The organism is Micromonospora sp. WMMD987, from assembly GCF_029581435.1.
Lineage (GTDB): Bacteria > Actinomycetota > Actinomycetes > Mycobacteriales > Micromonosporaceae > Micromonospora > Micromonospora rifamycinica.
The window spans coordinates 5,059,814-5,521,186 of record NZ_CP120861.1; the positions used below are offsets into that span (position 1 = coordinate 5,059,814).

The 461,373-nt window shown below is 73.5% G+C and carries 383 protein-coding genes, 4 tRNA genes, 1 other RNA gene, 13 pseudogenes and 1 riboswitch (2 of these 402 only partly in view); of the genes and pseudogenes, 156 read left to right on the forward strand and 245 right to left on the reverse strand.

From position 1 onward, the window contains the following. From O7612_RS21225 to O7612_RS21240, 4 genes are all read right to left on the reverse strand, one after another. Window positions 1-65, reverse strand: the 5' end (the start) of a protein-coding gene (locus O7612_RS21225) for a branched-chain amino acid ABC transporter permease (RefSeq protein ID WP_282266844.1). Its footprint begins 886 nt before the window's first position; the window shows 65 of its 951 coding nt (coding positions 1-65); its start codon is at window positions 63-65; its stop codon lies off the left edge, out of view. Window positions 66-156: 91 nt separating this feature from the next. Further along, window positions 157-1,326 carry a branched-chain amino acid ABC transporter substrate-binding protein gene (locus O7612_RS21230; RefSeq protein WP_282266846.1) on the reverse strand — a complete coding sequence of 390 codons (1,170 nt, stop codon included), beginning with the start codon at window positions 1,324-1,326 and terminating at the stop codon, window positions 157-159. Between the two features lie 262 nt (window positions 1,327-1,588). Next, on the reverse strand, window positions 1,589-2,770 hold the full coding sequence (locus O7612_RS21235) for a hypothetical protein (RefSeq protein WP_282266848.1): 1,182 nt from the start codon (window positions 2,768-2,770) through the stop codon (window positions 1,589-1,591). 64 nt (window positions 2,771-2,834) lie between these two features. Further along, window positions 2,835-3,458, reverse strand: a complete 624-nt coding sequence (locus O7612_RS21240; RefSeq protein WP_067303992.1) for a response regulator — start codon at window positions 3,456-3,458, stop codon at window positions 2,835-2,837. A 95-nt stretch (window positions 3,459-3,553) separates the two neighbouring features. Here O7612_RS21240 and O7612_RS21245 point away from each other — a divergent pair. Continuing rightward, a tRNA-Leu gene (locus O7612_RS21245) sits at window positions 3,554-3,636 on the forward strand. 238 nt (window positions 3,637-3,874) lie between these two features. On the opposite strand, the gene O7612_RS21250 is transcribed toward O7612_RS21245, so the two are convergent. Then, window positions 3,875-4,336, reverse strand: a complete 462-nt coding sequence (locus O7612_RS21250) for a hypothetical protein (RefSeq protein ID WP_282266853.1) — start codon at window positions 4,334-4,336, stop codon at window positions 3,875-3,877. 466 nt (window positions 4,337-4,802) lie between these two features. Here O7612_RS21250 and O7612_RS21255 point away from each other — a divergent pair, with 466 nt between their 5' ends. Beyond that, entirely contained in the window at window positions 4,803-5,813 is a 1,011-nt protein-coding gene (locus O7612_RS21255; RefSeq protein ID WP_282266855.1) for an LLM class flavin-dependent oxidoreductase, read from the forward strand. A gap of 198 nt (window positions 5,814-6,011) precedes the next feature. Here O7612_RS21255 and O7612_RS21260 read toward each other — a convergent pair whose 3' ends face one another. Next, window positions 6,012-8,294, reverse strand: a complete 2,283-nt coding sequence (locus tag O7612_RS21260; RefSeq protein ID WP_282266857.1) for a cellulose binding domain-containing protein — start codon at window positions 8,292-8,294, stop codon at window positions 6,012-6,014. 212 nt (window positions 8,295-8,506) lie between these two features. Here O7612_RS21260 and O7612_RS21265 point away from each other — a divergent pair, with 212 nt between their 5' ends. Beyond that, window positions 8,507-9,943 carry a pyridoxal-dependent decarboxylase gene (locus O7612_RS21265; protein WP_282266859.1) on the forward strand — a complete coding sequence of 479 codons (1,437 nt, stop codon included), beginning with the start codon at window positions 8,507-8,509 and terminating at the stop codon, window positions 9,941-9,943. A 395-nt stretch (window positions 9,944-10,338) separates the two neighbouring features. Here the strand turns inward: O7612_RS21265 and O7612_RS21270 are convergent. Continuing rightward, window positions 10,339-11,217 (reverse strand): annotated as a pseudogene (locus O7612_RS21270) (sulfite exporter TauE/SafE family protein); the annotation flags it as partial. A gap of 314 nt (window positions 11,218-11,531) precedes the next feature. Beyond that, a complete protein-coding gene (locus O7612_RS21275; protein ID WP_282266861.1) occupies window positions 11,532-12,002 on the reverse strand; it encodes an Rrf2 family transcriptional regulator in 471 nt (156 codons plus the stop codon). Window positions 12,003-12,218: 216 nt separating this feature from the next. On the opposite strand from O7612_RS21275, the gene O7612_RS21280 reads away from it, so the two are divergent. Beyond that, window positions 12,219-13,763 (forward strand): serine/threonine-protein kinase, encoded by a 1,545-nt coding sequence (locus tag O7612_RS21280; protein WP_282266863.1) that lies wholly within the window; start codon window positions 12,219-12,221, stop codon window positions 13,761-13,763. Window positions 13,764-13,793: 30 nt separating this feature from the next. Continuing rightward, the gene (locus tag O7612_RS21285; RefSeq protein WP_282266865.1) at window positions 13,794-15,560 is read left to right on the forward strand and encodes an extracellular solute-binding protein; all 1,767 of its coding nucleotides are present in this window, start codon (window positions 13,794-13,796) and stop codon (window positions 15,558-15,560) included. A 126-nt stretch (window positions 15,561-15,686) separates the two neighbouring features. Here the strand turns inward: O7612_RS21285 and O7612_RS21290 are convergent, their stop codons facing one another. The 3 genes from O7612_RS21290 to O7612_RS21300 form a co-directional block, all read right to left on the reverse strand. Further along, the gene (locus O7612_RS21290) at window positions 15,687-16,571 is read right to left on the reverse strand and encodes an acyl-CoA thioesterase II (protein ID WP_282266867.1); all 885 of its coding nucleotides are present in this window, start codon (window positions 16,569-16,571) and stop codon (window positions 15,687-15,689) included. 66 nt (window positions 16,572-16,637) lie between these two features. Beyond that, entirely contained in the window at window positions 16,638-18,086 is a 1,449-nt protein-coding gene (gene pyk, locus O7612_RS21295) for a pyruvate kinase (RefSeq protein WP_282266868.1), read from the reverse strand. A 259-nt stretch (window positions 18,087-18,345) separates the two neighbouring features. Next, complete coding sequence (locus O7612_RS21300; protein WP_282266870.1) at window positions 18,346-18,711, reverse strand: YciI family protein; 366 nt, start codon at window positions 18,709-18,711, stop codon at window positions 18,346-18,348. 252 nt (window positions 18,712-18,963) lie between these two features. On the opposite strand from O7612_RS21300, the gene O7612_RS21305 reads away from it, so the two are divergent. After that, a complete protein-coding gene (locus O7612_RS21305; protein WP_282266872.1) occupies window positions 18,964-21,090 on the forward strand; it encodes a SpoIIE family protein phosphatase in 2,127 nt (708 codons plus the stop codon). Between the two features lie 115 nt (window positions 21,091-21,205). Continuing rightward, a complete protein-coding gene (locus O7612_RS21310) occupies window positions 21,206-22,072 on the forward strand; it encodes an aldo/keto reductase (protein ID WP_282266875.1) in 867 nt (288 codons plus the stop codon). Between the two features lie 554 nt (window positions 22,073-22,626). Here the strand turns inward: O7612_RS21310 and O7612_RS21315 are convergent. The 3 genes from O7612_RS21315 to O7612_RS21325 form a co-directional block, all read right to left on the reverse strand. Beyond that, entirely contained in the window at window positions 22,627-23,121 is a 495-nt protein-coding gene (locus tag O7612_RS21315) for a hypothetical protein (RefSeq protein WP_282266876.1), read from the reverse strand. Window positions 23,122-23,171: 50 nt separating this feature from the next. Next, on the reverse strand, window positions 23,172-25,421 hold the full coding sequence (locus tag O7612_RS21320; protein WP_282273987.1) for a M48 family metalloprotease: 2,250 nt from the start codon (window positions 25,419-25,421) through the stop codon (window positions 23,172-23,174). Between the two features lie 401 nt (window positions 25,422-25,822). Next, a complete protein-coding gene (locus O7612_RS21325) occupies window positions 25,823-26,881 on the reverse strand; it encodes a LysR substrate-binding domain-containing protein (protein WP_282266878.1) in 1,059 nt (352 codons plus the stop codon). Between the two features lie 124 nt (window positions 26,882-27,005). On the opposite strand from O7612_RS21325, the gene O7612_RS21330 reads away from it, so the two are divergent. Next, window positions 27,006-27,956, forward strand: a complete 951-nt coding sequence (locus tag O7612_RS21330) for an FAD-dependent oxidoreductase (RefSeq protein ID WP_282266880.1) — start codon at window positions 27,006-27,008, stop codon at window positions 27,954-27,956. 100 nt (window positions 27,957-28,056) lie between these two features. Here O7612_RS21330 and O7612_RS21335 read toward each other — a convergent pair whose 3' ends face one another. Continuing rightward, entirely contained in the window at window positions 28,057-29,547 is a 1,491-nt protein-coding gene (locus O7612_RS21335; protein ID WP_282266882.1) for a DUF3237 family protein, read from the reverse strand. Window positions 29,548-30,004: 457 nt separating this feature from the next. Here O7612_RS21335 and O7612_RS21340 point away from each other — a divergent pair, with 457 nt between their 5' ends. After that, a complete protein-coding gene (locus O7612_RS21340) occupies window positions 30,005-30,220 on the forward strand; it encodes a hypothetical protein (protein WP_282266884.1) in 216 nt (71 codons plus the stop codon). Window positions 30,221-30,985: 765 nt separating this feature from the next. Here the strand turns inward: O7612_RS21340 and O7612_RS21345 are convergent. The 8 genes from O7612_RS21345 to O7612_RS21380 form a co-directional block, all read right to left on the reverse strand. Further along, window positions 30,986-31,321 carry a DUF6204 family protein gene (locus tag O7612_RS21345; RefSeq protein WP_282266886.1) on the reverse strand — a complete coding sequence of 112 codons (336 nt, stop codon included), beginning with the start codon at window positions 31,319-31,321 and terminating at the stop codon, window positions 30,986-30,988. A gap of 315 nt (window positions 31,322-31,636) precedes the next feature. Further along, complete coding sequence (locus O7612_RS21350) at window positions 31,637-32,071, reverse strand: hypothetical protein (protein ID WP_282266887.1); 435 nt, start codon at window positions 32,069-32,071, stop codon at window positions 31,637-31,639. Window positions 32,072-32,230: 159 nt separating this feature from the next. Beyond that, window positions 32,231-33,583 carry a hypothetical protein gene (locus O7612_RS21355; RefSeq protein ID WP_282266889.1) on the reverse strand — a complete coding sequence of 451 codons (1,353 nt, stop codon included), beginning with the start codon at window positions 33,581-33,583 and terminating at the stop codon, window positions 32,231-32,233. 210 nt (window positions 33,584-33,793) lie between these two features. After that, on the reverse strand, window positions 33,794-34,162 hold the full coding sequence (locus O7612_RS21360) for a peptidase inhibitor family I36 protein (RefSeq protein WP_282266890.1): 369 nt from the start codon (window positions 34,160-34,162) through the stop codon (window positions 33,794-33,796). A gap of 200 nt (window positions 34,163-34,362) precedes the next feature. Continuing rightward, on the reverse strand, window positions 34,363-35,133 hold the full coding sequence (locus O7612_RS21365) for a hypothetical protein (RefSeq protein ID WP_282266891.1): 771 nt from the start codon (window positions 35,131-35,133) through the stop codon (window positions 34,363-34,365). After that, a complete protein-coding gene (locus tag O7612_RS21370) occupies window positions 35,134-36,219 on the reverse strand; it encodes a hypothetical protein (RefSeq protein ID WP_282266892.1) in 1,086 nt (361 codons plus the stop codon). A gap of 81 nt (window positions 36,220-36,300) precedes the next feature. Then, on the reverse strand, window positions 36,301-38,982 hold the full coding sequence (locus O7612_RS21375; protein ID WP_282266893.1) for a hypothetical protein: 2,682 nt from the start codon (window positions 38,980-38,982) through the stop codon (window positions 36,301-36,303). Window positions 38,983-39,089: 107 nt separating this feature from the next. Beyond that, window positions 39,090-39,902, reverse strand: coding sequence for an SGNH/GDSL hydrolase family protein (locus O7612_RS21380; RefSeq protein WP_282266894.1), 813 nt, complete (start codon window positions 39,900-39,902; stop codon window positions 39,090-39,092). Window positions 39,903-40,102: 200 nt separating this feature from the next. Between O7612_RS21380 and O7612_RS21385 the strand changes: the two genes are divergently transcribed. Then, window positions 40,103-41,641 carry a M1 family metallopeptidase gene (locus tag O7612_RS21385; protein ID WP_282266895.1) on the forward strand — a complete coding sequence of 513 codons (1,539 nt, stop codon included), beginning with the start codon at window positions 40,103-40,105 and terminating at the stop codon, window positions 41,639-41,641. Window positions 41,642-42,297: 656 nt separating this feature from the next. On the opposite strand, the gene O7612_RS21390 is transcribed toward O7612_RS21385, so the two are convergent. Continuing rightward, window positions 42,298-43,806, reverse strand: coding sequence for a glutamate synthase subunit beta (locus tag O7612_RS21390; RefSeq protein ID WP_282266896.1), 1,509 nt, complete (start codon window positions 43,804-43,806; stop codon window positions 42,298-42,300). Further along, complete coding sequence (gene gltB, locus O7612_RS21395) at window positions 43,799-48,454, reverse strand: glutamate synthase large subunit (protein ID WP_282266897.1); 4,656 nt, start codon at window positions 48,452-48,454, stop codon at window positions 43,799-43,801. The genes O7612_RS21390 and gltB overlap by 8 nt, the downstream gene beginning before the upstream one ends. Window positions 48,455-48,600: 146 nt before the next feature. Between gltB and O7612_RS21400 the strand changes: the two genes are divergently transcribed. Next, window positions 48,601-49,443, forward strand: a complete 843-nt coding sequence (locus tag O7612_RS21400) for a GNAT family N-acetyltransferase (RefSeq protein ID WP_282266898.1) — start codon at window positions 48,601-48,603, stop codon at window positions 49,441-49,443. 48 nt (window positions 49,444-49,491) lie between these two features. Here the strand turns inward: O7612_RS21400 and O7612_RS21405 are convergent, their stop codons facing one another. The 5 genes from O7612_RS21405 to trpC form a co-directional block, all read right to left on the reverse strand. Further along, on the reverse strand, window positions 49,492-50,682 hold the full coding sequence (locus O7612_RS21405) for an NAD(P)/FAD-dependent oxidoreductase (protein WP_282266899.1): 1,191 nt from the start codon (window positions 50,680-50,682) through the stop codon (window positions 49,492-49,494). An 11-nt stretch (window positions 50,683-50,693) separates the two neighbouring features. Then, entirely contained in the window at window positions 50,694-51,989 is a 1,296-nt protein-coding gene (lgt, locus tag O7612_RS21410) for a prolipoprotein diacylglyceryl transferase (protein ID WP_282266900.1), read from the reverse strand. A 49-nt stretch (window positions 51,990-52,038) separates the two neighbouring features. After that, window positions 52,039-52,848: a tryptophan synthase subunit alpha gene (trpA, locus tag O7612_RS21415; RefSeq protein ID WP_282266901.1), complete on the reverse strand. Its 810-nt coding sequence runs from the start codon at window positions 52,846-52,848 to the stop codon at window positions 52,039-52,041. A gap of 4 nt (window positions 52,849-52,852) precedes the next feature. Next, on the reverse strand, window positions 52,853-54,088 hold the full coding sequence (gene trpB, locus O7612_RS21420) for a tryptophan synthase subunit beta (protein ID WP_282266902.1): 1,236 nt from the start codon (window positions 54,086-54,088) through the stop codon (window positions 52,853-52,855). A 111-nt stretch (window positions 54,089-54,199) separates the two neighbouring features. Then, a complete protein-coding gene (gene trpC / locus O7612_RS21425; protein WP_282273988.1) occupies window positions 54,200-55,003 on the reverse strand; it encodes an indole-3-glycerol phosphate synthase TrpC in 804 nt (267 codons plus the stop codon). Window positions 55,004-55,480: 477 nt separating this feature from the next. On the opposite strand from trpC, the pseudogene O7612_RS21430 reads away from it, so the two are divergent. Next, window positions 55,481-55,693 (forward strand): annotated as a pseudogene (locus O7612_RS21430) (hypothetical protein); the annotation flags it as partial. A 205-nt stretch (window positions 55,694-55,898) separates the two neighbouring features. Here the strand turns inward: O7612_RS21430 and O7612_RS21435 are convergent. From O7612_RS21435 to O7612_RS29485, 4 genes and pseudogenes are all read right to left on the reverse strand, one after another. Further along, complete coding sequence (locus O7612_RS21435) at window positions 55,899-56,489, reverse strand: Trp biosynthesis-associated membrane protein (RefSeq protein ID WP_282266903.1); 591 nt, start codon at window positions 56,487-56,489, stop codon at window positions 55,899-55,901. Further along, window positions 56,486-58,039: an anthranilate synthase component I gene (locus O7612_RS21440; RefSeq protein WP_282266904.1), complete on the reverse strand. Its 1,554-nt coding sequence runs from the start codon at window positions 58,037-58,039 to the stop codon at window positions 56,486-56,488. The genes O7612_RS21435 and O7612_RS21440 overlap by 4 nt, the downstream gene beginning before the upstream one ends. Next, window positions 58,036-58,398, reverse strand: a pseudogene (gene hisI, locus O7612_RS21445) (phosphoribosyl-AMP cyclohydrolase); the annotation flags it as partial. The gene O7612_RS21440 and the pseudogene hisI, both read right to left, overlap by 4 nt. 210 nt (window positions 58,399-58,608) lie before the next feature. Continuing rightward, window positions 58,609-59,328, reverse strand: a pseudogene (locus tag O7612_RS29485) (phosphoribosyl-AMP cyclohydrolase); the annotation flags it as partial. Between the two features lie 266 nt (window positions 59,329-59,594). Between O7612_RS29485 and O7612_RS21455 the strand changes: the two are divergent. From O7612_RS21455 to O7612_RS21465, 3 genes are read left to right on the forward strand one after another with little or no spacing between them, the layout of a single operon-like run. Continuing rightward, complete coding sequence (locus O7612_RS21455) at window positions 59,595-60,335, forward strand: ABC transporter ATP-binding protein (RefSeq protein WP_282266905.1); 741 nt, start codon at window positions 59,595-59,597, stop codon at window positions 60,333-60,335. Beyond that, window positions 60,332-61,087 carry an ABC transporter permease gene (locus O7612_RS21460; RefSeq protein WP_282266906.1) on the forward strand — a complete coding sequence of 252 codons (756 nt, stop codon included), beginning with the start codon at window positions 60,332-60,334 and terminating at the stop codon, window positions 61,085-61,087. Before O7612_RS21455 ends, O7612_RS21460 begins: the two co-directional genes overlap by 4 nt. Window positions 61,088-61,092: 5 nt before the next feature. Next, a complete protein-coding gene (locus tag O7612_RS21465; protein ID WP_282266907.1) occupies window positions 61,093-61,698 on the forward strand; it encodes a TetR family transcriptional regulator in 606 nt (201 codons plus the stop codon). 74 nt (window positions 61,699-61,772) lie between these two features. Here the strand turns inward: O7612_RS21465 and O7612_RS21470 are convergent, their stop codons facing one another. From O7612_RS21470 to O7612_RS21480, 3 genes are all read right to left on the reverse strand, one after another. Beyond that, window positions 61,773-62,510, reverse strand: a complete 738-nt coding sequence (locus tag O7612_RS21470; protein ID WP_282266908.1) for a DUF2470 domain-containing protein — start codon at window positions 62,508-62,510, stop codon at window positions 61,773-61,775. A 99-nt stretch (window positions 62,511-62,609) separates the two neighbouring features. Further along, on the reverse strand, window positions 62,610-64,391 hold the full coding sequence (locus tag O7612_RS21475) for an ABC transporter ATP-binding protein (protein ID WP_282273989.1): 1,782 nt from the start codon (window positions 64,389-64,391) through the stop codon (window positions 62,610-62,612). A gap of 127 nt (window positions 64,392-64,518) precedes the next feature. Beyond that, window positions 64,519-66,393: an ABC transporter ATP-binding protein gene (locus O7612_RS21480; RefSeq protein WP_282266909.1), complete on the reverse strand. Its 1,875-nt coding sequence runs from the start codon at window positions 66,391-66,393 to the stop codon at window positions 64,519-64,521. Window positions 66,394-66,560: 167 nt separating this feature from the next. On the opposite strand from O7612_RS21480, the gene O7612_RS21485 reads away from it, so the two are divergent. Next, entirely contained in the window at window positions 66,561-67,190 is a 630-nt protein-coding gene (locus tag O7612_RS21485; RefSeq protein ID WP_282266910.1) for a TIGR03085 family metal-binding protein, read from the forward strand. A gap of 210 nt (window positions 67,191-67,400) precedes the next feature. After that, complete coding sequence (locus O7612_RS21490; RefSeq protein ID WP_282266911.1) at window positions 67,401-69,227, forward strand: long-chain fatty acid--CoA ligase; 1,827 nt, start codon at window positions 67,401-67,403, stop codon at window positions 69,225-69,227. A gap of 58 nt (window positions 69,228-69,285) precedes the next feature. Here O7612_RS21490 and O7612_RS21495 read toward each other — a convergent pair whose 3' ends face one another. Together O7612_RS21495 and O7612_RS21500 are read right to left on the reverse strand one after the other, a co-directional pair. Continuing rightward, the gene (locus O7612_RS21495; RefSeq protein WP_282266912.1) at window positions 69,286-70,590 is read right to left on the reverse strand and encodes a low temperature requirement protein A; all 1,305 of its coding nucleotides are present in this window, start codon (window positions 70,588-70,590) and stop codon (window positions 69,286-69,288) included. Window positions 70,591-70,690: 100 nt separating this feature from the next. Beyond that, window positions 70,691-72,148: a PLP-dependent aminotransferase family protein gene (locus O7612_RS21500; protein WP_067314298.1), complete on the reverse strand. Its 1,458-nt coding sequence runs from the start codon at window positions 72,146-72,148 to the stop codon at window positions 70,691-70,693. A 58-nt stretch (window positions 72,149-72,206) separates the two neighbouring features. Between O7612_RS21500 and O7612_RS21505 the strand changes: the two are divergent. Next, window positions 72,207-72,809: pseudogene (locus O7612_RS21505) on the forward strand (hypothetical protein); the annotation flags it as partial. Window positions 72,810-73,082: 273 nt separating this feature from the next. Further along, on the forward strand, window positions 73,083-73,541 hold the full coding sequence (locus O7612_RS21510) for a hypothetical protein (RefSeq protein ID WP_282266913.1): 459 nt from the start codon (window positions 73,083-73,085) through the stop codon (window positions 73,539-73,541). A 127-nt stretch (window positions 73,542-73,668) separates the two neighbouring features. Here the strand turns inward: O7612_RS21510 and hisF are convergent, their stop codons facing one another. The 12 genes from hisF to hisD all read right to left on the reverse strand — a co-directional run bounded on the left by hisF (window position 73,669) and on the right by hisD (window position 82,127). Then, on the reverse strand, window positions 73,669-74,436 hold the full coding sequence (gene hisF / locus O7612_RS21515; protein WP_282266914.1) for an imidazole glycerol phosphate synthase subunit HisF: 768 nt from the start codon (window positions 74,434-74,436) through the stop codon (window positions 73,669-73,671). A gap of 183 nt (window positions 74,437-74,619) precedes the next feature. Further along, window positions 74,620-75,618, reverse strand: a complete 999-nt coding sequence (locus O7612_RS21520; protein WP_282266915.1) for an NADP-dependent oxidoreductase — start codon at window positions 75,616-75,618, stop codon at window positions 74,620-74,622. A 45-nt stretch (window positions 75,619-75,663) separates the two neighbouring features. Beyond that, window positions 75,664-76,095, reverse strand: coding sequence for an organic hydroperoxide resistance protein (locus tag O7612_RS21525; protein WP_282266916.1), 432 nt, complete (start codon window positions 76,093-76,095; stop codon window positions 75,664-75,666). A 5-nt stretch (window positions 76,096-76,100) separates the two neighbouring features. Continuing rightward, entirely contained in the window at window positions 76,101-76,547 is a 447-nt protein-coding gene (locus tag O7612_RS21530; protein WP_282266917.1) for a MarR family transcriptional regulator, read from the reverse strand. Between the two features lie 160 nt (window positions 76,548-76,707). Next, on the reverse strand, window positions 76,708-77,130 hold the full coding sequence (locus O7612_RS21535; RefSeq protein ID WP_282266919.1) for a RidA family protein: 423 nt from the start codon (window positions 77,128-77,130) through the stop codon (window positions 76,708-76,710). Beyond that, window positions 77,127-77,855: a bifunctional 1-(5-phosphoribosyl)-5-((5-phosphoribosylamino)methylideneamino)imidazole-4-carboxamide isomerase/phosphoribosylanthranilate isomerase PriA gene (gene priA, locus O7612_RS21540; RefSeq protein WP_282266920.1), complete on the reverse strand. Its 729-nt coding sequence runs from the start codon at window positions 77,853-77,855 to the stop codon at window positions 77,127-77,129. The genes O7612_RS21535 and priA overlap by 4 nt, the downstream gene beginning before the upstream one ends. A gap of 14 nt (window positions 77,856-77,869) precedes the next feature. Next, complete coding sequence (locus O7612_RS21545; RefSeq protein ID WP_067301738.1) at window positions 77,870-78,193, reverse strand: hypothetical protein; 324 nt, start codon at window positions 78,191-78,193, stop codon at window positions 77,870-77,872. Between the two features lie 30 nt (window positions 78,194-78,223). Further along, the gene (gene hisH / locus O7612_RS21550; protein WP_282266921.1) at window positions 78,224-78,898 is read right to left on the reverse strand and encodes an imidazole glycerol phosphate synthase subunit HisH; all 675 of its coding nucleotides are present in this window, start codon (window positions 78,896-78,898) and stop codon (window positions 78,224-78,226) included. Then, window positions 78,898-79,068 (reverse strand): hypothetical protein, encoded by a 171-nt coding sequence (locus O7612_RS21555; protein ID WP_282266922.1) that lies wholly within the window; start codon window positions 79,066-79,068, stop codon window positions 78,898-78,900. Before O7612_RS21555 ends, hisH begins: the two co-directional genes overlap by 1 nt. A gap of 58 nt (window positions 79,069-79,126) precedes the next feature. Continuing rightward, the gene (gene hisB, locus O7612_RS21560; protein ID WP_067301745.1) at window positions 79,127-79,738 is read right to left on the reverse strand and encodes an imidazoleglycerol-phosphate dehydratase HisB; all 612 of its coding nucleotides are present in this window, start codon (window positions 79,736-79,738) and stop codon (window positions 79,127-79,129) included. Then, window positions 79,735-80,808 carry a histidinol-phosphate transaminase gene (locus O7612_RS21565; RefSeq protein WP_282266923.1) on the reverse strand — a complete coding sequence of 358 codons (1,074 nt, stop codon included), beginning with the start codon at window positions 80,806-80,808 and terminating at the stop codon, window positions 79,735-79,737. Before O7612_RS21565 ends, hisB begins: the two co-directional genes overlap by 4 nt. After that, the gene (gene hisD, locus O7612_RS21570; protein ID WP_282266924.1) at window positions 80,805-82,127 is read right to left on the reverse strand and encodes a histidinol dehydrogenase; all 1,323 of its coding nucleotides are present in this window, start codon (window positions 82,125-82,127) and stop codon (window positions 80,805-80,807) included. Before hisD ends, O7612_RS21565 begins: the two co-directional genes overlap by 4 nt. 106 nt (window positions 82,128-82,233) lie before the next feature. Here hisD and O7612_RS21575 point away from each other — a divergent pair, with 106 nt between their 5' ends. Beyond that, on the forward strand, window positions 82,234-82,932 hold the full coding sequence (locus O7612_RS21575) for an LON peptidase substrate-binding domain-containing protein (protein ID WP_282266925.1): 699 nt from the start codon (window positions 82,234-82,236) through the stop codon (window positions 82,930-82,932). Here O7612_RS21575 and O7612_RS21580 read toward each other — a convergent pair. The 24 genes and pseudogenes from O7612_RS21580 to mraZ all read right to left on the reverse strand — a co-directional run bounded on the left by O7612_RS21580 (window position 82,847) and on the right by mraZ (window position 108,984). Further along, window positions 82,847-83,701, reverse strand: coding sequence for a DUF2567 domain-containing protein (locus O7612_RS21580; RefSeq protein WP_348774246.1), 855 nt, complete (start codon window positions 83,699-83,701; stop codon window positions 82,847-82,849). The two genes, O7612_RS21575 and O7612_RS21580, sit on opposite strands and share 86 nt — an antisense overlap. 47 nt (window positions 83,702-83,748) lie before the next feature. Further along, entirely contained in the window at window positions 83,749-85,407 is a 1,659-nt protein-coding gene (locus O7612_RS21585) for an AAA family ATPase (RefSeq protein ID WP_282266926.1), read from the reverse strand. A gap of 313 nt (window positions 85,408-85,720) precedes the next feature. After that, window positions 85,721-86,665, reverse strand: coding sequence for an RluA family pseudouridine synthase (locus O7612_RS21590; RefSeq protein ID WP_282266927.1), 945 nt, complete (start codon window positions 86,663-86,665; stop codon window positions 85,721-85,723). Next, complete coding sequence (gene lspA, locus O7612_RS21595) at window positions 86,662-87,294, reverse strand: signal peptidase II (protein ID WP_282266928.1); 633 nt, start codon at window positions 87,292-87,294, stop codon at window positions 86,662-86,664. The genes O7612_RS21590 and lspA overlap by 4 nt, the downstream gene beginning before the upstream one ends. Window positions 87,295-87,360: 66 nt before the next feature. Then, a complete protein-coding gene (locus O7612_RS21600; RefSeq protein WP_067301769.1) occupies window positions 87,361-87,780 on the reverse strand; it encodes a TraR/DksA family transcriptional regulator in 420 nt (139 codons plus the stop codon). A 222-nt stretch (window positions 87,781-88,002) separates the two neighbouring features. Further along, a complete protein-coding gene (locus O7612_RS21605) occupies window positions 88,003-89,505 on the reverse strand; it encodes a potassium/proton antiporter (RefSeq protein ID WP_282266929.1) in 1,503 nt (500 codons plus the stop codon). A gap of 22 nt (window positions 89,506-89,527) precedes the next feature. Continuing rightward, on the reverse strand, window positions 89,528-89,830 hold the full coding sequence (locus O7612_RS21610; protein WP_282266930.1) for a DUF167 domain-containing protein: 303 nt from the start codon (window positions 89,828-89,830) through the stop codon (window positions 89,528-89,530). 11 nt (window positions 89,831-89,841) lie between these two features. Beyond that, a pseudogene (locus O7612_RS29490) lies at window positions 89,842-90,060 on the reverse strand (hypothetical protein); the annotation flags it as partial. Window positions 90,061-90,728: 668 nt separating this feature from the next. Further along, window positions 90,729-91,529 carry a DivIVA domain-containing protein gene (locus O7612_RS21620; RefSeq protein ID WP_282266932.1) on the reverse strand — a complete coding sequence of 267 codons (801 nt, stop codon included), beginning with the start codon at window positions 91,527-91,529 and terminating at the stop codon, window positions 90,729-90,731. Window positions 91,530-91,572: 43 nt separating this feature from the next. Next, window positions 91,573-91,878: a YggT family protein gene (locus tag O7612_RS21625; protein WP_067301785.1), complete on the reverse strand. Its 306-nt coding sequence runs from the start codon at window positions 91,876-91,878 to the stop codon at window positions 91,573-91,575. Between the two features lie 29 nt (window positions 91,879-91,907). Beyond that, window positions 91,908-92,615: a cell division protein SepF gene (sepF, locus tag O7612_RS21630; RefSeq protein ID WP_282266933.1), complete on the reverse strand. Its 708-nt coding sequence runs from the start codon at window positions 92,613-92,615 to the stop codon at window positions 91,908-91,910. 184 nt (window positions 92,616-92,799) lie between these two features. After that, the gene (locus tag O7612_RS21635) at window positions 92,800-93,537 is read right to left on the reverse strand and encodes a YggS family pyridoxal phosphate-dependent enzyme (RefSeq protein ID WP_282266934.1); all 738 of its coding nucleotides are present in this window, start codon (window positions 93,535-93,537) and stop codon (window positions 92,800-92,802) included. A gap of 107 nt (window positions 93,538-93,644) precedes the next feature. Further along, window positions 93,645-94,760, reverse strand: a complete 1,116-nt coding sequence (gene ftsZ / locus O7612_RS21640) for a cell division protein FtsZ (protein WP_282266935.1) — start codon at window positions 94,758-94,760, stop codon at window positions 93,645-93,647. A gap of 240 nt (window positions 94,761-95,000) precedes the next feature. Next, on the reverse strand, window positions 95,001-95,816 hold the full coding sequence (locus O7612_RS21645) for an FtsQ-type POTRA domain-containing protein (RefSeq protein WP_282266936.1): 816 nt from the start codon (window positions 95,814-95,816) through the stop codon (window positions 95,001-95,003). 112 nt (window positions 95,817-95,928) lie between these two features. Next, window positions 95,929-97,347: a UDP-N-acetylmuramate--L-alanine ligase gene (murC, locus tag O7612_RS21650; RefSeq protein ID WP_282266937.1), complete on the reverse strand. Its 1,419-nt coding sequence runs from the start codon at window positions 97,345-97,347 to the stop codon at window positions 95,929-95,931. 31 nt (window positions 97,348-97,378) lie between these two features. Continuing rightward, window positions 97,379-98,485, reverse strand: coding sequence for an undecaprenyldiphospho-muramoylpentapeptide beta-N-acetylglucosaminyltransferase (gene murG, locus O7612_RS21655; RefSeq protein WP_282266938.1), 1,107 nt, complete (start codon window positions 98,483-98,485; stop codon window positions 97,379-97,381). Further along, window positions 98,485-99,891: a putative peptidoglycan glycosyltransferase FtsW gene (locus tag O7612_RS21660; protein WP_282273991.1), complete on the reverse strand. Its 1,407-nt coding sequence runs from the start codon at window positions 99,889-99,891 to the stop codon at window positions 98,485-98,487. The genes murG and O7612_RS21660 overlap by 1 nt, the downstream gene beginning before the upstream one ends. 276 nt (window positions 99,892-100,167) lie before the next feature. Continuing rightward, complete coding sequence (gene mraY, locus O7612_RS21665) at window positions 100,168-101,304, reverse strand: phospho-N-acetylmuramoyl-pentapeptide-transferase (RefSeq protein WP_282266939.1); 1,137 nt, start codon at window positions 101,302-101,304, stop codon at window positions 100,168-100,170. Then, window positions 101,301-102,713, reverse strand: coding sequence for a UDP-N-acetylmuramoyl-tripeptide--D-alanyl-D-alanine ligase (gene murF / locus O7612_RS21670; protein ID WP_282266940.1), 1,413 nt, complete (start codon window positions 102,711-102,713; stop codon window positions 101,301-101,303). Before murF ends, mraY begins: the two co-directional genes overlap by 4 nt. After that, window positions 102,710-104,272: a UDP-N-acetylmuramoyl-L-alanyl-D-glutamate--2,6-diaminopimelate ligase gene (locus O7612_RS21675; protein ID WP_282266941.1), complete on the reverse strand. Its 1,563-nt coding sequence runs from the start codon at window positions 104,270-104,272 to the stop codon at window positions 102,710-102,712. Before O7612_RS21675 ends, murF begins: the two co-directional genes overlap by 4 nt. Window positions 104,273-104,324: 52 nt before the next feature. After that, window positions 104,325-106,628 (reverse strand): penicillin-binding protein 2, encoded by a 2,304-nt coding sequence (locus O7612_RS21680; RefSeq protein WP_282266942.1) that lies wholly within the window; start codon window positions 106,626-106,628, stop codon window positions 104,325-104,327. A 5-nt stretch (window positions 106,629-106,633) separates the two neighbouring features. Beyond that, on the reverse strand, window positions 106,634-107,236 hold the full coding sequence (locus O7612_RS21685) for a hypothetical protein (protein ID WP_282266943.1): 603 nt from the start codon (window positions 107,234-107,236) through the stop codon (window positions 106,634-106,636). Continuing rightward, window positions 107,233-108,342 (reverse strand): 16S rRNA (cytosine(1402)-N(4))-methyltransferase RsmH, encoded by a 1,110-nt coding sequence (gene rsmH, locus O7612_RS21690; protein WP_282266944.1) that lies wholly within the window; start codon window positions 108,340-108,342, stop codon window positions 107,233-107,235. Before rsmH ends, O7612_RS21685 begins: the two co-directional genes overlap by 4 nt. A gap of 210 nt (window positions 108,343-108,552) precedes the next feature. Continuing rightward, window positions 108,553-108,984: a division/cell wall cluster transcriptional repressor MraZ gene (gene mraZ / locus O7612_RS21695; RefSeq protein WP_282266945.1), complete on the reverse strand. Its 432-nt coding sequence runs from the start codon at window positions 108,982-108,984 to the stop codon at window positions 108,553-108,555. 354 nt (window positions 108,985-109,338) lie between these two features. On the opposite strand from mraZ, the gene O7612_RS21700 reads away from it, so the two are divergent. Genes O7612_RS21700 through O7612_RS21710 form a run of 3 tightly spaced genes read left to right on the forward strand, consistent with a single transcriptional unit; the run spans window position 109,339 to window position 112,018 of the window. Continuing rightward, window positions 109,339-110,586, forward strand: a complete 1,248-nt coding sequence (locus O7612_RS21700) for a MurT ligase domain-containing protein (protein ID WP_282273992.1) — start codon at window positions 109,339-109,341, stop codon at window positions 110,584-110,586. Continuing rightward, on the forward strand, window positions 110,576-111,298 hold the full coding sequence (locus O7612_RS21705) for a glutamine amidotransferase (RefSeq protein WP_282266946.1): 723 nt from the start codon (window positions 110,576-110,578) through the stop codon (window positions 111,296-111,298). The genes O7612_RS21700 and O7612_RS21705 overlap by 11 nt, the downstream gene beginning before the upstream one ends. A 36-nt stretch (window positions 111,299-111,334) precedes the next feature. Next, window positions 111,335-112,018: a VTT domain-containing protein gene (locus O7612_RS21710; protein ID WP_282266947.1), complete on the forward strand. Its 684-nt coding sequence runs from the start codon at window positions 111,335-111,337 to the stop codon at window positions 112,016-112,018. Window positions 112,019-112,089: 71 nt separating this feature from the next. On the opposite strand, the gene O7612_RS21715 is transcribed toward O7612_RS21710, so the two are convergent. Both O7612_RS21715 and O7612_RS21720 read right to left on the reverse strand, forming a co-directional pair. Further along, on the reverse strand, window positions 112,090-112,776 hold the full coding sequence (locus O7612_RS21715) for a response regulator transcription factor (protein ID WP_282266948.1): 687 nt from the start codon (window positions 112,774-112,776) through the stop codon (window positions 112,090-112,092). Further along, window positions 112,773-114,014 (reverse strand): histidine kinase, encoded by a 1,242-nt coding sequence (locus O7612_RS21720; protein WP_067301921.1) that lies wholly within the window; start codon window positions 114,012-114,014, stop codon window positions 112,773-112,775. Before O7612_RS21720 ends, O7612_RS21715 begins: the two co-directional genes overlap by 4 nt. A gap of 132 nt (window positions 114,015-114,146) precedes the next feature. On the opposite strand from O7612_RS21720, the gene O7612_RS21725 reads away from it, so the two are divergent. After that, window positions 114,147-115,058 carry an ATP-binding cassette domain-containing protein gene (locus O7612_RS21725; protein WP_067301924.1) on the forward strand — a complete coding sequence of 304 codons (912 nt, stop codon included), beginning with the start codon at window positions 114,147-114,149 and terminating at the stop codon, window positions 115,056-115,058. Further along, window positions 115,055-115,897, forward strand: a complete 843-nt coding sequence (locus tag O7612_RS21730) for a hypothetical protein (RefSeq protein WP_067301833.1) — start codon at window positions 115,055-115,057, stop codon at window positions 115,895-115,897. The genes O7612_RS21725 and O7612_RS21730 overlap by 4 nt, the downstream gene beginning before the upstream one ends. Before the next feature lie 92 nt (window positions 115,898-115,989). Here O7612_RS21730 and leuS read toward each other — a convergent pair whose 3' ends face one another. Beyond that, the gene (leuS, locus tag O7612_RS21735) at window positions 115,990-118,854 is read right to left on the reverse strand and encodes a leucine--tRNA ligase (RefSeq protein ID WP_282266949.1); all 2,865 of its coding nucleotides are present in this window, start codon (window positions 118,852-118,854) and stop codon (window positions 115,990-115,992) included. Between the two features lie 417 nt (window positions 118,855-119,271). Here leuS and O7612_RS21740 point away from each other — a divergent pair, with 417 nt between their 5' ends. Genes O7612_RS21740 through O7612_RS21750 form a run of 3 tightly spaced genes read left to right on the forward strand, consistent with a single transcriptional unit; the run spans window position 119,272 to window position 124,127 of the window. After that, window positions 119,272-120,330 (forward strand): MoxR family ATPase, encoded by a 1,059-nt coding sequence (locus O7612_RS21740; protein WP_282266950.1) that lies wholly within the window; start codon window positions 119,272-119,274, stop codon window positions 120,328-120,330. A 1-nt stretch (window position 120,331) separates the two neighbouring features. Next, window positions 120,332-121,630 carry a DUF58 domain-containing protein gene (locus O7612_RS21745; protein ID WP_282266951.1) on the forward strand — a complete coding sequence of 433 codons (1,299 nt, stop codon included), beginning with the start codon at window positions 120,332-120,334 and terminating at the stop codon, window positions 121,628-121,630. Window positions 121,631-121,658: 28 nt separating this feature from the next. Beyond that, window positions 121,659-124,127 (forward strand): transglutaminaseTgpA domain-containing protein, encoded by a 2,469-nt coding sequence (locus tag O7612_RS21750; protein WP_282266952.1) that lies wholly within the window; start codon window positions 121,659-121,661, stop codon window positions 124,125-124,127. Between the two features lie 266 nt (window positions 124,128-124,393). On the opposite strand, the gene O7612_RS21755 is transcribed toward O7612_RS21750, so the two are convergent. The 9 genes and pseudogenes from O7612_RS21755 to O7612_RS21795 form a co-directional block, all read right to left on the reverse strand. Next, a complete protein-coding gene (locus O7612_RS21755) occupies window positions 124,394-124,789 on the reverse strand; it encodes a DUF3040 domain-containing protein (RefSeq protein ID WP_067301847.1) in 396 nt (131 codons plus the stop codon). A 115-nt stretch (window positions 124,790-124,904) separates the two neighbouring features. Continuing rightward, window positions 124,905-126,163, reverse strand: a pseudogene (locus tag O7612_RS21760) (DNA polymerase IV). Between the two features lie 92 nt (window positions 126,164-126,255). Continuing rightward, window positions 126,256-127,443: a nucleotide pyrophosphatase/phosphodiesterase family protein gene (locus O7612_RS21765; RefSeq protein WP_282266953.1), complete on the reverse strand. Its 1,188-nt coding sequence runs from the start codon at window positions 127,441-127,443 to the stop codon at window positions 126,256-126,258. Next, window positions 127,440-128,210 carry a methyltransferase domain-containing protein gene (locus tag O7612_RS21770; protein WP_282266954.1) on the reverse strand — a complete coding sequence of 257 codons (771 nt, stop codon included), beginning with the start codon at window positions 128,208-128,210 and terminating at the stop codon, window positions 127,440-127,442. The genes O7612_RS21765 and O7612_RS21770 overlap by 4 nt, the downstream gene beginning before the upstream one ends. 43 nt (window positions 128,211-128,253) lie before the next feature. Further along, window positions 128,254-128,433 (reverse strand): hypothetical protein, encoded by a 180-nt coding sequence (locus O7612_RS21775; protein ID WP_282266955.1) that lies wholly within the window; start codon window positions 128,431-128,433, stop codon window positions 128,254-128,256. Between the two features lie 91 nt (window positions 128,434-128,524). Beyond that, window positions 128,525-132,031 carry an error-prone DNA polymerase gene (locus O7612_RS21780; RefSeq protein WP_348774247.1) on the reverse strand — a complete coding sequence of 1,169 codons (3,507 nt, stop codon included), beginning with the start codon at window positions 132,029-132,031 and terminating at the stop codon, window positions 128,525-128,527. A gap of 414 nt (window positions 132,032-132,445) precedes the next feature. After that, a complete protein-coding gene (locus O7612_RS21785; protein WP_282273993.1) occupies window positions 132,446-134,110 on the reverse strand; it encodes a DNA polymerase Y family protein in 1,665 nt (554 codons plus the stop codon). Between the two features lie 20 nt (window positions 134,111-134,130). Then, a complete protein-coding gene (locus O7612_RS21790) occupies window positions 134,131-134,868 on the reverse strand; it encodes a hypothetical protein (RefSeq protein ID WP_282266957.1) in 738 nt (245 codons plus the stop codon). 202 nt (window positions 134,869-135,070) lie between these two features. Continuing rightward, a complete protein-coding gene (locus O7612_RS21795) occupies window positions 135,071-135,520 on the reverse strand; it encodes an SAV_6107 family HEPN domain-containing protein (RefSeq protein ID WP_282266958.1) in 450 nt (149 codons plus the stop codon). Between the two features lie 536 nt (window positions 135,521-136,056). On the opposite strand from O7612_RS21795, the gene O7612_RS21800 reads away from it, so the two are divergent. The 6 genes from O7612_RS21800 (at window position 136,057) to crtI (ending at window position 141,476) form a co-directional block, all read left to right on the forward strand. Beyond that, complete coding sequence (locus O7612_RS21800; protein WP_282266960.1) at window positions 136,057-136,545, forward strand: YbaK/EbsC family protein; 489 nt, start codon at window positions 136,057-136,059, stop codon at window positions 136,543-136,545. Next, a complete protein-coding gene (locus O7612_RS21805; protein WP_282266961.1) occupies window positions 136,542-137,261 on the forward strand; it encodes a monooxygenase in 720 nt (239 codons plus the stop codon). Before O7612_RS21800 ends, O7612_RS21805 begins: the two co-directional genes overlap by 4 nt. Window positions 137,262-137,271: 10 nt before the next feature. Next, the gene (locus O7612_RS21810; protein WP_282266962.1) at window positions 137,272-137,841 is read left to right on the forward strand and encodes a GNAT family N-acetyltransferase; all 570 of its coding nucleotides are present in this window, start codon (window positions 137,272-137,274) and stop codon (window positions 137,839-137,841) included. Beyond that, window positions 137,838-138,755 carry a carotenoid biosynthesis protein gene (locus tag O7612_RS21815; RefSeq protein ID WP_282266964.1) on the forward strand — a complete coding sequence of 306 codons (918 nt, stop codon included), beginning with the start codon at window positions 137,838-137,840 and terminating at the stop codon, window positions 138,753-138,755. Before O7612_RS21810 ends, O7612_RS21815 begins: the two co-directional genes overlap by 4 nt. A gap of 91 nt (window positions 138,756-138,846) precedes the next feature. After that, window positions 138,847-139,977, forward strand: coding sequence for a glycosyltransferase family 2 protein (locus O7612_RS21820; RefSeq protein ID WP_282266965.1), 1,131 nt, complete (start codon window positions 138,847-138,849; stop codon window positions 139,975-139,977). A gap of 11 nt (window positions 139,978-139,988) precedes the next feature. Then, complete coding sequence (gene crtI / locus O7612_RS21825) at window positions 139,989-141,476, forward strand: phytoene desaturase family protein (protein ID WP_282266966.1); 1,488 nt, start codon at window positions 139,989-139,991, stop codon at window positions 141,474-141,476. A gap of 43 nt (window positions 141,477-141,519) precedes the next feature. Here crtI and O7612_RS21830 read toward each other — a convergent pair whose 3' ends face one another. The 3 genes and pseudogenes from O7612_RS21830 to O7612_RS21840 form a co-directional block, all read right to left on the reverse strand. Next, window positions 141,520-142,209: a CDP-alcohol phosphatidyltransferase family protein gene (locus O7612_RS21830; protein ID WP_282266967.1), complete on the reverse strand. Its 690-nt coding sequence runs from the start codon at window positions 142,207-142,209 to the stop codon at window positions 141,520-141,522. Window positions 142,210-142,253: 44 nt separating this feature from the next. Further along, a complete protein-coding gene (gene metF / locus O7612_RS21835) occupies window positions 142,254-143,171 on the reverse strand; it encodes a methylenetetrahydrofolate reductase [NAD(P)H] (protein WP_282266968.1) in 918 nt (305 codons plus the stop codon). A 178-nt stretch (window positions 143,172-143,349) separates the two neighbouring features. Then, window positions 143,350-143,532, reverse strand: a pseudogene (locus tag O7612_RS21840) (hypothetical protein); the annotation flags it as partial. 145 nt (window positions 143,533-143,677) lie between these two features. On the opposite strand from O7612_RS21840, the gene O7612_RS21845 reads away from it, so the two are divergent. Both O7612_RS21845 and O7612_RS21850 read left to right on the forward strand, forming a co-directional pair. Then, entirely contained in the window at window positions 143,678-143,914 is a 237-nt protein-coding gene (locus O7612_RS21845; RefSeq protein ID WP_282266969.1) for a GntR family transcriptional regulator, read from the forward strand. An 83-nt stretch (window positions 143,915-143,997) separates the two neighbouring features. After that, entirely contained in the window at window positions 143,998-145,080 is a 1,083-nt protein-coding gene (locus O7612_RS21850; protein WP_282266970.1) for a polyprenyl synthetase family protein, read from the forward strand. Between the two features lie 80 nt (window positions 145,081-145,160). Here O7612_RS21850 and O7612_RS21855 read toward each other — a convergent pair whose 3' ends face one another. Next, window positions 145,161-145,550, reverse strand: coding sequence for an Rv2175c family DNA-binding protein (locus O7612_RS21855; protein ID WP_282266971.1), 390 nt, complete (start codon window positions 145,548-145,550; stop codon window positions 145,161-145,163). A 245-nt stretch (window positions 145,551-145,795) separates the two neighbouring features. Here O7612_RS21855 and pknB point away from each other — a divergent pair, with 245 nt between their 5' ends. Both pknB and O7612_RS21865 read left to right on the forward strand, forming a co-directional pair. Then, complete coding sequence (gene pknB / locus O7612_RS21860) at window positions 145,796-147,781, forward strand: Stk1 family PASTA domain-containing Ser/Thr kinase (RefSeq protein ID WP_282266972.1); 1,986 nt, start codon at window positions 145,796-145,798, stop codon at window positions 147,779-147,781. Continuing rightward, window positions 147,778-148,641 (forward strand): deoxyribonuclease IV, encoded by an 864-nt coding sequence (locus tag O7612_RS21865; protein ID WP_282266973.1) that lies wholly within the window; start codon window positions 147,778-147,780, stop codon window positions 148,639-148,641. The genes pknB and O7612_RS21865 overlap by 4 nt, the downstream gene beginning before the upstream one ends. Window positions 148,642-148,732: 91 nt before the next feature. Here the strand turns inward: O7612_RS21865 and O7612_RS21870 are convergent, their stop codons facing one another. From O7612_RS21870 to O7612_RS21885, 4 genes are all read right to left on the reverse strand, one after another. Next, window positions 148,733-149,752, reverse strand: coding sequence for a GntG family PLP-dependent aldolase (locus O7612_RS21870; RefSeq protein WP_282273994.1), 1,020 nt, complete (start codon window positions 149,750-149,752; stop codon window positions 148,733-148,735). 25 nt (window positions 149,753-149,777) lie between these two features. Beyond that, on the reverse strand, window positions 149,778-151,184 hold the full coding sequence (locus O7612_RS21875) for a 3-deoxy-7-phosphoheptulonate synthase class II (RefSeq protein WP_282266974.1): 1,407 nt from the start codon (window positions 151,182-151,184) through the stop codon (window positions 149,778-149,780). Window positions 151,185-151,252: 68 nt separating this feature from the next. Beyond that, window positions 151,253-151,720: a hypothetical protein gene (locus tag O7612_RS21880; protein WP_282266975.1), complete on the reverse strand. Its 468-nt coding sequence runs from the start codon at window positions 151,718-151,720 to the stop codon at window positions 151,253-151,255. Between the two features lie 158 nt (window positions 151,721-151,878). Continuing rightward, complete coding sequence (locus tag O7612_RS21885) at window positions 151,879-153,501, reverse strand: glycosyl hydrolase family 18 protein (protein ID WP_282266976.1); 1,623 nt, start codon at window positions 153,499-153,501, stop codon at window positions 151,879-151,881. A gap of 146 nt (window positions 153,502-153,647) precedes the next feature. On the opposite strand from O7612_RS21885, the gene O7612_RS21890 reads away from it, so the two are divergent. Continuing rightward, a complete protein-coding gene (locus O7612_RS21890) occupies window positions 153,648-154,142 on the forward strand; it encodes a glutathione peroxidase (RefSeq protein WP_282266977.1) in 495 nt (164 codons plus the stop codon). 88 nt (window positions 154,143-154,230) lie between these two features. Here O7612_RS21890 and O7612_RS21895 read toward each other — a convergent pair whose 3' ends face one another. The 3 genes from O7612_RS21895 to O7612_RS21905 all read right to left on the reverse strand — a co-directional run bounded on the left by O7612_RS21895 (window position 154,231) and on the right by O7612_RS21905 (window position 156,231). Beyond that, the gene (locus O7612_RS21895; RefSeq protein WP_282266978.1) at window positions 154,231-155,034 is read right to left on the reverse strand and encodes an SGNH/GDSL hydrolase family protein; all 804 of its coding nucleotides are present in this window, start codon (window positions 155,032-155,034) and stop codon (window positions 154,231-154,233) included. A gap of 132 nt (window positions 155,035-155,166) precedes the next feature. After that, window positions 155,167-155,733 (reverse strand): GNAT family protein, encoded by a 567-nt coding sequence (locus tag O7612_RS21900; RefSeq protein WP_282266979.1) that lies wholly within the window; start codon window positions 155,731-155,733, stop codon window positions 155,167-155,169. Window positions 155,734-155,736: 3 nt separating this feature from the next. Further along, window positions 155,737-156,231, reverse strand: a complete 495-nt coding sequence (locus tag O7612_RS21905) for a GNAT family N-acetyltransferase (protein ID WP_282266980.1) — start codon at window positions 156,229-156,231, stop codon at window positions 155,737-155,739. A 151-nt stretch (window positions 156,232-156,382) separates the two neighbouring features. Between O7612_RS21905 and O7612_RS21910 the strand changes: the two genes are divergently transcribed. The 3 genes from O7612_RS21910 to O7612_RS21920 all read left to right on the forward strand — a co-directional run bounded on the left by O7612_RS21910 (window position 156,383) and on the right by O7612_RS21920 (window position 159,110). Continuing rightward, window positions 156,383-157,246 (forward strand): DUF4397 domain-containing protein, encoded by an 864-nt coding sequence (locus O7612_RS21910; RefSeq protein WP_282266982.1) that lies wholly within the window; start codon window positions 156,383-156,385, stop codon window positions 157,244-157,246. Further along, window positions 157,243-158,058 carry a class F sortase gene (locus tag O7612_RS21915; protein WP_282266983.1) on the forward strand — a complete coding sequence of 272 codons (816 nt, stop codon included), beginning with the start codon at window positions 157,243-157,245 and terminating at the stop codon, window positions 158,056-158,058. Before O7612_RS21910 ends, O7612_RS21915 begins: the two co-directional genes overlap by 4 nt. Before the next feature lie 104 nt (window positions 158,059-158,162). Further along, on the forward strand, window positions 158,163-159,110 hold the full coding sequence (locus O7612_RS21920) for a threonine/serine dehydratase (protein ID WP_282266984.1): 948 nt from the start codon (window positions 158,163-158,165) through the stop codon (window positions 159,108-159,110). Between the two features lie 368 nt (window positions 159,111-159,478). Here the strand turns inward: O7612_RS21920 and O7612_RS21925 are convergent, their stop codons facing one another. Next, window positions 159,479-159,832 carry a DUF2203 domain-containing protein gene (locus tag O7612_RS21925; RefSeq protein ID WP_282266985.1) on the reverse strand — a complete coding sequence of 118 codons (354 nt, stop codon included), beginning with the start codon at window positions 159,830-159,832 and terminating at the stop codon, window positions 159,479-159,481. A 417-nt stretch (window positions 159,833-160,249) separates the two neighbouring features. On the opposite strand from O7612_RS21925, the gene O7612_RS21930 reads away from it, so the two are divergent. Beyond that, a complete protein-coding gene (locus tag O7612_RS21930) occupies window positions 160,250-161,083 on the forward strand; it encodes an exonuclease domain-containing protein (protein ID WP_282266987.1) in 834 nt (277 codons plus the stop codon). 33 nt (window positions 161,084-161,116) lie between these two features. Here O7612_RS21930 and O7612_RS21935 read toward each other — a convergent pair whose 3' ends face one another. Then, complete coding sequence (locus tag O7612_RS21935) at window positions 161,117-162,565, reverse strand: FAD-binding oxidoreductase (protein WP_282266988.1); 1,449 nt, start codon at window positions 162,563-162,565, stop codon at window positions 161,117-161,119. A gap of 323 nt (window positions 162,566-162,888) precedes the next feature. On the opposite strand from O7612_RS21935, the gene O7612_RS21940 reads away from it, so the two are divergent. After that, on the forward strand, window positions 162,889-164,364 hold the full coding sequence (locus O7612_RS21940; protein ID WP_282266989.1) for a helix-turn-helix transcriptional regulator: 1,476 nt from the start codon (window positions 162,889-162,891) through the stop codon (window positions 164,362-164,364). Continuing rightward, window positions 164,345-164,881, forward strand: coding sequence for an NUDIX hydrolase (locus O7612_RS21945; protein WP_282266990.1), 537 nt, complete (start codon window positions 164,345-164,347; stop codon window positions 164,879-164,881). Before O7612_RS21940 ends, O7612_RS21945 begins: the two co-directional genes overlap by 20 nt. Before the next feature lie 343 nt (window positions 164,882-165,224). Here the strand turns inward: O7612_RS21945 and proC are convergent, their stop codons facing one another. From proC to O7612_RS21965, 4 genes are all read right to left on the reverse strand, one after another. Beyond that, complete coding sequence (gene proC / locus O7612_RS21950) at window positions 165,225-166,043, reverse strand: pyrroline-5-carboxylate reductase (RefSeq protein WP_282266991.1); 819 nt, start codon at window positions 166,041-166,043, stop codon at window positions 165,225-165,227. Window positions 166,044-166,124: 81 nt separating this feature from the next. Then, window positions 166,125-167,153, reverse strand: coding sequence for a 6-phosphofructokinase (locus O7612_RS21955; RefSeq protein WP_067313555.1), 1,029 nt, complete (start codon window positions 167,151-167,153; stop codon window positions 166,125-166,127). Between the two features lie 177 nt (window positions 167,154-167,330). Then, complete coding sequence (locus tag O7612_RS21960; RefSeq protein WP_282266992.1) at window positions 167,331-167,834, reverse strand: pyridoxamine 5'-phosphate oxidase family protein; 504 nt, start codon at window positions 167,832-167,834, stop codon at window positions 167,331-167,333. A 51-nt stretch (window positions 167,835-167,885) separates the two neighbouring features. Continuing rightward, complete coding sequence (locus O7612_RS21965) at window positions 167,886-168,398, reverse strand: polyadenylate-specific 3'-exoribonuclease AS (protein WP_282266993.1); 513 nt, start codon at window positions 168,396-168,398, stop codon at window positions 167,886-167,888. 284 nt (window positions 168,399-168,682) lie between these two features. Here O7612_RS21965 and O7612_RS21970 point away from each other — a divergent pair, with 284 nt between their 5' ends. Beyond that, entirely contained in the window at window positions 168,683-169,375 is a 693-nt protein-coding gene (locus O7612_RS21970; RefSeq protein WP_282266994.1) for a Crp/Fnr family transcriptional regulator, read from the forward strand. 220 nt (window positions 169,376-169,595) lie between these two features. Here the strand turns inward: O7612_RS21970 and O7612_RS21975 are convergent, their stop codons facing one another. Continuing rightward, complete coding sequence (locus O7612_RS21975) at window positions 169,596-169,862, reverse strand: hypothetical protein (protein ID WP_282266995.1); 267 nt, start codon at window positions 169,860-169,862, stop codon at window positions 169,596-169,598. A 98-nt stretch (window positions 169,863-169,960) separates the two neighbouring features. On the opposite strand from O7612_RS21975, the gene O7612_RS21980 reads away from it, so the two are divergent. The 3 genes from O7612_RS21980 to O7612_RS21990 all read left to right on the forward strand — a co-directional run bounded on the left by O7612_RS21980 (window position 169,961) and on the right by O7612_RS21990 (window position 176,687). After that, window positions 169,961-173,611, forward strand: a complete 3,651-nt coding sequence (locus O7612_RS21980; RefSeq protein WP_282266996.1) for an adenylate/guanylate cyclase domain-containing protein — start codon at window positions 169,961-169,963, stop codon at window positions 173,609-173,611. 586 nt (window positions 173,612-174,197) lie between these two features. Beyond that, window positions 174,198-175,046, forward strand: a complete 849-nt coding sequence (locus tag O7612_RS21985; protein ID WP_282266997.1) for a DUF308 domain-containing protein — start codon at window positions 174,198-174,200, stop codon at window positions 175,044-175,046. Between the two features lie 222 nt (window positions 175,047-175,268). Further along, window positions 175,269-176,687 (forward strand): trehalose-6-phosphate synthase, encoded by a 1,419-nt coding sequence (locus O7612_RS21990; protein ID WP_067308052.1) that lies wholly within the window; start codon window positions 175,269-175,271, stop codon window positions 176,685-176,687. Window positions 176,688-176,696: 9 nt separating this feature from the next. Here O7612_RS21990 and O7612_RS21995 read toward each other — a convergent pair whose 3' ends face one another. From O7612_RS21995 to O7612_RS22020, 6 genes are all read right to left on the reverse strand, one after another. Then, on the reverse strand, window positions 176,697-177,524 hold the full coding sequence (locus tag O7612_RS21995) for an alpha/beta fold hydrolase (RefSeq protein ID WP_282267004.1): 828 nt from the start codon (window positions 177,522-177,524) through the stop codon (window positions 176,697-176,699). After that, a complete protein-coding gene (locus O7612_RS22000) occupies window positions 177,524-178,927 on the reverse strand; it encodes an NAD(P)-binding domain-containing protein (RefSeq protein ID WP_282267006.1) in 1,404 nt (467 codons plus the stop codon). Before O7612_RS22000 ends, O7612_RS21995 begins: the two co-directional genes overlap by 1 nt. Window positions 178,928-179,039: 112 nt before the next feature. Continuing rightward, a complete protein-coding gene (locus O7612_RS22005; protein WP_282267008.1) occupies window positions 179,040-179,774 on the reverse strand; it encodes an endonuclease/exonuclease/phosphatase family protein in 735 nt (244 codons plus the stop codon). Further along, a complete protein-coding gene (locus O7612_RS22010) occupies window positions 179,771-180,718 on the reverse strand; it encodes an ROK family glucokinase (RefSeq protein WP_282267010.1) in 948 nt (315 codons plus the stop codon). The genes O7612_RS22005 and O7612_RS22010 overlap by 4 nt, the downstream gene beginning before the upstream one ends. Window positions 180,719-180,791: 73 nt before the next feature. After that, entirely contained in the window at window positions 180,792-181,475 is a 684-nt protein-coding gene (locus tag O7612_RS22015; protein WP_282267012.1) for a hypothetical protein, read from the reverse strand. Window positions 181,476-181,512: 37 nt separating this feature from the next. Then, window positions 181,513-181,965 (reverse strand): SRPBCC family protein, encoded by a 453-nt coding sequence (locus O7612_RS22020; RefSeq protein ID WP_282267013.1) that lies wholly within the window; start codon window positions 181,963-181,965, stop codon window positions 181,513-181,515. A gap of 169 nt (window positions 181,966-182,134) precedes the next feature. Between O7612_RS22020 and O7612_RS22025 the strand changes: the two genes are divergently transcribed. From O7612_RS22025 to O7612_RS22045, 5 genes are all read left to right on the forward strand, one after another. Further along, a complete protein-coding gene (locus O7612_RS22025) occupies window positions 182,135-183,934 on the forward strand; it encodes a long-chain fatty acid--CoA ligase (protein ID WP_282267015.1) in 1,800 nt (599 codons plus the stop codon). Between the two features lie 14 nt (window positions 183,935-183,948). After that, window positions 183,949-185,640: a GAF domain-containing sensor histidine kinase gene (locus tag O7612_RS22030; RefSeq protein ID WP_282267017.1), complete on the forward strand. Its 1,692-nt coding sequence runs from the start codon at window positions 183,949-183,951 to the stop codon at window positions 185,638-185,640. A 7-nt stretch (window positions 185,641-185,647) separates the two neighbouring features. After that, window positions 185,648-186,316: a response regulator transcription factor gene (locus O7612_RS22035; RefSeq protein ID WP_007072219.1), complete on the forward strand. Its 669-nt coding sequence runs from the start codon at window positions 185,648-185,650 to the stop codon at window positions 186,314-186,316. Between the two features lie 204 nt (window positions 186,317-186,520). After that, complete coding sequence (locus O7612_RS22040; protein WP_282267019.1) at window positions 186,521-187,330, forward strand: SAM-dependent methyltransferase; 810 nt, start codon at window positions 186,521-186,523, stop codon at window positions 187,328-187,330. Beyond that, window positions 187,323-189,083, forward strand: a complete 1,761-nt coding sequence (locus O7612_RS22045) for a bifunctional diguanylate cyclase/phosphodiesterase (protein ID WP_282267021.1) — start codon at window positions 187,323-187,325, stop codon at window positions 189,081-189,083. Before O7612_RS22040 ends, O7612_RS22045 begins: the two co-directional genes overlap by 8 nt. Before the next feature lie 147 nt (window positions 189,084-189,230). On the opposite strand, the gene O7612_RS22050 is transcribed toward O7612_RS22045, so the two are convergent. The 6 genes from O7612_RS22050 to O7612_RS22075 all read right to left on the reverse strand — a co-directional run bounded on the left by O7612_RS22050 (window position 189,231) and on the right by O7612_RS22075 (window position 194,887). Next, a complete protein-coding gene (locus O7612_RS22050) occupies window positions 189,231-190,370 on the reverse strand; it encodes a glycosyltransferase family 4 protein (RefSeq protein ID WP_282267024.1) in 1,140 nt (379 codons plus the stop codon). Next, entirely contained in the window at window positions 190,367-191,626 is a 1,260-nt protein-coding gene (locus O7612_RS22055; protein WP_282267026.1) for a M48 family metallopeptidase, read from the reverse strand. Before O7612_RS22055 ends, O7612_RS22050 begins: the two co-directional genes overlap by 4 nt. Before the next feature lie 218 nt (window positions 191,627-191,844). After that, window positions 191,845-192,051, reverse strand: coding sequence for a hypothetical protein (locus tag O7612_RS22060; RefSeq protein WP_067308001.1), 207 nt, complete (start codon window positions 192,049-192,051; stop codon window positions 191,845-191,847). Window positions 192,052-192,203: 152 nt separating this feature from the next. After that, window positions 192,204-192,752 carry a GNAT family N-acetyltransferase gene (locus O7612_RS22065; protein WP_282267029.1) on the reverse strand — a complete coding sequence of 183 codons (549 nt, stop codon included), beginning with the start codon at window positions 192,750-192,752 and terminating at the stop codon, window positions 192,204-192,206. Next, window positions 192,752-193,993, reverse strand: coding sequence for a helix-turn-helix transcriptional regulator (locus tag O7612_RS22070; RefSeq protein WP_282267031.1), 1,242 nt, complete (start codon window positions 193,991-193,993; stop codon window positions 192,752-192,754). Before O7612_RS22070 ends, O7612_RS22065 begins: the two co-directional genes overlap by 1 nt. Before the next feature lie 363 nt (window positions 193,994-194,356). Further along, entirely contained in the window at window positions 194,357-194,887 is a 531-nt protein-coding gene (locus O7612_RS22075; protein WP_282267033.1) for a flavoprotein, read from the reverse strand. Between the two features lie 237 nt (window positions 194,888-195,124). On the opposite strand from O7612_RS22075, the gene O7612_RS22080 reads away from it, so the two are divergent. Further along, on the forward strand, window positions 195,125-195,535 hold the full coding sequence (locus tag O7612_RS22080; RefSeq protein WP_282267035.1) for an FAD-binding oxidoreductase: 411 nt from the start codon (window positions 195,125-195,127) through the stop codon (window positions 195,533-195,535). A 68-nt stretch (window positions 195,536-195,603) separates the two neighbouring features. On the opposite strand, the gene O7612_RS22085 is transcribed toward O7612_RS22080, so the two are convergent. Continuing rightward, window positions 195,604-197,160, reverse strand: coding sequence for an NYN domain-containing protein (locus O7612_RS22085; RefSeq protein ID WP_282267037.1), 1,557 nt, complete (start codon window positions 197,158-197,160; stop codon window positions 195,604-195,606). A 127-nt stretch (window positions 197,161-197,287) separates the two neighbouring features. Between O7612_RS22085 and O7612_RS22090 the strand changes: the two genes are divergently transcribed. The 6 genes from O7612_RS22090 (at window position 197,288) to O7612_RS22115 (ending at window position 204,285) form a co-directional block, all read left to right on the forward strand. Next, window positions 197,288-199,045, forward strand: coding sequence for a DEDD exonuclease domain-containing protein (locus O7612_RS22090; protein WP_282267039.1), 1,758 nt, complete (start codon window positions 197,288-197,290; stop codon window positions 199,043-199,045). A gap of 127 nt (window positions 199,046-199,172) precedes the next feature. Further along, window positions 199,173-200,960: an HD domain-containing protein gene (locus tag O7612_RS22095; protein ID WP_282273995.1), complete on the forward strand. Its 1,788-nt coding sequence runs from the start codon at window positions 199,173-199,175 to the stop codon at window positions 200,958-200,960. Between the two features lie 79 nt (window positions 200,961-201,039). Then, on the forward strand, window positions 201,040-201,561 hold the full coding sequence (locus O7612_RS22100) for an NUDIX domain-containing protein (protein WP_282267041.1): 522 nt from the start codon (window positions 201,040-201,042) through the stop codon (window positions 201,559-201,561). Then, complete coding sequence (locus tag O7612_RS22105; RefSeq protein WP_282267043.1) at window positions 201,558-202,421, forward strand: sugar phosphate nucleotidyltransferase; 864 nt, start codon at window positions 201,558-201,560, stop codon at window positions 202,419-202,421. The genes O7612_RS22100 and O7612_RS22105 overlap by 4 nt, the downstream gene beginning before the upstream one ends. A gap of 23 nt (window positions 202,422-202,444) precedes the next feature. Then, entirely contained in the window at window positions 202,445-203,059 is a 615-nt protein-coding gene (locus tag O7612_RS22110; RefSeq protein WP_282267045.1) for a hypothetical protein, read from the forward strand. A 938-nt stretch (window positions 203,060-203,997) separates the two neighbouring features. Then, window positions 203,998-204,285 carry an Lrp/AsnC ligand binding domain-containing protein gene (locus tag O7612_RS22115; RefSeq protein ID WP_067314680.1) on the forward strand — a complete coding sequence of 96 codons (288 nt, stop codon included), beginning with the start codon at window positions 203,998-204,000 and terminating at the stop codon, window positions 204,283-204,285. A gap of 87 nt (window positions 204,286-204,372) precedes the next feature. On the opposite strand, the gene O7612_RS22120 is transcribed toward O7612_RS22115, so the two are convergent. The 5 genes from O7612_RS22120 to O7612_RS22140 form a co-directional block, all read right to left on the reverse strand. After that, window positions 204,373-205,050, reverse strand: coding sequence for a DUF4142 domain-containing protein (locus O7612_RS22120; protein ID WP_282267050.1), 678 nt, complete (start codon window positions 205,048-205,050; stop codon window positions 204,373-204,375). A gap of 222 nt (window positions 205,051-205,272) precedes the next feature. Beyond that, window positions 205,273-206,898, reverse strand: a complete 1,626-nt coding sequence (locus tag O7612_RS22125; protein WP_067314685.1) for a cytochrome bc complex cytochrome b subunit — start codon at window positions 206,896-206,898, stop codon at window positions 205,273-205,275. Beyond that, window positions 206,895-207,980 carry a Rieske 2Fe-2S domain-containing protein gene (locus tag O7612_RS22130; RefSeq protein WP_282267053.1) on the reverse strand — a complete coding sequence of 362 codons (1,086 nt, stop codon included), beginning with the start codon at window positions 207,978-207,980 and terminating at the stop codon, window positions 206,895-206,897. Before O7612_RS22130 ends, O7612_RS22125 begins: the two co-directional genes overlap by 4 nt. A 67-nt stretch (window positions 207,981-208,047) precedes the next feature. After that, window positions 208,048-208,881 carry a cytochrome c gene (locus O7612_RS22135; RefSeq protein ID WP_067314690.1) on the reverse strand — a complete coding sequence of 278 codons (834 nt, stop codon included), beginning with the start codon at window positions 208,879-208,881 and terminating at the stop codon, window positions 208,048-208,050. Between the two features lie 72 nt (window positions 208,882-208,953). Beyond that, window positions 208,954-209,553: a heme-copper oxidase subunit III gene (locus O7612_RS22140; RefSeq protein ID WP_067314692.1), complete on the reverse strand. Its 600-nt coding sequence runs from the start codon at window positions 209,551-209,553 to the stop codon at window positions 208,954-208,956. A 126-nt stretch (window positions 209,554-209,679) separates the two neighbouring features. Between O7612_RS22140 and O7612_RS22145 the strand changes: the two are divergent. The 5 genes and pseudogenes from O7612_RS22145 to O7612_RS22165 form a co-directional block, all read left to right on the forward strand. Further along, a pseudogene (locus O7612_RS22145) lies at window positions 209,680-210,603 on the forward strand (cytochrome c oxidase assembly protein); the annotation flags it as partial. A gap of 290 nt (window positions 210,604-210,893) precedes the next feature. Beyond that, window positions 210,894-211,289, forward strand: coding sequence for a hypothetical protein (locus tag O7612_RS22150; protein ID WP_282267057.1), 396 nt, complete (start codon window positions 210,894-210,896; stop codon window positions 211,287-211,289). An 85-nt stretch (window positions 211,290-211,374) separates the two neighbouring features. Next, a complete protein-coding gene (gene trpD, locus O7612_RS22155) occupies window positions 211,375-212,421 on the forward strand; it encodes an anthranilate phosphoribosyltransferase (protein ID WP_282267059.1) in 1,047 nt (348 codons plus the stop codon). Window positions 212,422-212,621: 200 nt separating this feature from the next. Further along, window positions 212,622-212,831, forward strand: coding sequence for a hypothetical protein (locus O7612_RS22160; protein ID WP_282267061.1), 210 nt, complete (start codon window positions 212,622-212,624; stop codon window positions 212,829-212,831). Between the two features lie 76 nt (window positions 212,832-212,907). After that, window positions 212,908-213,318 carry a VOC family protein gene (locus O7612_RS22165; protein ID WP_282267064.1) on the forward strand — a complete coding sequence of 137 codons (411 nt, stop codon included), beginning with the start codon at window positions 212,908-212,910 and terminating at the stop codon, window positions 213,316-213,318. A gap of 187 nt (window positions 213,319-213,505) precedes the next feature. Here the strand turns inward: O7612_RS22165 and O7612_RS22170 are convergent, their stop codons facing one another. Together O7612_RS22170 and coxB are read right to left on the reverse strand one after the other, a co-directional pair. Continuing rightward, complete coding sequence (locus tag O7612_RS22170; RefSeq protein ID WP_282267065.1) at window positions 213,506-213,934, reverse strand: cytochrome c oxidase subunit 4; 429 nt, start codon at window positions 213,932-213,934, stop codon at window positions 213,506-213,508. A 10-nt stretch (window positions 213,935-213,944) separates the two neighbouring features. Then, a complete protein-coding gene (gene coxB / locus O7612_RS22175) occupies window positions 213,945-214,916 on the reverse strand; it encodes a cytochrome c oxidase subunit II (protein WP_282267067.1) in 972 nt (323 codons plus the stop codon). Between the two features lie 172 nt (window positions 214,917-215,088). On the opposite strand from coxB, the gene O7612_RS22180 reads away from it, so the two are divergent. Both O7612_RS22180 and O7612_RS22185 read left to right on the forward strand, forming a co-directional pair. Further along, window positions 215,089-216,240: an aminotransferase class V-fold PLP-dependent enzyme gene (locus tag O7612_RS22180; protein WP_282267069.1), complete on the forward strand. Its 1,152-nt coding sequence runs from the start codon at window positions 215,089-215,091 to the stop codon at window positions 216,238-216,240. 203 nt (window positions 216,241-216,443) lie between these two features. Then, the gene (locus tag O7612_RS22185; protein WP_282273996.1) at window positions 216,444-216,653 is read left to right on the forward strand and encodes a sulfurtransferase TusA family protein; all 210 of its coding nucleotides are present in this window, start codon (window positions 216,444-216,446) and stop codon (window positions 216,651-216,653) included. Window positions 216,654-217,068: 415 nt separating this feature from the next. Here O7612_RS22185 and O7612_RS22190 read toward each other — a convergent pair whose 3' ends face one another. The 4 genes from O7612_RS22190 to O7612_RS22205 all read right to left on the reverse strand — a co-directional run bounded on the left by O7612_RS22190 (window position 217,069) and on the right by O7612_RS22205 (window position 220,583). Next, a complete protein-coding gene (locus O7612_RS22190) occupies window positions 217,069-217,569 on the reverse strand; it encodes an ATP-binding protein (protein ID WP_282267070.1) in 501 nt (166 codons plus the stop codon). Then, a complete protein-coding gene (locus O7612_RS22195) occupies window positions 217,566-218,543 on the reverse strand; it encodes a carbohydrate kinase family protein (RefSeq protein ID WP_282267073.1) in 978 nt (325 codons plus the stop codon). The genes O7612_RS22190 and O7612_RS22195 overlap by 4 nt, the downstream gene beginning before the upstream one ends. A 285-nt stretch (window positions 218,544-218,828) precedes the next feature. Next, window positions 218,829-219,197, reverse strand: a complete 369-nt coding sequence (gene erpA / locus O7612_RS22200; RefSeq protein ID WP_067314213.1) for an iron-sulfur cluster insertion protein ErpA — start codon at window positions 219,195-219,197, stop codon at window positions 218,829-218,831. A gap of 249 nt (window positions 219,198-219,446) precedes the next feature. Continuing rightward, window positions 219,447-220,583: a glycerate kinase gene (locus O7612_RS22205; protein WP_282267075.1), complete on the reverse strand. Its 1,137-nt coding sequence runs from the start codon at window positions 220,581-220,583 to the stop codon at window positions 219,447-219,449. Between the two features lie 94 nt (window positions 220,584-220,677). Here O7612_RS22205 and nadA point away from each other — a divergent pair, with 94 nt between their 5' ends. From nadA to O7612_RS22220, 3 genes are all read left to right on the forward strand, one after another. Further along, entirely contained in the window at window positions 220,678-221,877 is a 1,200-nt protein-coding gene (gene nadA, locus O7612_RS22210; RefSeq protein ID WP_282267077.1) for a quinolinate synthase NadA, read from the forward strand. 237 nt (window positions 221,878-222,114) lie between these two features. After that, window positions 222,115-223,470, forward strand: coding sequence for a UDP-N-acetylglucosamine 1-carboxyvinyltransferase (gene murA, locus O7612_RS22215; RefSeq protein ID WP_348773976.1), 1,356 nt, complete (start codon window positions 222,115-222,117; stop codon window positions 223,468-223,470). A gap of 105 nt (window positions 223,471-223,575) precedes the next feature. Continuing rightward, window positions 223,576-224,220: a DUF3043 domain-containing protein gene (locus O7612_RS22220; RefSeq protein WP_282267081.1), complete on the forward strand. Its 645-nt coding sequence runs from the start codon at window positions 223,576-223,578 to the stop codon at window positions 224,218-224,220. 184 nt (window positions 224,221-224,404) lie between these two features. Here O7612_RS22220 and O7612_RS22225 read toward each other — a convergent pair whose 3' ends face one another. Genes O7612_RS22225 through O7612_RS22235 form a run of 3 tightly spaced genes read right to left on the reverse strand, consistent with a single transcriptional unit; the run spans window position 224,405 to window position 226,945 of the window. Continuing rightward, window positions 224,405-225,400: an ATP-binding cassette domain-containing protein gene (locus O7612_RS22225; RefSeq protein WP_282267083.1), complete on the reverse strand. Its 996-nt coding sequence runs from the start codon at window positions 225,398-225,400 to the stop codon at window positions 224,405-224,407. After that, on the reverse strand, window positions 225,397-226,239 hold the full coding sequence (locus O7612_RS22230) for an ABC-2 family transporter protein (RefSeq protein ID WP_282267086.1): 843 nt from the start codon (window positions 226,237-226,239) through the stop codon (window positions 225,397-225,399). Before O7612_RS22230 ends, O7612_RS22225 begins: the two co-directional genes overlap by 4 nt. Beyond that, window positions 226,232-226,945, reverse strand: coding sequence for an ABC-2 family transporter protein (locus O7612_RS22235; protein ID WP_282267088.1), 714 nt, complete (start codon window positions 226,943-226,945; stop codon window positions 226,232-226,234). The genes O7612_RS22230 and O7612_RS22235 overlap by 8 nt, the downstream gene beginning before the upstream one ends. Before the next feature lie 296 nt (window positions 226,946-227,241). Here O7612_RS22235 and O7612_RS22240 point away from each other — a divergent pair, with 296 nt between their 5' ends. Together O7612_RS22240 and O7612_RS22245 are read left to right on the forward strand one after the other, a co-directional pair. Further along, window positions 227,242-231,483, forward strand: coding sequence for a WG repeat-containing protein (locus O7612_RS22240; RefSeq protein ID WP_282267089.1), 4,242 nt, complete (start codon window positions 227,242-227,244; stop codon window positions 231,481-231,483). Window positions 231,484-231,531: 48 nt separating this feature from the next. Continuing rightward, on the forward strand, window positions 231,532-232,530 hold the full coding sequence (locus O7612_RS22245; RefSeq protein WP_282267091.1) for an aldo/keto reductase family protein: 999 nt from the start codon (window positions 231,532-231,534) through the stop codon (window positions 232,528-232,530). Window positions 232,531-232,573: 43 nt separating this feature from the next. Here the strand turns inward: O7612_RS22245 and O7612_RS22250 are convergent, their stop codons facing one another. Both O7612_RS22250 and O7612_RS22255 read right to left on the reverse strand, forming a co-directional pair. Then, a complete protein-coding gene (locus O7612_RS22250; protein ID WP_067313618.1) occupies window positions 232,574-233,371 on the reverse strand; it encodes a site-2 protease family protein in 798 nt (265 codons plus the stop codon). Beyond that, window positions 233,371-233,571 (reverse strand): hypothetical protein, encoded by a 201-nt coding sequence (locus O7612_RS22255; protein ID WP_282267094.1) that lies wholly within the window; start codon window positions 233,569-233,571, stop codon window positions 233,371-233,373. The genes O7612_RS22250 and O7612_RS22255 overlap by 1 nt, the downstream gene beginning before the upstream one ends. A 217-nt stretch (window positions 233,572-233,788) precedes the next feature. On the opposite strand from O7612_RS22255, the pseudogene O7612_RS22260 reads away from it, so the two are divergent. The 3 genes and pseudogenes from O7612_RS22260 to O7612_RS22270 all read left to right on the forward strand — a co-directional run. Continuing rightward, window positions 233,789-235,783: pseudogene (locus O7612_RS22260) on the forward strand (bifunctional adenosylcobinamide kinase/adenosylcobinamide-phosphate guanylyltransferase); the annotation flags it as partial. A gap of 160 nt (window positions 235,784-235,943) precedes the next feature. Beyond that, a complete protein-coding gene (gene cobS / locus O7612_RS22265; RefSeq protein WP_282267095.1) occupies window positions 235,944-236,717 on the forward strand; it encodes an adenosylcobinamide-GDP ribazoletransferase in 774 nt (257 codons plus the stop codon). Window positions 236,718-236,782: 65 nt separating this feature from the next. Beyond that, window positions 236,783-238,078: a DUF2314 domain-containing protein gene (locus O7612_RS22270; protein WP_282267097.1), complete on the forward strand. Its 1,296-nt coding sequence runs from the start codon at window positions 236,783-236,785 to the stop codon at window positions 238,076-238,078. A 76-nt stretch (window positions 238,079-238,154) separates the two neighbouring features. Here O7612_RS22270 and gcvT read toward each other — a convergent pair whose 3' ends face one another. Continuing rightward, entirely contained in the window at window positions 238,155-239,285 is a 1,131-nt protein-coding gene (gene gcvT, locus O7612_RS22275) for a glycine cleavage system aminomethyltransferase GcvT (protein WP_282267098.1), read from the reverse strand. A gap of 164 nt (window positions 239,286-239,449) precedes the next feature. On the opposite strand from gcvT, the gene O7612_RS22280 reads away from it, so the two are divergent. Continuing rightward, window positions 239,450-241,021 (forward strand): leucyl aminopeptidase, encoded by a 1,572-nt coding sequence (locus O7612_RS22280; RefSeq protein WP_282267100.1) that lies wholly within the window; start codon window positions 239,450-239,452, stop codon window positions 241,019-241,021. Between the two features lie 123 nt (window positions 241,022-241,144). On the opposite strand, the gene O7612_RS22285 is transcribed toward O7612_RS22280, so the two are convergent. Next, on the reverse strand, window positions 241,145-241,474 hold the full coding sequence (locus tag O7612_RS22285; RefSeq protein ID WP_282267102.1) for a hypothetical protein: 330 nt from the start codon (window positions 241,472-241,474) through the stop codon (window positions 241,145-241,147). Between the two features lie 142 nt (window positions 241,475-241,616). Between O7612_RS22285 and lpdA the strand changes: the two genes are divergently transcribed. Both lpdA and sucB read left to right on the forward strand, forming a co-directional pair. Continuing rightward, entirely contained in the window at window positions 241,617-243,044 is a 1,428-nt protein-coding gene (gene lpdA, locus O7612_RS22290) for a dihydrolipoyl dehydrogenase (protein WP_282273997.1), read from the forward strand. 71 nt (window positions 243,045-243,115) lie between these two features. Beyond that, on the forward strand, window positions 243,116-244,939 hold the full coding sequence (gene sucB, locus O7612_RS22295) for a 2-oxoglutarate dehydrogenase, E2 component, dihydrolipoamide succinyltransferase (protein ID WP_282267103.1): 1,824 nt from the start codon (window positions 243,116-243,118) through the stop codon (window positions 244,937-244,939). Window positions 244,940-245,054: 115 nt separating this feature from the next. Here sucB and O7612_RS22300 read toward each other — a convergent pair whose 3' ends face one another. Further along, window positions 245,055-245,999, reverse strand: coding sequence for an SDR family NAD(P)-dependent oxidoreductase (locus O7612_RS22300; protein ID WP_282273998.1), 945 nt, complete (start codon window positions 245,997-245,999; stop codon window positions 245,055-245,057). 181 nt (window positions 246,000-246,180) lie between these two features. Between O7612_RS22300 and O7612_RS22305 the strand changes: the two genes are divergently transcribed. Further along, on the forward strand, window positions 246,181-246,786 hold the full coding sequence (locus tag O7612_RS22305) for a TetR/AcrR family transcriptional regulator (RefSeq protein ID WP_282267105.1): 606 nt from the start codon (window positions 246,181-246,183) through the stop codon (window positions 246,784-246,786). Window positions 246,787-247,544: 758 nt separating this feature from the next. Here the strand turns inward: O7612_RS22305 and O7612_RS22315 are convergent. After that, window positions 247,545-247,925, reverse strand: coding sequence for a MerR family transcriptional regulator (locus O7612_RS22315; protein ID WP_282267107.1), 381 nt, complete (start codon window positions 247,923-247,925; stop codon window positions 247,545-247,547). A 46-nt stretch (window positions 247,926-247,971) separates the two neighbouring features. On the opposite strand from O7612_RS22315, the gene O7612_RS22320 reads away from it, so the two are divergent. From O7612_RS22320 to O7612_RS22340, 5 genes are all read left to right on the forward strand, one after another. Beyond that, window positions 247,972-248,985, forward strand: coding sequence for an aldo/keto reductase (locus tag O7612_RS22320; protein WP_282267109.1), 1,014 nt, complete (start codon window positions 247,972-247,974; stop codon window positions 248,983-248,985). A gap of 122 nt (window positions 248,986-249,107) precedes the next feature. Continuing rightward, window positions 249,108-250,007 (forward strand): TIGR01777 family oxidoreductase, encoded by a 900-nt coding sequence (locus O7612_RS22325; protein WP_282267111.1) that lies wholly within the window; start codon window positions 249,108-249,110, stop codon window positions 250,005-250,007. 97 nt (window positions 250,008-250,104) lie between these two features. After that, window positions 250,105-251,928: a DUF2079 domain-containing protein gene (locus tag O7612_RS22330; protein ID WP_282267113.1), complete on the forward strand. Its 1,824-nt coding sequence runs from the start codon at window positions 250,105-250,107 to the stop codon at window positions 251,926-251,928. A gap of 82 nt (window positions 251,929-252,010) precedes the next feature. Beyond that, window positions 252,011-252,649, forward strand: a complete 639-nt coding sequence (gene lipB, locus O7612_RS22335) for a lipoyl(octanoyl) transferase LipB (RefSeq protein ID WP_282267115.1) — start codon at window positions 252,011-252,013, stop codon at window positions 252,647-252,649. A 4-nt stretch (window positions 252,650-252,653) separates the two neighbouring features. Then, the gene (locus O7612_RS22340) at window positions 252,654-253,046 is read left to right on the forward strand and encodes a VOC family protein (RefSeq protein WP_282267117.1); all 393 of its coding nucleotides are present in this window, start codon (window positions 252,654-252,656) and stop codon (window positions 253,044-253,046) included. Between the two features lie 431 nt (window positions 253,047-253,477). Here the strand turns inward: O7612_RS22340 and aspS are convergent, their stop codons facing one another. Then, the gene (aspS, locus tag O7612_RS22345) at window positions 253,478-254,764 is read right to left on the reverse strand and encodes an aspartate--tRNA(Asn) ligase (RefSeq protein WP_282267119.1); all 1,287 of its coding nucleotides are present in this window, start codon (window positions 254,762-254,764) and stop codon (window positions 253,478-253,480) included. Window positions 254,765-255,124: 360 nt separating this feature from the next. Between aspS and lipA the strand changes: the two genes are divergently transcribed. The 3 genes from lipA (at window position 255,125) to O7612_RS22360 (ending at window position 258,862) form a co-directional block, all read left to right on the forward strand. Continuing rightward, the gene (gene lipA, locus O7612_RS22350) at window positions 255,125-256,174 is read left to right on the forward strand and encodes a lipoyl synthase (RefSeq protein WP_282267121.1); all 1,050 of its coding nucleotides are present in this window, start codon (window positions 255,125-255,127) and stop codon (window positions 256,172-256,174) included. Window positions 256,175-256,448: 274 nt separating this feature from the next. Beyond that, the gene (locus tag O7612_RS22355; protein ID WP_282267123.1) at window positions 256,449-258,005 is read left to right on the forward strand and encodes an NAD(P)/FAD-dependent oxidoreductase; all 1,557 of its coding nucleotides are present in this window, start codon (window positions 256,449-256,451) and stop codon (window positions 258,003-258,005) included. A gap of 167 nt (window positions 258,006-258,172) precedes the next feature. Beyond that, window positions 258,173-258,862: a DUF4191 domain-containing protein gene (locus O7612_RS22360; protein ID WP_282267125.1), complete on the forward strand. Its 690-nt coding sequence runs from the start codon at window positions 258,173-258,175 to the stop codon at window positions 258,860-258,862. A gap of 475 nt (window positions 258,863-259,337) precedes the next feature. Here the strand turns inward: O7612_RS22360 and O7612_RS22365 are convergent, their stop codons facing one another. Then, entirely contained in the window at window positions 259,338-259,721 is a 384-nt protein-coding gene (locus O7612_RS22365) for an RDD family protein (protein ID WP_282273999.1), read from the reverse strand. Window positions 259,722-260,127: 406 nt separating this feature from the next. Here O7612_RS22365 and glnA (O7612_RS22370) point away from each other — a divergent pair, with 406 nt between their 5' ends. Beyond that, window positions 260,128-261,552: a type I glutamate--ammonia ligase gene (glnA, locus tag O7612_RS22370; protein WP_067313152.1), complete on the forward strand. Its 1,425-nt coding sequence runs from the start codon at window positions 260,128-260,130 to the stop codon at window positions 261,550-261,552. A gap of 15 nt (window positions 261,553-261,567) precedes the next feature. Here the strand turns inward: glnA (O7612_RS22370) and mptB (O7612_RS22375) are convergent, their stop codons facing one another. Together mptB (O7612_RS22375) and mptB (O7612_RS22380) are read right to left on the reverse strand one after the other, a co-directional pair. Then, window positions 261,568-263,055: a polyprenol phosphomannose-dependent alpha 1,6 mannosyltransferase MptB gene (mptB, locus tag O7612_RS22375; RefSeq protein ID WP_282267128.1), complete on the reverse strand. Its 1,488-nt coding sequence runs from the start codon at window positions 263,053-263,055 to the stop codon at window positions 261,568-261,570. Window positions 263,056-263,066: 11 nt separating this feature from the next. Beyond that, on the reverse strand, window positions 263,067-264,500 hold the full coding sequence (mptB, locus tag O7612_RS22380; RefSeq protein WP_282274000.1) for a polyprenol phosphomannose-dependent alpha 1,6 mannosyltransferase MptB: 1,434 nt from the start codon (window positions 264,498-264,500) through the stop codon (window positions 263,067-263,069). Between the two features lie 44 nt (window positions 264,501-264,544). On the opposite strand from mptB (O7612_RS22380), the gene O7612_RS22385 reads away from it, so the two are divergent. Continuing rightward, window positions 264,545-266,260 carry a hypothetical protein gene (locus tag O7612_RS22385; RefSeq protein ID WP_282267130.1) on the forward strand — a complete coding sequence of 572 codons (1,716 nt, stop codon included), beginning with the start codon at window positions 264,545-264,547 and terminating at the stop codon, window positions 266,258-266,260. 50 nt (window positions 266,261-266,310) lie between these two features. On the opposite strand, the gene O7612_RS22390 is transcribed toward O7612_RS22385, so the two are convergent. Next, window positions 266,311-266,934 (reverse strand): XRE family transcriptional regulator, encoded by a 624-nt coding sequence (locus O7612_RS22390; RefSeq protein ID WP_282274001.1) that lies wholly within the window; start codon window positions 266,932-266,934, stop codon window positions 266,311-266,313. Between the two features lie 308 nt (window positions 266,935-267,242). On the opposite strand from O7612_RS22390, the gene O7612_RS22395 reads away from it, so the two are divergent. Next, window positions 267,243-268,958, forward strand: a complete 1,716-nt coding sequence (locus tag O7612_RS22395; protein ID WP_282267132.1) for an FAD-dependent oxidoreductase — start codon at window positions 267,243-267,245, stop codon at window positions 268,956-268,958. A 22-nt stretch (window positions 268,959-268,980) separates the two neighbouring features. Here O7612_RS22395 and O7612_RS22400 read toward each other — a convergent pair whose 3' ends face one another. Both O7612_RS22400 and O7612_RS22405 read right to left on the reverse strand, forming a co-directional pair. After that, window positions 268,981-271,992, reverse strand: coding sequence for a bifunctional [glutamine synthetase] adenylyltransferase/[glutamine synthetase]-adenylyl-L-tyrosine phosphorylase (locus O7612_RS22400; protein ID WP_282267134.1), 3,012 nt, complete (start codon window positions 271,990-271,992; stop codon window positions 268,981-268,983). A gap of 1 nt (window position 271,993) precedes the next feature. Further along, on the reverse strand, window positions 271,994-272,758 hold the full coding sequence (locus O7612_RS22405; RefSeq protein ID WP_282267135.1) for a type 1 glutamine amidotransferase: 765 nt from the start codon (window positions 272,756-272,758) through the stop codon (window positions 271,994-271,996). A gap of 182 nt (window positions 272,759-272,940) precedes the next feature. On the opposite strand from O7612_RS22405, the gene O7612_RS22410 reads away from it, so the two are divergent. Continuing rightward, window positions 272,941-273,876 (forward strand): LD-carboxypeptidase, encoded by a 936-nt coding sequence (locus tag O7612_RS22410; protein WP_282267137.1) that lies wholly within the window; start codon window positions 272,941-272,943, stop codon window positions 273,874-273,876. A gap of 204 nt (window positions 273,877-274,080) precedes the next feature. After that, window positions 274,081-274,557, forward strand: a complete 477-nt coding sequence (locus O7612_RS22415; RefSeq protein ID WP_282267138.1) for a hypothetical protein — start codon at window positions 274,081-274,083, stop codon at window positions 274,555-274,557. 115 nt (window positions 274,558-274,672) lie between these two features. Here O7612_RS22415 and O7612_RS22420 read toward each other — a convergent pair whose 3' ends face one another. The 4 genes from O7612_RS22420 to glnA (O7612_RS22435) form a co-directional block, all read right to left on the reverse strand. Then, the gene (locus O7612_RS22420; protein ID WP_282267140.1) at window positions 274,673-275,047 is read right to left on the reverse strand and encodes a VOC family protein; all 375 of its coding nucleotides are present in this window, start codon (window positions 275,045-275,047) and stop codon (window positions 274,673-274,675) included. Between the two features lie 146 nt (window positions 275,048-275,193). Then, the gene (locus tag O7612_RS22425; protein ID WP_282267142.1) at window positions 275,194-275,886 is read right to left on the reverse strand and encodes a WYL domain-containing protein; all 693 of its coding nucleotides are present in this window, start codon (window positions 275,884-275,886) and stop codon (window positions 275,194-275,196) included. Window positions 275,887-275,972: 86 nt separating this feature from the next. Further along, a complete protein-coding gene (locus O7612_RS22430) occupies window positions 275,973-276,398 on the reverse strand; it encodes a DUF350 domain-containing protein (protein ID WP_282267144.1) in 426 nt (141 codons plus the stop codon). Between the two features lie 171 nt (window positions 276,399-276,569). Continuing rightward, window positions 276,570-277,919: a type I glutamate--ammonia ligase gene (gene glnA, locus O7612_RS22435; RefSeq protein WP_067306034.1), complete on the reverse strand. Its 1,350-nt coding sequence runs from the start codon at window positions 277,917-277,919 to the stop codon at window positions 276,570-276,572. Window positions 277,920-278,164: 245 nt separating this feature from the next. On the opposite strand from glnA (O7612_RS22435), the gene O7612_RS22440 reads away from it, so the two are divergent. From O7612_RS22440 to O7612_RS22450, 3 genes are all read left to right on the forward strand, one after another. After that, window positions 278,165-279,925: an NAD+ synthase gene (locus tag O7612_RS22440; RefSeq protein ID WP_282267148.1), complete on the forward strand. Its 1,761-nt coding sequence runs from the start codon at window positions 278,165-278,167 to the stop codon at window positions 279,923-279,925. Between the two features lie 193 nt (window positions 279,926-280,118). Next, a complete protein-coding gene (gene panB, locus O7612_RS22445; protein WP_282267149.1) occupies window positions 280,119-280,964 on the forward strand; it encodes a 3-methyl-2-oxobutanoate hydroxymethyltransferase in 846 nt (281 codons plus the stop codon). 169 nt (window positions 280,965-281,133) lie between these two features. Beyond that, the gene (locus O7612_RS22450; RefSeq protein ID WP_282267151.1) at window positions 281,134-281,652 is read left to right on the forward strand and encodes a hypothetical protein; all 519 of its coding nucleotides are present in this window, start codon (window positions 281,134-281,136) and stop codon (window positions 281,650-281,652) included. A 165-nt stretch (window positions 281,653-281,817) separates the two neighbouring features. Here O7612_RS22450 and npdG read toward each other — a convergent pair whose 3' ends face one another. Continuing rightward, on the reverse strand, window positions 281,818-282,516 hold the full coding sequence (gene npdG / locus O7612_RS22455; protein ID WP_282267153.1) for an NADPH-dependent F420 reductase: 699 nt from the start codon (window positions 282,514-282,516) through the stop codon (window positions 281,818-281,820). Between the two features lie 43 nt (window positions 282,517-282,559). Further along, window positions 282,560-283,993: an RNB domain-containing ribonuclease gene (locus O7612_RS22460; protein WP_282267155.1), complete on the reverse strand. Its 1,434-nt coding sequence runs from the start codon at window positions 283,991-283,993 to the stop codon at window positions 282,560-282,562. A 72-nt stretch (window positions 283,994-284,065) separates the two neighbouring features. Between O7612_RS22460 and O7612_RS22465 the strand changes: the two genes are divergently transcribed. Then, entirely contained in the window at window positions 284,066-285,103 is a 1,038-nt protein-coding gene (locus tag O7612_RS22465) for a hypothetical protein (RefSeq protein ID WP_282267157.1), read from the forward strand. Between the two features lie 96 nt (window positions 285,104-285,199). Here the strand turns inward: O7612_RS22465 and O7612_RS22470 are convergent, their stop codons facing one another. Next, window positions 285,200-285,466, reverse strand: coding sequence for a hypothetical protein (locus O7612_RS22470; RefSeq protein WP_282267158.1), 267 nt, complete (start codon window positions 285,464-285,466; stop codon window positions 285,200-285,202). A gap of 351 nt (window positions 285,467-285,817) precedes the next feature. On the opposite strand from O7612_RS22470, the gene O7612_RS22475 reads away from it, so the two are divergent. From O7612_RS22475 to O7612_RS22485, 3 genes are all read left to right on the forward strand, one after another. Further along, a complete protein-coding gene (locus O7612_RS22475; RefSeq protein WP_067306011.1) occupies window positions 285,818-286,189 on the forward strand; it encodes a hypothetical protein in 372 nt (123 codons plus the stop codon). Continuing rightward, a complete protein-coding gene (locus tag O7612_RS22480; protein ID WP_282267160.1) occupies window positions 286,186-286,674 on the forward strand; it encodes a roadblock/LC7 domain-containing protein in 489 nt (162 codons plus the stop codon). Before O7612_RS22475 ends, O7612_RS22480 begins: the two co-directional genes overlap by 4 nt. A 1,307-nt stretch (window positions 286,675-287,981) precedes the next feature. Further along, window positions 287,982-288,587 carry a hypothetical protein gene (locus tag O7612_RS22485; RefSeq protein WP_282267162.1) on the forward strand — a complete coding sequence of 202 codons (606 nt, stop codon included), beginning with the start codon at window positions 287,982-287,984 and terminating at the stop codon, window positions 288,585-288,587. Between the two features lie 317 nt (window positions 288,588-288,904). Here the strand turns inward: O7612_RS22485 and O7612_RS22490 are convergent, their stop codons facing one another. The 6 genes from O7612_RS22490 to O7612_RS22515 form a co-directional block, all read right to left on the reverse strand. Continuing rightward, a complete protein-coding gene (locus O7612_RS22490; protein WP_282267164.1) occupies window positions 288,905-289,948 on the reverse strand; it encodes a hypothetical protein in 1,044 nt (347 codons plus the stop codon). Continuing rightward, a complete protein-coding gene (locus O7612_RS22495) occupies window positions 289,941-292,070 on the reverse strand; it encodes a hypothetical protein (protein WP_282267166.1) in 2,130 nt (709 codons plus the stop codon). Before O7612_RS22495 ends, O7612_RS22490 begins: the two co-directional genes overlap by 8 nt. A 397-nt stretch (window positions 292,071-292,467) precedes the next feature. After that, the gene (locus O7612_RS22500) at window positions 292,468-293,022 is read right to left on the reverse strand and encodes a DUF6036 family nucleotidyltransferase (protein ID WP_282267168.1); all 555 of its coding nucleotides are present in this window, start codon (window positions 293,020-293,022) and stop codon (window positions 292,468-292,470) included. Further along, window positions 293,019-293,588 (reverse strand): helix-turn-helix domain-containing protein, encoded by a 570-nt coding sequence (locus tag O7612_RS22505; RefSeq protein WP_282267170.1) that lies wholly within the window; start codon window positions 293,586-293,588, stop codon window positions 293,019-293,021. Before O7612_RS22505 ends, O7612_RS22500 begins: the two co-directional genes overlap by 4 nt. Continuing rightward, the gene (locus O7612_RS22510; RefSeq protein WP_282274002.1) at window positions 293,585-295,165 is read right to left on the reverse strand and encodes an FtsK/SpoIIIE domain-containing protein; all 1,581 of its coding nucleotides are present in this window, start codon (window positions 295,163-295,165) and stop codon (window positions 293,585-293,587) included. Before O7612_RS22510 ends, O7612_RS22505 begins: the two co-directional genes overlap by 4 nt. Before the next feature lie 306 nt (window positions 295,166-295,471). After that, a complete protein-coding gene (locus tag O7612_RS22515; RefSeq protein ID WP_104113758.1) occupies window positions 295,472-295,867 on the reverse strand; it encodes a transcriptional regulator in 396 nt (131 codons plus the stop codon). Between the two features lie 136 nt (window positions 295,868-296,003). On the opposite strand from O7612_RS22515, the gene O7612_RS22520 reads away from it, so the two are divergent. Both O7612_RS22520 and O7612_RS22525 read left to right on the forward strand, forming a co-directional pair. Further along, window positions 296,004-296,846: a GntR family transcriptional regulator gene (locus tag O7612_RS22520; RefSeq protein ID WP_282267172.1), complete on the forward strand. Its 843-nt coding sequence runs from the start codon at window positions 296,004-296,006 to the stop codon at window positions 296,844-296,846. Continuing rightward, window positions 296,843-297,532, forward strand: a complete 690-nt coding sequence (locus tag O7612_RS22525) for an HAD-IA family hydrolase (protein ID WP_282267174.1) — start codon at window positions 296,843-296,845, stop codon at window positions 297,530-297,532. The genes O7612_RS22520 and O7612_RS22525 overlap by 4 nt, the downstream gene beginning before the upstream one ends. Before the next feature lie 59 nt (window positions 297,533-297,591). On the opposite strand, the gene O7612_RS22530 is transcribed toward O7612_RS22525, so the two are convergent. The 3 genes from O7612_RS22530 to O7612_RS22540 all read right to left on the reverse strand — a co-directional run bounded on the left by O7612_RS22530 (window position 297,592) and on the right by O7612_RS22540 (window position 301,068). Next, complete coding sequence (locus O7612_RS22530) at window positions 297,592-298,050, reverse strand: NUDIX domain-containing protein (protein ID WP_282267176.1); 459 nt, start codon at window positions 298,048-298,050, stop codon at window positions 297,592-297,594. A gap of 11 nt (window positions 298,051-298,061) precedes the next feature. Further along, window positions 298,062-298,817, reverse strand: a complete 756-nt coding sequence (locus tag O7612_RS22535) for an XRE family transcriptional regulator (protein ID WP_282267178.1) — start codon at window positions 298,815-298,817, stop codon at window positions 298,062-298,064. 601 nt (window positions 298,818-299,418) lie between these two features. Next, entirely contained in the window at window positions 299,419-301,068 is a 1,650-nt protein-coding gene (locus O7612_RS22540) for an ATP-binding protein (RefSeq protein ID WP_282267179.1), read from the reverse strand. Window positions 301,069-301,403: 335 nt separating this feature from the next. Between O7612_RS22540 and istA the strand changes: the two genes are divergently transcribed. Both istA and istB read left to right on the forward strand, forming a co-directional pair. Next, on the forward strand, window positions 301,404-302,684 hold the full coding sequence (gene istA, locus O7612_RS22545) for an IS21 family transposase (RefSeq protein ID WP_282266195.1): 1,281 nt from the start codon (window positions 301,404-301,406) through the stop codon (window positions 302,682-302,684). Continuing rightward, a complete protein-coding gene (gene istB / locus O7612_RS22550; RefSeq protein ID WP_208567359.1) occupies window positions 302,685-303,479 on the forward strand; it encodes an IS21-like element helper ATPase IstB in 795 nt (264 codons plus the stop codon). It begins immediately after the preceding gene. Window positions 303,480-303,952: 473 nt separating this feature from the next. Here the strand turns inward: istB and rnpB are convergent. Further along, window positions 303,953-304,371: RNase P RNA component class A (gene rnpB, locus O7612_RS22555), an RNA gene on the reverse strand. A gap of 140 nt (window positions 304,372-304,511) precedes the next feature. Between rnpB and O7612_RS22560 the strand changes: the two genes are divergently transcribed. Further along, window positions 304,512-305,273 carry a sulfite exporter TauE/SafE family protein gene (locus tag O7612_RS22560; protein ID WP_282267180.1) on the forward strand — a complete coding sequence of 254 codons (762 nt, stop codon included), beginning with the start codon at window positions 304,512-304,514 and terminating at the stop codon, window positions 305,271-305,273. A 253-nt stretch (window positions 305,274-305,526) separates the two neighbouring features. On the opposite strand, the gene O7612_RS22565 is transcribed toward O7612_RS22560, so the two are convergent. The 7 genes from O7612_RS22565 to O7612_RS22595 form a co-directional block, all read right to left on the reverse strand. Then, window positions 305,527-307,182 carry a sodium:solute symporter gene (locus tag O7612_RS22565; RefSeq protein WP_282267181.1) on the reverse strand — a complete coding sequence of 552 codons (1,656 nt, stop codon included), beginning with the start codon at window positions 307,180-307,182 and terminating at the stop codon, window positions 305,527-305,529. 58 nt (window positions 307,183-307,240) lie between these two features. Continuing rightward, on the reverse strand, window positions 307,241-307,486 hold the full coding sequence (locus O7612_RS22570; protein WP_282267183.1) for a DUF3311 domain-containing protein: 246 nt from the start codon (window positions 307,484-307,486) through the stop codon (window positions 307,241-307,243). Between the two features lie 237 nt (window positions 307,487-307,723). Beyond that, on the reverse strand, window positions 307,724-308,971 hold the full coding sequence (locus O7612_RS22575) for a bifunctional RNase H/acid phosphatase (protein ID WP_282267185.1): 1,248 nt from the start codon (window positions 308,969-308,971) through the stop codon (window positions 307,724-307,726). Between the two features lie 3 nt (window positions 308,972-308,974). Continuing rightward, window positions 308,975-309,712 (reverse strand): C4-type zinc ribbon domain-containing protein, encoded by a 738-nt coding sequence (locus tag O7612_RS22580; RefSeq protein WP_282267187.1) that lies wholly within the window; start codon window positions 309,710-309,712, stop codon window positions 308,975-308,977. Further along, window positions 309,709-310,575, reverse strand: coding sequence for a Nif3-like dinuclear metal center hexameric protein (locus tag O7612_RS22585; RefSeq protein ID WP_282267189.1), 867 nt, complete (start codon window positions 310,573-310,575; stop codon window positions 309,709-309,711). The genes O7612_RS22580 and O7612_RS22585 overlap by 4 nt, the downstream gene beginning before the upstream one ends. A gap of 55 nt (window positions 310,576-310,630) precedes the next feature. Next, window positions 310,631-311,212 carry a flavoprotein gene (locus tag O7612_RS22590; protein ID WP_282267191.1) on the reverse strand — a complete coding sequence of 194 codons (582 nt, stop codon included), beginning with the start codon at window positions 311,210-311,212 and terminating at the stop codon, window positions 310,631-310,633. 16 nt (window positions 311,213-311,228) lie between these two features. Next, a complete protein-coding gene (locus O7612_RS22595; protein WP_282267193.1) occupies window positions 311,229-312,455 on the reverse strand; it encodes a helix-turn-helix domain-containing protein in 1,227 nt (408 codons plus the stop codon). Between the two features lie 248 nt (window positions 312,456-312,703). Here O7612_RS22595 and O7612_RS22600 point away from each other — a divergent pair, with 248 nt between their 5' ends. Continuing rightward, window positions 312,704-313,375, forward strand: coding sequence for a bifunctional DNA primase/polymerase (locus O7612_RS22600; RefSeq protein ID WP_282267195.1), 672 nt, complete (start codon window positions 312,704-312,706; stop codon window positions 313,373-313,375). 126 nt (window positions 313,376-313,501) lie between these two features. Then, the gene (locus O7612_RS22605; RefSeq protein WP_157517623.1) at window positions 313,502-313,660 is read left to right on the forward strand and encodes a hypothetical protein; all 159 of its coding nucleotides are present in this window, start codon (window positions 313,502-313,504) and stop codon (window positions 313,658-313,660) included. A 90-nt stretch (window positions 313,661-313,750) separates the two neighbouring features. On the opposite strand, the gene O7612_RS22610 is transcribed toward O7612_RS22605, so the two are convergent. Genes O7612_RS22610 through O7612_RS22630 form a run of 5 tightly spaced genes read right to left on the reverse strand, consistent with a single transcriptional unit; the run spans window position 313,751 to window position 319,904 of the window. Beyond that, a complete protein-coding gene (locus O7612_RS22610; protein WP_282274003.1) occupies window positions 313,751-314,473 on the reverse strand; it encodes an FAD:protein FMN transferase in 723 nt (240 codons plus the stop codon). 44 nt (window positions 314,474-314,517) lie between these two features. After that, window positions 314,518-315,114 carry an FMN-binding protein gene (locus O7612_RS22615; protein WP_282267198.1) on the reverse strand — a complete coding sequence of 199 codons (597 nt, stop codon included), beginning with the start codon at window positions 315,112-315,114 and terminating at the stop codon, window positions 314,518-314,520. A gap of 13 nt (window positions 315,115-315,127) precedes the next feature. Continuing rightward, complete coding sequence (locus tag O7612_RS22620) at window positions 315,128-316,549, reverse strand: ferric reductase-like transmembrane domain-containing protein (protein WP_282267200.1); 1,422 nt, start codon at window positions 316,547-316,549, stop codon at window positions 315,128-315,130. Next, on the reverse strand, window positions 316,546-317,937 hold the full coding sequence (locus O7612_RS22625) for a DUF1501 domain-containing protein (protein ID WP_282267203.1): 1,392 nt from the start codon (window positions 317,935-317,937) through the stop codon (window positions 316,546-316,548). The genes O7612_RS22620 and O7612_RS22625 overlap by 4 nt, the downstream gene beginning before the upstream one ends. Before the next feature lie 20 nt (window positions 317,938-317,957). Continuing rightward, complete coding sequence (locus tag O7612_RS22630) at window positions 317,958-319,904, reverse strand: DUF1800 domain-containing protein (RefSeq protein ID WP_282267205.1); 1,947 nt, start codon at window positions 319,902-319,904, stop codon at window positions 317,958-317,960. A gap of 522 nt (window positions 319,905-320,426) precedes the next feature. On the opposite strand from O7612_RS22630, the gene O7612_RS22635 reads away from it, so the two are divergent. Beyond that, window positions 320,427-320,690, forward strand: coding sequence for a DUF3040 domain-containing protein (locus tag O7612_RS22635; RefSeq protein ID WP_282267206.1), 264 nt, complete (start codon window positions 320,427-320,429; stop codon window positions 320,688-320,690). A gap of 147 nt (window positions 320,691-320,837) precedes the next feature. Here O7612_RS22635 and O7612_RS22640 read toward each other — a convergent pair whose 3' ends face one another. From O7612_RS22640 to O7612_RS22650, 3 genes are all read right to left on the reverse strand, one after another. Beyond that, a complete protein-coding gene (locus tag O7612_RS22640) occupies window positions 320,838-321,923 on the reverse strand; it encodes an SWIM zinc finger family protein (protein ID WP_282267208.1) in 1,086 nt (361 codons plus the stop codon). Further along, window positions 321,920-325,192, reverse strand: a complete 3,273-nt coding sequence (locus O7612_RS22645) for a DEAD/DEAH box helicase (RefSeq protein WP_282274004.1) — start codon at window positions 325,190-325,192, stop codon at window positions 321,920-321,922. Before O7612_RS22645 ends, O7612_RS22640 begins: the two co-directional genes overlap by 4 nt. 310 nt (window positions 325,193-325,502) lie before the next feature. Next, a complete protein-coding gene (locus O7612_RS22650; RefSeq protein WP_282267210.1) occupies window positions 325,503-326,024 on the reverse strand; it encodes a DinB family protein in 522 nt (173 codons plus the stop codon). Between the two features lie 82 nt (window positions 326,025-326,106). Between O7612_RS22650 and O7612_RS22655 the strand changes: the two genes are divergently transcribed. Further along, on the forward strand, window positions 326,107-326,304 hold the full coding sequence (locus tag O7612_RS22655) for a hypothetical protein (protein ID WP_282267212.1): 198 nt from the start codon (window positions 326,107-326,109) through the stop codon (window positions 326,302-326,304). Between the two features lie 163 nt (window positions 326,305-326,467). Here the strand turns inward: O7612_RS22655 and O7612_RS22660 are convergent, their stop codons facing one another. Continuing rightward, complete coding sequence (locus O7612_RS22660) at window positions 326,468-327,616, reverse strand: polysaccharide pyruvyl transferase family protein (protein WP_282267214.1); 1,149 nt, start codon at window positions 327,614-327,616, stop codon at window positions 326,468-326,470. A 229-nt stretch (window positions 327,617-327,845) separates the two neighbouring features. On the opposite strand from O7612_RS22660, the gene O7612_RS22665 reads away from it, so the two are divergent. Next, window positions 327,846-328,799: an aminoglycoside phosphotransferase family protein gene (locus tag O7612_RS22665; RefSeq protein ID WP_282267215.1), complete on the forward strand. Its 954-nt coding sequence runs from the start codon at window positions 327,846-327,848 to the stop codon at window positions 328,797-328,799. 176 nt (window positions 328,800-328,975) lie between these two features. Here the strand turns inward: O7612_RS22665 and O7612_RS22670 are convergent, their stop codons facing one another. The 5 genes from O7612_RS22670 to O7612_RS22690 all read right to left on the reverse strand — a co-directional run bounded on the left by O7612_RS22670 (window position 328,976) and on the right by O7612_RS22690 (window position 334,182). Continuing rightward, window positions 328,976-329,764 (reverse strand): alpha/beta fold hydrolase, encoded by a 789-nt coding sequence (locus O7612_RS22670; protein ID WP_282267217.1) that lies wholly within the window; start codon window positions 329,762-329,764, stop codon window positions 328,976-328,978. 133 nt (window positions 329,765-329,897) lie between these two features. Further along, a tRNA-Val gene (locus O7612_RS22675) sits at window positions 329,898-329,972 on the reverse strand. A gap of 83 nt (window positions 329,973-330,055) precedes the next feature. Further along, on the reverse strand, window positions 330,056-330,523 hold the full coding sequence (locus O7612_RS22680; protein ID WP_282267219.1) for a peroxiredoxin: 468 nt from the start codon (window positions 330,521-330,523) through the stop codon (window positions 330,056-330,058). A gap of 105 nt (window positions 330,524-330,628) precedes the next feature. After that, on the reverse strand, window positions 330,629-331,066 hold the full coding sequence (locus O7612_RS22685) for a DUF3052 domain-containing protein (RefSeq protein WP_067315614.1): 438 nt from the start codon (window positions 331,064-331,066) through the stop codon (window positions 330,629-330,631). Window positions 331,067-331,179: 113 nt separating this feature from the next. Continuing rightward, the gene (locus O7612_RS22690; RefSeq protein ID WP_282267220.1) at window positions 331,180-334,182 is read right to left on the reverse strand and encodes a thiamine pyrophosphate-dependent enzyme; all 3,003 of its coding nucleotides are present in this window, start codon (window positions 334,180-334,182) and stop codon (window positions 331,180-331,182) included. A gap of 195 nt (window positions 334,183-334,377) precedes the next feature. Here O7612_RS22690 and O7612_RS22695 point away from each other — a divergent pair, with 195 nt between their 5' ends. Further along, a complete protein-coding gene (locus O7612_RS22695) occupies window positions 334,378-336,042 on the forward strand; it encodes an alkaline phosphatase D family protein (protein ID WP_282267221.1) in 1,665 nt (554 codons plus the stop codon). 147 nt (window positions 336,043-336,189) lie between these two features. On the opposite strand, the gene O7612_RS22700 is transcribed toward O7612_RS22695, so the two are convergent. Next, window positions 336,190-336,594 carry a YjbQ family protein gene (locus O7612_RS22700; protein ID WP_282267222.1) on the reverse strand — a complete coding sequence of 135 codons (405 nt, stop codon included), beginning with the start codon at window positions 336,592-336,594 and terminating at the stop codon, window positions 336,190-336,192. Between the two features lie 143 nt (window positions 336,595-336,737). Between O7612_RS22700 and aceE the strand changes: the two genes are divergently transcribed. After that, window positions 336,738-339,482 carry a pyruvate dehydrogenase (acetyl-transferring), homodimeric type gene (gene aceE, locus O7612_RS22705; RefSeq protein WP_348774248.1) on the forward strand — a complete coding sequence of 915 codons (2,745 nt, stop codon included), beginning with the start codon at window positions 336,738-336,740 and terminating at the stop codon, window positions 339,480-339,482. A 177-nt stretch (window positions 339,483-339,659) separates the two neighbouring features. Here aceE and O7612_RS22710 read toward each other — a convergent pair whose 3' ends face one another. After that, a complete protein-coding gene (locus O7612_RS22710; RefSeq protein ID WP_091238177.1) occupies window positions 339,660-340,106 on the reverse strand; it encodes an SRPBCC family protein in 447 nt (148 codons plus the stop codon). A gap of 182 nt (window positions 340,107-340,288) precedes the next feature. On the opposite strand from O7612_RS22710, the gene O7612_RS22715 reads away from it, so the two are divergent. The 3 genes from O7612_RS22715 (at window position 340,289) to gltX (ending at window position 344,443) form a co-directional block, all read left to right on the forward strand. After that, a complete protein-coding gene (locus O7612_RS22715) occupies window positions 340,289-341,614 on the forward strand; it encodes a GH1 family beta-glucosidase (protein WP_282267228.1) in 1,326 nt (441 codons plus the stop codon). After that, on the forward strand, window positions 341,611-342,888 hold the full coding sequence (locus tag O7612_RS22720; protein ID WP_282267230.1) for an MFS transporter: 1,278 nt from the start codon (window positions 341,611-341,613) through the stop codon (window positions 342,886-342,888). The genes O7612_RS22715 and O7612_RS22720 overlap by 4 nt, the downstream gene beginning before the upstream one ends. Window positions 342,889-343,033: 145 nt before the next feature. Beyond that, window positions 343,034-344,443 (forward strand): glutamate--tRNA ligase, encoded by a 1,410-nt coding sequence (gene gltX / locus O7612_RS22725; RefSeq protein ID WP_282267232.1) that lies wholly within the window; start codon window positions 343,034-343,036, stop codon window positions 344,441-344,443. A 205-nt stretch (window positions 344,444-344,648) separates the two neighbouring features. Here the strand turns inward: gltX and O7612_RS22730 are convergent, their stop codons facing one another. After that, entirely contained in the window at window positions 344,649-345,224 is a 576-nt protein-coding gene (locus O7612_RS22730) for a copper resistance CopC family protein (protein WP_282267234.1), read from the reverse strand. A 256-nt stretch (window positions 345,225-345,480) separates the two neighbouring features. Here O7612_RS22730 and O7612_RS22735 point away from each other — a divergent pair, with 256 nt between their 5' ends. Beyond that, window positions 345,481-346,140, forward strand: a complete 660-nt coding sequence (locus O7612_RS22735) for a hypothetical protein (protein WP_282267236.1) — start codon at window positions 345,481-345,483, stop codon at window positions 346,138-346,140. 240 nt (window positions 346,141-346,380) lie between these two features. On the opposite strand, the gene O7612_RS22740 is transcribed toward O7612_RS22735, so the two are convergent. Further along, window positions 346,381-346,737 carry a hypothetical protein gene (locus tag O7612_RS22740; protein WP_282267238.1) on the reverse strand — a complete coding sequence of 119 codons (357 nt, stop codon included), beginning with the start codon at window positions 346,735-346,737 and terminating at the stop codon, window positions 346,381-346,383. Between the two features lie 103 nt (window positions 346,738-346,840). After that, complete coding sequence (locus O7612_RS22745) at window positions 346,841-347,380, reverse strand: hypothetical protein (RefSeq protein WP_282267240.1); 540 nt, start codon at window positions 347,378-347,380, stop codon at window positions 346,841-346,843. Window positions 347,381-347,568: 188 nt separating this feature from the next. On the opposite strand from O7612_RS22745, the gene O7612_RS22750 reads away from it, so the two are divergent. From O7612_RS22750 to fabF, 8 genes are all read left to right on the forward strand, one after another. Further along, window positions 347,569-348,759, forward strand: a complete 1,191-nt coding sequence (locus O7612_RS22750; protein ID WP_282267242.1) for a histidine kinase — start codon at window positions 347,569-347,571, stop codon at window positions 348,757-348,759. Continuing rightward, a complete protein-coding gene (locus tag O7612_RS22755; protein ID WP_282267244.1) occupies window positions 348,756-349,442 on the forward strand; it encodes a response regulator transcription factor in 687 nt (228 codons plus the stop codon). The genes O7612_RS22750 and O7612_RS22755 overlap by 4 nt, the downstream gene beginning before the upstream one ends. Window positions 349,443-349,557: 115 nt before the next feature. Next, window positions 349,558-350,637, forward strand: a complete 1,080-nt coding sequence (locus O7612_RS22760; RefSeq protein WP_282267246.1) for a cellulose binding domain-containing protein — start codon at window positions 349,558-349,560, stop codon at window positions 350,635-350,637. A gap of 207 nt (window positions 350,638-350,844) precedes the next feature. Beyond that, a complete protein-coding gene (locus O7612_RS22765) occupies window positions 350,845-352,035 on the forward strand; it encodes a helix-turn-helix domain-containing protein (RefSeq protein ID WP_282274006.1) in 1,191 nt (396 codons plus the stop codon). Window positions 352,036-352,170: 135 nt separating this feature from the next. After that, a complete protein-coding gene (locus O7612_RS22770; RefSeq protein ID WP_282267248.1) occupies window positions 352,171-353,343 on the forward strand; it encodes an acyltransferase domain-containing protein in 1,173 nt (390 codons plus the stop codon). Next, window positions 353,340-354,284, forward strand: a complete 945-nt coding sequence (locus tag O7612_RS22775; protein WP_282267249.1) for a beta-ketoacyl-ACP synthase III — start codon at window positions 353,340-353,342, stop codon at window positions 354,282-354,284. The genes O7612_RS22770 and O7612_RS22775 overlap by 4 nt, the downstream gene beginning before the upstream one ends. Before the next feature lie 75 nt (window positions 354,285-354,359). Next, window positions 354,360-354,599, forward strand: coding sequence for an acyl carrier protein (locus O7612_RS22780; protein ID WP_067313076.1), 240 nt, complete (start codon window positions 354,360-354,362; stop codon window positions 354,597-354,599). Between the two features lies 1 nt (window position 354,600). Then, window positions 354,601-355,827 (forward strand): beta-ketoacyl-ACP synthase II, encoded by a 1,227-nt coding sequence (gene fabF / locus O7612_RS22785; protein ID WP_282267251.1) that lies wholly within the window; start codon window positions 354,601-354,603, stop codon window positions 355,825-355,827. 146 nt (window positions 355,828-355,973) lie between these two features. Here the strand turns inward: fabF and O7612_RS22790 are convergent, their stop codons facing one another. The 8 genes from O7612_RS22790 to O7612_RS22825 all read right to left on the reverse strand — a co-directional run bounded on the left by O7612_RS22790 (window position 355,974) and on the right by O7612_RS22825 (window position 366,014). Beyond that, window positions 355,974-356,891, reverse strand: coding sequence for an ROK family protein (locus O7612_RS22790; protein ID WP_282267253.1), 918 nt, complete (start codon window positions 356,889-356,891; stop codon window positions 355,974-355,976). A 103-nt stretch (window positions 356,892-356,994) separates the two neighbouring features. After that, window positions 356,995-358,446 (reverse strand): lyase family protein, encoded by a 1,452-nt coding sequence (locus O7612_RS22795; RefSeq protein WP_282267255.1) that lies wholly within the window; start codon window positions 358,444-358,446, stop codon window positions 356,995-356,997. A gap of 9 nt (window positions 358,447-358,455) precedes the next feature. After that, the gene (locus O7612_RS22800) at window positions 358,456-359,466 is read right to left on the reverse strand and encodes an amidohydrolase family protein (RefSeq protein WP_282267257.1); all 1,011 of its coding nucleotides are present in this window, start codon (window positions 359,464-359,466) and stop codon (window positions 358,456-358,458) included. Then, complete coding sequence (locus tag O7612_RS22805; RefSeq protein ID WP_282267259.1) at window positions 359,463-360,710, reverse strand: creatininase family protein; 1,248 nt, start codon at window positions 360,708-360,710, stop codon at window positions 359,463-359,465. Before O7612_RS22805 ends, O7612_RS22800 begins: the two co-directional genes overlap by 4 nt. After that, window positions 360,698-362,479 (reverse strand): iron ABC transporter permease, encoded by a 1,782-nt coding sequence (locus O7612_RS22810; RefSeq protein ID WP_282267261.1) that lies wholly within the window; start codon window positions 362,477-362,479, stop codon window positions 360,698-360,700. The genes O7612_RS22805 and O7612_RS22810 overlap by 13 nt, the downstream gene beginning before the upstream one ends. Before the next feature lie 55 nt (window positions 362,480-362,534). After that, on the reverse strand, window positions 362,535-363,608 hold the full coding sequence (locus O7612_RS22815) for an ABC transporter ATP-binding protein (RefSeq protein WP_282267263.1): 1,074 nt from the start codon (window positions 363,606-363,608) through the stop codon (window positions 362,535-362,537). Window positions 363,609-363,759: 151 nt separating this feature from the next. Next, window positions 363,760-364,803, reverse strand: coding sequence for an extracellular solute-binding protein (locus O7612_RS22820; protein WP_088644864.1), 1,044 nt, complete (start codon window positions 364,801-364,803; stop codon window positions 363,760-363,762). A 47-nt stretch (window positions 364,804-364,850) separates the two neighbouring features. After that, window positions 364,851-366,014, reverse strand: a complete 1,164-nt coding sequence (locus O7612_RS22825) for an ROK family protein (protein WP_282267267.1) — start codon at window positions 366,012-366,014, stop codon at window positions 364,851-364,853. Between the two features lie 417 nt (window positions 366,015-366,431). On the opposite strand from O7612_RS22825, the gene O7612_RS22830 reads away from it, so the two are divergent. Continuing rightward, window positions 366,432-369,125 (forward strand): sugar-binding protein, encoded by a 2,694-nt coding sequence (locus O7612_RS22830; protein ID WP_282267269.1) that lies wholly within the window; start codon window positions 366,432-366,434, stop codon window positions 369,123-369,125. 142 nt (window positions 369,126-369,267) lie between these two features. Here O7612_RS22830 and O7612_RS22835 read toward each other — a convergent pair whose 3' ends face one another. Together O7612_RS22835 and O7612_RS22840 are read right to left on the reverse strand one after the other, a co-directional pair. Beyond that, window positions 369,268-370,998, reverse strand: coding sequence for a glycoside hydrolase family 3 N-terminal domain-containing protein (locus O7612_RS22835; RefSeq protein WP_282274007.1), 1,731 nt, complete (start codon window positions 370,996-370,998; stop codon window positions 369,268-369,270). A 561-nt stretch (window positions 370,999-371,559) separates the two neighbouring features. Continuing rightward, complete coding sequence (locus O7612_RS22840; RefSeq protein WP_282267271.1) at window positions 371,560-372,048, reverse strand: DUF3145 domain-containing protein; 489 nt, start codon at window positions 372,046-372,048, stop codon at window positions 371,560-371,562. Between the two features lie 319 nt (window positions 372,049-372,367). Here O7612_RS22840 and O7612_RS22845 point away from each other — a divergent pair, with 319 nt between their 5' ends. Beyond that, window positions 372,368-372,697, forward strand: a complete 330-nt coding sequence (locus O7612_RS22845; protein WP_067315918.1) for a hypothetical protein — start codon at window positions 372,368-372,370, stop codon at window positions 372,695-372,697. Window positions 372,698-372,943: 246 nt separating this feature from the next. Here O7612_RS22845 and O7612_RS22850 read toward each other — a convergent pair whose 3' ends face one another. Beyond that, the gene (locus O7612_RS22850; protein WP_282267273.1) at window positions 372,944-373,558 is read right to left on the reverse strand and encodes a carbonic anhydrase; all 615 of its coding nucleotides are present in this window, start codon (window positions 373,556-373,558) and stop codon (window positions 372,944-372,946) included. 134 nt (window positions 373,559-373,692) lie between these two features. Here O7612_RS22850 and O7612_RS22855 point away from each other — a divergent pair, with 134 nt between their 5' ends. From O7612_RS22855 to O7612_RS22870, 4 genes are all read left to right on the forward strand, one after another. Then, entirely contained in the window at window positions 373,693-374,634 is a 942-nt protein-coding gene (locus tag O7612_RS22855; protein WP_282267274.1) for an alpha/beta hydrolase, read from the forward strand. A 238-nt stretch (window positions 374,635-374,872) separates the two neighbouring features. Beyond that, window positions 374,873-376,990, forward strand: coding sequence for an AAA family ATPase (locus O7612_RS22860; protein WP_282267275.1), 2,118 nt, complete (start codon window positions 374,873-374,875; stop codon window positions 376,988-376,990). Between the two features lie 109 nt (window positions 376,991-377,099). After that, window positions 377,100-378,014, forward strand: coding sequence for a cation diffusion facilitator family transporter (locus O7612_RS22865; RefSeq protein WP_282267276.1), 915 nt, complete (start codon window positions 377,100-377,102; stop codon window positions 378,012-378,014). 210 nt (window positions 378,015-378,224) lie between these two features. Beyond that, window positions 378,225-378,356: riboswitch (cyclic di-AMP (ydaO/yuaA leader) on the forward strand. A gap of 3 nt (window positions 378,357-378,359) precedes the next feature. Next, the gene (locus O7612_RS22870) at window positions 378,360-379,418 is read left to right on the forward strand and encodes a hypothetical protein (protein ID WP_282267277.1); all 1,059 of its coding nucleotides are present in this window, start codon (window positions 378,360-378,362) and stop codon (window positions 379,416-379,418) included. 217 nt (window positions 379,419-379,635) lie between these two features. On the opposite strand, the gene O7612_RS22875 is transcribed toward O7612_RS22870, so the two are convergent. Further along, window positions 379,636-380,106 (reverse strand): SRPBCC family protein, encoded by a 471-nt coding sequence (locus O7612_RS22875; RefSeq protein WP_282267278.1) that lies wholly within the window; start codon window positions 380,104-380,106, stop codon window positions 379,636-379,638. 151 nt (window positions 380,107-380,257) lie between these two features. Continuing rightward, complete coding sequence (locus tag O7612_RS22880; RefSeq protein WP_282267279.1) at window positions 380,258-380,620, reverse strand: STAS domain-containing protein; 363 nt, start codon at window positions 380,618-380,620, stop codon at window positions 380,258-380,260. Window positions 380,621-380,963: 343 nt separating this feature from the next. Between O7612_RS22880 and O7612_RS22885 the strand changes: the two genes are divergently transcribed. Both O7612_RS22885 and O7612_RS22890 read left to right on the forward strand, forming a co-directional pair. Further along, window positions 380,964-381,107 (forward strand): hypothetical protein, encoded by a 144-nt coding sequence (locus O7612_RS22885; protein ID WP_282267280.1) that lies wholly within the window; start codon window positions 380,964-380,966, stop codon window positions 381,105-381,107. Window positions 381,108-381,250: 143 nt separating this feature from the next. Further along, window positions 381,251-381,649 (forward strand): hypothetical protein, encoded by a 399-nt coding sequence (locus O7612_RS22890; protein ID WP_282267281.1) that lies wholly within the window; start codon window positions 381,251-381,253, stop codon window positions 381,647-381,649. A gap of 343 nt (window positions 381,650-381,992) precedes the next feature. Here O7612_RS22890 and O7612_RS22895 read toward each other — a convergent pair whose 3' ends face one another. Beyond that, a complete protein-coding gene (locus O7612_RS22895) occupies window positions 381,993-384,743 on the reverse strand; it encodes a cellulose binding domain-containing protein (RefSeq protein WP_282267282.1) in 2,751 nt (916 codons plus the stop codon). Between the two features lie 176 nt (window positions 384,744-384,919). Then, window positions 384,920-387,016 carry a hypothetical protein gene (locus O7612_RS22900; RefSeq protein ID WP_282274008.1) on the reverse strand — a complete coding sequence of 699 codons (2,097 nt, stop codon included), beginning with the start codon at window positions 387,014-387,016 and terminating at the stop codon, window positions 384,920-384,922. 304 nt (window positions 387,017-387,320) lie between these two features. Here O7612_RS22900 and O7612_RS22905 point away from each other — a divergent pair, with 304 nt between their 5' ends. Together O7612_RS22905 and O7612_RS22910 are read left to right on the forward strand one after the other, a co-directional pair. Beyond that, window positions 387,321-387,818, forward strand: coding sequence for a redoxin domain-containing protein (locus O7612_RS22905; protein ID WP_282267283.1), 498 nt, complete (start codon window positions 387,321-387,323; stop codon window positions 387,816-387,818). Beyond that, window positions 387,815-388,360 (forward strand): DsbA family protein, encoded by a 546-nt coding sequence (locus O7612_RS22910; protein ID WP_282267284.1) that lies wholly within the window; start codon window positions 387,815-387,817, stop codon window positions 388,358-388,360. Before O7612_RS22905 ends, O7612_RS22910 begins: the two co-directional genes overlap by 4 nt. 10 nt (window positions 388,361-388,370) lie before the next feature. On the opposite strand, the gene O7612_RS22915 is transcribed toward O7612_RS22910, so the two are convergent. Then, window positions 388,371-391,298, reverse strand: coding sequence for a LuxR C-terminal-related transcriptional regulator (locus O7612_RS22915; RefSeq protein ID WP_282267285.1), 2,928 nt, complete (start codon window positions 391,296-391,298; stop codon window positions 388,371-388,373). 269 nt (window positions 391,299-391,567) lie between these two features. Here O7612_RS22915 and O7612_RS22920 point away from each other — a divergent pair. The 5 genes and pseudogenes from O7612_RS22920 to serS form a co-directional block, all read left to right on the forward strand. Continuing rightward, window positions 391,568-391,909, forward strand: a pseudogene (locus tag O7612_RS22920) (hypothetical protein); the annotation flags it as partial. Next, entirely contained in the window at window positions 391,906-393,078 is a 1,173-nt protein-coding gene (locus tag O7612_RS22925; RefSeq protein ID WP_282267286.1) for an alcohol dehydrogenase catalytic domain-containing protein, read from the forward strand. The pseudogene O7612_RS22920 and the gene O7612_RS22925, both read left to right, overlap by 4 nt. Before the next feature lie 139 nt (window positions 393,079-393,217). Beyond that, on the forward strand, window positions 393,218-394,393 hold the full coding sequence (locus tag O7612_RS22930; protein ID WP_282267287.1) for a saccharopine dehydrogenase NADP-binding domain-containing protein: 1,176 nt from the start codon (window positions 393,218-393,220) through the stop codon (window positions 394,391-394,393). Window positions 394,394-394,537: 144 nt separating this feature from the next. Beyond that, window positions 394,538-395,752: a MerR family transcriptional regulator gene (locus O7612_RS22935; protein WP_282274009.1), complete on the forward strand. Its 1,215-nt coding sequence runs from the start codon at window positions 394,538-394,540 to the stop codon at window positions 395,750-395,752. An 854-nt stretch (window positions 395,753-396,606) separates the two neighbouring features. Next, window positions 396,607-397,893: a serine--tRNA ligase gene (gene serS, locus O7612_RS22940; protein WP_282267288.1), complete on the forward strand. Its 1,287-nt coding sequence runs from the start codon at window positions 396,607-396,609 to the stop codon at window positions 397,891-397,893. Between the two features lie 140 nt (window positions 397,894-398,033). Here serS and O7612_RS22945 read toward each other — a convergent pair whose 3' ends face one another. Genes O7612_RS22945 through O7612_RS22960 form a run of 4 tightly spaced genes read right to left on the reverse strand, consistent with a single transcriptional unit; the run spans window position 398,034 to window position 402,726 of the window. Further along, window positions 398,034-398,888, reverse strand: coding sequence for a cytochrome c biogenesis protein CcdA (locus tag O7612_RS22945; RefSeq protein WP_282267289.1), 855 nt, complete (start codon window positions 398,886-398,888; stop codon window positions 398,034-398,036). Continuing rightward, complete coding sequence (locus tag O7612_RS22950; RefSeq protein ID WP_282267290.1) at window positions 398,888-399,517, reverse strand: redoxin domain-containing protein; 630 nt, start codon at window positions 399,515-399,517, stop codon at window positions 398,888-398,890. The genes O7612_RS22945 and O7612_RS22950 overlap by 1 nt, the downstream gene beginning before the upstream one ends. A 21-nt stretch (window positions 399,518-399,538) precedes the next feature. Further along, the gene (locus O7612_RS22955) at window positions 399,539-401,005 is read right to left on the reverse strand and encodes an NADH-quinone oxidoreductase subunit NuoF family protein (RefSeq protein WP_282267291.1); all 1,467 of its coding nucleotides are present in this window, start codon (window positions 401,003-401,005) and stop codon (window positions 399,539-399,541) included. Continuing rightward, on the reverse strand, window positions 401,002-402,726 hold the full coding sequence (locus O7612_RS22960) for a hypothetical protein (protein WP_282267292.1): 1,725 nt from the start codon (window positions 402,724-402,726) through the stop codon (window positions 401,002-401,004). The genes O7612_RS22955 and O7612_RS22960 overlap by 4 nt, the downstream gene beginning before the upstream one ends. A 313-nt stretch (window positions 402,727-403,039) precedes the next feature. Between O7612_RS22960 and O7612_RS22965 the strand changes: the two genes are divergently transcribed. Together O7612_RS22965 and O7612_RS22970 are read left to right on the forward strand one after the other, a co-directional pair. Then, window positions 403,040-403,927: a L,D-transpeptidase gene (locus O7612_RS22965; RefSeq protein ID WP_282267293.1), complete on the forward strand. Its 888-nt coding sequence runs from the start codon at window positions 403,040-403,042 to the stop codon at window positions 403,925-403,927. A 226-nt stretch (window positions 403,928-404,153) separates the two neighbouring features. Next, the gene (locus O7612_RS22970) at window positions 404,154-404,999 is read left to right on the forward strand and encodes an alpha/beta fold hydrolase (RefSeq protein ID WP_282267294.1); all 846 of its coding nucleotides are present in this window, start codon (window positions 404,154-404,156) and stop codon (window positions 404,997-404,999) included. A gap of 25 nt (window positions 405,000-405,024) precedes the next feature. Here the strand turns inward: O7612_RS22970 and O7612_RS22975 are convergent, their stop codons facing one another. The 5 genes from O7612_RS22975 to O7612_RS22995 all read right to left on the reverse strand — a co-directional run bounded on the left by O7612_RS22975 (window position 405,025) and on the right by O7612_RS22995 (window position 410,639). Further along, a complete protein-coding gene (locus O7612_RS22975) occupies window positions 405,025-405,228 on the reverse strand; it encodes a hypothetical protein (protein ID WP_282267295.1) in 204 nt (67 codons plus the stop codon). A 94-nt stretch (window positions 405,229-405,322) separates the two neighbouring features. Then, window positions 405,323-407,491, reverse strand: coding sequence for a tetratricopeptide repeat protein (locus tag O7612_RS22980; RefSeq protein ID WP_282267296.1), 2,169 nt, complete (start codon window positions 407,489-407,491; stop codon window positions 405,323-405,325). Window positions 407,492-407,599: 108 nt separating this feature from the next. Then, complete coding sequence (locus tag O7612_RS22985) at window positions 407,600-408,139, reverse strand: DUF6879 family protein (RefSeq protein ID WP_282267297.1); 540 nt, start codon at window positions 408,137-408,139, stop codon at window positions 407,600-407,602. Between the two features lies 1 nt (window position 408,140). Beyond that, entirely contained in the window at window positions 408,141-408,341 is a 201-nt protein-coding gene (locus O7612_RS22990) for a hypothetical protein (protein WP_067306804.1), read from the reverse strand. A 192-nt stretch (window positions 408,342-408,533) separates the two neighbouring features. Next, entirely contained in the window at window positions 408,534-410,639 is a 2,106-nt protein-coding gene (locus tag O7612_RS22995; RefSeq protein ID WP_282267298.1) for a prolyl oligopeptidase family serine peptidase, read from the reverse strand. 109 nt (window positions 410,640-410,748) lie between these two features. Between O7612_RS22995 and O7612_RS23000 the strand changes: the two genes are divergently transcribed. After that, window positions 410,749-411,888 (forward strand): site-2 protease family protein, encoded by a 1,140-nt coding sequence (locus O7612_RS23000; RefSeq protein WP_282267299.1) that lies wholly within the window; start codon window positions 410,749-410,751, stop codon window positions 411,886-411,888. On the opposite strand, the gene O7612_RS23005 is transcribed toward O7612_RS23000, so the two are convergent. Together O7612_RS23005 and O7612_RS23010 are read right to left on the reverse strand one after the other, a co-directional pair. Then, complete coding sequence (locus O7612_RS23005; protein ID WP_282267300.1) at window positions 411,885-412,745, reverse strand: AraC family transcriptional regulator; 861 nt, start codon at window positions 412,743-412,745, stop codon at window positions 411,885-411,887. The two genes, O7612_RS23000 and O7612_RS23005, sit on opposite strands and share 4 nt — an antisense overlap. 141 nt (window positions 412,746-412,886) lie before the next feature. Continuing rightward, a complete protein-coding gene (locus O7612_RS23010; protein WP_282267301.1) occupies window positions 412,887-414,134 on the reverse strand; it encodes an FAD-binding protein in 1,248 nt (415 codons plus the stop codon). Between the two features lie 220 nt (window positions 414,135-414,354). Here O7612_RS23010 and O7612_RS23015 point away from each other — a divergent pair, with 220 nt between their 5' ends. Then, entirely contained in the window at window positions 414,355-414,723 is a 369-nt protein-coding gene (locus tag O7612_RS23015) for a hypothetical protein (protein ID WP_067306786.1), read from the forward strand. Window positions 414,724-414,738: 15 nt separating this feature from the next. On the opposite strand, the gene O7612_RS23020 is transcribed toward O7612_RS23015, so the two are convergent. After that, window positions 414,739-415,668, reverse strand: coding sequence for an LLM class F420-dependent oxidoreductase (locus O7612_RS23020; protein ID WP_067306783.1), 930 nt, complete (start codon window positions 415,666-415,668; stop codon window positions 414,739-414,741). 96 nt (window positions 415,669-415,764) lie between these two features. On the opposite strand from O7612_RS23020, the gene O7612_RS23025 reads away from it, so the two are divergent. The 9 genes from O7612_RS23025 (at window position 415,765) to O7612_RS23065 (ending at window position 425,288) form a co-directional block, all read left to right on the forward strand. Next, window positions 415,765-416,070: a metalloregulator ArsR/SmtB family transcription factor gene (locus O7612_RS23025; RefSeq protein ID WP_067306780.1), complete on the forward strand. Its 306-nt coding sequence runs from the start codon at window positions 415,765-415,767 to the stop codon at window positions 416,068-416,070. A gap of 2 nt (window positions 416,071-416,072) precedes the next feature. After that, window positions 416,073-416,603, forward strand: a complete 531-nt coding sequence (locus tag O7612_RS23030; RefSeq protein ID WP_067306777.1) for an SRPBCC family protein — start codon at window positions 416,073-416,075, stop codon at window positions 416,601-416,603. A 156-nt stretch (window positions 416,604-416,759) separates the two neighbouring features. Continuing rightward, a complete protein-coding gene (locus tag O7612_RS23035; RefSeq protein WP_282267302.1) occupies window positions 416,760-417,065 on the forward strand; it encodes a DUF6403 family protein in 306 nt (101 codons plus the stop codon). Beyond that, complete coding sequence (locus O7612_RS23040; RefSeq protein WP_282267303.1) at window positions 417,062-418,420, forward strand: hypothetical protein; 1,359 nt, start codon at window positions 417,062-417,064, stop codon at window positions 418,418-418,420. Before O7612_RS23035 ends, O7612_RS23040 begins: the two co-directional genes overlap by 4 nt. Then, window positions 418,417-419,436, forward strand: a complete 1,020-nt coding sequence (locus O7612_RS23045; RefSeq protein ID WP_282267304.1) for a hypothetical protein — start codon at window positions 418,417-418,419, stop codon at window positions 419,434-419,436. The genes O7612_RS23040 and O7612_RS23045 overlap by 4 nt, the downstream gene beginning before the upstream one ends. A 252-nt stretch (window positions 419,437-419,688) precedes the next feature. Next, window positions 419,689-420,714 (forward strand): DUF559 domain-containing protein, encoded by a 1,026-nt coding sequence (locus O7612_RS23050; protein ID WP_282267305.1) that lies wholly within the window; start codon window positions 419,689-419,691, stop codon window positions 420,712-420,714. Next, window positions 420,701-421,351 carry a hypothetical protein gene (locus tag O7612_RS23055; protein WP_282267306.1) on the forward strand — a complete coding sequence of 217 codons (651 nt, stop codon included), beginning with the start codon at window positions 420,701-420,703 and terminating at the stop codon, window positions 421,349-421,351. Before O7612_RS23050 ends, O7612_RS23055 begins: the two co-directional genes overlap by 14 nt. Next, the gene (locus O7612_RS23060; RefSeq protein ID WP_282267307.1) at window positions 421,348-424,599 is read left to right on the forward strand and encodes an ATP-binding protein; all 3,252 of its coding nucleotides are present in this window, start codon (window positions 421,348-421,350) and stop codon (window positions 424,597-424,599) included. Before O7612_RS23055 ends, O7612_RS23060 begins: the two co-directional genes overlap by 4 nt. An 80-nt stretch (window positions 424,600-424,679) precedes the next feature. After that, on the forward strand, window positions 424,680-425,288 hold the full coding sequence (locus O7612_RS23065; RefSeq protein ID WP_282267308.1) for a hypothetical protein: 609 nt from the start codon (window positions 424,680-424,682) through the stop codon (window positions 425,286-425,288). 12 nt (window positions 425,289-425,300) lie between these two features. On the opposite strand, the gene O7612_RS23070 is transcribed toward O7612_RS23065, so the two are convergent. Further along, the gene (locus O7612_RS23070) at window positions 425,301-426,317 is read right to left on the reverse strand and encodes a PaaX family transcriptional regulator C-terminal domain-containing protein (RefSeq protein ID WP_282267309.1); all 1,017 of its coding nucleotides are present in this window, start codon (window positions 426,315-426,317) and stop codon (window positions 425,301-425,303) included. A gap of 300 nt (window positions 426,318-426,617) precedes the next feature. On the opposite strand from O7612_RS23070, the gene O7612_RS23075 reads away from it, so the two are divergent. Continuing rightward, the gene (locus O7612_RS23075; RefSeq protein WP_282267310.1) at window positions 426,618-427,973 is read left to right on the forward strand and encodes a PHB depolymerase family esterase; all 1,356 of its coding nucleotides are present in this window, start codon (window positions 426,618-426,620) and stop codon (window positions 427,971-427,973) included. 169 nt (window positions 427,974-428,142) lie between these two features. Here the strand turns inward: O7612_RS23075 and O7612_RS23080 are convergent, their stop codons facing one another. The 6 genes from O7612_RS23080 to O7612_RS23105 all read right to left on the reverse strand — a co-directional run bounded on the left by O7612_RS23080 (window position 428,143) and on the right by O7612_RS23105 (window position 433,027). Beyond that, window positions 428,143-428,583 (reverse strand): type II toxin-antitoxin system HicB family antitoxin, encoded by a 441-nt coding sequence (locus tag O7612_RS23080; RefSeq protein WP_282267311.1) that lies wholly within the window; start codon window positions 428,581-428,583, stop codon window positions 428,143-428,145. A gap of 15 nt (window positions 428,584-428,598) precedes the next feature. Further along, on the reverse strand, window positions 428,599-428,790 hold the full coding sequence (locus O7612_RS23085; protein ID WP_282267312.1) for a type II toxin-antitoxin system HicA family toxin: 192 nt from the start codon (window positions 428,788-428,790) through the stop codon (window positions 428,599-428,601). 302 nt (window positions 428,791-429,092) lie between these two features. Next, a tRNA-Ile gene (locus O7612_RS23090) sits at window positions 429,093-429,169 on the reverse strand. Between the two features lie 131 nt (window positions 429,170-429,300). Continuing rightward, a complete protein-coding gene (locus tag O7612_RS23095) occupies window positions 429,301-430,542 on the reverse strand; it encodes an FAD-dependent oxidoreductase (protein WP_282267313.1) in 1,242 nt (413 codons plus the stop codon). Beyond that, window positions 430,532-432,658, reverse strand: coding sequence for an MMPL family transporter (locus tag O7612_RS23100; RefSeq protein ID WP_282267314.1), 2,127 nt, complete (start codon window positions 432,656-432,658; stop codon window positions 430,532-430,534). Before O7612_RS23100 ends, O7612_RS23095 begins: the two co-directional genes overlap by 11 nt. 296 nt (window positions 432,659-432,954) lie before the next feature. Then, window positions 432,955-433,027 (reverse strand) — tRNA-Asn (locus O7612_RS23105). Window positions 433,028-433,322: 295 nt separating this feature from the next. Between O7612_RS23105 and O7612_RS23110 the strand changes: the two genes are divergently transcribed. After that, complete coding sequence (locus O7612_RS23110) at window positions 433,323-433,706, forward strand: hypothetical protein (protein ID WP_282267315.1); 384 nt, start codon at window positions 433,323-433,325, stop codon at window positions 433,704-433,706. Window positions 433,707-433,760: 54 nt separating this feature from the next. On the opposite strand, the gene O7612_RS23115 is transcribed toward O7612_RS23110, so the two are convergent. The 18 genes from O7612_RS23115 to O7612_RS23200 all read right to left on the reverse strand — a co-directional run bounded on the left by O7612_RS23115 (window position 433,761) and on the right by O7612_RS23200 (window position 457,637). Continuing rightward, complete coding sequence (locus tag O7612_RS23115; protein WP_067306733.1) at window positions 433,761-434,771, reverse strand: sugar phosphate isomerase/epimerase family protein; 1,011 nt, start codon at window positions 434,769-434,771, stop codon at window positions 433,761-433,763. A 410-nt stretch (window positions 434,772-435,181) separates the two neighbouring features. Continuing rightward, window positions 435,182-436,894 (reverse strand): ThuA domain-containing protein, encoded by a 1,713-nt coding sequence (locus O7612_RS23120; protein WP_282267316.1) that lies wholly within the window; start codon window positions 436,892-436,894, stop codon window positions 435,182-435,184. 61 nt (window positions 436,895-436,955) lie between these two features. Next, a complete protein-coding gene (locus O7612_RS23125; RefSeq protein WP_282267317.1) occupies window positions 436,956-439,835 on the reverse strand; it encodes a carbohydrate-binding protein in 2,880 nt (959 codons plus the stop codon). A 372-nt stretch (window positions 439,836-440,207) separates the two neighbouring features. Next, entirely contained in the window at window positions 440,208-441,275 is a 1,068-nt protein-coding gene (locus tag O7612_RS23130) for a polyprenyl synthetase family protein (RefSeq protein WP_282267318.1), read from the reverse strand. Continuing rightward, window positions 441,272-442,804: a nucleotide pyrophosphatase/phosphodiesterase family protein gene (locus O7612_RS23135; protein WP_282267319.1), complete on the reverse strand. Its 1,533-nt coding sequence runs from the start codon at window positions 442,802-442,804 to the stop codon at window positions 441,272-441,274. The genes O7612_RS23130 and O7612_RS23135 overlap by 4 nt, the downstream gene beginning before the upstream one ends. A gap of 61 nt (window positions 442,805-442,865) precedes the next feature. Continuing rightward, window positions 442,866-444,104, reverse strand: coding sequence for a metabolite traffic protein EboE (gene eboE / locus O7612_RS23140; RefSeq protein WP_282267320.1), 1,239 nt, complete (start codon window positions 444,102-444,104; stop codon window positions 442,866-442,868). Then, window positions 444,104-444,958, reverse strand: a complete 855-nt coding sequence (locus O7612_RS23145) for a TatD family hydrolase (RefSeq protein WP_282267321.1) — start codon at window positions 444,956-444,958, stop codon at window positions 444,104-444,106. Before O7612_RS23145 ends, eboE begins: the two co-directional genes overlap by 1 nt. A 1-nt stretch (window position 444,959) precedes the next feature. Continuing rightward, window positions 444,960-445,562, reverse strand: coding sequence for an EboA domain-containing protein (locus O7612_RS23150; protein WP_282267322.1), 603 nt, complete (start codon window positions 445,560-445,562; stop codon window positions 444,960-444,962). A gap of 70 nt (window positions 445,563-445,632) precedes the next feature. Continuing rightward, window positions 445,633-446,550 carry a sugar phosphate isomerase/epimerase family protein gene (locus O7612_RS23155; protein WP_282267323.1) on the reverse strand — a complete coding sequence of 306 codons (918 nt, stop codon included), beginning with the start codon at window positions 446,548-446,550 and terminating at the stop codon, window positions 445,633-445,635. Beyond that, window positions 446,547-447,440, reverse strand: coding sequence for an SCO3242 family prenyltransferase (locus O7612_RS23160; protein WP_282267324.1), 894 nt, complete (start codon window positions 447,438-447,440; stop codon window positions 446,547-446,549). Before O7612_RS23160 ends, O7612_RS23155 begins: the two co-directional genes overlap by 4 nt. Beyond that, a complete protein-coding gene (locus tag O7612_RS23165) occupies window positions 447,437-448,585 on the reverse strand; it encodes an inositol-3-phosphate synthase (RefSeq protein WP_282274010.1) in 1,149 nt (382 codons plus the stop codon). Before O7612_RS23165 ends, O7612_RS23160 begins: the two co-directional genes overlap by 4 nt. 466 nt (window positions 448,586-449,051) lie before the next feature. Continuing rightward, window positions 449,052-450,260: a Gfo/Idh/MocA family oxidoreductase gene (locus O7612_RS23170; protein ID WP_282267325.1), complete on the reverse strand. Its 1,209-nt coding sequence runs from the start codon at window positions 450,258-450,260 to the stop codon at window positions 449,052-449,054. Window positions 450,261-450,280: 20 nt separating this feature from the next. Further along, window positions 450,281-451,336: a substrate-binding domain-containing protein gene (locus O7612_RS23175; protein WP_282267326.1), complete on the reverse strand. Its 1,056-nt coding sequence runs from the start codon at window positions 451,334-451,336 to the stop codon at window positions 450,281-450,283. A 125-nt stretch (window positions 451,337-451,461) separates the two neighbouring features. Further along, window positions 451,462-452,580, reverse strand: coding sequence for an ABC transporter permease (locus O7612_RS23180; RefSeq protein WP_282267327.1), 1,119 nt, complete (start codon window positions 452,578-452,580; stop codon window positions 451,462-451,464). A 31-nt stretch (window positions 452,581-452,611) separates the two neighbouring features. Then, on the reverse strand, window positions 452,612-454,201 hold the full coding sequence (locus O7612_RS23185; protein WP_282267328.1) for a sugar ABC transporter ATP-binding protein: 1,590 nt from the start codon (window positions 454,199-454,201) through the stop codon (window positions 452,612-452,614). A gap of 55 nt (window positions 454,202-454,256) precedes the next feature. Further along, the gene (locus O7612_RS23190; RefSeq protein WP_067312949.1) at window positions 454,257-455,435 is read right to left on the reverse strand and encodes an ROK family transcriptional regulator; all 1,179 of its coding nucleotides are present in this window, start codon (window positions 455,433-455,435) and stop codon (window positions 454,257-454,259) included. A 484-nt stretch (window positions 455,436-455,919) separates the two neighbouring features. Continuing rightward, window positions 455,920-457,074, reverse strand: a complete 1,155-nt coding sequence (locus tag O7612_RS23195) for a YihY/virulence factor BrkB family protein (protein ID WP_282267329.1) — start codon at window positions 457,072-457,074, stop codon at window positions 455,920-455,922. 371 nt (window positions 457,075-457,445) lie between these two features. Further along, on the reverse strand, window positions 457,446-457,637 hold the full coding sequence (locus tag O7612_RS23200; RefSeq protein WP_282267330.1) for a DUF397 domain-containing protein: 192 nt from the start codon (window positions 457,635-457,637) through the stop codon (window positions 457,446-457,448). Between the two features lie 140 nt (window positions 457,638-457,777). Between O7612_RS23200 and O7612_RS23205 the strand changes: the two genes are divergently transcribed. After that, on the forward strand, window positions 457,778-458,245 hold the full coding sequence (locus O7612_RS23205; protein ID WP_231932599.1) for a winged helix-turn-helix domain-containing protein: 468 nt from the start codon (window positions 457,778-457,780) through the stop codon (window positions 458,243-458,245). Next, entirely contained in the window at window positions 458,224-458,829 is a 606-nt protein-coding gene (locus O7612_RS23210; protein WP_282265593.1) for an IS630 family transposase, read from the forward strand. Before O7612_RS23205 ends, O7612_RS23210 begins: the two co-directional genes overlap by 22 nt. 33 nt (window positions 458,830-458,862) lie before the next feature. Here O7612_RS23210 and O7612_RS23215 read toward each other — a convergent pair. The 4 genes and pseudogenes from O7612_RS23215 to dnaG all read right to left on the reverse strand — a co-directional run. Then, window positions 458,863-459,030: pseudogene (locus O7612_RS23215) on the reverse strand (DUF397 domain-containing protein); the annotation flags it as partial. After that, window positions 459,021-459,143, reverse strand: coding sequence for a hypothetical protein (locus tag O7612_RS23220; protein ID WP_282274117.1), 123 nt, complete (start codon window positions 459,141-459,143; stop codon window positions 459,021-459,023). The gene O7612_RS23220 and the pseudogene O7612_RS23215, both read right to left, overlap by 10 nt. Window positions 459,144-459,497: 354 nt before the next feature. Then, window positions 459,498-459,926: pseudogene (locus O7612_RS23225) on the reverse strand (hypothetical protein); the annotation flags it as partial. A 488-nt stretch (window positions 459,927-460,414) separates the two neighbouring features. After that, window positions 460,415-461,373 carry the 3' portion of a DNA primase gene (gene dnaG / locus O7612_RS23230; RefSeq protein WP_282267331.1) on the reverse strand. It continues 916 nt past the right edge of the window, so only the last 959 of its 1,875 coding nucleotides appear in the window; its start codon lies beyond the right edge, outside the window; its stop codon occupies window positions 460,415-460,417.

Sequence of the window (461,373 nt, forward strand, 5' to 3'; positions counted from 1 at the left end):
GCGCCCTGTTCCAGCCCGGTGATGGTCAGAGCCGGGAAGTTCCCGAGCAACTCATCGAAGTTCAAGTAGGGCTCCAACTGTGCGGCCAAACGAGGCGGCCGGGAGGGTCACTCCCGGCCGCGTCGTCTGGTATCCCTGGCGGGACCGGCGAACCGGTCAGGCCTTCGGGATCTCGATGTCCGGAACGACCTGGCCCGCGTTGACCTTGAACGCCCAGACCAGCACCTGGGCAGGGTCCAGCTCACCGGTGGGCTCGAACTTGTAGGTGACACCGGTGGCGCCACCGGCCTTGTTGTAGGACTTCACGAAGGCCAGCAGGTCGGCGCGGGACGCCTTGCCGCTCTTGATGCCCTCCAGGAAGATCTTCGTGATGTCGTACGACACGTCGGCGTAGGTGCCCGGCTCGGCGTTCTCGAAGGCCGCCTTGTAGTCGGTCACGAAGGTGCCCTTGGCCGCGGTGGCCGGAGCGCAGGGGCAGGTCAGGACGGTGCCCTCGGCGACCTGCTGACCGGCGACCTTGATGAAGTTGGCGTCGTTGACGCCGTCACCGGCCACCATGGTGCCCTTCCAGCCGGCACCCTTGAGCTGCTTGAGCAGCAGGCCCGCCTCGGTGTAGTAGCCACCGAAGAACAGGACGTTGGCGCCGCTACCGACGATCTTGGTGACGACCGCGGAGAAGTTGGTCTGCTTGACCTGGACCTTGTCCTCGCCCGCGACCGTGCCGAGGACCTTCTTGACCTCGTCCACCAGGCCCGCGCCGTACGCCGACTGGTCGTCGACGACGTAGACCTTGTCCGACTTCAGCACGTTCTTGATGTACCGGCCGGCGGCCGGACCCTGGGAGGTGTCGTTGCCGACGCCCCGGTGGAAGATCTTCCAGCCCTTGGTGCTCAGGCTCGGACGGGTCGCCGACGGGGTGATGATCGGCAGGCCCGCCTCTTCGAAGATCGGGTCGGCCACCTCGGACTCGCCCGAGAACGCCGGGCCGATCACGCCGACGACCTTGGCGTCGCCCACGGCCTGCTGCGCCAGGGCCGGGGCCTTGGCCGGGTCGCCCTGCGAGTCGTACTCGGACAGGTTGACCTTGCAGTCCGCGTTGTCCTTGTTGTACTGGTCGATCGCCAGCTTGGTGCCGTTGCGCATGTGAATACCGAGACCCGCGGCGTCGCCGGTCAACGGGCCGAAGAAGCCGATCTTGAGGTCGCAGGCCGCCGAGTTCCCGCTGCCACCTTCGCTGCCACTGTCGGCCTTACACGCGGCCGTGCCACTGATAACGAGCGCGCCGATGGCAACGCCACCGAGCACCCGTGCGAGCTTCTGCCTCACGGCTCGTATCCTCCTCAGTCCAAAAGCCCGAACGCCCGCCGCGATGTGGAAATTGGACCTTGCGGGGGTGATCGAACTGACCGCGTACCCGGTCTGGGGCGGGACGTTATCCCACCAGCGGGGCATGCCGTAAGACCTAGGAAGCCGGGTTGACCTAACCGTTACGTTGAGTGGCCGATTTCACCGGAGTGCTGTAACAGACGGCCCGGGACGAGGGTGCAACCGGGCATTCGGCACCCGCCGGAGGCGACTGACGGACCGCTCACCCGGGCCGGCCCGGGGTCCGCGCCGACCACAGGGAGCCACCCTCCGCGTCGTCCGCCGCCAGCACCAGGCGGTCCGCCGAGCCGGCCAGGGCGACCGAGCGGTCCGCCCCGCCCGGCAACAGCCGCGGCACCTCGACGGCCGACCACCCACCGCCGTCCGGGGAGAACCACGCGGTGACGCCGGAGGGCGTCGACACCACCGCGGCCACCCCGCCGCCGGTCGACGCCAGCGCCCCGACCTGTGCCGCCGGCCCACCTGCCGCCGCCGGCAGCGATCCACCGGCACGCCAGTCCGTCCCCTCGGGGCCGGCGGTCCAGGCCCCCAGCGCGTCACCGCGCCGGCCCAGCCCGACCAGCCGGTCCCCCACCGCGACCACCCGCTGCAGATCGCCCGGCGGGGCCGCGTCCGGCAGCGCCCGCCGTTGCCAGGCCCGCCCGTCCGGCGACGTCCACACCACGGGTTCCCCACCCGGCCGCCCCGGCGACCGCAGCGAGCCGACCAGCACCCATCCCGGGCCGGCGGCCACCGCGTCCGCCGCCCAGGTGCGCCCCGCCGCGTCCGACGCCAGCGGAGGGACGCCACTGACCAGCCGGAACTCCGTCGCGTCGGCAGACGACCAGACGGCCGCACCGGTACCCCGGTTGCCGGCGATCAGCCACCCCGCCGGACCGCCCGCGATCCGCCCCACGTTCACCGCCTCCGGGCCGCCGAACACCTCGAACTCCGCCGGCACCTCCACCGCCGTGCCGTCGGCGAGCTGTCGCCAGGTGCTGATCCGCGGGTTGCCGTGCACGCCGCCGCTCTTCGCGCCCACCGCCGCCAACAGCCCGTCGCGGCAGCCCGCCGCCGTCAGCACGTTCTCCGCGCCGTACGCGCTGCGTGCCGTCAGCCGCAGCGGGGTCCACGTCACCGTGTCCGGGCTGGACCACGCCGCCGGCCGGGTCGCGCCCGCCGCGTCGGCGACCGCGCCCACCGCGAACCAGCGCCCGCCGCACTGCGCCACGTCCCGCAGCAGCAGCCGGCCGGGAGCACCCGGCGGGGCGGGCAGGGTCACCGCCTGCCAGCCGGGGCGCAGCGGCGCCGCGGGCGCGGCCTGCGGAGCCGACCAGCACCCGGCGAGGAGCACCACGGTCGCGGCGGCCACCGCGGACCCGACCCGTACGCGCTGAGCAGACATGCCCCAGAGCGTATCGACCGGCACGACTGGCGGCGGCCCGTGCGCGCCCCGACCGGCGGGGGGGTCAGGAGGCGGGTTGCTCCGCGACGTCGCCACCGGCGGTCTCGGCGAGAATCCGCTCGGCGACCTCCTTCATGGTCATCCGGTGGTCCATCGCGGTGCGCTGGATCCACTTGAACGCCTGCGGCTCGGTCATCCCGTACGTCGTCATCAGCGCGCCCTTGGCGCGCTCGACCGTCTTGCGGATCTCCAGCCGGTCGGTGAGCCCGGCCACCTCCGCCTCCAGGGCGGCCAGCTCGGAGTAGCGGGACAGGGCGATCTCGACCGCCGGCACCAGGTCGCTCTTCTGGAACGGCTTGACCAGGTAGGCCATCGCCCCGGCGGCCCGCGCCCGCTCCACCAGGTCACGTTGGCTGAACGCGGTCAGGATGATCACCGGGGCGATCCGGGCACCGGCGATCCGCTCGGCGGCGGCCAGCCCGTCCATGATCGGCATTTTGATGTCGAGGATGACCAGATCGGGCTTGAGTTCCTCGGCCAACCGGACGGCGGTCTCGCCGTCCCCGGCCTCGCCGACGACCTCGTAACCCTCTTCGACCAGCATCTCGGCCAGGTCCAGTCGGATGAGCGCCTCGTCCTCGGCGATCAACACCCGCCTGCGCTCGGCATCCGTCTGCGTCTCGGCCACCAGCCCTACCCCCACCATCGATCCCACACGGCTACCACCCATGCTCCCGCATGAGCCTAGTCGGGTACAGTGAGCCACGCGCCCCTCGGGGTGACGCCGGGATGGTGGAACGGCATACACGGAAGTCTCAAACACTTCTGCCCGAAAGGGCTTGCGGGTTCGAATCCCGCTCCCGGCACCCTGTTCATACGTACGTCCAGCGTACGCGTACTTCCACCGACCGTCGGCCGGTTCGTTGCGCCGGGTCACCGCCGCACCGGCCGGCGAGTTCCCCAGTGCGGCGGATCCTCCCGCTCGAAGGACCCTGCACCGGAGACCCCGCCGGCCGCGGCGGAACACACGCCGAATCGGACCCGGCCGTCAACCGGCCCCGCCGCCGGGGGTGCCCCGGTGACAGCGTGGCCCACCCGGTCGCGTCAGCAGCTGACGCGCGTCACGCTCACCCGTGCCCCGTCGGCGATCCGGAACCACTTACGCACACTGCCGGCCCGATCGGTTTGCAGACCCTGGGTGTTGTCCCCGAAATACCACCACATCTGACAGCCGGCCGGAATCGCGAAAGCGTCCACATCGTAATAGTAGGTGGTCCTGCTGGCCGTATTCTGGCCCGGGTTCAGGGTGGCGTCGGCATTCCACGCATACCAGTTGTCCGGCTTGCTCACACAGGACAGTTTGTTGCCGACGTAGAACGCCCCGAGAGACGAACACCAGGTGTTCGTCACCTTGAAGCCGACGCTCGCTCCCCGGCTGACCACGACGCCACCGCAGTACGGTGTGCCGCAGGTGCCGGCCTGGGCCGGAGCCGACGTGACCACCACCGTGCCGGCGACCGCCGAGAAGGCGATCGCCAGGGTGGCTAACAGTTTCCGGACTCGCATTTTCTTTCCCCCGCTTCCGGATCACCAGGATCCTATTTCTGAGATCACCCGCCGGGCCGACCGCCCGGCGGGATATCGGATGGTGCAGGTAGATGCTGGCAGCCGGGGCCGGAGGGCGTCAACCCCGCGCCGGAAAAAGTGCGCCGGGATTACGCCGCCAGCCCTCCGCGCATTCACACCAATTACCATGCCGGCCACTATCGAGAGATCCCCGAGCCGCATAAGTGTTGATCCCGGCGAAAGGCACAAAGGCGGTGGGCCGCGACGGGTGCCGGGGCCGTCGACGTGCCCGCCGAACCCGCCCGGCCGCGCCTACCCCCCGGCCCGCGCCTACCCCCGGCCCCGCCCGCCCGGGCGTCCCCGCCCGGCCGGCCGCGCCCGCGCGGAGCCCCCGACGTGCCCGTCGACCCCGGCGGGCCGTCGCCCCGGGGGAACACATCCGGGCCGCAACGGGTTGGGAAATGGCGTGATCGACGTACCGTTGTCTGTCCTTGACCTTGCTCCCGTCGCCGCCGGAGCCACCGCCACCGAGGCGCTCGGGCACACCACCGAGTTGGCCCGCCGGACCGAGGAGCTGGGCTACCGCCGGTTCTGGGTGGCCGAGCACCACAACATGCCGGCGATCGCCAGCTCCGCACCGGCGGTGCTGCTCGCCCACCTGGCGGCGCACACCACCACGATCCGGCTGGGCTCCGGCGGGGTGATGCTGCCCAACCACGCGCCGCTGGTGGTCGCCGAGCAGTTCGGCACCCTGGAGGCGCTGCACCCGGGCCGGATCGACCTGGGCATCGGCCGCGCGCCGGGCACCGACCAGCGCACCGCGCTGGCCCTGCGCCGCACCATGGAGGGCCTGTCGGCGGAGGGCTTCCCCCGGGAACTGGCCGACCTGATGAACTACTTCAGCGGCGACGACCCGGGCGCGATCACCGCCACCCCGGGGCTGGGCCAGTCCCCGGCGGTCTGGCTGCTCGGCTCCAGCGGGTTCAGCGCGCAGCTCGCCGGGCTGCTCGGCCTGCCGTTCTCCTTCGCGCACCACTTCAGCGCGCAGCACACCCTGCCCGCGCTCCAGCTCTACCGGCAGAGTTTCCGCCCGTCGCGCTGGCTGAGCGAGCCGTACGCGATGGTGGCGGTGAACGTGGTCTGCGCCGACACCGACGAACGGGCCGAATGGCTGACCGGGCCGAGCGCGCTGTCGTTCCTCAAGCTGCGCACCGGGCGGCCGGAGCCGCTGGCCAGCCCGGAGGACGCCGCCCGGTACCCGTACAGCGAGATCGAGCGCGAGTTCGTCCGGCAGCGCCGCGACGGTCAGGCGATGGGCTCACCCGAGACGGTCCGGCGGCAGCTCGCCGAACTGCTGGCCCGCACCGGCGCCAACGAGCTGATGCTCACCACCATGGTGTACGACGTCGCCGACCGGGTGCGCTCCTTCGAGCTGGTGGCCGAGAAGGTGGCCGGCGGGCTTTCCCGGAGCGCCTGAAACACGCTCTTCATAGCCACGTCACCCTACCGTCGCGCAGGACCTCTAACTTTATGACCGGTGGTGGTACGGCACTCCCGGTCGGGACGGGTCGGGGGTGCTGCGGTGTGGTGCACCGGGTCGCCAGCTGAGCGGATTCCGCGGCTGGCGACCCGGTGCCTGCGTTTGCGGCCCCGGTCAGCGTCGGAGCCCGCGCGGTCAGCGCAGGTAGATGTTGGGCGTGGGCGGGGTGGACATGCCGTCACCGATGAAGAACCCCGGGTGCGGCGGCTGGTTGTAGGCGGTGTTCTGCCAGGCGATCGCCGCCCGGTACTGCGGGTCGTGCATCAGCGTGTAGATCCGGGTACCGGTCTGGGTCGGGGTGCTGTAGATCCGCAGCGCCCGGCTGTCGCTGGTGCGCCAGATCACCTCCTCGCGCCAGTCGCCGAGGATGTCGCCGGAGAGCGCCGGGGTCGACTTGGTGCCGTTGTTGGCGGCCACGTCGCTGCCGGTGAGCAGCCGGGTCTCGCCGCCGGTGCCGTATTTGTCGATCTTGGTAGCGTCGAGGAGTTCGCGGACCGGGTCGCCGTCCCACCAGGCGAGGAAGTTCGCCGACGACGGCTTGCGGCCGACGTTCTGCCCCCGGGTGTTGGCCAGCCCGTCGACCGCCGCCGACCACGACTCGGCACCCGGGCTGCCGGCCCAGACGTCCGCCGAGACGCCCCGGCCGTTGTCGCCGCTGGCCGCGGTCCGCCAGATGATCTGACCGGTCCGCGCGTCGGCGAAGTACGAGCTGGGCTTGCTGGCGTCCTCGTCGACCTTGAAGACCTCCAGGCCGGCCCGGCCCGGGTCCAGGTCACCGACGTGCAGGGCGTCACCGTGACCGTTGCCGGTGGAGTAGAGCAGCCGGCCGTTGTCGTCGATGGTGGCCGCGCCGTAGACGATCTCCTGCCGGCCGTCGGCGTCGACGTCGGCCACCGAGAGCTGGTGGTTGCCCTGACCGGCGGCGGCGGAGTTGCCGGAGGCGTTGGAGTCGAACGTCCACCGCTTGGTCAGCGCGCCGTTACGGAAGTCCCAGGCGGCGACGACCGCCCGGGTGTAGTAGCCCCGCGCCATGATCAGCGACGGCCGCTGACCGTCCAGGTAGGCGGTGCCGGCGAGGAACCGGTCGACCCGGTTGCCGTACGAGTCGCCCCAGGAGGAGACGGTGCCGCGCGGCGGGTCGTAGTTGACGGTGGAGGCGATCGCGCCGGTCTGCCCGTTGAACATGGTCAGGTACTCCGGGCCGGACAGCACGTAGCCGCTGGAGTTGCGGTAGTCCGCCGACGACGAGCCGATCAGCTGACCGGTGCCGGACCGGGTGCCGTCGGCGGTCTTCATCGCCACCTCGGCCCGGCCGTCGCCGTCGTAGTCGTACACCTGGAACTGGGTGTAGTGGGCCCCGGCCCGGATGTTGCGACCCAGGTCGATGCGCCACAACCGGCTGCCGGTCAGGGTGTACGCGTCGACGTAGACGTTGCCGGTGTAGCCGGACTGGCTGTTGTCCTTGGCGTTGGACGGATCCCACTTGAGCACGATCTCGTAGTCGCCGTCGCCGTCGAGGTCACCGACGCTCGCGTCGTTGGCCGAGTAGCTGTACGCCTCCCCGCTCGGGGTGGTGCCACCGGCCGGCGGCTGGATCGGCACGTCCAGGTAGCCGTTGGTGAACTGGAGCGCTGGCGCGGACGCCGCCTGCTCGGCACCGTTCACCACGGCCCGCACGGTGTACGCCGAGCCGGCCGCCGCCCCACTGTCGAGGTAGTTGGTGGCACCGGTGAGCGGCGTGGCGTTGACCTTGGTGGAGCCCCGGTAGAGGTTGAACGACACCCCGGAGGTCTCGGTGCCGAGCAGTCGCCAGGAGACCAGGTTGCCGTTGCCGGAGCGGACGCTGACCAGCCCGCGATCGAGATCCTCCAGCTGCTTCGCCCCGGCCGGCGGGTCGGTCGGCGGTGGGGTCGTCGGGGGTGGCGTGGTGGGGGGCGGGGTCGTCGGCGGCGGGGTGGTCGGCGGGGTGGTCGGCGGCGCGGTGGTCGGCCCGGTGTCGCCGGTGCAGGTCGTGCCGTTGAGGGCGAAGCTCGCCGGCACCGGGTTGCTGGAGTTGTTCCACGAGGCGTTGAAGCCGAAGTTCGCCGCGCCGTTGGTGCCGAGGGCGGCGTTGTAGCCGGCGTCCCTGGCGCTGACCTGCGCGCCGGACTGGGTGACCGTGGCGTTCCACGCCTGGGTCACCTGCTGGCCGGCGGTGTAGGACCAGGTCAGCGTCCACCCGTTGAGCGGATCGCCGAGATTGGTGACGGTGACGTCGGCGCCGAAGCCGCCGCCCCACTGACTGCTGATCTTGTAGTCGACCCGGCAGCCGGCGGCGGCGGCCGAGGCCGTCACGGTGGTGAGGGTGCCGGCGGTGAGGGTGGTGGCCGCGGCGGCGGCGAGCAACGCGGCTCGCCGACGGGTGGGACTCAGGTGCACGGGAACGCCTTTCACAGAGGTCAGCGCAGGGCGGTGACGCCGGCCTGCCCAAGCCGGCGGGAGAATGCGCCCGCGTCGACGGTGGAGACGGGACGCCTCACATCGACGTCCATAGTTAGACTCCGCGCAGCTGGATCGTAGGACAACGCTTTCCGACAGCACAAGCCGGAGCCGCCCTTGCTCCCCGGCGGCCCACCTGATCGACTCGGCCCATGGCTGAGCACATGGACCCCGAGGAGTTCCGCCGCGCCGGTTACGCCGTGGTCGACTGGATCGCCGACTACTGGCGGACGCTGGACCAGCGGCCGGTGACCACCCAGGATCCGCCCGGCACGGTCACCGCCGCCCTGCCCACCGCCCCGCCCTCGCGCGGCGAGCCGGTCGCGGCGATGCTGGCCGACCTGGACGAGATCATCGTGCCCCGGGTCACCCACTGGCAGCACCCCGGCTTCTTCGGCTACTTCCCGGCCAACACCAGCGGCCCCAGCGTGCTGGCCGACCTGGTCAGCTCGGGCCTCGGCAGCCAGGGCATGCTCTGGGCCACCAACCCGGCCGGCACCGAACTGGAGACGGTGGTGCTGGACTGGCTGGTCGACCTGATGGACCTGCCGGCGTCGTTCCGCTCCACCGGCCCCGGCGGCGGGGTCATCCAGGACTCGGCCTCCTCGGCGACGCTGGTCGCCACCCTGGCCGCCCTGCACCGGGCCAGCAGGGGACGGTGGCGGGAGGTGGGCGTCGACCGCCGGTACCGGGCGTACACCTCGACGCACGGGCACTCGTCGATCGAGAAGGCGGCCCGGATCGCCGGCCTCGGCGGGCAGGGCGTGCGGACGATCGAGGTGGACCCGGAGAGCCAGGCGATGCGGCCGGCGGCGTTGCGCGCGGCGATCGCGGCGGACCTGGCCGCCGGGGAGGTGCCGGCGATCGTGGTGGCCACGATCGGCACCACCTCCACCACCGCCGTCGACCCGCTGCCGGAGATCGGCGCGATCTGCGCCGAGTACGGTGTCTGGCTGCACGTCGACGCCGCGTACGCCGGGGCGGCGGCGATCTGCCCCGAGCTGCGCTGGTCGCACGCCGGCGTCGAGTACGCCGACTCGTACTGCTTCGACCCGCACAAGTGGCTGCTCACCGGCTTCGACTGCGACGCCTTCTGGGTGGCCGACCGGAGCGAGCTGATCGAGGCGCTGACCGTCATGCCGGAGTTCCTGCGCAACGCCGCCAGCGAATCCGGCGCGGTGATCGACTACCGGGACTGGCAGGTCCCGCTGGGCCGCCGGTTCCGGGCGCTCAAGCTCTGGTTCGTGCTGCGCTGGTACGGCGTCGAGGGGCTGCGGGCGCACCTGCGTTCCGGGATCGCCCTGGCCGACGGGTTCGCCACCCGGGTACGCGCCGACGACCGGTTCGCGCTGGCCGCCCCGCACCCGTTCTCGCTGGTCACGTTCCGGTTGCGGGCCGGCGACGAGGCGAGCGCGGCGCTGCTGGCCCGGGTCAACGACAGCGGGCAGGTGCACCTGACCCACACCAGGGTCGACGGCCGGTACACCCTGCGGCTGGCCGTCGGTTCACCGCTGACCCGGCCGGAGCACGTGGACCGGGCCTGGGACCTGCTGTCGGCCGCCGCCACCGACATCCTGGCCGGGAACTGAGCCGGGACCGGGCCTGAGCGCGGCCGGGGACCGGACCGGGACTGAGCCGGGACCGGACGGGGCGGGAGTGGGGACGGGGCCGGGACCGGACAGGGCGGGAGTGGGGCCGGGACCGGGGGCGAGGGCGGCGACGTACCCGGTCGGGGTCAGCGCTCGGCCACGGCCAGCACTTCGGGGGGCGTGCCCGGCGCGGAGCCGACCGGAACCGGTGCCGCCTCGGCGGCACGGCCGTCGGCTCCCGTGCGGACCTCCGCTCCGTCGCGGACCTCCGCTCCGTCGCGGACCTCGGCTCCGTCGCGGACCTCGGCGGCACCGTGGGCCGCTGGGCCACCGCGTCCACCGGCATCGGTGGTGGGCGCGTCCGCGTCGGCCCCTACCTCGACACCGGTGGCGTGGGCGTCGACGATGGCGCGGGCGTGGCGGGTCCGGCGCAGCGCGCGGACGGCCAGCACCAGGGCGACCAGCCAGCCCACGGCCAGCAGCGCGTAGACCACCGGGCGGGTGGTCGACCCGGCGTCCCCCGCGTTGAGCAGGATCCGGGCGTTGGTCAGCACGATCACCCCGCCGATGGTGGCGCCCAGCAGCTGGGCGGGGACGATCCGGACCAGCCAGGCGGCCACCGGTGCGGCGATCAGGCCACCGATCAGCAGCGCCGCGACGGTGGGCAGCAGGAAGCCCTCACTGCCGAGGCCGATCAGGAAACCGATGCTGGCCGCGCCGGCGACCACGAACTCGGCGGTGTCCACCGAGCCGATCACCTTGCGCGGCTCCATCCGGCCGGACACCAGCAGCGCGGGGGTGGCCACCGGACCCCAGCCGCCGCCGCCGGTGGCGTCGACGAAGCCGGCGACCAGCCCGAGGGGGCCGAGGAACCGGCCGCGCAGCCGCCCGGCACCGGTTCGCTGACGCAGCGGCCGGGAGAAGCGCACCAGCAGGTACGCCCCGAGGGTGAACAGGATGCCGGCCATCCACGGGGCGGCGTTCTCGGTGGAGATGGAGCTGAGGAAGGTGGCCCCGACGAATGCGCCGATCGCGCCGGGCAGGGCGATCCGGGTGACCACCCGCCAGTCGACGTTGCCGAACCGCCAGTGTGCGACACCGGCGGCGAGGGTGGTGCCGATCTCGGCGAGGTGCACCGACGCCGAGGCGGCGGCCGGGGCGACGCCGACGAAGAGCAGCAGGGTGGACGAGGTCAGCCCGTACGCCATGCCGAGGGCACCGTCGACGAGTTGCGCGGCCAGGCCCACCAGGGCGAGCACCAGTAGCTTGCGCACGTACCCCTCCGAACTTCTCGGCATCTCCTATCAACTTGGTCGACAATGCGGCATGACGGCGCGTGGGTCAACCCCCTGATCGGTGGATGGGACGCGCCGGTGACCACGCCGGTCGGAGCCGGCGGTCGGCCCGCCGGACGGCGGCCCCGCACCAGCACCGATTCCCGGCGGGCCACCTGACCGACCCTCCCGGCGCGCGGGACGGCTCCGGGCACCCGGCTCCCAGCGCGCGGGACGGCTCCCGACGCTCAGATCCAGGCGCGCGGGACGGCTCCCGGCGCTCAGCTCCAGGCGCGCGGGTCGGCTCCCGGCGCTCAGCTCCAGGCGCGCGGGTCGGCGGCCAGCTCGTTGATCCGCCCCGGCAGCACCCCGGCCGCCACGTCGGCGACGGTGACCTGCTCCAGGATCTCCCGCTCACTGGCCCGCAGCGCGATCCAGACGTCCTGCAACGCCCGCGCCGCGCCGTGGTAGCCGAGCTGCTCGGGGCGCTGCCCCCGGACGTGCGCCAGCGGGCCGTCGATCACCCGGATCACCTCGGCGAGGGAGATCTCCGCCGCCGGCCGGGCCAGCCAGTAGCCCCCCTCCGGGCCGCGCTGCGCGTGCACGATGCCACCCCGGCGCAGCTGGAGCAGGATGCTCTCCAGGAACTTCGGCGGAATGTCCTGTGCCCGGGCGATCTGCTCGGCGGTGACGGGCCGCGACCGCCCGGCGTCCGCGCCGTCGGCGACCGAGGCCAGCTCGGCGGCCGCACGGAGGGCATAGTCGACCCGAGCGGAGAGACGCATGGCCGCAAGGTTAGTCGGCGACCCGGCCGGCCGGGTCGCCACCCTCCACCGAACGGACGAGCGGCGCAGCGGACGACCGCCGCGCCGTCCCGGCCGACGGCCGGGCGGTGCCAACGGTGGCACGGACGTGGCACCATACCCCTGTCGTCCGGCAGGGTCGCCGATCCACGACGCACCAGCGCACCGGAGCACCGGCCGATAGGGGCAGCGACAGCGATGCCGGACGTGACACCGCTGACCACGCGGGATCCGCGCCAGGCCGGCCCGTACGAGCTGGTCGGCCGGCTCGGCTCGGGCGGGCAGGGCGTGGTCTACCTGGGCCGGGACGACCAGGGCCGATGGGTCGCGGTCAAGGTCATCAACGTGGACCTGCGCCAGCACCCGAAGGCGAAGTCCCAGTTCGCCAAGGAGATCGCCGCCGCCCGCCGGGTCGCGCCGTTCTGCACCGCGCAGATCCTCTTCGCCGACGTGGACGGCGACCTGCCGTACGTGGTCAGCGAGTTCATCGAGGGCGTCACCCTGCAACGGCACGTCCGCGAGCAGGGTCCGATCAGCGGCAACGCGCTGCACCGGCTGGCCGTGGGCACCGCCACCGCGCTGGCCGCGATCCACCAGTCCGACGTGGTGCACTGCGACCTGAAGCCGGACAACGTGATCCTCGGGGCGGACGGCCCACGTGTGATCGACTTCGGCATCGCCCGCGCGCTGGACGTCACCGAGACGATGACCGACCGCATCATGGGCACCGCCCCCTACATGGCCCCGGAACGGTTCCGGGACGACGAGGTCGGACCGGCCAGCGACGTGTTCGCCTGGGCGGGGACCATCGCCTTCGCGGCCGGCGGACAGCCCCCGTTCCGCACCGGTCCGGTCGCGGCGGTGATGCACCGGGTCCTGCACGACCCGCCGGAGCTGACCGGGCTCTCCGGGCCGCTGGCCGTCCTGATCGGGCAGTGTCTGGACAAGGACCACCGGGTGCGGCCGACCGCCCAGGAGGTGCTGCTCCGCCTGCTCGGCCGGGACACCCACCCGGGCACCGCCGTGCCGCTGCAATCGGTGCTCCGGGCCGGCACCGACGCGGCCGCCACCCAGCAACTGCCCCGGACCCTGTCCACCGTCGCTCCGGTGTCCCCGCCGGTAGCCCCGGCCGCACCCGACGGCCCGGTCCCCGCGGCGGTCGACCCGTGGCCGACCATGTCGACCGTCCTGCCGGCACCGACCGACCCGGCACCACCCGACCCGGCGACGGCCCCACCGGCGACGGCCTGGCCCACTCCGACCTCACCAGCGACGGCCTGGCACGGCCCGACCGGAACGGCGACAGCCGGGCCGACCCCGACCTCACCAGCGACGGCCTGGCCCACCCCCACCGGACCGGCGACAGCCGGGCCGGACCCGGCCGGGGCGGCGACACCTCCCGGCGGGCGGACGGCCGTCCCCGCCCCGGATCACCCGGGTCGACCGGCCCCGGCCGTCACCCCGTCGACGGGCCGGGACAGCTTCGGGCGGCGGCTGCGCCGCCAGTGGGCCGACCCGTGGGGGGTGTCGACCGCCATCTTCCTCGGCGCGTTGGGCACCGCCGCCGGGTACGTCGCCACGACGGCCGTGGGCACCGCCGCCGCCGTCGGCTCCGTCACCCTCGTCGTGGTCTACGGTGTCCGTCTGCTGGTCGCCGCCGCGCTCCCCCCGTCCGCGGCCCCGGACGGTCCGCCGGCCGCGACCACCGGGCCGGGCGGGCCGGCACCCCGTACCGACGCCTGATCCACGACGAACGAACCCCTGGAGGAGCCGATGGCCACCGGTGAGCGTCCCGCCCGGTCATGGCTGCCGTACACGGCCGCCGTCGTCGCGGGGCTCGCGGTGATCGCCGCGGCGTACCTGTACGTCCGGCCCGCCCCCGGCACGGACCGGACCGACTGCGTGCCGCTGGAGGTCAGTTCCTCCACTGAGAAGAGCACGCTGGTCGCCCAGCTCGCCGACCGCTACAACGCGGCCGACCGGCGCTTCGGCGGGCGGTGCGCACAGGTGACCGTGCACGGCCTCAACTCGGGCGAGGCGATGGAGGCGTTGGCGGGTGGCTGGTCACTCACCCAGCCGCAGGTCGCCGAACCGCAGGTGTGGCTGCCCACCTCGTCACTGTGGACCGGGCAGCTACGCCTGCTGGACTCGGCGGCGGGCCGCCCCCCGCAGACCCCCGGGCAGTACCCGTCGATCGCCAACAGTCCCCTGGTCATCGCCATGCCCAGGGACAAGGGTGAGCTGGTGCAGCAGCGCGGCCCGCTCGGCTGGGCCGACGTCCTCGGCCTGTCCGGCGACACCGGTTGGGCGGCGTTCGGCAAACCCGAGTGGGGCCGGTTCACCTTCGGCAAGGACAACCCGCACCTGTCCACCTCGGGCCTGGCCGCCACCATCGCCACCTACTACGCGGCGGTCAACCGGGCCAGCGACCTGACCAGCGAGGACCTCGCCCAACCCGCGGTGACCCAGTTCGTCCGGCGGATCGAGGCGAACGTCTCGCACTACAGCGACGACTCGGTGGACCTGCTGCGCAGCCTGGCCGAGGCCGACGCCGCCGCCACCGGGGACACCCCGGCGACCGACATGAGCGCGATCGTCCTCCAGGAGGAGCTGGTCTACCTCTACAACCAGGGCCAGCTCAGCCCGAACGGCAGCAAGCCCCGGGTTCCGCTGGTGGCGGTGCATCCCCAGGAGGGCACCTTCAACCTGGACCACCCGTACGTGGTGCTGCCCTCGGCCGACCCGGCGCAACGGGAGGCCGCCGAGGACTTCCTCGCCTTCCTGCGCGACGGTCCGCAGCAGCGCAGCTTCGCCGCCCTGGGCTTCCGGGACGACGAGCGCCGGCCCGCCGAGTCGCTGCTGGCCACGGTGGCCGGGCCGGGCGGTGACCGGCTCACCTACTTCGACCCGCCCACGCCGGAGGTGGTCGGCGCGATCCTGGGCGGGTGGGACACCCTGCGCAAGAAGGCGAACATCCTGCTCGCCGTGGACACCTCCGGCTCAATGAAGGCCAGCGTCGGCGACCAGACCCGGTTCCAGGCGGCGACCGACGCGGCGAGCAAGGCGATCGGGCTGCTGAACTCCGCCGACCAGGTGGCGCTCTGGTCGTTCTCCAGCGAGACCCCGCAACGGACGAAGCGGCCCTACAGCGAGGAGGTCCGGCTGGCGCCGCTGAACCGGGACACGTTCAACCGCAAGCTCACCGGCCTGCGTATCGGCGGCAACACCGCGTTGTACGCGACGGTCCGCGCGGCGCACCGCACCATGCTCGACAGCTACGACCCGAAACGGATCAACGCGGTGGTCGTGCTCACCGACGGCAAGAACGAGTACCAGAAGGACAGTGACCTGGACCGGCTGCTCCGGGACATCGCACTGGACCCGAAGAAGCCGGTCAAGGTCTTCTGCGTGGCCTTCGACCAGGACTCGGACCTGGCCGCCCTGGACCGGATCGCCAAGGCGTCGGCCGGCAAGGCGTTCGACGCGAAGGATCCGGCCACCATCGACGACGCGCTGGTCAAGGTGGTCAGCAGCTTCTGACCGTACCCCGGCCACCGGGCGGGCCGGGGCCGACCGTCGGCCGGGAGGTCGGCGGGGTCGGGGGCGGGGGGTCGGGGGCGACCGTCAGCCGCACGGCCGGCGGGGCCGCACCGGCCGGGACTTCGGTCAGTCGCCGACGCGCCGGAGCAGGCCCTCCTGGACGGCGCTGGCGATGTGCCGGCCGTCGGCGGTGAACATCCGGCCGGTGGCCAGACCCCGCGCGCCGGAGGCCGACGGGCTCCAGCAGTCGTAGAGGAACCACTCGTCGGCCCGGAACGACCGGTGGAACCACAGCGCGTGGTCGAGGCTCGCCCCGTCCAGGCCGCCCGGCCCCCAGACCTCGCCGTGCACCGACAGGACCGAGTCGAGCAGGGTCAGGTCGGAGGCGTAGGTGAGGGCGCAGGCGTGCAGCAGTGGATCGTCGGGCAGCTTGCCGTCGATGCGCATCCAGACCCGCTGGTGCGGGTCGGCCGGCCGGTCACCGGGCCGCACCCAGCCCGGTTCGCCGACGTAACGGACGTCGATCGGGCGGGGGATCTGCCCCCAGATGCCGAGCCGTTCCGGGTAGCGGGCCAGCCGGTCGGACATGGTCGGCACGTCGTCCGGGCCGGGCACGTCCGGCGGGGTGGGGGCCTGGTGTTCCAGGGCCTGCTCCTGCCGCTGGAACGAGGCCGACATGAAGAAGATCGGCTTGTCGTGCTGCAACGCCACGGAGCGGCGCACCGAGAAGGAGCGCCCGTCCCGGATGTTCTCCACCTGGTAGTCGATCGGCTCGGCCGGGTCGCCGGGACGGACGAAGTAGCCGTGCAACGAGTGCACGAACCGCTCCGGGGCGACGGTGCGCCCGGCGGCGACCAGTGCCTGGCCGGCGACCTGCCCCCCGAACACCCGCTGCGGACCGACCCGGGGGCTCATCCCCCGGAAGGTCATCTCGCCGGTGTGGTCGAGGTCGAGGACCTCGAGGAGCTGGTCGACCGCGGCCTGGCCGGTCGCCGCCGGACGCCCGTTCACCGCGCTGTCCCGGCCCGCCGCGCCGACGTGCTCACGGGCCGGGCTCTGTCAGCCGTACCGGGGTGCTCACTGGAGTGCCCGGGCGGAGGCCGCGTCGACCAGGGAACCGAGCTGGTGCACGCGCAGCGTGTTGGTGGAGCCCGGGGTGCCGGGCGGGCTGCCGGCGACGATCACCACATAGTCGCCGGGCGTCGCCTGGTTGAGGCCGAGCAGCGCCTGGTCGACCTGGCGGAACATGTCGTCGGTGTGCTGCACGAACGGCATCAGGAAGGTCTCCACGCCCCAGCAGAGCGCGAGCTGGCTGCGCACCTCGGGGACCGGGGTGAAGGCCAGCAGCGGCAGGTCGCAGTGCAGCCGGCTGAGCCGCTTGACGGTGTCGCCGGTCTGCGAGAAGGCCACCAGCGCCTTCGCCCCGATGGCGCGGGCGATCGAGGAGGCGGCCACGGTGAGCGCGCCGCCGTGGGTACGCGGGTCGTGCTGGAGCCGGGGCACCCCGATCGAGCCGGCCTCGGTGGTCGTGATGATCTTGGCCATGGTGCTGACGGTGAGCACCGGGTACTTACCGACGCTGGTCTCGCCGGAGAGCATCACCGCGTCCGCGCCGTCGAGCACCGCGTTGGCCACGTCGGAGGCCTCGGCCCGGGTCGGCCGGGAATTCTCGATCATGGAGTCGAGCATCTGGGTGGCCACGATGACCGGCTTGGCGTTCTCCCGGCAGAGCTGCACGGCCCGCTTCTGCACCAGCGGCACCTGGTCGAGCGGCATCTCCACGCCGAGGTCGCCACGGGCCACCATGACACCGTCGAAGGCGAGCACGATCGCCTCCAGGTGGTCGACCGCCTCGGGCTTCTCGACCTTGGCCAGCACCGGACGGCGGACCCCCTCCTCGTCCATGATGCCGTGGACGAGCTTGATGTCCTCCGCGGTGCGGACGAAGGAGAGCGCGATCAGGTCGACGCCCAGGCCGAGCGCGAAGCGCAGGTCCTCGGCGTCCTTGTCCGACATCGCCGGGACGCTGACCGCCACGTTCGGCAGCGAGACGCCCTTGTTGTTGGAGACCGGGCCGCCCTCGGTGACCAGGCACCGGATGTCGTTGCCGGTGACGTCGTTGACCTCGACGGCGACCCGGCCGTCGTCGATCAGCAGCCGGTCGCCCGGCTTCACCTCCTGGGGCAGCTTGCGGTAGGTGCAGGAGACCCGGTCCCGGGTGCCGAGGATGTCGTCCCCGGTGATCACCACCGAGTCTCCGGTACGCCACTCGTGCGGCCCGTCGGCGAACCGGCCGAGCCGGATCTTCGGACCCTGGAGGTCGGCCAGGATGGCGACCGGCACGCCGACCGCCTCGGCGGCCTCGCGGACCATGCGGTACACCGACTCGTGATCGGCGTGACTGCCGTGGCTGAAGTTCAGCCTGGCCACGTTCATGCCCGCCTCGATCAGTCCCCGGAGCCGCTCCGGGGACGAGGTGGCAGGGCCAAGAGTGCAGACGATCTTCGCGCGGCGTGTCACGCCCATCAGGCTAGTCTCTCCTCCGGGTCGACCTGCGGGCCGACCCCTTGCGGACTGAGGAACAGGGTCCGACGACGCGCGGGGTGGCCGCGTGGCCGGCGGGACGCGGGCCACGCCGGAGACGTCGGAGCGGCGCGGGCATCGGCGACCGCGCGCCGGGAATCGTACCGCCCGGGGGCCATCGTCGTCCGCGCGCTCCCGGGCTCGTCCGCCCCGACACCGGCCCGGTCGGCGCCCGCCGCCCGTCACGTGTCTCCACGGGCCGCTAACTGCCGGTCTTGACCAGCGGGAACTCCAACGAGCCGGCCGGGCACAGGAAGGTCAGCACGTCGACCGTGTAGAGCCCGGCCTGCACCGCCGGGTCGGCCTCCATCACGCTGCGTACGTCGTCGACCGAACCGGTGCGGGCCAGGCCGATGCCGATCGGCGGGGCGGGCTCCCGGGCCGGACCGTCGATCGACCCGGCCACCAGCACCAGGCCCCGCCGTTGCAGCGCCCACATGTGCGCGGTGTGTTCGGCCTGGAGCCGCTGCACGGTCTCCGGCGGCAGCACCCGACCGGCCGGGCCGGGATAGAGCACGATGCACTCGTACGTGTCGAGCGCGAAGTCCAGCTGCGGCGTACCCGTCATGGCTCCCCCTGCGCGTCGGCGCCCCACCGCGCCGGTCGTCGACCCGCCCGGGGCGACCCGACGGTGCCGGACCCGCCCTGCTCCCCCGGACCCGCCGTGCTCCCCCGGACCCGGCCAGCGTCCCACGAGCCGGCCGCCCCCGGCGGCTGGTCGGGGCAACTGCCCGGGGATCGACCGGGGTGGGCATCGGCGCACGCTGGTACGGTCCGACTGATGGGAAAGGGCTCGATCCGCCGAGCGGAGGTCCCGAACATGACTCGCTCCGCCACCGTCGGCCCCCGGCCGCCGGACGACGCCCGCTGGCGGGAGCTCCTCTCCTGCGCCGGTCGCGCCGGCCGGCGGATCGTCGGGCACGACTGGACGGCCACCCCGCTCGGGCCGCTGGACTCCTGGCCGCAGAGCCTGCGCACCGCCCTCACCATCTGCCTGCACACCCCGACCCCGGCGGCGGTCTGGTGGGGGCCGGAACTCGTGCTGCTGCCCAACGACGGGTACCTGGCGCTGTTCGACCCGGCCGGGCGGGAGCCGCCGGGTCGGCCGGGCACCGCGGTCTGGCCGGACGCCGTGCCGGCGCTGACCGAGGTGCTGACCGCCGCCCGGGTCACCTGCCGGCACGAACGTGACGTCGACGCCGGTCCGGGTCGACGCCGGCTGGTCTGCTCGTCGGCTCCGGTCGTCGACGTGCTCGGCCGGCCCGGCGGGGTCTTCACCACGGTCGCCGACGCACCGGTGGCGGCGGACGTCCCCGCGCAGCGGGCCGGCGACCGGCGGCGGGCGCTGCGGCAGGCCGAGGGACTGGCCCGGCTCGCCGGGGCGCTCAGCGCCGCCGGGAACCGGTCGGCGGTGACGGAGGTCGTCACCACGGTCACCCCGGCACTGGTCGGGGCCGCCGAGGTCCGGGTCGCGGTGGCCACCGCGGGTGCGCTGGACCTGACGGTGACCGGTGGCGACGGGCCGTCCCGGCTGGCGGTCGCCGACGACGAGCCGCTGGCCCGGGTGGTACGCGAGGAGACGCCCGTGCCGCTGCCCGACGGGGTCTGCCTGCCGCTGCGGGACGGCGGCGGGGCGGTGCTCGGCGCGCTCGAGGTGCGGTGGTCCGGGCCGGTCGCCGACGAGGAGGCCCGTCGTACCCTGCTCGACGCGGTGGCGGGCCTGTGCAGTCAGGCGTTACGGCGGGCCGAGCTGACCGGGTCGGCGCGGGCGATGGCGGAGTTCGCCGCCCGGCTCAGTGTCACCCGGTCGACCGCCGAGGCGATCGAGGTGATCCTGGACGCCGCGCCGATGGCGCTCGGCGCGGCCCTGCCCGGCCTGGCGATGCGGGACGAGGGCCGGCGGCTGCGGCTGTGGCACGGGGAGCTGCCGACCGGCCTGGTCGCCACCTTCGACGACCTGACCATCGACGACCCGCGACCGATCGCCCGCGCGCTGCGCACCGGTGAGCGGATCATCCTGCGCAACCGGGCCGAGTTCGCCGCCCGCCATCCGGGCCTGCCGGACCCGGCCGGGGAGTACGGCATGGTGACCACGGTGGCGTTGCCGTTGCTGGACGCCTCCCGGCGGCCCATCGCCGCGCTGGGCTTCGGCTGGCCCCGGGAACGGCCGCTGCACGACGACGACCTGGCGCTGCTGGACACCATCGCCGACCTGTGCGAGCAGACCCTGGAACGGGTCCGGCTGGCCGCCGCCGAGCACAACCTGGTGACCCGGTTGGCGGGTCGGCTGCGGGCCTCGGACACGGTCGGCTCGCCCGGGCTGGAGCTGGCCACCCGGTACCAGCCGGCGATGAGCGGCCTGCACCTGGGCGGGGACTGGTACGACCTGGTGGACCTGGACGAGGGCCGGCTGGCCGTGGTGGTCGGGGACGTGGTGGGCCACCAGGTCGAGGCGGCGGCCGACATGGCGCAGCTCCGCACGGTGGTGAACACCCTGATCCGGTCCGGGGTGCCGCTGGCCGAGGTGTTCCCCCGGCTGACCGGGCTGCTCGGGGTCGGGTTCCTCGGCACCTGTCTGGCGATGGTCGTCGACCCGGTCGCCGGTGTCGCGCAGATCGCCCGGGTGGGGCACCCCCACCCGGTGCTGCTGCGGCCGGGGCAGCCGCCGGAGACGGTCTGGACGGGGCACTCGCTACCGCTGGGGCTGGTCCGCGACCCGGTGCCGGTGACCACCGTGGCGTTCGGTCCGGGTGACCTGCTGGTGGCGTACACCGACGGGCTGGTGGAGCGGCGGGACCAGGCGTACGAGGCCGGGGTGGCGGCGTTGCACGAGGTGATCGTGCCGGTGCGTGACCAGCCGGTGGAGGTCATCGCGGACACCATCCTGAGCAAGCTCTCCGGCTCCGACGACGACCAGGCGTTGGTGGTCATCCGGCACGCGGGGTGAGTGTCGGTGGCCACACCGGTCCCGTGGGTGTTCCCGATGGCGATCTTCGGGAAAGCCAGGGAGGCGGTGACTAGATTTGCCGCTGACGACAACGCACAGGATCGGGGTAAGACTCATGGGTTCCAGCGCACAGCCCGCGAAGGCGTCCGGCACCTACCGGATCGGGGGCGACCTCCAGGTGGACCGGCTCGGCTACGGGGCCATGCAGATCACCGGGCCGGGGGTGTGGGGTGATCCGAAGGACCCGGCCGAGGCGGTCCGGGTGTTGCGCCGGGCGTACGAGCTGGGGGTCACGTTCATCGACACCGCCGACTCGTACGGGCCGTTCGTCTCGGAGCTGCTGATCAGGGAGGCGCTGCACCCGTACGCCGACGACCTGGTCATCGCGACGAAGGCCGGCCTGACCCGCTCCGGGCCGGGCGACTGGCGGCCGGTGGGGCGGCCGGAGTACCTGCGTCAGCAGTGCGAGCTGAGCCTGCGGCACCTGGGGCTGGAGTCGATCGGCCTCTACCAGCTGCACCGGATCGACGCGAAGGTGCCGCTGGCCGACCAGCTCGGCGAGCTGGCCCTGCTCCAGCAGGAGGGCAAGATCCGGCACATCGGGCTGTCCGAGGTGACCGTCGCGCAGATCGAGGCGGCCCAGCAGGTCACCCCGATCGTGTCGGTGCAGAACCTCTACAACCTGGCCGACCGCAGCGCTGAGGACGTCCTGAACCACTGCGAGCGCAACGACCTGGCGTTCATCCCGTGGTTCCCGATCGCGACCGGCAACCTGGCCAAGCCGGGCGGCCCGCTGGACGCCATCGCCACCGACCACGAGGCGACGCCCGCGCAGCTCGCGCTCGCCTGGCTGCTGCGCCGCTCGCCGGTCATGCTCCCCATCCCGGGTACGTCCTCGGTCGGTCACCTGGAGGAGAACGTGGCCGCCGCGCAGGTCCAGCTCACCGACGCGGAGTACGAGGCGCTGGCCAGGGCCGCCTGACCCGACGCGGAGTACCAGGCGCTGGCCAGGGCCGCCTGACCCGACGCGGCGGGCGGCCGACAGCGCGGTTCGCCCCAGCGCGTCGCGCCGACGCTTCGGGCCAGGCGTTCGCGCCAGCGGTTCGTGTCGGCGGTTCGTGTCGGCGTATCGCGCCAGCAGTTCGCTCCGGCGCGTCGCACCGGCGGTTCGCACCGGCGGTTGGTGCCGGCCGTTGGTGACCCCCGTGGTGACGGCCGTTGGCGACGGCCGTTGGCGACGGACCGCCATCTGGGGTTCGTGCCGGCGTGTCGCGCCGGACCACCATCTGCCGAGCGACCCTCATGCCTGTCAGGCATAAATATGCCTGACAGGCATGAGAACTCTCTTGGTGAATCGTCCCCGGCCCAGGTGCACGGCACACGACCACCGCATCGCCGACTCCGGTCGATCGTGATACCGGTGAGCGCCTGGCGGACCACCGGTTGTGTGCCACCGTCGAACATCAGGCCGAGGTAGCCGACCACCCGCAGCGGGCACGACGGCCCTGGCCGCGCCCTGGCCGCGCCCCGGCCGCCTCACCGCTCGGCGGCGTCCCCCGCCTGCCCCTGTCGGTCCAGCGCCCGCTCGGCCCGGTCCTGCTCCAACGCCCGCTGCGTCCCACCCGAGTCCGACACCCGCTGCGCCCCGTCCGCGTCCGACACCCGCTGCGCCCGGTCGGGGTCCAACGCCCGCTGCGCCTGGTCCAGCAGCTTCGTCGGGTCGGTCCGACCGCTGACCTGTAGCTCCACCTCGGAGTCGCCGACCTGCAACCGGATGCTCACCTCGGTACGCTGCTGGTCCACCCAGCTCTGCACCAGGTTGAACAGTCCGGGCAGCAGCCCCTGGGCGACCACCGCGATGATCACCGCGTCGCTGAAGCCGGCCCGGCCGCCGGCCCGCCCCGCGTCACGCACCACGGCGCGGTACCTCGGGTCACGGTGCAGCCAGGTCAGCAGCGGCGTCCGCTGCAGGCCGGCGGCGCGCGGGGCCAGCACCAGCCGGGCCGGCGCGTCGGAGCGGGGGGCGGTCATCTCGGTCTCCGTTTCGGTGGTCGCCTGTGGGGTGGTCCGCACCGGACGGCTCAGTCGTCGCCGGGCTGGAAGGTCAGCTTGCCGTCGACCACCGACAGCACGCCGCTCACCCCGAACCTCTCGTTCTCGGTGAACGGGGTCGTCCCGAAGTAGCCGACGGTGCTGCCGGTGGCCCGCGCCGACCCCTGCGCCTCGTACACGGTGGAGACCCGGGCGGTGGTCGGGCCGGTCAGGGTCAGCTCGATCGTCGGGTACTCGGTGATCTTCCAGGCGATCTTCTTCACCGTCGCACCGCCGCTGTAGTACCGCAGCGGGCAGCCCGGCGGCGCGGCCACCGCCTGCGCCGCGCAGCCGTCCAGGTAGGACCGCACACTCTGTTCCGCGGCCGCCTGCGCCTCGGGTCGCAGCGTGGGCGTCAGCTCCGCGCCGCTCACGCTCTGCTGCCCGGGTACGACGTAGACCACCCGCGAGGCCGTCTCGCTGAGCACGTTGCTCTCCCCCGCCACCGTGTACGCCCCGGGCAGCAGCGGCACCGTCACCCACTCGTCGCCGGTGGGTGCGGGCACCCCGTTGACGGTCAGCGGGGCCGGACCACCGGGCAGGTTCAGGGTCGCCGGAGCGGCGTCGATCCGCCAGCGGTGGAACAGCCCGAGCACGGCCGAGTCGTCGCGGCGCAACGGCAGTTCGGCGGTGAGCTTCCGCCCGCCGAGGGTGTACGCGACCGTGGCGACCGCCTCGTCGCCGTCGCGTTCCACAGCGGTCACGGACACCGCGTCGGGCGGCTGGTAGCCCTTGGCCGACAGCATCCGGGCGAGTTGCCCACCGTCGCCCGCCGCCGCTCGTGCCTCGGGGGTGAGCAGGGCGAGCGCGCCCTCGCCGTCGTGGTCGTCGAGGGCCTCGAAGTAGTCGCCGACCGCCGCCTGGGGGCGGAAGAACGCCCACTGGGCCGCCGTCAAAGCACCGCCCAGGCAGCTCACCAGCACCAGCGCGCCGACCAGCAGCAGCGCCCGGCGGGAGCCGATCGCCACCGTCGTCGGAGCGCCGAACAGGCCGTCGAGGCCGCGCGCGGTGGCCGCGGGGTCGGTGGTCGGGTCCGGGGCCGGCCGGTCCAGCCGGTCCAGGCGCAGCTCGGACGGCGGGTGGGTGGCGCAGACCGCCTCGTCCCAGCCGCTGCGGCCGGTCTCGAAGGAGCGCCGCCGCTCCAGCATGGCGCGCATCCCCTCCCGGTGCCCGGCGAGCACCGCACCGGCGTCGGCCCGGTACTCGGCGGCCCGCACGTCGCGGCGGTGGCAGGGCAGCACGAGGTAGCGCATGGTGAGCAGCACCGGCCAGAAGAACAGGAACACCACGAAGTCGGTGGCCGGGTGCGGGAACCGGCGCATCAGCCAGGCCGGCAGCGCGTGCACCAGCACCAGCGGCAGGCCGACGCCCCGGATGAACGCGCTGGTCACCTCGTCGCCCGTCCGCCAGTGCACGAGTTCGTGGCTGAGCAGCGCGGCGATCTCCTCGTCGGTGCAGTCCAGCACGGCGGTGCTCACCACCACGTGCCGGGCGTACGCGCGGGCGTTGGTCAGCACCGGGTCGTCCTCGATCAGCAGCCGGGGTTCACCGGGCAGGCCGAGCCGGGCCGCGCAGTCGGTCAGCAGCGGACGCAACCGTTCCGCCTCGCGGCGGCTGAGCGGACGCGCGCCGGAGACACCCAGCAGCCACGGCTCCAACAGCACCCGCCCGACGGTGTAGAGCACCCCCACCAGACCGGCGGCCACCACCATTCCGGCCAGCCCGGTGAACAGGTTCGCCGGCTCGTCGAAGGCGTTACGCCAGGGCAGCACCAGCACGACCAGGAAACCGGCGAGCGCGCCCACCACGAATCCGGCGAATCCGCCGACCACCCCGCCGGAGCGCGTCACGAAGGCGTCCAGCAGCGGCCCGACCAGCGGCGCGTCCCGCAGCAGCTCGGGCACCGCCTCCTCGGACTGGGTGCCCCCGGCGATCAGCCCGTAGAGGCCGAGGGCGAGGCCGCACCAGAGGGCCGACACCAGCGCCAACGGCACGTACAGCCAGGTGGCCAGGAACGAGCCGAGCACCCCACGCCAGTCACGCACGATGCCAGCCCGCAGCCAGACCAGGGCGCTGGGATAGCCGGGCGGCCGATGGGCGAACCGGTCACCGGCTTCGTCGGCGGGCGACGCGGTGGGTGGCGCGGTCGGTGATGCGGCGGCCGGCGCGGCCGGGGTCTCGGTCCGGGTTTGCGCCAGGGCGGGATCGGCCCCGCTGCTGAACTGCGGGGCGCTGTCCATGTCGGACACGTCGGGGCTCCTCGACTACAGCGTCTCCTGCCGATCGGCAGGACGATTCCGGGGACACGGCGAAACGACCCATGAACAGGGTGGGACGATTCCACGAACACGGTGGTCCGTCACGGCCGTGGGAGGCAGCACATTACTCGTTGCGAATGCGGCCGGCGATTCACATTCGCCCGCTCGACCGGCGTGCCGGCCCATTGTCGGATATCCGTCCGAGCGCGCCGGTGCCCGCCGGGTCCGGCAACGGCGAGCCGGCGGATCAGACAGCGACAAGGAGCACGGCGACGCGGCGGGGCAGCGAGCGGTAAGGACCGGCGAGTCGGCGGATCAGAGGGCGGCGAGGAGCGCGGCGGGACGCCGGATCAGACCATGCCGGGGCGCAGCGGATCGCCGGATCAGCCCGTGGCGAGCAGGGCGGCGAGTCGGCGTACCGCGGGGTTGGTGGTGTCGGTCCGCCAGGCGAGGGCCACGTCGACGGTCGGCACCGGGGCGGCGAAGCGCCGCAGGCGTACCCCCGGCACCTTCAGGGCGCGGGCCCGGCCGGCGGGCACGGCCGCGACCACGTCACCGTCGGCCACCGCGCGCAGCAGCTGCTCGTCGTCGGGTTCCTGCCGGACCAGGTGGAAACCGCCGTCGGGCCAGACCTGGGCGATGGTGCGGTCGAACATGCCGGGGCCGTTCTCCCGGGGCCACATCACCGCGGGCAGGCCGGCCACCTCGGCCCGGCGCACCCGGCCACGACCGCCCGCGAGCGGATGCTCCGCCGGCACCGCGAACAACAGCTCCTCCCGGTCGACGGTACGGCAGGTCAGGCCCGCCTCCGGCAACGGCGGACGGACGAAGGCGACGTCGAGCCGGCCGGTGAGCAGCCCGGTCACGTTCGGTGCCGTCCAGCCGGTCTCGGGGACCACCTCCACCTCGGGATGGGCCGCCCGGAACCGGGCCACCAACGCGTCGACCCGACCGCCCCGGGCCGACCGGGTGTACGCCAGCCGCAGCCGGCCGCCGCGCCCACCGACCAGGTCGCGGATCCGGGCGGTCGCGGCGTCCACCTCGGCGAGCAACCGACGGGCCTCCCCGGCCACCTGCGCGCCCACCCCGGTCAGCGTGCAGCCGTGGCTGTCGCGGTGCAGCAGGGTCACCCCGAGCTGCCGTTCGAGGGCACGGATCTGCTGGCTGAGCGCCGGTTGGGCGATCCGCAGCCGGGCCGCGGCCCGGGTGAAGTGCAACTCCTCGGCGAGCACCACGAAGTACCGCCACCGGCGCAGGTCCCCGCCGTCGGGTGCCGGCTGCCGCCCGGCCGGGTCGCCCGGCAGCCGACCATGCGCCGGCATGTCCCGATCCGGCCGGTCCCGATCCGGCCGGTCCCGATCCGGCCAGGCCCGCTCCGGCCAGGCCCGCTCCGGCCAGGCCCGCTCCGGCCGGGCCGGGCCGCCGGTCGGTGAGGTCCCCATCCCGGTAACGATAAGTGCGGCTTATCGCCGGCCGTCGGTTCTGTCTTGGACCGGACCGTCGGCCCGGGGAGACGATCCAGGTCCGGCCGCTCGGTCCGGGGCGGCACCGACGGGGAGGTCGACGATGGGGATGAAGGTACTCGTGGTCGGGGGCGGGATCATCGGGTTGACGGCGGCGGTGCGGCTGCGGGAGCGGGGTGCCCGGGTGACCCTGCTGACGGCCGACCCGCCCGACGACACGGTGTCGGCGGTGGCTGCCGCCGTCTGGTATCCCAGCCACACCGAAGTCGATCCCCGCGTGCTGCGCTGGGCCACCGAGACCCACGCGGAGCTGAGCTGGCAGGCCGCCACCGGGGTGCCGGGGGTGGTGGCCCGGCCGACCCGGATGCTGCTGCGCCGGCCGGGGGGTGGTCCGCCGTGGTGGGCGGCGGCCACCGGCGACCTGGTCGCCGAACCGGGCTCCGGGCCGTACACGACGGAGTTGCGGTTCACCGCGCCGACAGTGGAGATGTCGCCGTACCTGGGCTGGCTGCGGGACCGGTTCACGGCCGCCGGCGGGGTGGTCAGGACCGGCCGGCTGGACCGGCTCGCCGACGGTTTCGCCCTCGCCCCCACCGTGGTCAACGCCACCGGGCTGGCCGCCGGCCGGCTCGCCGACGATCCGGCCGTGCACCCGGTACGCGGGCACCTGGTGCTGGTGGCGAACCCCGGCCTGACCACCTCGGTACGCGACGAGGAGAACCCGGCCGGCATCACCTACGTGCACCCGCGCCGGCACGACGTGGTGCTCGGCGGCACCTTCGAGCCTGGCGAGTGGGACACCGGCCCGGATCCGGCCACCTCGGCGGCGATCCGGGACCGGTGCGTGGCGCTGGTGCCGGAGCTGGCCGATGCTCCGGTGCTCGGGGTGCGGGTGGGGCTGCGCCCGGCCCGGCACGGTGGGCCGAGGGTGGCGGTGCAGGCCGGTTCGACGCCGGGACGGCGGCTGGTGCACGCGTACGGTCACGGGGGCGCGGGGGTGACCCTGGCCTGGGGTTGCGCGGACGAGGTGGCCCGGCTGGCGCTGGACGGCTGACCGGCCGGGCGGGGTGCGACCCGGCCCCGCCCCACCAGGTGGGGACCGTGGGGCGGGGCCGGGTGCCGGGGCGGAGGACGGTCCACCGCCCTCCCCCACGTCACCGGCGTTCGTAGAAGGTGATGCTCACGCCGCCCGGGGCGGAACCCGGGTCGGAACTCAGCCAGCTGTTGGCGTTGAGGAAGGCGTACGGGCCGGCAGCGCGGGCCTCGAAGGTCGGCACCAGCCGGCCGAACGCCCCGCAGTTGCGGACCAGGATCAGCTCCCGGTCGTTGGTGGACAGCACGTACCGGGCGTCCAGTGTGCTGGTCGCGCCGATGAGCTGGTAGTCCGCGCCGCCAGGCAGGACGGTGCCGGTCACCCGGCCGGTCACCGTACCGCCGGTGATGGGGATGATGTTGCGGGTGCCGCGCTTGCTGGCCCCGACCGAGACGCTGGCCCCGAGTGTGACGGTCTCGGTGAACACCGCCGCGCCCCGGCTGCCGCTGCCGGTCAGGCAGTCCCACGGCTGGTTGGCCGCCCCGGCCGGGTCGCGTAGCTGCACGCGCGGGTCGGCCGGGGACACCCCGGCGACGTCGTAGACGGCCAGGCTCAGGGTGTTCGTCGCGGTGTCGACCGTCCGGGTGCCGACGTAGGTGCCGGTGTTCAACCAGGCGTACGGGCTGGAGTTCGGGGCCTCGAAGTCGGGCACGATCCGGACGGTGGCGTCGCCGGCCGGCGCCACACCGCAGGTGCGCAGGTAGATCGGGGTGCCGTCGGTGGTGCGCAGGATGGCGACCTGCTCCAGCTCGGTCGCGCCGTTGCTCAGGGTGAGTTCGAGGTCGAGGGCACCGGTGAGGATGCTGCCGTTGATCCGGTCCCCGGTGACCGTGCCGCCCCGGATGTCGAGGATCCGGCGGTGGCCGTACGGCGTGACGCCGACGTCGCGGATCGCGCCGAGCTGGGCGGCGGCACGGAAGACCAGTCGGCCACGGGTCGGGGGCACGATGCCGGTGGACCGGCCGCAGTTCCAGGACGGGTCGGGCACGATGGTCGCCTCCGCGCCGCTCGGGGTGGTGCTCGGGGTGGGTGGCGGTGGCGTGGTCGGCGGTGGTGTGGTCGGTGGCGGCGTGGTGGGGGGCGGGGTGGTCGGAGGCGGGGTTCCCGGGGTGGGCGTGGTCGGCGTCGGCGTGGTGGTGCTGCCGGTGCAGGGGGTGCCGTTGAGCGCGAAGTCGGTCGGCTGCGGGTTGCTGGCGTTGTTCCACGAGCCGTTGAAGCCGAACGAGGTGCTCGCCCCGGTGCCGAGCGCGGCGTTCCAGGTGGTGTTGCCGACGGTGACCCGGCCGCCGTTCTGGCTGGCGGTGCCGTTCCAGTACTGGGTGATCTGCTGCCCGGCGGTGAACGACCAGGTGAGCTGCCAGCCGTTGAGCGGGTCGCCGAGGTTGGTGACCGCGACGTTGGCCCCGAAGCCGCCGCTCCACTGGCTGGTGACGGTGTAGGTCACCCGGCAGCCGGTGGCGGCGGAGGCCGAGCTGGCGACGCCGACGACGCCGACCAGGGTGGTGGCGGCGAGCGCTCCCACGAGCAGGGGCCGAGAGTGTACGAGCCTCATCTGTCCTCCCGGATCGACAGTGCCACGCCTGCACGCACGGTTATGTTTCAACCAGTGTCCCGATCGGACAAACTTCTGTCAATCGATGTATCTCGATTAAGCTGCGGCGATTGCCCCTCCGGACACCCGGCGGCGCGGGTCGCGGCGAAGGGACGGTTCGGGAGGCGGGAACCCGCGCGGGGTGGTTCTGAGCTGGACCCGGGGGCTCGGCCAGTGCCGCTGGTTGATCGGGAGGCGGTGCCGGTAGCGGCAGGGCAGCTCGTTGCCGCACCGGCAGACGAACCGCCACCGCCGCCACGACCACGCCGGCCGGTGCCGCCGCGCCGACGTCATCGCCGTGGCCAGCAGATGCTCGCGGTAGGTCACTCGTCGTGACATGCCGACACGGCCCCTCGTGGCGATTCAGTCAGCCGGCAATAGCCGATCGGAAAGCAAACGGCTCGCTACCGTCGGCGACATGAGTCGCGACCCGGTGCTGCTGATGGGTTCCTACGAGATCGCCCAACGGATGGGTGTCTCGCGGCAGCGGTTCCAGCAGCTCACCCGGCATCCCACCTTCCCGAGGCCCTACCAGGAGCTACGCGGCATGAAGGTGTGGCTGGCCGTGGACGTCGAAGAGTGGATCAGGAAGCACCGCCCGCCGCGCCCCACCGAGGACGATGCCCCGGAGTAACCGGCCGCACCTCGGCACACGTCCATTCGTGGCCGGTACCCCCGACGTACGCGCCACAGCCGGATCTTGGCGTGAGCGGGTCGGACGCCGACGGCAACGTCCCCGCCGTCGGAGGTCAGCAGTGATTGTGGAGAGTTCTTGTCGTCAGGGCGACAAGAACTCTCCACAAAATAGACCGAGGGTCGGCCTTCCGGCGACGAGACGAACCGCGCGCGTACGGCGGAACAGCGTGTCGCGGGGTGGCCCGTCTCGGCAGAGCGGTGTCGGAGCTGGGCGTTGCGCAGTTCCTGTTTGCCGGCTTCGACTCCCCTGTTCCCCGCCGGCCCGTTCGACGTGCTCGACGCGGATGTCCTCCCGTCGCACGGAGCAGGTGGTCACCCTTCGCTCCTCCAGGCATGTCCCGTACCGGTGTCCGCGTCGATGAGCCGGTCTCACGCCAGGCCATGGACGCGGCCCGGCGGGGCGGGATCGAATCCTGCCCGGCTGCCGTGTCGGCGGCTGCGCCGCGCCGCCAGCAACCCCCGCCAGCCGCCCGATCGAGCATTTAATTGACTGGTTCGGATCAGTCAGCAAGCGGTGTCGGCGGAAAAGGGCTACGACATCGCGATCCTGCACCTCGCCGGGCCGGTCAAGCACACGGGGTGGTCCCGGGATGCGCGGGATCGGCCCGACCGGCGTTTACGCCTCACCACCGGGAGCGCTGCGGAAGCAGCGGCCAGCCGGGCAGCTCCACGCATATGCAATGCCGATGACCGGTCCGACCGGTTACCCGCGTGCCCGGTGGCGGATCTTGATGTCGTCGAGGTCGGTCGCCACCGACCGGAGATCACGGTGGTCGGCACCGAGGTCCGCGACGGCGGCTGCGGCCAGCGCTTCCGCCCGGCCGATCACGACCGCTTCCCCGTCCTCCTCGGTGGCCGGGATCAGGCAGCGGAACGTGAACGCGAGCAGGGACCGCTCGTAGGTCACCGTGCCCTCCTCGGTGAACTTCGCTCCGAACACCTCGTGCTCGTCCGCTCTGGCGAGCAGCGCGGCACGCTGCGCGTCATCGAGCGGCGCGAACCTGCCGCGCACGATGACCTGGTAGGTCTTAGCGGCCATGGTGTGGACCTCCGGCTCCTACTGAGCGCGACGACATCGGAAGGGCGGCAGGCTGGTGCGCGGGGAATGCGGCAGGTGACGGTTACCGCTCACCGGCCGACCGCCAGGGTGCGCTGGTGACCGTACCCGGCGGGCCACCGGAACGCGCGGCTTTTCCCAGCAGCGCACCCCTCCGAAGACGACACCCCGACGCCACCGGCGCACCACACGTTCGATCGTGCCGACACGAACGGCACACGGGAGCGCCACGGGTCGAAGGTGAACGGATCCCCGTCGGGCTCAGCCTGCCGCCAGGACCACCGCCTCCCTCGACCCTCAGCCGGCGGTGACGACCGATGCGGCGACGACACGTGCGGCGTCCGCGCCGAACCGCTCCACGTCCACCAGTACGTCGACCGCCAGGCCCGGCCCCACCAGCCAGAACGCCTCACCGTCACCGACGAGTCCGGTCCCCTGACCGTGGTCGAACCCGGTCAGCGGCCCGTCGGCGGGATCGCGTTCGTGGTATTCGGCCAGGTAGTCGCGCAGCTCCGCCAGGTCGGTAAGCCGGTCCCCGCGTAGCACGTGCACCCGCAGGTCCACCTGGTAACCGTCCTCGACCGCACGTTCCCAGACCCGGGTGGCGAAGGTGACGTCCTCCCACTCGGACGCGAAATCCGACACCAGGTCGCCCGCCACGGCCGGCACCCACCCGACGTGGAACCCGTCCAGCTCGCCGCCGTCGCGCCCACCCGGCCCGGTCGTCGCCATCACACCATCTCCTCCACCCTGTCCGGTCGGTGCACCAGCACCGTTCGATGAGCCGTCCACGATAGAGGGTCGGACACGGCGGTCGGGGGACGACGAGGTGCGGCCCGGAGCGCCGGCGACCCCGGGTGGTCGGGGCCGCCGGCGCGGTGTCCGCCCGGATCAGCGGGGCAGCCGGCGCAGGAACACGTCGGTCACGCCGTTGGTGTCGCCGGGGACCAGGTTCGTGGCCGCCGAGGCGAAGGCGACCCGGCGGCCGTCCCGGGTGACCACCCCGTATTCGCTGCCGCCGTCGGCCTGCCCGCCGTCGGCCGTCAGGCTGGCCCGGACGGTCGTGCCGGCGCGCAGGTCCCGCAGGAACACGTCGGACGCGCCGTTGGTGTCGCCCGCCACCAGGTCGGTGGCATCGGAGGCGAAGACGACGTACCGGCCGTCGGCGCTCAGCACCGGGCCGTAGCTGCCGCCGCCGGCCTGGCCGCCGCCGGCCGTCGAGCTGGCCCGGACGGTGGTGCCGGCGCGCAGGTCGCGGACGTACACGTCGGTCACGCCGTTGGTGTCGTCGGGGGCCAGGGCCGCATCGGAGACGAACGCCACGAACCGGCCGTCCGCGCTCATCGTCGGCGAGACGGCGGGCGCGTCCGCCTGGACGCCGGTGGCGGACAGGTTCACCCGCCGGAGGCTGCCGGTACGCAGGTCACGGAGGAACACGTCGGCCACGCCGTTGGTGTCGCCGGGGACCAGTGCCGCCTCGGAGACGAACGCCACGAACCGGCCGTCCGCGCTGATCGCCGGTGCGTCCGACGGTGCGTCGGCGTTCGCGCCGCTGACCCGGACGGTCGTGCCCGCCAGCCGGTCACGCAGGAAGACGTCGGCGACGCCGTTGGTGTCACCCGGCACCAGGTCGGTGGCGTCGGAGACGAACGCCACGAACCGGGCGTCGGCGCTGATGACCGGTGCGTAGCTGCGGCCATCGGCCTGGGCGTCGCCGTCGGTCAGGGTCACCCGGCTGGTGACGCCGGTCCGGCGGTCGTGGACGAAACCGTCGTACGCCCCGTTGGTGTCGCCGGGCACCAGGTTGCCGGCGTCGGAGGTGAAGGAGACGTACCGGCCGTCCGGGCTCAGCGCCTGGCCGTGGCTGGAGCTGTCGCCGGGAGTCCCCGTGGTCGACCGGCTGACCCGGGCCGTGGTGCCGGTCCGGCGGTCGTGGACGAACACGTCCCAGGTGTCGTTGGTGTCGTCCGGTGCCAGGTTCGGCGCGGCGGAGGTGAAGGAGACGTACCGGCCGTCCGCGCTCATCCCGAAGGGCTCGCTGCGGTACTCGACGGCCTGGCCGCCGACGCTGTCCACGCTGATCCGGGTGGTGGCCGGCGGTGCGGCGGCGGAGGCGGCAGGGGTGATGCCGGCGGCGAGACCGCCGAGCAGGGTCAGGCCGGCGGCGGCGGTGCCGACCGGGCGGTGCAGGCGAAGCAGGACGGTCCTGCGTCGCGCGGCGGGTGTCTGGAGTCGGGTCGTCATACCTGGTTGGTTGCCGGCCGCGCCGGGACCGTTCGCCCGGGTCCGCTACCCGACACCCGACCGCCGGGCGACGGTGGCCGTGGCACCCTGCCGGGCGACGGTGGCCGCGGCACCCTGCCGGGCGCGACTGCGCCGTGTGGCCCGGGACGGACGCGGCCCGCCCGCAGCCGCGGGGATGTTTCCCCGGGCTGCGGGCGGGCGCGGTGCCGGTCAGTAGTCGTGCAGGGAGGAGACCCGGTTGTCCCAGGCGGAACCGAAGTTCTTGCCGCCGACGTACGGCTCGGAGTGCCGGAAGTCGCCGGAGTAGCCGGGCAGGTCCCAGAAGTCCCAGTGGTGACCGCTGTTGTTGTAGAAGCTCTCAATGTTGTTGTTCATACCGGTCGGGCCGTTGCTGTCGCCCAGGTCACCGTCACCGACGGCGAAGGACGCCATGGTGCCGGAGCCGTTGGGGCCGGTGAACACACACATCCTGAACTGCGGGCAACGGTTGTAACCCGTCGCCGCCTGGGCGGGCATGGCGCTGACGCCCACCAGCGCCGCCGCCATCGACGCGGCGGCGATGACTTTCCTCAATGGCATAGGGCTCTCGTCTCATCGTGAACACGGCGGGGCACGTCGGTCGAGGTGACCCCGGCCGTCCCTCCCCTGTGGTCGTCCGCTCCGGGCAGGCGTCCCCGCCGCGAGCGTCCGACCGTGGTGGGGGCCGACGCCCGTCAGCATCGCAGATCCACTCCAGTACCGCCGGGTGAGCGACCTCCGGGCCGGTCCATCCAGGACGGTCAGCCCAGGAAGCGGGCGAGCAGCAGGACGACACAGTACGTCGACGGCAGCAGCAGGGCGCAGATCACGAAACCGAGCGGGGCGAACCGGGACGTGTCGGCACCGGCCAGGGCCGGTCGTCCCCAGCGCCCGAGTACCAGCCAACCGGTGACGAAGGAGATCAACGGCAGCCCGGCGCAGGTCAACGCGCCGAGGGTCACGCCGTCGACCAGGCCGGAGCCGTTGGCGACCACCAGCGCCAGCATGGCCAGCGCGCCGACGGCGGCACAGCTCACGTAGACGGCGACCGCGCGGGCCGTCGGCGACCAGGTGGGCAGCAGCGCGGGCCGCCGGGCCAGCGCCTCGGCCTGCCCGCCCAGCCGGTCCGCCTCGTCGACCAGGCGGCGGGCCTGCGCCAGCGCGACCGCCGGATCGCCGTCCACGTCGCCGTCCGTACCGGCGGTCGCGACGCCGTCCGTACCGGCGGCGGACGCCGGACCGGAGCCGGGAGCACGGTCAGCCGCCGGGCTCGGCGGGACGATCGCCGGACCGGAGCCGGGAGCACGGCCAGCCACCGGGCTCGGCGGGACGGCGGCGACCGGGGGCAGGCCGGCCGCCGTGGCGAGCTGGTCGAGGCGCTGCTCCTGGGCGTCCAGCCGCTGGCCCACCTGGTCGACCCCGGCGCGCAGGGCACGTCGGCGTTCCGCCTCGGCGGCGGCGCCCCGCTCCCCCTCCCGGGTCCGGGCGGAGAACTGCCGGACGGTCGCCGCGTACTCGTCGTAGTCGGCCACTCAGCGCTCCTCCCCCGGCTGGTGACCGGCGTGGGCGGACCCGGTCCGACGCTGCCCGGGCAGCGGGTCGGCCGGGGGCCCGGCGGTGTCCCGGCGCACCCGCGCGCCCAGCCGGTCGGCCAGCGCGCGGACGGCCGAGGCGGGCGGATCGTCGTCGAGCAGCACCGGTACGGCCAACCCGGTGCCGTCGTCGCTGAACGGCTGCCCCGGCGGGTCGCCGATGCGGGCGTAGCGTTCGTCGAGACGTACCTCGGTGGTGCCGCCCAGCGCGGGTGCGGCCCGGCCGGGCGGGGTCACCGCGCGCCCGGCGAACAGCACGCACACCCCGGCGGTCGGCCCGGCGTGGGTGAGCGCGGCGAGCCGGGCCAGCTCCCGTGGGCCGGGCGCGGACGCGGCCACCACCAGCAGCAGCTCCGCCGCCCGCCCACCGACCCCACCGCCGTCCGGCCCCGTGCCGCCCGACCCGGCGCCGACCGGCCCAGCGCCGACCGATGCCGCACCGACCGGTCCCGTGCCCTCCGATGCCGTGCGATCCGATGCCGCGCCACCCGACCCCGTGCCCGCCTGGCGGGCGGCGCGGGCGTGTGCCTCGGCGGCGTCCAGCAGCACGCCGATCTCCGCCCCGTTGGTGGCCACAGCGCCGAGCACCCCGACGTCCCGCAACGGGCGCAGCGGGAGGAAGGTGGCCCCCCAGGCGGCCGGGTCGATGCCGACCACCCGCACGGTGCCCGGCGCGGCCGTGCTGAGCAGCCGCAGCACCAGCACCCGCAGCAGCACCGCCACCCGGGGATCGCGGGCGTCGCCGTCGACCGCCAGGTGCCGGCCGGCACCCAACGGCAGCAGCAACGGGAACCGGCCGTACGCGGTGGACGCCTCCCCGATGCGCACCGGCGCCGGCGCACCGGACGCCGACGGGGCGGCCAGGGTGTTGGCCAGCCGGGCCAGCCGGGCGACCAGGTCGGCGGTGGGTTCCGGGACGGGCTGCCGGGACAGCCGGGCCAGCGCCGCGCCGGCCGCCGCCCACCGCTGCCGGGCCTGCCGGTGCACGGCGACCGCCTGCCCGTACGCGGACGCGAGCCTGCCCACCCACTGCCCCCCCACCGACGCGCGGACGAAACCAGGGAACCCTAACGCCCCGCCGGGTCACGACGCACGGCCCGCCGCCGGTCAGACCGGCCGGCAGCCCGGATCCGGCCCGCCGTCGGCGGCACCGCAGTGGAACACCTCGACCGGTTCGGCATCGACGTCCGGCACCCGGGCCACCCGCAGCAGCGCCAGCCGCTTGGCGACCGGCTCGCCCGAGTCGGGGGCGTACCGGATCACCCCGGCCACCCCCGGGTAGCCGGCGGCGGCGTTCTGGCGCAGCACCTCGGCGTGCACGCCGACCGGGTTGACCGCGTGCGGATCCCAGCGCCGGCTGGTGTCGGCGTGCCGCAGCCGGGCGGCCAGGCTCTCCACCGCCCGCACCATCATCATCGCCGCGTCGTAGGCGAGGCTGACCCGCTCGCCGACCGGTACGCCGGCACCGTCGCGGCAGCGCGGCGGGTCGAGCAGGTCGGCCGAGCCGACCCAGTTCAGGAAGCTGCCCCGGGCGTCGTCCCCGGCGGCCTGCGCGGCCCGCAGCACGGCACAGGTGGCCAGCGCCGCCTTCGACACGTACGTCACCGGCAGGTTGCCCGGGGCGTTGACCCGCAACCCCGGGTTGGCCATGTACCGGTTGACCGAGTCGTCGCCGACCAGGTGCCGTGGCGGGTTGCCGCCGCACTCCTTCAACGCCCGCAGGAAGCCGTCGAACTCCGACCAGCGGCCGGCGAACACCAGCACACCCTGGTAGCCGCACTCGCTGGTCAACCGTCGCCCGACATCCCACTCGTCGAGCCGGGTCAGCCGGGTGCCGAACCGCTGGCGCAGCCCGTCGACCAGGGTGCCGACGTAGAGATCCTCGGTCAGGGAGCTGCGCTCGCCGGTGGTGTAGTAGACGTGCGCCTCGGTCACCCGCAGCACCTGCCGGGCGTACACCTCGATCATCCGGGCCTGATCGGCGTTCGGCGCGGACACCTGGAGGTAGAGGCTGGAGTTCTGCGACATCCGGTCGGCCGACAGGGTGGGCGCGAGCACCGGCAGCCCGACCCGGTTGAGTTCCCGTAACGCCGAGGCGGTGCTGGCCCGGCTCTCCACCAGCCCCACCACCCCGAGCACGGTCGGATCGTCGTGGGCCAACTCCTCCAGCATGGCCACCGCCGGCCCGGCGTGGCGCATCTGCCGGCCCCCGTTGGCGACCACCACGTGCAGCAGGGCCGCGCCGTCGGCCGCCGCCGACTCCTTGAGCAGCGCGTACTGGGCGGTGGCCAGGCCCTCCAGCTCCTCCCGTTCGGAGACGTACGACTCCTCGTCCGGCCGGGTCCGGTTGCCGGTGAGGGTGCCCAGGTAGACCAGGGTGAGGTAGGGGCGGCGGTGGTCGCTGCGCCGCCACACCTCCTCGGCGGCCCGGTTCTGCGCGAAGATCCGCCGCTGCACCGCCCGCAGCCGCTCCTGGCCGGGTTCGCTGTTGAACACCTGCGCCGCGTGGTCGCTGTAGCCGACGCACTCCTCGGCGATCAACCGCACCCGCACCTGACCGGCCAGCGCCGGATGGCAGTCGGTCGTCCACCGGCTGTCCGCCCACACGCCGACCCCGGCCAGCAGGACCAGCGCCACCGCCGCCGGCAGGAACCGGCGTGACCACCACGGCGGGTCGGGGGCGACCAGCGCGGGCGGGACCGCAGTGGGCGGGGGGGTGTCGTCGTCGGCGTCCGGTCGCAGCACCACCAGCCAGGCGGCGGGCCGCCGCAACCGGCGGGTCTCGGACACCGCCTCGGCCCACTCGTCGCACGCCTTGTCCGCCTCCCGCAGCGGGCGGGTGCCGGGCGTTTCCGGTGGCGGTTCGGCGGCGAGCGCCACGACCAGCAGCGGATCGTTGCGCCCGGTCTCGTTGCGGACGTCGTTGAGCAGCCGGACCAGGGTGTGTCCGACGCCGTCCACGGTCACCCCGTCGAGCAGCAGCACCGGGTACGCGGTACGCCGCCAGTCCCCGGGTCGCCAGACCCGTCGCCGGTACGCCTGCCGCAGATCCTCCAGGAAGGCGTGCAGCAGCAGCTTGTCCACCTGGGCCGGTTGCTCGCCGTCGCGCCACCCGGCGGTGAGGCGTTCGGCGAACCCGAGGAAGGTCACCGACTGGCGGGGGGCCAGGTACTGCTGGCGCATGAACCAGCGGTACCGGCCCCCGACGGCCGGCACCCGGCCGGAGACGGCGATCCGGAACACCACGCTCGGCACCGCGCGGCGCAGCAGCCAGAGCAGCACCTGGAGCGCGGTGCCGACCCCCGACTCCCCACTGACCTGCGGCTCCTCCACGGGACGCCGACCACGCCGGTCGCGCAGCCGACGGACCAGGTTGGCCCGCCCGGTGCCGGCGCCGTCCACGCCCACGTCGAGGGTCTGCTGCATCAGCCAGTCGGCCAGCGGATAGTGCCGGAACCGCAGCCGGGCCGCCCCGAACGCCTCCAGGGACAACTGCCGGTGCAGCTCCCGCAGCAGGGCCGGGACGTCGGCGAGGTCGGGGCGGGCGGCCAGGTCCAGCACGGCGTGCGGCACCTGGCGACCCGCGCCCCGCCCGACGAACCGACGCAGCAGGAGACCCGGGTCGCCGCCGGTGGCCGCCCGGACCAGCCAGAGCACCGGCAGCCGGCGGTCCTCCCGGCGCGGCCGGCGCAGCAGCCGGGTGAGCAGGGCGAGCAGCTCCGCGCCGCCGACCGGGGGGTCGTTCGTGGCGGCCGGCCGGGGCAGCGGCGGGGTCACCGGTTCGCGCATACGGGCACCTCCGCCGTCGTCGGGGAAACCAGAGGGCTCCCATTGTCGACGATGTCGGCAACAGACCGTGCCCGGTGCGGTGCCGCCGGTGACCCCGACCGCACCGGTCAGCGCAGCGCGGCGTCCAACGTGGGCAGGTAGCCGTACCGGTAGCCGTCGGCGTTCGGGTGGTACGCCTCGATGACGCCGCTGACGTCGCGGATCCACGGGGCGGCGGCGCAGACGCCGTGCCCGGTGAAGAACGGGCGGGCGTCGGCGAAGGTGGCCCCGGCCGCCCCGGCCCGCGCGGCGGTGACCGTGGCGAGCACGTCGGCGGCCTCGTTGAGGATGGTCCGCTTGTAGCTGCTCATCGCCAGCACACCGCAGGAGCCGGTCTCGAAGAGCCGGGGGTAGCCGAGCACCACCAGCCGGGCGTTCGGGGCCCGGTCACGGATCGCGGCGTAGGTGGCGTCGAGCCGGCCGGGCAGCGTCGCGGTGGCGAAGCTCTTGGCCTTGTCGACCGCCGCGGTGCAGTTCGCCGTGCTGCCGAACCGGCAACTGGTGATCACGTCGGCGAAGCCGGCGTCGTTGCCGCCGATGGTGATGGTGACCAGGGTGGTGGTGGCACTCAGCGAGCCGACCTGCTTGTCGATCACGTCGGCGGTGACCGCGCCGCCGCAGGCGGGGAAGGCGAAGCTGGTGACCGCGTTGGCGGCGGCCCACAGCGGGGCGTACGACTTCTGGCTGCGCAGGCAGGTGGACAGGTCGTACGGGCCGGCGCCGACGCCGGAGGAGTACGAGTCGCCGAGCGCCACGTAGTGGACGGTGGCGGCCTGGGCGGCGGTGGGGACGAGTACGACACCGACGGCGGTGGCGAACAGGGCGGCCAGCGCGGTGACGGCACGGGCCAGGGCGCGGCGGGGTAGGGCGCGGTGGGGCATGACGATCCTCCAGGGGCAGGAGCGGGGGAGCCTCCGGACCGCGCGCGTGGCCAAGGGGGTGAGGCGTTGTTACTAGTCGGTAATGCTAGCGAAACATCGACATAAAGAGAACAGCCGATCCCCACGCGTCCGGCGCGCATGGTTCCACCGGCGTCGATTAGGTTGTCGGTGCGAACACCCCGATGGAGGGAGTCCACCTCGTGCGACGTGTTTTCACGGCGGCCATCGCCGCCCTGACCGTCACCACCGCCGGCACCCTGGTGACCGGCACCCCCGGCCAGGCCGACGCCCGACCGGGCAAGAGCCGGTCGGTCGCGGTCTCGGCCGCGCCGAAGCCCGGCAGCCCCGGGCTCGGCGACCCCTACTTCCCCGACTACGGCAACGGCGGCTACGACGTCGATCACTACGACGTCCGGCTCCGCTACGAACCGGCCAGCGACCGGCTCAGCGGCACCACCACCATCCTGGCCACCGCCACCCAGGACCTTTCCCGCTTCAACCTCGACTTCCTGCTCGACGTCGAGTCGGTGCGGGTCAACGGATGGACCGCCCAGTTCGCCCGGGAGGGCGTCCACGAACTGGCGGTCACCGCGCCGCGCGGCATCACCACCGGCCAGGCGCTGACCATCGTGGTCACCTACTCCGGCGTACCGTCGGAGACCCTGGTCGACGGCTACTCCGGCTGGACCCGCACCGCCGACGGCGCGCTCGCCGTCAACGAGCCCGAGGCGGCCTGGTGGTGGTTCCCGTCCAACGACCACCCGCTGGACAAGGCCACCTGGGACATCTCGGTGTCGGTGCCCAACGGCGTCGAGGTGATCAGCAACGGCGTCCAGCCCCGGCCCCCGCTGGCCGAGGCCGGCAACCGGATGCGGTGGGGCTGGCGCAGCACCAGGCCCGGGGCCACCTACCAGGCGTTCCTGGCGATCGGCCAGTACGACATCGTCACCGACACCGCCCCCAGTGGACTGCCGGTGACCAACGCCTACAGCACCACGCTGGGCGACCGGGCTCCGGCCGCCCGGGCCAGCATCGAGCGGACCGCCGAGATCGTCGACTGGGCCAGCGGCATCTTCGGGCCGTACCCGTTCGAGGCGTTGGGGGGTGTGGCCGGGCCGGTCGACGGCATCAGCTTCGCGCTGGAGACGCAGACCCGCCCGGTGTACGGCCCCGGCTTCTGGCGACGCGGCAGCAACCCGTACGTGGTGGTGCACGAGAACGCCCACCAGTGGTTCGGCGACTCGGTCTCGGTGACCAACTGGAGCAACATCTGGTTGAACGAGGGCTTCGCCTCGTACGCCGAATGGCTCTGGTCGGAGGCGCAGGGTGAGGGCAGCGCGCAGGAGCTGTTCGACTTCACCTACACCAGCTACCCGGCCGACGACAGGTTCTGGCAGGTCCCGCCGGGCAACCCGGGCGCCGGCGCGGTCTTCGACGACGCGGTGTACGACCGGGGCGCGATGGCCGTACACCAGATCCGGCTGGCTGTCGGCGACGACGCGTTCTTCCGGATCCTGCCCGCCTGGACCGCCGCGCACCGGTACGGCAACGGCAGCATCGCCGACTTCCAGGCACTCGCCGAGCAGATCTCCGGCGTCGACCTGGACCCGGTCTTCACCGCCTGGCTGTTCACCCCCGGCCGCCCCACCCCGGCCAACGCCACCCGCACCGCGACCGCCCCGGCGCAGCCGAAGTCGTGGTCACAGATCCGGTCGGCGCACCAGCTGATGGCGCGCTGACCGACCCCGGCTCGGGCTGCCTGCCCCCGGCACCGGGGCGGGCAGCCCGAGCCGGCCCGGAACCGTCACCTCCGACCCACGCGACGGCTTCGGCCCGGGACGGCTTCGGCCCGGGACGGCTTCGGCCCGGGACGGCTTCGGCCCGGGACAGACTGATATCGAGGTCAGGACGGGGCCAGGTTCAGGCCGACCCTGGTCGGCGTCGAGCGGAGCGGCGTCGAGCATGGCCGGACCGATGGTTCCGGAGAGCAATATGCCTGACGGTCATGAAAATGCCTGCCGGGCATATCCTCTCCTGGAGTCACGTGCTCCCGTGGGGCTGGCCCGACACCCCGGGACACCAGGAGTCCGGACCGGTCGTGCCAGCGGAAGCGGCTGCGAGCCGACCGGGCGCACAGGCGAACGGTGGCGGAGCCGCAGGGGCGGACCGTCGGCCGACCTGGAGACCAGGTCGGCCGACGGCCACCGACGGAACTGCCCGAGACAATGCACCAGCGGGCCGGCCCGACAAACCAGCGGGTCCGACAGACCGGCGGGTCCGACAGACCGGCGGGTCCGACAGACCGGTGAGCCGATGGACCGGCGAAGCCCGACAGACCAGCGGGTCCGACGCACCAGCACGCCGGCCGGAGCAGTCAGGGGTCAGCGGGCGGTGGTCAGCGGGCGGCGAGCGGTTGCCGGGCCGGATCGACCGGGGCGGGCAGCGAGCCGACCCCGCCCAGGTAGGAGTGGATCGCGGCGGCAGCGGCCCGGCCCTCGGCGATCGCCCAGACGATCAGCGACGCACCCCGGTGCATGTCCCCGGCGACGAAGACGCCGTCGGCGTCGGTCTGCCAGTCCGGGCGGGCGTCGACCGCACCCCGCGCGTTGCGGGTCACCCCGAACTGGGCCAGCAGCGGCTGCTCCTCGGTGCCCTCGAAGCCGATGGCCAGCAGCACCAGGTCGGCCGGGAGTTCCCGCTCGGAGCCGGGCAGCGCGGTGACGATCCGCCGGCCGTCCCGCCGTTCCACCGTCACCTCGGCGATTCGGACGCCCTTGACCTGGCCGGTGCCGTCATCCACGAACTCCTGCACCGCCACCGCGAAGACCCGCTCACCGCCCTCCTCGTGCGCCGGGTAGTTGCGCAGCACCCACGGCCAGGTCGGCCACGGATCCCGCTCCGCGTCCCGGCCGTGCGGCGGCTCCGGATAGAGGTCGAGCTGGTGCACCCCGGCCGCACCCTGCCGGTGGGCCACGCCCAGGCAGTCGGCGGCGGTGTCGCCACCACCGATGATCACCACGTGCCTGCCGGCCGCGTCGATCGGCGTACCGTCCGGCAGCACCGCCTGCGCCGGCCGGCCGTCCCCGGCCGCGGCCACCACCCGGTTGGCGGCGACCAGGTGGGTCATCGCCTGGTGGACGCCGCGCAACTGCCGACCGGGCGTCTCCGGGGTGTCCCGCCCCTGGAGCGCCCCGCAGGCCAGCAGCACCGCGTCGTGCCGGGACCGGAGTTCCTCGGCGGTCACGTCGACGCCGATGTTCACCCCGGTGCGGAACTGCACACCCTCGGCGGCGAGCTGCGCCAACCGCCGGTCGATGTGCTGCTTCTCCAGCTTGAAGTCGGGAATGCCGTACCGGAGCAGGCCACCGATCGCGTCGTCGCGCTCGTAGACCGTGACGGCGTGACCGGCGCGGGCGAGCTGCTGGGCGGCGGCGAGCCCGGCGGGACCGGAGCCGACCACGGCCACGGACCGGCCGGTCGGAGCCGGCACCGGACGGGGGTTCAGCCCGCCACGGGCCACCGCCGCGTCGGCGATCTCCACCTCGACCTGCTTGATGGTGACCGGCTGCTGACCACCCAGGCCCAGCACGCAGGCCGCCTCACAGGGTGCCGGGCAGAGCCGGCCGGTGAACTCGGGGAAGTTGTTGGTGGCGTGCAGCGACTCCACCGCGGCGTCCCAGGTCCCCGTGCGGACCAGGTCGTTCCAGTCCGGGATGCGGTTGCCCAGCGGGCAGCCATCGTGGCAGAACGGGATGCCGCAGTCCATACAGCGGGTGGCCTGCTCGCGGATCAGCTCCTCGCCGGCGGGCGGGTAGACCTCACGCCAGTCGCTGATCCGCACCGCCACCGGACGACGGGCCGGCAGCCGCCGGTCATAGCGCAGGAAACCGTTCGGGTCAGGCACGAGCCACCTCCTGGGCGACCACCCGCGTGGCGGGCGGCACCGACGCGGTCAGCGCAGACATCACCGCGTCGTCGACGTCGCGGCCGGCGGCTTCGGCGGCCTTCATGATCTCCATCACCCGGCGGTAGTCCCTGGGGACCACGGCCGTGAACTCACCGACCGCCTCCGGCCAGCGCTTGAGCAGCTCCGCGCCGACCGCCGAGTCGGTCTCCGCGACGTGCCGCTGCACCAGGTCGTGCAGCAGCTCCCGCTCGGCGTCACGCAGCGGGGTCAGGTCGACCAGCTCCGCGTTGACCCGGCCGGTGTCCAACCGGTGCACGTACGCCGTACCGCCGGACATGCCGGCGGCGAAGTTGCGGCCGGTCTCGCCGAGCACCACCACCGTGCCACCGGTCATGTACTCGCAGCCGTGGTCACCGACACCCTCGACGACGGCCACCGCGCCCGAGTTGCGGACCGCGAAACGCTCCCCCACCCGGCCCCGCAGGAACAGCTCACCGCCGGTGGCCCCGTACAGGATGGTGTTGCCGGCAATGATCTGGTCCTCGGCGCGCTGCCCGGTGGCGGCCTCGGGGTCGACGAACGGCGCGGCGGCGTCCGGGCGGACCACGATCCGGCCGCCGGAGAGCCCCTTGCCGACGTAGTCGTTGGCATCGCCGTGCAGCCGCAGGGTCACCCCGCGCGGCAGGAACGCGCCGAACGACTGCCCGGCGGTGCCCCGCAGCACGAACTCCACAGTGTCGTCGGGCAGGCCGGCGCCGCCGTGCCGGCGGGTCACCTCGCCGCCGAGCATCGCGCCGACACTGCGGTGCTCGTTGCGCACCGCCACCTCCACCCGGACCGGGCTGCCGTCGCGCAGCGCCGGCTGGGCCAGCGCGATCAGCTCGTTGTCCAGCGCCTGCGCCAGGCCGTGGTCCTGGGCGCGGACCCCGCGCCGGGCCGCGCCCTCGGGCAGCTCCGGGGTGTGCAGCACCCGGGCCAGGTCGAGGCCGTGGCCCTTCCAGTGGTCGATCGCCGGTGCCACGTCGAGCACCTCGGTCTGCCCGATCGCCTCTTCGATGCTGCGGAAGCCCAGCTCGGCCAGGTAGCCCCGGACCTCCTCGGCGAGGAAGAGGAAGAAGTTCTCCACGAACTCCGGTCGCCCGGTGAAGCGTTCCCGCAGCACCGGGTTCTGGGTGGCGATGCCGACCGGGCAGGTGTCGAGGTGGCAGACCCGCATCATCACGCAGCCCTCGACGATCAGCGGGGCGGTCGCGAAGCCGAACTCCTCCGCGCCGAGCAGCATCGCCACCACCACGTCCCGGCCGGTCTTGAGCTGGCCGTCGACCTGCACGGTGACCCGGTCGCGCAGCTTGTTGAGCAGCAGCGTCTGCTGCGCCTCGGCCAGGCCCAGCTCCCACGGGGTGCCGGCGTGCTTGAGCGAGTTGAGCGGGGACGCGCCGGTGCCCCCGTCGTGCCCGGAGATCAGGATGACGTCGGCCTTGAGCTTGGCGACCCCGGCCGCGACCGTGCCCACGCCGACCTCGCTGACCAGCTTGACGTGCACCCGGGCGGCCGGGTTGACGCACTTGAGGTCGTGCACGAGCTGGGCGAGGTCCTCGATGGAGTAGATGTCGTGGTGCGGCGGCGGGGAGATCAGGCCGACGCCCGGGGTGGCGTGCCGGGTCCGGGCGATCCACGGCCAGACCTTGTTACCGGGTAGCTGCCCGCCCTCGCCGGGCTTCGCGCCCTGCGCCATCTTGATCTGGAGATCGTCGGCGTTGACCAGGTACTCGCTGGTCACCCCGAACCGCCCGCTGGCGATCTGCTTGACCGCCGAGCGGCGGGCCGGGTCGTGCAGCCGGTCGACGTCCTCGCCGCCCTCGCCGGTGTTGGACTTGCCGCCGAGCCGGTTCATCGCGACGGCCAGCGTCTCGTGCGCCTCGGCCGAGATCGACCCGTACGACATCGCCCCGGTGGCGAACCGCTTGACGATCTCGGTGGCCGGCTCGACCTCCTCGATCGGCACCGCCGGGCGCATCCCGGTCCGCAGGGTGAACAGCCCGCGCAGCGAACCGGCCCGGGCGGCCAGCTCGTCGACCTTGGCGGTGTACTGGCGGAACACGTCGTACTGGCGGCTGCGGGTGGCGTGCTGGAGCAGGAAGACCGTCTCCGGGTTGAACAGGTGCAGCTCACCCTCGCGCCGCCACTGGTACTCGCCGCCCACCTCCAGGCGGGCGGAACCGGGGGTACCGGGGGTCGGCCAGGCCTGCCCGTGCCGGGCGGCGACCTCGGCGTGGATCTCGGCCAGCCCGATCCCGCCGATGGTGCTCGGGGTACCCCGGAAGTAGCGGTCGACCAGCCGGGTGTCCAGGCCGACGGCCTCGAAGACCTGCGCCCCGCAGTACGACGACACCGTCGAGATGCCCATCTTGGACATGATCTTCAGGACGCCCTTGCCGAGCGCCTTGACGTAGTTGCGGACCGCCTTACCCGGCGCCACCCCGGTCAACCCACCGGTGGCGATCATGTCCTCCACCGACTCGAAGGCCAGGTAGGGGTTGACCGCCGCCGCGCCGTACCCGATGAGCACCGCCGCGTGGTGCACCTCGCGGCAGTCACCGGACTCCACGATCAGCGCCACCTGGGTCCGGGTCTGCTCCCGCACCAGGTGCTGGTGCACCGCCGCGGTGAGCAGCAGCGACGGGATCGGCGCCAGGTCGGCGTTGGAGTCCCGGTCGGACAGCACCAGGATGCGCACGCCGTCCTCGATCGCCTCGGACACGTGCCGGCAGATCTCGGTCAGCCGGGCCTTGATGCCGGCCCCGCCGTCACGGATCCGGTAGAGCCCGGAGACCCGGACCGCCTTGAAGCCGGGCAGGTCGCCGTCCTCGTCGACGTCGAGCAGCTTCGCCAGCTCGTCGTTGTCGATCACCGGGTAGGGCAGCACGATCTGCCGGCAGCTCGCCGCGCCCGGGTCCAGCAGGTTGCCCTCCGGGCCGATGGTCGACGCCAGGCTGGTCACCAGCTCCTCCCGGATGGCGTCCAGCGGCGGGTTGGTGACCTGGGCGAAGAGCTGGTGGAAGTAGTCGTAGAGCAGCCGGGGCCGGGTCGACAGCGGCGCGATCGGGGTGTCGGTGCCCATCGAGCCGAGCGGCTCCGCCCCGGTACGGGCCATCGGGGCGAGCAGGATCTTCAGCTCCTCCTCGGTGTAGCCGAAGGTCTGCTGCCGGCGGCGCACCGAGTCGTGGGTGTAGACCACGTGCTCGCGGGGCGGCAGGTCGTCCAGCTCGATCAGGCCGGCGTGCAGCCACTCGTCGTACGGCTGGGCGGCGGCCAGCTCGGTCTTGATCTCGTCGTCCGAGACGATCCGGCCGTTGACCGTGTCGACCAGGAACATCCGGCCCGGCTGGAGGCGGCCCTTGGCGACCACCGTGGCCGGGTCGAGGTCGAGCACGCCCGCCTCGCTGCCCAGCACCACCAGCCCGTCGGCGGTACGCCACCAGCGCCCCGGCCGCAGGCCGTTACGGTCCAGCACCGCGCCGACGATCTCGCCGTCGGTGAAGGCGACCGACGCCGGCCCGTCCCACGGCTCCATCAGGCTGGCGTGGAACCGGTAGAACGCACGCTTGTCCGGGCGCATCGCCGGGTCGTTCTCCCAGGCCTCCGGGATCATCATCAGCACCGCGTGCGGCAGGCTCCGACCGGCCAGGTGCAGCAGCTCCAGCACCTCGTCGAAGTTGGCCGAGTCGGAGGCGGCCGGGGTGCAGACCGGGAACACCCGCCGGATGTTGCCGGGCAGGTGCGGGCTGCGCAGCAGCGCCTCGCGGGCCTGCATCCAGTTCCGGTTGCCACGGATCGTGTTGATCTCGCCGTTGTGCGCGATGAACCGGTAGGGGTGGGCCAGCGGCCAGGACGGGAAGGTGTTGGTGGAGAACCGGGAGTGCACCAGCGCGATCGCGCTGTCGACCCGCTCGTCGGTCAGCTCCGGGAAGTACTCCGGCAGCTGGTCGGGGGTGAGCATGCCCTTCCAGGTCATCGTCCGCGCCGACAGCGACGGGAAGTAGGCGGTCACCCCCCGCTCGGCGGTCTCCCGCTCGGCCTGCTTGCGCACGCAGAACGCCACCCGGTCCAGGTCGATGCCGGACAGCGGGGAGCCGGCCGGGCCGGCCGGGGTGTCGGTGAGCCGGTGCGCGGCCAGGAAGAGCTGCCGGATCCGGGGCATCGCCGCCAGCGCGGTCTCGCCCAGCCCGCTCGGGTCGGTCGGCACGTCGCGCCAGCCGAGCACCTCGGCCCCCTCGACGAGGGCGTACTTCTCCACCACCTGACGGGCGCGGGCCTCGCCGCCGTCGTCGTCGGGGAGGAACACCAGGCCGGTGGCGTACTGGCCGGCGGGCGGCAGCGGGAAGTCCACCACCGCGCGCAGGAACGCGTCCGGAACCTGGATCATGATTCCTGCGCCGTCGCCGGTGTTCTGCTCGGCGCCCCGGGCGCCGCGGTGGTCGAGCCGGCAGAGCGCGCCGAGGCCGTTCGCCACCACCGCATGGGAACGCCGTCCGTACAGGTCGGCCACGAAGGCCACCCCGCACGCGTCATGCTCGTGCGCCGGGTCGTACAGACCGGTCGCGGACGGGACCGGCTGCGGGGTGTGCGGGTACGGGAGGGCCACCGGGTCTCCTGTCGTCACTCAGGTTGTTTCATGGTCGGGACGACGTCGGCCCTTGGCAGTCTGTTGAGTCTACGTTAGGGCGGCCCGGGCGGGGCCAGTGCGGATTGATCACACCGTCCAGACTCTGGGACGTGTAGTCTCGCGCGGTGGATCCTGCACACCGCGATCTGTTCGACCGGTTGGAACGCTTCTACGACGCGGTGCCCCGGGACGCCGCCCACCCCGAGGAACACGGCGGCCTGGTGCTCTTTGTCCGAGATGGCGAGGGTTGGCCGTTCTACGCCCGGCCGCGCCTCGACACCACCACGGCACCCTCGCTGGCCGACGTGCACGCCGTCCGCGAACGGCAACGGGAACTGGGCCTGCCGGAGGCGTTCGAGTGGGTGCACGACACCACCCCGGACCTGCTCGCCACCGCCCGTGCCGCCGGGCTGAGCGTCCTGGAGGCACCGCTGATGGTGCTCGATCCGGCCGCCCTGCCCGACCCGGCGACGCTCACCGACGTACCCGTGCGGGTGCTCGACCCGGACGCACCCGACTTCGCGCTCGACGTGGCGGCCCGCCGGGCGGTCGCCGCGGTCGGGTTCTCCGCCGCCGGCACCGCCCGCGGCGACGCCGGCCCCGAGCAGCGCGACGCCGCCATGACCGAACTCGACGTGGCCGCGCTGGACGAGGAGCGGCTCCGGATCGCCGACGGCCGGCGGCTGTCGGTCGTCGCCGGCACCCCCGCCGACGGCGCGCTGGCCAGCGGCATGGCCATGCGGGTCGACGACGTCGCCGAGATCGCCGGGGTGGCCACCCTGCCCGCCGCCCGCCACCGGGGGCTCGCCTCGGCGGTCACCGCCACCCTCGCCCACGCCCTCCGCGACGCCGGCACCGACCTGGTGTTCCTCTCCGCCGGCAGCGAGGAGATCGCCCGGGTCTACCTCCGCGTCGGCTTCCGCCGCATCGGCACCGCCTGCATAGCCGAACCCGCCGCCCTGCTGTGACCACTCCCCCACCGCCCGCCGGGACGGGGAAGGCGGGGAACCGGGGAGTCAGGAGGAGGGTGGGGGACGCCAGGCGGCGGCGGTGGTGGCGGCGCCGGAGAGCAGGCGGGGGCTGAGGGTGCCGAGGGCAGCGTCCCGGGCACGCAGGGCCAGCCGGCCCCGGGTCTGGAGCACCGCCGACATCCGGCGGGTCTGCCGGACCACGGTGGCCGCGCGCGGACGACGCAACCGGTCGTACGCCTGCACGGCGTCGGGAAGTCGGGACTCGCGCAACAGCGACGCCAGGGTGGCCGCGTCCTCGAAGGCCAGGCAGGCACCCTGACCCAGGTGCGGTGGCATGGCGTGGGCGGCGTCGCCGAGCAGCACCACCCCGCCCGGCCCGGCCGGAAAGCCGTACGACCGGGGCAGCGGACGCAGCTCGCGGATCTCCTGCTGGACCAGGTCGTCGGGCTCGGTCGCCGCCAACAGCTCGCCGATCGGCGCGGGCCAGCCGGCGAACCAGCGCTTGAGCAGGGCGAGCTGGGTCCGGGGCGGCTCCGGCCGGGGGGCACCGGCGGCGGTGGCGACCCAGTAGATCCCGCCCCGACGCGAGGCTCCGGAGGAACCCCGTTCGCCCAGCGACGCGGCCACGAACCGGTAGCCGGCGCCCAGCACCTCACCGCCGACCGGTCGGTCGTCCGGCAGGGTCGCCCGGTACCAGGGGATCACCGCCCGCCAGGCGGCACAGCCGGAGCTGACCACGGCGGCCTCCGGGGCCAACTGACGACGCAGCAGGCTGTCGGTGCCGTCGGCGGCGACCACCAGGTCCGCCGCGACGAACCGCCCGTTGTACCCCACCCCGGGCCGTTCCCCGGCGTCCGCCCGGACGCTGTCGACACCGACCCCGGTCCGCAGCTCGACCCGCTCACCGAGGCCGGCGATCAGGGCGTCGTGCAGGTCCTCCCGGTGTACGACCACCGGCATCCGGTCGGCCGGGGTGGGCCGGGGCTGCACCAGCCAGTGGCCGTCGGGGCGACGGATGCCCCCGTCGGGCAGCGGGGTGGCGATGGCGTCCAGACCGGCCCCGAGGCCGAGCACCTGCAACGCGCGTACCCCGTTGGGCCAGAGCACCACGGCGGTGGGCTCCGGACGCACCCGGTCGGCGCGTTCCAGCACGGTGACCTGCCAGCCCGAGCGGGCCAGCGCACCGGCCACCGCCAGACCGCCGAGCCCGGCCCCGACCACCACCGCGCTGCGCACGCCGCGCCCGCTCAGCTGTCCCGGTCGGTGGACCGGTCGCCCGTGCCGCCGGCGCTGGGACGGGCGCTGCCGCCGCCGGCGCTGGAACGGTCACCGGTCGCGGCAGGGTCGTCGCCGGCGGCGGCGGGGCCGTCCTCGGTCACGGCGGACCGGTCGGTCGTCGCGGCGGACGGGTCGGCGGTGTCGGCGGGCCGGTCGGTGGTCGCCGAGGTCCCGGCCGCGTCGTCCGGGGTCGGCTCCGCGGCTGCGTCGCCGGTCGCCGGCACGTCGTCCGCGCCGGGTTCGTCGGGCCGCATCCCGGTCTCCCGGTACGTGGTGAACTGTTCCTCGTCGACCACCTGGTACCCCACCGGGGCGACCGCCGCCGGGGATTCCTTCCCGGTGCGGGACAGGTCGACCTGGGAGACGTCGGCGCCGGTCGCCGCGACGGCCGGGGCGGGAGCCTCGATCGGGATCAGGAACTGGCGCGGCCCCCGTACCCGCAGGAAGTAGATCAACGCGCCGACGAAGACCAGCCCGGCGGTCCACACGTTGAGCCGTACGCCGAGGATGCGGTTCGCGTCGTCGGTGCGCATCAGCTCGATCCAGAACCGGCCGGCGGTGTAGCCCATCACGTAGAGCGCGAAGGCCCGACCGCGGCCCAGCCGGAACCGGCGGTCCACGGCGAACACCAGACCGGCGACGCCGAGGTTCCACAGCGCCTCGTAGGCGAACGTCGGATGGTAGAGGCCGGGTTCCAGGATGGGCTGGTTGGCGTCGTCGCGCAGCGCGTGCCCGGGATTGTCCGGGTCCATCCGGTGGATCTCCAGACCCCACGGCAGGCCGGTCCGACCGCCGTACAGCTCGTTGTTGAACCAGTTGCCGAGCCGGCCGACCGCCTGGGCCAGCGGCAGACCCGGGGCCAGCGCGTCGGCCACCACCGTGAGCGGGATGCCGAGCTGCCGGGCGGCGATCCACGCGCCGACCGCGCCCCCGGCGACCGCCCCCCAGATGCCGAGACCGCCCTCCCAGATGGCGAACGCCTTCCACGGGTCGCCACCGGTGCCGAAGTACTTCTCGGGCGAGGTGATCACGTGATAGATCCGGGCCCCGATGATGCCGGTCGGCACCGCCCACACCGCGATGTCGAGCACCGCGCCGGGGGCCACGCCGCGCCGACGCAGCCGGTACTCGGTCACCAGACAGGCGACCACGATGCCGGCGACGATGCAGAGGGCGTACGCCCGCAGCGGGACCGGCCCGAGCTGCCAGACGGCGGTCGTCGGGCTGGGCAGCGCCGCCAGGGGCGTCATCGAGACGAGGGTCACGGGTGCACAGGCTACCGCTGCGGCGCCCCGCCGTGGCACCCCGGTCCGGTCAGGCCACCGGCCCGACCGCCCGGACGCCCTCGGCGAGTTCGGCGGAGAGGGTACGCAGGGCGGTCAGCCCGGCGTCGAGATCCGGCGCGTCCAGCAGCCGGCGGATCAGCGCGCTGCCCACGATCACCCCGTCGGCGTACCCGGCGACGGTGGCCGCCTGCGCGCCGGTGCCGACGCCGAGCCCCACCCCGACGGGCAGCTCGGTGACCTCCCGCAGCCGGGAGACCAGCACCGGCGCGGCGTCCGAGGTCTGCGACCGGGCACCGGTGACCCCCATGATGGCGGTGGCGTAGACGAAGCCCCGGCAGTGCTCGACGGTCATCCGCAGCCGGGCGTCGGTCGACGACGGGGAGACCAGGAACGTCCGGTCCAGCCCGTACGCGTCCGAGGCGGCCAGCCACTCGTCGGCTTCCTCGGGGATCAGGTCCGGGGTGATCAGGCCGGTGCCCCCGGCCGCGGCCAGGTCCCGGGCGAACGCGTCCACCCCGTACTGCTCGATCGGGTTCCAGTAGGTCATGGTGACCACCGGTGCCCCGGTGGCCGCGACCGCCTCGACGATGCGCACCGTGTCGGCGGTGCGGACCCCACCGGCCAGGGCGATGTCGCTGGCCTTCTGGATCACCGGCCCGTCCATCACCGGGTCGGAGTACGGGATCTCCACCTCGATGACGTCCACCCCGGCCTCGACCATCGCGGTCATCGCGGCGATGCTGCCCTCGACGGTGGGGAACCCGGCCGGCATGCAGCCGACCAGGACGGCCCGCCCGTCGGCACGGGCCTTGTCGAAGGCCACCCCGATCCGGCTCACGGTCTCACTGCTCCTTGTCGAGGATGCCGAAGTACTCACCGGCGGTGTGCACGTCCTTGTCGCCCCGGCCGGAGAGGTTGACCACCAGGACCGGTTCCCGGCCCAGCTCGGCGGCGAGCTGCGGGGCGACCTGCACCACGCCGGCCAGCGCGTGCGCGCTCTCGATCGCCGGGATGATCCCCTCGGTGCGGCAGAGCAGCTCGAACGCGGCCATCGCCTCGGCGTCGGTGACCGGCAGGTAGCGGGCCCGGCCGCTGTCGTGCAGCCAGGCGTGCTCCGGGCCGACGCCGGGGTAGTCCAGGCCGGCGGAGATCGAGTGCGACTCGATGGTCTGGCCGTCGGCGTTCTGCAGCACGTACGTGCGGGTGCCGTGCAGCACCCCCGACCGGCCGCCGGTGATGCTCGCCGCGTGCCGGCCGGTGTCCACGCCCTCGCCGCCGGCCTCGAAGCCGTACAGCCGCACGTCGGTGTCGGGGACGAAGGCGTGGAAGATGCCCAGCGCGTTGGAGCCGCCGCCGACGCAGGCGAGGACCGCGTCCGGCAGCCCGCCGGTCAGGTCGAGGCACTGCCGACGGGCCTCGTCGCCGATGCCGCGCACGAAGTCCCGGACCAGCTCCGGGAACGGGTGCGGGCCGGCGGCGGTGCCGATCAGGTAGTGGGTGTCGTCGACGTTGGCGACCCAGTCCCGCATCGCCTCGTTCATCGCGTCCTTGAGGGTGCGCGAGCCGGTGGTCACCGGGACGACGGTGGCCCCGAGCATCCGCATCCGGGCCACGTTGAGCGCCTGCCGCTCGGTGTCCACCTCGCCCATGTAGACCACGCAGTCGAGGTCGAACAGGGCGGCGGCGGTGGCGGTGGCCACCCCGTGCTGGCCGGCACCGGTCTCGGCGATCACCCGCCGCTTGCCCATCCGTCGGGTGAGCAGCGCCTGACCCAGCACGTTGCGCACCTTGTGCGCGCCGGTGTGGTTGAGGTCCTCCCGCTTGAGCAGCACCCGGGCGCCGACCTTGGCGGAGAACCGCTCGGCGGAGTAGAGCAGCGAGGGGGTGCCGGCGTAGTCGCGCAGCAGGGCGTCGAACTCGGCGCGGAACTCCTCGTCGGTCATCGCCTTGCGGTACGCCGCGTCCAGCTCGTCGAGCGCCGCGACCAGCGCCTCGGGGACGAACCGGCCACCGAACCGGCCGAAGTGGCCGGCGGAGTCGGGGAACTGACCGGCCGGGGCCGACACGTCGGCGCTCATGCCGCCGCTCCCCGGCCCGTCGCGTGCCGACGCGCCGTCGCGTCGCCGGTGACGAATCGCTCGCGCTCGCTCATCGCGATGTCCTCTCGCTGCGCGGATCTGCCCGTCGGGTCAGCGGGTCGGGCGGGGCGTGGCCGGGTGGTTCCCGGCGTTGACCAGCTCGGCGACCGCCTCGCGGGGGCTCTTCTGGGTGACCAGCCCCTCGCCCACCAGGACGGCGTCGGCGCCGGCCGAGGCGTACCGGATCAGGTCGTGCGGACCCCGCACGCCGGACTCGGCGATCTTGACGACGCTGCTGGGCAGGCCGGGGGCGATCCGCTCGAACACGGACCGGTCGACCTCCAGGGTACGCAGGTTGCGGGCGTTGACCCCGATCACCTGCGCGCCGGCCTCCAGCGCCCGGTCGGCCTCCTCCTCGGTGTGCACCTCGACCAGCGCGCACATGCCGAGCGACTCGATCCGCTCCAGGAGCCCGACCAGGGCGTTCTGCTCCAGCGCGGCGACGATCAGCAGCACCAGGTCGGCCCCGTGCGCCCGGGCCTCGTGCACCTGGTAGCTGGAGACCACGAAGTCCTTGCGCAGGACCGGCACCGTGACGGCGGCACGGACCGCGGCCAGGTCGTCGAGCGAGCCGCCGAACCACCGCCCCTCGGTCAGCACGCTGATCACCCGGGCGCCGCCGGAGGCGTACTCCCCCGCCAGCTCGGCCGGGTCGGCGATCTCGGCCAGTCGGCCCCGGCTCGGCGAGGAACGCTTCACCTCGGCGATCACGGCCACGCCGGGCTTGCGCAGGGCCGCGTACGCGTCCAGCGGTGGCGGCGCGGCGGCGGCCAGCTCACGGATCCGCTCCAGCGGAATCTGCTCCTGCCGCCGTGCCACGTCCTCGCGCACGCCGGCCAGGATCTCGTCGAGCACGCTTCCGGACGCCGCCGAACCGGCCCCGTCCCCCTCTGCGTGCGCATGATCAGCAGTCACCAACGGACTCCCCTCTCCGGGTGTCATGGGCCGATGCTAGGGGGCGCCACCTGGCGACATGTGCCGGGGGTATGGCGCTCCTCACGAGATGGGCTGTGGCATGATGCCCGACCTCCGGTGAACGGAATGTCACGCAGCGCCACCGTGCCCGTCGGACGGTGTCATCGACATCTGTCGTCCGGGGTGCGTCGGACCATCGATCGATGCCCATACGCTATGAGATCACGATCCGCTCCACCGCGCAGCTCGGACCGGTCGCCGACCCGCTGTGACCAAGGTCAATAATGCCCGTCCGGTGCAGGTGGGGACCGTTGACCCCGCCGTCACCCGGGCGAAACGTGAACCCCGCAGCATCGGTGTCGGGCAGACTCGACGATGCGCCTGCCCACCACCGGATCTCATCGTGCGGGGTGACCTATGAGCACTGCGGGGCCGAACGCCGGCATCGGACTCACCACCATCTCCCGGACGGTCGCCTCGCTGGCCGTCGAGGTGGTGCACACCCTCGAACGCGTCGTGGCCGGTGAGGGCCAGGTTCGGACCGCCCGGGGTAACGCCTGGGAGGCCGTCTGCGCCGACCGGGCCCGCGCGGGGCAGCGCGCCGAGCTGGACCGCCTGGTCGCGGAACTGGCCGCCGGCCGGGGCACGACCCCGGCCGGGTCGACCGTCACCCGGGCCACGACCCGGGTCGAACTGGCCGCCACCCGGGCCACCACCCCGGCCGGGTCGACCGCCAGCCGGGCCACGACCCGGGTCGAACCGGCCGCTACCCGGCGCTCGACCGGGGACCGGTCCACCGCCGGACAGCGGTCGGCGACCCGCACCCCGCAGCCGGTCAGCTGACCGTCGGGTCCTCACCCCGGTCGAGCGCGTCCCACGCCTCGCGGGTGCCCCGGTCGGCGATCGGCCGCCCGTCGGGCCGCGCCGGCCCACCGGTACGCGCCGGCCGCTCGTAGCGGGCCCCCATCGCCGGCCAGTGCCCGCCGCGCCGCGCGGTGAGCAGCCCACCGCCGGCCGCCACCAACCCGCCGAGCAGGCAGAGCGCCGGCCACCGGCGGTGCACCTCGACGCCGAGATCGGCGGTCAGCCCGTAACCGGCACCGGCCGCCACCGCCAGGCCGAGCAACGCGACCAGCCCACCCAGCGACCGCCGGACCCGCCCCCGGGTGGCCAGCACCGCACCGCCGCCCGCCAGGGCGACCAGCCCCAACGCGGGGAGCCAGGGCAGCAGCTCCGCCCCGGAACGCTCCTGCCGGGCCGCCGGCAGCGCACCCCGGGCGAGCACCTCCACCGCCCAGGTCCGGGTCGCCGCCCAGCAGGCCAGGCCCGCCCCCGCCAGGCAGAGCAGCACCGCGTACGTCAGCTCGCGCCGCCCGCCCGGAGTGCTGCCGGCGGCCGTCGTCGCGGCGGTCCCGGTGCCGCTCACCGGGCGGGTCGCAGGGTTTCGGCGGCGGCGATGGCGGCCAGCACGGCGGCGGCCTTGTTCCGGGTCTCCTGGTCCTCGGCGGCCGGATCGGAATCGGCCACCACCCCCGCCCCGGCCTGCACGTACGCCCGGCCGTCACGGATCAGCGCGGTACGGATCGCGATCGCCATGTCGAGGTCGCCGCCGAACCCGAAGTAGCCCACGGTGCCGCCGTAGAGGCCCCGCCGGACCGGTTCCAGCTCCTCGATGATCTCCATGGCCCGGACCTTCGGCGCCCCGGACAGGGTGCCGGCCGGAAAGGTGGCGGCCAGCGCGTCGAAGGCGGTCCGGTCGTCGCGCAGGACGCCCACCACCGTGGAGACGATGTGCATGACGTGGCTGTACCGCTCGATGGTGGCGAACTCCGGCACCTGGACGGTGCCCGGCCGGCACACCCGGCCCAGGTCGTTGCGGCCCAGGTCGACCAGCATCACGTGCTCGGCCCGTTCCTTCGGGTCGGCCAGCAGTTCGGTGGCGAGCCGGGCGTCGGCCGCCGGGGTGGCCCCGCGCGGGCGGGTGCCGGCGATCGGGTGCAGCATCGCCCGACGCCGCCCGTCGGCGTCGGCGTTGACCTTCAGGTGCGCCTCCGGGGACGAGCCGACGATGTCGAACCCGTCGAACCGCAGCAGGTACATGTACGGGCTCGGGTTGGTGGTCCGCAGCACCCGGTAGACGTCCAGCGGGTCGGCGTCGGTGGCCCGCTCGAACCGCTGGGCCAGCACGATCTGGAAGCACTCGCCGGCCCGGATCGCCTCCTTCGCCGCCTCGACCGCCTTCGGGTAGTCGCCCTCGGCGGTCCGGCTGACCACGTCGCCGGCCGGCGGCCGGTCCACCGTCGAGATCATGGGCGGAATCGGTCGGGACAACGCGGTGGTCATCGCGTCGAGCCGGCCGACCGCGTGGTGGTACGCGGCGGTGACCCGGTCCGCCCGGTCCGGATCGTCCGGCGGCGGCAGCACCGCGTTGGCGACCAGGATCGCCGAACCGTCGTAGTGGTCCAGCACCACCAGGTCGGTGGCGAGCATCATGCCCAGCTCCGGCACCCCGAGATCGTCCTCGGTGAACTCGGGTAGCCGTTCGAACCGGCGGATCAGGTCGTACCCCAGGTAGCCCACCATGCCGCCGGTCAGCGGGGGCAGACCGGCGGCCGGGTCCGGCATCCCCCCGGCGAGCGCCGTGACGGTCTCCCGCAGCACGTGCACCGGATCCCCGGTGACCGGCACGCCGGCCGGCGGGGTGCCGGTCCAGCTCGCCACGCCGCCCCGCTCGACCAGGGTGGCGCTGCTGCGCACCCCGATGAAGGAGTACCGCGACCAGGCCATCCCGGCCGAGCCGACCCCCTGCTCGGCGGACTCCAGCAGGAAGGTGCCCGGCCCGCCGGCCAGCTTGCGGTAGACCCCGACCGGGGTCTCCGCGTCGGCCAGCAGTCGACGGGTCACCGGCACCACCCGCCACCGGGCCGCCGCCTCGACGAACGTCGGCAGGTCCGGGCTGAGCGCACCGTCGGTCATGAGATCGCCCCCTGGGTGGTGACCGGGAGTTCGGTGAAGAAGCAGGTGCGCTCGCCGGTGTGGCAGGCCGCGCCGACCTGGTCCACGCCGACCAGCACCGCGTCGCCGTCGCAGTCCAGCGCCACCGAGCGGACGTACTGGTGGTGGCCGGAGGTGGCGCCCTTGACCCAGTACTCCCGGCGGCTGCGCGACCAGTAGGTGGCCCGCCCGGTGGTGAGGGTACGGTGCAGCGCCTCGTCGTCCATCCAGGCGACCATCAGCACCTCGCCGGTGTCGTGCTGGCGCACGACCGCGGCGACCAGGCCGTCCGGGGTGCGACGCAGCCGGGCGGCGATGGCCGGGTCGAGACGGGACGGGCGGACCGCGCCGGCGGGTCCACCGGCGCTGGGAGCGGAGTCAGGTACGGGCACAGTTACCGATTGTCCCGCACGCGGCGCGGGCACCTGCGCCCCGTCCCCGACCGCCCGGGACAGCTGGGCGACGTACCGCTCCAGCCGGCCGTCGGACAGGGCCAGGGCCAGGTCCGGGCCGGTCGTCTCGGCGATCCGGTCGGCGTACGGGCGGACCAGCGGGAGCACCCCGGCCACCAGCCGGGTCGCGGCGGCGGCGACCTCGCCGACGCCGCCGGGGCGTACCCCCAGGCAGAGCAGCATGTCGTCGCGGTAGCCGGGCGGGGCGACCGGCAGGTCCAGGGCGGCGGCGAAGGCGACCCGCCGGGACGCCACCCGCACCCCCGGGTTGGCCAGCCGCAGGACGCTCGGGCAGAGCCGGGCCAGGTCGGCGGCGGCCAGCCGGACGCCGAGCGGGTCGGCGGCGGCGCAGGCCCCCGCCACCTTGCCGAGGGTGGCGACGAACTCCTCCAGGCGGGGCTGGTCGGCGGGCTGGCAGAGGACCGGCAGGTCGATCCGGGGCCGCCAGGTCGGGTCGGCCCAGAGCAGCCGGGCGGGGGTCGTCACCGGTAGCCCGAACGCCCACTCGGCCGGCTCGCCGAGCCGGTCGACCCAGGTGCGCACGTCCCAGGCGGCCACCGAGACGTGCACGATCCGCCCGTCGACCTCGGCCAGGTAGGCCCGCCGGGCGTCGTACGGCGGGGTGGGTGCGGCGGCCGCGGTAACCAGGACGTCGAGATCGACGTCGCTGTACGCGGTGGCGGCGCCCCGGGCGTGGCTGCCGCGCAGCAGGATTCCGACCACGGGACGGTCGGCGGACGCGCGCAGCCGGTCGGTCCAGTCGGCCAGGAAGGCGGCCTCCGGCAACGGAGCGTGATCCACCGCGCCATCGTGCCGCACGCCCGATCGGTGCGCAATGCCCGAAGGCGGACCACCTGTCCGGTCCGGAGGCTAGCGCCCTATCCGAAGGCTGATGCCCTGGTCCGAAGGCTAGCGCCCGATCCGGCGGTCCGACGCCGACCATGGCACCGGCGTGTCGGGTCCTGCCGGCAGCCCGCCCACCGGCACACCGGCCGCCGGGACCGGTCGGTGACAGGGCGTTGCGGAACGGCGAGTAATTCATCTACCGTTGAGTTCAACAACCGATGAATTACTGAGGAGGCGCGATGGACGACGCCATCGCCGTCCGCGACCTGGTCGTCGACCGGGGCCGGCGACGGGTGCTGGACGGCATCGACTGCACGGTGCCGCGGGGCGCGGTCACCGGACTGCTCGGCCCCAGCGGCAGCGGCAAGACCACCCTGATGCGCGCCGTGGTCGGGGTGCAGACCATCAGCTCGGGCACGGTCACCGTGCTGGGCCACCCGGCCGGCGCGGTCGACCTGCGCCACCGGGTCGGGTACCTCACCCAGGCCCCCAGCGTCTACGCCGACCTGACCGTCCGGGAGAACGCCCGGTACTTCGCCGCCCTCCAGGGACGCGCCGCCACCGACGCGGACCGGGCGGTCGCCGACGTCGGCCTGGCCGCCGCCGCCGGCCAACTGGTCGGCACCCTCTCCGGCGGGCAACGCAGCCGCGCCTCACTGGCCTGCGCGCTGGTCGGCGAACCGGAACTGATCGTCCTGGACGAACCCACGGTGGGCCAGGACCCGGTGCTGCGGGCCGACCTGTGGGCCCGGTTCCACGCCCTCGCCGCCACCGGGACCACCCTGCTGGTGTCCAGCCACGTGATGGACGAGGCGGCCCGCTGCGACCGGCTGCTGCTGATCCGCCACGGCCGGCTGATCGCCGACGACACCCCGGACGCGGTACGCGCCGCGACCGGGGTGGACGACCTGGAAGAGGCGTTCCTGCGCCTGATCCGGGCCACCGGGACCGACCCCTCGACCACCCGGGAGGCGGCGTGAACCCGACGATCCTGGCCGCCACCACCGCACGCATCCTGCGCCAGCTCCGGCACGACCGGCGCACGGTGGCACTGCTGGTGGTGGTGCCGACGGTGCTGCTCACCCTGGTCTACTACATGTACGCCGACCAGCCCGCCCCACCCGGCCGGCCGGCCCCCTTCGACCGGGTCGCCCTGGTGATGCTGGGCTTCTTCCCGTTCATCATCATGTTCCTGGTGACCAGCATCGCGATGCTCCGCGAACGCACCAGCGGGACGCTGGAGCGACTGCTCACCACCCCGCTGGGCAAACTCGACCTGCTCTTCGGCTACGGCATCGCGTTCGGGCTGGCCGGGGTGGTCCAGTCGACCGTCGCCGCCGCCGCGGCGTACCAGCTGCTCGGGCTCACCACGGCCGGATCCGCCGGGCTGGTCGTCGGGATCGCCGCGGTCAACGCGGTGCTGGCCGTCGCGCTGGGGCTGCTGTGCAGCGCGTTCGCCCGGACCGAGTTCCAGGCGGTGCAGTTCATGCCGGTGGTGGTCGCCCCGCAACTGCTGCTGTGCGGGCTGTTCGTCCCCCGGGGGCAGATGGCCGGCTGGCTCCAGGCGGTCAGCGACGCACTGCCCCTGTCGTACGCGGTGGAGGCCCTCCAGGAGGTCGGCGCGCACGCCGAACCCACCGGCCTGATGTGGCGGGACATGACGATCGTGGCCGGCGCGGCCCTGGCGGCCCTGGTGCTGGCGGCGGCCACCCTGCGCCGGCGCAGCGGGTGAGGCCGGTGACCCGACGGACCGGCCGTCGTCCCGGCAACCCGGACACCCGCGAGGCGATCCTCACCGCCGCCCGGTCGGCCTTCGCCGAACGCGGCTTCGACGCGACCTCGATCCGACAGATCGCCACCGTCGCCGGGGTCGACCCGGCCCTGGTGCACCACTACTTCGGCAGCAAGGAGGACCTGTTCCGGGCCACCGTCGACATCCCGGTGGACCCCGCCGTGCTCCTGCCCGCCGTCCTGGTCGGCGACCCGGACGGGACCGGGGAACGGCTGGTCCGCACGTTCCTCGGGGTGTGGGACTCGCCGGCCGGAGCGGCGGCGGTGGCCCTGCTGCGCTCGGCCGCCGACAACGAGTGGACCGCCCGGCTGATGCGTGAGTTCCTGGTCACCCAGGTGCTGCGCCGGGTGCTCGACCATCTCGACCTGCCCCCGGCGGAGCTGCCGATGCGCGGCGCGCTGGTGGCCACCCAGATGATCGGGCTGGCCATGATGCGCTACGTCATCCGCCTGGAACCGGTCGCCTCCGCCACCCCCGACGCCCTGGTAGCCACCCTCGGCCCCACCATCCACCGCTACCTCACCGCCCCGCTGCCACCCTCCACCCCCTGATCCGCTCCTGCACCCCGCTCGCCCCGGTTGTCCGCGGGGCGGCGGGGTGCAGCGGGCGCGGGCCGGGGGTGAGGTCAGGGGCGGCGATGGGTGGGGGTGGGGGCGTTGAGGATGGGGTGGAGGAGGTGGGGGAGGTCCGCGCGGTCGGTCACCGGGTGGGGGAAGGGCAGGCGGGCCCGACGGCGGTCGCCGGGTCGGCCGTACGCCACGATCAGGCCATAGCGGTCGAGGCGTACCACCCGGGGTTCGTCGCCGGCCAGGTCGAGCTGACGGCGCAGGTACGCGACCACCTGGGGGCCGTGGCGGTCGGCGAGGTCGGCCAGCACCCTGGCCTCGTCGGCGTGCAGCGGGTCCGGCTCGGCGGCGGCGTACTCGCCGGGGTCCACCCGGTGGACCGCGTCGGCGGTCTCCAGACGGGCCTCGGCCACCTCGAAGCGGTGCAGCCGGAAGCGACGCCCGACGTCGAGCAGATCACCGGTCGGGTCCACCGCGGCGAAGTCGTCGGCGGCGCGACGGGCAGCTTCGCCGCACAGGGGTACCGCCCAGCCGGACACCCAGGCCCGGCCGACCGACGGCGCTCCGGCGGCCGGGGGCAGGTCGAGTACGTCGAGCACCACGGCGACGTCGCGGGCCGCGCCCGGGTCCAGTTCCGCGGCGAGGTCGCTGAAGACCGGGACCAGCAGCAGCACCCGCCCCTCCGGGTCGGTGGCGTGCCGGACGTGGAACGGACCGGGGCGGTGGGCGAGGTGCACCAGGCCGGGCAGCCGACCGGCCACCAGGGTGCGGATCAGCTCAGCAGGGGTCGGGGCCACCGGGCACCTCCGATAAAGGTTAGCCTTACCTAACCCGCAGAGTAGAGCACCCGGACTGTCGCGTCCACCGACTCCCCGCCCCTCGACCGTGGTCGTCGGTCAGCGGGTCTGCTCCAGCCAGGAGGCGTAGAGCAGGCCGTAGACCGAATCCGGGTCACGCACCAACTCCTCGTGCGGTCCGCGCTGCACGATCCGGCCCCGGTCCACCACCACCACCTCGTCGGCGGCCTGGGCGGTGGAGAGCCGGTGCGCGATGGCCAACGTGGTCCGGCCCCGGGTGACCGCGTCCAGGGTGCGTTGCAGGCGTACCTCGGTCGCCGGGTCGACGGCGCTGGTCGCCTCGTCCAGGACGAGCAGGTCCGGATCCGCCACGTACGCCCGGGCCAGCGCGACCAACTGCCGCTCCCCGACGCTCAGCGCCTCCCCCCGCTCGCCCACCGCGGTGTCCAGGCCGGCCGGCAGACCGTCCAGCCAGTCGGCCAGACCCAGCTCGGTGAAGGCGGCGGTCAGCTCGGCGTCGGTCAGCTCGGGGCGGGCGAAACGGACGTTCTCCCCGACCGTGGCGTCGAACAGGAACCCGTCCTGCGGCACCATCACCACCCGGGACCGCAGCGAATCGAACCGCACCTCGTCCAGCGGCACCCCGGACAACAGCACCCGCCCCTGTGTCGGATCCATCAACCGCGTGAGCAGCTTGGCGAAGGTGGTCTTGCCGCTGCCGGTCTCGCCGACCACCGCCACCCGGCTCTTCGCCGCGATGTCCAGCGTGACGCCGTGCAGCACCGGCGGCCCACCCGGATAGGCGAACGTCACGTCGGCGAACCGGATGTCCAACGGCCCCACCGGCAGCTCCCGGCCCCGCTCCCCCGGATCGGCCACGTCCGGCGCGATGTCCAGCACGTCGAGCACCCGCCGCCAGCCGGCGATCGCGTTCTGTGCCTCGTTGAGCACCTCGGTGGCGATCTGCACCGGCTGGATGAAGAGGGTGACCAGGAACAGGAAAGCGGTGAGCTGGCCGATGGACAACGTCCGGTCCGCCCCGAGCGACACCCCGACCACCACCACCCCGGCCAGCGCCACCCCGGCCGCCAGCTCCCCCACCGAGCTGCCCATGATGCTGATCCGGATGGCCCGCTGCTGGGCCACCCGCTGCCCCTCGATCGCCGCGTCCAACCGCCGGGCCGTCCGACCGGACACCCCGTACGCCCGGATCACCGGGGCACCCACCACGCTCTCGGCGATCGTGCCGAGCAGGGTGCCCATCCGTTGCCGGACCACCCCGTAGGCACCGGCCAACCGGCGCTGCAACAGCCGGATCATCAGCACCGCCGGCGCGAAGGCGACGAGCACCACCAGCGTCAACTGCCAGGAGTACGCCACCATCACGGCCGTGGTGACGGCGAGCTGACCCAGGTTGACGATGAGGATGACCCCGCCCCACTGGAGGAACTGGGTGATCTGGTCCACGTCGCTGGTCACCCGGGACACCAGCGAACCGCGCCGCTCCGACTGCTGGTGCAGCATCGACAGGTCGTGCACGTGCCGGAACGCCCTGGTCCGCACGTTGGCCAGCGCGGTCTCGCTGACCGTGAACAGCCGCCGCATCATCAGGTAGCCACAGGCGGTGGTGGCCACCAGCACCGCCGCCGTGCCGGCGACCACGCTGACGATCACCCCCAGGTCCGGGCCGCCGGGAACGGCGATCCCCTGGTCGATGCCGCGCTGCACGGCGACCGGCACGGCCACCCGGCCGACCATGTAGACCAGCGCCAGGACGATCGTGCCGGCCAACCCGGTACGCAGCTCCGGCGAGAGCGCCAGCCCTCGCCGCAACGTCTGCCAGGTCCCCTCGTCCCGCCCGTCCCCACCGCTCGCGTCCACACCCGCGCTCACCGGCACCGTCCCCTCGTCCGCGACTGCGGGGCTCCGCTGCGCTGCACTCCTCGCGCTCACCAGGCCAACCTTCCGCTCGCGACTGCGGGGCTCCGCTGCGCTGCACTTCTCACGCTCACCGGTCCACCTCGATCTCCAGGCCCGATGGCAGCGGGGCGACCTCGTCGTACGTGCGGTTCTGCTCGCGCTCCTGCTCGGCCTGTTCGTACGCGGTGACCAGGTCGACGTAGCCGGGCACGGTGGCCAGCAGTTCGGTGTGGGTACCCCGGGCCAGCACCCGGCCCTGCTCCAGGTAGATCACCTCGTCGGCGAGCGCGATGGTGGCCCGCCGGTACGCCACCACCAGGATCGACGCGGCGGCCTGCTGCCCGGCTGCCGGGGCCCGCAGCCCGGCCAGGATCGCCGCCTCGACCCGGGGGTCGACCGCGCTGGTGGCGTCGTCGAGCACCAGCAGCCGGGGCCGACCGGCCAGCGCGCGGGCCAGGGTGAGCCGTTGCCGCTGCCCGCCGGAGAGCGAGGTCCCCCGCTCGCCGACCATGGTGTCCAGCCCGTCGGGGAGGGCGGCGACGAAACCGTCCGCCTCGGCCAGCCGTAGCGCGGCCCAGACGTCCGCGTCGTCGATGCCCGGCCGGTCCAGGCTGATGTTGGCCCGGACCGTGTCGTCGAAGATGAACGGCACCTGGGCGACCAGGGCGGCGGTCGAGGCGAGCGACCCGGCGGTGAGCCGCCGGACGTCCACCCCGTCCAGGCTCACCGTGCCGCTGTCCGGGTCGACCAGCCGGACCGCCAGCGAGGCGATGGTGGACTTGCCGGCGCCGGTCGGCCCGACCAGCGCCACCGTCCGCCCGGCGGGCACGGTGAAGGTGACCTCGCCGAGCACCTGCGTGCCGGGCAGGTGCGCCTCGGCCGGGGCGTACCCGAAGTGGACGTCGGTGAAGGACAGGGAGGCGGGCGGGCCGTCGTCGGCGAGGGCGACGTCCCCGTAGGGCATCTCACCGGTGGCGTCGAGCACCCGGCTGACCCGGTCCCAGCCGGCCACGCTGCGCGGAAGCTCGGCCAGCACCCAACCGATGGCCCGCACCGGAAAGGCCAGCACGGTGAAGAGGAAGGCGACGCTGACCAGTTCGGTGACGCTGATCGCGCCCTGCCGCAGCCGGATCGTGCCGACCACCAGCACGGCCAGGGTGCCGAGGCTGGGCAGCGTCTCCAGCAGCGGGTCGAAGACCCCCCGGAGCCGGCCGACCGAGATCAGCGCGTCCCGCAGTTGCCCGGCGCGACCGGCGAACCGGGCGGTCTCCTGGGCCTCCCGGCCCATGGTCTTGACCACCAGGGCACCGTCGAAACTCTCGTGGGCGATGCCGCTGACCTCGGCCCGCAACCGCTGCGCGCGGGCCTGCCGGGGGGCCATCCGGCGGGAGTAGACCACGTTGAGCGCGAACAGGGCGGGGAACACGGCCAGCCCGACCAGGGCGAGCGCCCAGTCGGTGGCGAAGAGCGAGCCGACCGCGCCGACCAGCATCACCAGCGTGCCGACCGCGAACGGCAGCGGTGCGATCGGATACCAGGCCGCCTCCACGTCGGAGTTGGCGTTGGACAGCAGCGTCCCGGTGGCGTTGCGGTGGTGCCAGGACAGCGGCAGGTCCAGGTAACGGCGGGTGACCCGACGGCGGTAGGCGGCCTGGAGGCGGAACTGCATGTAACCCGCGCCGAGCCGCCGGCCGAAGATGCCGACCACCCGCAGCACGCTGATCCCGAACAGCGCGACCGCCGCCAGGGCCAGGGTGCCGGTGCCCACCTCGCCGGACTCGACGGCCGGCACCACCACGTCGCCGACGACGGCGCCCACCACGTACGCGCTGGCGATCACCAGCCCACCGAAGAGCACGCTGCCGGCGACCGCCACCGCGAAGATGCGCGGTTGCTCCCGGATCGCCCGGCCGAGGATCGACAGCCCCCGCAGGATCACGTCCCGACTCGTCCCGCTCGTCACGCTCTCCCCCGCCGTAAGCCACCAGTATCTCCCTTATCCTTACCGGTCGCAGCCACCTCCGCCGCCCGGCGTGGTATGTCCACCGTCACGTCACCGACCGGTCACCGGCGCCGGCGCGGCGGACCGCTCGCCGCGCCGGCGCCGGCCGGGCGACCTACCATCGCTGCATGCCGCGGTACGCCCGAATGGAGCGCGAGGCGCTCGCCGACCTGATGCTGGACGTGGGCCCGGACGCCCCGACGATCAACGAGGGGTGGACCGCCCGGGACCTCGCCGCCCACCTGGTGGTGCGGGAGCGCCGCCCGGACGCCGCCGGTGGCATCCTGCTGCCGCCGCTACAGGGGTACGCCGAGCGGGTGCGCCTGCGGATCGCCGACCGGCCCTGGCCGGAACTGGTCGGTCAGGTGCGCCGCCCACCGGTGTGGAGCCCGGTCAGCAACCCGCTGACCGACGAGGTGGCCAACACCATGGAGTTCTTCATCCACCACGAGGACGTCCGGCGGGCCCGGTCGGGCTGGCAGCCCCGGGACCTCCCGGCGGGGCTGGCCGCCCGGCTGTGGCGGCCGGTGTCCCTGCTGGTCCGGACCCGTGCCCGGCGCTTCCCGGCGAGCCTGCTGGTGCAGGCGCCCGGTCACGGCGAGGTGACCGCCGGTCGGGGCGGCGAGCGGCTCCGGCTGGTCGGGTCGCCCGGGGAACTGGTGCTGTTCCTTTCCGGCCGGCAACGGGTGGCCCGGGTCCAGATCGACGGCCCGGCGGCGCTGGCCGAACGCCTGCGCACCGCCCGGCTGGGGCTCTGACCGACCGCTGCCCGCACCGGGACGGGCGGCGCGGACCGGCCGGGCGGGGCGGTGGGGTCGGCGGGGTCGGGTCGACGCCGGGCCGCGCGGTACTCAGCCGCCTCACAGGTTCGAGGGCTAGCCGATGCGCCGGTGCAGGCAATACCCTTCGGTAACCGCAGAGCGACGTGACCCCCGTCACGTCATCCACCCCCGAAGGCGGCTACCGCGATGGCTCTCGATGTCCCCTACCGCTCCATCCCCGACATGTTCCGCAAGCGGGTGGCCGCGACCCCCGACCAGCACGCCTTCGCCCACCCGGCGGCGGACGACTCCGGGCCGGTCTGGCTGACCTGGGCGCAGGTCGGCCGGCGGGCCGACGCGGTCGCCGCCGGCCTGCACGGGCTCGGGGTCGGGCTGGAGGACCCGGTGGCGATCCTGGCCAACACCCGGCTGGACTGGATCGTCGCCGACTTCGGCATCATGTGCGCCGGTGGCGCGACCACCACCGTCTACCCGACCACCGAGCCGCAGGACGCGACGTACATCATCGCCGACTCCGGTTCCCGGGTGCTGTTCGCGGAGAACCCGGCCCAGGCCGCGAAGATCGCCGGCGCGCAGTTGCCCGCCCTGACCCACGTGGTGCTCTTCGACGGCACCCCCGACCCGGCCGCCGCGGTGCCCCAGCTCACCCTCGCCGAGCTGGAGGAGCGGGGTGCCCAGGCTCTCGCCGCCGACCCGGGCCTGGTCGACCGGCTGATCGCCCCGGTCGGGCCGGAGCACCTGGCCACCCTGATCTACACCTCGGGCACCACCGGCCGGCCGAAGGGCGTCGAGCTGCTGCACGGCGGCTGGTGCTGGGAGGGGGTGGTCCAGGCCGAGACGGGCCTGCTGCGCGACGACGACGTGCAGTACCTGTGGCTGCCGCTGTCCCACTCGTTCGGCAAGACGCTGCTCTGCGGCTCGACGCACGTCGGCCTGCCCACCTACGTCGACGGCCGGGTGGACAAGCTGGTCGAGATGCTCGCGGTGATCCGTCCGACGCTGATGTGCGGAGCGCCCCGGGTCTACGAGAAGGTCTACAACAAGGCGGTCACCACCGCGCAGGACGCGGGCGGCGCGAAGGCGAAGATCTTCGCCTGGGGGGTCGAGGTCGGCAAGCGGAAGGTCGCCCTGGAGCAGGCCGGCCGTCCGGTCCCGGGCCTGCTGAAGGCCAGGTACGCGGTGGCCGAGAAGCTGGTGTTCAGCAAGCTCCAGGCCCGGCTCGGCGGACGGATCCGGGTGCTCGTCTCCGGCGCGGCCCCGTTGAGCGCGGAGATCTCCACCTTCTTCGCCGCGGCCAACCTGCCCATCTCCGAGGGGTACGGACTGACCGAGACCAGCGCCGGCAACTTCGTCAACCCGCCCGACGGGCTGCGGATCGGCACGGTCGGCCGGGCGATGGGCGACCTGGAGTGCCGGATCGACACCGACGGTGAGATCCTGGTCCGGGGCCGACCGGTGATGCGCGGCTACCACAACCTGCCCGAGGAGACGGCCGCCGCGTTCACCGAGGACGGCTTCTTCCGCACCGGTGACATCGGCAGCCTCGACGGCGACGGTTACCTGCGGATCACCGACCGGAAGAAGGACCTGGTCAAGACCTCCGGCGGCAAGTACATCGCGCCGTCGCACATCGAGGGCATGTTCAAGGCGATCTGCCCGTACACCTCGCAGGCGATCGTGATCGGTCAGGCCCGCAACTACTGCACCATGCTGGTCAGCCTGGACCCGGACGCCATCCGGGGCTGGGCGGCGGGTGGCCCGCTCGAGGGGCGCGACTACGCCGAGATCGTCGCCTCGCCCGAGGCACGGGCCATGGTCGAGGAGCACGTCGCCCAGTTGAACACCAAGCTCAACCGCTGGGAGACGATCAAGAAGGTCACCGTCCTGCCCCGCGACCTGACCATCGAGGACGGCGAGATGACCCCGTCCCTGAAGATCAAGCGCCGTGGGGTGGAGAGCAACTTCGCCGCCGAGATCGACAAGATGTACGCGGGCAGCCTGGCCGAGATCTGAGCGTCGGTGACCGACCGGCTTCGGTGTCCTCCCGTCCCGGGACACCGCCGCCGGTCGGTCACAGGTGTTCGTGCCGCCACCGGCTCTGCTCGACCTCGGCCGCCTCCTGCTCCTGGAGGGCCAACTGCCGCACCCGGTGCCGGCGGCGGCCCTGCCCCCGGGTCTCCACCGCGACCAGGGCGACGCAGACCAGCGCCAGCAGCGCCAACGCGGCCACCTCGGAAACCCGGGCACCCACCGGGGCGAGCGCACCCAGCGCCAGCACCGCCGCCACCGGCGGCCAGCGCAGCACCCGCACCGCCCGCAGCCCGCAGGCGACGAGACTGAGCAGGTAGAGGCCGACCCCGCCGTAGAGCACCAGGATCCAGTAGCCACCGAGCGGATCCCCCCAGCGCGGGGTACCCGGGTCGGCCACCTCGACCAGCAGGTCCTTGAGCCCGAGGGCGAAGAAGATCACCCCGGCGATGATCGGCAGGTGCAGGTAGGTGTAGGCGTCCCGGGCCAGCCGTGCCCGCGACGCCGGGTCGCGGCAGCGGTGCAGCGCCTGCTCCAGGGCGAGGGCCAGGGTGTCGAAGTAGGCCCACCACAGCACCGACGCCACGGCGATGCCGAGGACCGCGGCGATCACCACCGGCCAGGTCAGCGGCAGGCCGGTGACGAACTTCGGACCGACCCCGAGCGCGATGATCGACTCGCCGAGCGCGATCAGCACCATCAGGGCGTGCCGCTCCGCCCAGTGCCCGGCGGACAGCACCGTCCAGTAGGCCCCGCCCACCCGTACCCCGACCACGTACTCCACCAGCAGGGCTGTCGTCCAGAGGGCGAGTTGCAGGGCGGTCGCGGCGCCGTCCCCGGCGATCCTCCCCGGCAGCGACGCGGCGACGACCAGCAGCCCGGTAGCGGCCACCGGCAGCGGCGCGAGCCGGATCCACTGCCGCCACCGGGTCGGGTCGCCGCGGGCCAGCATGCCGAAGACGGCCAACTGGGAGGCCCGGACCAGGAAGTAGCAGCCGGCGAAGACCAGCGGGCCGTTCAGCCCGCCGGGCTCGTCGACGAACGCCCCCGGCATGCTCAACGCCAGCAGGAAGGTGGCGGTGCCGGTGAGGAAGCCGACCACCGGCAGCCACCCCTGGTCGGCCCGGACGGCGTTGCCGAGGCCCGCGAACCCGGTCCAGCACCACCACAGCAGCCCCAGCACCAGCAGACAGCGCAGCAGGTTGCTGCCGGTCGGCTCCTGCGAGGTCAACGCGGTGACGTTGAAGAAGGCGAAGACGAAGACCAGGTCGTAGAAGAGTTCCAGGCGGGTGGTCCGCGAGCCGGGCGCACCGGGCCGGACGCCACGCGACCACCCCGGGTTACCCACCCCGGCAGTCTCCCAGTCGGCACCGCCCGGCCAGGCCGCTTTCGGCCCGACGGGCCTCTGGACCGGGGCCGGGTCTCGGCGGCTCCGGGGCGCGGCCGGGTCAGGCGATGACGGCCGGTTCCCGCCAGCGCGGGCGGCCGGCTCCCCGGTCGAGGTCGTACCGGATGGCCGCCAGCCGCCCGACCGCCTCCACCAGGTCGTCGGCGGGCAGGGTGAAGGGCAGCCGCAGGAAGCGTTCCAGGGTGCCGTCCAGGCCGAACCGGGGGCCGGGGGCCAGCCGTACGCCCACCTCCTCGGCGGCGCGGGCCAGGGCGCTGGAGATCGGGCCGTCCAGCTCGACCCAGAGGGTGACCCCGCCGTGCGGCACCCCGACCCGCCAGTCGGGCAGCCGCTCGGCGAGCACGTCGAGCAGGGCGTCCCGCTGGGTGACGAGCTGCGCGCGGCGGGCCGCGACGATCGCCGGGGCCTGGGCGAGCAGGTGCACCGCCACCAACTGGTCGAGCACCGGGCTGGCCATGTCCACCCCGACCCGGGCCGCGGCCAGCCGCTGCACCTGCGGGGCGGAGGCCCGTACCCAGCCGATCCGCAGCCCGCCCCAGTACGGCTTGCTCATCCCGCCGATGGAGATCACCCGGGAGTGCCGGTCGAAGACGGCGACCGGCGGGGGCGGCGGCGTACCGTTCAGCGGCAGGTCCACGAAGGACTCGTCGACCACCAGGTCGGTGCCGGCGGCGTGGGCGGTGGCCACCAGCCGCTCCCGCAGCTCGGCCGGCATCAGGTGACCGGTCGGGTTCTGGAACTCGGGGATCAGGTACGCCAGTTTGGGCCGGGTCTGCCGGATGCTGCCCAGCAGCAGGTCGGCATCCCAGCCGGCGTCGACGGCGAGGCCGTGGGTGCTGATCCGGGCCCGCCGGGCGGCCAGCGCGGCGAGCGCGTTCGGATAGGTCGGCGACTCCACCAGGACGTTACCGCCGGGGGCGAGGGCCAGCCGGAGCACCAGGTCCAGGGCGTGCTGGGTGCCGCTGGTCACCATGATCTGCTCGGCGCTGGTGGGCAGCCCCCGCTCGGTGTACGTCCGGGCGACCGCCTCACGCAGCTCGATGATGCCGGTCGGGTGGTAGCCCGCGCCGGACAGGTAGCGTGGCAGATCCTCCACGGCGGCCCGGGCGGCCGGGACCAGTTCGGGCGGGGCGGCCAACGCGGCCACCCCGAGGTCGATCATGTCGCGGTCGTCCAGCGGGGTCCACAGGCCGGTGCTGGCGACCCGGTGGGTGCCGGGCAGCATGGTCCAGCTCCCCGCGCCGCGCCGGCTGGCCAGGTGGCCGGTCTCCCGCAACTGCCGGTACGCGGCGGTGACCGTGGTACGGCTGATCCGCAGCGCCTCGGCCAGCTCCCGCTCGGCGGGTAGGCGTACCCCCAGCGGGAGCCGGCCGTCGGCGAGCAGGCCCCGCACCGCGGCGGCGAGCGCGGCGTAGTCGGGGCTGCGGCGACGACCCGGCAGCGCGTGCCACTGCCCGAGCAACCGGGCCAATTGGACCCCTCGCACCTGGCTGGTCACGGCCACTCCCGTCGAATTGGCTCTTCTGTGCGGAGCATTGGACCCTAGGGTGGCATGCATGGCTCTGCTTGGCAATCTCCGGCACCGTCCCGCCCGACGGCTCACCCAGCTCTTCGCCGGGCTGGTCCTCTACGGCGTCAGCATGGCCATGATGATCCGCTCCGGGCTCGGACTGGACCCGTGGGACGTCTTCCACCAGGGGCTGGCCCGGCAGACCGGCCTGTCGTTCGGCACCGTGACCATCGCCGTCGGCGCGCTCGTGCTGCTGCTCTGGATCCCGCTGCGGCAACGCCCGGGGCTCGGCACGGTGAGCAACGTGGTGGTGATCGGTCTGGTGGTGGATGCCACGATGGCCCTGCTGCCGGCCGGCCTGCCGCTGCCCGTCCGGGCCGGCCTGCTGCTCGGCGGTATCGTCGCCAACGGCGCGGCCACCGGCCTCTACCTCGGCGCCCGGCTCGGCCCCGGCCCGCGCGACGGCCTGATGACCGGCTACGTCGCCCGCCGGCCGGGCCGCTCGGTCCGGCTGGTCCGCACCGTCATCGAGGTCACCGTGCTGGCCCTGGGCTGGCTGCTCGGCGGCACCGTCGGTGTGGGCACCGTCGGGTACGCGCTCGGCATCGGCCCGCTGACCCAGTTCTTCATTCCGCGTTTCGCCGTCCCGCCGGCACCGGTTCCCGCCGATCCGCCCCGAGCGGCACCGGGTGCCCCCGCACCGGGTGCCGGAACACCGGTCCCCACCCCGTCGACCCGCCCCGCGCCGGGCGTCGGGGCACCGGGCACCGAGCCGCCGCACGCCCCCGGATCGGGCCACCCCGAACCGGTTTCCGGCGCGACCGCGCTCCGGGGCGTCGGGGGTGACCACGCTGAGCTGCGTTGACATGACAGGGGGAAAGTAGGTGTTTCCTCAGCGGACACCTACAGGCATCATTCGTGCATGGGGGATAACGCGTGGCGCTGGACGGACGCCTGGATCTTCGTGTCACTGGTGATCGCCAGCGGGGCCGGACGGCATCGGCGTGCGGCGGACTCCCGCCGCCCGGAAGGGGTTCGACTCACCGACGTGCTGTCCACCGCCGACCACCTCAACCAGGCGATACCCGAACGGCACGACGTGGAGACAGCGGTCCAGCGGCTGGTCGGCGCGGGGCTGGTCACCGTCTCCGACGGCTGGTTCCGGATCACCCCCGACGGCGAGCAGCTCTGGCGCACCCGGCCCCGGGCCGGGGTGGGCGGCACCGTCGACAGTGTCCAGGGAGTGCTCGTCCGGCGACACGCCCCGGGCAGCGCCGCGTGGCACCTGCCCGAGGAGGACCACGCCGCAGCCGTGCAGGAGTACGTGGTCCGGTCGATCCCGGCCCCACGCCGCTCCCCCGAGGGCCAGACCGGCCGCTGACCCAGCGCGCCCCCGGACGAGGGCGGGGTGGCCGGGCGCGTCCGCGCACCGGGTGCCCGGGAGTCAGGGCGCGTCCGCGCACCGGGTGCCCGTGGGCGGGAGCGCCCGCCCACGGGGTGCGGGGGTGTCAGCGCACCGGGTGCCCGGCGGCGCGCAGGGCGTCCTTGACCTCCCCGACGGTCAGCTCGCCGAAGTGGAAGACGCTGGCGGCGAGCACCGCGTCGGCACCCGCGCCGATCGCGGGCGGGAAGTGCGTCACCCGGCCGGCACCGCCGCTGGCGATCACCGGAACGTCTACCACCGCGCGGACCGCCTGGATCAGGGTGAGGTCGAAGCCGGCCTTGGTGCCGTCGGCGTCCATCGAGTTGAGCAGGATCTCCCCCGCGCCCAGCTCGGCACCGCGCGCCGCCCACTCGACCGCGTCGAGCCCGGTGCCCCGCCGGCCACCGTGAGTGGTCACCTCGAAACCGCTGGGGGTGGTGCCGGCGGGTGCCCGCCGGACGTCCAACGAGAGCACCAGCACCTGCCGGCCGAACCGGTCGGCGATCTCGGCGATCAGCTCGGGGCGGGCGATGGCGGCGGTGTTCACCCCCACCTTGTCCGCCCCGGCGCGCAGCAGGACGTCCACGTCGGCGACCTGTCGGACGCCACCGCCGACGGTCAGCGGGATGAACACCGACTCGGCGGTACGGCGCACCACGTCGAGCATGGTGCCCCGGTCGCTGGAGGACGCGGTGACGTCCAGGAAGGTCAACTCGTCCGCACCGGCCCGGTCGTACGCCGCCGCCAGCTCCACCGGGTCACCGGCGTCGCGCAGGTCGAGGAAGTTGACCCCCTTGACCACCCGGCCGGCGTCCACATCCAGACACGGGATCACCCGTACCGCCACCGTCATACGTCGAGCCTATCCAACCCCGCCCCATCCACCCCCGCCCCGTGCCCCCTCCCTGCCCACCCCACCCCCCACCCCCGCCACCCCGAGGTTGATCAAGAGGTTTACGCCAGTTCGATCGTCACGATGGGCGCAAACCTCTTGATCAACGCTGTCGGGCGGGGGCGGGAGGCGGGGGCGGGCTGGTCAGAGGCGGACCAGCATCTTGCCGAGGTTTTCGCCGCGGAGCAGGCCGAGGAACGCGTCGGGGGCGTTCTCGATGCCGTCGACGATCGTCTCGTCGTAGGAGAGCCGACCCTCGCGCAGCCAGCCGCCGACCTCGGTGACGAACTGGTCGCGCAGGTCGCCGTGGTCGCCGACGAGGAAGCCACGCAGGGTGAGCCGCTTGCCGATGACCAGCGCCAGGTTACGCGGCGCGGCCGGCGGCTCGGCGGAGTTGTACTGTGCGATCATGCCGCAGATCGCGGCCCGGCCGTGCAGGTTCATCGCGCCGATCGCCGCTTCCAGGTGCTCGCCGCCGACGTTGTCGAAGTAGACGTCGATCCCGTCCGGCGCGGCTGCCCTCAGGGCGTCCCGCACCGGGCCGTCGTGGTAGTCGAACGCGGCGTCGAAGCCGAGCGCCGTCAACCGGGCCACCTTGGCCGGTGATCCGGCGCTGCCGACCACCCGGCCGGCGCCCCGGAGCTTGGCGATCTGGCCGACCATGCTGCCCACCGCGCCGGCCGCGCCGGAGACGAACACGGTCTCCCCCGGCTTCATCGCCGCCACGTCGAGCAGCCCGGCGTACGCGGTCAGCCCGGTCATCCCGAGCACGCTCAGGTAGGCGCTGACCGGGGCGACGTCCGGGTCGACCCGGCGGGCGGACCGGCCGTCGACCACCGCGTACTCCCGCCAGCCGAGCCCGTGCAGCACGGTGTCGCCGACCCGGATCCCGTCGGCTTCGCCGGCCACCACCTCGCCGATGGCCCCACCGTCGAGCGGCGCGTCCAGGGCGAACGGTGGCACGTAGGACTTGACGTCGTTCATCCGGCCCCGCATGTACGGGTCGACCGACATGAACTGGTTACGGACCACGATCTGCCCCGGCCCCGGGGTGGGCACCTCGGTGCTGACCAGGCGGAAGTTGTCGGCGGTCGGCCAGCCCTGCGGGCGGGAGGCCAGGTGGATCTCACGGTTGCTGCTCATCGGTGTCGTCCTCTCGTACGCGATGGTGGTGGACCGGCGCGGCGTTCAGGCCGCGGCGGCCTCGCGCACGGTGAGGGCGACCTCGATGTTGCCCCGGGTGGCGTTCGAGTAGGGGCACACCTGGTGGGCGGCCTCGACCAGCTGCTGAGCCGCGGAGCGCTCGACGGCCGGCAGGTCCACCACCAGGGTGACGGCCAGGCCGAAGCCACCGCTGCCGTTCGCGCCGATGCCGACCTCCGCCTCGACGACCGAGCCGGTCACGTCGGCCTTGTCGCGGCGGGCCACCGTGCGCAACGCGGAGTGGAAGCAGGCCGCGTAGCCGGCGGCGAAGAGCTGCTCGGGGTTGGCCGCGCCGCCGGCGCCGCCCATCTCCTTCGGCACGGTCAGGTCCAGGTCGAGGGTGGCGTCGGAGGTGCGGACATGGCCGTTGCGGCCGTCGCCGGTGGCGGTCGCGGACGCGGTGTAGAGCACCTGCATGGGAATCACTGCTCCTTCTGTCGGTGGATCGTCTCGGTCATCCGGGTGAGGGTGTCGTGCAGCGTGACCAGCTCGGCCTCGTCGAGGCCGGTGGCGCAGACCACCCGCGGCGGCACGTCGGTCATCCGCTGCCGCAGGGCCGCCCCCTCGGCGGTCAGCCCCACCTCGACCCGTCGTTCGTCGTGCGCGGAGCGGGTGCGGACCACCAGGCCCGCCGCCGCCAACCGCTTGAGCAGCGGGGAGAGCGTGCCGGAGTCGAGCCGCAGCGCGGCGCCGAGCTCGGAGACCGTGGGTGGATCGTCACCCCGCTCCCAGAGCACCAGCAGCACCAGGTACTGCGGGTAGGTGAGCCCGAACTCGTCGAGGATGGGCCGGTAGACGTCGGTGAGCGCACGGGACGCCGCGTAGAGCGCGAAGCACACCTGCCGGCGCAGCACCAGATCATCACTCACCCGGAAAACATAGCCCGCAATTTGATTGTGCACAACCTATCGGGCCGGACGTGGCCCCGATCTCCCGGCACCGGGCCGCACCGGGCCGCACCGGGCCACACCGGCCCGGAACACATCGGCCCGGAACACATCGGCCCGGACCGCACCGGCCGACGAGGGGTCAGGACGGCGGCAGGTAGGCCTCCAGCTCGACCTCCACCAGGTGGTCCGGGTCAAGCAGACCGGCGACGACGACCATGGTGGCGGCCGGCCGGATCGCGCCGAAGACGGCGTTGTGCGCCCGGCCCACCTCGTCGGCGAAGAGGCGGTCGGTCACGTACAGCCGGGTCCGCACCACGTCGGCGGCGCCCGCGCCCACCTCGGCCAGGGCGGCCAGGCCGATCCGCAACGCCTGGGCGGTCTGGGCGGCGGCGTCCCCGACGTGCGTCACCGTCCCGTCGACGGTCGACGTACAGCCGGCCGTCCAGGCCGACCGGCCGGCCCGGACCACCCGGGAGTAGCCGTACACCGCCTCCCACGGGCCGCCCGAGCCGAGCCGGGTGACCGTCGTGTCGTCACCCGGCGGCAGGTCGGCCTCGGTCACCCCGCGGCCCGGAGCGTGGCCAGCGCCTCGGCCACCGTGAACGCGCCCGCGTAGAGCGCCTTGCCGGCGATCACGCCCTCCACGCCGGCCGGCTCCAGGGTCGCCAGGGCACGCAGGTCGTCCAGGGTCGAGACGCCGCCGGAGGCGATCACCGGGGCGGCGGTGCGGGCGCACACCTCGGCCAGCAGGTCCAGGTTCGGCCCGCGCATCGTGCCGTCCTTGGTGATGTCGGTCACCACGTACCGGGACGCACCGGCGGCGTCCAGCCGGGCCAGCACCTCCCACAGGTCACCGCCGTCCCGGGTCCACCCCCGCGCCGAGAGGGTACGGCCCCGCACGTCCAGGCCGATCGCCACCCGGTCGCCGTACTCGGCGCAGATCCGGTCGCACCACTGCGGGTCCTCCAGCGCGGCGGTGCCGATGTTCACCCGGGCCGCCCCGGTCGCCAGCGCGGCCCGCAGCGACGCGTCGTCCCGGATGCCGCCGGACAGCTCCACCCGCACGTCCAGCTTCCCGACCAGCTCGGCGAGCAGGGCGGCGTTGGAACCCCGGCCGAAGGCCGCGTCCAGGTCGACCAGGTGGATCCACTCCGCGCCGTCGTTCTGCCAGGCCAGCGCCGCGTCGAGCGGGTCGCCGTACGCGGTCTCGCTGCCGGCCGCGCCCTGCACGAGTCGGACGGCCTGGCCGTCGGCGACGTCCACGGCGGGCAAGAGGGTCAGGCTCACGTTCTACTCCTCGGTCAGATCCGACGGTCCAGGGCGATCACCACGATCGCCGGCAGGACCAGCAGCAACAGCACGACCAGCACCAACCGCAGCGCGAGATCGTCGACGAAAACCCAGATCAGCGCCAGCGCCGCCGCGGTCAGCCCGACGATGGCGGCCCGCTCCCCCCGGCTGCGCCGGGCCAACCGGCCGGTCCGGCCCCGCCGCCACTGCGGGGTGACCCGACGGACCAGGGCGCGACGACGCTGCCGCCGGGCCAGTTTGCGCTGGCGGACGACGCGGTCGCGGGCCGCCTCCGCCTCCCGGACGGCCCGCCGGCGGGCCCGCTCCTTGCTCACCGCGCACCCGGCCCGGTGCGGCCCGACGGCTCAGTCAACCGTGGCCAGCCAGTTACGCAGCAGCACGGCGCCCGTCTCGGCCGACTTCTCCGGGTGGAACTGGGCGGCCGACAGCGCCCCCCGCTCCACCGCGGCGACGAAGTCCGTGCCGTGGTGCGCGGTGGTGACCCGGGCCCCCGCTCCGGTCAGGGCCGAGCGGTCCAGCACCCCGTAGGAGTGCACGAAGTAGAACCGGCTGTCGGCGGGCAGCCCGGCGAAGAGCACCGAACCGGCCGGTGGCGTCACCGTGTTCCAGCCCATGTGCGGCAGCCGGTCGGCGGGCAGCCGGGTCACCCCGCCCGGCAGCAGCCCCAGCCCCTTGGTCACCACCCCGTGCTCGTCGCCGTGCTCGAAGAGCACCTGCATGCCCACGCAGATGCCGAGCACCGGCCGACCGGCGGCGACCCGCTCCGCGATCACCGGTCCGGCACCCGACGCCTCGATCCCGGCCATGCAGGCCGCGTACGCGCCGACGCCGGGCACCACCAGCCCGTCGGCCGCGGCGGCGGCGGCCAGGTCGGCGGTGACCGTGACGTCCGCCCCGGCGTGCGCCAGCGCCCGCTCGGCCGAACGCAGGTTGCCCGAGCCGTAGTCGAGCACCACGATCCGCCGGCCGCGTCCCCGCCCGCCGGTGCCGGCGTCGTCCCCGACTTCCCGCTCGCTCATCAGCCCTCCCCGGGTAGCAGCCAGAGCACCCCGCCGACGGTGGCCAGCGCGGCGAGCAGCCCGGTGACGACGATCGCACCACGCGGCGCGTCCTGCCGGTACAACGACCAGGCCCCGCCGACGAGGAGGCCGGCGAGGATCAACAGCAGGGTCGGCAGCACCGGCCCCATCAGCGCCGCCCTCCGACCGCCCGGTCACCCCGGCGTGGGCCGGGCCGGACCGCGCCGTTCACAGCGCGCCCTTGGTGCTGGGCACCACGCCGGCGTTGCGCGGGTCGAGCGCGGTGGCCTCCCGCAGCGCCCGGGAGACCGCCTTGAACTGGGCCTCCACCACGTGGTGCGCGTCCGGGTGGCCGCCCGGCCGGGCCGAGCGCAGCACGTCCACGTGCAGGGTGACCCGGGCCGACTGGCCGAAGGACTCCCAGATGTGCCGGGTCATGCTGGTCGGGTAGACCGGCCCGATGTACGGCGACAGCGCCGGCTCGTCGTGCACCACGTACGGGCGGCCGGACAGGTCGACGGCGGCCCGGACGAGCACCTCGTCCATCGGGACGGTCGCCGAGCCGTACCGCCGGATGCCGGCCTTGTCCCCCAGCGCCTGGTCGAACGCGGCGCCCAGGGCCAGCGCGGTGTCCTCCATCGTGTGGTGGGCATCGATCTCCAGGTCGCCGACGGTGCGCACGGTCAGGTCGAAGCCGCCGTGCCGGGCGATCTGGTGGAGCATGTGGTCGTAGAAGCCGACCCCGGTGCTGATCTCGGCCTGGCCGGTGCCGTCGAGGTCGATCTCGACGAGGACCTTGGTCTCCTTGGTGATCCGCTCCACCCGGGCGGTGCGACTCATGACAGTTTCTCCATCGCGGTGAGGAAGGCGTCGGTCTCGGCGGGGGTGCCGGCGGTGACCCGCAGCCAGCCCGGGAGGCCGACGTCCCGGACCAGCACCCCGGCGTCGAGCAGGGTCCGCCAGGCGGTGGCCTGGTCGCCGCCGACGGCGAAGAGCACGAAGTTGGCGTCGCTGTCGGCCACCCGGTGTCCCCGGGACCGCAGCGTGTCGACGATCCGGTCACGCTGCACCTTGATCGCCTCGACGGTGCCGAGCAGGGCGTCGCGGTGGGCCAGCGCCGCGCGGGCGGCGGCCTGGGTGAGCGAGGAGAGGTGGTACGGCAGCCGGACCAGCTGCACCGCCGCCACCACCGCCGGGTCGGCCACCAGGTAGCCCAACCGGCCCCCGGCGAAACCGAACGCCTTGCTCATCGTCCGGGTGACCACCAGCCTCGGGTGGCCGGGCAGCAGGGTCAGGGCGTCGCCGGTGCCGGGGCGGGCGAACTCGGCGTACGCCTCGTCGACGATCACCATGCCGGGCGCGGCGTCGAGTACGGCGGTGACCACCGCCGGGTCGAGCGCGGTGCCGGTCGGGTTGTTCGGCGAGCAGAGGAAGACCACGTCGGGACGGTGCGTCCGGACCTCGGCGACCGCCTCGGCGGCGGTCAGCCCGAAGTCGACCCCCCGCTGCACCGGCACCCACCGGGTGCCGGTGCCCAGGGCCAGCAGCGGGTGCATCGAGTACGCCGGCACGAAGCCCAGCGCGGTCCGCCCCGGCCCGCCGAACGCCTGGAGCAGCTGCTGCTGGATCTCGTTGGAGCCGTTGGCCGCCCAGACCTCCTCCGCGGTGAGCCCGTGGCCCAGGTAGCCGGCCAGGTCGGCACGGAGCGCCGACGCCTCCCGGTCCGGGTAGCGGTTGAGGTCGCGCAGCTCGGCGGCGAGCGCCTTGGCGATCGCCTCCACCACCGGCTCCGGCACCGGGTAGGAGTTCTCGTTGGTGTTCAGCCGGACCGCCACGTCGAGCTGCGGCGCACCGTACGGCGACCGACCCCGCAGGTCGTCGCGGATCGGCAGGTCGTCGAGGGTGGTCACGACGGCTCCCCGGCGAAGCGCACGGCGACCGCCTGGCCGTGCGCCGGCAGGTCCTCCACGGTGGCCAGGGTCAGCACGTGCGGCGCCACGTCACGCAGCGCCTCGCGGGTGTACTCCACCAGGTGCACCCCGCGCAGGAAGGACTGCACGGACAACCCGGACGAGTGCCGGGCGCACCCCCCGGTGGGCAGCACGTGGTTGGAGCCGGCGCAGTAGTCGCCGAGCGACACCGGCGCCCACGCCCCCACGAAGACCGCCCCGGCGTTACGCACCCGCAGCGCCCAGTCGCGGGCGTCCCGGGTCTGGATCTCCAGGTGCTCGGCGGCGTACGCGTCGACCACCCGCAGCCCGGCGTCGAGATCGTCGACCAGCACGACGCCGCTCTGCTCCCCGCCCAGCGCGGTGCCGACCCGCTCGGCGTGCTTGGTGGCCGGCACCTGCCGGGCCAGCTCCCGGTCCACCGCGTCGGCCAGCTCGACCGACGGGGTGACCAGCACGCTGGCCGCCAGCGGGTCGTGTTCGGCCTGGCTGATCAGGTCGGCCGCCACGTGCGCCGGGTCGGCGGTGTCGTCGGCCAGCACCGCGATCTCGGTGGGGCCGGCCTCGGCGTCGATGCCGACCACGCCGCGCAGCAGCCGCTTGGCCGCGGTGACCCAGATGTTGCCCGGTCCGGTGATCATGTCGACCGGTTCGCAGCGCAGGGTGCCCTCGGCGTCGACCGCGGCGCCGTACGCCAGCATCGCCACCGCCTGGGCGCCGCCGACGGCGTACACCTCCTCGACGCCGAGCAGCGCGCAGGCGGCGAGCACCCGGGCGTCCGGCAGGCCCCCGTTGTCCTGCTGCGGCGGGCTGGTCACCACCAGCGAGCGGACCCCGGCCGCCTGGGCCGGGACCACGTTCATCACCACCGTCGACGGGTACATCGCCAGTCCGCCGGGGACGTAGAGACCGACCCGGTCGACCGGCAGCCAGCGCTCGGTGACGGTGCCCCCGGGCACGACCTGGGTGGTGTGGTCGGTGCGGCGCTGGTCGGCGTGCACCCGGCGGGTCCGCTCGATCGACTCCAGCAGGGCGGCCCGGACGTCGGGGTCGAGCGTCCCCTCCGCCTCGGCGATCGCCTCGGCCGGAACCCGCAGCACCGGCGGGCAGACGCCGTCGAACCGTTCGCTGGCCTCCCGGATCGCCGGGTACCCATGGTCCCGGACCGCCTCGACGAGGGGGCGGATCCGCTCGACGGCCACGGAGACGTCGAGCTGGGCACGGGGCAGCAGGCGGCGCGGGTCACGGAACCCGCCGCGCAGGTCGATCCGATTCAACACGCCCCCGAGTCTAGGCGGCGGCCCGGAGGGCGACCCGCGCCGCCCGTACCGCGGGACGGTGAGCCGGGACACGCCGACCTCGCCGGATCGGGCTACGCTCGGACGTGTGACCGCACGGCTGCCGGTGTTTCCCCTCGCAACGGTGCTCTTCCCAGGTCTGGTGCTGCCGTTGCACATCTTCGAGGAGCGTTACCGCCACCTGGTGCGGGACCTGGTCGGACGGCCCGAGGGGGTGCCCCGGGAGTTCGGTGTGGTGGCGATCCGGTCCGGCTGGGAGGTCGCCCCGGCCGCGGGCCGGGCCACCCCCGGCGGTGGCGAGGTGACCCTGCACGAGGTGGGCTGCACGGCCGAGCTGCGGCAGGTCACCGAGCTGGACGACGGCGGCTTCGACATCGTCACGGTGGGCCGGCGGCGGTTCCGGGTCGCCGGGGTCGACCGGGAGGCCGCCGGCTACCTGACCGCCGAGGTCGAGTGGCTGCCCGAGCCGACCGGCCCGGACGAGGCCGCGGAGCTGCTGGCGGCCCGGGTGATCGCGGTGTTCCGGCAGTACCTGGGGCTGATCCGGGACGACCCGGAGGAGCTGTCCGAGCAGCTGCCGGAGGACCCGACAGTGCTGTCCCACCTGGTCGCGGCCACCGCCGTGCTGACCGTGGCCGACCGGCAGCGGCTGCTCGCCATCGACGACACGGCGGCCCGGCTCCGCGCCGAGCTGCGGCTGCTCAACCGCGAGTCGGCCCTGCTGCGCCAGGTGCGGGCGGTTCCGGTGCCGTTGTCGGAGCTGGCGTCCCCGCCGGCCCCCAACTGACCCCGCCGGCCGCCCCGGGGCCGGGCCACCCCGCCCCGTCGGGCTCCGGCTCCGGGCGCAACGACGGCCAGCGCGACCAGCCGGCCAGCAGGGTGTACGTCACGGCGGCGGCGAACGCCGGCAGCAGCAGGTTGCCGTACGGCACGGGCAGCACGCCGAGGACCCGTTCGATGCCCCCGGCCCGCAGGTCGGCCGGTTTGTCGAACGGCGTGCCGGCGGGCGCGGTGGCGAGCAGCCGCTCGTAGCCGTCCAGCCCGATCCGCCGGCCGAGCTGCCAGGCGACCAGGGCGGCGCCGAGCGCGCCGACGGTCAGCGCGGCCAGGTCCACCGGCCCGCGTCGACGGCGCAGCAGCGTCCACACCGCGATCGCGGTGAGCACCCCGAAACCGATCCCGAGCAGGCTGAACCAGCCGTCGGCGGCGATCGGCTGCTCCGGCTGGGGCTGGGCGTAGACGGCCCCCTCGGCGGTCTTGCGCACCGGGGTGTCCGGGGCCAGCGCCGCCCAGAGCAGCCCCAGCGGCCCGCCGAGCGCGGCCAGACCCAACACGAGGGCACCCGCCACCGCCAGGGTGCGCCCCGGCCGCCGGTCGACCGGCGGTGGCGGCCCGGCGGACGGCGGCGGCCACGGCAGGTACGACCCGGCCGGGTCGTACCCGGGCGCGGTCGGCGGCCGGCCGGCCGGTGGCCCGGTGGTGGCGGCGTCCGGGGTGGGCGCGGCACCCGCCGGGGTGTCGGCGGGGCGGTGTGGATCGGGGGTGTCCGGGCTCACCCGATGATCCTCTCAGGCGCGGCGGTACGGCGGAGCGGGAGTGCCCCTCAGCGGGCGAACGGCTCCAGCATCATCGAGGCGGCCCGCAGCCAGGCGGCCCGGGTCTCCGCCTGGAGGTGGTGGTACTCGATCGACGAGCCGGTCTCCAGCACCGGGTCGTACGGCACCACGGCGACGGCCCGGGTCCGGGTGGCGAAGTGCCGTTCCAGGTCGTCCTGGAGGGGCGACCGGCCCGGGGTCGGGCAGGAGATCAGGGTGACCGCGTTGTCGGCCAGCTCGCCCATCCCCTCCTCGTGCAGCAGGTCGAGCATCCAGTCGGCGCTGAACGCGGCGTCCTCCCGGGGCACGGTGGTCACCACGAGCTGGTCGGCGGCGTGCATGACGGTGCGCCAGTTGGGGCTCTCCACGTTGTTGCCGGTGTCCACGCAGACCACGTCGTGGGTCCGGCGCAGCAGTTCCAGCACCCGTTTGACGGTGAACTGGTCGAGCCGCTGGGCGAACCGGGGGCTCTCCTCCCCGGCCAGCACGTCGTACGAGCCGTCGGAGGCGTGCCGCAGGTAGTCGTCGAGGGACTCCAGCAGCTCGGCACCGTCGCGGATCTCGATGTGCGCCAGGTCGCTGATCAGGTGCCGGATCGTCCGGGCGTGCCGGGCGCTGCCGGCGCGCAGACCGAGGGTGCCGCGCAGCTCGTTGTCGTCCCAGGCGAGCACGCCCCGGCCCCGGACGCTGCCGACGGTCGCGGCGGCGAGCACCGTGGCGGTGGTCTTGTGCACGCCGCCCTTGGGGTTGGCGAACGCGAGCACCCGGGGGGTGCCCAGGTCACGCCGGAGGATGCCGGCGGCCCGCTCCTGTTCGTCCTGCGGACCCTGCTGACGCCACTCGATCCGGGCCGGCTCGATCCGGGCCGGATAGCCGCGGTCGGCGGTCACCGCGGGCGGGTAGGCCTGCTGCTCCGGCTGGTAGACCGGCGGCTCGACCGGATAGCCGGGCTCGGGGTACGCCGGCTCGGGATACGCCGGCTGGGGCGGCGGCTGGTACGCCGGCTCGGGCGGCGCGTAACCGGGCGAGCGGTAACCGTTGTCGAGCAGGGCGTACCGGGACTCGGTCGGTGGCGGCTCGGACCGGTAACCGCTGTCCAGCAGGGCGTAGCGGGACGGCACGACCGGCGGTTCCGGCGGGCGGGCCGGCTCCGGCAGGTAGCCGGGGTCGGCCGGATAGCCGCCGGTGGCCCGGTAGCCGGGCTCGGCGGGATAGCCGGGCTCGGCCGGATAACCGGGCTCGGCGGGGTAGCCCGGATCGGCACGGTAACCGGGCTCGGCAGGATAACCGGAACCGGCCGGGTAGCCGGGATCGGCACGGTAACCGGGCTCGGCGGGGTAACCGGAGCCGGCGTGGTGGGCCGGGTCGACCCGGTAGCCCGCCCCGGCCCGGTAGCCCGGGTCGGCGGCGAAACCCGGGTTCGCGGGGTAGCCCGGACCGGCGGGGTGACCCGGGTCGGCGGGTGGTGGCACGGCGGCGGACCCTCGCCCGGTCCAGCCGCCGCCGGGCGTACGACCGGGCAACGGCTCCCGGGTCGGTTCCTCGGCACGGCGGTCCGGCTCCGGCTGTTCGGCGGCCCGCCCGCCGAGGCGGGCGCGCTCGAAGAGCGTCCGCCATCGCGGTGCCGGTTCGGCCGACCGGCTCCAGCCGGTCTCGGTGCCGTCCAAGGCTCGCCCTCCCGCGCCGTCGATGTCCGCCTGACAGGCTACGAACGAAACCCTATTCGGACCACGGCGGTCTGCACACATCCCCCGGCAAGAATACTCAGGGCGACCGGGCGGACGACCCGCTGCCACCGGTAGTCCGGGGAGGTCGGAGCGGGGATCGACGGCGAGCGGTCCGTACCTCCTCCGGTCGACGTCGGTGTCGGGGCGATCACACCGGGTGCCCCTTCCGACGAATCGCCCACCACCGCACCCGTCGGGCCACCGGGGTCGCGCCCGGCCCCGGTGGTGTCGCCCGGCCGATCGGGCCGCACTGTCAGTCGCGCAGGATCGTCAGCGCGCGGGCCAGGTCGTCCGGGTACTCGCTGACGAAGGTGACGTCGTCGCCGGTCCGTGGATGGGCGAAGGTCAACGACCGGGCGTGCAGCCACTGCCGGCGCAGTTCGAGCCGGGCCGACAGGGTCGGGTCGGCGCCGTAGGTGAGGTCGCCGACGCACGGGTGCCGCAGGGTCGAGAAGTGCACCCGGATCTGGTGGGTGCGGCCCGTCTCCAACCGGACGTCGAGCAGGCTGGCCGACGGGAACGCCTCGATGGTGTCGTAGTGGGTGATGCTCGGCTTGCCGTCGGAGACCACCGCCCAGCGGTAGTCGTGGTGCGGGTGCCGGTCGATCGGGGCGTCGATGGTGCCCCGCGACGGGTCGGGATGCCCCTGGACCACCGCGTGGTAGCGCTTCTCCACCTCGCGGTACTTGAACGCCCGCTTGAGCGCGGTGTACGCCTGCTCGCTCTTGGCCACCGCCATGATCCCGGTGGTACCCACGTCGAGGCGGTGCACCACGCCCTGCCGCTCGGCGGCACCGCTGGTGGAGATCCGGTGACCGATCGCGGCGAGGCCGCCGATCACCGTCGGGCCGGTCCAGCCGGGGCTGGGGTGGGCGGCCACCCCGACCGGCTTGTCCACCACCACGATGTCGTCGTCGGCGTAGACCACGGTCAGCCCGGGGACCGCCTGCGGCACCACGGTCGGCGGGGCGACCGGGGCGGGCAGCGTCACCTCCAGCCAGGAGCCGGCCCTGACCTTGTGCGAGTTCTGCCGGGCCACGCCGTCAACCAGTGCGTCACCGGCGTCGACCAGCGCGGCGGCGGCGGTCCGGGAGAGCCCGAAGAGGCGGGACACCGCCTGGTCCAGCCGCATGCCGTCGAGGCCGTCCGGGACGGGCAGCGAACGGTGGTCGCCACCGGCGACGAAGGTGTCGGTCATGCCCGCTCCCTCGGCTCGGCGTCGGCAGGGGTCGACCCGTCGGCCGGCGACCCGGCGGGCACCGTGTCGCCCCGGCCGCCGACCCGCCGCCCGTCGCGCTGGCGGCCGGTCAGTTCCAGCAGCACGGCCAGCAGCACCCCGGAGACCAGGCAGCTGTCGGCCAGGTTGAACACCGGCCACACCTGGCCGTACGGGTCGAAGAGGCTGACCATGTCCACCACGTGGCCGACGAAGTGGCCCGGGGCCCGGAAGATCCGGTCGGTGAGGTTGCCCAGCGCACCCCCCAGCACCAGACCGAGGGAGACCGCCCAGGGCAGCGAGCGCAGCCGCAACGCCATCCAGGCGATCCAGCCGACCACCCCGATGGTGATCAGCGGGAACACCCAGGTGTGGTCCGCGCCGATGCTCCACGCCGCGCCGCTGTTGCGGGTCAGGGTGAGGTAGACCGCCCCGCCCAGCAGCCGGACCGGGGCCCGGTCGTCGAGCAGTTGCAGGGCCAGGTGCTTGGTGAGCAGATCCGTCAGCAGCGCGAGTGACGCGATGCCGACGAGGACCACGACCGCCCTACGGCGGGGTGTGCCGCCGCCCGGCTCGGTGGTGCCGGATCCGGCGGTCGGTGCTGTGGTCATCGACTCCCCATCGACTGTCCTGACGGCGTGGTTCCGCCGTCTCGCGAGGTCACCGGGGAGTGGACGTCAGCGCCGCTCCGCCAGCTGCTTGCAGGTCACGCAGAGGGTCGCCGAGGGGAAGGCGGCGAGCCGCTCCACCGGGATCGGGTTCCCGCACCGCTCGCACCATCCGTAGCCACCCTCGTCGAGCCGCTCCAGGGCGCGCTCGACCTGCGTGATCCGTTCCCGGATGCTGTTGGCGAGGGAGATCTCCTGCTCGCGCTCGAACGTCTTGGTGCCGGTGTCGGCCTGGTCGTCCCCGGCCGAGTCGGTCAACCGGTCGCGCTGCAGCTCGGTGATCTCGCTCAGCGTCTGATCGTACTCGGCGCGCAGCTCGTCCCGTCGGGCCGCCAGGGCCGCCCGGATCTTCTCGGTCTCGGCCGCGCTGCGGGTGGCCTTCGCCGTCGGCTTGCTACCGGCGGTCCTGGTGTCGGCTGGCTTCGCCATCGTCAGCTCCCTCAGCCGCGGGACGCGGCGCTCGGCGGTGCCCGGACAGGGTCCGCCGACGTGGCGTCCCCGCGTAACAAAACGGGCGCACGGCAACGGTGGCCGCGCACTCCGGAGGTTGGCAAGAATACGGAACGTGCAGGCGTCCGACAACGTGCCGCACTGTCGCACCGCTATTCAGCCCCTAAAACCGCTAAATGGGGCAAAAGCGAGAGTAGCAGGTCAACCGTCTCGATCCTCACCGTACTCGCCGAACCACCTCGCCAGCCGACCCCGCCGGCTGACCGCCCGCAGCCGGCGCTCCGCCTCGTCGCGCACCCCGGCGGTCGCCACGATCAAGAGGCTGTCGCCGTTCTTGAGCCGGGTGTCCGCACCCGGCACGAAGCCCACCCCGTCGCGCAGCACCAGGGTCACCGACGCGCCCACCGGCAGCCGCAGCTCGTCGACGTGCACCCCGGCCAGCCGGGAGCCCGCCGGCACCTCCAACTGGAGCAGGTCCGCCCGCATCCGTTCCAACGGGGCGGTCTCCACCCGGATCTCCGCCAGCTCGGCCGGCGCGGTCACCCGCAGCCGGCGGGCGGCCGGCGCGAGCGTGCCCGCCTGGAGCACCGTGAAGATCACCACCAGCACGAAGACCGCGTCGAACAGCCGGTCCGCCCCGGGCACCCGGGCCGACAGCGGGATGGTGGCCAGCACGATCGGCACCGCCCCGCGCAGCCCGGCCCAGGACAGGAACGCCTGCTCACGCAGGCCCACCCGGAACGGCAACGCGGACACCAGCACCGACACCGGCCGGGCCAGCAGCAGCAGGGCCAGCCCGGTCACCACCGCCGGGAGCAGCGCGGTGTGCAGCCGCTCCGGCGTGGCCAGGAGGCCGAGCAGGACGAACAGCCCGATCTGGGCCAGCCAGGCCAACCCGTCGGCGAACCCCAGGATGGCCTGCCGGTGCGGCAGCCGGGCGTTGCCCAGCAGCACCCCGGCCACGTAGACGGCGAGGAACCCGGAGGCGTGCACCACCGCCCCGGCGGCGTACGCCAGCACGGTGAAGCCGACCGCGGCGATCGGGTACAACCCGGACGAGGGCAGCGCCGCCCGCCGCAACGCGAACCGACCGGCCAGCCCGACGGCCGACCCGACCGCCGCGCCCACCCCCAGCTCGTAGCCGACCAGGAAGACCTCGAACCACCACGGGTGCTCCACCGGGCCGCTGCGGGACAGCAGCACCACCAGGATCACCACCGGGGCGTCGTTCATGCCCGACTCGGCCTCCAGGGTGGCCACCAGCCGCGGCGGCAGCCGCAACCGGCGCAGGGTGGCGAAGACCGCCGCCGCGTCGGTGGAGGAGAGCACCGCGCCGTAGAGCAGCGCCAACCGCCAGTCCAGCCCGAGCAGCAGGTGCACCACCAGGCCGACCACCACGATGCTGACCAGCACCCCGACCGTGGACAACGCGCCGGCCAGGCCGAGCACCGGGCGCAGGGTGCTCCACCGGGCGGTCAGACCGCCCTCCGCGATGATCACGATCAGCGCGCAGAAGCCGAGCACCCGGGTCAGCTCGGCGTCGTCGAACCGGATGCCCAGCCCCGCCTCGCCGATCGCCACCCCGAGCGCCAGATAGACCAGGAGACTCGGCACGCCCAGCCGGGTGGAGAACCGCACCGCACCGATCGCCACCAGCAACACGGCCGCTCCGAGGAGCAGGGCCAGGTCCAACCCCGGCGTCACGGGCGCCCCACCCGGGGCGGCGTCACCCGGCCGATCCGTCGCGTAGCCGCCGCAGCAGCTCGGTCAGGTCGGGCGTCGGACCGTCGACCAGGAAGAGCTTGTCCCGGCTGGCCGCTCCGGTCCGCAGCGCCACCGCCGCCGGCCGGACGCCCAGCGCACCGGCCAGCGCCCGGCGGGCCGCCTCGGTGGCCCGCCCGTCCACCGCCGGGGCGGTCACCGCGATCACCAGGGCGGGGCCGTGCGGACCGGCGAAGCAGCCGCCGACCCGGGCACGGGACGCGCCGGGCTTGACCCGCACCGCCACGGTCATCGTGTCCATCGGCATCGACGCGGGCCTCAGCGGGGGTAGGTGTCGGCGAGCAGGGCGGTGTCCGGGTTGCACAGACCGCACGGGGTGAACCCGAGCGAGATCGCTTCGAACACCGGCAGCGGCTCGTGCTCCCGCTCGATCAGGTGGGCGCAGGAGAGCAGGTGGTAGCGGGGATGCCCGTCGACGACCCGGACCTCGTCGTCGAGCTGGGCCACCAGGGCCGCGTCGGCGGGCGGGACGCGCTGCAACGGTGGATCCCACGGTGCCGTGGCGTCGGTCGGGTGCTCCCAGGGCGGCCCGAGGTCGTCCGGGCCGTCGGCGCGGTGGCCGGCATGGGGGTCGTCGGCGGGGTCGACATCGACGTCGGCGTCGGCGTACCGGTCGGGGTGGGTCGCCGGAGGTCCACCGGCCGACCCGGCCGGATCGGGCGGGTCGGACACCACGACCGGATCCCACGGGGCTTCCGCCTCGGGTTCCCAGGCCCCGGCGTCGGGACGGGGGGAGAGGGCGACGGGATCGTCGGCCACCGGTGGGCCGGGTGGTTGCCGCCACCCGACGCCACCGGCACCGATCGTCGTCGGAACGTACGTCGTCGGGGCCTGCGACGGCGCGGACGCGGCCGGCGGGGCGGTGGCGCGGGGGGCACCCGCGTGCTCACCCTGCTCGGCCCGCTCCGCCGCCCTCGCCCTGGTGGCGGCTGCCTGGCGAGCACCGGCCACCAGTGCGACGGCGGCCAGCAGACTGGCCGCGATGGAACTGGTCAACAGTGTGCTGGAGCCGTCGACGAGACCGAACACCAGCAGGACGACCGCGACAAGGATGAGCAACAGACTGGCGACCAGCACAGCTCACCCCCGCCGCGTCGTGGGTCGTGGCTAGGTCGGCGGCCGTCGGGGGACGGCCGCCGACGTGATCAGCGGCCGGCTTCGAGGGCGCCGGAGCGGCTGCCGCCGTACGAGCCGGCGAGGCTCGCCGCGGCGAGCCCGTTGCCACCGACGGCACGGGTGCCCTCGGTGCGGGTCATCTCGGCCTCCAGGCCCTGACCCCGACCGTCGAGGTCGCGCAGCTGGCTCTCCAGGTAGGCCTTGAGCCGGGTGCGGTACTCGCGCTCGAACTGCTTGAGTTCCTCGATGTGCTTCTGCAACGCGGTCCGCTTGGCGTCCAGGCCGCCCATGGCCTCCTGGTGCCGCTGACGGGCGTCGCGTTCCAGCGCGTCGGCCTTGGCCCGCGCCTCCCGGGTGACCTCCTCGGCCTTCGAACGGGCCTCGGAGAGCAGCTGGTCGGCCTCGCGACGGGCGTCGGAGACGTGGTCGTCGGCGGTGCGCTGGGCCATCATGAGCACCCGCAACGCCTGCTGCTCGCCGTCGCCGCCGACGGCCGGGCCGCCGGAGGTGCGGACCTGCTCCAGCTCCGCCTGCATCGCCCGGGCGGCCTGCTCGGCGGCGGCCTTGTCGCGCTGCACCCGGTCGAGCTGGGCCTTGACGTCGTTGAGCTCGGCGGCGAGCCGGGCGTCGCCACCGGGGCCGGCAGGGGCCCCGCCACGACCGCCGCGCTCCACCTGGGCGCGCAGCTCGTTGTTCTCCTCGATCAGACGGGCAAGCTCACGCTCGACCTCGTCCAGGAAGGCGTCGACCTCCTCCTCGTCGTACCCCCGCTTGCCGATCGGCGGCTTTTTGAAGGCGACGTTGTGCACGTCGGCCGGTGTCAGCGGCATCGAAACTCCTCGGGTCAGTTGCGGCCGCGAAAGCGCGCGCTGGTCAGGAGAAGTTCCTGATCAGCGGATCTAACACAAACCTCATCAGCACGAACAGGATAACCAGGAGCACAAGGGAGGCCAGGTCGATGCTCACGGTACCAATTCGCAGTGGGGGGATCACCCGCCTCAACGCCTTGAGAGGCGGATCCGTGACGCTCCACACGGACTCGAGTCCGGCGGACGCGCCACGCCCCGGTTGCCACCGACGACCGTACTGGAGGACCGCACTGAGAACGAATCGGGCCAACAGCACAATAAGGAAGAGGTACAAAATCAGGTACAAAAGTTGGAACATGATCGACAACACGGTAGGCGACGTCCCTCGTTCGGGTGGACTTAGCTCAGGGAGAAGAAGCCGCCCTCAGCGATCTTGGCCTTGTCCTCGGCGGTGACCTGGACGTTGGCCGGCGAGAGCAGGAACACCCGGTTGGTCACGCGCTCGATCGTACCGCGCAGCCCGAACGCCAGCCCGGCGGCGAAGTCCACCAGTCGGCGGGCGTCCGCCTCGTCCATCTCGGTAAGATTGATGATCACCGGAACCCCGTCGCGGAAGTGCTCGCCGATGGTCCGCGCCTCCCGGTAGGTGGTCGGGTGCAGGGTGGTGATCTGGTAGCGCTGCTCCTCCTCGGCCACCACCGGACGCTCGCGGGGCGACGCCTGCGGCGCCAGGGCGAGATTGTCCCGGGTGTGGTAGCTCAACGCGCCCGAGGTCTCCGCACCGGTCGACCGGGTGATCGACCGGACGCTCGCCCGCTCCGAACGCTCGGCCCGCTCGGCCCGTTCCGACCGCTCGTCGTCGGCGCGGTCGGTCTCCACCGCCCGGCTGGACCGGTCGGCCAGCCGACCCCGGTCACCCAGCCGCGGACGCGGTGCCGGCGGCTCCTCGTCGTCGTCGGCGTCGTCGTCGGCGAACTCCTCGGAGTACCGGCTCGACCGGTACCGCGACTCGCGGTAGCCGGGCTTGTCGTAGCCCTCGTCGTAGCCGCGCTCGTCGTCTTCCTCGACGAGCCCGAGCCAGACCCCCGCCTTGCGCAGTGCACCCATCCCGCGCCCTTCCGTCCGCCGTGCGGCACGCACCCCCGTGCCGTGTCGCCAGTGGACGTCCCTGCCCACCGGATCGGAGCGACGATCCCCCGACGCGCGATTCGCGGCTCGCCCGTCGTGGCCCCCGACCTCGGGACGCCGCTCCTGAACAACACTGATGTAATTTGCTCCTACCGGGGTCAGGCTACCGCAGCGTGGAACGCATTCCGAGCAACGCGCTGCCGACGCGGACATGTGTCGCCCCGTACCCGATCGCCACCTCCAGGTCACCGCTCATCCCGGCGGAGAGCGCGGTGGCCGCCGGATGCCGCGCCCGGAACGCCGCCGCCACCTCGGCCAGCCGGGCGAACGCCCGCTCGGGTTCCCAGCCCAACGGCGCCACCGCCATCAGCCCGGCCAACCGCAGCGCTCCCGCCCCGGCCAGCGCCTCGGCCACCGGGTCGAGCCCCCGGTCCGGATCGGCGGAGCCCGGCAGGGCACCCCCGCGGGCCGGGTCACCGTCGATACTGACCTGCACCAGCGTCTCCAGCGGACGGTCCCGACCGGACTCGGCGGCGGTGGCCAGCGCCCGGGCCAAGCGGGCACTGTCGACGGAGTGCACCACGTCGGCGTACCGGACCACCGAGCGGGCCTTGTTGCGTTGCAGCTGGCCGATGAAGTGCCAGCGGGCGGTCACCCCCGCCGCCGCCACCTCGGCCGCCTTCGGCGCGGCCTCCTGGTCCCGGTTCTCCCCCAGGTCGACGACCCCGAGCCCGGCCAGCGCGACCGCGTCGCCGGCCGGGTAGGTCTTGGTCACCGCGATCATGGTCACCCCGGCCGGATCCCGGCCGGCGGCGGCGCAGGCCCCGGCGATCCGGGTCCGCACCGCGGCCAGCCCGGCCGCCAGCTCGGCCCGGCGGTCCGGCGCGGGTGGAGCGGTCATCGGCCGGGCCGCCCGGTCGGCGACGCGACAGCGCGGCCCGCACGGGGACCGCCGGTCACCGGCGGGGCCGCGGGACCGGACACGGAGCTGTTCGTCATCGTCGGGGCTCAGGAGCCGTTCTTGAGGAAGTCGGGCACGTCGACGTCATCGAAGAGCACCCGGCGCGGCGTCTGCTGCGGCGGCGGCATGGCGGCCGGCGCGGTGACCGTCGGGGTCTGCGTCGTCGGCTGGTTCTGGTTGCTCTTGCGCGGTGAATCGACCGCCTTGTACGCGGGCGTGCCGCCGTCGAAGCCGGCGGCGATCACGGTGACCCGCACCTCGTCGCCGAGCGCGTCGTCGATGACCGCGCCGAAGATGATGTTGGCGTCCGGGTGGGCCGCGTCGGTGACCAGCTGCGCCGCGTCGTTGATCTCGAACAGGCCCAGGTCGGAACCGCCGGCGATGGAGAGCAGCACGCCCCGCGCGCCGTCCATGCTCTGCTCCAGCAGCGGGCTGGAGATGGCCGCCTCGGCCGCCTCGACCGCCCGGTTCTCGCCCCGGGCGCTGCCGATGCCCATCAGCGCGCTGCCCGCCCCGCTCATCACGCTCTTGACGTCGGCGAAGTCCAGGTTGATCAGGCCCGGCGTGGTGATCAGGTCGGTGATGCCCTGGACACCGGAGAGCAGCACCTGGTCGGCGGTACGGAAGGCGTCCATCATGCTGATGCCGCGGTCACCCAGCGCCAGCAGCCGGTCGTTCGGGATCACGATCAGCGTGTCGCACTGGTTGCGCAGCTCGTCTATCCCCGACTCGGCCTGCACCTGGCGGCGCTTGCCCTCGAAGGAGAACGGACGGGTGACCACGCCGATGGTCAGCGCGCCGAGCTTGCGGGCGATGTTGGCCACCACCGGCGCCCCGCCGGTGCCGGTGCCACCCCCCTCGCCGCAGGTGACGAAGACCATGTCGGCGCCCTTGAGCACCTCCTCGATCTCGTCGCGGTGGTCCTCGGCGGCGTTCTTGCCGACGTCCGGGTTGGCGCCCGCGCCGAGCCCCCGGGTCAGCTCCCGGCCGACGTCGAGCTTGACGTCGGCGTCACTCATCAGCAACGCCTGCGCGTCGGTGTTGATCGCGATGAACTCGACGCCCTTGAGCCCAACCTCGATCATCCGGTTGACGGCGTTGACGCCGCCGCCGCCGATGCCGACGACCTTGATGACCGCCAGGTAGTTGTGCGGAGGTGTCATCTCCGGTCCTTTCCCTTCGAGATTGGCTCGCACTGCCCCGGTACGGCGTGGCCCGGACCGGTGGTCGAGGAGCTTTCACCAGCGAGGATCAGAGCTGAACCCTAACCCTCTACTAGAGGCTTAGAGTTATGTCAACCACTGATCCTCTTCGGGGCAACGTAAGCGCCCCCACGCCGAGAGCCAAGGACCCCACCGGCGTGTCGCCGCGGGGTGCGGGGCGACTCACGTCCGCCACGGACCTCACCTGAGGGTCACCACGTCCGGCGCGCTGACATCGATCGTGTCGGCCTTCCGACCCAGCAACGCCGTCGCCACCCGCGCCTTGTCCGCGCCCCGGGTCGCGTCGCCCCACACCACCGCGCGCCCGTCGCGCAGGGTCAGCCCGATCCGGGCCAGTCCCTCGACGGTCACCTCGACCAGGGCGGCCCGCAACTGCGGGGTGAGCACGGCCAGCACCTGCAACGCCGCCCGGGTGCCCGGATCGTCCGGCCCCGGGGCCGCCAGCCGCACCACCGGCAGCCCGTCCGGCGGTCGGGCCAGCGTCCGGAACACCACCCCGGACCGGTCGACCACCACGAACCGGTCGTCCCGGGGCACCACCGCCACCCCGGTCCGCTCCACCACCGTCACCACCAGGGCACCCGGCCAGTCCCGACGGACCGTGGCGCGTTCCACCGGGGCCAGGCCACCGATCCGCCGGGCCGCCGCGGCCAGGTCCACCCGGGCCAGCGGCACCCCGTCCGGCACGCCCGCCGCGTCGCGCACCTCGACCGCGGTGACCAGCCGCGCCCCCTCCACCCGGACCTCACGCACCCCGAACAGGCCGGACCCGAGCACCGTCCACGCCACCAGGCCGACGAGCACCAGCACGCCGGCCACCACCGCCCAGGGCAGCGCCGCCCGCATCCGTCGCTGCCGGGCCCGCGCCATGAACCGCCGGGTCGACGGCGGCACCGCGTCGCTGCCCGCCCGGACGAGCTGCCAGCGCCGGACCGGCCCCCGCCGGGAGCCGCCGTCCGTGCCGGTGCCCCGACCCCGCGCCGGACCCGGACTCATCCGCTACCGGCGGTCGCGCCGTCCGGACCGGCCACCGGACCCCCGACAGGCCGACCGGCGGCGCTCCCGACCCGGACACCGTTCTGGTGCCCGCAGCGGGGGAACCACCGGATCATCGTGCCGTCAACGCGTCGAGCAGCTGATCGCCCAGCAGCGAGATCGGCGGAGCGCCCATCGTCACCACCACGTCGCCGGGGCGGGCCCGGCGGGCCACCTCCACCGGCGCGTCGTCGAGCGAGTCCACGAAGACCTTGTGCGCGTCGTCGAGCGGCACCGCCGCCAGCAACGCCGCCGATCCCTCACCCGGCTGGCGCACCTCACCCGGGCCGAAGACCTCCAGCAGCACCAGCTCGTCGGCGATCGCCAGGGCGGCGGCGATCTCCGCCTGGAGGTCCCGGGTGCGGTAGAGCCGGTAGGGCTGGAAGACCACGATCAGCCGGCCGTCACCGGCCACCTCGCGCAGCGTCCGCAGGGCCAGCGTCATCGAGGTCGGGTGGTAGGCGTACTCGTCGTAGACCAGCACGCCGTCGGCGACGCCCTTGCGTTCGAAGCGCCGGCGCACCCCCGGGAAGGCGGCCAGCGCCGCCTCCGCCGCCGCCACCGGCAGGCCGAGCAGGTGGGCGGCGAGCACCGCCGAGGCGCTGTTGAGCCCCATGTGCCGGCCGGGCACCGGCAACCGGATCTCGCCCAGCGAACGGCCGTCGAGCGCCGCCAGGTACCGGACCCCCTGGGCGGACGAGGCCATCTCGGACAGCCGCAGGTCGGCGTCGGCCGCCTCGCCGTACGTCCAGACCCGCCGGCCCTCGGCGCGCAGCGTCTCGGCCAGCCGCCGGCCGCCCGGATCGTCGGCGCAGGTGATCACGAACCCGGCCGGGTCGGTGAGCCGGGCGAACTCGGCGAACGCCGCCTCCAGGCTCGCCAGGTCGCCGTAGGTGTTCAGGTGGTCGGCCTCGACGTTGGTGATGATCGAGACGAACGGGCGGTAGATCAGGAACGACCGGTCGCTCTCGTCCGCCTCGACCACGAAGTGCTCGCCGGTGCCGTGGTGCGCCCCGGAGCCGACCTCGGAGATCTCCCCGCCGATCACGAAGGACGGGTCGACCCCGGCCTGCTGGAGCACCATGGTCACCATCGAGGTGGTGGTGGTCTTGCCGTGCGTACCGGCCACCGCCACCGTCCGTCGGCCGGTCATCGCCGCCGCCAGCGCCTCGGAGCGGTGCAGCACCCGCAGCCCGCGCCGCCGTGCCTCCACCATCTCCAGGTGGTCCTGCGGGATCGCCGAGGAGTAGACCACGGTGTCCACCCCGTCGAGGTTGGCCGCCTCGTGGCTCATGTGGATGGTGCCGCCCAGCGCCCGCATCCCGGCCAGCGACGGCCACTCGCGCAGTTCGCTGCCGGAGACCGGCAGGCCCCGGGTGAGGAAGAGCCGGGCCAGGCCGCTCATCCCGACCCCGCCCACCCCGATCAGGTGGATCCGGCCCAGGTCCTCCGCGGTGAGCGTGCCGGCCGGGGTGAACTGCGCGGTGTTCATGCCAGGTACCTTCCCGTCGCGGTGGGCCGGCTCACCGGGCCACCGCCTCGTAGACGAAGTTGAGCAGGGCCACGTCGCCGTCACGGCGGCCGTACGCGGCGGCGGCGGCACCCATCGCGTAGAGCCGCTGCGGGTCGCGCAGCAGGGGCAGCACGGTGCGCTCCAGCCAGGCCGGGGTCAGCTCGGCGTCGTCGACGAGCAGCCCGCCGCCGGCCTCCACCACGGGCAGCGCGTTGCGCTTCTGCTCCTGGTTGGAGTGCGGATACGGCACGTAGATGGTGGGCAGCCCGATGGCGGCCACCTCGGCGCAGGTCATCGCCCCGCCCCGGGCCAGCATCAGGTCGGCGGCGGCGTAGCCCAGCTCCATCTCGGACAGGTAGGGCAGCGCCACGTACGGCACCGGCAGGTCGGTGGGGATCGGCACCGGCTCGTTGCGGGCACCCATCACGTGCAGCACCTGCACCCCGTTGCGGGCCAGTTCCTTGGCCGCGCCGGAGACCGCCAGGTTGATCGACCGGGCCCCCTGCGAACCGCCGGCGACGAAGAGCACCGGCAGGTCGGGGCGGAGCCCGAAGTGGGCGCGGGCGGCGGCGCGCATCGCGTTGCGGTCCAGCCCGGCGATGCCCCGGCGCAGCGGCACCCCGACCACCCGGGCGTCGCGCAGCGCCTCGGCCTGGGCCGGCTGGTGCGGGAAACCGACGGCGATGTTCCTGGTGAACTTCATGCCCAGCCGGTTGGCCACCCCCGGCGGGACGTTGACCTCGTGGATGACGATCGGCATCTCCCGCCGCCAGGCGGCCAGGTAGCCGGGCACCGAGACGTACCCGCCGAAGCCGACGACCACGTCGGCGGCGACCTCGTCGATCACCTTGCCGGCGGCGCGGGCCGCCTTCCACATCCGGTCCGGGGTGCGGACCAGGCCCATGTTGACCGAGCGGGGCAACTGGTAGGCCGGGATCTGCCGCAGGTCGTAGCCGGCCGGCGGGATCAGCTCGTTCTCCAGGCCCTTCGGCGTGCCGAGGCAGGTGATCCGGACGCCCGGGTCGTGTCGGCGCAGGCAGTCGGCGAAGGCGAGCAGCGGGTAGATGTGCCCACCGGTGCCCCCTCCACAGAGCACCACCGAACGCAGCGGACCCATCAGCGTCTCCTCTCGCTCGCCGTCCCGCCCCGGGTCCGGTCCTGCCGGACGCCGCGCGGTACGGCCTGATCGTCGGGTCGCCGCCCGCGCGCCCGGGGTACGGACCCCGGGGCAGCCGACGGCGGCGCCGGTCGGCTCCGCGCGCCGGGAAGCGGCGGCAACGGGGCCCAGAGTAGTCGGACCCATCGGGCGGGCGGACGGGCGTGCAGGGCCCGGGCCGCGTCGGGTTCGGCGCGGGCGAAGGAGGCGAGCATGCCGACCGCCGCCAGGGTCACGACCAGCGCGCTGCCGCCGTCGGAGATGAACGGCAGCGGCACCCCGGTCAGCGGCAGCAGCTTGGTCACCCCGCCGATGTTGATCACCGCCTGGCCGACCAGCCAGGCGGTGACGGCGGTGGCGGCGAGCCGGCGGAACGGGTCGGCGACCCGGCGGGCGATCCGCAGGCCGGTGTAGGCGAGCACGGCGAAGAGCACCAGGATGACGGTGCAGCCGACCACGCCCAGTTCCTCGGCGATGACGGCGAAGATGAAGTCGTTGTGGGCGGCCGGCAGCCAGCCGAACTTGACGCTGCTCTTGCCCAGCCCGACGCCGAACCAGCCGCCGTGCTCGATGGCGTTGCGCGCCTGCACCATCTGCCAGCAGGAGTCCTCGACGCACTTGGCCGGGTCGGGCGTGTCGAGGAACGAGGTGAGCCGGGCCAGCCGGTAGTTCTCCTGGCCGCGCGCCCCGGATCCGGCGCCGAGCGAGGCCACCGCGACCAGCAGGCCGATGCCGGCCAGGCCGACCGCGGAGAGCGCGGCGAAGACCCGCAACCGCACCCCGGCGGCCCAGAGCAGCCCGACCACGATGGCCAGCAGACAGAGCATGCTGCCCAGGTCGTTGTAGCCGACCAGGACGAAGAGCAGGCCGACCACCGGGAACAGCGGGGTGGCCAGTTCCTTCCACCAGCCCAGCGCGGCCCCCTTGCGGGCGATCACGTGCGCCCCCCACAGCACCAGCGCGAGCTTGGCCAGCTCGGCGGGCTGCACCTGGATCGGCCCGAGATAGAGCCAGAGCAGGTTGGCCCGCAGCGGCCCGAGGGACGTCAGCCCGAACAGGGCGTTCAGGGCGACCAGCAGGTTGAGCACCAGCAGCAGCACCACCGCGGCCCCGAGCAGGGGTCGGCCCAGCGAACGGAAGGTGCTGGCCGGCAGGCGCTGGCAGGCCCAGAAGGCGACGATGCCGATCACCGCGAAGATCGCCTGCTTGGTCACCGAGGCGGCGGCGTCGCCGGCCTCGGCGTAGTCGCGCACGCTGGTGGCCGAGAAGACCATCGTCAGGCCGATCAGCAGCAGCAGGCCGGCGCTGGACAGCAGCAGGTAGTAGGAGGCCAGCGGGCGGGCCAACAGGCCGCGCAGCGCCGCCAGGCCGCCGGCCGGTCCCAGCCCGGCCAGCGCGCCGGGCGGGTCGGTGGTACGCCCCGAGCCCGCTACCCGCCGTGGCTGGGTCTGGGTCGTCGTGCCGGTGCTGGTGCTGGTGCCTCGGTCCTCCCCCACCCGCCCATCATCGCCGCTGCGGGCGGCTGGTTCCGGCCGTTCGTGCCGGTCGGCGTGTCGAAATGCGGAGCGGGTGTCCCTCGGGTAGGCGAAACCCGTCCGGGGCCGGGGCGGTGACCCGTCGCCGGGACCGCCCCGGTGGCCGGGTCAGCCCATGCTGGCCAGGAAGTCGCTGTAGAACAGGCCCAGCGCGATGGCCACCCCGATCCCCGCGATGATCCAGAACCGGACCACGATGTTGACCTCGCTCCAGCCGGCCAACTCGAAGTGGTGCTGCAACGGCGACATCCGGAACACCCGCTTGCCGGTGGTGCGGAACGAGATGATCTGGATCACCACGGACATCGTGATGATCACGAAGAGCCCGCCGAGGATGGGCAGCAGCAGCACCGTCCGGGTGGACATCGCCATCCCGGCGATCAGCCCACCGAGGCCCAGCGCGCCGGTGTCGCCCATGAAGATCCGGGCCGGCGAGGTGTTCCACCACAGGAAGCCCACGCAGGCCCCGGCCGCCGCCCCGGCGATCAGCGCGATCTCCAGCGGATCCCGGACGGCGTAGCAGTAGTTGTCCGGGTTGGCGGTGTACGTCGGGTCGGCGCACCAGTGCCGGTACTGCCAGAACGCGATCAGCGCGTACGCGGCCAGCACCATCACCGAGGCACCGGTGGCCAGCCCGTCCAGCCCGTCGGTGAGGTTGACCCCGTTGGTCGCCGCCATCACCACCATGATGATCACGATCACCGAGGCGACCTTGCCGATCTCCAGGGCCGGGATGTCCCGGATGAAGCTCAGCGTGGTGCTGCCCACCGTCTCGGTGTTGGTCGTCGCGCCGCTGGCGTCGGTCATGCTGCTCGGGAAGTACAGCGCGACCACCCCGAAGACCGCGCCCACCAGGATCTGCCCGAACAGCTTGCCGCGCTTGTTGAGCCCGCCGCTGTGCCGCTTGCGCACCTTGAGGAAGTCGTCGATGAAGCCGACCGCGCCGGAGAAGACCATCAGCCCCAGCAGCACCAGGGCGGTGATGGTCGGCTCGACCTGGGCGATCTGCGCGTCCGGCAGGGTGGTCAGGGCGAGGTGACCGGCCACGTAGGCGATCACCGTGGCCAGGATGAAGACCACGCCGCCCATCGTCGGCGTGCCCTTCTTGCCCTCGTTGCTGGCCAGCCCGAGGTTCGACCGGATCGGCTGGCCGGCCTTGAGCCGGGCGAACACCCTGATCGCCAGCGGGGTGGCCAGCAGCGACACCAGGAACGCCACCCCGATGGCGACGATGACCGCCCTCACGCGGCACCCCCCGCGCCGGCCCCGTCACCCTCGCCGTCGGCCCGCAGCGCGTCGGCCACCTCCCAGGTGCGGTACCGGGAGCCCTTCACCAGGACGACGTCGCCCGGTCGTAGCTCGCTGCGCAGCACCTCGACGGCCGCCGCCTGATCGGTGAGCAGCACCGACCCTCCTCCCCAGTCACTTACCGCTGTCGCGCCCTCGTGGATCGGCGCGGCCGGCTCACCCACCACGAGCAGCCGGTCGACACCGAGTTCGGCCGCGAGCCGGCCGACCTCCCGGTGCCCCTCGTCCTCGTACTCGCCCAACTCGGCCATGTAGCCCAGCGCGGCGAACGTCCGCCCGCCCCGGTGCATCCCGGCCAGCGCCCGCAGCGCCACCGCCGTCGAGGCCGGGTTGGCGTTGTACGAGTCGTCGATCACGGTCACCCCGTCCGGACGGGTGAAGACGTCCATCCGGCGGGTGGAGACCAGCCCCAGGTCACCCAGGGCCGCCGCCAGCTCGGTCAGCGGCATGCCCAGCTCCCGGGCGACCGCCGCCGCGGCCAGTGAGTTGGAGACCTGGTGCCGGCCGGTCAGGCCGAGCCGTACCGGGGCGGTCCCCTCCGGGGTCACCAGGGTGTACGCCGGCCGTCCCCGCCCGTCCAGGGTCACGTCCACCGCGCGCACGTCGGCCTCGGCCGACTCGCCGTAGCGGACCACCCGGGCGGCGGTGCGCGACGCCATCGCCGCGACCAGCGGGTCGTCGGCGTTGAGCACCGCCAGCCCGTCGGCCGGCAGCGCCTCCACCAGCTCCCCCTTGGCCAGGGCGATGTTCTCCACCGAGCCGAACTCGCCCAGGTGCGCCACCCCGACGTTGAGCACCACCGAGATCCGCGGCGGCACCACGTCGCAGAGGTAGCGGACGTGCCCGACGCCGCGCGCCCCCTTCTCCATCACCAGGTACCGGGTCTGCGCGGTGGCCTGCAGGGCGGTGTACGGGTGCCCCAGCTCGTTGTTGAACGACCCGGGCGGGGCCACCGTCGGGCCGAGCCGCACGGCGAGCTGGGCGATCAGGTCCTTGGTGGTGGTCTTGCCCGAGGATCCGGTCAGCCCGATCACGGTGAGCCCCGGCAGCCGGTCCACCACGGCCCGGGCCAGCCGGCCCAGCGCGGCCAGCGCGTCGTCCACCAGCACCATCGGCACCCCGGGCAGCTCCCGGGTGCCGAGCACCGCCACCGCACCGGCAGCGACCGCACCGGCGGCGTAGTCGTGCCCGTCGACCCGCTCGCCGGGGAACGCGACGAAGACCGCACCCGCGACGACCTTGCGGGAGTCGAACTCGACCGGGCCGGTGACCCGGGTGTCCGGGTCGGCGGCGTGCAGCCGGCCACCCACCGCCGAGGCCACCTCGGCCAGGCTCAGCGGGATCACCGTCGACCCGCCAGGTCGCCGAAGCGGACGCGCAGCGCCTCCGCCAGCTCGGTGCGGTCGTCGAACGGGTGCACCTCGCCGGCGATCTCCTGGCCGCGTTCGTGCCCCTTGCCGAGCAGCGCCACCACGTCCCCCGGCCCGGCCAGCCGGACCGCCTCGGCGATCGCCTCCCGCCGGCCCGGCACCTCGACGATCCGGGCGGCGGCCTCGGCGGCGTACGCCCCGGCCAGCACCTCGGCCCGGATCGCCGCCGGGTCCTCGGTACGCGGGTTGTCGTCGGTCACCAGCACCACGTCGGCACCCCGGGCGGCGGCGGCGCCCATCACCGGCCGCTTGCCCCGGTCCCGGTCGCCACCGGCGCCGATGACGCAGATCAGCCGGCCGGTGCCGGTGCCGCGCAGCGCGGCCAGGGCGGCCACCACGGCGTCGGTCTTGTGCGCGTAGTCGACCACCCCGCGCACCGGGGCGTCCCCGCTGACCAGCTCCAGCCGGCCGGGCACCCCGCCGCAGGCGGCCACCCCGGCGACGGCGGTCGCCGGGTCCACCCCGGTGGCGACCAGGCTGGCCACGGCGAGCAGCGCGTTGGCCACGTTGTGCCGGCCGGGCAGCGCCACCCCGGCGGACAGCTCCAGGCCGTCCGGGCCGTGCGCGGTGAACCGCTGGGCGTAGCCCTCGCCACCGACCCGGTCGGCCCACCAGGTGGCGGTCGGGTCGCCGGCCGCCGAGTAGCTGACCGTGGCCGGGCGGAACAGCGGGCGCAGCGCCGGGTCGTCGTGGTTGAGCACCTCGACCCGGCACCGCCCGTCGAACAGCTTCGCCTTCGCCGCGAAGTAGTCGGCCGAGTCGGCGTGGAAGTCGAGGTGGTCGGAGCCGAAGTTGGTGTAGCCGCCGACGGCGAACCGGACCCCGCCGACCCGCCCCATCGCCAGGGCGTGGCTGGACACCTCCATGACCACCGCGGTCACCCCGCGTTCCCGCGCGGCGGCGAGCAGGGCGTGCAGGTCGGTGGCCTCCGGGGTGGTCCGCACGCTGTCGATCACCAGGTCGCCGAGGCGGGTCTCCACGGTGCCGATCAGGCCGGTGACGTGACCGGCGGCGCGCAGCCCGGACTCGATCAGGTAGGCCGTCGAGGTCTTACCGGCGGTGCCGGTCACCCCGATCACGGTGAGTCCGTCGGTCGGGTCGCCGTAGACCGCGGCGGCCAGCTCGCCCAGCACGGCCCGGGGATCGGGCGTCACCAGGACGGGCAGCCCGGTCGCGCCGGCCGCCGTCGCGCCGGTCGGGTCGGTCAGCACGGCCACCGCGCCGGCCGTGGCGGCACCGGCGGCGAACTCCGCGCCGTGCCGGCGGGCGCCGGGCAGGGCGGCGTACAGGTCGCCGGGGCGGACCTCCTGGCTGGCGTGGGTCACCCCGGTCACGACCAGCTCGGCGGCGTCGGCCGGCGGCGCTACGGCGAGCCGGGCGGCGAGGTCGCCGAGCCGGACTCCGGGCACGGTACGGGGGCGTGGATTGCCGGGCACGGCGTCAGACCCTACCCGGTCGTCCGGTTCCGGCCGCACAGCCGCCCCGGTGGTTCGTCGGCACTCACCGATGATGTCCCGCCGTTCCCGGTCAGCGCGGAAAGACCTCGAAGTTGGGGGATTTCCCGCGCGACGGCGGAACCCGGTAGTGGCGCAGGGTGAAGCCCATCATCTCGCGGAACGCCGGGGCGACGACCGCGCCGCCACCGCCCTCGGGGTTCCACACGAAGACCGCCACCACGTACCGGGGCGCCTCGGCGGGCGCCATCCCGATGAACGAGCCGACCTCGCCGGGCTGCTCCTTGCCGTCGAGGTAGCGCAGCCCGGTGCCGGTCTTGCCGGCGACCCGGTAGCCGGGCACCGCGGCGGCCAGGCCGGTCGCGCCGTCGACCGTGGTCACCGCCTCCAGCAGGGTACGCAGGGCGGCCGCGTTCTGCGGACTGAGCACCGAGCGGGTGACCGGGGCGGCGGACGGGGTGCGCCTGCCGTCCGCCCCGACCACCTCCTTGATCAGATGGGGCTGGACGTAGGTGCCGTCGTTGGCGATGGCGGCGTACGCGGCGGCCATCTGCAACGGGGTGGTGTCCACGCTGTGCCCGATCGGCACCGACCCGTACGACGAGCCGCTCCACTGCGTGGCCGGGAGCAGCCGCCCGGACGCCTCGCCGGGCATCCCCTCGCCGGTGGGCTGCCCCAACCCGAAGCGCTTCTGGTAGTCGATCAGCCGGTCCGGGCCGAGCCGGTCGCCGATCTCGATGGTGCCGACGTTGGACGAGTACGCCAGCATGCCGGCCACGCTGAGCTTCTTGCCGTCGGCCGGATGGGTGTCGCGGAAGGTCACGCCGCCCCGGGTGATGCTGTTCGCCACCGGCCAGGCGCTGTCCGGGGTGATGACGCCCTCCTGCAACGCCGCGCCGTAGGTGATCGCCTTGTGCACCGAGCCCGGATCGACCACGAAGCTGGTGGCCGCGTCCTCCCGGTCGGTGGGTCGGCTCTGCTCCGGCGAGGCCGCGTTGTAGGTCGGGTTGCTGGCCTGGGCCAGCACGTCACCGGTCTTGACGTCGAGCACCACCGCCGCGCCGATCGCGCCCCGGGTCTGGGCCATCTGCCGGCTGAGGATCTGCTGCACCTGGAACTGGAGGTCCCGGTCGATGGTGAGCACCAGTGAGCTGCCCGGCTTCGGGGCGGTGGTCTGGCTGTAGCCGCCGGGGATGGGGGCGTTGAGGTCGCCCAGCCCCGCCTCGTACACCCGCCGGCCGTCCTGGCCGCGCAGCAGGTCGTCGTAGCGGGCCTCCAGGCCCTCCAGGCCGTCCATGTCCTGGCTGGTGAAGCCGACCAGGTTGGCGGCCAGGTCACCGCCGGGCACCTCGCGGCGTTCGTCGCGGTGGGTGCCGATGCCGGCCAGGTCGAGCGCCTCGATCTGCTTGGCCTGCGCGATGTCAACGCCCCGGGCCAGGTAGCGGAACTGGAGCTTGCCCTTGCGCTTCATCTTGTCGGCCAGTTCGGAGACCGGGATGCCGAGTAGCGGGGAGAGCAGCTTCGCGGTCTCGGTACGGTCCTTGACCATGGTCGGGTCGGCGAAGACGTACCGCGCCTCGACGCTGCGGGCCAGCGGGGCGCCGGTGCGGTCCTGGATCGAGCCGCGTGGGGCGGGCAGGTCGATCCGGGTGAGCCGGTTGTCGACGCCGCCCCCGGCGTACGCCGGGGTGTCCACGGCCTGCAGGACGACCAGCCGGATGCCGATGACCGCGAAGACCGCCAACACCAGCACGGTGCCCAGCCGCAACCGGCGACGCGGCTCGGCGAGCTTCGGCGGGCGGCGCGGCTTGCGCACCGGCCGCCGACCGGCCGGCCGGTCGGTACGGCGGGGTGTCTCGGTGCGGCGCGGGGCGCCGCGACCGGGCGCGTCCCCCCGGCGCGGGGCGCCGCGACCGGGCCGCCGGCGCGGGGTGGGCGGCTCGGCGAACTCGTCGTCGTCGGGCGCGACGCGCGGTGGCACGGTGCGGATGACGCCGGTACGACCGGTCGGCGCGGCCTGCCGGCGGCTGGCCCGGTTGGCGGCGGCCCGACCGCCGTCGAGCACCTGGAGGGCGGGGCGGAACGGGTCGCCGGAGCGGCCGGCGCGCGGGGTACGCCGCTGTCCACCCCGGTCCTCGCTGCTCTCCCGGATGGTGCGGCCCCGTGGGGTGTACGCCCGCGCGTCGGAGATCCCGCCGGCGTCGCCGTCCCGGGGCTCGCCCGGTCGTGGCTCGCCGCTGCGCGGCTGTCCGGCACGCGGCTCGCCGCTGCGGGACTGCCCAGCACGCGGCTCGCCGCTGCGGCCGGTCCCGCCACGAACCGCACCGCGCCGGGAGCCCGTGGCGTCCCGGCGCGGTTCGTCCGATCGCGGTGGCACGGGTGCTACCCCCCGTCGCCCTGCTGGCTGGTGATCGCCGGCTGCCCGTCGGCCGGCTGCGGCACACCGATCAGCCGACCGTCCGGCAGCCGGATGTACGCCGGCTCACCGGCCTCCACCAGACCCAGCTTGCGGGCCCGGGCGGTCAGGTTGCCCGGCTCCTTGGCCTCCTCGATCTGCTTCTCCAACTGCTGCTGGTCGACGTCGAGCCGGGCCTGCTGCTGCTGGAGCTGCTGGAGCTTGAAGGCGTTCTCGTTGATCTTCGTGTTGACCGCGAGGATGCCCAGCACCCCGCCGACCACGAGCACCACGATCAGCGCCGCGAACGGCGCCCGGGGCACCCGGACCGGCGGCGGCGGCGCCACCCGCAGCCGGGGCGACCCGGTGCCGGTGGTGCTGGTCCGGGTGGCCGGCTGCTCGGCCGGTCGCAGCGCGGCGCTGCCCTGGGTGGGGAACTCGCGCGCCCCCCGGCGAGCCTCCCCCTGTCGACCAGCGAGGTCCGCCGGCGTCGTGGTACGGGCCGTGCGCTGCGCCGTGGTCCGGCCCCCCGACCGCGGTGCGCGCTGCCCGACGACCGCGTCGCGGCCGTCACGCTTGTTGACGTTCATGTCCCCTCCCCCTGTTCGTCCGTCCTGCCGTCCCCTGACGTCGCCACCTGGTCCACTGTGGAACCCGGTGTCGACCCCGTTCCCGGTTGGTGCATCGCCCTGACCCGTCGGCGGGACCGTTCGCGGTCGGTCCGCCCCGACGCCCCGGTGGCCGGGTCGAGTCGCTCCGCGGCCCGCAACCGCACCGAAGCGGCCCGCGGGTTCGCGGTGACCTCCTCCTCCCCGGCGAGTTCGGCACCCCGACTGAGCAGCCGGAACGTCGGACCCGACCCGGGTAGTTCCACCGGGAGGTCGACCGGGCCCTTGCTGCGGACCCGGTCAGCGAGCGCCTGCTTGGTGAGCCGGTCCTCCAACGAGTGGTAGGACAGGACCACCATGCGGCCACCCACGACGAGCGTGTCGAGGGCAGCCGGCAGCGCCGCCTCCAGCACTGCCAGCTCCCTGTTTACCTCGATCCTTAAAGCCTGAAACGTTCTCTTGGCCGGGTGTCCCCCGGTTCGTCGTGCTGGTGCCGGAATGCTCTCTCTGACCAGCTCGGCGAGCCGGGCCGAGGAGGTGATCCGCCCCTGCTCCCGCTCCCGCAGGATCGCCGAGGCGATCCGGCCGGCGAACTTCTCCTCGCCGTAGACCCGCAGCACCCGGGCCAGGTCCGGGTGGGAGTAGGTGTTGACCACCTCCTCGGCGGTCACCCCCCGGGTCTGGTCCATCCGCATGTCCAGCGGCGCGTCCTGGGCATAGGCGAACCCGCGGTCGGGCGCGTCGAGCTGCAACGAGGAGACGCCCAGGTCGAACAGCACCCCGTCGATGCCCGGATAGCCCAGCCGGGCCACCACCTCGGGCAACTCGTCGTAGACGGCGTGCTCGAGGTGGATCCGGTCGGCGAACCGGGCCAGCCGGACCCGGGCGTGCGCCAGGGCCTCGGTGTCCCGGTCCAGGCCGATCAGCACCGTGTGCGGGTGTCGCTCCAGCACCGCCTCGGCGTGCCCGGCCAGGCCCAGCGTGGCATCGACGTGCACCGTCCGGCCGCCCCGGTCCAGCGCGGGGGCCAGCAGCTCGAGACACCGCTCGAGCAGCACCGGCACGTGCGTGCCGCGTAGCTCCCCCATGTCGACCCCCACTGTGGAATACCTGTTCGTCGTGTCGCGCTCTGCCGTCGGACGACGCCGTGCCGTCGTACCGCCAGATCCCCATCCGCTCCCGCTCCGGCTCCGGGTCGGTCGACCCGGGGTGGAGATCGTGCCCCTGGCACCGGGGAAGGGGCGCCAGGAACTCGAAAGCGGCTGGAGATCTCGCAGTACGTCGGGCGTCGCCACGCCCTACAGACCGCCGGGCAGCACCCCCTCCTCGATGTCGGCGAAGTCGTCTTCGCTCTCGGCGAGGTAGCTCTCCCAGGCCGTCCGGTCCCAGATCTCCACCCGGGTGGACGCCCCGATCACCACCAGGTCCCGGTCAAGTGCGGCGTAGGACCGCAGGTGGGACGGGATGGTGACCCGGCCCTGCTTGTCGGGGACCTCGTCGTGCGCACTGGCGAAGAAGACCCGGCTGTAGGCCCGGGCCGCCTTGTTCGTCATCGGCTGCGCACGCAACTGGTCGGCGATCCGCTGGAACTCGGGCGTGGGGAAGACGTAGAGACAGCGATCCTGTCCCTTGGTGATCACGACACCCCCCGCCAACTCGTCCCGGAACTTGGCCGGAAGGATCAACCGGCCCTTTTCGTCCAGGCGTGGGGTGTGTGTGCCGAGGAACATCGGCCCAACCCCCTCGCCCTGAGCGGCGTTCGCGGCGCCGCTGACCCCCCGGGCCGGTGGGCCCTCCCGGCCTCACCAATGCGCCCCACTCTACTCCACTTCCCTCCACCTGCAACCAGAATCGCCCGGCCGGCGCGTCGCTGTCGCCGGCAAAACCGCACGTCAGAGCCGGTGGAGGGAAGTGGAGGGGTGGACCGTCGGCGGACCGGGTCCGCTACCCGACATCGATCGACCCCGTCCGGTGGAGCCCACGCCGACCGGACGCCCGGCCGACCCCGACCGAACGGTTCGCCGTCGGCGGCGATCTGGCGGGCGCGGGGGTCCGGTAACCTCGCTCGGGTGACGGACGCGAAGATGCCCCTGCGGGCGAAGGTGGCCAGCTCCGTGTCGCGGACCGCCGCGGCGCTGTCGCGCGCCGCCGGCCGGGGCGACGGCTCGGTGATCGGTGGATGGATCGGGTTGAAGATCGACCCTGACCTGCTGGCCCACCTCTCGGCCGGACGCGCCATCGCGCTGGTCTCCGGCACCAACGGCAAGACCACCACCACCCGGCTCAGCGCCGCCGCCGTCGGCGTGCTCGGCCGGGTCGCCACCAACTCCTTCGGCGCCAACATGCCCACCGGGCACACCTCGGCGCTGGCCAAGGCCGGCAGCACCCCGTACGCGGTGCTGGAGGTCGACGAGCACTACCTCGCGCAGGTGCTGGAGGCCACCGAGCCGCACGTGGTGGCCCTGCTCAACCTCTCCCGCGACCAGCTCGACCGGGCCAAGGAGGTCGCCATGATGGCGCAGCTCTGGCGTTCCGCGCTGGTCCGGCACACCGACGTGCGGGTGGTCGCCAACGCCGACGACCCGATGGTGGTCTGGGCGGCCACCCCGCCGGCCGACCCCGCGCGGGGCGTCCGGCCGCCGCACGTCACCTGGTTCAGCGCCGGCCAGCGCTGGCACGACGACTCCTGGGTCTGCCCGGAGTGCGGCTCCACCATCCAGCGCTCCGGCGAGCAGTGGTGGTGCAGCGGCTGCCCGCTGCGCCGCCCGGAGGCGCAGTGGACGGTGGAGGACGACGGCGTGCTCGACCCCACCGGGGCCTGGCACAAGGTGACCCTCCAGCTCCCCGGCAAGGTCAACCTCGGCAACGCGGCCACCGCGCTGGCCGTCGCCGCCGAGTTCGGGGTACGCCCCGTCGACGCGGTGTCCCGGCTGCACACGGTGACCTCGGTCGCCGGCCGGTACGCCCAGGTCGACCGGGACGGCCGCAACATCCGGCTGCTGCTGGCCAAGAACCCGGCCAGCTGGCTGGAGGCGTTCGACATGGCCGACGAGGCGCCCACCCTGCTGTCCATCAACGCCCGCGACCCCGACGGGCTGGACACCTCCTGGCTGTTCGACGTCGACTTCGCCCCGCTGCGCGGCCGGCAGGTGCTGATCACCGGCGACCGGGCGTACGACCTGGCGGTCCGGCTCGACGTCAACGGGGTGCCGTTCCAGCACGTCCGGGCGTTCGGCGAGGCGGTCCGGGCGGTCCCGCCGGGCCGGCTGGAGGTCATCGCGAACTACACCGCCTTCCAGGACATCCGAGCGGAGTTGGACCGTGTCAACTGAGAGCCTGCGTATCGTCTGGATCTACCCCGACCTGCTCTCCACCTACGGCGACCGGGGCAACCTGCTGATCCTGGCCCGCCGGGCGCAGCAGCGCGGGATGCCGGTCGAGGTGCTGGAGGTCCGCTCCGACCAGCGGCTGCCCGCCACCGCCGACATCTACCTGCTCGGCGGCGGCGAGGACGGCCCGCAGGCGCTCGGCGCGCAGCGGCTGCTCGCCGACGGCGGCCTGCACCGGGCCGTCGCCCAGGGCTCGGTGGTCTTCGGCGTCTGCGCCGGCTACCAGCTCCTCGGCACCTCCTTCTTCGCCAAGGGCACCCGGTGCGCCGGGCTGGAGCTGCTCGACCTCTCCTCCGACCGGGGTCCGACCCGGGCCGTCGGCGAGCTGGCCGGCGAGATCGACCCGAGGCTGGGGGTGCCGGCGCTGTCCGGCTTCGAGAACCACGGCGGCCGGACCCACCTCGGCCCCGGCGTGTCGCCGCTGGCCCGGGTCAGTGCCGGGGTCGGCAACGACGGCGTCACCGAGGGCGCGTGGCGGGGCAAGCTGCTGGGCACCTATTCGCACGGGCCGGCGCTGGCCCGCAACCCGGCCCTGGCCGACCTGCTGCTGCGCTGGGCCACCGGCGCGCACCAGCTCCCCCCGCTGGACGACACCTGGCCCGAGCGGCTGCGCACCGAGCGCCGCGCCGCGGTGGCCGCCGCCGCCCGCCCGTGACACCCGCCGCCCGCCCGTGACGCCCGCCGCCCGCCCGTGATCCCCGCCGTCCGGCGGCTGCTCGGTCAGCCGTCGGCACGTCGGTTCGCCCTGCTGCTGGTCATGCTGGCCGGGTTCGTGGTGCTGCTGCTGGTGGCGCCCCGGCCGGACGTCGGCGAGCTGCCCCGGCTGGCCGACGCCCTCGGCGGGTACGCCCCGGTCGCCGGGATCGTCGTCGGGGCGCTGCTGCTGGTGGCGCTGGTCCCCCGGACCTTCGTCACGCTGGCGGCGGGGGCCGTGTTCGGCCCGCTGGAGGGGGCGGCGTACGCGCTCGGCGCGGCGCTGCTGGCCGCCGCGCTCGGCTTCGCCGTCGGCCGGGTGCTGGGGCGGGAGTTCGTCGCCGAGCGGGTACGCGGCCGGCTGGCCCGGCTCGACGGCTGGTTCGCCCGGCAGAGCGTGCTGGGCGTGATCACCGTACGGATGCTGCCGGTCGCCGGGTTCGGCCTGGTCAGCTACGGCTACGGCACCACCGGGGCGCGGGTGCTGCCGTTCCTGGTCGGCAGCGTGCTGGCCTCCGCCCCGACCGCCTTCGGCTACGCCGCCATCGGCGCGGCGGCCAGTTCCCCCGGCAGCATCAACTGGTACGCCGCCGCCCCGGCCAGCCTCGGACTGATCGCCAGCGCGGTGCTGGCGTACCAGTGGTGGCGGGCCGAACGCCGCCGTCGGCGCGACCCGAGCTGAGCCCGACCGGCGTCGGGGATCGACGCTGACGCCGACCGGACCGGCCGGTGGCGGGCCGTCGCCGCGGTGGGTCAGCGGCCCCGGTCCGCGTCACGGTCGTCACGGCGCGCGGGGTGGACCAGTCCGGCCTCGTAGGCGGCGATGACCAGGTGCACCCGGTCCCGTGCGCCGAGCTTGGTGAACAGCCGGGCCACATGGGCCTTGGCGGTGGCCGCGCTGATGAACAGGTGCGCGGCGATCTCCGCGTTGGACAGTCCCCGGCCGACCAGGGTCAGCACCTCGCGTTCCCGCTCGGTCACCCCGGGCAGGGGGCGCGGGTGGGCCGTCCGGTCAGGGCGGCGGGCGAATTCGGCGATCAGCCGGCGGGTCACCGCCGGCGCGATGAGGGCGTCACCGGCGGCGACCACCCGGACCGCACCGAGGATGTCCTCCAGGGCCATGTCCTTGACCAGGAATCCGCTCGCCCCGGCACGCAGTGCGCCGTGCACGTGCGCGTCGTCGTCGAACGTGGTCAGCACCAGCACCCGGGGCGGGCCGCCGGCCGCGGTGATCGCCCGGGTGGCGGTGATGCCGTCGGTCCCGGGCATCCGCAGGTCCATCAGCACCACGTCGGGCAGCACGTCCCGGGCCAGCCGGACCGCCTCCGCGCCGGTGCCGGCCTCACCGACCACCTCGATGTCGGGCGCGTCGGCGATCAGCACCCGCAGACCGGCGCGGACCAGCGGCTGGTCATCGACGAGCAGGACCCGGATGCTCACCCGTCGACCCCGGCGGGCATCTCGACGCTGGCCCGTCCGCCGTCGGCCGGCAGGCGGGCGGCGACCCGGAAGCCGCCCTCCGGGCGCGACCCGGCGGCGAACCGGCCCCCGAGCAGCGTCACCCGTTCCCGCATGCCGACGATCCCGTGTCCCGCACCCGCACCCGCACCGCCGGGCGGAGCGCCCCGGCCCGCGTCGACCACCTCGACGCGCAGCCCGTCCGGCAGGTAGCCGAGGGTGACCTGACACCGGTCGACGCCCGCGTGCCGGACGACGTTCGTCAGCGCCTCCTGCACGATCCGGTAGGCGGCGAGGTCGACCTCCCCGGGCAGCTGTCGGGGCGGGCCCTCCCGGCGTACCGCCACCCGGACCCCCGCGTCGGCGGCGACGTCGACCAGCCGGTCCAGGTCCACCAGACCGGGCGGCGGGTCCAGCGACGCCGCCGCCTGCTGCGGGTGACGCAGCGCGCCGACGGTCCGCCGCAGCCCGGCCAGCGTGTCCCGGCTGGTCTGCTCGATGGCGGCGAGTGCGGCCCGGGCCTCCCCCGGCTGGGTGTCGATGACCCGGGCTCCGACACCCGCCTGGATGGCGATGACGCCGATGCTGTGCGCCACCATGTCGTGCACTTCCCGGGCGATCCGCAGCCGCTCCGCGGTGACCGCCTCGACGGCGGCGTGCGCGCGTGACTCCTCGGCGTGCCGTCGGCGGGCCCGCGCCGCGCCGCCGGCCACCACGGCGGCGACCACCAGCAGCACCGAACTGGCGGCCCGGTCGACCGGGCCGGTGGCCGAGTTGACGAAACCCGCCGTGACCTGCAGCACGAGCACCACGGCGGCGGCGGGGACCGCGATCCGGCCCGGGAAGCGTGCCGCGACCAGCCCCACCATCGCATCGACGACGAGGAACTGCAGGTACCAGACGGCGGACAGGTAGCCGTTCTCCCATCCGTTCGTCGCCACGGTCACCGTGCAGGCCCCGACGAGGGCCAGCCCCAGCGCGAGCAGCGGACGACGTCCCAGCAGCGCGGCGGGCAGCAACACCACCAGCGCCGGCGCGAGATAGCGCAGCGGGATCCCCGGCACGCTTCCGTCGGGGGTGACGACCGGCAGGAGCGGGCCACCCGTGCCGACGGTCGACGCGAGCAGCACCACGGCCGGGAGCAGGCTCACCCCGGCCCAGATCAGGACCGTCCGCACCCGGCGGGCGACGGGGTCCGGACGGGTGGCGACGGGACGCATGGACACACCGTAGCCAGCGGGTGGCCGGGTGGTCATCAGCCGGCGGGCGTACGCCCCGGGGCCTACCCCGCGGGGCCGGAAGTGGCCGGCGGTACGACGTCCGGTCGGCCGCCGTCCGGCAGCGTCGAACCCGTGATCGAGATACGTGACCTCACCAAGCGGTACGGCCGGACCACTGCCGTGGACCGGCTGACCCTCACCGTCCGGCCCGGACACGTGACCGGATTCCTCGGGCCCAACGGCGCCGGCAAGTCCACCACCCTGCGGCTGCTGCTCGGCCTGCACCGCCCGACCAGCGGCAGCACCCTGATCGACGGGCAGCCGTTCGCCGCACGCCGGCGCGGGTTGCGGCACGTCGGCGCGCTGCTCGACGCGGGCGACGTGCACGGCGGGCGGAGCGCCCGGTCGCACCTGCGGGCGCTGGCCGCCAGCAACGCCATCGGCCGGTCGCGGGTCGACGAGGTGCTGGGCGAGGTGGGCCTGACCGGGGTCGCCGGACGCCGGATCGGTGGTTTCTCGCTCGGCATGAAGCAGCGGCTCGGCATCGCCGCCGCGCTGCTGGGCGATCCGCCGACGCTGCTGTTCGACGAGCCGTTCAACGGGCTCGACCCGGCGGGGGTGCGGTGGGTGCGCGAACTGTTCCGGCGGCTCGCCGCCGAGGGCCGGACCGTCCTCGTCTCCAGCCATCTGATGAGCGAGATGGAACAGACCGCCCAGCACCTGGTGGTGATCGGCCGGGGCGAGTTGATCGCCGACGAGAGCCTGGCCGAGTTCGCCACCCGCAGCGTCCGGACGCAGGTCGTGGTCCGTACGCCCGACCCGACGGCGCTGACCGTCGCGGTGCGTGAGGTGGGCGCGGACGTGGGGACGGCCCCCGACGGCTCGCTCACGGTGACCGGCCTGAGCCCGACGGCGCTCGGCGACCTGGCATTCACCCGGGGCATCCCGGTGCACGAGTTGATCACCCGGTCCACCTCGCTGGAGGAAGCGTTCATGAACCTCACCGCCGACCGCGTCGACTACCGGGCAGGAGAAGACCGGTGACCGCACCGACCGAGGCCACCCGGAGCGCCGGCCGCCGGGCCGTCGAGCCCACCGCCCGCTTCCGTGACCTGCTCGCCGCCGAGTGGATCAAGCTGTGGTCGCTGCGTTCCACCTACGGGTCGCTGGCGCTGATCGCGGTCTCGGCCGTGCTGTTCAGCGTGCGGGCGGCCCTGGCCGACCACCACAACTGGCCTGGCTACTCGGCGGAGCGGCAGGCCGCGTTCGACCCGATCCACGACGCCTTCCCCGAGGAGGGTTGGTTGTTCGTCATCCTCGCCGCCGGGGCGGTCGGCGCGGTGGCGATCGCCGGTGAGTACGCCAGCGGCCAGATCCGTACGACGTTCGCCGCCGTACCGGCCCGAGCCGCCGTGGCCGCCGCCAAGGTGCTGGTGCTGGCGACGGTCATGCTGGTCGTCGGGGTGCTGACCGCAGGTGTGTCGTTCGGGCTGTCGCAGGCCATCCTCGCCGACCGGGGGGCCGGCGCGTCGCCCGGCGACCCCGGGGCGTTGCGGGCGGTCGTCGCCTCGGCGCTGCTGCTGCCGGTCTGCGCGCTCATCGGCCTGGGCTTCGGCGCGCTGCTGCGGCACACCGCCCCGGCGATCGTCGCGACCACGGGGCTGCTGCTCCTGCTGCCGCTCGCGTTCGACCTGGAGAACCGGTGGACGGCCGCGCTCCACAACGCCCTGCCGGTGCCGGCCTGGGAGAGGCTCGTCGCGAACCCGTACCTCCAGTTCAACGAGCATCTCGCCACGATCCCGGGTTCCTGGCTGGCCCTCGCCGTCTGGCCGGCCGTCGCCACCCTGGTGGCCGCGCTGGTCGTGCACCGCCGCGAACCCTGACCCGCCCCGGTCCGGCAGCAGCACGGGGGCGGGCCGGTGGGACGGGCCCCTCGCGGCGCATGAAGCGTCGACGAGGGGCCCTTCCCGACAGCTCAGGCGACGACCGAGACCAGCCGGCCCGGCACCACGATGACCTTGCGGGGTTCCTTGCCGGCCAGCGCGGACGCGACCGCCTCCAGGGCCGCCGCCCGGACGGCCTCCTGCGCCGCGTCGGCGGGCACCTCGACCCGGCCGCGCACCTTGCCGTTGACCTGCACCGGGTAGGTGACCGTGTCGGCGACCAGCAGCGCCGGGTCGGCGGTCGGGAAGTCGGCGTACGCCAGCGAGGTGTCGTGTCCCAGGGTGCGCCACAGCTCCTCGGCGACGTGCGGGGCGAACGGGGCGAGCATCAGCACCAGCGGTTCGGCCACCTCGCGCGGGGTCTGCTCCAGCCGGGTGAGCGCGTTGGTCAGCTCGATCAGCTTGGCGATCGCGGTGTTGAACCGGATGCCCTCCATGTCGGTCCGCACCCCGTCGACGATCCGGTGCAGCAGCCGGCGGGTCGTGGCGTCGGCGGGCTCGTCGGTGACCCGCGGCGTGCCGGTCTGCTCGTCGACCACGGCCCGCCAGACCCGTTGCAGGAACCGGTACGACCCGACCACCGCCCGGGTCTCCCAGGGGCGGGACACCTCCAGCGGGCCCATCGACATCTCGTACACCCGGAAGGTGTCCGCGCCGTACGCCGCGCACATGTCGTCCGGGGTGACCACGTTGCGCAGCGACTTGCCCATCTTGCCGTACTCGCGGGTCACCTCCTGCTCACCGTGCCACCAGCGGCCGTCGACCTCGACGACCTCCTCGGCGGGCACGTAGACGCCCCGCGGGTCGGTGAACGCGAACGCCTGGATCATGCCCTGGTTGAACAGCCTGCGGAACGGCTCGAACGACGACACGTGCCCCAGGTCGTACAGCACCTTGTGCCAGAACCGGGCGTACAGCAGGTGCAGTACGGCGTGCTCGGCCCCGCCGACGTACAGATCGGTGCCCCCGCAGTCGCCCTCGGCGCGCGGCCCCATCCAGTACCGCTCGTTCTCGGCGTCGACGAACCGGTCGGGGTTGGTGGGGTCCAGGTAGCGCAGCTCGTACCAGCAGGAGCCCGCCCACTGCGGCATCACGTTGGTCTCCCGGGTGTACCGCTGCGGCCCGTCGCCCAGGTCCAGCTCCACCTCGACCCAGTCACGCCGCCGCGACAGCGGGGTCTCCGGATTACTGTCGGCGTCGTCGGCGTCGAACGTCTTCGGCGAGAAGTCGTCGACCTCGGGCAGCTCGACCGGCAGCATCGACTCGGGCAGCGGGATCGCCGCGCCGGTGGAGTCGTACACGATCGGGAACGGCTCGCCCCAGTAGCGCTGCCGGGAGAACAACCAGTCCCGCAGCCGCCAGGTGACCGCGCCGACACCGTGGCCGTTGGCCTCCAGCCAGGCGATGATCGCCGACTTGGCGTCGGCCACCCCCATCCCGTTGAGGTCCAGGCCGCGCTCGGGCGCGGCGCTGTTGATCGCCGGCCCGTCCCCGGTGTACGCCTTCCCGTCGAACCCGTCGGCGGGCTGCACGGTCCGCACGATCGGCAGCTCGAAGACCTCGGCGAAGTCCCAGTCCCGTTCGTCCTGGGCGGGCACCGCCATGATCGCGCCGGTGCCGTAGCCGGCCAGCACGTAGTCGGCGATGAAGATCGGGAGCTGCCCGCCGGTGACCGGGTGGGTGGCGTACGCGCCGACGAAGACGCCGGTCTTCTCCCGGGTGTCGGCCTGCCGCTCCACGTCGGTCTTGGCCGCCGCCGCCTTCCGGTACGCCTCGACGGCCTCCCGGGGGCCGGCGTGCCCCCCGGTCCAGGCGTCCCGCGTCCCGGCCGGCCAGGTGGTCGGGGTCAGCGCGTCGACCAGCTCGTGCTCGGGGGCCAGCACCAGGTAGGTGGCCCCGAAGAGGGTGTCCGGCCGGGTGGTGAAGACCCTGATGCGGGCTCCGCCCGCGACACCGGAGTCGGTGGTCCCGGTCGCGAAGTCGATGTGCGCACCGGTCGAGCGGCCGATCCAGTTGCGCTGTTGCAGCTTGATCGACTCGGGCCAGTCCAGCGTGTCCAGGTCGTCCAGCAGCCGGTCGCCGTAGGCGGTGATCCGCATCATCCACTGCTTCAGGTTGCGCTTGAAGACCGGGAAGTTGCCCCGGTCGGAGCGGCCGTCGGCGGTGACCTCCTCGTTGGCCAGCACGGTGCCCAGCCCCGGGCACCAGTTCACCGGCGCCTCCGAGACGTACGCCAGCCGGTGGTCGTCGACGATCCGCCGCCGCTCGGCGTCGGTCAGCTCGGCCCAGGCCCGGCCGTCCGGGGTGGGCCGGTCTCCGGCGGAGAACTCGGCGACCAGCTCGGCGACCGGGCGGGCCTTGCCGGCGTCGGTGTCGTACCAGGAGTTGAAGATCTGCAGGAAGATCCACTGGGTCCACCGGTAGAAGTCGGTGTCGATGGTGGCCACCGAGCGCCGCTCGTCGTGGGCCAGCCCCAGCCGGCGCAGCTGCGCCTTGTACCGCTCGATGTTGGCCACCGTGGTCGTCCGGGGGTGGGTGCCGGTCTGCACCGCGTACTGCTCGGCGGGCAGCCCGAACGCGTCGAAACCCATCGCGTGCAGCACGTTGCGGCCGGACATCCGTTGGTAGCGGGCGTAGCAGTCGGTGCCGATGTAGCCCAACGGATGGCCGACGTGCAGCCCGGCGCCGGACGGGTAGGGGAACATGTCCAGCACGTAGAGCTTCTCCGCGCCGGCCCGTGTGTGGTCCGGGTCGGCCAGCGGGCCGGTGGGGTTCGGGGCGTGGAAGGTACCCTCCCGCGCCCAGGTGTCCTGCCACCGACGTTCGATCTCGTCGGCCAGGGCGGCGGTGTACCGGAACGGGGGGATGTCGCCCGCCGGTGCGGCTGCCTCAGTCATGGCTTCTCCTTGGCGCGGTCAGGTCGGATCCGGGACATCTGCTCAGGGCACGAAAAAGCCCCTCGCACAGGAGGGGCCGCCGTGCCGTCGCGCGTCAGCGCGTCAGCACGGCTCGGTAAGAAGCAGGATGGCTCCGGCCATGTTCCGCAGTGTACCCCCTGGCGTCCGCCGGGCGCGTGCCACGTCCGGTCCGACGGTCACCGTCCGTCACCAACCGGCCGCGTCAGGTCCCCCGACCTGACGAATATCCGCCGGGTGACCGGCCGACTTCCGGCAGGGTTCGGCGATCACCGCAAACATGGTTAGCCTGAGAGACCAGTGCGATTCCTGCGGCAGACGAGACTTCCCGTTGCGAACCGAACGACGGGTCCAGGTGCTCCTTACAGAGCTGCCGTCGTGGCGACGAGGGGAAGGCCCGTGACACAACAGACCTGGGACGAGGTGGGCGGCGTGCTGCCGCACGACGAGTTCCATGCCGCCAGCGAGGCCATCGTGGCCAACATCGAGCAGGTCATCGAGGGCAAGACAGCCACGGTGCGGCTCGCCCTGGCGGTCCTGCTGGCCGAGGGCCACCTGCTGATCGAGGACGTTCCGGGCGTCGGCAAGACCAAACTGGCCAAGGCGCTGGCCCGGTCCATCGACTGCTCGGTCCGCCGCATCCAGTTCACCCCGGACCTGCTGCCCAGCGACGTCACCGGGGTGAGCGTCTACAACCAGGAGACCCACGACTTCGAGTTCCGGCCCGGCGCGGTCTTCGCCAACCTGGTCGTCGGCGACGAGATCAACCGGGCCTCGCCGAAGACCCAGTCGGCCCTGCTGGAGTGCATGGAGGAACGGCAGGTCACCGTCGACGGGGTCACCTACCAGCTCCAGACGCCGTTCATGGTGATCGCCACCCAGAACCCGATCGAGATGGAGGGGACGTACCCCCTGCCGGAGGCGCAGCGGGACCGGTTCACCGCCCGGATCGCGATGGGCTACCCCGGCCCGGAGGCCGAGCTGGCCATGCTCGACGGGCACGGTGCCGCCGACCCGCTCCAAGAGCTGCGGCCGGTCTCCGACGCCGACACGGTCCGCCGGCTGATCGCCACCGTGCGCAACGTGCACGTCGCCGACGCCGTCAAGCAGTACGCCGTCGACCTGGTCACCGCCACCCGGGAGGCCCCCGACCTGCGGCTGGGCGCGTCCCCCCGGGCCACCCTCCAGCTGCTGCGCACCGCCCGCGCGGTGGCCGCCCTGGAGGGGCGTGACTACGTGCTGCCCGACGACCTCCAGGCGCTCGCGGTACCGGTGCTGGCCCACCGGGTCATCCCCACCGCGGACGCCCAGCTCGCCCGGCGCACCACCGACGCGATCGTCGCCGACCTGGTGCACCGGCTGGCCCTGCCGTCGGACCGCAAGCGCGCCACCGGGTACGACACACCCCGGCCCGCCGCCGGCAACGGCCGCCCGCCGTTCGAGCCGCGGAGGCCGTGAGGTGCGGGCCGGGCTGCGGGGCCTGACCACCCGGGGCCGTTCGTTCCTGGCGGCGGCGATCGCGGCGGCGATCTCCGCCGGCATCCTCGGCGAGCGGGACCTGCTCCGGGTGGCGGTGCTGCTCGCCGTCCTGCCGCTGCTCGCCGCGCTGTACGTCGGGCGGACCAGGTACAAGCTGGCCTGCAACCGCTCCCTCGACCCGCACCGGGTGCCGGTAGGGGCCAGCGCCCGGGTGGTGCTGCGGTTGCAGAACATGTCCCGGCTGCCCACCGGCACCCTGCTGCTGGAGGACCGGCTGCCGTACGCGCTGGGCAGCCGGCCCCGGGTGGTGCTGGAGCGGCTCGGCGCGCACCAGGCCAGCTCGGTGGCGTACACCGTCCGGGCCGACGTGCGCGGCCGGTACGAGGTGGGCCCCCTGGTGGTCCGGATGACCGACCCGTTCGGACTGTGCGAGCTGGCCCGGGCCTTCCCCAGCACCGAGCAGCTGACGGTGATCCCCCAGGTCACCCCGCTGCCCTCGGTACGCCTGCCCGGCGAGTACGCCGGTAGCGGCGACAGCCGGGCCCGGTCGGTCGCCGTGCACGGCGAGGACGACACCGCCACCCGCGAGTACCGGATGGGCGACGACCTGCGCCGGGTGCACTGGAAGTCGACCGCCCGCACCGGTGAGCTGATGGTGCGCCGTGAGGAACAGCCCTGGGAGAGCCGGGCCACGGTGCTGCTGGACACCCGGGCGCACGGCCACCGGGGCGATGGCCCGACGGCCAGCTTCGAGTGGTCGGTCTCCGCCGCCGCCAGCATCGCCACCCACCTCCGGCAGGCCGGCTACAAACTGCGCCTGGTCACCGGGGACGGGGTGGACGTCGACGCCACCGAGGCCACCGGGGACGGCCTGCTCCTCGACCACCTCGCCGACGTCCGGCTCGACCAGCGCGGCGACGTCGCGGCCCTGGTGCAGCGGGTCCGGCAACGCGCCGACGGTGGCCTGATCATCGCCCTGTTCGGCTCGCTGACCACCGCCGAGGCGGAGCTGCTCAGCGGCTTGCGCGGCAGTGGCGCGACCTGCGTCGGTTTCCTGCTCAACAGCTCCACCTGGCTCAGCCTGCCGGAACGCGCCCGGTTCGAGGCCGAGCAGGTCCACGCCGCCGCCGCGCTCACCCTGTTGCAGGGCGGCTGGCGGATCATCGGGGTCGACCACGACGGTCAGCTGCCGGTGCTCTGGCCGCAGGCCGGGCGCGGCTCGCAGGGTTTCGCGCTGCGCGCGGCGCTCGCCGAGACCGTCGCCGGGGCGGTGCGGTGACCCGTCCGACCACAGAGAGGGTGACGCCGTGATCGCGTCCCGGAACATCGGCTTCGTGGCCGCCGCGGCGACCCTGCTCGCCGCGGCCCCGCTGTCGTCGATCTTCCAGCAGTGGACCTGGCTGATCCAGTCGACCATCGCGGTCGCCGTGGTGGCCGGCGCGGCGGCGCTCACCCGGCTGGTCCGGGCCCCGCTCTGGGGTCAGGTGCTGGGCATGCTCGCCGGTCTGCTGCTCGCGCTGACCTGGCTCTTCCCGGGCGGCAGCGAGCTGATCGCGTTCCTGCCCACGCCGGGCACGCTGGCCCACTTCGGTGAGCTGGCGCAGGGCTCGTTGCAGGACATGCGCACCTACGGGGTGAAGGTGCCGGACACCACCCCACTGCTGTTCATCAGCGTGCTCGGGGTGGGTTCGGTGGCGGTCGTGGTCGACGTGCTCGCCGTCGGACTGCGCCGACCGGCCCTGGCCGGGCTGCCCATGCTGGCCATCTACTCGGTGCCGGTGGCGGTCTACGTGGACAGCGTGCCGGCGCTGCCGTTCGTGATCGGCGCCGCCGGCTACCTCTGGCTGCTGGTCACCGACAACGTCGACCGGGTGCGCCGGTTCGGCCGCCGGTTCACCGGCGAGGGTCGCGACGTGGACGTCTGGGAGTCCTCTCCGCTGGCCGCCGCCGGCCGCCGGCTGGCGGTGGTCGGGGTGGCCCTGGCCGTGGTGCTGCCGCTGGCCGTGCCGGGGATGAGCGGTGGGCTGCTGGACCAGTTCATCGGCGCCGGCAACGGCACCGGCACCGGACGTCCCGGGCAGGGCGGCGGCCCCGAACGGATCGACCTCTTCGCGGCGCTCAGCGGGCAGCTCAACCAGTCCGAGGTGGCCACCATGGTGAAGGTCACCACCACCGAGAAGAACCCCTTCTACCTGCGCTTCGGCGTCGCGGACGAGCTGCGCCCGGACGGCTTCCGGGTGCGCGCGCCCAACGGCCGACCGGTCAACCGGGAACTGCCCGACCCTGCGGACCGGGCCGGACCGGGGGTGGAGCAGCAGACGTACCGGGCGACCGTGGAGGTCAACCGGACGCTGAATATGCCCTTCGTGCCGCTCTACACCGATCCGGTCAGCTTCGACGGGCTCAACGGCAACTGGTCGTACGACCAGAACCTCGGGGTGGTCTTCTCCAACCGGGACAACTCCCGGGGCAAGCGCTACTCGTTCGAGTACGTGCGCTCGACGTACGACCCGGCGGCGCTGCGCCGGGCCCGGCCGCTGCCCGCCGACCACCCGATCCGGCGGCAACAGACCCGGACCCCGGAGGCACGGGAGGTCACCCTGCTGGTCAACCGGCTGGTGGAGGGGAAGTCCACCGACTACGACCGGGTCCGGGCGATCTACGACTACTTCTCCCAGGACAACGGCTTCCGGTACTCGCTGAGCACCAAGGGCGGCACCAGCGGCCAGGAGATCGTCGACTTCCTCACCAACAAGGTCGGCTACTGCCAGCAGTACGCGGCGGCGCTGGCCTGGCTGGTGCGGGAGGCCGGTATCCCGGCCCGGGTGGCGTTCGGCTTCACCAACGGCAGCAACGCCGACGGGGACACCTACACGTTGACCAACCGGAACCTGCACTCCTGGACGGAGGTCTACTTCGACCGGCTGGGGTGGGTGCCGTTCGACGCCACCCCGGCGTACGGCGTGCAGGGCTCCACCCGGTCGGCGTGGGCGCCGGACTCCGACGCGCCGGATCCGGAGCCGTCGGACACCACCGCGCCGGCCGCCCCGGGTGACCCCGGCGCCACCGCCGAGCCGCAGCCCGCCGACGAGACCGACCGGGAGGTCGACCAGGGCTTCGACACGACCGCCAACGCTCCCGTCGAACGTGCCCCGACCTGGCCGTGGTGGACGGCCGCCGGGTTGCTGACCCTCCTGGTGCTCCTGGCCGTGCCGGCGCTGCGTCGCCGGGCGCTGCGCCAGCGGCGGCACCGCCCGCCCGTCCCGGTGGCGGCCGGCGTGGCCCCGGACGACGCGGCGGGTGGGAGCGCGGCGATGACGGTGCTGGGTGCGGAGGCCGACCGGGCCCGGTCGGACGCGCACGCGGCCTGGGACGAGTTGCTCGACACCCTGGTCGACTACCGGGTACCGATCGACCGGACGGAGACGCCCCGGGCGACCGCCGAACGGCTGGCCCGGGAGGCGGTCGGCACGGACGCCGACTCGGCCACGGCGGTGCGGCTGCTCGGCCGGGCGGAGGAACGCGCCCGCTACGCCCGGAATCCGTTGACCGGCGAACCGCTGTACCCGGCGCTGCGGACGGTACGCGGCACCCTCGCCGCCAGGGCGGACCGGCGTACCCGGTTCCTCGCCGCCGTGCTGCCCCCGTCGGTGCTGCTGCGCTGGCGCACCTCGCTCGGCGACGGCTCGGCACGGATGGTGGCGGCCTCCGGCCGGCTCCGCCGGCTGCTGCTGCGCTGGAATCCCCGCCGGCTGCTGGCCACCCGCCGCGCCTGACCGTCGCCCGCCCCCCGTGCCGCTACCGGGCCGGCGGGCGGACGTGCTACCGGGCGGCCGGCGGGCGATCCGCTACCGGGCGGCCGGCGCGCGTGCTCCCGGGCCGGCGGGCCACGCGTGCCATCGGGTGACCGGCCCGTCGGGCGGGCGGCGCGGGTCACCGGGCCGGCGGGCGGTGTGGACATGGCGATACGACGGAGGTTGCCGGACGTCGTCCGGCACCCACCGTCGGCGGTGACGCCCGCCCGTCCCGGGGGACGGACAGGTCAGCGGTGTCCCTCCGGACGCTGCCGCCACCGATCTTCCATCCGGTCCAGCAGCGACGGCCGACGACCACCCCGGCCACGCGGACGGCGGCGACTCGTCGTGCCACCCACCACGTGCAGATCCGGTGACTGCGCCCGCCGGTGCGACTGCACCGCGTAGCCCAGCGCGGCCAGCATGACGACGAACCCCGCCACTGCCAGCGGCGGCGTCTTGATCACCGCGCCGTAGACCAACAGGGCCAGGCCGACGACCACCACGCCGGCAGCGACGAGCAGGCGACGTCGCGTGTGGAAACGCGGGTCGCTGGCGCGCACGGCCGAGGCGAATTTGGGGTCCTCGGCAAGCGACCGCTCGATCTGCTCGAACAGCCGCTGCTCGTGCTCCGAGAGCGGCACGGCACTCCTCCCCGGTCACGTTGGTCGGCCCGGTCGGGCCGACAGACCGTGGCAGCCATCCGGCTGCTTGCCGCCAAGTCTACGAGGGGGCTCGCGCGTCGGAAAGCGGGACGACCTACGGCCGACTGCTATTTTCCCCGGGCCGGCGATCACGTTTACCGAGCAGACTGGCCGGACCTATGACGGACCGCCCGAAACGGGCAGCCGCCGCGTCCGCGGCGGTCTCCGCCTCCCGCCATCCCCGCTCGGGTGCGCCGAGAGTGAGCTGTCGCGGTGTGTCGGCCACCCCGGCCAGGCCCTCCACCCGGACGCCGACCAGCCGGACCGGCTCACCAGGGTCGAGAACCGTCCAGAGGCCCCAGGACGTGTCGAATATCTCCCGGGCCACGTCGGTCGCCACGCCGAGTGTCCGGGACCGGTGGACGGTGCGGAAATCGGACAGTCGCACCTTGAGCGAGATCGTCCGGCCGACCTGACCGGCCCCGCGCAGCCGGCTGCCCACCTTCTCACTGAGGGCGAGCAACGCCCGGCGGATCCGCTGCGGGTCGACGACGTCGACGTCGAAGGTCACCTCGGCCCCGATCGACTTCTCCACCTGCTCCGGGCTGACCGGACGGGGATCGCGCCCACGGGCCAGCTCGTGCAGGTGGGTGGCGGACGCCGCACCGAGCGACTTGCGGAGCATCCCGACGGGTGCCTCGGCCAGGTCGCCGATGGTCCGCAGGCCGAGCCGGCGCAGCGTCTCGGCGGACCGCTCCCCCACCCCCACAACGCGTCGACCGGCAGCGGGTGCAGGAACTCCAGCACCCGACCGGCCGGCACCACGAGCAGGCCGTCCGGCTTGGCCCGGGTGGAACCGAGCTTCGCCACGAACTTGGTCGGTGCCACCCCGACCGAGCAGGTCAGCCCCTGCTCGGCCGTCACCCGGGCGCGGATCCGCCGGGCGATGGCGGCCGGCGGGCCGAACAACCGACGGGCACCGGTCACGTCGAGGAACGCCTCGTCGAGGGAGAGCGGCTCGACCAGCGGGGTGACGTCCCGGAAGATCCGCATCACCGCGTCGGAGGCCGCCCGGTAGCGGGTGAAGTCAGGGGGCAGGTAGACCGCACCCGGGCAGAGCGCCCGCGCCCGCGCGGTGGGCATCGCGCTGCGCACGCCGTACCGGCGGGCCTCGTAGCTGGCGGAACTGACCACGCCGCGGGGGCCGGTCCCGCCGACCACCACCGGACGGCCGCGCAGCTCGGGCCGGTGGCGTACCTCCACGGCGGCGAAGAAGGCGTCCATGTCGACGTGCAGGATCGGGCTGGCCGAGTCGTCGGCGTCGGGGCCGAAGCGCGGATCACCGCCCCGCGGCAACGACTGGCTCCGACCCATCCCCGCAGGCTAGCCGCCCGGTACGACACCCGGCCCGGCAGCCGGGTCACGCGACGCCGCGCCACGCAGCCGGCGGCCGGGCAGTCCGGCCGTCAGCCCCGCACCACCAGCAGCGGCACGGTCATCTCCACCGCCGTGTCCGCCCCGTGGTACGCCACCAGCCGGGACGCCGCCGGCGGCTCGGACCGGGTGGCCAGCACCGCGTACGTGTCCCGGCAGGTCACCACCACGTCGCCGACCCGGTGCAGGTGGTCCTCGCCGACCGGGCCGAACCAGCCCTCGGCCACCATCTCCTCCCGGGTGGCCACCCGGGCCGCCGGGCCGAGCACCGCCGACCAGGTGGCCAGCACGTCGTCCACCGCACCCGGCTCGACGTGCAGGTAGCGCACCCGGGGTTCACCGGCGACCACCCGCACGCCGGCCCGTAGCCGCGGCTCGGTGTCCAGGTCGAAGCGGTGCTCCGCGGGCACGTCGAGCTGACCGTGGTCGGCGGTGACCAGCAGCGCGGCATCCGACGGCAGCCCGTCGACGAGCCGGGCCAGCAGGTCGTCCACCCCGGCGGCGGCGATCCGCCACGGTGCCGAGTCGACCCCGCTCAGGTGCCCGTGCCGGTCCAGGTCGGGGTGGTAGCCGGAGACCAGGGCGGGGGCGGTGCCGGCGGCCAGCGCCGCCAGCATCGTCCGGGCCAGGGCGTCCACCCCGGCGGCCCCCCGGTAGTCGCCGCCCCGGTTGGCGGCCAGGGTGAGCCCGCTGCCGGCGTACTCGGGGCGGCTCACCACGGTCACCGCGACCCCGGCGGCCCGGGCGCGCTGCCACTGGGTTCGTACCGGCTGCCAGTGCAACGGGTCCGGGTCGCCGGCCCAGTCGATGTGGTTGAGCACCCGGTCGGTGCCGGGCACCCGGACGGTGAAGCCGAGCACCCCGTGCGCCCCGGGGACCACCCCCGCGCCCAGGGTGACCAGGCTGGTCGGGGTGGTGGAGGGGAACCCCGAGGTCAGCGGGCGGCCCACCGTCGCGGCCAGCCCGGTCAGGGTCGGGGCGTGCGGGGCGGCGGTGGGGAGCTGGTACCACCCGAGGCCGTCGACCAGCAGCACCGCGATCCGACGCACCCCGGCCAGGCCCGGGGCGATCCCGAGCAGGTCGACCGCGCCCGGCACACCGAGCACGGCCAACGCGCTGGGCAGCACGTCGGCCAGGCTGCCCCCGCCGTAGCGCGGCGACACCACCGCCAGCGGATCGGCGGGAGGCGCGGGCAGGCCGCCCCGGGGCACGCCGGTCATGCCGGCCGGCGGGCAAACAGGTGCAGCTGGGCGGCGAGGTCCCGGTACGGCGGGCGGCCGGCCAGCGCCCGCTCCAGCTCCACCAGGGCACCCGGCTGGCCGTCGGTGACGCTGGCGGGCAGCAGGTCGGCCAGGACGCGTACTCCGTGGATCTCCTCCACGGTGAGGCCGGCGGCGCGCAGCAGCGCGGCGGCCTCGCCGGCGTCGAACCGGCGGCGCAGGGTGTCCCGGGGGCCGGCGGCCCCGTCGGCGGCGGCGACCAGCGCGGCGGCGACCTCCATCTGGCCGTTCATGGCCCGCCCCAGCACGGCGGCGGCCCGCCCGGGGACCAGCACACTCGCCGCACCGCCGGGACGCAGCGCACCGGCCAACGCGGTCGCCACCGGAGCCGGGTCGTCGACCACCTCCAGCACCGAATGGCACAGCACCAGGTCCACGGAGGCCGGTTCGACCAGGCCGGTCAGCGCGTCACCGTCGCCCTGCACGGCGCGTACCCGGTCGGCGACCCCGGCCTCGGCGGCCCGGCGGGTGAGCGCGGCGAGCGCGTCGGGGCTGGCGTCGACCACGGTCACCCGGTGGCCCGCCTGGGCGAGCGGCACGGCGAACCCGCCCGTGCCGCCACCCACGTCGAGCACGGACAGCTCGACGTCGGCCCGCCGGTCCAGTTCGGCGGCGAGCACCGACCAGACGACGGCGGTACGGGGGGTCAGCGGCGGCCCGGCGAACCGGCCTCGGGTGCTCTGTTCCACCCGGTCGAGCCTAGTCACCCGTGCCACCCGACCCCCCGCTGGCAGTGCCGACGCCGCCGGCTCAGATCTCCCCGCCGCCGGCCGGGTCCTCCTCGGCGCGGGACCGGCGGTCGTTCGCCACCGGCCCCTCGGTCACCTGGTACTCCCGCGGTTCGGCGTCCTGGGCGGGCGTCCAACCGGCCCCCAGCCGGGTGCGCCGGACGTTCGCCAGTCCACCGGTGTACGTACTGTCCATCGTCACTGGTCATCCCCCTTGCCACACGCGGGCCGCTCTGCCGGCGCGTGCCGGAAGTCTCCCGTTTTCCGGCCCGGAAAACCGTAATGTGGATCACTCATCGGAAGTCGCGGGAGGGCGGCGCGACCGGCGGTGTGATCGGGTCCAGCCGGTCGGCGGTGAGGTTGGTGACCCCCTCGTGCCGCTGCAACCGGCCACGGACCACCAGGGCGACGCTGGCGCGGGCGACCCGCCGGTAGCGCTGCCACAGCCCCGGCGAACACGTGACGTTGAGCATCCCGGTCTCGTCCTCCAGGTTGAGGAAGGTGACCCCACCGGCGGTCGCCGGCCGCTGCCGGTGGGTGACGATCCCGCCGACCCGGACCCGCCGACCCGGTTCCACCCCACCGAGCCGGGCGATCGGCACCGCACCCAGCGCGTCGAGCCGGTCCCGGACGAACCGGGCCGGGTGGCTCTCCGGGGACAACCCGGTCGCCCACACGTCGGCGACCAGCCGGTCCACCGCCTCCATCCCCGGCAGGGTCGGCGCCGCCGCGCCGGTCACCGTGCCCGGCAGCCGGCCCGGCCGGTCCTGGGCCGCCGCCCCGGCCGCCCAGAGCGCCTCCCGCCGGGTCAGCCCGAAACAGGCGAAGGCGTCCGCGGTGGCCAGCGCCTCCAACTGGCCGGCGGTGAGACCGACCCGCCGGGCCAGATCCGGCATGTCCCGGTACGCCCCGTGCGCCGTCCGCTCCGCCTCGATCCGCTCGGCCACCCCGTCGCCGAGGGTACGGACACCGCCCAGCCCGAGCCGGACCGCCGGACCGCCCAGCCCCCAGGCGTGCGGCGGCTCCCCCGGCACGCTCCCCCAGCGGGTTTCCGGGGTGGACTCCAGCACCGCCCGCGCCCCGCTGGCGTTGACGTCCGGCCGGCGGACCTCGACGCCGTGCCGCCGGGCGTCGTCGACCAGGGTCTGCGGCGCGTAGAACCCCATCGGCTGGGCGTTGAGCAGGGCGGCCAGGAACGCCGCCGGATGGTGGCGCTTGAGCCACGAGCTGGCGTACACCAGGTAGGCGAAACTCATCGCGTGGCTCTCCGGGAAGCCGTAGCTGGCGAACGCGGTGAGCTTGCGGTACACGTCGTCGGCCAGCTCGCCGGTGATCCCCCGCTCGGCCATCCCGGCGTAGAGCCGGTCGGCGAGCTGCGCCATCCGTCGCACCGACCGTTTCGCCCCCATCGCCCGGCGCAACTGGTCCGCCCCGGCGGCGTCGAAGCCGGCCAGGTCGATGGCGAGCTGCATGAGCTGCTCCTGGAACAGCGGCACGCCGAGGGTCTTCTCCAGCGCGTTGCGCATCAACGGATGCGGGTACGTCACCGGTTCCTGGCCGTTCTTGCGCCGGATGTACGGGTGCACCGAACCGCCCTGGATCGGGCCGGGCCGGATCAGCGCCACCTCCACCACCAGGTCGTAGAACTCGCGCGGTTTCAACCGGGGCAGGGTGGCCATCTGGGCGCGGCTCTCCACCTGGAACACCCCCACCGAGTCGGCCCGGCAGAGCATCTCGTAGACCTCGGGGTCGTCCAGCGTCATGTCACCCAGGTCGAGGCTCTGGCCGATCAGGTCGTATCCGTAGTGCAGGGCCGACAGCATGCCCAGGCCGAGCAGGTCGAACTTGACCAGCCCGACGGCCGCGCAGTCGTCCTTGTCCCACTGGAGCACGCTGCGGCCGGGCATCCGTCCCCACTCCACCGGGCACACCTCGATCACCGGCCGGTCGCAGATCACCATGCCTCCGGAGTGGATGCCCAGGTGCCGGGGGAACGTCTGCAACTCGTCGGCGTACGCCACCACCTGCTCGGGGATGCCCTCGACGTCCACCGCCGCGACCGAGCCCCAGCGGTCGATCTGCTTGCTCCAGGCGTCCTGCTGGCCGGGCGAGTAGCCGAACGCCTTCGCCACGTCCCGCACCGCCGACCGGGGCCGGTACGAGATGACGTTGGCGACCTGGGCGGTGTGCTCCCGGCCGTACCGGGCGTAGACGTGCTGGATGACCTCCTCCCGCCGGTCGGACTCGATGTCCACGTCGATGTCGGGTGGCCCGTCGCGTTCCGGGGCGAGGAACCGTTCGAACAGCAGCCGGTGCCGCACCGCGTCCACGTTGGTGATCCGCAGCGCGTAGCAGACCGCCGAGTTGGCCGCCGAACCCCGGCCCTGGCAGTAGATGTCCTGCGTGCGGCAGAACGCCACGATGTCGTAGACCACCAGGAAGTAGCCGGGGAAGCCCAGCTCGTCGATCATCCGCAGCTCGTGTTCCAGCTGTGCGTACGCCTCCGGGTGCGCCCCGGGTGGACCGTACCGCTCGTGCGCCCCGGCCAGCGTGAGGTGGCGCAGCCAGCTCATCTCGGTGTGCCCCGCCGGCACCGGGTACGCCGGCAGCCGGGGCGCGACCAGGTGCAGGTCGAAGGCGAGTTCCGCGCCGAACCCGGCGGCCCGGGACACCGCACCCGGGTACGCGGCGAACCGGGCCGCCATCTCCGCGCCACTGCGCAGGTGGGCGGTGGCCGCGGCGGGCAGCCAGCCGTCGATCTCGTCCAGGCTGCGGCGGGCCCGGACAGCGGCCAGGGTGGTCGCCAGCCGTCGTCGTCCCGGACTGGCGTAGTGCACGTTGTTGCTGGCCACCGTGGGTAGCCCGGCGGTGGCGGCCAGCTCGGCGAGCGCGTCGTTGCGGTCGGCGTCGACCGGGTGCCCGTGGTCGGTCAGCTCCACCGCCACCGTCTCCGCGCCGAACAGCGCGGTGAGCCGGTCCAGCTCCCGGGCCGCCGCGTCGACCCCCTCGGTGAGCAGCGCCGCCGGCACGTGCCCCTTGCGGCAGCCGGTCAGCACCAGCACGTGGTCACGCAGCTCGGCGGCGACCTGTTCCAGTTCGCCGTAGACCGGCCGGCCCTTCTCGCCGCCGCGTAGCTGTGCCCGGGAGATGACCGACGCGAGTCGGGCGTACCCCTCGTGGCCGTGGGCGAGCACCAGCAGGTGCCGGCCCATCGGGTCCGGTTCGCCCTGCTGCGGGCCGGGCAGCCCCAGCGACAGTTCCGCGCCGAAGACCGTCGGCAGGCGCAACGCACGGGCCGCCTCGGCGAACCGGACCACCCCGTAGAACCCGTCGTGGTCGGTCACGGCGAGCGCGGTCAGCCCCAGCCGGACGGCCTCCTCGGCCAGTTCCTCCGGATGGCTCGCCCCGTCGAGGAAACTGAAGTTGGTGTGCGCGTGCAACTCGGCGTAGGGCACCGCGCCGTCGGGTCGGGTCAGTTCGACAGGGGTGTACCGCTCGCGGTGCCGGCTCCAGGCCGGCGAGTCACCACCGTCGGCGTCGGCGAGCGGATCCACCACGTGCAGGTGCCGGTCCGTCCGCCGCCGACCGTCCGGCCCGGCCTCCCGGGACCGCCCACCCCGAGGCCCGCCGTTCTGGAACCGGCCGCCCCGAGTCCCACCGTCCTGAAACCGGTCACCCGGGGAACGCTCGCCGGGGGAACCTCCGCCCAGGCAACGGTCACCCGTGCTGCCGTCGGCAGGCCGTCCGGACAGCACCCGCTCCAGCTCCGACCAGGGCAGCTTCGGATTATGGAAGCTCATCCGGCCGCCCCCGCCGTGCCCGCCCCCGCCGTGCCCGCCCCCACGATGCAGGCCATCCTCTCGGTGCAGCCTGTCCTACGGTGCAGGCCGCCCTTTCGGTGCAGGCCGCCCCCATGGTGCGCGCCGCCTTCACGGTGCAGGCCGCTCCCCCAGCGCAGGCCGCTCTCACGGTGCATGCCGCTCTCACGGTGCAGCCCGCCCTGACACGACGGGGCGCTCTTACTACGCAGGCGGCGTGACGCGGCAGGGTCACCGCCGACAGGAGTGGTTTCTCCGACGAGTGGTATGCCGCCGAGGCATAAATATGCCTCAGCGGGATACCGCTCACGAGGAAACACCACCGAGGCCCGGACCAGCCCGACCCGGCCCGGCCCGGACCAACCTGACGCAGCCCGACGCGGGCCAGACCACCGGTCAGTCATAGATCGCCTCCACCAGCCACCGGCCCGCCTGGACAGCCAGCAGGAGGGCGGCTCCGTCGGCCAGGCAAACCTGGAACCGGGCCCGGCGACGGGCCTCGGCGGGCACCCACCACCGTTCGTCCAGTGGCCACGGACCGGCCCAGCCGACGATCTCCGCCGGGTCGCTACCGCCGACGCACAGCCGGGCGGGGGCGGCGCTGACCACCAGCCGTGCGCTGACCATCACCGGCTCCCCGGCGGCGTCGTGCACGGTCGCGGCGAGCGGAACGGGCAGCACCACGGCCGGGGCGGGTGGCGGCAGCCGCCCTGGCCAGGGCGGCGCGGGGGACGGCCCACCCGTCGCCGACCGTGGAGACAGACCCGGTAGCGGGGGTACGCCCGGCAGCGGGGACACGCCCCGCCGTAGGGATACGTCCGGTAACGGGGGTGCGCCCGGCAGCGGGGGCGGGGCGGGGCGGGTGGGCAGTCGCTCGTCGCCCCACGGGACCAGGCGGGTCTGGTCGGCCGGGGACCGGCCGCCGCCCAGCACGGCGGTGACCACCGCCTCCGGGCCGAGGATGCCCTGCACCCGGCTCAACGCCCGGTGCGCCCGGTCCCGTTCCTCGCCGGCCTCCCCCCACAGGCCGGGTTGCAGCCCGCCCCGGGTCAGCAGCCCGTCGGGGATCAGCCGCAGCCGGACGATCCCGGCGGTGGGTCGGGCCGGGCGGGAACCGGGTCGACCGGTGCTGCCGGAGAGCCAGCCGTCGAGCTGCCAGCGCACCCGGTCGGCGATGGCGGCGGCGGTGAGCAGCCCGTCGTGCCGCCACACCCGGTGTAGTTCCTGGCCGTGCGCGGTGACCGCCTCGATGCCGAGCCGGGTGCAGGCCAGCCCGTGCCCGGCCAGCCGGTCGTGCAGCCGCTCAGCCAGTACCCGGGCCGCGAAGGCCGCCGCGTCGACCCGGTCGAGGGGCTCGTCGTGGTGGGCGGTGACCGTCAGGTCGGCGGGCGGCTGCCGGACGGCGAGCGGTCGGTGGTCGTACCCGGCGGCGAGCCGGTGGGCGAGCGCCCCGTCGAAGCCGAACCGGGCCAGCACGTCACCGGCGGGCAGCGCGGCGAAGTCACCCAGGGTCCGTACGCCGAGCCGGCGTAGCAGGTCGGCCAGCGCAGGTCGGCCGATCGCCTCGACGGGCAGCCCGGCCAGGAACCCCGGCGTGCCGCCCGGGGGCACCACCTGCCCGGTCCGCGCGGCGAGACCGGCCGCGAAGACCCCGTCGGCGATCCCGATCTGGCTCTCCACCGCGCAGGCCTGGGCGACCTGTTCCACGATCCGTTCGGCGGCGGCCTCCTCACCGCCGAGGTGGCGGGCGGGACCTCGGGCGGCGAGCGCGCAGACGCCGGGGCGGACCACCTCGACCGCGGCGACGACCTCCTCGACCGCGGCGACGACCGGTTCGAAGGCACGGGCGTCCCGGCCGGGGTCGTGGTCCACGACGGTCAGCGACGGGCAGCGCCCCTGCGCCTCCCGTCGGCGCAGGCCCCGGCGCACCCCGGCGGCGCGTGCCGGGGCGGAACAGGCCACCACCCGGTTGGCGTGCAGCACCGCCACCGAGCCGGTGGCGGGCACCCCGTCGACGATCTCGACGGCGAGCACCGGCCAGTCCGGACACCAGAGCAGCATCGTGCGTACCGGCGTGCGGGTCACGGCCCGACCACGGTCAACCCGCCCGACCGGTGCCCGGCGGTGGGCGCGGAGGGACCGGTCGACGCGACCCGCGGGATGATCCGGGTCGAGCCGTCGCCGGGCAGCCACATGGTGATCTCCTTCGGGCGGGCCGCCGCACCGCGCCCACGGGCCGACACGGTGACCTCCCGACGGCGCAGCCGGCCCCGGCCCGGACCGAGTCCCGTCCAGACCCCCCGGACCACCTGGAGGGTGACGTCCGCACCGGCCCAGCGGCCGTACGGGACGAGCACGCAGCCACGTTGCCGCGCGCGGGCGGCCAACCGGTCGGCGACCGGGGTGGCGACGGCGTGCGGCACGGCGGTCACCACCACGTCGACCCCGTCGATCAGGGCGGCGACCACGGTGGGCCAGTCCGGGCCGGGATGGGGCACCAGGGCCAGGCGGTCCAGGGCGATGCCGGCCTCGGCGGCGGCGCCGGCCCCGAAGGTGGGCACCCCGACGACCGCGCACCACGATCCGGCCCGGGACGCCTCGGCGAGCAACGCCAGCACCAGGGAGGTGCCACCGCTGCGCCGGGGCTGGCCGGTGGCGACGGCGACCGTGCTGCCCCGGCGTAGTCCCCGGTGCGGCAGCAGGCCGGTCAGTTCGGGTGCCACCGGGAGCACCCGGTGGCCGCCCGCCGGGTCCGGCGCGCTCGCCGGGCGTACCAGAGCGGCCAGTGCGGCGGAACCGACCACCATGCGGCCCGCCATCGGACCAGCCCCCCGTCGTGTCGTTACTCGGATCAGATGTGCGCCGGACGGCGAGCCGGCGGGGACCGGGCACGGCCGGACCGGGTGTTCCCACGGGCGGCGAGCCGGGTGTTCCCAGGCGCGGCCGGACCGGGTGTTCCCACGGCGGCGGGCCGGCGGCGAACGGTGCGCGGCCGGACCGGGCGCGGCCGTCGGAGGTGGGTCAGGCGGCGAGGCCGTCGAGGGCGGGCTGGTGGGTCAGGCCAAGGGCGTGCTCGACCACCGCCACGAACTGCTCGGCGGCCCGGAGCAGGTCGTCGGCCTCCCGGGCGGTCACCACCCGGGGTATGCCGGCCTCGGCGGCGGCCCGCTTGCCGGCGGCGGCGGCGAAGTGCCGGCACCACTCGTCCAGCTCGGGGGCGACGGTGGCGAGCAGCACCCAGACACTGGTGATCCGGCGTCGCCGGCCGGGCGCGGGCCGGGCGCGGGCAGCCAGCAGGGCGGCGGCGGCGCGCAGCGCGGCCAGGTGGGCGGCGGCGTAACGCAACCCGTCGGGGCGGGTCTGGGCGGCCTCGGCCAGCCCCCGTCGGGCCACCGCGAGGAGCTGGGTAGGGGTGCGGTGCGGCAGCACGTGCGCGGGCACCGTCGGCACCTGGGCCGGGTTGGTCGGCATGACTGTCTCCTCCGCGTGACCGGGTCGGGCGGAACGCACGGTGGAGGAGTCCACCGGCGCGACGCCCGGGGCGGGTGGTGCGGAGGAAGGCGCACCGATGGGGGCCGGCCGGGTGTGGACGCTTCCCCACACCACACCCGGCCGGCGAACCGGCGGGTTCGTCGCCCGCCGCCCGGGGGTCGTGGGCGGCGGGCGACGACCTGCCTTGACGGGACCGGGCTCGCGACTGCCCGGAACCCCGGTGCGGTCCGCGAAACCGCACCTGCCCGGGTCGGCGCCGCGAAACACCGCCCCCGGGGGCGTTGGAACGGGTGTGCGAGTGAATCGAACACTCGTTCTAACTGCTCTGACAGTACACCCTGCCCCCGACGAAAACGCAACGGTGGCGTACGGCGTGCCAGGTTGGAGCCCCGCCCGCACCCGGCAGCGGCGGGACCGGACCGCGCGCCGGTGGGGGTGCGGCCGGGTGCGGGGTGCTCGGGCGCCCACCCGGGACCGGATGCCGCAGCACCGACGGCACCGGGGAGAATGGCCCCATGCAGTCACACCCGAACGTGCAGGCGGTGCAGCGGGCGCTCGACGACGCGGGCGCGCGGGACGGGTCCGGCTCCACCAGCCGGGTCCGGCTGCTGCCCGAGGCGGTGCACACCGCCGCCGCGGCGGCCGCCGCGCTCGGCGTGCACGTCGGCGCGATCGCCAACTCGCTGGTCTTCGACGCCGACGGCACACCGCTGCTGGTGCTCACCTCCGGCGCACACCGGGTGGACACCGCCGGCCTGGCCGCCCATCTCGGGGTGACCCACCTGCGCCGGGCCACCCCCGAGTTCGTCCGGGAGCACACCGGGCAGGTGATCGGCGGGGTCGCCCCGGTCGGCCACCCCGGGCCGTTGCGCACCCTGGTCGACACCGCCCTGGCCGGCCACCCCGAGGTGTGGGCCGCGGGTGGCGTACCGCAGGCCGTCTTTCCCACCACCTATCCGGAACTGCTGCGGATCACCGGCGGCACCCCCGCCGAGGTGGCGTGAGCACCCCCCCGGAACTGGTCACCCTGCACGTGTGGCGGGTGCCCCGGGCCGCCCTCGGCCGGGCGCTGGCCCGGATGGCCCGGCATCCGTGGCGGCTGCGGCGCACGCCCGGCGTACGGTTCGGCAAGCTGCTCGGCACCGGGACCGGCACCGGCTTCGGCCCGGGGGACGCCGACCTGACCCGGTGGGCCGCGCTGGTGGTGTGGGACTCCCCCGCCGCGGCGGCCGGCTTCGACGCCTCCCCGGTGGGCCGCTCCTGGGCCCGGATCGCGCACGCCTCGGCCCGGCTGGAGCTGCGCCCGGTGACCAGCCGGGGCGAGTGGTCGGGCCGGCGGCCGTTCGGCGATCCGGCGGGTGGCCGGGTCGACGGGCCGGTGCTGGCGCTGACCCGGGCCCGGTTGCGCCCCCGCCGTGCGCTCACCTTCTGGAAGGCCGTCCCCCCGGTCGCCGCCGCGCTGCACGCCGCCCCGGGGCTGCTCGCCCGGTTCGGCGTCGGCGAGGCGCCGCTCGGCTGGCAGGGCACGGTCAGCGTGTGGCGCGATCCGACGGACCTCGTGGCGTTCGCGTACCGTCACCCGGAGCACCGCGCGGCGATCACCCGCACCCCCACCGAGGGGTGGTACGCGGAGGAGTTGTTCGCGCGCTTCGAGGTGCGCGCAGTGGTCGGCGACCGGTCGGTGCTCGGCTGGGTCGCCGACGGTGACCCGCAACCGTGAGAGGACGCGCATGAGGTTGGTGCGGTGGACGCCGGAGGATCTCGTCCGGCGGCTCGACGACGTGGTCACGGTGTACGGGGAGGCGATGGGCTACCGCAGCGAACTGTTGGAGGCCCGGCGCGGCTACATCGCCACCCACGCCCGCCGGCCCGGGTTCCGCGCCGTCGCCAGCCTCACCACCGAGGGACACCTGGCCGGCTTCGGCTACGGCTACCTCGGCGCGGGTGGACAGTGGTGGCACGACCAGGTCTTCCGGGCGCTGGACCCGGACGCCCGGCAGCGCTGGCTGACCCACTGCTTCGAGGTGGTCGAGCTGCACGTCCGGCCGGCCGCGCAGGGGCACGGCGTGGGCGCCCGGCAGCTCACCGCCCTGCTCAGCCTCGCCGAGGGCGGCACCACCCTGCTGTCCACTCCGGAGGCCGACGAGCGGACGTCGCGGGCCTGGCGGCTGTACCGGCGGTTCGGCTTCGTCGACGTGCTGCGGCACTTCCGCTTCCCCGGCGACGAACGGCCGTTCGGGGTGCTCGGCCGGGACCTGCCGCTGCCCCGTCCCGACATGTCCGGGCCGGCCACGTCGTGACCCGCCGGCACGTCCCGTGGCTGCTGCTGGCCGTCCTGGTGCTGGCCCAGATCTGCTATCCGCTCACCACCGGTGTCACCCGGGCCCGGCTCACCGTGGCCACGGTCGTCCTCGGTTACCTGCTCTCGGTGGGGCACGCGCTGCTCACCCGAGGTCCCCGGGCGGCGGTGGCGCTGGTCGCGGTGGCCACCGGCGGCGGGTTCGCGATCGAGGCGCTGGGGGTGGCCACCGGCTTCCCGTTCGGCAGCTACGACTACTCGGGCGAGTTGGGGCCGAAGCTGGCCGGGGTGCCGTTGATCATCCCGCTGGCCTGGACCTGGATGGCCTGGCCCGCCTGGCTGGCCGCCGTCCGGCTGACCACGCCCACCAGCCAACTGACCACGCCCACCGGCAGGCTGACCACGCCGGCCGGCCGGACGCCCGGCACCGTGCCGACCACCGGCCGGACGCCCGGCACCTTGACACCGGCGGGGCACGTCGGGCGGGTGGCGTTGGCCACCGTCGGGCTGGCCGGCTGGGACCTCTTCCTCGACCCGCAGATGGTGGCCGAGGGCTACTGGAGGTGGCGCGACGCCACCCCGGCGCTGCCGGGCCTGCCCGGCATCCCGGTCAGCAACTACCTGGGCTGGCTGCTCTTCGCGGTGCTGCTGATGAGCGCGCTGCGCCCGCTGGCCGGGCCGTCCGCCGCGGTCACCGGCTCCCGCGACGACCCGATGTTCGCGCTCTACCTGTGGACGTACTTCTCCAGCGTGCTGGCGCACGCGGTCTTCCTCCGGCTGCCCGCCTCGGCGGTCTGGGGGGCGGCCGGCATGGCGGCCGTGGCGGTGCCGCTGGCGGTCACCCTGCTGCGCGCCCGCCGACGGCCCGCCGACCGGCCGGTGCCGGACCGGCCCGGCGTCGACACCCCGGCATGAGCGGCACCCGGCCCGGCCGACCCGCCCCGCCACCGTGCTGGCACCCGACGCCGGGACGACGACCGCCGGCCTGGTCGGTGGAGGCTCGGCGGTGACCGTCGTCGCGCTCGTGCTGGCCGTCGCGGTGACCGCGCTGACCGCACACACCTGGGTCAACGCGGGCCGCTGGCTGCGCCGGCCGGTCGCCGGGCCGGTCGGGGTCGACGAGACCGTGGCGGTGCTGCTGCCGCTGCGCGACGAGGCCGACCGGGTCACCCCGTGCCTGCACGCGCTGCTCGCCCAGCAGGGGGTGCCGGGGCTGCGGATCGTGGTGCTCGACGACGGTTCGACCGACGGCACCGCCGAGGTGGTCCGCGCGGTGGTCGGCGACGACCCCCGGGTCACCCTGCGCACCGGGGTCACCCCGCCGCCGGGCTGGCTGGGCAAGCCGCACGCCTGCCACCAGCTCGCCGGGCACACCGACCCGGCCGCCACCGTGTACGCCTTCGTCGACGCGGACGTGGTGCTCACCCCGTACGCGGTCGCGGCGGCGGTGACCGAGCTGCGGGCGGCGCGGGCGACGCTGCTGTCGGCGTACCCGAGGATTCTGGTGCGGACGGTCGGTGACCGGCTGGTGCAGCCGCTGTTGCAGTGGTTGTGGTTGACCTTCCTGCCGCTGCGCGCGATGGAACGCTCGTCACGACCGTCGCTGGCCGCCGCCGGTGGGCAGTTCCTGCTGGTGGACCGGGCCGGCTACGAGCGGGCCGGCGGGCACGCCGCCGTCGCCGACCGGGTGCTGGAGGACATCGAGCTGGCGCGGGCGGTGAAACGTTCCGGCGGCCGGATCGCGCTGGCCGACGGCTCCCGGCTGGCCGCCTGCCGGATGTACGAGACCTGGCCGCAGCTGCGCGACGGCTACACCAAGTCGCTCTGGGCCACCTTCGGCCACCCGGGGGCCGCCGCGACCGTGGTCGCCGCGCTGCTGCTGCTCTACACCGCGCCGCCGCTGCTGGCGGTGGCGACGCTGCTGGCGGGTTCGCCGCCGGCCGCCGGGCTGGCCCTGCTCGGGTACGCCGCCGGAGTCGCCGGCCGGGTGCGTAGCGCCCACGCCACCGGCGGCCGGGCCTGGCCCGACGCGCTGGCCCACCCCGTGTCGGTCGTGGTGCTCGGTTGGCTGACCCTGCGGTCGTACCATCTGCGGAAGCGGCGTCGCCTGTCCTGGCGGGGCCGTCCGGTCAGCTAGGAGGGCGCGGCATGGCGCGGATCGTGGTCATCGGCGCCGGCGTGGGCGGGTTGGCCACCGCCGCCCGGCTGGCCGTCAGCGGGCACGAGGTGACCGTCTTCGAGCGGTCCGGCACCGTCGGCGGCAAGCTCGGCCGGTACGTCCGGCACACCCCGGCGGGCAGCTTCCACTTCGACACCGGGCCGAGCCTGCTCACCCTGCCGCAGGTCTTCCACGACCTGTTCGAGGCGACCGGGGCGAAGCTCGACGAGTACCTGGACCTGGTCCCGCTGGACCCGATCGTGCGGCACGTCTTCCCCGGTGGCGGGCCGGTCCTCGACTCGTGCGCCGACCCGGACGAGTTCGCCGCCCGGATCGGCGTCGCCCTCGGCGACCGGTCCGCCGCCGAGTGGCGACGGCTGTGGCGGCGGGCCGCCCGGGTCTGGACGGCCTCGCACCGGGACATCCTGCGGCGGACCGTCGACTCGCCGCGGGACCTGGCCGCACTGGCCTGGCGGCTGGGCGACCTGGCCGCGATCGGCCCCGGCCGGACCCTGCGCGGGCTGGGCCGCAGCCACCTGTCCGACCCCCGGCTGCGGATGCTGCTGGACCGCTACGCCACCTACACCGGGGCCGATCCGCGCCGCGCCCCGGCCGCGCTGGTGGCCGTCCCCTACGCCGAGCTGAGCTTCGGCGGCTGGTACCTGCGTGGCGGGCTGGGCACCCTGGCCGACGCGCTGCTCTCCCGCTGCCTGGACCTGGGCGTGACGGTGCGCACCGGGGAGACCGTCACCCGGATCGACGCCGCCGGGGGCCGGGTGCACGGGGTACGCCTCGCCGGCGTCCACGCCCCGGTCCCCGCCGACGTGGTGGTCGCCAACGCCGACGCGCTCACCGTCTACCGGGACCTGCTGCCCCACCCGCGCCGGCTGGCCGCGCTGACCGACCGCAGCCTGGCCGGCTTCGTGCTGCTGCTCGGGGTACGCGGCGACTCCGGGCTGGCCCACCACACCGTCTTCTTCCCCGGCGACTACGACGCCGAGTTCGACGCCGTCTTCGGTGACCCCGGGCGGGGGATCCGGGCGCGTCCGGCCACCGACCCGACGGTCTTCGTCACCGCGGCCGACGACCCGGCCACCCGTCCGGCCGGGCACGAGGCGTGGTTCGTGCTGGTCAACGCCGCCCGCCACGGCACCGCGCCCGACGCCGTCGACTGGCGTCGGCCGGGACTCGCCGACGCGTACGCCGACCGGATCCTCGACGTGCTCGCGCAGCGGGGCGTCGACGTGCGGGACCGGCTGCTGTTCCGCGAGATCCGCACCCCGGCCGACCTGGACGCCGCGACCGCCGCGCCCGGCGGGTCGATCTACGGTACGGCGGGTGGGCTGCTGCGCCCCGCCAACCGGGGGCCGGTGCACGGGCTGTGGCTGGTCGGCGGTTCCAGCCACCCCGGGGGCGGTCTGCCGATGGTCACCCTGTCCGCCCAGATCGTCGCCGACGAGATCGGCCCCGCCTGGTAGAAATCCCCGCCCCCGCCCCATGGCCCGCCCGGGCGCGGGCGGGTCAGCCGGCGTCGAGCAGGGCGCGGCGGACGGTGGAGAGGAGCTGCCCCAGGCCGAAGCCGGCCAGCAGCAGCCAGACGGCGGTGGCCATGGTGATGGTGCCGGCGGACAGGTCCAGGTCGATCAGCCCGGTCAGCCCGGCCAGCAGCAGCCCGACCAGGGCGACACAGACCCGGGTGGGCCGCTCCCCCACGGTGACCGCGCCGATCTCCCGCATCCCGGCGGCCACCGCGCGGGCCCGGACGTACTCGTGCAGCCAGGACAGCGCGCCGGCCGCGACCACCAGCGCGCCCGGTGCGCCGACCAGCCAGAACGCCACCAGCCAGGCGATCTCGCCGAGCCGGTCGGCGACCGAGTCGTAGACGTAGCCGAGCCGGGTGGTCCGGCCGGTGGCCACCGCCACCGCACCGTCGACGCTGTCGGCGACCGAGGCGAGCAGCACGAACAGCGCCCCGACGATCGCCCCCTGGGCCGACCGGGCGCTGAACAGCGGCACGCAGAGGCAGAGCAGCACCCCGCCGACGGTCACCGCGGTCGGGGTGACCCGCAGCCGGCCCAGCACGTAACCGACGTGGTACGCGAAGCGCAGCCAGGCGCGGACCACCGGCGCGGCGACCCGGGGGTCGAAACCGCCGTGCAACCGGGCCCAGGCGGTCGCGTACTCGTTCCAGTTCAGCTGTGTGCCCACCATCGGTCAACCGCCGTGGTGTGGTCGAGGTGTCGGGGTCGGCGCGTTCACACCCGGGCGTCGGCCCGCAGGCTGCGCCACACCTCCCGGGTCGCGGGTGAGCGGTTGAGGGTGATGAAGTGGATACCGGGCACTCCCTCGTCGAGCAGCCGGGCGCACATCTCGCTGGCCTGTTCGATGCCGAGCCGGCGGACCGCCTCCGGGTCGTCGGCGACCCGCGCGAACCGCTCGGCCAGCGCGGGCGGGAAGGGCGCCCCGGAGAGCTGCACCGAACGTTCGATGGTGCCGATCTGGGTCACCGGCATCACCCCGGCCAGGATCGGCGTGTCGCAGCCGGCCGCCGCCACCCGGTCACGCAGCCGCAGGTAGTCGTCGGCGTCGAAGAACATCTGGGTGATGGCGAACTCCGCGCCGGCCCGGCACTTGCGGACGAAGTGCGCGGTGTCACTGTCCACGTCGACCGACCGGGGATGCTTGTACGGGAAGGCGGCCACCCCGACGCTGAAGTCGCCGGCGTCGCGGACCAGCCGGACCAGGTCCTCGGCGTAGTCGACGCCCTCGGGGTGGCGGATCCACTCCCCGCCCGGGTCGCCGGGCGGGTCACCACGCACGGCGAGCACGTTGCGGACCCCCACCCCGGCCAGTCGCCCGATCACGTTGCGCAGCTCGGCGACCGAGTGGTTGACGGCGGTCAGGTGCGCCATCGGCAGCAACGTGGTCTCGGTGGCGATCCGCTCGGTCACCGCGACGGTGGTGTCCCGGGTCGAACCGCCCGCGCCGTAGGTGATCGACACGAACGACGGGCGCAACGGCTCCAGCTCGCGGATGGTCTGCCAGAGCAGCTGCTCGCCCTGTGCCGTCTTGGGCGGAAAGAACTCGAACGAGAACGTCGGCTGGCGGTCGCGGATCAGCTCCCCGATCGCCGGCTGGGGATTGGGGAGGACGGAGGGAAGACCGAGCGCCACGTGTCGACTCTAGCGGGCGTTGCCGCCCGGCTTCACGTACTTCCCACCAGAACATCGACACCCGCCGAGCCGACCGACGCCCCACCCGGCGCCCGCTGATCTTGGGCAGCGACCGTTCGGACCGAACGGGAAGTGCCCATGATCTCGTATGACGGCGCAACCGGAAGCAGCAGTGCTCCTACACCCGCGTCGTCTTCCGGCAGGTGGGCCGGGTGAGGGCGGCGGGGCGGAGGCCATCCTTCTGCACGAAGACCTTGCGGCGCGACACGGCGTCGCCCTTCGCGTTCAGCTGATACCCGTCGAGCCATACCCACCCGTCGTAGGTGGGCCAGTCGAGCACGCGGATCAGCCGGAAGCGGACAGTTTACCGATCGTCACCGAAGGTAGACCAAATCGTCCTGCTCGTACAAGCGCGTACAGCATGTCTAAGACCGTGATATACGGTCAGGACCGTCCTACATGTAGCTGGCCGAGATTGTCGTGTTCATCGTTCATAAGGTGCGGCCATGAGCATCGATGAGATGTCGCCAGTGCCGTTCTACGTGCAACTGGCTGACCTGCTCGCCAAGCAGATCGAAGACGGGACGCTCATGCCTCGGCAACCGATCCCGAGTGAGGCGTACCTGCAACAGACCTACGGCGTGTCGCGCGGGACGGTGCGAGCAGCCGTCAAGCTGATGCGCGAACGCGGGTTGGTGTTGACGTTCGCTGGTCGCGGCACGTGGGTTGCCGAGCAGCAGTGAGCTCGACCGGCACCTGGCCTGCCGGGCCGACGCGCCGGGGCGGTGGTGCGGCGGCGACGGTGGCGACCGGCTAGCGTCGGGGCGTGACCCACGCCGCTCCCGTCTCCCCCGTCGACCGTGCCGGCCTGCGGCAGCGCGTCGACAAGGCCCTGACCGAGTTCCTGGCCGGCCGGCGCAGCTGGATGGCCGGCATCGACGAGGCCCTCACGCCGGTCGCCGAGGCGGTCGAGGGGTTCGTGCTCGGTGGCGGCAAACGACTGCGCCCGGCGTTCGCGTACTGGGGGTTCCGGGGTGCCGGCGGGGTGGACGCCGACCAGGTGGTCACCGCCCTGGCCGCACTGGAGTTCTTCCAGGCCAGCGCCCTGATCCACGACGACCTGATGGACCGCTCCGACACCCGGCGCGGCGAGCCGGCGGTGCACCGGCGGTTCGCCACCCGGCACCGGGCGGCGAGCTGGAACGGCGACCCGGACGGCTTCGGCGACGCGGCGGCGATCCTGCTCGGTGACCTCTGCCTGGTCTGGTCCGACGAGCTGCTGCACTCCGCCGGGCTGGACCCGCGCACGGCGGCCCGCGCACGGCCGGTCTTCGACGAGATGCGCGCCGAGGTCACCGTCGGGCAGTACCTGGACGTGCTGACCCAGGCGACCGGGGAGGTCTCGCTGGAGCGGGCCGGCAAGGTGGCCCGGTACAAGTCGGCCAAGTACACCGTCGAACGGCCGCTGCTGCTCGGTGGGGCGCTCGCCGACGCGTCCGCGGACGTGTGCACCGCCTACTCGGCGTACGGGTTGCCGCTCGGTGAGGCGTTCCAGCTCCGCGACGACGTGCTGGGGGTGTTCGGCGACCCGGCGCAGACCGGCAAACCGGCCGGGGACGACCTGCGCGAGGGCAAGCGCACCTACCTGGTGGCGGCGGCGGTGGAGGCCGCCGACCAGGCGGGGCGGGACCTGCTGCTCGGCCGGCTCGGCGACCCGGCGCTGGACGAGGACGGGGTCACCCGGCTCCGCGAGCTGATCAACGCCACCGGCGCGTTGGCCCGTACCGAGCAGCGCATCGTCACCCTGACCGACGCCGCCCTGGCCGCCCTGACCGGCGTCGACCTCGACACCGAGGCCCGTCAGGCCCTGGTCGACCTGGCCATCGCCGCCACCCGCCGCGCCGACTGACCCGTCCCGTCCCGCGCTACGCCGCCCCGCCCCGCGAGAGAGCCGCCCCGCCCCGCGAGAAAGAGGGGCGGGGCGGGGGCTCAGAAGCCGAGGGCCTGGGCGCGGCGCTTCACCTCGCGGGCATGGTCGCCACCGAGGGTGACCGCGCCGTTACCACCGGAGAGGGTGTCGTCGTGCTGGTAGAGCCAGCGCAGCGCGGCCTCGTCGTCGTACCCGGCGTCGGCGAGCAGGTTGAGCACGCCGGGCAGGTGTTTGAGCACCGTCTTGTTGGCCACCAGGTCGGCGGGGATCCGGCGGACGCCGTCCCGGCGCACCGCGATCAGCTCGCGGTCCCGGATCATCTGATGGACCTTGCTGATCGACAGGTCGAGCCGCTCGGCGACGTCGGGGAGGCTCAGCCAGTCGGCCGGGTCGCCGGGGCCGGCGGGTTCACTGCCGACGGACTGGTCGGCGGGTACGGAATCGGTCACCGGACCACCCTGCCACGTCCCCCGGCCGCCCGCGCAGCGGCACCCCGCCGGGTACGCCCGACGCCACCCCGACCGCACCGCGACGGCGCTGCACGGCATGGGCAGCGGCGTCCCGTCTCGCGCGGGTGGGCTACCGCCGGGCGGCACGCTTCGTGCCTGGCTGAGCGCGCGGGACCGGTCGGGTCGGAACCCGGCTGTAGCATCCTGTTCAACCTTCACCCTCAGGACACATAGACTCCCTGCCGATGGACATACAGGTCGCCGACACGTTGCTGGGCTCGCTGCTCGACGGGCGCTACCGCATTCGCGGTCGCGTGGCCCGTGGTGGCATGGCGACCGTGTACACCGCCACCGACGAGCGGCTGGAACGCACCGTCGCAGTGAAGATCATCCACCCGTCCCAGGCCACCGAGGCGCGGTCCCGGGCGGCGGGCTTCCCGGGCCGGTTCACCGACGAGGCCAAGGCCATCGCCCGGTTGACCCACCCCAACGTGGTCGCCGTCTACGACCAGGGCACCCACCAGGGGCTGCCCTACCTGGTGATGGAGTACGTCCGGGGCCGCACACTGCGCGAGGTGCTGGCCGAACGCCGCCGGCTCAACCCCGACGAGGCGCTGGCGATCATGGAGCAGATGCTCGCCGCGATCGCCGCGGCGCACCGGGCCGGGCTGGTCCACCGCGACGTCAAGCCGGAGAACGTGCTGGTCGCCGAGGCACCCACCGGCGGGGTGGCCAACCTGGTCGACAGCGTGGTCAAGGTCGCCGACTTCGGCCTGGCCCGCGCGGTGGAGGCCAGCGCCGAGGAGGGCGACGGCAACCAGCTGATGGCGACCGTCGCGTACGTGGCGCCGGAGCTGGTCACCGACGGGCAGGCCGACCCGCGGACCGACGTCTACTCGGCCGGCATCGTGCTGTTCGAGATGCTCACCGGTCGGGTTCCGTACGACGGGGACCGCCCGGTCGAGGTGGCCTGGCAGCATGTCGACCGGGACGTCCCGGCCCCGTCGGTCCTGGTGCCCGGCCTGCCCCGGGTGCTCGACGAGCTGGTCGGCCGGGCGACCCGGCGGGATCCGGGCGCCCGCCCGGCCGACGCCGGCGCGCTGCTGGCCGAGGTGCAGGTGGCCCGGGACGAGCTGGGCAACCCGAACGCGCACACCGCCGTGCTGGGCCGGGTGGCCGAGGAGTTGCCGGCGGTGGCCCAGCCGACGATGGTGGTGGCCGCGGTCAGCCCGGTGAACCGGCCGACCTGGGCCCGGCTGCCCGAGCCGGCCGCCGGGCAGCGCCCGCACCGACGCCGGGCCGCCGAGGACGCCGACCTGGGTTCCCGGTTCGCGCAGCTACGTACCCGGGTGATGGGCAGCCCGCGCGGCCGGTTGTCGGTCGCGGCGGCCGTGGTGGTGGTCGGCCTGCTCGCCGCGATGGGCGGCTGGTGGGTCGGGGTGGGCCGTTACACGGTCGCCCCGCAACTGGTGAACCTCAGCCGCGCCGACGCGCAGGCCCAGGCGGACCGGGCCGGGTTCCGGCTCTCCTTCGCCGAACCACGGTACGACGAGAAGATCCCCCGCGACGGCGTGGTCGCCCAGGACCCGGGCTCGGCTGCCAAGATCCTCAAGGGCGGCACCATCACGCTGACCCTCTCCCTGGGGCCGGAGCGGTTCCCGGTGCCGGACGTCGTCGGCAAGGAGTTCGACCTGGCCGAGGCCGATCTGACCGGCGCTAAGCTGGTGGTGGCCAAGGGCAGCCCCCGCTACGACGACAACCTGCCGGCCGGGGTGGTGGTGGACACCAACCCCAAGGTGGGCACCGAGGTGAAACCGGGCACCAGGGTGACCGTCATCCTGAGCCGGGGTCGGGCCCCCGTCACGGTGCCCGACCTGGTCGGCAAGAGCCTCGGCGACGCCCGCACCGCGCTGTCCCAGCTCGGGCTGGTGGCGGTGGAGACGTACAAGGAATCCGACAAGCCGCGTGACGAGGTGCTCGGGCAGAGCCCGGCCGACGGCGCGGGCGTGGAGAAGGGCACCAAGGTCAAGCTGGAGGTCAGCAAGGGTCCGCCGCAGGTGACCGTGCCCCGGGTGATCGACCTGCCCTGTCAGCAGGCCAAACAGCAGTTGGAGGGGGGCGGCTTCCCGGTGACCGTCCAGTTCAACCCCAACGGCATCGTCCGGTACCAGAACCCGGGCGAGAACTCCCAGGTGCCGCCCGGCACCCCGGTCACCCTGGGCTGCCTGTGAGCCCGCCGCGGCCGGTCGGTTCGCACACCCCCACCTCGGGCGGGCTGGCCAGGGCGGCCCTACCGTACGTGGACGCGACCGGTTCCCGGGTGGTGCAGGTCTACGTCTCGAACTCGCGGGGTTGGGCGTTGCCGCCCGGTGACCCGGCCCAGGACGCGCTCTTCGCCGAGGGCTGCGCCGCCCGTGGGGTGCCCGTCTACATCCACGCCTCGCTGCTGGTCAACCTGGGCTCGCCCACCCCGGCGACGGTGGAGAGGTCCGCGCAGACGCTGGTGCACGCGCTGCGCCGGGGGCGGGCGATCGGGGCCCGGGGGGTGGTCTTCCACGCCGGCAGCGCGGTCGACGCCGGTTACGCCGAGACCGCCCTACGGCAGGTACGCGAGTCGCTGTTGCCGCTGCTCGACGAGACCACGGCCGGCGACGGTCCGCTGCTGCTGGTGGAGCCGAGCGCCGGTGGTGGCCGGTCCCTGGCCTCCCGGGTGGAGCACCTCGGCCCCTACCTGGACGCGGTGGACCGGCACCCGGGGCTGGGCGTCTGCTTCGACACCTGCCACGCCTGGGCGGCCGGGCACGACCTGGCCGTCGAGGGTGGCATGACGGCGACCCTGGACACCCTGGTCGCCACGGTCGGGGCGGACCGGCTGAAGCTGATCCACGCCAACGACTCCAAGGACCTGTGCGGCTCCACCCGGGACCGGCACGAGAACATCGGCAAGGGCAGTATCGGTGAACCGGCCTTCGCCGAGCTGATGACCCACCCGGCCACCGCCGGCATCCCGGTCGTCGTGGAGACCCCCACGGAGAAACACGAGGGCCACGCCACCGACATAGCCACCCTCACCCGCCTCCAGACCCGGTAGCCCCCACCCGACACCCTGTCGGTCGAGAGGTCGGGTCACCGTGACGATCGACGTTGACCCGACCTCTCGACCACCCCGGGCGGGGAGGAGGTCAGGGGGCGAGGAGGTGGGGAAGGATCTTGGTGGCGTGGTCGATGGCGGCGTCGTCGAGGTCGAGGTGGGTGACCAGGCGGGCGGTGCGGGGGCCGAGGACCGACAGCAGCACCCCCTCGGCGCGGGCGGCGGTCGCCAGGGCACGGGCGTCGAGCCGGTGCCCGGTCAGGTCCAGCGGGACGATGTTCGTCCGCACCGGCCCGGCGAGCACCCCGGACGGGGCGAGCGCCTCGGCGAGCCGGGCGGCGCGGACGTGGTCGTCGGCGAGCCGGGCGAGGTGGTGGGTCAGCGCGTACCGGCCGGCGGCGGCGAGCACACCGGCCTGCCGCATGCCACCGCCCATCCGCTTGCGCAGGACCCGGGCCCGGGTGATCTGCGCGGCGCTGCCGACCACCAGCGAGCCGGCCGGTGCGCCGAGCCCCTTGGAGAGGCAGACCGACAGGGTGTCGAAGAGCGCGCCGTACTCCCGCAGGGGCACCCCGTCGGCGACGTGGGCGTGCCAGATCCGGGCGCCGTCACAGTGCAGGGCGAGGCCGGCGGTGTCGGCGACCCGGCGGAGCTCCCGCAGGGTCGGCAACGGGATCACCCCGCCGCCGCCCCGGTTGTGGGTCTGCTCGACGGCGATCGCCCGGGTCGGCACCGCGAAGTAGCCGTCCGGCCGGATCATCGCCTCCACCACGCCCGGGTCGAGGTCGGCGCCGACCGCCGGCCAGGTCCGCGAGGAGATCGCGCCGTACGCCGCCGCCGCGCCGACCTCGTACGTCACCACGTGCGCGTCGGCGTCGCAGAGCAGCTCGTCGCCGGGTGGGACGACCAGCTGGAGGGCGATCTGGTTGGCCATCGAGCCGGTCGGGGCGAACAGCGCCGCCTCGTGCCCGAAGAGCGCGGCGACCTCGGCCTCCAACGCGTTGACCGTCGGGTCCTCGCCGTACACGTCGTCGCCGACCTCGGCGGCGGCCATCGCCGCCCGCATCCCGACGGTCGGCCGGGTCACGGTGTCGGAACGCAGGTCCACCAGCGGGGCGTCACCGCCGGCCGGGTGGTCAGCCACGCAGCATCTCCGCCACCAGGAAGGCCAGTTCCAGCGACTGCTGGGTGTTCAGCCGGGGGTCACAGGCGGTCTCGTACCGGTCGGGCAGGTCGAGGTCCTCGATGCCCTGCGCGCCGCCGAGGCACTCGGTGACGTCCTCGCCGGTCAGCTCGACGTGGATGCCGCCGGGGTGGGTCTCCAGCCCCCGGTGCACCTCGAAGTAGCCGAGCACCTCGTCGACGATCCGGTCGAAGTGCCGGGTCTTGTAGCCGTTGGAGGACTCGTGGGTGTTGCCGTGCATCGGGTCGCACTGCCACACCACCTTCGCCCCGGCGGCGGTGACCTTGGCGACGATCGGCGGCAGCGTGTCGCGGACCTTGTGGTTGCCCATCCGGCTGATCAGGGTGAGCCGGCCGGGGATGTTCTCCGGGTTGAGCTTCTCGCACAGCTCGATCGCCTCGTCCGGGCTGGTGGTCGGGCCGAGCTTCACCCCGATCGGGTTGGCGATCCGGGAGATGTAGTCGATGTGCGCGCCGTCGAGTTGCCGGGTCCGCTCGCCGACCCAGAGGAAGTGCCCGGACAGCCCGTACGCCCGGCGGTCGGAGACCCGGGTCAGCGCCCGGTCGTACTCCAGCGCCAGCGCCTCGTGCGAGCAGTAGAGGGTGACGGTGCGCAGCGCGTCGTCCTCGGTCATCCCACAGGCCCGGATGAACGCGATGGCCCGGTCGATCTCCCGGGCGATCGCCTCGTAACGCTCCCCCGCCGGGGAGTTCTTCACGAAGCCCTTGTTCCAGTCGTGCACCGCGTGTAGGTCGGCCAGCCCACCCGCCAGGTAGGCGCGGAGCATGTTCATCGCGGCGGCCGAGTTCGCGTACGCCCGGATCATGCGCTGCGGGTCGGCGACCCGGGCGGCCGGGTCGGCCTCCAGCGCGTTGATCATGTCCCCCCGGTAGGCGGGCAGGCCCCGGGCGTCGGTCGGCAGCGAGCGGGGCTTGGTGTACTGGCCGGCGACCCGGGCCACCTTCACCACCGGCAGGGACGCGCCGTAGGTGAGCACGATCGCCATCTGGAGCAGGGTGCGGGCGTTGGCCAGCAGGTGGCTCTCGGTGTTGTCGGCGAAGGTCTCGGCGCAGTCGCCGCCCTGGAGCAGGAACGCCTTGCCCTCGCAGACCAGGGCGAGCTTGCGCCGGAGCTGGTCGACCTCGTAGGGCGCGACCACCGACGGCACGGTGTCGAGCACCTTGCACACCTCGGCGACCTGGGCCGGGTCGGACCACGGCGGGATCTGCTGGCGGGGCAGGTCACGCCACCGGTCGAGGCCGAGGGCGGCGTCCTCGGCGGAGTCGATGGTGGGGCGGCTGGTTTGCAGCCCGGGGCTGCTCACGGCGGGGTAGCTCAGCTGATGCCACTCATGGCGCATGGGAGAAAGCGTACGGCGACGGTCCGGGCGGTCGGGCGGCGAGGGGCGCGGTTCCGGCAGTTGGGAGGTCAGGGCGTGACCGACGGCTCAGGGCGGTGTCCGCCGGGCTCCTCGCCCGCGATACACCAGTCCGCGCCGTCCCGGGTGACCGTGAACAGCAGCGGCCGGGTGGTCTTCCGCGTCCCCACCGAAGCGGTCACCGTGGTGCTGACCTCCTGCCCACGGTCACCGGTACGGATGTCGGTGATGGTGACCCCGGACACCGTGAAGTGGTCGGCGAAGTCGCCGTTCGGCCCGGTCGCGGCGTCGTCGAAACCGGCGTGCATCGTCGCGCAGAGCTGGTTGCGGCCGGCGGCCGGGTCCTTGGCGACCATCGCGTCGAGGTACGCCTGGACCCGCTCGCGGGCCTTGCCGGACGCTTCCTGGGCGGGCACCCGCTGCGGCGTGTCCTCGGGTTCGCCGGATCCGCAGCCGAGCAGGGTGAACGGCAGCAGGGCCAGCGGTACGACGCCCGCCGCGCGGAGCCTGGCATCCATACGTCCTCCGGGGTACGACATGTCGACCGGTTGCCGAGCGGCGAGTCTGCCACACCGCACCGGTGCGGTGGCAACCCGTGACGACGCGGACACGCCGGCGGGGAGGGACCGGATCGCTGGTCCCTCCCCGCCGGACGGGTGCGGTGTCGGCGCTCGGCTCAGCCGAGACCGCCCTTGATCGCGCCGATCAGCTCACCGTTGCCGGTGTCGCCGGAGAGTTCCCAGAAGAACGCGCCACCGAGGCCCTGGTTCTTCGCGTAGGTCATCTTGCCGCCGATGGTGGCCGGGGTGTCGTAGCTCCACCAGTTGCTGCCGCACTTGGCGTACGCCGTACCGGCGATCGTGCCGGTGGCCGGGCAGGTGTTCTTGAGCACCTTGTAGTCCTCGATGCCCGCCTCGTAGGTGCCGGGGGCCGCACCGGTGGCGGTGCCGCCCGGGGCGGCCTGGGTCACCCCGGTCCAGCCCCGGCCGTAGAAGCCGACGCCGAGCAGCAGCTTGCTGGCCGGCACGCCCTTGGACTTGAGCTTCTGGATCGCCGCGTCGGAGTTGAAGCCCTGCTGCGGAATCCCGGTGTACGAGGTGAGCGGCGAGTGCGGGGCGGTGGGGCCCTGGGCGTTGAACGCCCCGAAGTAGTCGTAGGTCATCGGCATCAGCCAGTTGAGGTTGCCCACCGCACCGGCGTAGTCGGTGGCGTCGATCTTGCCGCCGTTGCTGCCGTCGGCGGTGATAGCGGCGGTGACCAGGGCGGACGAGCCGAACTTGGCGCGCAGCGCGGAGATCACGTTCTTGAACGCGTTCGGGCCGCTGCTGTCGCAGCTCAGGCCGCAGGCGTTGGGGTACTCCCAGTCGACGTCGATGCCGTCGAAGACGTCCGCCCAGCGCGGGTCCTCGACCAGGTTGTAGCAGCTGTCGGCGAACGCGGCCGGATTCTGCGCGGCCTGGGTGAAGCCGCCCGACCAGGTCCAGCCGCCGAAGGACCAGATCACCTTCAGGTGCGGGTACATCTTCTTCAGCTTGCGCAGCTGGTTGAAGCTGCCGCGCAGCGGCTGGTCCCAGGTGTCGGCGACGCCGTCCACGCTGTCCGCCGCGGTGTACGCCTTGTCGTAGTCGGCGTAGCTGTCCCCGATCGTGCACCGGCCGCCGGTGGTGTTGCCGAAGGCGTACAGGATGTGGGTGAGCTTGGCGGCGGAGCCGCTGGTGGCGATGTTCTTGACGTGGTAGTTACGCCCGTAGACGCCCCATTCGGCGAAGTAGCCGACGACCTTCTTGCCCCCGCTGGGCGGCGGGGTGGTCGGCGGCGGGGTCGTCGGGGGCGGGGTGGTCGGCGGGGCCGTGGTGGGCGGGGCGGTCGTCGGCGGCTTCGTGGTGGTGGGCAGGGTGCCCCCGCCGCACGACGCGCCGTTGATCGTGCAGTTCAGCGGCGCCCGGTACGGCCCGGTGCCGTTGTAGCCCCAGCTGAAGCTGGCCCCCGGGGCGAGCGGTCCGGCCCAGCTCTTCTTCACGGCCACGTAGTGGTTGCCGCTGCTGGTGACGTCGGCGTCCCAGAAGCTGCTGATGGTCGTGCCGGCCGGCAGATCGAACTCGATACGCCAGGTGCTGACGCTGGCGCTGGACCCGTTGGCGACGGTGACCCGGCCCTCGTGGCCGGTCCCCCAGTCCTGGGCCGAGGCGAATGTCGCGGTAACGCTTCCGGCGCCGAACGCCGAGGTCACCGGTACCGCCGCCACGGTCAGCGCGACGACCGCGCCGGCCCAGAGGGCGCGGCGGAGGGATCTCTTCATGGGGCGCCTCCTCGAACAGTTAGGAAACTTTCCAAATTGATTGGGGAGACGCTACTCACACCGTCATCACTTCGTCAAGATGCGCATCCGTCGATTCCCCGGCCTGGTCGGCCGGGGTGGGGCGCACGGGCGCGTAACCTCGCGGCATGACCGTCTTCGACATCGAGATCGACGCCCTGACCGGCGGCCCCGTCGACCTGGCCGGCTACCGGGGTCGGGCGCTGCTGGTGGTGAACGTGGCCTCCCGCTGCGGGCTCACCCCGCAGTACGCCGGCCTCCAGGAACTGGCCACCGGGTACGCCGACCGGGGTCTGGTGGTGCTCGGGGTGCCGTGCAACCAGTTCGCCGGGCAGGAGCCCGGCACGGCGGCCGAGATCGGCGAGTTCTGCCAGGTCAACTACGGGGTCACCTTCCCGCTGACCGAGAAGGTCGACGTCAACGGTCCGGCCCGGCACCCGCTCTACACCGCGCTCGTCGACACCCCCGACGCCGACGGGCACACCGGGGACGTCCGGTGGAACTTCGAGAAGTTCCTGGTCGCCCCGGACGGCACGGTCGCCGCCCGGTTCGCGCCCACGGTCGCCCCGGACTCGGCCGAGCTGCGCGCCGCGATCGACAAGGTTCTGCCCGCCGGCCGGTGAGGATGCGGTGGCAGCGCCGACGACCGGAGACACCGGCGGCCGGGCCGCCGGCGGATCGATCGCCGACGGCCCGGCCGCTGGTGGCGGGTCAGCCCGCCGCGGAGCGGAAGACCGGGTAGTAGCCGCCGGACTGGCCGGCCGCCGTCGGGTGGTAGGAGACGCCGAGGTTGACGAAGTTCAGCGCGTGCAGCCACTTCTCGCCGTAGCTGCACAGCTGGTGTCCGACGAAGACGGACCGGACGTCGGCGAAGGTGAAGCCGGCCGAGGTGGCGGCGGTGCGGGTGAGGTCGTCCACCAGGTTGATGCCCTCGTTGATCTTCGCGCGGGAGGTCGCGGTGAGCCCCACGCAGACGGTGCCGAGCTGGTAGAAGACCGGGTAGCCGACGACCACCACCCGGGCCGACGGCGCGCGGGACCGGATCCCCCGGTAGACGGTGGCCAGCTTGCCGGGCAGCTCCGCGCGGGCCTTGTTCTCGGCGGCCTGTACGGCCGCGACACACTGGCTCTCCCCCTGGAGTACGCAGGTGGACATGATCGAGGTGAAGCCGACGTCGTTGCCGCCGATGGTGACGCTGACCAGGGTGGTGGACGAGGTCAGTGCGGAGAGCTGGTTGTTGACCACGTCCGTGGTGGTCGCCCCCGAGCAGGCCACCGACTTGTACGAGGCGGGCTTGACGTTGGTGTTGTACAGCGCCGGATAGGCGTTGGTGCTGCGCTGGCAGGCGCCGCTCTCGGAGGTGTAGCTGTCGGCGCCGACGCCGGAGGCGTACGAGTCACCGAGAGCCACGTACCGGTCGGAGGGGGCCGCCTGGGCGGGCACCGCCACACCGAGGGTCACGCCGATGGATGCCGCGAGACTCACGGCGAGGGACACGAGTCGGGATCTCCGCACGTCGCACTCCTGGGGGATGGAAGTGGTGGTGTGAGATAGATATCACTCGATGAAGTGTTTGGGAAGGACATCGACGCGGAACAGGGGTCCTGCGCCCCCGCACCGGCGCCCCCTGCGGACGACCGCCCGCCGCTACGCCGACGCCCGCGGTCCGCCCGTCGACGACCACTGCCCGGCCAGCACGGCCCACACCTCGACGTCGACCCGGCCCGCCGGACCCGGCACGACCTCGCGCAGGGTGCCCTCGTGCCGCATCCCGAGCCGACGGGCCACCGCCACGCTGCGGACGTTGCCGACGCTGGTCCGCCACTCGACCCGGTGGATGCCGCGCTCGCGGATCGCCCAGTCCACGATCCGGGTCGCCGCCCGGGTCACCAGACCCCGCCCCTCGGCGGCCGGCTCCAGCCAGCACCCCGCCTCGGCCACCCCCGACACCGGGTCGAAGGACACGAACATCACCCCACCGACCAGGGTGCCGTCGGCCCAGATCCCCCAGATGCCACCGGCGTCGGCCGCCCACTTCTCGGCGTACCGGCGCAGCACCCGGCGGGCCGACTCCAGGTCGGTGGCCACGAAGGACGCGCCGACCCAGGGGGCGATGTGCGCACGGGCACGGTCCAGGTGGGTCAGGAACTCCTCCGCGTGCCACGGCGAGAGCGGGCGCAGCTCGGCGGTGTCGGTCAGGGGGGACGCGAACACCGGTCAGCCCCGCCCGGTCGGCACCGGCAGGCTCAACCGCAACGTCGGCCCCGAGGTGGGCACGAACCCCAGGGACCGGTAGAGCGGTTCGCCCGGAACCGAGGCCCGCAGGTCGACCCGGCCGACCCCGCGCTGCCGGTACCAGTCCAGCAACGCCTCCAGGCAGGCCCGGGAAAACCCGCGTCGACGGTACGCCGGCTCGGTGACCACGTTGAAGACGTACCCGACCAGCCCGTCCGGGTTGTCGGGACCGCCGAGGCGCTGCTCGATGGTGCCGGTCGCGCAGGCCGCCAGGCCGCCCGTCCGGCGGGGGTCGTCGACGACGAAGACCGCCATCAGGTCGGCCGGTTCGGCCAACCGGTGGTGGAGCACCTCCCGGGCGGCCTGCTGCCAGGGGCCCGGCGCGGGAGCCATCCGGTCCATGTCGGCCAGCATCACCCCGCGCAGGCGGACGATCTCCCCGGCGTCGGCCACCACGGCCCGTCGAACGTTGATCACGAACGGACGGTACCGGATACTCCGCGGGGGCCACCGGCCGAGACACGCTGATCGGAAACGGTGGGATCCGCAGGTGCCCGGCTTGCCATCCAGTCCCGCTCACGGGACGCTGGGGGTCGGGACCGGTCCGACACACCACTTCGGAGGCGAGATGCCCCAGCTCCGTACCGCACCGCGCCGACTGTTGGCCGCCGCCGGCACCCTGCTGCTCGGGGCGGCGGTGGCCACCGCCGGTGCCGCGCCGGCCACCGCCGCGGCCGGTGACGTCGGTTACGTCCGGCTCGCCCACCTCTCCCCCGACACCCCGGCCGTGGACGTCTACCTCTCCGCCGCCGGCAACCCGACGCCGCAGGTCTTCCCCGCCGTCGGCTACGGCGTCGTCTCCCGCTACCTGCCCCTGGCCGCCGGCCGGTACGCGGTGGCGATGCGGCAGGCCGGCGCCCCGGCCAGCGAGCCGCCGGTGCTCACCACCGAGGTGGCCGTCGACGCGGGCCGGGCGTACACGGTGGCCGGGGTGGGTCGGTACGCCGACCTGGGCCTGCGGGTGCTCGCCGACGACCTCAGCGCCCCGGCGGCCGGGCGGGCGAAGGTGCGGATCGTCCAGGCCTCGGTACGCGCCCCGGTGGTCGACGTGACGGCCGACGGCGGCCCGACCATCGCCGACGCCGTCCGGTTCGCCACCACCACCGACTACCACCAGATGGAGCCGGGCCGCTGGCGGCTGCGCCTCGGCGGTGGCAGCGGGCCGACCACCGACGCCGAGGTGACCCTCACCGGTGGGCGGGTCTACTCGCTGCTGGTGCTCGACGGCAAGCGGGGCGGTCTCACCACCGAGCTGCGCGAGGACGCCCGCGACGGTGGGGTCGCGCCGGCCGGTGGGGTGCCGGCGGGGGCCGGCGGGCTGGTCGGCGGCGGGCTCGGGGCGTACCCGAAGGTGGTCGGCGGGCTGGCCGCAGGGGCCGTGCTGGTGGGCACGACGGTGCTGGTGCGGCGTCGGCGGCGGCCGGTCTGGTGACCAGACCCGGCTTCGCGATCCGGCGGCACCGCGCCCGACCGGCACCGGCTGCCCTGGTCGCCCTCGGGGCGGCGCTCTGCCTCGCCGCCGGCACCGGTGTCGGCCTGGCCGCCGACATCCGTTCCGGCCCCGCCGCCCATCCCGGCCCGGCGGACGACCCCGCCCGCTACCCCGGCTCCGCGCCCTCTCCCGGCCCCGCCGCCTACCCCGGCCCGGCGGACGGTGCCACCGTCGATTCCGGCCCGGCGGACGGTGCCGGCCCCGCCGCCGGCTCCGGGGACTGGCGGCCCGGCTGCACCGCCGGTTGCGCCACCGCAGCCGGCACCCTCCCCGGCGTGCCGACACCACCCACCCGGGTACGGGTGGCCCGGATCGGCGTCGACTCCACGCTCACCGCGCTCGGCCTGGACCGGGCCGGCACCCTGGTCCCGCCGGCCGACTTCACCCGGGCCGGCTGGTACGGCGGCGGGCCGGCACCGGGCGACCCCGGACCGGCGGTGATCGCCGGCCACCTGGACTCGCGGCGCGGCCCGGCCGTCTTCGCCCGCCTCGGCGAGCTGCGCCCCGGCGACCGGATCGAGGTGTGGCGCGGCGACCGCCGGGTGACGTTCCGGGTCACCGGCGCGCTGCGTACCCCCAAGGACGCCTTCCCCACCGCCACCGTGTACGGCCCGACGCCCGGCCCCGAGCTGCGACTGATCACCTGCGGCGGTGATTTCGACCGGCGGGTGCGGCACTACCGGGACAACGTGGTGGTCTTCGCGGTCGCCGACCCGCCGGCCGACCCCCTCCCCCGCTCCGCCGCCGGCTGACCCCTTCCCCGCCGCCGGCACTCCTTTCCCCACTCCGCCGCCGGCCGATCCCTTCCCCCGCTCCGCCGCCGGCTGACCCCGGACCGGTCGGCTAGGCTCCGGCAGTGCGACTGACCAGCCTGGAGGACGTTCTGGCCGCCGAGCGTCGGCTGGCCGGACGGATCGTCCGGACCCCTCTGCTGCCCTGTCCACAGCTCGGCGACGAGTACGGGCTCGACATCGCGGTGAAGGCGGAGAACCTCCAGCACACCGGGAGCTTCAAGGTCCGGGGCGCACTGAACGCGCTGCTCGCCCTGGCCGAGCGGCAGGCGGTCCCCGCCGGGCTGACCGCCTTCTCCGCCGGCAACCACGCCATGGCGGTGGCCTTCGCCGGTCGCACCTTCGGTCTACCCACCGTCGTCTGCATGCCCCCGAACGCGGTACCCACCAAGATCGAGGCGGTCCGCCGCTGGGGCGGTGAGGTGGTGCTCACCGACGACCTGCTCGCCACCTGCGAGCAGATCACCGCCGAGCGCGGCTACCACCTCCTGCCGCCGTTCGACGACCCGGACGTCATCGCCGGCCAGGCCACCCTGGGGCGGGAACTGCTGGCCGACGGCCCGCCGCCGGACCTGGTGCTGGTCCCGGTCGGTGGGGGCGGACTGATCAGCGGGGTGGCCACCGCCGTCCGGGCGGCCGTCCCGACGGCCCGGATCGTCGGCGTCGAGCCGGCCACCGCCAACGTCGTCGGGTACGCGTTGCGCGGCAACGGCGCCACCCCCGCGACCCGACCGGTCTCGATGGCCGACGGACTGGCCGCCCCGTTCGCCGGCCGACTCACCCTGGCCCACGTCCGGGAACTGGTGGACGACCTGGTCGAGGTCACCGAGGCGGACATCCGGACCGCCTGGTGGGACCTGATGGCGGCCACCCGACTGCTGCTCGAACCGGCGTCGGCGGTCACCCTCGCCGCGCTGCGCACCGGGCGGGTGGAGGTCGCTCCAGGCACCCGGACCATCCTGGTGCTCAGTGGCGGCAACGTCTCCCCCACCATGCTGGCCACCCTGCCCTGACCCTCTCCCGTCCCCCGGGCTCGGCCCCGCTCCGACGGACCCACCGACCCAGCTCGGGCGCATCCACCAGCCCAGCTCCGGCGCGGCCCGGAAGGCTCCGCCCCGCCCCAGCGCGCCCTGGCCCGACTACCGGTGCCCCCCGGCCCGACCCGCCCCCGAGTATCGCCCGACCAGCTCCCACACGACCCGGCCTCACCACCCCCGGCCCCGGCTGGCTCCGACGCGGCCCGCCCTGACTCCGAGCGTCGCGCGATCTTGGAGTTCTGGTGCCAGCTTCACGGGATTATGACCCGTTCTGCGTCCACCACAACTCCATGATCGACACGGTGGGGGGTGGGGGGCGGGCGGAGGAGGTGGGGTGGGTGGGGTTAGCGGATGGGGCGGCGGCCGGCGAAGCCGCACTCGACGCGGTGGTACCAGCGCACGTCGGGGTCGCCCTCCAGCCAGCACCAGAGCACCGCCCGGCCCTCGTGTTCGCCGGGGAAGTCGAGCAGCACCGGGGCGATCCCCTTGACCTGGATGTCGTGCGAGTTCAGGTCCTCCAGCACGCCGTGCAGCCGGGCCTCCAGGGCCTTGACCTCGGCCCGGCCGCCCAGCGCCGACATTCCACCGCCGGCCAGGTCGGCCCGCAGCTCGGCCAGGTCGGCCCGGATGCCGATCAACTCGTCGATGCGGGGGTGCAGGGTGGCGACCAGGTACCGCGCCTGGGCGAGAGTGAACACCGGGCCAGTATGGGGCACCCGCGCGATCCGTACCGACCCGTCCGCCGGCTTCGGTCGGCCCGGTGGACCGATGCCGGCCCCCTGCCGCATGCGCCGCACAGCGTGCGCTGCCTGGCTGTGTGACCGAGTCGTCGCCTGACCGCGTGGTCGGGCCGCCGGATGGCCGGGCTGTCGAGTAGCCGTGTCGCCTTGTCGTCAGCGGAGTTGCCCGCGTCGCTGTCGGTGCCGACCGGCCGCCGGGTGCGGGCGGTGGGCGGCCGGCACCGACAGTCCATAAAGGTCTTAGGGTGATCCGGCCGGCGGGTGCGGGCGAGGTGACCGGTGACTCAGGATCTTGGAGCGCGGCTCCCCGCGCCCCGCGCTCCGACGCCCGTACCCGTCGGAGGCGTCCGCACGACCGAACCAGGAGTCCCCATCGTGATCAACAAGTACCCCGGCACCTGTGGCACCTGCCGAGGCCGGGTGGAGGCCGGGGCCGGACAGGCGCTCAAGCTCGGCGCCGGCTGGACCACGTACCACGACGACTGCGCGCCGGTGGAGACGGCGCCGCCGCCGGGTACCCACCGTGGGTGGCACCACCTGCCGGTGGTGGGCTTCGACATCGAGACCACCGGCAACGAGCCGTTGGACGCCCGGATCGTCTCCGCCGCGCTGGTGTACTCCGACGGTACGACCAGGCGGTGGCTGGTGAACCCGGGGGTGCCGATCCCGCCCCGCACCACCGAGATCCACGGCATCACCGACGAGATGGTGCGCAGCGACGGAAGGCCGGCCAGTGAGGCGCTGGCCGAGCTGGGCACGGCCGTCGGGAAGGTGATCGCCGACGGCACGCCGCTCGTCGCCTTCTGCGCCCACTTCGACGTCACGACGTTGCACGCCGAGCTGGCCCGGCACGCCCTGCCGTCGCTGGACTGGGACCGCGCGGTCATCATCGACCCCTCGATCCTGCACCAGGAGGTCGAACCCCACCGGTTCGTCGGCCGGCAACTCGGTGAGCTGTGCAGGTACTACGAAGTGACCCTCGGCTCCGCCCACGACGCCACGAGCGACGCCCGCGCCGCCGTCGGGATGGCGCTGTCGATCGCGGCCCGGCACGAGCGGATCGCCCGGATGCTCCCCGACGACCTCCACCGGGCGCAGGTCACCTGGTACGCCGCACAGAAGCGCAAGCTCCAGGCGTACTTCGACCGGCAGGGCCGCGACGAGCGGGTCAGCCTGGAGTGGCCGCTGGAGACCAGGCGACGCGGATAGCACGGTGGTCGGCCTGGAAACCCGACGGGCCGCTCAGGCAACAGGCCCGGTCGGCAGGTGGATGCGGTCGGCCGGCACCCCGGCGGCGAGCAGCCGCAGCCGTGACCCGGCCAGCATCGGCGGCGGCCCACACAGGTGGACCTCCTGACCGGGCCGGTAATGGTCCAGCGCGACGGTCAACGCGTCGCCGCGCTCCCCCGCCCCGGCCAACGGGTCGTGCGAGAACGCCGGCACCAGGGTCAGCCAGTCGTGGGCGCACTGGAGCTTGTCGAGACTGATCGCGTCGTAGAGGTCGGTGAAGGTGCGTGCGCCGACAACCAGGGTCACCCGCCGCCCGGCCGGCGCTGCGGCGACCTGCTCGACGAGGGCGCGCAGCGGCGCGAGGCCGGTGCCCCCGGCCACCAGCAGCAGGTCCGCCCGCGAGGCGGGGTCGAGGCCCAGCCCGACGTCGTGCGGCGGGCCCAGCCAGAGCGGGTCGCCGGGGCGTACCGCGTGGACCAGGGCGCGGGATACTGCGCCGACCGCCCGGACGTGCAGTTCGACGGTGCCGTCGGGGCGCGGGGCGTTGGCCGGCGAGTACCAGCGCCACCGGCCGGGCCAGCGCGGGGTGCAGACCGGCACCGCCTGGCCGGGGCGGAACGGCAGGCGTCGCCACGGGCGTACGGTCAGAATGGCGACGCCGTCGGCGGGCCGGTCGTGGTCGATCACCTCGGCCGGCCACCAGGCCGGGCCACCACCGGCCCGCGCCACGGCGGGGGTCACCGCCGCCGACGCCCGCCGGGCGGCCACAGCCCAGGCCGCCGCCAGCTCCGGCGTCCCGGGCGCGTGCCGGGCGACGGTGGCGGTCAGCGCGGCCTCGACGGCCGCCTGGTGCGGCAGCAGCCGGTGGCGGCGGTAGGCGTGGCCGAGCACGGCCAGCAGCGCCGCCCGGCCGGCCGGGTCGTCGCCGCCGCTGGCGAGCCGCCCCAGCGCGGCGAGGAACACGGCCGCCTCCCGCTCCGGCAACCGCCCCGGGCAGCGCTCCTCGACCGCGCACCAGAAGTCGTCGGCCGCCGCGCGGGCGTACCGCAGGGTGGTGGACCACGAGGTGGCCAGGTTGGTGGACCACGAGGTGGCCAGGGTGGTGGACCACGCGCCGGCCTCGTCGGCGAAGGCCCGCCGGGCCGCGTCCACCGCGCCGGCCGGCACGTCCAGCGCCCACAGCACCCCGGCCAGGTAGTCGACCACCCGCCGGTGCTGCTCCTCGGTCAGGCCCAGGCCGCGCCACGCCCCGACCGCCGGCCGGGCGATGTCCCCCGCCGGCCCGCCGAGCGCCACCGTGAGGATCAGCGCCAGGTGCCCGGCGAGCCGGACCCGATCAACCCCGATGAGGTACGACGCCAGCTCGGCGTCCGCCGCCACCAGCCACAGCCACCGGGCCACCGCGTCGCGCACCCCCGCCGACCCGAGCGCTTCCAAGGGGTACGGCCCGAGCCCGGTCACGCCCGAATCCAGGTGAAGTCGTCAAGCACCGCCGCCATGGCACGCCCTTCCGTCGAGATCGCGAAGTGGAACGGCACCGGGGCGGGCGGGGCGGCGCAGACGCGATGGGGGCCGCGCCCCGCCGGAACCCAGCACCCGCCCCGGGCCATGCCGACAGATTCGCGGCACGCGAGGGCTACGGGTATGACTGCCGACAGGTGACCGATATGCACGTCGCCGAAAAGCATGATCCTTCGATATGCACACGGCGTATACCAGGTGCTCACACAGCGAGTTAGATGGATAGGCTCAGCGCAGCCCATGATGGACGGAGAGGCCGGACCATGGCGAAATCGCCGGGACGTGACGCAAACTGCCCCCGCTGCGGCGGGAGGCTCGCCCTCGACAACACCAGTGGGCGCTGTGGCCCCTGCCAGGCGGCCGAACGGAACCGCGTTGCCTCACCGCCTGCCCTGCCCGCCTCCTTCTGGGACGATGGCCCCATCCGGCAAGCGCTGGCCGAACGTCACTTGGGGCGGGCCATCCGGGCCTATCGATGCCACCCGTACCATGGTCGTCACCCACTGCCGCAGGAGACGGTGGCCCGCTGGCTCGGCCTCTCGCAGGCCCAGCTCAGTCGGATCGAGAACGGGCCGGCGGTCGTCCACCTCGACCGCCTCGCGCACTGGGCACATCTCCTACAGGTCCCCGCTGCCCTGCTGTGGTTCGCGTTGCCCACTGATCATGGGAACGGCAGGTCCACCGGCATGCACGGCATGAGCAAGTCCAGCCTCAGATCAACGAGGAGCACCTGTGAGATCAACGTCAACGCGGCCTCGGCCGGCACCAGAATCCGCCAACAGCAGCCATCCAGGGACGAGCACCTGCACTTCGTACAGTCACTCCGACAGGCCGATCGCCGAGTAGGCGGAGGCCATCTGTACGCCGCTGTGACGGCTTACCTCGCGGGACGGATCGCCGAGCCGGCACCCTGCGGGACCACCGCACCAGAAAGGTCGGCAATCGCTGCCGCTGCCTCGCTCAACGAGATGGCCGGGTGGATGGCACACGACTCCGGTGCCGCAGGGCCAGCCCGCCGACACCTCGGCGAAGCCCTCACCCTGGCTGAGAGAAGCGATGACCACCAGCTCATAGCGCAGGTGCAGGCAGGGTTGAGTCATGTCGCCAGCCACGGCGGCGATGCGCACGAGGCGCTGTTGCACGCCCAGAACGGGCTCGAACGTCTTCGGCAGGCTCCGTCGAATGGTCGACTCCAAGCACGGCTCTTGGCCATGCAGGCACGTGCTTTCGCCATCGCCGGCCAGCCGGTCGAAGCCACCCGAGCGCTCTGCGAGGCGGAGGCGTCGTTGCACAGGCCGATCGTGGCCACATCGGAATGGTTGAGCCCTTTCGACATGACTTCGTTCGCCATCGAGGCCGCGCGCTGCCTCCTTCGCGTCGGTGATCTGTCCGAGTCCCAGCGCCGGCTTCAGGCCGCGCTGGCGCTCAGCCCGGCCGATCGGGTCAGAAGCCGCGCGCTGGCTCAGCTCATGCTGGTCACGGTTCTGCTCGGCAGGGGTCAGGTCGAGGAAGCATGCGCAGCAACCCATGTGGTCCTGGACGAGGTCGTGAGCCTCGGCTCCGGCGTCATCATCGATCAACTGCGGCACGCTTCGGTACTCTTCGGGTCGCACGCAAAGGCATGCACCGAGGTCCCGCCGCTCCTCGACCGTCTCCACGACACGATCCGCGAGCGATCATGGCTCGGCACGGTGGGTGCGCTACAGGCAGGAGCAGTCGGTGACGGACAACTCGGATGATCGCCCACTGTACGAGCGGGATCCGGTCGCGTGGCAGGCATACCTCGCGGAGGGGAACGCGAAGCAGGCCCGCAAGCGGGTCGGTGCAGACGTCCTCATCAGGGACGAGCAGGGCAATGTGCTACTCGTTAATCCCCGGTACAAGCCAGACTGGGATATTCCTGGCGGCATGGTGGAGGCCAACGAGGCTCCACATCAGGCTGCCGAACGCGAAGTGCAGGAAGAGCTGAGCATCTACCTACAAGTAGGGCGACTTCTGGTCGTCGACTGGGTGGCACCGCACGGCCCCTGGGACGACAGCCTGATGCTCATCTTCGACGGCGGAATTCTTGATGGCGACAGAGTATCGGCAATCCGGTTAGCGGAAAGCGAACTACTAGCGCACTCGTTCAGCTCTGCCGATTCCGCGAAAGCACTGCTCCGACCCTATGTCTGGAGCAGACTTAAGCATGCCATCGCCGCCGCCACTACAGAAAACTGCTACTACCTCCTCAATGGGGTAGCGACAGCTCAATAACAAATGCAGATTCCACGACCTGGATCACGTAGCCGCTGCTAGCAAAGAAGAAGTATCCTCAGCTACGGCAACGGCTCGTAATAGAAATCTACTCCAAAAAGCCCACCAGAGCCTGCCATATCCAGAACGACTTCATCCGTCGGGAACACCAATAGATATGACGGCGGATCCGCCGGAACCTGACACCTTGGCCAACCAACAAATGCTGTCGGAATGGGCGACCTCAAAAGGCTGAGCTCGCGGCGCACTCCAAGGATCGACCTCAGCATACTTTTTTGAAACCCCCGACAAGCACAAATACACCGGCTCGTCGACCTCCGCTGCCCAGCCGACCTACGGCCGGTCAGTCGGCCTGGGCGGCGAGTTCGCGGGCGCGGTCGCGGGCGGCTTCCAGCGCCGCCAGCAGCGCCGCGCGCACCCCGTGCTTCTCCAGCTCGCGGACGGCGGAGATGGTGGTGCCGGCCGGGGAGGTGACGGCCTCGCGGAGCTTGACCGGGTGTTCGCCGGAGTCGCGCAGCATCATGGCCGAGCCGATCGCGGTCTGCACGATCAGCTCGTGCGCCACCTGCCGGGGCAGGCCGAGCAAAATGCCCGCGTCGATCATGGCCTCGACCAGCAGGTAGAAGTAGGCCGGACCGGAGCCGGAGAGCGCGGTGACCGCGTCCTGCTGCGACTCGGGCACCCGCAGGGTCGCGCCGAGCGGGGCGAACATCTCCTCGGCCAGGGCCAGGTGTTCGCCGGTGGCGTGCGCGCCCGCCGAGATGGCGCTCATCGCCTGGTCGACCAGGGCCGGGGTGTTGGTCATCACCCGCACCACCGGGGTGCCCTCGGGCAGCCGGCGGCTGAAGAAGCTGGTGGGTAGCCCGGCGCAGAGCGAGACGACCAGCTTGTCGGCCGGCACCTTGGGGCCGATCTCGTCCAGCAGGGCACCCGCGTCCTGGGGTTTCACGGCGACCGCCAGCACCGCGGCCTCGTCGACCGCGGTCAGGTTGTCGACCACCCGTACGCCGTACCGGATGGCCAGTTCCTCGGCCCGCACGGGTCGGCGGGCGGTGGCCAGCAGCCGCTGCGCCGGCCAGCCGGACCGGAGCAGCCCGGAGAGCACCAGCTCGCCGATCTTTCCCGCCCCGATCACCGCGACGGTGTGCCTCGCCGACCCCATTGTCACCCTTCCGTCCCGTTCGCGATGGTCCCGCGTTCCGTGCCCCCGTCGACGGCGCGACGGGGGCACGGAACGGACGGGTCAGCTACCGAAGAAGACCTCGGCCTCGTCGTAACGCTCGATCGGGACGGTCTTCAGCTCGCGGGTGGCCTCGGCCAGCGGCACCCGGACGATGTCGGTGCTCTGCATCGCGACCATCTTGCCCCAGTCGCCCTCGTGGGCGGCGTCGATGGCCTGGAGGCCGAGCCGGGTGGCGAGCACCCGGTCGAACGCGGTCGGGGTGCCACCGCGCTGGATGTGCCCGAGCACGACGGTGCGGGCCTCCTTGCCGGTCTTCGCCTCCAGCTGCTCGGCGAGCCACTGGCCGATGCCGCCGAGGCGGACGTGCCCGAAGGCGTCCAGCTCCTGGTTGTGCAGGACCATCTGGCCGTCGAGCGGCTGGGCGCCCTCGGCGACCACGACGATCGGGGCGTACTGGTGCTGGAAGCGCTTCTCGACGTAGCCGGCGACCTGGTCGACGTCGAACTTGCGCTCGGGCAGCAGGATCACGTTGGCGCCGCCGGCGAGGCCGGCGTGCAGGGCGATCCAGCCGGCGTGCCGGCCCATCACCTCGACGACAAGGGTGCGGTGGTGGCTCTCCGCGGTGGTGTGCAGCCGGTCGATCGCCTCCATGGCGATGTTGACGGCGGTGTCGAAGCCGAAGGTGTAGTCGGTCGCGCCCAGGTCGTTGTCGATCGTCTTCGGCACGCCGACCACGTTGACGCCCAGCTCGTGGAGCTTGGTGGCGACACCCAGGGTGTCCTCGCCACCGATGGCGACCAGCGCGTCGACGCCCTGCGCGGCGAGGTTCTCCTTGATCCGCTCCACGCCGTTCTCGATCTTGAACGGGTTGGTGCGGGACGAGCCGAGGATGGTGCCGCCGCGCGGCAGGATGCCCCGCACCTCGGGGATGCCGAGCGGCTTGGACAGGCCCTCCAGCGGACCCTTCCACCCGTCCCGGAAACCTACGAACTCGTGACCGTAAGTAGCGACACCCTTACGGACGACCGCCCGGATGACCGCGTTGAGACCTGGGCAGTCGCCGCCGCCGGTGAGCACGCCGATACGCATGATCTGCTCATCCTCCTGGAACGTCAGGTGAAGCCCGGATAAGCCCCAGGATATGTGTCAGCTCAGACCATCGGCACCGTTGCCGGCCCGGGGCGGGCCGTCACTGCGCACTGTAGTCGGCGTAGGTGTACGCCGACACCGCGCCCCGACCGGTTCCGACCCCACCCCGGCTACCGGTCAGTAGCTGACCTCGTGGTTCTCCCCCACCGCCGGCGGCTTCCCGGTCACCGCCGCCTTGGCGAAGCCGAGCAGGTTGACCACCGTGCCACCGGGCGAGTCCCAGTACTCGGCCGAGCTGGCGTGCACCTTGATCAGGGTCAGTCCGGGGGTGTCCAGCCCGTCGGGGAACCAGGCGCGGAACACCGGGTTCCACAGCTGCTCGGCCCGGGACCGGTCGTACGCCTCCTGCGCCGTGCCGGAGACCGAGACCCAGGCGTGGTGCCGCTGGTCGGAGAAGGCGACGTTGACCTCCGGGTTGACCCGGAGCTGGCGCAGCTTGGCCGAGTCGGCGTAGGCGAAGAACCACAGGTCACCGTCGAACTCGGCGGCCTGGAGCGCCATCGGTCGACTGAGCAGCCGGCCGTCCACCCCGATCGTGGTCAACATGCAGATCCGGGCGTCCCGGATCAGCTCGGTCACCCGCCGCCGGGCGTCGGTGATGGTGGTCGCGTCGTCGGCCATGGCGCACTCCCTCGGATCGGCTCGCCGAACCGGTGCCCCGGACCACGCGGGTCAAACCTGCCGGTTGTCACCGGCTGTCATCGCCTGCCAGCGGGCCAGGTTGTGCCGGGCGTCGACCAGGGCGTCGTGCCGGTCGGCCGCCGCGTCGGGCAGCCGGGGACGACCCCGGTCGTCCCAGAGCTGCCGCAGCTCCTTGGTGAACCGGGGGATCTCCCGGGGCAGGGCCGGCATCGCCCCCCAGAGCTGGGCCAGCACCACGTGGTCGTAGGCGGCGTACCAGGCCCACAGCTCCAGCTGCTCGCCCGGCCGGTCCCGGACCGGCTCCAGCAGGAACTCGTACAGGTCGTCGCGGATCCGGCTCCGGGAGCGCCAGGCGCGGTCCGCCGGCGAGGGGAGCTTGTCCAGCACGTGACGACGGACCCAGGGCACGGCACGGGAGTCGTCGAACTCGGTGGAGACCGCGTAGAACTCGCGGCCGTACTCGTCGACGACACCGATCGACACGAGGTCGACGCTCCGGCCGTCCTCGATGAATTCGCAGTCGTAGAAGTAGCGGTAGACCATCGTCGTCCATCCTCGCCCACCGCCGGTGGCCGCGCCCGGGCGGGGGGTGGCCGTCCCGTAACCGCGCGGCGGGCCGAGCCGGGCGGGCCGACCGTCACCGCCGTACGCTGCGGCTCGGGAGTGTCACGGAAAGGTCTACGGGGGTGTACAGCAAGCGACTGGGCCGTCATGATCTGATGTGTACCGCTACCGGACGCCGAACCGGTGTCAGTTCACCTCGACAGGGCCGTCAGGGTTCACCCGGTGAGCGAAGTTGTGGTCCGTGACCGGGGAGGGGTGGGGCCGTGGAGATGCGCCTGCCGGAGCCGGGGGACGCCCTCACCGGGGTGGAGATGTTCGCGGGATTGGAGCCGGAGGTCCGCCAGCGGGTGATCGCTGCGGCCGTGCCGCGCACCTACCGCAAGGGCCAACTCCTCTTCGTCGAGAACGATCCCGGCGAGTCGCTGATCGTGTTGCGCCGCGGCGCGGTGGCGGTGTTCCGCACCGCGCCCACCGGGGAACGCGCCGTACTGTCGGTCATCCGACCACCCGACGTGCTGGGTGAGGTCTCCCTGCTGGACGCCTCGACCCGCTCGGCCTCGGCCGAGGCGATCGAGGACTGCGCCGCGCTCGCGCTGTCCCGGCCGGCCTTCATGGAGCTGGTCCACTCCAACCCGCGCATCCTGGACGCGGTGATGCGGTCGCTGGGTGGGCTGATCCGACGGCTCACCGAGCAGAACGCCGACCACGTCTTCCTCGACCTGCCCGGTCGGGTGGCCAAGACGCTGGTCCGGCTGGCCGGCGAGAGCCAGGCACCGATGATCACCATCGAGCTGAACCAGAGCCAGCTCGCCGAGATGGCCGGTGGTTCCCGGCAGAGCGTCAACCAGGCCATCGGCTCCTTCGCCAGCCGGGGCTGGCTGCGTACCGAGGGTCGCCGGATCGTGGTCACCGACGTGGCCGCGCTGCGTCGACGGGCCGGCATGACCGACCGCTGACCGGACCCGGCCACGGGTGGCCCGGCCACGGGTGGCCCGGCCACGGGTGGCCCGGCCACGGGTGGCCCGGCCACGGGTGGCCCGGCCACGGGTGGCCCGGCCACGGGTGGCCCGGCCACGGGTGGCCCGGCCACGGGTGGCCCGGCCACGGGTGGCCCGGCCACGACGACACGGACAGCGTGGCCGGCGGACCGAAGGGTCCACCGGCCACGCCGTACGGTCACTCTCCGCTGTCGTCCGCGGGCGGGGCGCTCGGTCCCGGCCCGATGTTCTCCGGGGGTGTGGTCGGCCCGGGGCCGATCTTCTGTGGCTTGGACGTCGAACCCGTGGTCGTGCCGGCGTCCGAGGTGGTCCGACTGTCGGGATTCTCCACCATGCCCTGTTCCTCCATCCTGGCCAGAGTGACCGCGTCGACGTCTACCGTCTCCCCCGGGGACCGGACGGTGCCGTCCGGATCGGTCCAGTAGGCGGACAAGCGCACCTGCACGGCACTCTCCTGACAGTGAGTTTTCCTCGTGAGGAACACTAGTGGCGGCCGCCCGGCCGCAGTGCCCAGCCACAGGTCGGGTACCCGACTGGCCGTCATTGCGGGATAATGGGATCTCCTCACGTACGGAGTTCGTCATCGACCTCAAGTGTGGACACTGCTCCCGGACGGCGGGACCGGACGACCGTTTCTGCGGCGGCTGCGGACAGGCGCTGACGCTCGGCTGTGCCTCCTGCGGGCACGCCAACACCCCCGAGGCCAACTTCTGCACCGACTGCGGGCAGCCGCTGCACGACCACGCGGTCACCGTGCAGGAGGACCGCCGCCAGGTCAGCGTGCTCTTCATCGACATCGTCGACTTCACCACCTACGCCGAACGGGCCGACCCGGAGCAGGCGCGCAGCCTCCAGCAGGCCTACTTCGCCACCGTCCGCAAGCTGGTCCACCAGTACGGCGGGGTGGTGGAGAAGTACATCGGGGACGCGGTGATGGCCCTCTTCGGTGCGCCGGTCGCCACCGACAACGACGCGCTACGCTGCGTACGGGCCGGTCTGGAGCTGCAACGCAGCCTGGCCCGGCAGGCCGCCGGACCGCAGCCGCCGCTGGGTTTCCGGGTCGGCGTGGCCACCGGTGAGGCGCTGGTGGACCTCTCCGCCACCCGCGACGGCGGGCAGGCCTTCGTCACCGGCGACGTGGTGAACACCGCCTCCCGGTTGCAGGCGCTCGCCCCGACCGGCGGGGTGGTCGTCGACGAGAGCACCTGGTCGGCCACCCGGCACGAGTTGGAGTACGTCGACCAGCCGTCGGTCACCCTGAAGGGACGCACGGCCGTCAGCCGGATCTGGCTGGCCGTCCGGGCCCGACCGCGCACCGACCCGCAGGCCACCGAGCTGACCCCGATGGTCGACCGGGAACACGAGCGGGGCCTGCTGGTCAGCGCCCTGCACCGTACGGTCAACGAGCGCACCTCCCAGCTGGTGACCGTCTTCGGCCCCGCCGGGGTGGGCAAGAGCCGGCTGCTGCGCGAGTTGTCCCGGCACGCCGCCAACCTGCCCGGCCACCGGGTCACCTGGCTGGTCGGGCAGTGCCCGCCGTTCGGCGAGAACGTCACGTACGCCGCGCTGGCGGACATCGTCAAGGCCTGGCTGGGGGCACCGGACACCGACGACCCGGAGCCGCTGCGCGACCGGCTGCGCCAGCGCCTCGACCAGCTCGGCGATCCGCCCGACCTCAGGTTGGCCGACGCGCTCGGACCGCTGCTGGGGGTCTCCGCGGGGCGGCTCAACCCGGGCGAGACCGGGGCCGCCTGGCGACGATTCCTGCTCGCCCTCGCCGGGCAGGGTCCGACCGTCCTGGTCTTCGAGGACATGCACTGGGCCGACCAGGCGATGCTCACCTTCGTCGAGCAGCTCGGCGCGGCGGCCCGGGGCGTACCGCTGCTGGTGGTGGCGACCGCGCGGCCGGAACTGCGGGAGCGGCAGCCGGCGTGGACCGGCATGATCAGCGGCGCGATGTCCATCTCGGTGCCGCCGATGCACGACGCGGACATCGACACCCTGTACTCCCTGCTGCTCGGCCAGGCCGCGTTGCCGGCGGCGGCCCGTATGCCGCTGATCGAGTTCGCCGACGGCAATCCGCTGTACGCCCAGGAGTACGCCCGGATGCTGATGGACGGCGGGCTGCTGGACCCGACCGCCCGGTTCGACCCGGCCGGCACCTCCGACATGCCGCGCACGGTCCAGGCGGTCATCGCCAACCGGCTCGACCTGCTCGACCCGGCCGACCGGGCGGTACTCCAGGCCGCCGCCGTGGTCGGGATGCAGTTCTGGCCGGCGCCGGTGGCGACCGCCGTGGGTCGTACGGTCGGGTGGGTCAAGCGGGCGCTGGACCGGTTGCAGCGCCGGGACATGGTCTTCGAGCTGCCCACGTCCACGATGACCGGCCAGCCGGAGTACCGGTTCCGGCACATCCTGGTCCGCGACGTGTGTTACCAACGGCTGCCCCGGGCGGAACGGGTGCTGCGGCACCAGCGCACGGCCGACTGGCTGGCCCAGCGCGCCGACGCCGGGCAGCAGGACCTGGCCGAGACACTGGCCAACCACCGTTGGGCCGCCCACGAGATCGCCCGGACCGTCGGGCTGGACCCGACCCCGTACGCGACGGCGGCCCGGACCGCGTTGCACCGGGCCGCCCGCCGGGCCAACGCGCTGCACGCCCTGGACAACGCGGCGACGCTGGTCGACCGGGCGCTCGCGATCGGCGGGGAACCCGACCCGGGGCTGGAGCTGTTCGCCGCCCAGCTCGCCCTGTTCCGCGACGGGGACGCGTTCCTGGTCGACGGTGGCCCGCAGACGTTGACCGGGCTGGTCGACCGGTTGACCGCCGCCGGGGACCGTGCCGGCGCGGCCCGCGCCTGGACCCTGCTCGCCACGGCCGCCTGGAGCCGGGCCGACCGGGCCGAGACGCTGCGCTGCCTGGACCGGGCCAACGAGATCTACGCCGAGCTGCCGGAGTCCGAGGACAAGGCGGAGGCGTTGTTGGAACTGGCCCGGGTCCGGATGCTCAACTTCGAGACCGAGCCGGCCTGCGCGGCGGCCCTCTCGGCGGCCGGGCTGGCCGAGCGGCTGGTGCTTCCCGAGGTACGGGCCAACGCCCGGATCACCCTGGCGGTGGCCCGCTATCTGGCCGGCGAGCAGCAGGCGTACGCGGAGCTGAGCGAGGTGGCCGAAGACTGCCGGACCGGCCGGCTGGCCTGTCGGGGGCGGGCGGTGCAGAACCTCGCCTGGGCGGCCCAGGAGGAGGGCGACCTGGCCCGGTCGGCCCGGCTGGTCGACGAACAGCGCTCGCTGGACCTGGCCGGCGGGCACGGCGTGGCGACCAGTTTCGCCGACCAGTGGGCGCGGGCGTACTACGCCGGCGACTGGGTGGCGGCGCTGGAGATGGCCGCCGAGTCGACCCGGCGGCCGACCGCCGAGTGGGACCTGCACATCGTGGCGATCTCGGGGTGGATGCGGGCGCTGAGCGCCGGGGGCCGGCCGGCCGGCGGGGTGTCCCGACCCGCGCCGGGCGATGCCGGTCCGGCCGACGGGGCGACCGACGCCGGGACGGGCAACGGCGGGGTGGGCGACGGCGGCCCGGCCGACGACGGGACGGGCGACGACGGGACGGGCGACGACGGGACGGGCGGTCCCGACCTGGTGGCCAAGGCCCTGGTCGCCGCGCGACGCAGTGGTTTCCACCGGGTGCTGCGTTCGACGCTGGCGCACGCCGCGCTCTGCCGGGCCGTCGGGGGCCGGCCCGACGAGGCGATGCGGCTGCTGGTGGAACTGGCCGAGGACTGGAGGCGGACCCGGATGATCCCGTTCGCCGAGTGGGTGCCGGCGGTGGGTCACGTCGCCGCGGTGCTCGGCCCGGACGCCGCCCGGCTGGTCCACGACCTGCTCGACCGGTCCGCCCGGATGACCCCCTGGGCGGTGGCCGCCGGACAGGTCGCCGAGGCCACCCTGGCGACGGCCGCCGGGGACGCCCACCGGGCCGCCCGGTTGTTGGCGACGGCGGCGGACAGCTACGCCCGGATGACCGACACCACCGACCACGTGCTGACCACCGCGCTGTCGGTTCCGGCGCTGGCCGTCGCCGATCCGGCCCGGGCGGCGGTCGCCCTCGACCGGGTACGCGACTTCGCCGACCGCTCCGGCATGCCCGGCCTGCTCCGGCTGGCAGCCCCCGCGACGGCCGCCCGACGCTGACCCGTCGTCCCCCGACACCCACCGGTCCTTCCCGCCGTCGGTCGCCCGACGCCGACCCGCCCTCGCCCGCCGATCCGGTGGGGCGGTCACCCGACGGGCGGTGGTCATCAACGGGGACAGGTCGGTCGGGGAGACCTCAGGTGAAGTATTCCGGATTCGCGCCGAATGTGACTTCTTGCGGACACCGTTCGGGGACGCCCCGGGCGGCACCGCCGAAGTCCCCCGCCACCCGGGGTCGCCGACCCGCCGACCGGCCGGTGGTCCGCCCGGGGCATCGCGGCCAGGGGTCGCGCCCCGGGCGGTGGACCGACGATCAGCTACACCACCAGCCGGTACGGCACCCGTCTCCGCGCGCCCACCGGACCGACGGCCGCTCGGCAGGCCGTCCCGGCAGGGCGGGCGGGACCGCCACCGGGCCGTCCCGGGGCGGCCCGACGGGGGCGCCCGCCGAGCCGGGGAGCGACGAACCACGAGCGGCACGCCACAACGCACTCCCGGAACCGGGTGCCGACGTGTCACGATTCAGGGCACGGCGTACGGGGCGCCGACACGACCGCACCGCGAGGTGCGCGGAGGAGGATGTCCGGTGTCAGCGGGTGGCGCCCGCCGGGGACGGCGGGACAACGGGCTCGACGCGAGCGAGTACGCCGTCGCGGGCGACGTCGATCCGCGCGTCGGTGAGCACCTGCTCGACGTGCTCGCCGCGGGCGGGATCGCCGCCTACCTCCAGCCCTCCGCCGACCTCAACCCGATCACCCGGACGACCACCGTGCCGTCCCGGCCGGTCGACCGGCTCTACGTGGACCGCTCGCACCTGACCACCGCCCGCGACTACCTCACCCAGCTCGCCGACGAGTCGACCCCGGAACCGGCCCGGGCCGAACCGGACGTCGACGCCGAGTGGGAACGGATCGTCGCCGCCTTCCACACCGCCCCGGCCGCCGGCAGCAACCCCTGGCCGGCCTCGGAGGACGTCGACGACGACGAGACCACCGATCCGGCCACCCGGGCGGGTGGCCCGGCCAGCCGCCCCGACGAGCCGACCGGCCCGACCGCGACCGACGTCCGCCGGCTGCCGTACGCGGCCGACATCTCCGGCATCTCGGTGACCCCGCGGGACCGGCAGGACGAGCCGTCGCTGCTGGACGGCCTGGACACCTTCGGCGCGGACCTGCCGGACGACCCGGAGGAGGGCTACACCCCGCCACCTCCTCCGCCGCTGCCCCGGATCTCGAAGTACGCGGTGGTCGGCGTGCTGGGGATCGTGCTCGGCTTCGTCCTCTTCCTCAACCCCTCGTTGCTGCCGGTGGTGGACGCCTCGGTGGTCACCCTGCTCGGTTTCACCGGCATCCTCGCCGGTTTCGTCACCCTGATCTGGCGACTGCGTCCCGGCGACGAGGACGAGCACGATCCCGACGACGGCGCGGTCGTCTGACCCGATCCCTCCGCAGGCCCGACCGACTCCCCGCCCCCGATCTCCGCCCCGACGACCCACCGCCGTTCCGCCCGCATGCCGGGACACCCCCGGTCCCCCGCCCGGTGTAACAGCGGTGTAACTTACGGTCAGTAGGAATACCGTTGTAGGTCACTTCCCCCACCGACCGCCCGGTTGTTCCCCGCTCGCGTGGTCGGTCCACTGCCGATCGGAATGCCCGAGATGCGACAGAGATCACTGGTGGTGGTGGCCAATCGGCTCCCCATCGACGACAGCGTGGCGCCCGACGGCGCCTGCGAGTGGCGCCGCAGCCCCGGCGGGCTGGTCAGCGCCCTACATCCGTTGCTCCGCCAGACCCCGGCAACCTGGGTCGGCTGGGCCGGCGGCACCGGGCCCGCGCCCGTGCTGCCCGACGTGGACGGCGTCCACATGGAGACCGTCCCCCTCACCGCCGACGACCTGCGCGACCACTACGAGGGTTTCGCCAACGCCACCCTCTGGCCGCTCTACCACGACGCGGTCGAACAACCCGAATACCATCGCCGCTGGTGGGAGGCGTACCAGCGGGTCAACCAGCGGTTCGCCGAGGCGACCGCCGCGGTGGCCGACCCGGGCGCGGTGGTCTGGGTGCAGGACTACCACCTGCAACTGGTCCCCGGCCTGCTCCGCGAGCTCCGCCCCGACCTGCGGATCGGCTTCTTTCTGCACGTGCCGTTCCCGCCGCCGGAGCTGTTCATGCAGCTCCCCCGCCGGTCGGAGCTGCTGCGCGGGATGCTCGGCGCCGACCTGATCGGCTTCCAGCGCGCCCAGGCGGCACACAACTTCGCCCAGCTCGCCACCAAGGTGCTCGGGCTGCCGGCCACCGACCGGCGGATCGGCGTGCAGGACCGGGTGGTGCGGATCGGGGCGTACCCGGTCTCGATCGACACCGCGGAGATGGCGGCACTCGCCGGCCGGCCGGACGTCACCGCGCGGGCCCGCCGGCTCCGGCACGACCTGGGCGATCCCGAGCGGGTCATCCTCAGTCTCGACCGGATGGACTACACCAAGGGCATCGAGCAGCGGCTGAAGGCCTACAGCGAGCTGCTGGCCAGCGGTGACGTCAAGGTACGGGACACGGTGCTGGTGCAGGTCGCCATGCCGAGCCGGGAGCGGGTCGGCCAGTACCAGATCCTGCGCGAACGGATCGAACGCGAGGTCGGCCGGATCAACGGCGAGTTCGGCCGGGTCGGTGAACCGGCCATCCACTACCTCAGCCAGCCCTTCGACCGGGCCGAGCTGGCGGCGCTCTACCGGGTCGCCGACGTCATGGCGGTCACCCCGCTGCGCGACGGCATGAACCTGGTGGCCAAGGAGTACGTGGCCGCCCGGGTCGACGACACCGGCGCGCTGCTGCTCAGCGAGTTCGCCGGTGCGGCGGCCGAGCTGGAGCAGGCGTACCTGGTCAACCCGCACGACCTGGAGGGGCTCAAGCAGGGGCTGTTGTCCGCGCTGCGGGCCGCGCCCGCCGACGCCGGTGACCGGATGCGGGCGATGCGGGACCACCTGCACCGGCACGACATCCACGCCTGGGCGCGCTCCTACCTCAGCGCCCTGGACGACACCGGCTCCCTGCTCACCCGGCTCAGCAGCACCGGCTGAGCCGGGTGGTCAGCCGCGGCCGGGCTCCTTGACCAGCCAGTCGAGGAGCGCGTCCAGCGGCTCCTGCCAGCGGGTGTCGAGCATCAGGTCGTGTCCCATGCCCGGGAAGAGCAGCGGGGCCGCGCCGTACCGGCGGGCCGCCCGGGTCAGCGCGGCCGGCGGGACGACCCGGTCGTCGGGGCTGCCCAGCACCAGCACCGGCGGCCGGCCCACCGCCGGCTCGGCCTCCCGGCCGGCGAGCAGCTGCCACTGCGCCCGCCGGCTGGCCCGCCCCAGCCGGGCCAGGTGCCGCCGCGCGTCCGCGTCGGGCAGCTCCCGGCTGAACAACTGCCGGCGGTTCAGCCGCAGCGCCCCGCCGAACAGGGCGGGCAGCGTACCGAGCGGGTTGCCGCGCAGCGCGGCCCCGGCGGTCGCGACGCCACCGAGCACCGGCGCGACCAGCACCGCCGCCCGCGCCGGGTACCGCGCCAACGCGTGCGTCACCACCAGCGCCCCCGCGCCGTGCCCCACCAGCACCGCCTGCCGTGGCAGCCCGGCCGCCACCTGGACCACGTCATGGGTGTACGCCCGCAGCGTCGCCTCCGCCGCCGGTTCGCTGCCGCCGTGCCCGCGCAGGCTCACCGCGTACGCGGGGAAACCCCGTGACGCGGCGTGCTCCAGCCAGTGCTCGGCGAACGCCCACGCCCCGTGCCCGAACCCCGGCACGAACAGCAGTGGTGGACGGCCCTCCTCCAGCTCCGGGACGACGCTGAGCACCTCCCGCCGTACCGCGCGGACCGGCCGCGCCCACTCCCGGCCCCGCAGGACGCGTACCCGCTCCCCGGTCGTGCCGCTCATCAGTCCTCCAGCTCGTCGAGGGCGCGCTGCACCGCGCGCAGGTAGTCGACGTGGCCCACCTCGAACCAGTGCCGGCTGCTGTCCTTGACCTTCCCCGCGTACCGCTGCCCCGCGCCGGCCGCCGCCCGGGACGCGAACGTGGCGGCCCGCTGCGGCTGCTCCCGGCGCAGCCGCAGCGACCGGGCGAAGAGCACCGTCTGCCAGTGCGCCAGCGGGAACAGCCCCGAGTCGGGCTGCAACAGCCCGGCCACCGCCAGGGTCGGGTGGCCCGGCGGGAAGGCGTGCAGCCAGAGCCGGGGCCGCCCGGATCCGTCGGCGTCGCCGAGGATGCCCGGGTCGAGGAACTCGAAGCGGGGCAGGTAGCCGGTGGCGAAGACGACCAGTTCCGGGTCGATCTCCCGGCCGTCGGTGAGGGTCACCCCGCCGGGGTGGAACCGGGCCACGTCCGGGACCGGGGTGATCTCGCCGTGGCCGACGTAGTAGACCAGTTGGCTGTTGGCGATCGGGTGTGTCTCGTAGACCCGGTGGTCCGGCTTCGGCAGCCCGAACCGGGTCAGGTCACCCACGGTCAGCCGCAGGGTCCGGTGGTAGAGCCACTGCCGCAGCCGCAGCGGCACCCGCCACGACAACAGCGTGTCGTTGACCTGGTCGGCGGGACGGCCGAGGACGTACTTCGGGGCGTACCAGTAGCCGCGGCGGGTGGAGTGCCAGCAGCGGGACGCCTGCTGGGCCGCCTCGACCGCCAGGTCACAGCCGGTGTTGCCGGCCCCGACGACCAGCACCCGCTTGCCGCGCAACTGGGCCGGGTCCTTGTAGGACGAGGAGTGCATGACCTCGCCCCGGAACTCCTCCAGCCCGTCGTAGCGGGGCAGCTTCGGTGACCAGTTGTGCCCGTTGGCGACCAGCACCGCGGCGTACCGGGAGGTGCGCTCCGGGCCGTACCCGCCGGTGCTGCGGGTGGTGACGTCCCACCGGTCGCCGTCGACCGGCTCCACCCGGACGACCTCGGTGCCGAACCAGATGTGCCGACGCAGGTCGAAGTGGTCGGCGTACCGTTCGAAGTAGGACAGCAGTTCGGAGTGGTGCGGGTAGTCCGGCCAGGAGTCCGGCATCGGGAAGTCGGGGAACTGGGTGAACGGGCGCGACGAGATGAGGTGCGTGCTGGCGTACACCGGGCTGCGGTCGTGCCGCCAGTTCCAGCCACCGCCGACGCCGGTCTCCCGCTCGTAGCAGTCGACGCCGAAGCCGTGCTCGGTGAGGTTCTTGACGGCGGTGAGACCGCTCGCCCCGGCACCGATCACGCAGACCGTGTCGCCCCGGTCGGACACCGGGCGGCCGTCCCGGCTCGGGGCGAGCGTGGTGGTCTCCGGATCGGGCCGGCCGTGCTCGGTGGAGGGGGACACCCGGGAATCTCCTTATGTGCGGCCAGGTACGCCGGTTCGACGGGCATCCTCCCCGGACCCGCAGCCCGTTGTCCAGCCCGGCTCGCGGGGGTTTCTCGGCCGGGTCGTCGGGTCAGCCGGCGGCCGGCAGCAGCAGGTCGACCAGGACCGGGAAGTGGTCGCTGGCCCGGCGGGTGGTCGGGGTGTCCACCACGTCGTAGCCGGCCACCTCGACCCGCGGGTCGACGAAGAGCGCGTCGATGCGCCGTCGCGGGTTGGCGCACGAGTAGGTGTGCCGGTCCGCCGCGTCGGCGGCCACCGCCGCGTCGGTCAGCCCGGCCGCCACGGTGCCCCAGGCCGGGCCGTCCGGCCCCTCGTTGAGGTCGGCCCCGAAGACCACCGGCAGGTCGGCGGCGGACAGCTCCCGTTTGAGCAGGGCGGCCTGCCCGGGGCGTTCGGTGGGGTCGGTGGACAGGTGCGAGCCGGCCAGCAGGAACCGGGCCGTGCCCACCTGGCAGCGGGCGTACGCCGCGCCGCGCAGGTGCCGGCCCGGGGTCAGTGGGAACCGTTGGCAGTGCGTCCCGGTCACCCGGACCCGCAGGCTGGTCAGCAGCAGGTTGCCCAGCGAGGGCAGACCACCGGCGGCCACCACCAGGCCGAACGATTCGGCCAGCGCGGCGGACTTCTGCCGCCACCGGAACCGGCGCGGCGCCTCCTGCACGATCACCACGTCCGGGGCGGCCTCCCGGACCACGCTGGCCAGCGCCGCCGTGTCGTCCCGCTGGCTGTGGATGTTGTAGGACACCACCCGCAGCGGCACCCGGTCGGCGGCCGGGCCGGGGTGCGGACCGGTGGATCCGGCGCTCATCGGCGGCGGGCCAGGTCGGCGGCGCCGATGACGCCCGCGCTGTTGCCCAGTTCGGCGGGCCGGATCTCGGCCACCGGGAGCCGGCTGCGCTGGGCCAACGCGTCGGCGAAGGACCGCCGGGTCGGGCCGAGCAGCAGGTCGCCGGCGTCCACCACGCCGCCGCCGACCACCAGCACCTGCGGGTCGAGGATCTGGGCCATGTCGGCGAGGCTGGTGCCGAGCCAGCGGCCGATCTGGGCGAACGCCTCGGCCGAGATCGGGTCGCCGGACTGTGCGGCGGCGGTGACCATCGGGCCGGTGATCGCCTCGGCCTCGCCGCCGGCCAGTTCGAGCAGGGCGGTGGCCCGCTGGGGCTCCTGCCGGGCGCCGGCGCGGGCGAACCGGACCAGGGCGCTGCCGCTGGCGTACTGCTCGATGCAGCCGAGCCGGCCGCAGCCGCACTGGTGGCCGTCGGGGACGGTGAGCATGTGGCCCAGCTCGGCGGCGATGCCGTGGGCGCCGCGGACCAGCTCACCGCCGAGCACGATGCCGCCGCCGACGCCGGTGCCGATGGTGAACATGACCATGGAGTCGTCGGCCTCGCGGGCCGCGCCGTGCCGGAACTCGGCCCAGGCCGCCACGTTGCCGTCGTTCTCGACGATCACCGGCAGCCCGGTGGCGGTGCTGACGTAGTCGCGCAGCGGTTCGTCGCGCCAGGCCAGGTTCGGGGCGAAGAGCACGGTGGACCGGGAGGCGTCGATCCAGCCGGCCGCGCCGATCCCCACCGCGTCGACCCGGTGGCCGGCGGCGAGCTGGGTGACCAGGTCGATGATGACGTCACGGGTCTTGCCGACGTCGTCCGCGGGAGTGTCCCGCCGGGCCTGCACGAGCACCCTGCCGGTGTCGTCCACGACACCGCCGGCCACCTTCGTGCCACCGACGTCGACTCCGATGGTCAGCGTCACCGCGGCCACTCCCCTCTGCATGTGCGTCCCGACATCGGCCGAAGCGGCCGAGCGCTGCCGGGATGTCCGGTGGTCAGGCCCCGTCGCCTGGTGCGTCCCCGCCCGCGCCGGCCGGCGCACGCGAGGCGGGCACCACGGGGCCGTCGGCCGTGGGCCGGACCTGCTGGGCCGACGCGGCCGGCCCGGCGTCGTCGACGGGCGGTGCGGCGGCGGTCGGTCCGGCCGCGTCCTCCGCCCGGGTGGCGGCGGACCAGATGTCCCGCTCCGGCGCCGACGCAGAATCATGCCCGGTACGGGTGGCCTCGCGCCACACATGATCGGCGTCGGAATCGGCGGGGCCGGCTCCGCCGGTCGCCGCGCTGGCGTCACCGGGCGTCCCGTGGGATGCTTCCCCACCTGCCGGTGCGCCGAACGCGCGCATCAGGCTGGCGATCCCCGCCGCCAGGTCGCCCGCGCCGGTGGCGAGCCGCTCGGCGAACTCGGGGCTCGGATCGCGCAACGCGGCGATAGCCCGGCAGACGGGACAGATGCAGCACTCCGCCGATCCGGTGCCGAAAGCACCGGCCCGGTGCGCACCGCCGGTCGGCCGGGCCGGGCCGGCACTGTGACCGAGGACACCCGACACGATCCCACCGAACGGACCCCACGGTCCCGCGTTCGAGCCGGTGCCGGCGGATGCCAGCCGGGCCGTCGCGATCAGCGTGGCGACCAGCCGTTCGGCTTCCTCCCGGGCCGAGCCCGGCTCCGTTGCGCCCATGGTCGGCTCCTCCGTCGTGTCGCCGGCCGCCGCGTCGCTACGCCGCACCGGCTGCTTCTACCCGGCGCTTGAGCTGCTTCAACGCCGTATCCATGATCATTTTCTCGGCTTTCCGGCGAAACATGCCGATCATGCCCACCGACAGCTCGACCTCCAGCGTGTAGGTCACCGTGCAGGTGCCGTCCGGGTTGCCTACCAGGTCGTACGAGCCACGCTGCGCCTTCTGCATCCGCGACGGCGCGACCAGGTGCCACTCGATCCGGGACAGGTCCTCGGCGTACCCGTAGGCGAGCACGTACTCGTCGGCCATCACCCCGGCGTCGATGGTGAACCGCACCTGGCTGGCGTAGCCGTCCTCGTACTCCTCGACGACCTCGGTCCGGCGCACCGCCTCGGTCCACTCCGGGTAGCTCGCGAAGTCGCAGATGACCGCGGCCACCTGGTCCGGTGGGGCGCCGATGATGATCGACTGCGTGGAGGAGTCCGCCATGGGGGGAGGCTACCCGGCGCACCCGGCGGACGCCCCGCTCCACCCCCGCAGCCGGGTCCGGGCCGGTGGGACGGCCCACCTGGCCCGGGCGTCCGGCGCGGCGGCCGGGTAGGTTTCGACCATGCCGGCCCGTGGCCGGCCTGACCAGTGCGAGCACGAGGGAGTGCAGGTGCGCGAGTTCTCCGTTCCGCCGATCGTCAGCATCGGCGACACGGCAAACCTGACCGACCCGGTCTGGGACAACGCCGAGGCGGCACCGGACGCGGTGCAGTTCGTCCGGCCCACCGCCGAGGGTCGCGCCGGGATCGACGTCACCTGCCGGAAGTTCCGCGACGAGGTGGTGGCGGTCGCCCGGGGGCTGGCCGGCGCCGGGGTGGCCCCCGGTGACCGGGTCGCCCTGATGAGCCGCACCCGTTACGAGTGGACCCTGCTCGACTACGCCATCTGGGCGGCCGGCGCGGTCACCGTGCCGATCTACGAGACCTCCAGCGCCGAACAGGCCGCCTGGATCCTCGCCGACTCCGGCGCGGTCGCGGTGGTGGTGGAGACCAACAGCCACGCCACCCTGGTCGCCGGGGTCCGGGACCGGCTGCCCGAGCTGCGCGACGTGTGGCAGATCGAGCTGGGCGGGGTGGACGAGATCGTCGCCGCCGGCACGTCGGTCGAACCGGACGAGATCGAGCGCCGCCGCACCTCGGTCCGCGCCGCCGACGTCGCCACGATCATCTACACCAGCGGCACCACCGGCCGCCCCAAGGGCTGCGTGCTGACCCACCGCAACATGTACGCCGACATCGCCAACGCGGTCCCGGTGCTGCCGAACCTGTTCCGCCCGGGGGCCTCGACCCTGCTCTTCCTGCCGCTCGCGCACGCCTTCGCCCGGCTGATCCAGATCGGGGTGGTGCAGGCGCGGGCCACCATGGCGCACTGCGCCGACACCCGGGACCTGGTCACCCAGCTCCAGGAGTTCCGGCCGACCTTCGTGCTCTCCGTCCCCCGGGTCTTCGAGAAGGTCTACAACGGCGCCCGGCAGAAGGCCGAGGCCGACGGCAAGGGCGCGATCTTCGACCGGGCGGAGAAGGTCGCCATCGCGTGGAGCGAGGCGCAGGAGACCCCCGGCGGTCCCGGGTTCGCGCTGCGCGCCCAGCACGCCGTCTTCGACCGGCTGGTCTACCGCAAGCTGCGCGCCGCGCTCGGTGGCCGCTGCCGGGACGCGATCTCCGGTGGCGCTCCGCTCGGCGCGCGGCTCGGGCACTTCTTCCGCGGTATCGGGGTGACCATCTGTGAGGGGTACGGCCTCACCGAGACCTCGCCCGCCGCCGCGGCCAACCTGCCCACCGGCACGAAGATCGGCACCGTCGGCCGGCCGCTGCCCGGCGTGACCATCCGGATCGCCGACGACGGCGAGATCCTGATCGCCGGTGACCTGGTCTTCCAGGGCTACTGGAAGAACGAGGCGGCCACCGCCGAGGCGCTCGCCGACGGCTGGTTCCGCACCGGCGACCTGGGGCACCTCGACGACGACGGCTTCCTCAGCATCACCGGCCGCAAGAAGGAGATCATCGTGACGGCGGCCGGCAAGAACGTCGCGCCGGCCGTGCTGGAGGACCAGGTCCGGTCGCACCCGCTGGTCAGCCAGTGCGTGGTGGTCGGCGACCGGCAGCCGTTCATCGCCGCCCTGGTCACCGTGGACGAGGAGGCGCTGCCGAAGTGGCTGGCCGCCCACGGACTACCCGGGGACACCCCGGTCGACCAGCTGCTGACCCACGACGGGCTGCGGGCCGAGATCCAGGGCGCGGTGGACACCGCCAACCTGGCCGTCTCCAAGGCCGAGGCGATCAAGGTGTTCCGCATCCTGCCCCGCGACTTCACCGAGGCGACCGGTGAGCTGACCCCCTCGCTCAAGGTCAAGCGGCAGGTCGTCCACAAGACGTACGCGGCCGAGATCGCGGACATCTACCAAGGCTGACTACGATCCGTCACGTGTCCGCCTCCACAGCCGTCCGCCCCCAGACGCGTCCCCTCGCCGCCGCCGCCCGCGCGGTGATGCTCGCGCTGGTCGGCGCCCTGACCCTGACCGCCACCCGCGATCCCGCCCAGCTCTGGTGGATCGCCCTGTTGGCGGTCGCCGGGACGCCCGCCCTGCTGGCCCCCGAGCACCGGTTGATCGGTCCGCTGAGCCGGCTCGCCGAGGCGGTGGTGATCGGGCTGGCCGCCAGCCAGGTCGCCGACTCCTCCGCCCTCGGCTCGTCGGTCGGCGGGCTGGGCGCGTCGGCCGTGCTGCCCTACCTCGCGGTGCCGGTCACCGTCACCGCGCTGCGCCGGCAGTTCCGCGAGGGGGCGGTACTGCTCGCGGTCACCGCGACCACCCTGCTGACGGCCGGCGCGCTCACCGGGGTCGACGGCGGGCGACAGCTCGGCCAGCCGGGCTACCTGGCGGTCTGCGCGCAGTGGCTGATCCTCGCCGGGCTCGGCCTGTACGCCGCCGCCACCCTGCACCAGGTGATGCGGGTCCGCGCCGAGGGCAAGCCCCAGCCGTACGCCGAGGCGACCCGGCTGCTCACCCAGCTGCGGACGGTCGCCCGGCAACTGCCCGGGGCCACCCTCGACCCGGGCGGCATCTCCGAGCACCTGCTGGAGGAGCTGCGGACGGTCGCCCCCGTCAACCGGGGCGCGGTGCTGTCGGCCAGCGGCGGCGGGCGGCTGGTGGTGCTCGCCCAGGTGGGCGTGGACCGGGTCGACTGGGAGACGACGCTGGACTCCGACTCGGCGATCGCCGACGCCTGGGCCAGCCAGCAGCCGCAGACCGCGGCCCGGTCGCAGGCCCGCTCGCACTCCGGCGGGGACGTCTCGTCGCTGATCGTGCCGCTGGTCGCCGGGGTGCGCACGGTCGGCCTGGTGGTGCTGGAGGCGGACGCGGCACACGCCTACCCGCCGCCGGTGGTGTCGAGGGTGACCGCGTTGACCGGTCCGGCCGCGTTGCGGCTGGAGGCGGCGCTGCTCTTCGACGAGGTGCGGTCGCTGGCCACCAACGAGGAGCGGCAGCGGCTGGCCCGGGAGATCCACGACGGGGTGGCGCAGGAACTGGTGATGGTCGGCTACGGCATCGACAACGCGCTGGCCTACGTCGACGAGGACCCGAAGGAGACCGCCGAGGCGCTGCGCACCCTGCGCGGCGAGGTGACCCGGGTGATCACCGAGCTGCGGCTGAGCCTGTTCGAGCTGCGCAGCGAGGTGGACCGGCACGGCGGCCTGGCGGCGGCGATCGCCGAGTACGCCCGCACCGTCGGCGCGTCGGGCGGGCTGCGGGTGCACCTGTCGCTGGACGAGTCGACCGCCCGGCTGCCGGCCGCCACCGAGGCCGAGTTGCTGCGCATCGCGCAGGAGGCGGTGACCAACGCCCGCAAGCACGCCGGGGCGTCGAATCTCTGGGTCACCTGTGAGGTGGACCCCCCGTACGCGCAAATTGAAGTGTCGGATGACGGTCACGGCATCGGTGACCAGCGCACCGACGGTCACTACGGCCTTGCGATCATGGCGGAGAGGGCGGAACGTATCCGGGGCCGGTTGGAGATCAGTCCCCGGCGACCCAGCGGTACGACCGTGGCGGTGGTGGTGGGTTCGTCGCCCCGGCGCGATAACGTGCGTGGCAGCGCAGCAGCAGAAGTGGAGTAATTCGAGGATGACCACAAGCCCGACACCGGCCACCCGTACCAAGGTCCTCCTTGTCGACGATCACGACCTGATCCGCAAGGGGCTGCGGCATGCCTTCGAGCGTGACCGTCAGTTCGAGGTCGTCGGCGAGGCCGCCACGGCGGCGGAGGGCGTGCGCCAGGCCGGCGCGCTGCAACCGGACGTCGTGATCATGGATCTGCGGCTTCCCGACGGCAGCGGCCTGGAGGCCACCCGGGCGTTGCGCAAGTCCAGCGCCTCGATGGGCATCGTGGTGCTCACCATGTACGCCGGTGACGACCAGCTCTTCGGCGCGTTGGAGGCGGGGGCGAGCGCCTTCGTGCCGAAGACCGCGCCGGCCGACGAGGTCGTCGCCGCCGCCCGGCACGCCGCCTCCTCGCCCAGCGCGTTCACCGCGGCCGACCTGGCCGAGGCGATGAAGCGTCGGCTGGCCCCGTCCGGCCCGCAGCTCTCCCCCCGCGAGGGTCAGGTGCTGCGGCTGCTCGCCGACGGCATGAGCGTGGCCGGCATCGCCAAGCAGCTCTTCGTCAGCGAGTCCACCGCCAAGACCCACATCTCCAAGCTCTACGAGAAGCTGGGCGCGGCCAACCGGGCGCAGGCGTTGATGACCGCCCTGCGGTTGGGCCTGCTCGAGGCGCCGGACGCCCCGAAGTTCTGAGCGGGTCCGCACCCGCCGGCCGGCAGGCCCGGGTCCTTCGTCGGACCGGGCCTGCCGGGGGATCCACAGGTTTCGATTGCACCCGGTAAGGGGATGATCGCGCACCGATCGCGGTCTTTGCACCCGGGCAGCGGGCGGGCACAATACCCGGGTGAACCGCGCAGGCGACGACCCACGCGGTGATACTCGACAAAGGGGTTGGGGATGCGGCGACCGGACTGGGCACCCGACGACATCGACATCGAACGCCCCAGCGTCGCCCGCATGTACGACTACTATCTCGGCGGGTCGCACAATTTCGCCGCCGACCGGGTCGCCGCCCGCGCGATGGTGGAGGCGGTGCCCGACGCCCCGCTGATGGCCCAGGCCAACCGGGCGTTCCTGCGTCGGGTGGTGCAGTACCTGGTCGACTCCGGCATCCGCCAGTTCCTCGACATCGGCTCCGGCATCCCCACCGTCGGCAACGTGCACGAGATCGCCCAGCGGGCCGCCCCGGACGCCCGGGTGGTCTACGTCGACGTGGACCCGGTCGCCGTCGCGCACAGCCAGGAGATCCTCGTCGGCAACCGCAACGCCGCCGTGGTCCGGGAGGACGTGCGCCGACCCGAGGCGATCCTGCGGCACCCCGACGTGACCCGCCTGATCGACTTCGCCGAGCCGGTGGCGGTGATGGTCGTGGCGGTGCTGCACTTCATCCCGCACGCCGACCATCCCGAGGACATCCTGCGGACGCTGCGCGCGGCGCTGGCCCCGGGCAGTCACCTGGTCCTCTCCCAGGCCGGCGAGGACGGTCGCCGCAGGGCGGAGCGGGCCGAGGCGGAACGGGTCTACCGCCGTACCGACAATCCGCTGTGCATCCGTAGCCGGGCCGAGCTGGCCGCGTTCTTCGACGGTTTCACGCTGGTCGATCCCGGGGTGGTCTGGGTGCCGCAGTGGCGGCCCGAGACGCCGGAGAGCGCCGAGGACGCCGAGCGGGCCGGCTTCCTGGGCGGTGTCGGGCGTCTCGATGGGTGAGCCGGTGACCACCGGCGCGTCCTGTCCGGGCACCTTCGCCCGCGCCTGGGCCAAGGCGGTCTCCGGCACCAGCTACCTGCCGATGACCCAGGCCCAGCTCGAGGAGCTGCTGCAACGGCTCACCGTACGGCTGGCCGCCGCGCTGCGGGCCGAGCCGTTCGACCCGCGGATCGGGCACCAGGTGGGCGCCGAACTGGTGGCCGCGCACATCGCCTCGGCCGAAGGGCTGGGCCGTACCGTCGAGGTCGTCCAGCTCCGCCTGCTGCGCGACCTCGGCCTGGTCGGTGACGACGTCTCCGACCGGCTGGCCCGGCTGCTCGCCACCATCACCACCGGGTACGCCCGCGCGCTACGCGACCGGACGCTCGACGAGCAGGAGTCGATCCGACGGGCCGCGATGGTGGCCCGGGCGCAGGCCGAACGGGCGCTGCGCGACAGCGAGTCCCGGTTCCGCCACCAGGCCACCCACGACCCCCTCACCGACCTGCCGAACCGGACCCTGTTCACCGAACGGCTCGCCGCCGCCATCGCCCTGCCGGGGCGGGGGTCCGACCGGGTGGGGGTCTGTTTCCTCGACCTCGACCGGTTCAAGGTGGTCAACGACTCCCTCGGCCACCAGCTCGGCGACGCCCTGCTGGTGCAGGTGGCACAGCGGCTGCGCCGGGCGCTCGGCGAGCATCTGGTGGCCCGGCTCGGTGGCGACGAGTTCGTCATCCTGGTCCAGCACACCCGCGGCACCGACGACGTGGTCAGGGTGGCCGAGGCGGCGCTCGCGGCGGTCGCCGAACCGGCCGTGGTCGACGGGCACGAGCTGACCGTCACGGCCAGCGTCGGCATCGTGGAACGACCGGTGGTCGGTGCCACCCCGGGTGAGCTGATGCGGGCCGCCGACAGCACCCTGCACTGGGCCAAGGCGGCCGGCGGCGCCCGCTGGGCGCTGTTCGATCCGGCCCGGCACCGCACCGAGCTGGCCCGGTACGCCCTGTCGGCGGCCATCCCCGCCGCCCTCGACCGGGGTGAGTTCTTCCTCGACTACCAGCCACTGACGTCGTTGCGCGACGGCACCGTGGTCGGGGTGGAGGCGCTGGTCCGCTGGCGGCACCCGGAGCTCGGGGTGCTGGGTCCGGACAGCTTCATCGGCCTGGCCGAGGAGACCGGGCTGATCGTCCGGCTCGGCGGCTGGGTGCTCGCCGAGGCGTGCCGGGAGGCGGAGAGCTGGGCGGCCGGCGGCGGGCCGGCCCCGTTCGTCAGCGTCAACCTGGCCGTCCGGCAGGTCCACCGGCCCGGCCTGGTGCAGGAGGTACGCGGGCTGCTGGCGCAGACCGGCCTGCCACCGCACCGGCTCCAGTTGGAGATCACCGAGAGCACCATGATGAGCACCGGCGCGGAGGACCCGGTCCGGGCGCTGCGTATGCTCAACGAGCTGGGTGTCCGGATCGCCATCGACGACTTCGGCACCGGCTACAGCAACCTGGTCTACCTGCGGGACCTGCCGGTGACCGAGCTGAAGGTGGCCGGCGAGTTCGTGACCAGACTGCGCACCCCGCAGGTCGACCCGGCCAGCCGCAACGACGAGCGGATCCTCGCCTCGCTGGTGTCACTGGCCCACGCGCTGGACCTGACCGTCACCGCCGAGGGGGTGGAGACCGCCGACCAGGCCGACCGGCTCCGCGCCATCGGCTGCGACGCCGGCCAGGGCTGGCACTTCGGTCGGCCCGCCCCGGCCGCCCGCATCCTGGAGAAGATCCGCTGAGCCCAGGCCGGGCCACCGGGCACCGGCCGCCCTGGTGACACCCGCCGGGCCACCCGGCACGGCACCGGCCGCCGAGGTGGCGCACCACGGGCCACCTGGCACGGCAGCGGCCGCCGAGGTGAGGCACACCAGGCGGTCGGTCGCGGCTCAGCCGGGTGCGGTGGTGCCGACGAGCAGGTCGGCCAGGCGGCGGGCCTGGGTCTCCCAGCGCCATTCCTTCTCCACCCAGGCCCGACCGGCCGTGCCGAGCTGGCGGGCCAGGTCCCGGTCGGCGAGCAGGGTGGCCACCCGGTCGGCGAGCAGGGCGACGTCCCGGCCCGGGACGACGTAGCCGGTCTCGCCCTCGCGGACCGCGTCGGGTGCGCCGCCGGAGTCGCCGGCCACCACCGGCAGCCCGGTCGCCGACGCCTCCAGATAGACGATTCCCAACCCCTCGACGTCCAGCCCCCGGTTACGGGTGCGGCAGGGCATCGCGTAGACGTCACCGGCGGCGTAGTGGGCGGGCAGCGCCTCCCACGGCACCGAGCCGGTGAACACCACGTCCCGTGCCACGCCGGTGGACCGGGCCAGCTTCTCCAACGTCGCCCGGTAAGGTCCTCCCCCGACCACCAGCAGCGCCGCGTCGGGCACCCGGCGGCGGATCGCCGGCAGCGCCCGGATCAGCATGTCCTGGCCCTTACGGGGCACCAGCCGGGACACGCAGACCACCACCGGCCGGTCGGCCAGCCCGAGCCGGGCCCGGACCGGTGTGCCGTCCACGCCCGGGTGGTAGGTGTCCACGTCGACCCCGGGGGCGAGCCGGTGCAGCTCGGTGACGCCGTGCAGGGCACGTTCCAGCCGTACCCGGGTGTAGTCGCCGAGGTAGGTGACGACGTCGGTGTCCCGGCCGATCCGGCGCAGCGCGGCACGGGCCCCGGGCAGGGTCGCCCAGCCGGCTTCGTGGCCGTGGGTCAACGCGACCGCGCGACGGATGCCGGCGCGGCGACGCAGCCCTCCGGCGAGCAGGCCGAGCGGTGCGGCGGCACCGAACCAGACGGTGTCGCAGTCGTGCTCGCGGGCCAGCCGGGCGGCCCGGCGGGCGACCCGTGGGGTGGGCAGCAGCACCCGGGTGGCGTCCCGGACCACCGGGAAGGGCTGCGCGGCGTCGAACTCGGCGGTGTCCCGCCAGCTGGAGGCGTAGACGACCACCGAGCCGGGGGGCTGGCGGACGGCGAGCTGGTGCACGAACGACTGGATGCCGCCGGGGCGGGGCGGGAAGTCGTTGGTGACCAGCAGGGTCCGGCTCACCGGCCGACCTGCCGGGCGTAGGCGCGGGCGGCGGCCATCCGTTCCACCGTGGACGGGTGCGACGCCGACCAGAGGTACTCCCAGCGGGGCGGGTCCGGGTCGCCCAGGTTGACCCCGGCCAGCCGGCGTTGCATCGCCTCGAAGGTGGCCGGGTCGCCGGTGAGCGCCAGCGCGTGCGCGTCGGCCCGCGCCTCGACCCGGCGGGACATCAGCGCCTGCACCGGGGCGGCCACCAGCCCGACGACCGTCACCAGGGCGATGAGCAGCGCGAACGCCCGGGGCTCGGCGATCGAGTCGACACCGGCCCGGCGCAGCAGCGGGGTCCAGGAGCCGAGCAGGTAGAGCGCGACGACCGCGGTGGCGGCACCGAGCGCCCCGGTCAGCGTGCCGGTCCAGACGTCCCGGTCCCTGGCGTGGCCCAGCTCGTGCGCGACGACGCTGGTCACCTCGGCGGGGGTGGCCTCGCGCAGCAGGGTGTCGTAGACCACCACCCGTCGGGTCGGCCCCAGGCCGGACACGTAGGCGTTGACCGCCCGGGTGCGGCGGGAGGCGTCGGCGACCAGCACGTCGCGCACCGGTACGCCGTCCCGGGCGGCCAGCGCGGTCAGCTCGGTGCGCAGCGGCCCCGGCTCCATCGGGGTGAACCGGTTGAACACCGGCTCCACCAGCACCGGCAGCACGAAGGAGAGCAGCACCACCAACCCGGCCGCGCCGGCCGCCCCGAACGCCCACCACCAGCGCGGGGCGAGCCGGGTGACGGTGTAGAAGCCGAGCAGCACCACCGCGCCGACGACCGCGCTGACCGCGTACGACTTGAGCAGGTCGACCGTCCAGCCACTCCAGCCGTGGGTGCTCAGGCCGTAGCGGGTCAGCACCGACTGACGCCAGGCGGCGAAGGGCAGGGTGAGCAGGTCGGCGACGAGCACCACGGCGATCCCGCCGAGCACCGCGCGGGCGATCCAGTGGTCACCGAAGGGCCGCCCGGCCAGCTCGACCAGCCGGGCACCGAGCGGGGTCAACCCGAGCAGCAGGGCCACCAGCAGCCCGACGACCAGCCCGGTGTAGCGACCGGGACGCAGCGCCGCCTGGAACGCCCGCCCCCGGGCCACCTGGTCGGCGGGCAGGTCGCGCAACGCGGCGAGCTGGTCGGCCCGGGGTGCCGGGGGCCGGTGCCACGGCACCAGCAGGGCACCGACCACGACCAGGGCGAGCACCAGCGCCGCCAGGGTGAGCACCGCCCAGCCGCGCGGGGTCACCTCGGCTCCCTGACAGCGGGCGTGCGGGTGTGGCGTCGTACCCGTGTCATGCCGCCGCTCCTCCCGCCGTGAGCGCCCATCCTATGGCCCGCCGGCACGGCTGCGGCGCGGTGTGCCCCGGACCCCGCCCGGCCCGCGTGCGGCGCCCGCCGGCCCACCGGCACCGACCCGCGACCGCCGATCCACCGGCACCGGCAGCCCCGGCGGGTCGGCGGGCGTCAGGCGACCCGACGGCGGCGGGCCGGACGGGCGGTCTCGTGGGCCAGCACCTCCACCTCGAAGCCGGAGCGGGTCAGCACCTCGATCGCCCGGTGCTCGGCGGCACCCAGGCCGGCGGCCGGCGAGTCGGTGTCGAGCAGGGCCGTCACCAGGCAGCCGGCGCAGCCCGCACCCCGGACCCGGCAACCGTCGCAGTCGATGAGCATCGTGCCTCCTGACGCAGTGCGGCGTCGGGCGGAAGACCCTCGTCACCACCCGAGCACCGTCGGTCAGGTCGGACACTAGCCATCGGGTACGACACAATCGGACAACAGTGATCAACCTGTGCCGGGCCGATCGCCGGACGACGGCGTCATCGTCAGCCTGTCGAACCCGGATCGCGGACGAGGACGTCGAACAGGGGCGCATCGGGCCAGCCGGGTCGAAGCCGGGTGACGGTCCGCCATCCCCAGGACCGGTACGCCGCCTGCGCGGGGCCGTTGTCCGGCCGGGCGAGAAGGGTCATCCGCTGTTCGTGTCGGCTCCGCACCAGATCGTCGTGCAGTGCCCGCGCGACCCCCTGCCGCCGCCACTGCGCGCGCACCAGCAGCTCGCAGATGGCGAAGGTCCGGTGCCCGTCCTCCTCGGTGAAGCCGACCGGCACGGGTTCCTCGATGCCGTCCCACCATCGGGTGTCCGGTCCCAACGGGAACCCGTAGACGTACCCGATCAACTCCTCATTCAGCACGGCGGCTACCAGCACCCATCCAGCCCGCTGCCGGTGTGCGGAGAGTTGGCGACGGTAACGGTCCTCACCGTAGAAATCCCCCTGCCCGGCATGGACGTCCAGGTAGAGAGCAATCAATTGCTCGGTGATTTCTTCGGCTTCGGCCGAACTGTAGTGGCGGAAGGTCAGACTCTCGATCATCAGACGGCCACCCCGTCGAAGGCTTCGATGAAGTCTCGGACCGGGGCGGTCTGCCGAGGTAGCCGACCCACCGTCGAACGGATGTCGGCCAGATGCCGGGTCACCCGGCCGGAGTTCATCTGCCGCACCTCAGGTAGCAGGTCAACCGCCATCCGGGCGGCCTCGCTGACGTCGCCCGCCCGGTAGGTCGCCTCGATCAGCCGTACCCGGTAGTAGACCTGGTTGCGTCGGTGGGTGGGGGAACCGTTGGCGATGGCGTCACGGAGCGCCTCAGCGGCACGCCCCGGCTGGTCGAGCGAGAGGAACGACAACGCCTCCAGACCCTGGACCTCCTGGGCGTTGACGAAGTGGACGAAATCGGGATCCTCCTGGTGCGGACCCCGTTCCAGTTGCTGGCGCGCGTTGCGCATCTCGCGCTCGAAAGCGCTGTGGTCCTTCAGTACGGCGAACGCGCATGCCCGCCGAAGGTGTAGAAGTGTGCGCAGGCGTGGGGTCGCCCAGCCGGCGGAGATCCGGAACGCGGCGTCCGCGCAGTGCAGGGACTCGGTAGGTCGGGAGTTCCAGGTGTGAAGTGCGAGTTGCGTGAACGCGCGTGCCTCGACCTGGAGATCGTCACCGAGCCGTGCCCTTGCGATCGCCTCGTGGAGATAGGGGCGCACGGCTGCCCGGCGTTCGGCGTCGTGAGCCAGCCACGCCGTCTCTACGGCGAGGTCGGCGAGCGACGCCTGGAGAGCTTCGCCGACATCTCGACTGTAGAGTGCCTCTGCCGCCCAGCGGGCCAGACGACCATGGACATGGATGGCGATGTCGCACAGCTGATTGGCACCGGTCACCGCGTCGGCGTCCCGGAGCTCCTTCACCAGACAGCCGGCCAGACGGACGTGTTCGAGGCCGATGGACGGAGACTGGTCCGCGAGCGTGGCGAAGAAGCCCACATTGCTCACGGAGCCGACTCCCGCCAACGCTGCCAGTGCGTGGAACTGCCGGCGGTCCGTCGTGACCACCCCCTTCGTCGATGGTTCGAGAGAAACTGGTGTCGTCTCCAGGTCCCCGTGGTCATGGCGGTCGCGCCCCGGTACCGGCCCGAAGTTCGTCGTTGAGCTGGGCCGCGCGTCCGGCAGGCTGAACCACAACAGGACACCCGGTATCCCGAGGATCTCCGCCCAGTGCGCCAGCCGGTCCAGGTGCACTACCGGCGGTCCGTTCTCGATCCGGCTCAACTGCGCCTGGGTGATCCCCATCCACCCCGCCACCACGGTCTGCGGCAACGGGTGCCGCCCGTGGTAGGGGTGGCACCGGTAGGCCCTGATCGCCCGGCCGAAATGACGAGACGCCAACGCCTGTCGTACCGGCTGGTGGTCCCAGAAGGAGGCCGGCACCTCGGGTGGCGCGCTGAGCCGGTCGCGTTCGGCGGCCTGACAGGGCGCGCAGCGTCCGCTGTCGTTGTCACGGGCGAGTCGCCCGCCACAGCGTGGGCAGTTCGCAGATGTCACCGGCAACCTCGCCAATCGCGGGCGGTCGAATCCGACGTCGAGCGTAGCCATTCAACCCGCTCTGTGCGGGCGCGGTATACGTAGCGCGCATATGGGGGACGCGCACGCCTCTCACCCCGCCGGGTGCCTCGCCCGCCGCAGGGACGCGACCACGGTCGTCCAGTCGTCGGGGGTCATCTCGTCGCCCGGGTGGAGGAAGTCGCTGTCGTGGAAGGTCACACCTGCCTCCCGGAGCAGCCGGACGTGTCCGGCATAGGCGGGATGGGCGGCGAGGGTCGCCTTCACCCGGGGGAAGGCGTGGACCGGCAGGCCGGCGCCGACGGCCTCGTTGAGGATGCCCAGCGCCAGGGTGTCGCTCGCCCCCACCGCCCACTTGTTCACCGTGTTGAAGGTGACCGGCACGACCAGCAGCAGGTCGGCCGCCGGATGCGGTTCCGGGTCGCCCGGCATGCGCCACTCGACCCGTACCGGATAGCCGGTCTTTTCCTGCAACGCCGCCCGGTCGAGCCAGGACGCCGCGACCGGGGTGGCGATGAGGCACACCGTCCACCCGTCCGCCATCAGCAGGTCGACGAGTTCGCCAATGCGTTCCACCGGCGGCGCGGCACAGGCCACGAGATGCAGTACCCGTTGATCGGTCATACCAGCAGTGTCGCCCCAAGGGCGGTCGACCGATCTGGGTAGTCGGCCGGATACCGGGCGCGCATGGCGTTCACGATCATCAACACATAACAGAACCGCTGGTCAGCGGCGATGGTCGAACGCATGGCCCGGGGCGGGTGCCGGGCTCCGGGGTGATGTCGACCCGAACGACACGACCTCGTCCCCGCCCGCCCCGGTGCCCGTTCACCTTCCGCGACACACAGAGGTGCAGAAACGATGACCACCGCAGCAGACATCCCCGACAGGCACCGGCCATCCGGCGACGGTCGACCGACGCAGGGCGGGTGCGGCATGACACCGGAGGAGATCGTCCGCCCCTGGTCACGGCTGGCCTACCGCCCCGGCCAGGCCATCCCCGTCCACACGCCGCGCCACCCCGACCAATGGCGCTGGTACTCCCCCGCGAACGCGCCGCGCCCCGACGGCACCGTCGAGCTGCACGTCCGCGCCGTGGCCGCCGGCACCGTCTCGACCAGCCTCGTGCACCAGGTACGCCCCGGCGAGCTGCTCCACCTCGGCCCGTCCCACGACACCGACCTGCACCTGCGCGACGGCGACCTGCTGCTGGTGGCCGGCGGCACCGGCCTGGCCCCGCTGCGCGCCCTGGTCGAACAGGTCGTGCGCTGACGGGTGTCCACCGCAGCCGCACACCCTGCCGGCCTACTCGCTCTGCCGAGAACGCCGCGATCAACTGGTCAGGAGCGGGACAACCGGCGCAGCAGCGAGTCCGCGCCCAGCGGGTACGCCCCGTGCCGGCGTACCCCGTCGGCGACCTCCCGGTCGGAGGAGATCACCACCACCGGGCGGCCGGGCGGCTCGGCCCGGACCAGCCGGCGGATCAACTCGTCGGCGGTCTCCCCCTTGCGGGAGAAGAGCACCCGCACCCCGCGCGGGGTGGGCGGCAGGCCGTGCATCCGTTCCGCCCCGTCGAAGACCACCGTCACCTCGTCGCCGGTCTGCGCGGCGATCCCACCCAGCCCGGTGATCAACCGCTTGCGCTGCTGCTCCAGGGACATCTCGCCGAACCCGCGCTTGGTGACGTTGTAGCCGTCGACGACCAGGTGCGCCCGGGGCAGGGCGAGCAGTTGGTCCAGTCGGGCCGGGTCGTCGGTGTCCCGGGCGCGGGCGGCCGGTCCGGCCTGGGCGGTGACCGGGGCGTCGGTGAAGGCGTCGGCCACGAAGTCGGCGGGGAGCTTGTCCACCGGGTCCAGGGCCAGTTCGCGGCGCAGCCCGACGGCGGCCTGGCCGATCGTCTCCAGCAGCAGCCACAGCCGGGCGTCGTCGACCGACCGGGCCTCCTTGGCGCTGGCCTTGGCCACGCCGGCCGCCGCCTCGGCCTCGGCCAGCCGGGCCCGTGCCCGGCGCAACTCGGCGTCGCTGTCGGCGGCGGCCCGGGTGGCCCGGCCGCGTTCGGTGGCGAGCAGGTCGTTGGCCCGGCGTTCCCGGGCCTGGGTCTCCCGCAGGCTGCGCTGGAGCTGGCGGTTGTCCTCCCGGAGCTGACCCAGCTCCTCGCGGACCCGGGCCAGCTCGTCGCGGAGCTTGTCCGCCTCCACCCGGGCCACCGCCCGGTCGTGCTCGGCCCGGGTGGCCCGCTGTTCGGCCTCCCGGACCAGCTCGGCGACGACCGCGCTGTCGGCCTCGGCACGGACCACGGCCCCGCTGGCGTCGATCAGCTCCCGCCAGCCCCGGGGACGGACGAGGTAGGCCAGGGCGGCCACCTCGACCGGGTCGGCGGCGGCCGGTGCGGTCCCCTCGACCACTGCCGCGCCCAGGTCACCGGCGTCGGCCAGGACCCGGGCGGTGACCCGCTGCCGGAACAGCGGATCGGCGGTGAGCTGGGCGGCGATGACCGAACCGCCCAGCCTCGCCCGGCGGTTCGGGGCGAACTTCGCCACCCGGCGCAGCGGCACCGGCACCTCGTCGGCGGGCAGGCCGGGCAGGACCGCGGCGGTGAGCGCCACGATCCGCTGCCGGACCGGCTCGGGCAGGCTGGGTTCCGGCTCGGGCGGTCCCGCCTCGGCGGCCCCGGCCTCCGGCGGTCCGGTCCCGGCAGGTCCGGCATGGTCGGCTGCGGCCTCCGGCGGTCCGGCCCCGGCCTCAGCGGATAGGGCCTCCGGCAGGTCCGCTCCGGCCGGCGGCGGCTCCGCTCCGGTCTCGGGCGCCCCCGCACCCGGGTTCCCGCCGGCCTCGGGCACGGCGGTGGACGACCCCTCCTCCGGGAGGTGGTCGTCGTACGGCTCGGTGAGGGGCATGGGGCAAGTCTCCCACCGCGACCGGGCCCACCGCCGGATGAGTGAGCCGATCTCTCATCCTATGCCGCGGGTGGCTGGTGGGGCTGTGGTGACGGGAGTGTCGCACCGCACGGTTAACCTGCCGGCCGTGGCACCTGGGGAGTTCGTCCAACAGACCCTGGCCGGGCTGGACCAGCCGGCCGGCGGCGTCGATCCGGCCCTGCCGCTCTACGCGACCACGTTCGTGGTGGTCGACCTGGAGACCACCGGCGGCTCACCCGACGGCGGGGGCATCACCGAGATCGGCGCGGTCAAGGTGCGCGGCGGCGAGGAGCTGGGCGTGCTGGCCACCCTGGTCAACCCGGGGGTGCCGATCCCGCCGTTCATCACCGTGCTGACCGGCATCACCCAGGCCATGCTGGTCCCGGCCCCGCCGATCGAGCAGGTGCTGCCGAGCTTCCTGGAGTTCATCGCCGACGCCGTCCTGGTGGCCCACAACGCCCCGTACGACGTGGGGTTCCTCAAGGCCGCCTGCGCGAAGCACGGCTACCGCTGGCCGCAGCCCCGGGTGCTGGACACGGCGGCGCTGGCCCGCCGGGTGCTCAGCCGTGACGAGGTGCCCAACCGCAAGTTGGGCACCCTGGCCGCCTACTTCCGCACCGCCACCCAGCCCACCCACCGGGCGCTGGACGACGCCAAGGCGACGGTGGACGTGCTGCACGGCCTGATCGCCCGGCTCGGTGGGCACCGGGTCGACACGGTCGGCGAGGCGATCGAGTTCACCCGGGCGGTCACCCCCACCCAGCGGCGCAAGCGGCACCTGGCCGAGGGGCTGCCGAAGGCCCCCGGGGTCTACATCTTCCGCGCGGCCGACGACCGGCCGCTTTACGTCGGCACCTCCGGCGACATCGCCACCCGGGTACGCAGCTACTTCACCGCCGCCGAGAAACGGGCCCGGATGTCGGAGATGCTGGCCGCCGCCGAACGGGTGGAGGCGGTCCGGTGCGCCCACCCGCTGGAGGCGGAGGTGCGGGAGCTGCGGTTGATCGCCGCGCACGCGCCGCCGTACAACCGCCGGTCGAAGTATCCGGAACGGATGGTGTGGCTCAAGCTGACCGACGGGCCGTACCCCCGGCTGTCGGTGGTGCGCGGCCTGGCCCCCGGCGACACCGCCTACCTCGGGCCGTTCCGCTCCACCCGGGCCGCCGAGCTGGCCGCCGCCGGGTTCCACGACGCGGTGCCGCTGCGCCAGTGCACCCACCGGTTGTCGCTGCGCACGGTCACGCCGGCCTGCGCCCTGGCCGAGCTGGGCCGCTGCCCGGCACCCTGCGAGCACCGGATCACCCCCGAGGAGTACGACCAGCGCGCCGTCGCGCCGTTCCGCACCGCCACCACCAGCGATCCGCAGGTGGTGGTGGACGCCCTGCTGGCCCGGATCGAGGTGCTGTCGGCGTCCCGGCGCTACGAGGAGGCGGCGGTGGTGCGGTCCCGGCTGGCCGCGGTGCTGCGGGCCGCCGTCCGGATGCAGCGGCTGGCCGGGCTGACCCGGATCGGCGAGGTGGTCGCCGCCCGGCCCGCCGCCGGGGGCGGTTGGGAGTTGGCGCTGGTGCGGCACGGGCGGCTCGCCGGTGCCGGGGTGTCCCCGCCGGGTGTCCACCCGCGACCGACGATCACCGCGATCCGGGCCACCGCCGAGACGGTGGAGCCGGGGGGCCACGGGCCGGTGCCCCGGGCCACCGCCGAGGAGACCGAGCGGATCCTGTCCTGGTTGGAGCGGCCGGAGACCCGACTGGTGGAGATGACCTCCGTTTGGTCGTCCCCGGTGGCCGGCGCGGGCCGGTTCCGTGACCTGCTGGCGAAGGCCGAGGGCGGCGGGTCCGCCCAACTCTCGACCGAACGCTCATGAGCAAGTGACCGATCGGACGACCCCGACTCGCTTAGGCTGTTAAGGGAGTGCAGTCCTGCCCGTTTCGTGGGCCTGCTTCCGGTTGCCGGGTACGGTGGACGGGAGTCGGGGTGAGGAGGTGTCCCTCGTGGACGTCGACGCCGGACACGGCGCCGCCCTGGGGGGTGCGCTCCCGGCCCAGCCGGGTGAGTTGCCCCTGGCCCGGCGGCTCCGGTCCTTGTTGAGCTGGCCGGCCAGCGACGGTGACCCGGTCACCCAGCTGGTCCGCACCCACCGCGGCATCCATTCCAGCGCGGACGCCTCGGTGCTGCGCAGGGCGTACACGATCGCCGAGAACATGCACCGCGGTCAATACCGCAAGAGCGGCGAGCCCTACATCACCCACCCGCTCGCGGTCGCCCAGATCTGCGCCGACCTCGGGATGGACACCACCACCCTGGTCGCCGCGCTGCTGCACGACACCGTGGAGGACACCCGCTACACCCTCCAGGCGCTCAGCGAGGACTTCGGTCACGAGGTGGCCCACCTGGTCGACGGGGTGACCAAGTTCGACAAGGCGTTCTACGGCAAGGCGGCCGAGGCCGAGACGATCCGCAAAATGATCATCGCGGCCGGCAAGGACGTCCGGGTGCTGATCATCAAGCTGGCCGACCGGCTGCACAACATGCGCACCCTCGGGGTCCGTTCGGCCGCCTCCCGCGAGCGGATCGCCCGCAAGACCCAGGAGGTGCTGGTCCCGCTCTGCGACCGGCTCGGCATCCAGACCCTCAAGCGCGACCTCGACGACGTGGTGCTGCTGCACCTGGAGCCCGACGAGCACGCCCGGCTGGCCCGGTACGTGCACGACCGGCCCGGCTGGGACGCCTACCTCGACGACGTGGTGGCCCAGGCCAAGGTGGCGCTGCGGCGCAGCCGGGTGGACGCCGAGGTGAGCGTCCGGCCCCGGCACCTCTACTCGATCTGGAAGGACACCGTGGCCGGCGGGCACACCGTCCCGTACGACCTGCCCCGGATCGTGATCGTGGTGGACGGCCCGGCCACCGACTGTTACGCCGCCCTCGGCGCGGTGCACGGCCGCTGGCGGCCGCTCCCCGGCCGGTTCAAGGACTTCATCGCCTCCCCCAAGAACAACCTCTACCGTTCCCTGCACACCAGCGTCTGCGGCCCGCAGGACCACACGGTCGAGATGCTGATCCGCACCCGGGAGATGCACCGCTGCGCCGAGTACGGGGTGGCCGCCGACTTCCGCTTCCCCCGCGCCTCCGGCGAGACCAGCAACACCGACCGGCTCTCCTGGCTGCGCCGGGTGCTCGACTGGGAGCAGGAGGCCCCCGACCCGGCCCAGTTCCTCCAGTCGCTGCGCTGTGACCTGGCCGAGGCGCAGATCCAGGTGGTCGCCGACGGCCGGCAGGTGGTGCTCCCGGCCGGGGCCACCCCGGTCGACCTGGCCTACGAGCTGGGCACCGAGCGGGGCGACCACTGTCTGGCCGCGCGGATCAACGGCCGGCTCGCCCCGCTGGCGTCCGAACTGGACGAGGGCGACGTGGTGGAGATCTACACCGAGAGCGACGCGGAGAGCGGCTTCGAGGCGACCGTGGCCCCCCGGGGCCCCCGGCGCGAGTGGCTCGACTTCGTCAAGTCGCCGCACGCGCAGATGCAGATCAGCCGCTGGTTCACCGACCACACCGAGCCCGGCATCTCGATCGCCGACAAGGTACGCCTGGGGCGGGCCACCATCGGGCTGGCGCTGCGCAAGCACGACCGGGGGCTGGCCAGTGACCTGCCGCTGCTGCGGCTGTCGGAGGAGCTCGGCTACCCCGACCTGGAGACCCTGCTGGTGGCGGTCTTCGACCGGGCGGTCGAACCGGACACCGTGGTCCGCCAGCTCATCGACCTGGTCGACCATCGACAGTGACCGGGGCGGGTCGACGCCGGGCAGGGTGACCGATCGCCCCGCGCCCCACGACGGCGCATCGACGGCCTAGCCTGGAGCCATGATCCTCCGCTCCCGCGCCACCGGCCGGGCCGTCGCGTACAAGGTCTTCTACCGGCTGCCGGTGACGGTGCGCCGTCGGCTGGTCCGGCTCGCCGGGCCGAAGTACGTCGTCGGCGCGGTGACCCTGGTCCGGGACAGCGAGGCCGACGGGGCCGGCCGGCTCCTGCTGCTGCGTCAGCCCCCCGGGCACAGCTGGACGCTCCCCGCCGGATTGCTCCAGCGCGGCGAGGCCCCGGTCGTCGGCGCGGCCCGCGAGCTGCACGAGGAGTCCGGCGTCCGGCTGTCCCCCGACCGGCTCCGCCCGGCCGTACCGAACGCCCTGGTGCACACCCGGGGCTGGGTGGACATGGTCTTCGAGGTCGAGGTGCCCGCGAGCACCACGACCCTGAAGGTGGACGGCGCGGAGGTCCTGGAGGCGTCCTGGCATCCACTGGACGACCTGCCCCGGCTAAGCCGGGCCACCGCCAACCTGCTCGGCCACTACGGCATCGGGCCGCAGGCCGGGCAGCCGGCGACGTGAGCGCACCGGACGGCCTGTGCGCGGTGGTGCTCGCCGCCGGTGAGGGCACCCGGTTACGCCCGCTCACCGCCCGGGTGCCGAAGGCGCTCTGCCCGGTCGGCAACGTGTCGCTGCTGGACCGGGCGCTGGGACGGCTCGCCGGCCTGGGCCTGACCGGCCGGGACCGGGTGGCGGTGAACGCCTGCTACCTCGCCGACCAGGTGGTGGCACACGTCGGCGACCGGGCACACCTGTCGGTGGAGCCGGGCGATCCGCTGGGCACCGCCGGTGGCCTGGGCAACCTGCGGGACTGGATCGCCGGCCGGGGGGTGCTGGTCGGCAACGCCGACGCGTACCTGGCCGATCCCCGCCGCGCTCCCGGGCCGGACGTCGCGGCGCTGCTGGCCGGTTGGGACTTCCGGTCCGTACGGCTGCTCGGCCGACCGGCCCCGGACCCGACCGCCCCCGGCACCTTCGACGGACACGTCTTCACCGGCTTCTCGCTGCTGCCCTGGCATCGGGTGCGGGAGTTGCCGGCCAGCTTCGGCGACCTGGTCCGCACGGTGTGGCGGCCGGCGGAGGCGGCCGGCGGGCTGACCGTGGTGCCGTACCCCGGCACGTTCTTCGACACCGGCACACCCGCCGACTACCTGGCGGCCAACCTGCACGCCGCCGGGGACGGTGGCCTGCTGGTCGCCCCGGACGCCACCGTCACCGGCCGGGCGCGGCACGCCGTGGTCGGCACCGGTGCGGTGGTACGCGGCGACGTGGAACGCGTGGTGGTCTGGCCCGGCGCGACGGTCGGCCCGGACGAACGGCTCCGCGACGCGATCCGGGCCGGCGACGGGCTCACCGTGCCGGCCACACCGGGCGGAAGTTGATCGTCGGTGTCAGAATCACCGGCATGCAGCCCTCCCCGCCCCGGATCCCCCTCTCGGTCGGCTACCGGTCGGGTCGGACCGGCCGGGTCGTCTCGTTGCTGGTGCTGGGTGTCATCCTGACGGTCGCCTGCGGCTGTGTCGGCGCCTTCATCGGAACCGGCCTGAACGCGGCGACCGGCAACGACAGCTCGGGCAGCGCGACCGTGGCGGCGCTCGTCGCGCTGCTCTCGGTCGGGCTGGTCATGCTCTTCATCGGCCTGCTGGTGACCAGCATCGTGCGGACGAGCGCCTGGCTGGAGGGCACCCGGCTCACCGTGGTCAGACTCACCACGAAGAGCGTCGACCTGCGGGCCGCCCGGTCGGTGTCGTTGCGGGCCGCGGCCGTCGCGCACACCGGGGTCTCCAGCGACGGCTCGCTGGTCGCCACCGGCGCGGTCACCCGGACCCCGGTGCTCACCGTCACCACCGACACCGGCACGGTCAAGCTGGGGCTGCGCAGCAAGGAGAGCCTGCTCATCCCGCCACCGGAGATGTACGCCCTGGCCGCCGCGCTGGACACCGCCCGCTGCCCCGGGGCGGCCGAGGCCGCGGGGTGGCTGCGGGCCATGGCCGCCGACCCACGCACCATGCTGCTCTGACCCGCGCCGTCGGCGTTCTCGTCCCGGCCACCCGCTATCGGCTCGGTCCGGTGGCTCTCGGTCCGGTGGCTCTCGGTCCGACGGCTCTCGTCCGACGGCTCTCGTCCGGCTCTGGCGCCTGCGGGCAGGCGACCCTTCACCACCGACACCGTGCGGCGCGACCAGCTACCGGCACTGCGAACAACGGGCCTTCACCACCGAAACCATGCGGCACGACCGCCTACCGGCACTGGAAACGACGAACCTTCACCACCGACACCATGCGGCACGATCAGCTACCGGCACTGGAGTACGAACCCTCACCACCAGCACCATGCGGCGCGACGCATATGCCTGGCTGGCATAAACATGCCAGCCAGGCATATGCGTTCCACTCGACGTGCACACCGGCGGCTGCCTTCCACCCGACGTGCACACCGGCGGCTGCCTTCCACCCGACGTGCACACCGGCAGCTGCCTTCCGCCCGATGTGCACACCGGCGGCAGGCGCGCTCGCGGCGGACCTCCACCGGCCCGCTCGCCGGCCGTCGCCCGAGAGCCCGGGTAGGGCGGCGCACAGACCAGCTCGACGCACGGGCCACATTCGGTGGAGAGCGAACCGGCGTTGGACTAACGGGCGGAAACGACGATCCGGGGGCGAGGTGCCAGGGGCCGGTATGACAGGCCCGCAGGGATGGGGCAGCAGGGGCAGACCCGCAGCAGCCGGCGCGAAGCACACGGACGGAAACGCGAAGCGCACGGACGGAAACGCGAAGCGCACGGACGGAAACGCGAAGCGCAGGGACGAGGGCACGACGGGCAGGGTCGGGGGCGCGGGAGGCAGGGAGGGGCAGGACGAGGGACGGGGACAACCGGGAGAGGCGGCCGGGTGCGGCACTAGCATGGTCGACGACACCAGGCCGGCGTCGCGCCGGGCACGACGAACGGAGAATCGTCCAGTGATCACCGCGATCGTCCTGATCGACTGCGCCACCGACTCGATCCCCGAGGTGGCCGAGAACCTGGCCAACCTGCCCGGCGTCAGCGAGGTCTACTCGGTGGCCGGACACGTCGACCTGATCGCCATCGTCCGGGTCCGGGAGTTCGAGCAGATCGCCCAGGTCATCGCCGGCAGCATCTCCAAGGTGCCCGGGGTGCTCGGCACCGAGTCGCACATCGCCTTCCGCGCCTACTCCCAGCACGACCTGGAGGAGGCTTTCGCGATCGGCCTGGCCAGCGCCGACTGACCCGACACCGGCCGCCGGTGGCAGCGGCGCGCACGACGGTGGCCGGCCCCTGGTTGGGGACCGGCCACCATCAGGTGGTACGGGACGTCAGCTGTTGCCCGGAGCCGGCGTCTCGGTGATGCCGCCCGGTTCCGGCGACTCCGTGGTGCCACCCGGAGCCGGCAACTCGGTGGTGCCACCGGGTGCCGGCGTGCCGCTGCCGCTGGGGCTCGCAGTGCCGCTGGCACTGGTCTGCGGGACCGGGATGCCCAGCTCCTGGGCCAGGGCCACCAACGCGTCGTAGTGCGCCTGCAGCACCGGCAGGGCGTCCTGCGCCAACTGGACCACCGACTGCTCCGAGCCCTGCGAGATCTCGGTCTGGGTGGCCTGGATGGCCTGCACGTGACCGGCCAGCTCAGCGGTCACCCATGCCTTGTCGAACGCGGCGCCGTTGAGTCCGTTGAGCTTGTCGATGACCTTCTGCTGGTCGGCCGTCGGCGCGCTCGGCAGCGACACGTTGAGCTGCTGCGCGGTGCTCTGCACCGTCTGGTCGAGCTGGGTGTGGTCCGTGACGAACTGCTGTCCCAGCTCCTTGACCTGCTCGTTCTGCCCCTTCTTCTGGGCCAGGTTCCCGGTGACGATCTCCGCCAGGTTCACCTGGTGCACCGCCTGCAGGTACTGGGTGTCCTGCGCCGACGGCTGCGCGGCGGCCTCTGCGGCGGCCGCGGGCGCCAGACCGACCACCGCCAGTGTGGCCAGTAGTCCCAGGCGTTTGATACCCAACATGTTCCCTCCCCGTTTCCGTTGGACCGCACGGATACCCGACTGGCGAGGGTTATTCCTGCGCTTTCCACCCGTTGGTGGCCGGTCGCGTCGCCGGCCGCGCTCGATGGCCGCCGCAAACGGGACGTCGGCGCGTCCGGAAACGGATACCGGCCACCGCCCGAACGGACGAGACGCCCGCCGGAGGACTCCGGCGGGCGTCTCGGTCGAACAGGACCGGGAAGGTCAGCGGCGGGCGTCGCCGCTGCCGATCTGCTCCCGCTCCGGGCGGGGTTCCACCGGCGGGTGCCCCGGCGAGACCGGTGCCTCGACGGGCTTCTCGATCGGGTAGAAGAAGCCCCGGATCGCCGGGCCGAGCGCCCCGAGCCGGTTCATCTTCTTGGGCACCACCCAACCGACGTAGTCCAGCTCGGCGTGGCCATGGCCGTCGGCCGCGCTGAGCGGCTGGTGGACCTCCTCGAAGCGGCCGTCGGGCAGGCGACGGATGATGCCGGTCTCCACACCGTGGGCCAGCACCTCCCGGTCGTGCTGCTGGAGCCCGAGGCAGATCCGGTACGTGACGTAGTACGCCAGCGGCGGGACCACCAGCAGGCCGATCCGGCCCGCCCAGGTCATCGCGTTCAGGCTGATGTGGAACTTGTCGGCGATCACGTCGTTGGCACCGGAGAGCGTCAACACGATGTAGAAGGCGACCGCCATCGCGCCCACCGCCGTCCGGGCCGGCACGTCCCGGGGCCGTTGCAGCAGGTTGTGGTGCCGGTAGTCCTTGAGCTGACGCGCCTCCACGAACGGGTAGAGCGTGGAGAGGCCGACCAGGATGCCCGGCAGCACGACCGTCGGCCAGAACAGCGGCGGGATGACGTACCCGTCGCCGATCGGGATGTTGATCTCCCAGGCGGGCATCAGCCGGGTCGAGCCGTCGAGGAACATCACGTACCAGTCGGGCTGGCTGGCGGCCGAGACCACCCACGCCTCGTACGGGCCGAAGTACCAGATGGGGTTGATCTGGAACAGGCCGCCCATCAGCGCGATCACGCCGAAGACGACCATGAAGAAGCCGCCCTGCTTGAGCGCGTAACGCGGGAACATCCGCTCGCCGACCACGTTGTCGTTGGTCCGGCCGGGGCCGGGCCACTGGGTGTGCTTCTGCTTGAACACCAGGCCCAGGTGGGCGCTGATCAGCGCCACCAGCAGACCCGGGATCAGCAGCACGTGGGCGATGAAGAACCGGCTGATGATGATCTCGCCGGGGAACTCGCCCCCGAAGATCGACGAGGTGACCCAGGAGCCGATCACCGGGATCGACAGCATGATGCCCGAGGCGATCCGCAGGCCGGTGCCGGACAGGCCGTCGTCCGGCAGCGAGTAGCCGGTGAAGCCGGCCAGGAAGCCGACCCAGAAGAGCAGCGAACCGATGATCCAGTTGGTCTCCCGCGGCTTACGGAACGCGCCGGTGAAGAAGATCCGCAGCATGTGCACCACGATCGCGGCCATGAACAGCAGCGCGGACCAGTGGTGCATCTGCCGCATGATCAGGCCGCCCCGGACGTCGAACGAGATGTCCAGGCTGGAGGCGTACGCGGCGGACATCGGCGTGCCCCGCAGCGGGGCGTAGCTGCCGTTGTAGACCACCTCGGTCATCGCCGGCTCGTAGAAGAAGGTCAGGAACACGCCGGTCAGCAGCAGCACGACGAACGAGAAGAGCGCGATCTCGCCGAGCAGGAACGACCAGTGGTCCGGGAAGACCTTGTTGAGCAGCTTGCGCAGCGGCGTGGCTACCTGGAAGCGGTCGTCCGCCCCCACTGCGGCCTTGCCCGGCACCGCTGCCACGTCAAACTTTCGGCGCTTCATGGCCGCTCCCAGAAGTCGGGGCCGACGGTTTCAGTGTAGTCGGACTTCGCCACGAAGAAGCCCTCCTCGTCCACCTCGATCGGCAGCTGGGGAAGCCGCCGGCTCGCCGGGCCGAAGACCGGACGGGCGTTGTCGGTGATCAGGAACTGGCTCTGGTGACACGGGCAGAGCAGCCGGTTGGTCTGCTGCTCGTAGAGGCTCGCCGGGCAGCCGGCGTGCGTGCAGATCTTGGAGTACGCCGCGTAGTTGCCCCACATGTAGTCACCGTGACCGACCCGCGAGTTGGCCTGCCGGGACTTCTCCGCGTCGGTCTCCCGCAGGTGGATCAGCAACGTCGGCGAGTCGGCGTGCTTGTTGCTCACCCCGTGGTCGATGCCGGGGAAGACGGTGAGCTGACCGCCGGCGCTGACGTCGGCCGGACGGATCGGCCGGCCGTCCTCGCGGACCAGGCGGATCTTCTTGCCCCCGGCCGGCGCGAAGCCGGTGGTGAACATCTGGTTGTTCTTGTGCGGGTTGGAGATCAGGCCACCGACCAGCGGGGCCGCGGCGACCGCGCCGACCGGCAGCAGGCCGGCGACCAGCGAGACGCCGAGCAGCGGACGCCGCCGTACCCCCATCTCGTCGGCCAGGTAGAGCATGGTCTCGCCGGTGATCTTCCGCTCGTCCGGGGAACCGGGACCGTCGTGCCGGTCCTGGATCGAGACCTCCTTGGGCAGCAGCTTCTTGCCCCAGGTGAGGATGCCGAAGCCGATGCCGAGCAGGGCGATGCCGAGGGTGACGCCGAGCAGCGGGGTGTACCACTTGTCGCCGCCGCGACCCGGCTCGTACTCCCAGGGCCACCAGATGTAGACGACCAGGAACGCGGTGGCGGCCAGGCCGGTCAGCAGGAACATCGCCGCGACCGTACGGGTCAGCCGGCGCTCGGCCTTGCTGCCCGGGACGACCTGCTCCTCGTAGTGGACGATCTCGATGTCGTCCCGCCGGGCGCCCTCGGTGACGATGTCGAACCGGGAGAGCCGGGGGTCGTGGACGTCGACCGGCTCCCGGCCCTGCGGGGCGTGCTGCTCGGTCTGGGTGCTCATGCCGTCACCTCGCTACGGGCGGTGCCGGCGGCCGGCACCACGGCAATGCTGTCGACGATCCGCCCGGTCACGACTTGCCCGCAATCCACAGGCTCGTGAAGACCAGCGCGACGATGCCCACCAGGAAGATGGCCAGTCCCTCGGTGGACGGCCCGTACCGACCGAGGTTGAAGCCGCCCTGGTCCTGGTCGGCCTTCAGGGACTCCTGGATGTAGGCGATGATGTCCGCCTTCTGCTCCGGGGTGATCTGGTTGTCGCCGAACACCGGCATGTTCTGCGGGCCGCTGAGCATCGCGGCGTAGATCTGCGCGTCGCTGGCCGGGGCCAGGCTCGGGGCGTACTTGCCGGAGGAGAGCGCGCCGCCGCCGCCGCCGAAGGCGTGGCACTGCGAGCAGTTGATCCGGAACAGCTCGCCACCGGTGGCCAGGTTGGCCCCCTCGCGGAGGTTGCCCTGCGGGACCTGCGGGCCGCCGCCGAGCTCCTGGATGTACTGGCCGAGCTGGCGCACCTGCTCGTCGGTGAAGACCGGCGGCTTGCGCATGGCCTGCGCCTCCTGCCGGGCCATCGGCATCCGGCCGCTGCCGACCTGGAACTCCACCGAGGCGGAGCCGACACCGATCAGGCTCGGGCCACGACCCTCGACGCCCTGGGCGTTGGGGCCGTGGCAGGTCACGCAGCTCACGTCGAACAGCGCCCGACCCTCGGCCGCGGCGCCGGTCAGCGGCGGGTTTTCCTGCGCCTGCGCGCCCGGGGCGAAGACCGTGTAGGCACCGCCGGCCAGCGTCAGCGCGGCGATCAGCCGGAACGCCGCGCCCAGCCGGCGGCGGCCCCTGCTGCGCGCCGCGGGCCGCCCGCGCAGGCGCGCGAGCAGACCGCGTCGGCGGTCGTTGTCAGAAGTCATGACCTGTGTCCTTAACCGGTTGGACCTTGTCTCAGGGGACGGAGCGGCGGCGCGGAACGTGACGCGCCAAGATCACTGAAGCCAGTAGATCATGGCGTAGAGCCCGATCCACACGACGTCGACGAAGTGCCAGTAGTACGACACGACGATCGCCGAGGTGGCCTGGGCGGGGGTGAACCGGCCCATAGTGGTGCGGATCATGAAGATGATGAAGGCGATGAGGCCACCGGTCACGTGCAGGCCGTGGAAGCCGGTGGTGAGGTAGAACATCGACCCGTAACCGTCTTCGTTGATCTTCACGCCCTCGTGGACCAGGGTCAGGTACTCGTTCGCCTGGCCGAGCACGAAGATCAGGCCCATCACGAAGGTGAGCGTGAACCAGCGCCGCAGGGCGTGGACGTCACCCTTCTCGGCCGCGAAGACACCGAGCTGGCAGGTCACCGAGGACAGCACCAGGATCACCGTGAAGGTGGTCGCATAGGGGATGTTGAGTACCTCGGTGTGCTTCTCCCACTGCTCCGGCGCCGCCGCGCGGATCGAGAAGTACATCGCGAACAGCGCCGCGAAGAACATGAGTTCGCTGGAGAGCCACACGATCGTCCCCACGCTGACCATGTTGGGCCGCGTCAGAGAGTGGATCCGGCTCTTGTCAATGGCTGGGGCCGCAGTCACGCGGTCATTATTGCCCTTGACCGGGGCGGGCGATCAGCGGGGGGCCAAACCCGGCTCAGGGATGGCCCGATCGTGGGGGTCCGGTTCGCCTGGCCTAGCCTGAAAAGCGTGCTGCACGTCGATTCGATCTTCGCCGCCACCTCGACGGCCCCGTCCACCGTAGTGGCCGCGGGCGGCGTCGAGGTACCGCCGCCGTTCGACATCACCCGCGTCTTCACCGAGACCCGGCTGGACAGCTGGCTCGCCCTGGGCCTGGTCCTCGCCGCCGGCCTCTACCTCTACGGGGTGTACCGGCTGCGGCTGCGCGGGGACCACTGGCCGGTGCTGCGTACCGTGTGCTTCCTCGGGCCCGGCCTGGGCGGCATCGCCGCGGTCACCGTCAGCGGCCTGCACGCCTACGACACCGCCCTGCTCTCGGTGCACATGGTGCAGCACATGGTGCTGTCGATGATCTCGCCGATCTTCCTCGCCCTGGGCGCACCGGTCACCCTCGCGCTGCGCACCCTGCCGGTCGGCCCGCGCAAGCGGCTGCTGGCGGTCGTGCACAGCCGGATCGCCCGGGTCTACAGCTTCCCGCTGGTGGCGTTCACCATCTTCGTGGTCAACCCGTTCGCGCTCTACTTCACCGACCTCTACCGCTACACCCTCGAACACGCGTGGGCGCACGAGCTGGTGCACGCGCACTTCATCATGACCGGCTGCGTGTTCTTCTGGCCGCTGCTCGGCCTGGACCCGCTGCCCGGCCGCTGGCCGTACCCGGCGCGGGCGCTGCTGATGCTGCTCTCGGTGCCGTTCCACACGGTGCTCGGCCTCACCATCATGCAGAGCACCACCCTGTTCGGCGGCGACTGGTACCCGTCGCTCGGCCTGGCCTGGTCCGACCCGTGGAACGACCAGGTGGTCGCCGGGGGCATCCTCTGGGCCGGCGGCGAGTTCGTCAGCGTGACGATGCTCGCGGTGCTGGTGGTGCAGTGGGTCAAGCAGTCCGAGCGGGAGGCCCGCCGGGTGGACCGCGAGCTGGACCGGCAGGAGGCCCGGGACCGCGCCGCCGGGACCGGGACCGCCTCGGCCGAGGCGGGCGCAGCCGCCGGCACCGGGACCGCCGCCGGGACCGGAGCCACCACCGGGGCGGGGGCCGGCGCGAGTCCCGGAAACCCCCGCTGAGCTGCCGCGACGTCCGGTCCGGCGGCAGCCGGCGGGCGGGATGTCGAGTACGCCACACCGCCCGGTAGGATCAGCGGGCAGCAACGAGGAGTACAGCCCATGAGTGAGCGCAGCGAGCGAGTCAGGCTCAGTGCGACGGTGCCTCATCACGGCACGGAGCGAAGCGGAGTGTCGGCATGAGCGATCGTCTCTGCACCGTCCTGCTCTACAGCGACGACGCGCAGGTCCGGGACCGGATGCGGCTGGCCGTGGGCACCCGTCCCGCGCCCGGCATCCAGATCGAGTTCGTCGAGGCGTCCGACTATTTCGGCTGCGTCCGGCTGGTCGACGACTACGAGATCGACCTGATGCTGCTCGACGGCGAGGCCAGCCCCGGTGGCGGCATCGGCATCGCCCGCCAGATCAAGGACGACCGGGCGGACGCCCCGCCCACCTGCGTCGTCATCGCCCGCGCCGCCGACCGATGGCTCGCCTCGTACGCGCAGGTCGACGGCGTGCTGATGCACCCGCTCGACCCGGTGACCACCGGCACCACGGTCGCCGAGCTGCTGCGTACGCACGCCGCCGCCTGAGCCGGACACGCTCGGCGGCGTCCCTGGCGCCCGGGGTGACGGGCGCTCCCCGTCCACCACACCCACGCCGCTCGGGAGGCCCAGCATGGGCGAACGGACCTGGCCGCACCTGCTCAACGCGCTGCTGCGCGGCAACGAGCTGTCCACCGCCGACACCGCCTGGGCGATGAACGAGATCATGGCCGGGGCCGCCACCCCGGCGCAGATCGCCGCTTTCGCGGTCGCGCTGCGCGCCAAGGGCGAGACCCCTGCCGAGCTGGCCGGCCTGGTCGAGGCGATGTTCGCCAACTCGGTCCCGGTGACCCTGCCGGAGGAGCTGCGCCGGACCGCGGTCGACGTGGTGGGCACCGGCGGTGACCTCGCCCACACGGTCAACATCTCGACGATGACCGCGCTGGTGGTGGCCGGTGCGGGGGTACGGGTGGTCAAGCACGGCAACCGGGCCGCCTCCTCGCTCTGCGGCACCGCCGACCTGCTGGAACACTTCGGCGTGCCGCTGGATCTCGGCCCGGAGCAGGTGGCCCGCTGTGTGGCCGAGGCCGGGATCGGCTTCTGCTTCGCGGCCCGGTTCCACCCCAGCATGCGGCACACCGGCCCGGTCCGGCGGGAGATCGGTGTGCCGACCGCGTTCAACTTCCTCGGCCCGTTGACCAACCCGGCCCGGCCGCGGGCCGGGGCGGTGGGCTGCTTCGACGCCCGGATGGCCCCGGTGATGGCCGAGGTCTTCGCCGGCCGGGGCGACTCGGTGATCGTGATGCGCGGCGAGGACGGCCTGGACGAGTTCACCACCGCCGCGCCGACCAGGGTCTGGGTGGCCCAGCAGGGCACCGTCCGGGAGGCCGTGCTGGACGCGGCCGACCTCGGGGTGCCCCGGGCCACCCTGGCCGACCTGCGGGGCGGCGACGCCGCACACAACGCGGCCGTGGCCCGGCGGCTGCTCGCCGGGGAGGCCGGTCCGGTCCGCGACGCTGTCCTGGTCAACGCCGCCGTCGCGCTCGCCACCCAGACTCCACTGGACGGCGACCTCACCGAGGCGGTACGCGCCGGCCTGGCCCGCGCCGCGGAGTCCGTCGACTCGGGGGCGGCAGCGGCCACTCTCGATCGGTGGATCGAGGTCGCCCGCTCCCTGTGAGCCCCCTCCCCCGCGCCCGGCCGCCCCTGACCGTCGGACCGGCCGACCCAGCCGGACGACGCACGTCCTACCCGACCGGCGGGGCGGCGGGGCGGCGGGGAAGTGTCACCCGGGCGTGGGAAACTACAGCGGAGTAGTTTTCCGTTTCCGGTGATGGCGGCAATGGCCATCGACGGTTTCCGGAGCGAGAGGGGACGCCCGTGTCGGACCGCGAGCTCTACTGCGACACCTGCGGGGGCGTCCAGCCGTTCGAGACACCGCCGTGCCCCGACGGCCACGGCGTCGACTGCCCCGAACTGGCCTGCACCGGCTGTGGTTCGGCGGTACTGATCGCCACCTTCGCCTTCCGGCCCACCCACCTGGCCGACCACCGTCGCCGCCGGCCGTCAGCCGGACGGCACGCGGCCTGACCCCGCCGGGGCACCGCCGGCTCCCCGGTGCTGGCTCGGTCGCCGGCCCACCCGAGGTGCGTGACAGGATCACCGGATGCTCCGACTGACCGATTTCATCATCGACTGCCCGGACACGATGACGCTCGCGGCCTTCTACTCCGCGGTGACGGGTCGCCCGGTCAAGGAGGGCAGCGACGAGGACTGGGCCGGTATCCGGTTCGGCGAGATCGAGCTGGCCTTCATCAGGGTGGCGGAATACCACGCCCCGCAGTGGCCCGACGGCGAGCACCCCAAACAGTTCCACCTCGACTTCGAAGTCGACGACATCGAGGCCGAACAGCGCCGGGTCCTGGCCCTCGGCGCGACCCTGGAGCGAGACTTCATCGACCCCGACGGCTACGGATGGCGGGTCTACACCGACCCGGTCGGTCACCCGTTCTGCCTCTGCCGCAACAGGGGTGTCACCTGGACCGACCAGGGACCTGTCTGGGCCACGCCCGCCTGATCCGGCGGCACCGGGGCCGAGGCCGTACCAGGGCCGAAGCCGTACCAGGTCGCCGCAGGAGCGTTCGGCGCTCCGTACCCACCGACCGGTGACAGGCCCGTCTCCCGGGCGGGAGGCGGGCCTGTGCGGTGAAGGGAAACGGCGACAGGCCCGCCTCCCGGACGGGGAGACGGGCCTGTCGGGTGGATCAGTGCTCGGCGGTGCGGCGGGTGCCGGAGTAGTACTCGAAGAGCAGGCCGCAGGCGGCGAAGATGACCAGCACCAGGCCCAGACCGAGCAGCCAGAACTGCCAGAACACCAGGCCGAGGCCGGCGATCGCGGCGGCCAGCGCCAGGCCGAACGGCCAGTAGCTGCCGGGGCTGAAGAAGCCGATCTCGCCCGCGCCGTCGGCGATCTCGCCGTCCGGTCGGTCCTCGGGGCGCAGGTCGATGCGGCGGGAGACGAACCAGAAGAAGCCGCCACACATCGCGCAGAGCAGGAAGGACAGCAGCAGGGCCACCGTGCCGACCCACTCGACCTGACCGCCGGAGTCACCGTACGTCCAGGCACCGTAGAGGACCGTCGCGCCGAGCAGGAACACGGCGATGATGAGGAAGATGCGCCACTCGGTCTTCATGCCGGATACCTCAGTTTCCCGCGCCCGCGGACGCGTCGTCCGGGTTGAAGTTGTCCTTCGTCCGCCGGGTGTCGAAGGGCTGGGTGGTCTTCGCGTACGGGTCCTGACCGATGGCGGTCAGCGCCTCCTGCGTCGACTTGCCGTCCCGCTTGGCCGCCAGGAACTGGTCGTACGCCTCCGGGGAGACCACCCGCAGCTCGAAGTTCATGAAGGCGTGGTAGCTGCCGCACAACTCGGCGCAGCGTCCCACGTACGCACCCTCGGTCTCGATCTTGGAGACCTCGAAGACGTTACGGATCTTGCCGGGCATCACGTCGCGCTTGAACAGCAGCTCCGGCACCCAGAAGGAGTGGATGACGTCACGGCTGGTCTCCTCGAACCGGATGGACCGGTCGGTCGGCAGCACCAGGACCGGGATGACCTCGCTGGTGCCCAGCACCGACGCCACGGTGTCAGCTTCGGGGCCCTGGCCGTCGCGGTAGTTGAACTGCCAGTTCCACTTGACGGCGACGACCTCGACGACGACGTCGGGGTTCTTCGTCGTCCGCACCACGTCGGTCTGGACCACCGCCGTGTAGTAGAAGAGCACCGAGACGATCAGGATCGGCGCGATGGTGTAGAGGAACTCCATCGGCAGGTTGTAGCGGGTCTGCACCGGCAGCTCGTTGCCACGCTTGCGGTAACGCACCACACACCAGAAGATCAGGCCCCAGACGAAGACACCCACCGCCAGGGCGGCGATGCAGGACGCGATCCACAGGTCGTACATCCGGTGCGCCTCGGGGGTGATGCCACCCTGCGGCCAGCCGAAGCCGTCGACGGAACGGCCGACGTCACACCCGGTGAGCAGAACCAGCAGCGCAGCTCCGCCGAGACCGAGCCCGGCGAGCCGGCCAGCACCACGCCGCCGACGCTCACCGGCTCCGGGGGAAGCGCCGTGCCGTACGGCCGACGGCCGTACCTCCGAACTCCTTGCGACCACCTGGTCCTGCCTCCCTAGCGCGCCGCGGTGGGGCTTTCCAACAGCACCGACGGCAAAGGCGTCACCGACGGTCGCAGATTACTCGACCATGGCGGGCTCGACCGTCTTGGGGTCGCTGTCCGACCCCATCGGGGGGGATCGTGGTCGTCCCGACGCGATAGCGTCATCAGTCGTGAGTGCCCACCCGGTCTACCTGGACGCGGCCACCGCCGCGCCACTGCATCCGGTCGCCCGGCAGGCGCTGCTGGCCGCCCTCGACGACGGCTGGGCCGACCCCGCCCGGCTCTACACCCGGGCCCGCCGGGCGGCCCAGCTCCTCGACGCGGCGCGCGAGGCCACCGCCGACACCCTCGGCGTCCGTCCCGACGAGCTCTCCTTCACCCCCAGCGGTACGCACGCCGCGCACTCCGCCGTGCTCGGTGGCCTCGCCGGCCGGCGACGCAGCGGGACGACGCTGGTGCACTCGGCGATCGAACACTCGGCGGTGCTGCACGCCGCCGGGCGACACGTGGCGGCCGGTGGCACCGCGACCTCCGTACCGGTGGACCGGCTCGGCCGGCTCGACCCGGTGGCCTGGTCGGCGGCGGTGCACTCCCCCGGGGTGGCGCTGGCGGCGCTGATCGGGGCCAGCCACGAAGTGGGCACCGTCCAGCCGGTCGCCGGGGCCGCCGTCGACTGCGCCGCCGCCGGGGTGCCGCTCTACGTGGACGCGGCCCAGCTGGTCGGCCGGGTTCCGGTGCCGGCCGGCTGGTCGGTGCTGACCGCCAGCGCGCACAAGTGGGGCGGCCCACCCGGCGTCGGGCTGCTGGTCGTCCGCAAGGGCACCCGTTGGGAGTCGCCGTGGCCGGTCGACGAGCGGGAGTTCGGGCGTACCCCCGGGGTGGTGAACCTGCCGGCGGTGGTGGCGGCGGCGGCGAGCCTGCGCGCGGCGGCGGCTGACGCGGCGGCGGAGGCGGCCCGGCTGACCCCGCTGGTGGACCGGATCCGCACCCGGGTCGCCGCCGAGGTGCCGGACGTGGAGGTGGTGGGCGACCCCGTCGACCGGCTCCCCCACCTGGTCACCTTCTCCTGCCTGTACGTCGACGGCGAGGTGCTGCTGCACGCGCTGGACCGGCGCGGCTTCGCCGTCTCCTCCGGCTCCTCCTGCACCTCCTCGACGCTGCGCCCGTCGCACGTGCTGGAGGCGATGGGGGTGCTCTCGCACGGCAACGTCCGGGTCTCGCTGCACCGGGACACCACCGGGGCCGACGTCGAGCGTTTCCTCGCCGAGCTGCCCGGGATCGTCGCCGACCTGCGGGCCGACGCCGGCGTGGTGGGCCTGTGACCACCCCACCCGACCCGGACGGCCCGCCGAGCCGGCATGGTGGGCCGGTGACCACCCCACCCGACCCGACCCGCCCGCCGAGCCGGCGTGGTGGGCCGGTGACCACCCCGCCCGACCCGGACGGCCCGCCGACCAGGACGGACGACGACGGGTCCACCCCTCTCGACCGCCCGACCGGGGCCAGCGGCGACGGGGCCACGGAGGTGCTGGACTGCCGGGGGCAGCGCTGCCCGCTGCCGGTGATCGCGCTGGCCCGCCGGCTGCCCGAGCTGCCCGTCGGCACGGTCCTGCGGGTCCTCGCCGACGATCCGGCCGCCGCCGTCGACATCCCCGCCTGGTGCCGGATGCGCGCCCAGGAGTTCGTCGCCGCCGTTCCGGCCGGACCGGGCTACGAGGTGCGCCGCACCCACTGACCCCCACCCCACCCCACCCCACCCCTCCGTCGATCATGGAGTTGTGGTGGCCGATCTGCGGCATTACCGCCCGATTCGCAGGCACCACAACTCCATGATCGACAGGGGGGTGGGGTGGGGTGGGGGCGATTTAGGTCGGGAGCGGCGTTTGCGCTGCGGTGTTGGGCGGTACGGTCGTCACCGGAGGGCGCAGCGTGGCCCTGGGTGCCGTGCGCAGCCCCTGCCTCCCCGCCGTCTGCTGGTATACCGGCAGCGGCGACAGCGGGGAGTGCACGTGCTGGCTGACCGGGTGGCGGTAGGTAGCGGCAGGTCCGGTCCGGTGCTGTTCTTCATCCGTCGCGAGGGGTCGACGTCGTCGCCGCCAACCCGGACCGCTCTCCCGGCCAGGTCGGCTGGCCCGGGCCGAGACGACGGGTCAGGCCAGGTACCGCAGGATGGCCGGGAGCGGGTCGATCGCGATGGTGGTGTCCACCACCAGCCGGGGGCCGATCAACGGCTCGTACTCCGCGCCGCGCCGGCCGGTCTGCTCCCAGGTCGGGGCGAGCGGGTCCGCGGCGTGCCGGGCGTCCACCCGCCGACGCCACTCCGCCTCGTCGCCGCAGTACACCTCGATCAGCCGCAGCGGCACCCCGGCCCGCGCGGCCAGGTCGAACCAGAGCCCCCGGGCACCGGCCACCGGGTTGACCGCGTCGACCACCACGCTGGAGCCCAGCCCGAGCTGCACCCCGGCCAGCCCGGCCAGCGCGTCGTACCCGGCCAGGCCCGCCCCGTGACCGGTCAGCCCGTGCCGGGCCAGCGCCCGCTCGATCGGGTCGACCGGCAGCACCGGAACGCCCAGGGAGACGCCGACCTGCCCGGCGAGGGTGCTCTTGCCCACCCCGGGCAGGCCGGCGAACACGACCAGCGACTGCGTCATGGCACCAGGTGCGGCCGGACATCCTCGGCGGCGTCGTCCCCGTACGAGTCGGCCAGCCGCTTGACGAACACGTCGCGGCGCACGTCGTACTCCTGGGTGCCGACGGTCTCCAGGACCAGCGCGGCCAGCAGCGAACCGACCTGGGCGGCACGTTCCAGGCCGAGCCCCCAGGACAGGGCGGCGAAGAAACCGGCCCGGAAGCCGTCGCCGACCCCGGTCGGGTCGACCGCCCGCGCATCGCGGACGATCGGCACCCGGAACGACTCCCCGGCCCGGGTGGCGATCTCCACGCCGTCCTTGCCGAGGGTGGTGACCCGGACCTTCACCCGGTCGAGGAGCTGGGCGTCGGTCAGGCCGGCCTTGCTCTGGAGCAGCGACTTCTCGTAGTCGTTGGTCATCAGGTACTCGGCCCCGTCGATCAGCGCGACCACGTCCGAGCCGTCCATCCGGGCGAGCTGCTGCGACGGGTCGGCGACGAAGGCGTAGCCGCGGTCCCGGCACTCGGCCGAGTGCCGGAGCATCGCCTCCGGGTCGTTCGCGCTGACCAGGACCAGGTCCAGGCCGCCGAGCCGGTCCGCGACGGGGGCCAGCTCGATGTTGCGGGCCTCGCTCATCGCCCCCGCGTAGAACGAGGCGATCTGGCACATGTCGGTGTCGGTGGTGCAGACGAAGCGGGCGGTGTGGGCCACCTCGCTGACGTGCACGGAGTCGCAGTCCACGCCGTGCCGCTCCAGCCAGGAACGGTAGTCGGCGAAGTCGGCACCCACCGCGCCGAGCAGGGTGGGGCTCAGCCCGAGCTGCCCCATGCCGAACGCGATGTTGGCGGCCACCCCGCCCCGGCGCAGTACCAGGTCGTCCACCAGGAAGGAGAGCGAGACCTTGTGCAACTGGTCGGCGATGAGCTGGTCGGCGAAGCGGCCGGGAAAGCTCATCAGGTGGTCGGTCGCGATCGAACCGGTCACGGCGATCTTCATGTCAACCCTCGGGGTCGGGAGCACGGCGCGGGTCAGCCTACCGGTCACACTCAAGCGACGGACGAGGGTCGGACGAGCACCGGCCACCACCTGGTCATCCCTACGTCACGCGCCGGTCGCCCCCGAGCCGGCCCGGACGCGACAGCCGGCCCGGACACGACAGCCGGCCCGGACGCGACAGCCGGCCCGGACACGACAGCCGGCCCGGACACGACAAGCGGCCCGGACGCGACGACGGGGCCGCCCCGGGTCGGGACGGCCCCGTCGGACGCGACGGATCGCGACTCAGCTGAACGAGTCGCCGCAGGCGCAGGAGCTGCCCGCGTTGGGGTTGTCGATGGTGAAGCCCTGGGCGTCGATCCGGTCGGCGAAGTCGATGGTCGCCCCGGCCAGGTAGGGGGCGCTCATCCGGTCGACCACGACGCCGACGCCGTCGAAGTCGGTGACGACGTCACCGTCGAGCGAACGCTCGTCGAAGAAGAGCTGGTACCGCAGGCCGGAGCAGCCACCCGGCTGCACCGCGACCCGGAGCCGCAGGTCGTCGCGGCCCTCCTGCTCGATCAGGGCCTTGACCTTCTGCGCCGCGACGTCGGTGAGGACGACGGAAGTAGGGGCCTGAGCCTCGGTCGAGTCGGTCTGCGCTGGCGTGGTCACGTGGAAATCTCCCTGCGCGGTATGGGTCCGGACACCCTGGCCAACAGCGTGCGACGGCCAGTGATTCCCGGTGTGGTCCAGCTCCGATGGTACGCCGCCCCGGCGGAGCCCACCCGGCCGGCGCGATCGCCGCCCCGGCCCGCCCCGCCGGCCACCCACCAGACGACTCCCGGCCACCGGCCGACGGCTCCCGGCCACCCGGCCCGGCCACCGCCGGACGGCTCGCGGCCACCCCGCCCGGCCGCCCGGTCAGCGGCTCCACTGCCGGGCCAGCCGCGCGCCGAGCGCCCACAGCCCCTCGGCGGGCCGGTCCATCGCCGCCGCCACCCCGCCGCGCTCCTCGCCGCCGAAGTGCTCCACCAGGCTGTACGCCTCGGTCACCCCGGCCGAGGCGGCCTCCCGCCGGCCGGTGCTCACCCGGCCCGCCAGCACCACGCACGGCACCCCCCGGTCGCGGGCCGCCCCGGCCACCCCGGCGACCACCTTGCCGCGCAGCGACTGATGGTCGAACGACCCCTCCCCGGTGATCACCAGATCGCAGGCGTCCAGCGCCGCTTCCAGGCCGATCGCCCGGCCGACCAGGCCGATGCCGGATTCGCAGCGCCCGCCGAGGGCCAGGACAGCCGCCCCGAGGCCGCCGGCGGCACCCCCGCCGGGCAGCGCGCCCAGGCCGGGCGGACAGCCCGGCAGGTCCCGCTCCAGCACCGTCGCCCACCGCTCCAGCGCGGCGTCCAGCAGCAGCACGTCGGCCCGGTCGGCACCCTTCTGCGGGCCGTAGACGCTGCTGGCGCCGTGCAGACCGAGCAGCGGGTTGTCCACGTCGGTGGCGGCCACCAGGGTGGCTCCGCGCAGCCGGGGCACCCCGTCGAGGGCGGCGACGGCGGTCAGCGCCGCCCCGCCGTACGGCAGGGCCCGGCCGGCGTCGTCGAGCGGGGTGGCACCGAGCGCGGCGAACAGGCCGGCCCCGCCGTCGTTGGTGCCGGAGCCGCCCAGCCCGATCACCACCGTGCGCGCCCCGTGCTCGACGGCGGCGGTGACCAGCGCCCCGAGGCCGTACGAGGTGGTCGCCTTCGGGTCACGCTCGGTGGCGGCCAGCAGGTGCAGTCCGCACGCCTGGGCGCTCTCCAGGTAGCCGGTGCCGTCGGCGGTGAGCAGGATCTCACCGGTGACGGGCCGGCCCAGCGGGTCGACGGTCGGCACCGGGATCCGGTGACCGTCGAGCGCGCCGGCGAGCACCGTGACGAAGCCCGGCCCACCGTCGGCGAGGGGACGGATGAGCAGCTCGTCCGCGTCGTCGACCGCGCGCCAGCCGGCGGCGACGGCGGCCGCCACCTCGGGGGCCTGAAGGGTGCCGGCGAACTTGTCCGGACAGAGCAGCACGCGCATGCCCCGAGTGTGGCAGGCCACATCGGCGCGGGGCAGTGTGGCAGCCCACACCGGCAGCGGTCGTGCGAACGGCCCGTTGTGGGACCATGAGGACGTGACTTCGACCTGGGTGGAACCCTCCAACACGGCGACCGCGCTGCTGCTCCTCGGCCGTGGCAGCGACCCCGCCACCGAGCGTGGCGTGGAGTGTCCGGGAGACCTGCCGGCGCCCAGCGACCCGGACCTGGTGGCCCGGGCGGCGGCGGCGAAGGCCGCGCTGGGCACGCGGGTGTTCGTTCTCGGTCACCACTACCAGCGCGACGAGGTGATCCAGTTCGCCGACGTCACCGGCGACTCGTTCAAGCTGGCCCGGGAGGCGGCGGCCCGGCCGGACGCGGAGTACATCGTCTTCTGCGGCGTGCACTTCATGGCCGAGAGCGCCGACATCCTCACCACCGACGCGCAGCGGGTGATCCTGCCCGACCTGGCGGCCGGCTGCTCGATGGCCGACATGGCGGTGCTGTCGCAGGTCGAGCGGGCCTGGGAGGTGCTGACCGACCTGGGTGTGGCGGCGGACACCGTCCCGGTGACGTACATGAACTCCTCGGCGGACATCAAGGGCTTCGTCGGCCGCAACGGCGGCGTGGTCTGCACCTCGTCGAACGCGAAGCGGGCGCTGGACTGGGCGTACGCCCAGGGGTCGAAGGTGCTGTTCCTGCCCGACCAGCATCTGGGCCGCAACACGGCGGTGCTGGAGATGGGCTACTCGCTGGACGACTGCGTGCTCTACGACCCGCACAAGCCCGACGGCGGGCTCACCGCCGAGCAGGTGCGGGACGCCAGGATGATCCTGTGGCGCGGGCACTGCTCCGTGCACGGCCGGTTCACCCTGGACAGCGTGAACGACGTCCGGGCCCGGGTGCCCGGGGTCACCGTGCTGGTGCACCCGGAGTGCCGGCACGAGGTGGTCACCGCCGCCGACCAGGTCGGTTCGACGGAATACATCATCAAGGCGATCGAGGCGGCCCCGGCGGGCTCGGCGTGGGCGGTCGGCACCGAGCTGAACCTGGTCCGCCGGCTGGCGCTGGCCCACCCGGACAAGCAGATCATGTTCCTGGACAAGGCGGTCTGCTACTGCTCCACGATGAACCGGATCGACCTGCCGCACCTGGTCTGGGCGCTGGAGGAGCTGGTCGCCGGCCGGGTGGTCAACCAGATCACCGTCGACGCGGACACCGCGCACCACGCCCGGGTGGCGCTGGACCAGATGCTGGCGCTGCCGGCTGCCGACACCCCGCCGCCCGCCGCCACCTGATCACGTACGGTCACCGAGAAGGTACGAGAACGTACCAGATTCCCCGGTTCGTTCCCGGACCGTCGCCGTGACCGATTCGCATCTCGTCACGGAGGGCTATGCTGCCGGGGCGACGTACCACGGGGGCCGTTTCGCCTCGGCCCCCCAGCGGGTAGCTGACAGTTCATGCCGGACGGCTGGACAGCATGCCCCATCATCGACTCACCCGGCACCACCCGACACGCGCTGGAGGTTGCGTTGACGGACGACGTCCTGGTCGTACACGGAGGTACTCCGCTCGAAGGGCGGATCCGCGTGCGCGGCGCGAAGAACCTGGTCTCCAAGGCGATGGTCGCGGCCCTGCTGGGCGACTCGCCCAGCCGGCTGTTCGACGTCCCCAAGATCCGTGACGTCGAGGTGGTCCGCGGGCTGCTCGGCCTGCACGGGGTGAAGGTGACCGACGGCACCGAGGACGGCGAGCTGGTCTTCGACCCGTCCAACGTCGAGAGCGCCAGCACCGACCAGATCAACGTGCACGCCGGATCCAGCCGGATCCCGATCCTGTTCTGCGGCCCGCTGCTGCACCGGCTCGGCCACGCCTTCATCCCGGACCTGGGCGGCTGCCACATCGGCCCCCGCCCGATCGACTTCCACCTCCAGGCGCTGCGCGAGTTCGGCGCGACGGTGGAGAAGAGCCCCGAGGGCCTGCACCTGTCCGCGCCGAACGGGCTGCACGGCACCAAGTTCGCCCTGCCGTACCCGAGCGTCGGCGCGACCGAGCAGGTGCTGCTGACCGCGGTGATGGCCGAGGGCGTCACCGAGCTACGCAACGCCGCCGTCGAGCCCGAGATCATCGACCTGATCTGCATCCTGCAGAAGATGGGCGCGATCATCAAGGTGCACACCGACCGGGTGATCGAGATCCAGGGCGTCAAGAAGCTGCACGGCTACACCCACCGGCCGATCCCGGACCGGATCGAGGCGGCGAGCTGGGCGGCGGCGGCGCTGGCCACCCGGGGTCACGTCGAGGTGCTCGGCGCGCAGCAGGCCGACATGATGACCTTCCTCAACATCTTCCGCTCCGTCGGCGGCGAGTACGAGGTCACCGACGCCCGCCCGCCGAAGCTCGGCGACCCGGGCCAGGAGGGCGGCATCCGCTTCTGGCACCCGGGCGGCGAGCTGAACGCGGTGGCGCTGGAGACCGACGTGCACCCCGGGTTCATGACCGACTGGCAGCAGCCCCTCGTGGTGGCGCTGACCCAGGCCCGGGGCCTGTCGATCGTCCACGAGACGGTCTACGAGCAGCGGCTGGGCTACACCGACGCGTTGAACACCATGGGCGCCAACATCCAGGTCTACCGGGACTGCCTCGGCGGCACCCCGTGCCGGTTCGGCCGCCGCAACTTCAAGCACTCCGCGGTGATCGCCGGGCCGAGCAAGCTGCACGCCGCCGACCTGGTCATCCCGGACCTGCGGGCCGGGTTCAGCCACCTGATCGCGGCGCTCGCCGCCGAGGGCACCTCCCGGGTGTACGGCGTCGACCTGATCAACCGGGGCTACGAGGACTTCGAGGCCAAGCTGGCCGACCTCGGCGCGCACACCGAACGCCCGTAACACCGTCCGACCCGGCGCGGGGCGGCCGCGACCCCGGTCCGGCCCGCTCCCGGCCGCGGCCGCGACCCCGGTCCACCCGCCCGTCGAGCGCCCGGTGCACCCGTGATGTGCACCGGGCGCCGACGGGTGGCTACCCTTCACCTCGTGCCGTCGCTGTTTCGCCGCAAGTCCGCCGACTCCGACTCCTCCACCGCCGCCACGGTGGTGACCGAGGAGCCATCCGCCGCGCGCCCCCGGGGTTACACCCCGAGCAAGAAGGAACTGGGCGTCGAGACCCCGAAACGGCCGGTCGCCGGTCGCCGGCCCGCCGGCCCGACCCGGCCGCTGACCAAGGAGGAGGCCCGGGAGCAGCGCCGCAAGGCGCGCACCGAGGCCGCCGCCGAGTTCCGCCGCGAGGGCGGCCCCCGGGACCGGGGGCCGGAACGGCTGCTGGCCCGCAACGTGGTCGACTCCCGCCGGACGATCGGCACCTGGTTCTTCGGTGGCGCGCTGATCGTGCTGATCGGCTCGAACGCCGCGATGCCGCAGGCGATCCGGCTCGCCTCCAACGTGGTGTGGGGCGCGCTCGCACTCGGCGTGGTGATCGACTCGGTGCTGATCTCCCGCCGGATCAAGAAGCTGGTCCGGGAGCGCTTCCCCACCAGCGGCGAGCGGATGGGCTCGCTCTACCTGTACGCGATCATGCGGTCGATCACCTTCCGCCGGATGCGCGCCCCGGCCCCCCGGGTGCAGATCGGCGAACCGGTCTGACCGGACGTCTCCCGACGGCCCCACCCCCACCGGGCGGGGCCGTCGTCATGTCCGGCGCCCCCGCCCCGGGGGACGGCCGGACCGGGCGACCTGGGCCGGTGACCATGGTCGGCGCGGGCCGGGGACGGCCGGAGCGGTCAACCAGGTCGGCGCGGGCCGGGGACGGCCGGAGCGGTCAACCCGGTCACCCCGGTCGGCGCGGGCCGGTGACGGCGGGGTCCGGGGGCGGGGTCCGGTAGAGCCGGGCCACCACATCCTCGATGTCCGGCTCGACGATCGAGACGTCACGCAACGCGGCCAGCCCGGCCACCGCGGACACCACCTCCGCCACCCCCGCCGACTCCAGCGTGTAGACCAGCCGCCGCCCGTCGGCCTCGACCCGGAGCAGCGGCGCCCCCACCGGCCGCGGCGGCACCGCCAGCGGAACGTCCAGCTCGACGACGACCAGCCGGCGGGAGCCGTACCGGGTGTGCAGGGCGGCGATCGAACCGTCGTGCACCACCCGGCCGTGGTCGACCACCACCAGCCGGGCGCACAACCGCTCGATGTCGGCCAGGTCGTGGGTGGTCAGCACCAACGTGGTGTCCCCGGCCCGGCCCAGCTCGGCGAGGAACTCCCGGACCGCCTGCCTGCTCACCACGTCCAGGCCGATGGTCGGCTCGTCGAGGAAGAGCACCTGCGGCCCGTGCAGCAGCGCGGCGGTCAACTCGCCGCGCATCCGTTGCCCCAGCGAGAGCTGCCGTACCGGGGTGTCCAGGAAGGCGTCCAGGTCGAGCAGGTCACGGCAGCGGCGCAGCCGGGCGGCGTGGTCGGCGGCGGGCACCCGGTACAGGTGACGCAGCAGGTCGAACGAGTCACCCAGCGGCAGGTCCCACCAGAGCTGGGACCGCTGGCCGAAGACCACCCCGATCCGCAGCGCCAGCCGGGTCCGGTCGGCGACCGGACGCAGGCCGCAGACCCGGGCCTGCCCCGCCGACGGACTCAGCACCCCGGTGAGCATCTTCAGGGTGGTCGACTTGCCCGCCCCGTTCGGGCCGATGTAGCCGAGCATCTCGCCACGCTCCACCCGCAGGTCGATGCCGTCCACGGCGGTGACCGTCCGCTTCTGACGGCGCAGCCGGCCCGCCCTCACCCGTACCGTGAACTCCTTGCGCAGCCCGTCCATCTCGATGACGCTCATGACCCCGTACTCCGGTAGTGGCGGACACCCGTGCGCCAGGCCGCCGCCGCGACCACGGCGGCGACCAACGCCACCCCCGGCGCGGCCCAGCCGGCCCACGACGGCAGGCCGAGCGGGTCGGCGCGGCCCAGCAGCGCCAGCGCCGGCTGGTAACTGACGAAGGCGAACCCCAGGCCGTACGCGAAGGCGGCCCGGAACCACCCCTCGAAGACGGTCACCGGGTACGAGGTGAAGTCCCGCCCACCGTAGGTGACCGAGTTGGCCAGCTCACCGGAGTCCACCCACCAGAACGACACGGTGGCGGTGGCCACGAAGAGCGACCCGAAGAAGACCACCCCGGCCAGCGGGGCGACCACCGCCAGCGCCACCCGGGCCGGGGTCCAGTCGATCCCGGCCGAGGTCAGCGCCACCACCAGCACGCCCACCCCGAATAGGCCCCGGGACACCTTGCGCAGCGGCAGGTTCATCAGCAGCAGTTGGGGCAGCGTGCCGAGCGGCCGGAGCAGCACCGCGTCGAACAGGCCGGTGCGCACGTGGCCGGGCAGCCGCTCGATGTTGCCGACCAGCAGGTCCGCCACGGCGAAGGCGCTGGCCGACAGCCCCACCATCACCAGCGTCTCGCGCAGCGTGAACCCGCCCAGTTCCCGGGTCACCCCGTAGATCACCAGGACGGTGACCACGTCGAAGACGGTGGCTCCCACGTTGCCCAGCAGGTCCAGCAGGAACGACGCCCGGTACACCGTCTGCGACCGGGCCTGCGCCCCGAGCAGCGCCCGGTACGCCCGCAGCGTCCCACCCGGCAGGCCCGCCGCGCGGGTGGACACCCGGTGCTCAGCCACCCTGCACCACCAGCCGGCGTTCGGCCCGCCGCTGCACCAGCCGGCAGGCGGCCAGCACCAGCACCGTCCAGCCGAGCTGGAGGGCGACCAGGCCGACCTGGACGGCCGGTGGATCCCGCTCCACCAGCACGTCGAGCGGGGTCTGCATCAGGCTCGGGAACGGGGTGCCGCACCACAGCACCAGTTGCAGCCATTCCGGCAGGAACCGCAGTGGAAAGTAGAGCCCGGCCAGCACACCCGAGCCGAGGGTCCACAGCAGCAGCGGACCCCGCGCGTCCTGCCACCAGTACGCGGTGGCGTTGACCAGGAACCGGCAGCCGAAGCAGAGCACCACGGCGGCAACCACGGAGACCACGAAGAGCCCCAGGGTGGACCACCGGGACGGCAGGTACACGTCGAAGAAGACCGGCCCGACCAGGACCGGCGGGAGCAGCCGGGCCAGCGCGGCGTACCCGGCCCGCCCCAGGTCGGTGGCGAGGTAGCTGGTCACCGGGTGCACCGGGCGGAGCAGGTCGGCGGCCACGTCACCGGTGCGGATCCGGTCGGCCAGGTCGGTCCAGCCCCAGAGCAGCACGACGGCGATCAGCCCCTGCCCCATCCAGACGAAGGTGGCGAGCTGGTCCCGGTCGTACCCGCCGACGCCACCGGCCCCGGCGGCGGCCAGCAGCACCGAGCAGTGCAGGAAACCGAACACGGTGTTGGTCACGGCACCGGCCAGGGCGGCCTGTCGATAGGTGGCGTACCGGCGGAATCCGGCCCGGGATATGGCCCCGAATGTCCGGAACCATCGGGTAACGTTTGCGCTCGTGGGTAGTGCCACAGTGGCGGTGACCGAGCCCACGCCGCTACCCTCCTTCCGCAGCCCCGCCGTGCCGGACGGGGGACTCTACCGGCATCCCGGGGCGCCCGGCACCACAATTTGCAACGAGGTGACACCGCCGTGAGCGAGCGACGCGAGCCGGGCATCGGGCCGCGCCGCACGCGTGGACTCGGGGGCCTCCGGTGACGGGCGGGTGGCGCGACCGCTGGGACGCCCCGGCGGAACCGTCCTGGGTGATCGAGCCGACCAGCGAGTGGCACCCCCAGTTCCGCGGCCAGCGCTACCCCGGCGACATCGGCAACCGGTACGCCGACCCGCGGGGACGGGCCACCGCCTTCGGCCGCGCCGAGGTGCCCCCGCTCGCCCCGACCCGCCCCGACGGCACCTACCTCGGCCGCTCCTGGGCCGACGAGGAGGACGGCGCCACCCGCGAGGACGAGCCGGGCGACGAGCGGTACCCCGACCACGACGCGTACCGCCGGCCGGTCGACGAGGCGTACCGCCGGCCCCCGGACGAGCCGATCTGGCAGCGGGAACGCCGCCAGCCCGCGACGGACCGGCTCGCCGACCGGACCGCGGACCGGTTCGACGGCCACCCGGAGGCGGACCGGCACGCCGGCCGGACCAGGTGGTCCGACCGGCGGCGGGGTGCCGTCGACCCGGCTCCCACCGGGTGGCACCGTGACCGCGGCGCCCCCGACCGCGCCGCCCCCGACCGACACCGCGCCGACGGGTACGACGCCCCACCCGGCCGGGAGCGCACCGCTCCCGGTGTCACACCGGTGTCCCCCGGCCGGGCACCCGTCTCCCCCGCTCCCCGCCACGAACCGCCCCGCCACGAACCGCCCCGCGACAGCCGATCCGACCGGTTCGTCGAACCAGGCTGGACGGTCGAGCCCGACGAGCTCCCCCGCCGCAGGCGCACCACCGGCGAACGCCCCGGCGTCGGCCACCGCGCCCCCGACGACGGCGGGCTCACCCCCGACACCGGCGGCCAGGCCCGGCGCACCCCGGACGACCGCGGGCACGAGCGGCGGCTCACCGACGAGACCCGCCACGACCGGCGGTTCGCCGAGTCGGACCGTCATGATCGGCGGTTCGCCGACGAGACCCACCATGATCGGCGGTTCGCCGACGAGACCCACCATGATCGGCGGTTCGCCGACGAGGACCGCCGCGACCCGCACCCGGGCACGCGGCGGCCCGCGCAGGATCTCCCGACGCGGTTCCGGGCGGACGAACCACCCAGGTCGCCGGCACGGAAGTCCGTCGAACGACCCGCCGCCCGGGGCCACGACGACCTCCGCCGCCGGCCCTTCGACGACGACCGGACGCCGGTCTCCCCCATTCCCGAGGACCGGTGGCAGCACCCACGCGTCCCCGCGGAGCGACCGCCACCGCGACCACGCGAGGCGGCGTCCCGCACGGAGGCGTTCCCCGACCTCCGTCCCCGCGAGTCGACACCGCCGCCGGCCCCGTCGAGCGACGAGCCGTGGAGCCGCACCGACACCGACCGGACGGGCACCCGGCGACCCGCACACGACCCGGACCACGCCCGCGACGGCCGGCAGCCGTACCCCGGGCCGGAGCGCCGCCCGGCGGAACCGCACCGGTCGGTCCCCCCGCCCGCCCGCTACGACGACCGTCCGGCGGCCCGGGTCACCCCGGACCCGACGACGGAACGCCTCGGGGACCGTCGGGGCGGCGCGGCACCACCCCCGACCCGCCCGGTCTCCGGCCCACCGGTCTCCGGCCCGCCGGTCTCTTCGGTTCCGGTCTCGCCGGCCCCGGGGCCGGCGGCCGATGTCGGTCCGGCCGACGTCGCCCCGATCTCCGCGCCGCCAGCGGCCCGGCTGCACATCGAGTTCCGCCAGCCCACGCAGGGCGACCACCGGCCGGCTGCGTCGGCACCGGCCGACCCGCCCACCGCTCCCCCGCCCGGCCGACCCGGCGGTCTGGAGATCACCCCCGACCGACCCCGCCGGTACGTCCCGCCGCCGCCGGAGCCCACCGCCGACCCGCCGGACACCGCGCCCCGCACCACGCCGAACAGTTCCGCGGCCTGGTTCCGGCCCGGCCGGTCGACGCCCATGCCAGCCACCGGCACCACCGAGGCCGGTGGCAGACCGGCGCACGCCGGTACCGGTGGTCCGGCCACCGACACCGGCGACCGAACCGCCCACGCCGACACCGGCGACCGAACCGCCCACGCCGACACCGGCGACCGGACCACCCGTGCCGACACCGGCGACCGAACCGCCCACGCCGACACCGGCGACCGGACCGCACCTGCCGCGGACCGACCCGCCGGCACCGACCACCGACCCGCCGACACCGGTGACCGGGCCGCCGGTACCGGGTTCGCGGAACCGGCGGCCCGGTCCGCCTCCCCGGTGGACGCCCCCGACGCCGGTCCCGTCCACGGTCCCCGGCCGACCCCGGACCGGGGCGGCCCGGTCAGCGCCACCGACGGTCCCGGCGGGACCGGACCCGTGCCGATGGCGGATCCCACGACCGCCGCCGTCGAGGTGGCGGTGCCGCCGTACCCGCCCGCCGGGAACGCCCCGGAACACCACCTCAGCACGGCGACCCCCGACACCGGATCCGGCCCGGCCCGGGAGTCCGCTCCGGTCGACACCACCGGCGGTGCTCCGCTCCCGACCGACGACCGTACGGACAGTCCCACCGAGCCGACCGGCACCGGCCCGCGCGCCACCCCAGCCGGCACCGGCCCGGTGACCGCTCCAGCCGGCACCGGCCCGGTGACCGCTCCAGCCGGCACCGGCCCGGTGACCGCTCCAGCCGGCACCGGCCCGGTGACCGCTCCAGCCGGCACCGGCCCGGTGACCGCTCCAGCCGGCACCGGCCCGCAGGCCACCTCGACCGGCACCAGCCCGCAGGCCACCCCGGATGCGGTGGTCGAGGCCGCACCGGCGACGAGCGTCGGCGCGGGCGGCACCACGACACAACCGACCGGCACCGCGACACAACCGACCGGCACCACGACACAACCGACCGGCAGCACGGCGCAGCCGACCGCCGTCGGGGCCGGCGCGGACCGCGCGGGACCGGGGTCGACCGTGCCCGCCCCCGACGAGCCCGACGCCGCCTCGGCCGTACCCCGGGACGATCCGGAGCAGGTGCTGGCCGGCTACCGGTGGCGGCTGGACCCGCAGAGCCTGCGCGAGGTGGTCGACGACCCGGCGGAACTGCGGATCCTCCGACGCCGGCTGACCGAGAAGCTCGCCTCGGCCCTGGACAACCGGACCCGCGCCCGGCTGCTCAGTCTGCGGGCGGTGACCTCGCGGCTGGTCGACGACCTGGACGACGCGCTGGCCGACGCCCGGCTCGCCCTGACCTACGCCGAGGCGACCGGGGAACTGCGGCGGACCGCGCTGGCCCGGGCACGGCTGGCCGAGGCGTTGCGCTGGAAGGGCGAGTTCACCGAGGCCGACCGGCTCTTCACCGAGGCCAACTCCACCGAACTACCGGACCGGCTGCGGTCGGCCCTGCACGAGCACGCCGGCCGCTGCTGCTACGACCAGGGTCGGCTGATCGAGGCGTGCACGCATTTCGAACGGGCACTGGACCTGCGCCGGGCCGACGACCCGGAGTTGACCGAGCGGATCGGGGTGGCGCTGGACGCGGTGCACACCCGGGCGGCGGCGCGGGCGGGCTTCGGGCCGTACCCGCGTAGCCGGGACGAGGTGCGGCACGGTCGCCGACCGCCGAGGCCCACCCACGACGGCCGGGGCTGCTGGGGCTACGCGGACACCACCGGTGACCTGGTCGTCGACTACCGGTACGCCGAGGCGCAGCCGTTCCACGAGCAGGTGGCCTGGGTACGCCGCCCCGACCACACCGGTTGGGAACTGATCGACGAGGCCGGCAGCACCCTGCTCGACGCCGGGTACACCCGGGTGCTGCCCTTCTCCGACGGCCTGGCCTGGGTGTCGCGGGGCGGCGACGCCGACTGGTCGGCGATCGAGCCCGACGGGACCGTGCTGGTGCCGGCGGGCTTCGAGGAGGTCCACCCGTTCCGTGCCGGGGTGGCGGCCGTCCGCCGGGGCGGCTGGGGCGCGGTGGACCGGCACGGCCGACTGGTCGTCCCGCCGCGCTACCACGGGATCACCACGACGCTGTCCGACGGTCGGCAGCTCGACGGCTTCACCGACGAGGGGCTGGCCGTGGTGGAGCTCGCCGGTCGGCAGGGGGTGGTCGACCGCGCCGGCACGATGCTGGTCCGGCCGGTGCACCCGGCCCTGGTGATCCACCCGGTGGCGTTCCTGGTCGGTGACGGGATGGACCACTGGGGGGCGCTGGACCGGCGGGGCGAACCGCTGATCCGCCCGGTGCACCCCGACCGGGACGGGGTGCTGGCGGAGATCGACCGGCTGCTCGCCGACACCCACCCCGTGCTCTGACCACCGCGTCGGCGGGTGCCCCGGACCGGGCGGGGCTAGGGTCGCAGCATGGAATTCCGTCACCTTGGCCGTTCGGGCCTCATGGTCAGCGAGATCTCGTACGGCAACTGGATCACCCACGGTTCCCAGGTGGAGGAGGACGCGGCGCTGGCGTGCGTGCGGGCCGCCCTGGACAGCGGGATCACCACCTTCGACACCGCCGACGCCTACGCCGGCACACGCGCCGAGACGGTGCTCGGCAAGGCCCTCGCCGGGGAACGCCGGGAGGGGGTGGAGATCTTCACCAAGGTCTTCTGGCCGACCGGACCGGGCCGCAACGACCGTGGCCTGTCCCGTAAGCACATCATGGCCTCGATCGACGGCTCGCTGCGTCGCCTCCAGACCGACCACGTGGACCTGTACCAGGCCCACCGGTACGACTACAGCACCCCGCTGGAAGAGACGATGGAGGCGTTCGCCGACGTCGTACGGGCGGGCAAGGCGCACTACATCGGCGTCTCCGAGTGGAAGGCGTCGCAACTGCGCGAGGCGCACGCCCTCGCCCGGGAGCTGCGTATCCCGCTGGTCTCCAACCAGCCGCAGTACTCGATGCTGTGGCGGGTCATCGAGGCCGAGGTGGTGCCCGCCAGCGAGGAGCTGGGCATCTCCCAGATCGTCTGGTCGCCGATGGCCCAGGGCGTGCTGTCCGGCAAGTACCTGCCGGGTCAGCCGCCGCCGGCCGGTTCCCGGGCCACCGACGAGAAGTCGGGCGCGGACTTCATCGCGAAGTGGCTCGACGACGAGGTGCTGAACCGGGTGCAGCAGCTCAAGCCGCTCGCCGAGCAGGCCGGGCTGACCATGCCGCAGCTCGCCGTCGCCTGGGTGCTCCAGAACCCGAACGTCGCGTCGGCGATCATCGGGGCGTCCCGCCCCGACCAGGTGCACGACAACGTCAAGGCCGCCGGGGTGACCCTGGAGGCGGACCTGCTCAAGGCCATCGACGACATCGTCGCCCCGGTCACCGAACGCGACCCGGCCAAGACCGAGAGCCCGGCCAAGCGCCCCTGACCCGCCCGGCCGCACCCCGGACCCGCTCCGGGCCGGGGTGCGGTCAGGTCTGCCAGAACCGGATCAGGGACAGCGCGGTGCTGTAGAGCCACGGCGGCAGACCCAGCAGGTCGCTGAGCCAGAAGACGGCGGTGAAGAACCAGCCGCCGATGCGCGGGTTCCACAGCAGGGCGAAGAGCAGGATGAACCCGAACGGCGCGAACAGGTCGTACATCCGTCGCCACTGCGGGTTGAGCCACGGCTGGATCATGTTGCCGCCGTCCAGGCCGGGCACCGGGAGCAGGTTCAGTACGCTCGCGGTGAGCTGGAGGAACGCCAGCAGGGCCACCCCGGCCCAGAACTCCACCGGGCCGCCCACCCCGATCCCCACCCGTAGCACCACCACCAGCAGCAGGGTGAACAGCACGTTGGTCGCCGGGCCGGCGAGACTGACCAGGGTGTGCCGCAGCCGCCCGGGGATGGCGTGCCGGTCCACCCAGACCGCCCCACCGGGCAGGCCGATGCCGCCGAGCAGCACCACCACCACCGGCAGCACGATCGACAGCAGCGGGTGGGTGTACTTGAGCGGGTTCAACGTCAGGTAGCCCCGGTGCGCGATGTCCCGGTCACCGGCCCGGTAGGCGACCACCGCGTGGGCGTACTCGTGCAGGCAGAGCGAGACCAGCCAGCCGGAGACGACGAAGAGGAACACGTCGAACCGGACGTTGCCCACCCCGTTCCAGGTGAGCACGCCACTGGTCACGAAGAGCGCGACCAGGGCCAGGAAGACCGGGCTGGGCCGGAACGCCGCCCGGGGCACGCCGAGCACCAGCGGCTCGCCCCCCGGGCGGTCGTGGGCCATCACTCCGCCGTCGGCAGCAGGCTCATCCGGTAGTCCACCCGGTCGTCCTCGACGAGCGTGACCGAGGTGACGCCGGACGCCGCGAGTTCCCGCCAGGCCTGGCCGATCCAGGACTCGGCGTCCGCCTGACTGCTGAACGTGTCCGCCGGTCCGTCGACCGACGCGCCGTCCGTGCCCTCGTACCGCCAGCTCCACGCCATGCCGCGTCTCCCCTCGCCGCTCCGCCGTCCCCCGGGGGACGGACCCCCGCAAGCGTAGTCGGCCGGTGCCGGACCGCACCGGACGCGGGCCTGCGGGGCCGCGCCGGTGACCCGCCGTCACCGCCGACGGTCCGACCCGGCCCCGACCGGCCACGACGCCCCGGGACGCGGCCGGGCCGGCGGGCGCGGCCGGGTCGGGCGGCCTTAAGGTACGGGCATGTCCGTTGAGGGGTGGAACACGGTCCTGGTGCTCGGCGGTATCCGTTCGGGCAAGTCGGAGTTCGCCGAGTCCCTGGTGGCCGACGCGCCCACCGTGCGGTACGTGGCGACGTCGGCCGCCGGCGACCCGGACGACACCGAGTGGGCCACCCGCCTGGCCGCCCACCGGGAACGCCGGCCCGGGAGCTGGACCACCGAGGAGACCGCGGACGATCCGCGCCGGCTGGCCGACGTGCTCGCCTCGGCCGGGCCGAACGAGACGGTCCTCGTGGACGACCTCGGCGGCTGGGTGACGGTGCTGCTCGACCCGGCCCACCAGCCCGCCGACGATGTGGCCACCATCGCCGAACTGGCCGACGCGGTACGCGCCAGCGAGGCGCGGATCGTGCTGGTCAGCCCGGAGGTGGGCCTGTCGCTGGTGCCCACCACCCCGCTCGGCCGGGCGTTCACCGACGCGCTGGGCGCGGCCAACCGGGCGGTCGCGGACGCCTGCGACGCGGTGGCGCTGGTGGTCGCCGGGCAGCCCGCCTGGCTCAAACCGGCCGCCCCAGCCCGGCCGGTCGGCGTGCCCGCCCCGGCCACCCCGGGCGGTGACGCGGCCCTCCCCGGCACCGGCGCGACCGTCGGGCACCCGGGTGCGGCCGACCGGTCGCCGGCCCCACTGCCGGAGGTACTGACCCCCACCGTGCCGACGACGCCGGCCACGCCGGCCGCCGACGGCACCAGTTGGGCGGCGCCGACCATGGCACTGCCGGTGGTCGACACCGGGCTGGTCATCCAGCCCGGCATGGAACTGCCGATGCCCGACGAGTACGCCGGCCCGCAGGCGGTGCAGCGGCTCGGCACCCTGGACCTGCCGGGGGCCGGGCTGGGCGTGCTGGAACGGGTGGTCGAGTTCGCCGCCGCCACCCAGGGCACCCCGACGCCCACACCGTGGACCGACGTCCGGGTGCTGCTGCTGCACGGTGACCACGCCGGTGGCGCGGCAGCCGGGGCGCTGCCCGGGGAGTCGGCCCGGCTGGCCCGGCAGGCGCGGGCCGGACGCGGGGCACTGGCCCGGCTGGCCGCCGAGAACGGGGCCGGCCTCCAGGTGGTGGACACCCCGCCGTCCGCACCGATCGAACACGGGCCGGCGCTGGACGTCGAGGCCGTCGAGGCGGCCCTGCGTTACGGCTGGCGGCTGGCCGAGGAGGCCGCCGACGCGGGCGTACGGCTGCTGGTGCTGGGGGCGTGCGGCGCGGGCACCGAGGCCGCCGCCGCCGCGGTGCTGGTCGCGACCGCGGGAGCGGAGGCCCCGACCGTGCTGGGCCGGGTGTACACGGCCGACGGCGAGATCGACGACGCGGCCTGGATGGTGCGGTGCGCGACGGTCAGGGACGCGCTGCACCGCACCCGCCGCTCCCCCCGGGACGCCAAGGACGTCCTGGCCGAGCTGGGCGGCGGTGACGTGGCGGTGGCGACCGGCGTGCTGCTCGGCGCGACCGCCCGCCGGGTGCCGGTGCTGCTCGACGGGCCGGTCGGCCTGGCCGCCGGCATGATCAGCCGGGACCTGGCCGGTCAGGCCCGGCACTGGTGCCTGCTGGTCGACCACGGTGGCCACCCGGCGGTCCGGCTCGCCGCCGACGTGCTCGGCCTGACCCCGCTGCTGGAGCTGCGACTCGACCTCGGCGAGGGGGCGAACGCGCTGGCCGCGTTGCCGCTGCTGCGCTCGGTGCTGGCGCTGGCCGGGGCGTTGCCCGCCCACCCGCACCACGGCGGCGTCGACGACGGGCCGGACGGCACCCTGCCGGACGCCACCGACCCGGGCCTGACCCCCACCCCGCCGGAGCCCGACGAGCCGTCCCGGAGTTCCGCCGCCCCGGACGTCACCGATCCGGGCCTCAGCCGCGCCACCCCGGAGCCCACCGACCCGGAGGGCATCGGGGGCGACGTACCCGACGTCACCCCCGAGTTCGCTGAGCCGCAGCCGGCCGGCCCCGGGCCGACCACCACCGGCCCGACCAACGCTCCCGACCCGGCCACCGTCACTCCCGACCCGACCGCCGCCGGGGCGCAGCCCGCCGGGGCGCACGACGCCGCGGAGTCCGCCGGACCGGACGGCACCGGCCCGGGACGCGGTGTCGTCGAGCCGGAGCGCGACCCGTCCGGTCGGCGTGCCGGCTGAGTCCGGGCGCGGCGACGGGCTCCGACTGGCACTGACCACCCTCACCATCGCCCCGGTCCGGACCGGACGGATCGACCGGACCACGGCGGGCACCGCGATGGCGCTCGCCCCGCTGGTCGGTGCGCTGCTCGGTGGGCTGCTCGGCGCGGTGCTGCTGCTCCTGGCCGCGCTCACCCCGCCCCTGGTCGCCGCCGCGGCGACCGTCGGGCTGGCGGCCCTGCTCACCCGGGGGCTTCACCTGGACGGGCTGGCCGACACCGTGGACGCGCTGGGGTCGTACCGGCGGGGCCCGGCGGCGCTGGAGATCATGAAGAAGCCGGACGTGGGACCGTTCGGGGTGGTCGCCCTGGTGGTCGTACTGCTGCTCCAGACGGCGACGCTCGCGGAGCTGGCCGGGCGGCCGTGGCCGGCGACGCTCGCGGCGGTGGTGGCCGGCACCGCCGCCGGTCGGCTCGGCGTCACCCTGGCCTGCCGACGCGGCGTGCCGGCGGCCCGCCCCGACGGACTCGGCGCGCTGGTGGCCGGAACGGTCGGTCCGGTCGCGCCGGTCGTCGGCGCGGTCGCCGTCGCGCTGGTGGCGGTGCCGGCCGTGCCGGGCCGCCCGTGGCAGGGGCCGGTCGCCGTGCTGGTCGCCCTCGCCGTCGCGACCGGCCTGCTCCGGCACCTGGTACGCCGGTTCGGCGGGATCACCGGCGACGTGCTCGGGGCGACCGTGGAGATGGTGACCACGCTGGTCTACCTGGGCTTGCTGCTGTCCGGCTGAGGACGACGCGGCCCGGCGGGTAGCGTTTGCCCCGACAACACCGGCACGGCCTTCCGGGGGACGACTTGCTCATCACGGACGACTTCCTGCCCGTACCGGTCCCGGAGTCGCTCAGCGCGACCTACCTGGTGCCGATGGCGGGGTTGCCGCGGGTGAGCCCGAAGACCGCGGTCCGGGCACTGGCCGGCCGGCTCGCCGACCCGGTGTACGGCCTCGCCACGCAGATGCTGGACAGTCCGCTGATGTCGGTGGACACCCGGACGATCGACGAGTTCCCGCGACTGCCGCCGGACCTGCTCACCGCCTTCGGGGCCACCGAGGCCCAACTGGGCCGGCTCGCCGCCGCCAGCCACCTGGTGGTGGTGCGGGCCGAGTACCGGCCGGGTTGGCCGCCCGCGCACGAGTGGGCGGCACGGGCGGTGGCCGCCGCGGTGGCCGAATCGGTCGACGGCGACGTGGTGGACGTGTTCGGGTTGCAGTTCCTCGACCCGGCGACGGCGCTGAGGTCGCTGCCGGACGCGCAGGGCCGGATCCGGCTGGTCGACTGGGTGCTGGTCCCCTACTCGTCGGACGCCGAGGGGCTGTGGTTCACCACCAAGGGCCTCCGCCGGTTCGGGATGCTGGAGTTGCAGACCCAGGGGGTGCCCGACCACCTCACCCGGGCCTGGGGGGCGGTGCTGACCGGGGCGGCCCGTCGGCTGCTGCGGGACTGGACCGACGGCCTCGCCGGTGAGGAGGTGCCGGCGTTCGTGCAACTGCCGGTGCTGGCCACGGTGACCGGGCACGACATCGCGGTGGCGTACGGCAATCCGGAGCAGCACGGCGCGACGGCCCCGGTGCTGCTGCGCCTGGAGCTGGACCCGGCGACCGACCCGGAGGCCGACTCGTTCCTCAGCCTGCGCCCGCCCCCCGGTCATCCGGGGCCGGACGGCCGCTACTACGCGACGGCCTGCGCGACCCTGTTCTCCGGCATCGAGCCGGACGTCCGGTACGCCCGCTCGGGGGACGCGATGAGCCGGGCGATCGCCACCGCCCGCGCCGGGCTGGACGACATCCGTGCCCGGTTCCTCGCCGACGGGCTGCCCCCGGAGGCACAGCTGGTGGTCAAGTACGGCCTGCCCGGCGACGACGGTCCCGAGTACGTCTGGGCCGGGGTGAACTCGTGGGACTCCCCGGAGCGGATCGTCGGCGCGAGCGCCAGCGACGCCAACACCGACCCCACCGTGCGGATCGGCTCCCCCGTCGTGGTGCCGGTCGCCGAGGTCGTCGACTGGGCCGTCCTGGACGGCACCGGTGTCATCGAGGGCGGCTGGACCCAGGCCGTCCTGGACGCCGGCGAACGCCCCCACCCCACCCACTGACCCCCACCCGCCCGTCGTCGCCCCGGGCCGTCCCGCCCCGCCGTAGCCGGCGTGGGGGTGGGAGGCAGGGGGTGGGTCAGCGGACTGAGGGGGTGGTGAAGGGGGGACGGGTCACCCGCATCTGGGCGCGGCGGCCGCGGATGTCGACCTCGACGAGGGCGCCGTCGGCGAGTTTCGGGGTGGTGTCCAGCAGGGCCAGGGCGATGCCCTGCTTGCGGGTGGGGCTGAAGGTGCCGCTGGTGACCGTGCCGACCGGGGCGTCGCCGACGTACACGGTCATGCCGGCGCGCGGGATGGCCCGGTCGACGGCCTCCAGGCCGCGCAGCGTACGACGCGGGCCGGCGGTCTTCTCGGCGAGCAGCGCGTCACGGCCCCAGAAGGCCGGCTTGTCCCAGCCCACCGCCCAGCCGGACCGGCCCTGCACCGGGGTGATCTCCAGGGAGAGGTCCTGCCCGTGCAGCGGGTAGCCCATCTCGGTGCGCAGGGTGTCCCGCGCGCCCAGCCCGCAGGGCCGCAGCCCGACACCGGTGCCGGCGGCGAACAGCGCGTCCCACACCGCGACCGCGTGGTCGGCCGGGACCACCAGTTCGTAGCCCAGTTCGCCGGTGTACCCGGTCCGGCAGACGGTCAGCCCGGCGTCGGCCAGCGTCGCCGGGGAGAAGCTCATGTAGTCGTGCCCGGTGGGCAGGCCCAACGCGTCGAGCAGGTCGGCGGAGCGCGGACCCTGCACGGCCAGCACCGCGTACCGCTCGTGCTCGTCGGTGACCTCGACGCCGGCCGGTGCGGCGGCACGCAGCCGGCGGACCACCTCGGCGGTGTTCGCCGCGTTCGGGATGAGGAAGACGTGGTCGTCGGCGTACCGGTAGGCGATGATGTCGTCGACCACCCCGCCGGTGGCGTCGTCGCAGCAGAGCGTGTACTGCGCCCGGCCCGCGCCGATCCGGTCCAGGTCGTTGGTCAGGCAGGAGTTGACGAACCGGGCCGCGCCGGGGCCGCTCACCCGGGCCTTGCCCAGGTGCGAGACGTCGAAGACGCCGACCGCCGTCCGTACCGCCGTGTGCTCCTTGAGCACCCCGCCACCGGCGTACTCCAGCGGCATCTCCCAGCCCCCGAAGGGGGCGAACTTGGCGCCGAGCGCGGCGTGTCGCGCGTGCAGCGGGGAACGGCGCAGCCGGGTCGCGGCGGCGTCGGAGGTCACGTCCGTCATGGGTGGCAACTTACCGGTGGGTGCGCCGCTGGTTAGCATCGGCGGGGCCCGTCGGCACGTCGGCGGGACACACCCGCGTTCCGGCGGGGTAGGTTGCCGCCGGAGACCATCACACCGCCGGTACGCGACGACGCGGCCGGCCCGGCCCGCCCGGAGTAGCTTCAGTGACATCGTCCAGCACCACCCTCAGCCTGGTCGACACCGACCCCGCCGAACTCGCGGTCGACGCGGTCGTGATCGGCGTGCACAGCCAGACCACCGGCCCGGACGCCACGAGCGGCCCGACCGGCACCCTGCTGCTCGCCGACGGTGCGGAGAGCATCGCCGCCGCCTTCGACGGCAAACTGACCGAGACGCTCGCCCTGCTCGGCGCGACCGGCGGTCCCGGCGAGGTGATCAAGCTGGCCACGCTGGGCACCGTCACCGCGCCGCTGGTCGTGGCGGTCGGGCTGGGTCCGGAGCCGACCGGTGCCGCCCCCGGCCCGGAGACCCTGCGCCGGGCGGCCGGCGCGGCGGTCCGGGCCCTGGCCGGGGCGCCCCGGGTGGCGCTGAGCCTGCCGTTGCCGGACGACGCCGACGCCCCGGCCGCGCTCCGCGCGGTCGCCGAGGGCGCGCTGCTCGGCGGCTACCGGTTCGCCGGTTACAAGACCAAGCCGCAGCCGACCCGGCGGGAGCCGGTGGCCGAGGTGCTGATCGCCGTGCCGGACGCCGCCGACCCGACCGCCCGCGCCGAGGTCGACCGGGCCGTCGTGGTGGCCGGGGCGGTGCGGACCACCCGGGACTGGGTCAACACCGCGCCGAACGAGCTGCGGCCCCCGGCCTTCGCCGAGGCCGTGGCCACCGCCGCGCGGGCCGCCGGGCTCGACGTCGAGGTGCTGGACGAGGCGGAGCTGCGGGCCGGCGGGTACGGCGGCATCACCGCCGTCGGCCAGGGATCCGAGGCCCCGCCGCGCCTGGTCAAGCTGACCTGGACCCCGACGGGCGAGACCAACGGCAAGCGGGTCGCGCTGGTCGGCAAGGGCATCACCTTCGACACCGGCGGTATCTCGATCAAGTCGGCGCAGGGCATGTGGGAGATGAAGTCCGACATGGCCGGCGCGGCGGCCGTCGGCGCGGCGATGCTGGCCATCGCCGCGCTCAAGCCGTCGGTGACGGTGACCGGGTACCTGCCGATGGCGGAGAACATGCCGTCGGGCACCAGCTACCGGCCGGGTGACGTGGTCACCATGTTCAACGGCAAGCGGGTCGAGGTGCTCAACACCGACGCCGAGGGCCGGATGATCCTGGGTGACGCGATGGCCCGGGCCTGCGCCGACGGCACCGACTACCTGTTCGAGACCTCCACCCTCACCGGTGGGCAGGTGGTCGCGCTGGGCAAGCGGATCGCCGGGGTGATGGGCACCCCCGAGCTGTGCGAGCGGGTACGGGAGGCCGGCGACGCGGTCGGCGAGCCGGCCTGGCCGATGCCGCTGCCGGACGACGTACGCAAGGGCATGGACTCGGACGTCGCCGACATCTCGCAGGTCAACGCGGGGATGGACCGGGCCGGTCACATGCTCCAGGGCGGGGTGTTCCTGCGCGAGTTCGTCACCGACGGGGTGGCCTGGGCGCACATCGACATCGCCGGACCGAGCTACCACGTGGGCGAGCCCACCGGCTACTGGACCAAGGGCGGCACCGGTGTGCCGGTCCGCACCCTGCTGCAACTGGTCGAGGACGTCGCCACCAACGGCTGACGGCGGTGCGGCCCGCGGACGGGGTGCCCACCGGCATCCCGTCCGCGCCCGCCCGACCGGGGCGCGACGCCGGCCCCACCGAGACACGGCCCCGCGCGACCGGGGCGACGCCAGGCGGGGCAGTCAGAACAGTTCGGGCCGGCGTTTGCGGCGTTCGTTGTAGTCGCGCATCCGTTGCGGGTAGCCCATCAGCCGGACGTCGTAGATCGGGATGCCCAGGGCGTGCGCGAAGCGGCGGGCACCGTCCGGGCCGTCGATGCGCCGTCGGGTCCACTCGCCGTCGTCGGCGATCATGATGACGGTGGTCTCGGTCATCGTGGTCCGGGGTTCGAGGTACGCCTCGACACCCCGCCGGGTGCGCGCGAAGTCGGCCAGGTGGTCCAGGTCGGCCCGGTCGGCCGGCCGGTCCCGGTTGGCCGGGATCGGCGGTTTGCGTCGCCGGAACAGCGCCACCGGGCTTCTCCTCTCGCCCTGTCCATCATCGCCGACGGTGCCAAGAGTACGTGTCGGTGACGTGTCGTTGGGCACCTCGGTACGCGCTGCGGACGGGCAAGTGACAAGATGACCGAGGTGGGGTCTGCCCGTGCCGCCCCCCGTGACCCCCCGATGCAGCGAAGCGACCAGGGAGTTGGACGTGAGCGAGCCGAACGACGCAACCTTCGACATCGTCATTCTCGGAGGTGGCAGCGGCGGCTACGCGGCGGCGCTGCGTGCCGCCCAGCTTGACCTCTCCGTCGCGCTCGTCGAGAAGGGCAAGCTCGGCGGCACCTGCCTGCACAACGGCTGCATCCCGACGAAGGCACTGCTGCACGCGGCCGAGATCGCCGACCAGACCCGTGAGTCGGCGCAGTTCGGCGTCCAGGCCGAGCTGGTCGGCATCGACATGGCCGGGGTCAACGCGTACAAGGACGGGGTGATCTCCCGGCTGTACAAGGGTCTGCAGGGGCTGGTCGGCAGCAACAAGAACATCACCTTCGTGGCGGGCGCCGGCAAGCTGGTCGGCAGGAACGTCGTCGAGGTCGACGGCAAGCGGTACACCGGCCGCAACGTGATCCTGGCCTCCGGTTCGTACGCCAAGAGCCTGCCCGGCCTGGAGGTCGACGGTGAGCGGATCATCACCAGCGACCACGCGCTGACCCTGGACCGGGTTCCGGCGTCGGTGATCGTGCTGGGCGGCGGCGTGATCGGCGTCGAGTTCGCCAGCGTGTGGAAGTCCTTCGGGGTGGACGTGACCATCGTCGAGGCGCTGCCCCGGCTGGTGGCCGCCGAGGACGAGGAGTCGTCCAAGGCGCTGGAGCGGGCGTTCCGCAAGCGGAAGATCAACTTCAAGGTCGGCAAGCCGTTCGAGAAGGTCGAGAAGACCGAGAACGGCGTCAAGCTGACCATCGCCGGCGGCGAGACCGTCGAGGCCGAGCTGCTGCTGGTCGCCGTCGGCCGAGGGCCGAACACCGCCGACCTCGGCTACGAGCAGCAGGGCGTCAAGCTCGACCGGGGGTACGTGCTGACCGACGAGCGGCTGCGCACCGGCGTACCGAACGTCTACGCGGTCGGCGACATCGTGCCCGGCCTCCAGCTCGCCCACCGGGGCTTCGCCCAGGGCATCTTCGTCGCCGAGGAGATCGCCGGCCTGAACCCGGCCGTGATCGACGAGGCCGGCATCCCGCGCGTCACCTACTCCGACCCGGAGCTTGCGTCGGTGGGCCTGACCGAGGCGAAGGCCAAGGAGCAGTACGGCGACAAGGTCAAGGTCTACAACTACAACCTGGGCGGCAACGGCAAGAGCCAGATCCTCAAGACCGCCGGTTTCGTGAAGCTGGTCCGGGTCGAGGACGGCCCGGTGGTCGGCGTGCACATGGTCGGAGCCCGGGTCGGTGAGCTGATCGGCGAGGCGCAGCTCATCTACAACTGGGAGGCCTACCCGGCCGAGGTGGCGCAGCTCGTGCACGCCCACCCGACCCAGAACGAGGCCCTGGGCGAGGCGCACCTGGCCCTGGCCGGCAAGCCGCTGCACGCGCACGCCTGACCCACACTCATTCCGCGACGCCGGCGGCAAGCGGGCGAGGATCGCACCAGGCCACGAAGGAGTTTCAGAACATGCCGGTATCGGTCACCATGCCTCGGCTCGGCGAGAGCGTCACCGAGGGCACCGTCACCCGCTGGCTCAAGCAGGAGGGCGAGACCGTCGAGGTCGACGAGCCGCTGCTGGAGGTGTCGACCGACAAGGTGGACACCGAGATCCCGTCCCCCGCGGCGGGGGTGCTGAGCCGGATCGTGGTCGCTGAGGACGAGACCGCCGAGGTCGGCAGCGAGCTGGCCGTCATCTCCGGCGAGGGCGAGTCGGCCGGTTCGGACGCCCCCCAGGACGACGAGGCCGCCGAGCCGGAGCAGGCCGAGCCGGCCACCGAGCCGACGGCCGCGGCCGAGGGCACCGGCCCGGAGCCCGAGCAGAAGCAGGAGCAGCCGGCGGCGCAGGCCGCCCCGGCGTCCTCGGGCGAGGGCACCCCGGTGAAGATGCCGGCCCTGGGCGAGAGCGTCACCGAGGGCACCGTCACCCGCTGGCTCAAGCAGGTCGGCGAGACCGTCGAGGTCGACGAGCCGCTGCTGGAGGTGTCGACCGACAAGGTCGACACCGAGATCCCGTCGCCGGTCGCCGGCACCGTCCTGGAGATCAAGGTCCCCGAGGACGAGACCGCCGCCGTCGGTGCGGACCTGGCGGTCATCGGCACCGCGGGCGCCGCCCCGGCCGAATCGGAGCCGGAGCCGAAGGCCGAGGCGAAGCCGGAACCCGAGGCAGCGCCGGCCCCGAAGGCCGAGGCGAAGCCGGAGGTCAGCGAGCCCACCCCGGGTGCGGGGTACAACGAGCCGGCCGCCGAGGCCGAGTCGGCCGCCCAGCCGGCGAAGGCCGAGCAGGCCGCGCAGCCGGCCGCTCCCGCGGCCCGGCCGTCGGCCGCCCCCGCCCAGGGCGGCGGGGAGGTCCCCGGTTACGTGACCCCGCTGGTGCGCAAGCTGGCCAACGAGCACGGTGTCGACCTGGCGTCGGTCACCGGCACCGGGGTCGGTGGCCGGATCCGCAAGCAGGACGTGCTGGAGGCGGCGGAGAAGGCGAAGGCGGCCAAGGCGGCTCCGGCCCCCGCCGCGCAGCCGGCCGCCGGTGCGGCCCCGGCCGCACCGGCGGCGAAGCCGCAGCCGAGCGGCAAGCGGGGCAGCACCGAGAAGCTGACCCGGATCCGCAAGGCCATCGCCACCCGGCTGCAGGAGTCGCTGCACGAGATGGCGCAGCTCACCACGGTCATCGAGGTGGACGTCACCCGGATCGCCCGGCTGCGGGCGCAGGCGAAGGACTCGTTCCAGCAGCGGCACGGTGTGAAGCTGTCGTTCCTGCCGTTCTTCGCGCTGGCCGCCATCGAGGCTCTCCAGACGTACCCGGTCGTGAACGCCCGGATGGACCTCGACGCGGGCACCATCACCTACCCGGAGGCCGAGAACCTCGGCATCGCGGTGGACACCGAGCGGGGCCTGCTGACGCCGGTCATCCACAACGCCGGTGACCTCAACCTGGGCGGCATCGCCAAGCGGGTCGCGGATCTGGCCGAGCGCACCCGGACCAACAAGATCAGCCCGGACGAGATCGCCGGGGCGACCTTCACGCTGACCAACACCGGCAGCCGGGGCGCGCTATTCGACACCCCGATCGTGCCCTCACCGCAGTCGGCGATGCTCGGCACGGGTGCCGTGGTGAAGCGTCCGGTCGTGGTGAACGACCCGGACCTGGGTGAGGTCGTCGCGATCCGGTCGATGGTCTACCTGGCCCTGTCCTACGACCACCGGCTGATCGACGGCGCCGACGCGGCCCGGTTCCTGGTCGCGGTCAAGGAGCGGCTGGAGGGCGGCAACTTCGAGGCCGAGCTGGGCCTGTAACACCCCGTCTGCGAAGGCGCCCCGGTCGGTCGACCGGGGCGCCTCCGTCGTCACCGCGCCGGCCACCGGCACCCGGCGATCCGCCGGTGGTGGCCGGCACCGGGGCGGCGGCGGGTCAGCCGCGCAGGGTCTGCTCGGAGACCGTCCAGAGCCGCTCGGCGGCGGCCGGGTCGAGGGCGTACGCGGCGACGCCGGTGCGGGTGCCGGGCTGGTTCGGGGCGGCCTGCTGGCAGTCCTCGAAGTACCGGCCGCCGATCCCGTCGAGCAGCGGCGAGGTGGCGACCAGCACCGAGGTGGCGGCACCCTGTTCCACGGTCTTCCAGGTGGCCGCACCACCGCCACTGGCGGACCGCATCCGTTCCAGTTCCTCGGCGCTGACGTACCGCTGGAGGTTGGTCTGGATCGCGCCGGGCATCAGCGCGTTGCTGAGGATGCCGTCGTCGGCCCAGCGCCGGGTCGCCTCGACGGCGAAGAGCACGTTCGCGGTCTTCGACTGCCCGTACGCCTGCCACGGGTCGTAGGGGCGCTGCCGGAAGTGGATGTCGTCGAAGACCACCGGCGACCGGAGGTGTGCCGCCGAGCTGACCGAGACGATCCGGGCACCGTCGGCGGCGGCCAGGGCGCGGTGCAGTCCGGTGGCCAGCGCGAAGTGGCCGAGGTGGTTGGTGGCGAACTGCAACTCCCAGCCCTCGGCGGTGCGCCGCTCGGGAGACGCCATGATGCCGGCGTTGTCGATCAGCAGGTGCAGCGGCCCGTCCCAGGTGGCCACGAAGGCGGCCACCGACGCCTGGTCGGCGAGGTCGAGCGGGGCGACCAGCAGCCGGTCGTTGCCGGTCGTGGCGGTGATGTCCCGGGCGGCCCGCTGGCCGGCGTCGAGGTCCCGCACGGCCAGGGTGACGTCGGCCCCGCCGGCGGCGAGCGCGCGGGCGGTCTCCACGCCGATGCCCGAGGCGCCGCCGGTCACCACGGCGCGGCGGCCGGTGAGGTCGACGTCCCGGACCACCTCCAGGGCGGTGCTGCTGGCGTCGAAGGGCGTGCGGACTGGTGTGTTGGTGGTCATCATGATCCGTCCTTGTCCGGCGCGACGCGGGTCGGTCGGCCCGGCCGCTACGATGAGAAGCGGAGGCCCCTCCGTTACAGCTTCCGAGCCTAACCGGAGGTTCCTCCGTTTGCCAACCGGGCCACGCCGGACGGCCGTCGCCGGCCGGGACGCCCGCGCCGCACCAGACCCAGGAGACGACGTGCCGCACAACCGCCCCGGAGTCGACGCGCCGCAGCCCGCCCCCCGCCCGCTGCGCGCCGATGCGCTGCGCAACCGGCAGCGGCTGCTCGACACCGCCGTCCGGGCGTTCTCCCGGCAGGGGCCGGAGGTGACCCTGGAGGCGATCGCCCGCGACGCCGGGGTCGGCATCGGCACCCTCTACCGGCACTTCCCCACCCGGGAGGCCCTGGTCGAGGCGGCCTACCGCAGCGAGCTGGCCAAGCTGTGCGCCGCCGCCGACGAGCTGCTGGCCCGGCTGCCCGCCGCCGAGGCGACCCGGGCCTGGATGGACCACTTCGTCGACTACCTGGCCACCAAGCGGGGCATGGCCGACGCCCTGCGCCTGGTGGTCGCCGCCGGCACCAACCCGTACGCGCAGAGCCGGGACCTGCTGGTCGCCGCGCTGACCCGCCTGCTGACGGCCGGCGTCACCGCCGGCACGATCCGCCCGGACGTGGACCCCGGCGACGTGCTGGCCGGGCTCAGCGGGATGTCCCTGGCCGCCCAGGGGCCGGACCAGCGGGACCTCGCCGGCCGGCTGCTCGACCTGCTGATGGCCGGGCTGCGCCGGCACCCGGCCGACTGAGCCTGATCCCGGGGCGTGCCCGCCGGGCGGGCCGGCCACGCACGGGCGCACGGGGCCGCCCCGGCGGTCCCGTCGGCACGAGGAGGCCCCGATCAGCGGTCGGACGGCACGGCCGGGTGCGTCACCCTCGGGGTCGGACAGCGCGCCGGGCACGTCGTAGGATCGGTGCAGCGTCGCGGTGCACCCGGTAAGGAGACCGCCGAGGGCACGGAGGCGCGGGACAGCATGGGACACACGTGCACCCCGATTCCACCCCGACCGACCGCCTGACCGCGCTCGGCCACCAACTGGTAGAGATCCATCTCTGGCTGCTCGACGAGCTGGACCAGATCCGGGCCGCCCTCGACGCCGACCCGTCGACCGACACCGATTGCCCTCCCGGCACGGGTCGGCCCGCCGATGACGGGCCGCCGGCCGTCCAGGGTCGACGCGCTGCCGGTCCCGGGGACGATCGGTCGCCTCCCGGCGGCCGGCTGCGCCACCTGCGTACCCACTGTCTCAGCTTCTGCGCCGCGCTGACCCGGCACCACAGCGGCGAGGACGCGGGGGCGTTCCGGGTGCTCGCCGACGAGGCACCCGAGCTGCGGCCGGTGCTCGACCAGCTCAGCCGGGACCACCGCATGGTCGACTGGATCGTGCGGCGGATGGTGAACCCTCGGCGGGCGGGTGGAGGCGCACACGGACACCACCTGCCGCCCGGCCGGACCCGCCGTCGGCCAGGCACCCGGCCCCGCCGCCGGTGGACGCGACCGGGTCGGTCAGCGAACCGGGTTCGCCCCGGTGACGCCCTGGTAGAAGCGGATCTTCTCGCGCAGGTGGGCGTACTGGCGCTGGAGCAGCGTCATCTGCTCCTCGACCCGGGCGGCGTGTTGCTCCAGCAGCTCCTGGCGGGCGGCGACGGTGTGCTCGCCTTCGCGGGACAGCTCGGCGTAGCGGCACATCTCGGCGATCGGCATGCCGGTGTCGCGCAGGCAGCGGAAGATCACCAGCCAGCTCAGGTCGTCGTCGGTGAAGACCCGACGACCGCCGGAGGTGCGGCCGACGCCGCTGAGCAGGCCGATCTTCTCGTAGTAGCGGAGGGTGTCGAGGCTGAACCCGCTGCGCCGGGCGGCCTCCGAGGGCGAATACACGGACCGCATGCTACCGCTTGACCTGGAGCGCACTCCAGGTTCAACACTGGTCGGCATGACGACGACACGGACTCTGGGCCGCAGCGGAATCGAGGTCGGCGCGATCGGCATGGGGTGCTGGGCGATCGGCGGCCCGCTCTGGGGCGACGACGGTCAGCCGTACGGCTGGGGCGAGGTGGACGACGACGAGTCGGTCGCCACCATCCACCAGGCCCTCGACCTGGGCGTCACGCTCTTCGACACGGCCAGCAACTACGGGGCCGGGCACAGCGAGCGGGTGCTCGGCCGGGCGCTCGCCGGCCGGCGGGACCGGGCGGTGATCGTCACCAAGTTCGGCAACCGCAGCGACGAGGCGACCCGGCGGGCGCTGGGTGTCGACGCCGACCCGGCGTACGCGGTGGCCAGCCTGGAGGGATCGCTGCGCCGGCTCGGCACCGATCACGTCGACCTCTACCTGCTGCACCTCAACGACCTGGCGGCGTCCGCCGCGCTCGACCTGGTCGACACCCTGGAGGGCCTGGTCGACCAGGGCAAGATCCGGGGGTACGGCTGGAGCACCGACGACCCGGCGTCGGCGCGGGCGTTCGCCGAGGCGGGGCCGCACTGCGTCGCCGTCGAACACGACGAGTCGGTGCTCAACGACAACCCGCAGGTGCTCGCGGTCTGCGACACGTTCGACCTGGCCAGCCTCAACCGGGGGCCGCTGGCGATGGGCCTGCTCACCGGGGCCACCCGCACGCCGGGGGCGGACGACGTACGGGGGCGGGCACCGCAGTGGCTGGTGTGGTTCCGCGACGGCCGCCCCAGCCCCGAGTGGTCGGCCCGGGTGGCGGCGGTCCGGGAGGCGTTGACCTCGGACGGCCGCACGCTCGCCCAGGGGGCGTTGGGCTGGCTGCTCGCCCGCAGCCCCCGGACGGTGCCGATCCCCGGCTGCCGGACGGTGGCACAGGCCCGGGAGAACTTCGCCACCCTCACCCTCGGCCCACTACCGGCGGACGCGTTCGCCGAGGTGGAGCGCCTCCTCGCCGACCTACGTCCCGTCCCCACCAGTGACGCGGGCACCCGGTAGGTCCCCGACCCTCCCGCCTTCCCCGGCGTCCCACCCACCCGAGCCGGCCGGCGAGGGGTGGTGAAGGGGGGTCGGGGGCGGTCGGCGCATCCGATGGGGGGCGCGTAGCCGAAGATGGGGGTATGCGGATCCTGATGGGCGGCGCGTCCGGTTTTCTCGGCACCCGGTTGGTCGATCGTCTCACCGACGAGGGGCACCAGGTCGTCCGGCTGGTCCGGCGGTCGCCGCGTACCCCCGACGAACAGCGGTGGAACCCGGCGGCGGGGCAGCTCGACCCGGCCGTGGTGGCCGGGGCCGACGCGGTGGTCAACCTGGCCGGGGCCGGGGTCGGCGACAAACGGTGGACCGACGACTACCGCAGGGTGATCCGGTCCAGCCGGGTGGACAGCACCACCACGCTGGCCGTCACGATCGCCGGGCTGCCGGCGGCGGACCGCCCCGGGGTGCTGCTGAACTCCTCCGCGGTCGGCTGGTACGGCGACACCGGCGACCGGGTGGTCGAGGAGGACGCCCCGGCGGGCGAGGGGTTCCTCGCCGACGTGTGCCGGGTCTGGGAGGCGGCGACCCGGCCCGCCGAGGACGCCGGGGTGCGGGTGGTACGGCTGCGGACCGGCCTCCCGCTGCACCGCGACGGGGGGCTGCTCAAGCCGCAGATGCTGCCGTTCAAGCTCGGCGTCGCCGGCAGGCTGGGCAGCGGTCGGCAGTGGCTGCCGTGGATCTCGCTGCGGGACTGGTTGGACGCCGTGGTGTTCCTGTTGACCGCCGGGGAGGTCGCCGGCGCGGTCAACGTGGTCGGCCCGAACCCGGTCACCAACGCCGAGTTCACCCGGGAGTTCGCCCGCCAGCTGCACCGGCCGGCTGTCGTCCCGATCCCGGCGGTGGCCCTGAAGGTCGCCCTGGGCGGCTTCGCCCAGGAGGCGCTGACCAGCACCCGGGTCGTGCCCGCCGTGCTCACCCGGGCCGGTTTCACCTGGACCCACCCCGAGCTGCCCGCCGCCCTGCACGCCGCCCTGACCGACTGAGCCGGGGGCGGTCGCCCGGCGACCCGAGGGCGTCCGCCCGGCGACGGGTCCGCGGGTCCGGCCGGCGGGTCCGGTTCCGGTTGGTAACGTCCGCTCCGTGCCGACCTCTCCGACCCTGGCCGCCGACCAGCCGCCCACCGCCGCACCGGGCACCCGTCGGGGTCGACGGGCCGACCTGATCGTGGTGATCGTCGCGGTGGTGCTGGCGGTCTGGGTCACCAGCGGGCTGTGGCGCGACCCGGACCAGCGGGCGATCACCGTGAACTCCAGCGACCAGGCGTTGTTCGAGTGGCTGCTCGCCTTCGGCGGACACGCCGTCACCCACGGGGAGAACCCGCTCTTCACCCACCTGCTCAACGTGCCGGACGGGGTGAACCTCGCCGTCAACACCTCGATCACCGTGTACGCGGTGGTCTTCGCGCCGTTGACGTACCTGATCGGACCACCGGCGACGTTCCTGGTGATCCTCACCCTCAACCTGGCCGCCACCGCGCTGGCCTGGTACTGGCTGCTCTCCCGGCGGCTAGTCGCCAGCCGGCTCGCGGCGGGCGTCGGGGCGCTGTCCATCGCCTTCTCCCCCGGCATGGTCGCGCACGCCAACGCGCACCTGAACTGGACCGCCGGCTGGCTGGTGCCGCTGCTGGTGTCGGCGGTGTTCGCGCTGGGTCGACCCGGGCGCTGGCGGCGGGGCGGCCTGCTGCTCGGCCTGCTGGTCGCGGTGGCCTTCTCGATCGCCGCCGAGGGGCTGTTCTTCACCGCCCTGGCGATCGCCGTCTTCCTCGCCGTCTGGGCGCTGCACCCGGCCCGGCGGGCCGAGGCCCGCGCCGCGCTGCCGGACTTCCTGCGCGGGCTGGCGGTGACCGCGCTGGTCGCCGGGGTACTGCTGGCGTACCCGCTGTGGCTGCACTTCGCCGGGCCGCAGCGCTTCCACGGCACCGGCTTCGACCCGGTCGTCCACTCGGAGGACATCGCCGCGTTCGGGGCGTACCCGAGCCGGTCGCTGGCCGGGGCCGCCGGGCTGGACACCACGCTGGCGCCCAACCCGACCGAGGAGAACAGTTTCTTCGGGCTGCCGCTGCTGCTGCTCACCGTGGTCTGCTTCGGGTGGCTGTGGCATCGGGCCAGTCCCGGCCGGCGGGCGACGCTGACCGCGCTCGGGGTGACCGCCGTGGTCTTCGCGGTGCTCTCCTGGGGGCCGGTGGCGCAGTGGAACGGGCGGCGCACCGGGCAGCTGCTGCCCTTCGGGGCGCTGGACGACCTGCCGGTGGTCAACGCCGCCCTGCCGTCCCGGCTGGCCCTGGTGGTCGCCCCGGTGATCGGGGTGCTGCTGGCGTACGCGGTCGACCGGCTGCGCACGACGCCACCGGGCCGGCCGGCGGCCTGGGCGTGGGGGGTGGGCTTCGCGGCGGCCCTGCTGCCGCTGCTGCCCACCCCGCTGCTGACCAGCGTCCGCCCGCCGGTGCCGGAGTTCGTCACCGCCGGCACCTGGCGGCAGTACGTCTCACCGGGCGGGGTGCTCACCCCGATCCCGCTGACCCTGGACGTCACCCCCGACGGCCAGCGCTGGCAGGCGTACGCCCTGGCCCACCGGCAGGGTGAGTTCCGGCTGCCCGCCGGCTTCTTCCTCGGCCCCGGCGGCCCCGACGGACGGGGCCGGATCGGCCCGCCGCCGCGCACCTTCGACACCCTGATGGACCAGGCCGGCCGGACCGGGCTGGTGCCGATCGTCACCGAGGGCAGCATCCGTCTGTCCCGGGCCGACCTGCGGTACTGGGGGGTGGAGGCGGTCGTCCTCCCCGACGAGGTGCACGGCGCCAAGTACGACCTGGACGAGGACGCGCTGCGTCGTACCGCCACCGCGCTGCTCGGCGAGCCCCGCCGGGTGGACGACGTCTGGCTCTGGACCGTCCCCGCTGCCTGACCGGCCGCCTGCGCGGGTCACGCAGGGTGGCGCGACGAGGCTCACGGGGCGGGACACGGGCGGACGGCGTTAGGCTCGCACGGTGAGCGTGACGACTTCCGGGGTGACCACCGTCCGGGCGGGGGTGGTCGACTACCCGACCGCGTGGGACGAGCAACGTCGGCTGCACGCGGAGGTGGTGGCCGGCGAGCAGGGCGACACGGTGCTGCTGTTGGAGCACCCGAGCGTCTACACCGCGGGCAAGCGCACCGAGCCCTGGGACCGGCCGATGGACGGTACCCCGGTGGTCGACGTCGACCGGGGCGGCAAGATCACCTGGCACGGCCCGGGGCAGCTCGTCGGGTATCCCATCGTCCGGCTGCCCGACCCGGTCGACGTGGTCGCCTACGTCCGCCGCACCGAGCAGTTGCTGATCGACGTCTGCGCCGAGTTCGGGCTGACCGCCGGCCGGGTCGAGGGGCGTAGCGGCGTATGGGTGCCCGACGACGACCGGGGGCCGGCCCGCAAGGTGGCCGCCATCGGCATCCGGGTCGCCCGGGGCGTCACCCAGCACGGCTTCGCGATCAACTGCGACTGCGACCTGTCGTACTACGACCGGATCGTGGCCTGCGGCATCGCCGACGCCGGCACCACCTCGCTCACCGCCGAACTGGGCCGCCCCGTGACGGTGGCCGAGGTCCTGCCCGTGGTGGAGCGGCACCTGCCCACCCTGCTCGGCTGAGCCGGTGCGGATCGACCTCGTCACCCTCGTCGTCGCCGACTACGACCCGGCCATCGCGTTCTTCACCGGGATTCTCGGCTTCGAGCTGGTCGAGGACGCGCCCTCGCTGACCAACGGCGGCCGCCCGAAGCGGTGGGTGGTGGTCCGTCCGCCCGGCGCGCAGACCGGCATCCTGCTGGCCCGCGCCGACGGCGAGCGGCAGGACGCGGCGGTCGGTGACCAGGTCGCCCGCCGGGTCGGTTTCTTCCTCCGGGTCGACGACTTCGACGCCGTCCACCGACGGATGGTCGACGCCGGCGTGGAGTTCGTGACGCCTCCGCGCACCGAACCGTACGGTCGGGTGGCCGTATTCCGGGACATCGCCGGCAACCGCTGGGACCTGCTCGGACCGGCCTGACCCCGCGATCCCCGCCGCTCCCGTTGCGCCGTCGGGCCGCCGCCGATCCACCGGCACCGTATCCGCCACGCTGCCGCCCAGCGCCGTCGGCCGCAGCACCTCCCAATCCGCTACGCAGCGTAAGAAGAGCGACAGGTAGCACCTACCTCTCTCCCCCACTTTGCTCTGCTGCCCTAGAGGCACCGCATGCGGAAGGTGACCGTCGCGTCGATGGCAGCAGAGCAAAGTGGGGAGGGGCAGGTGGGTGGGCTAGGGAGAGGTAGCAACGAAACCCCTGTTCAGCGGGGTGCGGGCTGAGACATGATCAAAGTGGGCTTCACACACACGCCGCACCGATCACGGAGAGCAACCAACGGTGACACCGGTGTGGCCACTACCCAGAGTGCACGTCCGGCGGGCGACCGCGACCGGCCGGGCAGACCCTCGGCGGCTCAGGGGGTCAGCCGGTGCAGGTCGCGCGGGAAGGCGGTCACCTCCCGGACGTTGGCCGCGCCGACCAGCCGGGCCACGAAGCGCTCCAGGCCGATCGCGAAGCCGCCGTGCGGCGGCATCCCGTGCCGGAACGCGTCCAGGTACCCGGCGTACGGCTCGACCGGCTCGCCACACGCCGCGAGCGCTGCCAGGTAGTCCGGGTGGCGGTGCAGCCGCTGCCCGCCGGTGACCAGCTCCAGACCCCGGAAGAGCAGGTCGAAACCGTTCGAGTACGCCGGCCGGGCCGGGTCGGGATGGGTGTAGAAGGGCCGCTTCGCCATCGGGTACCCGGTGACGAAGAGGAAGTCCGACCCGTGGGTGGCGCTGGCCCACTCCCCCAGCGCCCGCTCGTGGGCGGGGGCGAGGTCGGGCTCGTCGGGGGGTGCGCCGGCGATCCGCAGCGCCTCGGTGAAGTGCACGGCCGGGATCTCGACCGGCACCTCGGGCAGGGTCGACCCCAGGGTCGCCACCGCGCCGCCGGCCCGCCGCGCCACCTCGGCGAGCATCCCGGCGAGGGTGTCCCGGAGCACCGCCATCACGTCCCGGTGGTCGTCGACGAAGCCCAACTCGACGTCGAGCGAGGTGTACTGGGCCAGGTGCCGGACGGTGTCGTGCGGTTCGGCCCGGAACACCGGCCCCACCTCGTAGACCCGTTCGAAGACGCCCACCATGAGCTGCTTGTAGAACTGCGGCGACTGGGCCAGGTAGGCGGGCCGACCGAACCAGTCGAGGGTGAAGACGTCCGCCCCGCTCTCGGTCGACGTGGCGACCACCTTCGGGGTGTGCACCTCCACGAAGTCGCGGGCGTCCAGGGTCGCCCGGAAGCCGGCCACCGCCGCCGCCGCGATCCGCAGGGCCGCCGCGCGGGTCGGGTGCCGCAGCGCCACCGGGGCGTGGTCGAGCTGGGTGGGCAGGGTCGCGGTGAGCGCCGGCCGGTACAGGTCGAACGGGGGCGGCACGGCGGGCGGGCCGAGCGGTCGTACCGTCGGGTCGGTCAGCTCGACCCCGGCGGGCGCGGTGCCGTTCGCGGTGACCGTGCCGACCACCTCGACCACGGTCTCCTCGGGCAGCGCCGTCACGGCGGCCCGGACGGCCGGGTCGGTGACCACCACCTGGGTCAGGCCGGCGGCGTCCCGGACGATCAGGAAGGCCACCGACTTGAGCAGTCGGCGGCGGTGCACCCAGCCGGCGACCCGCCCGGTCGCGCCGACACGGGTGGACAGGTGGGCGGAAAGGATGCGTTGCACGGCGGTTACCTCCTCGATCGAATCGCAACGCGATCCCCGGGAGGTGTGGGCGAGCGGGAACCTCGCGGTGCCACCACACCTTCGCCCCCACCGTGGCGGGGGCCTCATTCGTCGCCTTTTCACCGGGGCCAGCCGGGCGGGCTCTACTGGGCGTGCGGACACGCCGTTCTTCCCGCGGCTCGGGAGGGTCTTCGCGCCCCGGCGTCAGACCGCCTTCCAGCGACCGGCGGCTCTCTGCACTGGCGGATCGGGGCGGTACTCGGCTCCGTCACAGCTTCGCCGGGCACGCTAGCACCCGTCCCGGCGGCCTGTAACGGGCTTTTCCGGCCGGTCGGTGTCCGGTGTCACAAGACCCGGGACGTGACGCCGGTCGCCCGACGTGCATCGATCGCCACCGTCGGGCGTAGGCTCGTTTTCGTGACGATCGAGCACTCCGCGCCGACGACCCAGCAGGCAGCGCGCTCCGCGACGGTCGCCCCCGAGGGGCGACGGATGCTGCGGATCGAGGCGCGCAACGCCGAGACGCCGATCGAGCGCAAACCGCCGTGGATCAAGGTCAAGGCCAAGATGGGGCCGGAGTACACCGAGCTGCGCGGGCTGGTCTCGCGCGAGGGGTTGCACACCGTCTGCCAGGAGGCCGGCTGCCCCAACATCTACGAGTGCTGGGAGGACCGGGAGGCCACCTTCCTCATCGGCGGCGACCAGTGCACCCGGCGCTGCGACTTCTGCCAGATCGACACCGGCAAGCCGGCCGAGTTCGACGCGGACGAGCCCCGCCGGGTCGCCGAGTCGGTCGCCACGATGGGCCTGCGGTACGCCACCATCACCGGGGTGGCCCGCGACGACCTGCCCGACGGCGGCGCGTGGCTGTACGCCGAGACCGTCCGGCAGATCCACGCGCTGCGCTCCGGCTGCGGCGTCGAGCTGCTGATCCCCGACTTCAACGCGGTCCCCGAGCAGCTCGCCGAGGTGTTCGGCGCCCGGCCGGAGGTGCTGGCGCACAACGTCGAGACGGTGCCCCGGATCTTCAAGCGGATCCGCCCGGCGTTCCGCTACGAGCGCTCGCTCGACGTGATCCGGCAGGCCCGCGCCGACGGCCTGGTCACCAAGAGCAACCTGATCCTGGGCATGGGCGAGGAGCGGGCCGAGGTCTCCCAGGCGCTGCGCGACCTGCACTCCGCGGGCTGCGAGCTGATCACGATCACCCAGTACCTGCGGCCCACCCCCCGGCACCACCCGGTGACCCGCTGGGTCAAGCCGGAGGAGTTCGTGGAGCTGCGCGAGGAGGCCGAGGAGATCGGCTTCGCCGGGGTGATGAGCGGACCACTGGTGCGTTCGTCGTACCGCGCGGGGCGGCTCTACCAGCAGGCCCTGACGGCCCGCCGGGACGCCTCGGTCACCGTCGGCTGACAGCCCGCCGGAACGCCTCGATCGGCTTCGGCTGACGGTGCCTCGGTGCCGTCGGCCGGCCCGGGACGCCACCGGGGTACGCCCGCACGACTCCACCGGCCACCGCGACGAACGCTGGGCATTCGGATGTGTCGATCTTCTCAGACGTCGGCGGCACCCGCAAGGGGTGGTGGGCGGCAGCTCGGCGACGATTCGACGACGCTCCCCGAGCAGGGCGAGATCGTGTTAGATTCCGCCAGCCCCGACCTCCAACTCATCGATGGTGGTGTCTTTGATGGCGCAGCCGCACACGGTTGTCATCGGCGCCGGCCCCGCCGGTCTCACCGCCGCGTACGAGTTGACCCGTAGACACGCCCCGGTCGAGGTGGTGGAGGCCGACGACGTGGTGGGCGGGATCAGCCGCACGGTCGAGCGGGAGGGCTGGCGGTTCGACATCGGCGGGCACCGGTTCTTCACCAAGGTGTCCCGGGTCGAGGCGTTCTGGCACGAGGTGCTCCCCGAGGACGACTTCCTGCTGCGCCCCCGGATGAGCCGGATCCACTACCAGGGCCGACTGTTCGACTACCCGCTGCGGGCCGGCAACGCGCTGCGCAACCTCGGCGTGTGGGAGGCCTGCCGGTGCGTCGGGTCGTACCTGTGGGCACGGGTCCGTCCGCCGGCCGACCAGAGCCACTTCGAGGGCTGGGTGTCGGCCCGGTTCGGCGCCCGGCTGTACCGGATGTTCTTCAAGACGTACACCGAGAAGGTCTGGGGCATCCCCGCGACGGAGCTGCAGGCGGACTGGGCGGCCCAGCGCATCCGTAACCTCTCCCTCGGCGCGGCGATCCGCGGCGCGCTGCTGCCCCAGCGGGGCGGCACCGAGGTGACCAGCCTGATCGAGGAGTTCCGGTACCCCCGGCTCGGCCCGGGGATGATGTGGGAACGCTGCGCCGAACTGGTGGTCAAGGGCGGTGGGACGGTCGAGCTGGAGACGGCGGTGCGCACCGTGCACCGGGACGACGGCCGCGCGGTCGCGGTGACCGTCGCCGGCCCGACCGGCGAACGGCGGATCGCCGCCGACCACGTGGTCTCCACCATGCCGATCTCGGCCCTGGTCCGGGCGATGGACCCGCCCGCGCCGCAGGCGGTGCGCGAGGCCGCCGACGCGCTGCGGCACCGCGACTTCCTGACCGTGGCCCTGGTGGTGCCGACCGAGGCCGGCTTCCCCGACAACTGGATCTACGTGCACACCCCCGGGGTGCAGGTCGGCCGGATCCAGAACTACGGCGCCTGGTCGCCCGAGATGGTCCGCGACGGCGGCACCTGTCTCGGCCTGGAGTACTTCGTCAACGAGGGTGACGAGCTGTGGTCGACGCCCGACCCGGAGCTGGTCGCCTTCGGCACCGCCGAGCTGGAGCGGCTCGGCCTGGTCCGCCCCGGCTCGGTCACCACCGGCTACGTGGTACGGATGCCCAAGGCCTACCCGGTCTACGACGAGGGGTACGCCGAGGCCGTCGAGGTGATCCGCCGCTGGCTCGCCGAGGCCGTGCCGAACGTGCACCCGGTGGGCCGCAACGGCATGCACCGGTACAACAACCAGGACCACTCGATGCTCACCGCGATGCTGGCCGCCGAGAACATCCTGGACGGCACCGACCACGACGTCTGGGAAGTCAACGTCGAGGAGGACTACCACGAGGAGGGCGGCGCCGACAGCACCGGCCACAGCGGCACGGGGCAGGGCGGCACCGGGCACAGCGGCACGGGGCAGGGCGGCACCGGCCGGGCCGCTCCGGTCGTGCCACGCCCGCGCACCGCGCCGCCGGCCGGGGACCGGTCGCCCACCGGCTGACCACCGGCGGAACCGGCCGGGCCGGTCCCGGAACCGGTCCGGTCCCGCCGCGCCGCCGGCCGGATCGACCCCGCTCGCGGTGGTCCCGCCACCCGGGACAGCCCGGCCCGCCGCCGACCGACCGGCCGGGGATCATCCGTCCTGGCGGGGACCACTAGACTCGCGGCATGGCGAAGCCCCAGGAGAAGGTCTCGTTCGGCCAGCGGCTGAAGCAGATCGGGATGGTGTTCAGGTTCACCGCCAAGCAGGACCGGTGGTTCGCGCCGCTGGCCGCCGGAGCGGTGCTGATCCCGCTCGCGCTCACCGTGGTCGCGGTGATCCTCTGGGGCTGGCTCTGGCTGCCGATCGGCATCCTGTTCACCCTGCTCGCCGTGCTGGTCGTGCTCAACCTGCGGTCCAACAAGGCGATGATGAACGCCGCCGAGGGGCAGCCCGGCGCGGCGGCGCAGATCATGGAGAGCATGCGCGGCGACTGGCGGGTCACCCCGGCGGTCAGCTCCACCACCCAGATGGACATGGTGCACCTGGTGATCGGCCGGCCCGGCGTGATCCTGCTCGCCGAGGGCAACCCGCAGCGGGTACGCGGCCTGCTGGGTCAGGAGAAGCGTCGGCTGGCCAAGGTGATCGGCTCCGCGCCGCTGCACGACTACGTGATCGGCCAGGGCGAGGGTGAGCTGCCGATCCGTAAGCTACGGATGACCCTGATGCGGCTGCCGCGCACCCTGAACGGCAAGGACGTCAACTCGCTCGACAAGCGGCTCAAGGCCCTCACCGCCCGCCCGCAGATGCCCAAGGGCGCGATCCCGAAGAACATGCGGCCCCCGGGCCGCGCGTTCCGCCAGACGCGGGGCCGCTGACCCCTACGTCGTACGCCCCGCCACCTGCCGGCCGTCGGCCGCCACCCGCCGCCTGTCGGCCGCGCACCCGGCCCGCTCCAGCCCCCGTGCCCGCGCCTGCTCGCCCCGTGCCCGCGCCCGCGCCCAGGCGTGGTCCTCTCCGCAGTGGGGGTCGACTGTTCATGATCGTGCTGGATCCTGGTTGTAGTGGTCTCGCAGCGGTCGGATGCCACTACAACCAGGATCGAGCACGATCACGCGGCGGGCAGGCGCGGGCACGGGGCGAGCAGCGCGATCAGCGCGTGGCGGGCAGCGCGATCAGCGCGTGGCGAGCAGCGCGATCAGCGCGTGGCGGGCAGCGCGATCAGCGCGTGGCGGGCAGCGCGATCAGCGCGTGGCGGGCAGCGCGATCACGTGGCGGGCGGGGCGGGCAGCGCAATCACGCGGCGAGCAGCGCGATCACGTGGCGGGCGGGTGGGGGGCGGGGCGATGGCGATCACGTGGTGGGGCGGGGGGCGTCGGCGATGACCGCGCTGGACAGCCGGTCGTGCAGGCCACGACGGTGCTCGTCCATGATCAGGGGCGGCACCACCAGGGCCAGGAGCAGGCCGCGCAGGAATGCCCGGGGTATCCCGATCCGCCCGCCGTCGGACCAGTCGAGGCAGCGCAGCCGGGTGATCCACATGCCGGGGGTCTGGGCGAACAGGCCGAGGAAGAAGCCGTACTCGACGACGAGCACGGCCACCGGGGCCCAGCCGTCGCGGACCGGGTCGGCGAAGAAGTTCGACACCAGCAGGCAGAGCACCCAGTCGATCACCAGGGCACCGAACCGTCGGCCGAGGCCGGGCGGGGTGAAGGCGGGGTCGGTGGCGGGCGGCACCGGTGCCGCGGGCGGACTCGTCACGGTGGTCAAGGGTAGTCAGCACCGGCCCGCCGTCGGTCAGGGGCGGTCAGCACCGGCCCGCCGTCGGTCAGGGGCGGTCAGCACCGGCCCGCCGTCGGTCAGGGGCGGTCAGCGGTTGCCGCTGCCGCCCGCCCGCCCGCTCACCAGGTGGACAGGCAGGGTATTCCTGCAGTCTATGCAAATTCGGTCTAATCACTACGAATGGCGACACAGCGCTGCACCCGGTATCGTCCGAACGGACAACCCGGCGGGTACTGAGCGGCGCAGATGACGCTCCGCTAGCGGCGTAACACGGCAGAAACATTGGAGACACGGGCGAGCAACCCCACGGTCATAGCGTCGCCAGAGCCCAGCCACCGGAGTGGACGTGCCAGGAGGACGTGTGTTTGCCAATCCCGAGGAACTCCTGCGATACCTCAAGAACGAGGACGTAAAGTTCGTCGACGTACGTTTTTGTGACCTGCCCGGCGTGATGCAGCACTTCAATCTGCCGGTGGAGTCCTTCGACGACAGCGTCTTCACCGACGGTCTCGCGTTCGACGGTTCGTCGATCCGCGGTTTCCAGGCGATCCACGAGTCGGACATGCTCCTACTCCCGGACGTCGCGACCGCCTTCATCGACCCGTTCCGGGCGCAGAAGACCCTCGCGCTCAACTTCTTCATCCACGACCCGTTCACCCGTGAGGCCTACTCCCGGGACCCGCGCAACGTGGCCAAGAAGGCTGAGGCCTACCTCGCCGCCAGCGGCATCGCCGACACCGCGTACTTCGGTGCCGAGGCCGAGTTCTACATCTTCGACTCGATCCGCCACGAGACCTCCGCGCACCAGTCGTTCTACTACATCGACTCGATCGAGGGCGCGTGGAACAGCGGGCGCGAGGAGGCCGGCGGCAACCGCGGCTACAAGACCGCGTACAAGGGCGGCTACTTCCCGGTGCCGCCGGTGGACCACTACGCCGACCTGCGTGACTCGATCGTGCGTCGCCTGGTCGACGGCGGCTTCACCGTGGAGCGTTCGCACCACGAGGTCGGCACCGCCGGCCAGTCGGAGATCAACTACAAGTTCTCCACCCTGCTGCACGCCGGCGACCAGCTCCAGCTCTTCAAGTACATCGTGAAGAACGAGGCCTGGGCCAACGGCAAGACCGCCACCTTCATGCCCAAGCCGCTCTTCGGCGACAACGGCTCCGGCATGCACACCCACCAGAGCCTCTGGCTCAACGGTGAGCCGCTGTTCTACGACGAGACCGGCTACGCCGGCCTGTCGGACATGGCCCGCTGGTACATCGGTGGTCTGCTGCACCACGCGCCGTCGCTGCTGGCGTTCACCAACCCGACGGTCAACTCGTACCGCCGGCTGGTGCCCGGCTACGAGGCCCCGGTGAACCTGGTCTACTCGCAGCGCAACCGCTCCGCCTGCACCCGCATCCCGGTCACCGGCGCCAGCGCCAAGGCCAAGCGGGTCGAGTTCCGGGTGCCGGACCCGTCCAGCAACCCGTACCTCGCCTTCTCGGCGATGATGATGGCCGGGCTGGACGGCATCAAGAGCAAGATCGAGCCGCCGGCCCCGATCGACAAGGACCTCTACGACCTCCCGCCGGAGGAGTGGGGCGACGTCAAGCAGGTGCCGGGCTCGCTGCCGGAGGTGCTCGACGCCCTCGAGGCCGACCACGACTACCTGCTCGACGGTGGCGTCTTCACGCCCGACCTGATCTCCACCTGGGTCAGCTGGAAGCGGGCCAACGAGGTCGACCCGGTGCGCCTGCGCCCGACCCCGCACGAGTTCGCCATGTACTTCGACTGCTGAGGCCCACCTCGACGGTCACGTTCCACCGGCCGGGCCGGCGTCGCCTCCGCGACGCCGGCCCGTTCCGTTCTTCCAGCCGCCCCGCAACGCGCCCACCAGGACCGCCACCACCAGGGCGGTCATCACGATCGCGCCGGGCGCCTTGGTGTACCGGGCGACCGTGGTGCCGTCGGGCAGGGTGAGGAAGGCCGCCACCGCCGCAGGCGGCACCACCGGGGTCGTCCGGGTCGCCGACACCGCGAGCAGCAGCAACGGCCAGGTCACGTACCACGGGTGCAGGACCGGGGCGAGCAGCACCGTCGCCGCCAGCGCCAGCCCCGCCCCGAGCAGGGTGACCCGGGGCCGGGCCGCGGCCAGCCGGTGCACCCGCTGCCGGACGTCGTTGAGCCGGCGCAGCGCCGTCCACGCCCGCCACCAGAGCACCGCCAGCAGCACCACCAGCGCGAGCAGGCCCACCGCCCGGGTCACCGGCACCGCGTCCGGCTGCCGACCGGCCAGCTCACCGACGTAGTCGATCACGAAACCCACCGCCGTCGGCGGCGACGTCCACTGCTGCGAGTCCCCGCTGCGGGCCAACCCGGCCACCCAGCCCAGCCCCAGCCCGGACAGCGCCGAGACGGCCGCCAGAGTGACCAGCACCGCCCCGGCCAGCCGGCCGCCGTCGCGCAGCAGGCCCCGCCAGGTGTACCGGCCGTGCAGCGCCGTCAGGGCCGCGAAGGGCAGCACCACCACCGCGGTCGCCTTCACCGCCACCGCCAGCCCCAGCAGCACCCCGGCGACGAGCAGCGCCCGCGTCCGCCCGGGTGACCGGACCAGCACCAGCAGGCCGAACAGGAGCAGGCCGAGCATCACCGCGTCGTTGTGCGCGCCGGCCACCAGGTGCACCCCGACCAGCGGCGAGGCCAGCCCCAGCCAGGCCGCCCGGCGGGTGGGCACCCCGGCGGCGCGGGCCAGGCCGGGCAGGCAGAGCGCCACCAGCAGCACCCCGGCCACCGCGTACAACCGCAGCACCACCAGGGTGCCGACCAGGGTGCCGCCGAGCCCGGCGGCCAGCGCGGCCAGCAGCACGAAGGCCGGGCCGTACGGGGCCGGGGTGTCCCGCCAGATCGGCGCGACCGACTCCACCCACGGGCAGCCGGCCGCCGCCACCCCCACCCGGTACGGGTCCTGTCCGGCCGCGTACGACCAGCCCTGGCAGGCGTACGAGTAGACGTCCCGGCTGGCCAGCGGCGGGGTGACCAGCAGCGGCAGCGACCAGAGGCCGGCGGTGGCGTACGCCCACCGGGTCGACGGGGCACCGGCGCGCAACGCCCACCAGGCGACCACCATCAGCGCCGTCCCGACCAGCCAGCACGACACCGCCGCCGGGCCGTCCGACGCCCGCCACGGACCGGTCGGCGGCACCGCGGGCAGCGCCCCGCCCAGCCAGCCGGCCACCGCGAGCAGCACCGCTCCGGTCAACCCGAGATAGCGCGCCGAGCGCGCCCCGCCCGGTCCGGTCACCGGCCCTCTCCTCAGTCGGCGGTCGAGACGGCGGTGGCGGGCCGCCGGGCCGCCCGAGCCGACCGTACCAACCGGACGGCCACCACGATCACCAACAGCGTCATCAGCGGGGCACCGGGCATCTTGGTGAACCGGGCCAGCCCGGTGCCGTCGGGCAGCACCAGGAACGCCGAGATCAACGCCACCAGCGCGAACCACCGCGTCGAGTGGCGGGTCGTCGCGGCGAGCACCGCCATCGGCCAGAGCCAGTACCAGGGGTGGAACAGCGGCGCGAGGGCCACCGTCGCGGCCAGCGCCAGGCCGGCGTGCCAGAGCGGATCGCGGGTGCGGGCCCGCCACCACAGCCAGACCAGCAGCACCGCCAGCACCGCCATGCCGATCGTCCGGGTCACCGGCAACGCGTCGACGTCCGCGCCGAACAGGGCGGCGACGTAACCCGCGGTCTGCCCGACCGCGGTCGGCGGCGACGTCCAGGCGATCACCAGGCCGCCCTGTTCCAGGCCGGCGATCCACCCGAGGTCCAGGCCCGCCGCCAGGGTCGCGCCGACCACCGCGACCAGCGCGCCGCCGGCGACCGGCAGGCCGTCGCGCCACAGCGCCCGGATCCGGTACGGCCCGACCAGCGCGGCCAGTACCGCGAACGGCACCACCACCAGGGCGGTCACCTTCACCGCGCCGGCCAGGCCGAGCAGCACCCCGCCGGCCAGCAGCGGCCAGCGCCGACCCGGGTTGGCCGCCACCACGGCCAGCCCGGCGGCCAACAGGCCGATCATCAGCGCGTCGTTGTGCGCCCCGGAGATCAGGTGCACCCCGACCAGCGGGGAGGCCAGCGCCAGCCAGAGCGCCCGCCCCACCGGCACCCCGCAGCGGCGGGCCAGCACCGGCAGGCAGGCCGCGGCCGTGGCCACCCCGAGCACCGCGAGCACCCGGAACAGGGCGATGTTCACGGTCAGCGCGGTGTCGGTGTCCAGTGACCCGGTGACCCGGACGATCGCCCCGGCGAGCAGCACGAAGAGCGGCCCGTATGGTGCCGGGGTGTCCCGCCAGATGTAGGAGATCGTGTCGATCCAGGGGCAGGGCAGCGCCGACACACCCTGCTCGTACGGGTTGATCCCGGCCACGTAGCTGGCGCCCTGGCAGGAGTACGCGTACACGTCCCGGCTGCCCAGCGGCGGCGCGAACAGCAGCGGCAGCACCCAGAGCCCGGCGGTGACCAGTGCCCACCGGGCCGACGGCACCCGGTCGCGCAGGGTCCACCACGCCCAGGCCAGCAGCCCGGTGCCGACCAGCCAGAGGGCCAGCACGAGCGGCCCGTGCCGGCTCTGCCAGATGGTGACCGGGGTGGGGCGCAGCTCCGACCCCGGCAGCGCGCCCCCGAGGTACGCGGCGACGGCGAGCAGCACCGAACCGGACAGACCGAGCCAGCGGGACAGGTGGTGAGGCACGTCCGTCATGCTGCCAGTAGCGTGATCGCGGACCGGAGGTGGGCATGCGGGGCAACAGGGTGGTGGGGTCGGCCACCGGTCTCGCCGTCGTGCTCGCCGGGGTGTGGCTGGCGCTGCCCCGGCTGGGCTCGGACCTGTCCGCCCAGGTGGCCCGCGCCGACTTCTTCGCCGCGCACGGCTTCGCCCTGGTCGACGTGCGCTGGTACGCCGGCATCCAGCCGTTCGGCTACAGCCTGGTCTCGCCGCCGCTGATGGCGACCCTCGGGGTACGGCCGACGGGCGCGCTGGCCCTGGTCGGCTCGGCCGCCGTGTTCGCCGCCCTGCTGGTACGGACCGGTGTGCCCAGGCCGCTGCTCGGCAGCCTGGTCGGGGTGCTGACGATCACCGGCAACCTGGTCTCCGGCCGGGTCACCTACGCCCTCGGGGTGGCGTTCGGGCTGGTCGCCCTGCTCGCCCTGACCCTGCCGACGACCGACGCCCCGGCCGGGACGCCGTCGGCCGACCGGAGCGCGCCTCGGACGGCCCGACCGGGCGGGCGCTGGACGGCGGCCCGACCGGGCGGGCCTCGGCCCGGCAGGGTCAGGCGCTGGGCGGTCGGACCGGGCCGGCGTCGGGTCCGGGTCGTGCTGGTGGCGGTCGGCGCGCTGGCGGCCTCGGCGACCAGTCCGGTGGCGGGTCTGTTCGTCGGCCTGGCCGGGGCGGCTTTGCTGGTCGACCGCCGGTACGCCGACGGCCTGCTGCTCGGCGGCGCGGCGGCGGTACCGCTCGCGGTCACCGGGCTGCTGTTCGGCGAGGGCGGCTGGATGAACATCAGCCGCACGGACACCCTGCGGTCGGTCACCGTCAGCCTGCTGGTGGCGGCGCTGGTGGCGTACCGGCCGGTGCGGGTGGCGGCGTTGCTGTCAGCGGCCGGGGTGCTGGCGGCGGCGCTGGTGCACACCCCGGTCGGGCTGAACGCGACCCGGCTGGTGACGATGTTCGCGCTGCCGGTGCTGGCGGCCGCCGCCCGGCCACCCGGCTGGCTCACCGCCCGGCTGCCGCGCCGCCGGGCCGGGTGGACCGGCGCGGTGGCGTTGGCCACGTTGCTGGCGGTGGTGTGCTGGTGGCTGCCGCCGGTGGTCGCCGCCGACCTGCGCAGCGCCGACGATCCGACCGCTGACCGGAGCTACTTCGACCCGCTCGCCGCCGAGCTGGGCCGGCGCGGGCTCACCGGCCGGGTCGAGGTGCCGCCGACCCGCAACTACTGGGAGGCCGCGCAGCTGGGCGAGGTGCCGCTGGCCCGGGGCTGGCTGCGGCAGGTCGACATCGGCCGCAACCCGCTCTTCTTCACCACCGTCCCGGGGGCCGCCGGCACCGGTGTCCCGTTGACCGCCGACAGCTACCGGGCCTGGCTGGACGAGTACGCCGTGCAGTACGTCGCCGTCCCCGACGCGCCGCTGTCCTGGGTGGGGCGGGCCGAGGCGGAACTGGTCGACGCGGGTCTGCCGTACCTGACCCGGGTCTGGTCGGACCGGCACTGGCGGCTGTACGCGGTGACCGACCCGACGCCGCTGGTCGCCGCGCCCGGGGTGCTGGTCCGACAGGACGCCGCCACGCTGACCGTGCGCACCCCCACCGCAGCACAGGTCCTGATCCGCATCCACCACACCCCCTGGCTGACCGTCCCACCACCCGCCACCCTCACCTCCCGAGGCCCCTGGACCCTCCTGACCACCCCCACCCCCGGCACCTGGACCCTCACCTCCGCCCCGGCGAATTGATCAAGAGGTTCGGGTCAGGGATCCCGGGCAGGATCACGCAAACCTCTTGATCAACGCGGCGGGGTGGGGCGGGCGCGGACGTGGAGGCGTTCTCCCTGGGCTCCGAAGAGGCTGAGCAGCTCCGCGGGAGCGTCGAACGGGTTACCGAACCAGTGCGGGGTACGGGTGTCGAACTCGGCCACCTCGCCGGTGTCGAGGGTGAGATCGTGACCGCCGAGCAGCAGCCGGACGCGGCCGGACAGCACGTAGAGCCACTCGTACCCCTCGTGCACCTGCCGGGTCGGCTCGCCCACCGGCGCCCCGGGCGGATACATCATCTTGTACGCCTGGATGCCACCCGGACGGCGGCTCAGCGGCACGATGCTGACCCCGTGCCGGAGCACCGGCCGACGGTGCACCCGGGGATCGCCGATCTGCGGCGTGCCGACCAGGTCGTCCAGCGGAACCCGGTGGAAGCCGGCCAGGGCGAGCAGGAGCTCCAGGGTGGGTCGCCGGCCACCCGACTCCAGCCGGGACAGCGTGCTGACCGAGATCCCGGTCGCCGCCCCGAGCTGGCTCAGCGTCACGCCGCGCTGCTGGCGCAGCGCCCGCAGTCGTGGTCCCACGGCGGTCAGCACCTCCTCCGGAACGACGGCCGGTGTCCCGTCCGGGACGGCCCAACGCCCCGGCCCCACCCCGGCCACCCGCTTCGGCCCGGATCCGCGCTCCACCAGAGAATCCCGCCCCGGCCCGGATCCGCCGCCTGTCCGCGAATCCCGGTCCGGCCCGCCGCCGACCTGCGGCTCCCGGTCCGGCCCAGGGTCACGGCCGGTCCGCAGGTTCGCGGGTCGGGCCGCCGACCGGGGCCGGGCTTCCTGCTCGGCGCGCTCGTCGGTCACCGCCCCAGTTTGCCATTCCGGCAACGATGTTTGGCAGTTCGACGATCCGGGGGCACGATCCGGGGCGTCGGTGGGACGGACCCACCCGCGAGGAGGCAGCGATCATGACGTACCCGGTGGTACACGACGTGGTGGTGATCGGCGGCGGTGCGGCCGGGCTCAGCGGCGCGCTCGCCCTGGGCCGCTTCCGCCGCGACGTGGTGGTGGTGGACGGCGGCGCCCCGCGCAACGCCCCCGCCGACCACGTACACAACTTTCTGACCAGCGAGGGCATGCCGCCCGCCGAGCTGTACGCGACGGGCCGTGCCGAGGTGGCCCGCTACGGCGTCACCGTCCTCGACGGCACGGTGACCGCCACCCACCCGGCCGACGCCTCGGAGCCGGCCGGCGACGCCGGCCCGGCCCGGTTCGCGGTCACCCTGTCCGACGGCCGTACGCTGCACGCCCGGCGACTGCTGGTCACCACCGGCCTGGTCGACGAGCTGCCCGGGGTGCCGGGCCTGGCCGACCGGTGGGGGCGGGACGTGCTGCACTGCCCGTACTGCCACGGCTGGGAGGTGCGGGACCGGGCCGTCGGGGTGCTCGCCACCGGGCCGCTGGCCGCCCACCAGGCGCTGCTGTTCCGTCAACTCACCGACGACGTGGTGGTCTTCACGCACACCGCCGGCCCGGTGCCCGCCGACGAGGCGGAGAAGCTCGCCGCCCGGGGTGTCACCGTGGTCGACGGCGAGGTCGCGGCGGTGGAGGTCGACGCCGACCGGCTGACCGGCGTACGACTGCGGTCCGGCCGGGTGCTGCCCCGGGAGGCGCTGGTGGTGGCCCCCACGTTCGACGTCCGGGCCACCTTCCTCGCCGGGCTCGGGCTCGCCACCGAGGATTTCGGGGTCGGCGGGTACGTCCTCGGCACCCGGCTCGCCTCCGACGCCACCGGCGCGACCGCGGTGCCGGGGGTGTGGGCGGCCGGCAACGTCACCGACCCGCAGGCCACCGTGATCGCCGCCGCCGCGGCGGGCCTGAAGGCCGCCGCCGCGCTCAACGCCGACCTGATCGACGAGGACACCACCCGCGCGGTGGCCGCCCACCGGGCCGCCGCGGCAACCGGGGTGCCGGCGACCGACCGGCCCCACCACACCGCGACGCCCGGTGCCGGGCGGCCGGCGGCCACCCCCGTCGGGGCGGGTGCCGACGGCGACCCGACGGTCGACGAGGAGACCGCCCGGCACTGGGACGAGCTGTACCGGGGCCGGGAGCGGCAGTGGAGCGGGCGGCCCAATCCGCACCTGGTCGACGTGGTCGGCACGCTGCCCGCCGGAACCGCCCTCGACCTGGGCTGCGGGGAGGGCGGCGACGCGGTCTGGCTGGCCCGGCGGGGCTGGCGGGTGACCGCCGTCGACGTCTCCACCACCGCCCTGGAGCGGTCGGCCGCCGCCGTGACGGCCGCCGGGGTGGCCTCCCGGGTCGAGTTCCGCCGGCACGACCTGGCCCGGAGCTTCCCGACCGGCGCGTTCGACCTGGTCTCCGCGCAGTTCCTCCAGTCACCCCTGGACTTTCCCCGGACCGAGGTGCTGCGGGCCGCGGCACGGGCGGTGGCACCCGGCGGGCGGCTGCTCGTGGTCGAGCACGGCGCGGTGCCGCCCTGGGGCAACCCCGCGCATCGTCACCTGCGGTTCCCCACCCCGCAGGAGACCCTGGCCGACCTCGATCTCGACCCGGACAGGTGGCACGTCGAACGGCTGGACGCGCCGCAGCGGGAGGCCACCGGCCCGGGCGGCCAGACGGCCACCCTGGTCGACCACCTGCTGCTGCTCCGCCGCCGGTGACGGACCCGCACCGGCGGCGGGCTCAGCTCTCCAGGACCCGCTGCATCGCCGTCCGGGACCGCCGGGCGGTGCGCAGGTAGTCGTCGAGGAACTCCCCCGGGTCGTCCGCGCCGAGCAACCGCACCACCCCGGCCAGCTCCACCCCGTGCCGGGGGAGCTGGTCGCCGGCCCGGCCCCGGACCAGCATCAGCGCGTTGCGGACCTGCGCGGCGAGGGTCCACCCGGCGGCCATCGCGGCGGCGTCCGCCGGATCGACCAGCGCGGCGTCCCGCGCCGCCGCGAGGGCATCGAGGGTACGCGTCCCGCGCAGCTGCGGGTACGCCCCCGCGTGCCGGAGCTGGAGCAGTTGCACCGCCCACTCGACGTCGGCCAGACCACCCCGCCCCAGCTTGGTGTGGGTGGCCGGGTCGGCGCCCCGGGGCAGCCGCTCGTTCTCCACCCGGGCCTTGATCCGCCGGATCTCGACGATCTGCTCGCGGGTCAGCCCGTCGGCCGGATAGCGGACCGGGTCGACCATCTTCTCGAACTCGGTGCCCAGGTCGGCGTCGCCGCAGACGAACCGGGCCCGCAGCAGCGCCTGCGCCTCCCAGACCCGGGACCAGCGGGCGTAGTACTGGGCGTAGGCGGCGAGGCTGCGGACCAGTGGCCCCTGCCGACCCTCCGGGCGCAGGTCGGCGTCGACCCCGAGCGCCGGGTCGGGGGCCGGGGCGCCCAGCAGCCGACGCAGTTCCTCGGCGATGGCGTGCGCGGTGGCGCTGGCCGTGCTCTCCGTCGTCCCGGCCGGCGCGTCGTAGACGAAGAGCACGTCGGCGTCGGAGAGGTAGTTGGACTCGTAGCCGCCGAGGCGACCCAGGCCGATAACCGCGAACCGCAGGCCGGGCAGCTTCGGCTGGGCGGCCCGGACGGCGCGCAGCGCGGCCGACAGCGTGGCGTCGGTGACGTGGGACAGCCCGGTGCCGACCCGGGTGACGTCGGCGAGCGGACCGGCCGGTGCGCCGCGCTCGGGGCGCGGGGCCAACCCGCCGGCCCGGCTGAGCACGTCGGCGCAGGCGATCCGGACGAGTTCCCGGCGGCGCAGCGCGCGGACCGCCCGGGTCGCCTCGACCGGATCGGCGTGCCGGGCGGCGGCGGCGGCGAACCCGTCGCAGAGCACCTCCCGGGGCCGGGGCGTCAGCTCGTTCTCCTCGGCCAGCAGCCGCAGCGCCTCCGGTTCCCGGGCCAGCAGGTCGGCCGCGTACCGGGACGACGACAGCACCCGGGCCAGCCGGCGGGCCACCGGGCCGGAGTCGCGCAGCAGCCGCAGGTACCACGGGGTGCTGCCGAGGGATTCGGAGACCTGTCGGTAGTTGAGCAGTCCCCGGTCCGGTTCGGGCGCGTCGGCGAACTCGCTGAGCAGCACCGGCAGCAGGGTGCGCTGGATCGCGGCGGTCCGGCTCACCCCGCCGGTGAGGGCCTGGAGGTGCCGCAGCGCCCCGGCCGGGTCGGCGAAACCGAGGATCTCCAGCCGGTGCCGGGCCGCCTCCGGGGTGAGCCGCAGGCCGTCGGCGGGCACCCGGGCCACCGACTCCAGCAGCGGCCGGTAGAGCAGTTTGGCGTGCAGCCGGCGTACCTCGGTGGCGTGGGCGACCCAGTCGACGCGGAAGCTCTCCACGGCGCTGCGGCCCGGGATCGCGGCGTAGCCGAGCGCGGCGGCCAGCCAGCGCAGCGCGGCCGGCTCGGTCGGCACGGTGTGGGTGCGCCGCAGCGCCTGGAGCTGGAGCCGGTGCTCGACGCCGCGCAGGAAGCGGTACCCGCGCAGCAGCGCCTCGCCGTCGGCCCGCCCGACGTAGCCGCCGGTCACCAACGCGCGCAACGCCGGCACGGTGCCCGGCACCCGGAGCGACTCGTCGCCCCGGCCGTGCACCAGTTGCAGCAGCTGGACGGCGAACTCGATGTCCCGCAGGCCGCCCGGACCCCGCTTGATCTCGCGGTCCAGCTCCTTCGGCGGGATGTTGTCGATGATCCGGCGGCGCATCGCGCGCACGTCGGAGACCGCCTCGGGGCGCTCCGACGCCCGCCAGACCAGCGGGGCGAGGGCGTCGACCCACTCGCCGGCCAACGCCAGGTCACCGGCGGCCGGCCGGGCCTTGAGCAGCGCCTGGAACTCCCAGGTGCGGGCCCAGCGCTGGTAGTAGGCGAGGTGGCTGGCCAGGGTGCGGACCAGCGGCCCCCGGTTGCCCTCGGGACGCAGCGCGGCGTCCACCGGCCAGGCGACCAGCCCGCAGACGTGGATCAGCCGGGCCGCGACGGTGGTCGCGGCGGGCAGGTCCTCGTCGGTCGCGGCCACGAAGATCACGTCGACGTCGGAGACGTAGTTCAGCTCGTCGCCGCCGCACTTGCCCATCGCCACCACGGCCAGCCGGGGCCGGGGCGTCCCCGCCGGCAGCTCGCCCACCGCGATCTCGTACGCCGCCGACAGGGTGGCGTCGGCCAGCGCGGAGAGCGCCGCCATCACCTGTTCCAGGCCCCGCCCGCCGGTCAGGTCGGCCGCCGCGATCCGCAGCAACGCCAGCCGGTACGCCTGCCGCAGCACCGCCACCGGCGCGGTGGCGGTGGTCAGCCGCCCGGCGAGGGCCAGGTCGAGCCGGCCGTCGGCGACGGGGGCCAGCCCGTCCGGGGCGGTGCCGAGCACCGTCCACTGGCCCGGGTTGGCGACCAGGTGGTCACCCAGGGCGGAGGACGCCCCGAGGACGGCGATCAGCCGACGCCGCAGGCCCGGGTCGGCGGCGAGCGCGGCCAGCACCGCCGACCCCGCCGCACCGGCGGTCCGCCGCTCGGTCTCCACCATCCGGTGCAGTTGGCGCAGTGCCAGATCCGGATCGGCGGCCCGGGAGAGCGCGGCCAGCAGGTCGGCCGCCGCCCGGTCGGCGGGTTCCTGCTCGTCGGCCCGCCACAGCCCGAGCCCGTCCGCGCCGAGCAGGTCGGCGGCGCGCGGACCGCCGTCGCCCTCGGCGAAGCCGTAACGGGCCAGCCGTCCCCTGGTCGGTCTGCTCATCTCAATGGCCGAGCAGGGGGAGGCTGCGGCGGGTGTCGTCGTCCAGCTCGCCGAGGGCGAGGGCGGCGAACCGGACGGCGAACGGCTGCCACACCTCCTCGACGTCGGCCATCACCCGGTCGCAGGCGGCCACCACCAGGTCCTCGTCGTAGCCCAGCTCGGCGAGCAGTTCCGAGCCGTGCGCCCACTCGGCGATCATCGCGGTGTCGCACTCGATGTGGAACTGGAGACCCCAGGCCCGGTCACCGAGCCGGAACGCCTGGTGCGGGTAGCGGGTCGAGGCGGCCAGCAGGGTGGCGGCCCGGGGCAGCTCGGTGATCTCGTCGGCGTGCCACTGGAGCACGTCCGGGATCAGCGGCACGTACCGGAACAGCAGGTCGCTCTCGGCGGCGTCGCGCCGGCCGACCACCCCCGGCCCCGCCTCGGGGCCGGACGGGCTGCGCTCGACCAGGCCGGCGTGCGCGGTGGCCAGCAGTTGCGCGCCGAGGCAGACGCCGAGGGTCGGCACCCGGTGCCGGACGGCCTTGCGCAGCAACCCCTCCAACCGGGGGAACCAGGGCGCCCCGGGGGCGCCGTCCGGTGCCGGGTAGGCGTGCTGGTCACCGCCGAGCACCACCAGCGCCACGTACCCGGTCAGGTCGTCGGGCAGGTCGTCGCCGACGTGCGGGCGCAGCACCCGCAGGTCCAGACCCCCCTCCACCAGCCAGTCCCCCAGCCGCCGGGGGTCGTCGGTCGGGTCGTTCTCGATCACCAGTGCGGTTCCCACGCCGTCGAGGCTATCGGGTACGTCGACGGCCGCCCGGGACGCCTCGCGTCGGCCGACGGCCGCTCCGTCCCGCGCCTGGTCGCTGCGCCGACGGCCGCTCCGTCCCCGGGCCGGGTCGCTGCGCCGACGGCGGCTCCGGAACGGCGCGGTCCGGAACGGCCGGGCGGCTATGCTCGGCCGCTGTGACCGCCGACGACCCGTCCGTCCTGCGCCCGCCCGTGCTGCGCGAGGGCGACACGGTGATGCTGGTCTCGCCGTCCGGCCCGACCCGTCCGGAGCGGGTGGCGCGCGGCATCGAGCTGCTGACCGGCTGGGGGCTGCGGCCGGTGGTGGCTCCCCACGCGTACGCCCGCCGGGGCTACCTCGCCGGGGAGGACGCGCTGCGCGCCGCCGACCTGAACACCGCCTTCGCCGACCCGCAGGTGCGCGGGGTGATCTGCACCCGGGGCGGTTACGGCGCACAGCGGGTGGTCGACCTGATCGACATGGCCGCCGTCCGGCGGGATCCGAAGGTGGTGGCCGGTTTCTCCGACATCACCGCCCTGCAGTTCGCGCTCTGGCGGGGTGCCCGGCTGGCCGGTGTGCACGGTCCCGGGGCGGCCTGGGTCGACGAACGCACACCGCTGCGGTCGGCGCAGTCGCTGCACGCCGCGCTGATGACCACCGCCCCGGTGACCGTCAGCGCGGTGCCGGAGGAGACGACGTATCCGGTCCGGGTACCCGGGCGGGCGGTCGGGCGACTGATCGGCGGGAACCTCTGCCTGATCACCGCCACCCTCGGCACCCCGGACATGCCCGACCTGACCGGGGCGGTGCTGCTCGTCGAGGAGGTGCAGGAGCCCCCGTACAAGGTCGACCGGATGCTCACCCACCTGCGCCGCGCCGGAGCGCTGGACGGCCTGGCCGCCGTGGCGGTCGGCCAGTTCACCGACTGCGCCGACGGGTGGGACACCACCGTCGTGGACGTCCTCACCGACCGCCTGGGCGACCTGGGGGTGCCGGTCCTCGGCGGCCTGCCGATCGGCCACGGCCCCGGGCAGCTCACCGTCCCCGTCCACACCCGGGCCACCCTGGACACCACGACCGGCACCCTCACCCTCACCCCCGCCGTCCGGTAACCCGTCCCCACCCCCCTTTTCGCCCGCTCCGGCGATCGACCGGCTCGGGCAGCCGGAAAGCGCATTCCTGACCTGAACCCCTTGATCACCGGACCGCAACGGCGGAACTTTCAGCTGGGGGACAGGATCGGGACGGGGTTTTCCCAGGTTCGATGGTCACTGTCGGTGACGACAACGCATCACCACCGACGTACTGGAGGACCGATGTCCCGCACGATGTCGAAGAAGCGCCTGTTGGTCGGCCTCGCCGCCGCCGGCGTGCTCGGGGTGGGGATCGCCGCTCCCACGGTGGCCTTCGCCGAGGGTGGGTCCACCCCGACGCCGAGCGCCAGTAGCGAGGCCGGGAAGGGCACCGACCGGCAGTCCGAGCGCGCCGACCGGCAGCACGAGTTCGCCGAGGCGCTGGCCAAGGAGCTGGACGTGGACACCGACAAGGTGACCGCCGCGCTGGAGAAGGTGCGCGAGCAGCACCGGGACCGGGCCAAGGGTGAGCGGCCGGAACGGCCGTCGGCCGAGGACCGGCAGGAGAAGCTGGCCGAGCGGCTGGCCCGGGCGGTCAAGGACGGCAAGCTCACCCAGGAGCAGGCCGACGCGATCACCAAGGCCGTCGAGTCCGGGGTCTTCCCCGGTCCGGGTGGCCCCGGCCACCGTGGCGGACCGGACGGTCCCGCCGGCAGGTGACCCACGCCAGCCACCCCGCCGGCAGGTGACCCGTCGCCGGCCACCCGGCCGGTGATCGACGCGGCCGGGGCGGTGTCGCGGTGGCCTCGGTCACCGCGACACCGCCCCGGCCCGATCAGGTGGTGGTCGGCTGGGAGAAGACGCCGAGCAGGTTGCCCGCCGGGTCGCACAGCCGGGCACGGGTCAACCCGCTCGGCGTGGTCCCCGGCGGCGTCAGCACCGTGCCGCCGGCCGCCTCGGCCCGCCGGCACGTCTGCGCCACGTCGCTCACCTCGGCGTACAGGATCGCGTAGCCGGGTTCGCCCTCGGCGAGGACCCGGATCCCCCCGCCGATGCCGGTCGGCTGCCCCGCGGTGGTCGTCTGGTAGGACGCACCGCCGGCCGCGCCCTCCTCCGCGAAGGTCCAGCCGAACAACTCGGCGTAGAACCCCCGCGCCTCCTCCGGCCGGTCGGTGCCGATCTCGAACCAGGTGATGGGTGTGCTGGTCACGCGTTGCCTCCTGTTCCCCGCCCCGGCCGGGCGGCCGGTGGTCACGGCGGCCAGCCTGCCGGGTCTCCGCGACACCGTCCTGTCGGTGTTTGCGGAAGACTCCCCGGCGGTGACCCGCTCGCGGACCCGGCTTCCCCGGACCCGCCTCACACCAGGGTCAACCGGTGTACCCGCTCGGGCGGGACGTCCAGGTCGTCGGCGCGGAACTCCCGGGTGACCAGCTCCGGCGACGTCTCCACCCCGACGATCCGGTCGGTGCGGAAGCAGCGCGGCCCGCCGCGGAGCCGACACCAGGCGAACAGGTACCAGTGTCGGCTGTTGCCCAGGTAGCCCAGCGGCTCGACCTCGCGTGCGGAGGCCACGCCGCGACGGTCGGCGTACCGCAGGCGGAGCACCCGGCGGGCGGAGACCGCACCGGCGACGACGGCCGGGACGGAGGTGGCCGGCCCGCCGCCGATCAGCAGCACCCGGCCGGCGAGCAGACGCGCGTCGGCGGCATCGGCGGCCGGCAGCACCGCGAGCAGTTTGCGGAGTGCCGTGCCGCCCGCCTCGGCGAACGGAGTGCCGGCGAGCCGGTGCAGGGCCACCGCCATCGCCACCGCCTCGACCGCGGTCAGGTTGACCGGTGGCAGGGTGTGCGCACGGTCGACCACGTAACCGCCGGTCCGGCCCGGCTCGGCCCAGATCGGCACGCCGGCCCCCTGGAGGGCGGCGATGTCCCGTTCGACGGTGCGGGTGCTCACCTCGAAGCGGCCGGCCAGCCAGCGGGCGCTGCGCGGCCTGGGCGCCACCGCCCGCAGCTCTTCCACCAGGGCGTAGAGACGGTCCGTTCGGTTCACCACCGCACGCTACGACGGGGGTACGACGAACCACGCCGACGCCGTCGACCAGCCGGCGCACCCGAACCGGTCGCGCCGCGGGTCGGTCAGGCGATGCAGGCGCAGACGATCAGGGCCGCCCCGAAGTGGGTGGCGGCACTGACCCGGGCCGCCGGGTGCGGCTCGTCCGAGCAGATCACCTCGCCGAGCTTGCCCGGCGTGAGCAGGTCGAGCACGCCGAAGGCCAGCGCCATGACGGCCAACCCGATCAACCCGAAGATCACCGTCGAGGCGAGCCCCTTGGCGAAGTCGTCGTAGCTGGTCACGATCGCCGTGAAGACGATGCCGGCGACACCGAGCTGGTTGGCGGCCAGCAGCAGCCCGGCGTTGCCGTTACGCCGAACCCAGATCAGCTCGCGCAACTTACCCGGGGTGAGCATGTCGACCAGCACGAAGCCGGCCGCCATCAGCGCCACCCCGACGACACCGAACACGACGCTCTGCCATGCTCCGGTGAGCAGATCCTCCAGCACCGACGGCCTCCCGACCTCCTGCGCCCGGCGCGGGTGCCGGCACGGTGATCGAGACGATAGCGGCACCGCACCACCACCGACAGCCCCCGGACCGGCCGGGACGCGGCCCGTCGGTGCGAGCGGGCCGCCGCCGGCCCCGGTGCGGACGACCCCGGCCGGCGGCGGTACGCGCTACAGCGACAGGTAACGCTGCCGCTCGTACGGGGTGACCTCGCGGCGGTACTGCTCCCACTCGGCCCGCTTGTTACGCAGGAAGAAGTCGAAGACGTGCTCGCCCAGCACCTCGGCGACCAGTTCCGAGCCGGCCATCACGTCGATCGCCTCGGACAGGTTCTCCGGCAACGCCTCGTAACCCATCGCCCGCCGCTCGGCGCTGGTCAGCGACCAGACGTCGTCCTCCGCGCCCGGCGGCAGCTCGTAGCCCTCCTCGATGCCCTTCAGGCCCGCGCCGAGCATCACCGCGAACGCCAGGTAGGGGTTGGTCGCCGAGTCCAGCGAGCGGACCTCCACCCGGGCCGAGTTCGGCTTGCCGTACGCGGGGACACGGACCAGCGCCGACCGGTTCAGGTGCCCCCAGCAGACGTACGCCGGGCTCTCGGTGATCCGGTCCGGCAACGCCTGCGGGAAGAGCCGCTTGTACGAGTTGACCCACTGGTTGGTGACCGCCGTGTACTCCCGGGCGTGCATCAACAGGCCGGCGATGAACGACTTCGCCACCTTCGACAGCTTCATCGGGTCGCCGGAGTCGTGGAACGCGTTGCGCTCCCCCTCGAACAGCGACAGGTGGGTGTGCATGCCGCTGCCCGGCTGGTCGGTGAAGGGCTTCGGCATGAAGCTGGCCTGCACGCCGGTGGAGAGCGCCACCTCCTTGACCACGTGCCGGAAGGTCATGATGTTGTCGGCGGTGGTCAGCGCGTCGGCGTACCGCAGGTCGATCTCCTGCTGGCCGGGGGCGACCTCGTGGTGGCTGAACTCCACCGAGATGCCGATCCGCTCCAGCGCCAGTACGGCCTGCCGGCGGAAGTCCCGGGCCACCGCGTGCGTGGTGTGCTCGAAGTAGCCGCCGGAGTCCACGGCGGTGGGCACCGAGCCGTCCTGCGGGCCGTTCTCCAGCAGGAAGAACTCGATCTCGGGGTGGGTGTAGAAGGTGAAGCCCTTCTCGGCCGCCTTGGACAGCATCCGGCGCAGCACGTGCCGTGGGTCGGCCCAGGACGGGCCGCCGTCGGGCAGCAGGATGTCGCAGAACATCCGGGCGCTCTCGCCGCTCACCCCGCCCTCGAACGGGAACACCTGGAAGGTGGTCGGATCCGGCATGGCGACCATGTCGGACTCGAAGACCCGGGCGAAGCCCTCGATGGCCGAGCCGTCGAACCCGATGCCCTCCTCGAAGGCCGCCTCCAGCTCCGCCGGAGCGACCGAGACGCTCTTGAGCGTGCCCAGCACGTCGGTGAACCACAGCCGGACGAACCGGATGTCCCGCTCTTCCAGCGTGCGGAGGACGAACTCCTGCTGACGGTCCACTTCCCCAACCCCTCGCCACGTTCGTCCGGCACCGGTCGGCCGGTCCGTCCTGACCGCCCAGTCTCCACCGGCCTGGTTAAGCAGACGTTACGCGACCTGCCGCCGCTCGTCCTGCGGTGTCCCGCCCGCCGGATCGACGGGCGGCCCGCCACCAGCACCGGGCCGGCCGGGCGTCGGCCGCGGGGTGTCCGTCGTCTCGTCGGAGCCACCGGATCGACCGGTCGGCACTGGGGCAAGATGAGTACATGACCACGCTGCGTCTGGCCCTGTGCCAGGTCAACCCGACCGTCGGCGACACGGCCGGCAACGCCGAGCTGATCCGCGCCTGGACCCGCCGGGCCGCCGACGCCGGCGCCCAGCTCGTCGCCTTCCCGGAGATGGTGCTCACCGGCTACCCGGTCGAGGACCTGGTCTTCCGCCGTTCCTTCGTCGCCGCCTCGCAGGCCGCGCTGCGCCGGCTCGCCGCCGACCTGGCCGCCGACGGTCTCGGCGACCTGCCGGTCGTGGTCGGCTACCTGGACGCCGACGGCCCACCCCAGGTCAGCGGGGACGCGCAGCCCGGTCGAGGGGCCCGCAACGCCGCCGCGCTGCTGCACCGGGGCGAGGTGGTGGCCCGCTACTTCAAGCACCACCTGCCCAACTACGGCGTCTTCGACGAGGACCGCTACTTCGTGCCCGGGGACACCCTGACCGTGGTCCGGGTCGCCGGGGTGGACGTGGCGCTGACCATCTGCGAGGACCTGTGGCAGGCCGGCGGTCCGTTCGCGGTGGCCCGGCAGGCCGGCGTCGGCCTGGTGGTCAACATCAACGGCTCGCCGTACGAGCTGAACAAGGACGACGTACGGCTGCCGCTGGTGCGTCGCCGGGCCGTCGAGGCCGGTGCCCCGATCGCGTACGTCAACCTGGTCGGCGGCCAGGACGAGCTGGTCTTCGAGGGCGACTCGATGATCGTCAGCGCCGACGGGGACCTGCTCACCCGCGCGCCGCAGTTCGTCGAGCACCTGCTCGTGCACGACGTGGAGCTGGCCGGAGCGGGTCGGCACGACACCGACACCGAGGACCTCGCCGACGGGATGCGGGTGGTACGCCGTACCGTCGGGGTGGTTCCGCCGGCCCCGACCGGACCGGCCGCCGACGGCGGCCTGATGGCACCGATCGCCGACGAGGCCGAGGTGTGGCAGGCGCTGGTGCTGGGCCTGCGCGACTACGTCAACAAGAACCGCTTCCCCTCGGTGGTGCTGGGCCTGTCCGGCGGCATCGACTCGGCGGTGGTGGCCGCGCTCGCCGTCGACGCGCTCGGGCCGCAGCGGGTGGTCGGCGTCTCGCTGCCCAGCCAGCACTCCTCGGAGCACTCCCGGGCCGACGCGGAGGATCTCGCCAAGCGGACCGGCCTGGACTACCGGGTCGAGCCGATCCAGCCGATGGTGGACACCTTCCTGGCGAACATCTCGCTGTCCGGGGTGGCGGTGGAGAACCTCCAGGCCCGGGTCCGTGGGGTCATCCTGATGGCACTGTCCAACCAGGAGGGCCACCTCGTCCTCACCACCGGCAACAAGAGCGAGCTGGCGGTCGGCTACTCGACCCTCTACGGCGACTCGGTCGGCGGTTTCAACCCGGTCAAGGACGTCTGGAAGACACTGGTCTGGCGGTTGGCCAGGTGGCGCAACGCCGACGCGGTCCGTCGCGGCGACACCCCGCCGATCCCGGAGAACTCCATCGGCAAGCCGCCCTCGGCCGAGCTGAGCCCGGGCCAGCTCGACAGCGACAGCCTGCCCGAGTACGACGTGCTGGATCCGATCCTGATCGGCTACGTCGACGGTGACCTGGGCCGGGCCGGGCTGGTCGAGTCCGGCCACGACCCGGCCGTGGTCGACAGGGTGCTCCGGCTGGTGGACACCGCCGAGTACAAGCGCCGGCAGTCCGCACCCGGCACGAAGATCTCGATGAAGGCGTTCGGCCGGGACCGTCGGCTGCCGATCACCAACCGCTGGCGCGAGGACGGCTGAGCACCGCACCGGTCGGCTTCCCGGCGGTCGGCCCTCCGGCGGTCGGCTTGCCGGCGGTGCTGCGGCGGGCGGTCGGCTGCACCCCGGCGGAGTGAAATCCTGCACTGTTCCCTGCCGTCGACCGGTCGCGCGGTGCGACGATCGCGGCAGAGCCCGGGGACCGCGACAGCGGCCTCGAGGAAAGGAGACAGCCATGGTGGAGTCCACCCCGACCGAGGTGACCGCCCTGTACGGCGGCCCCGCCACCCGACGGGTCCGCACCCGCGACCTGATCGCCGCCAAGGAACGCGGCGACCGGTGGGCGATGCTCACCTCGTACGACCAGTACACCGCCGCGATCTTCGACCAGGCGGGAATCCCCGCGCTCCTGGTCGGCGACTCGGCGGCGAACAACGTGTTCGGCTACGAGACCACCCTGCCGGTGACCGTCGACGAGTTGCTGCCGCTGGTCCGCGCCGTGGTCCGGGCGACCCGGCAGACCCTGGTCGTCGGCGACCTGCCGTTCGGCTCGTACGAGGAGGGGCCGACGCAGGCGCTGCGCACGGCGGTGCGGTTCATGAAGGAGGGTGGCTGCCACGCGGTGAAGCTGGAGGGTGGCCGGCGCTGCGCCGACCAGATCGCGGCGGTCACCGGGGCGGGCATCCCGGTGATGGCGCACATCGGCTTCACCCCGCAGAGCGAGCACACCCTGGGCGGCTACCGGGTGCAGGGGCGCGGCGACACCGCCGACGAGGTGCTCGCCGACGCCCGGGCGGTGGCCGAAGCGGGCGCGTTCGCGGTGGTGCTGGAGATGGTGCCGGGCGAGGTCGCCAAGCGGGTCACCGCCGAACTGCCGATCCCCACCATCGGTATCGGCGCCGGCCCGGACACCGACGCCCAGGTGCTGGTCTGGCAGGACATGGCCGGGCTGCGTACCGGGAAGGCCCCCCGGTTCGTCAAGCGCTACGCCGACCTGGCCGGGGCGCTGACCGAGGCGACCCGCCGCTTCGCCGACGAGGTACGCGGCGGCGACTTCCCCGCCGCCGAGCACACGTTCTGAGCGTGCCGGGGGCGGTGGAGCACCGCTGTCCACCGCCCCCGTCGTCGTCCACCGTCCCCGCAGGGCACCGCCGGCGCGCGGCCGTTCCGACCGGCCCTCCCCGGCAGCGGCGATGCCGCAGGGCGGGACGGGCGACCACCGGCCGGCGAAAGCCGCTAGGGTTCCGCCCGTGAAGCCTGCCCGCTTGTCGACTGTCGCCCTGGCCGGTGTCCTCGTGTGCGCCCTCGCGGCGTGCAGCGCAGAGGAGACGCCGACGACGGCGGCACCGTCGGCCACCGCCACCACCGCCGTGCCGTCCGCCTCCCCCTCGTCGGCAGCCGGAGATCCCACCACTGCCGCCGGTCCGACCGCTGCCGCCGACCCGACCGTCGACAAGAAGCTCTGCACGACGGCCAAGAAGATCGCCGACGAGACGAAGGCCGACGTCGTGAAGGCCGCCACGTCGGGTGGCGACCCGAATCCGGCCTTGAAGAAGGCGTACACGGAGATGGCGACGGGCCTGGCGAAGGCCACCGCCGGCAGCCCCGCCAGCGAGGTGGTCACCGCGCTGGCCGCGGTCGGCGTCGCCGCCGGCAGGGTGGCGACCGCCCCGGACATGGACGCCGCCGCCGACCGTCCGGAGTTCCAGAAGACCAGCGCGATGGCGAACGCCGCCTGCAAGAAGGCCGGCGTCGACATCAACTTCTGACCGCCCGCCCGCCACCACGCCCACGCCACCCCACCCGCCTCCGCCGCCCCGCCACGAGCCGGGGTGCGGCGCTGTACGCCGAGATCTTGGCGGTACCCGGCCCCCTGGGGGCACTTTTCCTCCAGGATCTCGGCAACAAGGCGCGCGGGTGGGGCGGGCGACGGATCAGAGGTCGGTGACCCGGATGCCGGCGTGCGCCTTGTAGCGCTTGTTGATGGCGATCAGGTTGGCGGTGAACGCCTCGATCTGGTGGGCGTTGCGCAGCCGGCCGGCGTAGATACCCCGCATGCCGGGGATCCGGGCGGCCAGCGCGCCGACGACGTCGACCAGTTCCCGCTCCTCGGTGCAGATCAGCACGTCGAGGTCGATCCGGTCGACCTCCGGATCGGCCAGCAGCGGTGCGCTGACGTGGTTGAACGCCGCGCAGACCCGGGAGTCCGGCAGCAGGGCCGCCGCCTGCTGCACGGCGCTGCCCTCCGCGACCGGCAGGGCGTACGGACCCTGCTTGTCGAAGCCGAGCGGGTTGACGCAGTCCACGACGATCTTGCCGGCCAGCGGCCCGGCCAGCGCGCCGACGGTGGCCGCGTGCCCGTCCCACGGCACCGCGATCACCACCACGTCGCTGCGGCGGGCCACCTCGTCGTTGCCGGCCCCGGTCACGTCGACCCCGGCGGGCAGCCCGGGCAGCGCGGCGATCTCCGCCGCCGCCTCGGCGGCCCGTTCGGCGGAACGGGATCCGATCAGCACCTGCTGGCCGGCGCGGGCGAACCGGTAGGCCAGCCCCCGCCCCTGGTCGCCGGTGCCACCGATGATGCCGACGGTCAGCCCGGACACGTCGGGGAGGGTGCTCGCGTCGTATGCCATGACGCCATCCTCGCAAACCACCCCGCCGCCGGCCGGGGCACGGTCAGGAGCGGGCGAAGAGGACCTTGCGTTCGACCGGATCGGCGGTGACCAGGCGGACGGTGACCCGCTCGCCCAACGGCAGCTCCCCGGTGCAGCGGGCGCGCACCGGAGGATCGTCCAGCGCCACCGTCCCACCCGGGATCCGGCCGGGCTTCGACTGGCCGTTCGCGGGCGCGTCCACGTCCAGCACCGCCGCCGAGAACGTCTCCCCCACCCGGTGCTCCAGCAGCACCGCCTCGGCCAGGTCGATCGCACCCCGGGTGGCGGCACCCGCCGTCCGGTCGGTCGAGGCCATCACCTCCGGCAGCCGGGGCAGCGCCGCACGTGCCCACTGCGGTACCGGACGATCCTCGTACAGGGCCAGGCAGACCTCGGTGGCGTACCGGTCGGCCAGCCGGCGCAGCGGGGCGGTGACATGCGCGTACGCGGCGGCGACCCCACCGTGTTCCGGCTGGCCGGGCAGCTCCCCGTCGAACGCCGTGTACGCGGCACCGCGCATCAGTTCGGCGGCCTGGTCGACGAAGGCGGCGGCCCGGGGCTGCGAGGCGTCCAACCCGGCCAGCACCTCGCCGACCCGTACCCCGTCCGGCCAGTGCACGCCCAGCGGGGCCGCCGCCGCCCGCAGCCGGGCCACCGCCTCCGGCTTCGGCGGTGGCATGGTGCGCAGCAGACCGATCCGGCCGGCGAGCATGATGTCCGCCGCGGCCATCCCGGTGAGCAGGGAGATCTGGGCGTTGTGGTCCTCCATCGGACCGGGGCCGCGCAGCACCAGCCGCCAGCCGTCCCCGTCGGGCTCGACGTCCTGCTCGGGCAGCGGCAGGTTGACCGCGCCCCGGCGCAGGCCACGGGCGGTGAGCAGGGCACCGATCTCGGGCAGCAGAGCGATCGGCTCGGGCAGCCGGCCGGCGTCGGCGGCCACCTGCACCCCGGCGTAGTCCAGTTTGGCGCGGCTGCGGACCAGGGCGCGTTCCAACCCCACCGCGACGGTGGCCCCGTCGGCGTCGAGGTCGATGGTCCAGAGCACCGCCGCCCGGTCGACGTCGGGCAGCAGACTGGCGGCCCCCTCGCTGAGCGTGTGGGGATGCAGCGGCACGTTGCCGTCGGGCAGGTAGACCGTCTGGCCGCGCCGCCAGGTCTCCTCCTCCAGCGGACCGTCGGCACGGACGTGGGTGGCGACGTCGGCGATGGCGTACCGCACCCGGTAGCCGCCGCCGGGGCGGCGGCCGAGGTGCATCGCCTGGTCCAGGTCGCGGGAGGCCGCCGGATCGACCGTGACGAACGGGATGTCGGTACGGTCGGCCGCGGCGGGCAGCGGGGCACGGGCCGCCTCGTCCGCCTCGCGCTGCGCCGCAACCGGGAAGCCGTCAGGCAGTCCCAGCTCGCGGCGCAGCGCGCCGAAGTCGATGCGGGGCGCGAGCACACGTCGGATGACCACGGGTCAATCCTGGCAGCGTGCCGCGTGATCCGCTCTCCGGCGGGCGGCCGACGGTCTCCGTACGGTCAGCCGGTGGCCTTACCTGCCCGGGACCGCGCACCGGCCGGTGCGCCCGCCCGCGCCGCCGTGGCCCGCGCGGGAGCCTTGCGGGCGCTGGTCTTCGTGGCGACCGTCTTCTTCGCCACCGCCTTGCGGGTGGTCGTCGCGCTCGTCTTCCTGGCCGGGGCCGTCTTCGCGGTCGACTTCGACGCGGGCGCCGTCCTCGCGGTCGACTTGCGGGCCGGTGCCGTCCGGGCCGGCGCCTTACCGGCCGCGGCGGTCTTCTTGGCGGGTACGGCCTTTCCGGCCGCCGTGGTCTTCCTGGCGGGAGCGGTCCGGGTGGTGGCCGTGCTCTTCCCGGCGGGTGTGGCCTTCTTCGTCGCCGTGGCCTTCCTGGTCGCCACGCTCCCGGCGGGCATGGCCTTCCTGGTCGCCGCACTCTTCGCGGCCGTGGTCCCGGCGGACGTGGTCTTCGCGGCAGGGGCCTTCTTCGCGGCGGTGGCCTTCTTCGCAGGGGCCTTCTTCGCGGCGGTGGCCTTCTTCGCGGCGGTCCGGGCGGTCGCCGTGGTCTTCCTCGCCACGGCGGCCGTGGTCTTCTTGGCCGCCGTGGTCTTCTTGGCGGCCGTGCTCCGGGCCGTCGCCGTGGTCCGCCTCGCCGCCCCGGCGGTCTTCCGGGCGGCGGCGGTGGTGGTCCTGCCGGCGGCCTTCTTCGCCGGGCTCTTCCTCGCGGTCGACTGCGCCACGGCAGCCGTCGTCGCGGTGCTTCTGCCGGCCGGGGCTTTCTTCGCCGTCGACTTCGACGCGGGGGCCTTCTTGGCGGTGCTCCTGGTCGCCGGGGCCTTCTTCGCCACGCCGGCCCTGCCGGCTGCCGTCTTCCCCGCGGTGGTCCGGCCGGCGGCCGGGGTCCGGCCGGAGCCGGCACCGGCGGCGCTCGCCGTCACCCGGCCAGCCGACGCCTTGCGGGCCGCAGTCGTGGTGGTGCTGGAGCGGCGGGCCGCGGTGCTCCGGGTGGCGCCTGCGGTCCGCTCCGCCGCGGCGGTCTTCGTCACGGCCGGGCGGGTGGTGGCCTGAGTTGCTTCGGCCATCTCGGTTCCCTCCTTGGGGACATGCTCCCGCGTGCCTCCCCACGGAGGCACGGAGTCCTCGACGCGGGCCGTCCCGCGCCGTTCAGTTGCCCTCCCCGGCCCAGCGGGCGTCTTCGGCCTCCCACGCCTCGTTGCGCTCCTGCACCTTCTGCAGGGCGTTCTGAGCGTCGGCAGCCGAGGGATACGGTCCGAGAACGTGCTTGGCAGGGCACACGTCGGCATCGGTCTCGACCCGGTGGTGTCGGGTGCACCAGTAGTAGTGCCCACCACTTCCGCTGTCGTTCATGAGATCACTGTGCACCGGGCGCAGCCCGACCGCCACCGGATCGCCACAATTGGTCGCGACCACTTCCACAGTAGACGTGCTCGGACGTTCCGGGGGCGGAACCGTGAAACCGGCCCCTACCTGCCCGGGGAGCAGCCGGACAGCAGCCCGCGCCGCGGGTCGGCGGGCGCGGCGCCGCAGCCGACCCGGTAGCAGGACGCCCCGCGGGGAACCATCCTTCGGCCTGACCCTCTTGTCGGGACCGCCGGCCGACCACGCCCGGCCGGACAGGTCGATGCGCCCACCCCGGATGCGACCGGACCGGGGTGTGTGCGAGCCTCGTCAGATCTCTTGCGGCGTCGCCCCCGCCCACCACGTGGGCAGAATGACCAAGGGGCCAACGGCGCCGCCCTGTCGAACCGGGAGAACACCACCGTGGCTAGCCTGGACGTCGCCCTGAAGAACGCGATGAGTATCGACGGAGCGATCGGGGTGGCGCTCGTCGACTACAGCAGCGGAATGACCCTCGGCGTGGCCGGCGGCACGGGCGAGATCGACCTGACCGTCGCCGCCGCCGGCAACACCGACGTCGTCCGCGCCAAGATGCGCACCCTGGAAATGCTCAAGATCGAGGACGAGATCGAGGACATCCTGATCACGCTCGGCAGCCAGTACCACCTGATCCGACCGCTGACCGGACGTACCGGCAAGGGCCTCTTCCTCTATCTGATGGTGAGCAAGAGCCGGGCCAACCTGGCCATGGCCCGCCACCAGCTGCGCACCATCGAGGAGAGCCTGGAACTGTGAGCGCCGACAAGACCGAGACCGTCCTGCCCCGCCGCTCCGCACGCGGCACCAGGCTGCCGGCCGCCCGGCCACTCCCGCCGTCGCTCGCCGGGGACAGCTCGTTGCCGTACCCGGCGATCAGTCGGGAGCTGGCGGAACTGCGGCACGAGATCCCGGGAGTGCACGGCTGCGTGTTGGGCGGTGTCGACGGCCTGCTCATCACGCACAACCTGCAGAACGAGGTGGACCCGAACGACCTGGCCGCACTCGCCGCGACCACCTTCGGCCTCGGCCGGCAGGTCGGCATGCGGCTGGGCCAGGGCGAGTTCCAGCAGTCCACGGTACGCAACAAGGACGGCTACCTGAGCGTCTACGCGGTGAGCGAGCAGGCCCTGCTCGCCGTCGTCGGCACGGACGCCGTCAACGTCGCCCGGTTGCACCTGCACGCCCCCGGAGTGGCCAGCCGCCTCGCGGTGTTGCTGACCCGCGTACCGACGGACGCCTGACCCGGACGGCGGGGGCAGCGGCGGATCACGTCGTGGCCCCGCCGCCCGGTCGGAGACATTCTTTATCGGGCGAATCCCGCACTTGTCCACACTCTGCCGCACCACCCGACCAGACATACTCGACCTGGCTTTTCCGAAAAAACCACCACCGCCACCAAACAGTAATCACCAATAGGCCGAAAACGCGCGACACAGCAACGACAATTGACCGTGAAAGTAACTGCGTCGACACATATTCCTGATCAAGTCGACGGATGCCACTCTCTGTACCCGCATCGTCGAGGCGGGCCACACGCCGGCCGCTTCTCCTCCTGTCAGGGCTCATCGCACTGACCATTCCCCTGGTAGCCGCGCCCGCCGAGGCCGAGCGTACCGCCGCCGGCGCCACCATGCCGACCTGCGCCTGGTCGTCGAAGTACGGGGCGACGAGCCTGAACGCCTACTGGCCGGACACCGCCGCCACCTACTGGTCGACCATCTATCCGGTAACTCCGGGTCTGGAAATCACCATCTCCGGGGTCTTCCCGGACGCGCGATACGCCTCTTTCAACGTGTACGACGACAAGCCCACCTACTTCACGCGTAATGGTGTCAGCTCCAGCATGCCCGACTACCTGATCACACCGGATGCGGGCAGCCTGAACCCGTGGAAGTCCCCCGCCGCGCCGGGCGGCCGGTTCACCCTCACCATCAGCCCCGAGGTGGCCCTGGGACAGACCAACCGGCTGCCGCTGGCCCGGGAGGACGCGCTACCCGGCGCGAAGGCGTCGGTCATCTTCCGGGTCTACCTACCGGCCGGTGGTGACTCGACGGTGGTGCTGCCCACCATCACCCTCACCCTCGACGGGGTTTCCCAGACCCTGCCGCCCTGCACGTCGGGGGGAAGCACCCCCACCACCCCGGCGCCGGCACGGGACACGGAAAGGTCCACCGGAGATGTGCCCGGCGGGCCGGGACACCCCGGCGGCGGCCCCGGACACCCGGGCAGCCCCGGACCCGGCGTACCGGGGCATCCAGGCGGACCCGGGCATCCTGGCGGGCCGAGCGGACCTGGGCAGCCCGGCGGACCGGGAGGACCTGGACATCCGGGCGGACCCGGCGGACCCGGCGGGCCGGGAGGACCAGGTGGGCCAGGAGGACCAGGTGGGCCAGGCGGACCCGGTGGGCCAGGCGGACCCGGTGGGCCAGGCGGACCCGGTGGGCCAGGCGGACCCGGTGGGCCAGGCGGACCCGGTGGGCCAGGCGGACCCGGTGGGCCAGGCGGACCCGGTGGGCCGGGAGGACCGGGGCATCCCGGTGGGCCGGGGTTGCCGGAGGAGACCGGTCAGAAGCTCTTCACCCGGACGTCCGAGGTGGAGAACCTCGCGCCGAACCCGGACAACGCGTACCTCGGGACCTGGGTGACCCCGCCGGCAGCGGACCAGGTCATCGTGATCCGGGGCCGGGCACCCCGCGCCGTTTCCGGCAACCATCCGGGCGTCTGGCCGCGCCGCCACACGGACCTGCGGTACTTCTCGATGTGCACCAACCTGGGCGGCCAGGTCAAGCCCGTCGTGATCAACCGGTTCACCGACGCACCGGCGAGCCTCGGCTGCCGCTACGACGACGACACCCGCCTCGACCGGCACGGCTACTACACGTACGTGCTCGGCCGGGAGCAGCAGCGGACGGCGATCGAAGGGATCGACGGTGCCACCTTCCTGCCGTTCTCCGTCTCCTATCCGGCGGCCCCGCACATGGTCCTGCTGCGGAACCTGATGCCGGTCGCCGGTTTCCCGCACGCCACCCAGAACGTACCGGTGGACAGTTCGGCGGAGACCGCCGCGACGGTCATGGGGCCGCACTATCCCCTGCTGAAGGTGTGTTCGCTGGCGCTCCTCAGCACCGAAGGGCCACACGACTGCACGGTGTGACCTGAAACGGAGCTGTCCGGGCGTCGACATCGCCGCCGGTGGCGACGTCGACGCCCGGACGGCTCCCCACGCCCCGGAGGCAGCCACGCCGACGGTCCCTTCGCCTTCCGGACAGGCCGTTGCGGCTCTTGAGGCAGCCACGCCGGCGGTCTCTTGCCCTCCGGGGCAGGCCGTTCCGGCTCTTCCTGACACCGGGCGGGTGCCGCTGGGCAGGCTCGACGGTGTGGCCCCGGTAGGCGGTCCGATCACCGGGGCCTCTGGCCGACCGCACGCCGCAACGGATCAGTCGACGGCACGCCTGTCGCCACCGCGCCGGGTCAGTCCGGCCTGAAGGTGTGAAGATCCGTGTTGTCCACCAGGTCACCCAGGCTGCTGGCCGTGAAGACCTTACCGCGCGTCGCCACGAGCAGGTCCTTCAGATCCTGGCGGCGGACCCCGAAGCCGCGACCGTCGATACAGGCCACGACCTGGAACCCGCGGCGGCCCTCGGCGATGCGCTGGTCCCTCATGCCGGCCAGGCGCAGAATCCGGGAGACCTTGTCCCGCGCCGTTCCGTCGTCACCGGTGATCTTGGCTTCGATGATGACCGAAGGTGCCAGTTCGTCGGGAACGAAGAAGTCGGGAGCCTGGTCGAAGCCCGGTACCCGTTCGGCCCGTTTGGTCTTCCTGAACGGGATGCCCTGGGAAGTCAACTGCTCCTCGATGGCACTTTCCATGACATCGCCGACGAGTTCCGACACGGAATCGCGATGACTGGCGAACGGACGACCCAGGTAACGCTCGTACAACAGGACAGCGTACGGCACGTGCTGATGCGCGACGTAACGAACGCTTTCCAGGCCCTCCCTGGTATCGATCTTCTCCAGGCGGTGGATCAGACCTTCGGGCGCCTCTTCCGCGCCATTCGACAGGGCGCTACAAGCGCTCCGCAGCAGGAGTGTCGTCCGCTCGACGGTGAGCGCCGTCCTGCCGGTGGAAGAGGTGAAGAACGCATGGTTCCGCTTGACCTTACCGTCGAGTCCCCGCGCCCAGTTGCTGGGCAACCGGACGCCCGTCTCCTCGAACGTCAGGTCCTCCCACTCCGGCGGGGAAACCCCGAGAATGCAGCGAATCGCCACCAGGGCCAGGGCGTTCTTGCGGAGTGCGTCCCAGAACCGGTCGACGCTGACGACGGCGAAGCCGCCGGTCGCCTGCCGGACCGCTTCGTAGCCGGCGAGGAACTCCTCGTAGGCGACGAACGCGGAACCGCGTGGCAGCAACATGAACTGGCTGGTGAGATCAGCGAAGGTGACCGAGACCATGTCGTCCAGGCGCTCCGACAGGTGGACGTCCGAGAGTTGGTACGGGCGGAGGTCAGTCATGGGGTGGTCGTGACCTGCTTCTCGTGGTGACGGCAAGGCTGGCCATGTGCGCGGTGACGATGGAGATCCGAGCGGCAACGGGGACGGACAGGTCCCATCCGTCGACGAGGTCCCGGACGGTCTGACCGGCGATGTGGCCGGCCTGCAGGCACGCCACGTCACCCGCGGTGCACGCGTAGTCCGCCGCGAGCATCGCCGCCACGTCCCGATCGACCGCAGCACCCAGATCCTCGCAGCGGTCGGGCAACAGGGCGCTGTTGTCGGCGACGAACCCGGCGGACCTACAGACGAAGATCGAGTCGAGGATCGACGAGCCCGTGCCCGCGATGTGCAGGGACGCCGCCATCTCGGCCGGCGCGGGCAGGGTGGCGGTACACGTCAGGCCCGCGTCCAGCAACGCCACGACGAGCGGGGCGTAGGCGGACGGCTGGTTGTGATGGTAGGTGAACACCAGCGGAGCGCCTTCTTTGAGCCCGGCCCGCATACGCTGGAAAACGGCGCTGATGCCCGTCGTGAACTCGACGAGGCCCCGGTTCAGGGTGTCGTTCCCGGTCAACTCGTGCTCGGTGCGGGTCGAGGCCCGTCTGAACGCCGGGATGTCATCGCTCAGCAACGTGCGCAGCCATACGAAGCAGAAGTCCATGAGCTCCGCGTACTGGACGTTGTCGAAGTACGGAGGATCGGTGAAGACGCCGTCGAGCGAATGACGATCCAACGGCACGTCCTGGGAGGGAGCACAGTCCAGCCAGGCCTCCCCCCGTCGGGGAAGGCCGCCGACCAGGGCCGCCTCGGCGCTCTCCCCGGTCATCGGAAGCACCCGCTTCCGCTTGCCGTCATGCGATATCTCGAACGGCTGCTGGGCGTACCTCTTCGCCTTGCGGAACTTCTCGACGAAGTGGATGAAGGAGCCGGAACCCACCCGGGGTGTGCCCGGCAGGTTGTTTTCGCACGCGATGAGCCCGACCGGAAACCCGTGGACCGAGAAGATGTCCTGGCACTTCAGCGCATAGGTGTCGTAGCGGCACAGCAGGTTCTGGTACCGCAGGAAGTCGCTGAAGACGGTCGCCAGGGCATAGCGTTGACGCCGGTCCGGGACGTCGCGGATCAGCCGCAGGAGCGTGCTCAGGCCGATCAACTGACGGTCGTTGAACATCGCCCGATACCGCTGGTAGCCCCAGCGGAGGAGACGGTTGGTCTCGTCCCCCTCGGGGATCACGTCGTCGGGGATGTCCCCGCCGTCCACGCTCAGGCGACGACTCGCCGCCTCGACGCGCTGACGGTCCTCGCTGTCCGGGGTCTTGAACTGTCGGCCCTTGACGTTCGGGTAGCAGGTGACGCACTGGTACTCGATGGCGAAGAGACGGTGCTCGGGAGGTGTCGCCAACTGGGGCGCGAAGGCGAAGTTCGTCTGACACTCCAGGCAGGTGGCCTTGCCGCGACTGGCGTTCCCCTTGAGGCTGGTGGCGCACTCCGGGCAGTGCGGGTCCTTCGTGGCCTCCATCTCCCGCAACCGGTCGCACCGCGGGCAGTGGTACACCTCGCGGGGATGCCGTACGGCCTCGGCGATCCGGTAGCCGGGAAACAGTGAGACCACGGACGCGCAATGCGGACACCGGCACGTCTTGACCCAGAGGAAATACTTGACGGTCGCGTCACCATCGCAGTGCTCGCACCGCGTCTTGTACAGCTCGCCGATCTCGTCGAGCAACTGGAGCCAGATCTTCTCCCCGACGGCGGCGAACTCGTCGAGATCGATCTTTTCGACGCCCTGGCGCACCAGCCAGTAGGCCATCGGGTTCACGTCCCGACCAACGACACCCGCACCCAACCGCAGCGCCTCGAACATCGTCGTGCCACCGCCCATGAACGGGTCGGCGATGACCGCGTCGACATGGTGCGACTGCCAGAACTCCTCGCTCACCTTTCCGGCCCCGAACTCACTCAGGAGCAGGTTCCGGAAAAGGGTGCCGGGACGTCGGGCGAACCACTTGTGAATGCTGATGATGGGCCGGTAGCTTTGCTGAACCTGCTTCTCGCGCAACGCCAGGCGGGCAGTGAACGCCGCGTCGAACCGGGATTCGAGCGCGAAGGGCTGCCGTAGAGGAGCCTCGTTCCGTGGCAAGTGACGCTTCTTCCGTACAGGCATGGCTGGCTAGGCCCGAAGGCTACACGGGCGATCCGACAGCAGCGACGACGCAGGTGGTGACTCGCCAGCTACCAGGCGCCCCCGGGCTACCGGCTGCCGCGGCGGTCCCGCCACGGACCGCGTCGCCACCCGCGCATCCCGTCTCCAGGGCCTCGTCAGAGCGTCGAACGCCGGCCGGCGTTGCCCAGCGGCGGTCATCGACGCCCGCACACCAGCATCAGCTCAGAGCCATGATCACGGCTCTGAGCTGGTGGGCGACGGACGAGTCGACCTGCACACCGATTCCGAAGCTGATTCGCGCTCTGACCAGGCGTTTCGTTCGGCTGGAGCCCACTCAGGGCGTCGCCAGGGCATCAGAGCCAACCAACGCCACTCAACCACCGTCCGGCTTTGGCAGATACGCGGCGATCCAGTCCCTCAGCCGTTTCATCACCAGGGGATGCACGTCGAACAGTAGTTCGATACGCTCGGCGACCACGTCAGGTCTCACCAGACCTGCTCGGAGCAACGCGTCGGCAAACTTGGTGTCCTTCTCCCTGCCGGCCACCAGCTTGGACACCACGCAGTCGTGCGGATCGAGCGCATAGCCACGTCCCGGCTGAGTGTTCTCGGACTCCACCAACACCAACCGATCGCGCCAGCCGTCAGGTAACACCGCAGTTGACACACTCACGCCCTGGGCGTAGTAGCCGTAGGTCTCATGAAAAGGAGAGAACTCGCCGATGAACGCGTCGACCTGGTCGGCCTTCTGGTCGTCCGGATCGTCAAAGAACGCCACATCCACCTCCATCGAGGCAGTGGCTTCCAACGGAAGATCACTTTCCGGAATCGTCCCCAGCACCGACTGGCTACCGATGATCAGAACGTTCCGGTCTTTGACAATCCGACCCGTCGATCTCAGGACATGCTCCAGCTCTTCGCGCCTCACGCCGCCCGCTCCCAGCCGCTGCGCTTGAAGGACTCAAGAACCTTGCGGCGCTGCGGCTGCGAGAGCACGCCAGCGAAGGGTGAGTTCTGCCGCAGCTCAACAGCTTCCAGATCTTCCGAGGTCAACGCCCGAAGCACGGACCCAACCCCTTCGTTGATCTTTCCCTGCCAGCGCCTCAACCAGACCTCGGTCATGGTCCCCCGATGCTGCCGGAGTAGCCGATCAAGATTCTCCCCAGCCCTACCCAGCACGCCATCCGGATCGGCGACCAGGGCGCCCGCCACCGCTTGGTGCAGCCACAGCGACTTGAGCTGCTCACGGGTCAACGCCTGGCGGGGTCGCAACAGCGCCTCGACGTGCTCCCGCTTCACCTTGCGGTGCGCACCCACTCTTACGAACGGCAGGTCTCCACGCTCGCACAAGTTGACCACCTGCTGGCGCGAAGAACCCAGCAGCTTGGCCGCCTGACCAGTGGTCAGGAGTTCCCCACTCATGGTCACCATGCTTGCCAGGATGCGCCGTAAACGCCAAAAACGCAACTCAACGACGACATCCGGGCTGCTCAAGCCACATCAGCCACGAGGAAGAGACCGTCGATCGCGTTGCGGGTGCGTTCCTCGCTGGCCGACATCAGGTGGGTGTAGACCCGGAGGGTGAAGCCGGGGTCGGCGTGGCCGAGGTACGACGCGAGCGCCTTGATGCTCTCCCCCGCGTCGAGGGCGAGGTCGCGGATGTCGTCGTCGCTGACGTAGGAGAAGCGGACCCGCATCGGTTCCGGGGTGCCGTCGAGGATTACGTACCCGACGCCTTTGGCCCATCGGGGCATCTGGTCGGCGAGGGCACCCCGGTTGCGGGCACCGTCACCCAACACGAGATCAACCTGAGCGGCTTCGGTGAGCCCGAGGGCGATGCGGGTCGGGAACAGGTCCCGGAACGGCAACACCTCCTTGCGCGGGTCCTGCAACGCGGCCACCACCAGCACGCCGACCCCGGCACCCTGCGACAGCAGCAGCCCCAGCGATGACGCGATGCGTTTGCGCAGGTCGACGTCTTGCAGGTACGCGGTCAGTGCGGCCATCTCGTCGATGACGACCACGACCAGGGGGTCAGCCTCGGTCGGCGTGTGCACCCGCACGGTGCCGGCCAAGCGGGTCTGACGCTCCCGCATCACGGTCACGGCCTCGTCGAGGTGATCGGCCATGGCCTCGAACGACTTGCAGGCGAACCGGGCGAACAGCGGCCGGCCCATGGCGAACTCCATCCCGCCCTTGGGGTCGATCACCCACAGCCGCACCAGGCCCGACGTGATGCCACCGGCCAGCGACCGCACCAGTGACCACAGCACCGAGTCCTTCCCGGAGCGGGTGGCCCCACCGATCAGCACATGGGTGGCGAGCAGGTGCAGCGACCAGGTACCCAGGTCCTCCCGCCGCGCCAACGGCAGCGCCGTGAAGTCGGGGACGGCCGGGGTGTCGAACGGCGGCACCACCGGCCGCAGCGCATCGGTACGGACGAGCACCAGGTACACCAGCGTGGGCCGGTCCCGGAACCGCAGCCGGTCCACCCAGCCGAGCGGCAGCGCCCAGTAGCCGGTACGGGTCGGCGGGGTGTCGGGCCGCTCGGAGTAGACCCGGGCGTGCCGCCGGCCGAAGGCGTACGCGAGGTTCGCGGTGACCTGTTGGAAGTCGGCCGGGGTCTGTCCCCGGACCATGCGCACGGTCAGCACGTCCAGGGCCTGATCCGAGCGCACCCGCAGCAACTGCGGCAGGACCGGCAGGTGGTCATACATTGCGGCCAGGCCGCACAGGGTCATCGCTTCCTGCCAGGCCCGCCGGTAGACGACGACCTGACGGAACCGGCCAAGCAACGGCCCCGCGCACCACCGCCACCAGGACGCCTCATCGCGCCACCGCCACAGCGCCGACGCCGCCGACGCCAGGACCAGCGGCACGACCAGGCCCGGCCAGCCGTGCTCGACGTAGAGGACGACGGCGGCCACGACCAGGACCACGGCGACCGGGTGACGCAGGCACCACCAGCAGAACCGGGCGGCCCAGCGCAGCACCAGGCCGAGCACGACCAGCCACATCGGCAGGACGAACCGCTTCGGCCGGACCACCATCAGATCCCCGGCGGTCACCATCACCACCCCGCCACGAGGCCGGCGCATCATCGCCCACCCCGCAGCGACACGAACCGGCCCGACGCATCCCGGACCGGAGGAAACGGAAGAACGATCTGCCCGACACACCCGGCACACCGACCGTCGGCACCGGTGGCCGGGTCGAACCGGGACTGACACACCTCGCACCGAGGCGAAGCCGGGGCAGCCGAACGCCTACGCTTGGACACGTCACTACCTCTCTCGACAGAGCAGGGGAAAGAGACACCAAGGGGGCGGGGCTGCCGTCCGCCAAGACCAGACAGCCCCGCCCCCAACCACCAGCGGCTACGCCGCCGCCTTCTTCGCCACACCCGCCGGAGCACGCATCCCGGTCGCCCGCAGCGAGTACGCCATCCGGTTGTTGTTCGTCACGTACGGCGTGACCGTCATGCCCTCGAACTCCACCGCCTCGAACGGGGCACCCGTCGGCGGCACCGGCTGGTAGTCGGCGGAGATCTTGACCGTCGTCTCCCGGGAACGCTTGCCAAGCTCCGGGTCCAGGTCCATCACCCGCACCTGCCACACCCGCTGACCGGTCAACTTGTCCTTCGCCGGGCTACGCCGCCCGGTCTTCTCGTCGTAGTCCTCGACCTCACCCAGGGACTCGGGGACCAGGGCGCACCCCGCCGGGAAGACGTCCTCACAACGCACGGCGAACCTCGTACCGCCACGCAGAGCCATTGCTCGACCTCCTGATCCCACCTGACTAACCTGACTAGCCAGGTGCCGTGGATCAAAGGTAGGCCGGCTTGGCTAGTCATGTCAATGACAGTGTGGGAACTTTCCTAGCCTGGCTAGTCAGCGGTACCGTCCGTGCATGGCTCTTGACCCCGATGACCCCCGTACGCCGTCCCAACAGATCGCGGCCACCCTCCGAGCCGAGATCAAGACCGGGAAGTTCGCGCCCGGCGAGAAGTTGCCGTCGCAACACGATCTCGTCGAGCGGTTCAGCGTCGCCCGCGAGACGATCAAGGCCGCCTTGCGGAAGCTGCAAGAGGAACGCCTGATCGTGACCCGTCAGGGCAGCGGCACCTTCGTCCGCGCCAACACGGAGCGCCCGGTCGGACTACGGCCGCACATCGAGCGCGCGTTCGAGGCCACGAACGTCACGATCGACTTCGCCGGCTTCTCCGGAGAGACGCTGTACAACGCGATCCAAGAGACCCTGGACAAGGTCCGCATCGGTCGCCTCACCCCGGAGTCGATCCGGGTACGTGTGCTGATCTCCGACATGACTGCCCCGATGGCGATCCCCTGCCGTGCCGAGGACCAGGCCGACGACCCCGGCATCCGTGCCCGAGCCCTACGCATCACCGACCGGTCGATCCACGCCCTCACCGACGCCGTACAGGAGTTGGCCGACCTCGGGTTGGTCAAGACCGCCACCATCGAGGTACGGGTTCACAACGCCGCTCCCCTGTTCAAGCTGTTCATCATCAACGAACAGGAAGCGTTCTTCGGGTTCTACCCCGTTGTCGAACACACCGTCTCCGTGGACGGCAAGCCGATGGCGATCTACGACGCGATGGGCAAGGACGCGATCCTGTTCCCGTTCACGCCCAGCGACGAGGACGACAGCAACGACGCCCTTTACGTCGAGCAGGCCCGCGCCTGGTTCGACAGCCTGTGGGGCACCATCGCCCGTGAGTACGCCTCGTGACCGCCGCCGACCTGGCGAAGGTGATCGACCGCGCCCGCGTGATCCTGCTCGACTTCGACGGCCCCGTGTGCAGCATCTTCGCCCAGCACCCGGCGTCGACCGTCGCTCACGAGTTGCGCCGGCTGCTCGTCGACCAGGCTGTGACCCTGCCGCCCGAGATCCTGGCCGAACGTGACCCGCTCGCCGTGCTCCGCTTTACCGCCACCGTCGGGCGCCCTGCCGTCGTCCGCCTGGTCGACGAGGCTCTGACCCACCAGGAAGTCACCGCGGCCCGCACCGCCGAACCGACCTCGTACGGCCGGGAAGTCATCGTCGCCGCCCATCAGACCGGCCGCAGGGTCGCCGTGGTGTCGAACAACTCGGCCGACTCGGTGCACGCATACCTGACCGCCCGCCGGCTTATCGGCTACGTACACCCGGTCATCGGCCGACCCGAGGCCGCCCCCGAGCGGATGAAGCCGGACCCGTTCCCGGTGCTGGACGCCGTGCGGGAACTCCGTGCCGATCCGGCGGAATGCGTCCTGGTCGGCGACTCGGTCAGCGACATCGAGGCCGCCCACGCCGCCGGAGTCGCAGCCATCGGGTACGCGAACAAGCCCGGCAAGCGCGAACGGTTCGCCGCCGCAGACGCCGTCATCGACAGCATGGCCGAGCTGGTGGCCGCCTTCGCCGTCGACGAGCTGTGACACCGACACACCGCACACGAGCGCCCCGGGAGATCATCACCGGGGCGTTTCTCGTGTCATCAGTCGACGTGCGGCATCCGCCGCGTGAGGTAGTCCGCGATCTGCCGCCGCATCGTCGGATGGATGTCGAGCGCCGCCAGCTCGTCAGGCCGGAACCAGCCGACGTGACTCGCCTCGTCGTTCGGTGCGCACGCCCCGCCGATCGGCCGCGCCAGCAACGTCACCTCGTACTCCTGACGAACCTCACCGTCCGAGTACGCGATGATGTGGCCCGGATCGGAGTAGACGCCAAGGACGCCGGTCACCTCGACCTCGATCCCCGTCTCTTCCAGCGTTTCCCGTACGGCGCACTCAGTCGGAGTCTCGCCGATCTCCATCTTGCCCATCGGCAACGCCCACTGGCCGGTGTCACGCCGACGCTGTAGGAGGATCGCGCCCTGGTCGTCGACCGCCAGGACGCCGCAGGCCGGGACGAGCGTGTTCGCCTTCGGCGCGTTCGGGTCGTTCCAATGCTCCACACGTCCCACCGTCAGACCTCCGCTCCCTGCCACGGCACCGCCGTGGACCACACCCGGTCAAAGCTCGTCGTGTAGTGCTCGAACAGCCCGCCCCCGTCGACCCTACGGAAGTGGAACGTCGGATTGGCACTGGCCGCCTCACCATAAGCGTGCGGATTGACCAACACCTCGTCGTCATAGCGAAAGACGCTGTTGTACAGCGTCGTCGGGTGTAGCCGGATCTCGCAGCCATCGACCCCGGCAAGCTCCCGGTAGTACGTCAACGAAGCGCGGATCTTCGCCCCCAGCGTGCCGCCGAGCTGTTCCTCCCGATCCCGCACCGCCACCGCGTCACTTGACGGATCACCGAAGCACAGCCGCACCTGCACGCCCGCCGACAGCCGGTCAGCCAGCATTCGCGCCACCCGAGGTTGCGTCTGCGCAAAGAAGGTCCCCGAGTAGACGAGCAGATCTATCCGTTCCTGGGCCTCAGACAGCAGCCGTAACCACACCTCACGCGGCACCGACGCCCGGTCGGGGTAGACCTCGATCAGTTCAGCCCGACTCGCCTCACCGCGCCGGCCGTCGACGGTCGCCAGGACTTCCGGCCAGAGATACGCCTCTTCCGCTCCCAACCGCCGAGCTGCCGTCCACCTATGCCGGCGATGGGGCACACGACCGAGGCTGATCCACCGTTCGACGGTTTTCGGGTCAACGCCACATTCATCGGCCAAGTCGTCGACCCGGATTCCTCGACGCACCATGACAGTCCGAAGACGTTCGTTCATTCTTCTATTGGACCTTTTCAGGACGGGACTTTTCAACCCCGTCCCGGGACGTTTCACGAGGGACCAAGACGTCTAACGACAGTCCAACCAGGTGGATGACCCGTGCGAGTTAAATCGGTTGACTCTTCTATCGCCGCAACCCAATCCCCCTGGTTTCGTGCTCGCCACAAGGGCCGCGATAGCAGGTGAGGACGCGGCACTGGTCGGGGTGCGTAGATGCCTGATCTACGCACCCCGACTGCGCCATCGCAGAAAAAAGAAATGCCAACCCACCGAAAAGCAGAGAAATAACGTCCACCGCAATCAGAAGGAAGTGATGCAAAAATGACCGGAGTAACCATTGCAGACACGGAAAACGAGCGGAGATTTGTAATCCACATGCCTTTTGCCGTTCCGACACTAAGTGCCGCACTCGACTATGCAGCACGAATAACGCACATACTTGGCTTCGCACCAGAAATCGACGCCGGCGAAACAACAATTACGCGGGAGGGCGACCAGCATAATCACATCCGCATCCTTTGCGATAAACGCATCTCAGGTCAAGAAAGATGTGCATACCGTGCCAACCATACAGGAATATGTGGACCAGGAAATTAGCCTATTCCCGCTTTCCACAACAACGCTTGAACTTGATGCCACTCCCGCAGCCACAGAGATCGTTCCTGCCCTGCCGGCCACCTCGGTAGTTGAATTTCTTTCTGGCCCTAGAATACGCGTTGACCAAGGTCGGGGCTACGGCAGGAGTCTCAACACTATTGCTAAGTGCAGCATTGCCAGCCGAAGCGGGCAATTCCACCTCAGTCTTCGCTAACAATACGGGAGCCTCCGACGCCACCTCAACAACCTCCTCGCTACTTACCACTTTTCGCCATGCGGAACGACTACCTCTCTTGCCAGGCACCATCTCTAGAATCCCAGATTGCCGAAGAGAGTAAAAGACGTCCTTCATAGAGTTCTCAGAGGCGATGCCCGTAAGTTCCCTACCTATGGCGTTAGTGATCTCCTCGTGAATCTCAAGGTATTCCAGAACAATCTCTTGAGGTCGCGCCAGAGGTGTGTGCCCAATCTCAACCACAAACTGATTATTGATCACCGAGAACTTAGGTGGCTGAAGCTGGGCCTCCTTCATCTTGCTTAAGACCGTCCGAAGCCCCTCCCCAATATCCTTGTTAGGAGGATCTGGATACTTGTTCAGAAGTTGAACAATCTTAGGGTTTCTGGAAGCCCGCTCGTCTGAAAAGAGGTTGTCGAGCGTCATGTGACCCGGAAGTCCACCAGGACTACGAACCTCTACCCGATTATTGAAGACATACACGCGGATGTCGTCAGATATGTTGTAGTCGCGGTGGATAACCGCATTCACAACAATTTCCTTGAGCACTTCCGGCGGGTACCGCAGCGGCTCCATTTTACCGTCAGGCGTCAGCGTGGAAACTGACTCGATCAGTTCCGACACCTCCTTCAGGGTTTCATCGATTAGCACGCGCGCAGGCCCCTCGATGGTCTTTGGCACACCCACCAAATGCTTGCGGAGAGGTTCTTGCTCCTTGGTGTTGTATCTGGCCACCTTAACCGCACATCTCTTCGGCACAACAGCGGAAGGGATCGTCGCATACAAGATCGCAGCACAAACGCGCGCACGACCACTCTGGCGATCAACCAATCTTCGAGATCGAGCCAGACTAGCCGGGCTTGTAGCAGGGCTGTAGCCTTGCAAGAAAGTTCCTACTTCAGGCTCTTCCACCAGATCGTCGATAAAGTAGTCTTCCAAGAGTTGATCCTCGTAAGAACGAGCCCCCTTGGACAAGCTTAGATCAGTGATCGCGTTGCCCGAAATCGCAACCGACGACGCGCCTCGTCGGGTATAGACTTTCTTGTCTGCCGCGTAATGCACGCTGCCACTTTTTGCGACCTGGATTAGACAAACCACACCGGAAGACTCGTATCCCTGAACCTCTAAGAAATCGACGCCATAGGGTACCGGTGGACTTACGTCTCTACTAAGGGCTTCCAGAACAGGCGTCGCATCCTCGATCGCAAGAAATCCCTGCCACCGATCGATACCAACCCCCTTTGCTCGATCCTCAATACCGACCACGAAGTCGCCGCCGTCAGTATTAGCAAGAGCCGCGCCTACCTTCTGAATGGCCGAACCACCACTCTTTGCGCTTTTGCAATCCCAGAAAGGTGATTCATCGCGCTCTATAAGAGCTAGCGCTTCCTCATAGGAAATGGTTCGCTTGTCCATCCGGACACTGTACCTACTACCAGACGAACATTCCACCGACAGCCACGGAGGCCTCAGAGCGTTCGGTTGCGATACAGCACGCCTGGCGGCAGGCTGCCTGGTGAGCGGCCCCTTGAGTGAGCCCTCTGTCGACTGCTGAATTGTTCTGTATTGGATCAAGGCACCGCGCTCCGCGCGGTGCGGGGCGGCAAGCCCGGCCGGCGACAAGCCGCCCCGGACGCCTACGGCACCGGGGCGGTAAGCCGCCGACAGCCGCCGGGACACCGCCTGTCGACGACGCGCTGAGACTGACCCTCTAGCGGCGGATTGGGACTGACCCCTCCGAGGCTGGAGGGGTGATCGCATTGGAAGACTGGGCTGAGATCCGTCGGTTGCATCGGGCTGAGGGTGTTCCGATCAAGGAGATCGCGCGTCGGTTGGGTGTGGCGCGTAACACGGTCCGTTCAGCGCTTCGGGCACAGGCGCCGCCGTCGCGTGAGCGTGGCCCTCGTGGTTCGTTGGTGGACGACGTCGAGCCGCAGATCCGGGCATTGCTCGCGGAGTTCCCGCGGATGCCTGCGACGGTGATCGCTGAGCGGATCGGGTGGACGAAGTCGCTGACGATCCTGAAAGACCGGGTCCGGGAGCTGCGCCCGTTGTTCGTTCCACCGGACCCGACCGACCGAGTGGAGTACGACCCGGGCGAGGTCGCCCAGTGCGACCTGTGGTTCCCACCCCAGCCGATCCCGGTTGGCGGCGGGGCTGAGCGGATCCTGCCGGTGCTCGCGATGACCTGCGGGTACTCGCGAGTCACGGACGCGGTCATGATCCCCAGTCGGAAGGCCGGAGACATCCTGGCGGGGATGTGGGAGATCGTGGCCGGGTGGGGCGCCTGTCCACGGACCTTGGTCTGGGACCGGGAGGCCGCGATCGGCGGCACCGGGAAGCTCACGACGGAGGCGGCGTCGTTCGCCGGGACGATCGGGGTGCGCATTCGCCTGGCCCCGCGCAGGGATCCGGAGTTCAAGGGGTTGGTCGAGCGGCGCAACGGGTTCTTCGAGACCTCATTCCTGCCTGGGCGCGTGTTCACCTCGCCGTTCGACTTCAACGTCCAGATCAGCGACTGGCTCGTGCAGCGCGCGAACACGCGCGTCCTGCGGGCGATCGGCTCGATGACGCCCACGGCCAGGTGGGCGGCGGACCGGGCCGCGATGGTGGCTCTGCCGCCGGTGGCGCCGGCGATCGGGCTCACGCATCGGGTGCGGCTGGGGCGGGACTACTACGTGCGTATCGACGGCAACGACTACTCCGTGGACCCTCGGTGCATCGGCAGGTTCGTCGACGTGCTCGCCACCCCCTCCCGGATGGTCGCCTCGTGCGCCGGGCAGGTCGTGGCTGATCACGACCGCGACTGGGGTCACGCCCGCACGATCACCGATCCCGAGCATCAGGCCACCGCCCGGCTGCTGCGCCAGGACTTGGCCGCCCGCCGGCGGCAGGCCTCGACTCGTTTGCACGCCGATGGACACGTCGTGGCGATCCGGGCCTTGCCGGACTACGACGCCCTGTTCGGTGTGGACTTCGACCCCCGCCCCAACCTTGAGGCGGTCCAGGAAAGCGCAGCCGGAGGAACGTAGATGACCACGACAACGAAGAGCAGACCGACACCGGACGGGCTGGGATCCAAGCTCGCCTACCTCACCAGAGTCCTCAAGACGCCCACCATCGGGCGGACCTGGGAGACCTTGGCCGACCAGGCCAGACAGGCGAACTGGTCGCACGAGGAGTACCTCGCCGCCGTGTTGGAACGGCAAGTCGCCGACCGCGAGTCTGCCGGCACGACGATGCGGATCCGCACTGCGCACTTCCCAGCGATCAAGACCCTGGAAGACTTCAACCTCGACCACCTGCCGAGCCTCCGCAAGGACGTCCTCGCGCACCTGGCCACGGCGACGTTCATCCCGAAGGCGGAGAACGTGATCCTGCTCGGCCCGCCCGGCCTGGGCAAGACCCACCTGGCGATCGGGCTCGGGATCAAGGCCACCCAGTCCGGCTACTCGGTCCTGTTCGACACCGCGACGAACTGGATCGACCGCCTCGCCCGCGCCCACCACCGCGGCGCCCTGGAAGCCGAGCTGAAGAAGATCCGCCGCTACAAGCTCATCATCGTCGACGAAGTCGGCTACATCCCCTTCGACACCGACGCAGCGAACCTGTTCTTCCAACTCGTCGCATCTCGCTACGAGACCGGCTCCATCCTCGTCACCTCGAACCTGCCCTTCGGGCGGTGGGGCGAGGTCTTCGGCGACGAAGTCGTCGCCGCCGCGATGATCGACCGCCTCGTGCACCACGCCGAAGTCCTCACCCTCGCAGGCGAGTCCTACCGCACCAGAGCCCGCCGAGAACTCCTCGCGAAGGACCGCGACAAGTAACACGAAACGACCACCGGGGGGTCAATCCCAATCCGTCGTTAGGGGGTCAGTTCCAGTCCGTCGTTGACACCGCCCCATCAACCAGAGGCACCGGGGCCAGCGAGGCCGTGACGGAAGCCGGCGGGTCGGCTTGGTCGCGTGGTCGGGGCTTCCGGCTGCCGCGCCAGTCCAACCCCGGGACTGGCTTGCCACCGGGTATCCGGGTCACGCCAGCAGCTCGACCGCCAGGACGTACCCGGCCCATCCCGCAGGCCGCCCGTCGTCGACGAGGACCAGGCCGCCACCTAGCCCTCAGCAGGCCACCGCAGACAGGTCCAACTGATCCGAGAGTCAAGGATTCCTGGGCCGTCTCTGGGCCGTCTGGGCCGTCACCGGGCCGTCAAACGCCACCTAACGATGACCAAGGACGACCATCGACACCGGAACATAGCACCAGCTCAGAGCCTTGATCACGGCTCTGAGCTGGTGGGCGACGGACGAGTCGACCTGTACGCCGGATTCTGTGCGCGGCGCGTACCCCTCACGAGGTCCGCACCGGCGGCGGCCATCCATCTCGGCCTGCCGTCGCCGACAGGCTCCTGCGGCCTACCCGCAGACATCGGGCGGGCAGCCCTCGAGCGTCTGCGCCGGGTCGCCAGCTTGCGGTGACAACCCTTGCTTGGCCTTGCTCCGGGTGGGGTTTACCGAGCCACCCCGGTCACCCGGGGTGCTGGTGGGCTCTTACCCCACCGTTTCACCCTTACCGTCCCCGAGTGGGGTCGGCGGTCTGTTTTCTGTGGCACTGTCCCGCGGGTCACCCCGGGTTGCCGTTAGCAACCACCCTGCCCTGTGGAGTCCGGACGTTCCTCGGCGGCGGGCCGCAGCCCGCCGACGCGACCGCCCGGTCGACTCGTCCGTCGCGCTCCCATTCTAGCGACGTGGCGTCCCGTACCGATCCCGCCCACCCCGGTCCACACCGCGACGGAGCCGGAACTGGTACGCGGCTGATGCGGTGGAGGTGCTCTGATCAGGGCGTACTAGCCTCTTGGCCCCATGGACCTCTCTGATGCCGCGCTGCTGCTCGTCGCCGGTCTCGCCGCGGGCACGGTGAACGCGGCGGCCGGCGGTGGTTCTCTGATCACGTTCCCGGCGATGATCGCGGTGGGCATTCCGCCCGTCGCGGCCAACGTCAGCAACTCGGTGTCGGTCTTCCCCGGCTATGCGGCGAGTGTGGCGGGCAGCCGGATGGACCTGCCGCCCCGGCGGACGCTGTGGCCGTTGCTGCCGACGGCGGTGCTCGGCACCGGGGTCGGTTGCCTGCTCCTGCTCGCCACCCCGGCGCGGGCGTTCGACCTGGTGGTGCCCTTCCTGGTGCTCGGGGCCACGGCGGTGCTGGCCTTCCAGGGGCCGTTGCGCCGGCTGGTCGGTCACCCGGCGGAGCTGGGTCCGCGCCGTCGTACCCTCACGGTGCAGGCGATGGTCGCGGTCGGCACGGTGTACGGCGGCTATTTCGGCGCGGCGCTGGGGGTGATGCTGGTCGCCGGGCTGGCCCTGGTGCTGGACGCGACGCTGGCCCGGGTGTCGGCGGTGAAGAACCTGCTCTCCGCCGTGGTGGGACTGACCACTCTGGTGGTGTTCGCCCTGTTCGGGCCGGTCAACTGGGCGGCGGTCGCGGTGGTCGCACCGGCCACCATGCTCGGCGGGTACGTGGGGGCGCGGGTGACCCGACGACTGCCACCGGTGTTGCTCCGGTCGCTGATCGTCTGCTTCGGTACGGCGATCGGCCTCTACCTGCTCTGGCGTGCGCTGACCTGAGCACCGCCCCCTCCCCCACCCCGCCCTCCCCCGCCCGCCTCGGTTGATCGAGGGGTTGACGTCACCTCCGCCCCGAACCTCTTGATCACCAACCCGACCGGGGCCGGAGGCCGGCACGGTGGCCGAGTCAGTCGCGTGATCAAGAGGTTCGGGCCAGTTCTCAGCGGAATGTTGACGTGAAGCTCTCGGTAAACGGGGTCGGAGAGGAGAGGAGAGCAGGAGGCGCGCGGGGAGAGGGCGGAGGCCGAGGGGGTCAGGCGACCGGTTCGCGGGCCGAGTCGGCGTCCCGGGCGGGGCCGGGGGTGACGCGGGGGTCGCCCTCGTCGGCGAAGTAGTCGTCGGGGGTGGTGCCGTCGGTGCCCTCGGCCACCTTCGCCGCCCGCAGCGCCAGGGTGACCAGCGCCGCCACCACCAGGTTCACCAGCACGGCGACGATGCCGACGTAGATCGTCTTCTTGGTGTCGAAGCCGAAGTCGGACAGCGGGAACGCCGACCCGCCGAAGTGCGCGCGTTTCGACGCCGGGTTGGGGATCTGGTAGAGCATCCACATCCCCAGTCCCATGCCGGCGGCCCAGCCGGCGATCAACGCGCCCCGGTGGAACCAGCGGGTGTAGAGGCCCAGCGCCACCGCCGGCAGCGTCTGGAGGATGATCACGCCGCCGATGAGCTGGAGGTCGATGGAGAACTGCGGGTCGAGGAAGACGATGCAGGCCACCGCGCCGACCTTCACCACCAGGGAGGTGACCTTGGAGACGGTCGCCTCCTGGGCCGGGCTGGCGTCCCGCTTCAGGTACTCCTTGTAGATGTTGCGGGTGAACAGGTTCGCCGCCGCGATCGACATGATCGCCGCCGGCACCAGCGCACCGATGCCGATCGCCGCGTACGCCACCCCGGCGAACCAGTCCGGGAACTGCTGGTCGAACAGCACCGGCACCACCGTGTTGCTGTCGACGGTGCCCTCCTTCGCCCCCGGCAGCGGCTTCACCCCGGCCGCGATGGCCATGAAGCCGAGCAACGCGATCAGCCCGAGCAGCAGGCTGTACGCCGGCAACGCCGACATGTTCCGCTTTATGACATCCCGGCTCCGGCTGGCCAGCACACCGGTGATGCTGTGCGGGTAGAGGAACAGCGCCAGCGCCGACCCGAACGCCAGGGTGACGTACTGGAGCTGGTTGTCGGCGTTGAGCAGGATGCCGTCGTTCGGGTTGGGCGAGGCGGCGAACTTGGCGTCCGCCGCGTCGAAGATCGAACCCCAACCCCCCAGCTTGTACGGCAGGTAGATCACCGCCACCAGGATCACGACGTAGATCAGGCTGTCCTTGACGAACGCGATCAGCGCCGGGGCACGCAACCCGGACTGGTAGGTGTAGGCGGCCAGGATCGCGAACGCGATGATGATCGGCAGGTGCCGGGCCACCGCGTTGTCCCCGGTGACCCCCATCGTCTTGAGCACCGCCTCGATGCCCACCAGCTGCAACGCGATGTACGGCATGGTCGCCACGATGCCGGTGATCGCGATCAGCAGGGCCAGCACCGGCGAGTCGAACCGGCGGCGCACGAAGTCGGCGGGGGTGACGAAGCCGTGCCGGTGCGACACCGACCAGAGCCGGCACAGCACCAGGAACACCAGCGGGTAGATGACGATCGTGTACGGCACCGCGAAGAACCCGGCCGCGCCCGCCCCGAACATCAGCGCCGGCACCGCCACGAAGGTGTACGCCGTGTAGAGGTCACCGCCGACCAGGAACCAGGTGATCCAGCCGCCGAAGCTGCGCCCGCCCAGTCCCCACTCGTCGAGGTGCGCCATGTCCTTCGGCGCCCGCCACCGGGCCGCCACGAAACCCATCGCGCTGACCAGCAGGAAGAGCGCCGAGAAGACGATGATCTCGATCAGATGGTCACGCCACATCAGTACTCACCCTCCGCTCGCGACTGCGGGGCTCGCAAAACCGGCTCACTCCTCGCGCTCACCGGTCCCCACCCCGCTTCCGGGTCATCTGGTAGACCAGCGTGGTGGTGGCCACCCCGAGCAGGATCCAGGCCAGTTGCAGCCAGTAGAAGCGGGGGAAGCCGAACAGCCGGGGCGAGTCCGCGTTGAACAGCAGCGGGATCAACGGCACCACGATCGGGACGAAGAGCAACCAGTTCCAGGGACTGTGGTCCTTCGCCCTGGACGACGCCGTACGCGGTGTCCGCGGTTCGCCGACGGTCATCTGACCCACCTCCGGTAGTCGTGCCGGCCAGTAACGGCCGGACGCTACGACCCGGTGGAGCCGTTCACGTTCCATCGGCGCGCGACGATGCGCTCAACGGCCGCCCGGCTGCGCCGAACGGCGTACCACAGGGTCAGTCCATCGACCGGCGACGAACCACGCGGCGGCCCACGGACCGGCCCACGACGAAACCGGCCGGTCCGGGACGTCCCGGACCGGCCGTCGGGCGACCCGGGCTCAGTCGGGGGGAAGGTGGGCGGTGTCGTTGACCGAGCGGACCGCGATCCCGCCGTCGGGCCACATGTCGAGCACCGAGATGCCCGCCGCGTCCAGGTAGAGCCGGTGCAGGAAGGCATCGCCGGCCGCGAGGGCGTCGCGCAGCGCCAGCTTGATCGGCGAGACGTGGGAGACCACCACCACGGTCTCCCCGGGGTACGCCTCGCGCAGCGCCGCCATCGCCCGGTCGACCCGCTGCCCGACCTCGGTGAACGACTCACCGCCCGGCGGGGCGATCCGGGTGGAGGCGAGCCAGGCGTCCAACTCGCCGGGCCAGCGGTCCCGCACCTCGGCGAAGGTGTGGCCGTCCCAGTCGCCGAAGTCGCACTCGATCCAGTCGTCCTGCGGGCGTACCGGCAGACCGCCGAGTGCCCCGGCGATCGCCTCGGCGGTGGCCGTACACCGGGACAGCGGGGAACTGAGCACGGCCGCGACGGACGGGGCCAGCGCGGCCACCCGGGCGGCGGTGGCCCGGGCCTGGGCCTGGCCGGACGCGGACAGCGGCACGTCGGCGCGGCCCGCGTAGCGGTGCTGCACGGTCCACTCGGTCGCGCCGTGCCGGACCAGGACCAGCCGGGTGGCGGTGAAGGTCGGTCGCGGCTCCCAGGACGCCTTGGTCGTCGCCGGGTCGGTGCCGGCGGTCCGGGTGGCGGCGCGGGCGGCCACCTCGCGGGCCTGCGCCCGGCCCGGCGAGTCGGCACCGGCCACCGGCCGCGACGGCTCACCGCCGGTCGACCCGGGCACCGGCCGGGACGGCGTGCCGCCGGTCGACCCGGCCACCGGCCGCGACGGCTTGCCGGCGGCGGCGTCCATCGCCGCGTTGGCCAGGGCGTCGGCGTGCCTGTTGCGGTCCCGGGGGATCCAGCTGAACCGGACGGTGTCGAAGCGGTCGACCAGCGCGGCGGCCCGCGCGGCGAGCGGGCGCAGCCCCGGATGCTTGATCTGCCACCGGCCGCACATCTGCTCGACCACCAGCTTGGAGTCCATCCGGGCGTCGACCTCGACCGCGCCCAGCTCGGCGGCGGCCTCCAGCCCGGCGATCAGACCCCGGTACTCGGCGACGTTGTTGGTGGCCGTCCCGATCGCCTCGGCGCGTTCGAGCAGCACCTCGCCGGAGGCCGGATCCCGGACCACGGCACCGTACCCGGCCGGACCGGGGTTGCCCCGCGACCCGCCGTCGGCCTCGATGACGACCACGCGTACCGCCACCGGCTACAGCCCCGACTCGTTGGTGCGCACCATGATCCGCCGGCAGTCCTCGCAGCGGACCACCTCGTCCGGGTCCGACCTGCGGATCCGGGCCAGGTCCGCCCCGGACAGCTCCAACCGGCACCCACCGCAGCGGCCCGAGGTGAGCAGTGCCGCCCCGAGGCCGGTGTCCTCGCGGATCCTGTCGTAGAGGCTCACCAGGTCGGCGGGGAGGTCAGCGGCGAGCGGCTTACGCGCGCCCTGCTTGAACTCCTCCTCCTTGGCGATGGCGGCCAGGCTCTCGTCGCGGCGCTGCTCGACGGCGTCCCGCCGGTCCCGGGTCTCGGCGATCCGGGCCTCGATCCCGTCCAGGGTGGCCTGCGCCGTCTCGCGCTGCTCCATCAGCTCCAGCTCGGCGTCCTCCAGGTCACCCTGACGCCGGTTGAGGGAGATCAGCTCGTGCTGGAGCGCCTCCAGCTCGCGGGCCGGCCCGCTGCCGCTGGCCAGCCGGGTCTCGTCCTTGCTCTTCCGCGCCCGTACCTGGTCGATGTCCTTCTCCAGCCGGGCGATGTCCCGGTCCAGGTCGTCCACGGCGACCTGGGCGCGGACCCGCTCGTCCTCCAACGCGGACAGCTCGCGGGCCAGCCCCTCCAGCTCGGCCCGTTCGGGCAGGGTCCGGCGGCGGTGGGCGAGCTGGGCGAGGGTGGTGTCGATCGCCTGAAGATCGAGCAGGCGGCGCTGGACCTGGGGTTCAGCCTTCACGGTCGGGGCTCCTTGTCGTCCATCGCGGGTGCGGCGGCGTGCACGGTCCACGGGTCGGTGTCCAGGTCGGACACCACGGTCTCGACGCCGAAGCCGGCCCGCAGGTGGGCGGCCACGTCGTCCAGCCAGGGTCGTTCGGTCGCCCAGTGCGCGGCCTCCAGCAGGGCGGGTCCACCGGCGGCGAGGTGCTCACCGGCGGGGTGGTGCCGCAGGTCGGAGCTGAGGAACGCGTCCGCTCCGGCGGCGGTCGCGGCGGCCAGGAAACCCTCGCCCGAGCCACCGCTGACCGCAAGGGTACGCACGATACGCCCGGGATCACCCCCGGCGCGAACCCCCCAGACCGTGGCCGGCAGGACGGCGGCGGCGTGCCGGGTCAGCTCGGCCAGGCTCATCGGGGCGGGCAGCTCGCCGATCCGGCCGATGCCCCGGCCGTCGCCGGCCGCCGGGGAACCCGGCGCGGCCGGTGCGAGGGGACGCAGGCCGGTCAGCCCGAACCGGGCGGCCAGCGCGTCGGAGACGCCCGGCGCGGCGACGTCGGCGTTGGTGTGCGCCACGTACAGGGCGACCCCGGCGCGGATCAGGTCGTGCACGATCCGCCCCTTCCAGGTGGTCGGGGCGACCGAGGAGACACCGCGCAGCAGCAGCGGGTGGTGCGCGACGATCAGGTCGGCCCCGGCGGCGAGGGCCTCGGCGACCGTCCCGGGCACCACGTCCACCGTGCCGTAGACCCGGCGGACCGGGTCGGTGGGCTCGCCGAGCACCAGGCCGACCCGGTCCCACTCCTCGGCCCAGGCCGGCGGGTAACGCCGGTCCAGCTCGGTGACGACGTCGGCGACGGACGGCGGGGACGCGGTTGTACTCACGGCCGGTCAGCTTACCGGCGCGCAGCGGCGACCACGCCCACGCCCGTCCGCCGGGTCAGGCGGCCGAGGCGGCCCGGGACCGGTCCGGCAGGGCGGCCACCGCCGCCTCCCACGGGAAGGCGTGCAGGTGCCGTTCCCCCGTGCCGGGCGGGTGCAACGGGTAGACGTGGTCGCCGAAGAGCACCGTGGCGCCCCACTCGCGGAGCCGTTGCAGGCCGGTCTGGAAGGCCGGGTGGCGGGCCATCGCCGCGTTGGTGAACGGCACCACCACCACCGGCACGCCCCGGCCCTGTCCCTCGACCAGCAGGCCCAGCGCCAGGGTGTCGGTGATCCCGGCCGCCCACTTGTTGACCGTGTTGACGGTGGCCGGGCAGACCAGCATGGCGTCGGCCGGGGGCAGCAGGTCCGGGTCGCCCGGGTTCTTGTAGTGGGTCCGCACCGGGTGCCCGGTCTGCCGGGCCAGCGCGGACCGGTCCACGAACTTCGCCCCGTCGGGGGTGGTGACGACGCAGACCTCCCAGCCGTCGTCCTGGGCCAGGCCGACCAGGCGGTCGAGGTGACGGGCCAGCGGCGAGCCGCAGGCGATGACGTAGAGCACCGTCGGGCGCTCGTCGTTCTGGTGCGGTCCGCCGCTCATCCGGCCACCGCCGCGTTCATACTCCGACTCCCATCTGCTCAGCCAACTCCGCCAGCGGCGCGGGCAACGCACCCCGTGTGCGACGCAGCACGTCGGACATCACCTCGTGGGCGATCGGCCGGCAGCGGATCTCCGACGGGGCGAGCCGGTCGCCGCGCAGCAGCATCTCCCCCGCCTTGGCCATGTCGCCGACCTGGGTGTAGCCCCGGGCGATGTCCAGCAGGTGGTGGGCGCGGCGCTCGGGCAGCAACCCGTTGAAGCGTGGTTCGGGGATCCGCTGGTGGATCTCCACCGCCCGCCCGCCGTCACCCATCTCCACCGCGGCGGCGGCCCGGTGCAGTTCCAGGTTCGTCGGCCCGAACGAGGTCCAGTAGTGGTTCTGGTCGCTGCCGAGCATGACGGCCGCCTCGTGGGCGCCGTGGAACAGGTCCTCGACGGTGTCCGAGTCACCGAACCGGGCGGCGGCCATGGCCCCCTGCAACAGCAGCATGCCGTAGACGGAGAGCCGGCCCGGCCCGCTGTCGTTCATGCCGCCGGGGGCGAGCCGGTTGGCGATGCTGACGTTCAGTTCCAGGGCGGGGCGGGCCCGGCCCATCGCCACCAACGCGTTGCAGACCCGGGTGGTGGCGACCCCGGCGAGCAGCGGGTCGTCGGCCCGCTGGGCGACCGCCATCGACCGGTCGGCGGCCAACCAGGCCAGGTCGCACTCGCCGAGCTTGCGCAGCACCGAGGAGGCGATCTGGTAGACCTGCCCGAGCAGGTTGGCGGCCTCCTTCGCCTGCTCCCCCTGGTGGCCGGCGTCGGCGGCCTGGGCGTCGCGCAGCAGCTTCGGCAGCGCCCGGGTGAGCATCGCGTAGCGGCCGTACTGGTAGGTGAGCCAGGCGTGGGTGACGGCCTTGCCCAGGTCGGGCAGGGGTGGCGGGTGTGACACGGCGTCGAAGTACGCGGTCATCGAGCTGTACTGCTCCAGGGCCGCCCGGATCTCCTGCACCTCGATCTGGTCGATGCAGGTCAGCGCGTCGCTGCGCCGTTCCGGGTCCTTGCCGAGCAGCAGTTGCACGTCGATCCGCAGGATGACGGCGATCTCGTACAGGACGGAGAACTTGTCCAGCCGGCGGACCCCGCGCTCGACCTTGTCGACCCAGCTCTTGGACTTGCCGAGCCGGTCGGCGAAGACCTGTTGCGACATCTTGCGCCGCCCGCGCCAGTAGGCCACCCGTCGCCCGATCGGCAGTTCGTCCATCTTCTCCCGTTCCTCCCCCTCGTCGGTTCGTCCGGCCGGTGTGCGGACGACCCGGGTGGGGCGCTTCCGATCCGTCCGTCCCTGCTGGTCGCACAGCGTGTGCGGCAGCCGTACAGGTCGTTCTCGTAACTTTTCGTGCAAGTTGCATGGGCTGTTCGTCAGGTCAACGATCCCGGGTCGGGACAGTGACGGCGCTCGACGTAGGGGGTGACGCGGTGACCGGCCGGAGTGAGCGGAGAGCACGGGACATGTGGGGAAACGTCGGGCCGAGGGTCGCCCAGCTGTCACCGATCGAACGGGTCCGGCTGCGCCGGATCGCCGTGCGGTACGCGGTGCACGGCTGGGAGGTGACCCCCGGCGCCTGCCTGGCGCGCAGCCGCTTCGTGTGCGGCCGGGCCGGCTGCCCCACCGTCGGCTGCCATCCCGCCCTGGAGAACTGGGAACGCGGGGCGAGCACCGACCCGGCCCGGGTGGCCACCTGGTGGCGCAGCCGTCCGCACGGGGTGCTGCTGCCCACCGGCCGCGCCTTCGACGTGCTGGAGGTCTCGGCACCGCTGGGCCGGCGGCTGCTCGCCGCGGTGCCCGGACACCCCGCCGGGTCGGGCGCCCGGGGGCCGGTGGTGGTGACCCCGACCGGACGGTGGATGTTCCTGGTCCGCCCCGGTGACCCGCTCCGCCCCGAACTGGAACACTGCTTCCACGTGGTGCGCCACGGAACCGGGTCGTGGATACCGGCACCGCCCACCCGGCTGCCCGAGGGCACGGTGCGCTGGGCGGTCGCCCCGGAACAGGCCCGCTGGCGGCTGCCCGACTCGTACCTGTTGCAGAACACCCTGATCGAGGCGTTACGGGCCGACGGGGTGACGCTGACCCCGGAGCTGCTGCCCGGTCAGCTCCCACTGCCCCGGCGCGGCCACTGACCGCCGCGCGGCGACCACGGCGGGGCACCGTGCGGCAGCGTCGGGTTCCGGCCAGCGTCCCGCCCGCCGCCGCGCTCGTTGCACACCACGACGGCGCGGGTGCGCCACCGGAGCGGGGGTAGGACCATGGCCAGGGACGACGAGATGCGGCACACCGACGGCACCGAACCACCGCACCGGCGGCGGCCCCGGCACTGGTCGGACAGCCGGCCCGCCGGTTCCCGACCCGGCCGGCCCCGACCCACCGGTTCCCGCCCGGCCGGCACCCGGCGCACCGCCCGGTGACCCGCGCCGCGGTCACCCGGTGCCGTCCACCGGTCGGCAACCGCCCACCGACCCCACAAACCCCTGCACCCGTACCGTCCGGTCGTGTGGTCAGTCGACCAGCGGCAGGCTGGTGGAACGCAGCAGCCGGCCGTCGTCGGTGACCACCGCGTGCCGGTGGCCGGGCAGCCGGTCCAGCCAGCCGATGCCGGCCGGCCCCATCGCGACCGCCGCCGTGGCGTACGCGTCGGCGACGCCCAGGTCCGGGCCGACCACGGTGACCGAGCGCAGGCCCCGCGCCGGCCCGCCCCGCCGGGGGTCCAGCACGTGGTGTCCCCGCTCGTAGACACCCGAGGTGGCGACCGCCAGGTCGGTGCCGGCGAGCACCAGGCAGGTGGCGGACGCGTCCCAGGGGTGCCGGACGCCGATCCGCCACGGCCGCCCGGACGACGAGTGCCCGCGTACCCGGACGTCACCACCGGCGTTGAGGCAGTGGTCGACCGCACCGGCGGCCACCAGCCGGTCCGAGGCGACCTGGACCGACCAGCCCTTCACGTAGCCGGAGGGATCCAGCCGACCGGTGGCGTACGCGTCGAAGTAGCCGTCGGTGTCGCCCCACAGGTCGGCGCAGCGGGCCAGCACCGCACGCAGGTCCGCCGACGCCCCGGCCAGCGGCAGCTCGCCCCGGTCGACGCGGCGCACCTCGCTGTCCTCGCGGTAGGTGCTGAACCGGGCGTCGACCTCGCGCAGCCAGCGGAAGGTGTCATCGGCGAGCGTACGCAGGGTGCCGGCGGGCAGGTCGTCGGCGAGGTCCAGGCTGATCGCCGTACCCATCACCTGCTCGACCCGGCGCAGGCCGGGCCGGGTCGGCGGCACGGTCACCCGCGCGCCCGATCGAGCGCCGCCTGCAACGACCGCCGGTAGCCGTCGCTGGTGGCGGTCGCCTGGGAGACCGTGTCCAGGAGGGCGTTCTGCTGGCGCACCACGGCTCCGGAGGTGCCGCTGTAGGCGTCGTCGACCCGGTCGCTGCGCAGGTCGGACTGGCCGCCCCGGGGCAGTTCCACGGCCACCGCGTCGACGATCGAAGTGCCGGAGACGGTGATCCGCACCTGCACGTTGCCGTACTCCGTGGCGATCACCGGACCGGTGACCTCGCGGGTGGCCGACGTCGGCGCGGCGGAGCTGACCCTCGGGGCCGGCGGGGTGACCCGGGTGCCGGTGCCGCCGGTGGTGCTCCGGGTGACGCCGGGGGTACGGCTCGCGGCGACACGGGGTCGGCCGGTCGGCCGGGTCGTCGCCGTGGTGCGCTCCGCGACCGCGCCGGGGGTGGCCGGGCCGCTGCGGTCCGGGGTGCCGACCGGCGTCCCGGCCGGTAGGCCCTGGGCGACCTGGCCGGTGCCCGGGGCGCCCTTGAGCACCACCAGCGCGGTGGTGCCGGCGGCCAGCCCGGTGATCGCGAGAAGCGCGCGACGCATGTCAGGTGCCTTCCTACAGCTCGAACGGGGCGAGGTGGATCTGCCGGCGGGGGACCCCGGCCCGGCGGAGCGCCCGCACCGAGGAGTCGACCAGCCCCTGCGGCCCGCACAGGTACACGTCCCGGCGGGTCAGGTCGGGCACCAGCCGGCGCAGCCCGTCCGGGCTCATCACCTGTCGGGGGCCGGCGTCGTCGCGGGAGCCGATGACGTACCAGACGGCGGTCTGCCGGGCCTGGGCCAGCCAGTCCAGCTCGTGCTGCAACAGCACGTCGGCCGGGGTGCGGGCCCGGTAGATCAGGGCCGCGCCGGGCGGCAACTCCTCCAGCATCGCCCGGAGCGGGCCGATGCCGCTGCCGCCGGCGATCAGCAGGGCCCGCTCCCGGGTCCGGTGCGCGGCGGTGCAGGTGCCGGACGGCCCCTCCACCCAGACCCGGGTGCCCGGTTCGAGGTCGCGCAGGTCGGCGGTGTGCCCGCCGACCACCTTGACGGTCAGCCGCAGCCAACGGCCGTTCGCCGCCGCCGACGGCGAGAACGGGTGCGACTGCCACCAGCACCGCCGGGTCAGGAACCGCCAGCGCAGGTACTGCCCGCCGAGCAGGTCGAGCTGGAACAGCCGGCGGCCGGTCAGGTAGATCGAGACGGTGTCGGGGCTCTCCGCCACCACGTCGGCCACCCGCAGCCGGTGCCGCAGGTTGAGCCGCAGTGGCGCGACCAGCCGGCCCCAGGCCAGGGCGGCGGCCACCAGCAGGTACCCGGCGGTCCAGCCGACGCGTACCGGGCCGGGCGGGAAGAGCTGCGCGCCGTTGCTGAACTGGTGGCCGAAGCCGAGCAGCAGCGCCAGGTAGCTGGTCAGGTGCAGGTGGTACCAGAGTTCGTAGGGCACCGCCCGGCGGACCGCCCGGATGCCGGTGCCGCCGACGAGCACCAGGATGCCGGCCGCGGCGAAGGCGGACACCATGTCGTCGAAGTCACGCAGCAGCACGCCCACCTGGGCGGTGACCGGGATGCCCCGGGTCCGCGCGTAGCCGACCACCAGCAGCGACAGGTGGGCCAGCACCGCCACCAGCAGGGTCGCGCCCAGGTCCCGGTGCGCCCGGGACAGCCGCTCGCCGCCGATCCCGCGTTCCAGCAGGCCGAGGCGGCTCATCATCAGCACCTGCACGAGCAGCAGGTAGCCGGCGATCAGGCCGGTGACCCGCCCGGCCGCGGTGAGCACGTCGGCGGTGCCGGCCAGCGAACCGGCCGGGGTGTCGAGCCACCACGGGAGCACCGCCGCGACCAGGCCCAGCCAGAACAGCCCGGACAGCACCCGCCGGCCGGCGGACCCCCGCCGGGGCAGGGCCGGCGGCGGGGGTACGGACGCAGCCGACCGGCCGCCGTGCCGGGACGGATCCCCGGTACGACGGCCGGCGGCGGGCAGGTCCCGACAGGTCACGCGTAGAGCTTCATCGGGGTGAACTTCCTTCTCGGGAAGATCCTGTCCACCTGGGCCGTGGTCAGCCCGAACCGGCCCTGCGCCACCGTGCCGTAGACGTCGAACATGTTGTTGTACTCGGGCACGTCGCCCGAGTCCAGGTCGCCCAGGCCGTCCCACGCGCCGAGCAGCGGGCTGGCGAGCCTACGGCCGGACAGGACGGTGACCACCCCGCCGTGGCCGTGGTCGGTGCCGCCGCCGTTGGAGGCGACCCGACGGCCGAACTCGCTGGACACCATGATCGTGACGTCGTCCGCCCGGTCGCCCAGGTCGGTGAGGAAGGCCGCCATCGCCTTCGCCAGCTCGCCGAGCCGCCGGTGGAGCTGGCCACCGGCTCGGGTGCCCTGGTTCTCGTGGGTGTCGTAGCCACCCATGCCGACCGTGGCGACCCGGACGTTCGCCCCACCCTTGATCAACTGGGCGAGCTGCTGGAAGGCGTACCCGACGCCCTCGTAGGTCACCCCCTCCGCCGGCCGGTACGGCTTCGCGGCGAGCTGCTGGGCGGTCGACAGCGCGCCCATCCCCTCGATCACCGCCTCTTCGACCGGATGGTGGATCCCGGTGAACAGGCCGCGGATCGCCTTCTCGGTGGCCGCCCGGTAGCGGTCCTCGCCGTTGAGCCGCAACGAGCCGACGCTGTTGAGCGACAACGCGCCGTTGGTGCCGACCAGCGAGCGGGGCAGCGTGCTGCCGATCCCGACGCTGCGGAACGCGGTGCCCTTGCCGAGCGAGTCGACCAGGCTGTCCAGCCAGCCCCGGCCGCCGGTCTCGCTGGGCAGGCCACCCAGGTTGCAGGCGTCGGCGGCCTGGAAGTGACTGCGGGACAACCGGGCGTCGGAGACCGCCGGGACGAAACCGAGCCGGCCCGCCTTCAGCCACTTCTCCAGCGGGGCGAAGGCGCTGGTCAGCTTGAAGCCCCGGCCCAGGGCCAGCGAGTCGTCGCCGAGCAGCAGGTCGGGGCGGGCCTTGGCGAGCACCGGGTCGTCGGCGGGGGCGACCAGGCTCAGCCCGTCCAGCCCGCCGTAGAGGAAGACGTGGATCAGGGTGCCGGTCCTCGTCGCCGCGAAGGACGCCGACGTGCTGACGAACTGGGCGGTGGCCAGCGCGGTGGCGGTGGCGGCGGCACCGGCGACGAAGGTCCGCCGGGTCACCCCGCGCCCGTCCTGCTGCGCCTCCTCCAGTTCCTCCAGCCGACGGAAGCGGTCGGCCTCGGCGGCGTTCTCGACGGCGACCAGGTCGGCCTCGGCGCGCAGCAGCGCCTCGGCCGGGTCGTCGGCGAGCCGGCGCAGGTCGGGACACTCGGGATGCAGGGGGAACGGGGCCACGGTCTTCTCCCTCGGATGCGTCACCGGCTTCTCCATCGACTGCCTCACCGCAGGTGGTGCTGGGGGGACGCGAGGATCGCCCGCGCGACGGCGGCGATCGCCCCGTCGAACGTGGCGTCGACCCTGGTGGTGGCGGACACCCCGGCCACCCCGAGGATCAGGTTCCGCTCCCGGGTGGACAGCTTCTGGTGCACCAGCCGCTGGGCCAGCGCGTCCACGTACGCCCCGGCGGTGGCCGGCGGCTTCGCCACCAGCTTCTCCGGCCGGGTGTACGTGAACTGGGTGCGGTTCCCGACGATCAGTTCGGCGGCCTCGTTCCACCCGTTGACCATCGTGCCGGCCGACGTCCAGGCGACGTAGACGTCCGGGTAGCCGTCCGGGGTGGGCTGGCCCATCGGGTAGTGGCCCAGCTCGCGCAGCTTGTCGTGGATCTGGCGCAGCCCCTGCGCGAACGCGGTGCGCCTGCTGTCACCCTGCCGGAAGCCCGGCCCGGCCTGCGGTCCGACGCCCAGGGTGCGGTAGGTGGCGACCAGGTACTCCATCGGCCGGCGCACCTTCTGCCCGACCGCCGCCCAGAACTCCGAGGAGCTGAACAGCGACATCAGCAGCGGCTTCACCGAGCCCTTGTTGACCGTGTAGATCCTGGCGAGCCGGTCCACCAGGGACTTCGGCGGGGTGTCCGAGACGAACCGGACGGCCAGGCCGCGCGCCACGGACCGGGCGGTCGACGGGTGCAGCGCGAGATAGGTGAGGTACGCGTCGATGACCTGGTCGGCCTTCTTCGGGTCGGTCGAGTCGTTGGGGTGGCTGAAGCCGAGGATCTTGACCTTGCCCCGGTAGTGCCGGTCGTGGCGGAAGACGTACCGCCCGTCGTCGACGCCCCGGCCGGTCTGGAGCAGGGCCGCCTGGCGGACGTCCTTCTCGGTGTAGCCGCCGTCGACCCCGACCGAGTACAGCTCCAGGTTCTCCCGGGCCAGGTTCTCGTTGACCGCGTCGGCCCGGGAGTCGTTCTGGTTGAGGTAGAGCAGCAGTGCCGGATGCTTGTTCGCCGCGACCAGCATCTCCGGGTAGCTGCCCATGGCGTGCTCGCGGATCACGTCCCGGTCGAACGAGTTCCGGTACGCCCCACCACCGTCGAAGTCCGCCGCGACGTGCAGGAAGTCGTTCCAGAAGTCGACCATCACCTCGTAGAGCTGCCGTTCCGACCAGATCTGCCGGGCCAGCGTGCCGTCGACCATCTCCTTCTCCGGCTGTGCCCCCCGCTCGTCGAGCTGCTCCCGCTGGTCGCGTAGCTGCCGGCTGGTCAGCTTGAGGGTGGGCAGCTCGGCGAGCTTCAGCTCGGCGGCGCTCGGCGCGATCTTCTCCGGGTCGAGCTGCTGGCGCACCCAGGCGTCGATGCCCATCCGTCTGATGTCGGCGAGCACCTTCGGGGTGGCCCCGAAGGTGGCCCGGCTGGCCAGGTGCCGGACCGGGTCCTTGGCCAGCACGGTCCGCACCGTCACCGGGGTCCGCGCCGCCGCGTCGGCCGGGCCGGAGAAGGTACGGCCACCGCTGGGCGAGTTCCTCTTCAGCGCCGCACCGGCCCGGGAGCCCATGTAGCTCTCGTTCTGCTCGGTGTAGGTGCGTACCGTGCTCGGCTGCTGGCCGCCGGGGCGGGCCGGCGTGCCGTCGGTGGCGGTGGCACCGGTGGCGTCCCCGGCGGCATCGGTGCCGAACAGGTCCCGCACCCGGGGGCTCATCGCCAGCGCCGCGCCACCGGCCACCACGGCGGCGGTCCCGCCCAGCGCGACCAGGGCACGTCGCCGGCCGGCCCGGGCCCGGTCGTCGTCACGGTCGTCGTCCAGGATGGGCAGTCCGCTGCCGGCCGGCTGGTGGAACGCCTGCCGGCTGAGGCCCTCGGGGCCGACCCACCGGGGGCCACGGGCGGCACCGGCCGGCGGGTACCCCTGGTCGTCGCGCGGTCGACGCGGTGGCACATTCTGGTCGGCCATGCACCAATCCCGCTTTCTTCGATGCGCCGTACGCTGCGACCGGGCGGGGCGGAGGGTGCGGCGGCTGTTGCCGGAGGAGCTGCCCCGGGAAGGTAGCCAAGCGGTGGGTGGCCTTCAAGGCTGCGCGCGACGGCTGGAACGGGCACTTAAGGTGCTGCTCAGCAGCCCGGCCGGCCGGATGGTCGCGCCCCGGGCGGCAGCCGGCGTCCCCAGCAGGGACGACGTGTCCCGGCCACGACCCCGCCGTGCCCGTTCGGTGGTACGTGCCGGGAAGGCACGACGTTCACCGGCACAGCGAAACTTAAGGCACCGGTAACCCCGCGCTGAGGTCTCGCCCCGCGCCCCCGCGGTCCGGTTTCGGACGGCCCGTCCCGTCGAAACGGACAGTCGCCCCGCCGCAGCGGACAGCCCGTTCCGCCGCCGGTCCGGGGAGGCGAAAGTAGCAGCAGCAGGAGGGCGTGACCCGCTGCCGGAGCGGGTAAGCCGCCGAACCGCTGAAGCCGTGAGGGGAAGGCACCTGCCATGCTCAGCAAAGAGGATCAGCGCAGATTCGACCAGATCACCCGGCACCTCCGGGAGAGCGATCCGAGGTTCTTCGCCCGACTCGACCATCGGATTCGGGCCCGACGCGGACGCTTGCTGTTGCTGCTGACCGTCGCCCTGTGGGCGGCGCTGCCCGCGATGACCGTCCTGGCCGGGCGGACAGCGGGTGCCATGTGCCTGATGGTCCTGACGGCCAACACCGGCCTCATGTGGCACTTCCGGCACCGTTGGCGCTGGCGCTGACCCCGCCGTTTCCGGCAGCCTCCCTTACCGACCCACCGCCCGCACCGGGCCGAGGTCCGGTGCGGGCGCAGGTCCGGTGCGGGCGCAGGCCCGGTGCGGGCGCAGGCCCGGTGCGGGCGCAGGTCCGACGCTTGGTCGGGAGGCCGGTCAGCCGGGTTCGAGGGCCTGGTAGGCCCGGCGCAGGCGTTCCAGCAGGCCCGGACCGCCGATCGCCGGTGCGGGTGCGCCGAGCTGGCGCAGCAGCAGTTCCGGTCCGGTGGCCAGCACCGCCGGTCGGTCCGGCAACGGCACCGGCGGCAGCCAGAACCGGTCCACCGCCGCGCTCAGTGGCACGTCGGGCAGGTCGGCGAGCACCCGGGCCGCTCCGACCGGAGCAGCGTCCGGCCCGCCCGGGCCGGTCGCCGCCCGGTCCACCATCGACGGTACGGGGTCCGCCACCGACGATCCGCCCGATGACGTACCGGCGGGATCGGACGTACCGGCGGGGTCGAACGTACCGACAGCCCCGGCGGGATCGGACGATCCGACGGTCCCGGCGGGGTCGGACGGCCCGGCGGTCCCGGCCGGAGCCGGCAGTCCGGCGGCACCGGCGCGGAGCTTTCGGAGCCGGGCCAGCAGTTCGTCCCGGCTCCGGCCCCGCCAGTGCAGCAATGCGAACGGATCGGCGTCGAACGCCTCGGCGAGCAGGTAGAACGTCGCGGCGAGGTGCTTGCACGGCACCGCGAAGTCGGGGCAGCCGCAGTACTGGGTCAGCTCCCCCACCGAGGCGGGGAACAGGGGTGCCCCGGCGGCGGCGAACACCTCCTCCAGCTCGGCCGGCAGGTCACCGGCGAGCAGGCGGGCGCTGAAGAACGCCTGCCCGGCCAGCTCCCGCTCCACCCGCTCCCAGAGCGGGCCGGGGAAGGGTGGCAGGGTGATGACCACCGGGTACGGTGCGGGGCGGGAACCCTGCACGCTCGCCTCGACCCGCCCGGGCGACACCACCAGCCGGCGGACCTGACCACGACGGGCGTACGCCCGGCCCCGGGTGAGTCGGGTGCCGAGCGCGAACGACTCCAACACCTCCAGGAAGCGCCGGGACCACCAGGAGACCCCGATGGCTCCCCGGGTGCTGCGCGCCCGCAACCCGTCGTCGACCCGTAGCGGCGGGCCGAAGTCGGCGAACGTGCCACCCGCCCCGGGACCAGCCGGGCCGGGGCCGTCGGCGGGGGCTCCGGCCCGCCGGGCGGTCATTCGACCACCGCCCCGGCGTCCAGCGCGAACAGCTCCCGCAGCTGCCCGGTGGACAGCTCGGTGACCCACTGTTCGCCGCTGCCCACCACGGACGCGGCCAGGCTCCGCTTGTCGGCGATCATCGCGGCCACCCGTTCCTCCACCGTGCCGGCGCAGACGAACTTGCGGACCTGCACCCGTCGTCGCTGGCCGATCCGGAACGCCCGGTCGGTGGCCTGGTCCTCGACCGCCGGATTCCACCACCGGTCGACGTGCACCACGTGGTTGGCCGCGGTCAGGGTGAGCCCGGTGCCACCGGCCTTGAGGGAGAGCACGAACAGGGCCGGACCGTCCGGTGACTGGAACCGGGTGACCAGGTCGTCCCGGTCGGCCTTGCCGACCCCGCCGTGCAGGTAGAGCACCTCCCGACCGAAGCGGGCCGACAGGTGGCCGCGCAGCAGCGCGCCGAACTCGGCGTACTGGGTGAACAGCAGGGCCTTCTCGTCGGCCGCGAGCACCTCGTCGACGATCTCCTCCAACCGTTGCAGCTTGCCGGAGCGGCCGGCCAGCGGCGAGCCGTCCCGCAGCAGCTGGGCGGGGTGGTTGCAGACCTGTTTGAGCCGGGTCATGGTGGCCAGCACCAGGCCCCGGCGTTCCATCCCCGTGCTGGACTCGATCTTCGCCAGCATCTCGTCGACGACCGCCCGGTAGAGCGAGGCCTGCTCGGCGGTCAGGTTGCAGAGCACCTCCATCTCCAGTTTCTCGGGCAGGTCGGAGATGATCGAGGCGTCGGTCTTGAGGCGGCGCAGCACGAACGGACCGGTGATCCGACGTAGCCGGGCGGCGGTCTCGGCGTCGCCGTGCCGTTCGATCGGCACCGCGTACGACTGGCGGAAACTGCTCGCCGGGCCGAGCAGACCGGGATTGGCGAACTGCATGATCGACCAGAGGTCGGCCAGCCGGTTCTCGACCGGGGTGCCGGTGACCGCGACCCGGTGCCGGGCGGGCAACGACCGGATCGCCTCGGCCTGCCGGCTGGCCGCGTTCTTGATCGCCTGGGCCTCGTCGACCACCACCCGGTGCCAGCCGACCGAAGCCAGCGCGACGGCGTCCCGGGCGGCCACCGCGTAGGTGGTGAGCACCAGGTCGGCGGCGTGCACCGCGGTCTCGAACTCCGCGCCCCGCGCCCGGTCCGCGCCGTGGTGCACGTGGACGCGCAGTCCGGGGGTGAACCGGGCCGCCTCCCGCTGCCAGTTGCCGACCAGCGACATCGGACAGACCAGCAGGGTCGGTCCGGCGTCCGGTCGGTCCCCGGCGAGCAGGGCGAGCAGTTGCACGGTCTTGCCCAGGCCCATGTCGTCGGCGAGCACCCCGCCGAGCCCGAGCGACTGGAGGAAGGCGAGCCAGGCCAACCCGCGCCGCTGGTACGGCCGCAGGGTGCCCCGGAAGGCGGCCGGCGGGTCCAGCGGGGCGAGCCGCCGTTCGGCCTGCCCGGCCAGCAGGTCGCCGAGCGGGCCGTCGGCGGTCACCGCCAGCACCGGTAGCGCGTCCGGCCGGTCCGACCCGGCCAACCCCAGCTTGAGCAGGTCGGCGACGGTCAGTTCACCGGCGGAACGCAGCAACCGCAGGCCGGCGGCCAACCGCTTCGGGTCCAGCTCCACCCATCGGCCGCGCAACCGCACCAGCGGGGTCTTCAACGCGGCCAGTGCGGCCAGTTCGTCGGCGTCGATCGTCTCGTCCCCGAGCGCCACCTCCCAGCGGTAGTCGACCAGGGCGTCCAGCCCGAGCCCGGAGGCGGCGGCGACGGTGCCCGGGGCGGTCCGGCTGCGCGCCTGCAACCGGGTGCCGAGCCGCGCCGACGGCCGGTGCCACCAGGACGGCAACAGCACCCCGAAACCGGCGGCGTGCAGCACCGGTGCGCCGTCGCGCAGGAACCGGTGCGCCCCCTCGACGTCCAGTTCGAGCTGCTCCGGGGCGGGGGTACGCAGCGCCTCGTCCAGCTCCGGCCAGAGTCGCCCGGCCCGGCCCAGCTCGGCCAGCAGGGTCTCCTGCGGGTCGTCCCCCCGGCCGGCGAGCGCCGGCAGCCGCTCCGGTGTCCGCCAGACGTCCCCGGCGGCGACGTGCAGGCCCGGCTCGTCGGCGGCCTGGAGACCGAACTCGATCCGCCAGCGTCCCCCCTGACCGACGACGTCCGACGGGTCGGCCGGCACCACGGTCAGGGTGTCGACGATCTCGTCGTCGGCCGGCTCGACCAGCCGGAAACTGGCCCGGACCGGGCCGCCGACGGCATCGCGCTGCCAGGCGTCCAGCTCGGTGCGGAGGAGGGCCAGCGCGGTCGACCCGGCGGTGAACCGGCGGTGCGGGCCGGTGAGCGCCGCCAGCCAACCGGCGGTCACGTCGTCGCGCCGACCGCCCCCGACCAGGTCGGTGCCGCCCAGAGCCCGCCGGGCGGCGGCGTCGGTGAGCAGGTCCAGCGCGTCGGCCACCAGCTCACCGGCCCCGGTGCCCGGTGCGGCGGTCCGACCCGGCACCGCCCCGACCGCGGCGGAGCCGGACGGCACACCCGCCCGGCCCGGGCCGGAACGGGAGCGGACCGTGGACAGCGGGACGTCGCTGGCGGCCCGGACCGCCGGGGGCAGGGCGAGGGTCAGGGACCGGACCCAGGCGGCGTCCGCGCCGGTGAGCAGGGGCCGCCACACCGCCCACCCGACCGCCTCCCCGGCGGACCCCGACCGGCCGGTCGCCGCCGGTGACGGGGGTGCCTCCCCCGGGGCACGAGCAGAACGCCCCGACCGGCCGGTCGCCGCCGGTGACGGGGATGCCTCCCCCGGGGGACGGTCGGCCACCCCGGGCAGCAGCCGGCCCCGGGCCACCAGGTCGACCGCGAGATCGGCCACCCGGGCGAGGTGACGCAGGCCCGCCCCGACCACGGCGTCCAGCCCGTCGAGGTCACCCAGCAGGGCAAGTGCGTCGTCCGGGGCGTACCGGAGGGCGGGGGTCCGCCAACCGGCGAGGGTGACCGGGCCGTGGGCCGGTTCCCCGACGGCGGTCGGGACCAGCTCCGGGGAGTGCAACGGCGCCCCGGCCCGGGTGGGCAGGGTGAGCAGCACGGTGCCGGCCGGACGGTCGCCGAGCAGCGCGCCGAGCATGCCCGGTCCGGCGGCGAAGGGGTGGGGGCGCTCACGGGGTGCCCGGCCGGGGCGGCGCGGCACCTGCGTCGGCCGGGTGGAATCCTCCGCCCAGATCGCCAGACCGGCCCCGACCAGCCACGATCCGTGGACGACCAGCACTGTCTTCTCCCTCGTCGTCGACACCGGGGGCCAGGATAGGCGGCGGCGACCGGTCTCCGCCGCACACCGTGACGGACCGGCCCGGGGGTGATCGACGGCTCAGGGCGACGAACGGCTCGGGGCGGCCGGCGGCTCGGGGCGGCCGACGGCTCGGGGCGGCCGACGGCTCGGGGCGGTCGACGGTTCGGGGCGACCGACGGCTCAGGGCGGCCGACGGTTCGGGGCGACCGACGACCCGGGTGGCCGGCGGTTCGGGTGGGCAACCGGCTCCAGGTGGTCGGCCCGGTGCGTTCCGGAGCGGGGTGTCGGGTCAGATCGCGCCGGTGCTCCCGTCGGTCAGCTCGCGGAGGATGTCGGCGTGCCCGGCGTGCCGGGCGGTCTCCTCGATCATGTGCACCATGATCCAGCGCAGCGACACCTCACCGAGCTGCGGGTGGGCGACCACATGGTCCAGCGGGAACCGGGCGGCCAGCGCCCGGGAGCGGGCGCAGGCCTGCTCGTAGGCGTCGGCGAGCGCGTCGAGCGTCTCCCCCGGCGGCACGGTGAAGCTGGCCGCCGCGTCCTCCTCGGTGGTCGGGAAGACGTCACCGGGGGTCGGGTCGAGCAGGAACGGGAACCAGTTCCGTTCGACCAGGGTGAGGTGCCGCAGGAGGCCGGCCAGGGTGGTCGCCGACGGCACCAGTCGGCGGGACGCCTCGGCGTCGGTCAGCCCCCGCGCCTTGCGCAGCACCGCCGCGCGGTGGAAGTCGAGAAACGCGTCGAGCACGGCCCGTTCGTCCCCGGTCCGGGCGAGCACCGGGCCGAGCGTCGGGTCGATGTGAATCTCCGTCATCGCCGTACGATAGTCGCGCCCACCGGTGCCCGCTGTCCCGGCAAACCCTGCGGCCCGGCGGTCGGCTTGGCAGGATGGGCGCATGGCTTCGACGGTACGGATTCCCCTGGCGGACGGCCCGGCTGACGGTGAGACGGTCGACGTCGAGCTGGACAGCAACGAGCGTCCCCCGCTGACCCATCACCACCTCGGCCCGCAGGGGCTGGTCGACGCCCAGATCTACGAACTGGAGTCGGCGGGCGACCAGTGGCGCTACCGGTGGCGCGGCCCGGCGGTCTGACCCGCTGCGCTTGCGCCACCGGGCGCGTCCGCGCCGTCAGAGAGCCCGTCCGGGCCAGCGCACACCGGTCCCTTCCGCGCCGCCCACACCGGCTGGTGTTTCCGCGCCACCCAGACCGGCTGGTGTTTCCGCGCCGCCCACACCGGCTGGTGTTCCCGCGTCGTCAGACGGCCGTCCGGGCCAGCGAGCGGGAGCGCAGGCCCTCCAGCACGGCCCGGGTGACCTGCGAGGTACCCCGGGCCTGCTCGCACACCTCGGCGACCCGCTGGGCGGTGGCCTCGCGGCGGAAGTCCCGCTCGTCCCAGAGCCGGTCGACCTCTGCCAGCAGCGGACCCTCCACCTCGCGTTCCACCCCGCGCAGCGCCGGCACACCGAGCCGCTGGGCCAGGTCGAAGACCTTTCCCGCGTACGGCAGGGGCAGGAACGGGGTGCCGACCATCGCCGCGAAGATCAGGAAGTGCAGCCGCATCCCGACGGCCAGGTCGAAGTGCCTCATCAGTCCGAGCACCTGCCGGGGCGAGTAGTCACCGTGCAGGATCCGCCCCCGGTCGGCGGCCACCATGTGTGACAGCACCCCGTGCGAGTGCCGGATGTCGTCCCGCTCCATCGGGACGAAGAGCACGTGCGCGTCGATCCGCTGCACCAGGAAGTCGCCGATCTGGGCCAGCAACCGGTGGTACCCGTCGACGTCGAGCCGCTCGGCCGCCCGCCCCGGCTCACGGACGCTCAGCCCGACCAGGCGTCTGCCGGCGGGCACCCCCTCCTCGCGCAGCAACCGGGCCGGGAAGTCCTCCGGCTCCAGCAGGAACGCCGGGTCGGCGGTGACGGTGATCGGGTTGAGCAGTCCGGCCTCCTCCAGCACCATCCGGGACTCCTGGTCCCGGACGGTCACCTCGGTCGCCCCGGCCAGGGTCTCCCGGACCATGCCGGTGTCCACCCCGTCGTTGAGCGGCCCCACACCCACCGCGTACGTCAGCAGGGGCAGCCCCCGTTCCTGGGCGACCCGGACGACCCGCAGGTAGCGGCGGGCCTCCTTGTCGTACAGGATGCCGCCGCCGCCGAGGATGAGCAGGTCGAGCTGGCCGAGCACCTCGGCCGAGTCGACCCGGCTGACGCCCTCCCAGGGCACCGCCTCCACGTCCGGATGGGCCAGCGCGGTGTGCGCCGGATTGCGGGAGAACACGATGATCCGGGCGTTCGGCTCCTGCTCACGCAGGTCGGCGAGGAGCCCGGTGAGGATCGCCTCGTCACCCAGGTTCCGACCGCCGTACGAGCCGAGCACACCGATGGTCAAGCCGGTGGGACCTCTCATCCGTCACTCCTCCCCAGAACCGTCCCGCCCGCATTCCCTCCCAACCCCGACCCATGCCCACCCGACCCCCACTCCCCCGCCCGGCGCTCCGGCCCGGTGATCGAGAGGTTCACGTCACGCTGCTCAGTGTCCGGGGCGTAAACCTCTTTGTGCGCGTGCTGCCCCGGGGGGAGGGAGGGGCGGGGGTAATCCGTTTGTCTGGTTTCCCGGGGGCGGTCATGGTGGGGGGATGGATGGCACGGGCGGGGGCAGGATCGGGTGGGCCGAGTTGCCCGGGTCGGTCCGGCTGGCGGTGGAGCAGATCATCGGCGACCGGGTGGTCGAGGCGCGTTCCCAACCCGGCGGGTACTCCCCCGGCACCGCCGACCGGGTGAGAACGGCCGGCGGGCGGCGCGCGTTCGTCAAGGCGGTCAGTCCGGCGTTGAACCCGCAAACGCCCCGGATGCACCGGGCCGAGGCCCGGCACACCGCCGCGTTGCCCGGGTCCGCGCCGACGCCCCGGCTGCTCGGCTGGCACGACGACGGCGAGTGGGTGGCGTTGGTGCTCACCGACGTGGACGGCCGGCACCCGCACACGCCCTGGCGGGCCGCCGAACTCGACGCGGTGCTCCGCGCGCTGGACACCCTGGCCGGCGCGCTCACCCCGAACCCGGTGTCGGACGTACCCACCGCCGCCGAGCGGCTGGCCCACGACTTCGCCGGCTGGCGGCGGATCGCCGCCGACCCACCGCCCCGACTCGACCCGTGGGCCGCCGCGCACCTGGCCGAACTGTGCGCGGCAGCCGACCGGGGACTGGCCGCGCTGACCGGCGACACCCTGTGTCACCTCGATGTCCGGGCCGACAACCTGCTGATCGGCCCGGACGGGTCGGTCACCGTGGTGGACTGGCCGTGGGCCTGCCGGGGTCCGGCCTGGTTGGACAGCGCACTGCTGCTGGTCAACGTGCGGCTGCACGGTGGGCACGACACCGAGGCCCTGGTACGCGGGCTGCCGCTCACCGCCGACGTCGACCCTGCCGTGCTGACCGGCTTCTATGCGGGACTGGCCGGCTTCTTCACCGACAGTGCCCGCCAGCCGCCCCCGCCGGGCATCCCCACCGTCCGCCGCTTCCAACAGGCCCAGGCGGACGCCCTCCTCCCCTGGCTCGCCCACCGCCTGGCATCCCCACCGCCACCCCGGTGACCGACCCACCCCTACCCCTCACCGTGGCCCTCGCCGACACCCCGGTGATCCAGAGATTCGCGTCAACCACCACCGTCAGGTTGACGCGAACCTCGAGCACGCCGAAGGGGTGGGGCTCGGCGACCCGGTCCTTGAGCAGGTAACCGACCCTCTTGAGCACGCCCGAAGGGGTGGGGTCAGTGGAGTTGGTGGGTCAGGAAGGGGAGGACCAGGTGGGGGAGGAGGGGGGTGGTGGGGATCTCCTGGTGGGTCTGGCCGGGGAGGACCGCCAGACGGGAGAGGGAGCGGGTGGTGCCGTCCCCGCCCGGGGCACGGTGGCCGCCGCCGAGCAGCCGGTAGAACTCGGCCATGTGGGCGACCCGGATCGCGTCGGCGTCGGCGAAGACCAGCAGGACCGGCACGGCGAGGGCGGCCACCTCCGGCGACCAGTCGTACTCGCGGCGCAGCAGGGCACCGGTCTTGGCCCACAGCGTCGGCCAGTCCTGCGGCCGGGGGGCGATCCGTTCGTAGAGCTGGTGCGGGGGCGTGCCGCGCATCTGCTCACCGGTCCGCTCGTCCTGGTCGGCCATCGCGGCCAGCACCTCGGGGTACCAGCCCTGCCGCTTACACGGGGTGGAGACCAGCACCAGTCGGCGCACCAGGTCCGGATGCTGGATCGCGGTACGCAGCGCCACCCCGCCGCCGAGGGAGTAGCCCAGCACCTCCGCCCCGGGCAGGTCGAGGTGCCGCAGCAGCGCGGCGACGTCGTCGGCCATCGACTCGTAGCGCAGCGGCCGGTCCACGTCGGCGGTCCGGCCGTGGCCCTGGAGGTCCACCGCGATCACCCGGCGACGCTGTGCCAACGCCGGCAGGACCGGGGCGAACATCTCCACCGCGCCGTACCCGCCGTGCAGCAGCACCAGCGGTGGGCCGTCGCCGTGCTCCTCGTACCAGAGCCGCAGCCCGTTGACGTCCGCGTAGCTCACCGGCGTCTCCCCCGACCTGCTCCGACGGGCCGGCAGGGGACGCCCCGACGGTGCCCCCCGGACCTCCGGCGGCAACGGCGGCGCTGCTCCCGGCGGCCGATGGTGGCCTCCGGATCCGGTGCCGATGATGTGGTGGTGGGCGCGGCAGGTTTCGAACCTGCGACCCCTCGCTTGTAAGGCGAGTGCTCTCCCACTGAGCTACGCGCCCGGAACGCCCGTACGAGCGGGCCGGAGGCTGGCAAGCCTACCTGCCGGCCCCCGACCCGTCGCAACGGTGTGCCCGGTGACCGGTCAGGCGGCGACCGTGTCGGCGAGGGCCTTGCGCCAGCCCTGCTGGTCACGCGCCTCACCCGGCATGTTCATCTCGGCGAACCGGACGACGCCGGTCTTGTCGATGACGAAGGTGCCCCGGTTGGCGATGCCGGCGAGGTCGTTGAAGACGCCGTACGCCTGGGCGACCGCCCCGTGTGGCCAGAAGTCGGACAGCAGCGGGAACTGGTAGCCCTCCTTCTCGGCCCAGATCTTGTGGGCGTAGACCGAGTCGACGCTGACGGTGAGCACCTGCACGTCGTCGTTGACGTAGTCGTTGAGGTTGTCCCGCACCTCGCACAGTTCACCCTGGCAGATGCCGGTGAAGGCGAGCGGGTAGAAGACCAGCAGCACGGTGCGGTCGCCCCGGTAGTCCGAGAGCCGTACCTCCTGGTTGTTCTGGTCCTTCAGCAGGAAGTCGGGTGCCTCGGCACCAACCTCGATCGGCATGCGAACTCCTCGGGTCGAGTCTGGGGATGGTTTCAGCCTCCCACGCCCGGCGGTGGTCCCCGCCGGTGCGGGACTGCTCAGTGGGCCGCGGCCCGGTGGGGCACCCTACTTCCGGCCCTTGGACCCGCGGCGCAGCACCAGCCGGGCGCCGCTCCAGTCCTTGCCGGCGTTGAGGGTCGAGGTCTGCTGGAGGCCGGCGGTCTGCGCCGACTCGGCCACCTCGCTCGGCTCGACGTGGCCGTCGCGGCCGGCCTTCGGCGTCAACAGCCACACGACTCCCGCGTCGGCCAGCGGGCCGAGGGCGTCGACGAGGAGCTCAAAGAGGTCACCGTCGCCGTCGCGGTACCAGACGAGCACCGCGTCGACCACCTCGTCGGTGTCCTCGTCGACCAGTTCTCCACAGCGGTCGGTCAGGGCGTCCCGGAGATCCTGGTCGACGTCCTCGTCGTACCCCATCTCCATGACGACCATCCCCGGTTCGATCCCGAACCGGTCCGCCAGGAGACGAACCCCGTCGGCGGCCTGACCAGCGGTCGCGCTCACTGTCGCGTGCCTCCTCATCTCGTCCCTGCCCGGTGGCGTCGCGGCGACGCCGTCAGGCAGAGTCCACACAGTTGTGGTCCGTCGCGCAAGTGGCGCACCGGGTGGAACGGAATTTACCGTGCCAGCAGCGTACGGGCACCCTGGGTAATGGCATCCTCGGAGACCAGCACGTGGCGGGCAGCCGGACCTAATGGTACAAACGAGTCGACTGCCGCCACCCGCCGCGCCGCCCCCACGTAACCGGCGTCGACCAGCGTGGCGAGGATCCCCTCACCCACCCCGCCGGATCGCCGCGTCTCGTCGACCACCAGCACCCGGCCCGTGGCGGACGCCTCCCGGATCAGGTCGGCCACCGGCAGCGGGGCCAACCACCGCAGGTCCACCACCCGGCTGCCGATCCCCTCGTCGGCCAGCGTCGACGCCGCCCGCAACGACATCCGTACCCCGTTACCGAAGGTGACGATGGTGATGTCCTCGGCCGAGCCGACGCCGTACACCCTGGCCCGCCCGATCGGCACGTGACCGGCCGCCCAGGCGCCCGGTTCGGCGTACGACCCCATCCACTCACCGTCACCCGGCTCGTACAGGTCCCGGGTGTGGTAGAGCGCGATCGGCTCCAGGAACACCGAGACCGTGCCGTCCACCACGGCGGCGGCCAGGCAGGTCCGCAGCAGCGGTGCGGCGTCGTCGGGCCGCGCCGGCACCGCGACCACCAGACCCGGCACGTCCCGCAGTACGGCCACCGAGTTGTCGTTGTGGAAGTGCCCGCCGAACCCCTCCTGGTACGCCAGTCCCGGCACCCGCACCACCATCGGGTTGCGGAACGCCCCCTGCGAGAAGAACTGCATGGTGGCCGCCTCGCCCCGCAACTGGTCCTCCGCGTTGTGCAGGTACGCCAGGTACTGGATCTCCGGCACCGGCAGCATCCCGGCCAGCCCCGCGCCGAGTCCCAGCCCCAGCACCGACGTCTCGTCGAGCAGGGTGTCGAAGACCCGGGCCGCGCCGAACCTCTCCCGCAGCCCCTTGGTCACCCCGTACACCCCGCCCTTGGCGGCGACGTCCTCCCCGAAGACGGCCAGCTCGGGGTGGCTGAGCATCCCGTCGGCGAGCGCGGCGTTGATGCTCTGCGCCAGGGTCAGCGGCCCGGCCAGCTCCGGGGGCTTGCCCCCGAACGCCTCCGTCCGGTCGGCCGCGTCCGGCCCGGCGGCCCGTTGCGCCGCCCGCGCCACGACGGTGGCGACCCGCAGCGGCCGGCGGGGCGACAGCGGGGCCACCACCTCGGCCGGGGTGGCCAGCTTCGGCTCGTCGAGCACCTCCTCGGCGGTACGGCGTACCTGCCAGCCCCGCTCGTCGTAGCGGGCCAGCAGCTCCTCACCGGTGGCCACCCCCGCCTCGACGAGCAGCCGGGCGGTGGCCAGCACCGGGTCGCGCGCCTCGTCGGCGGCGATCTCGGCGGTGCTGCGGTACGCCCGCTCGGCGTCCGCACCGGCATGCCCCAGCAGCCGCACCGTCCGCAGGTGCAGCACCGCCGGACGACGGTGCCGCCGCACCCAGCCGGCGGCCTCGGCGGCCACCGCGTACGCGGCCACCGGGTCGGTGCCGTCGACGGTGAAGTAGCGCACCCCCGGTCGGGCACGCAGGGTGCGTTCCACCCAGCCGTCGGGCGACCGGACGCTGATGCCGAGGCCGTTGTCCTCGCAGACGAAGAGCACCGGGATCCGCAGGCCGGTGTGGTCGTACCAGCCGGCGGTGTTGAACGCGGCGGTGGCGCTGGCGTGGTTGACCGAGGCGTCGCCGAACGAGCAGACCACGATGGCGTCCCGGGGCCACGGCGAGCGTGGCGGACCGGCGGGATCGTCGCGCCGGCCGGCGGTGTCGATCCGGCGCAGGCGTTCCACGGCCAGCCCCAGCCCGACCGCCCGGGGCAGGTGCGAGGCGATGGTGGAGGTGGTCGGCACCACGGCCAGGTCGGCCCGGCCGAAGACCTTGTGCCGGCCGCCGGCGATCGGATCCCGGGCCGAGGCGACCATGCCGCTCAGCACGTCCCGGGCCGCTTCGGCGTACGCCTCCTCCCACGCGTCCCGGTCCCCCGGTGGCCGCTCGTCCAGGCCGGTCGCCCGTGCCGGGACCGGCCCGTCAGCCGGTGCCGACGGCACCCCGGCCACCGTCAGCCGCTCGGCGGCACCGGCCGGAGTGACCTGCCCGGGGTCGGTGGGGGCGGGGTCCGCCCCGGCGGGGTCCGCCCCGGCGGGCACCGGGCCGGCGGGCACCGGGCCGGCAGCGGCGGGGGTGGGCTGGTGGCGGGGTACCGGTTCGGCGGTGCCGTCGGTACCCACCCGGTAGGTGACCGGACCGGCCAGGGGCGGCGGCCCGGCCTCGTCGCCGGGGGCGCCCGGCACGTCGGCCGGCGTGACACGCGGGTCGCCGGGGACGGCGGGCTCCCGGTCGGCTCCCGGCGGCGGGGTGCCGCCGTCGCCGGTGGTGCCGCCGTCGCGGGCGGGCGCGGGTCCGGCCGACACCGCGCCGTCGGAGGCCTGACCGGCCGCCGCGCCGTCGGAGAGTTGCCCGTCCGTCGCGCCGTCGGACGGGAGTCCCGTCGCCGCGGTGCCGTCGGACGGGAGTCCCGCCGGACCGGCGGAGGGGTGCCCGGTCGCCGCCGGACCGGCGGAGGGGTGCCCGGTCGCCGCCGGACCGGCGGAGGGGTGCCCGGTCGCCGCCGGACCGGCGTCGGTGTCCCGGTCCGGGTCGCCGTCGGCCGGGGTTCCCCCATCGGGGAAGCTCCCGGCCGCCTGGGCGGCGCGCAGGCAGTAGAACGCTCCGGAGCGGTAGTGCAGCAGGGCGGGATCGGTGGGCCGCAGGGCGGCGGCGACCGCCGCGTTGGCCTCGTGCCCGGCCGAGCCGATGGTGTAGAAGCCCTCGTCGAAGCTCCGCAGCCAGCGGCCGGCCAGGTCGAGCTGACGGCTGGTCACCTGCGCGTCGAAGAGGGCGAGCAGCTGTCGCCCGGTCAGCGCCGCACCGGGGCGTACCGGTTGCGCCGGGTCGCACCGCCGCTCGGGCTCGGGCAGCGCGCCCAGGGTCTCCCGGAACCGGTCGTCGAGATCTTGCGGGGTGGTCACGCGATCAGCATTACCGACGGAGGCCACGGTCGCCCACTCAGACACGACCGACCGGGGTGACTCGGTCCGCGTACCCCCGCCGCCGGCCGCTGTTCGGCTGCCGGAGACGACGACGGCCTCCGACGGCCACCTGACGGTCACCGTGGGTCGCGACGCTGCCGGGGTCAGGAACGAAGCGGACCCTGGGAGGTTCCCGTGGCACTGTCCCGACGTACCGTCCTGCTCTCCGGTGCGGCCCTCGGCGCGGCCGGTGCGACCGCCGGCCTGCCGACACCCGCCGACGCCGGTGGACGCCCGGCCCGCCCGGTGGGCACCGCCAGCCACCGGCCGCTGGTCTGGCCGTTCACCCTGGGGGTGGCCTCCGGCGACCCCGACCACCAGGGGATGGTGCTGTGGACCCGGCTGGCTCCGCGACCGCTGGCCGAGGACGGGTTGGGCGGCATGCCCGCCCGGTCGGTCGAGGTGCAGTGGGAGGTGGCCGCCGACGAGCTGTTCCGGCACGTCGTCCAGCGGGGTACGCAGACCGCGCGGCCCGAGTCGGCGCACAGCGTGCACGTCGAGCTGACCGGGTTGCTGCCGGGACGGGAGTACTTCTACCGGTTCCGGGCCGAGGGCCACCTCTCCCCGACCGCGCGGACCCGTACCGCGCCCGATCCGGCCGCCCTGCCCGCCGCGCTGGCCATGGGCTTCGTCTCCTGCTCCCACTACGAGCAGGGGTACTTCACCGCGTACCGGCGGTTGGCCGAGAGCGCGCCGGAGCTGATCCTGCACCTCGGCGACTATCAGTACGAGTACGCCCGGGAGTACGGCCCCGACCGGCCACGCGGGCACGAGGGGCCGGAGACCCGGACGCTGGCCGACTACCGGCAGCGGCACGCCCAGTACAAGACCGACCCGGATCTCCAGGCGGCGCACGCGGTGGCCCCCTGGGCGGTGGTCTTCGACGACCACGAGGTGGAGAACAACTGGGCCGGCGCGGTGCCGGAGGAGCCGGATCCGGACTTCCTGGCCCGCCGGGCCGCCGCCTTCCAGGCGTACCACGAGAACATGCCGTTGCGGCGGACCTCGGTGCCGCGCGGTCCGGACATCGCGCTGTACCGGCGGCTGCGCTGGGGTCGGCTGGCCACCTTCCACCTGCTCGACACCCGGCAGTACCGGGACGACCAGGCGTGCGGGGACGGCTACCGGGACTGCCCGGCGGCGGCCGACCCGGGCCGCACCCTCACCGGGTCCGCGCAGGAGGCGTGGCTGCTGGACGGGTTCCGCCGGTCCGACTCCCGCTGGGACCTCCTCGCCCAGCAGGTGTTCTTCGCCGCCCGGGACCGCGACCCCGGGCCGACCAGGTTGACCAGCATGGACGCCTGGGACGGCTACCTGGCCTCCCGGGACCGGATCACCCGGGGCTGGGTGGCGGCCGGGGTGCGCAACCCGGTGGTGCTCACCGGCGACGTGCACGCGCACTGGGCCGCCGACCTGAAGCTGGACTACACCGACCCGGGGGCGCGGACGGTCGGCACCGAGCTGGTCTGTTCGTCGGTCACCTCGGGCGGGGACGGGTTCGACTCGGCCAGCGGCTCGCACCCCTGGCTGCGCACCAACCCGCACCTGCGGTTCCAGAACGACCTGCGCGGCTTCGTCCGGACCACGATCACCCCGGCCCAGCTCAGCGCGGACTTCATGGTGCTGCCGTACGTGAGCCGGCCGGGCGCCCCGGCGTACCCCCGGGCGTCGTTCGTGGTCGAGGACCGGGTGCCCGGCCTGCACCAGACGGACGACCGGCCGCCGACCGCGGCCCGCGCGCTGCCGCCGGGGGTGGACCGGGACCGGTACACCGTCGAGACGGAGACCGGGCTGCGCTGAGCGCCCCGACCGGGTCAGCCGGGGGGTGCGCCCCGACCGGGTCAGCCCGGGGATGCAGTCCGGCCGGGTCAGCCGGAGGGTGCGGCCCGGCCGGGTCAGCCGGGGGCGCGGCCCGGCCCGGTGGACCAGGGAGGCGGTCCGGCCGGGTCAGCCGGGGAGGAAGGAGAAGCGGACCTGGCGGGTCGGGTTGTCGCCGTTCGGGTCGACCAGGCAGACCGACTGCCAGGTGCCGAGCTGGAGCCGGCCGCCGAGCACCGGCAGCGTGGCGTACGGCGGGACGAAGGCGGGCAGCACGTGGTCCCGGCCGTGGCCGGGTGAGCCGTGCCGGTGCCGCCAGCGGTCGTCGGTGGGCAGCAGGTCGTCGAGCGCCCGCAGCAGGTCGTCGTCGGAGCCGGCGCCGGTCTCGATGATCGCCACCCCGGCGGTGGCGTGCGGCACGAAGACGTGCAGCAGCCCGTCGCCCTGCCCCGAGACGAACCGCTCGGCCTCGGTCGTGATGTCGGCGACGGTGGGACGGGAGCCGGTCCGGACGGTGATCACCTCACTGCGCATGGGCGCATTCTGCCGCACCGTGAAGTTACCGGCCGGTACCTGTGTTCAGCGTCGCCTCTGGGGGAGCAAGACGTGACGACGGGTGCCACCAGAGGGCAGGATGGCGCTAGAGACCTATCCCACACACAACCGAGGGAACGCCTGTGGCTACGGAACGCAAGCGCCCGGTGATCACCGCTGGTCTGCCGAGCCAGCTTCCGGACATCGACCCTGAAGAGACCGGCGAATGGGTCGAGTCGCTCGACGGTGTCATCGACGAGCGCGGAACCAAACGCGCCCGGTACGTCATGCTGAGCCTGCTGGAGCGGGCCCGTGAGCGGCAGGTTGGGGTTCCGTCCCTGACCACCACCGACTACATCAACACCATCGCCCCGGAGCAGGAACCCTGGTTCCCGGGTGACGAGCACATCGAGCGGCGGATCCGGGCGTACGTGCGGTGGAACGCGGCGATGCTGGTGCACCGGGCGCAGCGGCCGGAGATCGGCGTCGGCGGGCACATCTCCACCTTCGCCAGCTCCGCCTCCCTCTACGAGGTGGGCTTCAACCACTTCTTCCGGGGCAAGAACCACCCGGGTGGCGGCGACCACATCTTCTACCAGGGTCACGCCTCCCCCGGCATGTACGGGCGGGCGTTCCTGGAGGGCCGGCTCTCCGAGAACCAGCTCGACGGGTTCCGGCAGGAGCTGTCCCACCCGGGCGGCGGGCTGCCGTCGTACCCGCACCCGCGGCTGATGCCGGACTTCTGGGAGTTCCCCACGGTCTCCATGGGTCTGGGTCCGATGAACGCGATCTACCAGGCCCGGTTCAACCGCTACCTCCAGCACCGGGGCATCAAGGACACCTCCCAGCAGCACGTCTGGGCGTTCCTCGGCGACGGCGAGATGGACGAGGTGGAGTCGCTCGGCGCGATCGGCGTGGCCGCCCGCGAGGAGCTGGACAACCTCACCTTCGTGATCAACTGCAACCTCCAGCGGCTGGACGGCCCGGTCCGCGGCAACGGCAAGGTGATGCAGGAGCTGGAGGCGTTCTTCCGGGGCGCCGGCTGGAACGTGATCAAGGTGGTCTGGGGCCGGGAGTGGGATCCGCTGCTCGCCGCGGACACCGACGGCGCGCTGGTCAACCTGATGAACACCACCCCCGACGGCGACTACCAGACCTACAAGGCGGAGTCCGGGGCGTACGTCCGGGAGCACTTCTTCGGCCGGGACCAGCGGACCCGCAAGATGGTCGAGCACCTGTCCGACGACGAGATCTGGAACCTCAAGCGGGGCGGGCACGACTACCGCAAGCTCTACGCGGCCTACAAGGCGGCCACCGAGCACACCGGGCAGCCGACCGTCATCCTGGCCAAGACCATCAAGGGCTGGACGCTGGGCTCGCACTTCGAGGGCCGCAACGCCACGCACCAGATGAAGAAGCTGACGCTGGACGACCTGAAGCTGTTCCGCGACCGGCTCTACCTGGACATCCCGGACAAGGCGCTGGAGGAGAACCCGTACCTCCCGCCGTACTACACCCCGGGCGAGTCCTCGGACGAGCTGGCGTACCTGCGGGAGCGGCGGGAGCAGCTCGGCGGTTACCTGCCGTCCCGGCGGACCAGCCACAAGAAGCTGGCCATTCCGGGGTCGGAGCGGTTCGCCGACGTCAAGCGCGGCTCGGGCAAGCAGAAGGTGGCCACCACGATGGCCTTCGTCCGCCTGCTCAAGGACATCATGAAGGACAAGGAGTTCGGCAAGCGCTGGGTGCCGATCATCCCGGACGAGGCCCGCACCTTCGGCCTGGACTCGATCTTCCCGACCGCGAAGATCTACTCGCCGCACGGCCAGCGGTACACCTCGGTCGACCGGGACCTGTTCCTGTCGTACAAGGAGTCGACCACCGGGCAGATCCTGCACGAGGGGATCAACGAGGCCGGTTCGGTCGCCTCGTTCACCGCCGCCGGCACCTCGTACGCCACCCACGACGAGCCGATGATCCCGATGTACATCTTCTACTCGATGTTCGGGTTCCAGCGCACCGGTGACGGCTTCTGGGCGGCGGCCGACCAGATGGCCCGCGGCTTCGTCCTCGGCGCGACCGCCGGCCGTACCACGCTCAACGGCGAGGGCCTCCAGCACGAGGACGGCCACTCGCTGCTGCTGGCCGCGACCAACCCGGCGGTGGTCGCCTACGACGCGGCGTTCGGGTTCGAGCTGGCGCACATCGTGGAGCGCGGCCTGCACCGGATGTACGGCGAGGAGCAGGAGAACATCTTCTACTACCTCACCGTCTACAACGAGCCGATCCACCAGCCGGTGGAGCCGTCCGAGCTGGACGTCGAGGGGCTGCTCCGGGGCATCTACCGGTACGCCGGGGCTCCGCAGATCGACGGGGACGCGCCGAAGGCGAACATCCTGGCCTCCGGCACCGGCATGCAGTGGGCGCTCAAGGCCCAGCAGCTGCTCGCCCAGGACTGGGGGGTGGCCGCCGACGTCTGGTCGGTGACCTCCTGGACCGAGCTGCGCCGCGACGCGGTGCTCTGTGAGGAGCACAACCTGCTCAACCCGGGGGCGGAACAGCGGGTGCCGTACATCCAGGAGAAGCTGGCCGACGCCGACGGGCCGAAGGTCGCGGTCAGCGACTGGATGCGCGCGGTACCGGACCTGATCTCCCGCTGGGTACCGGGCGACTACACCTCGCTCGGCACCGACGGTTTCGGCATGTCGGACACCCGGCACGCACTGCGCCGGCACTTCCACGTCGACGCCGAGTCGGTGGCGGTCGCGACGTTGCGGCAGCTCGCCCTGCGCGGCGCGGTGCCGGCCACCGTACCGGCCGAGGCGGCCAAGAAGTACGCCATCGACGACGTCAACTCCGCCCCGGTCGGCGAGACCGGCGGCGACAGCTAGTTCCCCGGGTACGACGAGGGGCCCGGCGCGGTCGCGCCGGGCCCCTTCGTGTCCCCCACCCCTGCATGATCGTGCTCGAACCTGGTTGTAGGGGCATCCCGAAACTCCGAGGCCACTACAACCACGTTCGAGCGTGATCTTGACCGTGTCCGCAGGTGGTGCCGACGGAGTGTCGGGTCAGCCCACGGCGGCCAGGTCGGTCAGGCGGGCCAGTGAGTCCTCGAGGTCGGCACCGACCCGGCGCAGTCCGAGGCGCAGCAGGGCACCCTTGACCGGGCCGGCCGGCCAGCGGACCACGATCAGCCGGACGATCGTGCCGCCCTCCTCCTCGTCGGCGGTGAGCTGCACGTAGATCTCGGTGCGGGCCTCGGCGCGGGCGCCGGCCCCCCGGGCGCGTTCCCGCCAACCGATCAGGGTGGGCTCCTGGTAGGCGATCACCTCGGCCTCGTGCGCCGAGCCGCGCCCGGCCTGGACGAGTTGCCGGCGGCCGAAGCCCTCCCCCGAGAGCACCTCGGCGGCCCGGACCCCGGCCAGCCAGGCGGGCAACTGCTCGGCCCGCTGGACCACTTCCCAGACCGCTTCCACCGGTGCCGTCACGTGCGCACTGCGTTCGACGAGGATCATTCTGTTCTTCCCCCACTGAGGACAACCGCGATATTACGCACTCTAAGCGTCAAATCGGACTTACCGGGATGTGTTTGGCAAAGACACGCCGAAATCCCCGATACCCGCATTGCCTCGCACCTATGGCGCTCCCGGCCTCCGCGCCCTAGAGTGCGAACACGTTTCGCGTTTTGGGAGGGTGGATGACGACCGCACCGATCCCCGGTTTCCCCGCCGGCTTCCGTTGGGGGGTGTCCACCTCCGCGTACCAGATCGAGGGGGGCGCCACCGCCGACGGCCGGGGACCGTCCATCTGGGACACCTTCGCCCACACCCCCGGCCGGATCGCCGACGGCAGTACCGGCGACGTGGCCTGCGACCACTACCACCGGCACCGGGAGGACGTCGCGCTGCTCGCCGGGCTCGGGGTGTCGGCCTACCGGTTCTCGATCGCCTGGCCCCGGGTGCGCCCCGGCGGCACCGGCCCGGTCAACACCGCCGGCCTGGACTTCTACGACCGGCTCGTCGACGACCTGCTGGCCGTCGGCATCGACCCGGTCGCCACCCTGTTCCACTGGGACCTGCCCCAGCCCCTGGAGGACGCCGGCGGCTGGCTGAACCGGGACACCGCCGCCCACTTCGCCGAGTACGCCGCCCTGACCGCCGCCCGCCTCGGCGACCGGGTGAAGCTCTGGATCACCCTCAACGAGCCGTTCATCCACCTGAGCCTCGGCCACGGCACCGGCGAACACGCCCCCGGCCGGACCCTGCTCTTCGACTCCCTGCCGGCCGCCCACCACCAACTGCTCGGGCACGGGCTGGCGGTCGCCGCGCTACGCGCCCACAGCAGCGCGCCGGTGGCCATCGCCAACAACTACTCACCGGTGGTCCGGCACGGTGACACCGACGCCGACCGGGCCGCCGCGACGGCCTACGACGACCTGCACAACCACCTGTTCACCGACCCGCTGCTGGGCCGGGGCTACCCGGACGGCCTCGACCCGGGCGTGGTGCACGACGGCGACCTCGCGGTGATCGCCGCGCCCCTGGACGTGCTCGGGGTCAACTACTACAACCCGACCGGGGTACGCGCCCCCGAGGAGGGCTCGCCGGTGCCGTTCACGCTGGTCCCGCTGGAGGGCTACCCACGGACCGCGTTCGACTGGCCGGTGGTGCCGGACGGGCTGCGCGACCTGCTCGTCGGCCTGCGGGACCGGTACGGCGACGCGCTGCCGACGATCCAGGTCACCGAGGGCGGCTGCGCCTGGGACGACGTCCCGGACCCCGACGGCCGGGTGCACGACCCCGACCGGATCGCCTACCTCGACGGGCACCTGCGCGCCGTGCGGACGGCGATCGACGAGGGCGTCGACGTGACCGGGTACTTCGTCTGGTCGCTGCTGGACAACTGGGAGTGGGCCGAGGGCTTCACCAAGCGCTTCGGCCTGGTGCACGTCGACTTCGCCACCGGAACCCGGACGCCGAAGTCCTCGTACGCCTGGTACCGGTCCCAGGTCGGCCGGGGGTGACCACCGTCGACCCGACGCCGGCCTCGCTGCCGGCGGCGCTCGCCGACCCGGTCGTCCCGGTCAGGCGGAGCTGGATCGCGTTGGTCTTCGCGGCCAACCTCGGCGTGTGGATGGCCTTCTTCACCCCGATCCAGGTGCTGCTCCCCCAGCAGGTGGAACGGATCGCCCCGGCCGACAAGGAGGCGATGCTGGCCGTCGTCACCGGGCTGGGCGCGCTGGCGGCGGTGCTGGCCAACCCGCTCGCCGGGGCGCTGTCGGACCGCACCTGCCTGCGGGTCGGCGGGCGCGAGTTCGGCCGCCGGCACGTCTGGACCGCCGGTGGCGCGGTGCTCGGCGCGCTGGCGCTGGTGCTGCTGGCCCGGCAGCAGACCATCGCCGGGGTGGCGTTGGGCTGGGTGGCCGCCCAGGTCTGCTTCAACGCGATGCTGGCCAGCCTCACCGCCGCCATCCCCGACCGGGTGCCGGTGGTGCAGCGCGGCGGCGTCTCCGGCTGGGTCGGCATCCCGCAGGCGCTCGGCCTGGTGCTCGGCGCGGTGCTGGTCACCGCCCTGGTCAGCGGCACCGTGCCCGGCTACACCGCGATGGCGCTGGCGGTGCTGCTGCTGGCGCTGCCGTTCGCGCTCCTCACCCCCGACGACCCGCTGCCCCGGCACCACCGCCCGCCGCTGCGGCTGCGGACGCTGGTCGCCTCGATGTGGATCGACCCGCGCCGGCACCCGGACTTCGCCTGGGCCTGGATCACCCGGTTCCTGGTCCAGATCGGCAACGCCCTGGGCACCCTCTACCTGCTGTACTTCCTCACCGACGGGGTGCGCTACCCCGACCCCGAGGGCGGGCTGCTGGTGCTGATCCTGCTCTACACCCTGGGCATGATGCTCACCGCCGTGGTCGCCGGGATGCTGTCCGACCGGTCCGGCCGGCGCAAGGTCTACGTGATCGTCTCCGGGGTGGTGATGGCGGTGGCCGCGCTGCTGCTGGCGGTCGCCCCGACCTGGCCGATGGCGCTGGTCGCCGCGGTGCTGCTCGGTGCCGGCTACGGCGTCTACCTGTCGGTCGACGCGGCGCTGATCACCGAGGTGCTGCCCCGCGCCACCGACCGGGGCAAGGACCTCGGCGTGATCAACATCGCGAACTCCGCGCCCCAGGTGCTCGGCCCGGCGCTCTCCGCCCCGATCGTGGTCCACCTGGGCGGCTACCCGACGCTGTACGCGGTGACCGCGGTGGTCACCCTGCTCGGCAGCGCCCTGGTGCTCAAGATCCGGGGCGTCCGCTGAGCACCGGACCGGGTGCCGCCCGGGGCCGCCGCCGACCGGTCCGGCCCCGCCGCCGACGGCCCGGCCCGCTGTCGTCGCGGGGCGGGGCGGCGACGTCCCGGCCCCCTGGCGGAACCCGGTCGACCCCGGCCGTAGGCTGGACGACGTGACGGTACGTGTGCGCTTCGCCCCCTCCCCGACCGGTATGTTCCATGTCGGCGGTGCCCGCTCGGCGCTGCAGAACTGGATCTACGCCAAGCAGCAGGGCGGGGTGTTCGTGCTGCGCGTCGAGGACACCGACGCCGCCCGTAACAGGCCCGAATGGACCGAGGGCATCCTGTCCGCGCTGGACTGGATCGGCATCACCCGGGGCAGCTACGAAGGTCCCTACTTCCAGTCGGCGTATGCCGCCGAGCACCGGGCCGCCGCCCAGCGGCTGCGGGACGCCGGGCGGGCCTACTACTGCGACTGCACCCGGGAGGCGGTGCAGGCCCGCACCGGCTCGCAGTACCAGGGCTACGACGGCTTCTGCCGGGACCGGGGGCTGGCGGCCGGCGAGGGACGGGCGCTGCGGTTCCGCACCCCGGACGAGGGCACCACCGTGGTGGTCGACCTGATCCGGGGCGAGCCGACCTTCGAGAACAAGCTGATCGAGGACTTCGTCATCGCCCGGGGCGACGGCTCCCCGGTGTTCCTGCTCGCCAACGTCGTGGACGACATGACGATGGGGATCACCCACGTGATCCGGGCCGAGGAGCACCTGCCGAACACCCCCAAGCAGCAGCTCCTCTGGGAGGCGCTGGGCGTCCGGCCACCGGTCTGGGCGCACGTGCCGGTGGTCGTCAACGAGAAGCGGCAGAAGCTCTCCAAGCGCCGCGACAAGGTGGCCCTGGAGGCGTACCGGGACGAGGGCTACCTCGCCGCCGCGATGCGCAACTACCTGATGCTGCTCGGCTGGGCGCCCTCGGGCGACCGGGAGATCGTGCCCTGGTCGGTGATCGAGGAGGAGTTCCGGTTGACCGAGGTCAACCCCTCCCCCGCCTTCTTCGACGAGAAGAAGCTGCGCGCGTTCAACGGCGAGTACATCCGGGCGTTGCCGGTCGACGAGTTCGTGGCCGCGTGCCAGCCGTGGCTGACCGGCACCGACACCATCGCGCCGCCGCCGTGGCAGCCGGCCGAGTTCGACGCCGACGCGTTCGCCGCGGTGGCCCCGCTGGCGCAGACCCGGATCGCGGTGCTCAGCGAGATCGTGCCCAACGTCGACTTCCTCTTCCTCGCCGAGCCGTCGGTCGACGAGGCGGCCTGGGCGAAGGCGATGAAGGAGGGGGCGGCCGACCTGCTCGACGCGGCCGTCGCCGCCTACACGGAACTGGAGTCGTGGGACGCGGAGTCGCTGAAGTCGACGCTGGAGGCGGTCGGTGCGGAGCGTGGCCTGAAACTGGGCAAGGCCCAGGCGCCGGTCCGGGTGGCGGTCACCGGCCGCACCGTGGGGCTGCCGCTGTTCGAGTCGTTGGAGGTGCTCGGCCGGGAGCGCACGCTGACCCGGCTGCGGGCCGCCCGGCTCCGGCTGGTCTGAACCCCAGGCCGCCGACGACCGGTCCACCCCGCCGTCGGGCCGGCGGCGGGGTGCCGTGTCCGGTCCGCGGTGGACCGGCGCGCGTCGGTCCCGGGGCGGCCGGTGTCGCGCGCCGGTCAGGGACGGTCGTCGGGTGTCGCGCGCCGATCAAGGGCGGTCGGTGTCGCGCGCCGGTCAGGGACGGTCGTCGGGTGTCGCGCGCCGGTCAGGGACGGGTCGAACGGCGGCGCAGGAACAGGCCGGCGGCGAGCGCGCCGAGCAGCACCAGGCCGCCGACCGCCCAGGGCCACCACCCCCGGCCGGTGTCGTCGGTGCCGGCGGCGGGGACCGGGTCCGCCGACGGGGAGGCGGGTGCCGGGCTGCTCGGCGTCGGCGTGGGGGCGGCACTGGCCGACGGGGTGCCCGACGCTGACGGGGGCGCGGCGGCGGTACCGGTGGTGAGGGTGAACCGCACCTCGCCCTTGACCGGGTGCCCGTCGCTGGAGGGCAGTCGGTACTCGACGATGTAGAGGCCCGCCGCACCGGGGGTGAACGGCACCCGGACCCGGCTCCCGGAGAAGGTCGGCTCACCACCGGCGGCCGGGACGTTGTCCGGTCCGACCACTGTGATCTTCGTCCTGGCCGGATCGAGTTTGGCCAGGAAGCGCAACTCCACCGTGGTCGGCGCGGTGGCGATCCGGGCACCGTTCGCCGGATTGCTCCCGGTCAGCGAATTATGTGCGTACGCGGGCGACGCGGACGACACGGCCACCGCGAGCACCACGCCGACAAGCACTGGCACCGCCCGTACCAGCCGTGCGACCCTGCCCCCCATGAAGTCCTCCGCAAAGGTAAGATCCGCCCACTGATCACGTGGCTGTCTTGTGGTCGTTCCGGGATCGCAGATAGTTCCACTTATTGTTCCCAGAGCTGCATCCGCGCGATGTTCCATGGAGTCTATGAGGTGGGGCCGGCGCTGCCCGGTCGACCACCGTCGTCGACCGATCCGCACGTGACCCGCAGCACAGCCATCCATCGAACGGGGCGAGGAGGCGGCGATGGCCGAGAAGGTGAGGCGGCTGCTCGCAGTGGTCGCCATGGTGGCGGCGGTGGTGCTGAGCACCGGTCCGGCGGCACAGGCGACGGGCGCGCACCGGGCCGCACCGAAGACACCCCCCGCCGGGGTGGACATCACCGGTGTCGGACTGACCGCTCCGCTGCGCCTGCGGACGGACACCGCACCGACCCACGTGGTCGCGGTCATCGACCAGGTCAGCTGGTTCGGCCGCACCGGTGAGGCCAAGGGGCCCAAGCCGGCGGACCTCGGTCCGAAGTACACGATCGTCGTGCTCGCCGGGGACGTGCCCAAGCAGACGTACGACCTCTATCCGCTGGCCAAGGGCGGCCCCCGGGCCTACCGGCCGGCCAAGCAGCCCGACCAGCGCAAGACCACGGCCGGGTGGTTCCTCGGTCGGCTCAACATGTCCGAGACGCTGCGGGCCGCCGGGGTGCCGTTGGAACAGCGGCTCGACACGGTCACCGGTGGCGTCGGCGGCGGTGAGCGGGTGCTCCCCGAGGACGCCCTGAACCCGGGTCGGGACATCGACGACGCGCTCGCCGAACTCCAGCGGCTGCTGCTGCTCAACGTCGGGGTGATGCTGGTGATCACCGTGGGCCTGGCGGGCATCGCCCTGCTGGTCCGCCGTCGCACCCGCTGATCCGCACCGTCTGACGTCGCACCCGCGGAAACCGCGGGTGCGACGTCGAGGCCGCCGCGGAACACGGATCGTCGTCGCGGCGGCGTAGCCCAGGGGTCAGCGGCGCAGCCGCGCAGCCCAGATCGGCGGCGCAGCCGCGCAGCGCGGCGTCGGGACGGGTCGCCCCTGACCCGGCGTCCGTCGATGCGGGGTCAGGCTGTCAGCAGGGCTGCGCCAGGCCGTCAGCAGGCGCGGGACCGGTCAGCACCAGCGCTGCGGCGGACGCTGGAGGCGCTGCGGACGCCGCACCGGGCGCACCGGCCCGTGCCGGTGGGCGCCGGCCCACCCGGCCAGGTCGCTGCGGCAGGCCCGGGTCGGCACGTCGGGCTGACCCGTCGGACCGGATTCCACCGCCGCCGGTCGGGACACCGGCCCGTCGACCGGCTCGGTACCCCGCTGGCGGGGCAGCGCCGGCTCGTCGTCGGCCCGCTCAGCCGCCCGACAGACCTGCTCCGTAGCCAGCCGGCGGTGCGGTCGCGCCGCCCCCGGCTGGTCGTGGTGGCCCGGCCGGCAGGGCTCGTCCTGGGCGCAGCCGTGTTCGGCCTCCCCGTGCGCCATTCCGGTCTCCTCACACTCGCGTCGCGCGTCGGGACGACACCCCGGCGCGGCAGTGCCACCGTACTGGCCGGCACCGACACCCCGTGCAGCGCGTACCCCGGTGTCAGGACCGGGGTCGACGCGGGAAGATCGTCTCCCAGACCGGGAACGCGACCAGCCAGATCAACAGGCCGACGGTGAGGTTGCGGATCCAGTTCGCCAGCTCCCGGGTGCGCTCGGCGTCGCCGACGACGACGATCGCGGCGGCGAGCAGGGCGCACGCGACCGCCCAGCCGAGCAGCGCCTTCCCCCACTCCCGCCACTCGTGCCGGGCGCGTGCCCAGCCGTAGCGGGGCGGCTTGACCGGCGGCGGCCCGCCCGCGAACCGGTGGGCGAACCGCTGGTCCGCCCAGCGGATCAGGGAGTGCCCGAAGGCCACCGAGAAGCCGAGGTAGATGGCGGCCAGCCCGTGGGTGGCGTCGGCGGTGGCCCCACGACGCAGGTCCATCGCCGCCGCGACCAGCAGCACCAGGTCGACCAGCGGGACGCAGACCAGCAGCGCCGCGCCCATCCGGGGTCGGCGCAGCGGGTACCGGGCGACCAGCCCGGCGACGAGCAGCACCCAGAACCCGATCTCACAGCCGATGATGACCGCCAACAGCATGTCCAACCTCCCCGTCGTCCTCCAGCGTGCCGGGCCGGGTCGGCCCCCACCTCACCGGCGGGGACGAGGTACGGGTCCATCGTTCGACGGACCGCCGCCCCGGCGTACCTCCTTCGGCGGACGGCCGGGCGGGCGGTCTCCTGCCCAGGTCGGAGGGGAACGGACCCGGGGTGTGATGGGATCGGACCATGCGGATGCCGGGCTGGGCCGGCTCCGGTCGGCCGGGGCGCGACCTGGCGCTGGCCGGGGCGTCCCTCGTCGGCGGCCTGGCGGTCTACGGTGCCGGCCTGCAACCCCAGTTCCCCTGGGCGCCGGACGTGCCGAGGGCGTTCTTCCTGCTGCCACTGCTGGCGGTGAGCGTGGCCGTCGGGTTGCGTCGGGTGGCGACCCGCACCGGTCTGGCGGTGGGCACCGTGGCGGTGCTGGCCGACGCCGCGCTCGGCGTCTCGGTGGGGGGCACCGTGATCTACACCCAGGTGTTGTACGACACGTGCGTGTACGGCCCACCCCGGTTGTGGCGCTGGCTGCTGTGGATCACCGTCGGGCTGAGTGTGGGCAGCACCGCCCTCGGCCTGCTGGTCTGGGGCTGGCGGGGTGCCGCCGTCGGAGTGGTGTTCGCCCTGCTCGGGGTGCTGCCGGTGGTCACCGGGATCAGCGTGCGGCAGTACCGGGACCAGGCGGCGGCCGAACGGGCCCGCGCCGAGCAGACCGCCCGGCTGGTCGAGCTGGACCGGCGGCAGGCGGTGCTGGCCGAGCGCGCCCGGATGGCCCGTGAGCTGCACGACGTGGTGGCGAACCACCTCAGCGCGGTGGCCCTGCACGCCACCGCCGTGCTCGCCGCACCCGGGCTGGACCGACCCCGGGTCGAGGCGGCGCTGCGGGTGATCCGGGAGAGCAGCGTGCAGGGGATGGCCGAGATGCGGCAGCTCGTCGGGTTGCTGCGGGAGCCGTCCGTCGATCCGGTGCAGGAGGCCACCCGGGTCCGCCTGGCCGAGCTGGACCGGCTGCTGGACCGGATGGCGACGGCCGGACTGCGGGTCCGGACGACGGTCGAGGGCCGCCCCCGGCCGCTGCCGGTCGGGGTCGACCTGGCGGCGTACCGGATCGTGCAGGAGTCGCTGACCAACGCGTTGCGCCACGGCAGGGGCACGGCGGAGCTGACCGTGGCGTACGGGCCGACCGGGGTGGTGGTGACGGTGGAGAATCCGGTGCGGTCCGACGGGTCCGTGGCGACGGCCGGTGCGGGACTGCCGGGTGGGGGCGCGGGGCTGATCGGGATGCGGGAGCGGGCCACCCTGCTCGACGGGGAGTTCACCGCCGGTCTCCGGGACGGGTGCTGGCGGGTCCGCGCGACGCTGCCCACCGGGACGTCGGCATGACCGCGCCGGTCCGGGTGGTGCTCGCCGACGACCAGGACGCGGTGCGGGCCGGGCTGGTGCTGATCCTGGCCGGGGCACCGGAGATCGAGGTGGTGGGCGAGGCGGCCGACGGCGCGGCGGCGGTCCGGCTCTGCCAGGAGCTGCGCCCCGACGTCGCGGTGCTGGACGTCCGGATGCCCCGGCTGGACGGGGTGTCGGCGACCCGGGAGATCGTCGCCGCCGGCACCGCCGAGGTGCTGGTGCTGACCACCTTCGACCTCGACGAGTACGTCTTCGGCGCGCTGCGCGCCGGGGCGGCCGGCTTTCTGCTCAAGGACACCGACGCGGCCGCTCTGGTGGCGGCGGTGCGCTCGGTGGCCCGGGGCGAGGGGGTGATCGACCCGGCCCTGACCCGGCGGCTGATCTCGGCCTTCGCGGCGACGACGCCGGCCGTCGGCGGGGTGGAGCGGGCCGCGGTGGCCGCGTTGACGCCCCGGGAGCGCGACGTGCTGGCCTGTCTGGGGGTGGGCCTGTCCAACCAGCAGATCGCGGACCGGTTGGCGGTGGCGGAGAGCACGGTCAAGACCCATGTCAGCCGGATTCTGGCGAAGTTGACGCTGCGCAGCCGGGTGCAGGCGGCGATCCTGGCCCAGGAGCTGGCCCTGCCCGTGCCGCCACCGCGGCCGGACCTCCAGCCACATTGACGTGAATCTATTGACTGGCCTTCCGGGCGATCGTAGGGTGCGGTGCGGAACCAGGGGCCGGCACCCGTCGTGCGACGCCGCCCGGCCAAAGATCCGCCCGATCGGAGGAATGGTCATGATCGCTTCCAGGCGGTCCGTCCTGACGGTGGGCGGCATCGTCGCCGCCACCACCGTCGTGGCCCTCGGTATGACCACGGTCGCCGGGGGCGCACCCGCCACGGCCACCGCGGTCGGCGGGTGCACCGCGACGGTCCGGGTCGACTCCCAGTGGGGCAGCGGGGCGAACGGCGGTCAGATCGCCACCTTCACCGTCGCCAACACCGCGTCGTCGGCCGCCCACCGGTGGACGGTCACCTGGCCGCTCGCCGACGGCCAGCGGATCGTGTCGTCCTGGAACACCTCGATCACCGCGACCGGCGGCACCGCGACCGCGACCAACGCGTCGTACAACGGGGCGCTCGCCCCGGGCGCGTCGACCACCTTCGGTGTCCAGCTCGCCGGCCCCACCTCGACGCCGACGCCGAGCTGCACCAACGACGCCGCCCCACCGACCACCGTCAGCCCGCCGAGCGGCGCGGACGTCACCGTCTCCGAGCCCGACAACCAGCGCACCGTCACCCTGCTCGTCGGGCAGACGCTGGGCGTGGCCCTGGCCGCCGACTACCTGCCGGCCACGCTCACCGGCGGCGCGCTCTCCCCCCTGTCGAGCAGCGGCGGCTATCCGACCGGGCAGCCCCTGGTCGCGACGTTCCGCGCGGTGACACCGGGCACCGCCGACCTGACCACCCGGACCGACAACGCCTGCCGGTACGCCACCCCGCCGTGCGCCCTGCCCACCGTCCTGTGGACGGTGCACATCTCGGTCATCGAGGTGCCGCCGACCGGCACCGGGGAGACCGTCGTGGTCACCGCCCCCGACAACCAGCGGAACCTCACCCTGCGCGTCGGCGACACGCTGGTGGTGAGCCTGGCCAGCAACTACCTGCCGCCCACCGTCACCCCCGCCGGGGTGGTCGTGGCCCGCGAGGTGACCGGCGGGTACCCGACCGACCAGCCGCTCGTCGCCCGCTATCTGGCGACCGGGCCGGGACGGGTCGACGTCGCCACCATCACCGACAACGTCTGCCGGCACGCGCCCACGCCGTGTCCCTCCCCGCAGGTGCGCTGGGTCGTCCACGTCACCGTCACGGCCTGAGCCCACCCCGGCGTCACCCGCGCCCGGCCGCCCCCGATCGTCCAACGGTGGGCGGCCGGGGCGCGGGCGGACCTCACCCGGCCCCGAGCGCGCCTGGTCGCCCGCGCGCGGCGGTGACCCGGGGCGGTCCGCGGCGGGTGGACCGGAGCCGGCGTCGAGGCCCTGCTCAGGGCGTGTCAGGCTGGTGCGGTGAACGAACCGGGTGGGATGGAACTGACGGCCACCCTGCGCCGGATCGAACGGGCCGCGGGGGCACTGGCCACGGCCAGCGTGGCCCGGATGGACGAGAGCCTGCCCTGGTTCCGTGAGCTGCCGGCCGACCAGCGCTCCTGGGTGATGCTGGTGGCGCAGGCCGGCGCCCGGTCCCTGGTCGAGTGGCTGGGCTCCGGCGGCGGCACCACGGACAGCACCCAGGAGGTGTCCGACGAGGTGTTCGACGCCGCCCCGCTGGCCCTGGCCCGGTCGATCAGCCTCCAGCAGACGGTGGCGTTGATCAAAGTGACCATCGACGTGGTCGAGGAGCAGGTGGCGCACCTGGCCGCGCCCGGCGAGGAGCAGCAGCTCCGCGAGGCGGTGCTGCGTTTCTCCCGGGAGATCGCCTTCGCCGCCGCCCGGGTCTACGCCCGGGCCGCCGAGTCCCGCGGCTCATGGGACGCCCGGTTGCAGGCGTTGTTGGTCGACGCCCTGCTGCGCGGGGACTCCCCCGACGTGCTGGCCAGCCGGGCCGCCGCGCTGGGCTGGGCGGACGCGCCGCCGGTGGCGGTGGCGGTGGGCCGGTCCCCCGGTGGGGAGGTGACCGCCGTGCTGCACACCGTCTACCGGCACGCCCGCCGGATCGGGGTGGAGGTGATCGGGGGCGTGCACGGCGACCGGCTGGTCATCGTGCTCGGAGGCGCGGCTGATCCGATGGCCGCCACCGAGAAGCTGCTTCCCGCGTTCGGTGAGGGGCCGGTGGTGGTCGGTCCCGCCGTACCCAGTCTGGACGAGGCGACGGACTCGGCACGGGCCGCGCTGGCCGGATACCGGGCGGCCCCGGCCTGGCCCACCGCGCCCCGACCGGTGCCGGCGGCCGACCTGCTGCCCGAACGGGCGCTGGCCGGGGACGCCGAGGCCCGCCGCCGGCTGCGGCACGACGTGTACGCCACCCTGCTGCGCGCCGGTGGGGAACTGCTGGAGACGCTGGACGCCTTCTTCGCCGCCGGCGGGACGCTGGAGAGCGCGGCGCGGGCGCTGTTCGTGCATCCGAACACGGTCCGTTACCGTCTGCGACGGATCGCCGAAGTGACCGGCTTCTCCCCGCTGACCCCCCGGGACGCGTTCGCGCTCCAGGTGGCACTCACGGTGGGTCGGCTCGACCCGATCGTCCCGGCCGGCGTGACCGGCCCGACCCAACGATGACGCCGGGTGACCGATGGACAAGCCCGATAGGGGACGATCCCCGCCGATTTTTGTAGGAAACCTCCAAGAGTTCTAGTGCGGTTTGGTGTCAGCCCGCACAGCGCACACCCCGGGGTATCGGGAAGAGTCATAGACGTGCTCGCCGTCCTCTCTCCCGGCCAGGGTTCCCAGAAGCCCGGCTTCCTGACGCCCTGGCTCGACCTGCGCGGTGCCGAGTCACGGCTGCGCTGGTGGTCGGTGTCGGCCGGGGTGGACCTGGTGCGGCTCGGCACCGAGGCGGACGCGGACGAGATCCGGGACACCGCCCGTACCCAGCCGCTGCTGGTGGCCTCGGCCCTGCTCGCGGCCGAGCAGCTGCCCCTGCACGACGTCGACCTGGTCGCCGGGCACAGCGTCGGGGAGCTGGCCGCCGCCGCGCTGGCCGGGGTGCTCTCGGCCGAGACGGTGATCACCCTCGCCGGGTTGCGCGGCCGGGAGATGGCCGACGCGTGCGCCCTGGAACCGACCGGGATGGCCGCCATGCTCGGCGGCGACCCGGACGAGGTGCTCGCCACCCTGGCGACGCACGGCCTGTACCCGGCCAACCGCAACGGCGCCGGCCAGGTGGTCGCCGCCGGGGCGCTCGACGCGCTGGACAAGCTGGCCGCCGAGCCGCCGGCCAGGGCGAAGGTGGTCCGGCTCAAGGTCGCCGGGGCGTTCCACACCCCGTACATGGACACCGCCGAGCAGGCCCTGGCCGCCGTCGCCGCCGGGATCACCCCGTCGGCCCCGGCCCGGTTGCTCCTGTCCGACCTCGACGGCGCGGTCGTCACGCGGGGCAAGGAGTTCGTCCACCGGCTGGTCCGGCAGGTCACCGCGCCCGTGCGGTGGGACCTGTGCATGCGCACGCTGGCCGAGCTGGGAGTCACCGGCGTCCTCGAACTCCCCCCGGCCGGCACCCTCGCCGGGCTGGTCAAGCGGGAACTCAAGGCCACCGGCGTACCGGAGATCGTCACCCTGAACACCCCCCGAGACCTGCCCGCCGCCCGCGACCTGATCGCCCGGCACAGCGGCCCGCCCGCCGACCGGCCGGCACCGGCCCCGTCCCGGGTGGTCGTCGCCCCCGCCGTCGGCCCGTTCACCCCGGCGCAGGGCCTCGTGGAGGGCGCCCGGCTGACCACCGGCCAGGTGCTCGGGCAGGTCGCCACCCGGCAGGGGCCGGTCGAGGTGACCGCGCACGACAGCGGCCCGCTCACCGAATGGCTCGCCCACCACGACGACCCGGTCGCGCCGGGCCAACCCATCGCCCGCATCGGAGGCCACGCATGAGCGGCAGTCGGATCGTCGCCCTCGGGCACTACCAGCCGTCCCGGGTGGTGACCAACAACGACATCGCCCAGTTCGTCGACACCAACGACGAGTGGATCAGGGACCGGGTCGGCATCGCCAGCCGGCGGATCGCCGACGGTGAGTCGGTGGCCGACATGGCCACCGCCGCGGCGGACAAGGCGCTGGCCAACTCCGGCCTCACCGCCGCCGACATCGACCTGGTGGTGGTCGCCACCTGCACCTCGATCGACCGCAGCCCCAACGTGGCCTGCCGGGTCGCCGCCAAGCTGGGCATCACCGCGCCCGGCGCGTTCGACCTGAACACCGCGTGCTCCGGCTTCGCCTACGCCCTGGGCACCGTCGACCACGCCATCCGGGCCGGCGCGTCGCGCAACGCCCTCGTCATCGGCGCCGAGAAGCTCTCCGACTTCACCGACTGGACCGACCGCTCGACCTGCATCATCTTCGCCGACGGCGCGGGCGCGGCGGTGGTCACCGCCACCGCCGACGACGAGCCCGCCGGGATCGGACCGGTCGTGTGGGGTTCCGCACCGGACAAGAGCGACGCGGTACGCATCGAGGGCTGGCGGCCGTACATCGCCCAGGAGGGGCAGTCGGTGTTCCGCTGGGCCACCACCGCGCTGGCCCCGCTGGCCCTCCAGGCCTGCGAGCGGGCCGGCGTCGACCCGTCGGAGCTGGCCGCGTTCGTGCCGCACCAGGCCAACTCGCGGATCATCGACGGCATCGCCAAGCGGCTGAACATCCCCCAGGCGATCATCGCCAAGGACATCGTCGAGTCCGGCAACACCTCGGCGGCGAGCGTGCCGCTGGCCCTGTCCAAGCTGGTCGAGCGGCGCGAGGTGCCCTCGGGCGCCCCGGTGCTGCTGTTCGGCTTCGGTGGCGGGCTGACCTACGCCGGCCAGGTCGTCCGCTGCCCCTGAAGACCCGCCACGGTCGGCGACCGCGGCGCACCGCCATCCGGCGGAGAACAGAACCGATGAGAGGAACCCACCGCAATGACCCGTGACGAGATCACCTCCGGCCTCGCCGAGATCCTCGAAGAGGTCGCCGGGGTGAACCCGGACGACGTGGCCGAGGGGAAGTCCTTCACCGACGACCTCGACGTCGACTCGCTCTCCATGGTGGAGGTCGTGGTCGCCGCCGAGGAGAAGTTCGGCGTCAAGATCCCGGACAACGAGGTGCAGAACCTGAAGACCGTCGGGGACGCCGTCAGCTTCATCGAGGCGCAGTCCTGATATGAGTCGCGTCGACGTCGTCGTCACCGGGCTCGGCGCGACCACCCCGCTGGGCGGGGACGTCGCGTCGACCTGGGACGCCATGCTCGCCGGCCGCTCCGGGGTGGGTCCGCTCACCCAGGAGTGGGCCGGCCAGCTCCCGGTCCGGATCGCCGCCCAGCTCGCGGTGGAGCCGTCCGAGGTGCTGGACCGGGTCAAGCTGCGCCGGCTGGACCGCTCCGAGGCGATCGCGCTGATCGCCGCGCAGCAGGCCTGGGCGGACTCCGGGCTCGCCGACTCCGGGCTGGACCCGGAGCGGCTGGGCGCCAGCGTCGGCTCGGGCATCGGCGGTGCCCTCACCCTGCTCGCGCAGGACGACATCCTGGAGGCGTCCGGCCCGCGCCGGGTCTCCCCGCACACCATTCCGATGCTGATGCCGAACGGCCCCGCCGCCTGGGTGGGGTTGGAGCTGGGCGCGCAGGCCGGGGTGCACTCGGTGGCGAGCGCCTGCGCGACCGGTGCGGAGGCGCTCGCGCTCGGCCTCGACATGATCCGTTCCGGCCGGGCCGACGTGGTGGTGGCCGGCGGCACCGAGGCGGTCATCCACCCGCTGCCGATCGCCGGTTTCAGCTCCATGCGGGCCATGTCGACCCGCAACGACGAGCCCGAGCTGGCGTCCCGCCCCTGGGACAAGGGCCGGGACGGTTTCGTCCTCGGTGAGGGCGCCGGCATCCTGGTACTGGAGCGGGCCGACCACGCCGCCGCGCGCGGCGCCCACGTGTACGCCCGGCTCGCCGGTGCGGGCATCACCTCCGACGGGTACGACATCGTCCAGCCGCACCCGGAGGGGGCCGGCGCGATCCGGGCCATCGCCAAGGCGATCGCCGACGCCGACGTGGCCAAGGCCGACATCGTGCACGTCAACGCGCACGCCACCTCCACGCCGGTGGGCGACCTCGCCGAGATCAAGGCGCTGCACCGGGCGCTCGGCGACCATCCGGTGCTGACCGCCACCAAGTCGATGACCGGGCACCTGCTCGGCGCGGCCGGCGCGCTGGAGTCGATCGCCACGATCCTGACCATCCGCGACGGTGTCATCCCGCCGACGATCAACCTGGACGACCCGGACGACGGGCTCGACCTGGAGGTCGCCGCGAACAAGGTCCGGCACCTCGACGTCCCCGCCGCGCTGAACAACTCCTTCGGCTTCGGCGGCCACAACGTCGCCCTGGTCTTCACCCGCCCCTGACCGGCCCGCCGGGCGTCCGCCCGGGTCCGGGTGCGACCGTCCCGGCCTGCCGGACCGACCGCGCCGTGCGTCCGGCCCGCCCAGGAGCGGGCCGGACGCACGGGCCGACCGGTCCGCCCCTCACGGCCGGACGTACGGGTGGCCGGTCAGCGGGGTGCCGGCACCGCTTCCCGGGCCAGGGTGACCGCGCCGAGCAGCGCCGCATCGTCGGCGAACCGGGACAGCACCACGTCGGGGCGGTGCGGGAGCACCTCGGCCAGCCGGTCGACCAGCAGCCCCCGGATCAGCGCGCTGCCGGCCACCCCGCCCACCAGCACCACCCGCTGCGGATCCAGCAGCAGGCAGCAGGTGACCAGGTGCCGGGCCAGCTCGTCGACCCGGGCGGTGAGCGCGTCGCGGGCCGCACCGGGCAGCTCGGCGGCGGCGGCCAGCCCGACCGCGTGCCCGGCCACCCCCAGTTCGTCGGCCAACCGGTCCAGCGCCCGACCGGAGAAGTCCAGCTCCAGCATGGTGCCCGGCCAGGGGCCGCCGGCCACGGCGTACCCGATCTCGCCGGCCGCCCCCCGGTGCCCGGCGAGGACCCGGCCGCCGACGGTGACCGCCGCGGCCACACCGGTGCCGATCCCCACCACCAGGCCGGGGTCGGCGTCGCGCAGCGCGCCGAGCCGCAGCTCGGCCAGGGCGGCGGCGTTCAGGTCGTTGTCCACCGCGACCCGGGCCACCCCGAGGGCGTCGGTCACCGCATCGGCCAGCCGCAACCGTTCCCAGCCGGGCACGTTGGGGGCCAGGTCGATGCCGTCCGGACGCACCACGCCGGGCGAGGCGACGCCGGCCGCCACGAGCGGCCCGCCGGCCCCGGCGACCAGTTCGGCGGCCAGCGCCAGCGCCCGGTCCAACGCCTGCGGGGCACCCCGCTCGGCGTGGGTGGCGATCCGCCGGTGGGCCAGCAACCGGCCGCTCCCGTCGGCGACCCCGACCGCCATCTTGGTACCGCCGAAGTCGATGCCCAGCAGCAGCCCGTCGGTGCGGGTACCGGCGGCGACACCGGCCAGCCGTACGCTCACCTGCTCCACCGCCCCGTCACCGCCGTGCCCGCCGGTCGTGCCCCCGACGGGGTTCCACCCGGCCGGGCGGCCGGGTCGACACCGGATCGTCCCCTCCGCGCGCTCACCGGCCGGCCACCTCGGCGGCGACCTTGTCCAGCGCCTCGTCGGCACGGGCCAGCCGGTCCCGGGTCGCGGCGAGCCGGTCGGCGACGCCGTCGAAGGCGACCCGCAGGGTGCCGACCTGGGCGCGGACGGCCGCGGCCCCCGGCCCGTCCACCTGCGCCCGGTCCAGCACCAGATCGGGCTGGACGGCGGCGGCGATCAGGTCGGCCACGGCCCCGTCGGTCAACCGGTCGGTGAGCCCTTCGGCGGCGGCCCGGACCCCCTCGGCGGTCCAGGTGTCCGGCGCACCGGCCCGGACCAGCCGGCCGACCACCGAGTGGGCGGCCCGGAACGGCACCCCGTGCCGGGTCAACGCGTCGGCCGCGGCGGTGGTGGTCGCGCCGGACGCGACGATCTCCTCGCGGGTCGGCGGGTGCAGCGGCTCCAGCTCGGCGAGGAAGCCGCCGACCAGGGCGAAGAACCGGTCCGCCCGATCGTTGCTGTCCCAGAGCCGGACCTGCACGTCGGTGGTGGCGTTGTTGGAGTCCTCCCACCAGGCGGCCCCGACGTTGTTGAGCACCGACGCGGCGTCGGCGGCGCTCGCGCCGGCCATCGACACCAGGTGCTCCAGCACCACCGGGTTGCGCTTCTGCGGCATGATGCTGCTGCCCTGGGTGAAGTCGCCAGGGGTGGCCACCCACTGCCAGGTCAGCCAGTCCATCAGGGTGCGGGCCAGCCGGGCGCCGGTGGCCAGGGCCTGCGCGTTGAGGGTGCCGACCCGGACCAGGTGGTCGGCCCCGGCGACCGCCTCGTAGGAGTTGGTCACCAGGCCGTCGAAGCCGAGCAGTTCGGCCACCCGGGCCGGGGCGATGTCCAGGTCGGTGCCGGCGAATGCACAGGACCCCAGCGGGGAGACGTTGAGCTGGTCGATCACGTCGGCGTACGCGGCGGCCTCACCGGCCAGCGCCTCGGCGTAACCGGCCAGCGCGTGCCCGATGGTGGTGGGCTGGGCCGGTCGGCGGTGGGTGTACCCGGTGATCACCACGTCGGCGTACCGGTGGGCGGCGTCCAGGGCGGTCCGGCCGGTGGCCAGCACCCGGTCCAGCACGCCGAGGAGCTGGTCGCGCAGCAGCATCCGGAACACCCCGGCGTCCAGGTCGTTGCGGCTGCGGGCCATCTGCACGTCCAGCTCGGACGCCGGCACGTCGCACGCCTGCGCGAGCTTGGACTCCAGCAGGTAGTAGGTGTCCTCGAAGCTGCCGTCGAACGCCGGGGCGGAGGTGGTGTCGGCGCGCAGCGCGGCCAACCCGCGCAGCAGCCGGGCCCCCCGCTCGGCCGGGACGAGGCCCTGCTCGGTCAGCATCACCACGTGGGCCTGGCTGGCGCGCACCATCGCCGGGTAGAGGTACCCGACGTGGTGGTCGTAGGTGGGGGCCAGGTGGTACCGCTGGTAGGTGGTCAGCTCGCTCATGGCGGTTCCTTACTTCCTTCCGGGCCGGGACGCGGCGCTACCGCCTGGTCCCGGGTTCTCGGCTGGTCGGTCGGTCAGGCCCAGCAGCCGTTCGGCGTTACCGGCGAAGATCGCGCGGAGGTGGTCGGCGGGCATTCCCAGCTCGCGGCAGACCCGCAGCTGGTCGTCGAGGTAGCGGGTGACGTAGCCGCGCGGGAACCACGACGAGTCGCTGCCGTACACGATGCGCTGCGGCCCGATCGTCTCGTAGCAGCGGCGGAACAGGTCCTCCAGCGTCAGCCGGTACGGCATCCAGCGCACCCACTGGTTGGAGCCGGAGGTGTCGACGTGGATGTTGGGGCAGCCCCAGGCGGCGAAGAGGAGGTCCTGCACGTGCTGGACGCCGAAGTGCGGCACCACCACGGCCAGCTCGGGGAAACGGCGGGCCATCCGGGCCAGCTCGTCGGGGCCGCCGTACCGGCCGAAGGAGAGGCCACCGGCGCTGCCGTAGTGGCCGATGTGGATCAGCACCGGCACCCCGAGGCGCTGGGCGGTGGCCCAGAGCGGGTCCAGGTCGGCGTGGTCCAGCGGGCCGCGCAGGAGCGGGGCGAACAGCTTCAGGCCACGGAGGCCCCGGTCGGTCACCGCACGTTCCAGTTCGGCGGCGGCCCCCGGCGAGTACGGATCGTGGTGGGCGAAGCCGAGGAGCAGGTCCGGGTGCCGGTCGACCACGTCGGCGACGGTGTCGTTGCCGCCGCCGGTGACGAAGACGGCCCGCCGTACCCGTACCGCACGCAGTTCGTCGGCCCACCGGTCGGCCTCGTCCTCCCAGTGGGCGGCGGGTGGCTCGGGGTCGGGGAAGCTCCACGCCTGCCGCCACGCCTTCGCGTACGGGGCGGACCCGGCGGCCCGGACGGCCCGCTCGTGTTCCCCGCCCGGGTGCATCCCGGCGGCGTCCTCGCAGGCGTGGATCGTCTCGTCGGTGCCGATCCGGAAGTGCAGGTGGAAGTCGACGATGTCGAGTCCCCGGTCCACGCTCACCGGTCTCCCCCGATCGCCCCGTCCGCCGCCGTCGGAGTCGGGCCGGCCGTCGGAGTCGGGCCGGCTGTCGGGTCGCCGGCCGCCGGGGCCGGGCCGGCTGTCGGGTCGCCGGCCGCCGGGGCCGGACGGTCGGGCGTCGGCAGCGGGTCGGCGGTGGGTGGGGCCGGCGGTGGGGCGGCCACCCAGGCGGCGACGATCTCCCGCAGTCGCGCGCCGGCCGTGGCGCGGACCTGTCGACCGGCCGCCTCGGAGGCCAGCGAGATGTGCCCGGACCAGCCCTGCCACGGGTCGGGACGGGACTCGACCAGCACGTACGGGTGGCCCACCGGCAGCTTCGGCTTCGGCGGCAGGTCGGTCACGGCGTCGAGGCGGACCGCGCCGGGGTCGAACCCGAGCACCCCGGAGGTCTCGTACGCGCCTCCGTGTCCGCGGGCGGTCAGCGGCCCGTACAGCTCGGTGGTCTCCGCCGGGGTGACCAGCTGGAACCAGTTGACCAGCAGCAGGCTGGCGGTACGTCGGCCGGAGACCCACTCCATCGCGGCCCGGACGGTGGACATGTTGGCGTCGTGGCCGTTGACGATCAGCAGCCGAGGAAAACCGGCGGCGACGATCCCCTCGATCACGTCGGCGAGGTACCCGACGGCGATCTCCGGCCGGATCGACACCGTCCCCGGCCAGGGCCGGGTCTGCCCCGGGCAGGCCGCGTACGGCACCGCCGGAAAGAGCACCCCGCGCGGCCCGGGGAAGCCGGTGGTCGTATCCCCCGGGGAGCCGGCGGCCGACGCGGACCCGGCGGCCGGGTCGACAGCGTCGCCGGCCTCGGCGACCCCGTCCGACCCGCCGCCGGCCTCGGCGACCCCGTCCGACCCGCCGCCGGCCTCGGCGACCCCGTCCGACCCGCCGCCGGCCTCGGCGACCCCGTCCGACCCGCCGCCGGCCTCGGCGACCCCGTCCGACCCGCCGCCGGCCTCGGCGACCCCGTCCGACCCGCCGCCGGCCTCGGCGACCCCGTCCGACCCGCCGCCGGCCTCGGCGACCCCGTCCGACCCGCCGCCGGCCTCGGCGGCGAAGCCCTCGGCGAGGATCAGGTCGGTGCCGAGCGGCAGGTGCGGGCCGTGCCACTCGACGGCGCCGACGGGCAGCACCGCGTAGTCCGCCGCCGCCGCGACGGCGGCCAGCTCGCCGCCGGGAATCCGGGTGGCGGGCAGCAGCCCGCCACCTGCCGGCCAGGTCACGCCGTCCATTTCGCCGCCTCCCGGGTGGCCCGGCCGCCGTTCTGGAGGCGACCGGAGAGCACCATCACCACGAAGATCAACACCACCTGGAGCATGCCGTACGCGGCGGCGGTGCCGACCTCGAACGAGTACATCCGGTTGTTGATCTCGACCGAGATGGGTGCCGTCTCCGAGGTGTAGATCAGCACCGAGGCGACGAACTCGCCGACCCCGTTGACGAAGGCGAGCAGCGCGCCGGCCAGCACACCGGGCAGCATCAGCCGCAGGGTGACCGTGCCGAACGCCCGCCACCAGGGGGCGCCGAGGTTACGGGCGGCCTCCTCCAGCGACGGGTCGATCTGGGCCAGCGTCGCCGAACTCGACCGGAACACCAGCGGCAGGAACCGCACGAAGTACGCCAACGGCATGATCCAGAACGTGCCGATCAGCACCTGGCCGAAGCTGAACGCGTTACCCGTGCTGAACGCCGAGATCAGGTTGATCGCCACCACCGTGCCGGGCAGCGCCCAGGCCAGCATGACCGCCACGTCGAGCAGCCCCCGGCCCCGGAAGTCCAGCCGGCGCACCGCGTACGCGATCAGCACGCCGACCACGACGCAGCCGACCGTGGCGAGCAGGCTCATCTGCAACGAGTTGAGGATCGGCCGGTACGCCCCCGGGTCCGAGAAGATCGTGACGAAGTTCGCGGTGGTGTACTCCGACGGGATCACCTCGGTGGTCCACGAGCCGTCCCGGGAGAAGGCGACCAGGGCGATGGTCGCCACCGGGGCGAGCAGCACCATGGTGGCCAGCACCGAGGCGAGCAGCGCCAGCCACTTGCCGAACGGGTTGGTGATCTCCCGGCGGTGCGAGGCGACGCCCTTGGACTGGGAACGGTAGCTGCGCCGCCCCTCGTACCAGCGCATCCCGAGCAGGAACAGCACCGACGCCACCGCCAGCACCGAGGCGTAGGTGGAGGCCATCGGCAGGTCGCCGTTGGTGCGGTTGATGTAGATCTGCATGGTCATCGTCCGGTCCACGCCGAACAGCAACGGCGCGGTGTACGACGCCAGCGACGTCATGAAGACCAGCAGCGACGCGGAGACCAGGGCGGGGGTGAGCATCGGCAGCAGCACGGTGCGCCACACCCGGACCCGGCTCGCGCCCAGATTGTAGGCCGCCTCCTCCACCGACGGGTCCATCCCCACCAGGGCGGCCGACGCGGCGAGGTAGAAGAACGGGTACATGGTGAAGGTGTGCACCACCAGCACCCCGGCGATGCCGGTGAACGGCAGTACCGGGTTCTCGGTGCCGAAGAGCTGTTGCAGGCCGCGCGGCAGGATGCCGGTCTCGCTGTAGAGCAGCTGGAACGAGATCGCCCCGATCAGCGGCGGCAGCGCCGCCGGCACCAGGATGATCGCCTCGATCAGCCGACGACCGGGAAACGAGAAGCGCTTGAGCAGGAACGCCATCGCCACCCCGACGATCCCGCACAGCAGCACGCTGGCCGCCGAGATCCCCAGCGAGGTGAGCAGCGCCGAGCGGGCGACCCCGGTGCCGGTGACGAACTCGGTGTAGTTGGCCACCCCGTCCACCCCGACGCTCTCGGCGAAGGTGGCGAACATCGGCTGCACCACGTAGCCGAACAGGATCAGCGCCAGCGGGAAGACCAGCAGGTACGGGAACCACGGCGAGTTGGCGTTGAGGCCGCGCCGGGGCCGGTCGGCCTTCGGCGGGGCGGGGTCCTGGGTGACCGGCGGCACGGTGGCCGGGCTCGGCGTGGCGGGAATGGTGCTCATGGGGTCACCTCAGTTCGCGACTGCGGGGCTCGCAAAACCGGCTCACTCCTCGCGCTCACGGGCGCACCACCCACATGCGGTCCCGGTTGAGGCGCAGGCCGACCTGGTCGCCGACGGTGATGCCGTCCGGGACGTCGATCGCGGCGACCTGCACCGGCTCGCCGGCCACCTCGACCACGAGGTTGGTGGCCATGCCGGTGAACTCCACCTCGGTCACCCGGCCGGGCAGCGCGCCGGCCTCGGTGGTCGAGGTCAGCCCGAGGTGCTCGGGGCGTACCGAGACCAGGGCGGTGTCCCCGGCGCGCAGGCCGTGGTCGGTGGGGGCGGCGACGGCGGTCTCGCTGCCGTCCGGCAGTCCCACGGTGACCGTTTCGGCGGTGGCCGCGACCACCGGCAGGTCGAGCACGTTGCTGCGGCCGATGAAGCGGGCCACGAAGGCGGTCGCCGGCCGGTGGTAGACCTCCTGCGGGGCGCCGATCTGGCGGACCCGGCCGGACTCCATGACGGCGATCCGGTCGGACATCGCCATCGCCTCGGCCTGGTCGTGGGTGACGTAGATGGCGGTGGTGCCGGCCTCCTGCTGGATCCGCCGGATCTCCACCCGGGTCTCCTCGCGCAGCTTGGCGTCGAGGTTGGACAACGGCTCGTCCAGCAGCAGGGTACGCGGCCGGATGACCAGGGCGCGGGCCAGCGCCACCCGCTGCTGCTGGCCGCCGGAGAGCTGGTCGATCCGGCGGTCGCCGTAGCCGGCGAGGTGCACCTGGCCGAGTGCCTCCTCGATCCGCCGGGCGGACTCGGCCCGCCCCACCTTGCGGATCTTCAGCCCGTACGCGACGTTCTGCGCGACCGACATGTGCGGGAAGAGGGCGTAGTTCTGGAACACCATGCCGGTGTCGCGCTTGTTCGGCGGCCGGTGGGTGACGTCCTCCGTGCCGAACCGGATCCGTCCCGAGGTGGGGAAGTAGAACCCGGCCACCATCCGCAGGGTGGTGGTCTTGCCGCAGCCGCTCGGGCCGAGCAGGGTGAAGAACTCCCCGGCGGCGATGCTGATGTCGACGTCGTCGACGGCAGCGGTGTCGCCGGCACGCGCGAAACGCTTGCTCACCGACTCCAGCGTGACATCGATCATGATGTCCTCTCCTTCAGGCGGTACCGGACCTGGCCGGGCGGGGTGGCGGGACCGTGGGCACGGATGACGGGTTCCGAACGGCCGCCGCCCGGGGGCGGCGGCGACATCGCGGCGGTGCCGGGGACGCGTCGCGTCCCCGGCACCCGCGCGGTCAGCCCTTGTTCTTGATCTGGCTGTTCCAGTGGTTGATCCACTCGGTCTCGTTCTTGCCGATGATGTCCCAGTTGACGTCGAGCGGCTTGAGGTTGAGCTGGGCCAGCCACTCCGGCTGCTGGGCGATCTCCACGGCCGGGATCTGGTAGTAGTCCTTGGCCAGGTCGGCGCGGAGCGTGTCGTCGAAGAGGAACTCGATGAACTTCTGCGCGCCGGCGCTGTTGCCGCCCTTGACCGCGGCCAGCCCGTCGACCAGCACCGGGGCGCCGGAGGCCGGCATCACGTAGCCGAACGGCATGTTGGACTGGTTGGCCTGGAGCAGGATGTCCTGGAGGTTCCAGGCGCTCAGGGTGCCCTGCTGGCGGGAGAGCTTGAGGTAGAGGTCGGCCGGGTTGGCCGCGTACGCGCCGGTGTTGGCGTCGAGCTTCTTGAGCCAGTCGTAGCCGGGCTGCGGGTTGCTGCCGTCCGGCGACTGCCGCATGATCATCGCCGCGTAGATCGACCGCATGGTGCCCGAGGCGGCCACGTCGCGGATGACGATCTTGTCCTTCCACTCCGGCTTCAGCAGGTCGTCCCAGTCCTTCGGGGCCTGCTCCGGGGTGAGCGCCTTGTTGTTGTACATGATGACCTCGGGCAGCAGGATCTCCCCGAACCAGCGGCCCTCGGCATCCTTGTACTTGGCGTCCATCTTGCCGGCGAACGCGGGCTGCCAGGCGGCGAGCAGGTCCTCGCCGGCACCGGCGGCCAGCCCCTGCTGGGTACCGCCCCACCAGACGTCGGCCTGCGGGTTGGCCTTCTCGGCCCGGACCCGCTCCAGGATCTCCTGGGCGCCCAGGTTGAGGATCTCCACCTTCCCCTTGTACTCGGGGTACTTGGCGGTGAACTTGTCCACGACGAAGGTGGAGACCTTCTTGTCGCGGGCGGTGTAGATCGTCAGCTTCTCCGTCTCACCGGCGGCGGTGTCGTCCGAGCCGCCGCCGCAGGCGGTGCCGGCGGCGAGGACGGTGGCGAGCGCTCCGGCGAGCAGAAGTCGACGTCTCATGGGGTACCTCCGAGGGTGTGGGCGGGAGAATCAGCGGTTCGAGCAGGTCAGGGGCTCGGTAACAGGGTGGGCAGCCCGGCGGCGGCGGCCGAGAGGGCGTAGCTGACCGCGCCGTGCAGGACCGCCCGGTCGCCGAGCACGGCCCGGCGGACCTCGGTGGTGCTCGGCGCGGCGGCGGTGACCAGGCCCTGGAGCCGGTCGACGGCGGCGTCGTCGAGTTCGGCGGCGGCACCGCTGAGCAGCACCCGGCCCGGATCGATCACGCAGACGCAGGAGACGATCAACCGGGACCAGGCGTGCAGCAGCTCGTCGAGGTAGCCGGCGGCGCGCGGATCGTCGGCGGCCAGCTCGACCAGCGCGCGTACCGGCGAGTCGGGACGACGGCCGGGGGCCAGCGCGACCACCTGTTCGGCGATCGCGTTCTCCGACCAGCGCGCCTCGAAGGGGCCGATCCCGTCGTGCCCCCGGCCGGCCGGGTCCAGCGGCAGGAAACCCACCTCGCCGGCCGCGCCCCGGGCGCCCCGCCGGACCTGACCGTCGAGCACCAGGCCCGCGCCGATGCCGTCGGCGACGTGCAGCAACAGCAGGTCGGCGACGTCCATGCCGGCACCGGCGGCGTGTTCGCCGGCCGCCATCAGGTTGACGTCGTTGTCGACCACCACCGGTACGCCCAGCGTCCGCTGGACCGACTCCCCTATCGGGCGGCCCTCGACCAGGCCGACCGAGGGGGCGAGCCGGACCGCGCCGCCGGAGATGACACCGGGCGCGGCGATGGCCACCCCGCGCAGCGCGGGCAGTCCGTCGCCGGCCAGTTCCGGCACCGAACGGCAGATGGTGTCGACGATGTCGCCGGTCAGCCGGACCGCGCGGTGGGCGACCACCGCGCCGTCGCTGTCGGCGATCTCGCAGCTGATCCGGGACGGCTCCAGCGAGACGGCGGCGACCAGTTCGGCGCGGGGGTTGAACTCCAGCATGGCCCGGGGACGGCCGGCGCGGGAGGCGCCCGGCCCGCGTTCGATCAGGTAGCCCTCGGCGATCAGGTCGCGCACCAGCGGGGTGAGGGTGGCGGGGCTCAGGCCGGTGAGCTCGGTCAACTCGGCCCGGGAGAGCACCCGGACCTGGCGGGCGGTGGAGATCACGGAAAGCCGCTTGATCTCCTTCGACCGCTCCCGGCTCACCGGGCTCGTCGGTGGCGTCACCACGTCTGTCACACTTCCTTCCTACGGCGAACGAATTAAAGAGTCAAGTAACAAGTGCATCTCGGCCGGCTGGCCGCACAGCCTCGGAGCAGCGGGAACGTCCACATCCAGGAGGGTGGAACGGGACGGGGCGGCCGCACTGACGCAGCTCCGGACATCCCGGGCAGGGCCTACTTTATTTCTTCTTCAAAGAAAGAAATACCTTCCAGGGGATTGACGTAGCACCGGGCCGGTCCCTAGCGTCACCGGACGAAGGCCTTCCAGTGTGTACGGAACCCGTACCGCTGCCCCACCCGGTGCACCGCGTCCGACGACGCCCACCGTTCCCCGTTCCCGCCGCCTCACCGTCCGTTGACGACCCCGCGTCCGACGCCCCGCGTCCGATGCGGACGGTCGCCGCCCGGACGCCGTGGTTCCGGAAGGATCTGCATGCGCATCAAGGGTTTCCTGCTACCCACCGCACTCGCCCTGGCCGTGGCCGGGGCACCCGCCACCGCCGTCGCCGCCCCCGCCGACAACCGCCCCGCCAAGGCCGTCGACCTGGACGTGCTCTTCGTCAGCGCCCACCCCGACGACGAGGCCGGCAGCCTCGCCACCCTCGGCCAGTGGAAGGAGAAGTACGGCGCCAAGGCGGGCGTCGTCACCATCACCCGGGGTGAGGGCGGCGGCAACGCCGTCGGCCTGGAGGAGGGTCCGCCGCTGGGCATCATCCGCGAACGCGAGGAACGCACCGCGATCGGCAAGGCCGGGGTGGAGAACCTCTACAACCTCGACCGGGTCGACTTCTGGTACACCGCCTCGGCCCCGCTGTCCGAACAGATCTGGGGGCACGACGACACCCTGGCCCAGATCGTCCGGGTCATCCGGACCACCCGGCCAGAGATCATCATGACGATGAACCCGTCGCCGACCCCGGGTAACCACGGCAACCACCAGCAGGCCGCCCGGTTCGCCGCCGAGGCGTTCACCGCCGCCGCCGACCCGAACGCCTTCCCCGAGCAGCTCAGCGCCGAGGGACTCACCCCGTTCCGGGCCGCGAAGTTCCTGCGCAGCGGCGGCACCGGCAGCTCCGCCGCCGGGCCGCAGTGCGCCACCAGCTTCACCCCGACCGTCCCCACCGACCAGGTCTTCGGCGTCTGGGAGGGCACTCCCAGCGCCAGCGGGAAGACCTGGGCCGAGATCGAGGTCGACGCCCGCCGGGAGTACGTCACCCAGGGCTGGGCCGGCACCGCCGCCGCGCCCACCGACCCGACGAAGATCAGGTGCGACTTCTACACCCTGATCGACAGCCGCGTCCCGTACGACCCGGCGGACACCTCCCCGGAGGCGATCCTGCGCGGCTCCGTGCTGCCTCCGGCCACCGGTGGCCTGCCGAAGGGCACCGAGCTGTACCTCACCACGGACCGGTTCGACCTGGCCCCCGGCGCGACCGTCGAGGTCACCGCGCACCTGCGCGCCCCGCACAACCGCGCCCTGGTCAAGCCCCGGATCGACCTGCGGCTGCCGGCCGGCTGGAAGGTCAAGGGCTCCGGCGTGCTCAACAACGACGTCCCGTCGGGCAAGGAGCGGACCCGGACGTTCACCGTCACCGTCCCGGCCGACGCCGCCACCAACCAGCAGCAGCTCATCGGGGCCACCCTGACCACCCGCCAGGGCGTCGGGCGCACCGACCGGGCCGTCCGGGTGGTCGCCGACGTCCGCGGCACCCTGGAGCCGCTGCCCGAGGTGGGCACGTTCCGCACCTGGGCCGGTGAGGGCGGGTACCCGCAGCTGGACACCCTGATCAAGCCGGTGCTCACCATCGGCTCCGGCAAGCAGCGGTCCGTCCGGATCGACCTGCGCAACCACGGCCGGGTCAGCCGCAGCGGCACCGTCACCCTCGGCCTGCCGGCCGGCTTCACCGCCGACGCGGCCACCAAGAGCTATCCCGCGCTGGCCCCCGGCGCGACCGGGGCGGTCACCTTCACCGTCACCAACACCGACACCACCCTGCCGACCGCCAACGAGGGCGGCACGGACGGGGACTACGGCATCACCATCACCACCACCAGCGCCGCCGGCAGCACCGTGGAGACCGGCGCGCTGGAGATCGTGCCGACCACCGAGATCCCGCGGGCCGGCGACGGCACCGTCGACGGGGTGGCCTCGCCCGGCGAGTACCCCGGCCCGGAGCTGGACTTCTCCCGGATCTGGGAGGGGCAGGCCACGACCCCGCAGGACGCCTCGGCGACCGGTCGGATCGCCTGGACCGCCGACGGGCTGAAGGTGATCGTCCAGGTCACCGACGACGTACTGGGCAAGAAGGTGGTCCCGCAGGACTGCAAGCGGCAGCGCCGCACCGACAGCGTGGAGATCATCGTCGACCCGAAGGGGAACTCGACGGACACCTCCACCGTGTTCAAGGCCGGCATCTTCCCGATCACCGACGACCCGGCCAACGGCAACCCGCCGTGCTGGCAGCGCGACGCCGACAACCGGCAGGGCCCGGGGGCGACCACCGCGCCCGGGATGACCGTGGTCAGCAAGGTCAGCTCCCCGTACACCGGGTACACCATCGAGACGATGATCCCGTTCGCGGTGCTGCCCGACGCGGTGGACCCGGCCCGGATGGGCCTCAACGTGCTGGTCTACGACTCGGACACCCAGGACCTCAGCTCGCAGTCCCGGCTGGGCTGGTCCACCTTCACCGGCGTCCGGGCCGACCCGTACCGCTACGGTCTGGCCACCCTGCCCGGCTACCAGCCGGCAGCCCGGCAGCCCAGCACGCCGGTGTTCCCGGACACCTCGGCGCGCAGCGTGCACAGCCCGCAGACCATCGCCCAGTCGGCCGTGGACGGAGTGGCCCCGGCCGCCGTGCCCCGGCTGAAGAACTCGGCGCTGCGGCTGACCTCGGCCCAGCGGGTCACCGACGGCGTGCGGGTCACCCTGCGCGCCGACCGGGCCGGCACCGCCTACCTGTACGCCTGGGACGGCGACATGGCCCGGGGCGAGCACACCGTACGGCTGGCCGCCGGTGACCGGGTCACCGTGACGGTCCCGACCAGCGGGGGCAGCCCGACGTCGCTGCTGGCCGCCTTCGAGTCCGGCGGTGCCGCCGTGGCCCAGCAGGTCCCGCTGAACTGATCCACCACCGCACCGACCGTGGCCGGTCGTCGACCTCCGTCGGCGGCCGGCCGCGTCGGCGTCGGGAGCGGCACGGCCCGGCTCCCCCGGCCCGCCGCCGGAGACCCGGCTCGCCAGGGCGGACAGCGGCATACGGCCGGGGTCAGCCGGTGCAGGTGGTGGCGGGCAGCCCGGTCAGCGGCACCGGGGAACGCCCGGTCGGCTTCGCCTTGCCCGCCAGCACCCCGGCGAGCGCGGTCATCGACGCCCGGCTGGACGAGTAGGTGGCCAGCAGGGTCGGCGAGGTCGCCTTCTCCAGCACGTACGGGGTGTCCATCGCCACCGTCACCGCCGCGCCGGCCGCCAGGTCCTTCGGCCCGTCCCCGTAGCCGACCAGGTGGACCCGGGTGCCCCCCTTCGGCACCACCCGTACGCCCGCGGCGGTCAGCGCCGCGGTGAGTGTCTGCCTGGTCCGGTCCCGCCCGGCGGAGGTGGTGACGCTGACCGGGCCGGTGATCTTCTGTCCGCACCCACCCCGGAGCTGGGTGACCGCCGCGGCGGCCAGCTCGGCGGCGGCGGCCCGGTGCGGGGCGCCGTCGAGCGTGGACATGGCCGGCGTCGGCCGGTCGGCGAGCCGGAACTTCATGGTCAGCACCCGGGTGACCGCCGTCACCAGCCGCTCCCGGGGCAGCGAGCCGTCGCGGAGCGCGGCCAGCAGCCCGTCGTACGCCTGGCCGACGTTCGGGGTCATCAGGATCAGGTCGTTGCCGGCGAGCAGGGCCTTCACCGCCGCCTCCCCCGGCGGGTACCGCTTGGCCGGCGGCATGTTCATCCCGTCGGTGATCACCACCCCCTGGAAGCCCAGTTCGCCGCGTAGCACGTCGGTGAGCAGCCTGCGGGAGAAGGTGGCCGGGGTGCCCGGGTCGACGGCGGTGACGTCGAGGTGCGCCGACATGACCGCCATCGCCCCGGCGTCGATGCCGGCCCGGAACGGCGGGAAGGCGACGCTGTCCAGCTCGGCCCGGGGCTGCGCCACCACCGGGACCTCCTGGTGCGAGTCGGCGGCGCTGAGCCCGTGCCCGGGGAAGTGCTTGACGCTGGCCGCCACCCCGGCGCTCTGCAACCCCTGGACCGCGCCCGCGACCTGGGCGGCGGCCCGCTTCGGGTCGGCCCCGAAGGACCGTGAGCCGATCACCGTGCTCCGGGTGGCCAGGACGTCGGCGACCGGTGCGAAGTCCAGGTTCACCCCCATCGCGGCCAGCTCGGTGCCGGCCGCCTTCCAGGCGGCCTCGGTCCGGGCCGGGTCGTCGGCCGCCCCGGCGGCGAGCGCGCTGGGCAGGATGGTCACCCCGTCGGTGATCCGGGTGACCACGCCGTACTCCTGGTCGGTGCCGACCAGGAACGGCGCCGGGCCGGCGGCCAGCTTGCCGGCGGCCTCGCGCAGCCCGGTGGTCAGCTTCCTCACCTGGGCCGGGTTGTCGACGTTGGTGGTGGACTGGTTGCCGGAGGTGGGATCGTCGGCGCTGAAGCCGACCAGGATCAACCCGCCCAGCCGGTACTTCGCGATCATCTCGGCGGGGGTGTCGACCCCGGCGAGGGCCTGGTTGCCGGCGGCCGAGCCGGGCGTCACCGTGGTCGCCGAGCTGCCGTAGGCGTACGGCATCAGCACCTGGCCGACCAGGTCCTCGTCGCCGAGCGTGCCGGCCAGGGCGGCGGCCCGGGCGGCCGGGTCGGTGGCGGTGGGCACGGCGACGGTCGGGCTGGCTGTCGGGGCGGGCCCGGACAGGGCCGGCGCGGGGACCTGCCCCTCCCCCGCACATCCGGAGGCGAGCAGCGCGGTCAGGGCGGCGACGGCGACGCCGGCACGTCGCGGGGAGATCGGCACCCGGCCCATCAAACCCGCGCCGGAGATCAGCGGCAACCCGGCCAGGTCAGGCGGTGGGGCCGGCGTGCCCGTCCCCGACCGGGTGTCCGGCTCCCCGGCGTCTCCCGGGCGGGACGCGGCCAGCCCGGGTGAGCGGATTCACCAGGCACCACCCGCCCGATGGGCGGCTGTTCCTCGCCCTCCTCCCAGCCGGGCACGGTCAGTGGGCCGCTCCTCGCCCTCTTCCCGACCGGGCACGGTCAGTGGGCCGCTCCTCGCCCTCTTCCCGACCGGGCACGGTCAGTGGGCCGCCCGGCAGGCGCGCTCGGGGTGCGGACAACCTCCTGGGGAGCGGTATGCCTAACAGGCATAAATATGACGGACAGGCATGGAGCTCTCCGCGGCGACAGTGCTCCGGGGCGGAGCAGCAGGCATGAAGATCGTCGTTGACGCGGTCAGCCGGATCGCCATCGGTACGGGTGCCGGGGGGACCAGCGGGGACCGGGCACGCGCGGAGCCGGGCCGACGCAGGGGAACGGGCACGCGCGGAGCCGGGCCGACGCAGGGGAACGCGACGGCGGGGGGTGACTGTCAGCCGACCCGGGTCAACAGGGTCACCGGCGCACCGTCACCGGCGTACCGGTAGGGCTCCAGCTCCGCGTCCCAGGCGGTGCCCAACGCCTTGTCCAGGGCGTGCGCCAGCGCCTCGGGGCGGACCGAGGCCATGATGCTGCGCAGCCGGTCCTCGCCGAGCTGGATGTCCCCGGCCACCCCCACCGCGGCCCGGAACAGGCCCCGGCCGGGCACGTGCATGAAGCGCTCGCCGTCCGCGCCCGCGCTGGCTTCCTCGGTCACCTCGAAACGGATCATGGGCCACTGCCTCAGGGCAGCAGCCAGCTCGGCACCCGTCCCCGGGCGACCGGTCCACCCGCACTCGGCCCGGCGGGCGCCGGGATCGACGGGCTGGGCCGTCCAGTGCAGGTTGACCGGCGCGGCGAGGACGCGCGCGATCGCCCACTCGACGTGTGAGCACACGGCGAGCGGGGTCGAGTGGACGTATACGACGCCACGCGTTGGCACGGTGACCTCCCGGAGAGCGAGGTGCGTCTTCCCCTACGACCTCGACCACCCGAGTGGCTGTTGCCACACATGATGACTCCTGTGACGGATGGTGCGCCAGGGAATCGGAAAATTCGCCGCCGGGAAATACCCGGACCGGTGACTCCGGTTGTGCCCTCCGACGGGCACGATGAGCTGCCAGGCATCGTGGTCGTGTATATTTCTCTGGGCGGTTCTGCGCCGTCGCACCACTTCGCGGGGCCGAGGCCCGACCCGGGCGTCGCCCGCTACAGCCCCCGGACGTTTCCGTCCTCCCGTACGTCTTGCAAGGAGCATCTCCGTGGCGAGCAACACCTCTAAGACCGCGCGCGCGTCAGTCCGGGCCGGCCAGGCTGGCCAGGGTGGCGCCCTCAGCGTGCTGGGCGAGTTCAAGTACCTCATCCCGCTCAACGGCGGCAAGCACGCCTACGTGCGGAACCTGACCAACGGCAAGACCGCGCACCTGCGTACCGACTCCGACGCCTTCGTCGAGGAGATCCGGGTGCTGGCCGGTGCCGGTCACGCCGCCAAGATCCGTGCCGAGATCAACAACCTCGCCGCCGCCCACCCGGGCGACGGCTGGGACAAGACCGAGAAGCGTCTCGTCGAGGCCGGCGTCTTCGAGGGCTGAGTCCCTCCCGAGCCACCTCGGGAACCGCCCGCCGGGTCACCCCGGCGGGCGGTTCCTGCTTTCCCCCCACCCCCGCCACCATCGCGTCCCGACGATTCGCGCCGCCATGATCGCGCCGTGAAGATCGTCCTGGATCCAGGTTGTAGTCCCCTCCATCACGCAGGAGACCACTACAACCTGGATCCAGGACGATCATGCCCGGCACGCGGTCCCCGGGCAGCAGAGCGGCGCGGTGCGGCGCCCGTGTCAGGGGTCGAGCAGGGTGACCTCGCCGGTGTCCAGGGCGTAGAGGGCGCCGACGATGTCGAGAGTCCCCGCCGCGACCGGGCCGGTCAGCAGCTCGTCGGTGCGCAACGCCCGCACCGTACGGCGCACGTGCCGGCGGACCGCCAGGGGGTGCACGGCCGGGTGGTACGGCCCCACGTCGGTCACCGCCGGGGTGATCCGGTCGACGACGTACCCCAGGTCGCCGCCGGGCCGCCGCCCGGTGCGCAGGCTCTCCACGGTCGAGGCGACCGCCCCGCACCGCTCGTGTCCGAGCACCATCACCAGGGTCACCCCGAGCTGGTCCACCACGAACTCGATCGAGCCCCGGACGGCCCGGTCCAGCACGTGCGCCCCGGTCCGGATCACGCAGATCGACCCGAACGTCTGGTCGAAGATCGCCTCCAGCGGCACCCGTGAGTCGATGCAGCCGAGCAGCACCGCGTACGGCTGCTGGTCGCCCGAGGCGACCGCCGCGGCGGCGGTGACGTCGTGCCCGTGGACGGGTCGGCCGCTGACGAAACGACGGTTGCCGGTGAGCAGCTCGGCCAGCGCCGCGCGGGGCGTCCGGGCGGGTCGAGCGGGCGGACGGGGCATGCCCCCAGCCTGGTCGCCGCGCCGCCCCCGCGCAGCCGGGTCGGGAATCTTCGCACCGGCACGGTTGGTACGCGCCCCGGCCGGGTAGCCCCGTCATGCCGGTCGATGGGTTCCGGGTGCCTGAGGAGGTGGCGATGCCGGATCAACGGGAGCTGCGCCTGCCCGACGGGGTACGCCTGCACGTCGAGGTGAGCGGCCCGGCCGACGCGGAGGCCACCGTGATCCTGCTGCACGGCTGGACGCTGGACGGTCGGGCCTGGCACCGGCAGCGCGCCGACCTGCGGGACCGGTTCGGCGACCGGGTCCGGGTGGTCAGCTACGACGCCCGCGGGCACGGCCGGTCGAGCTGCATGGCCCTGCGGACGGCGACCCTGGCCCAGCTCGGCGACGACCTCGCGGCGGTGGTCGACGAGGTGGCCCCGACCGGGCCGGTGGTGCTCGTCGGGCACTCGATGGGTGGGATGACGGTGATGGAGTACGCCCACCGGCACCCCGCCGACTTCGCCGCCCGCACCGCCGGGCTCGTCTTCGTCTCCACCACCGCCGAGGGGCACACGCACACCGCGTACGGCCTGTCGCCCCGGATCGCCCGGCTGATCCGGGTCGCCGAGACCACCGGGGCCGGGGTGCTGGCCCGGTGCGGTGCCTGGCGGCCACCCCGTCCGTTGCTGCGCGCCCTGGCCCCGAGCATCCGGTGGATGCTCTTCGGCGACCACTGTTCCGCCTCCGACATCCGCCTGGTCACCTCGGCGGTGGCCCGCGCCTCGCTGCGCTCGATCGGCGGCTTCCGCGCCTCGATCGGCGCCCAGCACCGGCTCGACACCCTCGCCGCGTTGGCGCACCTGCCGGCGGCGGCGCTGGTCGGCGACCGGGACCGGCTCACCCCGCCGCCGTGCGCCGAGTCGATCGCGGCGGCGCTGCCGGCCACCGAGCTGACCGTCTGCCCGGGGGCCGGGCACATGCTGATGATGGAACGTCCGGACGAGGTGAACGCCGCCCTCGCCGGGGTGCTCCACCGGGTGCTGACCGTCGTACCCACCGGTCGGGTGTCCGGTCGCCGCACGGCCACCGGTTGAGCCAACCGACCGGTCGCGCACGGCCACCGGTCCCGACCGCGTGTGCGCGCCGGTCCCGTCCGCACCCGGCCGTCGGCCCCACGTACCCGGCGGGCGGGTCCGGGTGCCGGCGTTCGCGGGAGGTGGCGGAGGTCGCGGGACGGGTATCGGCCCGACGTGGGGTGGGCGGCTGCCCGTACCCTCATTCCGCCTGGCATGCACCCGTGCCCGGCGTCGCCGTCGCACAGGAGCCGGTACGTTGACCGACCAGACCACCCTGGAACAGGAGATCGCCGCCGAGCAACGGCATCTCGACCGGGTGTACGCCCGGCTCGCCGAACTGCGCCGGGCGGCCGTCCGCGCCGAGCGGGACGGTTACCGGCTGGCGCGGGTCGGCAACTTCGGCGCGCTCGTGGAGCGGGACGCCATGGTCTTCCACGCCGCCCAGCGCCGGCACCTGCTGGACGCCGAGCACGAGGGGCTGGTCTTCGGCCGGCTCGATCTGCGGGACCGTCAGGTGCTGCACGTCGGCCGGCTCGGGATCCGCGGCGAGAACGCCGAGACGCTGGTGGTCGACTGGCGGGCCCCGGCCGCCGCCGCCTTCTACCGGGGCACCCCGGCGGAGCCGCTGGGGGTGGTACGGCGACGCACCATCAGCTCGTCGGGCGAGAAGGTCACCCGGATCGAGGACGAGCTGCTCGACCCGGCGTCCGCGCCGCCGGACATGCCGGTGGTCGGCGACGGGGCGCTGCTGGCGACCCTGTCCAGGGCGACCGGACGGGGGATGCGGGACATCATCGCCACCATCCAGCGGGAGCAGGACGAGGTGATCCGCTCCCCCGGCACGGGGGTCACGATCGTCTCCGGTGGGCCGGGCACCGGGAAGACGGCGGTCGCCCTGCACCGGGCGGCGTACCTGCTCTATGCCGACCGCAGCCGGTACGCCGGCGGCGGCATCCTGGTGGTGGGTCCGTCGGCGGTCTTCGTGAACTACATCGCCTCGGTGCTGCCCTCGTTGGGTGAGGAGACCGCCACCCTGCACTCGCTGGGTTCGCTCTTCCCCGGCCTGTCGGCGACCCGCACCGACAGTCCCGAGGTGGCGGCGGTGAAGGGGTCGCTACGGATGCGGCGGGTGCTGGAACGGGCGGCCCGGGACGCGGTGCCGGACGGTCCGCAGGAGCTGCGGCTGCTCTACCGGGGGACGCTGCTGCGCCTGGAGCGGCGCGAGTTGGACCGGATCCGGGACCGGGCGTTGCACCGGGGCGCCCGCCGCAACGAAGTCCGCCGGGTCGGCTTCGACGGGGTGCTCGCCGCGCTGTACACGCAGGCCCGCCGGCTGGCCCTCAGCGGTCTGCCCGAACAGCCCGCCTTCGAGGACGAGATCATCGACCGGCCGGAGTTCCGGGAGTTCCTCAAGGCGTGGTGGCCCCGGCTGCACCCCCGGCACGTGCTGGGCTGGCTGGCCCGACCGGAGCGGCTGCGCCGGTACGCGACCGGGCTGCTCTCCCGGGCGGAGACCGCGGTGCTGGCCGGGGCGTACCGGTCGTTGGACACCGAGGGGTTGACGGTGGCCGACATCGCCCTGCTCGACGAGCTGGACGCCCTGCTGGGCAAGCCGGTACGTCCGCGGCGGGCGAACCGGGATCCGTACCAGCTCGCCGGTGGGGTCCGCGAGCTGAGCACCTTCGGCGACCGGGAGCGCGCCGCCCGTGCCGCAGCCCGGGAGCGGCCGGAGGACTACCGGGACTACGCGCACGTGGTGGTGGACGAGTCGCAGGACGTCTCGCCGATGCAGTGGCGGATGATCGGCCGGCGCGGTCGGCTCGCCTCCTGGACGGTGGTGGGCGACCCGGCGCAGACCGCCTGGACCGGCGACCAGGAGGAGCTGGACCGGGCCCGGGACCAGGCGCTGGGCCGGCGACGGCGGCACCGGTTCACGCTCTCCACCAACTACCGCAACCCGGCGGAGATCTTCGCGGTGGCGGCGGCGGAGATCCGCCGGCTCTATCCCGACCTGGAGCTGCCCAGCGCGGTGCGGTCCACCGGGGTGGACCCGGTGGCGCTGACCGTGCCGGCGGCGGAGCTGGCCCCGGCGACGGTGGACGCGGTGGACGCGGTGCTCGCCGAGGTGCCGGGGACGGTCGGCGTGATCACGCCGGTGCCCCGCCGGGACGAGGTCGCCGGCTGGCTGGGCGACCGGGGCGGGGCGCGGCTCCAGGTGGTGGACAGCCTCCAGGCCAAGGGCATGGAGTACGACGGGGTGGTGCTGGTCTGTCCGGGCGAGATCCGGGCCGAGCCGGGCTCCGGGGTACGGACGCTCTACGTGGCGCTGTCCCGGGCCACCCAACGCCTCACCACCGTCGATCCCGTCGACTGAACCGACGGCACCCGGGCGGTCCGACCTGGCCGGAAGCCCGGCCATCACTTGCATACATAGCGATGTGAGCATAGATTGGACCGGGTTCGCGGCGACGGAAGGTGTGGACGTGGGCGCAGGTCATGACCACAGCGCGACGATCAGCAACGCCGCACACCGGCACCGCGGTCGGCTCTGGGCGGCCTTCGGGCTGCTCACCGTGTTCATGGTGGTCGAGGCGGTGGCCGCGTTCGGTACCGGCTCACTGGCCCTGCTCTCCGACGCCGGGCACATGTTCACCGACGTGCTCGGCATCGGGATGGCCCTGGCCGCGATCACCGCGACCCGACGGGCCGCGCAGGACCCGCAGCGCACCTTCGGCCTCTACCGGCTGGAGGTGCTCGCCGCGCTGGCCAACGCCCTGCTGCTCAGCGGGGTGGCGGTCTACGTGCTGATCGAGGCGGTCCGCCGGTTCGGCGAGCCACCCGAGGTGCTGGCCGCCCCGATGCTGGTGGTGGCGGTGCTCGGCCTGCTCGCCAACCTTGTCGCGTTCGCCCTGCTGCGCGAGGGCGCCAAGGAGAGCATCAACCTGCGCGGGGCGTACCTGGAGGTGGTCGGCGACCTGCTCGGCTCCCTCGGCGTGATCGTGGCCGCACTGCTGATCGCCGGCACCGGCTGGTGGTGGGCCGACCCGGTGGTCGCGGTGGCGATCGGCGTGTTCATCCTGCCCCGCACCTGGCGACTCGGGCGGGCGGCGGTGCGGATCCTGGTGCAGGCCGCCCCGGAGCATCTCCAGGTGACCGCCGTGCACGACCGGCTGACCGCCGTGCCCGGCGTCACCGAGGTGCACGACCTGCACGTCTGGACGCTCACCTCGGGCATGGACGTCGCCTCGGCGCACCTCACGCTGGCCACCGACGCCGAGGTCGGCGCCGTACTGGCCGCCGCCCGGGGCGCCCTGCGGGACGACTTCCACATCGAGCACGCCACCCTCCAGGTGGAGCCGGGCAGCACTCCCGGCGGGTGCGGCCCGGCCCACTGGTGACCCGGAGCCCGCTGCGGCCCGACGGGCGGGATCGGGACCACCGGAGCGTCACCGAACCGCCGTGCACGCGGTGATCGCGCTGGATTTTGTCCTGTTTACCCCATAAAGGGGTATTCACTCCCGTACCCTCAGTCACGAGGTGGACGGGCGTCCCACCCGTACCGGTAGGCTCGGCTCCGGCCTCCGCCAGGCGGCGCCCACCGGCGCCGGCGGTGGCCGCCGCCTAATCGCCCACCAGGGCGAACCGGGGAACCACGTTCCTGGGGTGCATCCGCGTCAGCGGTAGGGATCTTCCGTCCCGAACCCGTCAGCTAACCCGGTCGGCGGCTGACGGAAGGACTCTGTATGCGGGTAGGAACCACCACGCGGCTGTTGGCCGCAGTCGTCACGAGCCTCGCGCTCGGCGTGTCGTCCGCGCCGTTCACCCCGGCCGTCGCCGCGCCCGTCACCCGGCTCGCCGCTCCCGGCGACGACGACGAGGGCGGCACACCGGCGCTCCGCGACCAGCTCGACGCGGCCAGCAAGGGCTGGGTCGACGCGAAGGCCGCCCTGGACCGCTCCACCAAACGCCAGCAGGAACTCGACGGCCAGCTCAAGAACATCGAGGCCCAACTGGTCGTGCAGACCGGCAAGGTCGGCCAGATCGCCGGAGCGGCCTACCGCACCGGCCGCCTCGGACCGATGTCCGCCCTGCTCAACAGCAACAGCCCGAGTGGCTTCCTGGACCGCGCGGCGGCGCTGGAGACGGTCGCGGCCCGGGAGGACCAGGAACTGCGCACCATGATCGAGACCCGCGACCAGGCCACCCGGACCCGGGCGGCGGTCAGTCGCGAGATCACCGAACAGCGCAAGCAGGTCGCCACCATGGGCAAGCGCAAGGAGCAGGCCGAACGAGCGCTGGCGGTGGCCGCCGCCAACAAGCCGACCCCCACCTCCCGGGACTCCGGCAGTTCGGACGGCACGTCCACCAGCAACGCCAAGGGAGCGCCCCGCAACTCCGACGGCTCCTGGCCGTCCGAGTCGTGCAGCGTCAACGACCCGACGCCGGCCAACGGCTGCATCACCCCGCGTACGCTCAACGCCCTGAACCAGGCCAAGGCGGCCGGCTTCACCCGGTACGTCTCCTGCTACCGGCCCAGTGGGTCCGGCGAGCACCCCAAGGGCCGGGCGTGCGACTTCGCCGCCCAGCGCAACGGCTTCGGCGGGGTGGCCAGTGGCGGCGACCGGACGTACGGCAACAACCTGGCCGCGTACTTCATCCGCAACGCCGACCGGCTCGGCGTGCTCTACGTGATCTGGTTCAAGCGGATCTGGCTGCCGAGCAGCGGCTGGAAGTCGTACAGCGGGGGCAACGGCGACCCGTCCAGCGACCACACCAACCACGTGCACCTGTCGATGATCTGAGCACCACCCCGGGTGGCCCGTCCTCGACGGGCGGGCCACCACAGCCGCCGGTAGCCGGAACACGGGCGGTCGGGCCACCACAGCCGCCGGTAGCCGGAACGCGGGCGGTCGGGCCACCACAGCCGCCGGTAGCCGGAACGCGGGCGGTCGGGCCACCCAGGGCCGCCGGTGGTCGGAACGCCGCCGGTCGGGCCACCGCAGCCGGTCGCGTCGCCGGTCAGGCCGCCGCGGGAGTGTCGCCGGACCGACCGTCCAGCACCGCGCCGAGGCGGCTGGCCAGCCCCAGGTGAGCGGCCCGGGCCTGCCGGAAGGCGTAGCCGAACAACGGTGCCGGCGCGGCGAGGGTGATCTCCACGTCGATCCGCAGCAGGTCCCCCTCCATCCGGAGCCGGGTGTGGTTGCGGACCGTGGTGGCGGGCTGCTGCCGGGCCACCGTCACGATCTCGTCCTGGTCGACCAGCAGCACGTCGGCCTGGTAGGTGACCGGGAACCGCAGCGGCCCCAGCTCCAGCCGGTCGGTGATCGCATAGCTGGCCACCGCACCCGGTCGGGCCGGCAACCGGCGCACCCGGACGATCAGGGGATGCAGCTCCTGCTGCCGGGACAGATCACTCAGCAGCGCCACCGCGTCCGCCTGTGCGCAGCGCGCCTGCACCGTGTAGCTGAAGCTCTCCCGCCGGACCACCACCGGGCCTCCTGACCGTCGTCGGTCGCCCGATCGTGCCGTACCGGAGAGGGCCTGGCAACGTCCCGGACCGGACGGCGGTCACATCGGCGGTACCGGGGTGAAACGCACCGGCCCCGCCGGCACCGGCCGGGCGGGGTGTCCCCGGCCCGGATCAGGCCCCCGGCAGCACCTCGGGGGTGGCGGCACCGGCGAAGTACGGCTCCGGGGCGCCGAAGAGACCGAGCAGCCCGGTCACCCAGAGCTGCCGGTGCACGAACCGGCTCGGCTCGGTGACGACGAGCTTGACCCCGCTGACCTCGGCCGTCTGGAAGCCGGCGACCATCGCGCTGATCCCGACGGAGTCGATGAAGGTGACCAGTCGCATGTTCAGCTCGATCCGCGCGGGCCGCCCCTTGGCCAGCACCTCGGCGATCGCCTCACGTACCTCGTATGCGGTGTCGACGTCGATCTCGCCACGGGGGGCGATCTCGATGACACCGGCCGGCAGGACCGACTTCACGATCGACAGGCTCACGCGAGCACCTCCACTCGCCCGTCTCCGGGCGCCTCATCAGTACGCGGGCCGCGACCGAGAGTATTCCTCCGATGGCCTCGGTCGCCACCCCTCGGGATGAGCAATTCGCGGATCCGGACGGACCGGACCGTCCCTCTCCGCACCGTTGCTGTTCCTGTTCTCTTCGACTTCACTTCGACGGCCGACACGTCCCGGCCGTTCCAACCGTCCCAGAGTAGCGGTCCGGGTCCACCCCACCTCGAATCCCGCAGGTCGGGCGAGCCCCGGGCGACGCGGCGGCGCTGGTTGTGCCAGGTACCTACCGTGGGCGAGAGATGGGTCACCACGACGGAGGGGACGATCGATGATCAGGAGACTACTCGGCCTGGCCGGGGTCGGCGCGCTGCTCGCTCTCGTGCTCGCCTGCGGCTTCGGCGGTGGGGACGACGACGATGACGACGACGGGGACGATTTCGCCCGCGCCACGTCCGTGGTCACGGTCCGCTAGCGGTACCGGGTTTGCGCTCCGGCCGGTCGGGGCACTGGGTCGATGACCGGCCGGAGCACCGGCCGGCGAGCGAACCGCCCGCGCCGCAGAGACGTCGAAGTCCGAAGTGGCCGCAGACTTCGGCACCCGAGGAGGTAACCACGATGTTCGGCAGCAACCTTCTGGAGCGCCGCAGCAAGCCCGAGCGCATCGCCGACCAGGCCTGGCACCAGCTGCTCTCGGCGGTCGACTCGGCCGGTGACAGCGTCCGGGACGCCGCCCGGTCGGTCCGGGACTCCGGGCTGACCGACGCCGGCGACCTGGTCGGCTCGACCGCCGACGAGGCACGTCGACGGGCGACTCTCGCCTTCGACGCGCTCGCCGGGCGTCGTCCGGCCCTGCCCTGGGCGCTGCTGATCAGCGCGGCGCTGGTCGGGGCGGCGATCGGCTGGGCCGCCGGCACCGCCGCGCGGGCCGCCGGCAGCCAGGGTGACCGGTCCGCCGACGACATCGAGTTCGTCGACGTGGACCGGCCGAACTCCCCGGTCGGCCTGGACGACTGATCCGCCCTCCCGCACGTCAGGCCCCGGCCGCGCCTCCGGCGACGACCGGGGCCTTCGTCATCACCGTGACGGTGGGCCGACGTCATGCCGCCCGGACGGGCCGGCCAGGTGCTTCGTCGTGCCGGACGGGCCGACCGGGACCTTCGTCATGCCGGACGGGCCGACCGGGACCTTCGTCGTGCCGGACGGGCCGACCGGGACCTTCGTCATGCCGGACGGGCCGACCGGGACCTTCGTCATGCCGCGACGGCGGGCCGGCCGCTCGGTGCGACCGGCGCGGCCCTGACACACCGCCGGCTCCCCCGGTGGACCGGGAGAGCCGGCGGTGGCCGTCGGTACGTCGTCAGCGACTGGTGCAGGTGACCGTCGGGACGGCGTTGCTGCCGGTGACGTTGGCGGTGAAGCCGACGCTGGTGGTGGCACCGGGCGCGAGCGCGCCGTTCCACCCGGCGTCGCGCACCGAGACGGTCGCCCCGGTCTGGGTGTACGTACCGCCCCAGAGCGAATTGACCGTCTGGCCGTTGGCGAACGTCCAGCCCAGCGTCCAGCCGGCGGTCGGGCCGATACCGACGCTACGCACCGTCACCTCGCCCTGGAAGCCACCGGGCCACGATCCGGTCACCTTGTACGTCGCCGCGCAACCGTGCGCCGGGGGCTGCGTGGTCGGCGGGGGCGTGGTGGGTGGGGGCGTGGTGGGTGGGGGCGTCGTCGGCGGGGGCGTGGTGGGCGGCGGCGTCGTCGGCGGGGGCGTCGTCGGGTTGGGAGTGGTCGGGGTGGGGGTGGGAGTGCCGCCGAGCCGGTCGGCGACCAGGATGCCCCGGCCGTTGGTGCCCAGGTAGACCCGGCCGTAGACCCTCGGGTCACCGGTCAGCGCCTCACCCGCGTTGCCGTACTGGTGCTGGTCGTCGTTGATCCGCACCCAGGCCGCGCCGCTGTTGTCGGAACGGTAGACACCGTGCTTGCCGTCGACGGTGCCGAAGGTGAACACCGCCGGGTAGGTCTGCCCGGGGGCGGCCTTGCCGAAGCCGACGTTCACCGTCGACGTCACCCCGGCCAGCTTGGTGAAGCTGGCCCCGGAGTCGGTGGAACGCCACAGCCCACCCTCACCGGCCAGCCAGATGTCGCCCTCCTTGCCGGGGACCGCCTTGAACCTGACGTTCCCGGTGGCGGGCAGGCCGGTCGCGGCGGAGGCGGTGAAGCTGGCCCCGCCGTTGGTGCTGACGTAGAACTTGCCGGCGCTGAAGCCGTAGAACTTGTTCTTGTTGACCCGGTCGGACTCGACCACCGCGTTGGCCGGGATGCCGGTGGCGGCGGTCCACGAGTTGCCGAACCCGACCGAGCGGATCACCTGCTGCCCGGGGTCACCCGGGGCCCAGACGAACTGGCTGCCGTCGGCGGCGGCGGCGACCGTGCCACCGTTGTTGACCCCGCCCGGCTCGCTGCCCTGGAACCAGTTCGCCCCGCCGTCGGTGGAGAACGCGACGTGGCTGTCGTTGGGGCGGTCGGCGTCGGTGAAGTTGCCGGCCCGGACCATCGTCGCCGGGTTCGTCTCGGCGTAGTCGAGGCTGGTGGTCGTGGTGAAGACCGGCTGGGTGAACAGCATCGGCGGCACCGCGTCGAGGTCGGTGTGCCGGAACCCGCCGATGTCACCGAGCCCGCTGATCAGCGGTGCCCCGGTGGGCGGGCTGATCAGGTCCTGCACGGCGGTCTCCTCCAGGCCCTTGACCATCGGCTTGATGGTGAACTTGCCGCCGGTGTCCCACTTGGTGAGGTCGGTGCTGCCGTAGATGGTCGCGCCGGTGCCGTACATGAAGCGGTCGGAGTCGAACGGGTCGATCTCCACCGACTCGTTCATCCAGCCCAGCTTCGGGGACTCCTCCGGCGGGGCCGGGTTGACCCCGAAGGTCAGCCAGGGCACCGAGCTGATGTCCATCGTGAACTTCTTGGTGCGCTCCGGGTAGCTGCCGAACTCCCAGATCCGGCTCCAGGTCGCGCCGCCGTCGGTGCTGCGCCAGAAGATCGCGTCCGGCCACCAGGAGATCTGGGTGGCGACCATCAGGGTGTTCGGCTTCTGCCGGTCGATGGTCAGGCCCGAGTAGCCGAAGTAGGCGTCGGTGCTGGACGACGGGATCGGGCTGATCTGCGTCCACGCGCCGGTCGCCCGGTTGAACTTCCAGACGTCACCCTTGCCGCCGTCGTACGGACCGCCGGTGTCGCTGGTGGCGATGTAGAGGAAGCCGCCGACCGGGTCGACCACACCCTTGTGGGCCAGGTAGCCGGTGGGCTGACCGGCGATCCGCTCCCACGTGGTGCCGCCGTTGGTGGACCGGTACACCGGGTTCGCCTTGTCGGCCACCCCGACGTAGATGGTCTGGGTGGCGTTACCGGCCGTACCGGTGCTCTTGTCGAAGGTGACCCAGGTCAGGCCCTGGTTCTGGCTCTGGTAGCCGGTGGTGTCGTTGGGGTCGGCCCGGTAGTTGCCGACGTTGGGGAAGTTCGCCACCTTGGCCCAGGTGGCCCCGTAGTCGGTGCTGCGCCACAGGCCGTTGCCGCCCTCCGCGCCGTAATAGAGCACGCTGTTCTTGTTGGGGTCGACGGCGAGCCGCTCCCCCATGCCCCGGCCGGGCATGTTGCCGCCGTTCTTGAACGGCAGCGCGGTGGCCTGCCAGGTGGCGCCCTTGTCCGAGGAGCGCAGGATCGCGCCGTTGTTCGGATCCCAGTCGTTGGTGTACATGCCGACGGCCGCGTACACCCGGTTGGTCTGCACCGGGTCGGTGGCCAGGCTGACCACGCCGTTGTAGCCCCACTTGTCCGCGCCGACCCAGTCGAGCAGCGGCGTCCAGGACTGGCTGGCCTGTTCCCACCGGTACGCGCCGCCGATGTCGGTACGCGCGTAGATCAGGTTCTTCTCGGTCGGGTTGAAGACGATGCCGGGGACGAAGCCACCGCCGTCGATCCGGACGTTCTTCCAGGTGTACGGTTCCGCCGCCGCCGCGGCGGCCTCGGTGGACGGTGCGATGGTGAACTGTACGGCCACGACGGCCGTCGCGGCGGCCAGCACGGTGGTGACCGCGCCGACGAGACTTCTCCGCATCTGCGGTTCCTCTCGGGATGCCAGGGTCAGGGTGCGACGGCCCGATGGGGGACGTCGACAGGTGCGAAGAGCTGCCCTGGCTCCCCGCCGGCACGCTTGGCTCCCGCTGCCGAAGAAGAGTTCAACAGTAACCGGTACGCCGCCGAATTAGGAAGCGCTCCCAACTAACTCGGCCATCAGAGCCGGTAGATGACGTCCTCGCCGACCATCTCGCGACTGATGCCCAGTCCGTCCACCGGTCGGGCGGCCACGTCGGCCCACGGGGTGCCCGGCGCCCAGCCGGGCAACAGCACCACCGTGCGCAGCCCGACCTCCCGCAGGTACGCCACCGAGGTGGCGTCCGGGAAGGTCATGCTCGCCGCCCGGATCCGCTCCTGGGACTGCGGGGTGAACGAGGCGAGCCCGTTGACCACCTTCGGGAACCCGTCGGTGGACCAGAGCATCACGTGCAGTTCCCGGATACCGTCGCTGGGCAGCACCAACGCCGGCCCGGTCAACCCACGCAACACGGCCGGTTGCTCCGGCGCCGGCACGTGCGGGGTGCGGTTGACCCCTTCCAGCATGACCAGCAGCAGCGGCACCAGCAGCGCCAACCGGGCCAGTCGCCACCGCTGCCCGCCCTGCTCCCGGGCCGGCTCCGGGTCGACCGCCTGGGCTGCCTGCGCTGCGGGCCACGCCGCCGGCCGCAACGTCGGCCGCGCCGGCGCTCCCGCCTCCGCCCACGCCGCCGGCCGCAGCGTCGGCCGTGCCCCCACCGGTTCCGCTCCGACCGGTTCCGCTTCCGCCGCTGCCGGTTCCACGTCCGCCGGTTCCCGCGCTGCCGGCACCGCTCCCACCGGTTCCCGCGCTGCCCGCTCCGCTTCCGCCGGTTCCGGCCCGGACCGCGCCGCCGACCCCGGCACCTGTTCCCGCGCCGGCCCCGTCCCCGACGCCGGTTCCGGCAGAGCCTCCCCCGCCGGCCCGGCCCCCGGTGCCGGTTCGGCCAGCGGGTCACGCGCCCGGCCGACCGCCGGCTCGCGCACCGTCAACGCCCCCGCGGCGAGCAGGCCGAGCAGCAGGGTCGTCCACAGCACCAGCCGGCCCGGGGTACGCACCCCGTCCCAGCCGGGGGCGTGCTCGACCAGCGTCACGTAGCCGGGATCGCCGTCGCCCCCGAACGTGGTGCCCGCCGCCAGCGCCACGCTGACCAGCGCCGCGCCGGCCAGCATCAGCCGGTGCCGCAGCCGCCACGCGGAGAAGAAGATCCCGGCCATCGCCACCGACAGCAGCACCACCCCGGGCAGCAGCGTCATCTCACCGGGAAAACCGAGCGTGGCGCGGGCCGCCTCGTGCCGCTCGCCCCACAGCCAGGACTCCGGCGGCGCGGTGATGAACCCCCGCCACGACGGGGAGAACATCTCGATCTGCGCCACCGTCCGCCGCCCGGACGGGTTACGGGCCACCACCTCGAAGTAGGGCGCGGCCATCGCCAGGGTCACCCCGGCGAACCCGATCCCCCCGGCCAGGTCGGCCAGGAGCAGGCCACGCGGCACCGCCGGGCGGGACCGGCGTCGCCACCACACCACGCCGTACGTCACGGCGACGCCGAGGCAGATCAGCCCCAGCGCGTACGCGAAGGGCAGGCCGATGCCGAAGCCGAGGGTGACCTGCCAGGCGGCGGTCGCCCAGCCGGCGACCACCCAACCGGGGCGGATCCGGTCGGGACGGTGACCGTGCCGCAGCGACCAGCCGTGCCCCCGGGCCAGCATGGCCAGCGCGAGGGCGATCCCGCCGATGCTGAGCACGTGCAGGTGACCGGCCTGGGCGAGCTTCCACGGGGCGTAGGCGAAGGAGACCCCGGCCACCGCCGAGCCGGCCCGACCCGCGCCCAACTGCCGGGCCAGCGCGTACGCGCCGAACAGGGCCAGCGCGTGGGTCAGCACGTAGAGCAGGTTGTAGCGCACCACGGCGGCCACCGGGCCGTCCCCGATCATCCCGAACGGGGCGTAGCCGAGCAGCGTGTCGGAGTAGGCGTAGGTGTACGGCTCCGGATAGAACGTGTTCGAGTGCCAGACCTGGAACGGGTTGGTCAGCAGGGCATGCCCGCCCCAGGCCACCTGCCAGGCCTGGAGCGTCGGATCCCCGGTGTCCTGCGGGATGGTGCTCGCCGGATCACGCAGGGTCGGCCAGGTCAGCACCACCGCCAGCACCAGCGCGGCGACCGCCGCCAGAGTCCACTCGTGCCGGGCCACCCGCCACGACACCTCCACCAGCCGGCGGCCGACAACCCGCATCCGATCGACGTCCATCTCTCCACTCCGTCCCTCGCCGTCCGTCAGACTGCCCGAGTCCGATCCTGTTGTCGACACCGGAACCCGCCCGAATTTCGACACCGGATCCCTTCCGACGGTCCGAATCCGATCTGACGACGGACCGGTCGGCTCTCGCATCGGCCCGGGCCACCGCAGGTCCACCGGGCCACCGGGCCATAGAGCCACCGAGCCACGGGGCACCGCCGGGCCACCGGGCCGGGCCGTAGGGCCGGCTCACCCGGCCCGGGTGAGCCGGCCTCACCCGGGCCGGCGGAAGGTGGAGGTCATGACTGGATCCGACGGACCGATCCGACCCGGGACTCCGGCCCCCGACTTCACCCTGCCGGCCACCCCGGACGGGCGACAGACCGGACCCGGGCAGTTCCGTGGCCGGCCGGTGGTGCTCGCCTTCTACCCCGCCGACTGGTCCCCGGTCTGCGCCGACCAGATGGCGCTGTACCAGGCCGCGATGCCGGAGTTCGAGCGGTACGCAGCGGTTGTGCTGGGCATCTCGGTGGACAGCATCTGGTCACACCGGGCCTTCGCGGAGGCGAAGGGCATCCGGTTTCCGCTGCTGTCCGACTTCGAGCCCAAGGGCGAGGTGAGCCGCGGCTACGGGGCGTACACCCCGCAGGGACAGGCCACCCGGACCCTGGTGGTGGTCGACCCGGCCGGGACGGTGGCCTGGAGCTACCTCTCCCCCGCCGAGGTGAACCCCGGAGCCGACGGCATCCTCGACGCGCTGGACCGGCTCGGCACCGAACGGCAGGTGACGGCCCGATGAGCACCCCGTTGCAGGTCACCGCCCGGCTCCGCACACCGGTGACCGAATCCGACCACATCCGAGGCCCGCTGGACGCCCCGGTCACCCTGGTCCAGTACGGCGACTTCCAGTGCCCGTACTGCGGGGCGGCCTATCCGAACCTGGCGGAACTGCTCCGGCAGCGCCGGGACACCGTGCGGCTGGTCTACCGGCACTTCCCGATCACCAACCTCCACCCGTACGCCGAACGGGCGGCCGAGGTGGCCGAGGCGGCGGGGCAACGCGACCGGTTCTGGGAGATGCACGACTGGCTCTACGAACACCAGGACCAACTCGACCCGGTGCACCTGTCGCTCGGCGTGGAGCAGGTGGGGCTGCCACCGGACGAGATCGGCGCGGAGGTCGACCGGAACGCCTACGGCGACCGGGTGCGGCACGACTTCACCGGGGGTATCCGCAGCGGGGTGAACGGCACGCCCACCCTGTTCGTCGACGGCCACCGCCACGAGGGCGGCTTCGACCTACCGGCCCTGTTGACAGCGGTGGACACCACCACCCCGTAGACCGACCTCCTCAGAGCAGGTGCAGGGCCCGGGCCCGGCGGACGGCGTCGCGGCGGCGGGTGGCGTCGAGCTTGCGGTAGATGTTGCGCACGTGCGTCTTGACGGTGTTGACCGACAGGGACAGTTCACCGGCGATCTCCACGTTGGACAGGATGCTCTGCAGGTAACGCAGGATGGTCAGCTCCCGCTCGGTGAGCGGTTCCCCCAGCGCCCGTACCGTCTCGCCGGCTCCCCGTTGCGGGCCGCCCGGTCCCTGCCCCGTCGGTGTCTCGGCGTCACGTACCAGGTCACTGACCTGAGGCCAGTACGCCGTGCCCGAGTCCAGGTGAGCGGCGAGCAGCTCCCGGACCGCCGGTTCGGCCCGGGTGAACACCCTCCGGTGGCCGTGTCGACCGGCCAGGTCGAGTACCCGTTCCAACTGCCGGCCGGCCCGCCGCCCGTCACCCGCACGCCGGGACAGCACCGCAGCCAGCACGCCGGCGGCCAGCCGTACCGTCAGCGGCCAGCCGGCGGCGTCCGGGGCGTCCCAGTCGGGTAGCGCTGCGGTGGCGGCCCGGACGTCGCCGGCCCGCAGCTCCATCCGGGCCAGCGCCAGGGCCAGCACGGGCGTCGGGTCCGGTTGCCGGGTGGCCCGCTCGGCCAGTAGCCGACGCGCGGTGTCCAGATCACCCTGCTCGCCACGGACGTCGACCTCCAGGGCCAGCAGCCGGTCAGCCAGCTCCCCACCACCGGCCGACTCTCCGCCCGGGGCGGGTCGAAGGGCCGCTTCCCTGACGTCGGAGAGCGCGGTCCGGGCGCGTAGCGCCACCTCGATGGCCGCTGCCGGCTCGCCGGAGTCACGCAACAGCGCCGCCCGGCACAGCGCCGCCACCGCGCCGACGGTCACCCCTGCCGGGTCGGTGCCCACCCCACCATGGGCCGCGCCGGTCGTCGCCAGCTCGGCGGTCACCCCCGCCGGGGTGGTGCCGACCGTGCCGAGAGCCGCGCCGGCCGCCACCAGCTCGGCGGTCGCCTCCGCCGACTGGTCCCGGTACAGGGCCACCAGGGCCAGCGCCAGGTGTGCGTACCCGCAGTCGACCCGGCTCGACCAGCCCTGGCAGGGTGGCATGGCCAGGGCTGCCCGGGCGGTCTCCTCGGCCGGCGAGAGCTCACCGGCGAGGGCGAGCAGCAGGGCCGTCCGGGTCGCGCCGACCAGTTCGGTCCGGGGCCGACCGGTCCGGCGGGCCGCCGCCAGCGCCCCGGCGAACCGGGTCCTGGCCGCCACCAGGTTCCCCTCGGCCAGGTCGGCCAGCCCCAGCGCGGTGTCCGCCACCGCCCGTACGTCCGCGTCCTCCCCGGTCCGGGGGTCGTCGTCCGTCGGCGCTCCTGCCGTGGCCGCCCCGAGGGACACCCCGGGCGAAGCGGTGCCGACGGCGAGCAGCCGGGCGACTCCGCGGCGTACCTCCGGATGGTCCCCGCAGAGGCGGGCCAGGGTGAGTTCCAGTGCCACGGCCAGCCGACGGAACCGGTCCCGGCGTGGGGCCGGCAGCGTGCGGGCCGCCGCCACCGCGTCCCGCAGCCGGGCGGTCGCCGCCTCGACATCCCCCGCGTGCGCCCGTTCGGTGCCGGCCGCCAGCGCCAGCTCCGGATCCCGCCGGACCGCCCCGGCGGGTGGCGGCGGTGGCGGTGGCACGCCCGACGTCTCCCGTTCGTAGGGCACCAGCTCCGGCCAGTGGGTCAGCAGCAGCCCGGTGGCCCGGTCCCACTGCCCGGCGGTGAGCGCGTGGCGCAGCGCGTCCGCCGGCCGGTCGTGGTCGGCGTACCAGTCGGCGGCCCGGCGGTGCAGCCCGCCGCGTTCCCGCTCGTCGAGGCCGGCGAGTTCCTGCCGGAGCAGGTCGGCCAGCATCGGGTGCGGCCGGTACCAGGGCGGGTCGCTGTCGTCACGGTGCAGGAACCCGCCCTCGCGGACCAGCCCGGCGAGCACCTGACCGGAGTCGGTCCGCCCGGTCAACGCGTCGGCCAGGTCGGCACGGACCGCCCCGCCGACGGCACACCGCCGCAGCAGTTCCCGGGCCGGCGGCGACAGTTGGGTGAGCACCTCGGCGCGTAGGTACGCCGCCACGTCCGGATGGTCGCCGCCGAACCGCTCCACCCACCGGGCCGGGTCGGGCCGCTGCCCGGCGGCCAGCGCGGCGAACCGCAGGCCCGCCGGCCACCCGCCGGTGCGTTCCCGCAGTCGTCCGACCGCCGTCGCCGGCAGCGGCGCTCCGTGCGCCACCAGCAGGTCGGCCACCTCCTCGGTGGTGAAGGCCAGGTCGTCGGGCCCCAGCTCGGTCAGGTCGCCGGCCAGTCGCAGCCGGTGCAGTGCCGGCGGCAGGTCGCCCCGCGCGGCGACGACGAGGCGCAACCGTCCGTCCGCGTGCCGGAGCAGGAACTCCAGCCCGGTGAGCACGGCCGGATCGGTGACCCGGTGCAGATCGTCGAGGACCAGCCGGACGGGACGTTCCCGGGTCGCCAGCTCAGCGGCGAGCGACTCCAGCTGTTCGGGACGCGGCGGGACGACCGCCGACGCGGTCGGTCCGGCCCGGAACCCGCCCCGCAGGGCCGCCGTGAGGTAGGCCCACAGCCGTTCCCCGCTGTCACCCGCCTCGACCTGCACCCAGGCCGGTGGCCCCTGATCCTGATCCTGGTCCCGGTCCTGATCCCGGTCATGGTCCCGGTCCTGGTCGCGGTCGCCGGTCGAGCCACGTGCCCAGGCGGTGAGCAGCGTCGTCTTGCCCCAGCCGGCGGGTGCCCGGACCAGGGTCAGACTGCCGGCGACGCCCTCGTCGAGGAGGCCGAGCAGCCGGGGCCGCCACAGCATCGGCTCCGGCAGGGCGGGCGGGGTGAGTCGGGACGCCAGCAGTGCCGGGCCGCCGGACGCCTCGGCGACCCCGGTGCTGGTGCGCTGCTGCGGCATCCGTCCCACCCCCGTCGGCGCGTCCTCCCCCGGTCGGCGGCGGTTACCCGACGCGGTCCGGTTCACCCCTTCGGGACGAGTCCGGTTCACCCGGCCGCCACCGACGATGGTCGGACCGGACGACCGACCGGTCGGACCGCGGGACCAGGGCCGCACAGGTCACGGTCGGGCTCCGGCGGGAGAGGCGGGTGGTACGGATGGGACGGCTGGGCGTACCCCGGTGGTGGCACCGCCGACCGGCGGCCGGAGCCGGCGCGGGATCGGGTCGTTGGCAGGTGGTGACCGTGGGCGTGCCGGCGGTGGAGCTGCTGCCCGGGGGGCGGTGGCCGGAGCCGTTGCGGGCGCTCGCCGACGCGGTGGAGGTCGACCTGCGGCCGGCACCCGGCGGTCGGGGCACCGAGCTGGCGGTCCGGCCGCTCGGCGGGGTCGCCACCCTGCCCGGGATGGCCGCCCACCTGGTCGGCGACGACCCCGACGGCTACCTGCGGCAGGTGCTGCGTGCGGTCCGGCAGCTCGTCGAGACCGGCGAGGAACTGCGCGCCGACCGACCCGCGGCCGAGCGGCCGGCGCGGGACCGGCCGCCCGCCGCCCGCCCGGTGGTGCCCGGATGAGGGCGCTGTGCTGGGAGGGCGCCGACCGGCTCGCGGTACGCGAGGTGCCCGACCCGGAGCTGCGCAACGCCCACGACATGATCGTCCGGGTCCGGCGCAGCGCCACCTGCGGGGCCGACCTGTCGCTGCTCGCCGGGCGGGTGCCGGGCCTCGCCGCCGGGGACGTGCTCGGGCACGAGTTCCTCGGCGAGGTGGCCGAGATCGGGCCGGCGGTACGTCGCCACCGCGTCGGCGACCGGGTGGTGGTCTGCGCCGCCGTGGCCTGCGGAAACTGCTGGTACTGCCGGCAGCGTCTCTACTCCTGTTGCGACAACGGCAGCACCGCCGCGACGGCCACCGAGGCGGCCTGGGGTCAGCCCACCGGCGGCTGCTACGGCCACCCCCGGGCGGCGGGCGGGTTCGCCGGCAGCCACGCCGAGTACGTCCGGGTGCCGTACGCCGACGTCGGGGCGTTCGCCGTGCCCGATCCGATCAGCGACGACCGGGCGGTCTTCGCCTCGGACGCCGCCCCCGCCGGGTGGATGGGGGCCGAGCTCGGTGCGGTCCGCCCCGGTGACGTGGTCGCGGTCTGGGGGGCGGGCGCGGTGGGGCAGCTCACCGCGCAGGCGGCGACGGCGCTCGGCGCGGACCGGGTGATCGTGATCGACCGGTATCCGGACCGGCTACGGATGGCCGAACGGCACGCCGGTGCCGAGACGTTGCACTACGAGCAGACCGACGTCCCCGCCGAGCTGCGGGAACGCAGTGGCGGCCGGGGTCCTGACGTCTGCGTGGAGGCGGCCGGGGTGGCCGACGGCGGTGGTCGTCCGGCCTCGCTCGCCGACCGGTTCACCGGTCGGGGCGGCCCGGTCGATGATCCGCTGGCGGTCCGGGAGGCGGTGCACGCCTGCCGCAAGGGCGGCACCGTCTTCGTCTCGGGCAGCTTCACCGGCTTCGTGGACTCCTTTCCGCTGGGCGCGGTGATGCACAAGGGGCTCACCCTGCGCAGCGCCCGCCAGCACGGCCAACGGTGGATTCCGATGCTGCTGGAGCGGATGGCCCGCGACGAGCTGCGTACCGAGCACCTGGCGACGCACCGGTTCGGGCTGGACCAGGGTCCGGCCGGCTACGCGTTGTTCCGGGACCGCGCCGACGGCTGCGTCCGGACGGTCTTCACGCCGCACGGGTGACGGCCGCCGTGCGGGTGACGGCCGCCGCACGGGTGACGGCCGCCGCACGGGCCGTCCACCAGGCGACGGTCGGGCGGAAAGGAACGGTGGGCGGGCCGCTCACCAGGTGGGGGTCGGGTGCGGGTGGCACACTCGGCGGATGCCCCACGACCGCCCGTACGACATCGTCCTGTTCGGCGCGACCGGTTTCACCGGCGGGCTGACCGCCGAGTACCTGGCCCGCAACGCCCCGGCCGGGTTGCGCTGGGCGCTGGCCGGGCGGGATCCGGCGAAGCTGGCGGCGGTCCGGGACCGGCTCGCCGGCATCGACCCGGCCCTGGCCGCGCTGCCGCTGCTCACCGCCGACGTCACCGACGCCGCGTCGCTGCGCGCGGTGGCCGGGGACACCCGGGTGCTCGCCACCACGGTCGGGCCGTACGTGCACCACGGCGAGCCGCTGGTCGCCGCGTGTGCCGCCGCCGGCACCGACTATCTCGACATCACCGGTGAGCCGGAGTTCGTGGACCTGATGTACGTGCGGCACCACGCCGAGGCGGTGCGCACCGGTGCCCGGCTGGTGCACGCCTGCGGTTTCGACTCGGTCCCGCACGACCTGGGCGTCTGGTTCACGGTCCGGCACCTGCCGGCGGACGGGCCGATCACCGTGGACGGGTTCGTCCGGGCCGGGGGCCGGTTCTCCGCGGGGACGTACCACTCGGCGCTCACCGCGTTCGCCCGTACCGGGGAAGCGAAGCGGGCGGCGCTGGCCCGCCGGGCGGTCGAGCCCCGACCGGACGGCCGCCGGGTACGCGCGGTGCCCGGCCGGGTGGGCCGCTCGGCGGCGACCGGCAGGTGGGCGGTGCCGCTGCCCACCATCGACCCGCAGGTGGTCCGTCGGTCCGCCGCCGCCCGCCCGGAGTACGGTCCGGACTTCCGGTACCGGCACTTCGCCAGCGTCAAGCGGCTGCCGACGGTGCTGCTGGCCGGGGCGGGGATGGCCGGCCTGGTCGGGTTGGTGAAGGTGCCGCCGGCCCGGCGCTGGCTGCTCGGCAGGCGTGTCTCCGGGCAGGGGCCGAGCGCGGCGCAGCGGGCCGGTTCGTGGTTCCGGGTGCGGTTCGTCGGCACGGGCGGGGGCCGCACGGTCCGCACCGAGGTCTCCGGCGGCGATCCGGGCTACGACGAGACGGCCAAGATGCTCGCCGAGTCGGCGCTCTGCCTGGCGTACGACGATCTGCCGACCACGGCCGGGCAGCTGACCCCGGTGACCGCGATGGGCGACGCGCTGCTGGACCGGTTGGTGCGGGCCGGCATGACGTTCCGGGTGCTGCCGGAGTGAGGCGGGCGGAGGCGGGGGTCGACGGGGCGGGGACCGACGGGGCAGGGGTCGACGGGGCAGGGATCGACCGGAACGACCCCGGGGCGGTCACCCATGGTGACGCCCGGTCCCGGGCTTGACCCTCGACCTGGTTGAGGCGACAGCATCATGGCCGTGGAGAGCGAGTTGCGGAGTATCGGTGAGTTGGCCCGGACCAGCGGTCTGACGGTCAGCGCGCTGCGGTTCTACGACCGGTCCGGGGTGCTGACCCCGACGTTGGTCGACCCGGTGAACGGTTACCGCTGGTACACCGACGCCCAGGTGACGCCGGCCCGGCTGGTGGCCGGTCTGCGGCGGGTCGGCATGCCGCTGGCCGAGATCGCCGCCGTGCTGCGGCTGCGCGACGATCCGGTGCGGGCCGGCCGGTTGCTCGACGCGCACCTGCGCCGGCTGGAGAACGGTCTCGCCGACGCCCGCCGCGAGCTCTCCCGGGTCCGTGTCCTGATCGATCCCGAGGAGTGTCCGATGACCACCCGAATCGTGCTGTCCCCCGCCGCCCTGGCCGCCGCCGTCGACGCCGTCCGGTTCGCCGTCGGCGACGACCCCGACCTGCCGATGCTCGCCGGTGTGCTCCTGGACGTGGAGTCCGACGGCGTACGGCTGGTCGCGACCGACCGGTACCGGATGGCGCTGGGCCGGGCCGGCGGCCGGGTGGATGGCCCGCCCGTCCGGGCGCTGCTCCCGGTGCCGGCCGTCGACGAGTTCCGGGCGCTGCTCGCCGCCACCAGCGCGCCGGAGGCGTGCCTGACGATCGCCGGGGAGCGGGTCGACATCGCCGTCGGCGACGCCGGGGCCGGCTCGCCGGTCCTGCCGTACGAGTTCGCCGACTACCGGCGGCTGCTGCACCGACCGGCCGACGTGCCGACCCGGCGGATCCCGGTCGACACGGCGACCCTGCGCGCCGCGCTGCGGGCCGACCCGCCCACGGTCACCCGGGAACACGAGGGGGTGACGCTGCCGGTGACGGTGCTCGGGATCGACGACCGCGACGGGCTTCGGCTGGTCGACGCGACCGAACTGGCCTCGGGCCAACGGACCGAACTGGCCTCGGGCCAACGGACCGACCTGACCGCGGGCCAACGGACCGACCTGACCGCGGGCCAACGGACCGACCTGACCGCGGGCCAACGGACCGACCTGACCGCGGGGCAACGGACCGACCTGCTGGTCGGGGTGAACGGGGACTTCCTGCTCGACGCGTTGGACGCCGCCGACGGCCCGCAGCTGGTGCTGGAACTCGACGGCCCGATCACTCCGCTGGCCGTCCGCCGGCCGGACGACGAGGACACCTTCTCGATCCTGATGCCGATCCGCCTGTGACAACGCGCATCAGCCCGCTGTCCCGCCCCGCTATACCAACCTCCGCCAGTGGACCCGGTCCGACCAGCCGCACCCCGCCTCCCCCACGCCTGCGGACCCGCCCTGCCCGGCCGACTCCGGCGGCCCACACCCCGGCGGTAGCCCGATCGCGGGGCGGTCGGTCATCGGGTGCCCTGCACCGACAACGGGGCGAGCTGCAAGAGGGAGCCACCGGCTAACGACAACACCCACTGACGGCTAACGACGACACCCACTGACGATTACGCAAGGCAACAGGCAGCCCCGCCTGCCCACTCTGGTCACCGCACTTTGCTCTGCTGCCACGGACGCGACAGCCACCAAGGGTGACCGTCGCGTCGACGGCAGCAGAGCAAAGTGGGTGAGTGGGGGTGGTGCGGGGTGGGAGGGTGACACGGAATATGCGCTGTTCAGAGGCGCGCGACTGTCGGAACTCCGGCAGGGTGCAGGGCGAGCGCCGCCGCGGTGGTCACCTAGAGTGACATTGTCACACTGCTGCTTTCTTATCACTTTGGGTTACGATCAAACATGGCCCGGCAGGCCCGGCAGGCCCGGCAGGCCCGGCAGGCCCGGCAGGCCCGGCAGGCCCGGCAGGCCCGGCAGGCCCGGCAGGCCCGGCAGGTGGGATGGCGGGATGGCGGGGCCAGCACCGGCGCACGGACCGGGCGCCAACAAGACCAGGCAGCGGCCAGGCTCCGGCACAGAGGTCGGCGCGCACGCGGCGTCGGTGGCGCGGAACCCGGCGGGGGGCGTCCGGGCGGGGCCGGTGGCCGGGGGGCGCGACGGTAGCATCGTGAGGTCCCACCTGACCGCCTGGACGGAGCGTACGGAGCAGCATGCTCGACATGGAGTTGATCCGGAAGGACCGCGAGACGGTGGCGACCGCGCTCGCGAAGCGACTGGATCCCGCCGAGGTCAACCGGGTCCTGGACGACATCCAGCGACTCGACCAGGAGCGTCGCGCCCTGATCACGGAGATCGACGCCGAGCGGCAACGCCGCAAGGCCGAGGCACGGGCGTACGCGCAGGCGAAGCGGGCCGGCACCGCGCCGGAACCCGCCGCGCCGGAGGCCGAGCGCAAGCAGCTCGCCGAGCTGGAGTCCCAGTTGGACGAGGTGCGGTCCCGGTTGCACGGCACGATGAGCGAGCTACCCAACCTGCCCGCCGACGACGTGGTGCCCGGCGGCAAGGAGGCCAACCGGGTGGTGAAGACCTTCGGGGAGCCACCGGTCATCGAGCGGATCCGCGACCACGTGGAGCTGAGCCGCGCGCTGGGCCTGGTCGACCACGAGCGGGGCGTCAAGCTCGGCGGGTCCGGCTTCTGGATGTACACCGGCCTGGGCGCCCGGCTGGAGTGGGCGCTGATCAACTGGTTCGTCGACGAGCACGTGCGGGCCGGGTACGAGTTCCTCCTCCCGCCGCACCTGCTGCTGGACACCGCCGGTTTCGCCGCCGGCCAGTTCCCGAAGTTCTACGACGACGTCTACCACCTGGACCGGGAGTCCGCCCCGCGCGGGCAGTTCCTGCTGCCCACCTCGGAGACGGCCATCCTCGGCGCCTACCAGGACGAGATCCTGGAGACGTCGAAGCTGCCGCTGAAGGCGTTCGCCTACACCCCCTGCTACCGGCGGGAGGCGGCCGGTTCGCACTCCGACGAGCGCGGCACCGTACGGGGTCACCAGTTCAACAAGGTGGAGATCTTCCAGTTCACCCTGCCGGAGCAGGCCGACGCGGCGCTGGAGGAGATGCTCGCCCACGCGGAGAGCCTGGTGGAGAGGTTGGGCCTGCACTACCAGCGCAGTCTGCTCTCCGCCGGTGACGCCAGCGCGTCGATGAAGAAGACCCTCGACATCGAGGTGTGGATGCCGAGCACCGGCAAGTACAAGGAGGTGTCGTCGGTCTCCTGGGCGGGTGACTACCAGGCCCGCCGGGCGGCCATCCGTTACCGCGAGCCGGGTGGCAAGCAGACCAGGTTCGTGCACACCCTCAACGGGTCGGCGCTGGCCACCAGCCGGCTCTTCCCGGCCATCCTGGAGCAGTTCCAGCAGCCCGACGGCTCGGTGCTGGTGCCCGAGGTGCTCCGCGACCGGCTGGGCACCGACCGGCTCACCCCGCTGCGCTGAGGTTTCCGCTGCGGGGCGGGACCTCCGGCCTCCCGCCCCGCACCGCACCGCACCCACCATCCGGAGCCCACCGATCGTCGCGCGGGCCGGCCCGGCGACCGGCCGTGCGCGCCACCGACGACGCGACCGGCCCGCCGCGTTCACACCCGTTCGGTGTCACCGGCCCGGGTGCGGTTGCGGTGCAGCAGCGCCGCCACCGCGAGCAGCCCGGCCAGCAGCGCGGCCAGCACCACCGGACCGGCCGTGTCCAGCGCCGTGACCAGGGTCCGCTGGACCCTGGCCGCGCCGACGACCACCGGGTCGCCGAAGGCGTCGTGCCGGCCCTGGGCGAGCCGGACCTCGTACCAGCCGTACCAGGCGACGTAGCCACCGGCGACGAGCAGCACCAGGCCACTGAGCCGGGGCATCCAGGCTCCGGCCCCACGCAGCCCGCTCACCACCCGGCCGCGCAGCAGCGCCACACCGAGCGCCGCCACCGCCACCACCAGACCCATCCCGATCGCGTACGCGACGAACAGCGCCAGCCCCCGCAGGGTCGAGCCGGCCTGGAGGCTGGTCACCACGATCGCCAGGAACGGCGCGATCGAGCAGCTCAACGACGCCAGCGCGTACACCATGCCAAACAGTGCCATGGACGGCAGCGACCGGGTCAGTCGGGGGGCGCGGGCCGACGGGCGCGGGGTGGGCAGCCGACGGCCGGCGAGCAGCCACAACCCGAGCGCCAGCAGGCCCAGCCCGAGCGTCACGGTCAACCAGGGCAACCGGGGGCGCAGCCAGTCGGCCAGGGGTGCCACGGCCAGCCCGAAGGCCCCGAACACCACCACGTACCCGCAGGTCAGGCCGGCCGCCGCGGTGAGTGCCCGGCCGATCGCGCCGCGGCCGTCCGCCGGCCCGGCCACCAGCAGCGACAGGTACGCCGGCAGCATCGCGAAGCCGCACGGGTTGACCGCGCCGAGCATCCCGGCGGTCAGCGCGAGCAGCAGCGGGCCGGTCATCAGCCGGCCAGCGCGGCGACCCGGCGGGTCAGGTCCTCACCGTCGAGGAAGCCCTGGTGGACGACCTTCCCCTCCCGATCGATGATCAGGAAGGTGCTCTGTTCGACGACCTCGAAGCGCCGCCACAGCGCGCCGGCCCGGTCGTCGATCTGTGTGGTGCCGGCGAGTTCGAACTCGGTGACGAAGCTGCGCATCGCCTTCTGCTCGCCGAGGCCGGCCACCCCGACGATCGGCACGGTGTCCCGGTACTTCGGGGCGATCTCGGCGACCGTCCACGCCTGACTGGCGCAGGTGGCGCACCACGGCGCCCAGAACCAGAGCACCACCGGCCGACCGGCCAGGGCGGCGGCGGAGAACGCCGTACCGTCGAGGGTCCTGGCGGTGAAGCGCAGCGAGTCGGGCACCACGGCGGGTGCGCCGGTCGGGGTGGGCGCACCGGTCGGGGTGGGCGCTGCGGACGACGACGCGGTGGCGAGCGGTACGGCGACCTCGGCGGCCGGCTGCGCCGTCGTCGGTCCGACGGCGCACGCCGAGGCGGCCAGCAGGGTGCCGGCCAGGGCGGCGGCGAGGGCGAGCCGGGCGACCGGGCGGCCCTCCGGCCCGTTGCTGGGGTACGACGACGACCGCATCCGGTGCTCCTCTCGGTGGTGCTACTTGACCTCGACCAGCCGCAACGCGAGTTCGGGGCAGACCTTGACCGCCTTCATCGCCCCCTCCTTCAGCCAGGTCGGCACGGGGGTGGACGGGAAGGCGGGGTAGCCGTTGCCGTCGAGTCGGATGAAGTCCGGTACGACGTGGGCACAGAGCCCGTGCCCGTCGCAGCGGGACCAGTCCAGGGTGAGCACGCGCGGGTCGGCGTCGGGGGCGCCGGGCAGCCCCATCACGCCCTTGACCCGTTTGCCGCACCCCTCGCCGGTGGTGTGTTGCCGCAGGTCCTCGGCGAACACCTCCATCGCGGAGAGCGCGAAGCGGGACGTACCGTCGGGGTGGCTGCACGCGCCCCGGCCCTTGACGTCACCGGCGGCCGCCCGGACGACCTCCACCGGCGCGCTGCCGGAGACCGCCAGGTCGACGGCGCGGGCCAGGTCGGGCAGGCCGCGCTTGCACGGCCCGCACTGCCCGGCGGACTCCCCGGCCAGGTAACGGACCACCTGGGCGGCCTCGCCGAGCGGGCAGGTGTCCCGACCGAGCGGGATGATGATGCCCGCGCCGAGGGTGCCGCCGACGCTGGTGAGGCTCCTGCGGGTGATCTCGGCCCGCTGTGCCGACTCCCAGGTGATCCAGCGGCCGTGGTAGCCGCCCATCAGGATGCCCGGCCCCTCCGGCACCTCGCAGAGTTCGAGGATGTCCCGCAGCGGGGTGCCGGCGGCGCACTCCACCACGGCGGGGCGCTTGGCCTGGCCGGTGACGGTGAGCAGCACGGTGCCCGGCTCGTCGTCGGTGCCGAGGGCGGCGTACTCGTACGGGCCGAGCCGGGCGGCGATGGCCACCTGGGCGTACGTCTCGGCGTTGGAGAGCAGGGTGGGCAGGTTACGCACGCCCGAGTCGCTGGACCGCTTCTTGGTGCCCGGTGGGATGTGCGGCAGCCCGTTGATCCCGTTGACCAGTGCGCCGCCCTCGCCGGAGATGAACCGGTGCGGCACGGTGACGATGCTGGTGGGCACCGGCATCCGGCGCTCGGCGAGGGCTTCGGTGAGCGAGTCCCGGCCGATCAGGTCGTCGGCGACGCAGAGCACGATCTCCTCGGCGTCCAGCGCGTACGCGGACAGCGCGGCACCGTCGAGGATCAGGTGCGGAGCACGGGTGAGCAGCACCTTGTCCTTCCAGCTCGCCGGCTCCCCCTCGCTGGCGTTGACCACCACCACGGCGGGCAGGTCCTGCCGTTCGCAGGACTCCAGCACCGCCTTGAACTTGCGGTAGAACGGGAAGCCCGCCCCGCCCTTGCCCTTGAGCTGGATGGCCTCGGCCAGCCGGAGCAGGTTGGCCGGTTCCATCGGGCCGATCGGGCCGTGCACCGTCTCGTGTGCCATCAGGTCGAGCCGGCCGAACTCGGCGAAGCCGGCGGTCAGCCGGGGCTCGCCGATGCAGGCGACCGGGGGGACCTTGGTCCGCATCACTTGGCCTCACCGCGCAACCCCGCCCAGTACGCCCCGTCCACGGCGTCCGCGTTGGCCTTGCCCTTGCGCCGGCCCCGACCGTCACCGGTGGCCTTGCGCGCCCGCCGGGAGGCCAGGTCGACCAGGGTCGGAGTGTCGTCGACGGGGACGTCGTCGGCGACGTAGCGGGCCGGCGGACGCCAGTAGTCGGGCTCCTCCGGCACGTCCGGTTCGACGCTGTGCCGGCCGGAGCCGCTGCGCGGGGCGGCGGAGATCGGCTCGGCCGAGACGGGCCGGTTGGACCCCTCCCAACGGCTCGGGCTGTCCCACGGCTCCTCGGGTGCGTCGGTGCGCCGCCGGGGCGGTGCGGAGTAGCGGGCGGCCACGTCGTCGTCGCGCCGGGACCGACGGCTGCCGGACACGGGGGCCACGTCCTCCTCGTACCGGGAACGACGGCTGCCCGAGACGGGGGCCACGTCCTCCTCGTAGCGGGACCGACGACCGCCGGAGACCGGGGCGTCCTCCTCCTCGTACCGGGAACGACGACCACCGGACACGGGGGCCGCATCCTCCTCGTACCGGGAACGACGACCGCCCGAGACGGGGGCCACATCCTCCTCGTACCGGGAACGACGACCGCCCGAGACGGGGGCCACATCCTCCTCGTACCGGGACCGACGACCGCCCGAGACGGGGGCCACATCCTCCTCGTACCGGGACCGACGACCGCCCGAGACGGGGGCCACGTCCTCCTCGTCGCGGCGGCGGGGCCGCTCGTCGCGCTCGACGGTCCGGCGGCGGGCCGCCGGCTCCAGGTCACGCTCGCGGCGGCGGGTGGGTTCCGCCTCCCGGGTGCTCCGACCGCCGCGCACCGGCTCGCGCAGGGTGCCCGGCTCGGGCACCACCGGCACGGTGAACCGCTCGGGGTCGCGTCGCCGGGCGGTGCCGGTCGGCGCGTTCCAGGACGGGGCCAGGGCGGTCTCGGCCCAACTGGTCCGGCTGTCCCTGGTCTCCTCCTCCTTCTTGCGGCCGAGCCCGCTGAGCAGCGTCCGGCCCTTGCCCTCGTCGGCCACCTTGGCGGTCATCGCCTTGTTCAGGGCGGCGGCCTGCTGCTGCTCGCGGGTGCGCTTGCCGAGGTAGACCGACAGCCGCACCATCAGCGCCACCACCACCAGCAGGACGCACGCCAGGTAGCTGAGCACCACCCAGGACTTCGCGGTGCGACCGGCGTTGAGGCCGTGGAACAGGGCGAACGGCCAGGATAGGTAGGCCAGGGAGTGCAGGCTGCGCCAGAACCACTTGGGGCCGACACCGGCGAAACGCGCCCGGACGATGCCGGTCCAGAACACGCTCACCATGAGGAAAGCGGCCACCGTGCCGAGGCCGACGTAGAGCCCGCTGCCGCCGATGAACGGGACCACGGCGTCGGTGGGACCGGCCCGGCCGATCGCGATCTTGGTGATGACGTGGAACACCAGGCCGGCTACGCCGAGGACACCGGTGGCGCGGTGCGCGGACTGGAGCAGCACCCGGTGCCGGATCATGAGGACCAGCCGGTCGGTGGCGAGCAGGCCCATCATCACCGTGAGGCTGAGCGCCACCAGGGCGACCACCCCGGCGAAGAACTCGGTAAAGAAGAAGCCGTACGCGTACATCGCCGTGCCGTTGCCGGTCATCTCGACGCCGGCCCAGAACAGGCCCAGGGCGGACGCCACCATCAACGCCATCGTGGATTTCGACACGGTCCGGACACCACGGCTGCTGGTAGTGGTCCGGACGGTCGTGGCCTGTTCGTTCTGCTTTGCCCGGGCCATCTGCTCCTCGATCGTCTAACGGCGGCGCCACCACCGGCCGACCTTGCTCCCACCTCCAGTACGGACCTCCGGCGCGTACGGATCACCACCGGTGCCGAAAATTCTCGGCGGATCTTCGAACCGGCCCGGCCCGGGGCGCGTGTAGCCCCTGGCGCACCGCCCCGCCGGCTCCCGACGACGCGGTGTTCCCGTCCGGACGATTCGTCACCGAGGGGAGCCCCGTACCCGTTAGAGTGTTTTTGTGCTGTTTGACCGGATGATCGACCGCTGGGGGCGGGGTCCGCTCGCCGCCGTCGTCGGCGTGCCGACGCTGCTCGCCCTGGCCGTGCTGGTCGGCGCGGCGCTGCGGGCCGACACGCCTCTCCCCGGCCAACGGGCCGCCCCGCCGTCTGCCACCGTGGCCGCCCCGGGCGAGGACGAGACGGTGCCGCCCGCCGCACCGGCCCCCGCCGGACTCCCGGTGGTCGACTACGACCCGGCCCCCGCCGGCTTCCCGGCCGACCCCCACCCGCTCGACGTCACCCCGCTGACCGAGGGGCTCACCCCCACCCGGAAGATCGCCGCGTACGACGCGCCCGGCGGACGACCACGCGCCCTGCTCGCGCCCACCATCAGCGGGGTCGAGCTGACCATGCCGGTGGTGGAACGCCGCACCGGCTGGACGGCGGTCCTGCTGCCCTCGGCGAGCCGCCGGCTGGCCTGGCTGCCCGATGGCGGCTGGACCAAGGTCGCCCTGCGGGACCAGATCGTGGTGCAGCGACGGACCCACCAGCTCACCTGGTACCGGCACGGCAAGCCGGTGCGCACCTGGTCGGTCAGCCTCGGCCTGCCCGGCCAGGAGACCCCGCTCGGCCGGACCTTCATCCTCGGCACCACGCCCCCACCCGAACCGGTCTACGGCGGGGTGGACATCTTCGCGCTCGGCGCCGTCCCGGACGACCCGGACGCGGTCCCGTCCGGCCTCAAGGGCGCGCACATCGGCCTGCACACCTGGCAGGACGACGACACCCTCGGCCAGGACGTCACCAACGGCTGTGTCCGCCTGACCCGCACCGCCCAGCAGACCCTCCTCACCGAGATACGCCCCGGCACCGAACTGGTCGTGGTCGACGCCCTGCCCACCTCCTGACCCCGCCGGGCGGATCCGCTCCTCTCCAAGGTCGTGCTGGAACCAGGATGTAGTGGTCTCGAAGCCGCAGGAAGCCACTACATCCTGGAACCAGCACGATCTCCAGCCGTGCGCGGGGCGGGGCGGCGGCGTCGGGGCGTGCCTGCCCGGGTGGGGGTGCATCGGGGGGTGGAAGGTGGGTATGCGGGCGGGGTCGGGGTGGGGTGGGTGAGGTGGGGAGGACGACATGGGGAACGCGTCGGGCGGGCCGGTCGACACGGTGGTGTTCGTACACGGGCTGTGGATGACACCGCGGAGCTGGGAGGGATGGGCCGAGCGGTACGCGGCACGGGGGTTCCGGGTGCTCGCGCCGGCCTGGCCGGGCTTCGACCGGGAGGTGACCGCGCTGCGCGCCGACCCGGGCACGGTCGCCGGCACCACCCTGCGGCAGGTGATCGACCACTACGCGGCGGTCATCCGTGAGCTGCCGGGCGCACCGATCGTGATCGGCCACTCGTTCGGCGGGCTGGTCGCCCAGGTGCTGGCCGACCGGCAGCTCGGCGCGGCCGTCGTGGCGGTGGCGTCCGCCCCGGTCAAGGGGGTGCTCCGGCTGCCGATCAGCACGCTGCGGGCGTCGTACCCGGTGCTGCACAGCCCGGTGAACCGGCACCGGGGGGTGCAGATCAGCCCGGACGAGTTCCGGTACGCCTTCGGCAACACCCTCCAGCCCGACGACTCCGACCGGGCCTGGCGGCGCTACGCCGTCCCGGCCGCCGGGCACGTCCTGTTCGAGGGGGCGTTCGCCAATCTCGACCCGCACTCGGCCGCAGCGGTCGACACCGGCCGCGACGACCGGCCGCCGCTGCTGCTGATCGCCGGCGGCGAGGACCACGTCGCCCCGCCCTCGCTGGTCAAGGCGAACGCCGGGCTCTACCAGAAGTCGCGGGCGATGACCGCGTACCACGAGTTCCCCGGCCGTTCCCACTTCACGGTGGGTGAACCGGGCTGGGAGGCGGTCGCCGACTACGCCCTGGACTGGGCGGTACGGATGACGCAGGCCCCGGTGGCGGCGGGCGACGCACCCCGGCGCTGAGCCGGGCCGCACCCGCCGACCCGGATCAGGGCCGAGGCTGTTGCGGAGGCAGCCCCACGTGCACCCCGCCGGAGACGTCGCGCGCCTGCACCACCGGGCCGGCGACCGTGTCGGTCACCGCGTCGGCGCGTGCGGTCGTCTGGTGGAAGTTCTGCCAGCGGCGGCGTAGTTCCTGGTCGAAGTCCGGCTCCCGGGCGGCGGCGTCCGCGAGCGCCCGGCGCAGTCCCACGACCCGGTCGTCGTCCCCGGCTGATGCGGGCTCGACGGATGCACCTTCGACGGCGCGGGTCGACAGTGCCACGGCGACCGCCGTGAGGATCGGGTCATCCGTCCCGCTCCCCCTGCTGGTCCGGTGCGGCGGTGTCGGGGTCGAGGGCGGCCAGGCGTCGTCGCACGTCCGCCGCGAGGGGGTCGTCGAGTTCCAGCAGGGTCAGCAGCGCGTCGGCGAGCGCTTCGCGGGCGGCGGGCGGCTGGTGGAGCCGGAGGTGGGCGTCGCCCTCGTACGAGCGGGCCAGGGCGGCGTGCCGGCGGTCGCCGAGTTCGCGGAACAGCGCGGCTGCCGAGGTGACCGCCGCCAACGCCGGGGCGGGCTCACCGGCGTGCAGCAGCGTCTGCCCCCGGTGGAGAGCGACGAGCCCCTGACTCCACCGGTTCCGCAGCCGTTCGAACACCGTCGTCGCGTCGTCGTACGAGACGAGGGCCTCGGCGTAGCGGCCCGCGCCGCGTAGCGCGTTACCGAGGCTCATCAGGGCCAGGCCGGTGCCGCGTTCCTCGCCCGACTGCCGGAAGGTCCGCAGCGCCTCCCGGGCGTAGCGGGTCGCCTCGGCGAAGTCTCCCCGGTCCTCCTCGACCAGGCCGCAGCCGCGCAGGGCGTACCCGGTGGTCCACGCGTCGGCGACGTCCCGTGCCGCGTCCAGTGAGCCGGCGTAGCAGCGTCCGGCCTCGTCGAGGTCACCCCGGTCCCACCAGGCGTCGCCGAGGCTGAGCAGCAGCCACCCCTCGGCCTGGCGGTCGCCCAGGTGCCGGGCGCAGTCCAGGCCCGCCAGGTGGCTGTCGATCCACGCCTTCCAGTAGGACCTGCGCTCGAAGAAGGCCATGCTGGCGAGCGCGATCTGCCACCCGAGCCGGTGATGGCCCCACCCGGGCGCGGCGCGGACGACGTCGAGCAGGTTGAGCCGTTCGTGCTCGCACCACCGCAGCGCGTCGTCGAGCGTGGCGTCGGGCGGGACGTCGACACCGGGCAGCGGCCGGCCCTGCGGGAGGATCGCCCGGTAGGCCGCGTAGGTGTGGTGCAGGTACCACCGCAGCAGTCGCTCCCGGGCGGCGTGGACGGCCTCCGGGCTCTCGTCGAGGGTCGCTCGTTCCATCGCGTACAGCCTCAGCAGGTCGTGCAGCCGGAACCGGTGCGGTCCGCTGCGGGTGAGCAGGTGCAGTCCGACGAGCGATTCGAGGTGGCGGCGCGCGACCGACGGGGCGCACCCGGCGAGGCGGGCCGCCGCGTCGAGCGCGATGTCGGCTCCGGGGTGCAGGCCGACCAGCCGGAACATCCGTGCCGTCTCGGCCCGCAGGGCCTGGTAGGACCAGGAGAAGACCGTGCGTACGGCCGACAGGTCGTCGTCCTCGACGGCCAGCGCGTCGAGGCGGCTCTCCTCGGCGGCCAACTCCTCGACCAGTTCCCCGAGCGGCCGTTCCTCGTCGAGCCGGGCGCGGTCGGCGACGATCCGCAGGGCGAGCGGCAGGTGTGAGCAGAGCGCGATCAGCCGGGCCGCCGCCTCGGGTTGCCGGTCCACCCGCTCGGCCCCGATGGTCACCCTGAGCAGCCGGGTCGCGTCCTGGCGCGACAGCACGTCCAACACGGCCCGGATGGCACCGTCGCGGACGGCCAGCCCGGAGAGCCGGCTGCGGCTCGTGATGATCACCATGCAGCTCGGTGCGGCGGGGAGCAGTGGTCGCACCTGCTCGGCGGTGGCGGCGTTGTCGAGCAGGATCAGCATTCGTCGGCCGGTGGTCAGCGACCGGTAGAGCGCGGTGCGGTCGTGCAGGTCCCGGGGGACCTTCTCGGCCGGCACGTCCATCGCCCGGAGGAATCCGTCGAGGGCCTCGTGGGGGGTCAACGGCGGAACGGCGTCGTAGCCGCGCAGGTTGATGTAGAGGTCACCGTCGGGAAAGCGTTCCCGCACCCGGTGCGCCCAGTGCACGGCCAGCGCCGTCTTTCCCACTCCGGCGCTGCCGGAGATCGTGGAAATGGTGACGACGGGCAACTGCGCCTTGTCGGTGATCAGTTCCACCTCGTCGAGTAGCGAGTCGAGTTGCTGGATGTGCACCTCGCGGTCGATGAACCCCTTGGTCGCGGGTGGCAACTGCCGTGGTGACGGCAATGGCGTCTCGGTGACCGTACGCAGGTTCACGTCGCCCTGGATGAGCCCGGCCTGGACCACCGCTGCGCTGCGGCCGGAAAAGTCGTTGTCCACCCGCCTCCGGTCGTCACCCATGGCATCGTCCGCACCACGGTCGGCGGGCCGGGAGAACGTGGATCACATTGACACCCGACAGTCCGTATCGACGGTCCGGCCGAGCCGACGACATGGTGTGGCGTCCGCTCAGGCCGCTGCCGCGACGGGGGCGGGCGGTGCCGAGAAGGGGGTGGCCCGCGTCCAGGCCCGGTCGCGCCACTGGCAGTGCCGCAGCACCTCGGCCGGGTCCTCGGTGGTGCTGAAGCCCACGAACCGGTCGTCCTCGGTGAAGTGCAGGAACGCGACGAGCCGCGAGTCGAACAACCAGAAGTCGTAGTGCGGCAGCGCCAGCTCGCCCGCCCGGCGGCGGTCGAGATAGCGGATGTCCTCGCCCGCCGCGATGTTGTGGGGCGTCACCGACATCTCGAAACGCAGGTAGTCGCTCGGCGGCTCGTCGACGACCCGGACCCGTTCCACCCGCTTGCCCTGCGCCGTCTCGGCCCGCATCAGGTCGAGCCACGGCCGCAGCCAGTCGACGCCCGGGTCCGCACCGGCGAGGAAGACCCGGAACGGCTCGTCCTCGGCGGGCACGCCGTACGACCGGCGGACCTCCAGTTTGAAGGCGGCGTACTGGAAGCCCTCGAAAAGGCGTTGGAAAGCGGCGGGGTCGGTGACGAGCGACCCCATCTCAGTCCTTCTGCTCGAACCAGGACATCAGCTCCCGGGGCACCACGACGAATGTCTCGTCGGGCAACACGTCCCGCAGTTGGCCGAGCGCCTCCGGGTCGGTCAACCGGTAGCCCTGCACCACGATGTCACCGTTGTCGGTCTCGTACAGGCTCGGACACGATCCAGAGTTGCTGGACGTGGCGAGAAAACGAAGCCTCATGGCCCCTCCCCGAAGTCGGCAACTACAGATAGTAGTCATTTGCGCACGCCTACTTCAAGGAACTGCGGTATCGAGTCACGTCACCGACAGAATGAATGGAAATGAATCTTCGCTCATGTCCATTTTGGAATTTCTGTTCCCGCCTGTCGCGGAGGCCTCCATTCCCACCGGACCGCGCGGGCCGTCCTCCGGTCAACGGCCGCCCAACCGCCGCCACAGGAAGCGGAACGTCAACGCCGACAGGAACGCCCGTTGCTCGTTGTTGCTCGCCGCGCCGTGCCCGCCCTCGACGTTCTCGTAGTACGACACGTCGTAGCCGTGCTCGCCCAGCAGCGCCGCCATCTTGCGGGCGTGCCCCGGGTGCACCCGGTCGTCCCGGGTCGAGGTGACCAGCAGGACCGGCGGGTACCGCACCCCGGGCCGCACGTTGTGGTACGGCGAGTAGCCCCGCAGGAACGCCCAGTCGGCGGGCACGTCCGGGTCGCCGTACTCGGCCATCCAGGAGGCCCCGGCGAGCAGCCGGTGGAAGCGCCGCATGTCCAGCAGCGGCACGTTCGCCACCACCGCGCCGACCAGCGTCGGGTAGCGGGTCAGCATCGCCCCCATCAGCAGCCCGCCGTTGCTGCCGCCCTCGATGCCGAGCTCGTCCGGGGTGGTGATCCCCCGGGTCACCAGGTCCTCGGCGACCGCGGCGAAGTCCTCGTACGCCCGGGGGCGGTTCTCGCGCAGCGCCGCCCGGTGCCACCGCGGGCCGTACTCCCCGCCGCCCCGGATGTTCGCCACCACGTAGCTGCCGCCCCGGGCCAGCCAGCACCGGCCGACCACCCCGTCGTAGTGGGGGGTCAGCGACACCTCGAACCCGCCGTACCCGGTGAGCAGCGTCGGCCCGGCGGCCGCCGTCGGGTCGCCCACCACGGAGTACGGCACCCGCGTCCCGTCGGCGGAGGTGGCGAAGAACTGGCGCACGGTCAGGCCGGTGGCGTCGAAGAACGCCGGTTCCCGCTTGAGCACCTCGACCGGGCCGCTGATCCGCCCCAGCCCCAGCGTCGCCGGCCGCAGGTAGCCGGTCGAGGCGATCAGGTAATCGTCGCCGAGATCCGGATCGGTGTCCACGATCCAGTTGTCGGCGTCCTCCGCCGCCCCGGTCAACGGCTCCCGCCGCCACCGCACGCCGCCGGCCGACGCCGGGCCGTCGGACGGCTGCGCGCCGTCGGCCGACCCCGGGCGGTCGGACGGCTGCGGGCCGTCGGGGGTCAGCACGGCCAACCGCCGTCGTACGTCGACCAGGGTGGCCAGGATCAGGTGGTGCCGGGTCCAGACGTGGTAGCTCAGCGCGGTCCGCTCGTCGGGCTCGAACAGCACCGTCAGCCCACCGCCACCGGCGAGGAAGTCGTCGAACCGGGCCACCAGCAGCGCCCCGGCCGGATGGGTGACCCCGGCGACCTCCCACGGCGAGCGCGTCCGGACCAGCAGCCACTCCCGGTGCACGTCCCACAGGGCGTCCTCGGGCACCGGCACCGGGACCTGCCCGCCGTCGGGGGTCAGCAGGAAGTTCCGGGTCCGGTAGAAGTCCAGGCTGCGGCCCACGAAGTCGCGCTCGTAGCCGGGGGTCGGGTCGTGCGAGGCGTAGACGGACACGTCGTCGACCCGTCCCTCGTACACGATCTCGGCCTCGGCCAGCGGGGTGCCCCGCCGCCACCGACGGATCACCCTCGGGTAGCCGGAGGTGGTCAGCGAACCGGGACCGAGATCGGTGCCGACGTAGATCCGGTCGACGTCGATCCAGGTGACGTCGCTCTTGGCCTCGGCGAGGGTGAACCCGTCGGGCACGAAGGCGCGGGTGTCCAGGTCGTACTCGCGGACCACCACCGCGTCCTTGCCGCCCCGGGACAGGCTGACCAGGCAGCGCCGGTGGCCGGGCCGCAGCACCGTCACCCCGCCCCAGACCCAGTTCTCGTCCTCGGCGGCGGCCAGCGCGTCCAGGTCGAGCAGCACGTCCCAGGCCGGTTCGGGCCGCCGGTACTCCGCCAACGTGGCACGCCGCCACAGCCCCCGGGGGTGCGCCGCGTCCCGCCAGTAGTCGTAGTAGTGCCCGTCGCCGCGCCAGCCCGGGTACGGGATGCGGTCGTCGGCGTCGAGCACCCGGCGGATCTCGGCCTGCGTCGCGACGAACGCGTCGTCACCGGTCAGCGCCGCGACGGTCGCCGCGTTGCGGTCGCGGACCCAGCCGGCGGCGTCCGCCCCGTCCAGGTCCTCCAACCAGCGGTACGGATCGTCACCCTCATCGATCAGCGTCACCCCTGCCACTATTCCCGAACCGGTCAACCGCGCCGACGGCCCGACCGGCGACCTGGTCGGAGACCTCCCACCCGGGTATGGGAGCGGCGTCGCCGGGTATGACGGGGGCATGAGGGCGACCTTCCGGCTCGGCCGGATCGCGGGGGTGCCCGTCGGGGTCAACTGGAGCGTCCTGGTCATCTTCGCGCTGATCGGGTGGTTGCTCTCGGCCGACCAGTTCCCCCGCTCGTACCCCGACCGGCCCGGCTGGGCGTACCTGGCGGCCGGGCTGGCGGCGGCGGTGGTCTTCTTCCTCGGCCTGCTGGCCCACGAGGTGTCCCACGCGGTGGTGGCGAAACGCCACGGTATCGAGGTGGCGGGGATCACGCTGTGGCTCTTCGGCGGCGTCGCCGAACTGCGCGGCGAGGCCCCCGACCCGGGCGCGGAGCTGCGCATCGCCGGGATCGGGCCACTGGTCAGCCTGCTCCTCGGGGTCTTCTTCGGGGCCGTCGCGGTGCTGCTGGCCCTGGCCGGGCAGGACGGGCTGCTGCTCGGCTCGGTGTCCTGGCTGGCCGGGATCAACGTGCTGCTGGCGGTCTTCAACATCCTGCCCGCCGCTCCGCTGGACGGCGGCCGGCTGCTCAGCGCCGCCGTCTGGAAGGCCACCGGCGACCGGGCCAGGGCATCGGTGGTGGCCGCCCGCGCCGGCTGGGTGCTCGGCGTGCTGCTGATCGGCCTGGGTCTCTGGCAGTTCCTGGCCGGCTACGGGGTGGGCGGGATCTGGCTGGCGCTGATCGGCTGGTTCCTGATCGGCGCGGCCGGAGTGGAGGATCGGCAGGCCAGGCTGGGCAGCGCGCTGTCCGGTGTCCGGGTCGGCGAGGTGATGACCCCGCAGCCGCAGACCGCCTCGGCGGACCTGACCGTCGCCGACTTCGTCGACCACTACCTCTTCGCGTACCGGCACACGGCGCTGCCGCTGACCGAGGACGGTCGGCCGGTCGGCCTGGTCACCCTGGACCGGGTCCGGGGCACCCCGACCGACCGGCGGGCCGCCACCACGCTGGGTGAGGTGTCCTGCCGGGCCGGCGACCTGGTGCTGGCCCGGCCGGAGGAGCAGCTCACCGACCTGCTCCCCCGGCTCACCGGATGCGCCGACGGCCGGGCGCTGGTGGTGACCGGTGACCAGCTCGTGGGCATCGTCTCCCCCAGCGACATCAGCCGGGCCGTCCAGCGGGCCAGCCTCCGCGACCAGCCCGCCGGACGCCGCTAGTTCCGCTCCACCGGGATCCACAGCTCGGCGTCGGCGTGGGTGCCGTCGGCCGACAGACGGGTGCTGGAGATCTCCGGCCCCGGCCGGCTGCGGTACGGGTTGGACGGGAACCACTGGGTGAACACGTCCCGCCACAGGTTCTGCACCGCCGCCGGGAACTCGCCGGAGGTGTCGAAGACCGCCCAGGTCCCCGCCGGCAGGTCGAGCGCCTCCAGGTCGTCCGGCACGTCCGCGCCGGTCACCGCGCCGTACCAGTAGTCCAGCTCGACGCCCTCGGACCGGTCCTCGCCGAGCAGGTCGCTGACGTTGACGATGCCCGCCGGCTCCTGGTCGGACAGGGCCTCGATCCGGGCCTTCGTCTCCGCCGGCAGGCCCTTGACGAACGCCACGATCGCCGGGTTCATCCCCTGGTGCACCAGGGGCACCCGGGCCCGCTTACCCACCAGCCGGAACGCCGGCTTCTCCACCACTCGGTACCGCATGCTGCCACTCCCCTCGACGACCAGCCGGAAGGACAACCGCTGCTGGGAACGCAGCGCGGCCCCCGTGCGCCGCGCTTCGCCCGGCCCGACACCGTGCATCGCGCGGAACGCCCGGGTGAACGCCTCGGTCGAGCCGTACCCGTGACGGGTGGCGACGTCGAGCAACGTCCGCTCCCCGGCCAGCACCTCGGCCGCCGCGATGGTGAGCCGCCGCCGACGGACGTACTCCGACAGGGGCATCCCGGCCAGCGCCGAGAACATCCGTCGGAAGTGGTACTCCGAGGTGAGCGTGATCCGCGCCAGGTCGGCCACCTCGATCGGTTCGTCGAGGTGCCGCTCCACGTGCGCCAGTGCCTCGTTCAGCCGGTCCAGCAACCTGGTCTCCTTCCCCTTGCGTGATCCACGCTAGGCGGCCGGCAACGGCCGGACCCGACTTCCGGTGCCCGCCGCGGTCGGGGTGCCCGGGTCCGGGGAAGCGGCAGCCGGGTGCCCGGTGGGGCGTGGCGGCCGGGATGCTCAGGGCCGGGGGAAGTAGCGGTCGAGCAGGTCGGTGCGGAACACCCCGGCCGGATCCAGCTCGGTGAGCAGGGCGGCGAAGTCGGCGTACCGGGGGTAGGTGGCGGCGACCAGGGCCGGGTCGAGGGTGAACACCTTGCCCCAGTGCGGGCGGGGCGCGAACGGGGCCAGCCGGGCCTCGACCTCGGCCAGCACGGGCAGCACCGCCGCCGTGTCGGCGACCCAGGTGAAGTGCACGGCCAGCGTGTCGCGCCCCTGGTTGGGGCTGAGCCACAGCTCGTCGGCGGCGACCGTTCGCAGCTCACAGATCTGCAGCACGGGGACGATCCGGTCCCGCATCCCGTCCAGCGCGGCCAGTGCCTCGGCCCCCGCCGACCGGGGCAGGTGGTACTCGGACTGGAGCTCGTCGCCGCTGCTCGGCATGAAACCGAGCCGGAAGTGCGGCAGCCGCTCGTGCCACGGGCCGGGCTCGCCGAACTGCGGGGTGCAGCTCACCGGGTCCATCCCGGGCACCGGATGCGCCGGCTGCCCGGCGGGGGTGGTGCCGAGCCAGTCCGGCTCCGGCGGCGGGGCGTCGGCGAGCTGCTTGCGCCAGACCTGGTCGATGTCCGTCGAGCGCCAGGTGGTGAACCCGCTGACGCTGTACGCCGAGGCGAACGCCGCGTCCAGCGACCCGACCGGCAGGCCCTCGTGCACGTACTGGCGGACGGTGAAGGTGGGCAGCACGTCCAGGGTGACCCGGGTGACGACGCCGAGCGCGCCGAGCGCGACCACCATGCCGGCGAACCGGTCGCCGGCCGACCGGTCGACGGTGAGCACCTCCCCGTCGGCGGTGACGAGTTCCAGCCCGGCCACGGCGGCGGCCAGGTTGCGGTTGCCGTCGCCGGAGCCGTGGGTGCCGGTGGCGACCGCACCGGCCACCGAGATGTGCGGCAGCGAGGCGAGGTTGGCCAGGGCCAGTCCCTGCTCGTGCAGCCGGGTCGCCACGTCCCCGTAGCGCAGCCCGGCGGCGACGGTGACCGTGCCGCGCTCCCGGTCGATCTCGACGGTGGGCGGCAGCCCGGCCAGCGAGACCAGGTCGCCGGTGGTGTCGCCGATCCGGTTGAACGAGTGGCCGCTGCCGACCGCCCGGAGCCGGTCGCTGCCCGCGACCAGCCGGCGCAGCTCGTCCAGCGTCGTCGGCTGGTGGAAGGCACGGGCGGCGTAGTGGACGTTGCCGGCCCAGTTGCGCCGTGCGACGCCGCTCACGCCGCACCGCCCCCGGGCCGGGCCACGCTGCGGCGGCCGGCACCGGCGGCCCGGCGTCGCGCCGGGTCGGATGCCGCCTGGACGTGTCTCACCGGTGTGTCGATCACGTCGGAACTGTACCCGCGCGCAGCGGTGGCGAAGTCCGGCCGCCGCTGGGCGGTGCGCGGCCGGACCGGCTCCGGCACGGTTGTCGGTGCCGTCGACGGGGAACCATGGCGCGATGAGCAGCTATCCCGACCCCATCCTGCACGGTGACGTCTACCCGTCGGAGGAGGAGATCGACCCGACCGGGATCGGCCCGGAGCCGACCGGCGCCCCGCCCACGGCGTACCCGACCCGGACCGCGCCGGCACCCGAGCCGCCGCCCGCGCCCCGGCCGGTGGAGACCGGGGCGCACTCGATCGTCACCCACCACCTGGACGGGTCGACGCAGGTGGTGACGGACCTGGACGGCGACGGCATCGCCGACGTGGTCCAGTTCGACCTGGACGGGGACGGCGTACCGGACATCACCTACCTGGACAGCGACCGGGACGGTCGGCTGGACACGGTGCTGCGCGAACCGGGCGGGGTCACCCGTCGCCGCTGACCGCGCCGACCGGGGTCACACCTGCGGCATCACCTCGGCGGCGACCAGCTCCAGGTGGTCCAGGTCGGCCAGGTCGAGCACCTGGAGGTAGATCCGCTCGCTGCCCGCCTCGGCGTACCGGCCGATCTTGTCGACCACCTCGGCGGGGGTGCCGGCGAGGCCGTTCTCCCGCAGCTCGGCCGGCTCCCGGCCGAGGACGGCGGCCCGGCGGGCCACCTCGGCGTCGTCCCGGCCGCAGCAGAGCACCAGCGCGTTGGACCAGCGCAGGGTGCCCGGTTCGCGGCCCACCTCGGCGCAGGCCGCGCGGACCCGGCCGAACTGGGCCACCGTCTCGTCGAGCGAGACGAAGGGCAGGTTGAACTCGTCGGCGTACCGGGCGGCCAGCCGGGGGGTGCGCTTCGGTCCCTTGCCGCCGAGCAGGATCGGCGGGCGGGGCTGCTGCACCGGCTTGGGCAGCGCCGGGGAGTCGGCGACCGGGTAGTACGTCCCGGCGAAGTCGAACGTCTCGCCGGCCGGGGTCGCCCACAGCCCGGTGATCACGGCGAGCTGCTCCTCCAGCCGGTCGAAGCGCTCCCCCACCGACGGGAACGGGATGCCGTACGCGGTGTGCTCGTCGGCGAACCAGCCGGCCCCGATGCCCAGCTCGACCCGGCCGCCGCTCATCTGGTCGACCTGGGCGACGGTGATGGCGAGCGGACCGGGCAGCCGGAAGGTGGCCGCCGTCACCAGCGTGCCGAGCCGGATCCGGGAGGTGTCCCGGGCCAGCCCGGCCAGGGTGGTCCAGGCGTCGGTGGGGCCGGGCTCGCCGCTGGCCGACCCCATCGCCAGGTAGTGGTCGGAGCGGAAGAACGCGCCGTAGCCGGCGTCCTCGGCGGCGCGGGCCACCGTGAGCAGTTGGTCGTAGCTGGCGCCCTGCTGGGGCTCGGTGAAGATCCGCAGTTCCATGCCCCGAGCATAGGGAGCCGGGCGCACACCCGCTCAGGCCCCGCCGGACCAGCATATGCCTTGACAGGAATATGCCGATGGGGGCATATTGCCTGCGTGTCCGTTGACGCCTTCGCCGTCCTGGCCGAGCCGAGCCGCCGCCGCATCCTCGACACGCTCCGGCAGGCCGAGTGCAGCGTCGGCGAGCTGGTCGACACCCTGGAGCTGAGCCAGCCGGCCGTCTCCAAGCACCTGCGGGTGCTCCGCGAGGCCGGTTTCGTCTCCTGCCGGACGGTCGCCCAGCACCGCATCTACCGGCTCGACCTGCGTCAACTGCGAGCGGTGGACGGCTGGCTGGCCCCGTACCGGCGGATGTGGGAGACCCACCTCGACGCCCTGGAGCGTCACCTCGACAAGGAGTGACCATGGACCCTGCCCCGCTGCGCCCCGGCCCACCGGCCGAGGTCACCGCGACCCCCGCCGACGACCGGTGGACCCTGCGCTTCGTCCGCGAACTGCGGCACCCGCCACAGCGGGTCTGGGCGGCGCTGACCGACCCGGCCCAACTGGGCGAGTGGGCGCCGTTCCTGGCCGACCGTGACCTCGGCACCCCCGGCGACGTGGTGCTCACCCTGGTCGACGGCGACACGACCGACGCGCAGCCGGCCACCGTACGCCGGGCCGAGGCGCCGCGCCTGCTGGAACACACCTGGGGTGGGGACCTGCTCCGTTGGGAGCTGACCCCGACCGCCGACGGCACCCGCCTCACCCTGTGGCACACCGTCGCCGACCGGGGGACGCTGCCGATGGTGGCCGCCGGCTGGCACCTCTGCGTCGACGTCGCCGACCGGCTGCTCGCCGGCGACCCGGTCGGCCCGGTCCGGGGCCGCGCCGCCCTCGCCCACGGCTGGGCGCAGTTGCGCGACACGTACGCCCGCGAGCTCGCTGACGGCTGACCCGCGCCCCGGCCACTCACGATCACCGTCACACCACCCTTCGCAGCCGCAACCGCCCTGGTCGGGGGCCGTGTGGCGCGGGTTGACCCGATCAGCGAGACTCGGTCCGACCACCCCCGGGGGAGTCTCCCCGGACCCGTCGGACGGTTGGAGCCCATGGCACACCCCTACCTGTTCTGGCTGGCCGGCGCGGTGCTGCTGGTGGCCGCGGGCGTGGTGACGACCCTGCTGCCCCACCACCGGGCCCGGGCGGAGCAGCGCCGCACCGCCTGGTCGACCGCCCGCGCGGCGATCGACAGCGCGGCCGTCAGCCGGGACGCCGCCCCGGACCGGGTCCCCGAGGCGGAACGGTTGTTCGCCCGTGCCGAGTCACTCGCGGGCGCCCGCGGCGGGCCGGACGCGGCGCGGGAGGCGGCCGAGCACGCCCGCCGGGCCGACCGGCTGTGGCGGGAGCACCGGTGACCGCCCGGGGGTACCGCCGCTGGGCGGAGCCGGTGCGCTGGACGCTGCTCGGGGTCGCCGTGCTCGTGCTGGTGGTCTTCCTGCTCGCCCAGCGGCAGCAGGGCATCGACGTCAGCTACGGACGGTCGCCGTCGTCGACGGCGGGGGTCGACACGGACACCGCCGGCACCACCGAGCGGGCCACCGTGCCGTCGGTGGACGAGATGACCGCGCTGGTCGCCGCCGCGCCGGTGGTACGCCTGCCCGGCTCGGTGGCGTACTGGAACGAGCAGCGGGTCCGGGAGGTGGCCGGCGACACCCGGATCCTGGTCGCCCCGCCCGGCCTCGACTCCGACGAACGCGAGCGGGTCCGGGACGTGGAGAACGCCACCATCCGGGTGATCGGCACCGAGGTCAGCGGCGGTTTCTACCAGGCCAGCTCCGACACGTTGCCGGCCTGGCGGGCGCAGTTCGCCACCGGGGACGTGACCGACCTGTTGCTCACCCTGATCACCGCGCTGCGCAAGGAGCCCGCCCCGGCCGACCGGGACGAGCTGCGCTGGCGCGAGCCGAGCGGGCCGGAGCTGACCGCCGTGCTGACCGACCTGCGGGCGACCGGTCGGCACGTCGCCCCCGGCGCGACCCTCACCGACGTACCCGAGGCCGCCGCCCGTAACGCCTTCCCGGCCGGCGCGTGGTACGTCGCACTGCCCCCGCAGCGCTTCGGCGACCCGCTGCCCCGGTACGGCCCCGCCCTGAGCGCCCGCTTCCCCGACCAGCCGATCGTGGTGATGTACGGCCTGTGGATCGAGTACCACGGCCCCGGCGCGGCGGACTTCGCGGAGCTGGCCGGGGCGAGCTTCTACGGCCAGTTCGCCAGCGTGCTCAGCCGCTCCGACTACCCGCAGCGCAACGTGCTGGGGGTCTACCTCAACCGGGTCACCGACATCCGTTACGCCGGCCTGTTCGAGCGGCCGTTGCCGTACCGGCCGGCCGATCCGCTGCGGGTGGCGCTGCCGGCGCTGCCGTGGCTCTTCGCCGGCTGCGTGGCGGCGTTCCTGGTCCTGTCGGCCCGGTCGCTGCGCCGCCCCGGGCGGGGGCCGGGACGCCGACGCGACGCCGCCCCGGTCCGGCTGGCCGGGTTGACCGCGCTGGCCGTCGAGGTGTCCCTGCTGACCGACGCCCGCAGTAACCCGGCGCTGACCCGGGGCATCGTCGCCCTCCAGGCCGCCCGGTCGGCGTGGGAGGAGAAGCTGCCCGCCCGGCACGTACGCGGCCTGCTCGACGAGGCGGCGGCCGAGTTGGACGACACCGCCCGCCAGGTCGGCATCGCCAGCTACCGCCCGGACAACTACCTGCGAGGCCGGCTGTCATGACCCGTTCCGACTCCCGACGGACCGGTGCCGCCCCCTCCCGGCGGACCGGTGCCGGTGGTTCCCGGCGGACCGGTGCCGCCTCCTCCCGGCGGCGCGTCGTCGGCCTGCTCGGTACCCCGTTCGGCCTGGCCGTCCTGGCCTGCCTGGTGCTGGCCGGCTGGGCGTTGTTCAGCGGCGGGGCGCTGGACGGTCCGGTCGCCCGGCAGGTGCGCACCTCGTCGTTCTACGCCGACCCGGGGCTGGACGTGGACCGGGCGGCGGCCGAACGGATCATCGGCAACCGCCGGCTGGTGGTGGTGCTGCGCTCCCCCGACGCCGACCTGCGGGACACCTGCAAGCAGGTGCACCGGGCCGCCGACGGGACGGTCGTGCTGGTGCTCAGCCGCGACGGCGACGACTACGACACCTACGGCTGCGCCCTGGTGCCCGGGTACGAGAAGAAGAACCTGGGCAAGGCCGCCGCCGCGGAGATGGTCATCGGGCGGGGCATCGACACCTTCGCCGACCGCCCGCTGGAGGCGGTGAAGGTCATCGCCGTCAACTACGACCGGCTGGTCAGGGCGGGCACCGTGCCCGACGGCGCGCGGACGATCAGCCCGTCGCTGCCCCGCTTCCTGCTCGCCGTCGCCGCCGTGCTGGGCGTCGTGGCCGCCGCGACCGCGCTCTACCTCGGCGGCCGGCGGGCGGGCCGGCTGGCGGCGGCCCGCCGGGTCCGCCGCGACGAGCTGACCGACAGCCGCAGCGCGCTCAGCGCCGCCACCGCCGGGCTCGCCCAGCAGATCATCGACCTCGATCCGCGGTACGCCCTGTTGACCGCCCGTCGGGACGGCGACGACAGCGGCTTCGTCCGCCGCTACCGGCAGTTGACCTCGGACCACGCCGCCCTGCTCGACCGGTTGGCGACCCTGGACGGCACCGACGACGCGGCCGTCCGGGCGCTGACCGCCCGGGTCGAGTCGCTCAGCCGGCAGGCGCAGTCGCTCGCCGACGGAGAACCCGCCCCGCCCACCCCGTAGCGGTCGGACGACCCGGCCCCACCACCGTCCGGGACGCGGCGGTGTGTCCGAAGCACGACTGACCGTCGGCGGCTCTGGCGTCGGCGGCGGACCGCTTCGTAGGGTGTTCGGGTTCGTCCGATGGCACACGGGAGGATGAGGACCGCTGAGCTGCGCCCGATCCGATCTCCCCCGGAGCACGGCGGTTCTCCCGAGGAGCACGGCGGTTCTCCACCGGAGGAAGGCGATCCCGGTCCGCCCCGGTGACCTGCCGTGAGTCTCGCCCGCCAACTCGCCGCGGTGCCGGTGGACCGCGTCGTCCAGCTCGCCGGGGTGCCCACCGACACGATCGCGGCGACCGCCACCGGGGAAGCCGCCGGCCCGGCGGCCGTCGTCCTGCGCCCCGGTCCGGCCCGTACCCCCGGGACCGTCGTCTGCGCCGTCCTGGACGAGCTGGAACAGGTGGCGGTGGCGCTGCTGCCCGGGTGGCTTCCGGAGGCGGCGGACGTCCCCCGGGCCGATCCGTTCGGCCTGGCGGCCGTCCGGGCCGCGGCGGTCCGGCGGTCCCGGGGCTCCCCGCACCACGCGCCGTTCCTGGCGCACCTCGCCACGGTGGCGGTGTCCGGCCGCCGGCCGCCGGTCGACCCGTTCCCCCTCCGGGTCCGCTGTCCGGGGCTGGTCCGGGTGGTGGCGGCGGGCTTCGGCCGCTCCCGGGTCACCCTGCTGATCGAGGTGCCCGCCGGCCTCGACCCGGCCGGGGAGCACGCCCTCGTGGCGGGCGCGGAATGGCTGTGCGACCACGGCCGGGCCGGCGTGTGGCTGGTCGGCACCCCGTTACGGCACACCGACCGGGTGGCCGGCGTCCGGCTCATCCGGTCGGCGGACGATCGGCCCCGACCGGTGCCGACGCCGTACCCGGAGGTGGTGGGACGACCGCATCCCGGCAGCGCGACCGAGGCGGCGCTGGAGGCCGCCCTGGCCGTCGAGAGCTGGGCGGCGGGACGGGTCTGGAACCGGTACCTCCAGTCCCACCCCCTCGCACCCCCGGTCTGCCCCGACCTGCTCTGGCCCGACGCCCGGTGCGTCGTCGAGATCGACGGGCCGGAGCACTGCCGACCGGCCCGGTTCGAGGCGGACCGGCAGCGCGACGTGCAGTTGCAACTGGACGGGTACGCCGTCCTGCGCTTCACCAATGCCCGAATCAACCACGACGTCGGCGCGGTGGTGCACCAGATCGGCACCCTGGTCCGTGCCCGGCGTCGTGCCCTGGCGGAAGGAACCCCCCATGTCCGGCGATGACCTCACCCCCTCCGAGGGCGCGATCCTGCTCGTGTTGATGGCCGAGGCCCGGGAGGTGTCCAACACCGAGCTGAGGAAGCGGTACGGCGTCGATATCCGCAAGTCCTACCGGGACAAGCTCAACCGGCTCGGTTACGTGGACAGCCGCCGGGAGGGCAACACCTTCCTGCACCAGCTCGCCGACAAGGGCTGGCTCCGGGTGCAGGAGAACCTGAACTTCCAGTCGTCGGCGGGTCGTACCCTCGGCGGGGCGCTGACCGCGTTGCAGGTGAACCTGCGCGACCGGGTCATGGGACGCGGCGACTACCAGTCGTTCGGCGAGATGTTCGCGCTGACCGACGTGCGGGCCGCCGTGCCCCGGACGGACCGGCGGGAGGTGCTGCGTACCCGGATCCGGCAGGCGTACGACGCGTTGGCCGCCGAGCCGGGGGCCTGGGTCAGCCTCACCCGGCTGCGCCCCTTCTTCGGCGACGTCGACACCGCCGACCTCGACGAGGCGCTGCGGGAGCTGGAGCGCGAACCGGATGTCGACATCGTTCCGGAGTCCAACCAGAAGCGGTTGACCCCGGCCGACGTGGCGGCGGCCCTGCGGCTCGGTGGCCAGGACAAGCACCTGCTGGCGATGGGGGTGGGATGACCGAGGCGGAGCAGGCCGCCCTGGCGGCGCTCAGGTTCGACTGGGCACCGGTGCCCGACGACGTGTGGCGGCCCTCGCCGTTCCACGTGGAGGGCCTGCACCGCGCCGTGGTCCGCGACGTGCTGCGCGGTGTCGCCGACGCCCGGGACAGCGCCGACGCCAGCCCGATCGGGCTGGTGTTGCAGGGGCAACGCGGCTCGGGCAAGACCCACCTGCTGGGCTGGGTCCGCCAGCAGGTCCAGCAGCAGGGTGGCTACTTCTTCCTGGTCGGCCTGCTCGACGCGCACGGCTTCTGGGACAGCGTGCTCGCCGCCCTGGTCGACGGGCTGTCCCGGCCGGTGCCCGGCAGCGAGAGCCAGCTCCGGCTGCTGCTGCGCCGGCTCTCCTCACTGGTCGGGGCGCCCCGGTCGGCCCGCCGGGCGGTGATGGGTGACACCACGCTGACCCGGGCCGCCCTGGACGCGTTCGTCGAGGGGCTGGCCGGGCACGACCCGTACGTGACGCGCACCTGCCGGGAGACCGCCCGGGCGCTCGCGTTGAGCGCCTCCGAGGAGGTCGCCCACCGGGACATCGCGGAGAACTACTTCGCCTCCGGCGAGGAGGGGGAACCGGGGGAACGCGCCGCCTGGGGCATGCGCCGGACACCACGCGGCGCGCAGCAGATCGTCCAGGAACTCTCCTGGCTCCTGGCGCTGACCGGCCCCTCCGTGGTGGCCGTCGACCAGATCGACACCCTGATCGCGCAGTCCGTGGCCGCCGGTGACGTCCTGCACACCCGGCCGGGGGCACCGGACGACCCCGAGCAGGCCGCCGTGCACGCCCGGATCGCCGACGGCCTGATGTCGCTGCGCCAGGTGACCCGCCGCACGCTCACCCTGGTGGCCTGCCTGCCGACCTCGTGGACGATCATCGGGAGCCGGACGGTCGACACGGTGAGCGACCGGTTCCGCACCCCGCCCCGGCTCAGCACCATCCACGACGCCGCCCTGGCCCGGGAACTCGTCGAACGCCGGCTCGCCGCCCGGTTCGCCGATCTCGGCTTCGTCCCGCCGTATCCCTCGTGGCCGGTGCGGCCTGAGGCCTTCGCGCAGGCCGAGGGGATGACCCCCCGACAGTTGCTGATCGACATCGACCGGCACATCCGGGCCTGTCTCGACGCGGGCGAGGTCCGCGAACTGACCCGGCTCGGTGACCCGGCGGCCCCGCGACCGCCCGCCGCGCGTACCGCCCCCGAGGCCGATCTGGACCGGTTCGACGCGAGGTTTGCCCAGCTCAAGGGGAAGGCCGACGTGTCCGGTCCGCTGACCCGCGACGGCGAGGACAGCCTGGTCCCCGGGTTGCTCGCCGCAGGCCTGACCGCCTGGGTGATGGAACACGGCGAGGGCGGTCCGGCGTTCAGCGTGGACCCGCCCCCGAGTGCCCAGCCGCCGCTGCACGCCCGGCTCCGGCTCACCCTCGACGAGGCCACCGAGGACCAGGTCCACTGGTGTTTCCGGGCGGTCAGCGCGGAACACCACGCCGTCGCCGCGCTCGCCCGGCTGCGCAAGGCCTGCACGGTGGCGGGGCTCGACGCCCGGATCACCAGACGCCGGCTCTTCCTGCTCCGTAACGGGGACTGGTCCAGCGGGGCCAAGACCCAGCAGGCGGTCACCGCCTTCACCCGGGCCGGCGGGACGGTCCTCCCGCTGGAGGCCGAGGATCTCCGCATCCTCGGTGCCCTCCAGGTCATGCTGGCGGAGGCACCGGGCGACATCCGGGGCTGGCTGACCGCCCGCCGGCCCACCCGGGACCTCACCGTGTTGCGGCTGGCCCTCGCCTCCGTCGCCGACTGGCTCCCCGACGCCTCCGGCGACGCCCCGGCCACCCCCTCGGCACCGCCGGAGCCACCCGTACCCGCCGACGCCGGGCCGCTGGAAGCGGGACCGCCCGACGCCGGCCAGGTGCATGCCGGACCGGCCGACGCGAGCCAGGTGGAGGCCGGGCAGGGGGAAGCGGGGCCGGTGGACGGCGGGGGGTCCGGTCCGTACCTCACCATGGGGTACGACCATCGCAGCGACGAGCCCGTGCCGCTCCCGCTGGAGGCCCTCCGGAAGCACACCACCATCTTCGCCGGCTCCGGTTCCGGCAAGACCGTGCTGATCCGACGGATCCTGGAGGAGTGCGCCCTCGCCGGGGTCTCCGCGATCGTCCTCGATCCCAACAACGACCTGGCCCGGCTCGGTGACGCGTGGCCGGAGCCGCCGTCGCAGTGGCGGGCCGGGGACGCGGAGAAGGCCCGGGACTACCTGGCCGGGACCGACGTGCGGGTGTGGACGCCGCGCCGGTCGACGGGTCGGCCGCTGAGCTTCCAGCCGCTACCGGATTTCCGCAGCGTGCTCGACGACCCCGACGAGTTCCACGAGGCCGTGGAGGCGGCGGTCGTGGCGCTGGCCCCTCGTGCCCAGCTCACCGGTCGGACCAGCAAGGTCCAGCTGGGGTTGGCCGTGTTGCGCAAGGCCGTCGAGCACTACGGCCGCCGCGGCGGCACCCGGGTCCAGGGGTTGGTCGACACCCTCGCCGACCTGCCGGACGGGTTGCTCGACATCGACGGGGCGGACAAGATCGGCGGCTGGCTCGCGCAGTCGCTGGCGGCGGCGATGGTCAACGATCCGCTGTTCGGTGGCGAGGGCAGCCCGGTGGACCCGGGTCTGCTGCTCACCCCCGAGCCGGGCCGGCGGGCCCGGATCTCCGTGGTCAGCCTCGTCGGTCTGCAGTCCGACGAGGCCCGGCAGGGGTTCGTCAACCAGTTGCAGATGGCACTGTTCGCCTGGATCAAGCGGCACCCGGCCAACGACCGGCCGCTGCTCGGGCTGCTGGTGATGGACGAGGCACAGACGTTCGCCCCGTCCGGCGCGATGACCGCGTGCACCCAGAGCACGTTGGCGCTGGCGGCGCAGGCCCGCAAGTACGGCCTGGGTCTGATCTTCGCCACCCAGTCGCCGAAGGGGCTGCACAACCGGATCCCGGGCAACGCGGCGACCCAGCTCTACGGGCGGCTCAACAGCCCGATCCAGATGGAGGCCGCCCGGGAGATGGCGAAGGCCAAGGGTGGTGACGTCGCGGACATCTCCCGGCTCACCACCGGCGAGTTCTACCTCGCCGCCGAGGGGGCCGCGCCGGTGAAGATCCGTACTCCGCTGTCGCTGAGCCACCATCCCCGCAGCCCACTCACCGCCGAGGAGGTGCTGGACCGGGCCCGTCGGCGGTGAGCCGACGGCGGCCGACCTGCGGTTCTTGCCCGCGGGATCTAGCGTGGAGGGCGCCTGTCCACCGGCAGTAAGGATCATCGATGTTGCGGAAGCACCTGGTCGAGGTGATTGTCGGCGTCGTCGTCGCGGTGCTCGGCGCCGCCGTGCTGGCCTGGCTGAAGTTCGGCGGGCCGGAGCCAGCTTCCACGGACCCGGACCTCGGGTCATCCGTCGCGGACGCCCTCTCCAGCTCCGCGCCGCCGGCCTCCGGGAGCCCTGCCCCGACGACCGGCCCCAGCGCGGAGGAGAGCACGGCCGCCCCGCAGTCGGCGGGAACCGGCCTCCGGCCGACGAGTCGTCTCCTCTACGACGACGGAGCGAACAGAGCGACCGTCACCGGCCTGGAGGTGACCACGGAGGGAAAGCTGCGGGTACGACTGCGCTACCAGAGCAGTGCGGCCAACGGATGGTCGCTGAGCTGCCCGGAACCGGCCGCGGATCTCCGGTCGTCGCGTCTCACGCTGGCCGGTGGAAAGCAGGTCTACCCGGTCGACACGTACTGCACCTCGCAGCGGCCCGGTGAGGACTTCACCCTGCGCTCCGGTGCGGTCCTGGAGAGCTGGGGCGTGTTCCCGGTCGTCCCGCCCTCCGGCAGCGAGTTCTCCCTCACCTGGTACGACCTCGGCACCGTCGAGGGGCTGAAGCTCTAGAACGGGGCCGGGTCAGTACGACGGGGACGACTCGGCCAGGTCGGTGGCCGCGGACGCGGCGCCCGGGGGTTCGGTGGCGGAGAGGCCGGCGAGGAGGTCGGCGGTGGTGTGCGCCCGGACGTCGGCGTGCGTACCCTCGGCGAACCGTGCCACGACGGCCCGGACGTGCCGCTCTGCGGTGTCGGCGAGTCCGTCGTAGACGGCGGCGAAGGTCTCCCGGGCCGGGCCGCGCAGCCAGCCCGCGGGCAGCAGCCGCAGGGGTAGCTGCGGGTCGAGGGTGGGGAAACGACGGAAGGTGTCCATCACCTCGGTCCGGGCCCGGACCGCCTCCGCGCCGTCGACCTGGCCGGCGGCGATCCGTGGCAGGAGCGGTCGCCACCGCCGCAGGAAGCTCTCGTACTGCTCGGCGACCGCCGCGACGTCCCAGGCCTCGAGCGGGTCACGGCCGGCGACCGCGTCGAGGTCGACCCGGCGACCGCGGAACACGGTGACCGCCCCGAGGTGGAGCTGGGTGAGCTGGGCCCGCGCCTTCGGGGTCAGCTCGTGCGGCGAGATCCACAGCCCGTCGTACAGCGGCGCGTAGCCCAGCCAGCGGAGCTGCCCGCGCAGTGCCCGCCGTTGCGCGCTGCGCTCCTGGGGCAGCGAGAACGCGACGAGCGTCCAGCACTCGTCCCACGCCTGGGTCGTGGTGGTGGCGGCCATCACCCAGCTCCCGCCGACGGAGAGGCTGACGGCGGCGGACCGGCTGAGCCGGTACGAGCTGCGCCGTCCCTGCCGGCTGCCCTCCAGGACGCCCCGGCGGGCCAGTCGGCTGATCACGGTCCGCGCCCCGGCGAGGCTGACGTGCGACTCGGCGAGCAGCGCGACGATGGCGGCGGACGGCAGCCAGGCCCGGGTCCGCAGCGTGTAGTCGGCCAGCAGGGTCACCGCGACGCCCTGGGGTGAGTTGCCGGCCTGCCGGCGGGGCAGCCGCACCGGGTGGTCCCCGTCGTCGGGAAAGATCTCCTCGATGTCGAACGGGTGTGGCACGGGGACGCTCCGGGCTCGGCTCGGTGACGGTGGCACCGACTGTAGACGGCACCGCCGGGCACGCCTACCGGGACGCGGGTCCGGGGTGGATCCGGGGCGACCTCGGCGACCGCCCAGTGTATCGAGGTCATTCGATTGACACTTGTCGGGCCGAGGAGAACACTAAGTGCCATGCAATGCCACCTGGGCCGGGGCAGGGCATGCCAGCCGTAGCAGGCCTGCGCGGACGACACGGGCAACCGGGCGCACCCGTGCCGCAGCGACGCGCGGCCGATCTCGACCTGTGAGGGAGTCACGCGCATGAAGATCAGACGCAAGATGCTGCTCGCCCTGGCGGCGCCACTGGTGGCGACGCTGGCGGCGGCCGCCCTGGTGATACCGACGCTCCAACCGGCGTACGCCGCGTCGTTGGTCGAGGTGACCAACTTCGGCGACAACCCCGGACGGATGCGGATGCACATCTACGTGCCGGACACCCGCCCGGCCAACCCGGCCGTCGTGGTCGCCATGCACGGCTGCGGCGGGACCGGTCCGGGCTTCTACTCCAGCAGCGAGTTCGCCTCGCTGGCCGACCGGTACGGATACATCGTGATCTACCCGTCCGCGATGCAGCAGGCCGGCTTCGGCAACTGCTTCGACACCTGGTCGGACGCGGCGAAGCGGCGGGGCGGCGGCAGCGACCCGGTGTCGATCGTCTCGATGATCAACTATGCCCAGCGGCAGTACGGCGGCGACCCCCGCCGGGTGTACGCCACCGGCAGCTCGTCCGGCGGCATGATGACCAACCACATGCTGGCGCTCTACCCCGACGTGTTCGCCGCCGGTGCCGCGTTCATGGGGGTTCCCTACAACTGCTTCGCCAACGCGGCCGACTACCCGCCCGGCGCGAGCAAGTGCACCAACGGCAGCATGAACCGCACCCCGCAGCAGTGGGGCGACGCGGTCCGGCAGCAGGCGTACCCCGGTTACTCCGGTCCGCGCCCGAAGGTGCAGCTCTGGCACGGCACCGCCGACACGCTGGTGCCGTACTCCCTGCTCCAGGAGACCATCGAGCAGTGGACCAACGTGTTCGGACTGAGCCAGACCCCCACCTCCACCGACACCCCGCAGGCCAACTGGAACCGCCGCCGGTACGCCGACGCCAGCGGTAACGTCCTGGTCGAGGCGTACAGCGTCCAGGGGGCGGGGCACAGCCTGCCCTCGGGCGGAATGGCCGCCGTCGCCCTCCAGTTCTTCGGCCTGACCAACCCGACGCCCACCACACCCCCGGTGACCACCCCGCCGGTGCCGACCACGCCGCCGGTCACCACCCCGCCGCCGACCACGCCGCCGGCCTCCGGGGCCTGCCGGGTCACCGCGACCGTCAACGCCTGGAACTCCGGGCTGACCGAGAGCATCACCATCACCAACACCGGTGCCAGCGCCGTCAGCGGCTGGTCCCTGGTCTTCACCCTGCCCGGCGGGCAGACCATCACCTCCGGCTGGAACGCCTCCTACACGCCCTCGTCCGGGCAGGTGACGGCCAGGAACGCCAGCTACAACGCCGCCATCCCGGCCGGCGGGTCGGTCGACATCGGATTCCAGGCCACCCACACCGGCAACACCGCCAAGCCCTCCTCGTTCACCCTCAACGGCGCGGCCTGCACGGTCGCCTGACCGGCGCGACCCAGCTCCGGAGGTGGACTGTCACCTCCGGAGATGGACCGCCGCCCGACCCGGTTCGGGTCGGGCGGCGGATCCGGGGATCTGCTGTTCGGCCGGCAGTTCGGCGTTTCCGGAGCCGACTACTGGCCGATGGCCGGCCTACCGGTGGCACAAAAGATGATCAGGAAACAGCCTTACGCTTCCGTGCCGCTGACCGCGCCGTCTGAGGGCTCCGACCGGCCCGCCTCACCTGCCGAAGCGGTGACGTCAGTTGCGAGACCCGTTGCGGAGAGATGCCCAGCAGACTCCCGGCATCCCGCACCGTGTAACCCTGTTCCAGCAGCGTCTTCGCCGCGTCAACCGTTGCCCTCTCCGCCGACCGCTCAGCCTCCACCAGCTTGGCCCGCGCCTGTCGGGCCGCTGCCACTTCGGCCGAGATTTCGGGTCGAACCTCAACCTCGAAGCTGCGCGGCGACACGTCGAGCATCAGGGCGACAGCTTCACGAGCCATGTCCTCAACCTGGTCGAGCCTGCGCGCCTGCGAGTGAACACCACGCAGCTCGGGGACGCTGATCGACCACCACTTCCCCGAACGCACGCATACGGCGGTGTACTTCGTCATCGGCGTCAGTCCCTTCTACCTCAGGCCGAGGTCGCGCAGAATACCTCGCGCGGTCAGTTCGTTGATCTCCCTATGTCGCGGTATGACGACTTGCTGGCTGCCGTAGCGGTAGATGCTGTGGTGGGAACCCTCGCGTATGAGGTCGAAGCCGATGCCGGCGTTCGCGGCAGCTTTGCCGATCTTCATGATGAGGTCGGCCCGCTTCATACCGGCAGTCTAGCGTGCTAGACGCACTCAGTCTAGCAAGATAGACATGCGTTTCCCCAGCTCAACTGGTTGATTCGCCTCACGACGTTGGCATCTGCGGATTGCCTCGGTCAGGTAGTGCCACCCTGTGGTGATGGGTCGATGCCCGCGTAGCGCTTCGCCCGCAATGAGCCGCTGGGCAACTCCTCGATCTCGCCTCGCTGCCGCTCCGCACGCCCGTCCGCTGTCCCCACGGGGACAGACCGTGTCGCGCTCACACCACGAGCAGCCCCACGCGAAAATCGTCGATCCAGCGTTCTCGCTGGTGGGGCGGGCGGGGTTCGAACCCGCGACCGAGGGATTATGAGTCCCCTGCTCTAACCCGCTGAGCTACCGCCCCCGATGCCGCGCCGGATCGTAACCCGCCCGGCGGACCACCGGCCACCACCGAACCGGCACGCCCGGCGACACCTGACGGCACGATGGGCTACGCGAGAATAACAGTCAGCAGTCGCCCCGGTGGCACCCGAATCAGCCCGCCGCGCGGAGTTCCGCGAGCACCGCCCCGGCCGTACGCCAGCCGCTGGCCAGCGCCCCCTGGATGGACGGGCTGTCCCGGTGGTCGCCGGCCACGAAGAGCCCGTCGCCGAGCGCCACCGGCTTGCGCAGCCGGCCCTGCGGCGGTGGCGCGGCGGGCAGGGCGTCCGGAATCGACACCGTGCTCAGGTGCTCCCAGTCGGCAGTGGAGCATCCGTACAGGCGCTCCAGTTCGCCCCGGACCACCGGCTCGGCCGGGGCGGACGGGCCGACCACCGAGGTCGCCACCAGGTGCCGGCCGGGCGGGGCGTACGACGGCACGGCCCGGCTGACGACCACCGTGTTGGCGACGAGTTCCCGCCGGTCGCCGTCGACCAGCAGGATCGGCTCGCCCAACGGCGCTGCCGGGGCGCTGTGGTAGTAGGTGGTGTAGCTGTGGGTGCGTACCCGGGGAAGAGCCGGCAGCAGCGTGCCCACCGCCGCCGGGTCGACCGCGACCACCACGGCGCGGCACCGGATCTCACCGGTCGGGGTGCGGACCCGGCCGGGGGCGACCTCGGTGACCGGCGCGGCGCGGGTGACCAGGTCGGCGGGTAGCGGGGCGGCCACGGCCTGCGGCAGCGCGGCCATCCCCCGGGCCGGCAGGCCGATCCGGCCCCGGGCGAAGGAACGCAGGATCATCGCCAGCACGTGGCTGGAGGTCTCCAGCTCGCGGTCGATCAGCACGCCGGACAGGAACGGCCGGATCAGCTCCTCGATGATGGTGTCGGAGAGCCCGGCCCGGCGCAGGGCCGCCTCGCTGGTGGTCTCCGGCGCGGTGAGCAGCCGGTGCGCCGGCAGGGTGGCGCAGCCGGCGGCGAGGGCGGCGAAGCGCAGCCGGTCGCGCAGCGAGCCGACGCCGGCGAACGCGGTGGCCGGTGCGCCTCCGGGTTCGCGCACCGGGTGGACCAGCCGGTCGAGGCGGTCACCCCGGCGGACCAGCACCCCGGAGGTGAACCATCCCAGGTCGAGGGTGTCCAGGTCGAGCAGGGTGCCGAGCCTCGGGTACGCGGTGTTGAGCACCTGGAAACCCCGGTCGAGCAGGTAGCCGTCCACGGTGTCGGTGGCGACCCGGCCGCCGAGCCGGTCGCCGGCCTCCAGCAGCCGCCAGGGCACGCCGGCCCGGTGCAGCCGGCGGGCGACCGCCAGCCCCGCCAGGCCACCGCCCACGATCACCACGTCCGTCTCACCGGCCACGTTCCACCTCCGTGTCGTCGCGCGCCGACCGGGACAACCGGCTCGGCCACCAGACCTTCGGCCCGATGTCGTACGCCAGCGCGGGCACCAGCAGCGAGCGGACCACGATGGTGTCCAGCAGGACGCCGACCGCCACCGCCACACCCAGCTCCACCAGCACCACCAGCGGCAGGACGGCCAGCGCGGAGAAGGTGGCGGCGAGCACGATGCCGGCGGACGTGATCACTCCGCCGGTGACGGTCAGCCCGGCCAGCACCCCGGCCCGGGTGCCCCGGCGGGCCGACTCCTCGCGGACCCGGCTCATCAGGAAGATGTTGTAGTCGATGCCCAGGGCGACCAGGAAGACGAACGCGAAGAGCGGGAAGGACGCGTCGACCCCGGGGAAGTCCAGCAGGTACCGGAAGATCACCGCGCACAGCCCGAGGGTGGCCAGGAACGACAGCACCACCGTCGCGATCAGCAGCACCGGCGCGACCAGCGCCCGCAGCAGCAGCGCCAGGATCACCGCGATCACCGCCAGCACGACCGGGATGATCACGTTGCGGTCCCGGGTGGACGCGTCGGAGGTGTCCACGTCGATCGCGGTGAACCCGCCCACCACGGCGTCGGCGGCCGGCACCCGGTGCACCGCCTCACGGAGGTCCCGGATGGTCCGCTCGGCCGCGTCGCTGTCCGGCGGGTCGGTCAGGGTCGCCTCCAGCTGCACCCGTCCGTCGACGACCAGCGGTGCGGCGTCCGGGTCCGGTGGGCCGCTCTGGTCCTGCCGGGTCACCGGACGGACGGCGGCCACCCCGGCCACGCCCTGCGCGACCCGGGCCACCTGGGCGGCGCTCTGCTGCCGGGTGAAGATGGTCGCCGGGCTGCCGGTGCCGGCCGGGTAGTGCCGGGCGATCACCTCCTGCCCGGCGACCGAGTCGGTGCGGTCGGTGAACAGCTCGGACTGGCCGAGGGTGGTGGCGCCGAGCTGGGTGAGGCCGAGGACGAGCAGGGCCAGCACACCGGCCGTGGTCAGCCAGACCACCCGGGCCCGTCGGGCGACGAAGCGGGCGATCCGGGACCACAGCCCGTGTTCGGCCTGGGGATCCGCCCGGTCCATCCCGGGGGTACGCGGCCAGAACGCCCACCGGCCGCCGAGCACCAGCAGGGCAGGCAGGAAGGTCAGCATCACCAGCAGGGTCGCGGCGATGCCGATGGCGGCCACCGGACCGAGCGCCCGGTTGGAGTTCAGGCTGGACAGCAGCAGGCAGAGCAGGCTGACGATGACGGTGGCACCGGAGGCGGCGATGGCCGGCGCGGCACCCCGCCAGGCGGCGCGCATGGCCGCCCAGGGCCGCTGGTGTCGGTGCAGTTCCTCCCGGTAACGGGCGATCAGCAGCAGCGCGTAGTCGGTGCCGGCGCCGAAGACGAGCACGGTGAGGATGCCCTGCGCCTGCCCGTTCAGCTTGATCACGTCGTCCTTCGCCAGGTGGTAGACGAAGACCGACGCCAGCGCGTACGACATCCCGGCCGCCAGCAGCGGGAAGATCCAGAGCACCGGGCTGCGGTAGACGATCAGCAGGATGACCAGCACCACCACCAGGGTGACCAGCAGCAGTGGCCCGTCGATGGCGGAGAAGACCTCGATCAGGTCGGCGAGCAGCCCGGCCGGGCCGGCGACGTCCACGGTGAGCCCGTCACGGTCGCCTCCCGCGATGGTCCGCAGTTCGTCGACCACCTGGCCGATCCGCTCCCCCTCCGAGTCGTCGATCGGCACCACCACCTGGAGGGCCTGCCCGTCCTGACTGGGGATCGGTGGGGGAAGTGGCCCGACCACCCCGTCGACCCGGGCGAACCGGGCGCTGTCGGCGACCGCCCGCTGCGTGTCCGCGGGGGTGATGCCGGTGCTGCGCGCGTACACCACCAGGGCCGGGGTGGTCGGCTCCGCGACGAAGCCGGCGGCCAGTTCCTGCGCCCGGGTCGCCTCGGCGTCGGCGGGCAGGAAGGCGGCGTTGTCGTTGGTCGCGACCTCACTTAGCTTTCCCGCGTACGGCCCGGCGACCCCGCCGACGAGCAGCCAGGCCAGGACGACCGCCACGGCGGTCAGCGTGGCCGCGCTCCGGCCCCGTCCACCGGCCATCCTCCGCCCACCCCTCGATTTCGACGCACCAATCGACGCAGCGGGAGTCTAAGTCGACAGTTGTCATCCTGCCGCCCGAATACCCCGTTCGGAGCTGAAACCGCCCATCCGACCCGCTGCGGACCACGGGCGACACCAGCGGCACACGGCGGGCGGGTGCCACGGTGGGCGGGTGCCGCAGCGGCGGGGGCGGAGGGGCCGAGGGGCCGGGGGGCCGGGGGGCCGGGGCCGGTGCGGGCACCGGACACAAGGGAACGCCCGCCGGCAGGGCCGACGGGCGAAGGCGGGAGGCTGGGCTCCCCCGTTTGGACTCGAACCAAAAACCTGCCGGTTAACAGCCGGCTGCTCTGCCAATTGAGCTACGGGGGAATGCTGCGTCGCGTCCTACCGGATCTCTCCGGCCCTCGGCGACGGCACAAGAGTACAGGACTTCGGGGGGGTTCGGTCCAGGGGGTTGCCGCATTCGACCGCTCCGTCACGAGCGGCGGTCACCGACGCCAACAATACGGACAATTCGTCATCCTGGCACAACCAGGTATGAGCGGGGAGCAGGATGGGTACTGACCTGTAGACCGAGAAAAACGTGGGGCGCGACGATGGTCGGTCCCGGCCGGGGAGTCACCGGCGGGGAGCGGCGGGAGCGTCAGGTACGGAAGGAGCCGCCATGCGCGGAAAGATCATGTTTCTTGGCGGGCTGGCTGCGGGCTTCGTCCTGGGCGCCCGTGCCGGCCGGGAGAAGTACGAGGAGCTGGTCGTGCGGGGCCGCAAGGTGCTCGACCACCCGACCGTCCAGGAGGCGGCCGGGGTCGCCCAGGCCCAGGCCACCCGTCTGTACAGCGAGGGCAAGGACAAGCTCGGCCAGTCCAGGCTCGGCGAGAAGCTGCACACCGGCAGCACCGGCAAGCCGGAACTGACCCCGGCGGACGACGTCTTCGCGGGCACCCCGGCCGGTGTCGGCGCCACCTCGGGCGTCACCCCGACCAGCTCGTCGTCGACCACCCCGAAGCCCAAGGCGCCGGGTACCGGCACCAACGGCAGCACGATCTGATCGTCCGTACGTCGTCGGGCCGGTCGCCACTCGGCGACCGGCCCGACGTGCGTCTCAGTCCTTGCCGCTGCTGAACGCCGCGTCGAACGCCGCGGTCGGGGCGTCGAAGGCGAGCCGACGGACGAACTCCAGGGCCTCCGGTGCGCCGACCAGGCGGTCCATCCCGGCGTCCTCCCACTCCACCGAGATGGGGCCGGTGTAGCCGATCGCGTTCAACGCCCGGAAGCAGTCCTCCCACGGGACGTCCCCGTGCCCGGTGGAGACGAAGTCCCAGCCACGCCGCAGGTCGGCCCAGGGCAGGTGGGAGGCGAGCCGGCCACGCCGGCCGTCCCCGGTCCGCACCTTCGCGTCCTTGCAGTCGACGTGGTAGATCCGGTCGGCGAAGTCGAAGATGAAGTTCACCGGGTCGAGCTCCTGCCACACGAAGTGCGACGGATCCCAGTTGAGCCCGAACGCGGGCCGGTGGCCGATCGCCTCCAGGGTCCGCTTGGTCGTGTAGTAGTCGTACGCGATCTCGCTGGGGTGGACCTCGTGGGCGAACCGCACCCCCACCTCGTCGAAGACGTCGAGGATCGGGTTCCACCGGTCGGCGAAGTCCTGGTAGCCGCGCTCGATCATCGCGGGCGGCACCGGTGGGAACATCGCCAGCGTGTGCCAGATGGACGAGCCGGTGAAGCCGACCACCGTGTCCACGCCGAGCTTCGCCGCCGCCCGCGCGGTGTCCTTGATCTCCTCGGCGGCACGCTGGCGTACCCCCTCGGCTTCGCCGTCGCCCCAGATCCGGGCGGGCAGGATGTCCTGGTGCCGCTCGTCGATCGGGTGGTCGCAGACGGCCTGGCCGACCAGGTGGTTGGAGATGGTGAAGACCTTCAGGTTGTGCTTGGCCAGTGTCTCCCGCTTGCGCTCGACGTACGAGTCGTCGGCGAGCGCCTTGTCCACCTCGAAGTGGTCGCCCCAGCAGGCGATCTCCAGCCCGTCGTAGCCCCATTCGGAGGCGAGCCGACAGACCTCCTCGAACGGCAGGTCGGCCCACTGGCCGGTGAAGAGCGTGATCGGTCGCGCCATCGTCTGTCTCTCTCCCCTGTTGTGGTGGGGATTCCTGAGCGGACCGGGGCGAGGGTGACCGGGCCGGGCCGGTACGTCGACGGCCGTGCCGGATCACCGGTGGGTGCACACGGCACCTGGGCCCAACGGGTTGCGCCTCCCGTCGGGTCACCGGCAACCCGAGGTCGCCGCCCACCACTCTAAGCCCACCCCACCCGCCACGAAACCCCTCTCCCCACCCACCGCACCCACGCCCACCCGCTACCGCCCACCCGTCCATCCACCGCCCACCGCCCACCCACGACGATCAAGAGGTTTGCGTCACGACGGGGCAACCCGCGTGACGCAAACCTCTTGATCACCGATGCTCAGCCCGGCCGCCGGCCAGCCGACCGGCGGCGGGGTGGGGCGGGGGTGGGGTTGGGTTGGGGCTACTGGGGGAGGGTCCACTTCTGGTTGGGGGCGGAGGAGCTACAGGTCCAGAGGAGGACCACGGTGTTGTCGGCCGAGTTGTTGCCGGAGACGTCCAGGCACTTTCCCGAGGCGGGGTTGCGCAGGGTGCCGTCGGACTGGGACGACCAGACCTGCGGGCTGCCGCCGGTGCAGCTCCAGAGCTGGATCTTGGTGCCGTTGGCGGTGCCGCCACCGGAGACGTCCAGGCACTTGCCGAGCGCCTTGATCGGGCCGTTCGGGGTCACCGTCCAGGTCTGCCGGGCGCTGCCGTTGCAGGTGAAGATCTGGATCTGGGTGCCGTCGGCGGTGGAACCGTTGCGGACGTCCAGGCACTTGCCGGCCAGCCCCTTGATCGGCCCGGTGCCGTTGGTCGGCGTGGTGCCGCCCAGCTCCTTGATCCGGATGTTGCGGAACGAGGCGTCGTCACCGGTGCCGTGGTTCTGGATGCCGATGTGGCCGGCGAGCGAGCGGACCGGGTTGGTGTTGGTGAAGTCGTTGATCTTCGCTCCGTTGAGGAAGACCTGGAGCCGCTCCCCCTCCACCAGCAGCTCGTAGGTGTTCCACTCCCCCGGCGGGTTCAGCGCCGCGTCCCGGGCCGCCTGGTCGGCGGCCTGGAAGGAGTAGATCGAGCCGGTGGTGCGGTCGGCGGTGTCGGTGGCGTCGATCTGCACCTCGTAGCCGTTGTCCATCGCCGAGTTCGGGTCGCTCGACGGCGGGAAGCCGATCAGGACGCCGGAGTTGTCGTCCCCGTCCACCTTCCAGTCCAGCTTGAGCGAGTAGTTGGTGAACTGCTTCGCGCTGTACCAGAGCATGCCCAGCCCGCCGGACGAGCTGAGGGTGGCGTTGGAGTTGGTGAAGCTGCCCGGCCCGGCCTGCGACCAGCCGTTGGTGGAGCCGTTGTAGAGCGCGGTGTAACCGGTCTCGGGCCGGCAGTCGGCCTTCGTCCGGCCGGCCGCGTACCGGATGCCGCCGAGCAGGTGGGCGCGGAAGGCCGGCTCGGAGTACGCCGACTGGTTGTGCCCGCCGCCGGTGTAGAAGGACCGGCCGCCGTTGTACGTCTTGCACCAGACGTGCGGGTGGTCGGCCCCCATCCCACCCCCCGAGTACGACGACTCGTCGAGGTTGGCCAGCACGTGCGCCGTGGAGCGGGCGTTGGTGCGGTAGTTGTACCACTCGTCGGTGCGCTGCCAGGTCGGGCCGAGGTGGGCGGTGGCCGCGTGCGCGCGGTCCTCCACCCGGACGGTGGCCTGCTGGATGGCCGGGTGGGAGGCGAACCACGCCCCGACCAGGTTGCCGTAGAACTGCCAGTCGTACTCGGTGTCGGCGGCGGAGTGCACCCCGACGTACCCGCCACCGGCGGCGATGTACGACTCGAAGGCGCTCTGCTGGCTGGCGTTGAGCACGTCGCCGGTGGTGTTGAGGAAGATCACCGCCTCGAACCGGGCGAGGTTGGCGGTGGTGAACTGCCCACCGTCCTCGGTGGCGGTGACGGTGAAGTTGTTCCCCGCGCCCAGGTCCCGGATGGCCTGGGTGCCGACCGCGATGGAGTCGTGCCGGAAACCGGCGGTCTTGGAGAAGACCAGCACGTCGTAGGCGGCGTCGGCGGCCGACGCGGGGGTGGCCGGGGCGGTGCAGGCGAGGGCGGCGAGGACGGCTGTGGCCGCGCCGAGGAAGGGTCGGAAGAGTCTCATGTCGTGCTCCAGTACGCCGGGGGGCGCGGGACCGGACACCGCCGGTCCCGCGCCCGGCAGGTCAGGGCAGGGTCCACTTCTGGTTGGCGGCGGAGGAGCTACAGGTCCAGAGGAGGACCACGGTGCCGTCGGCCGAGTTGTTGCCGGAGACGTCCAGGCACTTGCCCGACGCCGGGTTGCGCAGGGTGCCGTCGGACTGCGACGACCAGACCTGCGGGCTACCGCCGGTGCAGCTCCAGAGCTGGATCTTGGTGCCGTTGGCGGTGGCTCCGCCGTTGACGTCCAGGCACTTGCCGAGCGCCTTGATCGGGCCGTTCGGGGTCACCGTCCAGGTCTGCCCGGCCCCACCGTTGCAGGTGAGGATCTGGACCTGGGTGCCGTCGGCGGTGGCCGCGTTACGCACGTCCAGGCACTTGCCGGCCAGCCCCTTGATCGGCCCGGTGCCGTTGGTCGGCGGTGGGACGGTGCCGGTGTTCAGGGTGAACGCGTCCACGTCGTAGAGCAGCCCGCTGCCACCGGCGAAGGTCAGGTAGAGCGTGGTGGTGCCGGTGGGTGCGCCGGACACCGTGCCGGTGACGGTGGTGAAGGTCTCCCAGCCGCCGGTGACCGGCACGCTGGCCTGCCCGAGCACGGTGCCGGTGGGCGAGCCGGCGCGGATCTGGAGGGTGCCGCCGGCACCGGCCGAGGAGACCCGGGCGGTGAACGAGGTGACGTTGCCGATCTGGTACGGGGAGAACCCGATCCACTCGCCGTTCTCGATGTTGCCGACGGTCTTGCCACCCTCGGCCGGGGTCTTGTCGTAGAGGGTCACGCCGGACGAGGTCTTGAAGTGCTCGGCCTGCCGGTGCCGGGGCTGGAGGGTGTGCTGGGTGTGCGTGGTGAGCCCACCGGCGTCGGTGTACTCGGCGTCGAAGATGGCGAAGATGTTCGCCGCGTCGTCGTGCTCGCCGTCGACCGGGATGGTGATCGTGCCGGAGCAGCCGCTGGTCGAGGAGATCTGGTGACCGTGCTGGTCGTGGCCGAGCACGTAGGTCATCTTGACCTTGGTGCAGTCGACCGTGCCGTCCTCGGGGTCGGTGACGGTGATGCTGAACGGCACGGTGTCACCGAAGGCGAACAGCGAGCCGTCGACCGGGCCGGTGATGGTGACCGTCGGGGCGGTGTTGCCGACGTTGACCGTCACGCTGTTCGTGCCGGTGGCCCCCTGCGGATCCCGCACGGTGAGCGTCGCGGTGTACGAGCCGTCCGTGGTGTACGTCTTCGTCGGGTTGGCCGCCGTGGAGGTGGTGCCGTCGCCGAACGCCCACGAGTAGGTCAACGCGCCGCCCTCGGGGTCGGCGGAGCCGGCCGAGGAGAAGTTCACGGTCAACGGCGCGGGCCCGGAGGTCCGGTCGGCGCTCGCCCGGGCGGCCGGCGCCCGGTTGCCGACGCCGACGTAGTCGAAGCGGTACAGGGCCGAGTTGGCGTCACCGTTGTAGTAGCCGGTGCCGTAGTCGAGCAGGTAGTACGCCCCGTCGGGGCCAAACGCGGAGTCCATCACCTGCTTGCCCGTCCAGGGGAAGCTGTCGATGGTGCCGGGCGACCCGTCGGCGTTGACGTGGATCGGCTTGACCCAGCCCCGGCCGAACTCGGTGGCAAAGAACAGCCCGTCGAAGCTCTGCGGGAACTTCGTCGCCGAGGGGTTGTTCGGGTCGTACCGGTAGACCGGGCCGGCGGCCGGCGACTCGGAGCCGCCGCCGAACGCGGGCGGGCTACCGGAGTCGCCGCCGTACTTGATCCAGGAGGGCTTGGCCGGCGGGAGGGTGGTCAGACCGGTGTTGCGGAACGAGTTGTTGGTCGGCCCGCCGGTGCAGTTGAACTTCGGGCCGGTCGAGTTGCTGGCGAAGTTCCACTCGTTGTACGTCTCGGACGTGGTGTTGGTGCCGGTGCAGTACGGCCAGCCGTAGTTGCCCGGACCGGTGACCCGGTTGAACTCCACCTGGCCGGAGGGCCCCCGGTTGGCGTTGGTGCTGCCGGCGTCCGGGCCGTAGTCGCCGACGTAGACGACGCCGGTGGCCTTGTCGACGCTGATCCGGAACGGGTTGCGGAAGCCCATCGCGTAGATCTCGGGACGGGTCTTCGCGGTGCCCGGGGGGAACAGGTTCCCGCTCGGGATCGAGTACGTCCCGTCGGCGTTCACCTTGATCCGCAGGAGCTTGCCCCGCAGGTCGTTGGTGTTGCCGGCGCTGCGCTGGGAGTCGTACGCCGGGTTGCGGTTGGTGCGCTCGTCCAGCGGCGAGTAGCCGGCGGAGTCGAACGGGTTGCTGTCGTCGCCGGTGGACAGGTAGAGGTTGCCGGCGGCGTCGAAGTCCATGTCGCTGCCGACATGGCAGCAGATGCCCCGGTCGGTGCCGATGTCGAGGATGTCGACCTTGCTGGACATGTTGATGGTGAAGTCGGAGTTCAGGGTGAACCGGGACAGCCGGTTGACGCCCTGCCAGGCCGACCAGTTGCTGCCGGTGGCGGGCGCGTCGCCGCCGGGGGTGGACAGCGGCGGCGCGTAGTAGAGGTAGATGAACCGGTTGGTGGCGAAGTTCGGGTCCACCCCGAGGCTCTGCATCCCGTCCTCGTCGTGGGTGTAGACGGGGATCGTGCCGATGGTCCGGGTGGTGCCGGCGGAGTCGGTGCGTCGCACGGTGCCGTTGCGGGCGGTGTGCAGCACGGAGCGGTCCGGCAGCACGGCGAGCGACATCGGCTCGCCCATCTCGTTGACCCCGCGGGCCAGCTCGACCTGCTGGAAGTCACTGGCGTTGATGGTGTGCGCGGCGGCCGGGGCGGGGCCGCCGAGGGCGGTCGGGCCGGTGGTGGCGGTGACCGTGCCGGCCGTGGCGGCCAGGAGCAGCACCGCGGCGGAGGAGAGCCACCGTCGGAGACGGTGGTCGGTTGCGTCCTTTGTGGACATTACTGGGCTGTCCCTTCCTGACGGATCTCGGCCAGGGCGGAGCCCGCGCCGCCGCGCCGGATGCCGGGGGGTGGTGGTGTTGGGTGGTGGTGGAGACGTGGCAGGGTCGGCCGAGTGCCGGTCGGCCGATCCTGCCCTTCGGCCGGGGCGCGAGCCGCTGCCGCAAGGCCACTCTCGTCGATAGGTCACCGCGCCGCCGGTTCACCTCGACGAAACACACTCGTGATGCCACGAACATTAAGGCGTATCTATTTCCATGTCCATACCTTCTGCCAGACCAGCGCGAACTTTCGGCTCCCGAGCGGAAAGTTTCGACCGTGATGACCGGTCCGGTCGGCACGGCGACAGAAGGTCCGGCCGGGGCCGGGTGACTCAGTGCTGGCGGTGCACGGCCTGGTCGGCCAGGGCGGCCAGGGCGGTCCGCGCCGGCTCCGCCAGCGGCACCTGGGCCAACGCGACCCGCGCCGCGTCGGCGCGGACCCGGATCAGGCGCTCGATCTGCTCCCGCGCCCCGGTGCTCTCGATGATCGCCCGCAGTTCGGCCCCACCGGCCGCGTCCAGCTCGGGATTGCCGAACAGGTCCCGCAGCCGGGCGGCCTGGACCCGGTCCGCGGCGTCCCGGGCCAGCGCCATCATCACCGTCGGTTTGCCCTCCCGCAGGTCGTCCAGGATCGACTTCCCGGTCACCGCCGGGTCACCGAAGACCCCCAGCACGTCGTCGCGGAGCTGGAACGCGTCCCCCAGCGGATCGCCGAAGTCGACCAGCGCGGCGATCAGCTCCGGCGAGGCCCCGGCCAGCGCCGCACCGATCTGCAACGGTCGGGTCACCGTGTACCGGGCCGCCTTCATCCGGATCACGGTCAGCGCGCTGGCCACCGAGCCGTCCCCGACCCCCGAGACCAGGTCCAGGTACTCCCCCGCGATCACCTCGGTCCGCATCCGGGCGAAGACCCGGTACCCCTGCCAGATCTGCGCGGAGGTCAACCCGCACTCGTGGAACATCTGGTCCGACCAGGCCGCGCAGAGATCCCCGCAGAGCAGCGCGGTGTTCCGGCCGTAGGTCTCCGGGTCGCCACGCCAGGCCGACCGGGTGTGCAGCTCGGCGAAGACCCGGTGCACCGACGGGGCTCCCCGGCGGTGGTCGCTGCCGTCCAGGATGTCGTCGTGGATCAGCGCGAACGCGTGGAACAGCTCCAACGCCGCCGCGGCCACCACGATCGGCCGGTCGTCCACGCCCCCGGCCCCCCGCCAGCCCCAGTAGCAGAACAGCGGACGCAGCCGCTTCCCGCCGGCCAGCACGAACCGGTGCAGCGCGGTGAAGATGCCGCGCGGAGCACCGTCCGGCCAGTCCGGTCCCTGCCGGTCGAGAAAGGCCACCAGCTCGGCGTCGAAGCGGGTCCGCAGCTCACTGGCATCGGTCGGGGCGGCGGTGACCGTCACCGTCGCCCCTCCGCGCCCGGCGGACCGGTCGGCGTCGACGACGGCGCACCGGCCGTCGACCCGGCGGCTCCCGCATCCGGGTCCGCCGCCTCCGAGGGGACCGGCCCGGCGGTCCCGGCCGCCGGCCCCCCGGTCGCGGCGGTGGCCCCGCCCAGCCCGGCCAGGTCCAGCAGCAACGCCTTGACCTCGGTCGCGGCGAAACTGTCCCGGGCGAGCGACGGATCGGAGCAGAGCAGCACCGGACCGTCCGCCGGGTCCGCCGGCAACCGGCCGTGCGAACCGCGCACCGCCCGCGCCCCCGCGTCCAGGCCGACCACGCTCATCAGGTACCGCATGCCGAGCTTCTTGCGGGCCAGGGCCACCCCCGCCCGGCGCTTCGCCGCGCCCGGCGCGGCCGGGTCGAAGAACAGCTCCGCCGGGTCGTACCCGGGCTTGCGGTGGATCTCCACGTTCCGGGCGAAGTCCGGGGCGCGGGCGTCGTCCAGCCAGTAGTAGTAGGTGAACCAGGCGTCCGGCTCGGCGACCAGCACCAGCTCACCGGCCCGCTCGTGGTCCAGCCCGGCCGCCGCCTTGCCCTCGGCGTCGAGCACCTCGGCCACCCCGGGCAGCCCGGCGCAGAGCTTCGCCACCGCCGCCACGTCCGCCGGGTCCTTCACGTAGACGTGGGCGATCTGGTGGTCGGCGACCGCGAACGCCCGGGACGTCCACGGGTCCAGGTACTCCATGCCGTCCTGGGTGTAGACCCGCAGCAGCCCCTCGGTGCGCAGCAGCCGGTTGACGTCCACCGGGCGGGAGACGTCGGTGATGCCGTACTCGGAGAGCGCCACCACGGTCGCGTCGGCGGCCCGCGCGGCGTCCAGCAGCGGGGCGAGCACCGCGTCCAGCTCCGCCGCCGCGGCGGCGGCCCGGGGCGAGGACGGGCCGAAACGTTGCAGGTCGTAGTCAAGGTGCGGGACGTAGACCAGGGTCAGGTCGGGCGCCTGGTCGGCCAGGATCCGCTCGGCCGCCCGGCAGATCCACCGGGACGAGGTCAGCCCGGCGCCCGGCCCCCAGTAGGTGAACAGCGGGAAGGTGCCCAGGGCCTCGGTGAGCGTGTCGTGCAGCTCCGGCGGGTCGGTCCAGCAGTCCGGCTCCTTGCGCCCGTCGGCGTAGTAGATCGGGCGGGGCGTGACCGTCCAGTCGACGTCCGCGCCCATCGCGTACCACCAGCAGACGTTGGCCACCGTGTAGCCGGGCTCGATCCGGCGGGCCGCCTGCCACACCTTCTCCCCGCCGACCAGCGCGTGGTGCTGCCGCCACAGCAGCACCTCGCCGAGGTCGCGGAAGTACCAGCCGTTGCCGACGATGCCGTGCCCGGCCGGCGGTTCACCGGTGAGCAGGGTGGCCTGCGCCGAGCAGGTGACCGCCGGCAGCACGGTGCCCAGCTCGGCCGAGAACCCCTCCTCGGCGACGGCGCGCAACCGGGGCATGTGGGCCAGCAGCCGGGGGGTCAGCCCGACCACGTCCAGCACCACCAGCCGGCGGCTCACGCCGGCACCCCGCTGCGCCCGGCGCGTCGGCCGGGCCTCGTCCCGGGTGCGGGCTGCTCGCTCATCGTGGTACTCCCAGGGTCGTCGGGACGGATCGGTCGGCCGGGGTACGGCCGGGAACGGCACCGTCGGTCGGGGTCAGGCCGAGGGTGACCAGTTCGTCGCGGGCGAAGGCCAGCTCGGCGGCGATCCCGCCGGCCAGCTCCGCGTCGGTGCGTGGCCGCCGCGCCGCCGGCAGCACCCCCCAGGTGTACGTCTCGACGTCCAGGTGGTCGCAGCCGGCGGTGGAGCCGCCGAGCAGCGCCGCCAGCGCGGCGCGCAGCACCGGCCGGGTCGAGGTCAGCGGCGGCTCGGGCGGGGCGTGCAACGGCACGTGGTAGTGCACCCGCCACGCCCCGGGCAGCCGCGCGGCCAGCGCGGCGTCCAGGTCGTCGGCGGCGTACGCCGGGTCGGCCGGGTCGGCCGCGTGGGCGCAGCCGGCGGTACGGGTCTGGTGCAGGAACCGGGGCTCCACCCAGCGGGCCAGCGCCTCGGCGTCGGCGACCGGGTCGGCCGACTCCAGCGCGGCGGACACCTGCACCTTGACCACCGGCAGGCCGGCGGCGCGCAGCCGGGCCAGCGCCTCGACGGGCTCCTCCCAGGCGCAGGCGAGGTGGGCCAGGTCGAGACAGATCCCGAGCCGGTCCGGGTCGAGGTCGGCCAGCAGCGCGGCGGCCTGCCCGCTGCTCTCCACCACGCATCCCGGCTCCGGCTCGAACCCGACCCGCACCGGACGGCCGGTGTCGCGTTCCACCTCGGCCAGGCCGGCGGTGAGCGCGTCGAGCCGGCGGCGGGCGGCCTCGGCCTGGCCGGCGTCCCAGGGTTGCCGCCAGGCCAGCGGCAGGGTCGAGACCGATCCCCGGGCCGCGTCGTCGGGGAGCAGGTCGGCCAGCACCCGGGCCAGGTCGAGGGTGTAGCGCAGCCGCTCCCCGGTGGTCCAGTCCGGGTGGTAGACCGCGCCCTTGACCACCGGAGCCTGGAAGGCCGCGTACGGGAAACCGTTGAGGGTGACCACCTCCAGCCCCCGGTGGGTCAGCTCGGCGCGCAGCCGGCGACGGGCGGCCGGGTCGGCGGCCAGCTCGGCGGCGACCGGGGCGGCCAGCCACAGCCCCAGGCCGAGCAGGTCCGTGCCGAGCGCCTCCCGCACCGGCAGCGCGTACGTGTCGAGCTGGGCAAGGATGCCGGCGGCGTCCTCGGCGGGGTGCACGTTGGTGCAGTAGCCGAGGTGGACGGTGCTGCCGTCGGCGTGCCGCAGCCGCATCAGTCGCCGCCGCGCAGGATGGAGTTGCCCTCGAAGGTGCCGCTGGTCGGGGTGTCCAGGTCGGTCAGGTCGAGCCGGCCGGACTGCCCGTAGAACTCCACCGGGTTGCGCCAGAGCACCCGGTCGACGTCGTCGTCGGTGAACCCGGCGGCCAGCATCGCCTCTCCGGTGGCCCGGGTGAGCAGCGGGTCGGAACGGCCCCAGTCGGCGGCCGAGTTGACCAGCATCCGGTCGGTGCCGTAGGTGCGCAGCAGCTCCACCATCCGTGGCGGCGACATCTTGGTGTCGGGGTAGATGGAGAATCCCAGCCAGCAGCCGCTGTCCCGGGCCAGCTTCACGGTCACCTCGTTGAGGTGGTCCAGCGCCACCCGGCCCGGCGCGATGCCGCTCTCGGCGACCACCGCGAGGCTGCGCTCGACACCGCGCGCCTTGTCCCGGTGCGGGGTGTGCACCAGCGCGGGCAGGTCGTGGTCGACGGCCAGCGCGAGCTGGATGGCGAACGCCTCGTCCTCGGCCGGCGTCATGTCGTCGTAGCCGATCTCGCCGACCGCGACCACGGCGTCCTTCTCCAGGTAGCGGGGCAGCAGGTCGAGCACCGGGCGGCAGCGCGGGTCGTTGGACTCCTTGGGGTTCAGCGCCACGGTGGCGTGGTGCCGGACGCCGAACTGCCCGGCCCGGAACGGCTCCCAGCCGATCAGCGAGTCGAAGTAGTCGGCGAAGGAGGCGGCGCTGGTGCGCGGCTGCCCCAGCCAGAAGGCCGGCTCGACCACGGCGCGGACCCCGGCGGCGGCCATCCGCTCGTAGTCGTCGGTGGTCCGCGACGTCATGTGGATGTGCGGGTCGAAGATGCGCATGTCACGCCTCTCTGATGGTGAGCCGGTCGAGCAGTGCGGTGGCGTCGGCGGGGAGCTGCCGGCCGGCGGCGTGCCGTTCCGCGGCGAGCGCGGCGAGCATGGTGGCCAGTTCCCCGTCGGCCCGGTCGTCCAGGTCGGCGACGGCGGCCAGCGGCACCCCGATGAAGACGCACTTGAGCACCGCCTGCCGCCAGGCGTCCGCCGTCAGGTGCCGGGCGTACGGGCCGAGCGCGGCGGCGACCAGCCGGGTGTCGTTGGTGCGGATCGCGTCGTGCAGCAGCGGCACCCCGGCCGCGTCGATCGGCAGCAGCGGCAGGGCCTTGAGCACGGCCCGCTTCTCGGCGGCGTCGCCGTACCGGTACACCTCCTCGGCCCGCCCGGCGGCCTGGTCGGCGGGGAGCGCGGCGAGCAGCAGCGTCCGGGCCGCCTCGTCGGCGGTCCAGCCCGGTGCGCCCGGCAGCTCGTGCCGCCCGCACCGCCGGCCGGCGGCCGGGAAGTACCGCGCCACCGCGCCGGGCTCGGCCGCGACGCCCCGCAGCGCGGTCGCCAGCCAGTCGGGATCGGGTACGCCCTCCAGCGCGGCCCGCAGTCGATCCGGTGTCATCCGTCTCTCCTCCCCAGGTGTGTGCGGTGGACGGTGGTCGGTCCACCCCGGTGCCGCGGTGGACGGTGTTTCAGTCCACCCCGGTGCTGCGGTCGGCCCCGACGGACCGGAGCGGGGTGCCCGGGTCGAGGCCGGCCTGCCGGGCGGCGGTACGCAGGAAGTCCAGCGACCGGGCCGCCACGGTGGGTGCGGCGTGCGAGTGCCGGGGCAGTTCCACGGCGACCAGCCCCCGGTAGCCGGCGTCGGCCAGGGCGCGCAGCACCGGCGGGAAGTCGATCTCGCCGGTGCCGAACTCGAGGTGCTCGTGCACCCCCCGGCGCATGTCGTCGATCTGCACGTTGACCAGGTGCCCGGCGACCTCCAGCACGCACTCCGGCACGGTCGACGACTCCAGGCAGCGGCAGTGTCCGATGTCGAGGGTGATGCCGAACCGCTCCGGGTCGCCGAGGGCGTGCCGCAGCCGCCGCCAGCCGGCGATGTCCTCGACGAGCATCCCCGGCTCCGGCTCGAAGCCCAGGGTCACCCCGGCCCGGTCGGCGGCGGCCACCACCGTGGCGCACCCGGCGACCAGCCGGTCGTGGGCGACCTCCGGCGCGACGTGGCCGGGCCGGACCCCGGCCCAGAAGGAGACCGCCTCCGCGCCGAGGTCCGCGCCGACCCGTACGGCCCGTTCCAGGAAGTCGATCCGGCCGGTCGGGTCGTCGTGCAGCAGCGTCGGGGCGTGCTTGCGCCACGGGTCGAGCAGGAAGCGGGCACCCGTCTCGACCACCACGCCGAGACCGAGCGCGGCCAGCCGCCGGGCCACCGCGTCGACCCGTCGGGCCAGCCCCGGCGCGTACGGGTCGAGGTGGTCGTGGTCCAGGGTGAGCGCGACCCCCTCGTACCCGAGGTCGGCCAGCACCGTCAGGGCGTCGTCGAGCCGGTGGTTGGCGAAGCCGTTGGTGCCGTAGCCGAACCGGAGCCGGTCCACGGCCTGCGGGGCGGTCATGTCGGGGAGAGCTTCCGGGCCAGCCGGCCGCCCAGCGGCGCGGCGAGCGCTACCACCGCGCCGAGCAGGCCGGCGCCGGCCCGGGCGGTGAGCGCGCCCTGCAACGAGGGCAGCCCGGTGATCCCCGCGCCGACGGCGGCCCGGACCCGGCCGGCGGTGGGCTCGGCGGCCACCCGGGCCTGCGCGCCCCCGTAGCGGGCGACGTACCAGCCGGCCAGCGCCGCCGGCAGGGCGGCGGCGACCGGTGCGGTACGGCGGCGCGGGGCCGGCGTCGGGGCGGTGGGCCGGGGCAGGGTGGTGGCGGCCAACGCGACCAGCGCGGTGCCGGCGAGGGTACGCCGGGGCAGGACGGCGTCGGCCCCGGTCACCTCCCGCCGGGACAGGGCGGTGACCGTCCAGGTGTGCGCGGCGACGGTCAGCGCCGCCGGCAGTGCCCGGACCGGTCGCCCGGACGACGCGCCGAGCAGCACGTCCAGCCCCCGGCAGGCGGCCATCACGGCGGGACCGGCGGCGGTGTTCTTCGCCACCAGGTCGTACCCCCAGATGGTGGCGGCGAGCGGGAGGGCGACGGCGGTGGCCCGGCGACCGCCCACGGCGGCGGCCAGGCCCAGGCCGGCGGCGGTGAGCCCGGCGGCGACCCCGGCGGCGGCGACCGGGCTGACCCGGCCACTGGGGATCGGCCGTTCCGGGCGTTCCTCGGCGTCCAGCCGGTGGTCGGCCCAGTCGTTGGCGGCCATCCCGGCCCAGTAGAGCAGCACCGACGCGCCGGCCAGTCCGGCGGTTCGCGGGCCGAGCACCCCGGCCGCCGCCGCCCCGGCCACCAGGTCACCGGGTACCGAGAGGGCGGCCGGTGCCCGGACCAGCTCGGCCAGGTCGGCCAGGCTGGTCACCCGGCACCGCCGGCGTGCAGCTCCCGGGTGAAGTCGACCAGCCGCTGCCACTGCGTGCTCAGCGAGTGGGTGGGCGAGTCGATCGGGTCCTTGAAGAAGAACGCCAGCTCGGGCAGGGGTCCGGCGCGACCGGCGGCGTGCGCGGCGGCGGTGAGCCGGGCCAGGTCGAGCACCAGCGGGGCGGCCAGTGCGGAGTCACAGCCGTGCCAGGTGAACTCCATCCGCATCCCGGTGCCGAGGAACCCGGCGAAGGTGATCAGGTCCCAGGCGGTCTTGAAGTCGCCCAGGTCCTCCACGTAGTCGATCCGGGTGCCGCCCTGCGGCACGTAGCCGAGCGTCTCCCCGAGGACCCGCTGCTTGCTGTCCACCTTGGCGGCGTTGGCGCCCGGCTCGGCCAGGGTCGCCCCGTCGCCGCCGCCGAGCAGGTTGACCCCGGACCAGGACCGCACCGCGAGGTGACGCATCGCGAACATCGGCGCGAGCACCGACTTGACCAGGGTCTCCCCGGTCTTGCCGTCGTGCCCGGCGTACGGCAGGCCACGCTGGGCGGCCAGCGCCGCGAGCGCCGGCAGGCGCAGCCCGGTGGACGGGGTGAAGTCGACGTACGGGCAGCCCGCCTCGACGGCCGCGTACGCGTACAGCGAGCTGGGCGGCAGCACCTCGTCCGGGCCGGCGAGCGCGGCCCGCAGGGCGTCCGGGTCGGCGTGGCCGGGGTGCGTGGCGGGGGCGGGTTCGGTGGCCGAGACGTTGACCACCACCACCCGTTCCAGCCCGTGCCGCTCCCGGAAGGCGGCCAGGTCGGCGGTGATGGTGGCGGCCCGTTCGGCCTGGCTGCCACCGGTCGGCGCGGGCCGCAGGTCGTCCTCGACGGCGGCCAGGTCGGCGGCGAGCGCGGTGGCCAGCCGACCGGGCAGCACCCCGGCGGCGGCGAGCGCCTCGGCCCGCTTGGTCAACGGGGTGGTGGCCACGTCGTGGCCGCCGAAGACCAGGTCGGCGAAGGTGGGCAGGGCCGGACCCCGCAGGTCGGGCAGTTCGGTGACACAACCGGTGGGGCCGGTGAGGCCGGCCCGCAGGGCGAGCCCCCCGACGATGCCGGTGGTCGCGACGGAACCGCGCGCTCCCACCAGCCAGACACCCGTACGCATGGTGCTCCTTCCGTCGGGCGGAACGTCCTGTCGGTCGAGTCGTACCGCCGGGGCACGGGTGGCCCCGCCCGCCCGGTCGTCCGGGGTGGTGCCGGGTGTGGCGTCGACGTCGGCGGCGTCGACGCCACACCCGGCTCCCGTACGGCGTGCGGACGGGGCCGGCAGGCAGGGCCGGTTCGGCGTCTCGGCCCTGTCTCCCCGCATCCGGCCGACGGCGGCGGCGCGCCCTCGACCGGACGAATGGTGTGGCGGTCCGGGCACCACAGCGGTACCCAGAATCACCATTATCTATGTCTTGCGGCCTTCCGGTGCGGCCGGGGAATCCCGGTCCGGCCGCACCGGACGGCCATCGGGTGCGTGTCCCGGGCCGGGAGGCCCGGGTGCACGCCCTCCGCTGTCGACCCCGGCCCGGCCGCGGGGCGCAACCGCGGCCGGTCCCTCGCCGGTCGACGGCGGAGGTGGCTGGTCAGACGGCGAGCGCGGCCAGTGCCGGCTCGACGTCGGTCCACCGCGAACCGGCCTCCGCCGACCGGGTCACCGCGTCCAGCACCAGCTGGACCTGCAACGCGTCGGCGAACGACGGGGTGGGGTCGACACCGTTGGCGACCGCCTCGACGAAATCGCGCATCTCGTGCGTGAAGGAGTGCTCGTAGCCGATGATGTGGCCCGGCGGCCACCACGCCGACATGTACGGGTGCTCCGCCTCGGTGACCAGGATCCGGGTGAATCCCTGCTCGGTCGCCGGCCGGGAGGCGTCGTAGAACTCCAGCTCGTTGAGGCGTTCCAGGTCGAACACCACCGAGCCGAGCGAACCGTTGATCTCCACCCGGAGGGCGTTCTTGCGGCCGGTGGCGAACCGGGTCGCCTCGTACGTGGCCAGCGCCCCGTCGTCGAGCCGGGCCACGAAGATCGCGGCGTCGTCGACGGTGACCGTGCCGGTCTCCGCCGCACTGCCGTCGACCTGCGCGGCCAGGCCGCTCGACGCGCCCGGCAACGGGCGCTCCTTGACGAACGTCTCGGTCACCGCGCTGACCCCGGTGACCAGTTGCCCGGTCACGTACTGGGTCAGGTCGATGATGTGCGCGCCGATGTCACCGAGGGCACCGGAGCCAGCCTTGTCCTTCTGCAACCTCCAGACCAGCGGGAACTGCGGATCGACGATCCAGTCCTGGAGGTATGTCGCCCGGACGTGGCGGATCGTCCCGAGCCGCCCCTCGGCGACGAGCTGTCGCATCAGGGCGACGGCGGGCACCCGGCGGTAGTTGAACCCGCACATGGACCGGACCCCGGCGGCACCGGCGGTGGCCGCGGCGGCGGTCATCGCCCGCGCCTCGGCCACCGTGTTGGCCAACGGCTTCTCGCAGATCACGTGCTTGCCGGCGGCGAGCGCGGCGAGGGCGATCTCGGCGTGGCTGTCACCTGGTGTGCAGATGTCGACCACGTCGATGTCGTCCGAGGCGACCAGGGCACGCCAGTCTGTGGTGTGCGTGTCCCAGCCCAGCCGGTCGGCTGCCTCGGCGACCTTCGCGGCGTCCCGGCCGCAGATCTGCGCCATCCGAACCCGGGCGGGCAGCTCGTACACCCGGTTCACGGTCCGCCACGCCTGTGAGTGCGCGGCGCCCATGAACGAGTATCCGATCATGCCGACCCGGAGTTCGCTGTGGTGAGTGGACAAGGTGGGTCTCCCCCCGTGTATCAGAACCCGAGCTTGAGGTAGTTGCTCGCGTTCTCCTTGGTGATCGTCTCCGAGGCGAGCACGATCTCCTTGGGCACCTGGAGTTCCACCAGGTCGGACATGCCCTTGCCCTGGCCGATCAGGCGGGCCAGGGAGATGGCCGAGGAGGCCATCGACGGGCTGTAGGTCACGGTCGCCTTCAGCACCGTGTTGTCGGCCTGGATGTCCTCCATGGCCTTCTTCGAGCCGGCGCCGCCGACCATGAAGAACTCCTTGCGGTTGGCCTGGTTGACCGCGGCCAGGACACCGATGCCCTGGTCGTCGTCGTGGTTCCAGACCGCGTCGATCTTCGGCAGCGCCTGGAAGAGGCCGGTGGCGGCCTGCTGGCCGGAGTCGGCGGTGAACTCCGCCGGCCGCCGGTTGGCCACCTTGAAGCCGGCCGCGGCGAGGGTGTCGGCGAAGCCCTTCGACCGCTGCTGGGTCAGCTCCAGCGAGTCGATGCCGGGGATCTCACCGATGATCGGGGCGCTGACGCCCTTGGCCTTGAGCTGCTCCACGATGAAGTTCGCGGCGGCCACGCCCATGCCGTAGTTGTCGCCCATGATCTGGAGCCGGTAGGCCAGCGCGTCCGGGAAGGCCCGGTCCAGGTTGACCACGGGGATGCCGGCCTTCATCGACTCCAGGCCGAAGGCGTTGAGCTCCTTGCCGTCGTGCGGCAGCACCACGATGACGTCCGGCTTCTGGGCGACCAGGGTGGACAGCGCGGCCCGCTGGGCCGCCGCGTCCGCGCCCGCCTCGACGGTCTTGAAGTCCACGTCCGAGTACGCCCCGGCCTGGGCCTTGGCGTTGTTGGTGATGGCGGCGATCCAGCCGTGGTCGGCGGCCGGCGCGGAGAAGCCGATGGTGACCTTCTTGCCGGGGGCGGCGTTGCCGCCACCGGCGTTGTCGGCCGCCTTGGTCTGCGCCGCTGTCGGCGCGGCCTCGTTGCTGGTGCAGCCGGCGAGGAGCACACCGGCGCCGACCGCCGCGCCGCCGAAGAGCAACCGGCGACGGGACAGGTCACGGGGGTGGGTCATGACGACCTCCTGAAATGACGGATGGTGGGGTGAAAGGGGCGTACTGATCCCGGCCACCGTCGGCGGCCGCCGGAATGTGGTGTTGCGGAGGGTCGGGACGCGCCCGGTGGGGCGACGCGCCCGGGTCAGGCGGTGGTGATCTTGTTACGGCTGAAGAACTGGCTGACGCTGCGGAACTGCACCTGCTGGATCAGGACAGCGCCGACGATGATGCCGCCCTTGACCATGTTCTGCGCCTCGGTGGAGAGGCCGTTGATGGCGAAGAGGTTGGTGATGGTGGAGAAGATCAGCACCCCGAGCAGGGAGCCGACGATGGTGCCCCGGCCGCCGCTGAGCAGCGTCCCGCCGATGATGGCCGCGGCGATCGCGTCCAGCTCGTACAGGTTGGCCATGGCCGCCTGGGCGGAGTTGGCCTGCGCGGTCAGCATGATCGCGGCGATGCCGCAGCAGAGGCCGGAGAGCGCGTAGAGCAGCAGGGTGTGCCGCCGGACGTTGATGCCGGCGAGCCGGGCCGCCTCCGGGTTGCCACCGACGGCGACCGTACGCCGGCCGAAGGTGGTCCGGTTGAGCAGCACCCACCCGGCGGCGACCACGGCGGCCAGGATGTAGACCAGCAGCGGGATGCCGAGCAGTTCCGTGCTGGCGATGCCGTTGATGAAGGAGTTGCTCGACACCTGGGTCTGCTTGCCGGAGATCTGGGCGGCCAGACCCCGGGCCGCGACCATCATGGCCAGCGTGGCGATGAACGCCACCAGCCGCCCGTACGAGATGAGGATGCCGTTGACCAGGCCGACCGCCACGCCGACCACGATCGCCGTGAAGATCATGCCGCCCGCGCCGTAGCTCTGGGTGGCGACCGTGGTCGCCCACACCCCGGCGAGGGCGACGATCGCGCCGACCGACAGGTCGATGCCGCCGCCGATGATCACGAAGGTCATCCCGACGGTGACCACCCCGACCACCGAGGCGAGCTTGAGGATGGTCAGCGTGTTGCCCCACACCCAGTCCGGGTTGGAGTAGAGGTCCCAGCGGGTGGCCGCACCGATCACGACCAGCACCACCAGCACCCCGATCAGGCCGAGGTTGCGCTTCGCCCCCTCGCCCCCGTCACCGGCCCAGAAGGACAACCCGCCCGTCCTGGGCTTCTCCTTGATCGACTCGGTCACCGCCGGATCGACCGGCGGGGACTGGGCCGGCAGGTCCGCCGGCCGGTCCGGCGTCGCGGTACCGGTCGACTCACTCATGCGGTCACCTCGTTATGCTCACTGCGCTCGCTCATGCCGGCGCGCCTTCCATCAGAGACCCCGCCATGACGAGGTCGAGCACGGTGTTCTCGTCCAGTTCGCCGGCGGGCGCCTCGCGCACCATCCGGCCCTCGCGCATCACCAGCACCCGGTCGGCCAGACCGAGCACCTCGGGCACCTCGCTGGAGACCAGCAGCACGCCGACCCCCTGGGCGGCCAGCCCGCGGATCACCCGGTACAACTCGGCACGGGCGCCCACGTCCACCCCCCGGGTCGGCTCGTCGAGCAGCAGCAGCCGGGTGTCGCCGAGCAGCCAGCGCCCGACCACCACCTTCTGCTGGTTGCCGCCGGACAGGGTGCGTACCGCCCGGCGCACGTCGTTGGGCCGCAGCTGGAGGTCGTCGGCGATCCGCTCCGCCTCCTTGCGCTCCCGCCCGGCGTTGGTGAAGCCGAGGCGGGCGTACCGGGTGAAGGTGGCCAGGGTGACGTTGCGGTGGATCGGCTCGCCGAGCAGCAGCGCCTGGCTCTTGCGCTCCTCCGGCGCCATCCCCATGCCGGCCCGTACGGCCGCGCCGACGCTGCCCGGACGCAGTGCCCGGCCGGCCATCCGGACGGTGCCGGACTCGGCGCGGCGGGCCCCGTAGATCGTCTCCAGCAGTTCCGAGCGGCCGGAACCGACCAGCCCGGCGATGCCGACGATCTCACCCGGGCGGACGCTGAGCGACACGTCGGCGAACTCACCGGTCCGGCTCAGCCCCTCGACCCGCAGCAGCTCGTCGCCGGCGGTCGTCGCGGTCGGGCGGTCCGGGAAGACGTACTCGATGTTCCGGCCGGTCATCCGGGCGACCAGGTCGCGGGTCGGGGTGTCCCGGGCCGGCAGGTTCGCCGCGGTGGTCCGGCCGTCCTTGAGTACGGTGACCCGGTCGCCGATCTCGCGGATCTCCTCCATCCGGTGCGAGATGTAGATGACCGCGATGCCCTGGGCGGTGAGTTCCCGGATGATCCGGAAGAGGTTGTCCACCTCGTCGTGGGCCAGCACCGCGCTCGGCTCGTCCATGATGATCAGCCGGGCCTCATGGGAGAGCGCGCGGGCCATGCTGACCACCTGCTTGCCGGCGGCCGGCAGCGCCCGGACCATCCGGCCGGGCGGGATCTCACCGTGGCCGAGCCGGCTCAGGATCTCCCGGGTACGCCGGGCCATCAGCCCGCGCCGGACGAACCCGGCGACCTTCGGCTCGTGGCCGAGGAAGGCGTTCTCGGCCACCGACAGGTCGTCCACCAGGTCGAGTTCCTGATAGATGGTGGCGATGCCGGCACGCATGGCGGCCTGCGGGTTGGTGAAGTGCGCCGGCTCGCCGCGCCACTCCACCTGCCCGGAGTCCGGCCGGTGCACCCCGGCGAGCACCTTGATCAGGGTGGACTTGCCCGCGCCGTTCTGCCCGAGCAGGCAGTGCACCTCACCGGCCCGCACCTCGAGCTGCACGCCGTCCAGGGCGCGCACCCCGGGGAAGGTCTTGACCACGTCGGTCAGCCGGAGCACCACCTCACCGGCGACGGTGTCGGCGGGTGCCTCGACCAGCGGGGCCTTGTCCCCCGCAGCGGTGTTCGACTCGGCGCTCATCGGGGGGTCTCCATTCGCGACTGCGGGGCTCGCAAAACCGGCTCACTCCTCGCGCTCACGATGCCTCCCCGAAGGCGACGTCGCTGGCGAGGACGGCCGCACCGGCGACACCGGCGCGCGGTCCCAGCTCGGACAGGACGACCGGTAGGTTGCCGGTGGCCAGCGGCAGCGACCGGCGGTATACCACACTGCGGATCTCGGCGAGCAGGATGTGCCCGAGGTGGGCCAGCCCGCCGCCGATGACGATCATCGACGGGTTGGTGAAGCTGACCAGCCCGGCCAGCACCTGCCCGACCCGGCGACCCCCGTCGCGGATGAGCTGGATGCAGACCACGTCGCCCTCGATCGCCGCCTCGGCCACGTCGCGGGCGGACACCGCGCCCCGCTCGGCGAGCCGCTCGGCGAGCGCCGGCGAGCTGCCGGTACGGGCGGCGACGCCGGCCTCCCGGGCCAGGGCCGCACCGCTGAACACGGCCTCCAGGCACCCGGCGTTGCCGCAAGAGCAGGTCGGCCCCCCGGCATCGGCCTGGATGTGCCCGATGTCCCCGGCGCAGCCGTCGGTGCCCCGGTAGACGTCGCCGCTGAGGTAGATCCCACACCCTATTCCGGTGCCGATCTTGACGAAGAGGAAGTCGTCGACCGAGTGCGCCACCCCCCCGTGCCGCTCCCCGATCGCCATGATGTTGACGTCGTTGTCGACCACCGCCGGGCAGCCGTGCTCCCGGCTGAGCAGTTCGCGCACCGGGTAGCGGTCCCACCCGGGCATGATCGGCGGCGACACCGGCAGCCCGTCGCGGAAGCTCACCGGCCCGGGCACCCCGACGCCCACCCCGTTGAGCCGCTCGTACGCCCCGTCCACCCGGGCCTTGTGCAGCAGCTCGTTGACCCGGTGCAGGATGACCTTCGGGCCGGAACGGATGTCGGCGGCCTCGGCGTACGCGGCGACCGGCTCCAGCCGGCCGTTGACCACCTCGACGTCGATCGAGCTGGCGCCCATGTCGACGGCGGCGAACCGGAGGTCGGGGTTCAACTCGACGAGGGTGGAGCGGCGTCCGCCACGGGAGGCGGCCAGTCCGGCCTCGGCCACCAGGCCCAGCCCGACCAGGCGTTCCAGCTCGGCGAGGAGCCGGGGGCGGGGCATCTGCAACCGGTCGCCCAACTCGGCCCGGGACGCGGGCCCCTCGTCACGGAGCAGCCGCAAGAGCTGCACGTGCAGGGGATCTGCCGTCCGCACGGGACTCACCTCCGCCTCAGGGTTCACATTCACGTCACGCCGTTGTGTTGTGGTCGACACAGTAAGAGACTTCCGAGGCACGTGTCCATACCTTCAGTCGTTCCGATGGCAACTTTTGTCCGAACGAACAAAAGCTAATAGTGGATCAAGAAAAGGTTGACAGAACGAGAAAGACCCGCAACGACCTGCTACCGCTACGGTGGTGACCCTCACACATCGGGCCGGCGACGGGCGGCGAAACCCCTACCAGAGCGGGCAGCACCTCGGCAAACAGCCGCCCCGCCGCAGGGAGCGCGGCGGGGCGGAAGGTGCACGGGAGGTCTGTGGTGTCAGCGGCGGGGATGTCGACGGTCAGGGGCCAGGGATGTCGACGACCGGTGGTGTCCGACGGCCGGTGGTGTCCGACGGCCGGTGGTGCCCGACGACCGGTGGTGCCCGACGGCCGGTGGTGTCCGACGACGGGGCGGGTCGACGTCGGCAGGCGTCAGCGTCCGGGGGCGGCGTTGCGCTTCTTGCGCAACTTGCGGTCGTCCCGCAGCTCCACGTACGGCTCCTCGTCGGGGTCGTGACCTGCGGCGATGGCCCGGCCCCGCTCCAACTCGGCGTCGAACTCGGCACCGAGCAGGATGGCGATGTTGCTCAGCCAGAGCCAGACCAAGAAGATGATCACGCCCGCCAGCGCGCCGTAGGTCTTGTTGTACGACCCGAAGTTGCTGACGTACGCCGCGAAGAGGCCGGAGACGAGCAGCCAGAGCAGCACCGCCAGCACGCCACCCGGGCTGACCCAGCGGAAACCGCCGTGCCGGGCGTTCGGCGAGGCCCAGTAGAGGATGGCGAACATCAGGCTGACCAGCACCAGCAGCACCGGCCACTTGGCGACGTTCCACACCGTCACCGCCGTGGAGCCGAGCCCGATGGCACTGCCCGCCTGCTCGGCCAGCCCGCCGGTGAAGACCACGATCACCGCGGCGGCGAGCAGCAGCAGCCCGACCAGGGCGGTCACCCCGAGCCGGATCGGCAGCGTCTTCCACACCGGCCGCCCCTCCGGCACGTCGTAGATGCTGTTCGAGGCCCGCATGAACGCGCCCACGTAACCGGAGGCCGACCAGAAGGCGGCGACCAGACCGACGATCGCGGCGATGCTGGCCAGCCCACCGGACTGACCGGCCTGGTCGATCGCGGTCTCGATGATGGTACGGATGTTCTCCTCCGGCACCACCTGGCCGACCGTGTCCCGCACCCCGCTGGTGGCCCGCTCGCCGAGCAGGCCGAGGATCGAGATCAACACCAGCATCCCGGGGAAGATCGACAACACCCCGTAGTAGGTCAGGGCGGCGGCCCAGTCGGTCAGGCTGTCCTCCTGGAACTCCCGACCGGTGCGCTTGAGCGCCGCCTTCCAGTCCGCCCGATGCAGGTCGGCGGGGCTGTCCGGGCCGTCGTCGGGACCGACCGGCCGGGTACGCGCGTCCGCCTCCCGCCGGTCGCCTCGCGGCCGGTCACCGGACACGGACTCGCCGGACACACGCTCGCCCGATGGACGGTCACCGGCCGGTCGGTCATCCGACCGGTCCCGGGGACGCCGGGTAGCGGCCACGGTGGCCGCGTCGTCGCGGTCGGCGTGGGTCTCGTCGGAGGCCATCGCCCCTCCTCGGGGATCTGCGGATGTCGCCCTCCGACATGCCCCACCGACCCCGCCGACTAAACCGGCAGCACAGACCCGTCACCTCGCCGGCAGACGACGACCGGTCCGAGACAGGTCGAGGCCATGAACGCCGGGCCTCCGCCACAAGATCCGAGAACATGGATGGAATTCGGCTGATCCCGAGCGCCCCCTGATCAGCCGCCCCGACCAGGTTCATGATCCGTGAAGATCCAAGGACCGGGGGCTTCCGCAGGCTTGTGCAGAGTTGTTGTCGCTCCAGCGACAACAACTCTCCCCAAAAACGGCGGCCCGAGGGAAATCCGGAGTGGCGGCCCTGCTCGGGAACGCAACGCCACGAATCTCGACCGTCAGGACCGGCCACCCACCCGCGCCGCGAACGCACGCGAGGCTGATGACTCGAAAGTCAGCACCGGCCCACACCGGTCCTTGGAATCCCGCACCGCCACCACACCGGGCAGATTGCCGGCCACCTCGATGCAGGCACCGCCGCCACCGTTGCTACAGGTGCTCTTTCGCCATCGAGCGCCGCTCAGATCCACGTCTCCGCCACCTCCGACATCAGTTCGAGGAACTGCTGTTGCGATACAGATCTTGAATGGTCAGGTTCGTCCGATGTGGCCTGTGTGGCGACGTTGGGTTGGGGTAGTTCGATGGGATGAGGTATCCCGATGGAGGTGGGTTGTCTGCGCGGGGGCGGGCGAAGCGTGAGGCGGTACGGCGGCAGGCTGCCGGGTGGTTCGCCGAGGATGTGTCGGTGCCGGAGATCGCGCGGAGGCTGCGGGTGTCGCGGACCGCGGTGTACGGGTGGCGTAAGCGGTGGCGGGCCGGTGGTGAACAGGCTCTGGCGTCGAAAGGGCCTGGCGGGTCGCGGTGTCGGCTGGACGAGGGGCGGCTGCGGCGGCTGGCTGACGCCCTGGACGAGGGGCCGGCGGCGCACGGGTTCGGCGTCGATCAGCGGTGGACCCTGGCCCGGGTGTCGGACCTGATCGCCCGGAAGTTCCACACCCGGTACACGTTGCGCGGGACGGCGAACATCATGTACCGGCTGGGCTGGTCGGTGCAGGTCCCCGCGCATCGTGCGGTCGAGCGTGACGAGGCCGCGATCATCACGTGGCGGCGGGAGACGTGGCCGGCGGGAAAACGGTAGCGGCGCAGCGGCAGGCGTGGCTGGTCTTCGAGGACGAGGCCGGTCAGACGTTGCGCCCACCGAAGGCCCGCACCTGGGGACCACGCGGGCACACACCCGTGGTCCCGGTGTCGGGCAAGGGCTCCGGCCGGGTCTCGATCGCCGGCCTGACCTGCTACCGGCCCGGCCAGCGGTCGCGGTTCATCTACCGCACGATCGTGCACCGCCGCCGCAAGAACGAGCGGCGCAGCTTCAGCGAACGCGACTACATCGCCCTCCTCGACGCCGCCCACCAACAACTCGACGGCCCGATCGTGCTGATCTGGGACAACCTCAACACCCACGTCAGCGCCGCCATGCGGCAGATGATCGACGCCCGGGACTGGCTGACCGTCATCCGACTACCCGCTTACGCCCCGGACCTGAATCCCACCGAGGCCGTGTGGTCCCACCTCAAACGCAGCATCGGCAACCTCGCCGTCACTGGCGTCGATCACCTCCAGGCGATCATCAAGAACCGTCTCAAGAGCATCCAGTACCGCACCGACCTACTCGACGGCTTCCTCGCTCACACCGGCCTGACACTCGAACCCGACACAACCTGACCATTCAAGATCTGTAGCGCCTCGCACGCTTGACACGAATTGCTGCCATGTCGCGGGGCCGAAGGCCAGCACCGGCCCGTCCGGGTCCTTGGAATCCCGCACGGCCACCACGCCGGACAGGTTGTCCGCCACTTCAACGCAAGCCCCACCCTGGCCGTTGCTGCGGCTGCTCTTGCGCCATTGGGCACCGCTCAGATCCATGTCTCCGCCATTTCCGCCATCAACTCAAGAGACTGCTGCTGCGATAGGGCCTCGCCCCGGATCGACTCCCATACCTCGACCATCTGCCGCAGGAAGTCGGAACGGTCGATCACTGCTCGGGGAGTACCGCGAGGACCGGACCGCCCTGCTGGTCTACCTCGGCACCCTGCTGTGCGAGGCCATGAGCGATTTCGCCACCCTGCACGACGGGGAGACACCGCAGGACCTGACCGAACGCATTCTGACGTGGGCGCGGCCCCGGTGACCCGAGCGGATAGACCTTGGAAGATTTTGGCCCCCATAGGGGCCATTTCCCTCCAAGATCTACGCTGCCGCGAGGTCCGCCACCCTGCCTGGTGACCGCCGTGGTGGGCGGCTCGCCGGGGTGGCCTCCCCGGCCTGGCGCCGCCGGGTCGCTACCGGGAGGCAGGGTACCGCCTGAGGTGCGGCCGTCGGGCAGGTCGGGGTCAGAGGTCGGCGGGGGCGGTGGCGGCGCGGGCGGCGGCGACGAGCTGATCGGTCTCGTCGCGTACCTCGTCGGCGTCGACCGGGGTGCCGGGGTCGTAGCGGACCGTCCAGGTCAGACCGTCCACCCCGGCCACCCGCCGGGCCGCGATCCGGCCCGAGCCGCCGGGCACCGGGTGCTGCTGGGTGTACGCCACCGAGCGGGTCACCCTGGCACGCACCTGGTGCGGCAGGTCCCCCGGATCGAGCAGCAGGTACGTCCCGGCGGGCCGGTCGGCGACCACCTGGTAGCCGTCCCGCTCGGCGACCGTCTCCGCCACCGTGACGGTCAGCTCCCGCCCGGACCAGACGGCCTTGAGGATGTCGTGCCACCCCAGCCTGTCCTCCCGGCCGGGCAGCCAGAGCCCGAGGTTGGTGGCCACCAGCACCCCGGCACCGGAACCGGTGGTGACCGGCGCAGCGGCACCTTCGGCGGCCGAGGCGGCGGCACCGGTGTTCGCCGGGGCGGCGGTACCGGAACCCGTGACGGCCGGGGCGGCGGTACCGTCACCCGGGGCGGCCGATACGCCGACACCGGAACCCATGACGGCCGAGGCGGCGGCACCGTCACCCGGGGCGGCCGATACGCCGACACCGGAACCCATGACGGCCGAGGCGGCGGCACCGTCACCCGGGGCGGCCGATACGCCGACACCGGCACCCGTGACGGCCGAGGCGGCGGCACCGTCACCCGGGGCGGCCGATACGCCGACACCGGAACCGGTGGTGGCCGGGGCGGTGGCATCGGCACCCGGGGTGGCCGGGGCGGTGGTGCTTACGCTGTTTCCGGTGACGGCGGCCCAGGCGAGCACCCGTTCACCGGCGGCCAGCGCGGGGCGGGCGGTGGATGGCAGCTTGGGTTTGCGGCCGAACAGTCCCATCAGAGTCCTCCTGCGGCCTGCTCGCGCAGTGCCCGCGCGTGCTGTTCCAGCGAGAGCAGTTCCCCGAAGAGGGCGAAGTACTCGTCCTTCTGGTTGACCGGGTTGATCCGCTGGATCTTGGACTTGAGGTCCCGGATCCGGGCGGTCACCGAGCCCCACTGCAACTGGGCGAGGGTGCTGGAGACGTACCTCGGGTCGGGTTCGCCGTCGATCCGCAGTGGCTCCACGGCCAGCTCGCTGACCAGCGCCTGGGCGGCGAGGTCCGCGCAGGCATCCCGGACCGCCTCGATCCACACCGCGCCGCCACCGGCCGCCGCCACCCCGCCGGCCGCCGCGATCGCGGTACGGACCGCCGCGTGCACCGGGTGCCGGTACTCGGCGGCCTCGACCGCGTCGAACATCGGCCCGGCGAGGACCGGCTCCTGGAGGGCGAGCTTCAGCGCCTCCCGCTCGACCATCGACTCCGGGCTGTCCACGGCCGGCGCGGCCGGACGGGTCCGGCCCCGCGGCGGGTCGGCCGTCTCCCGCTCGCCCGGGGCATGGGCGGCGGCCAGCACGGCCCGCTGCACCGGCTCGATCTCCATACCGAGGTCACCGGCGAGCTTGCGGACGTACTCGGGGCGCTTCTCCCGGTCTTTGATCTTGGCGACCAGCGGGGCGGCCCGGCGCATCGCCTCCACCCGGCCGTCCACCGTGTCCAGGTCGTAGCGGTTGATGACGTGCCGCAGGGCGAAGTCGACCAGCGGCTCGCGCCGGGCCACCAGGTCGCGGATCGCCAGGTCGCCCTTTGCCAACCGCAGGTCGCACGGGTCCATGTTGTCCGGGCTGACCGCGATGAAGGTACGCCCGACGAAACGCTGGTCGTCCTCGAAGGCGCGCAGCGCGGCCTTCTGCCCGGCGGCGTCCCCGTCGAAGGTGAAGATGACCTCACCGGCCACCGCGTCGGTGTCGAGCAGCA

Coding starts and splice junctions, on each gene's coding strand:
- O7612_RS21235 (WP_282266848.1), bottom strand. CDS start 2,770: ATGTCTGCTCAGCGCGTACGGGTCGGGTCCGCGGTGGCCGCCGCGACC.
- O7612_RS21250 (WP_282266853.1), bottom strand. CDS start 4,336: ATGCGAGTCCGGAAACTGTTAGCCACCCTGGCGATCGCCTTCTCGGCG.
- O7612_RS21265 (WP_282266859.1), top strand. CDS start 8,507: ATGGCTGAGCACATGGACCCCGAGGAGTTCCGCCGCGCCGGTTACGCC.
- O7612_RS21275 (WP_282266861.1), bottom strand. CDS start 12,002: ATGCGTCTCTCCGCTCGGGTCGACTATGCCCTCCGTGCGGCCGCCGAG.
- O7612_RS21280 (WP_282266863.1), top strand. CDS start 12,219: ATGCCGGACGTGACACCGCTGACCACGCGGGATCCGCGCCAGGCCGGC.
- O7612_RS21285 (WP_282266865.1), top strand. CDS start 13,794: ATGGCCACCGGTGAGCGTCCCGCCCGGTCATGGCTGCCGTACACGGCC.
- pyk (WP_282266868.1), bottom strand. CDS start 18,086: ATGGGCGTGACACGCCGCGCGAAGATCGTCTGCACTCTTGGCCCTGCC.
- O7612_RS21300 (WP_282266870.1), bottom strand. CDS start 18,711: ATGACGGGTACGCCGCAGCTGGACTTCGCGCTCGACACGTACGAGTGC.
- O7612_RS21305 (WP_282266872.1), top strand. CDS start 18,964: ATGACTCGCTCCGCCACCGTCGGCCCCCGGCCGCCGGACGACGCCCGC.
- O7612_RS21310 (WP_282266875.1), top strand. CDS start 21,206: ATGGGTTCCAGCGCACAGCCCGCGAAGGCGTCCGGCACCTACCGGATC.
- O7612_RS21315 (WP_282266876.1), bottom strand. CDS start 23,121: ATGACCGCCCCCCGCTCCGACGCGCCGGCCCGGCTGGTGCTGGCCCCG.
- O7612_RS21320 (WP_282273987.1), bottom strand. CDS start 25,421: ATGGACAGCGCCCCGCAGTTCAGCAGCGGGGCCGATCCCGCCCTGGCG.
- O7612_RS21325 (WP_282266878.1), bottom strand. CDS start 26,881: ATGGGGACCTCACCGACCGGCGGCCCGGCCCGGCCGGAGCGGGCCTGG.
- O7612_RS21330 (WP_282266880.1), top strand. CDS start 27,006: ATGGGGATGAAGGTACTCGTGGTCGGGGGCGGGATCATCGGGTTGACG.
- O7612_RS21335 (WP_282266882.1), bottom strand. CDS start 29,547: ATGAGGCTCGTACACTCTCGGCCCCTGCTCGTGGGAGCGCTCGCCGCC.
- O7612_RS21340 (WP_282266884.1), top strand. CDS start 30,005: ATGAGTCGCGACCCGGTGCTGCTGATGGGTTCCTACGAGATCGCCCAA.
- O7612_RS21345 (WP_282266886.1), bottom strand. CDS start 31,321: ATGGCCGCTAAGACCTACCAGGTCATCGTGCGCGGCAGGTTCGCGCCG.
- O7612_RS21350 (WP_282266887.1), bottom strand. CDS start 32,071: ATGGCGACGACCGGGCCGGGTGGGCGCGACGGCGGCGAGCTGGACGGG.
- O7612_RS21355 (WP_282266889.1), bottom strand. CDS start 33,583: ATGACGACCCGACTCCAGACACCCGCCGCGCGACGCAGGACCGTCCTG.
- O7612_RS21360 (WP_282266890.1), bottom strand. CDS start 34,162: ATGCCATTGAGGAAAGTCATCGCCGCCGCGTCGATGGCGGCGGCGCTG.
- O7612_RS21375 (WP_282266893.1), bottom strand. CDS start 38,982: ATGCGCGAACCGGTGACCCCGCCGCTGCCCCGGCCGGCCGCCACGAAC.
- O7612_RS21380 (WP_282266894.1), bottom strand. CDS start 39,902: ATGCCCCACCGCGCCCTACCCCGCCGCGCCCTGGCCCGTGCCGTCACC.
- trpB (WP_282266902.1), bottom strand. CDS start 54,088: ATGAGCGCCGACGTGTCGGCCCCGGCCGGTCAGTTCCCCGACTCCGCC.
- O7612_RS21440 (WP_282266904.1), bottom strand. CDS start 58,039: ATGACCGACGGTGCGCTCAGCCCGGACCTGCCGACGTTCGTCGAGGCG.
- O7612_RS21455 (WP_282266905.1), top strand. CDS start 59,595: ATGGACGACGCCATCGCCGTCCGCGACCTGGTCGTCGACCGGGGCCGG.
- O7612_RS21485 (WP_282266910.1), top strand. CDS start 66,561: ATGCCGCGGTACGCCCGAATGGAGCGCGAGGCGCTCGCCGACCTGATG.
- O7612_RS21490 (WP_282266911.1), top strand. CDS start 67,401: ATGGCTCTCGATGTCCCCTACCGCTCCATCCCCGACATGTTCCGCAAG.
- O7612_RS21510 (WP_282266913.1), top strand. CDS start 73,083: ATGGGGGATAACGCGTGGCGCTGGACGGACGCCTGGATCTTCGTGTCA.
- hisF (WP_282266914.1), bottom strand. CDS start 74,436: ATGACGGTGGCGGTACGGGTGATCCCGTGTCTGGATGTGGACGCCGGC.
- O7612_RS21520 (WP_282266915.1), bottom strand. CDS start 75,618: ATGAGCAGCAACCGTGAGATCCACCTGGCCTCCCGCCCGCAGGGCTGG.
- O7612_RS21525 (WP_282266916.1), bottom strand. CDS start 76,095: ATGCAGGTGCTCTACACCGCGTCCGCGACCGCCACCGGCGACGGCCGC.
- hisH (WP_282266921.1), bottom strand. CDS start 78,898: ATGAGCGAGCGGGAAGTCGGGGACGACGCCGGCACCGGCGGGCGGGGA.
- O7612_RS21555 (WP_282266922.1), bottom strand. CDS start 79,068: ATGGGGCCGGTGCTGCCGACCCTGCTGTTGATCCTCGCCGGCCTCCTC.
- hisB (WP_067301745.1), bottom strand. CDS start 79,738: ATGAGTCGCACCGCCCGGGTGGAGCGGATCACCAAGGAGACCAAGGTC.
- O7612_RS21590 (WP_282266927.1), bottom strand. CDS start 86,665: ATGACCGACACCTTCGTCGCCGGTGGCGACCACCGTTCGCTGCCCGTC.
- lspA (WP_282266928.1), bottom strand. CDS start 87,294: ATGACCACAGCACCGACCGCCGGATCCGGCACCACCGAGCCGGGCGGC.
- O7612_RS21600 (WP_067301769.1), bottom strand. CDS start 87,780: ATGGCGAAGCCAGCCGACACCAGGACCGCCGGTAGCAAGCCGACGGCG.
- O7612_RS21610 (WP_282266930.1), bottom strand. CDS start 89,830: ATGCCGATGGACACGATGACCGTGGCGGTGCGGGTCAAGCCCGGCGCG.
- O7612_RS21620 (WP_282266932.1), bottom strand. CDS start 91,529: ATGCCGCTGACACCGGCCGACGTGCACAACGTCGCCTTCAAAAAGCCG.
- sepF (WP_282266933.1), bottom strand. CDS start 92,615: ATGGGTGCACTGCGCAAGGCGGGGGTCTGGCTCGGGCTCGTCGAGGAA.
- O7612_RS21635 (WP_282266934.1), bottom strand. CDS start 93,537: ATGACCGCTCCACCCGCGCCGGACCGCCGGGCCGAGCTGGCGGCCGGG.
- ftsZ (WP_282266935.1), bottom strand. CDS start 94,760: ATGACACCTCCGCACAACTACCTGGCGGTCATCAAGGTCGTCGGCATC.
- O7612_RS21645 (WP_282266936.1), bottom strand. CDS start 95,816: ATGAGTCCGGGTCCGGCGCGGGGTCGGGGCACCGGCACGGACGGCGGC.
- murC (WP_282266937.1), bottom strand. CDS start 97,347: ATGAACACCGCGCAGTTCACCCCGGCCGGCACGCTCACCGCGGAGGAC.
- murG (WP_282266938.1), bottom strand. CDS start 98,485: ATGGGTCCGCTGCGTTCGGTGGTGCTCTGTGGAGGGGGCACCGGTGGG.
- O7612_RS21685 (WP_282266943.1), bottom strand. CDS start 107,236: ATGAACGTCAACAAGCGTGACGGCCGCGACGCGGTCGTCGGGCAGCGC.
- rsmH (WP_282266944.1), bottom strand. CDS start 108,342: ATGGGGGAGCTACGCGGCACGCACGTGCCGGTGCTGCTCGAGCGGTGT.
- mraZ (WP_282266945.1), bottom strand. CDS start 108,984: ATGTTCCTCGGCACACACACCCCACGCCTGGACGAAAAGGGCCGGTTG.
- O7612_RS21700 (WP_282273992.1), top strand. CDS start 109,339: ATGCCCCTGCGGGCGAAGGTGGCCAGCTCCGTGTCGCGGACCGCCGCG.
- O7612_RS21720 (WP_067301921.1), bottom strand. CDS start 114,014: ATGCGTCCCGTCGCCACCCGTCCGGACCCCGTCGCCCGCCGGGTGCGG.
- leuS (WP_282266949.1), bottom strand. CDS start 118,854: ATGACTGAGGCAGCCGCACCGGCGGGCGACATCCCCCCGTTCCGGTAC.
- O7612_RS21765 (WP_282266953.1), bottom strand. CDS start 127,443: ATGACCGGCGTGCCCCGGGGCGGCCTGCCCGCGCCTCCCGCCGATCCG.
- O7612_RS21780 (WP_348774247.1), bottom strand. CDS start 132,031: ATGAGCTTCCATAATCCGAAGCTGCCCTGGTCGGAGCTGGAGCGGGTG.
- O7612_RS21785 (WP_282273993.1), bottom strand. CDS start 134,110: ATGCTGCTCTGGTGTCCGGACTGGCCGGTGCTCGCCGTCGAGATCGTC.
- O7612_RS21790 (WP_282266957.1), bottom strand. CDS start 134,868: ATGGCGGGCCGCATGGTGGTCGGTTCCGCCGCACTGGCCGCTCTGGTA.
- O7612_RS21795 (WP_282266958.1), bottom strand. CDS start 135,520: ATGCCGACCAACCCGGCCCAGGTGCCGACGGTGCCCGCGCACGTGCTG.
- O7612_RS21800 (WP_282266960.1), top strand. CDS start 136,057: ATGCAGTCACACCCGAACGTGCAGGCGGTGCAGCGGGCGCTCGACGAC.
- O7612_RS21810 (WP_282266962.1), top strand. CDS start 137,272: ATGAGGTTGGTGCGGTGGACGCCGGAGGATCTCGTCCGGCGGCTCGAC.
- crtI (WP_282266966.1), top strand. CDS start 139,989: ATGGCGCGGATCGTGGTCATCGGCGCCGGCGTGGGCGGGTTGGCCACC.
- O7612_RS21830 (WP_282266967.1), bottom strand. CDS start 142,209: ATGGTGGGCACACAGCTGAACTGGAACGAGTACGCGACCGCCTGGGCC.
- O7612_RS21845 (WP_282266969.1), top strand. CDS start 143,678: ATGAGCATCGATGAGATGTCGCCAGTGCCGTTCTACGTGCAACTGGCT.
- pknB (WP_282266972.1), top strand. CDS start 145,796: ATGGACATACAGGTCGCCGACACGTTGCTGGGCTCGCTGCTCGACGGG.
- O7612_RS21875 (WP_282266974.1), bottom strand. CDS start 151,184: ATGCGCCATGAGTGGCATCAGCTGAGCTACCCCGCCGTGAGCAGCCCC.
- O7612_RS21880 (WP_282266975.1), bottom strand. CDS start 151,720: ATGGATGCCAGGCTCCGCGCGGCGGGCGTCGTACCGCTGGCCCTGCTG.
- O7612_RS21885 (WP_282266976.1), bottom strand. CDS start 153,501: ATGAAGAGATCCCTCCGCCGCGCCCTCTGGGCCGGCGCGGTCGTCGCG.
- O7612_RS21890 (WP_282266977.1), top strand. CDS start 153,648: ATGACCGTCTTCGACATCGAGATCGACGCCCTGACCGGCGGCCCCGTC.
- O7612_RS21910 (WP_282266982.1), top strand. CDS start 156,383: ATGCCCCAGCTCCGTACCGCACCGCGCCGACTGTTGGCCGCCGCCGGC.
- O7612_RS21940 (WP_282266989.1), top strand. CDS start 162,889: ATGGCGAAATCGCCGGGACGTGACGCAAACTGCCCCCGCTGCGGCGGG.
- proC (WP_282266991.1), bottom strand. CDS start 166,043: ATGGGGTCGGCGAGGCACACCGTCGCGGTGATCGGGGCGGGAAAGATC.
- O7612_RS21955 (WP_067313555.1), bottom strand. CDS start 167,153: ATGCGTATCGGCGTGCTCACCGGCGGCGGCGACTGCCCAGGTCTCAAC.
- O7612_RS21960 (WP_282266992.1), bottom strand. CDS start 167,834: ATGGCCGACGACGCGACCACCATCACCGACGCCCGGCGGCGGGTGACC.
- O7612_RS21965 (WP_282266993.1), bottom strand. CDS start 168,398: ATGGTCTACCGCTACTTCTACGACTGCGAATTCATCGAGGACGGCCGG.
- O7612_RS21990 (WP_067308052.1), top strand. CDS start 175,269: ATGCGACAGAGATCACTGGTGGTGGTGGCCAATCGGCTCCCCATCGAC.
- O7612_RS21995 (WP_282267004.1), bottom strand. CDS start 177,524: ATGAGCGGCACGACCGGGGAGCGGGTACGCGTCCTGCGGGGCCGGGAG.
- O7612_RS22005 (WP_282267008.1), bottom strand. CDS start 179,774: ATGAGCGCCGGATCCACCGGTCCGCACCCCGGCCCGGCCGCCGACCGG.
- O7612_RS22015 (WP_282267012.1), bottom strand. CDS start 181,475: ATGGGCGCAACGGAGCCGGGCTCGGCCCGGGAGGAAGCCGAACGGCTG.
- O7612_RS22020 (WP_282267013.1), bottom strand. CDS start 181,965: ATGGCGGACTCCTCCACGCAGTCGATCATCATCGGCGCCCCACCGGAC.
- O7612_RS22035 (WP_007072219.1), top strand. CDS start 185,648: ATGACCACAAGCCCGACACCGGCCACCCGTACCAAGGTCCTCCTTGTC.
- O7612_RS22040 (WP_282267019.1), top strand. CDS start 186,521: ATGCGGCGACCGGACTGGGCACCCGACGACATCGACATCGAACGCCCC.
- O7612_RS22045 (WP_282267021.1), top strand. CDS start 187,323: ATGGGTGAGCCGGTGACCACCGGCGCGTCCTGTCCGGGCACCTTCGCC.
- O7612_RS22060 (WP_067308001.1), bottom strand. CDS start 192,051: ATGCTCATCGACTGCGACGGTTGCCGGGTCCGGGGTGCGGGCTGCGCC.
- O7612_RS22065 (WP_282267029.1), bottom strand. CDS start 192,752: ATGATCGAGAGTCTGACCTTCCGCCACTACAGTTCGGCCGAAGCCGAA.
- O7612_RS22070 (WP_282267031.1), bottom strand. CDS start 193,993: ATGGGGATCACCCAGGCGCAGTTGAGCCGGATCGAGAACGGACCGCCG.
- O7612_RS22075 (WP_282267033.1), bottom strand. CDS start 194,887: ATGACCGATCAACGGGTACTGCATCTCGTGGCCTGTGCCGCGCCGCCG.
- O7612_RS22080 (WP_282267035.1), top strand. CDS start 195,125: ATGACCACCGCAGCAGACATCCCCGACAGGCACCGGCCATCCGGCGAC.
- O7612_RS22085 (WP_282267037.1), bottom strand. CDS start 197,160: ATGCCCCTCACCGAGCCGTACGACGACCACCTCCCGGAGGAGGGGTCG.
- O7612_RS22100 (WP_282267041.1), top strand. CDS start 201,040: ATGATCCTCCGCTCCCGCGCCACCGGCCGGGCCGTCGCGTACAAGGTC.
- O7612_RS22110 (WP_282267045.1), top strand. CDS start 202,445: ATGCAGCCCTCCCCGCCCCGGATCCCCCTCTCGGTCGGCTACCGGTCG.
- O7612_RS22120 (WP_282267050.1), bottom strand. CDS start 205,050: ATGTTGGGTATCAAACGCCTGGGACTACTGGCCACACTGGCGGTGGTC.
- O7612_RS22125 (WP_067314685.1), bottom strand. CDS start 206,898: ATGAAGCGCCGAAAGTTTGACGTGGCAGCGGTGCCGGGCAAGGCCGCA.
- O7612_RS22130 (WP_282267053.1), bottom strand. CDS start 207,980: ATGAGCACCCAGACCGAGCAGCACGCCCCGCAGGGCCGGGAGCCGGTC.
- O7612_RS22135 (WP_067314690.1), bottom strand. CDS start 208,881: ATGACTTCTGACAACGACCGCCGACGCGGTCTGCTCGCGCGCCTGCGC.
- O7612_RS22150 (WP_282267057.1), top strand. CDS start 210,894: ATGAGCGATCGTCTCTGCACCGTCCTGCTCTACAGCGACGACGCGCAG.
- trpD (WP_282267059.1), top strand. CDS start 211,375: ATGGGCGAACGGACCTGGCCGCACCTGCTCAACGCGCTGCTGCGCGGC.
- O7612_RS22165 (WP_282267064.1), top strand. CDS start 212,908: ATGCTCCGACTGACCGATTTCATCATCGACTGCCCGGACACGATGACG.
- O7612_RS22170 (WP_282267065.1), bottom strand. CDS start 213,934: ATGAAGACCGAGTGGCGCATCTTCCTCATCATCGCCGTGTTCCTGCTC.
- O7612_RS22190 (WP_282267070.1), bottom strand. CDS start 217,569: ATGACGCAGTCGCTGGTCGTGTTCGCCGGCCTGCCCGGGGTGGGCAAG.
- O7612_RS22195 (WP_282267073.1), bottom strand. CDS start 218,543: ATGAAGATCGCCGTGACCGGTTCGATCGCGACCGACCACCTGATGAGC.
- O7612_RS22205 (WP_282267075.1), bottom strand. CDS start 220,583: ATGCGCGTGCTGCTCTGTCCGGACAAGTTCGCCGGCACCCTTCAGGCC.
- O7612_RS22220 (WP_282267081.1), top strand. CDS start 223,576: ATGTGCACCGGGCGCCGACGGGTGGCTACCCTTCACCTCGTGCCGTCG.
- O7612_RS22225 (WP_282267083.1), bottom strand. CDS start 225,400: ATGAGCGTCATCGAGATGGACGGGCTGCGCAAGGAGTTCACGGTACGG.
- O7612_RS22245 (WP_282267091.1), top strand. CDS start 231,532: ATGGAATTCCGTCACCTTGGCCGTTCGGGCCTCATGGTCAGCGAGATC.
- O7612_RS22250 (WP_067313618.1), bottom strand. CDS start 233,371: ATGGCCCACGACCGCCCGGGGGGCGAGCCGCTGGTGCTCGGCGTGCCC.
- O7612_RS22255 (WP_282267094.1), bottom strand. CDS start 233,571: ATGGCGTGGAGCTGGCGGTACGAGGGCACGGACGGCGCGTCGGTCGAC.
- gcvT (WP_282267098.1), bottom strand. CDS start 239,285: ATGACGGACGTGACCTCCGACGCCGCCGCGACCCGGCTGCGCCGTTCC.
- sucB (WP_282267103.1), top strand. CDS start 243,116: ATGCCGGTATCGGTCACCATGCCTCGGCTCGGCGAGAGCGTCACCGAG.
- O7612_RS22300 (WP_282273998.1), bottom strand. CDS start 245,999: ATGACCACCAACACACCAGTCCGCACGCCCTTCGACGCCAGCAGCACC.
- O7612_RS22315 (WP_282267107.1), bottom strand. CDS start 247,925: ATGCGGTCCGTGTATTCGCCCTCGGAGGCCGCCCGGCGCAGCGGGTTC.
- O7612_RS22320 (WP_282267109.1), top strand. CDS start 247,972: ATGACGACGACACGGACTCTGGGCCGCAGCGGAATCGAGGTCGGCGCG.
- O7612_RS22325 (WP_282267111.1), top strand. CDS start 249,108: ATGCGGATCCTGATGGGCGGCGCGTCCGGTTTTCTCGGCACCCGGTTG.
- O7612_RS22355 (WP_282267123.1), top strand. CDS start 256,449: ATGGCGCAGCCGCACACGGTTGTCATCGGCGCCGGCCCCGCCGGTCTC.
- O7612_RS22360 (WP_282267125.1), top strand. CDS start 258,173: ATGGCGAAGCCCCAGGAGAAGGTCTCGTTCGGCCAGCGGCTGAAGCAG.
- O7612_RS22385 (WP_282267130.1), top strand. CDS start 264,545: ATGCGGGGCAACAGGGTGGTGGGGTCGGCCACCGGTCTCGCCGTCGTG.
- O7612_RS22395 (WP_282267132.1), top strand. CDS start 267,243: ATGACGTACCCGGTGGTACACGACGTGGTGGTGATCGGCGGCGGTGCG.
- O7612_RS22400 (WP_282267134.1), bottom strand. CDS start 271,992: ATGAGCAGACCGACCAGGGGACGGCTGGCCCGTTACGGCTTCGCCGAG.
- O7612_RS22415 (WP_282267138.1), top strand. CDS start 274,081: ATGTCCCGCACGATGTCGAAGAAGCGCCTGTTGGTCGGCCTCGCCGCC.
- O7612_RS22440 (WP_282267148.1), top strand. CDS start 278,165: ATGACCACGCTGCGTCTGGCCCTGTGCCAGGTCAACCCGACCGTCGGC.
- panB (WP_282267149.1), top strand. CDS start 280,119: ATGGTGGAGTCCACCCCGACCGAGGTGACCGCCCTGTACGGCGGCCCC.
- npdG (WP_282267153.1), bottom strand. CDS start 282,516: ATGGCATACGACGCGAGCACCCTCCCCGACGTGTCCGGGCTGACCGTC.
- O7612_RS22490 (WP_282267164.1), bottom strand. CDS start 289,948: ATGACTGACCTCCGCCCGTACCAACTCTCGGACGTCCACCTGTCGGAG.
- O7612_RS22510 (WP_282274002.1), bottom strand. CDS start 295,165: ATGGTGACCGCCGGGGATCTGATGGTGGTCCGGCCGAAGCGGTTCGTC.
- O7612_RS22515 (WP_104113758.1), bottom strand. CDS start 295,867: ATGGCTCTGCGTGGCGGTACGAGGTTCGCCGTGCGTTGTGAGGACGTC.
- O7612_RS22520 (WP_282267172.1), top strand. CDS start 296,004: ATGGCTCTTGACCCCGATGACCCCCGTACGCCGTCCCAACAGATCGCG.
- O7612_RS22535 (WP_282267178.1), bottom strand. CDS start 298,817: ATGAACGAACGTCTTCGGACTGTCATGGTGCGTCGAGGAATCCGGGTC.
- O7612_RS22540 (WP_282267179.1), bottom strand. CDS start 301,068: ATGGACAAGCGAACCATTTCCTATGAGGAAGCGCTAGCTCTTATAGAG.
- istB (WP_208567359.1), top strand. CDS start 302,685: ATGACCACGACAACGAAGAGCAGACCGACACCGGACGGGCTGGGATCC.
- O7612_RS22560 (WP_282267180.1), top strand. CDS start 304,512: ATGGACCTCTCTGATGCCGCGCTGCTGCTCGTCGCCGGTCTCGCCGCG.
- O7612_RS22565 (WP_282267181.1), bottom strand. CDS start 307,182: ATGTGGCGTGACCATCTGATCGAGATCATCGTCTTCTCGGCGCTCTTC.
- O7612_RS22570 (WP_282267183.1), bottom strand. CDS start 307,486: ATGACCGTCGGCGAACCGCGGACACCGCGTACGGCGTCGTCCAGGGCG.
- O7612_RS22590 (WP_282267191.1), bottom strand. CDS start 311,212: ATGAGCGGCGGACCGCACCAGAACGACGAGCGCCCGACGGTGCTCTAC.
- O7612_RS22595 (WP_282267193.1), bottom strand. CDS start 312,455: ATGGACGAACTGCCGATCGGGCGACGGGTGGCCTACTGGCGCGGGCGG.
- O7612_RS22600 (WP_282267195.1), top strand. CDS start 312,704: ATGTGGGGAAACGTCGGGCCGAGGGTCGCCCAGCTGTCACCGATCGAA.
- O7612_RS22605 (WP_157517623.1), top strand. CDS start 313,502: ATGGCCAGGGACGACGAGATGCGGCACACCGACGGCACCGAACCACCG.
- O7612_RS22610 (WP_282274003.1), bottom strand. CDS start 314,473: ATGGGTACGGCGATCAGCCTGGACCTCGCCGACGACCTGCCCGCCGGC.
- O7612_RS22615 (WP_282267198.1), bottom strand. CDS start 315,114: ATGCGTCGCGCGCTTCTCGCGATCACCGGGCTGGCCGCCGGCACCACC.
- O7612_RS22630 (WP_282267205.1), bottom strand. CDS start 319,904: ATGGCCGACCAGAATGTGCCACCGCGTCGACCGCGCGACGACCAGGGG.
- O7612_RS22635 (WP_282267206.1), top strand. CDS start 320,427: ATGCTCAGCAAAGAGGATCAGCGCAGATTCGACCAGATCACCCGGCAC.
- O7612_RS22640 (WP_282267208.1), bottom strand. CDS start 321,923: ATGACCGCCCGGCGGGCCGGAGCCCCCGCCGACGGCCCCGGCCCGGCT.
- O7612_RS22650 (WP_282267210.1), bottom strand. CDS start 326,024: ATGACGGAGATTCACATCGACCCGACGCTCGGCCCGGTGCTCGCCCGG.
- O7612_RS22655 (WP_282267212.1), top strand. CDS start 326,107: ATGGCTTCGACGGTACGGATTCCCCTGGCGGACGGCCCGGCTGACGGT.
- O7612_RS22660 (WP_282267214.1), bottom strand. CDS start 327,616: ATGAGAGGTCCCACCGGCTTGACCATCGGTGTGCTCGGCTCGTACGGC.
- O7612_RS22665 (WP_282267215.1), top strand. CDS start 327,846: ATGGATGGCACGGGCGGGGGCAGGATCGGGTGGGCCGAGTTGCCCGGG.
- O7612_RS22680 (WP_282267219.1), bottom strand. CDS start 330,523: ATGCCGATCGAGGTTGGTGCCGAGGCACCCGACTTCCTGCTGAAGGAC.
- O7612_RS22700 (WP_282267222.1), bottom strand. CDS start 336,594: ATGCGCAGTGAGGTGATCACCGTCCGGACCGGCTCCCGTCCCACCGTC.
- O7612_RS22710 (WP_091238177.1), bottom strand. CDS start 340,106: ATGATCCTCGTCGAACGCAGTGCGCACGTGACGGCACCGGTGGAAGCG.
- O7612_RS22715 (WP_282267228.1), top strand. CDS start 340,289: ATGACGACCGCACCGATCCCCGGTTTCCCCGCCGGCTTCCGTTGGGGG.
- O7612_RS22735 (WP_282267236.1), top strand. CDS start 345,481: ATGGCCGAGAAGGTGAGGCGGCTGCTCGCAGTGGTCGCCATGGTGGCG.
- O7612_RS22740 (WP_282267238.1), bottom strand. CDS start 346,737: ATGGCGCACGGGGAGGCCGAACACGGCTGCGCCCAGGACGAGCCCTGC.
- O7612_RS22745 (WP_282267240.1), bottom strand. CDS start 347,380: ATGCTGTTGGCGGTCATCATCGGCTGTGAGATCGGGTTCTGGGTGCTG.
- O7612_RS22750 (WP_282267242.1), top strand. CDS start 347,569: ATGCGGATGCCGGGCTGGGCCGGCTCCGGTCGGCCGGGGCGCGACCTG.
- O7612_RS22755 (WP_282267244.1), top strand. CDS start 348,756: ATGACCGCGCCGGTCCGGGTGGTGCTCGCCGACGACCAGGACGCGGTG.
- O7612_RS22760 (WP_282267246.1), top strand. CDS start 349,558: ATGATCGCTTCCAGGCGGTCCGTCCTGACGGTGGGCGGCATCGTCGCC.
- O7612_RS22765 (WP_282274006.1), top strand. CDS start 350,845: ATGGAACTGACGGCCACCCTGCGCCGGATCGAACGGGCCGCGGGGGCA.
- O7612_RS22775 (WP_282267249.1), top strand. CDS start 353,340: ATGAGCGGCAGTCGGATCGTCGCCCTCGGGCACTACCAGCCGTCCCGG.
- O7612_RS22780 (WP_067313076.1), top strand. CDS start 354,360: ATGACCCGTGACGAGATCACCTCCGGCCTCGCCGAGATCCTCGAAGAG.
- fabF (WP_282267251.1), top strand. CDS start 354,601: ATGAGTCGCGTCGACGTCGTCGTCACCGGGCTCGGCGCGACCACCCCG.
- O7612_RS22795 (WP_282267255.1), bottom strand. CDS start 358,446: ATGAGCGAGCTGACCACCTACCAGCGGTACCACCTGGCCCCCACCTAC.
- O7612_RS22805 (WP_282267259.1), bottom strand. CDS start 360,710: ATGGACGGCGTGACCTGGCCGGCAGGTGGCGGGCTGCTGCCCGCCACC.
- O7612_RS22810 (WP_282267261.1), bottom strand. CDS start 362,479: ATGAGCACCATTCCCGCCACGCCGAGCCCGGCCACCGTGCCGCCGGTC.
- O7612_RS22815 (WP_282267263.1), bottom strand. CDS start 363,608: ATGATCGATGTCACGCTGGAGTCGGTGAGCAAGCGTTTCGCGCGTGCC.
- O7612_RS22820 (WP_088644864.1), bottom strand. CDS start 364,803: ATGAGACGTCGACTTCTGCTCGCCGGAGCGCTCGCCACCGTCCTCGCC.
- O7612_RS22830 (WP_282267269.1), top strand. CDS start 366,432: ATGCGCATCAAGGGTTTCCTGCTACCCACCGCACTCGCCCTGGCCGTG.
- O7612_RS22835 (WP_282274007.1), bottom strand. CDS start 370,998: ATGGGCCGGGTGCCGATCTCCCCGCGACGTGCCGGCGTCGCCGTCGCC.
- O7612_RS22850 (WP_282267273.1), bottom strand. CDS start 373,558: ATGCCCCGTCCGCCCGCTCGACCCGCCCGGACGCCCCGCGCGGCGCTG.
- O7612_RS22855 (WP_282267274.1), top strand. CDS start 373,693: ATGCCGGATCAACGGGAGCTGCGCCTGCCCGACGGGGTACGCCTGCAC.
- O7612_RS22870 (WP_282267277.1), top strand. CDS start 378,360: ATGCGGGTAGGAACCACCACGCGGCTGTTGGCCGCAGTCGTCACGAGC.
- O7612_RS22885 (WP_282267280.1), top strand. CDS start 380,964: ATGATCAGGAGACTACTCGGCCTGGCCGGGGTCGGCGCGCTGCTCGCT.
- O7612_RS22890 (WP_282267281.1), top strand. CDS start 381,251: ATGTTCGGCAGCAACCTTCTGGAGCGCCGCAGCAAGCCCGAGCGCATC.
- O7612_RS22895 (WP_282267282.1), bottom strand. CDS start 384,743: ATGCGGAGAAGTCTCGTCGGCGCGGTCACCACCGTGCTGGCCGCCGCG.
- O7612_RS22900 (WP_282274008.1), bottom strand. CDS start 387,016: ATGCGGGTTGTCGGCCGCCGGCTGGTGGAGGTGTCGTGGCGGGTGGCC.
- O7612_RS22905 (WP_282267283.1), top strand. CDS start 387,321: ATGACTGGATCCGACGGACCGATCCGACCCGGGACTCCGGCCCCCGAC.
- O7612_RS22910 (WP_282267284.1), top strand. CDS start 387,815: ATGAGCACCCCGTTGCAGGTCACCGCCCGGCTCCGCACACCGGTGACC.
- O7612_RS22915 (WP_282267285.1), bottom strand. CDS start 391,298: ATGCCGCAGCAGCGCACCAGCACCGGGGTCGCCGAGGCGTCCGGCGGC.
- O7612_RS22925 (WP_282267286.1), top strand. CDS start 391,906: ATGAGGGCGCTGTGCTGGGAGGGCGCCGACCGGCTCGCGGTACGCGAG.
- O7612_RS22930 (WP_282267287.1), top strand. CDS start 393,218: ATGCCCCACGACCGCCCGTACGACATCGTCCTGTTCGGCGCGACCGGT.
- serS (WP_282267288.1), top strand. CDS start 396,607: ATGCTCGACATGGAGTTGATCCGGAAGGACCGCGAGACGGTGGCGACC.
- O7612_RS22945 (WP_282267289.1), bottom strand. CDS start 398,888: ATGACCGGCCCGCTGCTGCTCGCGCTGACCGCCGGGATGCTCGGCGCG.
- O7612_RS22950 (WP_282267290.1), bottom strand. CDS start 399,517: ATGCGGTCGTCGTCGTACCCCAGCAACGGGCCGGAGGGCCGCCCGGTC.
- O7612_RS22970 (WP_282267294.1), top strand. CDS start 404,154: ATGGGGAACGCGTCGGGCGGGCCGGTCGACACGGTGGTGTTCGTACAC.
- O7612_RS22980 (WP_282267296.1), bottom strand. CDS start 407,491: ATGGGTGACGACCGGAGGCGGGTGGACAACGACTTTTCCGGCCGCAGC.
- O7612_RS22985 (WP_282267297.1), bottom strand. CDS start 408,139: ATGGGGTCGCTCGTCACCGACCCCGCCGCTTTCCAACGCCTTTTCGAG.
- O7612_RS22990 (WP_067306804.1), bottom strand. CDS start 408,341: ATGAGGCTTCGTTTTCTCGCCACGTCCAGCAACTCTGGATCGTGTCCG.
- O7612_RS23000 (WP_282267299.1), top strand. CDS start 410,749: ATGAGGGCGACCTTCCGGCTCGGCCGGATCGCGGGGGTGCCCGTCGGG.
- O7612_RS23015 (WP_067306786.1), top strand. CDS start 414,355: ATGAGCAGCTATCCCGACCCCATCCTGCACGGTGACGTCTACCCGTCG.
- O7612_RS23020 (WP_067306783.1), bottom strand. CDS start 415,668: ATGGAACTGCGGATCTTCACCGAGCCCCAGCAGGGCGCCAGCTACGAC.
- O7612_RS23030 (WP_067306777.1), top strand. CDS start 416,073: ATGGACCCTGCCCCGCTGCGCCCCGGCCCACCGGCCGAGGTCACCGCG.
- O7612_RS23035 (WP_282267302.1), top strand. CDS start 416,760: ATGGCACACCCCTACCTGTTCTGGCTGGCCGGCGCGGTGCTGCTGGTG.
- O7612_RS23045 (WP_282267304.1), top strand. CDS start 418,417: ATGACCCGTTCCGACTCCCGACGGACCGGTGCCGCCCCCTCCCGGCGG.
- O7612_RS23055 (WP_282267306.1), top strand. CDS start 420,701: ATGTCCGGCGATGACCTCACCCCCTCCGAGGGCGCGATCCTGCTCGTG.
- O7612_RS23060 (WP_282267307.1), top strand. CDS start 421,348: ATGACCGAGGCGGAGCAGGCCGCCCTGGCGGCGCTCAGGTTCGACTGG.
- O7612_RS23065 (WP_282267308.1), top strand. CDS start 424,680: ATGTTGCGGAAGCACCTGGTCGAGGTGATTGTCGGCGTCGTCGTCGCG.
- O7612_RS23075 (WP_282267310.1), top strand. CDS start 426,618: ATGAAGATCAGACGCAAGATGCTGCTCGCCCTGGCGGCGCCACTGGTG.
- O7612_RS23080 (WP_282267311.1), bottom strand. CDS start 428,583: ATGACGAAGTACACCGCCGTATGCGTGCGTTCGGGGAAGTGGTGGTCG.
- O7612_RS23085 (WP_282267312.1), bottom strand. CDS start 428,790: ATGAAGCGGGCCGACCTCATCATGAAGATCGGCAAAGCTGCCGCGAAC.
- O7612_RS23100 (WP_282267314.1), bottom strand. CDS start 432,658: ATGGCCGGTGGACGGGGCCGGAGCGCGGCCACGCTGACCGCCGTGGCG.
- O7612_RS23110 (WP_282267315.1), top strand. CDS start 433,323: ATGCGCGGAAAGATCATGTTTCTTGGCGGGCTGGCTGCGGGCTTCGTC.
- O7612_RS23115 (WP_067306733.1), bottom strand. CDS start 434,771: ATGGCGCGACCGATCACGCTCTTCACCGGCCAGTGGGCCGACCTGCCG.
- O7612_RS23120 (WP_282267316.1), bottom strand. CDS start 436,894: ATGAGACTCTTCCGACCCTTCCTCGGCGCGGCCACAGCCGTCCTCGCC.
- O7612_RS23125 (WP_282267317.1), bottom strand. CDS start 439,835: ATGTCCACAAAGGACGCAACCGACCACCGTCTCCGACGGTGGCTCTCC.
- eboE (WP_282267320.1), bottom strand. CDS start 444,104: ATGCGGCTGCGGCACGCCGACGGCAGCACCGTCCACCTCGGCTACTGC.
- O7612_RS23145 (WP_282267321.1), bottom strand. CDS start 444,958: ATGCGCATCTTCGACCCGCACATCCACATGACGTCGCGGACCACCGAC.
- O7612_RS23150 (WP_282267322.1), bottom strand. CDS start 445,562: ATGACACCGGATCGACTGCGGGCCGCGCTGGAGGGCGTACCCGATCCC.
- O7612_RS23155 (WP_282267323.1), bottom strand. CDS start 446,550: ATGACCGCCCCGCAGGCCGTGGACCGGCTCCGGTTCGGCTACGGCACC.
- O7612_RS23165 (WP_282274010.1), bottom strand. CDS start 448,585: ATGCGTACGGGTGTCTGGCTGGTGGGAGCGCGCGGTTCCGTCGCGACC.
- O7612_RS23175 (WP_282267326.1), bottom strand. CDS start 451,336: ATGACCCACCCCCGTGACCTGTCCCGTCGCCGGTTGCTCTTCGGCGGC.
- O7612_RS23180 (WP_282267327.1), bottom strand. CDS start 452,580: ATGAGTGAGTCGACCGGTACCGCGACGCCGGACCGGCCGGCGGACCTG.
- O7612_RS23185 (WP_282267328.1), bottom strand. CDS start 454,201: ATGAGCGCCGAGTCGAACACCGCTGCGGGGGACAAGGCCCCGCTGGTC.
- O7612_RS23195 (WP_282267329.1), bottom strand. CDS start 457,074: ATGGCCTCCGACGAGACCCACGCCGACCGCGACGACGCGGCCACCGTG.